We start from the raw sequence: 461,373 nt of genomic DNA on the forward strand, positions 1-461,373 counted from the left end.
TCCACGGTCACCCTCACTGTGACCGGCACCAATGATGCGCCAGAAATAGGTACCATGGCTTACACACTGGAAGAAGATGGTTCTCTATTGCTTACTGCAGCCGACCTGCTGGCTACCAGTCATGATGTGGATAACCTGGAGCAAGAGCAGGTAGGTAGTGCCCTGATCAGTCGTGCAAATACTGATTCTGCTAGCGGTTACTCCTTTGTCCAGCTTGATCCGATCAGTATGGAAGGCATAGTGGAGTCCTGGAGTTTCTATTCAAGTAGTGGGGCTGGTAAGCAAGTCACACCATTGCTGATTGAAGAAGTGGGTGGGGAATATTTTATCCGGGGAATTGGTGCTACAAGAGTCAATACTGCAGAGGGTATTCAAAGCCATGACTTTGATTTGGTATCTGGTACCACAGAGGTGGGTAGTGGCAATTTTTATATTGGTTGGAAAGATGGTAGTACAACGTCCAATAATTCCGGTGTAATTGAAGGGGATATAGCTTCAGGAACCACTTCCTCTTTTGTACGCTGGTTTTCAACAAATGGATCCACTATAAGCTCTGATATGAATCTGGGTGGAGGGAGTTTCGGGTATCGGGACTATTCGATCCAGTTTACGATTTCCTCAGTGGAGCCGGTGGATGAGCTAAGTATTGAGTCAGTTAGTTACAGTGGCAGCGATGGGATGCTGATAGATAATGGCGACGGGACTTGGCGTTTTACACCAAATGAACACTTTAACGGTGATGTGGATCTGCAAATCACTGTTACCGATGGGAGTCTTTCGAATACCGCTGCAGCAACGCTGAGCGTTACGCCAGTTAATGATGCCCCAGATGTTTCCGGTCCAGTTAATGTGACGACACCGGAAGCAGTGAGCACGGTGGTGGTGACAGAGGCATTACTGCTTTCCAATACCGGTGATGTGGATGGCGATACACTCAGTGTTCAGGATGTGAGTATTAATGGCATTACGGCTCATCGGCATGACTTTCAGAGCAGCCTGGCGGCAGGCAGTGGCGGAGGAGTCACTATCAACGGGGATACGCTGACGCTAGCAGGGGGGGCGGCAGGTGTAGAAAATGTGGTACTGATTGATACTACTGGTGGAGGAACCAAAGGCAGTGATTTACATCTGGATTTCACTGTAACGCCAACCAGTCAACAAGGTACTCGCAATAACTTTATTGTCTTTGACTATGTGGATGCCAATAATTATAAGGCTATAGGGAGTTTCGATGGTGATGAGACGTCAAGGTGGGTTATTGATCAATATATCAATGGCTCTGCTACATCATTGGCTTCATATGATAGTACGGATAATTCCAGCCTTGATACAAGTCGCCACTATGAAATAGATATTACCAATAACCGGATCAGTTTGACTGTGGATGGTGTTGAGAAAGTTGCGCATCAGTTCAGCGAAAATGTTAGTGATGGTGATTTAGGTGTAATGAACACGGGAACTGCCGTCACTGAATACACACTTAATGGGGCAGACTGGGATATTTACCCAGATAATGAACATGCGGTTTATGACAACAATGATGGTACCTGGACTATTCGTACCGGGGATGATCTCAGTGGCGATCTGACGCTGAATTATAATGTCAGCGATGGTATTGAATTGACTGCAGCGACAGCAGTGGTTCCTATTACACGGCCAGAGCATACCATTGATCTTTCTTCTGACAGTAATATTACTAATGATGTTCTACCTCAGGAAACAACTGCCAGTGGAGATAGCCTTACGGTGACGTCTGTTGAGGGGCAGGCTGTATCAATATCAGGAAACACCACTATAACCGGTGAATATGGTTCTCTGATTATGGCTGCAGACGGGAGCTGGACTTATACACCTGATGCGGCATTCAATAATATTGATCTTGATAGTAACCTGATGGCTCGCTGGACCTTTGATGAAGGAACCGGTTCTACGGTTGCAGACAGCTCAAATGGTGGCAGCGTATCTGATGATGGGACTTTGGATGGTGCCACCTTTGTCGAGGGTGTTAGCGGCAGTGCCCTGTCCTTTGATGGAATAGATGACAAAGTTACCATTGTTAGTTCTGCTGATATTAATACTTATTCGGGCACCTCTGCAGAAGATAACATCGTGTCTAGTGATCTGACTGAGAGAACCATTAACCTTTCCTTTAAAATCGATCCATCCAATGACCTCAGTAGTACCCAGGTTCTCTATGAAGAGGGGGGGGCAATAAATGGTTTGGGTGAAAGTCTCATATTGACCACAACTAAACACTGCCACCTTTCTCTGGGAATGGTATGACATTGCTTGTAGCAGCCTTGGTGACTTTCCCGCAATAAGTTGCAGCAAATAACTTCCAGCCATTTTCAAACCAGTGGCTCTGAACTAATGACCGAAGCGTCAATACGCCCTGACCACCCGGATTTCGCCAGCGCATACCTGAGCACTTCATCCGCTGGGTAACCAAGGTTTTACAGGCTGCCTCTACCACACCAGAGCCGATCGGAAGGTTATTCGACAAGTGTTCAGCATAGCGCATACGCTGGCGATTTTTTCTGAAATACTCCAGCTCGGTCTTTAATTTTGAGCGGCGCGGATGCTTTTTATGCTGATAAGCCAGGGCTTTAATAATGCGCTCAACCCCATCGAGTTCCTCTTTTAGGACGTGTCGGTAAGTGACAAACTTTTCTTTGGACTTGATGCTGTTTTCTCCATAAGCCTGGTCAAATGCTTTCTTCAGGTGATCGGCTGCGTGGTAGTAATCAATAACCTCAACACCCGCTGGTAGTTCCTGGGAAAGGTATGACCAGTTGTCCTTGGCGCCATCAGCGACTTTGACCAGTGACAGCTGTGGCTTTTGTCGCAACGCTTCTTGCAATAGTGCTGACAAAGACTGCTTGAGTGTGAGTTTTTTAGTTTCTGGCATTCGTCCTATGCGGACTGTTGATAAACGCTCCCCCTGTTGATCGTAAAACGACAAAGTTCCGCAACTGGCCTCCTTGCAACCTGTTGGCCCTTGAGTCCGTTTGCCTTCAGAAGCGCTCCTGGCTCGCTTTTCTACTCGTTTGCCATCTTTCATGGGCAGCATAACGCCATCCAGGGAGGCGGCTACTGTGACCGCATTGGTGGGCACGTTAAGTTTCTCAATAAGCATCTCTTCAAAAGGCTCACGGTGCTGTTCCCACTGAGTATTAAATTGCCTGGGGAAACGAGCAAGACTGCTTTCTGAGGGAGACATACCTCCCATGAGATCAAGGAGGCTTTTTGCTTCACCGGGAGACATTTGAGCAACAACCCAGGCAGCTTGCTTTGCAGCCCGAGGCGTCCAGAAGCCTTCCACGATCCCGGCTTTCAACTCCATGGGCACGATACACGGCTCTTTGCCGTTACGGTAAAGTGTTCGCATAACCCGGACTGAACCAACCGCTGTCTGGTAGGTTTTATAACTGCGCAACACCTGCTTATAAGTGATCCCGCTGACCTCAATAGCTGGGGTATCAATATCAAGCTCAGCCAGCGCCTCTGCTAAAAAATCTTGCTGAGCTTGATTAAAGAGAGCATTAACGGTCTGCTCAAACTCTTCAAAGTGCCTGATAGGATTGCCAGACTCTCGCAGAGCCTGCAATTGGTGGCCTAACCGTTGAATCGCATCACAAGAAATGGTGGCGGCTTCAGTCCGTAGCTGACATACTTCCATGGGGCGGCCTCTCACTGGCAAGGTGTTGTGTGCTATCAACATCATACCTGTGATTGGCTGCCTTCTGTTTAAGCATTGAAAAAATAGCTGCCTACTACTTTCCCCGGTTGGCAAGCTGAAGAAGCTCGGTCAATTTGAGACTTTCACCCAATGGTTTTAATGTTTATATTAGTGATGGTAGCTTGTATGTGGGAGCCTGGAGTGAGGCAAATAGCTGGGATGGTACCTTCATAGAGACAAGCCTTGATAATCTGGATGCAGGCTGGCACAGCGTCACAATGGTGTTGGATGCGTCTGGTACTACCGCCAGTGAAAGAACGGTGACAGGGTACCTGGACGGTGTGGATTTTGGTTCACAATCCAGTGCGGTGCCGGTAAGTGCACATTCCGGTGCGATTGCTTTTGGTGGCGTCAACGGCGAGACGAAGATACATACCGGTGATTCTGTTTCAACTACCAACTATTATTTTCAGGGCGAGGTTGATGAAGCCAGCCTTTATAACCGGGCACTTTCCAATGCGGAAGTTAAGGTGCTAAGCAACTATGACAATACGCTGACCGAAATATTCAACTATACCGTTAACAATGGAATTCATGAGACCACTGCATCCCTGACCGTGGACGTAGCGTCCCCGGATACAGTGGATACCGGTGCTGCTAACGTGTCCAGGGGCTCAGTTTGGACCGAAATCAGTGGTTCTCATCTGGGCTTTGACGGTGAGACATCGGATTGGATCAATAATAACACCCTTGAAGTTTCAAGTAGTGTGAGTACTTATGGGCTGGATGGTCTAAATAACGGTAATTTTGTTGAACTTGATGGTCCTACAGGTGGCTCTGCTGATCAGCTCAGCCTTCCTGTTGATACAAGCTCAGAACAGTCATTCATTGTTGAGTTTTCATTGGCTCAGCGAATTGGTGGGACTTCAACACCGGAAAGCAGTGCCATTGATATTATTTGGGGTGGAGAGGTCATTTCCCGCGTAACACCACAGGGAGGCGACTGGAACCGTTACCGGATTGCGTTACCAGCAAAGGACGGTGTTGTCAGCACCGATCTGATTTTACGGGAGGTCATCAATGATGGGCTAGGCTCCATGCTGGATGATATCCGGGTTTATGAAATGGATAGCGCCTTGGGTGAGCCGATTACCGTGAGCCTGGCTGCCAGTATGAACACCATGGGGGAAACGCTAACCTATGAAATAAGTGATGTACCGGTTGGAGGTTCTATCAGTGCAGCTGTCGGAGATACCGGGGCAACTGTGGTGCAGGACAGTGCTGATCCGACTATCTGGCGTATTACCAGTTCATCGGATTTATCGGGCTTTGTCTTTACACCCGCAGGCGATGATGCAGGTATGGAGCGCTTGCGCATTGAAGCTTACTCCACAGATTCGGAAGATGGCCGTAACCAGGTGGTCAGTCAGGATGTCAGTATCATGATCAGCCCCGAGGGTACTGTGAATATCACGGATAGTGGTAGTGGCCCAACATTATTGGGGGATACAGAGGACAACCTTCTGCTGGCGACTTCAGGAAACGATATTCTTACCGGTGGCAGCGGTGCTGATATGTTCACCTGGAGAAATGATGTCAAGGGCACATCAGCCAGTGCTGGTAATGACACTATTTCAGATTTCAATATCAGCGAAGGCGATGTACTGGATATCCGCGATTTGCTGGTGGATGAAGAAAATAATGACCTGACCCAGTATCTGTCATTTGATCAAACAGATGCGTCTAACCCGATTCTGGAAATTCGGGATACGGCAGATGGAGACATTACCCAGAAAGTGACTCTGCAAGGGGTTGATTTGTCATCACTGGGTAGCACGGATGCGGAAATCATTAATAGCCTGCTAAATAATGGTAATTTGAATACGGACCAGTGATAGCACCAGTAATTCCTGCCGTTAATCATTACAGATCCGGTGTTTTTTCTTCTGACTGATCCCCGTGTCACTCAAGCATTTCAGCATTTCTTAGCTCTGTAACGCCTGTCTCCAGGGGAATGATCTTCTCTTTTTTGTGATAAGCAGATCAAGTGTATATGCGGAATCGGCACCTGTTTTTTTGATTATGATATAGTCAATAAATAAAAAAGAACTGAAAAACAGGCTCAAAAGGGTGTACGGATCGATAAGAAAAAGCATAGATTAGTAATAAAATTATTGGGAGATAACCATAATGACAGTCCCATACTCCTACCTGTCACTTAACTTTCATTTAGGTGAAACCATTGACCTGCTGAGACAGCAGGTGACTCAATTTGCAGCCTCAGAAATCGCCCCGCTTGCCAAACAAACTGATCAAATCAATGAATTTCCTTCCCTGCTCTGGAAAAAACTCGGCAATATGGGATTGCTTGGTGTTACCGTTGAAGAAGACTACGGCGGTTCCGGAATGGGGTATCTGGCTCATGTGGTTGCCATGGAGGAAATCAGTCGTGCTTCTGCATCCATTGGCTTGAGCTATGGCGCACACTCGAACCTATGCGTTAACCAGATTCGTCGCAATGGCACAGAAGAGCAGAAGCGAAAATATCTTCCTGGCCTGATAAGTGGTGAAACCGTTGGCGCTTTGGCTATGAGTGAGTCCGAAGCCGGTTCTGATGTGGTTAGTATGAAGCTAAAGGCTGTCAAGAAGAGAGATCGCTATGTGCTTAATGGTAATAAGATGTGGATTACCAATGGCCCTGATGCCGGAACCTATATTATTTATGCGAAAACTGATCCGGATAAAGGGGCTCATGGTATTACCGCATTTATTGTAGAGCGCGATTTCCCAGGGTTCAGCCAGGCACAAAAACTCGACAAGCTGGGTATGCGTGGTTCCAATACCTGTGAGTTGGTATTTCAAAACTGCGAAGTGCCAGAAGAAAATATTCTGGGCCAACTAAACGATGGAGTTCGTGTATTAATGAGCGGCCTGGACTATGAACGGGTAGTTTTGGCGGGTGGTTCCAGCGGTATTATGCAAGCGTGCCTGGATGCTGTGATTCCCTATATTCATGACCGACAACAGTTTGGCAAGAGTATTGGTGAGTTTCAGCTAATTCAGGGCAAGGTTGCTGACATGTATACCACTTTAAATGCCTGCCGCTCCTATCTCTATGCCGTGGCAGCTGCCTGTGACCGAGGGGAAACAACACGGAAGGATGCAGCGGGCGCCATTCTTTATTGCTCGGAGCGGGCCACCCGGATGGCCCTTGATGCCATCCAGATCCTGGGTGGCAATGGCTATATCAATGAATACCCAACAGGGCGTTTACTGCGAGATGCCAAGCTCTATGAAATTGGCGCAGGCACTTCAGAAATTCGACGGATGTTAATAGGACGGGAACTTTTTCAGGAAACCAGGAGTTAATTATGGCTATTCTGGAGTCGCGAATAGCAATGGATAGTCCTGAATTTCAGGCTAACCGTCAGAATATGCAGCAACTGTTAGACAGTTTAGGTAGCTGTTTTGACAAATTAAAACTAGGTGGAGGTAAAAGGGCGCGGGAACGGCATATAGCTAAGGGAAAACTATTACCCAGAGACCGTATTGCTGCATTACTGGATCCCGGCTCACCTTTTCTTGAGATAGGATGTTATGCGGCAGAGGGTGTTTATGATGAAGCTATCCCTTGTGCAGGTGTTGTGGCAGGAATTGGCAAAGTATCTGGCATAGACTGCATGATCGTGGCTAATGATGCCACGGTAAAAGGGGGAACCTATTACCCATTAACCGTTAAAAAACATCTCCGGGCTCAGGCGATTGCTGAACAGAATCATTTGCCTTGTATTTATATGGTGGATTCTGGAGGAGCCAACCTTCCAAATCAAAGTGAAGTGTTTCCCGATCGGGATCATTTTGGCCGGATCTTTTTTAATCAGGCTAACATGTCAGCTAAAGGGATTTCCCAGATTGCAGCAGTTATGGGGTCTTGCACAGCAGGTGGTGCTTACGTGCCTGCTATGGCAGATGAAAGTATTATTGTTAAACAGAAAGGTACGATATTTTTAGCAGGGCCACCTTTAGTGAAGGCTGCTACAGGAGAGGAAGTAACGGCAGAGGCTTTGGGTGGAGCGGATGTTCATTGCCGGGAATCCGGGGTTGCTGATCATTATGCTGAAAACGACGCACATGCCATTGAGTTAATTCGTCAGATAGTTGCCAGACTTAATATAACTAATAAATCACCGGCAGCCAGAAAGCCTACTAACCCTCTTTATAGTCCTGAAGAACTTTACGGAATTATCCCAGCCGATTTAAAGCAATCCTATGATGTCAGGGAGGTTATCGCCCGTATTGTGGATGGCTCAGAGTTTGATGAGTTTAAATCACTCTATGGTGAAACCCTGGTATGTGGCTTTGCCCGGCTATTTGGCCATACGGTGGGTATTCTGGGTAATAATGGAGTGCTTTTTTCAGAGTCTGCCATTAAGGCAACCCACTTTATTGAACTGTGTTGTCAGCGCCGTATTCCTCTGATTTTCCTGCAGAATATAACGGGCTTTATGGTAGGTTCAAAATATGAAGCGGAAGGGATTTCCAGGCATGGTGCCAAGATGGTTCATGCAGTGGCCTGTGCCAGAGTACCGAAACTGACAGTAATCATCGGGGGGAGTTTCGGTGCGGGTAATTATGGGATGTGTGGTCGTGCCTATGATCCCCGCTTTCTCTGGAGCTGGCCCAATAGCCGTATTTCAGTGATGGGGGCAGAGCAGGCGGCCGATGTTTTGGTTCAGGTGAAAAAAAGTGCCCTGGAGAAAAAAGGGGGGCAGATGACCGCTGATGAAGAAAGAGAATTAAAACAGCCGGTGCTGGACGCTTATACCCATCAAGGTAGTGCGCTTTATGCCAGTGCCAGGCTTTGGGATGATGGCATTATTGATCCGGCTGAAACACGGAATGTCTTAGGGTTAAGCCTTTCGGCAGCCCTGAATGCACCTGTAGAAGAAAGCCGGTTTGGAGTTTTTAGAATGTAAAAGGATAAAAATAATGAATGATAATAATAACGATAAATTAATTGTTGAGCATGATGGAAATGGTGTCGTTAAACTAATTTTGAACCGCCAAGAGGTTAATAATGCCCTCGACTCTGAGTTGATAAACCAATTAAATAATACATTAAAGTCATTAAAAAACGACGATACTCGTGTTATTCAGATACGGAGTAATGGTAAGCACTTTTCTGCAGGTGCGGATTTGAATTGGATGAAGCAGGCACGTTTTCTAGGACGAAAAGAAAACTATAAAGATGCCATGAAGTTGGCAAAACTACTCAAGCGTATTGACCGTTTTCCAGCGCCGGTGATTACTGTTGTACAGGGGGCAGCCTATGGTGGAGCCCTGGGGTTGATTGCTGCCTCAGATATCACCCTTGCCTCTGACTCCAGCTGCTTTTGCTTTAGTGAGGTTCGGCTGGGTCTGATCCCTGCGGTAATTAGTCCCTATGTTCTCAATACCATGGGAGTCAGGCAGGCTAAGCGCTACTTTCTTACCGGGGAGGTGATGAGTGCTGAAAAAGCCAGGGAGTTAGGTTTTGCACATGAGATCTATCCATTGGATCAGCTGGAAGAACGAGTGAAACAGGTCACTGAGTTTCTGCTGATGAATGGGCCAGAAGCTCAGAAGCAGGCAAAGAAGCTCATCCGTGAAATTAAAGGTAAGCCTGTGGATGATGATTTGATGGGGCTAACGGCAAAACGTATTGCTGATATTCGAGTGTCTGATGAGGCACAGGAAGGCCTTGAAGCCTTTCTTGAAAAGCGCCCACCCGGTTGGAGGGAGCTATGAGTTGGGCTAATAAAAAAACATTCAAGCGGATACTGGTGGCTAACCGGGGAGAAATTGCCTGCCGTGTAATTCGAACGGCCAGGAAAATGGGGCTTGAGACGGTAGCCGTATACTCTGATGCGGATAACAATGCCGTTCATACCCGACTTGCAGATCGATCTGTCTATATTGGGGCTGCTGCGCCACAAGAGAGTTATCTCAATATTTCCGGAATATTGTCTGCTGCGAAAGCATGCAGTGTAGACATGATTCACCCTGGCTATGGATTTCTGTCTGAAAATAGCGAATTTGCTAAAGCCTGTGCAGATAACGGTATCCAATTTATCGGGCCACCACCCAAGGCTATTAGCGAAATGGGATCAAAAAGCCGCGCCAAACTGATTATGGCAGAGGCTGAAGTTCCCTTGGTCCCCGGATATCATGGCAACGATCAGTCAGATCCCTGCTTGATTAAGGCAGCCGAAACCATTGGTTTTCCATTGCTAATAAAAGCAGTGAGCGGCGGTGGCGGTAAAGGTATGAGAATTGTTGATTCTGCTGATGAGCTTGAGAGTGCCATTGCCTCCGCCAGAAGAGAATCCCTGAAAGCCTTTGGTGATGACCAGTTATTGTTAGAGGCCTACTTACCAACACCCCGGCATGTGGAAGTTCAAATCTTTTTCGACCAGCAAGGGCAGGGCGTTTATCTGTTTGATCGGGACTGCTCCCTGCAACGGCGTTACCAGAAAGTGATTGAAGAAGCGCCTGCCCCCGGGTTATCTGATGAACTGCGTACGGCAATGGGTAAGGCGGCTTTGGAGGCAGGGAAAGCCATTGGTTATGAAGGTGCTGGCACCGTTGAGTTTTTACTGAATGGCGAAGACTTCTATTTTATGGAAATTAACACCCGGCTTCAGGTTGAGCACCCGGTGACGGAACGAATAACCGGTGTCGACTTGGTGGAGTGGCAGATCAGGGTTGCAGCGGGAGAGTCTTTACCACTGAAGCAAAGCGAGCTTGGCTGTCATGGTCACGCTATGGAAGCCAGAGTTTATGCGGAAGATCCAGCCAATAATTTTTTGCCGTCGGCAGGAAGAATTGCTTGTCTTGAATGGCCTGAACAGGATGGTTTTGTTCGTATTGATTCAGGGGTTCAGCAAGGTGACCTGGTTAGTAGCTGGTATGATCCCATGCTGGCAAAAGTGATTGTATGGGGTGAAAACCGCAGTAAGGCAATTGATACCCTGACACAGTCACTGTCTTCCAGTTACCAGGCAGGGGTAACGGATAATCGTGATTACCTGATTTTTTTACTGAGTCTGCGGGATTTTCGCAATGGAGCGATAGATACATCCCTGGCGGAACAGAACGTGCATCAATTGACATTATTGCAAAAACGAAAACTGTTAGTCGTTGCTGCACTTTATCAATATCGAATTAAGAGTCATGAAGCCCCTACAGGAAATTTTTCAAGTTTTGTTACAGCCTCTCCTTTCTTTTTTTATCACCAGGAACAGGAACTATCTGTTTCTGTAGAAAAAAAGGACCAGTTATATTTTCTTACCTTCGCTGATGGGGCTTGTAAGGCTAAAGCTAGCTGGCAGCAAGAGCCAGTAGGGCTATCAGGCAGATTATCTATAGAAGGAGAAATAGCCCAATGTCGAGTGATCCCGATGCCGGGCCAAAAAATTAAAGTCTTCTTACCAGACTGTAGCCTAGAGTTGGGACTACCCGGTTACCAGCAGCAGGCAAATGAACGCAAAGCGGATAGTCTTTCTGCTCCGATGAACGGCACAGTGACGACGATTGCAGTGAAGCAGGGGCAGTCGGTGGTGGCAGGGGAAACCCTGTTAACCATGGAAGCCATGAAAATGGAACATATGGTCAAAGCACCCAGAGACGGATTAATTGCTGATGTGTTCTTCAAGGCAGGAGATCAGGTGACATTAGGTACACCATTAATGGCCTATCAGGATGAAGCCCATGTCGCTACCTGAAAAAATAAAAATCGTTGAAGTGGGTCCCAGGGATGGACTTCAGTATGTTGCACAAAGGCTATCAGAGTCAGTTCGTGCTTCTTTTGTTAATAAACTGTCAGGTGCAGGGTTTAAACATATTGAGGTAGGCAGTTTTGTTTCCCCTGAATGGGTGCCACAAATGGCGGGCTCAGGCCAGGTATTCCAGCAGATTAAGCGAAAGGCGGGCGTAGTCTACAGTGCTGTAACACCTAATTTACAGGGTTTTGAGCAAGCAGTTCAGGCCGGTGCTTCGGAAGTGGCTGTGTTTACCTCTGCTTCGGAAGGGTTTTGCCAAAAAAATATCAATTGCAGTATTGCTGAAAGCCTTAAGCGTTTTAGGCCTTTAATGGACATGGCGGAAAAGCAGGGGATACCTGTCAGGGGTTATGTTTCCTGTGTGATGGGTTGTCCTTACGACGGAACCGTTAAGCCAGAACAGGTTGTCAGGGTTTGCAAAGAGTTAGAGCTGCTTGGTTGCTATGAGGTATCACTTGGGGACACCATTGGTGTGGGCACACCTCTTCAGGCCAAAAAAGTATTTAGTGAGGTTGCCACTGTAATTTCTATGGAAAAGTTGGCAGCACACTTTCATAACACTTACGGGCAGGCTTTGGCCAACCTTTATGCATTGTTAGAAGAAGGACTGACAGTTATTGATTCGGCGGCAGCTGGACTTGGAGGTTGCCCCTATGCGCCTGGGGCTTCGGGTAATGTGGCAACAGAAGATGTGGTCTATATGCTGGATGGTATGGGAATCGAAACAGGTGTTGATATTCAAAAGCTCCTGGATGCATCAGAGTATATTTGTAAGCAGTTGAGTATAACGTCGTGCTCTAATGCAGGACTTGCTCTGATGACTCAGTGAGTAATTTCTTAGCTAGTACAAGATGATAAATAAGGATAAAAATATGTCATCTTTATTATGGTCGCCTGATAGCGTGCGTATAAAGCAATCGGCTATGACCGCGTTTATGCAGTATGTTCAGGATAGACAGGGCGAGAAGTTACCGGACTATGACGCCCTGTATCAATGGAGTATTGATAAGCGTCCCGATTTTTGGCAAGCCATTACTGATTTTTTCAATATCCGTTTTTATAACCAACCAACTGAGATATTGGGCAATGATTCCATGCCGGGTGCACAATGGTTTCCTGGTGCAACATTGAACTATGCGGAGCACTTGCTTCAACGACGTGATGATTACACTGCAATTACTTTTCGGGGAGAAGCTGGAAATCGTTCAGTATTAACATTTAAACAATTATATGAACAGGTAGCAGCGGCTCAAGCAGGATTGATTAAACAAGGTGTCGGGAAAAATGATCGGGTTGCAGGGATTCTGCCCAACTGCCCTGAAGCCATCATTATGATGCTGGCTACCACGTCTTTAGGCGCCATCTGGTCTTCCTGTTCGCCAGATTTCGGTAATCAAGGGATTATTGACCGATTTGGTCAAATTGAGCCTAAGGTGCTGATGGCAGTGGATGGTTATTTCTATAATGGCAAAGCCATTGGTTGCACCGATAAAATTACTGATATCCAGTCACAAATCAGCAGTATCAAGAAAACGGTATTGCTGCCTTTTACGAATAATGCCATCGAAATGACTGAAGAAAAGATCATTAGTTATGGTGATTTTCTTGGTGATAGCCAGCAGCCAGTGCATTTTGAACCCGTTAGCTTCGATCACCCGCTATTTATTATGTATTCGTCAGGGACCACCGGTGTTCCGAAGTGTATTGTTCACGGTCACGGCGGCACTCTATTGCAGCACCTGAAAGAGCTGGCATTGCATACTGATATTAAAGCCAGTGATAAAGTGTTTTATTTCACCACCTGTGGCTGGATGATGTGGAACTGGCTGGTATCATCCCTTGCACTGGGGGCGACGGTTGTCTTATTCGATGGTTCACCTTTTTATCCTGCCCCATCGGCCTTGATGGATTTGGCAGAGCAAGAAGGTGTTTCTGTCTTTGGTGCCAGCGCTAAATACATCAGTGCTCTGGAAAAAGCTGAAGTTAAACCCTTTAAAAGTCATAATCTAAGCCAGCTAAAAACATTACTTTCAACGGGATCTCCTCTTTCCCATGAAAGTTTTGACTATGTATATCGGGATATAAAAAAAGACCTGTGTCTTTCGTCTATTTCCGGAGGGACTGACATCATTTCCTGTTTCGTTCTTGGCTGCCCACTGCTACCGGTCTATGGTGGCGAAATTCAATGCAGGGGGCTGGGTATGGATGTTCAGTTTGTTAATCATTCAGGGAAGTCAGTATTAGAAGAGAAGGGGGAGTTAACCTGCCAGTCCAGTTTCCCATCCATGCCTGTTGCTTTCTGGAATGATCCTGAAGGTACAAAATATCACAATGCTTATTTTAATGGGGTATCGGGTATTTGGAATCATGGTGATTATGGGGAACTGACAGAGAATAAAGGCGTTGTTATTTATGGTCGGTCCGATGCAGTACTTAATCCCGGTGGGGTTAGGATTGGTACTGCTGAAATATATCGCCAGGTAGAAAAAGTTGATGAAGTACTGGAAAGTATCGCAATAGGGCAAGACTGGCAGGATGATATTCGAGTTGTTTTATTCGTGAAGTTAAGGGAGGGCTTAAAACTCGATGAGTCAATTATCGAAAATATAAAAACAACGATTCGAACTCACGCCTCACCCAGACATGTACCTGGCAAAATTGTCCAGGTGGATGATATTCCTCGAACAATCAGCGGTAAAATTGTTGAGTTGGCTGTCAGAGAGGTTGTTCATGGCCGACCTGTGGTTAACAAGGAGGCTCTGGCTAATCCCGAAGCACTTCTACATTTTCAGGGTCGGGAGGAGTTGAATTCATAATCTTTTATCATCATATAAAGTAGAAGTGGTCATTCCAGGGCTAAAGCAATACTCATTAGCCCAAACAAAGAGGTAAATAATGATCGATCTACGCAGTGATACTGTAACCAGACCCTCTGAGCCGATGCTCAAAGCCATGATCAATGCTGAAGTGGGTGATGATGTGTTTGGCGAAGATAGCACCGTCAAAGCCCTGGAACAGAAAGCGGCAGAGATGTTTGGGAAGGAAGCAGCGCTGTTTTGTCCTTCTGGCACTATGACTAACCAAATTGCCATAATGCTTCATACCCGTCCGGGTGGTGAAGTCATTTGTGATCAGAATGCCCATATCTATCAATATGAAGGAGGAGGCATAGCTGTTAATGCACTCTGTTCTGTCAATCTGCAACAGGGTGATCGGGGGCGGTTCACTGCACAGGATGTTCTAAACAGCATTCGAGCCGATGATGTTCATTTTCCTAAAACACAGTTAGTGGCTGTTGAAAACACCATGAATAAAGGTGGCGGTGCCTGTTACGATTTTGCTGAGCTGGAGCGGATACGCAAGGTTTGTGATGATCACAACATTCCATTTCATCTTGATGGTGCGCGATTATTTAATGCCATAGTGACTAAAGGAAAGAATCCAAAGGCTTACGGAAAACTGTTTGATACCATTTCAATTTGCCTTTCAAAAGGTTTAGGTGCACCTGTGGGTTCTTTATTATTGGGCTCGTTCCGACATATTAAAGAAGCACGCCGTATTCGCAAACGGATAGGTGGAGGAATGCGTCAGGCAGGTTTTCTGGCAGCCGCCGGGATCTATGCTCTGGATCACAATATTGAGAGACTGACAGAAGATCATGGTCGGGCAATTAAGTTGTCCGAGGCCTTATATGAACATCCTGATTTTGAGGGGGTGGTCTCACCAGAAACCAATATTGTTGTTGCTCACTTGCGTAATGGTTGTGAACCTGAGCAATTTTTAACGATGCTGAAAAATAATGGTATTAAAGCGGTGCACTTTGGTGGGCAGGCTATCCGTTTTGTTACTCACCTTGATTTTGATGATGTGCAGCTGGAAGCTTTCGGTAAGACCATCAGTGGTATTCGAGGTTGAATAGTTTTGCTCCCACTCTATAAGGAGTGGGTTAAACTTCTGTAAGGATATAGAAAAGAGGCATCACTTGTCTTTTGAAAAAAGTATGCTGAGTAAAAAATAAGAATTAGAGGTCTGTTTATAATGAATGTTAAAGGGTTGCTGAACCAACTTTTGAATTCTGGCTCTGCTTCAGGATTAGTTGAATAGGGAAAACGGCTACTGGAGAAAGCGGGGCAGTCATCTACTAAAGATAAAAATGGTGGTAGTAAGCTTGCAGATATGGGCAAAGGAGCTATTGGAGGCAGTGCTATTACTATGCTGCTGTCGTCGAAAAAAGGGCGAAGGATTGGCGGCAAGGTCTTAGCGGTAGGCGGCACCATTGGACTAGGTGCGATTGCCTATAACCTGAATCCGTGATTTCTTGATTTGCCCGGCAGTTTTGAAAATGTGCTGATTAATTTTTTCCTTTGAAAATAACTCGGGTTATTGATTGAAGTGTTTTTATGTCGTTTTTAAGCATAAATGCTGATCAAAATATCATCAAACTTGAAGACAGGTTGAAAGAAGCCCTACCGTTATCAATACAGTACTTTCTCATTTATGGCATTTTTTTCTATCTCGCTATTCAATCAACAAAGTGCATGCTGGCTTATTAATTGATGGAAAGACCTGAAACCAGGACAGTAACGACCAAAGCGTAGCCGGTATTGATGTCCTTTTTTCAGAAGACGGGCAGCCAGGTAGATGAGTTCCTGTATCACGGTTTTTAACCGGCGTCGTTTGGCTTTATGACGTACCGGCGCATCTGGCCCGAGCAAGCAACTCTGCCCCATGTAGCGCAGAATGTTATAGACCAGTGCACCCAAACACATCACCAGGTCGTTGGTGTCAAACTTGCCTGAAGGCAGGCGCTCTAAATCCATATCAGTCTTCAACTCACTGTGAAACTGCTCGCTGGTCGCATGATCCTCATAAAGATTAATGATCTGATCATCGCTGTAGTCAGCTTCGCTGAGTGTTGTCCACCATCCTTCCAGCTCATAATCGGGTGTCAGAAATCTCTGCCCTACAGTATCAGTGGTACGCTTGATAATGCGAATAATCAGACGCTGGTTACCATAGTTGGTTTCATAGACGGTTGAGAGTGTCGCATAACTCTTTCCTGGACGCGACTCCTCCCATTTGACTTGCTTTTCTTCAAAAATGGGGAGCCAGTGTTCCTTGGTGTGATACTTTCTTGGGTTGAGCTTGATAATGTGATTCACACCTTTGAACCCGGCGATTTCCCGGCGCGATTCCTCAGCATCGTGGCCACTATCAAGGCGAACCAGAATAGGCGCTCGGGTCAAACGTCGGCTGCGGTGCAGCACTGCTTGTAAAAAGCCAATAAAATCATTCTGGGAGTGCTGAGAGCCTGGGCGTAATTCACATCCCAGGCACCAGCCTTCGCAGCCAAAGTAAGCGGCAATAGGGGCATAACCAAAGAATTTTTTATACGTGTACTCGACCCCCTCCTTTTTGGTATTGCTGTTATCCATAGGGAATACGTCGATATCCAGTGGTATGTGCTGCTTCTTATCGAGTTTTTTCGGAAGGGGTGTGACGGGCACCTGAAGATTAACCAGGACATCGGTAAGGCTGTCCTCGATGAAAGGAATCAGTTGGGCGGCATCTTCATTGAAACGCTGTCTTAAGCGGCTGGCTGAAGGCATTTGTTTAATGCCCATTGCCAACCGGAACCAGTCGTTATCCCGGTTATTATCAACATTATCAAAATCACTTTTACCCTGAGCCAGTTGGCCGCAGTAAGCTCTGATCAGGTCGATATGAGTGATACGGTGCCTTTTTTTTATTTTGCGCAGGGATTTGCTTAACGCTGTCTTTTTGTTGAGTGCATGACCAACGAAATAAAGCCCTGCGACCGGTGTATAAAATTCCGTCTGTGATTGTTCAATTTTCAGTTTCACAAAAATGCACCCAGGTGGTGAAAATTAGAGTGGGTGCATTTTAACTTGGAACTTACGTTTTGTGGTTGATCCAGAGGAGTTGGGCTACAGTGAACTCACGGATTCAGGTATAAGGCTTATCAAAGCTGGCAGCAAAACAAAGAAAGTAATGGTGCTCCTACGCAAACTGAAACAGCTTTTTTGAGCCATACTGTTGCTGATGACGATACCATCATCTTACAGGCCATGATTGCCGCGGCTAAGGCTGATGGTCATGTTGATAATGAAGAAAAAACAAAGATTCAGGAAGCTGTTCAAGCATTGGGTGCCGGCAATGAGCTAGAGAGCTTTGTCCAGAATGAACTGAATAAACCTCTTGACCCTACAGAAGTTGCCAGAGTGGCAACGACACCTGAAGTAAAATCTCAAGTCTATTTAGCCTCTGTTTTGGTGGCAGATGAGCAGAATTTTATGGAAAAGGCCTATTTGCAGGAGCTGGCTCGCCAGCTTGATCTTGATTCACTGCTAGTAAAAGAGTTGGAAGCCCAGGTGAGTCATTGACCTTCCAGCAAGGGTAAGGGTTAAGATTGCAAGAGTATGTTCCTTTTTTTCCAGGTTGACGGATGCCCCTGACTGAACTGAAATCCAGATCTGCTCAGAAAGCCAGTGTCATAGCATTGATGCTGGTGGTGCTATCTTTATTGCAATTTTGCTTTATATCTGTAACCAGGGCAGCTATAGAGCGACCTTGTGTAACACTTGATGAGAATGTCCCGGGACACTCTAAAGTCGAGCAGCAGATTATCAGCCATGACTGTCTTTTGCAGAAACATACCTTTACGACTCAGTTAAAACCACTTTGCCATCATTGTGATAGTGAGTTTAAGGCAATACAAATATCACAACTATCCCTTAACCCTGTATTTGCTCTACAATATCTTGCTTTTTCAAATTTAAATCTTGATAGCTATTCTCCCGTTGCTTGGCAGAGAAACACAGAGCCGTGGATTACTATAACCTTTCCAGATATTTATCTAGCCAAGCAGTCATTTCTGGAATAGTTCATTCACTCCTGATTTTTCTATTTATCTTTTAATAATGGAGTGAAAAATGAGTTATTTAAAAACACTGTTTCTTGGAATAGTTATGGTATTTTCCACAGTGAGTAGCTACGCAGCTGATAGTTCATCCACTATCAATGTCTATAAGTCAGCTGCCTGTGGGTGCTGTAAAGAATGGGTTTATCATCTGGAAGAGAATGGATTTAAAGTGATAAGCCATGATGTCAGTGATCTGGAAACCTATAAGAAAAGGGCTAATCTCCCCTACGACCTGGGATCTTGTCATACCGCATTTGTTGATGGCTATGCTGTTGAAGGACATGTTCCGGCTACAGATATCAAAAAAATGCTAACAGAAAAACCGGATATTCGAGGTATTGCTGTGCCAGGGATGCCCATGGGTTCGCCAGGTATGGAATACGGTAACCGCAAAGATCCATACCAGACCATTAGCTATACCAGAGATGGCAATAAGAGTGTGTATGCTTCACACTAAATTCTGAAACACAATGAATCCTTTGTCAGTGGCTAACTTCTGGCAAAGGTTTTTTTATGGTGGATATTGCTTATATTGTGAGCTGATCAATAATTATATTTATTAGTATTTATAGGGTGATCTCTGATGTGTAAGGTATTAAAAAACAGGAAAATTAAAAATAGCTAATGAGTGATAATAATAAATCAACTAACTATCAACATATCATAATATTTTTTATATCAATGTCCCTTACTTAAATTATTTTATGGTGGTTAATATTAAAACCTTAAACCATAGTTACATCTGTATTATTTCATCCTTTATTTCTATTCATAACCAATAATCCCCTGGAATTTTTTATGGAACAGTATCGCCATATGCGCTATTTAGTTATTTTTGGGGGAGTATTACTGCAAATATGTCTTGGTTCTCTCTATTCATGGAGTTTGTTTAATGCACCTTTGATGGGTAAGTTTGGCTGGTCTGGTAATGATGTGGTAATGACCTATTCTATTGCCGTGTCCGTGCTTGCTTTGACAACAATAGTTTCCGGGCGTTTACAGGATAAGATTGGCCCTAAAATTGTGGCTACCATTGGTGGTGCTCTTTATGGTATGGGACTTATTCTGGCTTCATATTCAGATACGCTCGGTATGCTTTATCTATCTTATGGTGTTATTGGTGCATCGGAGTTGGCTTTGCCTACGTTTGTCCATTATCAGCCTGTATTAAATGGTTTCCTCATGATAAAGGACTTATTACCGGGATTATTGTTGGAAGTTTTGCATTAGGTAGCTTAATTTCTAAATACGCCACTGACTTTCTTTTAATGAGTTATGGTATAGAAGATACTCTTCTATATTTAGGAGTCACTTATCTGGTTATAACGACTTTCAGTGCACAATTATTGGTTGCGCCTCCATCCATAAAGTCTTTATCAACAGACAATAATAAATATGAATCGCTTGAATGTGGTGGCATGGATTTACCCTGAATCCGTGAGTTCACTGTAGCCCAACTCCTCTGGATCAACCACAAAACGTAAGTTCCAAGTTAAAATGCACCCACTCTAATTTTCACCACCTGGGTGCATTTTTGTGAAACTGAAAATTGAACAATCACAGACGGAATTTTATACACCGGTCGCAGGGCTTTATTTCGTTGGTCATGCACTCAACAAAAAGACAGCGTTAAGCAAATCCCTGCGCAAAATAAAAAAAAGGCACCGTATCACTCATATCGACCTGATCAGAGCTTACTGCGGCCAACTGGCTCAGGGTAAAAGTGATTTTGATAATGTTGATAATAACCGGGATAACGACTGGTTCCGGTTGGCAATGGGCATTAAACAAATGCCTTCAGCCAGCCGCTTAAGACAGCGTTTCAATGAAGATGCCGCCCAACTGATTCCTTTCATCGAGGACAGCCTTACCGATGTCCTGGTTAATCTTCAGGTGCCCGTCACACCCCTTCCGAAAAAACTCGATAAGAAGCAGCACATACCACTGGATATCGACGTATTCCCTATGGATAACAGCAATACCAAAAAGGAGGGGGTCGAGTACACGTATAAAAAATTCTTTGGTTATGCCCCTATTGCCGCTTACTTTGGCTGCGAAGGCTGGTGCCTGGGATGTGAATTACGCCCAGGCTCTCAGCACTCCCAGAATGATTTTATTGGCTTTTTACAAGCAGTGCTGCACCGCAGCCGACGTTTGACCCGAGCGCCTATTCTGGTTCGCCTTGATAGTGGCCACGATGCTGAGGAATCGCGCCGGGAAATCGCCGGGTTCAAAGGTGTGAATCACATTATCAAGCTCAACCCAAGAAAGTATCACACCAAGGAACACTGGCTCCCCATTTTTGAAGAAAAGCAAGTCAAATGGGAGGAGTCGCGTCCAGGAAAGAGTTATGCGACACTCTCAACCGTCTATGAAACCAACTATGGTAACCAGCGTCTGATTATTCGCATTATCAAGCGTACCACTGATACTGTAGGGCAGAGATTTCTGACACCCGATTATGAGCTGGAAGGATGGTGGACAACACTCAGCGAAGCTGACTACAGCGATGATCAGATCATTAATCTTTATGAGGATCATGCGACCAGCGAGCAGTTTCACAGTGAGTTGAAGACTGATATGGATTTAGAGCGCCTGCCTTCAGGCAAGTTTGACACCAACGACCTGGTGATGTGTTTGGGTGCACTGGTCTATAACATTCTGCGCTACATGGGGCAGAGTTGCTTGCTCGGGCCAGATGCGCCGGTACGTCATAAAGCCAAACGACGCCGGTTAAAAACCGTGATACAGGAACTCATCTACCTGGCTGCCCGTCTTCTGAAAAAAGGACATCAATACCGGCTACGCTTTGGTCGTTACTGTCCTGGTTTCAGGTCTTTCCATCAATTAATAAGCCAGCATGCACTTTGTTGATTGAATAGCGAGATAGAAAAAAATGCCATAAATGAGAAAGTACTGTATTGATAACGGTAGGGCTTCTTTCAACCTGTCTTCAAGTTTGATGATATTTTGATCAGCATTTATGCTTAAAAACGACATAAAAACACTTCAATCAATAACCCGAGTTATTTTCAAAGGAAAAAATTAATCAGCACATTTTCAAAACTGCCGGGCAAATCAAGAAATCACGGATTCAGGTTTACTTAAAACACCGTCCTTTTATCTGGTCTGGTCAATGTATTTGTGTGCCTGCCTGGGTGGATTGCTGGTGATTGGCTTTGCTGCTGATATTGGCGTTGAACTGGCAGGGCTGGATGTAACTACGGCAACCTCGGCCGTGTCTGTTATTGCCCTGTTTAATCTGGTGGGTAGACTGCTATGCGGCACACTTTCTGATCGTGTTGGTCACATTAATATGATTATTGCTATGTTTTTTATAACGGCAGTAATGATGGTTGGGCTCAGTCTATTTCCTATGGATAAGGCGTTATTTTTCATCTTGCTGGCAGGCATTGCCTTATGTTTCGGTGGGTTCACATCTGTGTTCCCTGCTATTTTGGGGGATCTGTATGGTACACAAAATATAGGGGGCAATATTGGTCTGATCTATCAAGCCTATGGTGCTGCGGCATTAATGAGTCCCGTTGTTATCAGTCTGGCTGATGGGCTACGATCAACCTTTATGATCACGGCAGTCATTGCTGGCGCAGGCATGCTAATGAGTTGTATGTTGTTAATTGCCACCGATAAGACCTTGGTAGAGAAGTTTTATCGCCCGTTGTTATCTTCCTGATGATGGCTCACTGAGTGGTGTTTTTTAATTGAAAAGCACTCAGGAGCGTGTACTTATAGCTTTTGCCATTCCCTTAAAAATGAACAAATGGGCAGGTAGCATGGCAAACCAGTAAAGTAATCCCCATAGGCCTGCCGGGTGCCACCAGGCACGGATATCCAGTAATCGGTAATCACCTTTATCTGTTATTGAGAATTCCAGTCTGCCAAGCCCGGGGGCTTTCATGCCGAACAGTAAAGATAGATGTGTATTTTTTTTGACTGATAGCACTTTCCAGGAATCAATATAGTCTCCTGGTTGCAGTTGATTATGGTCAGGCCGTTTTGATATCAGCCCTTTGCCGCCAAATATCTGGTCTAACCAGGCTCTGACTTTCCAAAGCGGGTTTGCATAGAAATAGCCATTATTACCACCGATTTTTGTAAGCGTGGACCATAAGGCAGAGGCGCTTTTCCCGGTGCGGAGGGTGTAGCCTGCCTGCTTTGGGTAATAGGAGAAACCGGGTCGCCAGCGGGAGACGGCATCAGCATCGTACTGCCAGATTTCGTTATCCAATAGCTTGTTTTCTTCAGCCAGGGTTGTTCGTACGGCATCATCAAAGTTTATTCGTTGCCGGGGGATGGCATTAGAAATATCGTACTCCTGTCGTGGTAACAAATCGTGGGCAAGTCCTTTGACCAAAGCACTGGCCACAGGCGCAGGGACTGATGTGACCAGGTGTAACCAATAACTTGAGATTGCAGGGGTTAGAAAAGGGAGTTTTAAAATCAAGAGAGGTTTACGGATAATGCGGGCAAAACGGCGCATTTGTTCTTCATAGGAAATTGCCTCAGAACCACCCACATCATAAATCGGGTTACCTTCTACGGGGTGATTAATAAAATGCTCTAAATAATAGAGCAGGTCTGCCAGTGCCACAGGTGCTGAAAGAGAACGAACCCATTTGGGTGTGGTCATTACGGGCAAGTGATAGACCATATCTCGCATCACCTCAAAAGCTGCCGAGCCTGGCCCAATAATTACACCGGAACGCAGTTCAATCACCTGGCAGCCGGACTGGCGCAGTATATCCCCCGTTGCTTTGCGTGCCAGCAGATGCTGTGACTCTGTGGATGCTGGTTGCAGGGCACCCAGATAAACCACCCGCTTTCCCGGGCTGGCTGTTAGTGCACGAGTAAAATTATTAGCAAGCCGTAGTTCATAGTCAAAGAACTGTTTGCCTGCCATCATGCCATGAACTAAATAGAATACCAGTTCCGTGTTATCCAAAATGGATGTAAGGGTTTCAGGTTTAGCCAGGTCTACACGGTGGAGTATTAATTTCGGGTGGTTGTACCACTTCTCATTTGAAAGTGCCTGGGGTGTGCGTGCCGCTGCAATAACAGAGTATCCCTGGCTCAGTAAGCAGGGAACAAAATGGCGGCCAATATACCCTGTAACACCCAGTACCAAGACTCTTTTTTTTATCGGGCCAGCAGTCATGGTAGTACCATTTTCTGTGACATTATTTATTTGAATGATTATACCTGCACAAATGTTATTTGTTGTTTATTTAATATTGACTTTGGTCAATTATTAATGACCAGTGGTTTCTGATACATATCAAGTTCAGGGAATCACCATTTCTGTAGCCTTGCCTCGTTATCTTATTCTAATCGAGGCAAAGGCTCCTCATGCTTCTTAAAACCAAGCTGTTTGGAAAAGTATATAGCTTTTCCAGCATCAAAGAAGTACTCGCCAAGGCCAACGAAAAACGTTCTGGCGACGTGCTGGCGGGATTAGCCGCTGAATCTATTACCGAAATGGTAGCAGCCAAGGACATCCTGTCCCGTATGTTGCTGTCAGATCTCCGAAATAATCCAGTTGTACCCTATGAGGACGATGAAGTCACACGGATTATTCAGGATGATGTGAACGAACGTATTTATGAAGAAGTCAAAAACTGGTCTGTAGGAGAACTGCGTGAGTGGTTGCTGTCCTATGAAGTGCAGGGTAGTGCAATTCGCCGGATTAGCAGGGGTCTGACCTCTGAAATGATTGCGGCCGTTGCCAAGTTGATGACCAATGCTGACCTGATCTATGCAGCCAGTAAAATAGAAGTACTGGCCACCTGCAATACCACTATCGGTGGCCGGGGGACTCTGGCTGCACGTCTTCAGCCTAACCATACAACCGATGATGTTGATGGTATTCGTATTTCCACTCTGGAAGGTCTGTCATACGGCATTGGTGATGCGGTTATTGGCCTTAACCCTGTAGATGACACGACAGATAGTATTTATCGCTGTCTGCATCAGTTTGAAGAAATCAAGCAGCGCTTTGAAATTCCCACCCAGAACTGTGTGCTGGCTCATGTGCTATCCCAGATGGAAGCTGTGGAGCGAGGTGCACCGGCGGATATGATTTTCCAGTCTATTGCCGGCTCCCAGAAAGGTAATGAAGCCTTCGGCTTTAATGCCGGAAATCTGGCAGAAGCCAGTGACATGATGCTTAAGCAGGGTACCTGTACCGGCCCGAATGTTATGTACTTTGAAACCGGCCAGGGCTCAGAGCTTTCTTCCGATGCTCACCATGGTGCCGACCAGGTAACCATGGAAGCCCGTTGCTACGGTTTTGCCCGTCGCTACAAGCCTTTCCTGGTCAATACTGTGGTTGGTTTTATTGGTCCCGAGTATCTATACGACGGTAAGCAGGTTATCCGTGCCGGTCTGGAAGATCACTTTATGGGCAAGCTGCATGGTCTGCCAATGGGAGTAGACGTCTGTTATACCAACCATATGAAGACCGACCAGAACGATAATGAGTCCCTGATGACGCTGCTTACAGCAGCTGGCTGTACTTACTTTATGGGTATCCCTGCCGGTGATGACATCATGCTGATGTATCAAAGCAGCGGTTATCACGATGTGGCCACCATGCGTGAGCTGTTTAACAAGCGTCCGATTCCAGAGTTTGAAGCCTGGTGCGAGCGCATGGGCATAATGGAAAACGGTCGCCTGACGCCAAAAGCTGGCGATGCCTCTATTTTCCTGAAGTAATGAGGGCTCACCATGATTTCTGAAAAAGATTTAAAAGACCTGATCGGCAAGGTTCTCAAGGAAATTGACCTCACTGATGGCGATAAAGAACAGGTTGCCCAGTCAGTTGTCAGCCAGGTTGAAAGTACGACTGAAACAACAGTAGCAGATAGTGAACTAAACGATATTACCTTAGTTGAAATGTCTGACTTCTTTGCGGTTGATAATGCCGAAAACGAAGCAGAGTACCTGAAGCTTAAAGCGAAAACACCAGCCCGTCTGGGTATTGGCAAAGCAGGCCCCCGTTATAAAACGGAGACCATGCTGCGTTTCCGTGCTGACCATGCGGTTGCCATTGACTCTGTTTTTAATGAAGTGGCAGAAGAATTTGTCAATGAAGCCGGACTGGTGGCAGTGGCTTCCAAATGTGAAGACAAAGATATGTATGTTACTCGACCTGACCTGGGTCGTGTGATCTGTGATGAAGGCGTTGCCAAAATCCAGCAAGAATGCCGGAAGGGTGCTGATGTCCAGATTGTTATTGCTGATGGGCTGTCTTCCAGTGCCATTACTGCCAACCTGAAAAATATTTTGCCTGCCCTTAAGCAGGGGCTTGAAGGCTATGGCCTGAGTGTGGGCGACACGGTATTTATCAAGTATGGCCGTGTTGCAGCAATGGATCATCTAACCGAACTGACCAGCAGCAAAGTCACGGTGATGCTGGTGGGTGAACGACCCGGGCTGGCCACTGGCGAGTCCATGGGAGCCTATATCACCTATGAAGGCAAGGTTGGCATGCCTGAAGCCGGGCGAACTGTAATCTCCAATATCCACCGTCGTGGAACACCAGCCGCTGAAGCCGGTGCCCATATTTCTAACATCGTTAAAAAGATGTTTGAGCAAAAGTGCAGTGGCGTGGGTTTCCGTTTCTGATTGGATAGCTGAACAGGAGAATAAAATGAAAGGTGATCGTCTGGGGGCCAGTGTCCTGGCTGTAAAAATGATTCCCAACGTTGATGCCAGGATGGCAGAAAAACTGGGCATGCCCAAGGGCTATAAAAGCCTGGGTATTCTGACCGCTGACTGTGATGACGTAACTTACTGTGCCCTGGATGAAGCCTGTAAAAATGCTGAAGTCCAGGTTTGCATGGGTAAGAGCTTTTACGGTGGTGCAGCTAACGCCAACACCCAGCTGGCAGGGGAAGTGATTGGTATGCTGGCAGGGCCAAGTCCGGCAGAGGTTCGCAGTGGCCTGAATGCTGCCATTGATATTATTGAAAATGAATACGCGTTCTATAGCGCCAATGAAGACGACAGTATTGCCTATTACGCCCAGTGTATTTCCCGCACCGGCCCTTTCCTGTCTGATATGGCAGGAGTTAAGGAGGGTGAGGCGCTAGCCTACGTCATTGCACCACCGCTGGAAGCCATGTATGCCCTGGATGCTGCCATGAAAGCGGCAGATGTTTCCCTTTGTGAGTTGTTTGAACCACCATCAGAAACCAATTTTGCCGGTGCTTTGCTGACGGGGAGCCAGTCAGCCTGTAAAGCCGCCTGTGATGCCTTTGCTGATGCAGTGAAGTTTGTGGCTGATAACCCAAAGCATTTCTGAATCTGAGTAGTGGAGTTTCAGGCAATGAATAGACAGCAAGCCACAGGGTTTATTGAAACCTTTGGCTATTTACCGGCTGTAGAAGCAGCGGATGTTTGTCTGAAAACTGCGCACGTCAGCCTGGTAGGGATTAAAAATGTGGGTGCCGGGCTGGTTACTATCATTATTCGTGGTGATGTGGGGGCAGCCAAAGCGGCAATTGAAGCGGGAACACTGGCCGCGGACAAGGTGGGTACAGTGGTTTCCAGCCATGTGATTGCCCGGCCTGTAGACGAGCTGGATAGTATGCTGGCTGATATTGCTCCGAAGCATGCTGAGACTGTACCCGCTGATATTTCCAAAAGTAGTGACGATACAGTTTCCGCACCTACGCTGGAAGAGCTACAGGGTTACAGGGCTGTAGAGTTAAGAAATATGGCCAGACAGCTTCAGGGATTTGATATGAGCAAACAGCAGATCAAATTCGCCCGTAAGAAAGAGCTGATTCAGGCAATTATTGCATATTACGAGAGGGTGAAGACCATTGGAACTTCTCGATAAAGACCTTGTTTCCATTCAGGACGTAAGGAATCTGATTCACAAAGCTAAAGAGGCCCAGCGGGTTCTGGCGGACTATAGCCAGGCCCAGGTAGATGCCTTGGTTGAAGCCATGGCGAAAACGGGTGAAAACAGTGCCAGCCATCTGGCAGAAATGGCCGTGGCAGAAACAGGCTTTGGCAAGGTTCAGGATAAGATCACCAAAAACATCATTGCCAGTAAAAAACTGGCTGATTCTGTTCGTGATTTAAAAACCATTGGTGTGATTGCGGATGACCCTGTTAAAAAAATCCAGGAAGTTGCCGTTCCTTTTGGCGTAGTGGCTGGTTTGGTGCCATCCACTAACCCTACATCAACGACAATCTATAAAGCCATTATCTCTATCAAAGCCGGTAATGCCGTGGTGATAAGCCCCCACCCATCAGCATTGAAGTGTATTGCTGAAACGGTACGACTGTTACGGGAAGCACTGCAAAGCCTGGGGGCTCCGGCAGATCTGGTTTCTGTAATGAGCACGCCGACCCTGGAAGGCACCAGCGAGTTAATGAAAAATGCCGGTATTGGCATCATTCTGGCCACCGGTGGTTCAGCCATGGTCAAGGCCGCCTATAGCTCTGGTAATCCGGCGCTGGGTGTAGGGCCAGGAAATGTTCCGGCATTTATAGAGCGTACCGCTGATATTAAAAAATCAGTGTCGTACATCTTAATGAGTAAAACCTTTGATAACGGTACTGTCTGTGCTTCCGAGCAGCATGTGGTGACAGAGCATGCTATTGCAGATCAGGTGAAAGCAGAAATGATTGCCCAGGGTAGTTACTTTCTGAATGAATCCGAAATCACCAGGGTTGAGAAGGTGATTGTTGGCCCTCGGGGAACCCTGAATGCCAGCATTGTGGGTAAGCCTGCTATTGAAATAGCACGAATGGCAGGCGTTACTGTTCCTGATACAACCCGTGTGCTGGTAGGTGAGCAAGGACGGGATAATATCGGTAAAAAGTATCCGTTCTCCTGGGAAAAGCTATCACCGTTACTGGGCTTTTATCGAACAGCCGACGCCCATGATGCCTGTGAACTCTGCCTGGAACTGTTGAATTATGAAGGTGCCGGGCACTCCCTGGCCATTCATACCCAAAATGACAGCCTGGTTCGTGAATTTGCCCTGAAAAAGCCTGTTTCACGCCTGGTGGTTAACACACCATCGACTCACGGTGCAGTGGGTGCTACTACCGCCCTGCCTCCGGCATTTACTTTGGGTTGTGGCAGTATAGGTGGTTCTGCAACCTCTGATAATGTGACACCACTGCATCTGTTTAATAAGCGTTATGTGGCTTATGGCATTTGTGAACCCCAGGCTCCTGTCGTAGAAACTTCTACGGCTGTTGCGGGTGTGACAAATCTGGATATCGAAGCCATCACTCGACTCGTGATTGAACGATTAAAAGCACTTTAGCTTAATTCAATTTTCAAATTAATAGCTTCTTTCCAAATTGAAGGAAGACCACTGGGAGTAAAAAACAATGGCTATCTCTAATGCCTTGGGAATGGTTGAAACTAAAGGTCTGGTTGGTGCGATTGAAGCCGCTGACGCGATGGTAAAAGCTGCAAACGTGACACTGGTTGGCAAAGAACAAATTGGTAGCGGCCTGGTCACCATCATGGTACGTGGTGATGTGGGTGCCGTAAAGGCAGCCACTGATGCGGGCGCTGCCGCGGCTGAACGTGTGGGTGAACTGGTTTCTGTGCATGTGATTCCACGTCCACACAGTGAAGTGGAAGTGATTCTGCCTCAGGCTAAAGCCGAGTGATCCCGGCTTTACCAGTATGAAAAAGCCGGACACAAACCCCGGCTTTTCTTGTCTTGCTTGAGTGTGAGGTGGTTGTGAACAGCATGGCTGGAATCAGTATTAGTGAAGATGTTCTGAAACAGATTATTGATCAGGTCATTATTGAGTGCACAGTACAGTCTGGCAAAAAAGAAATTCCCATAGAGTCTTCTGCCAGACATGTGCATTTATGTCAGCGGGATGTTGATGCCTTGTTTGGCAAAGGTCATCAGCTGACACCCAAAAGGGAGTTATCCCAGCCGGGTCAGTTTCTTTGTGAAGAGCGAGTGACAGTTATTGGCTCAAAAGGCACCTTTAATCATGTGGCGGTACTGGGACCTGTCCGTCCTGAAAGTCAGGTGGAAGTTTCCCGGACTGATGCTCGCCAGTTGGGTGTTAAGGCTCCCCTGAAAGAATCAGGAGATATTGAGGATAGTCCGGGGCTTTTCTTGCACTCTGGTAAAGGCATGGTGCAACTGGAAAAGGGTGTCATTATTGCCCGCAACCATATTCATATGACCCGCAGTGATGCTGCCCGTTTAGGGGTCTGCGATAAGCAGGAAGTGGATGTAAAGGTTGAAACCGATCGTCCGGTAACTTTTCACAAGGTACTGGTGCGGGTGAAAGACAGTTTCTCCCTGGCAATGCATATCGATTTTGATGAGGCCAATGCCATTAGCCTGCCTGCTGGTGCCAAAGGTGAATTAATTTCCTGATCGACACATAAGACCATGGAGGAAGCACAGAATGAATACCGATGAATTGGTGGAGTTAATTGCCCGTCGTGTCATGGAGCAGTTGCTGACCTATAAAAAAGAAAGTATCAGTCCTGCAACAAAAGAGTCTGTATTAGTTGTGGGTGACTGTGCTCAGCGTGAACAATTAACAATGCGACTGGGAAACTGTTTTTCTTTAACTTTCTCAGTTGACAGGGAAGATACATTAGACCCAGCGGATTATGATTACATTATCCTGGGATGTTTGCCCAATAGTTTATTATCAGCGCTGGCTGCTGGGCTTGAGCGTGGCAATGACGGTTGCATTATTGTGCACTCTTTATTATTGGGTAAGACGATACACATCCTGGAAGAAGGCATTGATTACCATCGTTATTGCGATACCGCTAAACCAGCTTTTTACCGGCTATTTGAGCAGAAAGAAGAAATACTGTGTTCGTTTGGTATGAAGGTAGTGTCACTGACAAACCTTAAATCAGTTCTATCAGAAAATAATGGCGCTGAAAGTGAACCTAATAAACCGGTTAGTGAAACTATATATGAAGTGAAAGCGCCATCACCAAGAAAAGCTATCAACAATAACCTTCATATTATGGAACAGCGGGTTGTTGGCGAAAAGGATCTGCGAGCCTGTTACGAAAAAGGATATCGACAGTTGCAGCTTGGTCAGAAAACTATTCTCACACCCTTGGCAAAAGACTTTATTTGTATGAATAATGATCTGGTTCTAGTCAGGAATTAGTTTACTGGAACAATGAGTTGGATAACTTGGGACAGGCAATGCATTTTTCATTAAGAGGTTTGAAATTGCCCATTATATACGCAGAACCTGTTGATTGTGATGACAGTGACATGTTTTTACCAGAGCACCGGCGGGAACAAAAAACAAAACAATTTATAAAGGCCTTTAATGAAAGAGCGGATAATTCATTTATGTACGAAAAATTGATTTAGGTCAAAATGGTGTATGGTCCTGATATTGACCTGATGCAACGGCCTCTTTTTTGAGAATCGCTACTATCCATTCATATTTTTTATGCATCCAGAGAATGCTATGGATTTAGTCGAACTTGTCCGCCAGGCAGGTGTGGTGGGGGCTGGTGGTGCTGGCTTCCCAACCCATGTCAAGCTGAATGCTGAAGCGGAATACCTGATTATCAATGCTGCAGAGTGTGAGCCGTTACTGCAGACAGATCAGTTTCTTATGCGTGAACGGGCAATGGAGCTGGTTGCAGGTATTCTACTGGCGAAGGCTCAGGTGAAGGCACAAAAGGCGGTGATAGCCGTTAAAGGTAAGTATATTCGCGAAGTTCGTTGTCTGGAAGATGCAATCAGCCAGCTGGATGCGGATATAGCCATTCATGACCTCCAGAATTTCTATCCCGCCGGGGATGAACAGATGACGGTCTTTGAAGTAACGGGCCGCTCTGTGCCTCCCGGAGGCATTCCTTTGAATGTTGGCTGTGTGGTTTCCAATGTGATGACCATGATCAATGTTTTTGAAGCCAGCCAGAATATTCCGGTTATTGAAAAATACGTTTCTATTTTGGGAGAGGTCAGGGAACCCCGGGTGATAAAAGTGCCCGTTGGTACATCATTTGACACCTGTCTTGAGGCGGCTGGTGGCACAACTATCAGTGACTTCTGCATTATCCGGGGTGGGCCAATGATGGGGGGTATGATTGACCAGAGTCAGCAGCCTGGGATGAGCATTACCAAAACCGATGGTGCGCTAATTGTTATCCCTTCAGATCATTACCTGGTGACCCGCGCCAAAGAAACCGAGATACAGATGTTAAACAGGGCCAGGGCCTGTATTCAGTGTGGGTTTTGTACCGAGCAATGCCCAAGATATCTGATTGGGCACCCTTTGCACCCCCATAAAATGATGAAGGCAGTGAAGTATGCAGAGGATTTTAATGAGTCCCATCATGAGGCCCTGCTCTGTTGTGGTTGCGGTGTGTGTGAAATGTATTCCTGCCCCATGGGAATTTCTCCCCGCCAGGTTAATTTTTATATTGCCGGTAAGTTAAGGGAAAAAGGGATTCGTTATCAGCATGATGACAGTGAGGTGATTGCCCGTGATGGCAGGGAGTTCCGGAAAGTACCGCCGGCACGGCTGATTTCCCGTCTGGATTTAAATAAGTACGATCACCAGCCACTCAAAGAATTCCGCGAAGTTAGCAGCGACAGAGTCTGTATTTCTATGTGGCAACATATTGGAGCTGGCAGTCAGCCTGTTGTGAAAGTGGGTGACGTGATCAGTAAAGGTCAACTGATTGGTGAGATACCCGAAGGTAAACTCGGGGCGATGATTCACGCAAGCATCAGCGGTCGGGTCACAGAAGTTAGCGACAACCAGGTTGTCATTGCCCGGAGTCAAGGATCATGAGTAAAGCATTGGGATTGCTGGAATTTACCAGTATTGCGAAGGGTATCGAAGCGGCTGATGCCATGACCAAGGCAGCGGATATCCGTTTGGAAGAAGCCAAAACCATTTGTCCGGGAAAATACCTGATCATTGTCTCTGGTGATGTGGCTGCGGTGAGGGCTTCTGTTGAGGCAGGAGAGGAGATTGGGCGCCAGACGATTGTGGATCGGTTACTGATAGCCAATATCCATGAAGAGTTATTGGCAGGGTTAAGCGGCTCCAATGATATCAGTCAGGTTAATTCCGTTGGGGTGCTGGAATTCTTTAGTGTTGCGTCTGCCGTTATTGCCGCAGATGCGGCGGCTAAGGCGGCTGATGTAAAAATGATTGAGGTTCGTCTGGCCATGGCGATTGGAGGGAAATCCTTTATTGTGATGACCGGTGAATTATCAGCTGTAAATGCAGCAGTGGATTCAGGGGTAATGGCAGCCAGTGAAGCTGGAATGCTCATTGCAAAAACAGTGATTCCTTCTCCCTCTAAAGAGTTTTTCCAGAAGTTGCTCTGATCTTTTTATTGACTGTTTTTTCTGTAGTAGAGAAAACAGTCAGTGTTTCTTTTATGGTCATTTTTATCTAAACCTATCTGTAATATTTAAATAATAAAATAAAAGACATAAGGCAAATAAATATATCGGGTTTGATTGGTATAACATGTACGCTGTAGTGAGGGGTGTGGAATGAAACCTGGAAAGTTGGCGGTGGCCTTAATGGCTAGTACTGCCCTTTTTTTGTCTGGGTGTAGTGGTTTGACTCAGGAGTCTGAAACACCGGTGGTGGAGAAGACGCCAAAAAAGGTCAAAAACGTTATTATGATGATCGGTGATGGCATGGGGCCTCAGCAGGTGGGGCTGCTGGAAACTTATGCACGCCGGGCACCTAATTCTATTTATGCAGGAAAACCTACCGCTATTGAGCGGATTATAGAACAAGGGGTGTTGGGGATATCAAATACCGGCCCGAAAGATAAAATTGTTGTTGATTCAGCCTGTTCGGCAACCCAGCTGGCAACAGGTTATCCAACCTTGAGTGAGGTCATTGGTGTTGGTTCAGAGGGAGAGCATCTGGAAACCATACTTGAGCGAGCCAAAGTGCTGGGTAAGGCAACGGGCCTGGTATCGGATACCCGGTTAACCCATGCTACACCGGCTTCTTTTGCAGCACATCGCTCCCATCGCAGTATGGAAAATGAGATTGCTGAAGATATGATCCGGATTGCACCGGATGTGATGTTATCTGGAGGGCTTCGTCACTTTATTCCTGCGGCAGTTAATGATAAAGACAAAGTTTATGATCAGCTGGTTCAGCAAACAGGCAATAGTTTTAGCCTGAGCTCCAAGCGCAAAGATAACCTTAATCTTCTTGATACTGCAAAACAGTCCGGATTTGAGCTGGCATTTAATCTTGAACAGATGAATGCTGCAAAAGGAGATAAACTGCTGGGACTTTTTGCCAATTCCGGAATGATGGATGGGATTGCCTATAATGCCACCAAAAATAACCCGGAGCGTACAGAACCGACTTTGAGGGAAATGACCGAAAAAGCTCTGGATGTATTATCCAAAAAAGAGGAAGGATTTTTTTTAATGGTCGAGGGTGGCCAGATCGACTGGGCGGGGCATGAAAACGATGTGGGTGCCATGCTTCATGATCTGGTTAAGTTCGATGATGCTATTGATTATGTGCTTGACTGGGCTCAGAAACGTGATGACACACTGGTTATTGTGACTGCCGACCATGAAACGGGGTCATTTGGTTTCAGTTACAGCATGAAAGATGTGCCTGAAAAGGTGTCCCTACCAGAGCCAGGTTTTGGGGATGAGCCCTATCAACCCATGTTTAATTTTGCTGACTTAACATTGCTTGATCGTATTTTCGCCCAGAGCCGTAGCAACAAAAATATCTGGGGGGACTTCCAGTCTTTACCAAAAGCAGAGCAAACGCCTAAAAGACTGGCTGATATGATGGAGCAGCATCATGATTTTGAGGTTACAGAAGAGATGGCTGCTCGAGCCATGGAGCGTACAGGAAACCGCTTTTATGTAGAAGGGCATAGTTATCTTGGGGCTAAAACCTGGCCTGCGGTCAAGAGCCTGTTTGATTCTTTCTATGTTTATGGTGATGAAACTCACTGGAATCTGATGGGGCATGTTCTGGCGGAACAGCAGTATGTTGTTTGGGGCACCGGCACTCATACCAACACGCCTGTGTTGGTGATGGCTTATGGGCCTGAATATGCTATGAAACAATTCTCGAAATACCTGACGCACCCTGAAGTGGGGGAAATGGCAAAAGGGTTCTTGTAGTGGTTTAACTCAGCATAGGGCTTTAGGGAAGAAGCCCCGGGATGCTGGGAGCAAGTCTGGCCTGAAGAGTGCCATTAAATTGTTCTATCTGATAACGGTTGATAACAAGTGGTATATTAATGCAGAGTTTGCCACAATTGCCTGGTTCTCTGATCTTGGCTATAGTGCCCTGGCCTCAGGTGCCGTAAGGCATCGCTTCAAAAATTTAATAGTTTAAACACCTATGACCATAAAACCTCTAGCTGCAATAATTGCCGCGCTAGCACTTGTGGGTTGTGCTCAAAAAGATACCCAGCCTGAGCAGTCATTTACCCTTACCGTTGCCCATATCAACGATACCCACTCCAATTTTGATCCTGTCCTGTCCAGCTTTAACGCCAAAGGAATAACGGTTTTCAATGAGTTTGGAGGTTTCCCTCGCCTGCAAACCATGGCGGATAAGTATAAGTCGGCAGCCCATGAACAGAACCGCAGCTTCCTGTTCTTGCATGGTGGGGACGCCTGGCAGGGTACTGCTTACTTTAAGCTTAACCAGGGGGCGATGAATGCTGACTTGCTGAGCAAAATGGGGCTGGATGCCATGGCATTGGGTAACCATGAGTTTGACCTGAACAATGCCAAACTAAACAAGTTTATCAGCGGCATTAATTTCCCGGTTCTGGCTGCCAACATTGATACCAGTAAAGATAAAGATCTTAAAGACCAGACAAATATCAAGCCATTTATAGTCTATGCCTTCGATGGCAATAAAAAGACGGTGGTTGAGGATATAGATAATCTGCCAGCGGGCAAAGACATCGTTGCAGTGTTCGGTATTGCCCTGGATGATATGCCTGATATTGCACCGAATACTGGCCAGGTACAGTTCTTCGATATGGTGGAATCTGCCCAGAAAACGGTTGATCTGCTGGAATCTAAAGGTATCCATAACATAGTGGCAGTGACCCACATTGGTAATGCAGTTGACCTGGATGTTGCATCCAAGGTTAATGGAATTGACCTGATTGTTGGTGGTCACTCCCATACTCTGCTGGGTGACTTTACTAATATTGGACATACCGATAATGGCATCTATGCCCAAATGGTGAAGAACCCTAATAACAATACTGGAACCTGTGTTGTTCAGGCAGGGCAATATGCCCAGGCTATTGGTCAGGTTAATGTCACCTTCGATGCCAAGGGACAGGTTGAAGCCTGTGAGGGGCTTAACACCATGCTGACTAATGATGAGTATTACCACTCACCAAAACGGGAAGTAGCTAGCAAGTTTAATCAGGATGAAACGAATAAGGTCGTTAAATTTATTGATGGTGAAGATAATATCACCATCACTGAAGAAAACGACGCAATGCGTAAAACCATTGATACTAAATACAAACCAGCAGTGGTTGAGGCCTATGGTCGTGTCATTGCCCAGGTTCCCCAGGATATCAACCATGCCCGACGTCCAGGTGACAAGGGAACTGATGTTCATGGTTCAGATGTAGCGCCTATCATTGCAGAAGGTCAGTATTTCTGGGCTAACAGTGATGAAGTAAAGGAAGTAACTGGCCTGGATGTGGATTTCGCTCTGGTAGGAGCGGGTGGTGTCAGGACCAATATTGAGGCTGGAAAGTATCGGGAAGGTAATGTCTCCCTGGAAATGTTACCATTCTCTAACTATATGTCAGTAGTCCCTGTGAAAGGGGCTGTGATTAAAAAGTTGCTTGAGCAAACTGTTTCTGCCACTTTGCCTGAAGGTGCCCATGCAGGTAAGTTCCCTTATGGCGGCAATCTCCGTTATCAGTTCACTGAAACAGTACCTCATAAAGCAGGTAAGCTGGATTTTGTTGAAGTAATGACCGGTACAAAAGAAAGCCCAGTGTGGACTCCTCTGGAAGACAACAAGGTTTACAATGTTGCCATGAGCAACTATAACGCCACCGGTAATGATGGCTGGACACCACTGTTTGAAGCTCAAAAAGAGAGCACTGACCGTATCGACCTGGTTTATGTAGACGGTGAGCTGACTGGCTTTAAAGTAAAAAATATTGAAAAGGTGAATGGCAAGTATAAGGTAAACTACGAGGGAGAAGCTCCTACCTGTAAGGCTGAAAATATTCGTTGTAATACCGATGCCCAGGCAGTCATTGACTATATTTCCAATGAGCTACCTGTTGTAGCACCTCAGGATTTTGATGTAGTTACCTTTAATCGTGCTACCTGATTCAGACTAGCATTGTTTAACAAGGGTTCTGCCAGCAGAGCCCTTTTTTAATCGGGATTAATTATCAACCTGCTGTTTCCCGGACTGTTGCCAGAGCACCTCTCCACCGGATTTTCTTGCGGCTACCCGGGCCAAAACAAACAGAAGGTCTGACAGGCGATTAAGGTATTGCATCAGTGGGCTGTTAATCATTTCACCAGACTCTTTAGCGGCAATAACCTGCCTTTCTGCCCTGCGGGAAACACTACGGGCCATATGACAGTAGCAGGCTAGTCGGGAGCCTCCGGGTAACACAAAGTTTTTCAGAGGAGGAAGGTGTTGATTGAATTCATCCAGGGTGTTTTCCAAGTCAGTCACAAATGCTTCCTGAATCAGTTGATAGCCGGGCATTGCAAGCTCTCCACCCAGATCAAAAAGCCGGTGCTGAATAGTTTCCAGTGGTTTCTGAAGCCGGTGGCGCATAATTTGGGCATCTTTTAGTTCATTGATGAGCAGTCCCATCCAGCTATTCAACTCATCCACCGCACCAATGGCCTCGATGCGAGCATGGGTTTTCGATACACGACGACCGTCTCCAAGCCCGGTAGTGCCTTTATCGCCTGTGCGAGTATAGATTTTTGAAAGTCGGTTATATTCCTGCTCAGACATTGATTGAACCTCAGTAACCAAAAACAAGGGTTTTGACAATAACAGGCAAAACTTTACCATCAGCCAGCGGTTTACCGATATCGATATAGTCACCCTCTTTGACGGCGATACTATCAATGCAGATAACATCCTTGGTGTATTTCAGTTTTGCTTCGATGCTTTGGCCCAGTACCTTGCCAAAATCCTCTTCCACAATAACAATCAAAGGCTGTGGCAGGTCAATCATGGCCTTCATCCCCTGAATAATGATCTCAGCCAGTTCCTGAACATATTGGAAGTCAGGGTTCCTTTGTCCTTTAAGTGCCAGGGCTACATGCTGGGAACCTGTTTCCAGGTTAAACCAGGATAGCTTTTCCCGGATCATATTTGCCAGAGAGTCATCAGCCAAAGCTTCATCTTTTCTGGAGAGCCTTAATACCGGTACATTTTTAATAGGGAAAACATCACGGGAGAAATTGATAGTGCTGCCACTGATATCTGTGGCATGGGAACCGGCACCAATCACCGTGGCCCGAATGGTTTCCAGGGCATTAAAAACTGGCAGGCTATTAAAAAGGGATGACCTGCGGATTGCCCGACCTAACAATACCCCCAAATCGCCGTATTGAAAGTCTGATGCCTGGGGTTCCTGATCATATACATGAACAGCCACGCCACCGGAAAAGCAAATCTGGTCCAGTGGGTAATTGCGGCGTAAGTCATGGGTTCCCCGACCTATGATAAATGCGAGATCTTCTGTGGTGGTTCTCAGTCCCACCACCTCCTCCAGAATTTCCACCATTCGGTTAACAATGCGGTTAATGGTGCTGAAACTTAACTGATCGCCAACACTGATAGGGATTCCCATTCTTCGGGTTATCTCCTGCCATTTATCAGAAATGTAAGTGACTTCTGTTCCACCGTTCTCAAATTTAATCAGGCGGCCACCGATATCCAGACAGGTGGTATCCAGCACCTCGCCCACGTCATAAGCAGCGATATTAGTGGTGCCACCACCAATATCCAGATTAATAACAATACTGTTTTTGTTAAAAGACTGCCTGGCTGCACCGGCCCCTTTTCCGGAAATAATGCTTTCCAGGTCTGGGCCGGCGGTGGCCACAACAAAGTCTCCGGCTAATTCACTTAAGGCATCAGCCACCTGTCTGGCATTGTCCTTTCTTGCGGTTTCACCCGTAATGATAACTGCACCGGTGTCGATATCCCTGGCCTGAATACCTGACTTTTGGAATTCTGATTGCACCAGTTTCCGAACGTTCTCGGCATCGATCAGGGTGGGGGATAGTAGGGGCGTGAAGTAAACGTCACTACGATAAATCACTTCCCGCCCAACAATTTCAACTTTTGGAATCATGGCTCCGGGAGAGACATTCTCCAGAGTAAGCCGGGTAAAAACCAACTGTGTGGTGGAAGTGCCGATATCAATACCGGCACTGAGGATTTCTTCACGCATCATTGTTTTGCTCTTCAGACATATCCCGTGTAACCAGAATGGCAATAATCAGTGCAGAGATACCACCAATAAGCTTACCTGCCACCATGGCTGAGATCATGTCACTGTTAACCGCGGCAGTGAAGCCAAGATGGTCGCCAAGGGCAAATGAGGCGCTGACAGCAAAAGCCACGTTGATGACCTTACCGCGGTTATCCATATTTTTCAGGATATTGAACATGGCAATGTTGTTAGCCAGGGTAGCAACCAGACCTGCTGCCGCTGTTTCCCCCATACCCATGGCGCGGCCAAGGGCCATCAGTGGCTTATTCAGTTGGGTGGTAATAAAGTGAACCATGGGAAAGGCACCGGCCAGCACCATGGAAATGGCGCCAACAATTTCAATACCATCAGAGATAGGTGCCATGCCGGGAATAATGACTAAACCTGTGAGGGTTTCGATAACAATGGCTGCCAGACCAACAGTGATAACTATCACAACGCCCTTACCAAAGATTTCAAAGCCACTGATCATCTTGTTGGGTGCCAGCTTCAATCCCAGGGCAATGGCACCGGCAACAATCACAATAGGCAACAGGTTAATAATAACCATACCAAGGTCATAACCGGCAATCAGTCCACCGGCGAAGCAGCCAACGGGCACAGTGGTTAAACCAATCAAAACGCCACGGGCCAGGTATTGGGTATCATTTTTATTGATAGTGCCCAGGGCTACAGGAATGGTAAAAACAAGGGTTGGCCCCATCATGGCACCCAGAATCAAGCCGGAGAAGTTAGCAACGGCCTCATTTTCAGTCATGGCCATAGCCAGTGGGTAGCCTCCCATATCGTTCGCCAGCAGGGTGCCTGCAAACATGGCAGGGTCTGCCCCCAGGGCTTCATAAAGGGGGGAGACAATGGGGCTGAGTACAGTGTTAAGTACGGGAGCAAGAGAGACCACACCAATCATGGCCAGGGCCAAAGCCCCCATAGCCATAAAGCCTTCTTCAAACTTTTCTCCGTAGCCCCAGCGGTTTCCCAGTATTTTGTCTACGGCACCCAGCACCATAAACCCCACCATGATATACAGGATAATGTCGTTAATACTCATGACTTCCTCGCAGCTGTGAATAGGGGCTGTTGAGGTTTTATCGTGAGCGCATGATAAAACCTCAACTGCCCCTAGAATTATCCGATTCCGTTGCTGAATTACTTCGACTGGGCAGGCTCCCGGATGAAGTCATTTCATGCCGGGCGAATCAGTGCTGGAAGGCTATCAGTGGGAGATAGAGAGAGTGATGACCTGACGCAAGTCACAGCCCTCTCTATTAGTTGACAGTAGTCAATAAAATATCTCTATATTTTTGACCTGTTTTTTTGTAATTAATAACAGCGCCTTTAGTTTTACCTGAATCCGTGATTTCTTGATTTGCCCGGCAGTTTTGAAAATGTGCTGATTAATTTTTTCCTTTGAAAATAACTCGGGTTATTGATTGAAGTGTTTTTATGTCGTTTTTAAGCATAAATGCTGATCAAAATATCATCAAACTTGAAGACAGGTTGAAAGAAGCCCTACCGTTATCAATACAGTACTTTCTCATTTATGGCATTTTTTTCTATCTCGCTATTCAATCAACAAAGTGCATGCTGGCTTATTAATTGATGGAAAGACCTGAAACCAGGACAGTAACGACCAAAGCGTAGCCGGTATTGATGTCCTTTTTTCAGAAGACGGGCAGCCAGGTAGATGAGTTCCTGTATCACGGTTTTTAACCGGCGTCGTTTGGCTTTATGACGTACCGGCGCATCTGGCCCGAGCAAGCAACTCTGCCCCATGTAGCGCAGAATGTTATAGACCAGTGCACCCAAACACATCACCAGGTCGTTGGTGTCAAACTTGCCTGAAGGCAGGCGCTCTAAATCCATATCAGTCTTCAACTCACTGTGAAACTGCTCGCTGGTCGCATGATCCTCATAAAGATTAATGATCTGATCATCGCTGTAGTCAGCTTCGCTGAGTGTTGTCCACCATCCTTCCAGCTCATAATCGGGTGTCAGAAATCTCTGCCCTACAGTATCAGTGGTACGCTTGATAATGCGAATAATCAGACGCTGGTTACCATAGTTGGTTTCATAGACGGTTGAGAGTGTCGCATAACTCTTTCCTGGACGCGACTCCTCCCATTTGACTTGCTTTTCTTCAAAAATGGGGAGCCAGTGTTCCTTGGTGTGATACTTTCTTGGGTTGAGCTTGATAATGTGATTCACACCTTTGAACCCGGCGATTTCCCGGCGCGATTCCTCAGCATCGTGGCCACTATCAAGGCGAACCAGAATAGGCGCTCGGGTCAAACGTCGGCTGCGGTGCAGCACTGCTTGTAAAAAGCCAATAAAATCATTCTGGGAGTGCTGAGAGCCTGGGCGTAATTCACATCCCAGGCACCAGCCTTCGCAGCCAAAGTAAGCGGCAATAGGGGCATAACCAAAGAATTTTTTATACGTGTACTCGACCCCCTCCTTTTTGGTATTGCTGTTATCCATAGGGAATACGTCGATATCCAGTGGTATGTGCTGCTTCTTATCGAGTTTTTTCGGAAGGGGTGTGACGGGCACCTGAAGATTAACCAGGACATCGGTAAGGCTGTCCTCGATGAAAGGAATCAGTTGGGCGGCATCTTCATTGAAACGCTGTCTTAAGCGGCTGGCTGAAGGCATTTGTTTAATGCCCATTGCCAACCGGAACCAGTCGTTATCCCGGTTATTATCAACATTATCAAAATCACTTTTACCCTGAGCCAGTTGGCCGCAGTAAGCTCTGATCAGGTCGATATGAGTGATACGGTGCCTTTTTTTTATTTTGCGCAGGGATTTGCTTAACGCTGTCTTTTTGTTGAGTGCATGACCAACGAAATAAAGCCCTGCGACCGGTGTATAAAATTCCGTCTGTGATTGTTCAATTTTCAGTTTCACAAAAATGCACCCAGGTGGTGAAAATTAGAGTGGGTGCATTTTAACTTGGAACTTACGTTTTGTGGTTGATCCAGAGGAGTTGGGCTACAGTGAACTCACGGATTCAGGTTTTAATTAGTGAGAAAGGAGTATGAAATTATTTCGAGTATAGAATGTTGAAAAACTATAATGCCTACTATGCATACTATGAATAGGTTCGATGGGTATAGTTATGAAGTGGGCGTGGTTTATTCAGTTTGTTTTCTTCTTTATTTTTTCACAATCAGTATATGCAGTTATCATGGAAGATGAGGTTGAATTGTTAGAGGATAGTCAGTTTACTGTTGAAAATGGAGACTGGCCAATAAAGTGTAAAGGGCGATCTTTAAAATTAGTAAGCATAGAAAAGATAACAGCATTTAATATAACAGTGGCTGGTATTACTCACACTATTTCTACTCAGGAGACAAACCTACAAGATTCGGAACAGCAACTTTTCGTTAACTGGAATAGAGTTGATAGGGAATTGGAAAATGAAACTTTCTTTTTGAAAATTGGAGCACCGAGTATACACAATAACCCTGTAGTATTAGATAATGAAACAAGTGCGGTATCTTATAATCATGTTGATGATTCTGAGGGTATGTTGTGTATATTCAATGTTCCACTAGGAAAACAAACGCTTAAACTTTGTTTTAATCAAGAAGATGAAATTGTAGGCATCAAAACTAATGGGCATAGAGCACTGACGTTTATTATTGTTTCTCGAACTAGCTGGAGTGCAGAACAGTCTCAGTATGTAATGGATGTTTTTCTTGTGAAACAAAATAGGGGGCAATTGAATAGTACATTGACTTCAGATGCTACTGAGGGACAGATGGCTGGACACTCATGGGGTAGTAGCCGTTTCCAACAAATGGGATTAGGAAGTTTTTTACCACCTTCTTCGGTTTATTCTCAATATTATAATAATTTGGGTTTTCATAGTGGCTTTAGTTTTCCGTCGTATAGTAGCTTTAATTTTCCACATAGTAGCTTCTGGAATTCACAGGCGCTAACATATGGGGGGGGTAGTTATCAATCCGCAGGTTATACACCGTTTGGATTTTCTTTGCAACAAGCCTCTGATGTTCCAGTACGCTCAGTGAATAACAGGGTATCTTCTACTTTTGAAGACTCTGAAAGGAAGTCTCAGAGCAGCAATAAGATAAGACGAAAGCGGTTTTCTTACAACATCCACCAAAAAAAGGAGCTAGAGTCGTTTTATAGTAAAAATAGATATCCTAATGGAGAAGCTAAAAATACATTAGCTAATCATATAGGAGTACCAGTGGAAAAAGTTAATACATGGTTTCAAAATAGACGGGCTCAGGATGCAGTTAAATGGGAAAAGGAGCCGGTAAGCTCCTTTTATTAATGATATTTATTTACAATGAGAATCATTATAGCGGAGTTTAATCCTTTCCTGTTTGAGCAGGTCACCTGCTAATGGTGAAATAATGGTGCGTTTGCTTAATAGAATCTCCTGGACTCCCCAGTGAATCAGAAGCATAACATCGGCTTCGGCAATGGATTTTTGTCCCAGGAAATCATGTACCCGGATAGAGTCCGCTGTTTTTTTGGGTTTGGCCTGGGTTTCCCTCACCATATCAGCCAATCCCATACGGCTGCCAAGAATGGCATTCAAACGGTTGCCTGCGGCTTTGTTATCAAGAATCTGCATGGCTCGCTCGGCAATTAACGAACCTGCTTCCATTGGCGGAATACCTCCATAGTGGATATTGGGAACCACGGTATGTTCAAAGGCAATATTCCGGGAACCGTAGAAGGCTTCAGCCTGCCTTTTGTTTTTATCGCCTTTCAGCCGGTAGACAAGATAGCCTGAAAGGCTTCGGGAAGAGCGACCATCAGCGCCGGGGCGCTCGCCCAGCAGGACAATTACCAGCTGGGCATTGATCGTATTGGCAATATCCTCAGCCAGTTTCACCCGGCCATGGGGAGCCACCATGGTCTGGCCGAGGGAGTAACCATGACCGCGAAGGCCCTCTTCCAGAACAGGCAAAACCTCATGGATATTATGGTGAACTGCCTCGGCGCTAAGGCCGTCCGTAATCACAATCTGGATATCTCTATTTTCTTTATGAAGGTGATTGCGAGAGGGTGCAGTCAGGGTGGAACCCTCTTCCGGACAGGCATGGTGAGTCTTGAGGTTATCTGCCTTTGAGCGGATTAACCGGAAATCAATACCATCCAGCTTATCCAGCTGCAACTGGCTGTGAGCTGCCGTTCTGGCAATAGCCAGATTTTGTTTGAGCTTTCTGCTGACACGGTTTGTCATTCTTGGGCCGGCATTGCTAGTGCCATAGCACATGGGAACCTGACTGATCAGATCCTGAAAGGCCTGCCGGGAACCGGCAAACATTGCCGGGTTACCCCAGGTAGGTCCCCGGGTAATCCTGCCATCTCTGGTTTCCTTGAAAATACCTTTTTCCAGGCACCAGTGATAAAACTCGGGAGCAGGCTTCAGGTTATGAATTTCCCGAATGGTCTGGTCGTCATGCCCGCTGGTATCGGCATAGGCCAGCATCCGGTCAACGCCCAGGTAAATATCCATAAAATAACTGGCACCTGCTACAGCTAAGAGTTCGACAGCTATTTCCTGACCTTCACTGGACGCATCGGCATGCAGGGTAAAACAGGGAGATACCCCCATGGGTAACCCCATAAGTTTACCCATAAATAAATCCTGAAGATTGGAATAGATTATCTGAAGGCTGTCCTTATGAGTCTCTGGCCCAATAAATCCCGTAACACTATTCACCATACAGGGGTCATAACGACGACAAAGGCCGTATGTCAGGGCTTCAGTGGTGGCCATATCTATTCCACAATGTTTGCCATAGCTCACTTCGCTGCCCTGTCCTGTTTCGAAGTACATGAACTGACTGTCCTCACTGGCCAGATTTCCTTTGTCCCTCATAATTTGCCAGGCGTTATCAAGGTACGGAACCGTAACGTCAAAGGCTTCCCTGAGAGTAGCCTCTGTACCAGCCAGTGACTGGAATAGAATTTCTACGGGAGCACCTTCGTTGAGGCAGGCCAGCTGGGTACGAATATGGGAGAGTACGCAAATCTGGGTAGGGGCGCCTGTCTGTCGTCTGATTTTATCCAGGTGAATAAGGCAGGCACCAATATTGTCGATATTATCATCTGAAGGATTGAGTCCTATTAATTGATCGCCATTGCCCATGGATAAACCCAGCCAGGTTAATGCGGTAATAGCATTCAGGTCATCGGTGGGGTGGTTGGGCTGAATACGGGTTGAAAGTGATCCTGCCAGGCCAAGGTGAGTTCGGGCATGGGTTGGGCATTCTATTTTACGTGCATTGTAGATCATTTCATGCACACCCATCAGTTTGGTGACTGCGGCAACCATAACCCCGGTTAAGCCGGTTCCGGCTCTTTTTAATTCCGGCCCCGTGGCGCTTTGCATCCAGTCTTTTAGCTGACCCACAGTCATCATTGCCATTTCGTTATAGACTGCTTTATCTATATCGTAATTAACCCGCATGATGTCGTCGATCTGGCCCTGGTCATCGGTAAAAGGTCGATGGTAGATATGGTGCAGGGTTAGATTGGAAAGAATCGCTCGTGCTGCTTCGCGGCTGACGTCACACTTGGCTGCCAGCCCCGCCTGCTGGTCACCGCTTTTTTGGAATCCGGCGGCACCCAATAGATGCTTGAGCCCTGTGAAACTGTAATCCACTCCCTGTATCCGGGTGCTATAGGTTTCATCGGGTTTGGGTGTTGGTATAAAAATATTATCCAGAGGCGTTATCGGGGGCTTGGGCATTTCTGCTCACTCCAACTATCGGCTGAGAATAGCTTAAGAAGCTAAATGGATTAACACAGCCAAAGATCAACAGCCCATAGGGAGTGGTTGAATTCAAACGGCGAATACTCTTGTTTTGCTTTGTGCTGGTTTAGTGCGTATCGATGACAATAAATGAGTCGCTATGGCATATCTCTCGAAGTACAGAGGGATTACGCCATTATGCATTTTCCTGGGAAGTTTACCCCAGTGGCAGGCGTAATGGTTTGCCATTTTGTTAAAATCTAATAACAACAAAAGTAAAGGGAGAAGGGTATTGATAGTGATCAATAATTTTAGCCCTTGAAATCTGGGGTAATCATATAACTATGATCTGGTTGAGCGAGTGACTTCAAGCTGTTACCTGCGGCTGTTTAAGGAATGACTTCAGGTTTTCAAGACCTTCACCGGTAACAGCACTGATTTCAAAGATGGTTTTTACGCCTGCCGCCTTAAGCACCAGCAATTCCCGCAGACTTGATTAAAGCCCTTAATAACAAGGGCTGTAGCTTGGTAGCCTCTTGCTAAAATCGCAGACTATCCGGTAGAATTTCACCACAATAATAATAACGATGCTCATGTTGTGCCGCTAACGAAACCAAGAACCATTGCTGAAAAACTGCTCAAAATAGTCTCTGATGAAGCGGGTCAAATTCCAGACTTTCGCAAGAAAAGCCAACATGACAAAATTGTCCTTCATGATGCGGTCATGAGTGGCCTGGCAGTCATGCACCTGAAATACCCTTCATTACTGGCTTTTGATCAGGATTGTGTCAATAACCCAGATAGGCTCAAGAACTTAAAGTCGATGTACAATGTCAGCTGTGTCCCCAGTGATACCTATCTGAGGGATCTGATTGACCCTATCGAAACACGCTATTTAAGGAAGTTCTTTACCCGCCTGTTTGCCTTTGTGCAACGATCTGGGCGGCTTAAGCAGTTCACTTATTTTGAGGAAGGGTATCTTGCGCCTATCGATGGTACGGGGCACTTTTGCTCAGGGAAGATTAGTTGTCCTGAGTGTTGTGTAAAAAAGCCAGGCAGCAAAAATCCGCAATACTACCATCAGTTACTGGCCTGCTGTCTGGTAAAGCCGGGCAAGAAAGAAGTATTACCTTTAATGCCTGAACCCATCATCAAACAAGTTGATGCGTCAAAGAATGATTGTGAGAAGGTAGCGCTCAAGCGGCTATTGGCGAATTTATCCAGAGAGCATCCGCACCTGCCACTGGTTCTGACTTTTGATGACCTGTACTCAGATGGACCGACCATCAAGTTGGTAAAGTCCTTTGGCTATAGCTTCATTATGGTGGCAAAGGATTCAACCCATGAGTCGTTATACCAGGCCGTCGATGAGCTGGATTGTGCAGACAAAGTGGTGCGCTATGAATATACCGATGATAAAGGGTTTACGCACTGGTTCCGGTTTGTGAATGGTGCCCCCATTAACAAGTCACACCCGGATGTGCTGGTTAACTTTCTCGAATATATAGAAATTGATCCAGAGGGCAACAAGAAGTACGTCAACACCTGGGTCACGGACATTGAGCTTTCAGCCGAGAACGTGAATAAATTCATGCGAGGAGCACGCGCTAAATGGAAAATTGAAAACGAAACGTTCAATACACTGAAAACACAGGGCTACCATCTCGAACACAATTACGGGCACGGAAAGCAGCATCTGGCCAGCAATCTGGCATGCCTGACTTTTACGGCCTTCCTCATCAACCAGATAGAACAACTGTCTTGCAAGCTCTTCCAGGAAGCGCTCAAGATAAAAAAGTCTAAAAAGGCATTCTGGCATGCCATACGAGGGCTGTTTGACTGGTTCTGCATTGATAACTGGACAGACGTATTTACAGCTATCATTGAAGGGCGAAGTGTGAGCTTGAAGTTGCTGACTGTCGATACGACATAGAGCGTTGATGTTAGCCCTGTGACCTGTGTTACCTGTCATTAAAACCGACTGCCGATATAGCAGCAGTCTGGCTCTGTTCATCCGCGATAAAATCATTTTTAATTAACTGAAAATGTGCCAGCCGGAATCTGGTTTGCGGGAATTGCTGCTTAAGCACCTTATGGGAAAATCCGGGATCTGCTTTGTCACTGTCTATTTTAGTAATAATGCCAATCATTTCCCTGTTAAACATACTGGCAAAACCCGGGGGAATCTGGTTTTGCTTACGGGTGCAGTCGTGAACCAAGCCTATGACTTTATAATCCACAGAGGCTGACATCAGGGCTGCAAAAAAACGACGGTTTTCAACAAATTCACCGGGTGTATCCAGAATATACTGGCTGTATTCCAGGGCCTGGGTTTTTTTATATTTCAAGGCCTGGCCATAAAGGGCCTGGGTGAGTGTAGTCTTACCAGAGGTGGTTGAGCCCACCAACATCATCTTTTTCATCAGGAACGGGTAATTTGAGCAGGTGAGAACTTCAGGGTATTGGTGAGCAAGTCCATGGCGGCATTCAAGCCTGCCTCAACACTGGCCACGTCACCGGTAATGACGAGACAGCCTGAAAAGCGATCCAGAAAGCCAATTTCAACACCCGCTGCTTTAGTGGCTACATCACCGGCAATCATGGATGCTTCACTTGGAGTGATGGTCATGATGCCGATAGCGCTAATGGTTTCGGCATCCAGTCCCAGCTTTACCACCAGGTCCTGTTGCGGGTGAGCAATCAGGTGGGCAAGGGTGACCTGCTTGCCCGGTACATATTCCTGGATAATACGTTCTTTGTTGTCACTCATGGCTGTGTCCGTTTCTGGCGGGCGATTTCTTCCCAATTGGCAGGATAGGCCACGAACATAAAGCGGGCATATTCAGGAGCACTGAACTGGATGGTGGAACCCTTGGGAATAAACATAACATCGCCAGCATGGCCCACCACTTCGCGGCCATTAATAATGATTTTAAGGGTGCCTTCTACGATGTAATCCACTTCATCATATTCCAGGGTCCAGTCAAAGGTGGTTTCATGCATTTCCATCATGCCACAACCCAGGCGGGGGCTTTCTTTCAGTTCCAGAATATCGGTTATAAAAACCCTGTCGCCCGGTTTACCTGTATCAAAGGGCTTGCATTTCACTGTGGCGGCTTTAATAACAGCTACGCCTGATGGGTCAACCTGTTTCTCAAATTCCGGTGTGTTGTTATTCAGCCCCAGCTGTTCACTCACCACTTTCCGAATGATTTGTTCCAGGACTTCAGGGCTGATGTTATTCATGAAAAGACCTCCATATTGTCAACAATGCCAATAATAGCTTCATCAACAGGGCTCTCTGATGGCAGGATAGCCCGGCGGGCAGCGCCTCCTCGGGCGATGAGTACGGTGTCACCAATACCTGCACCCACCGTATCCACCGCAACCAGTGATGTTGATATTTCCTGTTCAGAGGGTGTGATCAGCTGAACAATCATCAATTTGAAGCCATTGAGGCCATCAAGTTTGCGGGTTGCCCAGATATTGCCTGTAACCTTGCCAATCAGCACTTGCAGACTCCTGAGAAAACGGTGGATACAGCGGTTTATATAATGCCGGACACAGTAATACAGGCAGTGTGATTGCTAATTGACCGAAGTCATTTTTCTGTGGGTCAGGAAATTAACTCAGGTCAATAGATCTAACGCCCATAACTCAGGCTTTTATATTCAGGTTCAATAATTCCAAGACGCCGGTTAATAACAACGGTTAACCGGAAAAACAGGTTAGAGAGCATATTGGCAAAGCGGTGCAGAACATCGGGTACTGCAATGCCCTCAGCATCAATTTTGACTAAAGCACGAACCGTCTTTTTAGCCAGGGATCGACAGCAGTGTAATAACTGCACCGGTCGTCCCCCTCTGGGTAAAATAAAGCTGTTGAGTTGTCCGGCTAATTCACTCTGGTAATGGTCAAAATAACCTGCCAGCCATTCCAGCTGCTCTTCGAAGATAGCCTGCCGACCACGTATGGAACCATTTAAATGAAATATTTTGGGTTGCAGCTTATCAAGAAAGGTAAAGATATCAGCAAAAATAGGGTTAGCTTCCAGCTCGGTAATGACTCCGCCCAGTGTTGCACAGAGTTCATCGGTAATAATTTCATAATCACAGAGAGCAGAGTCTTCATAGATAAAGGGATAACAGAGTTCGCGGATATCGCCGGAGTATTTTAGAGACATGTCTGGCCTGTTGGGTTGCTGTACTTTATGGGGGCAAAATTTACTTTCGTTACTCTCGTTCCCAGCTTCCCGAGGGTGTCGCGAAACTAAATGCAGCGTGCACAAAACGAGATTGATTTTTTTTAACCACAGAGACACGGAGGCACAGAGTTTTTATATCTTTAAACTATAAATCTCCGTGCCTTTGTGTCTCCGTGGTTAATAAAAAAAACTTTCGCGACACCCTCGGGAACCCGGGAATGAGTCCAGGCCTAAAGTTCAGGCGTCCAGGTTAGAGATGCATAGATACCACGGGGTTCTCCCCTATAACCTTTAACGGCCTGATATTCCTTATCAAGCAGATTAACAAGCTTTAGGTTTGCTTTTAGCTCATTAGTTAGTTTTATTGATGCCCTCAAGTCAACGGTTCCAAATCCTGCGACCTTTTGGGTGTTTGTTGCATCAGCGTATGACTTGCCCTGGGCCCTGAATGAGGCTCCCACACCCAACCGGTCAAATTGACGATCAATATTCAAGGTGAATAGTTGCTTCGCACGGCTGACCAATACTTTTCCATGGCTCTTTGTTGACCGGTTCTCAGGATCCAGCAAGCTGAGACTGGCGTTAATGTCCCAGTCATAAATCATGGTTCCAGTACTTAACTCAAAGCCCCGGATTCGGGCTTTATCTACATTCATTGGTCTGTAGCCTGTTTCCTCTGAGGAGGAAATCATATCCTTCATATTATTCTGGAACAGGGACATAGCCCAGTAACCATTCCTGAGCTTTCCCCTAAGCTCAAACTCAATATTTTCAGAGGTTTCCGGTTTAAGGTCTGGATTGGAAAAACCTGGATAATATAAGTCACCCAGTGTGGGAGCCCTGAAAGCCGTTCCATAGGAGGTAATGAATCTCATATCTGCTGGCAGGTCATAACCGAATGAAGCATTTCCCGTGGTTTTGTTACCATAGGCTTCATTTTTATCGTTTCTCAGGCCAAACTTCAGTTCACTGTTATCAAAATACGAAAGGTTCTGTATAAAGAAAGCGGTATTATGGCGGGAATTTTCACCGTAAGCGGTTGAACCTTCATATTGCTCATCCGAGTAGTCTATACCGGTTGTCAGCAACTGACTGTCATGCCAGCTGATATCGTTCTTCCAGCTGGCTGAGTATCTTTTGGTGGTAGTGTAATAGTCATCGGAAGATATCCCGGAAGCAATATCTTTTTTACGGGCTTGAGTATGCTCTTCTCCATAACCGATATCCAGCCGTGTATCCCATAGGCTATTTATAGGAACTGCTATATAAGTATGCAGGTTTGAAATTCTGAAAATATTGTAGGGTTGAGTGGTATAGGTGAAATTATCATAGTTATTATCATACTCAGACTTACCCTCGGAATGGGAGAAGTTAACACCTGTTTCCACATTATTGCTAAATCGGTGTGAAAGGCTGCCATATATCGACTGGTTACGATAGGCATCTTTGTCATCATCACCGTTCTTTGTGGTCAGGGTATGATCATAACCACTGGTTTCGTATAAATTGGCACCGATATTGTAGCGGGTGTCGTTATATTCACCATTCAGATTAAGGCCGTACTCGCCAGTATTTCTGCTACCGCCTCCCAGTTTCGCTGTAAAGGAAGGCTTGCCCTTTCCCTGGCGGGTAAAAATCTGGATGACACCACCAATGGCATCCGCACCATAAAGGCTGGAACGTGGACCCCGAACAATTTCTATTCTCTCAATTTGCTCAGGACTCATGTATTGCAAAGGGGAGGAACCAGTGCTGGATGAATTGATTTTCTGCCCATCTACAATAACCAGTGTTTGTGCCGTTTTAGTTCCCCTCAGGTAAATACCGGCAAGACTACCTGTGCCTCCATTCGAGGCCACTTGCAGTCCTGGTGTTTTGTTTAACAACTCAGGAATGCTAGCTGCCTGACTGCGCTCAATCTCTTTACGGGTGATAACAGTAACCGGAGCCAGGGTTTCATCAACGGTTTGTGCTGTTCGGGATGCAGTAACCACCACCTTATCCAGCAAATAGGCATCTTCGGCTTTAGTGGTAGTGGCTAGTCCGGCAGAGGCAAAAGCTATGGCAATAGCCAGAGTATGTCTGGGTAAAGCCGATTGATAATTATTGAAAGACATTGGGTTCCTTATGAAAGCAGCTTGAATTATTAAAGTTTTCAGGGTGTATTTTTGGCTGTATTTTGAGTAGTTCTGACAGTCTGCAGGTATTGGCAAATTTGTTCTGCACCTTCGAGAATACGGGGCGTTGGCCGGGCAATCAGATCACTGGAGACGGTATAAAGCTGGTTTTTCTTTACGGCGCTTAACATCGGCCATTTATTCCAATAGCGAGTCATGGCCTGCTGGTTTTCTTTACTATTGCCCCGGGGATCAGAGGCAATAATCACATCGGGATTTCTGGCAAGCAGTGACTCAATGGATATCACAGGAACTCTGGTGGCAGCATCAGCAAAAATATTGCGGCCACCACACAGGGTGATAGTGCTGTCAATAATCTGCTGGCCGCCTATAGCCATGAGGGGGGAACGCCAGATTTCAAAAAAAACAGAAACAGGGGATTGCTGCTGGTAGGTTGTCTTCAGGTTAGCCAGATGGCTGGCATAGGCATCAGCGCTTTTGCTGGCATGCCGGGTATTACCGGTGATGACTCCCAGCTTTCTGATACCGGATTCAATATCATTGAGGTCGCTGGCATTGAGCCTGAAGACTGTCAGGCCCGTATTTTCTATATGTTTAATTAGCTGGGGTGAGTTACCACCGGTCCAGACAACCACCAGGTCAGGATTCATACCGATCAGTGTTTCAATACTGATGTTAGGGTAACCGCCCACTTTCGGCAGTTTTTGGGCGGCGGCGGGATAATCACTGTACTGGTCAACTGCCAGTAACTGTTTCCCTGCTCCCGCAGCATAGAGTAACTCAGTGGAGCCTGGTGCCAGGCTGATAATTCTTTTGGGAGGTTGTTTCAGGCATAGCTTTATTCCTCCGTCGTCTACTGTACAATAATCCCGGGCTTGGACACTGGTGGTTATTAAAAGCAGGAACAGCGAAAGAAGTATTTTTTTTAATTCGCTATGGGCATTTGTGAAAATGATCAGCCTTGTCATAAGACCCCTGAGTCAAATAAATTGCTCAAGGCGGCACGGTGGACAGGATAAGAAACCCTGCCCAAAGCTTGTCTGGCCATCACATATGACCAGATAGACTTCAGGGAAAACTCCCAACCGCCAGGTAACCCGCCTGGTAAGCATTGCTTTTGTTGGCTTTGTAAAGGCCGGTCTCCTGACTCTGGTGTCACTGCTTTTAGCCGCCTTCCCAATGATCATCAGTGGCTTCTGGCTAAAAACTCTTCCATCACAGTTGCGGGTACAGTCAGGGCATCTCACCCCGTTCCCTGCTTATCCAGACTTCTGGTGTTGTGAGAGGATAAGCTGTCAGTTACTCCGTGATACAGGCCACAGTTAAACTGACAATCCTTTACAAGATGGGGGCATATTAACCGAGAAATGAATTATAGATATCTTGGTAATTTGCGAAATGCTAAGTATAAATACCTGCTTCTGTGTTTATAATTCCTGGCAGGTGATCCATATCAAGGTGGGTTTCAACGGCATCTGCCATCCGGTTAATGCCTTCTTCCCGAAGCTTGTGGTAATTCGTAGTAGTGGCTGTTTTCAGTCCTGCCCATTCTAAAATAGCCTGGCAGGCTTCCGGCGACTCAAAAATACCGTGCAGATAGGTACCCATAACCTGACCGTCGTCGGATATAACGCCATCTGTATGGTTTTCAAGTTGAATCAGTGGTGACTGGGTTGGGGAACCTGTGGTGATGCCCGCATGTATTTCATAACCGGTGACGGTGACCGCTTGTTGGCCCGGTAGCTTAAGGGTCCCTGATACCTGTTGCAGGCGTTTCTGGCGTACCATGGTGGTAGTCAGATCCAACAAGCCCAGGCCGGCAGTGCTACCGCTTTTTCCCTCGATGCCTTCAGGGTCATGAATGGTTTTCCCCAGCATTTGGTAGCCACCGCAAATGCCCATCAGTTTGCCACCATAACGAAGGTGCCTGAGAATATCCTGATCCCAGATATTGTTGCGTAAGTACTCCATATCAGTACGGGTGTTTTTGCTGCCTGGAATAATAATCAGGTCACAGGGGGGAATGGATTGCCCCTTGCCAATAAAGCGGATATCTATCTCAGGATGTAAACGTAAGGGATCAAAATCCGTATGGTTGCTGGTGCGGGTAAGAATAGGTACGGCTATTCTTAGTATTGGCTGACTGTCGTTTTTTTTCTGGTGAGACAGGATGGCATCCTCCGCCTCCAGATGCAGGCCATGAAGATAGGGCAGGACACCCAGAACGGGTTTTCCGGTTGCTTCCTCTAACGTAATTTAATATCCCCCCGAAACCGGTTGATAACAAAGTCCACCACCCGTTGCTGCTCCGATTCTGACAGTAATGCCAGGGTGCCATTAGAGATGAGCAAAAACACCGCCTTTATCAATATCGGCGATGAAGATCACAGGACAATCGATCTGTTCTGCAAAGCCCATATTGGCCACATCGCCCTCTCTCAGGTTGATTTCAGCGGGGCTGCCAGTACCTTCCACAAGCACGAGATCATACTGCCGCTCAAGTCGCTGCCATGCTGCTATAATCGCATCCATCACCCTGGGTTTATAAGCGTGGTATTCTGCGGCATTCATCTCACCCACAGCCCGGCCATTGACGATAACCTGAGCACCTATATCGCTATTGGGCTTTAACAAAACTGGATTCAATCAGTATGGGGCATTAGTCCGGCAGCCATAGCTTGTAGTGCCTGGGTCCGGTCATGTAACAAACGACACAAACCGGTAACCAGGGCGCTCTTACCGGCATCACTGGTTGTCCCCTGAACCATAAGTGTACGATGTGCTCGAAATTTTTTAACCATAACCCACTGTTTGAAAATATTATTAACCTATTCTTGAAATTATAAAATGTTATGTTGTTTTTTATATCTCGACTTTAGAGTTACCAAAGAACAATAGTACGATTTTCATCTGAAATCGGTTAATAGCAACCATCTCCAAACAAAATACAAAGATGGTTGCTATGCTCACTTCAGATCATAAAGAGATCCTCCGGGAGCTTGCCTTATATACAACGTTTCTTGCTTCAGCGCTATCCCCAACAGCAGTACCTACGTTCTGCGAACTTCTTTTTGGCTGCATGCTATCCGGGCAAGGCTTTGTCACTCAGGCGCTGTTATCTATTAATAACTTTCAATGCGTATGGAGCAGTTACCACCATTGGCTCTCTCAAGGCAAGTGGCGGTGGAGGAGCCTCGCATGCCGGCTCATTCAGCTGGTATGCTCAAAAGTACCACGGGGTGAACTTATCAACATTGGTCTTGATGATTGGGTGGTGGAGCGTTTTTCTGACAAGGCTCCCGCTTGCCGAACCCATCACCAGCACAGTAAAAAAAGGAACCGGCCAACGTATATCTGGGGACAATGCTGGGTATCCCTGGCTGTTGTATTTGAGCGGGCTAAAGATGAAGTATTTACTGCCATCCCTGTGCTTTCCTTTCCATCTCCTGCTTCAGGCAATGCCAGTAAGCTAAAAATCGCTGTTGCCATGCTAAAAGTAGTGAGGCAAGAGGTGAAGGTGCAAGGACTGCGCTTGCTGACAGACTGTTGGTATATGAACTGGACGCTAATGCAACCCGTTCTGGAAATGGGCTATGAAGTAGTAGGGCAAATCCCGTTAAACCGGGCATTGTATGCCTTACCGTTGGAGTCCACTGCAAAAAAACGTGGGCGACCCAAAAAGTATGGCATCAAAATGACGCCCCCGGAAGTGGAGAAGCTACCGGAATATCAAACAACCGTAAGAATATACGGCAGATTTCGAAAGATACGTTATCGCACCCGGGTATGTCGGGCTCGCTTCCTGAAAGGCCGCAAGGTTCGGGTTGTCTGGGGTCGGTTTGAAAATGATAAAGGACTGACAGAAAGCCGTATATTCATTGCAACCAATACTGGACTTGAAGGTATAGACATCCTTCGTATTTATGCGAAAAGATGGCCGGTTGAACCCATGTTTCAGCAAATTAAACATTCATTTGGTTGCCGCCAGTTATGGCAGCAAAAGCTGAGAACTCTGTTGCGGTGGATGCATCTGAAGATGGCTGGATACGCATTATTGCAACTGTTGACCGTCTGTAAAAATCAAGCAAGCGTGGGCATTTCAAGGATTCCTTGGCGGGATCAGGATACAACCACCGCTGGCATGCTAAGATTTGCACTCGCAGGAATTATCCCCAGATTACCTATTCGTGAGGGCTGGAACCGATATAGCCAAAAATATGAGTTCAATTTTAATAGTTTGACTGACGGAATAGTCAAAGAAAAGAAAAAAGCGGCATAAATAGCGGCAACAACGCAATAATCAAGAATAATACCGAATCTGAAAAAACGTTTGGATGTATTTTTGCACACAATTTTTAAAATATAACCAAACGTTCATGTCATACTAACTCTAAAGTTAAGCATTAGATTTGACCGCCAGAAATTGACCCGTAAAAAGTACGTAATTATGAAAAAAATCGCAATTGCTATAGCCGCTTTAAGCGCTCCTTTGATGGCATCTAACGCTTTGGCTTATAGTTTTATTATTAAAAATAATACCGATAAGCCGGTAATGCCTTTTGTGGAAAGCTTGGAAAAAGATCTGGCGGTGGACAGTGTTAATAGCTGGATTAATCCTGGCAAAGAACGTATTTATGACCTGAGATCAAGCTGGTTCACATCCGGTCCAATGGATGTGAAAAAAGGGGATACACGACACGTTGAAATTGGGGACGCTGATTGTGGTGATGTGACCTTTGAAGGTGTACATAGCATCTCCATTGATCAAACTGAGGAAGGGCTTTCCTGTAGTATTACAAATGTTCCACAGGTTACTGAAAGCAGTCCATACGTTTACCCGGTTGCAAATGATAAAGTTAGCTATGCCATTGCTGATTTTGATAATGCTGATGATCAGGATAGACCAGAAAAGTACGCTGTTGGGCCAGAAAAAATGGTCTGGAAAGAGACGGGTAAAGCTGGATTCAAGCAATAAGTGCAATCGACTTCCCGGTATAGACTTCGAGCGGGGTTCGCCCCCCTAAAACTTTTCTCGGCATGGTATTAATCAAGAGTTCAGCTTCCCAAACCTCCTCTTCTGTCAGATCCCCAAGAGCCATTTTCTTAGGCCAGGTTCGACGGATAATGCCATTGGTATTTTCGTTGGTGCCCCGTTGGTAGCTGGCATAAGGCTTAGCGAAAAATACATCAGCATTCACTGCTTCTGATACCTTTTCATGGGCTGCAAACTCGCCTCCGTTATCCAGGGTGATGGTGTGAACTGTTGAAACTCGTTTCAGTAGGCTGATCATTGTATCCGCTACTGTTTCAGCCTGTTTGGTATCCACTTTGCCAATGAGTGTAAAGCGGCTCTTTCGGTCGACCAGCGTGACCAAGTGAGCGTCTTGCCCATACACAGTATCACCTTCCCAATCTCCCAAGCGAGACCGAAGCTCTACCACTTCAGGACGTTCGGTAATATCGACCCGATTAGGTATAAGAGAACGGCCTGCCTTGCGTTTACCTCCTTTGCATCGGCGTTTCCCAAAGCGGGGCAGCTTTTTATACAAGGAACCTCCCTGAGCTTTGTTATCAGCAATTCGGCTGTATACAGAGGTATGACTCAGAGCGATCTCAGGCACCTCAATTTTCATCCTGCAACTGATGTTTTCAGGAGACCAGCCAAGGAGTAGCCCCTTCTCTATGATCGGCATTTGTCGTTCATCTGTTTTGCTGTGCTTTTTGGCAGATTTCCTACGCTGCATAGCCAAGTTATGAGCCGATTCAGCACAATACCCATTATCGCCAGTATTGCGTTTCAACTCACGGGATAAGGCGCTCTCACTGATACCTGCAACCTCTGCGATCTCATTCTGAAAATGACCTTTTTCAAGGAGCGCCTCAATCTGGTATCGTTGCCCTTGGGTCAGCTGCTTGTATCGTCTGGTTTGTGTACTCATTCCTGACATCCATTTCTTAGTGTGAGAGCTACAGAATGTACCAGCAGCTGGCTCACATATGAAATATCAGTCGATTGCACTTATTGTATTAATCCAGCGTTGCTTAACCGTTATGTCGAACTCAGGTCCAGTGCGTAGAAAACTTACCCCAGCCTGCTTCATCTTTAAACACCTTTACAAAATACCTTTATCAGCAAAGCGCCACCCCATCCCTAATCAGCTTGGCAGCTATGCTATATAAAATCAGTTGCTTATGTTGAACTCAGGTCGGGAACTATAGTGATACCCGCTTCCAGCTTAATAAGAGTAAGTAGTGTATAGATTGCTTTCGAATAATTTAACCATCCAGTCGGACAGTATTAGAAAATGAGATCATATACTCCTCTCCAAATGAAAAAAGCACCCGTTCAACTTCTTTTTCAAATTCCGCAAAGCTCTTGATTGACAAGAGGTTGAGCCATTCATACTTTATTTTCCTCCACAGGATTTCAATCAGGTTGAGCTCAGGTGAATATGTTGGCAGAAAGCAGACCAGCAATTTCTTTTCAATCATCCAGTCATCAATTCTGGCACAAAACTTTTTGCTGGTGTGAATGCTGGCATTATCCACCATAACTACCGTGTAACGATCATTTGAGCTGTATTTTTCATCTGCCATTTTCTCTGCAAAGTCATCAAAGGCCGCAATCACCGTATCGCTATTCACTGAACCCACAACAGGATAATGAAATAGCTCACAGCTTCGGTTCATAAACCCCAGTACGTTGATGCGTTTACTTTTGACTGATGGTATTCTGAGCTGCTTTCCTTTTTCCTGCCAACCGTATGGCACACAAGGTTCCTGGGTAAAGCCGGACTCATCAAAATAAAATAAATTGATTAACCCTTTGCTCTCGGCTTCCTGGGCATCTTTCAGAGCAGTTTTACAGTCATGGAATTGCTCTTCGTCCCGTTTATGTTTGCATGATTTACGGAGTCTTTTGTAAACCAGCCCTGCTTTTTTACAATGTTTGCCAGAGTAATTTTTGATGAAGATTTACCGGTTTCATCCTCGATCTTGGATTTGACATACGATAAGCGACGAGGCTCTTCAGCCACTAATTCTTTTATGCGTTGCACTTCGGATTCGTCATATATGCACGGCCTACCGCCACCATGCCCCTTGTACAAGGCACGAATACCATATTCTTCCCAATCATCAATCCACTGAGAAGCAGTTTGATATCTAATTTCAAGTATTTCGGCAATTTGCTCAAGGGTAAAGCCACGATTGCTCAATAAAAGGCTATGGGCTCTTTCCCTTATACATCTCAGAGGTCCGTAGTGTTTGGCGAATTTCAAAGTTAATAAAACAGCTTCATCAGTGATTGTAGTGACGTACTTCATAGGGAGAGGGATTTAAAGACCAGTACTCTCTTTATAATAGAGTAAATGTATCATTCAATAGCTATCTGATCGTTAGATCAAGAAGTAGATTTCTCGTACTGGCCGAACATCCAGTTTATTTGAAACCAAACTATGACCTACTTATTATTCTGAATATTTCCAGCTATTCCCGTGACATCAATTAAATCACTGCAACAGCAAGGCTTACAGTAAATTCCAAATGGAGTGATTTCGCACAAAATAACGTCTACTTTTGATAGGGATACTTTATCAATGGCTGTCTCTCATGGCTTATCCATTCCAAAAAAGTCGTAAGCATCTTTGTGCAAACAGTTTAATTACTACGATTTCTGAAAGTTATGAGCAAATTCCAGATGTCCGACCAAACAAGGATTCCAGAAAAATAACAATACATGATGCCTCCATGTCCGCTTTTGCCATGATGCATCTCAAGTACCCATCGCTCCTCTCGTTTGAGCGTGATAAAACAGAGCAAGAAGTAAGGCATAACCTTGAGCACCTGTATCAGATAAAAAAACGTGCTCCCTGTGATACCAGTATGCGGGAAATCCTGGATCCAATAGATCCCGTAGAGTTCAAAAAGCCTTTTAAGACATTGCTGTCTAACGTCCAAAGGGGCGGATTACTGAAGGCATTCGAATTTCACTGCGGGAACTTGAAAAATCACTACTTGCTCCCGATCGATGGAACTGGGCTATTTTACTCCTGCAATAATAAAAAACCTTGTCAGGAGTGCTGTACTAAAAATAAGGGAAAGGCCAACGAAGCTCACTACCACCAGTTAATGGCAGCATGCATTGCTCACCCGGATCAAAAAACAGTCTTGCCATTGGCACCGGAAGCCATAGTTTGCCAGGACGGTTCGACCAAAAATGACTGTGAAAAAAATGCCATTAAACGGTTGTTTGCCACCATACGAGAGCATCACCCACGTCTAAAGTTCGTTATTCTTCTGGACAGTCTTTATGCTGACAACCCCACTGTCCAACTGATTAAGAGTTATGGCTGGCATTACATCATTGTCGCGAAAGATGGCAACCATGCCTCGCTGGTTGAAGCGATGGATGAGCTGGATAAAGAAGGAAAAGTTCACCGTGCTGAAAAAGTTAATGAAGAGACTGGAATTAAGTGGTGGTTTCGCTATGCCAATGACGTCAGGCTGAACAAGGCAAAATATGCAGAACAGGTTAATGTGCTTGATTTTGTCGAAACCGATAAAAAAGGTAAACAGCATATCTGGTGCTGGGTGACTGATATTCCGCTTAACGAAGAAACCATAGAACCCGTCATGAAAGGAGGGCGCTGCCGATGGCATATTGAGAACCAGACGTTTAACACCCTGAAAAATCAAGGCTACGATCTCGAACATAACTACGGTCACGGTGAGAAGCACTTAGCCACAAATCTGGCCTATCTGACGATGCTTGCTTTTCTCGTAGATCAAATACAGGAACTGTGCTGTCCCCAGTTTCAGGAAGCTTTAAGAACCCGCTCAAAAGGAGTCCGTATAGCATTATGGAAATGGATACAGGGCTATTTTTTGCATTGGCTGATAAAAACGTGGGAGGGGCTTTTTTACACAGTAACTCATGGTATTGAAGAGAAAAGGGTGATTCCATTCGATACATCATAACCGGCCATATCGTAGCTACGTTCAGGGGTGACATTTTTTCTTTAAAGCTCCGCTTTGTTAATTGGCGGCTCAGTTTTGATCGGCTTCATTATTTTTGCTGCCTTATTGTCAATACCAACGATCATCGACGTTCATCATGCGGGAATAGCTGGAATATTTCGGAGTGTATTATTTTTTAGAGCTATAATTCTGTGATTTATAATATTTGGAACTTCAGTTAAGAAATGAAGATAACTAATTTCATTGTTATTATGATTTTTTCGATACCATGCTACAGCAAGATTGAAATCCATATGGAAATGAATAATTCTGGAGATTTGCTGGTTCGTATTTTTGATGATGGAGTTTGCTCTGAAAAAATCTTAAAAGATGTAATCATCGCTTATTTAGCAAAAGATTATAGATTGAAGAAAAAAAGAAGAGGCTCTGGGTTTTTTTATTTACCTACTTCATTTCATCTGGTGTTATTTAAAAAAATAGAGGGTTCTTATCACTGGTTTAATATGTCTAGATTGGAGCACCAGAGGTGGACATTAAAACCAAATGATGAAATAGTAAGGGTCAATAATATTGGTCCAGCAAACAGTAAAGATGTTGATTATTATTACTTAGGAAGATTAAAGTCTGCCACGTGGAAAGGCGAAGATTCCCCCTTTCAGGATATACAGAATTATTTGGCAGTTAATGTAAAAGTTAAGGATGAAATTCAAATAAAATATGTCAAATTACTTAAAACTTGGAATAGAGTGCTACTACCACCCCCTCCACTGCCACCTTCATCACAGCTACCATTACTTCCAGTTCCACTTCCATCTCTACCTCTACCTCTACCTCTACCTCTACCTCTACCTCTACCAGGGCAAAAACATGATCAGAATTTGAACAGAAAATTGATTTCAAAAGCTGTAGAATCCCATGCTTTTTCTGTTGCCTGATGTCTGCCAAAGCCCTTTTTTCCAAGTTTACATCGCTTACCGACAAACGAGACCCGAAGAAGTCAACACATATTCTTGCAGAGGTTATGTTCATCTCAGTTTGTGCCATTCTCTGTGGCGCAGATGATTGGAATGGCATTCGCTTGTTTGCTGAGCACAAGGAAGGCTGGCTCCGTAAGCACTTAACCTTGCCTGGCGGTATTCCAGTAGCGGTTACATTCAATCGTATTTTCGCCACTCTTGACCCGGAAGAGTTTCGCAAAATCTTCATCCAGTGGATTAGGGATGTTCTTTCCGGACTGGAGCTCTCTGATAGCAAGATAGTTGCTCTTGATGGCAAGACTGTTAAAGGTTCGGCCTGGAATAAAGGCAAAGATGCAATACACATGCTTAACGCTTGGTGCACAGAGGCTGGACTGTCGCTGGGTCAGTATAAAGTTGATGAAAAATCCAACGAAATTACGGCCATTCCTGAGCTGCTCAAGCTGCTTGAACTCAGTGGCAGCCTTGTCACTATCGATGCAATGGGCTGCCAGAAAAAAATTGCTACTGCAATCCTGAAAAAAGAGGCAGACTACTTGCTGGCGGTGAAAGGCAACCAGAGAAAACTCTATGGAGAAGTGACTCGACTCTTCGATCAATACTGGCAAGATAATCTGGAAGATGCTCCTGACCATTACTTTGCGGAACAGGAAGGTAAAGAGCATGGTCGTATGGAGCACCGCCGGTGCTGGGTTATCAATGATGTTACTGAGGACTCCAATGCTGCCTCATGGAAAGCCAAAACCATAGCCGCAATCCAGTTAGACAGTAGCAAAAAGGGTAAAGGGAAAACACTCATCCGTTACTTTATATGCAGCCGCCAGTTATCAGCTGCCGAGGTACTTCAAGCTACCAGGAAGCATTGGCTAATAGAAAACCAATTACACTGGGTGCTTGATGTGGCGTTTGATGAAGACCGCTGTAGGGCAAGAGAAGGGTTCGCAGCAGAAAATCTAGCTGTTGCCCGGCAGGTGACACTCAATCTTCTTAAGTTGGACACTACGGTGAAAGCCGGTATCAAGAATAAGCGCAAAACCTGTGGCTGGAATGAAGACTACATGATGCAAGTGCTCAAATTGGTTGATTTGTGATCATGTTTTTGCCCTGCTACCTCTACCTCTACCTCCATCTCCACCGCCACCTTTACCTTTACCAGTAAAAGATCAGAAGAAATCTGATATTGATTGGGGAGTGTGGAGTGGGTAAAACTATCTCCCTGGTAGACCTTGATTGTTTTTTGCGCTTTTTTCAGGTCTAACATATGGCAGCAATTCCCGCAGACTTGATTAAAGCCCTTAATAACAAGGGCTGTAGCTTGGTAGCCTCTTGCTAAAATCGCAGACTATCCGGTAGAATTTCACCACAATAATAATAACGATGCTCATGTTGTGCCGCTAACGAAACCAAGAACCATTGCTGAAAAACTGCTCAAAATAGTCTCTGATGAAGCGGGTCAAATTCCAGACTTTCGCAAGAAAAGCCAACATGACAAAATTGTCCTTCATGATGCGGTCATGAGTGGCCTGGCAGTCATGCACCTGAAATACCCTTCATTACTGGCTTTTGATCAGGATTGTGTCAATAACCCAGATAGGCTCAAGAACTTAAAGTCGATGTACAATGTCAGCTGTGTCCCCAGTGATACCTATCTGAGGGATCTGATTGACCCTATCGAAACACGCTATTTAAGGAAGTTCTTTACCCGCCTGTTTGCCTTTGTGCAACGATCTGGGCGGCTTAAGCAGTTCACTTATTTTGAGGAAGGGTATCTTGCGCCTATCGATGGTACGGGGCACTTTTGCTCAGGGAAGATTAGTTGTCCTGAGTGTTGTGTAAAAAAGCCAGGCAGCAAAAATCCGCAATACTACCATCAGTTACTGGCCTGCTGTCTGGTAAAGCCGGGCAAGAAAGAAGTATTACCTTTAATGCCTGAACCCATCATCAAACAAGTTGATGCGTCAAAGAATGATTGTGAGAAGGTAGCGCTCAAGCGGCTATTGGCGAATTTATCCAGAGAGCATCCGCACCTGCCACTGGTTCTGACTTTTGATGACCTGTACTCAGATGGACCGACCATCAAGTTGGTAAAGTCCTTTGGCTATAGCTTCATTATGGTGGCAAAGGATTCAACCCATGAGTCGTTATACCAGGCCGTCGATGAGCTGGATTGTGCAGACAAAGTGGTGCGCTATGAATATACCGATGATAAAGGGTTTACGCACTGGTTCCGGTTTGTGAATGGTGCCCCCATTAACAAGTCACACCCGGATGTGCTGGTTAACTTTCTCGAATATATAGAAATTGATCCAGAGGGCAACAAGAAGTACGTCAACACCTGGGTCACGGACATTGAGCTTTCAGCCGAGAACGTGAATAAATTCATGCGAGGAGCACGCGCTAAATGGAAAATTGAAAACGAAACGTTCAATACACTGAAAACACAGGGCTACCATCTCGAACACAATTACGGGCACGGAAAGCAGCATCTGGCCAGCAATCTGGCATGCCTGACTTTTACGGCCTTCCTCATCAACCAGATAGAACAACTGTCTTGCAAGCTCTTCCAGGAAGCGCTCAAGATAAAAAAGTCTAAAAAGGCATTCTGGCATGCCATACGAGGGCTGTTTGACTGGTTCTGCATTGATAACTGGACAGACGTATTTACAGCTATCATTGAAGGGCGAAGTGTGAGCTTGAAGTTGCTGACTGTCGATACGACATAGAGCGTTGATGTTAGCCCTGTGACCTGTGTTACCTGTCATTAAAACCGACTGCCGATATAGCAGCAGTCTGGCTCTGTTCATCCGCGATAAAATCATTTTTAATTAACTGAAAATGTGCCAGCCGGAATCTGGTTTGCGGGAATTGCTGAACATATGGAGATATAATTCCATTAATTTTTGGAATGATACCGCCTGATATGATCACATATAAGGCGGTATAGACGCTGTTAAAGAACTATTTACTAACTTAATTGGATAAGTAAAAAAACTAACCGGCAAAATTAGCTGCAACAAACTCCCAGTTCACCAGCTTCCAGAAGGCGGCCAGGTAGTCAGGGCGAACGTTGCGGTAGTCAATGTAGTAAGCGTGTTCCCATACATCACAGGTCATCAGGGGCTTCTGGTCTGTGGTGAGTGGGGTGGCGGCATTGCTGGTGTTAACAATCTCAACAGAGCCGTCGGTGTTTTTCACCAGCCAGGTCCAGCCTGAGCCGAAGTTGTTCACGGCGCTTTCGGTGAACTTTTTCTGGAATGCTTCAAAAGAACCAAAGGCTTTATTGATGGCATCGGCCAGGTCAGCGGTAGGCTCGCCACCGCCATTGGGACTCAGACAGTTCCAGTAAAAAGTGTGGTTCCAGATTTGGGCTGCATTGTTGAATACGCCACCGCTTGAGGATTTAACAGTGTCTTCCAGGCTCTTATTAGCATACTCTGTGCCTTCAATCAGGCCGTTGAGTTTTACCACATAAGTGTTGTGGTGCTTGCCATAGTGGTAGTCCAGGGTTTCACTGGAAATGTGGGGTTCAAGGGCGTCACGTGCATAGGGCAGGGCTGGCAGTTCATGAGCCATGTTTGATGTCTCCGCTTGGGTTGTATTTTCTGTACACAATACCGGCTGATGCTGGATCGGTTATTTGTTCATCAGCCGTTGCCGTACTAAGTGATCGGCAGTTGCAGGAACCCGATGGTACCACCGGGATCACCACGAATCCATGTACGGGTATATTGGGTGATTATTCAGTATTTCAATGGCGTGTTCTAATGGAATCCTACTTTTTTGCTTGGTTTTTTTGAAAAACTGATTTATAGCCATGTAAATGGATTCGGTGCTTGGAGCTTAGGGTGGCTTCTTCTAAAATGTACCGCCAGTAAAAATGTTAATTTGAGAGGGTACGGCCATTTCAAACGATATACCAGATTTATCCATAACGGCTGATGAGCGTCCCGGCCGGCGTAAGTCATCTGATGGTAAAGGTCCCAAAAAAACATCCATAGGTGGCAAGGCAGGAAGCCCATTGATATGGCTTTTACTGCTTGCCTTGATTGCTGTTGCGGTTATGCAGTACTGGCAGATTAACGCGGTACAGGGTGATCTTGAGCAGGCGAGGGCTGAACTGAGGGCAGCAAAAAAAGCGCTGGGCGTTGTGACAGGAGAGGTATCTGCAACAGGTGCAAATCTTAACAAGAGTGACTCCGCTATTCGTTCAGAATTAGAGACAGTGAATAGTGAGATAAGAAAGCTGTGGGATCTTGCAAACAAGAGAAACCGCAAAAGTATCAGTGCCAATGAGCAACACATCAATAAGCTGGAAAAAGAGGTGGGTAAAGTTTCTGGTCAAGCCGGTAAGGCGGTGGCTGAAGCCAGTGGTATAAAGGCCAGGGCTGAGGAGTTGAATCAGCTGCTTAAGGCGCTGACTTCTGAGCAGTTGGCAGCCAGTTCTGAGGTGGCAGCGTCTTTTGAAAAATACAGAAAACAGCTTGAAGGGTTGTCTGCAGAACAAAAGAAATTGATAAAACGACAGGCTGAGGCTGAAAAGTCAATGGATGCTTTCAGGCTTCGCGTTAACCGGCAGCTATTACAGCTTGAGACGTCCTTCAGGGAGTTGACTCAATCTTCTGAAGCGGGACTTAAGTTCGAAAAATAGAGAGAGCCGAAAATAGAGAATAGGGAATTTGTCCCATTAGAGAGCATGATGTTTGGCGACACTAGTCGGTTTTTTGACTAGTTTTGTCGCTGTTTTGTTTAAAGGAAAAATCCGTCAGGGGTTATGTACGCGGTTAGTAAACGTTTGGTTATAGAGAATTATTTTCTGTTTTTAAGGCGTTTATTTATCTTTTTAATCATTAATCAGTGGATCATAATTGAGTATTTTCATATCTGCCGAAATTCTTATTGTAAATTGATATTCCAACTGGGGCTGATACCGGTGCGCATTTTGCTAGCCTGAATAATAAGGCTTTATGAAAATTGCTTTGGGGCATTGGGGTTTAGCTTAATACTTAACCATTAAATAGTAAGCACTCATCATGGACTACTCACTGAATAATCAGAATTCGCATGAAGATATGGACAGTCGCCATAATTTTGACCATTGCGAACCCATAAGTATTGCCACTCCTGCCAGGTACTCTTCTGTTAATTGTGCATTAACCCATCTGGTTAGTCAGATGAAGCAAAAGATGCTTCAGTGTGGAGAAATATCCTCAGGTATTTCTGAGGGTGAGCTGGATGACGCATATAGCCAGCATGATGTTGACATGGTGTTAAGGCCATTGGATGTACAGTTGGCATTAAGGTACAGACCTGTCACCACTGATCTGCACCAGAAACTTCTTGATGCCGGGGGCGAAAGTGATGAGGGCGTTGATAAACTGGCCCTTTTGGTAACCCGCTGGGCTATGCAGGTTAATTCTGGAATTTCAGGGAGCTTTAACCATGGTTTGGAGTCGGGTGAAATTATCCAGGCACATGACCACATGTATGGACTGCTTCAAGAGTCCCTGGCGAATAACGAAGTGTCTTCTGGTGAACAGCCGGTGTTTCTGGAAACAGAGCCTGATATTTTAAGTACTGAATCTCCAGAGCCAGAAGATGCTGCTGCGATATCTCATGTTGCTTCAATGTCTGAAGTTGAAGCGAGTAAGAATCTGAATGCTATAGAAATAAGGGAGCCTGAAAGGCAGGGTGATGATAATAGTGAACGTGCGAATGAAATAGAAAGGCAGTCAAAATTGATATGGGAAATGAAAGAAGCCCTTGGAAAAGCTGAATCAGAATGCAATGGGCTTCAATTGGAAAAAAATGGGCTTCTTAAAGTAATAAGTGAGATGGAAGAAAAGAGAAGTATGCAGAAAAAATGGCTGCTTGAAAAATCAAATGCTATAAATGAAATGGCTGAATACATAAAGGATATGGAGGAAAGGCTTGCTGAGCAGTCAGAAAGTATTAATAAACTCCATTTAAAATATGAAGAAGATAGAGGCGAGCTAGAAAAAGTAGTCATAACTAAAAATAGTGATCTGAAATCTAAATGTAAAGAATTAAAAGATGTTCATGAAGATTATCAAGGAATTATTAATCAGCTTAATGGTGATTTGCAGGAAGCAAAGAACTCTAACTCTAAAATTGAGCAGGATTTAAATGAAGTCTCCATGAAATATAAAGAACAGTTACAGGAAAAAGATAAAGAGCTGGAAGAAAAGAATCGATTGATTCAGGAGCAAGAACAATCCATAAAGAATGGGATAGAGTTGGCTGAAAGTATGGATCTGGATAAATCCAGCCAAATGCTCTTTAATCAGGAACTTCTGGAGGAAAAAGAGCAGCAAATATCACGGCTGCTTCTTTCTCTGTCGGCATCAGAGAAGCAAATATTGCTTCTTAGAGGGGTGATAAAAAATAAAAGGGTTCTGGAAAATAGTCCCTAACAAATATAAAAATGTTTTCGAGTGTTGTATTTATATGGCTCTCTTCAATATATTTTTGGTAGGACTTTCTAGAGTTAATGGTGTTGTAGATATGATAAGGTTGTTAGCCCATGGGTTTGACTCCGCACGGTAAGGAACGCCGGTCGATAAAACGTCATCAGCTTAATGATTATCTCACTGTGTATAATCGTAATACGATGCGTGAGATGGGTAATATTGGCAACATTAGTTGCAATGGACTAATGCTGATTAGCTGTATACCGGTTTTAATAGGGGCTGTTTACAATATGCGAATCATCATACCTGATGGTGACAATGGTCAGGTGATTATTGATTTTGATGCTCGATGTCATTGGTGCAAGCCTGATGTAGGGCCTGAGTATTTTGATTCCGGCTACAGTATTTTAAACGCAGGTCATGGTATTATAGATCTTGTTGATGCCCTGAAAAAATATTTTACTTTCAGTGAATGCTAAATCCCTTCTAAAGATGTAGTCCATGTCTCCAAGCTATTCTGTTCCCGCCCAGACGATAGACGTTGAAACTGTAATTAAGAAAAGTCGCTTTATAGCCTATCTTGGTCAGGCAAGCACCAGGGAAGAGGCTCTGGCATTTATTGCTTCTCTGCGGAAAAAGTACCCGGATGCCTCCCATCACTGTTCAGCATTTGTAGCTGGCCCCCCTGATGCAGCGGATTCCCTGGGCTTTGATGACGATGGTGAGCCTGGTGGAACTGCGGGTAGACCTATGCTTAATGTATTGCAGCATAAGAAAATTGGAGAGATTGTTGCTGTGGTGGTGCGTTATTTCGGGGGTGTAAAGCTGGGCGCAGGTGGGCTGGTCAGAGCGTACAGTTCTGCAGTGCAGGCCGCCTGTGAACAGTTGCCCCTGACGGAGCGTATTACTCTAAAGGAAGGTTCCCTGACCTGTGAATATGCCCGGGAACAAATGGTGCGCCATTACTTTGATCAGTTTCAGGTGCAGATCCTTGATTGTCGTTATGGAGAAAAAGTATCAATAACCATTGCCGTTTCCAGAGAACTGACCTCTGAACTGACACGACAGTTGTCAGAGGCCAGCCGTGGGCAGGTTCAATTAGAGTGGCAGGAGTAGATAGGGTACTAACTCCAATTACTGCTCCATCATTTTCATTTCCACAATAATAGGTAAATGATCGGTAACGGATGGCCAGTTGATATTGCCATATTGTTGATTATTTTGAGGGATGATAACTTCTTTTATCGCCCATTTCTGAGCTTTACCGGTCATTACATAGTCCACCTGGATTTCAGGGTTTCCGGCAGGCCAGGTTCTAAAGTCGGCCTGTTTATCAGATATCGGGTTCCAGTAACGGGTTAGCTCACGGTAGGTGACTGATTCAGGAACATCATTCATATCCCCCATGAGAATTTTGATGCCACGGGTATCAATGGCTGTGTCATTAAGTGTTCGAACCTGATTCACCCGCATGTCCGGGGCTTCTTTGGTGTCCAGGTGTGTATTGAAAACAGTGATGGGAGCCTCAAAGCCCGGTACATCCACATGAGCTTCAAAGGCAATCCTTTGTTCCCGCTGTCCCGATGGCAGTTGGGTGACGGCTGTTTTAAGAATGGGATATTTTGAGGCAATAGCCAGGCCATATTGCCCACCATCAAAGTCAATGGCACGGCCAAATTTAACATTCAAACCGGTGAGTTCAGCAAGCTTTTTAGCTTGATCAAGCTTGCCGCTCCGTCCCGTTAATGTATCAACTTCCTGAATAGCGACCACATCAGCGTTTAATGCCTTAATCGCTTTGGCAATTTCAGTGAGGGATGATACTCGTCCGGCAGCCATATTAAAGGTGGCCACCCGAAGAGTGGATGCCTGCTGCTCTGAGAAGGCCTTATTGATTAACTGGGTCTGGGCTTGATAGGGCTCACGATGTCCGCCAGCCATCACAGTGGTGGAAAGCGCCAGGGTTACAGGCAACAGTAAACGTTTATAGTTCATTTCAATGTCCTTTTACAGAAAGGCGAAAAAAAGAGATAAGGTTGACTTGATGAGAGGTGAGGAAAATACGGTTAAAAAAAACTGAAGAGGGGGAGGAGCTCTGCTGGCAGGTGAGAGCTCATCAATCTACAGTCGTGGGATATTTTGGTAATGCTGAAATATATCAAACAAAGGGTTTTGAGTCATGATATAGATCAGGTTGAGGGGCTTAGTCTTTTTTGAGGAAAAACCGATAGCTGCTAGACAATGGAGTCAATCTTAAGATTTTCCAGATGCCTGTTTTTCCAAAGCTCATAGTTGGTTTGCATATTTAGCCAGTCCCTGGCTGGTTTGCCGGTGGCCTTTGCCAGCCGGTAGGCCAGCTCGGCATTTAAAGGGACGGTGCCTCCGATAAAATTAGCCAGGGCCTTTTCGGTAATACCAATATGCCGGGCTATATCCGGCTTTAGAAGGCCATGCTCTTCGATGTAGGTTTCATAAAAGTACTGGCCAGGGCTTATGGGCTTTCGCATTGTTATTGTCTCCTTGAGCCTCTTGTAAAATACAGTCAGGTATACAGGGAATGTCGATGGGAAATAAGTCTGTGGCTATTCCCCTAGGTCGGTCATTAAATCATATGGCTATTAACGCTTTTGGGCACTACTTTGTTAGATTACCCTCTTTAGACTTGTGTTTTCAATTTGGCGTAATAACAGGCATAAATAACGTGAATAGCTTTTACTGGTTTGATTATGAGACCTTTGGCACTGACCCGGCAATGGATTGGCCTGCACAGTTTGCCGGAATTCGCACCGACTTTGATTTAAATGAAATCGGTGAGCCTTTAAATATTTATTGCAAGCTGCCTAAAGATCACTTGCCCCATCCGGAGGCTTGTATGGTGACAGGGCTTGACCCCTGGGAGGTGAATGAAAAAGGACTGGTTGAGCCGGCCTTTATTGCCCGAATTAACCAGGAAATGATGCAGCCAGGTACTTGCTCGGTAGGCTATAACACCCTTCGTTTTGATGATGAGGTTACCCGGAATAGCCTGTACCGTAATTTTTATGACCCCTATGCCCGGGAGTGGCAAAATGGTAACAGCCGCTGGGATTTGATTGATCTGGTGAGGTTAACAGCGGCTTTAAGGCCAGAAGGCATTAACTGGCCATTAAGGGAGGATGGCTATAAGAGTTTCAAACTCGAGGAAATTACCAGGGAAAACGGTATTGATCACGGTGATGCCCATGATGCGCTGTCTGATGTCAGGGCAACCATTGCGGTGGCAAAACTCATTAAAGAGCGTCAGCCAAAAGTCTATGACTTTGTCTTTAGGCATCGTGGGAAGAGAGACGTGGCCGGGCTTTTGAATCCGGTGCAGAAAAAACCGGTGGTACATGTTTCAGGCATGTTTGGGGCTGATCGCCAGTGTCTATCGATAGTAGTGCCATTGGCTGATCATCCGCTCAATCGCAACGGTATCATTGTCTATGATTTATCCGTTGACCCTGCCCCCTTGCTGCAATTGACGGCAGACCAGATAAGGGAACGGCTTTTTACACCGGTAGATGAGTTGGAGGAGGGCGTTGAACGGGTTCCTTTAAAAGTGGTGCACTTGAACAAGTGTCCGGTGATTGCTCCAGTCAGTGTTTTAAGAAAGGAAGACTGTCAGCGATTAAACCTGGATATGGAAGTATTTGCTCGTCACAGAGAGCAGTTACTGAAAGGAGGGGATGTATTTGAGAAGGTGCAGCAGGTGTTTTCTTCATCTCCTGTAGAAACTGCGAGTGACCCTGATTTAATGCTGTATTCGGGTGGTTTTTTCGCGCCCGATGATAAAGAACGTATGAGGCGAATTGTCAGCTGTCCTCCCGATCAGTTGGGCTATTTGGAGCTTTCGTTTAAGGACCGTCGTCTGGATGAGATGTTATTTAGATACAAGGCCAGGCACTATCCAGAGGTGCTGGATACGGAAGAACGACAGAAGTGGTTGAAGTTTTGTCAGGATAGATTGACGCTACCGGGTGAACGACGGTTTGGCTTCTCCGAGTTTGCGACAGAACTGGAAGCTTCCAGGTCTCAGCATACCCAGCCGGGTAAACGGCAGCTTTTGGATAAGCTGGATGAGTATGCTGCTGCCCTGCAATCCGGGTTATGCCACCTCAGTTGAGGCGTATCGTTTGATAACCTGATTAAAATGTTCTGACAGCCGACCATAAATGGTTGGCTTTTCAATATAATCAATAGCACCGGCCTTGATGGCGGCGACAGCGCTGGCTACATCACTATGATGACCAAGAATAATAACTGGAGTCGGCACTTCCCGGTTATTCAATAGGGTCAGCAGCGTCAGGGCTTGTCCCCTTGGCTTGTCATTAGCAGCAATAATACACAAAGGTTGTGTGGACTCTATAGCTTCCAGCAACTCGTTATCTGACTGAAAGCAGTGCAGGCTTAGAGACTTTTCCTCACAAAGACTGCGAATGGTATCTGTAATTGCTGTATCTTGCTCAAGCAGATAAACAGTTGTTGGTGTCGCCAGATTCATGTGAGCAGCCTTGCTATACAATGGGTGATCAATGCCGATGTTCGGTTGTTTAGCAGCTACAGTGGCTCCATGAGCACAGGTGTGTAGCTGGTCGTCTCCATCACTTTGTTTGATGGCATGGTTTAGTACGGAAATAGTTTTCACGTATAAAGTTGAGCTTTTTAATCCTTAATCTGATTAGCTTGTTTCAGCGGCTATGGAAATATAAAAAATCTATAGCATGCCAAATTAGCTGAAATTCCAGTACAGAGTACAGGCCATATCCCTATAAACAAGTGGAATAACTATTGTTCAGGTTACATGCCCGGAACTGAACAGCAGAGATCAATGCAGATCTGATGTTGTCATACCCTCTGGGTTTCTATGGATTGCTCCTAAAAGGTTATCAAGCACCTCTTGGCTTTCGAGTTTAGGATTAGTGTGGGGTTTGCTGAATGGAGGGATGTACTTGACGTTGTTCGGGGAGTACCTAAGCGTAGATTGACAGGTGCGGTTGTTCAGTTTTGCATTGTTTTTTCATCTCTTGGGGTAGCTATTGCCCCTTTGGGGGCAGGGTAGTAACCCTGACTCAAAGGGGAAAAAGCCAGGGCATCAATTATTTGAAGTTAAACTCACCTTCCAGGTGCTCTTTGACTTGCATAACCTGCCTGACAAGGTGGGCAAGAGATTTGGTACCCATTTTTTCCATAACCCGTGAGCGATGGATTTCGACTGTTCTCTGACTCAGGTTGATATCAGCTGCAATCACCTTGTTAGCTTTGCCTTCTACAACATGGTGCAGAACTTCACGCTCCCGGTCAGTCAGGGTAGACAGGCGACGGAGGATTTCCTTGTGTTCCAGTAATTCCCTGCGTTGCTGGGTATCCAGCTTGAGCGCATCATTAATCAGATCCAGAAGTTCTTGATCACGGAATGGCTTCTGGATGAAGTTCATGGCACCATCTTTGATAGCCTGTACTGCCATAGGAACATCACCATGGCCTGTGATAAAGATAATGGGCAGGATGCAGTGCATTTCATTAAGCTTGCTCTGTAATTCCAGGCCGCTCATGCCCGGCATACGGATGTCAAGAACAATACATCCTGGACGGTTTTCGTCGTAACATTCAAGAAAGTCAGCTGGGGATGAAAATGCTTCAACTGCCTGTCCGACAGACTTCATCAGCATTTTCAGCGAGTCACGTACAGCCTCGTCATCATCGATGATGAATACGGTGGGTTCTTTCTTGGTGTCCTGTTGCTGCATAATGACTCCACTGTGTGCAATAGCCGTGTATTAAAATAAAACAAGTGCCGTCAGGCTTAATATAGGCCTGGCTTACCAATCAGTTTATTTGACCTGTGCCACTAATCCATAAAGTACAGTATAAACCTGACTGAATGCGGGCTTTTTCAAGAGTAACCAAGAGTCTTCTCATCATTACTCTACACTCTACCTGATGATCAGGCTGTTTTTTACTGCAATTTAGACTAATTTTGTCGTAGGTCAAAAAATCGCCATGCTTTAGTGCGTCTATTTGGAATGCTTAACGGCTATGGAATTGGGTCATAAGTGTAGCAGACGTTTGGGCTTATGAGCCTATTCCCGCTTAAATCACTAAAACTCAACCAAGTAGCAATAATGCTTTAATCAGTGGATTATAGTCAGTCGTCCGCATGCCCTGGGCTATATTTCGCACATTTTTAGGTGGTAATTATTAACCACTCAAAGTAGCTTGACGAAACGTCGCATCTTAGACGATATATACCAATATGTAACTAGGGAAAGTACGGTGGAAGAGTGTGAATTTGTCTGCTTTTGACGGATTGTGGTTGTTGTTTCTTCTTTCGGGGGTGTAGGAAACCTCTGTTGAAAGGTGTTTGAATGCAGGTTTGGAGGCTGAGGTTATGATATAAGGCAGGGTTAACACAACCAGCCCGCCAGGATTCTGGAAGGCTGGTAGGTTTATGAAATATCCTGACAGAATACCAGTTCTTAGTGAACAGTGCCGCTCAGGTCAAGTGGGGCAACCATGTTTTCAGGCTTCAGGATTTCTGCCAGTTGCTCTTCGCTCAGCAGTTTTTCTTCCAGTACCAGATCGATAACACGACGGCCACTCTTCAGTGCTGCCTTGGCAATGCGGCTGGAGTTTTCGTAGCCCAGGTAAGGGTTCAGGGCAGTTACCAGGCTAACGCTGCGATCCAGGTAGCCTTGACAGACTTCAGGGTTGGCAGTGATGCCTTTCACGCACTTGTCTTCCAGCATTTGCATACCGCTGGTCAGCTGCTGGATGGATTCCAGAATCTTGTAAACCAGTACCGGTTCCATGGCATTCAGCTGCAGTTGGGCAGCTTCAGAGGCCATGGTAACAACCAGGTCATTACCAATAACGTGGTAAGCAATTTGGCTCATGCACTCAGGAATAACCGGGTTAACCTTACCAGGCATGATGGAGGAGCCCGGCTGCATTTCTGGCAGGTTGATTTCATTCAGGCCGCAGTTAGGCCCGCTGGACAGCAGACGCAGGTCGTTGCTGATTTTGGATAGTTTAACCGCCAGACGCTTCAGGGAGCTGGAGAAGATAACAAAAGCACCCATGTCAGAAGTGGCTTCAACCAGGTCACCCGCCAGGATCATCTCTTCACCGGAGATTTCAGACAGGTATTTGACGGCCAGAGGGGCATAACGGCTGTCGGCAGTGATACCAGTACCGATAGCTGTACCACCCAGGTTGATTTCACGGAGCAGGGCAGCCATGTCGGAGATACGCTGGATATCTTCACCGATAGTGGTGGCAAATGCCTGGAATTCCTGACCCAGGGTCATTGGTACAGCATCTTGCAGCTGAGTACGGCCTACTTTCAGGATATCCTTGAATTCTTCTGCCTTGGCTTCGAAAGCCGCTTTCAGGCTTTCAAGCGCGTCAATCATACTCTTGTGCTTGAGTACCATGGCCAGACGCATGGATGTTGGGTACACGTCGTTAGTGGACTGAGCCATGTTAACGTGTGTGTTTGGGTGCAGGTGATCGTATTGGCCACGCTCATAACCCAGAATTTCCAAGGCACGGTTACAGATAACCTCGGTAGCGTTCATGTTGGTGGAAGTACCGGCACCCCCCTGGATCATGTCAACCACAAAGTGATCGTGCAGTTCACCTTCGATGATTTCATCACAGGCCTTGGCAATAGCTTCAGCCTTAGCTGTTTCCAGCATACCCAGATCACGGTTTGCCAGGGCGCAGGCCTTCTTAACCATTGCCAGTGCACGGGGTACATTGGGGTAGTGACTTAGTTTGACACCGGTAATGTCGAAGTTGTCTATAGCCCTCTGGCTTTGAACACCATAGTAAGCACTGCTTGGCACTTTGGCGTCACCCAGAAGGTCGTGTTCGATTCTGTAATCGATATCCTGTGTCATGCTTGATCACCACCATTTATAGGTTAAACAGCCGACCTTGAAAGTTTCTGACTTAAAAAAAATAGGATCGACTGGCAATCGTATTAGTCTGTTCTTAGGTAGAATTATCAGCAATAAGAATTATTACCTAGATGATCAAAAGTTATCACATAACCCAAATGTAACGATGCTAAGTCGGCAGTGGTTAACAGTCTTTACTGGTTATTATTTGCCCGTTTTTTACTCCTGATACTTCTCTTCTTCCTTAATTTCCTGGACCCATCTAAATACTTCAGCGACGGGTTCAATCAGCTCTCCGGGAATATAGGCGGCAATATCAACGTCAAATAAGGCATGGGCCAGGGGAACATTCTCAAGCACCGGTATTCCTTCTTTTTCCGCCACTTTGACGATAAAACGGGCATGGGCTCCACGCCCCTTAACCATAATGACCGGCAGGGGTGTACTGTCTTGCCTGTAATGTAATCCAATCGCCAGGTGGGTAGGGTTTTTGATAACTACATCAGATTTCTTGGTATTGTCTGCGGAGTTCAGGATTTCCTGATGAATTTCCTTACGTTTACTTTTTATCTCCGGACTGCCTTCCATCTCCTTATATTCCCTTTTGACCTCATCTTTGGTCATGCGCTGCTGCTTCATAAAATTATAGCGTTCAAACATATAATCCAGCACCGCGATAATAATAAATGCCACTGCCGAGTAAAGCAGCAGTTTTTTCATAAGTTCCCCGGCTACAGGCAAGATGCAACTGGTGCCGCAGAAAGGCAGGTTGACCATGTCCCCGAGACTGTTCTTGATGACAAAATAAACGACAACGGATAAGAAAATAATTTTTATAATGGATTTAAAGAACTCCACCAGGTTTTTCAAGGCGAAGATTTTTTTCATTCCCTGAACCGGGTCAATCTTTTTAATATCCGGCTTTACAGACTCCCCGGAAAATAGCAGGCCAAATTGCATGACATTGCCGATAATGGCGGAAAACATCGCTACCAGAACCAGTGGCAGCAATAAAATAATAGATTGATCAAGAATTCCGGTAACCACAACTTTAAGCGCAAACATGAAGTTCTCGTTATAGACTTCCGCTGGCAGTAAAACCATTTCCTCAATGGTTTCCATATAACGATCACTCATGAACCAGATGGTGACCAGGACAGCAATCAGACCGAAGGTTCCTGAGACCTCTTTGCTCTTGGCAACCTGGCCTTTTTTTCGGGCATCACGGAGTTTTTTGGGGGTGGGTTCTTCTGTCTTTTCGCCACTCATTGCCAGAGTACTCCCAGTGTGAGGAATAGCTCCGGAATTTCCATCATATATTTTCTGGCCAGGTGCATCATGGTGGCCACATAAAACACCAGAATGGCAGCTGCAACACCACTTTTTATGGGCATGGCTAAAATAAAGACATTAAGCTGCGGTGCTGAGCGGCTGATCAGGGCAATACCGAATTCAGTAATAAACATGGAAATGACCACTGGAGCGGATAGCCACATGGCCAGGGCGACAATCAGGTCGAACTGGCTCAGGAAAAACAGGGTGGCCTTCATATTCAGCTCAGGAAAATAACTAAAGACTGGCCAGGCCTGATAGCTGAGGAAAATACTTTTCAGTAATAGCAGGAACAGTCCGCTGGTCATCATCAGGGCAATAAGTGCCTGGGAAAAAAGCAGGCCCAAAGGTGAGGTTTCAGAACCAGAGAAGGGGTTCATGGTGCTGGCCATTGAGGCACCCCGCTGGTTATCAATAAAGAAGCCTGCCGACTCCATGGCCCAGAAGGGGATGGCCACGCAGTAACCAATAAGGGCACCAATAAAGACTTCTTTAATAACAATCCCGGCTGTCAGCATGATGGCAATCTGCTCTGGCTTTCCCCCCGCTATCATGGGGTGAAGGAACAATACCAGGCACATGCAAATGCCATTGCGAATCATTGTGCCCCCTAATACTTTCTTATGCAGCATGGGTAGCACGGTAAAAAGAGCCAGCAGCCGGGGTAAACCCATGGCCAGAACATAAAGCCAGTCCTTTATTTCAGCAACAGGTAAAACCATGGATCAGAGACCCTGTATCTGATTCATGATGGCCAGGGAGTAGTTATAGACTTCAATTCCCATCCATCGGGCTGTTAGCAGAATGCTGATGATTACGGCGATCAGCTTAAAGGCGAAAGGTAAGGTCTGTTCCTGAATTTGGGTCAGTGCCTGGATTAAACTGATTAGCAGACCCACGGCAGAAGCGGCAACAATAGGAGGCATGGACAGCAACAGTGTCAGCAATAATGCCTGGGCGGTCAGGGAGATAATATCAGGATCAATCATGGCTGGCGCTACCCATAGCTAAGTACCAGACCATGGGTCAGGCGTGTCCAACCATCCAGCATGACGAATAGCAATAGCTTGAAGGGCAGGGAGATGGTCATGGGAGACACCATCATCATACCCATGGCCAGCAGGATATTTGAGACAATCAGGTCAATAACAATGAACGGTAAATACAACAGGAAGCCTATTTGAAAGGCCTTGGCCAGTTCGCTGATACAGAATGCCGGCATCAGGATCATAAAATCATCTTCTTCCAGCTCTTCCCGGTATTTCTCTGGCCAGAGTACGCCAGCCGTCTTTAAAAAGAAGCCCCGCTCTCTTTTGTGGGTGTTTTTCTTCAGGAACACTCTGTAGGGTTCAGAAGCAGCTTTGACGCTATTGACCCAGGAAATATCTTCTACCGTAAAGCTCAGATTTTCCTTTTTAATGATTTCACTGGCTTCGTAGCCCACCGGAGCCATGATATATAAGGTGAGAATGATGGCCAGGGCATTCATGGCAATATTGGGGGGAATCTGCTGGAGACCGGTGGCATTTCGCAGGATAGAAAAGACCACTACCAATTTTAGAAATGATGTCCCCATAACGGCAAAAAAGGGAATAAGCGACATCAATACCAGTGGTAGCAGCAGGTAAAAAGGACTTGTCAGGCTAATAACGCTGTCCATAGCTTGGGTCCGGTATCCAGTGGCAATTAATGATCTATTCCTTGACCAGTCGGGCTATCTTTGCACCCAGCCTGTTATCGACTTGCACCAGCTGGCATTCAGCAATAACTTTGCCATTGGCCCGAATTCGCACCGGCTGTTCTATGGGGCGCTCAAGGTCAAAAATATAACCCGGCTTGATGGCCGCCAGATCCTCGATACTGAATTGCTGGCGGCCGATTTCAAACAGTAGCTCAACAGCTATATCGGATAGATTCACACCATCTTGTGTTTCTTCTGCCTGTTCTTCAGACATATCCTGTGAGTCATCCATGGGAGCGATCCTTTGCAAAATGGTGATTTGGTGGTCTTCGGCTTCCCCAAGAAAGGAGGTTTGGGCATTAAGCCGTATTATAAGCTGTGATCCACTGACATATTGCTGCAGGAAAACAATATCGCCGGTTTCAAGATCCTGTATATCTTGCTTAGATAGAAGGGATCGGCCTAACTCCAGGCCAATCCATAACGGGATGTCAGGTTTTTCTTCCGGTTCGTTTCTTGGCAGTTGATGGAGCAGCTCCCAGACTGTGTCGGAAAGGGCGGCCCGTGCGGTACAAATCTCTCCCTGATAGTCCACAGTAATGGTCAAGCCGGAAGCCAGCTCTTCCCGGACTGGTGCTAATCCAGTCATGGCAATGGAAACACCGAATAACTGCGACAGTTGCTGCAGGCTGGGGATCAGGCTGTAGTGGAGTGCAGCCATTAGCAAGTCATCGGGCAGGGCAGTCACGGCATGATGATCCAGTTTACCCGGCAGTAGCAGTGTAACGGCCTGGTTATCCAATCCTATGGTAATTGCATTGCCATTAATATCGAGGTGCAGAAGAAAGCTGGAAATAAAGGGCTGCTGGCTGGGAGATAGTTCCAGGTCGCAGCTTCTGGAAGCAATGTCTGTCCTGAAACGGGTTTGCCGGGATGCTAACAGCCTGCTCAAGCCAGCATGGGCTGAGGTTACCCTGGGAAGGTCCTGAAGCTCGGCACTCATGCATTACCTATACGGTTTTTTTGTCGTCGTTATTATTATCGTCTTCCTGGGTGTACTGGTTGCGTGAACGGCCATCACCCGGATCATCGTTGTCGCCCGCCATATTAAAGTTGATGTTGACCTTCTCGTTACTGAAGCGGTCATTCAGGTGCTTTTGCAGGCTGGCTTCGTGCTGTGCCAGTAAATTATGGGTTTCTGCTGAGGTGGTGTTCATTGTGACGGTCAGTTCTCCACCGTGACGATGAATGCGTACTTCTGTACCTGGTAGAATATTATCTTTAATGGATATCCGTATTTCCGCGCCATTAATGGCATCTTTGGCCGAAACCTGAATCTGGTCAGCCATTTTTTGCAGGGCAGCCTCCACTTCTTTGATGCTTTTAGTATGCTGGATCTCTTTTAGCTGTATATCAGACTTGAATTGGGCATCCTGAATCTGGGCAAAAGCCATATCCATCATATGCTCGCGGGAGCCACCACCGCCCTGGCCGTCTTTCTGCTCTTTAAGGCGCTGCTCCATCAGTTCTTTGGCTTGTTTGCTGCGCTCAGCGAAGAGGTTCTCTAGTTTCTGCTCTTCTTCCTGGCCTGAACTGGCTTTTTTGTGCCTGTCTTTCTTTTCCAGTTGCTTTGAAAAGCGTGAGGCCTCATCTTCTGATACTTTTTGGCTGGACTGATTCTGTTGGGCCTGGCTGTTCTGCTGCTGTTGCTGTGTACCGGAGTTTTGATCAATTTGCATGGTAAGGCCTCCTAGCGCTTAGGACGAACAGTAAACTCTTCCATTTCAATATCCTCGATGCGCTGGGCTTCCTTTGCCGCCTCCTCATCGAGCACTTTTTTAAATTCCTCGAATTTATCCACAGCTTGCCGGGCTTTTTTGTGGGCCTCCCGGGCTAATTCCAGTTGCTCTTCGGCCTCAATAACGTTGTTCTTTGCTTTTTCGATAGCCTGTTCAAGCTCGGCGTCTTTCTCTCGCAACAGGGCGATCTTCTGTTTTAATACATCCAGGTCATGCTGCCGAATTTCGTTATTCATTATATTATCGTATAGCAACTGCTCTTCTTTACAGCGCCATGCAATATAGTCTTGCAGTTCCTGCTCACTGTCCCTGAGTTGCTGGTGGGTCATTTCAAGATGGTTTTTACAGCGGGTGACTTCTTCACTGGCGGATTTTTCCCGTATGTTCTTGACTCTCAGTAGCTCGTCGAGCATCAGACACCTGTAACTTGTCTGAGCTGGGCAATGATATCGTCATAGCTAAAGAACTCGGTGGTGCGCTGGCGCAAAAATGCCCTGATTGCATCAATCCTGCTTAAGGCTTCATCGGCAACGGCATCTGAACCGGGCTTGTACTCACCGACTTTCACCAGCAGCTCGATTTCTTCAAACTTCGCCAATAGCTCCCTGAGCTTGCCGGCAGCAGCCAGGTGTTCTTCCGGGACGATAGCATTCATAACCCGGCTGGCGCTGGAAAGCACATCAATGGCCGGGTAATGATTGGAGGCGGCCAGCTTTCTGGAAAGGATAATATGACCATCCAGAATCGAACGGGTTTCGTCAGCCACGGGCTCGGTCATATCATCCCCTTCCACCAGTACGGTATAGAGAGCGGTGATAGAGCCTATCTGGGCCATGCCTGCCCGTTCCATTAATTTGGGCAGGGTGGCAAATACCGAGGGCGGAAAGCCTCGTCGTGTGGGTGGTTCGCCTGCAGCCAGGCCAATCTCACGCTGGGCCCGGGCAAAACGGGTCACTGAATCCATCAATAATAAGACGCGCTTGCCTCTATCCCTGAAATATTCTGCCACTGCGGTAGCCGTGTAAGCCGCCTTGGAGCGCTCCATGGATGATTTATCGGAAGTGGCGACAATAATTACTGATTTTTTTACGCCCTCGGGGCCAAGGTCGTGTTCAATGAACTCCCTGAGTTCCCGGCCCCGTTCACCGATCAGGGCCAGTACAGTGACATCCACCTCTGCACCTTTTACCAGCATGGAAAGCAGGGTACTTTTACCACCACCTGCCGCCGCAAAAATCCCCATACGTTGGCCTTCACCACAGGTTAGTACGCTGTCCATTACTTTAAGGCCAAGGGGAAGAGGGCGGTCAATAATTTTCCGGGTCATGGGATCGGGACTGTCCGCATACACCGGATACCAGGCTTCAGGTTCTATACCGTCAAAGGCACCCTTATCAAGAGGGTAGCCCATACCATCAAGTACATGGCCCAGCAGGTGAGGCCCTACACCCACATGGTGAACTTTACCGGTTGGAATAACTTCGGTGCTGGAGGAGATGCCCAGGATATCACCCAGTGGGGATAGTACGGTTTCATGTTCCTGGAAACCTACCACCTCCGCATAACCGGATTGCCCTCCCTGGGGAGACACCAGCTTGCAGAGTTCGCCTATTTTTACATTGGGGACGGCAGCTTTAATAATCATGCCCTGGACTTCGGTGACTCGTCCCCTGATATCCACCAGAGGACTGCCTTCAACGGCATCTTGCAGAGAATTGGTCAGGTAGTTCAGCGCATCGCTCACGTCCAGGTCTCCTTTTTTGTGGACGTTTGTTCTATTCGATACTGCAGGAGGTATTTCTCTACGACATTTAACTCGAATGTGTCCTGGTTATTGAGCATTTAAGCGGCAGGATAGGGTAGTGTTCTTTTGCAGGGCGATACACTGATTTATTGGATTTGAACCCGACGGCTTCTCTCGGAAAAACGACGGGTACGGCTTACCAAATCAGGTTTAGACCAGTACAGGGCTAAACCATCATACCCATATCGCCAGGTCCGCCGGCAGGTGGTTTGGGTGCTGGCTGGTTTGCTCCCGGACCATTGCCGTTGCCACTGGTGCCACCATTCTGTTTGGCGGATTCAATCTCACCCACAATCCATTCCAGGGTGTTAACAAACTTTTCCAGGGTAGACTCAAAGGTGCCGTAATCCACTGATGCCATCATGGAGCGAATCAACAGGATTTCTGTCTTGTCGTGGTTTAATGCCAGGAATGCACCCTGCATACTATGGTGTTGCAAATTGAAAGAAAGCAGGGTTTCGTAAAGGGCTGTCTTTCCTGTGTCATGGGCATCCATAGGTTTGACTGAAGCAACAAATACCAGGGCTTCATCTTCTTCCAGGTATTCCATATTGACCACTAAGGTGTCATCGAAGCAAAGTCCACAGGCATCATGCTCATTAAGGCTCAATTCACCGAGCCCGATGCTTTGTGCAAAGTGTTGTAGATTTTCTTCGACATTCTGCTTGAATGACATCGACCATACCCTCCGCTGGTAGCAAATCAGTAACAGGTAATAGATAAACTAACTTTTAGTATATATCGCTCTTTCAAGTTAGGTTGTGAAATCCTGCCCATTAACATACTTTATTTTGTTTCTTTGTGTTTAGTCGACAAAATCATGGCGACACTTGAATATAGTGTCCCGATAAGGATTCCAAGTGACAAATGATAATCACTGCCATTGGATGCAAGAAGCCCTGGTTGAGGCAAAAAAAGGTTCAGCCCATGGCGAGGTGCCAGTGGGTGCTGTTGTGGTGCGAAATAATGAAATCATAGCCCGGGCCTATAACCAGCCCATTTCTGGCTGTAACCCCGTGGCCCATGCCGAGGTTCTGGTGCTTGAAAAGGCCGCCAGGGTTATTGGCAATTACCGCCTGGTTGACTGTGATCTGTATGTGACCCTGGAACCCTGCACTATGTGCGCCGGGGCGATTATCCATAGCCGGATTCGCCGGCTGGTGTTTGGTGCTTATGAACCTAAGGCGGGGGCGGTGGCCAGTGTGACCCAGGTGCTCGAGCAACCCCAGATGAATTACCGGGTTGAATCGTTGGGAGGGATACTGGAGGCTGAGTGCAGTGAGGTGATCAGTGATTTCTTTAAGATGAGGAGAAAGCAGATTAAAGAAGAGAAAAAGCGTTTGAGGTTGAGTTAGGGGGTATAACTCCAGTGGAATAGCTGGTTTCCGAAGGCCTGTTTCGATTATCATAGCGCCCAGTTAATCCACCTGAGTTAATTGGCTGTAGCAAAAGCGTTTAGCGTAATCGTTTTCCCTCCAGATCATCCCGTTGTGCTATATGGCTCTTGCAACAGCATCATTAAGCCCGAGGACAGGCCCTTATATGCTGATATTACGCGGCAACCCAGCACTTTCCCCATTCCGGGTCCAGAAACTTCTAAAGACCCTGCAAGCCAAGGTGCCAGAAATTACAGCTGTCACCGCTGAATACCAGCACTTTATCAAAACGTGTTCAGACCTTGATGGTAATCAGGCCAATGTACTAAAGAGGTTGCTCACCTATGGTTCCCGGCAAAAACCCACAGAGAAATCAGGTGAGCTGTTTCTGGTGGTACCCCGGTTGGGTACTATTTCTCCCTGGTCCTCCAAGGCGACGGATATTGCCCATAACTGTGGGCTGGAGTCGGTAAAAAGGGTTGAGCGGGGTATTGCCTATTATCTTACTGTGGCAGATGCCGAAAGCAGCGAGCTTTCTATTAGTCAGAAAGAACAGGTAGCGGGTTTGCTTCATGATCGCATGACGGAAACAGTGCTCTCTGATTTAGCCTTGGCGGAACAACTGTTTAGTGAATCAGAACCGGCTCCTTTATCCACCGTACCGGTTTTGGCAGAGGGTCGTTCTGCGTTAGAACATGCCAACAGCTATTTAGGGTTGGCACTGGCTGATGATGAGATGGATTATCTGGTAGACAATTACAAAAAGCTGGAGCGTGACCCTAGCGATGTTGAGCTAATGATGTTTGCCCAGGCAAACTCCGAGCACTGCCGCCATAAAATATTCAATGCCTCGTGGACCATTGATGGAGAGGAACAGGACTTATCCCTGTTCAAGATGATCAAAAATACCCACGAAATGCACAGCGAAGGTATTTTATCCGCTTATAAAGATAATGCATCCGTTATTAAGGGCTTCTCTTCCAGGCGCTTTTATCCGGTTCCTGACTCCAGGGAGTATGGCTATTCTGATGAAGATGTCCATATCCTGATGAAAGTGGAAACCCATAATCACCCGACGGCTATTTCTCCATGGCCCGGTGCAGCAACCGGTGCCGGTGGTGAGATAAGGGATGAAGGGGCAACCGGACGAGGTGCCAAGCCCAAGGCGGGGTTAACCGGGTTTTCCGTGTCGAACCTTAATATTCCGGGTTTTATTCAGCCATGGGAAACCCATTATGGCAAGCCGGGGCGTATTGTATCAGCACTGGATATTATGCTGGATGGCCCCCTGGGCAGTGCCGGGTTCAATAATGAGTTCGGCCGGCCTAACCTGTGCGGTTACTTTCGAACCTTTGAGGCTGAGGTGAAAGGCCCAGCAGGTTATGAGGTGCGAGGCTACCACAAGCCCATTATGCTGGCGGGTGGCATGGGGAATATTCGTACCGGGCATGTTGAAAAAGGCGATATCCCTGTGGGTGCCAGCCTGATTGTCCTGGGTGGACCCGCCATGCAAATTGGCCTGGGTGGTGGTGCTGCTTCATCGGTTCATTCTGGTGAAGGACAGGAAGCACTGGATTTTGCCAGTGTGCAGCGGGATAACCCGGAGATGGAGCGCCGTTGTCAGGAGGTGATCGATCAGTGCTGGCAGCTGGGTTCGGATAATCCCGTCAGCTTTATCCATGATGTAGGCGCCGGTGGTCTTTCCAATGCCTTGCCTGAGCTGGTCAATGATGGTGGTCGGGGCGGGCATTTCCAGCTCAGGGCGGTTAATAATGATGAACCCGGTATGTCCCCGCTGGCGATCTGGAGTAATGAGTCCCAGGAGCGTTATGTTCTGGCCGTAGCTCCGGAAAACCTGGAGCGATTCAAGGCTATCTGTTTCCGGGAGCGGTGTCCTTTTGCCATTGTAGGTGAGGCCACGGAGGAGCAACATCTGCTGGTTGAAGATGATCATTTTGACAACCGGCCTGTGGATATGCCCCTTGATGTTTTGCTGGGCAAGCCGCCCAGAATGCACCGGGATATTAGCAGGGTTGAGTTTTCAAAAGAGACGCTAAACCTTAAAGGTATCGATTTACTGGAAGCAATAGAGCGGGTACTGAAGCTTCCCTCCGTTGCCAGCAAAAACTTCCTGATTACCATTGGTGACAGAACTATTACCGGCCTGGTTTGCAGGGATCAAATGGTGGGCCCCTGGCAGGTGCCTGTGGCGGACTGTGCCGTGACGGCAACATCCTTCCAGGGCTATACCGGTGAAGCTATGGCCATTGGTGAAAGAACACCGGTTGCCCTGATTGATGCTGCCGCCTCTGGTCGCATGGCCATTGGTGAGGCGATTACCAATATTGCCTGTACTGCCATAGATAAGCTGGGCAGTGTCAGGCTCTCTGCTAACTGGATGGCAGCAGCGGGTCATCCCGGAGAAGATGAAAACCTGTTTGATACGGTTAAAGCCGTGGGTATGGAGCTTTGCCCACAGTTAGGTATCACCATTCCTGTGGGTAAGGACTCTATGTCCATGCGTACCCAGTGGCAGGAAAACGGGGAAGCCAAAACCGTCACTTCACCATTGTCGCTTATCATCTCGGCCTTTGCGCCAGTCACTGATATTCGTAAATCAGTGACGCCTGAGCTGCGATCTGACCAGGAAGAGGATACGGATCTCATCTTGATTGACCTGGGACGGGATCGAAACCGGCTGGGTGGATCCGCTTTGGCTCAGGTCTACCAACAGGTGGGAAGTCTGGCGCCGGACCTTGATTCTGCCGATGACATCAAGGCTTTTTTCCAGGCGATTCAACTGTTATTGGATGAAAGACGTATTCTGGCTTATCACGATCGCTCTGATGGCGGGTTGCTGACTACCCTGGTTGAAATGGCCTTTGCCGGAAGAACCGGGATCGCCATTGAACTGGATAAGCTGGTGGGGTCCGAGTCCATGATTATTCCTGCGCTGTTTAATGAAGAGCTGGGTGCGGTGATCCAGGTTCGTAAACAGGACCGGGGGCGGGTGAAGGATGTGCTGGCCCAGCACGGGCTGGGCGCCTGTAGCCATAGTATTGGTACTCTGAACCAGGGGCAGCGGGTTCAATTCAGCTTTAATGGCCGGTCTGTGTTAAGTGAAAGCCGGGTGAAATTCCAGCGCTGGTGGGCTGAAACCAGTTATCGAATGCAGGCATTGCGGGATAATGCGGTCTGTGCCCGGCAGGAATTTGATAACTTGCTTGATGACCATGATGGTGGCCTCCATTTCTCTTTGCCATTTGATATCAACCATGATCCGTCAGCGCCCTATATTGCCAAGGGCATTCGTCCGTCTGTAGCTATCCTCCGGGAGCAAGGCGTCAATGGTCAGGTTGAAATGGCGGCCGCCTTTGAGCGGGCAGGTTTTTCGGCAGTGGATGTCCATATGAGTGACTTGCTGGAAGGCCGGCGTCATCTTGATGAATTTAAGGGACTGGTAGCCTGCGGTGGTTTTTCCTACGGTGATGTCCTGGGAGCCGGTGAGGGATGGGCCAAGACTATCCTGTTTAACAGCCGCTTGAGAGATCAGTTTGCAGGCCATTTTGAACGTCGGGGTTCATTTTCCCTTGGGGTTTGTAATGGTTGCCAGATGTTATCAGCACTGCATGAGATTATTCCGGGTACTGAAGACTGGCCTCGCTTTGTCAGGAATCAATCGGAACAGTTTGAAGCCAGGGTGGCTATGGTGGAAGTGCAAAAGAGCAACTCCCTGTTCCTGAGTGGCATGGAAAAGGCACGTATGCCGATTGCTGTGGCTCACGGTGAAGGGCTTGCTGAATTTTCCACGGCAGGTCAGCTGGATCGCCTGGAGGTTCGCGGGCAGATTGCCCTTAAGTATGTGGATAACAGGGGAGAGCCTTCCGTCCGGTATCCTTATAATCCCAATGGTTCACCAAAGGGTATTACGGGCCTGACATCCCGGGATGGTCGTGTCACTATTATGATGCCGCATCCGGAACGGGTGTTCAGGACAGTTCAGAATAGCTGGCATCCGGATAACTGGGAAGAAGATGCGCCCTGGATGCGGATGTTCCGTAATGCCCGGGTGTGGGTGGGTTAACCGGCCTGCAAGCCTGCTGACAGTCCTTGTGGGCAGGCTATACTAGTACTCCGTCCGGCAGCAAATGATAGGTTCAGCGAAAGCCAGTGGTGACAGGCCAAGGAGCTACAACGCGGAGCTGGGGCCACTGGCTTTCACCCTACGGGTGGCTCATAAAGCAACCACCCGTCTGCGTTGGACTTGCTTGAAATACTCCAGTATTCCTGCACAAGTCCGCCTTGCGCCTGGTTGCTTTGTGAGCCACTGAACCTATCATTTGCTGCCGGACGGAGTACTAGGAACCAATCTGTACTTTCTGTGTCTTAGTAAAAAAATGATCAATTATCGTTAGCAGGATGTTGCACATGATAAAGCAAATAAACGTTGCAGCCGTTGTTGCTGTAGTGATGGTGGTTCTATCCGGCTGTATGTCAGACCTGACAGGGACTACCTATTCCCGGGAGGAAGCCCGGCAAATGCAAGTGGTGAAGTTTGGAACCATTGCTGAAGTCCGCTTTGTTAAGCTGGAGGGGACTAATAGTGACGTGGGGACGTTGGCAGGGGGCGCTGTCGGTGGCTTGGCTGCCGGGTCTAATATTGGCAAGGGCAGTGGTAAGGCGGTGGCTGCTATCGCTGGTGCTGTTGCCGGTGGTGTTCTGGGCCATATGGCAGAGAAAAAGCTGACGGAGAAGCAGGGCGTTGAAGTGACTGTCAGGCTGGAGGATGGATCTTTTGTTTCTGTTGTGCAGCAAGCTGATCCCAATGCGCCTTTTGCTGCCGGTGATCGGGTAAAAATCTTGATGCAAGGCTCCACCAGTCGTGTGGTAAAAGTACAGTAATATATTACAACCGTCTTGTAGGATGCATTGGTACAACAAAGTCATATATTCCAGCTCAGGCCGTATCTCTTGATCGGCTTTTATTGGGAGATGCTTACCATTAAACTAGTTTGCTTTTATCCGCAAAATTAGAGCCTGCTATGGATAATATTTCCGGGAAGCTTTCTTTGTATGAACGATGGCGTTCATTAACACGGTCTGAGAAATTAACCGCTGGTCTTTGGGTATTCGTTGCCCTGTTTATGGTGGTGAAGTGTATTACTAACCCCACCCACAGTACTGTCTCTGATGAGTACTTGCTGGGTGCCAGCCGTTGGCTTGCCGGAGATGACCTGTACGCAGGAGCCAATGGCTTTTTGTATTTACCCCAGTTTGCGTTTTTATACAGCATCTATCATCCGTTCCCCCTGTGGCTCTCGGAAATCCTGTGGCGCTTTACCCAGCTGGCTGTCATGCTATGGGGTGTTATCTCTTTTGCCAGATTGATGCAAAAGCCTGGTGAGAAAAGTTTTGTCCCTCTTTTGTCCATCGCTATTGTCTGTATCAGTACAGCAAGTTTTCGTAATGGTCAGGCGAATATTATGATGCTGGGGCTCTTGTTGCTGAGTGTGGTGGCTCTGGCACGGGAACAGTGGGCGCTGGCGGCAGGCTATATGGTGTTGGGTATTATTGTAAAGCCGACGTTTATTATTTTTTTCCTGCTGGCAGGTGTCTTGCACAGGCCGCTTTATTGGCGCTTGCCTTTAGGTCTGTTGATTGCCTTTTTAATTCCCATGTTGTTCAAAGGGGTTGATTATGTGGTGGGGCAACATGAGAACTTTGTGGTTATGCTTCAGCAAGCCATCGCTTTTGGTGAAGCCGGGCCAAAGCTAACCTTTGCTCACTTTTTTGCCATTTTTCCCCAGGTTGCAGGGTTCTGGGTTCCTCCGGAGGTGCAACTGATTACCCGCCTGATTTTTGCGCCATTAACCCTCGCGGCTGCCTACTATGCCAGTCGTAAATATCCAAGGGAAGTGGCCTGTTATTATATTTATGCCCTGGCAACCTGTTACTTAATGTTGTTCAATCCTCGCAATGAGACAAACGACTATGCCTTGCTTTCCGTAGCAATAGGCTATTGGGTTGCCATTTCCATTCATCGTTTTCATAATTTTAAATATCATTTATTCTGCTGGTTTTTTGTACTGGGTTTTGTGGCATCAAAATATATCGTCAAGCTGACCCCCGGTATGTGGGCCTGGTGGAAACCGGTGATGGGAGTTCTGTTTACGGTATTTCTGGTACAGAGGCTGTTCAGCCAGGCAAGTAAGCAAGAGACATTGCCACCAGGTTCAGCGGTTGATTAATCCTATAATCGTTAATGAGGAATAGAGCGCTATGCTGTTCCCCATCAGCTATCAGCTATCAGCTATCAACCACTCACTGGGTCTGCCAAGTTGTATCCGGGCTGCCTGGCAGTCGGCTTGAAATGCCTGACTCAAAAGATAGTCATATTCCAGTTGCCGGGCTTCAGCATGATCAGGAAGGTGGTTCTGTGAGTCGTTAAAGGCTCCCGGATGACACATAATCAGGCTGCTATCGGGAAGCTTATTAAGCCATTTCTGCATCAGCAGCCTATAGTTGTCTTCCGGGGATAAAGAGTAAACGCCAGCAAATGCCCTGTTGGTAGGGTGACGGTGTTTCACCAACTGCTTGCGTAGTGGGTATGCGCCACTGTGTTCTATGACTTTGCTTTTTAGGTCATTGGATGAAATCAGTGGTGTTACACTTCTGACCCAGGTTGAAGGTTTCAGTTTATCCTGTATGACTTCCAGCAAGGCTGCCCTGACCTGGGGCAAATGATGAACATGTTGGTGACCATCAATAAAGTCAGGCTGGCGTCCGGTAGCCTGTATAAAACGATCCAGCTGACCATGGATTTCATCCCGCAGGTCTGATTGTTTCAGTAATCTCAGATGGCTCATAACAAGCATCTTATAGAGGCCGGGGAACCCTGCTTTATAGGCAGAAGTCAAGCCGGCCCCTTCAGTAAAATTCAGGTGCAGGCCAATATCAATGGCATCAAACTGCTCCTCCAGCCTGTCTGCGTCGTTTGACCAGTGATCAGAGGTGACCATGCAGCTAGTGGCCTGGAGACGACCTTTCTCTGCGAGGGCCAGAATAGCTCTTGAAACCTCTGGAGTTATGGCGTAGTCATCAGCGCAGAGGGAGATCCGTTTCATTTAAAGGCCCAATATTTACTGAGGGTGAAAGTCACCAGTGGCACGGTGATAAGCACAATAAAACTGGCGACCATGTAATTTAGCAGGGTGAACTTGAGTATCAGGGCATAAAGACCTTGATTCAGTGCAAAGCTGCATAGTAGCTGGGTCACCAGAAACCGCAGGATAGTACCTTGGTGTTGGTGTTGTTTATGGTTAAATGTCCATAGACTTTGCCCGGTATAGCTAACAATAAAGGCTATGGCAAAGGCGATAGCGTTTCCCATCAGTGGTGATAGTGACAGGGAACCGACCATAACCCGCAATACACCCAGGTGAACAAACGCAGCCAGGGAGCCAACAATGACGAATTTAATCAGTTGATGCATCGTGTTTCTCTGGTTCAAAACCGCGTCGCTTCTGCACCAGATAGGTGGGTCGCTGCTTAACTTCGTTGAAGATTCCGGCTATATACTCGCCCAGAACCCCCAGAGAGAGCAATTGTATTCCCCCGATAAAGGTGATGGCGGTTACCACCGTTGGCCAGCCAGGCAAGGAACTCCCCAAAACCAGGGTGGTAAAGACAATAAACAGGGCATAGAGCACGGATGCCGCAGAGATAAGCAGCCCCAGCACGCCTACCAGTCTGAGGGGCAGGGTGGTGAATGAGGTGATGCCGGAAAGGGCAAGATTTGTTAGCTTCCGGTAGCCCCACCCGGATTCACCCGCAGCCCTTTCCTGAACTTCAAAGGGAACGCCAATGCTTTTAAAGCCAACCCAGGCATAGATGCCTTTCATAAAGCGATCGCGTTCAGGCAGCTTTTTCAGGGAGTCTACCACCTTACGGCTCATCAGGCGGAAGTCACCAGCATGGGCGGGTACTTCAACGCCGGTACTGAAACTCATGATACGGTAGAAAAAGTGTGCACCTTTCTTTTTCAGGAATGACTCTTCATTGCGGTCCTTACGTACGCCATAAACCATGTCATAGCCTTTTTCCCAGTAATTGAGAAAGACCGGAATCATAGCCAGGGGGTGCTGGAAGTCGGCATCAATAAGAATGACGGCATCGCCCTGACAGGCATCAATACCAGCCGTAAGGGCTGCTTCTTTACCAAAGTTCCTGGACAACGCAATCAGTTTAACTGAACCATCGTAGCAGAATGGTTCTACCAGCTGAACGGTGTTATCCCGACTACCATCATCCACCACGATAATTTCAAACTGTTCGGTAACAGCCTTGAGTTGTTCAATAAGGGCGGTAAGGAAAGAGGAAACCACTTCCCCTTCATTAAAAACTGGAACCACACAACTTAGAAAGGGTGGATTGTTTCTCTGCATTGTTTCTACCGTGAGTTAACGGAGTTTAGGGGCTCACGAGCAAACATCAACAGCCCCTAAGTATATTATCGGTATGCCCTTTGGATTATCCACTTGAGACATCTCCGGGCACAATCAGGTGTATCTGAAGACCAAAAAATGATGGATTCCTGCCCGAAAAAAACCAGCCAAGGTGTTGGCCACAGCCGGAGCAGTACGCATATTGCCATCGGTAGCCTGAATGCCAGCTGAATTCGGAAACCGGTGGGCCGCCGATTATGCACCCTGAAGCATTCAGATAACAACGGTATCTGAATAAGATGCCTGAGGGGTTACATTGAGTATGTGCTAAAGTACCATTTATTTCGGTCATAAACTGCTGGTAAGTGATCAGGCGTTTACAATGGCTACAAAGCAATGCTCTATCACTTTCTAACGTGGTAGGCTCTTTTTCCCGGTTCTTGCAGACAGTTCGCTCTGGGTGAGAATCCATATTTTTCTTACAGTGAACAGGGTAAGCCAGAGTGTTACGGCCTTCAGGGAACAGTCTATTCATAGCAGAGATTATGAGGGGTCGTTATGAGAAAAGAAACCATGATCGCTATAGCCGCGGTGACCGGAGGGGTGCTGGCGGTAGGTACGGGGATCAAGTATTGGTCCGGTGGTCACCCGGAGCCAGAGCAAACCATCATCGCTCCTGTGGTACAACCGCCAGGCGGGCAGACTGCGGAAGTCTACCAGGATGATGAGCTGCCAATGGAAGAGGACGTGACCCGCATTGTCATAGAGAATGTGGACGATAATGGTGACGACATTCAGGAAATGCTATCAGAGAAAGTTATTATTAATGATGAAGTGAAAGATATCAAAGAAATGAAAAAGCCGGCTGTCAAGAATAACAGCTTGCCATAATATTTTGGCGACGGAGTATGCAGGTATGGGTACGGGCAAGTTGTATGCGGTTCATGGAAGGAGTGGATGGCTAACCAGGAAAGCTCCGTGGAGCTATCAAACGATGGCTGACTATTTCTTTATCACCTCCATAGATAATGGAGTACACTAGGGTTCCCTAGATTCCTTTTTTTGATTAACCCGGTGAGGAGTGAATGAAGCAGTGGCATTTAAATAGCTGGAGAGACATGCCTGTTCTCCAGCTGCCAGAGTATCCTGACCCCAGGCGCCTGGGGGAGGTTGAGCAGGAATTGTCCAGCCTTCCTCCGTTAGTGTTTGCCGGCGAAGTCAGGGAGCTTCGCAGGCGTCTATCAGACGCGACCCGTGGCAAGGCTTTTTTGTTGCAGGGTGGCGATTGTGCTGAAAGCTTTCTGGAATTTACAGCGGATAACATCAGGGATACCTTCAAGGTTCTGATGCAGATGGCTGTTGTGTTGACTTTTGGTGCCAGCTCCCCGGTTATTAAGGTGGGGCGTCTGGCTGGACAGTTTGCCAAGCCCAGAAGCTCGGGAATGGAAACCATTGGTGGTGTTAAGCTTCCTATTTATAGGGGGGATATCATTAATGGCACCGAGTTTACCGAGGAATCCCGAACTCCGAATCCGGAGAGAATGCTCAAGGCTTATCATCAGGCCTCCTCGACCTTGAATTTGCTCAGGGCCTTTGCTCAGGGGGGGCTGGCATCCCTGGAGCAGGTTCATGCCTGGAACCTGAACTTTGTGGCAAACAGCCCACAGGCTGAACGGTATGGCCTCCTTGCTGACCGGATCGATGAAGCACTGGACTTTATGAAGGCCTGCGGGATATCTGCAGAACACTCCAAGGTTATCAGTGAAACAGAGTTTTATACTTCCCATGAGGCACTGTTGTTGCCATACGAGCAGGCCCTGACCCGCAAAGATAGCCTGACCGGGGAGTGGTATGACTGTTCTGGTCATATGCTCTGGGTGGGTGATCGTACCCGCCAGATAAATGGTGCCCATATCGAATTTGTCCGTGGCATTCAGAACCCTATTGGTTTGAAAGCAGGGCCAACGCTGCCTCCTGACGAATTGCTTCGACTCATTGATATTGTCAACCCGGAAAATGAGCCAGGCCGTTTAAACGTTATTGTTCGTATGGGAGCTGATAAAGTGGAAGAGGGCTTACCGCCGCTTATTCGTGCAGTAGAGCGTGAAGGGCGTAAAGTGTTGTGGAGCTGTGACCCCATGCATGGTAATACCTTTAAGGCAAGCACCGGTTATAAAACCCGGGAAGTTTCCAGAATTCTCAGTGAAATGAAGCAGTTTTTTGCCATACACCGTGCTGAAGGCACTTATGCCGGTGGCGTACACTTTGAGATGACCGGGCAGAATGTCACTGAATGTATTGGTGGGGCAAGGGCAGTGACCGAAGCCAGCCTTGGCAACCGCTATCATACGCATTGTGATCCCCGGTTAAATGCGGATCAGGCTCTTGACTTGGCCTTCCTGATATCTGAAACGTTAAAAGACTGTCGTAAGCTTCGTGACAGTTGATTAAAACCATTGGGAAACGCATCATTTCAATGGGTTTAACATGTAGATTTGTTTACAGGCTTTTAAGGCTGTTGCAAAAGATGCTTTATTCCCTCAGAGGCACAGAGGTTTTTTTAATCGTATGACGACCCTGTGCTATCTGCTCCTTTGTGGTGAAAAAAAGAGAAAAGCTTTTATTAGCTGGAATAGGGTTTCGCGATACCCTCAGGGTACTGGTAACCAAAGGGGGAAATATTGGTTTATTTGATCAGGGTATGACTGACCTATATCACTAAACCCTGTTTTAGAGCAAAAGCCTGGTTGACAGGTTGATATTACAACCCGAGAATCATGGGGACGGTGTGTAGCGCAGCCTGGTAGCGCATTTCCTTCGGGAGGCAAGGGTCGGAGGTTCGAATCCTCTCACACCGACCAGAAGCACTTTCATAAATTTCCGCATTTATCCTTAACTCCTTGATTTTACTGGCCTCTCGCCTATCCTTACCCCCATACCAGTCCATGAAAAACCCCATGTATCCATGAGTTTTGGGGGTATCTTTGGGGGTATTTTCGCTCTTGAAAAAAGTGATACCCCCATTGCTTTTTAAAAATACCCCCAAATTTTCTCTATACCTTGGTATTAAAGGGCTGTGGCTGGGGGTGTCGGTTAATTTCAGCGTCTATTTGATACTCCAAGGGGGTATCGGTCAGGAGAGTGAAATGGGAATGACGGATGCACAGGCAAGGCACGCAAAACCCAAGGAAAAGGAGTATAAAATCAGCGATGAAAGGGGGCTTTTCCTTCTGGTCAAGACAAGTGGCAGCAGGCTATGGCGCTTAAAGTACCGCTTCCATAAAAAGGAAAAGTCATTGTCCCTTGGTACTTACCCTGAAGTCAGTTTGAAAATGGCTAGGCAGAAAAGAGATGATGCTCGCCTGTTGCTGGATGAGGGCAAAGACCCGAGCCTTGAAAAGCAAATACAAAAGCAGCTAAATGTCAGCCAGTACGAGAATAACTTTAAAACTGTCGGCCTTGAATGGTATGAAATCAAGCTCAAGGGAAAAAGTGAAAGTCACCGCTCCCGCTCATTTAGAATGCTGAAAAAGGAGTTGTTTCCGTATTTGGGGTTGCGTCCGGTATCGGATATTACCACACCAGAGCTACTGACTATTCTCCGTAAAATTGAAAACCGGGGGGTAGTGGATACCGCCCATAGAGCCAAACAAACAGCCAGTCAGGTTTTTCAATATGCTATTCAAACAGGCAAGGCAACCCATAACCCTGCTGCTAATCTTGCCGGGGCTTTGAGACCAAAAAATAAGAAACACTATGCAGCTATTACAACACCTCGTGAGACCGGAGAGTTAATGTTGGCTATTGATGCTTTCAATGGTACAGCCGTTGTGAAGTATGCCCTGAAGTTATCAGCCTTAACATTCTTGAGACCCGGTGAGGTGCGCCAACTGGAGTGGGGGTTTGTCAACTGGAAGGAAAATAGAATAGACCTCCCCGGCAGGTTAATGAAAATAAAAACAATGCCGCATATTGTGCCATTGGCCGATCAGACAAAAAAAATATTAAAACAAATACACTGCCTGACAGGGGAGGGGAAGTATATCTTTCCTTCCCAGAGAAAAAACGGTAAGCCAATGTCTGATAATGCGGTCAGGACAGCAATAAGAATCATGGGGTATGACGATCAGACCATGACGGCACATGGTTTTAGAGCAATGGCTCGAACCCTGCTGGATGAAGTCCTTGATTACCGGGTTGACTGGATAGAGCAACAAATGGCGCATGGTGTAAAAGACCCTAACGGCAGGGCTTACAACCGTACTAAACACCTGTCACAGAGAACCGCCATGATGCAGAGATGGGCGGACTATCTGGATGAATTAAAGTGGGTGGCAGCAAGGGGACAGTTGGCAGCAGGTGACAATGTGATAACAGCAAGGTTTCGAGGTTAAATTAGAGATTGGCGGGACTACCTTCCCGCCTGCCTGATTGGTTTTAGATAAGCTAACTTGCTCAGTGAGTACAACCAGACATGAATAACATAGCCCCTGATGGTGGCCTTATCAATGTTGCCAAGGATGCTTACTTGATAGAGGAAGCTGTCGAGCGTATTGCTTTATTGAACGACTCATTTCGTGGAAATACACGGGTACAGCGTGAGTTGATAGATATATTTTATGAAGCTTGTAGTAAGGGAGAGTTGCCCGGTAATAATGTTTGCAGGACGTACAACGGGCAAGAACGTTATTATGTGGAAATAAAAGCGACTGACATAACGGAATGGTGCAATGCCAGAAATATAGCGTTTTATAGGCCGCCTGGTGTTTCTGCCAGAAATGATGATAAGCCCAGAGCTGATAGTTTGCGCTGTAGAGATGAGGCTATCCAGTTGTTACTAATGTTGGTTGAAGATTTGGCAAAACAACTACCAGATAAGGAGCGAAAGTTAAAAGAAAAAATACTCAAGGGCGGTGAGTCTTTATCAAAAAACGCTGTTGCTGAATTACTCTCAGAGACTGGATATGACGGATGTTATAACTCTTTACGTAATCTGTTTTAGTCATTGCTATTTTGCTCTTTGGTATCAGAGAAAAAATAAATTTCTCCCTAAGAAAAAATAAAATTCAAACTGGTTTACTTTCGTTCTGTGCATATTGCGACACAACAGACCGGAGGTATCCAATGCAGGCAATGCAACAGCAATACCTGAATATCAAACGTGTGTGTGACCGTTACTCAGTAGGTAAATCATGGATTTACCAGTCCATCAAAGAAAAGATATTTCCAGCGCCAAGGAAATTTGGTAGTAATTCCCGCTGGAGCATTCAAGACCTTATCCAGTGGGAAAAGGATAACGGCTTACTCAATGACTCGGGCGAACAAGACCAAGGCAGGGAGTAATGAGTAAGCAACCTTTTATACTGGTTAGGCGGACATCCCCCCTATTGACCCAACCAGACAATCTAAGTAACCTGTTCAGCGCTTCAGCAAAATCTGAAGCCCGGACTATCACCCCGGCAATATACAAGGCGCAACAGTCGCCAACCGAGCGGCTTTTTTATTGTTGCGGCTTATCAGCACCTACCCGTTTTATGGCTGGGCTGATGGGGCTACCTTCGGGTAGGCCGGTTTCCTTGTATGCCGGTGGTGATAACCCTGTCAGCCCTGCCACCAATTCAGAATTATCACTCTGGGTGGCAGGTTCCAAAAATACAAGGAGCCTGTCTTATGACTGCTTATCCTATTGCCGTTTCCACGGGCAAGCGTTCCCGCCTACCTGCCTGTTATGTATCCGATACCCGACCCGATATTACTCGCCGTTACGCCGTAACGGAAAGCAACAAGAAAGCCAGCAAAGGCCAAGGGTAAAGCGAATGTTAAAAAAAATTCGCAATGCCAGCGACAAAACCCCACCTGTAACGCTCACTCTCACGGCTCGCCAGATTGCCGCCATTGTTGAAGCATTGGGAGAGCTAAAGCTGATCGTTAGGTTTAGTTATAACCAGCTGTCAGCAGAGGACAAGCGATGTGCCAAGCAAGCATTGAATGAGGCTCGTAGAAGCAAGGCTTTAAATGCCTTGGAGTGGGCGCAGTTTCAGCAGGAGGGGGAGTACTGATGAAAGAGTACAGTCAGGAATGTATGAACTACATGCGGGATGTGGGGCTAGCCTATGGTGAAAAAAAACCGGTGGAACCTGTTTTTGATGGCTCATTACACCGACACCATATTGAAGGAGACAAACGAGGCTCCAAAAATGGTTTTTATATTGGGTTTATTCATAGCCTTGATGCCACCTCAGGCAAAATGTACGCTTGCATGAGCTTTGGTTCATGGCGAACAGGGAGGAAATATATATGGCGTTCTAACGATACGTCTAAATTGACTACCAAACAGAGAGAAGCTATTCAGCGGCAGCAGGAAGCTGCACAGAAGAAATACAAAGCTGAGCTGATGGAAGTACAGCGACAAGCAGCTAATGAGTCGTTAAAAGTATGGAAAGCCGGGGATGTTGTCGATGTCGCCCATCTATACCTGTTGTGTAAGTCTGTAAGGGCTTATGGCATACGTCAGTTACGCAATACCTTGCTGATACCTATTAGAGACATTAATGGAAAGCTAACCAGCATTCAGTTCATAAATGCTGAGGGTGAAAAATTTTTCCAAACCGGGGGCAGAACCAAGGGGTGTTTTCATCGGATAGGTTCTCCGGTTGATAGTACGATCTATATTGCCGAAGGGTATGCAACAGGGGCAACCATCCATGAAGTTACAGGCCATGCAGTAGCTATGGCATTGTACGCCTCTAATTTGGTTGATGTGGCTAAAAACCTCAGAAATAAATACCCAGATTATAACCTGATAATAGCGGCAGATGATGACCGGTTTACAGTTGGTAATCCCGGCGTGACTTATGCCCGGCGGGCAGCTGATATTGTGGGAGCTGAAGTACTGATACCTGAGTTTCCCAAGGATGCCAGTGGTACAGATTTTAATGATTTGATGCAGCTGGAGGTTAGTCATGGATAAGGTTATTTCAGTTGTGCAGCAGCTTAAAAAGCCGGAAAGAAGCCAAGCGGATGAAAAGCCTAGTGACGAGAATCAGGAAGCTATCGAGTTTGATAATGACCCATTAAATTATGTCAATAACTCACGGGGCAAGCGCCAGCAAATCACTTATGAGGAAAGAAAAATCCTTGAAAAAATGAATGGGACATACACTCATTCGGTTGTATCGGGTAAGCATGTATTGCTCCGTACTGTTTATAATCCGGTAGAGGGTGAGTCTATTTCCTTTGAACCGAAGGAACAGTTTAAGAATTACTTTCTGGATGAGGATGGTATAGGTGGCCTTAACCGTGGCAATGCGTGGTTAGGCTGGAAAGGAAAGAATAAAAAATTTGGAGGTGTAACATTCCAGCCAGCGACAGATAAAGCACCTGATGATGTTTTTAATTTGTTTAGGGGCTACAGACTGAAGCCCAAAGAAGGGGACTGTCAGCCATATCTTGACCATTTGAAAAATGTTATTTGTTGCGGAGATGAAAAGTTAGCTGGCTGTGTCCTGCAATTTTTTGCTCATATGCTTCAAAAACCAGATGAAAAACCATCTTGGGCAATACTGATAAAGTCTGTAGAGGGTACTGGGAAGGGGTCATTAATAAGGCCATTTCAAGATATTCTGGGAGCATATTACATCCAGTTAAATGGTGAAGATCAGTTGGTGCAGCGGTTTAATTATTCTGTGGCTAACCGGTTGTTAGTGTTTGTTGATGAAGTTCACATCAGTGACCCAAAAGTTTATAACAAGGTTAAAGTCATTATCAGTGAGCCTACCATTACAATGGAGCCAAAAGGTATTGATGTTTTTCAAGTGCCGAATTTATCCAGACTGATATTCACCAGTAACCATGACAAAGTGTTATTAGCAGGCCAGCGAGAACGCCGTTTTCTTGTGCTTGCACCTGACTCAACGTTTGTAGGTGATGATGATTACTTTAAGCGCTATTACCGATGGCTTGATGACGATGGAGCTTCTCATCTTTTTTACTACTTGCTGAATCTCGATATTAGTACATTCAACCCATACAAGGCACCTGTCACAAAAGCACTCATTGATGAAAAGCTAGGGTCTATGACCAATGCCCAGAACTGGTTTTATGAAAAGCTGGTAAACGATAGGTATGGGAATTGCCACTTCCCTGCTAGGGATGATGCTACAGATTTGGCTAGAGAGTTCAGAGGGTGGTGTATTGACCATACACATCATAATGAAATGACCTTAAGGTCTGCTCAAACTCAAGTGGGAAACCTGATGCGGGCTATGAAGGTTCATAAACCGCGTGCTAGCACTGCTGATGAGGATGGGAAAAGGCCTTATTTCTACGAATTTCCGGCAGTTGATGATTTAGAGCAGAAGTTTGCAGAGATGCTAGGCCATAACCGAGAGGATATCTTCTCTTAAAGGAGGCTTACCCAAAAGAAAAACATCACAATTACCAAAATAGGTTGGACAGGTTGGACAGAGCCATTACTATCAAGGCTTCTAGCCTGTCCAACCTTTTATTTTTTATATATAAAAATAAGTAAGGTTGGACAGAAAATACAAATGGCATACCTTTTATTACGTTCTGTCCAACCTGTTTTTAGAGGATGGACACCCTGTAGACCTTGCTGGCTCTGGTTTTGACCAACCTGTCCAAGTTGTCCAACCTTTTTTGGGTTTTTTATCTTGGAATTGTTTGAAAATCCCCGAATGCGTGTCTGCTAACCTGATTATTTCCCTTTTTGGACATAACACAGCATGACGACTTCATCTCACCAGTGGGGAGGAACCCGGCGCAATTCTGGCAGACCGAGAGGTGGTGTTAGGGATGCCCGTCGTAAGATTCATGCAGCAATTAGCGAATATGGCGAGGAGGGCGGCGCTCAAGTAGTAACAGAGCTGATCTTGGATAACAGGGGGATGGATATATTAAAAATCTGGCTTGAATGTGTGTCGGTATATCTGGAGTCAAACAGCCAGAAGACAACGGATAAGGTGGGGGGAAGCAATTATGTCAGTGCTTTAATGATGCATGTGACCAAACAAGAGCAATAGCAGTGGTAGCCTTCAGCTTGATAAAGCCAATGAATAATTGGTTTGACCGGATACCAACCGGGCGAACGATTGGACAGTTGTACCAGCATCATAAATCAGTGAAAGGGTAGAAAGCGGATTGTGAAAAATCAAAATTTTCCGCACGTACCCGAGTTATATTGGGTGGGCGGCAAGGGGGGGGTAGTGGGGTATCCAATCACTATAAAATGTGTCGCCACAGTTGGAAGCATTGCAAGGCTGCTTCCTCATCGTACCTTGAAGCCCCGCCATTCAATTTAGAATGCACACCAAGACAATGGAGCCGTGGCGACGAAAGGCCACTATACACTCATTACATGCGCGACAGAAAAGAATACTTCCAATAAGAGAGGGGCTGCTCTGGGGTCGCAGCGCAGCTAGACCCGGCATGATGCCCCATTAAGAGCGCAAGTCGCCAACAGGCCGTCCCCGTGGCTTAAGGCAGAGCAGTTAATAGACAGGTTATCACCTAATGTGCTTTACGTCGATAAGGGCTGGCTCAGACATTAAAAGCGTTTATATCAATCCATAGTATTCCATACTGGTTCAATGAACCAAGGTTGAATGAGCCATGCGCTACCTTCCTTGAACCTATTGATTGTATGGCTCAATGAAGTTGTTGATCTTTTATTGAGCTATCTATATGATTGAGCCAACTTTAACGAGCCAAGTATGGCCGATCATTTTAAGGGTGAAGCATGGCAGTTGTAGCCTACTACCGAGTGAGTACTACAGAACAATCTATTGAGAACCAGCGGCAGGAGTTAGCAAGGCTCTACAGCATTGATAAGGAGTTTTCTGATAATGGCATTAGTGGCACAGTGAAAGCGTGTGAACGTGACGGTTTTGGTGCCATGCTCAACTATGTCCGGGATGGAGATACATTAGTCACGGTTGATATTGATAGGCTTGGGCGGGATGCCATTGACGTACAGCAAACAATAGCCAGATTAAAAGGGCTGGGTGTAAACATTATTATTACCCGGTTAGGTGTTGATCTTGCCAGTGATGCTGGCGAACTGTTAGTCACAATTATGAGTAAGGTGGCTGAAATGGAAAGAAAGAAAATGCTTGAACGTCAGAGGGCGGGTATAGCCAGAGCAAAGGCTGATGGTAAGTATAAAGGTTCCAAAAAATCGGTTGAGCCTGAGCTAGTTAGAGAAGCAAGAAAAACTATGAGTATTGCTGCTACGGCTGAGCACTTGGGTATTTCTGTTGCTACGGTAAAGCGGCTTCAAAAAGCTAATTGATTGTGTGCTATGGGTAAATTCCTGCATGTGGACTCGAACTATGACCTGATCTAGATCAATAAATAGGGTTGAATTTGGTTGGGGGTATCGGTTGGGGTATCAGTATTTCAAGGCATCGTGAAGCCACTGTTATCAGTAGCTGTCAGTAATGTTTTGAATCCTCTCACACACCAGCCAAGCGCTCGATAAGCTTCATCTAGCTTATTTTTTCTTCATTGTTTGCAATCTTGATGATCATTGGTGTTTATTTCTAAAGGTCAATGTTATTATGTTTTATTATTTGGCTTTCCGCTCTCTTCTCTCAAATGAAACGATCAATTACTTTTATATTCGTTGTCCTTTTATTACTATCAGCTATTTGCCATTCTCATAAAAAACGGATTGATGTTAATTGGCAATCATTTACTCAGCTATTCCCGCATGATGAACGTCGATGATCGTTGGTATTGACAATAAGGCAGCAAAAATAATGAAGCCGATCAAAACTGAGCCGCCAATTAACAAAGCGGAGCTTTAAAGAAAAAATGTCACCCCTGAACGTAGCTACGATATGGCCGGTTATGATGTATCGAATGGAATCACCCTTTTCTCTTCAATACCATGAGTTACTGTGTAAAAAAGCCCCTCCCACGTTTTTATCAGCCAATGCAAAAAATAGCCCTGTATCCATTTCCATAATGCTATACGGACTCCTTTTGAGCGGGTTCTTAAAGCTTCCTGAAACTGGGGACAGCACAGTTCCTGTATTTGATCTACGAGAAAAGCAAGCATCGTCAGATAGGCCAGATTTGTGGCTAAGTGCTTCTCACCGTGACCGTAGTTATGTTCGAGATCGTAGCCTTGATTTTTCAGGGTGTTAAACGTCTGGTTCTCAATATGCCATCGGCAGCGCCCTCCTTTCATGACGGGTTCTATGGTTTCTTCGTTAAGCGGAATATCAGTCACCCAGCACCAGATATGCTGTTTACCTTTTTTATCGGTTTCGACAAAATCAAGCACATTAACCTGTTCTGCATATTTTGCCTTGTTCAGCCTGACGTCATTGGCATAGCGAAACCACCACTTAATTCCAGTCTCTTCATTAACTTTTTCAGCACGGTGAACTTTTCCTTCTTTATCCAGCTCATCCATCGCTTCAACCAGCGAGGCATGGTTGCCATCTTTCGCGACAATGATGTAATGCCAGCCATAACTCTTAATCAGTTGGACAGTGGGGTTGTCAGCATAAAGACTGTCCAGAAGAATAACGAACTTTAGACGTGGGTGATGCTCTCGTATGGTGGCAAACAACCGTTTAATGGCATTTTTTTCACAGTCATTTTTGGTCGAACCGTCCTGGCAAACTATGGCTTCCGGTGCCAATGGCAAGACTGTTTTTTGATCCGGGTGAGCAATGCATGCTGCCATTAACTGGTGGTAGTGAGCTTCGTTGGCCTTTCCCTTATTTTTAGTACAGCACTCCTGACAAGGTTTTTTATTATTGCAGGAGTAAAATAGCCCAGTTCCATCGATCGGGAGCAAGTAGTGATTTTTCAAGTTCCCGCAGTGAAATTCGAATGCCTTCAGTAATCCGCCCCTTTGGACGTTAGACAGCAATGTCTTAAAAGGCTTTTTGAACTCTACGGGATCTATTGGATCCAGGATTTCCCGCATACTGGTATCACAGGGAGCACGTTTTTTTATCTGATACAGGTGCTCAAGGTTATGCCTTACTTCTTGCTCTGTTTTATCACGCTCAAACGAGAGGAGCGATGGGTACTTGAGATGCATCATGGCAAAAGCGGACATGGAGGCATCATGTATTGTTATTTTTCTGGAATCCTTGTTTGGTCGGACATCTGGAATTTGCTCATAACTTTCAGAAATCGTAGTAATTAAACTGTTTGCACAAAGATGCTTACGACTTTTTTGGAATGGATAAGCCATGAGAGACAGCCATTGATAAAGTATCCCTATCAAAAGTCAGCAATTCCCGCAAACCAGATTCCGGCTGGCACATTTTCAGTTAATTAAAAATGATTTTATCGCGGATGAACAGAGCCAGACTGCTGCTATATCGGCAGTCGGTTTTAATGACAGGTAACACAGGTCACAGGGCTAACATCAACGCTCTATGTCGTATCGACAGTCAGCAACTTCAAGCTCACACTTCGCCCTTCAATGATAGCTGTAAATACGTCTGTCCAGTTATCAATGCAGAACCAGTCAAACAGCCCTCGTATGGCATGCCAGAATGCCTTTTTAGACTTTTTTATCTTGAGCGCTTCCTGGAAGAGCTTGCAAGACAGTTGTTCTATCTGGTTGATGAGGAAGGCCGTAAAAGTCAGGCATGCCAGATTGCTGGCCAGATGCTGCTTTCCGTGCCCGTAATTGTGTTCGAGATGGTAGCCCTGTGTTTTCAGTGTATTGAACGTTTCGTTTTCAATTTTCCATTTAGCGCGTGCTCCTCGCATGAATTTATTCACGTTCTCGGCTGAAAGCTCAATGTCCGTGACCCAGGTGTTGACGTACTTCTTGTTGCCCTCTGGATCAATTTCTATATATTCGAGAAAGTTAACCAGCACATCCGGGTGTGACTTGTTAATGGGGGCACCATTCACAAACCGGAACCAGTGCGTAAACCCTTTATCATCGGTATATTCATAGCGCACCACTTTGTCTGCACAATCCAGCTCATCGACGGCCTGGTATAACGACTCATGGGTTGAATCCTTTGCCACCATAATGAAGCTATAGCCAAAGGACTTTACCAACTTGATGGTCGGTCCATCTGAGTACAGGTCATCAAAAGTCAGAACCAGTGGCAGGTGCGGATGCTCTCTGGATAAATTCGCCAATAGCCGCTTGAGCGCTACCTTCTCACAATCATTCTTTGACGCATCAACTTGTTTGATGATGGGTTCAGGCATTAAAGGTAATACTTCTTTCTTGCCCGGCTTTACCAGACAGCAGGCCAGTAACTGATGGTAGTATTGCGGATTTTTGCTGCCTGGCTTTTTTACACAACACTCAGGACAACTAATCTTCCCTGAGCAAAAGTGCCCCGTACCATCGATAGGCGCAAGATACCCTTCCTCAAAATAAGTGAACTGCTTAAGCCGCCCAGATCGTTGCACAAAGGCAAACAGGCGGGTAAAGAACTTCCTTAAATAGCGTGTTTCGATAGGGTCAATCAGATCCCTCAGATAGGTATCACTGGGGACACAGCTGACATTGTACATCGACTTTAAGTTCTTGAGCCTATCTGGGTTATTGACACAATCCTGATCAAAAGCCAGTAATGAAGGGTATTTCAGGTGCATGACTGCCAGGCCACTCATGACCGCATCATGAAGGACAATTTTGTCATGTTGGCTTTTCTTGCGAAAGTCTGGAATTTGACCCGCTTCATCAGAGACTATTTTGAGCAGTTTTTCAGCAATGGTTCTTGGTTTCGTTAGCGGCACAACATGAGCATCGTTATTATTATTGTGGTGAAATTCTACCGGATAGTCTGCGATTTTAGCAAGAGGCTACCAAGCTACAGCCCTTGTTATTAAGGGCTTTAATCAAGTCTGCGGGAATTGCTGATCAAAAGTAGACGTTATTTTGTGCGAAATCACTCCATTTGGAATTTACTGTAAGCCTTGCTGTTGCAGTGATTTAATTGATGTCACGGGAATAGCTGTCATTTACTCAAAAAGAATTGGAAGAAAAGGTTAAAAATATTCTGTATGAGATTTCTGCCAGTTACCAATCTAATTCTCTTGCTTTTTATGATTATGAAGAATTTGGGGTGGTATTTGAAGTTCAAACTGTTAGAGGTAATAAAGAATTTATTAAATTACATTATCCCTGTGATAAATTAGCATGTAATATGTCATGTCCCGAAGAAATTAAAATATTAAAATCCCTTGATCGGTATTATAAAAAAAGGCTGAACTCCTATCGTTATATACTGGAATGGAAGGAGGCTAATGGGGTTTGGTTGCATACTATACCTTGGCAGCCAATAACATTGGATGAATTTTTAGTGGATCGGAAAAATGAAATTCATCAGAATGACAGGTATATAAAAAATATTATCGCTCAAGTCATTCAGGAAGCAGCTGTGCTAGAGAGGGCTGGGTGGGTTCATAATGCCATTAAATTTCAAAATTTACTTCTAAGTAGGTCATAGTTTGGTTTCAAATAAACTGGATGTTCGGCCAGTACGAGAAATCTACTTCTTGATCTAACGATCAGATAGCTATTGAATGATACATTTACTCTATTATAAAGAGAGTACTGGTCTTTAAATCCCTCTCCCTATGAAGTACGTCACTACAATCACTGATGAAGCTGTTTTATTAACTTTGAAATTCGCCAAACACTACGGACCTCTGAGATGTATAAGGGAAAGAGCCAGCTATTCCCGTGACATCAATTAAATCACTGCAACAGCAAGGCTTACAGTAAATTCCAAATGGAGTGATTTCGCACAAAATAACGTCTACTTTTGATAGGGATACTTTATCAATGGCTGTCTCTCATGGCTTATCCATTCCAAAAAAGTCGTAAGCATCTTTGTGCAAACAGTTTAATTACTACGATTTCTGAAAGTTATGAGCAAATTCCAGATGTCCGACCAAACAAGGATTCCAGAAAAATAACAATACATGATGCCTCCATGTCCGCTTTTGCCATGATGCATCTCAAGTACCCATCGCTCCTCTCGTTTGAGCGTGATAAAACAGAGCAAGAAGTAAGGCATAACCTTGAGCACCTGTATCAGATAAAAAAACGTGCTCCCTGTGATACCAGTATGCGGGAAATCCTGGATCCAATAGATCCCGTAGAGTTCAAAAAGCCTTTTAAGACATTGCTGTCTAACGTCCAAAGGGGCGGATTACTGAAGGCATTCGAATTTCACTGCGGGAACTTGAAAAATCACTACTTGCTCCCGATCGATGGAACTGGGCTATTTTACTCCTGCAATAATAAAAAACCTTGTCAGGAGTGCTGTACTAAAAATAAGGGAAAGGCCAACGAAGCTCACTACCACCAGTTAATGGCAGCATGCATTGCTCACCCGGATCAAAAAACAGTCTTGCCATTGGCACCGGAAGCCATAGTTTGCCAGGACGGTTCGACCAAAAATGACTGTGAAAAAAATGCCATTAAACGGTTGTTTGCCACCATACGAGAGCATCACCCACGTCTAAAGTTCGTTATTCTTCTGGACAGTCTTTATGCTGACAACCCCACTGTCCAACTGATTAAGAGTTATGGCTGGCATTACATCATTGTCGCGAAAGATGGCAACCATGCCTCGCTGGTTGAAGCGATGGATGAGCTGGATAAAGAAGGAAAAGTTCACCGTGCTGAAAAAGTTAATGAAGAGACTGGAATTAAGTGGTGGTTTCGCTATGCCAATGACGTCAGGCTGAACAAGGCAAAATATGCAGAACAGGTTAATGTGCTTGATTTTGTCGAAACCGATAAAAAAGGTAAACAGCATATCTGGTGCTGGGTGACTGATATTCCGCTTAACGAAGAAACCATAGAACCCGTCATGAAAGGAGGGCGCTGCCGATGGCATATTGAGAACCAGACGTTTAACACCCTGAAAAATCAAGGCTACGATCTCGAACATAACTACGGTCACGGTGAGAAGCACTTAGCCACAAATCTGGCCTATCTGACGATGCTTGCTTTTCTCGTAGATCAAATACAGGAACTGTGCTGTCCCCAGTTTCAGGAAGCTTTAAGAACCCGCTCAAAAGGAGTCCGTATAGCATTATGGAAATGGATACAGGGCTATTTTTTGCATTGGCTGATAAAAACGTGGGAGGGGCTTTTTTACACAGTAACTCATGGTATTGAAGAGAAAAGGGTGATTCCATTCGATACATCATAACCGGCCATATCGTAGCTACGTTCAGGGGTGACATTTTTTCTTTAAAGCTCCGCTTTGTTAATTGGCGGCTCAGTTTTGATCGGCTTCATTATTTTTGCTGCCTTATTGTCAATACCAACGATCATCGACGTTCATCATGCGGGAATAGCTGATGCTATTCCCAGTTAAGTCAGAATATTAATAAATTTTTCTTACCGACTCACGCTGAACTAGCTGTGTAGTAAATAGTTGTTCTGCTGGCATTTCAGTGTTTTCACCAGATAAATGTAATGCCAGCTGGGCGGCAGCGGTTCCCATGGCCTCGATAGGGTATCTGATAGTGGTTAACTGGGGGTGAAGGAAGCGGGCAAGCAGGACATCGTCAAAGCCGATCACCGATACATCATTGGGCACCTGTATTTTATGCTCCCTCAAGGCACTCAGGCAGCCAGCTGCCATGGCGTCGTTATAGGCAAAGATGGCGGTAAAATCTGTTTTTCGTTGCAATAATGTCTCTGTGGCCTGATAACCGCCCTCCTCATTTGCTCCTGCGGCTGCTATCAGACTCGGGTCTGGAATGATGCCATGATGGAGAAGCGCCTCCTGGTAGCCTTGACGACGTTCCAGCTCATCTTCAATTTCAACGTCTCTGGTAACCATGGCGATTCGTTGATGGCCGTTGTTTAGCAGGTGACTGACGGCTTCTTTTCCTGCGAGACGATTATCAAGATAAATACTTTGGTGCTCCAGCCCGGGAATAGTGCGATTAATTAAAACCGATGCTGGCTGGTTTCTGAGCAGCTCCATTAGTTGATAATCCGTTAAAGCCTTGGAATGAATAATCAGAGCATCACAACGGCGGTCTATCAGAGAGTTAATGGCCTGACGCTCCTGCTCCTCATTATGATGGCCTGAACTGATCAGTAGCTGTTTATTATATTGATTGGAAACCTTTTCAACCCCTTTCATTAGCAGCCCGAAAAAAGGGTCTGCCAGGTCTCCTACCACCAGGCCAATGGTATTTGATTTGTTACTCACCAGAGCTTTGGCAAAACTATTGGGCTTATACTGAAGCTCATTCATAGCCTTGAGTACAGCATCACGCTTATGCTGAACGACAATTGCAGTGTTGTTGATAACACGGGAAACAGTGGAAATAGACACACCCGCCAGTTTGGCTACGTCTTTTATATTAGCCATAACAATAACCTTCGATACTTTAATGACCATTATTGTGCCAGAAAACAGGAGCAATGCTGTTATAGGGGCTTTAAATATCTCCATGAAAACGTTTTCTAAATTGATGTGGGTCAACAGAATATTTCTATTTTCTATCGTATGATCCTGCCCATTCAGAATAAAACTACCGAGAGCAGCTAATGTGTGACTCTTTTCAACCAGCAGACCACCCCCATCGTCGATATAACCCGTTAACGGGGGAGTGGATACTTGTCTCACCTCACCGGGCAAAAAGACCGTGGCAGGGGCAGGTTGAGAAGGTATCGACAGAGCGGCCAGCTTCCCATGACCCGAAGTGCTATCTCTGTCCAGGTAATCAACGTATTACGGGTGAAAGTAATACGGATTATCAGCAGACGCATGTTTTCACCAATGATTTTCCGGCTTTGTTGGAAGATACACCGGATGCTGTAGGAAACAATCAATTATTGCGCTGTGAAACAGCCAGAGGAATTTCACGGGTTATCTGTTTTTCCCCTGATCACAGCAAAACACTGCCTTTGTTATCGGAAGATGAAATAGGCTGCGTAATTGATACCTGGGCCGAGCAAACAGCTGAGCTTGGCAGAAAGTATCCCTGGGTACAGCTCTTTGAAAATAAGGGGGCTGTGATGGGCTGCTCCAATCCCCATCCCCATGGGCAGATATGGGCAACCAGTTTTATTCCCAATGAAGCGCAGAAAGAGAGCCGGAACCAACAGAGGTGGTTTTCAGAAAATGATACCAACCTGCTGGTGGAGTACGCCCGACAGGAATCAGAGTCTGGTGACAGGACAGTGGTGGAGAATGAACACTGGATTGCAGTGGTGCCCTATTGGGCTGGCTGGCCCTTTGAAACAATGGTTCTTCCCAGGCGTCATGTGCTTCGGCTGCCTGACTTAACAGGGGTTGAACGTAAGGCATTGGCTGAGTTGCTGAAGTCCTTAACCACAAAATACGACAACCTGTTCCAAACATCATTTCCCTATTCTATGGGTTGGCATGGTGCGCCCTATAACAATCAGCATAATGCTCACTGGCAGTTGCACGCGCACTTTTATCCTCCCCTTTTACGATCAGCCAGTGTCCGAAAGTTTATGGTGGGTTTTGAAATGCTGGCTGAAAGTCAGCGGGATTTAACCGCTGAGCAGGCCGCTGAACGTCTGCGACAATTAAGTGATGTTCACTATTTGGAGGCGAACTAATGGACTTGCAACAACAGATACTGAATACCTTTGAGGAAACCTTCGGCAAGGTGCCTGAACACTGCTTCCAGGCTCCGGGACGGGTCAATCTTATTGGTGAGCATACTGATTATAATGATGGTTTTGTTCTTCCATGTGCCATTGATTACCAGACAGTGATCGCGGCATCACCAAGAAATGATAATAAGGTGGTTGTGGTTGCAGCAGACTATCAAAACCAGAAAATAGAATTTGATTTGGCATTGCCTGTACCGAAAAGTAAAACGGCATTCTGGAGCAATTATGTCCGTGGTGTGGCCCAGGTATTGATGGAAAAAGGGTTTCGCCTTCGGGGCGCCAATATGGTGATTTCCGGTAATGTACCTCAGGGTGCGGGACTAAGCTCATCTGCCAGCCTTGAGGTTGTGACAGGACTCACACTAACAAGCCTTTCCGGGGTTACTGTGCCTCCTGCACAGTTAGCCTTAATGGGGCAGCAGGCCGAAAACCGGTACGTGGGTTGTAACTGCGGCATTATGGATCAGATGATTTCTGCCTGTGGTGAAAAAGGACATGCGCTGTTACTGGACTGTCGTAGCCTGGTTACCCGAAGTGTTTCCATTCCTGAAGGCTCTGCTGTTGTGATCCTGAACTCCAATGTGAAGCGGGGGCTGGTGGGTAGTGAATACAATGCCCGTCGGCGGCAGTGTGAAAGGGTCGCACAGCACTATGGTGTACAGGCATTGCGTGACCTAACCCTTGAGCAGCTGGAATCTGATAAAGGCGGACTGGACCCGATTGCCTGGCGGAGGGCCCGTCATGTGGTTACCGAAAACGCCCGGACATTATTAGCCGTTGATGCCCTTGCCAGAGGTGATCTTGAAACAATGGGTGAGCTTATGGCGGAATCTCATGGGTCCATGAAGGAGGATTTTGAAATTACTGTCCCTGCCATTGATGGATTGGTAAAAATTATCAAGCAGGTGATTGGTCATCGTGGTGGTGTTCGTATGACCGGTGGTGGCTTTGGTGGTTGTGTGGTGGCCTTTGTCCCTGAAGTAGAGGTTGAGGCTATCCGGGCAGCGGTAACGGAAGACTACCCTTCTCTTTCCGGTGGGCTGGTGGCAGATATCTATGTTTGCCAGGCTTCCTCAGGTGCGGGTCCGGTTTGCTGATGAATGTAAGTAAAGACCTGTTTGGCTTCACTCGTAAGGGCGAAGCCGTTTATCGATATACCCTTGAAAATGACCATGGCATGACGGTTCAGGTGTTAAGTCTGGGTGGGATCATTCAGTCGATTAAAGTGCCTGATCGCTGGGGACAATTAGCGGATGTGGTGCTGGGTTGTGACACAGTACAGGATTATGAAGCACAGTCTGCCTATCTGGGTGCCATTATCGGCCGTTATGCCAACCGTATTGCCAGGGGGCGATTAACTATTGAAGGCACTGAATATCAGTTAGCCTGTAATAATGGCCCTAACCACCTTCATGGTGGCAATGCAGGATTCAGTCATCGCCTTTGGCACTGTGAGCCTTATGAAAGTAGTGATGCCTGTGGTATCAAGCTGACACTGTCTTCTCCAGATGGGGAGGAAGGCTATCCCGGTAATCTGGAGGTTGAAGTGGACTACCGCTGGAATAATAAGGCTGAACTCTGTATCACTTATCAGGCAGTAACGGACAAACCCACGGTAGTTAATCTGACCCAGCATAGTTACTTTAACCTGAAAGGCAGGGGAAGCTGTGTTGACCACTGGCTTCAGTTAAATGCCAGTACTTACCTGCCGACGGATAGCACAGCAATTCCTTTAGGCTATGCTGCGACTGTCTCTGAAACTCCAATGGATTTCCGGAAAGGAAAACTTATAGGGCAGGATATTAATGATCATTGTGAGCAGTTGATTCTTGCCAAAGGCTATGACCATAACTGGATTATTGATGGTTATCAGCATAATAGCGTTGAGCCTGTCCTGGCTGCCAAAGTCATAGAACCCGATAGTGGTCGGGTGATGGAAGTGCTGACCACCAAACCCGGTGTGCAGTTTTATACGGGGAATTATTTGCAGGATGTGCGAGGAAAAGGCGGGTGTAGGTATAAAAAGCAGGATGGCTTTTGTCTGGAAACGCAGTTTTTTCCAAATATTTACAGTGGTACAGTGCTTCAGAATTCTGGAAGAAGTGATGGCGTATATGACTATAAAACTATTTTTAAATATGATGTTATAAAATAAAAGACAAAAACAGTTTGGTTGTTATTTTTTTTTATAATAAAAAAATTGTTTTTTCTAATGGTGGAGATATCCTATGGTATTTTAGTATTTCTTGGAAGTTATGTTAGTTATTAATGTGTTTTTTTTGTTAGAAAATGATTAATGGTCTGGGGGTGGGCTGGTCTACTATTCAATATATTTCTAAGTGGAAGATTGGAAGTATGAGGTCTGGTAAGTTTTTATTATTTTTAATAAATCGCTATAGGGTATTTTTATTTTTAGCGCTAGCTCCACTGACTGTGATGGCTATGATGGAAGGTGATGATGAAGAAACTGATAGTGAAATAAAGTTTGGAGTACAATGTTCAGATGAAAGTGAAGTAGAGTATTCGTACCTTAGTGTAGCAGGAGCTATCTGTTATGAACTGCATCCGGATGAATTCTCTCGACAATATACTGCCCAAAATTTTAATAGGAGACTATCTTCTAATTTTTTCATTCAAAGGCATCAGGGGTTTAGTAAGGAAACTGCTACTGCAAAAATGACTGAGCTTCCTACACAAACCATAGCGGCACGCAACAAGAGAATAACTCAGGTTGGTATAGAGGAAACATTATCTAAACAGTTAGGAGCTATTACAAAAAAAACGGTTAAACAAAAATACCCCCAGCTTTATGATTTGTTAGGAATGGAAGTCTCATGTTTGGATCATGGGCTTGCTATTAGTGATTTGTGTTTGAGGGTGTTGAATAATCTCGCTATTCAAATAAGTAAAGAAGAGGGTCGGGTTGGGCAAAATAAAAAAAGAAATTTAAAAAGGCTCTTTTCAACGTATACGGTTCAATTTCTTGCTCCTATTAAAAGTGAAAAACAATTATTGAGTGCCGCGCTTTTTCTTGTTTCTAATACCAATGCAATTACTATGTTGAGTTGTTTGGATGAACCTATGGAAACTGAAAATATTGTTGCAAGGGATATGAATGGGAGAAGGCTTTGTGTACAAGTATTAATGATGTCGATGTTCATATTTCGTCCATATGCAGGGGAGGTGTTTATAGCCATTATGGAGGAACTCCTTAAAGGAGGCGGGCAACTGTCTAAATTGGAATCAGCTCCGGTTTTTTTTGTTATAGTATCATTGGCAAGAAAGGATGTGACAAGAAAGGCTTTAGTCAGTATTCATGATCGTTATCCTGGTCGTGAAGAAGATGAAGAGAGGTTGTCTGTTCGGCTTAAATCTATTGATGAACAATCTTCTTCAAAGGATAGATTAAAAGATTTGTATGAAATATTAAAATTTCAATTGCCTAAATATTGGGGTGAGGAAGCGGATTTTGGAATAGTCATAGATCAAACTGTATATGCTCTTAGATATCAACGTTCATTGCAATTTGCTTTGCATGGAATGAGTATCCCTGGATTTTCTAAACAGTATAGTAAGGAAAAACAGTGTGAAGGAACAGACTATAGGCAAATTGTAGAGTGGATACTACTACAGATAGCAAGTCCTGAAGTAAAAGTGGAAGAGTCTAGAAAATTTATGTCGCTAGTAGCTTTGTTAGAATACCCTGCAATGGTTGCTTATTGTGAGAAAGAGTGGAAGGAAAAAAGAAAGGATAGGTCTGAAGTTCCAGAATATGTAATAAATATGCTGGCAAATTGCGTTGATCCTAATATAAAACTCTTTGGAGGAGATAGAGCGCTCTGGCATACTTTTTTTATAGGTATACTGCATTTGCAAATAAAAATGCTTGATACTTCATATGATTCAGTAGTTTCTGCACCTTCATGGCTATTTAAATTAATTGAGTCTCAGGCTCGGCTGGGAAAAACATCAAACCCTGCTTTTGTTGCAAATCAATTATATGGAAAAATGCTCATGAAGCTTATGGATGAGCCTGCTGAACCATCAAATGATGAAAGCTGTAATAAATTTTTTATGGACATAGCTCAGGCGGTTTTGGCAACTGATGCAGAGTACCTTTTTTCAAATCAATGGCCAGATAATAGTAAATCTACTGTTGTTGAGAAAGATGAGTTTCAAGCTTGTAATGCAATGGATAACCTAAGCTTAGGTTATCAGCCTGAGGTTAAGCCGGAATTACATAAAGGGATTGAAAGTGAAGAGGTGGTGACTAAAGGCAAGCCAGTAGATGCAGAAATGAAAAAAAATAAAGTTAAAGACTCTAGTCGTTCTAAGTCTAAGTCCAAGCAAAAAGCCTCTGCTGAGCAGAAAAAATCAAGTGGTTGGAGTTGGTGGTAATCACTGTAAGAAGAGGTATGAGTTATGCTTATTTTAAATAGATGGCTTATTGTTATATCTCTTAGCTTATTGGTGATATTAGGTTTTTATTCTTCTTTTATATCTGCTGGAGAAAAGTTGGCAAGAGTTGTTTATATACCTGATAAAGCCAATCGCTATTGGCAAAATAAAAACGAAAGCATTGAATATAATGATTTTGTTGATCTTGGTTTGATGGTTACGTTGCATTTTAAATCCGCTGTGTATTTTATACCTAGCTGTGAGCTATTTAAGGTTGACCTTAGAGCATTAGAGGCTGATCTTTCTATCTGCGAAGATGTAGAAAATATTTTGCATGTTGATTTTTTTAGTGAAGATGAATGTTTTGATAACAAGGTTTTATTAGTTACAAAATATGGCCAGCAAGTAATTGAAATAGATAGGTCCGTTAATGAAAAGCTATTAATAATATTGGATCAGGAGGATTCTCTGCCACGTGTATTTTCTTCTAATAATAATTTTACAGGCATAGAGGGTGTGATACGTTCTATTCACCTCTATCAAGCAGGTTATTCCTGGAGTGAAATAAAGAGAATGTGGGTTGATGATTTTCTGAATAGAGACTTATATTATTATGCAATGGGGAGGTCAGGTAAATATGGAGATGAGAAGAGACAAAAGGAACTAATAAAGCTTACCCAGTTTGGGGCTTCTTATCTTGCACTATGTCCCTTGTATTCTTTGTTAGAAGATGATGTTAAATATGTATTTGAATGGTTTAAATCCAGGGATGTAGTCTGTCAAAGATTAATGCCTTCTCACTGGTTTTCGGTATTAAATATTCTGGAAAGTCCTGGGCCGGAAACGATAGAAATAATATTAAAACGTAAGTTTGGGAGATTTGATTCATCACCTCAAGTGGTAATAAGTAGAAAGCGAGAGAGTGAAAAAGATAATGCTATTGATACTTTAAGTTCAGAAGAGGAAGATATGCCTTCTGATCCAAATCTTCAGAATTTGGAAGAGGGGTTAAGAAAATTATCTCTTGCGAAAGTAAAATACCATGATGAGTATAAAGTTATAAAATCGCCATTATTACCAAAATGTCAAAAATTACTAAAACAGAGAACCACAGGATTAAATGGTTCGATTAATCCTGGGTATTATGATGACTTTCCAGCTATTTTAAAGCATTACTATGAGCCAAAAGTGTATATTGCAGGCTCAGGCGAAGGCCAGGTTTTTTTATGTGAGAGTTTAAGGGGAGGGAAGTCCTCTCGTGATTCTGTGGTTGCTTTAAAGGTTTATGGAAAGGGTAGGGTTATGGAGTCAATTGGTGACTCTTTGAGTCAAATAGACCTTCTTCAAAGTCATGGTCTTTGCCAGAGTATGGTTTCTATTATTGAACACGGATGGGTTGATGGAAAATACTATCAAGTTTTTGAGTACCTTCCATTTTCTCTAGATGACTTTTATATTAACGGTAAACTTGATGTTAAAGTATATAAATTTGTTGCTTATCAACTATTTCAGTCGGTTAAATTTTTTCATCAGCGTGGGATTGCTCATCGAGATATAAAGCCTATGAATATGAGGTTTGATAAGCATGGTATTCTTAAAGTTATTGACCTTGGAGGGATGAGATATTTTACAAAAGGGTCAGTAGTAAATGACGGATTTATGGGAACTCCAGGCTTTTCACCGGTGAAAAAAGATAATCCTTTTTATATGGATCTCTGGGGAGAGGCTATATCACTATTAGTGTTAAGGCTTGGTTCTAGTATAGAAGAAATAAGCAAAGAGCTAAGTAATGAATTTATGGGAGAGTTTGATAAAGACCTCGTATATTACCTGGCATTAATCAACCAAGGAACAACTCTGGATGGAAAAGAGCAATATAAGAAATTGATTGATTTTCTATTCCGTATAAAAGCAATAAAACCTTTTACAGGGGAGTTGGATTTTTTTTGCCTGCTTTTGTCCGATAACTTTTATGATTCTAGGAATGATTTCTCACAGGAACCTCGTTTTATTATTGAAATAATGGAAGAGCTTATTAAGCAAGAGGTTATTGCAAGGATGGAATGAAAATATTTATTAGCTCATTTTCACCAGTCGGGCGAAAAAAAATTTCGCCTTTGTGGTGAAGTCTGGCTTAGAAAGTTTTTCTATATACAATCTCGCCATCTATCAATGTCATAACAGCATTATAGCTATTGTCAATAACTGCAAGGTTTGCACACTTTTGCTTTTTAATACTCCCAGCTTTATTTTCTATTCCGAGCAGTGTCGCAGGCGTAAGCGAAGCCATATGCACAGCATCCAGCGGATTAACACCCACTAACTGGATCATATTGGCGACGGCTTTATTGAGCGTTAACGTACTGCCCGCCAGTGCCCCGGTATGAGTACGTGCTACACCCTCTTTAACGGTTACGGTTAATAGCCCTAGCTCATATTCACCATCACTAAGCCCCCCTGCACACATACAGTCAGTGATCAGGGCGGTTTTATCAGCCCCTTTCAGCCGGTATACCAAATCCATGACAACCGGGTCTACATGAACACCGTCAGCTATCAGTTCTGCCACTACATCACGATTTTGTAATACAGCACCCACAGTTCCAGGCTGGCGATGATGCAGACCCAGCATCTGGTTAAAGATATGTACACCACCGACGGCACCTGCCTCAAAAGCTGCCTTGCTTTGCTGATAGGTTGCGCCGGTATGACCCACCGTGACCCTGATGCCTTTGTCAGTGAGATAACGGATTGCATCAAGGGCGCCATCCAGTTCCGGGGCTATGGCCAACATCTTAAGGTTGCCACCGGCTGCATCAATCATGGCATCCAACCGCTCCCGGGTTGGAGCCAGGAAGTATTCCGCAGCATGGGCGCCCTTAAACCGTTCAGAGAAAAACAGGCCTTCGCTATAGCCACCCAGGAGTTCTGCACCTTCCAGCCCTGTCTTGCAACATTCATTAATAGTGTTAAAGGCCGCCAGGGTTGCCTCCCAGGTGGAGGTCACTGTGGTGCCGAGAAAACCTGTTACGCCATTAGCCGCAATGGTTTTGGATATGGTGTTTAGCGCCTCGTAGCTGCCATCCATCACATCAAAACCACCACTACCGTGGATATGAAGGTCAATAAAACCCGGCATAATTTTACAGTCGCCAAGATCCATCACCTTATCATTCTCACCAGGCTGTTCACCAATACTGGCGATTAAACCGTCGGCAACCTTGAGATAGCTATCATGGATTATTTTTTCTTCTGTAAAAATCTCACTGGCCTTAAGGTAAAAACTGCTCATATCCCCTGCTCTAATTTGATGTGGATTGAGCATTGTATCATTCTTTGTTTTTGTTTAAGAGGTGCTGGGGTGGTAATTATTTATCAGTTACGGGCAGGTTTAAAATAGCTTTGTATTTTTGTAAGTGAATCTTTGTTAGCTTTATTTTTTATCATCTATACTATCATCAGGTTTAGTTCTGTCAAATGTGCCATGTTTCATGTTTCTGCTATTTTAAAGATTTATTTCTGTTTCCTTAGCATATTGTTATTATTACCCCTCCCGGTTAATGGAGTTAGCTTAAAGGCACAATGCCACCGCTTAGTTAATCGATCAGTCCCTCGTATTTATATAGTAGAGAATTCAGGTGAGGTTCCTACCTATGAAACACTATATGCCGCTCTTATGCAAGCGGAGCAAGCGAAATGGGAGTCATTGTCAAATAACTCAATGTTGTACTTGAGACGATATATGGATGATGATCTATCGGGGCGGGTGAGTGATTGGCGGAAAATACTCATAGAATGTTCTCAACGAGATTATAAAGCCTATAACCGGTTGTTATATATTGCCTTTGAGTATTTTTATATTTACTCAGTGAGGGGTGAGGATGAGGCAAGATTGATAATGAAAAAACATGGAGCCATAACTTCATATCTCTTAAGTTTTATTGACAGCAATGCCATGATAACGGTCTTTGCCATAAATATTTTTTCTGAATTTAATCCGCCAGATGACCTTATTGCTAGTATTGGTGTTTTGAATTCAAGAAAATGTCGTCATATTGATCAATTTTTAAGTAAAATGAAAGCGATTGTTGGTTATTCAAGAAGTTGGAATGAGTGAGTAAATCAGGCTTTTTTATCATATCGGCTAACTGGAAGGCTCCAGCCAATGCCAAAACCATTATTCGTTAAATTTCTCGGTGGATTCAATGCGTACAGCTTTGTAAGAAGCTGGCGTATGTTTAGCATTCAATATGTGGCTTTATTAAAAAGACTTGATGTTTATCAATTTCAGTTCAACAAGAATAGATTACTATTTCAGCCATTATTTATCCTGTTGCTATTGAACCAACTGGAGCCCAGATTTGAGACTCTCGCGCCGAACCAGTACGAGCCTTATGCTTGTGCTCAGTCTTTTTTTATCTTATTCAAACACCGCTGTTTCAGCATTAGTGCCTGAAGGCACAGTGTTGGCAAAACGGCAGGTGCTGGTTCAGGGTAATGGTGCCGAGCCGGCAACCCTTGATCCTCAGATCGCCGGTCTCGATACGCCTGAAGATGCCATTCTCCAGGACCTCTTTGAGGGGTTGGTCATTATTGATGGCAATGGCAATGTGCAGCCTGGTCAGGCATTCGGCTGGCAGCACTCTGAGGACGGTAAAACATGGACGTTTAACTTAAGGCCTGAGGCTCGCTGGTCCGATAATACGCAGGTAACAGCCGCTGACTTTGTTTATGCCTGGCACCGGCTGGCAGATCCTGCAACAGCAGCACCTTCTGCCAACTTGCTTGAACGGATTGGCTTGATCAATGCACCTGAAGTGATTAGGGGAAAGCTTTCTCCCGAAAAGCTGGGTATTCAAGCCATTGATAAGCAAACATTACAAATAAAACTGGAAAAGCCCTTACCTTATTTTCTTCGTTTACTGGCAATGACTCCGTTGATGCCTGCAAAACAAAAAGTGTTGGAGAAATATGGCAAAAGCTGGACTCAGCCTGAGCATTTTATCAGCAATGGGCCTTATGTATTGAAGCAGTGGGTGGTTAATGAACGGGTTGAAGCGAAGAAGAATAACTTTTACTGGAACCATAAAAATACGGTAATCAGGCAGGTGACTTATTTGCCTATTGCTTCTCCTGGTGCTGAATATCAGCGTTTTCAGGCAGGGGAAATTAATTACACAAACTTTGTTCCCCTAAGCCATTATAAGGCCATCACTGAGAAAAAACCGGAAATATTGCATAGCCGGGGGTTGCCAGGTACTTACATCTATTCCTTTAACACCCGGATCAAGCCCTTTGACAATATTAATGTTCGCAAGGCTTTATCCCTTGCCTTAGACCGACATTTGATTGCTGAAGCCGTTGTTGGGCAGGGACAGATACCGGCATATACCGTTGTACCCGACAGCCTCAGCAATTATCAGCCGTTGATTCCTGCGACTGCCCGGGAAACCCAGTTAGAACGTAATAAAAGAGCAAAAAAACTATTGGCAGAGGCTGGCTATTCTCCGGAAAGGCCGCTGAATGTTACTGTGCTGTATAATACCAGTGAGAGTCACCAAACGGTTGCACTGGCCATCGCCAGTATGTGGAAACAGCTGGGTGTTAATGTCACCCTTCAGAATATGGAGTGGAATGCCTATCGGGATTCAAAACAGCGGGGGCAATTTCAGATAAGTCGCTCCTATGCTATTGCTGGCTATAATGACCCTTCTGCGCTGCTGGATCGTTTTCATAGCGGTCATCCTGAAAATGAGTCCGGATACAGTAATCCCGAGCTGGATAAACTGCTGGATAAAGCGCGCTCAATGATGAATCCGGTTGAAAGGCAGAGGCTTTATCACCAGGCCGAAACGATCCTGTCACGAGATATGCCGGTTATTCCAATTTACCAGTATGTACAAACGCATTTGACCTCACCCTACTTAAAAGGGTTGCCGAAAGCGGCAGTGATAAATCTGGCAGCCAGGGATGTATATTTTATCTCGGACTCATCTGATAGCTAATATCCTGAATTAATGGCTTGCCGTTCCAAGCCATTAATTTTCAGTTTTGAATGTGTTATCGGGTTCAGGACTGCTGAAGAGTCAGCATCAGGTAGCCGAAGTGGTTGCCAAAACGTTGGTAAATATCAATCTCTTTTGTTAAATCAGTAATGGCCTGTGACCCTGCCATTTCATGTTTTAACCGGGTAATTCTGTCTAATAATGGCAGGTAGTAGTTATCCCATGCTGTTTTTTCCAGTAAAAAGTGGCTGGAAACTTTGTATCCCGCGCGCTCTGCTTGTTTTATCCGGGTTTTGGCATCTCTCATATCAGGGTATTCAGCCTGCCAGAAATCTTTAACCTCTTGTGGATGTTCACCTTCTTGCCAGACCAGCTCGCTAATTACAAGGTGCCCGGTAGGTTTGATGAGCCGTCGCCACTCTTTGACAGCCTTTGCAAATCCCATGATATAGGCACTGCCTTCAGACCAGAGCAGGTCAAAAGAGTGATCCTTAAAGGGGATATCTAACATGCTATGACAACAGGTGGTGACTTGGTCCGCCATTTTTCTATCGGCGGCTTTTTGTTCCAACTGTTTAAGGCTGGAGTGATCATTATCAAGAGCAGTGATCCTGGCCGATGTATTTTCAGCCAGAATAAGAGTTGATGCTCCCGGCCCACAACCTATATCGAGGATCGAATCGGGTTGCCTGTTAATGGATTTTAGTGCGCTGAGAGAGCTCTGAGTCGATCCCGGACTAAATCGTTCCAAACCTGAAAATAACCTTTCGAAATCCTGCATATAATCTCTGTGTTGGTGTATGTTTTTTGATAGCCAGCGAAGCCTTAAGGCATCTTTTTCACTGAGCCCCTGCTTTTTTAACCACTCAAAATGGGCATTGGGTGCTGACGTTTCCAGGGTGCTATGCCATTGCCGTAAGCTTTTATGGTTTTTGCCAAGCAATGCTGCCAGAAGTCTCTGTGCCTGCTGCTTTTCTTCTATCTCCTGATCCAGGGCGGCCAGCTTTTTCTCAAGTACATTGTAATTAAGCTGTGACTCAATGCAGTCCTTACTTTCTTTCAAAGACAATCCGCCAGCTTGCAGCTGTTTCAGTAGCTTCAGTTGCTGTAAGTCTGCAGGGGTAAAATGACGGTAGCCATTGGCACTCCGTCTAGCCTTGATAAGACCCAGTTTTTCATAATACAGCAATGTTGAGCGTGAAAGACCCGCCAGTTTGGCTAATTGAGATATTCGATACATTTTATCCTTGGGTTAGCTTAAGGGCTCATAGTGGTGGGATACTTTAAACTATGAAGTTATAGGCAGGTCAAGGTTAGGATTATTACAATCTAGCGTTTCATAAATGATCTTGGTTTTATACTATAGCCAGTCATGTCTCAAGTAACATATTTGTATTGATATTTCCTGGCTTCCATAAACTGTAGAACGTTAATCTTGGTAAGCGGATACCGAATAAGTTGAGACAGTATTGCCGTAACTCAGTATTTGTTTCTATAAAAATAAATCTGATATTTCAAATAAAATCTGTCCCTTTTTGTAAGGTGATCTATTATATTTATCTGTCCTGATTAAAAAGTTAAGTCTTGTATAGAGTGCTTTATCCTGAATCCGTGATTTCTTGATTTGCCCGGCAGTTTTGAAAATGTGCTGATTAATTTTTTCCTTTGAAAATAACTCGGGTTATTGATTGAAGTGTTTTTATGTCGTTTTTAAGCATAAATGCTGATCAAAATATCATCAAACTTGAAGACAGGTTGAAAGAAGCCCTACCGTTATCAATACAGTACTTTCTCATTTATGGCATTTTTTTCTATCTCGCTATTCAATCAACAAAGTGCATGCTGGCTTATTAATTGATGGAAAGACCTGAAACCAGGACAGTAACGACCAAAGCGTAGCCGGTATTGATGTCCTTTTTTCAGAAGACGGGCAGCCAGGTAGATGAGTTCCTGTATCACGGTTTTTAACCGGCGTCGTTTGGCTTTATGACGTACCGGCGCATCTGGCCCGAGCAAGCAACTCTGCCCCATGTAGCGCAGAATGTTATAGACCAGTGCACCCAAACACATCACCAGGTCGTTGGTGTCAAACTTGCCTGAAGGCAGGCGCTCTAAATCCATATCAGTCTTCAACTCACTGTGAAACTGCTCGCTGGTCGCATGATCCTCATAAAGATTAATGATCTGATCATCGCTGTAGTCAGCTTCGCTGAGTGTTGTCCACCATCCTTCCAGCTCATAATCGGGTGTCAGAAATCTCTGCCCTACAGTATCAGTGGTACGCTTGATAATGCGAATAATCAGACGCTGGTTACCATAGTTGGTTTCATAGACGGTTGAGAGTGTCGCATAACTCTTTCCTGGACGCGACTCCTCCCATTTGACTTGCTTTTCTTCAAAAATGGGGAGCCAGTGTTCCTTGGTGTGATACTTTCTTGGGTTGAGCTTGATAATGTGATTCACACCTTTGAACCCGGCGATTTCCCGGCGCGATTCCTCAGCATCGTGGCCACTATCAAGGCGAACCAGAATAGGCGCTCGGGTCAAACGTCGGCTGCGGTGCAGCACTGCTTGTAAAAAGCCAATAAAATCATTCTGGGAGTGCTGAGAGCCTGGGCGTAATTCACATCCCAGGCACCAGCCTTCGCAGCCAAAGTAAGCGGCAATAGGGGCATAACCAAAGAATTTTTTATACGTGTACTCGACCCCCTCCTTTTTGGTATTGCTGTTATCCATAGGGAATACGTCGATATCCAGTGGTATGTGCTGCTTCTTATCGAGTTTTTTCGGAAGGGGTGTGACGGGCACCTGAAGATTAACCAGGACATCGGTAAGGCTGTCCTCGATGAAAGGAATCAGTTGGGCGGCATCTTCATTGAAACGCTGTCTTAAGCGGCTGGCTGAAGGCATTTGTTTAATGCCCATTGCCAACCGGAACCAGTCGTTATCCCGGTTATTATCAACATTATCAAAATCACTTTTACCCTGAGCCAGTTGGCCGCAGTAAGCTCTGATCAGGTCGATATGAGTGATACGGTGCCTTTTTTTTATTTTGCGCAGGGATTTGCTTAACGCTGTCTTTTTGTTGAGTGCATGACCAACGAAATAAAGCCCTGCGACCGGTGTATAAAATTCCGTCTGTGATTGTTCAATTTTCAGTTTCACAAAAATGCACCCAGGTGGTGAAAATTAGAGTGGGTGCATTTTAACTTGGAACTTACGTTTTGTGGTTGATCCAGAGGAGTTGGGCTACAGTGAACTCACGGATTCAGGTTTATTGTAATCTTGAATTTTCAGTGCTGTGCTATTTATGGTTGATCTAGGGGTTGGTCAAGGAGTTGATTATGAATTGTTGTAGTTATCGATTTATATGTTTTTTTATAAGTTTGTGGTGTTCTTCTTTTTTTTTTGCCAGGGCGTTTTTGGATCAATTACATTCAGGGTTGAGGGCAATTTTAAAAATGGCCATTGCTCTGTATATCTAGATGAGTATTGTCGTCAGGAATCCCTTGTTTGGCATTTAAAAGATAGAGATGATCATATTATTTGGTATGAAAATATAGATTGGGGGTTTACAGCATTAGAAAATGATAAATATATATTTTCACTGAAATTGCCACTGGATATACGAGGTCAAGCTCATGATCGAGTAGAACCAAAATTGGCAATGGAAACAATGATTTCATCTGTAGTGTGGAAGTTGGCTTATGATAAAGGTATAGAACAGGATATTGAAATTTCATCCCTAAATTATGAAGGTATTAGATATTTTGAGATTTTTTTTCTTAAAAAAATTGATAGGGCTGGAAGTGATAAATTTGAAGAAGTGGATGTTTTTTTATGTCATGCATCATTATTGAGTGAGCGTTATGTTATTTTCAGTTTGAAAGGTCAGGCAGTTGATAAACGGCATTACAAGGTTACAAAAAAAAGTAGTGCTAATGGCGATATGCTTAAAGTGGAAAAAGTAGAGGTTACAAGGAGGGAAGAAGAGGCCGGGGTTTATCAAAAGGAAGGAAGAGGGGATAAGAGGTCAGTAAATGAGGTGGTGAAGTTAAATAAGCCTGAAATGGAAAAAAAGAGGAGGAAAGAAATTAACGAAAGTTTAGAGCGGCTTATGATATTATGTAAAGAATCATGCTCCTTGAAATATCGGGATGAAACAAGAAAATTAGAAAAAAAAGAAATGTTGATGATTGCTGAGGAGTATATTGAAAAACTGTTGCAAGAGAAAGAGGAGAGAATTAAAGAGATTGGTGTTTTTTTAAATGATCTTAAGGTGTTATGTTATGAGCAGGTAATATTAATGTTTTCTTCTAAATTAGAAAAAGGAGAAGAGGTAAGTCCTGAAGAAATTTTATTGGCATTAAAAGAGCATATAAAACAGCAGGTGTTTGAAAAAGATAGTGCGATTTTCTCTACGGCTGAGATTGTTAAAAAAAATGATGAGTTAAGTGTTAAATATATAGCTATGGAAAAGGAAATAAATAGTCTTAAGAGAGAACTTTCCCGGAAAAGAGATGAAGTGCAGCGGTTTGATAATAATTGTAGGGAAAAAGCAAAGAAACTTGATAGTATGGAAAGTGATTATAGGAGTCTTCAGACAGAAGTTACGGCTAAAGAGAAAGAGTGTAGCAGGCTTACCAGTGAACTGAATGCTGGAAAAAGAAGGCTTAAGGAGTTTGATGCGATCAAAGTTGAAAAAGAAAAATTAAAAGAAGAGTGTGGCTGCATTAAAAAGGATTTGAAATCTGTTAGGGAAAAGAAAAAAGAATTAGAGGAAAATACTAAACGCTTGCAAGAGGAGATAAAGCAGTCTAGTAGTATGCTTACTGCAAAAATAAAAGAATGTGAGGATTTTGAGTCTGAGAAAGCAGAGCTGCATGTAAGTCTTACTAATAAACAAGAAGAAAATGAAAATTTGACTAAAGAAAAGGAAAGATTAACTAAAGAAAATGAAAGATTAGCTAAAGAAAATAATTCTTTTATAGAGTCAATGGCTGTTCGGGTAGATGAGCTAAATAAGCTAAAGGAACAGATTAACTGCATGAAAAAGGAGAAAGATGAAAGTGGAGAGCAGGAGCCAGAGCTCCAAACGGTAGATAATGATGAGCAATCCAGTTCCTCTGAGGGACACAGCGTACAGATGATGGCTGCTGCACCAGCAAATCCTGCTATAGAGCAGACTAGGCCGGTTGTGTTTTTTGTCCAAAACCCCTCTGGAGGTGGTGCACCAGCTGCCTTTCCTCCTATGGCGCCAATGATGAGTACTGGAGCAGGGATGCTACCATTTAATCATTGGAATACTGGCTATCCTCCTATGCTTCCAAATTATTTTGTAGGTGATACGTTTGGACAATATAGTGTGTTTCCTCAGTTCGGCAATGTGCTTCCATCGTTCATGGGGCAGTCTCAACAACCACTGGTGCCAGATAATCAACCAGCTACTTCTCAGTGAGAAGTGATAAGCATGAAAATCGGATATTGGTAGATATTGGCGCTAATATTGTGCCCGTGGAATACACCAATCCTGTTTGAATTGGAAAGCTTAATGAGACGCTCAAATAACAAACTTTCACAAATCTGAATTGTATAAATCCCGTCCAGATTTCGGTTAAGCGGAATTTGACTCAGGTCATTTTTTGCATAAATAAGTAGTAATCGTCTTTTTGTTGTGGTTTTCCCTTGTTTTTCTGGGAAATCTTTGTTTCCAATTGGAAATATTGTTTCAAGTCAATAAATCAAAAAAACAACAGGCGCATGATTGCCCACAAGTTGGACACAGCCTGCTCTCTATCCATAGAGCTAAAAGCACTAACAGTGCTGAAAACCCTTTTATCCGCTCTGCCTGATAAAGAGAGACTGTATTCGCGGCAAGTTCATACCTGTAGATTGATCCTGTGTTTTCCGGAAGGAAATCAGGGACTGAATGGATTGGAAAGCCATGTCGGATATTTATGATGTCTTGATTATCGGCGGTGGAGCCGGTGGATTATCCGCGGGGGTCTATTGTGCCCGCGGTAAGATGAATACCCTGTTGCTGGAAGGCAGCGCCAAGACCGGTGGTCAGTGCGCAAAGACTTCTGAACTGGAAAACTACCCAGGCATTGTTGAGTCAACAGGCCCGGCCCTGATGGATAAGTTCCGTCAGCATTGCGATAAGTTTGGCGTTCAGTTCAAGCGTGGCATGGTTAGCGGTCTCAAGATGACTGATGACGGCTTCACTAAAGAAGTGACCACACAGGACGGTGAAACTTACCTGGCCAAGTCTGTGATCGTTGCCACTGGCGCTAACCCACGGATTTTGGGTATCAAGGGCGAGAGAGAATTTACTGCTAAAGGTGTTTCTTACTGCGCAACCTGTGATGCCGAATTTTATGAAGACCTGGACATCATTGTTGTAGGTAGCGGTAATACTGCCGTAGAAGAATCTGTATTCCTGACCAAGTTTGTTAACAGCGTCAGAATGGTGGTTCTGCACGACGAAGGTACTATGGATGCGGATCGTACCGCTCAGGAACAGGCCTACGCAAACGACAAGATCAGCTACATCTGGAATTCTACCGTTGAAGAGATTTGTGGTGACGAGCTGGTTAATGGTGTTCGCATCAAGAACCTGAAGACCGGTGAAATTACCGAGCAGGAATGTGACGGTGTCTTCATGTTCGTAGGCACAGTACCTAACACTGACTTCCTGGAAGGTGCCGTTGAACTGAATCGCGGTTACGTCAAAGTTGACGACAAGATGGCAACCAGCATGCCTGGCGTATTCAGCGCCGGTGATGTTAATGACAAGTGGTTGCGTCAGGTTGTAACCGCCGCTGGTGATGGTGCTATCGCAGCTGTAGCAGCAGAACGCTACATTGCTGAAGAAGAACACTGGAGTCAGTCCGTACTGGAAGCAGAAAGCGATCGCCTGGTGATGTTCTGGAATCCGCTGGATAAAACCAGTCTGGAATTGATGACTGCACTGGAAGCGCTGGCTAAAGAGAAAGATGTCAAGTTGGTCACCATCGACACTTACAAGAGTCGTAATATTGCTGACCGCTACGAAGTAAAAGAAATTCCCACGGTTATCCGCTTCCGTGATGGTGAGCCACAAAAGCGTCTGGATGCGCCAGCGGCGGGTAAACTGGAATCTTTGTTTTAACGGCTTTTTTAGCTAACGGCTTTTATAGCAAATAGCTTTGTTAGGGGTAATAACCATGATTGAACTGGGAAAAGACAACTTCGATCAGGAAGTAAAAGAGCACAAAGGCATCACCATGGTGGACTTTTGGGGTGAAACCTGCGGTCGCTGCCTGGAAATCATGCCTGACGTGGTTGAATTGTCCGAGCGTTACAGCAGTGAGATCAAGTTTGCCAAGCTGAACATTAAGGGCAACCGCCGTGTGGCTATGGGCCAGGGCGTAATGGGCCTGCCTTCCATCGTTTTCTACAAGGATGGTGAGAAGGTTGAGCATCTGTCTGGTGAAGAGCTGGATGCAGCCCAGATCGAAGACGCTATCAAGCGCTACATCTGAGAGTAAAAGAATTTTTGAAAGTACTTGTATGAGTACTTTCAGAAAAGGGAAGACAGAAGTCGTTTGTTGTTTTCCCGCACTGATTTCATCGGTTTTCCGATTGAATTAAACGCGCATAAGCGCATAAGGGGATTTTCGATTTAATCGGAAATCAAGTTTCTAAATCGCTTTATTACGATTTCGAAGGTCATAAGCCATGCTGAAAGGCAAGAAAGTCGTAATACTCGGTGATCGTGACGGCGTACCAGGTCCTGCCATTGAAGAATGTGTCAAGACTGCCGGTGCAGAAGTCGTCTTCAGCACTACCGAGTGTTTCGTCTGAACTAGCGCAGGCGCAATGGATCTTGAAAATCAAAAGCGGGTCAAGGAATTGTCCGACAAGCACGGAGCCGAGAACATCGTAGTTGTTCTTGGTGGTGCAGAAGCTGAGGCCTCTGGCCTGGCTGCTGAAACCGTGACTAGCGGCGACCCGACTTTTGCAGGACCATTGGCCGGAGTCCAGTTAGGACTTCGTGTACACCATATTGTAGATACAGAGATCAAGGAAGAAGTTGACTCTGATGTTTACGAAGAGCAAGTAGGAATGATGGAAATGGTTATGCCAGTGGATGAAATTTCCGCTGAAGTCGGTGAATACCGTAGCCAGTTCTGTAAGTTCCTTTAATAGAGTATTGACTTTAAGGTTTTAGACCATGCTGAAGGGCAAGAAAGTCGTAATACTCGGTGACCGTGACGGCGTACCAGGTCCAGCCATTGAAGAATGTGTGAAGACCGCCGGTGCAGAAGTCGTGTTATGCACAACCGAGTGTTTCGTCTGAACTAGCGCAGGCGCAATGGATCTTGAAAATCAGAAGCGGGTCAAGGAATTGTCCGACAAGCACGGAGCCGAGAACATCGTAGTTGTTCTGGGTGGTGCAGAAGCTGAGGCCTCTGGCCTGGCTGCTGAAACCGTGACTAGCGGCGACCCGACTTTTGCAGGACCATTGGCCGGAGTCCAGTTGGGACTTCGTGTACACCACATCGTAGACTCAGAGATCAAGGAAGAAGTTGACGCTGATGTTTACGAAGAGCAAGTAGGGATGATGGAAATGGTCATGCCGGTTGATGAAATCACCGGTGAGGTCAAGGAGTACCGCGAGAAGTTTTGTAAATTTCTCGGCTGATCATTAACCCGGAGTTGCATTGATTGTGCAATGGTAGCGAAACCGGGTTCTATTCTCTGAATAGTCCAACTGCGTTACCAGTAAACAGTCAATGCAATAACGGGACAGAAAAGTTTTGGTGGTTTTGATTGTGGAGTTTTCCTGTTGAATACTCGTTCAATTAAAACGGAATAAAAAATCCTGTCGGGAATCAAAGATAATTTATTTTTAATTCCCCAGCGGCTGGCCATATGGAGTTTCTGCCGTGGAATACCCCGTTATTAAAGGTGCAAGTTATATTCTTGCCCATACCCCAGATTTCATTCCTTTCGGGTCCACTCAGGTTCAGGCCCGAAAGCATAACGACGAAAGCTATCTGTCTGAACTGAAGAAGCATCTTCGTCCGTTCTCCGACGTGGTTTCCTACCCACCTAACCAGTGCTATATCGGTAACATCACACCGGCAGCCCTGGAAGAAATGGCAACTCCCTGGTTCGAGCAAAAGGCAGGTGAAGAGCGTTTTGGCCGTCATGGCGAAATCATGCCCCAGGACGAGTTCTTCGCACTCATCAAGCACTCTGATGCTTTCGATCTGGTCAAGCTGACCCCTGAATTTATCGAACACGCAAATGGTCGCCTGGCTCAGCACCCTCTGCTGAGTGATATTCAACTGAAAGTTGAAGATGGCATGGCGGCCGCTGAAATGCACGCCATGATCGAAGCCCATACTGCTGATCCCCTGACTATGAATGGTGAGCTGGTTGGTTGTATCAAGCAGGCTCACGATGAAGACGAAAACCTCAGTGCTCACATTATCCTGGAAAACCTGAGTGTTAAGGCTTCCGCAATCCTGGCTGCACTGAACCTGAAAAAGCAGGGTATGAACCTGGGTAAGGTTGATTACATCATCGAGTGCTCTGAAGAAGCCTGTGGTGACGTAAACCAGCGTGGTGGCGGTAACTTCGCCAAGGCTATTGGTGAACTGGCCGGTTGTGAACAGGCTACCGGCAGTGACCTGCGTGGTTTCTGTGCAGCACCCGCTCACGCCCTGATCCATGCCGCAGCATTGGTTAAAGGTGGCATCTTCAAGAATGTTATGGTTGTTGCAGGTGGTGCAGTTGCCAAGCTGGCCATGAACGGTCGTGACCATGTCAAGAAAGAGCTGCCGATTCTGGAAGATGCTTTGGCTGGTTTTGCGGTACTGGTTAGTGAAAACGACGGTGTTAGTCCAATTATTAACACTGACATTGTGGGTCGTCACACCATCGCCACCGGTTCTTCGCCACAGGCAGTAATGACCAGCCTGATTTCTACCCCGCTGAAGAAGGTAGGCAGAACCATTCCTGAAGTGGACAAGTTCTCCACTGAAATGCAGAACCCTGAAATTACCAAGCCTGCCGGTGCCGGTAATGTTCCGGAAGCCAACTACAAGATGATCGCTGCCCTGGCGGTTAAAGAAGGCCAGCTGGAACGCAAAGAGCTGATGAACTTTGTAAAAGAGCACGGCATGCCAGGTTATGCCCTGACTCAAGGTCATATTCCTTCCGGTGTTCCATTCCTGGGCCACGGCTGTGACGGCATCATGAAGGGCGACATCAACAACTTTATGATTGTGGGTAAGGGCAGTCTGTTCCTGGGTCGTATGACCAACCTGTTTGACGGTATCAGCACCCTGATTGAAAAGAATCCGGGTGTTCAGGAGCAGGAGTCCGGCTTTGACCAGGATGAAGCCCGCCAGCTGATCGCTGAAGCCATGAAAGAAGTGGCAGAGCGTCTGATGGCTAAGGGCGAGCAGGAGTAAGCATCATGGCAAAGCTTAACGAAGCATTAGCCGGTGCATTCACCGACATGGCTGAAGGACTGGTCAGTGGCCAGTTCGGACGCAAGCTGCGCATCGGCCTGACTCTCACTGACAGTGAGCACGGTGAGCAGGAGTTGATCCGGGCTGCTGAGATGGCCGCTCGTCAGAACGCGGATATCGAACCGGTTCTGATTGGTGACGTGGCTGAGGCTCCTTTTGAGCTGCATCCTGCCTCCAGTCTGCACGAATGCCATCAAGTGATGGAAAAGCTGCTGGACGAAGGCAAGATCGATGGCTGTGTCACCCTGCACTATGGCTTCCCTCTGGGTGTGAGCACAGTAGGTAAGGTGGTTACACCCGCCGGTGGCAAGGAAATGATTATTGCCACGACTACTGGCACCAGCGATACCCAGCGCAATATTGCCATGGTTAAGAACACCCTGGCCGGTGTTGCCCTGGCCAAGGCATCAGGTATTAAGAAGCCAACCGTAGGCATTCTGAACATTGACGGCGCTGCCGTGGTGGAAAGAGCCCTGCGTAAATTAATGGATAACGGTTATGAACTGAGCTTCACCGAATCCTCCCGTGCCGATGGCGGTGCCCTGATGAGGGGTAACGACCTGCTGCGAGGCACACCGGATGTGATGGTGGCAGATAGCCTCACCGGTAACCTGATGATGAAGATCTTCTCTGCCTACACCACCGGTGGCAGCTACGAAGCCCAGGGCTATGGCTATGGCCCAGGTATCGGCGAAGAAGCAGAGAGACTGATTGGTATTATTTCCCGCGCTTCCGGCGCACCCGTAATTGCAGGTGCCATGCGTCTGATTGCTGATGCGGCGGCGGGAGATTTGCTGAAAGTCTACAGTGGTGAGCTGAAAGCGGCTCGTGATGCTGGACTGAATGATATTCTCCAGGAGCTTAAGCCAAAAGCAGTGGCGGAAAAAGCCACTGAAACCGTAAAGGCTCCACCCGAGAAGATTACTGATAGCGATATTGGCGGTATTGATATCCTCGATATTGAAACAGCCCGGGACGTTCTCTGGGGCAAGCAGATTTTTGCTCGCACCGGTATGGGTTGCACTGGCCCCATTGTGATGGTGGCCAAGGAAGACCTGGAAAAAGCCCGAGAAGTACTTATAGCGGCAGAATTTATCGCCTGATTTAAAAGGCCAGGGTTCGACCCTGGCCATACAAAAAAGGCATTTTTTAAGGCTCAGGAGACTTAAATGAAACTTGAGATTGGTAACATCCATGTGAAGGAGCTGGCGTTCGGCGACGAAACCACTCTTTCCAGCGGTCGTGTACAGATCGACCGTGAAGCAGTTATCGGATTTATCCGCGAACTGGATCACCGTATTACTGAAGTGAAGCTGGACATCGCCCTGCCAGGCGAAAAGACTCGTATCATGCCTGTTAAAGACGTGATCGAGCCTCGTGTTAAGGTTGAAGGCGCTGGCTCCATGTTCCCAGGCCGCAATCCTGGTGAAGAAGCTATGGTCGGCGAAGGCCGCACCCATGTCCTGAAGGGCATGGCTATCGTCACCACTGGTAAGGTTGTTGGTTTCCAGGAAGGCATCATCGATATGAGCGGCCCTGGTGCACAGTACACTCCTTTCTCTGCTACCAAAAACCTGGTTGTTACCTGCGAAGTGGACGACACTTGCAACCAGTATGACCACGAAGCCATTCTGCGTCGTGTAGGTATCGAGACTGCAAACATGATCGGCAAGCTGGCTAAGGACGCCACTGCTGATGATTCCCGCACTTACGAAACCAAGCCTCTGCTGGAACAGGCTGCCCAGTACCCTAACCTGCCCAAGGTGGGTTACATCTACATGCTGCAAAGCCAGGGCCTGCTGCACGACACCTATGTCTACGGTGTTGATGTGAAGAACATCCTGCCTACACTGATGTACCCTACAGAAGTGATGGACGGTGCGGTAATGAGCGGAAACTGTGTATCCGCCTGTGACAAGAACCCAAGCATCGTGCACCAGAACAGCCCTGTTATCCATGAGCTGCTGGAACACCACGGCACCAAGTACAACTTCATGGGCGTGATCGTTACCAACGAAAACGTCACCCTGGCAGACAAAGAGCGTTCCTCTAACTACGTTGCCAAGCTGGCTGTGCAGATGGGTCTGGATGCTGTCATCGTTTCTGAAGAAGGCTTCGGTAACCCTGACGCTGACCTGGTAATGAACTGCAACAAGCTGGAACGTGCCGGTATCCGTACCGTACTGCTGACAGACGAATATGCGGGTCAGAATGGTGAAAGTCAGTCTCTGGCAGACTCCACACCAAAAGGCGACGCTGTTGTCACTAACGGTAACGCTAACCAGGTAGTGACCCTGCCTGCAATGGAACGAGTAATCGGTCACGACGTTTACGCTGACATGATTGCCGGTGGTACTGAAGGCAGCCTGGCTAAAGACGGCTCCATCACCACTGAAATCCAGGCGATTACTGGTGCTACCAACGAGCTGGGTTATCACAACCTGACAGCAATGGCTGGCTAAGTCTTCAGATTACATTGAAGACGGTTTATGAGCTAAAGGCTCTTATGCTTAAGGCTCCAAAGAATTCACAAGGGAACAAATCATGACTATCAGGATTGTTCATTACATTAACCAGTTCTTCGGACAGAAGGGTGGCGAAGAAGCTGCTAACCATCCTATCGAACTGGTAGAAGGCCCTGTGGGACCTGGCGGTGCAATTGCTGGCGCTCTGGCTGGCAAAGCAGAAATCGTTAACACTATCATTTGTGGTGACTCTTACTTCAACGAGAACGAAGGCGTAGCCTGCATGGGCATTCGCGAAATTCTCGAAGAGATCAAGCCTGACCTGCTGGTTGCTGGTCCTGCTTTCAACGCTGGCCGTTACGGCATGGCTTGCGGCAGGGTTGGCGAAGTGGCCAAGGAAATCGGCATTCCTGCCATCACTGGCATGTACCCAGAAAACCCGGGCTATGAGCTGTATCGCAACTTCTCCTTCATGGTAGAAACCACCAACAGCGCTGCGGGTATGCGTAAAGCAGTTCCAGCCATGGTGAAGCTGATCACTGCTTTCATCGAGAAAGAAGGCAAGCTGGGCACTCCTGAAGAAGAAGGCTACATGCCTCGCGGCCTGCGCGTAAACTTCTTTGCTGAAGAGCGTGGAGCCAAGCGTGCAGTAGACATGCTGATCGCCAAGCTGGAAGGTAAAGAGTTCAAGACTGAATACCCAATGCCAGTCTTTGACCGTGTAGAGCCTCAGCCTGCCGTTAAGGATCTGAGCACTGCCACTATCGCCCTGGTGACTTCCGGCGGTGTTGTACCTAAGCACAACCCTGATCACATCGAGTCCTCCAGTGCTTCCAAGTACGGTGAGTACAGCATCGAAGGTCTGGAATGCCTGTGTGAAGCCAGCCACGAAACTGCCCACGGTGGTTACGATCCGGTTGCCTGTAATCAGGACCCTAACCGTGTTCTGCCCGTTGACGTTCTGCGTGATCTGGAGAAAGAAGGCAAAATCGGCAAGCTGCACGGCAAGTTCTACACCACGGTTGGTAACGGTACTTCCGTAGCTAACTCCAAGGCGTACGGCGCTGAAATCGCTATGCACCTGAAGAATGCCGGGGTTACCGCCGCCATTCTGACCTCCACCTGAGGAACCTGCACGCGTTGCGGTGCAACGCTCGTTAAAGAAATCGAAAAGGTTATGCCTGTGGTGCACATCGCCACTGTAGTACCTATCTCCAAGACAGTAGGTGCTAACAGGATTGTTCCTGCGGTAGCGATTCCTCATCCTCTGGGTAACCCCAAGATGGATAAGGCTGAAGAAAAAGTGCTGAGAAGAGGCCTGGTAGAAAAAGCACTGAGTGCCCTGACTACCGAAGTTGAAGACCAGACTGTTTTCTAAGCTAGAGACAGAATTTTTCTGAAAACTGAAAAACGCCCATCTTTGGATGGGCGTTTTTTTATGATGAATGAGGATGATATATTAGCTGGAGAGTAAAGTAGTCATAACTGGAAAGAATTAGCGGTATTGTTTAATTATAAATTAATAAAGTATTGGCTGCATAATAAGCTATTTTTTACTTTATGTGAGAAATAGGCTGGTTAGGTTAATGAAATGTATGATTGACTATTTTGCTTCTTGTGAAGGGGTTGTTGCTTTTTGTAAAAAAAGATTGTTTTTTTTTGCAATGGTTTTTTTTATTCCATTGATTGGGGGCTGTGGAGATCCCAAAAGTGATGAAAATGAAGGTGGTGAATTTGACTCTGTTTACTTATTAAGTGATGAAATTAAGGCAAGGCTATCTATTAGTGAAGATAATGAAAAAGAAACGACTGTGCCAGAGTGGCTGAAAGATACTTTAGATAGGGTTTTTTTGCTAGTGATGAAGATTTTGTTAAGGCAAAAGAAACTTTTGTATCTGGTTTAGCTGAAAGTGTGAAAGAAGAATGTATTCTGAAATTGGATAATATGTATGAAAAGAGGCTGGAAAGAAGAAGGGGAGTACAGCAAACTATGGAAAGAACATTTAAGAGAAATGTTGAAAAAGAAATTCTAAAGCAAGATCTAGCTGTTTTAACTTCAGGCATTGCTTCTCGGTCTGGGGTCTTTGTATGGTGTATCCATAATTACAATGAAAGAAAAGTTAATCATATTGCTATTACTAGCGCCGGTAAAAATGAGATGTTTATGGAAAGCCCTGCTTTTGAAACACCTTCTGGGTATAGATTATGCGCTCGACTTTACTTGGGTGGCTATTCACTAGGTAAGTTTATGAGTAATATCTCTGTAACAATCCAGATTCTTCCAGGGGAAGGGCAGCGATATGAAAGCTTGAAGTGGCCATTTGCGGAGAAAATTAATTTTACTATCTACGACCCTAGGGGTGAGTCAGATCATATATTTGAATCACTTGAGCCAAGTCATAGGAATATAACTTTTCAAAAGCCTAGGGTTGATGATATGACGGGCATGGTTAAACTGAATCTTCCAGCGGGAATCCCGCTCTTTGAATGTTATTCAAATTTTGAATGGTCTCATTTGAAAGAAGATAAGTTAATTATTATTGTTACAGTTGGTGATGCTAAATCACCTTTAATAGTGACTGAAAATATGAGATCAAGGACGGTGGAAAAAGGTTTAACAGAAGGTGATAAGATAGGGGCGACCAAAAAAATACCAGCGCAACCGCCAAAGACATCGACTTCCAGCAAGGTAAGAAAGAAAAACAATGACTCCTGTACTGTAATTTAGAAGGCTCTTTTATGGGTTTCAAGGAGGTAAAGTAACTTCGGTTTTACCGACTTTTTTGGTAGTACATACTGGGTAACAATCCCTCTATGATACTAAAGTTCCATGACCTCCTTGATAACGAAAAATGTTACGACCAGCTCAGACAATTACGTTGGCCTGAAGACGTGTATTGCCCACGCTGCGGTAGCTGCCACATTACTAAACGAGGGCAGAACGATACTCACCCTGAGCGGCAGCGTTACGGTTGCAGGGGCTGTTCGTGAGACTTTGATGATCTGACGCTCTTTGTATTTTCTGGTCACCATCAACCATCGAGGGGTTCTGGTCTTTATTACGCTCTTGGCTGCGCCCTCATAGAGGCATCTCTCAGGAGAAGCTGCCACTGTATCTTGGCTTTTTCGAGTGTCTGCATAATATTAGGCAGAGAGGAAAAGCCGCTATGTATGGTTTGTTGGAGCTACTGGTGGGATAGCTCCTTGAAACCCATAAAGAGCCAAAATTTATTCTTGATTCCGGTGGTGAATGACGGGGTTTCTATTCATATCTGGGTAATGTTTTCTCTGTATTAATGGTTTTTCTACAGGTTGGACATGTTGCCTGTTCACCAGCTTGCAAAATCCATGCATCAATACAGTGGCGACAAAATCCGTGTCCGCAGGAAATGTTAATATTTATCTTGTGATCGAAACAAATAAGGCACTCGGGAGAGCCTGAACCTGTGTCTTTACAGTCTGGTAGTAGTGGTTTATCAGCAGTCATCTTGATTTTTTTTACTTTTGCAGGTGATGTTTGGCTGGATGAGACACTGGGAGTTGGTGAGTGCCATGTTTGAGTTGATGTTTGAGGTGATATTATGCCTGATACTTTATCCCAATCCACATGCTTTCCAGAAAATCTATCGTAAATAAGAAGAGCTTTTACTAAGTCTTTTGGCTTGAAGTCTATTTTTTGACATCGAAACTTGTTTAGCACTGCATAGGTTTGCATTGGTACTGTCGTGTTCTCCATTTTTACCTGTTCCCATGCCGGTTGATCTATAATGCCAAGGCAATATGGCCAAAAAGTACTCCCGGTAACTAAACCACGACTAGCTAGTCGTGAAAGTTGTGCTTCTGTTATGTTTCCTTGATGTGAATACAGCCTGTGTACGTTTTGATTCTGTAATCTTTCAGCCATGAAAGGAGGGACGGTATCATTATTTTGCCATAATGTAATGATATCATTTATTCGCTGGCAGAAATTTTCCCAATATATCCAACTATCATCGCATGTTAGCACTACATTGATTAAATCTTGAAGAGTTGATTCATACCTTTGACGGCTATATGTCAACAAAAAATTAAACCTTTGCTGAAGTGAGCTATTTTGGTGATCTGCAACTATTGTATCAATGTCAGGCTCGGATAATCCTATTTTAATTGAAAAGTCTCTCATGCTGTCTGGTTTTATCACTGGTGCAAGTATGGCGCATTCCATAGGCGTTACTTTATTATTAGTAGTATGTTTATTTTCATCCAATACAGCAGATATTATCGCGGTAGCTGTGTCTTTTGTCATGGGGGTCGCTAACACGGATGATGTGAGGAAATAAGATAAGAAAAAAACATAAAAAAATAATTTTTTCAGTCTTTTTTGCATAATAACTAACCTATCATTGCAATTAAACTATTCAGAAAGAGAGGGTGCTATCTATCTGGGTCACAGCTTGCTGGTATAGTATAATCCTTTTCAGTCTTGGCGTTTTACTAATAAACTGCAAGGTAAATACAGCTATGTGATTGTCTGGTCTACTTTAACTCTAGGAGTAATCTAAAGTGCAGGTTGGGAAAAATGCTGCGATTGTGTGTTTTTTATTGCTTATTATGTACAGGTTCTATACAGAATATAGCTTATCCGGCTGCCGATAGTACTATCGATGAAGACCATATGGAGATTATGAAGGCTATACGTGATGCTAGTGCCGATGCTCAGCCGTTGTATCAGAAAAATAAACAGCTTGTTTCATCTTATTTAAAAAGGCGTTATGTTTTTTACAATAATCAATCTCTCAATAAAAGAATGACAGGTTCATCTAGGTTCAGATTTAAAAAGGAAGATATGTTGTTCGTGATTAGTTTTGAGTGTGGCGCCCTTTTTTTTGATGCTCTGAAGGAAAAGCTAGAGGGAAAAGGTTTTTTTATTTCCTTCCCGTATAAAACCAAGTTTTCAGTCGAGTTTCGGTGTGGTTACAGTGTGCTTGAAATATTTAGGAAGATTGGTAGAGATCGTGAATTAAAACAGGTTTTAGCGAAAGTGATTCCAGGGTTTTCTTTACAGGTTGATTTTGTAGAGAAGCTTTTAAATAATTTTGATCACTATGTTTTTTTTGATGAGAATGATTTTCCATGCTTAAGCCCATATGGGCATATGCATATGGATTATTTAAAGTATGATGATACCATTAATAGAATGGAGCAAATGTGTGCTTTTTTTGAAGGACAAAAGCTTGAGGTGAATAGAAAAATAAAGGTTTTAGAACTTTTGGGGGTTTTTCGTGATTATTCAGTGCTTCTCCAACGATCAGATTTATTTGTCAGGGAAATATGCTCTGGAGGAGGCTTTGATTGGTTTTTGCCGGCTGCCTGTGAATTTCAGAATAAAAGAAGCTCTCTGGGTATATATCTTGCGGGTTGTGTAGATCGTTATCTTCCCGATACACCGTGGAGCTTTTATAGTATTTGTGAGGCTATCCCTTATAAAGGAAAGGTTACAAAGGTATTCAAAGAAAATAATGAAGCAAGGAAGATTAAGAAAGAGAAAAAAAGGTGGAAAAACACGCCTGCCACTGTTCAGGCAAAAGTTGTGGCGGTTAATACAGACTCAGCAAAGCATCTTTTAGAGTTATCTGGAGTAGGCCAACAGGATTGCAGTGGCGTTCTACCTGAAAGCCTCTTAGCTGAAAATTTTGAAGAGTTACCCTGTACTAAGGGTAGATCAGCTCCAGATGCGTTAGGGCAATTGGAAGATAACCCTATAGATTTAGCCCATGAATTAAAGGGCTCTGCAAGTATCAAAGAGTACAAGGAGAGCTTTAAAGAAAGTCCTTTACCGTTGGCACAGGATACGCTTGATAGTCTTTCATCTGACCTTGAAATACTTGATGTGACTGATGAGGGTCAGGCCACTGAGTCTCAGGAGAGTGAAAATAGTGGAGATTTTTTGGCTCCATTGCCACTCTCTCTTTCTGGTCTTTCATCTGACCTTGAAAAACTCAATGTGACTAATGAGGGACAGGCTATAGAGTCGGAGGAGGGGAGTGGAAGTTTTTCGGCTTCATTGCCATCTTCTCCTCCAACTTTGGCGAAGCACAGGAAAGGTAAACATAAGCATCTTCCAAAACGAGAGTGTAAGGCAAAAAAAGCTAACTGGGACAGACTGAGAAATGAGCAGCAGGAGGGGATAAAGAAGTCCCTTGGGCGTTCAGAAACTATTACGGTTACACAGCTTCGAACTGCCAATAAAAAGGATTCCTCTAAAAATGCTAATAAGTTAGCCGTACTTAAGAAAAGAAAAATACAGTTTCTTTTATTCTTGGGAACTATATCAATTTTTTTGTCAACTCAATATGCTGACTCTCTACCGGCTATGGTGAATAATTTTTTATATGTTTGCTGGGGTTGCGCTAAAGACAATGCTGAGTTAGCAGCATATATTTTGCCAGCGATGTCTACATTTTTTTCTATCATGTATGTTAATTTTGGGAAAAAAGGCAAAAAAAAGGAAGTTGCAAAGGCTGTGCTTTTAGTTTCACTTCCTTTTTTTTCTATACAGGGTAGCTTGTTTGCTTTTAATCAAATTAAAGAAAAAAGAGATAAAGTGATGGCTGATAAAGCGAGAGCTGTTTTTCCTCGTTATTTTGCCAGCTATGATGGTTATTCTTCTTATGAGTGGGGTTATAGTGACGGGTCAAAATCTTTTATTTATAAAAACAAGGGTCGTATTGATCTGCAAAGTTTGATGGATCATCGGCTGACAGATTTGTTAGTTGGTTTTGAGTTTGATTTTGACCGTTTTGTTAAAGTTAATGATTTAACAAATGTTGAGCAACAACGAGTTTTTCGCGAAAAAATTTTGCAACTTTCATCTTATTGTGGTTTTTTAAATGATCGCCAAATTGATTTTGGCTGTATGGCAAATAGCTTTTACTTGACATGCTTGGATGAAGGTGCGTCATTGGGGGCTTTTATTAAAATTTTAGCAAAGGAACAAAATATTAGTTATGACCACTGTTTTTATGTAAGAGTCAATAAAATAATAGATTTTACCGATTCTTCAGAGGGAGGCGCTCGTTATCTTGAATTTCAGCCTTGCTATTTGAAAAATAGTAAAAAATTGTGTGACCAAGCCTGTCAAAAAGCGGAGAGTTGTCTACGGTCTAATGTGGATATTATTATTCCTGATGAGTTTTTACAGGGATCTTATCGTTTGCATCGATACTCAAGAGGGTGGTGGAAGCCCACAGGAGATTCAGATTATTATGACCTTAAGCCAAAGGAAATGATTACGATGAAAAATATTCCTGAGTCAGGTTATTATGCATTTTATAATGCAAAGGATAGCATAAAGTTTCCTCCTTTGTTTCTTTGGATTAATAAAGGTAAAGTTGAGGTTTTTTGTGCGCCGCGAGTGTTAAAATAAGGTGGCACAGATAATTGCAATACCTGCAAAAGGGGTAAGAGAGGCTAGAGCAGCTTAAGTCTTTAATTGTGGCTGTTTTTTGATCGCTTTTATTGTTGGTCGATGAAAAAAATGATCTGCGCTTGATAGCTATTTATGACCTATATCAATATTCAAAAGCAGGAAGCAGGTGAGAATAGCCCTAACCTTGTATAGCCTGAGTAAGGGTGAAGTAAGTATAAAAATTAAAAAACATTAATCTCTATATGAAAAACATCTGCTTTCTGGTTTTATCCGGGGAGTGTGCTCTTTAATTTATTCAAACCGTTTTGGTATAAATTCTTTCTTTTTTCAGGTGGTAGCCTGAATTGAAAATATAAAAAAATAGCATCATCGTTTTTTATCAAGGACTTTCTATGTCCGGATTTTATGGGGGAGTAAAATGTCTATAGCCTTTAATCGCCAGCCAGCAGCTTTCAGGCTGATGTGCATGATTATACTACCTGCCATGCTATCCATGTATGGTATGAGTGCCATTGTTACTGTCTTTATGGTGAATGACCTTGGCTTACCGGAGGGGCAGGCCTTTTTAATTAATGGTGCAGCATCGGCCTTTTCTACCATTATTTATGCCATGGGAGGGTATCTGGCAGACCGTGTGCTGGGGGTAAAACGTTCACTGATTATTGGTAACGTAGCCATTATAGTTTCTTTGTTTATCTTGAGTTATGCCGCTTCCATTGGCAGCTTTACCCTGGCGATGGTTGGACTCTCAGGCGGCTGTGTTAGCCGGGCCTTGGCTAATAACTGCCCATCCAACCTGATATCAAAAGCGTATGAAAAGAAGGATCCCCGGATTGATAGCGCTTTTACACTTTACTATATGATGATTAATGTGGGTTCTTGCATTTCCCTAGTGATCACACCATTGATTGCCCATCGGTACTCGTACTCTGCTGGTTTTGCCATTGCCGGTGCCTGGAATATCCTCACTGTGCTTATCTACGTGTTTAAGCGGAGCTGGGTTGCGAAAGTGGGAGCAGAACCGGATTTTGAACAATTAAACATTGTCCGCCTGGGTCTGGTGATTGCAGGCATGATTGGTCTGACATTTCTGGGAAGCTGGCTGATTTCCCACTATGAATTAATGCAGGTGTTGCTGTTTGTGGCTATTGCTGGTGCTATTATCCTGTTCCTTTCCTATATGCGTAAAGAGGATGCCCAACAGCGCAGAAAAATGCTGGTTAGCCTGGTTTTGCTGGGATTCTCTGTGGCCTTTTTTGTCCTTTATAAGCAAATGCCCACCTCTTTGACTTTCTTTGCCATTCACAACACCCGTCATGTATTTATGGGTATCCCATTTGACCCTGTATCCACTCAAGCACTTAATCCTTTCTGGATTATCATTCTCAGCCCTTTGCTGGCGATCTGGTATGAAAGAAGCAGTGCTAAAGGCAAGGCGGTATCTATGCCGGGTAAGTTTGCCCTGGGTATGGTTTTCTGTACCCTTGCTTTTATGAGCCTGGCCTTTGGGGCAACCTACATGGCAGATGATGCCGGTCGGGTGTCCGCTATTTGGCTGATTCTAACCCATCTTTTCCAGGGACTGGGAGAACTGCTGATCAGTGCCTTGGGTATTTCTGTACTGGCGCAACTGGTACCCAGCCATATGATGGGCTTTACCCTGGGATTTAGAACCTTGACACTGGGAGTGTCGTCTATTGTTGCCGCCAACCTTGCTGTTTATATTGCTGTGCCAAAATCTGATGGCCCGGTGGACTCTTTGGCAACTCTTCCTGTCTATGCAGATTACTTCCTGAAAGTAGGCATTGGTGCTGCTGTGATGGCGGTGATCATGCTGCTGACAGCCAGGCGGCTTGATGATTTGATTAAAGGGCGTACGAAAGACAAGGACAGTGAGAAAGCAGCTGTTCCAGCAAATGGTTAAATATTAACGATATCTGTAATAAACGGGTGATCAGTAATTAATTGATCACCCGTTTTGTTTATTATCGATAAAAATAGGTTGAATTAAAGACAATAAGTTTCATAAAGGAAACAAGGTTTCTTTTTAGTTGAATTTTTTCTTTTATTATTAAATTTGTATCTTTTCTTTTTTTAATGTTGCTTCGATAAGAAATTTTTTCTTGCCATAGGTCATGGAATTAAATTCTTATTGAATGTTAAAAATAACATCATCAAATTTACAAGCTATAAAGGCTATAAGTAGACACTTTTAAGGTATCTGTTTTTAGTCAATACGGTCAAGAAAGCATGAGTTCCCTGGATTGAATGTTACTTATACAGGCGCTTTAAACCAATTTTTACCGAACGGCCTATTTAATGCGTTCAGGTTGTGTCAAAGGAGTATTGACTGATGTTCTTATATGCACTGGATATTCTTGGAACGGCAGTATTTGCCATTACCGGTGTACTGGTTGCCTGTCGTAAGGATATGGATCTTTTTGGTGTCATGGTTCTGGCTTTCGTCACTGCTGTGGGGGGCGGAACCATTCGAGATATGTTACTGGGTGGCGATCCTGTTTTTTGGGTCACTGATACCAACTATCTGTTTATTATTCTGGGAAGCGTTGCGGCTGGGCTGTTAACCCGAAAACTCTGTCTGCTATTTAATAATACATTATTAATTATGGATGCCATTGGCCTGGCAACCTTTACCATCATTGGTGTGGAAAAAACCCTTAGCCTTGGCGCCGCACCATTGGTTGCCATCATTATGGGCGCATTGACCGGTGCCGGAGGGGGTGTCATCAGGGATTTGCTGGCCGGAGATGTTCCGCTGGTTTTGAAACAGGGTATATACCCTACGGCAGCCATAGCAGGTGGTCTGGCTTATGTGATTCTCAATATGTTTGCCTTGCCAATGGAATGGGTTGCCTTGTCAGCTTCAGTTATTGTCCTGGTTTTACGGCTGGCTGCAATTGAACAAAACCTGACCTTACCCAGTTGGCGGATACCTGATTAAGAGGGTTATTTATCTTAAGGTGAACACATACCCTTAATATTCATACCCCTTAAAGAATTTATTATGTCATTGGTAATACCAGTGACCTATTGCAAAGCCCAGCCGTCAGCAACTGTGATCGGCAGGAATGAATATCAGTCCAGTTTTGAGTAATTAAGCAGAATCTGATCTTAAACGCTTTGCCCCCGGATTTGCAGTCCTAAAAAAGGTCTTTGTATGGAACTTATTAAAGGTGTTTCATTTTTACTTATCTGTCTTTCACTCTTCTCTTTATTCAGTGCATATGCCCCAAAAGGGCGGGCTGCGCTGGGTGGTCTGGCCAATGCCGCAGTAGCCAGCTTTCTGGTAGAAGCCGTACATTCTTATATCACCGGGGATTTTATAGGTATTGCTTTCCTGAAGGAGACAGGTGTGGCGGCAGGTTCCATGGGTGGTCCGGCGGCAGCTATTCTTGTTTGTCTGGCATTGAGGGTTAATCCCACCCTGGCGGTTGTGTCAGGTATTGCCGTGGCGGGACAAAGTATTCTGCCAGGCTTTATTGCCGGTTATCTCTGTTCATTTATTGCCTTGCAATTGGAAAAACGCCTGCCTGAAGGGGTTGATATGATTGCAGGGGCGCTATTAGTTGCACCTGTTTCCTACTTGATGGCAACCTGGTCAGCTCCCTTCGTTGACAGTGCCTTGGCGATTATTGGCGGTGCCATTAGTGAAGCCACCACTCAGTCACCTTATATTATGGGATTATTACTGGGTGGCATTATCAAGATCGTTTGCACTTCCCCGCTCAGTTCCATGGCGCTGACGGCTATTCTCGGATTGACCGGGCTTCCCATGGGCATTGCAGCCATTGCCTGTGTTGGCGGCAGTTTTACCAATGGTATTGTCTTCAAGCGCCTCAAGCTCGGTAATGACAGCCAGGTGGCAGCCATTATGCTGGAGCCTTTGACTCAGGCTCCCATTGTGACGGCCAATGCATTGAAAATCTATTCTTGCAATTTCTTCGGTGGTGCCATGGCGGGTATGGGGGCTGTGTATTTCAATATCATCAATAATGCGCCCGGCACTGCCGCTCCTATTCCTGGCTTATTAGCGCCCTTTGCCTTCAATGATCCAATGAATGTTGTCAGTGCCCTGGTGGTGGCTGTGATGGGTGGAACCCTGGCTGGCTACGTGGGGAGTAGTATCCATATGCGTATCAAATCCGAAAAAGAAGCAGGAAGCCTTTCTACGGCCATGCAGCCGGACTGTTGATAGATATCAGTTTAACTGACTTATTATGGGCGTAGTCTAGCAGTCTGTAGGACTTAGCTCTGACCTACTGCGAAAAAGCCGGATTTGGCCATTTTTTATGCTGACTCTCGTTAAATAGAACCACTATTCGCCTCGAATCAGCATAAAAAATGGCTCAAACCGGTCTTTTTCTCGCTACGATCGGCTAAGTCCGACAGGCCGCTAGAACCGAAAATAAACGACAAACCACAGTTAAAAGCAAAAATAGGGGGCGTCATGGATAGTTTGCTATCTATGGTAACAGAGGTAAATAACCTGCTCTGGGGCTACCTTCTGATATTCCTTTTGGCCGGAACAGGTATCTACTTCACGGTTCGATTGCGATTTGTCCAGGTGCGTCGTTTTAAACAATCGGTATGGTTAGCTTTCGGTGGCAAGAAGGGAGGCAAGGCTGATGGCAAGGGCATGAGCTCCTTTCAGTCCCTGACCACTGCCATTGCTGCCCAAGTGGGTACTGGTAATCTGGCGGGGGCAGCAACCGCCATTGCTGCGGGTGGCCCCGGTGCCATTTTCTGGATGTGGATAACTGCCTTTTTCGGAATGGGAACCATATTTGCCGAAGCGGTACTGGCGCAGGAATATAAAGAGAATATTAATGGCCAGGTGCGTGGAGGACCTGCTTTTTATTTAAGCAAGGGCGTTGGCAGTAAAGGGTTGGCCGTATTTTTTGCAGTGAGCATTATTATTGCCCTGGGCTTTATCGGCAATATGGTTCAGGCTAACTCCATCGGTCATGCCTTTGATACCGCATTCGGGGTCAATCCCCTGGTCATTGGCATTGTGCTTTCCTGTCTGGCAGGGCTTATTTTTCGTGGGGGGGTTCGCAGTATCGCTTCATTTACCAGCAAAGTAGTGCCTTTTATGGCGTTGCTTTATATTGCGGGTAGCTTATGGATTTTACTGACGAATCTGTCGGCCATTGGTGCCGGATTGAAGATGATTGTTGTTGGAGCCTTTGACCCAATGGCGGCAACGGGCGGTGTTCTGGGTGTAACAATTAAGGAAGCGGTTCGCTACGGTGTTGCCCGGGGACTTTTTTCCAATGAAGCCGGTATGGGATCTACACCCCATGCCCACGCGGTAGCCAAGGTTAAGCACCCTGTGGAGCAGGGTACCATTGCCATGTTCGGTGTTTTCTTTGACACCTTTATTATTTTAACCATTACCGCACTGGTGATTTTAACCATTCCAGTGGACGGTTCACTCACCGGAATAGCCCTGACCCAGGGAGCATTTCACGCAAGTATGGGGCCTTTTGGTGATATTTTTATTGCAATAGCCCTCTTGTTTTTTGCCTTTTCAACGATTATTGGCTGGTACTTTTTTGGAGAAGCCAATATTCGCTATTTGTTCCGTAATGAGCACGCGGTAGTGGTGTATGAGTGGGCTGTTATGGCCTGTATTATTGTCGGCTGTGCCCTGAAGGTGGATTTGGTCTGGGAGCTGGCTGATATGTTTAATGGCTTGATGGTTCTACCCAACCTGATTGGCTTGCTACTGTTGGCGAAAGTGGTTAGCAAGCGGTTGGATGAATTTGAGAGGCTGGATCAGAATGTCGGTAGGGGTAATAAGCAAAAAATAATAACCCATTAATGTTTTCAAATTTATCAAAACCTTCGATTTAAGAAGGTTTTGTTGAGACATCCTTAATTGAAAAGTGAATGATTGTAATGACAGGAACAATGAAAACACTGGCCAAATTAAAGGCTGAAAAAGGCATCTGGATGGATGAAAAACCCATTCCCGAGGTGGGTTACAATGATGTTCTGATAAAGATCAAGAAAACCGCTATTTGCGGTACTGATATTCATATTTACAACTGGGATGAGTGGTCACAGAAAACCATTCCTGCCGGTATGACGGTGGGTCATGAATTTGCCGGTGAAGTGGTTGCCATGGGAGATGGTGTAGAAGGACTGACCCTTGGTGAACGAGTATCCGGCGAAGGCCATATTGTATGCGGTCACTGTCGTAATTGCCGGGCAGGTCGTCGCCATTTATGTCGGAATACCTTTGGTGTTGGGGTTAATCGTCCAGGAGCCTTTGCGGAATACCTCTGTATTCCCGCAGTCAATGTGTATCCTCTGCCAGAAGATATCAGTGATGATATGGCCTCTATTTTTGACCCTTTGGGTAATGCCGTGCATACCGCCTTATCGTTTGATTTGGTTGGTGAAGATGTGTTGATTACGGGGGCGGGTCCCATCGGTATCATGGCCTCTGCCATCGTCCGTCATGCCGGTGCGCGCCATGTGGTGATCACCGATGTCAATGATTACCGGTTGTCTCTGGCTCATGAGATGGGCTGCGGTGTTCGTACCGTTAATGTGCTGAATGAGTCCCTGGATCAGGTGATGAAAGACCTGGATATGAAAGAGGGCTTTGATGTCGGGCTGGAAATGTCCGGTAATGGTTCAGCTTTTGAGCAAATGCTGGAAGTGATGGATCATGGCGGCAAGGTATCGCTGCTGGGAATCCCGGGTAAGGATACGGTGATTGACTGGAATCAGGTTATTTTTAAGGGATTGATAATCAAGGGTATTTATGGCCGGGAAATGTTCGAGACCTGGTATAAGATGACCAGCATGTTGCAATCTGGCCTGAATATGCAGCCGGTGATTACCCATCACTATGGTGTGGCTGATTATCAGGAAGCATTTGAGGTTATGGCAAGCGGTAAATCTGGTAAGGTCATTCTTGACTGGAGCTAATTGAACTAATAATACTCCTGTCGCCCAGTCCATTTCATGGTCTGGGCATCGTTTATTGTGCATGATGGGAAAAGAAGTAGGGGGGAAGAAAAAGCGGGAGCAGGTCAGCTTATTGAAGCTTGCCCTGGCGTCGCCATTTCTGTTCCTGATTTTCTTTATTAACCGGTTGTGACAGCCAACGCCGGCGCCATTTTTCCTGTCTGGTGTCCGTATACTCTTTTACACGGGGTTTACTCACCATCATCAGTCCATGGCTTAGAATACCTTCAGGCACAGTCTGGCTGGCGGGGCCGTGGGTACAGTTATAGTTATTCATGGTTAATATCCTTGATATAAAAAATGTACTTCCTCTTGCGTCCTCTTGGGTTATGGATGGACTTGCAGGGTTGGAAATGACTCTATTATTACAATGAGAGTCCATTGTAGTCGTTTAAGTTGACAGAAATATGACTCTCGTCACCTACTGCTATCTGAATTCATTTTTTTGGGTTTTGCTGGTGTAAGCCTAACACATGGGTATGTTCAGAAATGAGCAGACAAGATCAATGTTACAGAAATTGAAGGTTATTTTCTGTTACTAACATAGCTATATATCGGTTATATCATATATAACTATAATCTCAAGCGCTTTTTTTGTTTTACCGGAGTTGTCTGATATAGGTCAACTCTCGTACATCAGTTATTAGTCACCATGAATATAGTTGTTTTTTAGTAAAAAAGCGATGATTAGGATGGGGTTTTGTGATTTATTAGGTGATTATTCTGTCATGTCTTAACCCTGCATCAGATCAATAAAAAAAAAGTTATTAATAGTAACCTTCTGACCGTTTTTGTAATTAAACATATGACGTTTACTTGCTTGATCATTGATTATTTAAGATGTTCTTGATAAAGCAGTTTTTCAAAAGACACTAACTCTCCAATCCAGAAGAATCCGGACTATGTTAGCGACCTTCAGAAGTCATACCCGAACATTCCAGTTAATGTATATTGTTCAGGTATGTAACGGCTTTGCCTACTATGGAATGTTTGGCCTTTTAACGGTCTACCTTGTCAAGGGAATGAATTTTGCCGAGGCAGATTCCTTTGGAGTGGTGGGAGCCTATGTTGCTTTAGGCTATACCCTGCTGACACTGGGGGGCTTTCTGGCAGATAAGGTGTTTGGCTCGAAGCGTGGGCTTTATCTGGGATTATTCTTTAGGGCACTTGGATTTATCTCTCTTGGGGTCGCTGCCTGGATGCAGTTGGAATGGCTTACCTACATTGCCTTGACTTGTACTTCTGTGGGTGGGGGGCTGGCAAATACCAGTCCTGGGTCTCTGATTGCCCGCTCCTATAAGTCTGGTGATAAGCGGGTGGATGGTGCTTTTACCCTGTTTTACCATGGCAATAACCTGGGGTCATTTTCCGCTCGGATGCTTTTCCCGATTATTGCCGCTGCCGTTTCATGGGGTTTTGCCTTCGCCTTTGCAGGTTTTGCACTTTGTATTGCGATTGTTGTTTTATTCTTCCTGAAAGGCTGGATTAAAGATGTGGGTTCTCCGGCAGATTTTCGCCCGATTAGCACTCCACTGTATTTAGGAATTGTGGCTGGCAGTATTGCCCTGATCTTTATTGCCGCATGGTTATTGAATAATATTGTCATTACCCAGTGGCTAATGGCTGTTATTGGAACACTGGCAGCGATCTACTTTATCTGGGAAATGATGAAGGAGAAAGGTGGGCAAAGAACCCGTATGGCAGTGGCTCTGGTTCTGCTCTTTGAGTCCATGCTGTTCTTTGTGATATATAACCAGATGTACACATCCATGACGTTCTTTTCCATCAACAATGTTCAACCCAATGTTGCCGGAATTCCCATTAACCCCATTTCCTTCCCTGCTTTAAACCCCCTCTGGATTATTATTGTTAGTCCGTTGCTGGCAGGTTTATACAACCGTTTAGGCAAACAGGGGCGTGACCCATCCATTGCTATCAAGTTCTCTATCGGTATGCTGTTTAGTTGTGCCGCTTTTTCCATTATGTCGCTGGGCAGTTGCTTTGCTGATGAAACCGGTATGATTTCATCCTGGTGGCTGGTATTAGCCCACCTGCTTCAAGCTGTTGCAGAGCTGTTGGTGAGTGCTTTGGGACTTTCTGTATTAGCCCAGCTTCTGCCTAAGCGCCTGACAGGCTTTGCTATTGGTGCCCAGGCGATGACCATTTCAGCCGCAAGTATTATTGGTAGTAAGCTAGCCGGTTTTACAGCCACTCCAAAAGGGGAGGTTAATCCTTTGGAAACATTGCCTGTGTATGGGCAGTACTTTATGTACCTGGCAGTGGCAGTGGGGATTGTGGGCGTTATTATGTTGTTGGTTGCCCCCCGGTTAACCCGAATGATTGAAGGGTCAGAGGAGAAAGAAGATAAGGGGACGGAAGATCAGGCCGTAACGGCTTAACGGCATTATTTTTCTGTTAGAAAGGGAGCTATCCTGAATAGGGATAGCTCCCTTATTTTTCGCTTTATTGATGGATTAAGCTGGAGACCAGTAACCCTTGCTCTAATAGTTTTTGAGCATCAAGCTTTGATAGTGCTTCAATGTTTGTTTTTAAAGCGATGTTTGATTTCAGTACATCATTTTGGTCTTTTCTCATTGATGCATCTTCAGGTAAGTCAGCCCACCAGTCACTGGTATCATAAAGCATGGCCACATAAATTTGGGGAGCTGACCAATATGCTTGATCTAATGGTATATGAGCTTGGGTTAGTCTCTTTGCAGCAAGGATAATAGCTGATTTTAAGTTGGCTCCATTACTAAGAGAAGTCAATGAACCCTGGAGAGTGTTGAGGTAGTCTTCATTTTCCAGTTTATATTTTTGCAAAAATGTATCTGGCTGATGTAGAGCCCAGGATGGCCAGTAGTGTGAGGGAGAAAGATAGGTTTTTTCCTCCATCTTTCTTTTTTTTACTTTAGTGGGGGATTTTTGAACATAGTCATCAAATTCAATATGGTAATAGTTGGTTTTTTTACAAAGAATTTTTTCCTGTAGACACCTTCCTGAAAGATAGAGTGTTGTAGCTGTAAAAGGCTCAATGACTTCAATGATAATACGGGTGCCTGTTTCAACCTCCTGAGGATGGACTTTGTCGGTAGTGCATTGACCACTACAAACAATGGATGCTGTATTATTTTTCCCTGTAGAATTTTTTGTTGTATGAGGCTTTGTTTTTTTTAATACGGGTTCTGTGGAGTCTGAAGAGCCAGATACCCGAAAGAGTGCACTGTTTTTTTGAGGGGAAAACTGCCTGGTAGATATTGCTTTTGCCAAAGGGCAATATTCTTTGTTGCGTTTGAAGCTGGCCTTTAGATGGCAATCTAATGGGTCATCTCCTTCTTCCCATTGATAGAGATATGTTTTGCATAATGTACAATTAACGCCATCATTTGTGCCATCTGACTTTCGGTAAAAACCAGCCTGAAGGATTGATTCTTTGGTTGGGCCGCCATTAACGACTTCTAATGGATATGTATCGAATGTTTGAGCGGCTTCATCATAACAGTAGTGTGCCTCCATGCAACAATCCTGGTGGGAATATGCGGAGTTTACTGGGAATGCGAGTATTGAAAATAAATAGCAGTAAAACCATTTTGTTAATAAGAATAACGCGTTTTTGTTTTTTATTTTAATGGACTTTGTTGGTGAAAAAAATCTGATATTCATGATGGGAACCTGCTTCGTGTTTTTGCAATTAGCATAGGTGAAAATAAAAGTAGTGTGATTGTTTATTTTGATATAGGTAAGATTTTTTTTAATTTGAAAGAGTTAATAAGAGTGTTTTCTATTACTTGTAGGTTCTTTTATTAGTTTTAGTGCTGTTGATCTATATCATTAATTTTAGGGCTTGTTAATTATAAAATTAGAACTAAGTAGTGTATAGATTGCTTTCGAATAATTTAACCATCCAGTCGGACAGTATTAGAAAATGAGATCATATACTCCTCTCCAAATGAAAAAAGCACCCGTTCAACTTCTTTTTCAAATTCCGCAAAGCTCTTGATTGACAAGAGGTTGAGCCATTCATACTTTATTTTCCTCCACAGGATTTCAATCAGGTTGAGCTCAGGTGAATATGTTGGCAGAAAGCAGACCAGCAATTTCTTTTCAATCATCCAGTCATCAATTCTGGCACAAAACTTTTTGCTGGTGTGAATGCTGGCATTATCCACCATAACTACCGTGTAACGATCATTTGAGCTGTATTTTTCATCTGCCATTTTCTCTGCAAAGTCATCAAAGGCCGCAATCACCGTATCGCTATTCACTGAACCCACAACAGGATAATGAAATAGCTCACAGCTTCGGTTCATAAACCCCAGTACGTTGATGCGTTTACTTTTGACTGATGGTATTCTGAGCTGCTTTCCTTTTTCCTGCCAACCGTATGGCACACAAGGTTCCTGGGTAAAGCCGGACTCATCAAAATAAAATAAATTGATTAACCCTTTGCTCTCGGCTTCCTGGGCATCTTTCAGAGCAGTTTTACAGTCATGGAATTGCTCTTCGTCCCGTTTATGTTTGCATGATTTACGGAGTCTTTTGTAAACCAGCCCTGCTTTTTTACAATGTTTGCCAGAGTAATTTTTGATGAAGATTTACCGGTTTCATCCTCGATCTTGGATTTGACATACGATAAGCGACGAGGCTCTTCAGCCACTAATTCTTTTATGCGTTGCACTTCGGATTCGTCATATATGCACGGCCTACCGCCACCATGCCCCTTGTACAAGGCACGAATACCATATTCTTCCCAATCATCAATCCACTGAGAAGCAGTTTGATATCTAATTTCAAGTATTTCGGCAATTTGCTCAAGGGTAAAGCCACGATTGCTCAATAAAAGGCTATGGGCTCTTTCCCTTATACATCTCAGAGGTCCGTAGTGTTTGGCGAATTTCAAAGTTAATAAAACAGCTTCATCAGTGATTGTAGTGACGTACTTCATAGGGAGAGGGATTTAAAGACCAGTACTCTCTTTATAATAGAGTAAATGTATCATTCAATAGCTATCTGATCGTTAGATCAAGAAGTAGATTTCTCGTACTGGCCGAACATCCAGTTTATTTGAAACCAAACTATGACCTACTTAATTACTTTTTTTCAGCCTCTCCTGCTTTGATAGAGACTGGGTATGATTTTTGTATTTTGACAATACCTCTCTTTAAAACTATTTCTGGCTCGGTTATGAAATATCCGGGTTAGGGGCTATTGAAGGGGGATACTCTATCTTTTTTCAATTCTGTGAGAGGTGCCGGATTTCAACGGGTGTTAGTATCTTTAGACTGGGGGAATGAATGAATCTTGTGATTACGTCTGTAGTGGCGTTACTGGCAGGGACTGCCATTTTAAGACGATATAATGCCATTGCCGTGCTTTTTCTGGCCGGTATGGTGCTTTTTTCAGCAACAATCCTGGTGACAGGAAACCCTATTCTCGGGGCAGACCAAACAACCGGTTCTGTCTGGCTGGATATTTTCGAAGCCATGCACGGTATGTTTAATAATCGTCTGGGCGGTATGGGCTTTATGCTGTTTGCCCTGTTGGCATACGCAAAATATATGTCCTATATCGGTGCTAACGATATTCTGATCAATGCTTCCTTGCGGGTGTTATCCGGCTTTAATAAGCCTTACCTGCTGCTGGCTGTTACTTTTATTATTGGTAGCTTAATATCTCTGGCAGGCTTTGGTGCAACCAGCCTGGCTGTGCTGTTAATGTCCACCCTGTATCCTGTGTTAACCCGCCTTGGACTCTCGCCTATTTCAGTAGCTGCAGCGATGGCTACCACCTGTACCATCAGCTTTTCTCCATTGGCGGTGGATTCTGTGATTGCTGCCCGGAATATTGGCATGTCGGTAGAAATTTATACGCTGAAATACCAGATTCCTATTGCTATCCCCTCAATGATTGCCATTGCTATTGCTCATATGTTCTGGCAAAAGCGCTGTGATATTAAACAGGGGCTGTATCAGCACAGTGATAAGGGACTCAATGCTGATATGTCCAATATCAGTGTCAGGACAGCGGAAGTTGAAGGAAAAGCACCCGCTTTTTATGGTTTTTTGCCATTGCTACCCATTATAGTTTTGATACTGACCAGCAATGATCTTGGATTGGTAAAGGGACTGGAAATCAGTATTGGCGGTATTGCCCTGGTCTGTATGTTTATGGCCATGCTGTTTGAAGCCATTCGCCATCGTAGTGGTAAAAAAGCCATGGAAGGTATTGAACCTATTCTTCAGGGTATGCAGGAGGCACTGCCGGTTGTGGTTATTCTGGTGGCGGCAGGTATTTTTGCATCTGGTATGAAAAGTATTGGTGCCATTGATGCCATGATTGCCTCTGCAGGCAGTATGGGATTTGGTCCCACCGCCATGATGTTTGCTTTTGTTGCCCTTACCGGAATGGTGGCTCTGCTGACAGGTTCCGGTAATGCACCTTTTTATGCCTTTGTTGAGCTGATTCCCAGGGTGGCGGAGAGCATGGGTATTAATGGTATCTATATGCTACTGCCTATGCAGCAGGCCTCTAATGCCTGTCGGAGTTTGTCCCCGGTGGCGGGTGTTATTGTTGCGACGGCGGGTATGGCAAAAGTCAGTCCTTTCGAGTTGGTGAGAAGAACAGCAGTTCCGACAGTTATTGGGCTATTGGTCAACATATTGCTCAGTATTTTATTTTTGCCAGTGTAGCAAGTCTTTTTTTGCCCAAGGTGCATTACTTGGGCAAGTTCTTTTTCTTGTAGAGCCCCTAAAAATTATTCTTTTAATCACAGCGCATGTATTGTTGATGAGCTTGTTCAGAATCACTCCTTTTACAGCTATCAACCAAGCATTCCTCTTGCAGGCTACAGATGGTTTCCGTTAACTCCTCATACATCAGCTGGCGAAACCAGATATGGGCCGGGTCTTTCATATGCCGTTCATGCCAGATAATGGAATAGGTAAATCCTTTTTGTTCCATGGGAAAGGGTAAAATAACCAGGCCATGATGTTTTGCGCAGCTTTTTGCCAGGCCAAAGGGGATTGTTAAAATTAAATCTGTTTGTGCCACCAATGCCAAAGCGGCGACAAAGTGAGGTATTCGGAGTGCCACACGTCTTTTAAGACCTGCATTTTCTAACAGGTAATCAATGGCACCCTTGCGTTCTCCGCCCATGGTTATCAGGGCATGGGCGTATTTAGCATAACTTTCCAGATCCAGTCCTGATTTCATCAGCGGGTGTGACTCCCTGATGACACAGACAAACTTATCCTGTCCTATACCTCGTCCATGAATAGAGGCTGGGGCGTCGGTCAGGCTACAGGTGGCAATATCAATGTTCTGTTGATCCAGCTCGCTCAGTAACTGTTGATGCCAGGGAATGATTTCAAGGTTAATACCGGGAGCCTCCCGATTTAGGCGACCCATAACCGAGGGTAAGAGAACCTGAGCCCCGTAATCGGTAGTGGCTAACCTGAAGTTATTTGAAGCTGTTTCCGGAACAAAGTGGGCAGGTTTAATCAGTTGGCTGATATCCTGTAAAGATCGTTGAAGCTGTAGGTAGATCCCTTCTGCCCTGGGCGTCGGTTTTAACCCCTTTGGAGTTCTGGTAAATAGCGGATCGTTGAACAGTTGTCGTAAACGAGCCAGATTACGGCTAATGGCTGGTTGAGTGAGGTTTAACCGCCCCGCTGCCCGTGTGACATTTCTTTCCTCCAGTAGAACCTGTAATACCGGTAATAAATTCAAGTCTGTTGCAGAAAGCTCTGAAATACCCACTTCATATTACTCAAAATCATGGTGAAGATGATTATGATGCATTAGAAATATAAGTACAGTGAAGCTAGATTTAGCCTGTTCTTATAAGGCTCTGCATCAGAGGTGCCAGAATGTATATCGAAAAAAACAGGGAAATTCATCTTCAACGACGCCCTCAAGGCATCCCGGTTGCAGAGGATTTTAAAACTGTCGCTGCTCCTATAGCTGAGTTACGGGATGGCGAAGTACTTATAAAAAATCGATGGATGTCTGTGGACCCCTATATGCGGGGACGGATGATAGAGCGCAAGAGTTATATTGCTCCTTTTGCATTGAATGAAGTGCTTTCTGGTGGTGCTATTGGGGTGGTGGTTGAGTCCAGGAATCCTGCCTTTCCGGAAGGTACAAAAGTATATAGCATGAATGGCTGGCGGGAGTATTTTATTAGCTGTGGTAAAGACCTTCACTCACTGCCAGATTCACCCATTCCTGAGCAGGCCTTTCTGGGTATTCTGGGAATGCCGGGTATGACCGCTTACACGGGCTTAAATAAAATTGCCGGACTCAAGGAGGGTGATAATGTATTTGTATCTGCCGCATCCGGGGCGGTTGGCGCTATTGTTTGCCAGATAGCCAAGCTAAAAGGGTGTTACGTGGCTGGCAGTGTCGGCTCGGATGATAAAGCCCGATACTTGCAAGAGCAGCTGGGGGTAGATGCTGTGGTTAATTATAAAACCACTGAAAGTCTCCAGGCGGATATTGCTAAATCCTGCCCTGCGGGTATTGATGTTTATTTTGAGAATGTAGGTGGGGCGCATCTTGAGGCTGTACTCAATCTCATGAATGACCATGGTCGTATTGCTGTCTGTGGCATGATTGACCAGTATAATGCCACCGAACCCCGCCCAGGCCCGGCAAATCTTGGGCAAATTATTATTAAAAAGCTCAGGATAGAAGGCTTTATTGTGTTTGAGCACTGGGATGGATATCCCGCGTTTGTTCAGCAAATGAGCCAGTGGATTGAGCAAGAAAAGATTAGCTGGAAAGAAACAGTTTACCACGGTATAGAACAGGCACCTGAAGCTTTTATAGGGTTATTCCTGGGTAAAAATACTGGCAAGATGCTGGTGAAGTTAGGGGACAAGTAATAGTGGATAATTTTAGTTTTCATAATCCAACCCGTCTGCATTTTGGTAAAGGGCAGATAGCAGCGGTCACCGCTGAAATTCCGGAGAATGCCCGGGTTCTGATTACTTATGGCGGCGGCAGTATCAAGAGGAATGGTACACTGGAGCAGGTACTGGCAGCACTGAAAAAACACACGGTTCTCCAGTTTGGTGGCATAGAACCCAATCCAACCTATGAAACCTTAATGAAGGCAGTGGAGTTGGCCAGAAAGGAACAGATTGATTTCCTGCTGGCCGTGGGTGGGGGTTCTGTTATTGATGGCACCAAGTTTATTGCGGCGGCCATTCCTTTTGAAGGTGATCCCTGGCAGATCCTGAGTGAACGGGCGGCTGTAACCAGGGCAATACCTGCTGGAAATGTTTTGACCTTACCTGCAACAGGTTCTGAAAGTAATGCTGCTGCTGTGGTGACCCGCAGGGAGACCAGTGACAAGCTGTCGTTTATAAGTCCTGAAGTCTACCCTCAATTTGCAATTCTTGATCCGGAGACCACCTACAGCTTGCCTGTCAGTCAGTCTGCAAATGGAGTGGTGGATGCTTTTGTTCATGTTATGGAACAGTACCTTACGGTGCGTGAAGGTGCCCAGGTTCAGGATCGCTACGCTGAAGGTTTGTTACTGACGCTTATAGAGGAAGGGCCAAAAGTTCTTAGTCAGCCAGATAATTATGATGTCCGCGCTACTATCATGTGGACTGCCAACCAGGCGTTGAATGGCCTTATTGGCAGGGGTGTCGCTCAGGATTGGTCAACCCATATGATCGGTCATGAGCTAACCGCACTTTACGGACTGGATCATGCTAAAACACTGGCTATTATTCTTCCTTCTGTAATGGACGTGATGCGCAAACAGAAGGCAGATAAAATTTTGCAGTATGGACAAAGAATCTGGGGAATCAGCTCTGGCAGTGATCAAGAACGTATTGATGCAGCCATTGAGAAAACCCGGGACTTTTTTGAACAAATGGGCATTAAAACCCGCTTGGCTGATTATGGTATTGGTGCAGACGAGGTGGTTAAACTGATTGACCAGCTAAAACGTCATAACATGATTGCGTTAGGAGAAAAGCAAAATATTACCCTTGAGCTTTCAGAGAGTATTTTAAGGAAAGCTCTTTGAGGTACAGTTATGTATTTAGGGAGGGGTTGCTTCCTCCCTGAATTTTTCAATGACTCAGGGAATAAAATATCCGGGTTAACTTTTCGGTATGGCGATGACCTCCTGATGGGGGTTTTTCAGCTGCTGGATAATTGCTCCAATTGTTGGGCGCTTTTTTGGATCCCTGTTGAGTGAAGCTGCACAAGTTCTTAATATATAAGGAGGCACATTCTCTCCTATTTCGGATAGCTTGCAGTATTGCTGCCAGGGGCTGAAATGCTTGGGGAATACCTCATCAAGGCCTTCATGATAATAATAACATATATTTTCCTTCCTATTCCTAATTTCTATGGGAACCCATTTAGCTTGAAATAGTGTTTCCTGCCCTCCAAAAGTAAACCAGCAGACTACAGCAAAGCTCCATATATCAGCGGCCGCACCATAAGGTTGACGTCCTGTTGCATCAGGGATTACTTCCGGAGCTGCGTTTGTAATGGTTCCCCGGATATCTTCGCAGACATTAAGCTCCCCGTTATGGGCATGTTTTGAGTTTTCTAGTTCAGAGACAATATTAGCTAATGAGGCCAGGTCAGTCAGCAGGGGGTTGTCTGTGCGATCAAGCATAATATTGTCTGCTTTTATATCCCTGTGTATAAAACCATAGCTATGAAGAGCCTCTATAGCTTCAGCTACCTTGATCAGGATAGTCTGTCGTTGTATCCAGGTTAAAGATGCAGGATCTTTTAATTTTTCAGCTAAAGTTTGTGGGTAATAAGTAGTGTATAGATTGCTTTCGAATAATTTAACCATCCAGTCGGACAGTATTAGAAAATGAGATCATATACTCCTCTCCAAATGAAAAAAGCACCCGTTCAACTTCTTTTTCAAATTCCGCAAAGCTCTTGATTGACAAGAGGTTGAGCCATTCATACTTTATTTTCCTCCACAGGATTTCAATCAGGTTGAGCTCAGGTGAATATGTTGGCAGAAAGCAGACCAGCAATTTCTTTTCAATCATCCAGTCATCAATTCTGGCACAAAACTTTTTGCTGGTGTGAATGCTGGCATTATCCACCATAACTACCGTGTAACGATCATTTGAGCTGTATTTTTCATCTGCCATTTTCTCTGCAAAGTCATCAAAGGCCGCAATCACCGTATCGCTATTCACTGAACCCACAACAGGATAATGAAATAGCTCACAGCTTCGGTTCATAAACCCCAGTACGTTGATGCGTTTACTTTTGACTGATGGTATTCTGAGCTGCTTTCCTTTTTCCTGCCAACCGTATGGCACACAAGGTTCCTGGGTAAAGCCGGACTCATCAAAATAAAATAAATTGATTAACCCTTTGCTCTCGGCTTCCTGGGCATCTTTCAGAGCAGTTTTACAGTCATGGAATTGCTCTTCGTCCCGTTTATGTTTGCATGATTTACGGAGTCTTTTGTAAACCAGCCCTGCTTTTTTACAATGTTTGCCAGAGTAATTTTTGATGAAGATTTACCGGTTTCATCCTCGATCTTGGATTTGACATACGATAAGCGACGAGGCTCTTCAGCCACTAATTCTTTTATGCGTTGCACTTCGGATTCGTCATATATGCACGGCCTACCGCCACCATGCCCCTTGTACAAGGCACGAATACCATATTCTTCCCAATCATCAATCCACTGAGAAGCAGTTTGATATCTAATTTCAAGTATTTCGGCAATTTGCTCAAGGGTAAAGCCACGATTGCTCAATAAAAGGCTATGGGCTCTTTCCCTTATACATCTCAGAGGTCCGTAGTGTTTGGCGAATTTCAAAGTTGATAAAACAGCTTCATCAGTGATTGTAGTGACGTACTTCATAGGGAGAGGGATTTAAAGACCAGTACTCTCTTTATAATAGAGTAAATGTATCATTCAATAGCTATCTGATCGTTAGATCAAGAAGTAGATTTCTCGTACTGGCCGAACATCCAGTTTATTTGAAACCAAACTATGACCTACTTAGCATTCCAATAAATACAGGTGTTCTTTATCCTGTTGTTCCTGATAAACGGCATATCTGATGTTTGTTATAAAGTCGAAACCGGCCATTTCTCTATTTTTTTGTGCTGTGCAGATTGTTATTAAGTTTTTATAAAGTAAAGAGCCGTGTTCTGGTTTTTTCAGTTTGATATTTTTTAGGACATAAAGTTGTCCTGATCGTCTTGATTGCACTAAAAATAATTCTGCCTCGCTACTTTTTACATCCATTTTATTTATAACTGCATAATTAGTTCTGATGTCATCTGGAAATTTGTCGAGTATAGATTGAGGGTCATTACAGTATTGTTCAGGTGGGGGTCCAGCGGGCGGGGTAAGGAGGTGACTAACTGGATGACTGCAATATTCAGGTGGCTGTACAGAGTAACCTGAGGCGCTGTTTTCATCGTATTGAAGTGCATCACTTGTTTGTTCATATTCGTGAGGATATTCTTTTCGAGAGAGGTGTTCTTGGTCTTGGATAAGAAAATCAATCTGACCTTTTACAGTGAACTCTTCAATTATGGGCTGTCTTAATCTAGTTGATATTATCTTGTCAAGCCAGTAATCCGTATCCCGGCTAATAGACAGAAATGATCCGCTGGTGGTTTTATATGTATCGGTTTTATTAACTTCTGAGTCAAAGGCTAGAATAAAAAACAGCTCTATTGTGATTGGAAGCGAGGGTTCTTTTGGGTACTGAGGGAGGCGATGTATAATTTCTAGCCTTCTGTTTGCTGCACTCAATATATGCCTTGGCTGAAGGCCAGTAAAGAACACTGATAGTTCATCTAGTGTCTCGTAAATGATATTAAGGTCATACTGCCCCATGACATCATGGACCTTTCCCCTCAATATATGATCGATTGCCTTTGAAGGGGGGATATCCTGATACAGGATGTCTTCACCTGTGATACCCCATTGCCTGACTCTTTCCTGGTCTTTATAGGCTTGAGTGTGAGTGTGTCCAGTCAGGTCTTGCGTTGTCAACAGCTGAATATAAAGGCTGGAAGTATTTATCGTGTGTGGATAGCCTGGACGCTGTTTTTGTTTGAGGTCAAATGCCGAGTCGATCAGGTATTGTTTTATTCTTTTGCCACCTAATAAACAGGATAGCTCTTCACCTATTTGAAAAAACTGGTGTTCATCATTAAATCCAAGGTCACGAAGAAATGAGGCTGCCATTTTTACCTGTGCTCGTGGCCACTGGCGGCTAGAAGCATATGGATATACTGAATCATCAAAGGAAACCATGACAGTAAATGCGTCCACATGTTCCTCCACATGGCCAAATTTATAATGTATCTTGCCATCGGGCCTGTGACGATCTGTAACTACAACATGTGGTTTTAGTCTGGGATGACGTTTGTATGAAAACTCATTTTGATCCCAGGGGGCGAATGCTTTGTTATCTATTGCCTGGGCCAGACCGCATAGCTCGTTGCTGCTCATATGTTTTTTGATAGGGTCATCCTCGGTATCCCAATGGCTTATAGCTGTTTTACAGACAGGACACTGTACGAGGTCTTTATGGCCATTATCTCCAGGAGTAAAGTAAAATCCTGCGCTAATCATAGATAAATCATCTGGTTTCTTTAGTGGCCATTGTTGTTTTTGAAAGCTGATTGCTGCTTCGTTTAATTGATAGGTATGATTTTCAATAGTTGCATTTGTTGATACAGAAAGTACCAGCAAAATTATTCCTGATATGCACTTCAGGTTGATTTTATGCTCAGCGATCAGCCTTTTTAAAGGAAAAGATGCTTTAGTATAATGTAAGCAAAACATTTCATAACTTCTATTATTATTTCTGACTTTTAAGCATAGATGTATATTTCATAGGGTAGTGTTTATTTTTTTATTTTTGAGAGGGAAAAATAAAGCTATCGTTTTAGTTGATTATTAATCGAACAGGCTTTTTGTGCGTTATCGTGAGATAACGATTTTTAACAGAAAAAAACATCCGTTGTCTCAGGTCAATATTTGTTTCTCTAATTCCATTATAAAGAAAGGGCTAAAATCCCTCACAAGTGCAGCCTGTGAATGTTGCCTGAAGTTTTTCATATGCCGCACTGTATTTAAGACAGGTGAAATAGGAATCATTTTTATCTGTTAACTTTATATATGAAAATATTTCAGGAAGTTCATGAGTATAAAAACGACAGCAACAGTTTGCCCCTATTGCGGGACAGGCTGCGGAATTGGTCTACGTACTGAAAATGAACGGGTGATCGGGGTAGAACCCATCAGAAATCACCCCATTAGCAAAGGGCGGCTTTGTTCCAAAGGCTGGAGTAGCGCCTTTGGTGTAGGCAGGGAAACACGTATTACCCATCCTTTGATCAAGGAAAATGGCGAGTTTCGTAAAGCCTCATGGGATGAAGCAATTAACCTGATTTACCAGCAATTCAGTTATCACCGGGAACAGCATGGACCCAAATCAGTGGGGGCAATCAGCTGCGCCCGGGCCACCAACGAAGATAACTATGCCATCCAGAAATTTGTTCGTGCCGTACTGAAAACCAATAATATTGATCACTGTGCCCGTATCTGTCATAGCCCTTCGGTTGCCGGGCTTGCCAGGACACTGGGGTCTGGAGCCATGACCAATAGTATTGGTGATATTGATAAGGCTGACGTGGTTGTGGTTTTTGGTTGTGATCCCACTGAAAGCCACTGCATTATTGGCAGTGAAATTATGCAGGCCCGTGAGCGGGGAGCCATGCTGGTGGTGGTTGACCCCCGTAAAACCAGGCTGGCCAAGCTGGCTGATGTCCACTTGCAGCTAAAGTTAGGCTCCAATATTGCCCTGATTAATGGCCTGCTCAACATTATTTTTACCCGTGGCTGGGAGGATAAACAGTTTCTGGATGAGCACTGTCGCCATCTGGATTTATTAAAAGCCAATGTGCAGGATTATCCACCGGAAAAAGTCAGTGAAATTACCGGTGTGCCAGTGGATCAGTTAATCCAGGCTGCAAGGGTCTACAGTCATGCCCGGGCAGCATTCCTTGCTTATGGCATGGGGGTCACCCAGTATGTCAGCGGCACCAATAATGTAATGGCCATATCCAACCTGGCCTTGTGCTGTGGTCAGGTGGGCAAGCCCGGGGCAGGGATCAACCCGTTGCGGGGGCAGAATAATGTTCAGGGTGCCTGTGATATGGGGGCTTTGCCCAATGTCTACCCTGGCTATCAGTCAGCGGATGATCCTGCCATACGTGATAAGTTCAGCAGAGCCTGGGATTGTGACGTAGCGGATCATCCGGGAATGACATCGCTGGGTATGAATGAAGCGACACTGGCAGGTCAGTTTCATGCCATGATGATTTTTGGAGAGGACCCCGTGGTGACGGATCCAGACCAGAATCAGGTGGCGAAAGTGTTGAGCAAGCTGGACTTTCTGGTTGTCACCGAAATGGTTATGACAGAAACCGCCAGGTTTGCCAATGTCATTCTACCCGCCGCCAGTTTTGCTGAGAAAAATGGTACCTTTACCAATTGTGAGCGCCGGGTACAGCGGGTTCGTAAAGCCATAGAGCCTATTGGTGATTGTCTGCCTGACTGGCAAATTATAGGTAAACTGGCCAGGGCCTTCGGTGTCGAAGGATTTGACTGGCCCTCTGCTGAAGCCGTGTTTAATGAATTTAGCCAGTTAATGCCTATTTATAGTCGTATGAGTTATCCCCGGCTGGAAAAGAGTGGTGGGCTGCAATGGCCCTGTGATACCCATTCACCCGATGGTACGCCCATTCTTCACTTAAAAAGCTTTCCCAATGGCAAGGCCCGGTTGATGCCCTTGCATTATTTGCCACCGGCTGAGAATCCCGATGCCGAATACCCCTACTATCTGACCACCATTCGTCTGCACTTCCATTATGGTTGTGGCTCTATGACCCGCAAATCGCCTTTACTGGAGAGGGAAACCCCTAAAGGCGTACTGTTTATGAATCCCCAGGATGCTGAAAAACAGGGGCTGTTTAACCACGCACCAGTGGGTGTGCGCTCCAGGCGGGGTTATGTGGAAACCCGGGTGATGATTACCGATCAGTTACCCCCCGGACTGGTGAGTATGCCTTACCATTTTGATGATACCCCTTCTAACCAGCTAACCAATGATGCCCAGGACCCCATCACCCGGATGCCGGAGCTTAAGGCTTGTGCCGTAAAGGTTGAGCCTTTACAGCCATCAGACCGTCCACGACCTATCCAGGTTTTACGCGAGGTTGCATCATCAGATTCTGCAGAAGGAGCGCATCATGTACGTTTATGAACTGGAACGGGCTGAGCATTTAAGGGATTGGCTGGCTTTGCGGTATAACGTATTACAGCCCGTTCATGATGAAACGGGTAATGGCAGCTGGCAACCCCTGAAAAGCGGTGAGGTGACACCCTTTGACCAGAAACTAAGACCCGTTATGTCGCCAAAGTCCCTGTTTTTTGCCGAGCGGGAAATGCTGTTTGAATTTGATGGTGAACAGTTTAAAACCACCCGACCAGCGTCAGAACCCCGTGTTTTATTTGGGGTCAAAGCCTGTGATCTGGCAGCTATTGCCTATCAGGATGTTCATTTTAAAGACGACCCTTATTATCAGGCCAGAAGAAAAGAGACATTGCTGGTGGGCATTGACTGTAGTGCGCCCTGTAATAATGGCTTCTGTTCAACCGTGGATGCAGGCCCCCATGTGGGTGAAGACCTTGCTGACCTGATTTTAACGCCTATGCCCAATATTGGTGGGGATCAGCCTGGCTGGTGGCTCATTTGCTCAAGTCCGGCGGGACAGGCAGCAGTGTCCGGAATGAACCTTTCTCCCGCTGATTCCCACTGGAGTTACTGGCGGAAAATGAATGCGGAGCATGCCAAAGCTGCATTTGCAGACGACACCTACATTATTAATGGTATTCAGCGAATAAATGCCCGGGCAGTACCTGATAAAGTTTGGGATCGTTTAGCGCAACAATGCCTCGGTTGCTCAGGCTGTAGCCAAACCTGCCCAACCTGTAGTTGCTATGCCACCCGTGACCATAAGACAGAGACAGGCTATTCCAGAGAACGGTTTTACGATTCCTGCCTGATGGAAGGTTTCCAGAAAGAAGCCAGTGGTGCCAACCCCGCCCGGGCTCCGGGCAGGCGGGTAGCCCGCTATTGGTATCATAAGTTTTCCGGGGATATTGCCAAAAAAATGGGGCGTTATGGCTGTGTGGGTTGTGGCCGCTGTGATATGACCTGCCCGGGTTCAATTGGTGTTCATGCGGTGATGGAGAAAGTAGCTCATGTTTGATTTAACCCCTGTCACTGTACGACTGGTTGAACGTTATTCCGATGGTGAGGAAATTGACCACTTTACCTTTGAGCCTGTTGGTTCCGGTAATGGGTTGCCCAGTGTGGCTGACCCAAAAGCCGTAAGTCCGGGCCAGTTCTTTATGCTCAGTGTTCCCGGTAAAGGCGAGGCAGCATTTACCTATGCCGGTATGCCCGATGAGAATGGACGTTTCCATGCCCTGATTCGTCAGATTGGCAAGCTGACCGATGCATTATTTGAGTGTCAGCCCGGTGATATTCTCGGAGCGAGAGGTCCTTTTGGCAAAGGCTGGCCTGAGTTGGCTGGCAATAGGGTGCTGGTGGTGGCTGGTGGTTGCGGTCTGGCACCGGTGGCAGCAAAGATTGATACCCTTATTGAGCAGGGATCTGAACCTGTTGTTTACTTTAGTGCCCGCAGTGAAGCCATGCTGGTGATGAAACATGAGCGGGAAAACTGGCGGAACAGCTGCAAGCTCTATGAAGCGGTGGATATGCTGGAAGGTGCCAGTAGGAAATTTATGCCGGGTCGGGAGCTCATGGCGAACCTTAGCCAGATTATTAGTGACGACGGTCCTTTTGATCATGTTATTTGCTGTGGCCCTGAAGGTATGATGGAAGCGGTCTGTAAATATCTCACCAGCCAGGGGCATCCTGCCAGCCGTATCTGGTTATCCCTGGAACGGCGGATGCACTGTGGGGTTGGACTATGTGGTCATTGTTATGTGGCCGATGATCTGGTGTGTGTGGACGGCCCCACTTACCGCTGGGATCAGTTGGGAGAACTGGTGGTTAAGGAGCGTTCCATTCAACCACCACGGCAGCAAGTGTCTATGGGACATGCTGAGGTTGAGTGTTGTGGAGGAGGCTGCGTTTAGGTCGTTATAGTAAAGCAAGGCAGTGGCTGAGGGTTAATCAGCCCCTAGCTGACAATAAGCTGATCTGAGGATATGGCTTTTTTATCTGGCCGATGCAAGTGACCTTCCTCCGGGCTATCCCAGGTCTTTTCCATCCGCATAAAACCGGGAAACTGCCGGGATTTTTCCATAAGCACATAGCCTCGCCTTTCATAGAAGCTAATTAATGGCTTTAGTTTTGGGTTAACCACAATATGTACGCCATTTTTGCCCAGTTTTTTAGCCTGTTCTTCAATATAGGCGATGAGCCTGGAGCCAAGGCCAGCTTTGTTGGCATGAGGTGATGTCCACAGTGTGCCAAAATAGACTTTATCGGGATACATGGGATCGTGGGTAACGCAAAAAGCACCGCCGATGAACGCCCCATCATGATTTTTTACAATAAGCCAGTGATGCTTTTTTTCTGACATTTCATGCTCAAAGTCCTTGGGACAAGGATAACGTAGCCAGCCCCAATGGCTTTGCCAAGTATTATTGATGGCTGCCATAAGCCGCTGTCGGTCATTTGCGGATAAGTTGCTGAGAATAACGGGGATAACTTTATGATTATTATTTAATTCAGCCACGTTTATTTTTATATTTTTATATTTTTTATAGTTTATTTTATGTCGACAGTTTATTTCATCCTTGTTTAGATGAACATCTATTTTAAAAAACTCCGGTAACAGACCAATGGTTAGTCATGGCAAGTGGGGTGCCGGGGAGCCATCTAACAATAATTCTATGGAACTTCGTGCCTGGGGGGGGAGACTATTTTGGGTGATAGTGGTATTCAGAGATTGCTCCTGTTCAACACCGGAAGCAACTTAATCGCATGGATACTCAGGCTGAACCTACTACTATCGATAGCTCATTGTTTATTTATGAGCAACATTAGCCCGGATGTACCATAAACTACCCAGCGCAATGCTCGGGGCAGTTTATGGTACATCCGGGCCAGCTTTGTTTTGTTAGGGTTTGGTTAGGCTAATATCAAACAAGTGAACACCAAGCAATTTATGACCGGCATGGTGCGCTCTCCCTTCTATATATAGCTCCTGTCCGGGCAGGGTTTGATAGCGTCCAGCAGGAAGGTTTGGATTATCATCAACTTGAAAGCCCAGGCGCAGATGAGTGGTATAGGCATTACCCCCGGAGCCTCCAACCCAGACACTATCATTCATCGCTGCCCAGTTGCCCGACCAGGGATGGGAGCGCCTTTGGGCACGAATAGAGACCCTGTGGGTTTCCCCGGAACTGTTATGGGCCATCGGTATTGACAGTAAGGCATAATTAGGGGAACTCATCCATACCTGATGGGTAGGGCCTATTTGTGGATTGTTGGTCAAATAGTAAATGGTTGATCCACTTAATTTGTCCGGATAAAGTTCGGGATAGCCCAGCCCGAGATAGTCGCCAGTTGAAAGGTCTATGGCTGTTTGGGTTGTTGTCCATAGATCTACCCGAACCTCGATTTCTCTGGCACTGTTTTCAACGGGCGCTCCGTTGATAACGTTATAGGCTGAAAATGCCACTTCCCGCCAATAGTTAGTGAGGTGGCTACTGACATCATTGGCATTTATCGTGTTATTGAGTTCTTGTGGAACCCAGAGAACCAGAGCTTCTTCCAGAGTCTCGGGAAATACTGTGGCATCATTTATCGGCAGCCTCAACCGGCTACCATTAGCCAGTACCACTTCTCTGACCGCTTTTGCCTGTAACAAATGGGATGTTTTACCTTCCTCATAGGTCTTGATAGAGAGTAATGTTTCTCCTTCTTTTCCCTCCCATTGTATTTGACCAGGCCTGTCTTCCAGGCGCCCAAACAATGGCAAAAAGACCGTTGAACCCTGTTCCTGTGTGAAGGCAACCCTTAATGCATGTTCACTGGTGGGGCAGTTGGTCTGGCATATGCCTTTGATTTTTACTGTGCGCTGGCCATCGTATGATCCCCCCACTGTAATAGCCTGTGGCATGTTAGGGGCTGAACCAATGTCACGCTGATCCATCAATGTGCTGTCTTGCGGATTAATTTCCGGATACCCTTTATTGGCGCGGTAGAGCTTAATGGAAACAGGGGTGGTGCCTTCACTGGTTAATGGCAGGTTTGTAGATACCGTATAGACACCCGTTTTATCAGTCACAGGCTTTCCAATCAGCACATACTCTGTTCTATCGCCATAATCGACTTCAAAAAAGAATTGTGATCCGTTATAGGCGCTGTTTAAATCGGGTGTGAGAGGGGAGGGATTTTGGAACAGATTGCCGTGGCTGCTGGTAATGACGGGTAGAATAGCGCCCTGGCTCCCATCCTCTGCGATGGTTGCGATAACCAGGGCTACGTGGGTACCTGCCGCTAATGGTTTGATATCCGGTTGCTTGCTGCTTTTTATGTAACGCCCTGAATTCTGATCCCAGCGGTATAGGGCCAACCCTTCCTGAGTTTTCCTGAGGACATCCCGTGACTCAAAAAACTGCTGAATCCTCATACTATGATAAGCAGTATATTGTGGAAAGCAGTATCGACCCCTGTAAGCAGAATCACCTCCATTCATGGGGTCACGCTTGCCCAGCAGTTCACCATTAGCATCTTTTTTGGGGCCATTACTATCGACCTGGTACCAGGTACGGAACTTCCTGAATAGGGTGTGGAACCCGGCCGGGTGGTCTGGAAGGTTTACACCATCTTTCGGGTATTCATCACTTATTCCCCAACTTCCTGCTGTCCCTGAAGTGAAATGGCTAAGATTCATGGCATGGCCGGTTTCGTGGATAAAGGCATTGCCACATTCAGTATTCCAGCCAATAGCAGACCAGCCATGCCATCCTCCATAGATGCCTTCGTCAATCATGGATCGATAGCCACCGTCGGCTTTTAGTGCCATGCCCATGCCAATATCGGTTTTAAGCCCTCTAGGGATGGAAGATAAACCCGAGGGAAGCAGTCCAGATCCGGCATTAGCGGCCATGGCTCCATCAATGGTGATTCGTTTTAGGACATAGTTATAATAGGTTCGTCCGGTATACTTCATCTCTTCATCAGAGGTCACTAATACAGGACCAAATACAGTAGGGACCAGCATTTTGTCCAGATGCATCGGAGAATAGTCGGCAATGGTCATGCGACTCACAGGAATTGATCCATAAAAGTCCCTGACTAATTCAGAGGCTTCAACGGTGTCATTAAAATCATCTGAGTGATCATACCATTTGCCATCCCAGGCCCGGATCTTAAGGCGGTTAAAACTATAGTCAGTGGGTGCGCCAATATTTGGTACAGGGTAGGTGCTGCTTTGTACTAACCCATCTGTTGATGTATCAGGCGTGTAAATCAGATTAAGTATCAAGCCAGGCCTGATCCAGTGCCACGGCAACATGGTGCTCCAGGCTTGATCAGAATAAGGGGGTAAAGGCACACCGCTGACCTGGCTTTCCAGGTTTTCCAATAACCTCGAGGGTGGCTGCATTCTAATGGATGCAAGCTTTTCACCTTGGGCATTGAAGCCGATTACTTCAAAAACTGCGTCTTCTGGTAATGGCTGGTTGGGGGAGAACAGCAGTAGAGTGTCCCTTTCGCCAACAAGGTGGGGAGCAAGTCGTGATTCGCTGGCCTGGATAATATGGGTTTGTCCAAATTCTATAGTACCTTTAAGTTCAGGTGAGGGAGTTGCTTTTGAGCTATTTAAAAAAATCAGGAATAACGAAACCAGTGAGATAACAGTTGCTAGCTTATATATTTTTTTATTCATTTTTATGTACAGCTATTATTATAATTTTTACGCTACTCTACGTTGGTAGACTTAAGTTGTCGATAGGTTATGCGAAACTTCTTTGCTGTGATAAGTAACCTGAGCCTATGTTATAAGCTCAGGTTACTTTTTTGGTGGTTAGTTTTTAATCGTACCTCATTACTATATGCGCATTCTTTAGGCTTTTATAAAGTCCAGGGTTTTTCTATCAAAGCCATTATTCAGGACGGGGAATAACTCTTCCAGATTTTTGTTATAGCCAAACCAGGAAGCCAGCGTTGCACTCACCTGATCCGCAGCTATTTCAGGAATCATACGACTGTTTTTATAGTCATATGGGCTGCCTGGGCGCAGGTCTGGCCAGGTGCCATAGGCCTTTTTACCATTTACAGCACCTCCCATGACTAGCTGGTGACCACCCCAGCCATGATCTGTACCACTTGCATTGGAAGGAATACGGCGGCCGAAGTCAGACATGGTGAATGTAGTCACATTATCATTCAGACCAACGCTATTGATGTCAGAATGAAATGCTGCCATGGCATCTGCTAGTTGTTTTAGCAGATTTTCATGGGATTTCTTCTGGTCTTTATGGGTATCAAATCCACCCAGCTGAATGAAGTAAACCTGTCGTTGGTGACCAAGTTTGCCACGTATTCTGATATATTGGGCTGCAGCTTTAAGTGAGTTACCCAATCCTGTATCAGGAAAATCATTGGTACCATCCAGCTCATCTAAATAGCCTCTGAGAGTATCATGATCCAGATAACATTTTTCCATTACATCTGCATAGTTACGTTGCATTAAATTTTTATAGTCAGTGGAAAAGTGCCTATTCATGGCCTCAAGTCGCTGCGGTGTATTCAGTCCTTCATAGCCACTGGGTTGTCCTGGATTAATAGTCAGTTGTCCCAGGCTTTTTGATCTTAAAAATTTGCACTGTCCACTCATGGATATTAATGGAGATATGCTACCGTTGAGATACATATCATCAGCCATTCGTCCCGCCCAGCCAAACTCATCATCGTGGCTCAGGGTACCGGACTGCCATGCTACTGACTGATAATTATGAGCCAGTATAAACTGTGGGAGTTGAGGATTTGATTTGCCGACAACAGGTTCAATTAACTGCCCTGAATTCACAATAACGGTGGCATCTCCTGCCTTGAAAACCGGCTGGAGGTTAGCCATTGCTGGGGCAAGACCCAGCGATACATTGTTGTCAGTCTTTAGCCCGGTATCAATCAGTGTACTCTGGGAATGGGCTATACTGGGCCTCATTGATTTATAGATATTGTATTCTTTGCTACTGGTAGGAACCACCATATTGTAGGCATCATTACCGCCACTTAAAAAAATACACACCAGAGCCTTAAAGTCATCAGTACTGCCATAGGCGGAGCTTATGCCGGAAACGGCCGGTAACATCAGAGAGGCACCAGAAGCCAGGCTGCCTTTTAAAAATGTTCTACGTGATACTTTCATTGTTTTACCCCTGGCAGCGAAATTCTGGTGAGCATTGAATAGCAAACAGGGTGTCATTAATCTGTTGATCAATGGATTGACCATTTTGGCTATTCTCTAGCAGCATATTTTTTAAGAAACTGGATAAATCTGATGGCATATCGCCACCAAAAAAAAGGCGGCTTAGTAAGTCGATATAGCGATCAGGTTTGTCAATTTTTTGTTCAAACTCACTGCGATCCCAATGCCAGCCCCTGCGGTGGCTGGTACCCTCAATGACAGCCCATATACGGTTGCTGATTGTTCTGAACGTATCCATATCCAGAATATTGAATTCAGGGGCAACCAGCTCTTTATCAGAGATTTCCCCTTTTGGCGCATAGTCTGCCTCATAAAAATTAAAAACAGTGGGTGCTTCAAATGGAGCCTGTCCAAAGTTGTTATAGTCCATGTTAGCAAAGTCCCACCAACGATCGTGATCGTTGCTTTTTACTTCTAGCGCCCGGGCAAGGTTAGCCATAGCGATCAATGGCTCTTTCACTTTGCCAAAGTTGCTGTAAGATCTTCCGTTCTCCTGATGACTGGACATTGCCTTGCCTTCCAGGACATCACTATCCAATAAAACAGCCTTGATAACGGCTTTGAGATCACCCCTGACCCCATAACCATTGTCCTTAAATGCATCTGCAACTCTAGCTATATAGCTTCTGCGAGGATTGCTAATAGTTAGCCGTTTAATTAATAGTGTTGCGAAATAGATGGGTGTATTATCGTGGTTAAATAATAAATCCATGGCCTGGGATAAATCCTGTTCTGGACTCTGCCCTTCAGGGAATACATGGCCGAAGATTTTCTTTTGCCCCATATCATGGTCGTGGGAAACAGAGTGCATGGGCTTGGTATAGCTGCTTTTTGTCCACCCTGTCAAAACCCTGGCCATCTCTTCAACATCCTGCTGGGAGTAAGTGGGTACGGGTTTTCCCTCTTTATCCAATATTGCTAGTCCGTTATTGCCTAGCTTCCATAAACCCAAAGTAAACAGTTGCATCACTTCCCGGGCATAGTTTTCGTCAGGGAAACTGTTTTTTTTGGGATTCGCTTTTTTGCTGCCATCCAGCGATAAAAATTTACCCATTGCCGGATTTAGGGTTACCTGCTTAAGAAGGTCGCGGAAATTGCCAAACGCATGCTTTAGCAGGAGGTCTTGATAAGCCAGTACCCCTTCAGAATCGTTGGTGCCTCCATTGTGCATTGACATTACAAAGATTTGACTAAGGGCATAGGCAACTCTTTGTCTTAATTGATCCTTGGCACCAAGGGTGCGACACCACCACGCTCCCCTTCTGCAGAATTTATTGGTGCTTTTATTACCAGTGATTTTTGCGTATTTTTTTGCAAGATCCAGGTGTAGTTCAGGGGATAATTTAAACTGATGCTCTAGCCATTTTTCTACTCCAATATCAAGCAGATCAGCTATATCATCACCTTTTGGGCCAAAAGTAGCGCGATAAAGAAATTCTGCAGCCTGTGCTTGGCTATTTAGTATTACTGCCAAAATTTCACTCCGTTATATATACGTATAATGACGTTTATTGTTAAGGAATAACTATGATGTCGTTAACAATAAATGTCGGTGGATTTAGTCGATGTATTTTGTGAGAAAAGAGAGTCCATATGTCCTGAGTCTTATATTTTAAACTCAGGATACTTTTTAACCGAGGCTAGGGGCTGTTGATGTTTTATCGCGAGCTCAGTGGTTTGTAAAGCGGCCTTACGCAAGGCGAACTGGTGCAGCGCGTAGTTATTCTACGTCAAGCCAGTTTAACGCAGTCGGAAGGCCGCTTTACGAGCCACCCGGAGGGCCAAAGCCAGCGCTTCCGTGCCGTCGTTGCAGCAGCTTGAAAGGCATGAGCTTCCTGCGCTGCTACGCCTAGCCACGAAAACGCTGGCTTTGGCTGAGCACGCGATAAAACATCAACAGCCCCTAGCTTGTAGCTTTACTCTGTTAGTATGAACGCGTTACTCATGCCTTCATGAATTCCAGGGTCTTTTTATCAAAGCCATTGTTCAGGCTTGGGAATAACTCTTCCACATTTTTACTATATCCAAACCAGGCGGCAAGGGTGGCGCTAACCTGATCGGCGGATATTTCGGGAATCATCCGGCTGTGTTTGTAGTCATATGGGCTACCCTCACGCATGTCCGGCCAGACACCATAAGCCTTTTTACCATTGACAGCGCCTCCCATGATTAACTGGTGTCCGCCCCAGCCATGGTCTGTGCCAGTTGCATTAGATGGAATGCGGCGGCCGAAGTCAGACATGGTGAATGTGGTAACGTTATCATTCAGGCCAATGCTCTTTATATCATTGTGAAAGGCAGCCATGCCATCCGCTAATTGTTGCAGCAGATTTTGATGGGATTTTTTCTGGTCTTTATGGGTATCAAAGCCACCCAGTCCAACAAAATAAATCTGTCGTTGGTGACCGAGTTTTCCCCGTATTCTGATATATTGAGCTGTTGTTTGAAGTGTTTTACTGAATCCTGTATCAGGGTAATCATTGGTATCACCCAGTTCATCTATATAGCCTCTGAGGGTCATATGATCCAGGTAAGATTTTTCCATTGCCGAGGAATAGTTGCGTGGCATTAAATTACTGTAGCCAGTAGAAAAATGCCTGTTCATGGCCTCCAGCCGTGCCGGTGTATTCAGTCCTTCATAACCGCTGGGTTGCCCGGGCCTGATAATAAGTTGCTCACGACTTTTTGATCGTAGCCACTTACACTGTCCATCCATGGATATCAGGGGAGACAGACTACCATTAAGGTACATGTCATCCGCCATTCGCCCAGCCCAGCCCAGTTCGTCATCGTGACTCAGGGTTCCGGACTGCCATGCGATTGACTGATAGTTATGAGCCAGCACAAAGGGAGGGATTTGGGGGTTTGACCTGCCAACAACAGGTTCGATCAACTGACCTGAATTGACAATCACGGTAGCATCACCTGCTTTGAAAACAGGCTGAAGTTTCGTCATTGAGGAATGAAGTCCCAGCGGTACATGGTTGTCAGCCTTTAGCCCCGTATCAACCAGCTGACTCTGGGGAATGGCTATGTTCGGCCTCATTGATTGATAGATATTGTATTCTTTGCTACTGGTAGGGATGACCATATTGTAAGCATCGTTACCACCATGCAAAAAGATACAGACTAAGGCCTTAAAGTCATCGGTGCTGCCATAGGCGGAACTCATACCGGAAACGGCCGGTAACATCAGAGAGGCACCGGAAGCCAGGCCGCCTTTTAAAAATGTTCTACGTGATACTTTCATTGTTTTTACCCCTGGCAACGAAATTCTGGTGAGCATTGAATAGCAAACAAAGTATTATTGACCTGTTGAGCAACAGGTTGGCCACTTTGGTTTTGCTCTAACAGCATATTTTTCAAGAAATTTGCTAAATCTGATGGCATATCACCGCCAAAAAAACGATCACTTAACAGATCCATATAGAGACCGGGGTTGGTGACTTTTTGCTCAAATTCACGGCGATCCCAACGCCAGCCCCTACGGTGGCCGGTACCCTCAATGACAGCCCACATACGGTTGCTGATTGTTCTGAATGTATCCATGTCCAGAATATTGAATTCAGGGGCAACCAGCTCTTTATTAGAAATTTCCCCTTTTGGCGCATAGTCTGCCTCATAAAAATTAAAAACAGTGGGTGCCTCCAGTGGAGCCTGCCCAAAGTTGTTATAGTCCATGTTAGCAAAGTCCCACCAACGACTATGATCGTTACTTGTTACCTCAAGCGCCCGGGCAAGATTAGCCATAGCCACCAATGGCTCCTTTACCTTGCCGAAGTTGCTGGTAGACCTTCCGTTCTCCTGATGATCAGACATCGCCTTGCCTTCCAAGACATCACTATCCAATAGAACGGCCTTAATAACGGCTTTAAGATCACCCCTGACACCATAACCATTGTCCCTAAATGCATCTGCAACCCTGGCTATATAGGTTCTCCGGGGATTACTAATGGTTAACCTTTTAATTAATAGCGTTGCGAAGTATATGGGAGTATTAGCATGGTTAAATAATAAATCCATGGCCTGGGATAAATCCTGTTCTGGACTTTGCCCCTCAGGGAATACATGGCCAAGTATTTCCTTTTGTCCCATATCATGATCGTTGGAGACAGGGTGCATGGGCTTGGTATAATCGCTTATTGTCCACCCAGTCAAAACCCTGGCCATCTCTTCAACATCCTGCTGGGAATAGGTCGGTACAGGTTTGCCCTCTTTATCTGATACTGGCAGCCCATTAGCACCTAGCTTCCATAAACCCAAAGTAAATAGTTGCATTACTTCCCTGGCATAGTTTTCATCAGGAAAGCTATTCTTTTTTGGATTTGCTTTCTTGCTGCCATTCAGTGATAAAAATGTACCCATTGCAGGGTTGAGGGTCACCTGCTCAAGAAGGTCTCGGAAATTGCCAAAGGCATGGTTTAACAAGAGGTCTTGATAGGTCAGTAGCCCTTCATCATTGGAGGGGCCTCCATTACGCTTTGACATGACAAAGATTTCACTCAGGGCAAAGGCAACTCTTTGTCTTAATTGGTCCTTAGCCTCAAGGATGCGACACCACCACGCACCTCTTCTACAGTATACATTGGTGGCCTTGTTACCAGTAATTTCCCTGTATTTTCTTGCCAGATCCAGGTGTAGCTCAGGGGGGCGATTGAACTGTTCCTCGAACCAGTTATCTACACCAATGTCCATTAGATGGGCTACATCATTAGCTTTTGGGCCAAAAGTAGCTCGGTAAATAAACTTCGCGGCTTGTGCTTGGCTATTCAGTGTTTCTGTCAAAATTTCACTCCATCTTATATACGTATTTTGTCGTATGATATTAAGTAACGATTACGATTTTTTTATGTCCTTAATAATAAACTTCAGTCGATTTAATAAATGTATTTCCACAGGTTTGTTGGCGGCTTGTCAAAATCCTTAACCTAAAAGTAATAGTGGTTTTTTAGGGTAAACAAACTGAAAATGCAGCTCCGCCGACTTCAGATCGATCAATAATAATTTTGCCATGGTAACCTTCAATAAGGTCGCTTACGATAGCTAACCCAATGCCTTGCCCGGGTTTCTGGCAGTCCACTCGTATGCCTCTCTGTAGAATTTGGTCTTGCGCTTCACTACTGATACCTGGGCCATCATCCTCAACTATCAGTATTAGCCTGCCATGATTCTTTTCACTTCCAGGCTCAAGGTAGCCACTGACAATGATTAGTTGATGACAAAATTTAAAGGCGTTTTCCAGCAGGTTTCCCATAATTTCCAGGAAGTCACCTTCATCACCCTGGAACAGGCAGGCTGGATCAAGGTTGATTTGTACAGAAATCAGCTTGTCATGGTAAACCTTATCAAGAGAGCGGCACAGGTCCCTGATAATGGGTTCTACCTGAATAGCTTGTCGTGTCAGGCCCTGGCGACCTGTTACGGTACGATGCAGGTGATAACCTACGATCTGATTCATTCGATTGATTTGAGTATCAAGGTTTAGAGATAATTCTTTGATATCTTGTCTATTGACCGCCTTATTATTTCTTAAGGCTGTACTGAAACTTTGAAGAATCATCAGAGGTGTTTTCAGACTATGGGTCAGGTCATCCATGGTCGTGCGGTATTTTTCCCGCTGTTTTTTTTCTGAAATGAGCAATGTGTTAATGCTGTCAGTGAGGCGTTTTACCTCAATGGGAAAGTTTCCCTCAAGCTGAGTACGTTCCCCACTTTCTATTTCATTGAGCTGTCTGGACACATTTCTAAATGGTGTAAAAAACCACCATAGAATGATCAAAAAAGAACCAAAGATGATTAGTGATGTTAGTATTATTGATATTAACAGGTCGTTTCTAAAGATATTCAGGATGTTGAAGTAATTTTTAGCAGGAATAAGCGTAACAAAGCTATATCCCTGGGATGAGGGGCTTAATGTTATGTCGATTTCATGAACCAGAAAAGTACGGCCATTTATTTTGATGGTATCCAGTGAGACATATCCGGCATGATCGAAATGTGGCTTTAGCTTGACGTCATCGATACCGGCAGACACGGATCGCCAGACCATCTCTTCCTTTTGGTTGTAGATGTATCCCCTTAAATTATCGTCTCCTTGCTTGTTGAAACGGCTGTTGGGAAGAATGTCAGGCATCGTTAACTGTCCATCTTCTTCTCTTGCTAATCCAACTGGTATGGTATTTGTGTTGGATGCAAGTCTTTCTTTGGCGGCATGATCCAGTGTGGTGTTAAAGGAATGCATGACCGCTATGGAAGCCAAAGTAAAAATGGTGGCCAGTATCGAAGCAATGGCAATTGTGACTCGTCCTTTGAGTGACCGGATCATGATATTTCCCACTCAAGGCGATAGCCTTCACCGCGGATTGTTTTGATAGGATTAATGCCGCTGTGTTTTAGCAGTTTTTTGCGAAGCCGGTTTACCAGAACTTCGATGACATTGCTTTCCGGCCCTGAGTTTGTGCCATATACCAGATCTTCAAGTACTGCCCTGGATAGAAGCTTATGATTGTTGAGCATGAAAAACTCCATGATCATAAACTCATATTTAGTCAGTGAAACTGTGTCACTGTTAACCTTGAACTTTTTTGATACCGTATCCAGGTTGAATGAACCCACAGTTAACAGGGGTTTGGAGAAACCTGCCGAGCGTCGTACCAAGGCATTTATTCTTGCTTTTAACTCTTCTAACTCAAAAGGCTTGACCAGGTAGTCATCTGCTCCAATATTCAGGCTTTTAACTTTGTCACGCCAGTTACTTCGAGCTGTTAAGACCAAAATGGGTGTTTTAATATCTTTTGAACGAACTGTTTTAATGAGTTCAAGGCCTCCTATACCGGGTAGACCAAGATCAATAATGGCAATATCCAGGTTGAAATTGTCGAAGAGGTAGAGGGCATCCTCTCCTTTTTTGCAGCCGATAACCCTATAGCCTACGTTCTCAAGCTCACACTTAAGGTGATGCAATAAAAGTGATTCATCTTCAACCAATAAGATATTCATGTAGTTAAGCCATTATTTCGAGCTGACTGGTAGGGATAAATTATATCGGCTTTAAAGGCTGTTTTATGGCACTACCTTCCCTTGTGTCTGTACGGGTATTTGCGTGGTGCTCTAGGCTGTTTTCTCCCGGGTGCTAGAAGTAGTGGTTGATACCTGTATCAGCGAGTCCCTGATCATTGGCACTTGAGGAATCAATTGGATAGAAAGTCATAGTGGACAAAGTTTAGGGTCTAGCTGTATGACATTATATCCTGAGTAATCTGAATGAATTATGAATGGGATGATCAAAATTGGGGTTGTTACTTTAGATTGGGTATGGGGAATATTATTATTTATTAATTTTGGTTTTTATTTTGTTGTTTTTGGTTAAGGGGGAGAGGGTAATCCCTATTTTGTTCAAATTTTGTTCACAATTTTCAGAGGCAAAGAATTTCCTGATATCCATTGAATATGGAAATTACCCTCTGCCCCATCATGTATTGCGATATTTATAAGCTTATAGAGAGTGGCTTATCAAGCTGGGGTATGGACCAAGCTTTTACAATATTCCTGTTAGATAAGACAGTATGTCAATGGATCAGGTTTTTGGGCTGTTTCATAAAAGGTACTTTTTTTCACTGAGTATTGATTTGTTTCTTATTAGAAACAATATTTCATTTTATCGAATTTGTGTTGCTTAATAGTTTTTGTTTATTGTGTATTTTACTTTGATATCTGAAATAAAAGTTGGATTTTGATTTGAGGCAATAAAATAATTTTCTGTTTGATTAATAGTTGTATCATCCTTGTTGGGATTTTCAATGGTGACTTTTAATGGTACTGGAAATTTCTTATTTTATGGGCTTCTCCTGATCAGAAACTATTTTCTGGGCGGTCGTCTTCAGTAATAAAAAAAACAGCACAGTGCTATTAATCCCAAGAACGAATGCTGCTGACTTTGCGCAACAGGCATGGCTGGTTTTTTATACTGTTTCTACCGCCACTCAACACCATTCGGAGCCTCGTCTACAAACTTACTGCCATTGTCTGTCCAAGGATATTGTTTATATCCTCACCTGGTGGATAGGTGCCCCTTCTGTTTAATAATCCTATACAGCTGAATAAAGAATAAATTGTATTTAAAAGACTATTCAGTTTATAGGTTTAATCCAATTGATTAATGGTTTTGACTGTTCAAAAACCAGAGATGCCTTTTAACTGAAATTTAAAGTGCCTGGTATCTGGTTAAGTCATTGAATCAATAACAACTCAGTGTATTTGAGAGGTTGGCTATGAAGCTGGAAATAGGTAATTTCCATGTCAAAGATATCATTTTTGGTGATCATACTGTTTTTGAAAATGGTGTATTAACAATTAATAAAGCGGAAGCTTTGGCACTGGTTCATGAAGATGAACATATTACCGAAGCCGATCTTGTTATTGCCCGTCCTGGAGAAGAAAAGCGTATTGTTCCCGTTAAGGAAGCCGTTGAACCTCGTTGTCGGGTAAACAGCAAACATGATAACTACTTCCCAGGGGTAACAGGTGGAGATCTCTATCAAACCGGCGAAGGTCGTGTTCATGCCTTAAAAGGCTGTAGTGTGCTGGCAGTTGGTAAACATTGGGGCAGCTTTGGTGATGGCCTGATTGATATGACCGGCGAAGGTGCCCAGTGGAGTTACTTCTCATCCCTGGTGAATGTTTGCCTGGTGGCGGATACCGATGAGGAATTCGAACGCCATGAGCAACAGAAGAAAAACCATGCCCTGCGCTGGGCAGGCCACCGTCTGGCTGAGTATCTGGGCCGTGCTGTTAAGGATGCGGAACCTGAAGAGGTTGAAACCTTTGAATTGCCACCGGTTATTCGTCGTGGTGAAGCCGTCAATAAGCTGCCATCTGTTGTCTATGTTATTCAGACCATGACCCAGATGGAGGAAGAGGGCTATAACGATCTGGCTTATGGCTGGGATCTGAATAAGTCTATCCCAACCTTTATGCACCCCAATGAAGTGCTGGATGGCTCTCTGATTGGTGGTTCCTTTATGCCCTGTTCATCCAAATGGGCAACCTATGACTATCAAAACTGCCCCACTATTCGTTCCCTGTATAAAGAACATGGCAAGAGCCTGAACTTCCTGGGTGTGATCACTTCCAACCTGAATGTTTCCCTGGAACAGAAAGAACGTTCTGCCCTGTATGTTGCCCAGATTGCCAAATCACTGGGTGCTGATGGCGCACTGTTGGCTGAACAGGGCTATGGCAATCCGGATGCTGACTTCACCGCCTGTTATGTCGCCCTGGAAAATGCAGGGGTTAAAACAGTCGGTATTACTAATGAATGTACTGGCCGGGATGGTCGTTCCCAACCTCTGGTATCTATGGATGAAAAAACCGATGCCATTGTTTCCTGCGGTAACGTTTCAGAACTCATTGAGCTGCCACCAATGAAAGAGGTGATTGGTGAGCTGGCTGCCCTTGGTCGTGACGGTATGTCCGGTGGCTGGGATGGTGATGAAAAACTCGGCCCATCCGTTCGCGAAGATGGCTCCATCATCATGGAAAACAATGCCATGTTCTGCGGTGACCAGGTGATTGGTTGGGCTCGTAAAACCGTTAAAGAATTCTAATAGGCTTTCAACAACTTTTTATCGACGTTTGTCGATCATAGGCGAAATACTCTTATGAAAAAGGCAATTTGTTATATAAACCAGTTCTTCGCCGGTATCGGCGGTGAAGACAAGGCCGATCATCAGCCAGAAATCCGCGACGGTGCTGCCGGCTCTACCATGGCTCTGGCTGCTGCACTAAAAGATATTGAAATCACCCATACTATTGTTTGTGGTGACAACTTTATGGGTAGCCACCGTGAAGATGCTATCTCCATCATCACTGATTTTATTAAAGATAAAGAATTTGACGTCTTTATCGCAGGTCCAGCTTTTCGTGCAGGTCGCTATGGTGTTGCCTGTGGTGAAATCTGCCGGGCAGTACAGAATGAGTTTAATGTCCCTGTCTTTTCATCCATGAATGATGAAAACCCGGGTGCTGAAATGTTCCGCAAGGAAATGATTATCTTTGAAGGGGGCAAGAGTGCTGCCGCTATGCGTAAAGACGCTGGCAAGATGGCAGATTATATAAGCCGCTTCCTGGCAGGTGAACCTGTTGGTCATGCCGAGAAAGAAGGTTATTTTGGTCGTGGCAAGCGTCATATGGTTTTTGACCCTGAGTTAAAACCTGCCTCTGATCGTGCAGTAGAGATGCTGATGAGCAAGCTGTCCGGTAAGCCTTTTGTCACCGAGCTACCCATTCCTACAGTAGACCGGGTAGACATTGCGCCTGCTATTAAAGACCTGTCCAAGGCAACCATTGCAGTGATCAACACCGGTGGCATTGTCCCTGTGGATAACCCTGACCGTATTCAGTCAGCGTCTGCTACCCGCTGGGGGCGTTACGATATCAGTGAGATGGAGCGTCTGGAAAGCGGCGTCTTCAAGACTATCCATGCCGGTTATGACCCCATGATGGCTGATGGCAACCCTAATGTCTGTGTGCCGCTGGATGTACTGCGCGATATGGAGAAAGCAGGCAAGATTGGCAAACTCCATGAGTTCTTCTATTCCACTGTAGGCACAGGTACTACCCAGAAAGAAGCTGCCCGTATGGCCCAGGAGATGATACCGCCTATACAGGAAGCCAATGTTGACGGGGTATTGCTGGTCTCCACCTGAGGAACCTGTACTCGTTGCGGTGCAACGATCGTCAAAGAAATTGAAAAAACTGGTATGCCCATCGTCCAAATCGCCAACCTGGTACCTGTAGCCACTACCACAGGTTCCAACCGGATTGTACCTGGTTATGCCATTCCATACCCTCTGGGCAACCCGGAGCTGACCCAGGAAGCCCAGTACAAAATGCGTCACCATCGTGTGGAAGTGGCACTGGATGCACTGGCTACACCCATTGATGAGCAAACCGTGTTCAAAGTGAAAATCTAAATCAGCTTTTCTCAAATGGGGGGGGACTCTGTTTCTTCCCCCTCCTTCATGATTTTCCACACTGAACATGCCTCCTGGTTTGGAGGGAGCTTATGAAAAATCAAGCAAATGATAAAACAGTCTTTATAGTCGGGCTGGCCATAGTGCTGGCTATTGTACTTATGGGGATTTTTGTTCCCGATATATTGAGTTCTGTTGGTAACTCATTAATGGCTGGCGTAACCGGAAATTTTGGCTGGCTCTATAATATCAGCACCTTCATTTTTGTTATCTTCTGTATCTGGATTGCCTTTAGCCGTTTCGGTAGCATCAAGCTGGGCAATGAAGCACCTGAATATAGTCGTGGCACCTGGTTTGCCATGCTATTTTCTGCCGGGATGGGAATTGGTTTGGTGTTTTGGGGGGTTGCTGAGCCTCTTAATCACTTCCTTAGCCCTGTTAATACCATTGAAGGTGGGTCTGTTGAAGCGGCCCAGTTTGCCATGCGTAAATCGTTCCTGCATTGGGGATTGCAGCCCTGGGCTGGCTATAGCGTATTAGGCCTGACTCTGGCTTATATTCAATTCAGCAAGAAAAAAGCCGGATTAATCAGTAACCTGCTATTGCCCTTTATGGGGGATCGTTGTAGCCAGTCAGGCTGGGGAAAGCTGATTAATATACTGGCACTTTTTGCAACAACTGCGGGTATTGCCACCTCTCTTGGTCTCGGCGCCCAGCAGATTAATAGTGGCCTGTCTTATGTTTTTGGTATACCTGATACCGCACTGGTAAAAATAATTCTGGTTGCCTGTATTACTGTGGTTGTTATTGCCTCAACCTTATCCGGTATGAAAAAAGGGGTTAAATACCTTTCCAATATCAACATTGTTATTGCTGTGCTGATTGTGGTACTGGCATTTATTATTGGACCCACCATTGATATCCTGAATACATTTACCAATACGTTTGGCCATTATTTGCAGGACTGGTTATCAGATAGTCTGGCCATTGGCGACTTTGTGCAAGAGAGCTGGTATAGCAGCTGGACCCTCTTTTATTGGGCCTGGTGGATTGCCTGGACTCCTTTTGTTGCACCTTTTGTTGCCCGTATATCCCGGGGGCGGACTATCAGGGAGTTTGTGCTTGGCGTACTGATTGCACCTTCCATTGCCTCTTTCTTCTGGTTCTCTGTATTCGGTGGTATGGGTCTTAACAGTGACCTGGAGGTTATCCGGCAAGCGGTTCAGTCTACATCCACGGCCCTGTTTGTGGTAATGGGACACTATCCAATGGGTAGTGTAATATCAGTACTGGTGATACTGGTACTGTTCACCTTCTTTATTACCTCTGCCAATGGTGCCACTTATGTCTTGGGTACTTTGTCCACGAACGGTATGGCAGAACCACCTGCGCGGATGAAAGTAACCTGGGCTGTATTACAATCTGCCCTGGCCTTGGTACTGATGCTGGGGAGTGCCAATGGTTTGACCCTGCTGCAAACTGTTTCTCTGGCGGCAGCCTTTCCCTTTATCTTTGTGCTTTATCTGAGTATGGCTGCGCTATTACGCTTCGTCCGGGAAGAGACGCCTTTAGTTAAGGAATCATCAGAACATCATAAACCGTTAAAAGTATAAACCTGAGCTTTGCAGCCTCTTTTGTAGGCTGCTTTTTTGATGAGTCCGTATGGGCCTTTGGAGGGGTAAAGGTGATTAATAGGATTGTTTGTGGCGGTTAAAAATAACCAGCGAATTTTTCTCGGGCTTGTTCCAGGATTTGCCTTAATCTAGATGGCTGAGGCATAGAGCCTCTTGGCTGCTTAGGTGGGGTATATCCGGAGCCAAACCCAGAATCATATTGGCGCTTGCGAGGTACTGCCGGGATAGAACCTGGTAACACCTTGTCAAAATCGAAAGCGTCGACTTTAATGTGATACGTAGCGCAATATTCAAGAAATATTTCTTTTTCTTCATCGCTAACAGTAAAAATCATTTTTGGCGGGAGAACAGATCGCTGCTGCTTGTTACGTTCTGCTTCCAGAACAAGACCCTTAGTTAAGGCTTCAAACATTTTCTGTCTGTAAAATTCAACTATTTTACCTCTTGAGTTTTTAGCAAATGCATAAGTGCTTAATGGGGATACGATGATTACATCTGGGTTGCCATCTATACTTTGTTGTTTGAAAGGCTGTTTTTTTTTCTATCCTGCTTCTTGCAAAAAGAGAAGCTTTTGGATAGTTAGTTACTTGACATAGAGCTTCCTCTTGACTGCCTCGGCCAGTGGGTAGCCAAGACGGCTTAGTACCAGAAATGATCTGGTGTAGTATTCCGCCAACCCCCCCCAAATTGCTTGCCTCCGGCGATGACGGTACTGACGCCACGGTTAGCACCAGATTTGACGGATACATAAGCCGTCAGGAAAGCACTGTCCCACTTTGTTGCCATGATAACGGTTAAATCAGATATTGCTGGGGTTGATCCTCGGGTTGTTTGTTTTCTCAATATCCCTCTATCGTCATCTGTGAATTTTATTGAGCCTATTTTGAGATCATGAAGTTCGCAGTTTTGAGTACAGGTTTGTTCAGCCACTCTGGCAGCTAAAATATAACTTTTTACACTGCTTTCACTGTGTGGAAACTTGGAATTTTTAAAGTATGCTATGCCTTGATATGAAGGACTGGGTAATGATTGATGATTGTGCTTTGCTTTTTTTGGGTGATGACTTTTTAAACTTTCTTCATGTTTTCTTTTACCATTCGCAGAATAAGCCATGTTTGATGTAATAATTAAACTAATTGTTATTAAAATGGATAATAGCTTTCCTGAATTTGTATCATAAATGCATAACCTCTGTAACCAGAGGGTTGTTACAGAGCCTTTGAAGTGAATCAGAACTCAGGGGTACTCTGTTAAGCAACCAAACCAAACAGAGGACGCCAAGGATGGCCTTTAAGCACCTTAGCTCTGAAGAGAGACATTATATCGAAATCGAACTGAAAAATGGGACTTCTCAAAATAAAATTGCAGAAAAACTCGGGCGTTCACAGAGTTCGCTGTCACGGGAGTTAGGACGCAACACAGGGCAGCGTGGTTACAGGCACCAGCAGGCTCATCGTAAGGCTCAACAGCGTCATAAGGAAAAACCCAAGGCGGTGAAGTTGACGGAAGATATTAAGCGACGGATTGCTCAAGATATCCGGGCTGACTGGAGTCCTGAGCAAGTGGCTGGAAGGCTTGAAAAAGAAGGGATAATCAAGTTGCATCATGAGACGATTTACCAGTTCATAGAGGATGATAAGCGCACTGACGGTACCCTGTATAAACACTTGCGCCATCAGAAAAAAACGTACCGAAAGCGATATGGTTCAGCTCATAACCGAACAGGCATACCTAACCGGGTAGGTATTGAAGAGCGCCCGGAGATCGTCAACAACAGGGGGCGTGTTGGTGACTGGGAGGCGGATACCGTAATCGGCAAAAACCATAAGGGTGCCATTGCCACACTGGATGAGCGAAAGACTAAACTGCGCCTTGCTGTTCCGCTGCCAGGAAAGAAAGCAAAAGCGGTTAAACAGGCAGTGATTGATACACTCAAGCCCCTGAAAAGGTTTGTTAAAACGATCACTTACGACAACGGTAAGGAATTTGCTCAGCATGAAGCAATCAACAAAGCCTTGAGCTGCGACAGCTACTTTGCTGTGCCCTACCACTCTTGGGAGAGAGGCCAGAATGAGAATGCCAATGGGCTGCTCAGGCAGTACTTTCCCAAATCAATGGAGCTTCATAACGTCAAAGAAAGAGACGTTATCATTGCGGTAGACAAGCTGAACAGCAGGCCCAGGAAATGCCTCGGTTACAAAACACCATATGAGGCATTCAAAGAGTTAACTGGAGTGAATGCAAGAAAAGTCATGGGTTATGCATTTATGACTTGAATTCAGGTTTGATAAAAGAGCGAGAGTGCTATTTAATTTTTTTGAATACATCGCTATAAGGCCCCGTCTTAATTTGAATGCTTTTAGCAAATTAAAGATAGTAAGAGTATTAAATAATGCAATGATAGATAAAGGTTAAAGAGAACTATGAAAGAGACAGTTGATTTCTCCCAGTGAGAGCCATATTTTAATCACTGCCGTTTTATCAACGCGGCAGTTTTATTAAAGGTACCTGAGGGGGTAGATGATCACCTCCTTTTCTATCCGGGATCCCCTGATTTTACTGTAAGGCCAAGAACTGTATTATGAGCCGTACATAAGTACACTGAAGAAAGTTGGTTGGGGGATAATGGATCAGATTACAGCATGTGTTGCTGGTGGGCACCTGTGTGAAAAACTGTGTCGGGTAGGGGCTGTAAATCAGGCATATTTCCCTGATTTACACGATGATCTGGTGCTATTTAGTACCTGTTATCAGGCTGACTTAGATGCTGTTTCGTACTATCAAAACAAGGGTGTGCTGCTTCCTTCTTCATTAATGAAGGCAAGAAGTAAACGGCAGGCAGAGTATTTAGCAGGTCGTTATTGTGCCAGGGAGGGGCTAAAAGCATTGGGTTCCAGTAAATGTTTTGTTCCTACTAATAAAGACAGAAGTCCTTGTTGGCCTGTGGGTTATATCGGTTCGATCACCCATAGTAATGGCTTGGCACTGGCTATTGTTGGGGAAATTCACCAATTTAGGGCTATTGGTATTGATGCCGAGGAGATTGTTCCAGCTGAAAGAGCTGAGAGACTGTCAAAAGCGGTTCTACTGCCGGATGATTTGAAGCTTCAGGAATCTATGGGTTTACCTTTCGATTGGTTTTTCACCCTCGTTTTTTCGGCAAAAGAAAGCTTGTTTAAGTTGCTTTATCCTGAGGTGGGGCGCTTTTTTGGCTTTGATGCAGCAGTAATGAAAGAGCTGGATACGGTTAATCAAACATTTACTGTGATGCTGACAGAAGACTTGGCGGCAGGCTTATCGGCTGGTAGCCAGTATTTTGGACAATATATGGCAGTGGGTGGGTATTTGATTACGCTAATGTTGATGGATAAAAAGACTAACTAGGTCTGTGTAAATAGCTTGAGCCTCAGTATCGTCGGCTCTGGAAGACGCCAAGGGCACTCTTCCAGAGGTTGATATCGACTATCTAAAAAAAACCGGGAGAGGAATCTTCCGGTTTTTTTTATTTCAGGAACAGGCGTTACCCATTAGACTGGATGCCTCAATAAAAAGGATAACAAAGTGCAACGGGAAAAAATAAGAATTGCTATCCAAAAGCAAGGCCGCCTCGGGACTGAGTCCAAAGAGTTACTAAGGCGCTGTGGCATCAAATTCAGTGTGATGGGGGAACGCTTGGTTGTTCACTCCGACAACTTGCCTATAGACCTGTTATTGGTCAGGGATGATGATATTCCAGGATTGGTAATGGATGGGCTTGTTGATCTGGGTATTATCGGAGAAAACGAACTACAGGAAACGGGTTTAGAGCGAGCTACCAGAAGGGAGCCTTGCGATTATCAAAAACTGCGGACTTTGGATTTTGGCTACTGTCGGTTGGCGATTGCTCTCGATCAAGATCAACCTTATCAGGGCATACAAAGCTTTGAGGGAAAACGAATAGCAACAACCTACCCCCAATTGCTGAAGCAGTATATGCAGGAAAAAGGGGTTAATTGTGATACCTGTATTTTAAATGGATCCGTGGAAGTGGCTCCCCGGGCAGGCCTTGCTGATGCTATCTGTGACCTGGTATCCACTGGAGCAACCCTGGAAGCTAATGGCCTCAGGGAAGTTGAAGTTATTCTGGCTTCCAGTGCGGTATTAATACAGCGTACAGGTCATTTTAACGGGGAACAGCAGTCATTAATTAATCGTCTTCTGGTTCGTATTCAGGGCGTGATACAGGCTAAAGAGTCTAAATACATCATGCTCCATGCACCGCTTGAGTGCCTTGATGATATTAAAGCATTATTGCCTGGTGCAGAAGATCCTACGGTCATGCCCTTAGCCAATGATAGAGACAGGGCTGCTATTCATTTAGTGAGTTCTGAAAATTTATTCTGGGAAACCATGGAACAATTAAAACAGCTGGGAGCAAGTTCCATTCTGGTGTTGCCTATCGAAAAAATGATGGAGTAGGGACAGTGAAGCAGATTAATTGGCAGGATGTTAATGAACAACAAAAAAATGCCTGGCTAATGCGCCCGGCAATTGCTCAGGGCAAAAAGGTTTCTCAAGCCGTTGCTGCAATCATTGCTGAAGTAAGGTCACGGGGTGATGATGCGTTAATTGAGCTGACTGGCAAACTTGATCAGTTTCATTCTAAGACGTTTAAAGTCAGTTTCAAGGAAATTAAGGCGGCCTCTGATCAGATTAATAACCCACTAAAGTTGGCAATTGATAAAGCCAGTGAAAATATCAAGGCTTTCCATCAAGCTCAGAAACTAATGCCTGTTCAAGTTGAAACGCAACCGGGTATTGTTTGTGAACAGGTAACGCGACCTATTAATTCGGTGGGTCTATATATTCCAGCAGGTAGTGCACCGCTCATATCCACTGTTTTAATGTTGGGTATTCCTGCCAGAATAGCGGGTTGTCAAAGAGTCGTATTGTGTTCCCCTCCGCCTATTGCTAACGAAATTCTTTATGCAGCTTCTTTATGCGGTATTACTGAAATTTATTCTTTGGGAGGAGCCCAGGCTATAGCAGCCATGGCCTATGGCACAGAAACTATTGCCAGGGTTGATAAGCTGTTTGGCCCTGGCAGTGCTTATGTTACCGAAGCAAAACGACAGGTGTGTGCTGATTATCAAGGTGCAATGATTGATATGCCCGCAGGCCCCTCAGAAGTGCTGGTGATTGCCGATAGTGATGCCGATCCTGATTTTATTGCGGCAGATTTGTTAAGCCAGGCTGAACACGGCCCGGACTCTCAGGTGGTGTTAGTGACACCGGATAAACAAATTGCTGAGAAAACCGCAGAATCGGTTCGATATCAGTTAGCCAAACTTCCCCGTGCAGAAATTGCTGGGCAGGCATTGGAATCCAGCCTGTTAATTGTTGCTGAAACCCTTGATGAATGTGTATCCATTGCCAATCAATATGGCCCTGAGCATCTGGTTATACAGACTCGAAACCCCCGTGAGTTGTTGCCCTGGCTGGATCAGGCCGGGTCTATTTTCCTTGGACAGTGGTCACCGGAGTCTATGGGGGATTATGCTTCCGGAACCAACCATGTCTTACCCACCTATGGCTATACCCGGTCTTGCTCCAGTCTCGGGCTGGCCGACTTTACACGACGGATGACTGTTCAGGAGCTGACGGCTGAGGGATTTCTTAACCTGGCACCGACAGTGACTGCTTTGGCAGATGCTGAAGGTTTGGCGGCTCATGGGCAAGCAGTGACACTCCGGATGGAAAAGCTAAAAGCGGCAGGTTTTGAACGATGAATGGGGAAAAACTCGCCCGAAAGTCGGTACAGACGTTGATGCCTTATCAGTCAGCCCGGCGGCTGGGAAGCAGCGGTGATATTTGGTTGAATGCCAATGAGTCACCTTTTTCAAATAAATACCAGGTGAGTTGTGACCGGCTGAACCGTTACGGCGCTTGTCAGCCTGACGAACTGGTTGAAGCCTATGCCCATTATGCAGGAGTCAAAAAGGAAAAGATCCTGACATGCAGGGGAGCTGATGAAGGAATTGACTTGCTTATTCGAACCTTTTGCGAACCAGGGCAGGACAGTATTCTCTACTGTCCACCCACTTATGGTATGTATGGAATCAGTGCTCAAACAGTAGGCGTAGCTGTTAAAGCACTACCTAAGACAGCTGACTGGCAATTAGATATACCATTAATTAGAAAAAATCTGGATTCAGTCAAGCTGGTTTTTATCTGCAATCCCAATAACCCTACAGGGAACCTGATTCAGCCGCAGGCTATTAAAGCCTTATTGGATATGACCTACAGTAAAGCACTGGTTGTGGTGGATGAAGCCTATATTGATTTTTGCCCTGAAGCTTCATCCGTACAGCTACTCAATGAGTACCCTAACCTGGTGATACTAAGGACATTATCCAAAGCCTTTGCCCTGGCAGGCCTGCGCTGTGGTTTTGTTCTGGCCCATGCAGATATCATCCAGCTGCTGTTAAAAGTCATTGCGCCCTATCCTGTTCCTGTCCCTGTGGAAGAAATTGCAACTCAGGCCCTTTCTGACCATGGAGTGAAAACAACTAAAAGTCAGGTAGAAGTGCTAAGGGCTAACCACGTATACCTTGCTGAAAAACTTTCTGAATTTAATGGCGTTACTGTCTACGAAAGTGTTGGCAATTTTCTGTTGGTTCAGTTTCCAGACTCGGAGCAGGTGTTTTCCTGCTTATGGAATCAGGGGATTACAGTAAGGCATTCACCTATCCATCAATGTCTGCGTATTAGTATCGGCAGTCGTGAAGAGTGTGAAGAGCTTGTTGCAGCTATTGAAAGTCAGTTGAAGTGATCAGGAAGTAAGCAATGAAAAAAGAAAAAATACTGTTTATTGACCGTGATGGAACACTCATTCTTGAGCCGCCTGAAGATTTTCAGGTAGACCGGCTGGATAAACTCAAGCTGGAACCTCTGGTTATCCCTGCTTTGCTCAGTTTACAGGAAGCCGGTTATATCCTTGTGATGGTAACTAACCAGGATGGATTGGGTACCGATAGTTTTCCACAGGCTGATTTTGATCAACCACACTCAATGATGATGGAAATTTTCGAGTCACAGGGCGTTTACTTTTCTGATGTACTTATTTGTCCACACTTTGATGGGGATAACTGCAGTTGTCGTAAGCCGAAGTTGGGATTGGTAGAAAAATACCTTAAGGAAGGGCAGGTTGATTTTGCGACATCAGCCGTTATTGGTGATCGACAGACCGACTTGCAGCTAGCCGGTAATATGGCTATTCAGGGCATTCAGTATCATCCTGAAACTATGGGCTGGCCGAGAATTGTCAAACTTCTGACCCAAAAGCAAAGGACGGCTGAAATTGAACGCATTACCCGGGAAACAGCTATCCGAATCCGGGTTAATCTGGATGAATCGGGTAACAGTGAAATTGAAACCGGCATTGGTTTCTTTGATCATATGCTGGATCAGATTGCCACCCATGGAGGATTTCAGTTAAAAGCCCATGTTAAGGGAGACCTTAATATTGATGATCATCATACGGTGGAAGACACTGCCCTAGCGCTTGGTCGGGCACTGAAAGAGGCTCTTGGTGATAAACGGGGTATTGGCCGTTTTGGTTTTACCTTACCTATGGATGAATGTCTGGCACAGTGTGCGCTGGATTTGTCAGGCAGACCTTTTTTAAAGTTAGATGCAGCGTTTGCACGGGATCAGGTGGGGGACCTTTCCACTGAAATGGTTCCCCATTTTTTCCGTTCACTCACTGATGCCCTTGCCTGTACTTTGCATCTTTCATCTGTTGGCGTTAATACCCACCATATTATTGAAAGCCTGTTTAAGGCGTTTGGCAGAACATTGCGCCAGGCTATTAAAGTGGGGGGGAAAGAATTGCCCAGCAGTAAGGGGGTTCTGTAATGGCTGGGAAAAAGCAAACCGTCGTTATTATTGATACGGGCTGTGCCAATATTCTTTCAGTAAGATATGCTATTGAGCGTTTAGATTACAAGGTCGTTGTCAGCTATGCCCCTGATGTTTTAATAAATGCTGACAAGTTGTTTCTACCTGGCGTTGGAACAGCACAGGAAGCGATGAAAAATCTGGAGAAGCGCCAACTGACAGAGACCCTTAAGCAGATTGATAAACCTATGCTGGGTATCTGTCTGGGTATGCAGTTGCTATGCTCTTTTTCGGAAGAAAAAAATAAAAAGGCAGAGAACGTTATATCCTGTTTAGGCTTCTGTGAAGCACCAGTGAGAAAAATGGACGTGGCTTCCTTACCTCTTCCTCATATGGGCTGGAATAGGGTGATTGCCATTAAGGATCACCCACTATTCAATGGTATTTCCCCAGGAAGCTTTTTTTACTTTGTCCATAGTTATGCCATCCCCTTTTCCCATCATGATGGTTATACCATTGCTAACTGCCAGTATGGTGAATGGTTTTCTGCGGCTATTCAAAAAGACAATTACCATGGCGTCCAGTTTCATCCGGAACGCTCGGGTAAGGTGGGTTCGCAATTAATAAAAAATTTTCTGGAGCTATAAATAATGATAATACCCGCTCTTGATTTAATTAATGGTCAGGTGGTCCGCTTGTTTCAGGGGGATTATGGGCAAGTCACCGAGTACAAGGTCAATCCTGCACAGCAATTTAATGACTACCAGCAAGCGGGTGCGGAGTGGTTGCATCTGGTTGATTTAACCGGTGCAAAAGATCCGGCAGCACGACAGCTGGCATTAATCAGCGAGCTTCTGGGGAGTATTTCAGCGAATGTACAAATTGGTGGAGGTATTCGCACAGAGGATGATATGTCGTCTTTATTACAAGCAGGGGCTGATCGCGTGGTAATCGGCTCAACCGCGGTAAAGCACCCCGAGCGAGTGAAGGAATGGATAAAACGCTATGGGCCTGAGAAGGTGGTATTGGCGATGGATATAAATATTGACAGGGAAGGTCGGCGTCAGGTTGCTCTATCAGGCTGGCAGGAAAACTCAGGTATTCAGATGGAAACCCTGCTGGATAACTTTTTGACCGTAGGCCTTAAGCATGTGTTATGCACCGATATTTCCCGTGATGGCACTTTAACGGGGGCAAATGTCGAGCTTTATAGGGATCTATCACATCAGTTTCCAGAAATTGCTTTTCAGGCTTCCGGAGGCATTGGTTCATTGGACGATATAGCAGCCCTGAAAAATTCAGGTGTTACTGGTGTTATTGTTGGTAGGGCATTGCTGGATGGAAAATTTACAGCCAGAGAGGCTTTTGATGGCTGGAGGCGTTAGGTGATGCTGGCAAAACGTATTATTCCCTGTCTGGATGTTAGAAATGGGCAGGTAGTAAAGGGTGTTCGTTTCCGTAATCATGAAGTGATGGGTGATATTGTACCTCTGGCAAAGCGCTATGCTGAAGAAGGTGCTGATGAGCTGGTGTTTTACGATATTACCGCTTCCAGTGATGGCCGGGTGGTGGATAAAGGCTGGATTGCCAGGATTGCCGAAGTTATTGATATCCCTTTCTGTGTTGCCGGAGGCATTCGCTGTTTGGAAGATGCACGACGGGTATTAAATGATGGGGCTGACAAGATTTCCATTAATTCCCCAGCCTTGGCTAATCCTGAGTTGATAACAGAGCTGGCGGATACCTTTGGTGTGCAATGTATTGTGGTGGGTATTGACTCGTACCTCGATGAGCAGACAGGTCGCTATCAGGTTTATCAGTATACCGGTGATGTCTCTCGAACCCGGCTGACAAAGTGGCAGACGCTGGACTGGGTTCAGGAGGTGCAAAAAAGGGGAGCCGGAGAAATTGTATTGAATGTTATGAACCAGGACGGTGTTCGTCAGGGCTATGACTTGAAACAGCTAGCTTGGGTTCGGGAAGCTTGTAAGGTGCCCCTGATAGCCTCTGGAGGTGCTGGAGAAATGGAGCACTTTGCAGAAGTGTTTAAGCAAACGGGAGTGAGTGGGGCACTGGCGGCCTCTGTCTTCCATAAGCAAATTATCAGGATTAATGAGCTTAAAGAATACTTAAAAAAACAACAGATAGGGGTTCGGATATGAGCCTGATAGAAGCAATTGACTGGAATAAAAATAATGGGCTTGTGCCTGCCATTATTCAGGATAATAGTAGCTGTCAGGTATTGATGCTGGGCTATATGAACAAAGAAGCGTTATTGACAACTCTGGAAACGGAATGGGTGACATTCTGGTCCCGAACCAAAGAGCGTCTCTGGACCAAAGGAGAGACTTCTGGCAATAAACTCAGGTTAAAGAGCATAGGTCTGGACTGTGATCAGGATACATTGTTAGTTAAAGCTGCACCTGAAGGGCCAACATGCCATTTGAACACCACCACGTGTTTTGATTCCGGCCCATATCCAACAGAACCCGACCCTGAAAATACGTCTCTGTTGTTCCTGGGGCAACTGGAAAAAGTACTTGCTGAAAGAAAAAAGGCTAGTCCGGAGTCTTCTTATACTGCCAGCCTTTATGCAAAAGGTTCCAAAAGAATAGCCCAGAAAGTTGGAGAGGAGGGTGTTGAAGTGGCATTGGCTGCTGTAGCTGGGGATAAGGAAGAGTTGATTAATGAGTCGTCCGATTTGATTTATCATTTGCTGGTGTTGTTGCAAGACCAGGGATTGACCTTGTCTGGTATTGTGGAAAAATTAAAGGAAAGACATCAATCATAAGTACGGCTGATCCAGCTACTTTTTAAGAAAGTAGCTGTTATAACGGGTGCTGCTAATAGTATTGGACATGCTATTGCTAACGATGCTGGATCTTTATAGGGCGAATATTTGCCATGGTATAGCATTCTTTCTCCAGAAATCCATAAAATACTTTGCTGCCCACCTACTATTTTTTTGACCTGTTTGGTAATAATGGCAAATGTCGACTATATAAAATGGGTTGTTCAATATTGAGTGATACACCAGTTATTCTATCCTTGATAAACAAATCAAGGGCTATGGCTTTCTTTATCGATTTTATGGGGTGTTTGTTATTATCATGTTTCGGTTTTTTATTTTTTGCTATTTTGTCACTTTATCAATTAAAGGAGTGAAAGCAGTGGAACGATGCTATCTTTGTTATGACGGAGATGAAGGAGTGCTACACTGCACTGATACTGATTATGTTAATATGAGAAAAAATGAGGAGTCATATCAGGATTGGCCGTGTCAGGATAGAGAAACGATTTATGCCCGTGTAGGGCTACGAGTAATAGGTAAATACTCTGAGAGAGAAGATCCATTCTTAACCGATACTGTAAAAAACAAAGTAAGGATGATGGGAAATGATTACGAATTAACTGATGAGATGAATGGAGCTTATCTTGGGAAAGATGGAGAAGTGGATGGTTTTGCTATTGAAGGTGGAGGGAGTGAAGCCCTGGAGAGTGACACTTTTAGAAATGGTTTACCCACGGAAGTGGTTATAAGGACAAAGAAGAGTTATGTTTCGAAATATGCAAGAGAACATGGTATGATAAATATTGAATTGATATTATCTAGAAAAAATCTATTTGAAAATGATCTTTTGCATGCTGAAACCCTTGAGATTGCAAATGCAGCCATTCAACAATATCACCCTGATATCCATCCGGTTGATGGAAAAGATTTCGATATGGTATGCGAATTTAAAGGGTTTATTTTTAATAATGATAAATTTCACCCTGGTAAAGCTTATTTGTTAGAGAACTGGCTTAAAAATATTTGTTATTATCAGGATGATCCTCATCATAAGCTTTTTTTGGCTTGGTGTGAGGTTATAATTGATGGGTGGCATAGAGAAAAAAAGAAGCAAGGTGCCGATTTTAAATATAAAAAAATTCAAACAGTGTGTGATGATTTAAAGTATTATATAGGTGAGTATTTAGAAAAAACGAATCATAACACATTGGGTGAACTACCATTCCAGAAGATAAGTAAAGTGCAGATGAAAATTAATGATGATGTATTAAAATACAGTCAACTCACCCCTGTTCAGTCAGTAAATAGCGAGTGTCAAGTAGTAAAAAAAGAGATGTTGGTAATTGAGCTTGACCACAATTACAATACTACGCAATTGGGAGGTGGTGTATTGGATCAGCGTGGTATTATACCCAGACATAGTAATCGAAAATGTAAAAAGAAAACTGGTAAATATCAATGTGATCGGTCAGGTAAAATAGTATCTATGGTGCCGTATGCAAGGCAAGACTCGGGATATGATACTGCTGATAGCCAGAAGCAAAAGCATGTTTCTAGTGAAAAGAATCGAAGGCTTGCACTACGAGATGGTTTTTTGAGATTAAAGAATTCGATTAACGAGCAATTGCAAGATGGTCAATCTCCTCTAGGAGAAAAAGCATCAAAAATGAATATTTTAATGGCAGCTAAAGAGCTTATAAATAAACTTGGAGAGTTAGAAAGAAAACTGGAAGAAGAAAGAGGGGTTTTGGAAGATGAGAGTTTTTGGTTGAAGGAAAAGCTTTCAGGTTTATAGAAAGGAGAGCCTGTAAATAATTTTGTGTAAACGCCACTTTTTCTTTACGCCTTGATCCGGTCTGGAAACATAATTTCAAACCGGTTCATGGCGGCTTTCCCGTTCAACGCTTATTGTTGCCCTCCTCTTTGGAGCGCTAAATAAAAAGCGCCTGAAAATTAGATTACAACCTCTTCTAGCAGCCTGTCGGACTTAGCCGATCGTAGCGAGAAAAAGACCGGTTTGAGCCATTTTTTATGCTGATTCGAGGCGAATAGTGGTTCTATTTAACGAGAATCAGCATAAAAAATGGCCAAATCCGGCTTTTTCGCAGTAGGTCAGAGCTAAGTCCGACAGGCTGCTAGGCGGCAGAACAATAACCACTGGCCTTTTGTTTTAAATCCCTGAAAACATCAATCATGGCAAAAGCCAGTTCTAAAGCCTGTTCTCCATTTAGTCTGGGGTCACAGAGGGTGGTATAGTTACGCTGTAATTGTTCCTCGGTGAGACCTTTATAACCACCAATACATTCTGTGACCTGCTCACCAGTCATTTCCAGATGAATACCACCGCCATGACTCCCCTCTGCGTGATGGATAGCAAAGAAGTGCCTTAATTCAGTCAATACGTGATTGAGATCCCGGGTTTTATAGCCTGATGAGCTGGTAAAAGTATTGCCATGCATCGGGTCACAGCTCCAGATAACCTTATAGCCACTTTGGTTAACGGCTTTGATTAAACCTGGTAGGTGTGCCTCAACCTTATCAGCGCCCATTCGGGTAATAATGTTGACTTTTCCGGGTTTGTTTTCCGGGTTCAGCCGTTCTATCAGTCTTAATAGCTCATCGTTGGCCAGGGTGGGGCCCGCTTTTATACCGATAGGGTTATTGATACCCCTGGCGAATTCAATATGGGCGCCATCCAGCTGTCGTGTACGATCGCCAATCCAGAGCATATGACCGGAGTTGTTATACCAGTTACCTGTAGCTTCTTCCTGACGGGTCAGGGCCTGCTCATAAGGAAGCAGGAGGGCTTCATGGGATGTATACAGCGGTATACGGTTACCAGATACTAAGTGCGCCTGATAGCCACAAGCTTTCATAAAACTGAAGGACTCATTCATCTGCATGGCAGCAGCATTATAAATACTTAACTCTGGTGCACTGGCAATATAATCCAGATTTTGTTTATGGGCAGTTTCCAGTGAGGCAAACTCACTACGGGTCATTGCCCTGACCTGATTAAGGGTAGACGCTGCCTGTTGATAAGCTTTTATCATTCGCTCCGGATCGGGCTGCCGGGCTTCGCTATTAAAGGCAATGCCATTGATAATATCGCCTTTGTAAACAGGGAGAGTGCAGTCATCCTTTGTTTCAATGACTGCCGACCTTGGCTTGGCAAATTGGCCTGCCAGCCGCCCTACTCGAATAACAGGCAGCCCTGTTCCGAATGTTAATGCTACGGACATTTGAGCCATTAGAGTAAACAGGCTTTGGGTATGATAAGCCGTAAAGGCAGAAAATGTTTCTGCACAGTCACCACCCTGAAGCAGGAAAGCCCTGCCGTCGGCGACTCTGGCCAGATCGCTGGTGAGAGCGCGGATTTCATCATTAAATACCAGGGGGGGATGAGCCTGTAGTTGCTGTTCAACCGCTGCCAGATGGGTCGTATTAGCATATTGGGGAAGCTGGCAGGCTACGCTATTTTTCCAGCTATCAGGACTCCATTTACTCATACTAATGGTCTCATTAATTTTTTCAGTTAAGCTGTTTGTGCATTAATTGTCGTTTGGTTTCTATCTTTCAGTTTCAGGGTCAATAGCCAGACAAGAATGGGTAATGCTGTTGCTATAGTGATGGCAAGCCAGCCCAGGAAAGAGGTATTGCCGAGTACCCCTGTGGATTGCTGAGTGAGGATCACAGAAGCAATCGCTGCTGCAACACCGGTGGATATATGCCGTGTCGCATTCTGAAGCGCCATAAAACCAGCCCGTTGTGATGGCGCTGGAATTTGCATCATCAGTGTCTGAGTAGATACTGTTCTGATGGCATTGAAGCCCATAAATACAGTAAAGACCACAGGAATGGATACAATGCCTGGGGCAATAAACAAAGTCACAATGGCTGTCACAAAACCAATTATACCAATTCCACTGGCTATAACGGAGCCGAAACGGTCAATCATATGACCGGTAAACCAGGTCAGCAGATAGGTAATGACACCACCTGCCATGTAAAGGCTGCCGACCAGTTCACGATCGTAGTCAAGGTTATATTGCAGATAACCTGCCAGGTGGGGAATAAGCAGAAATCCGGAAACAATGCCTGCTGTGACACACCCAAGACCCAAGACCATTTCATTGGTAAGGGAGATTCTCTTTGATGGCCCAGGTTGTTTATTAGAGTTGTTGGCGGTTTGCTTGGGAATGTATAACCAGAGCAACCCGGAAGCGAAAATACCAAGAAGACCTAACACTTGAAATGCAAACTGCCAGTTATACCAGAGTGAAATTTGCAGGCCTGCTGGCACACCCAGGATTGCTGCCAGGGAAAAGGCACCTGCTATTTTTCCCATAGCTCTGCCACGACGGGCAGGGGGAATAGTATCAATGACCAGTGCCATAGCAAAGGAGGAGGTCAATCCTCCAAAGAGGCCAGCTATGATCCGGGTTATTATCAGCGAATAAAGACCGGATGAAACAGAGGCAGCAAAAGCAGCCAGGCTAAGTCCCATTATGGAAACAACCAGGGCTTTACGACGATCGAAGTGATCCAGCTTTGCTGATAGCAGTATCAGGGTAATGGCGGCAGATAAGGCATAGGCTGTACTGAACAGTCCAACCTGGCTGAGGGGAATTCCAAGGCTAGTGGTGATATCAGGTCCCATTGGCATCACCATAATAAAATCCAGGGTGGTGATAAACTGGGTTAGCACTATTAGCGGTATAAGACGACGCTCGGTTAATGACTTAGTCATTCCTTACCTTATGTGAAAGTCAGTGAACGTTTACTGGGCTTTTACTTCATCGAAGTTAAAAAGAATAATTAGCTTATTGATAATGCTTATCATTTACAATAGCATTTGTTTCAAATTTCCTTTCCCGGCTTCAGTTTGTGTCATTGATAGGCTGGGGGAGTTTGTGTCTGACCGCTACAGGACGTCTAATACATGTCATCAACCGGATGCAGTAACAAGCTGGCAAACAGGCAGGAGCCAGAATCACTTTCTTTCTTTTTTTCTTCTCCCCGGCATACCCTGATGGCTGAGAAAATGTATGCCTGCCTTTCTGGTAAGAGCGCGTTCAACTCGCTGCCTGCCCAGATTAGTTTGTTACATGATATTGCCCATAAAGCGGGTCAGCACAACCCAGTTGTTGTTGGCGCTATACCCTTTGATAGTCGCAATCCTGTTTATCTTGGGGTTCCTGAAAAGGTTCTGCGATCTGACTCCTGTCGTCCGGGGGGGATTGTTGTAGAGTCTCCAGTCAATCTTGCCGCGCCGAAGGTGAGGCTGGTTCCGGAGCCGGAAGTGTATAAAAACTGTGTTCGGGAGGCATTGTCACGGTTTGCTAAAGGGGAGCTGGATAAGGTGGTTTTGTCCAGAACCCTGGAAGTGGAAGCTGAAAGCCCTGTGAATATCAGGCAAGTGCTCTGGAATCTGGCCAGCCATAATAAAACCGGTTATACCTTTGGTATTGATGTACCCTGCCAGAAAGAAAACAGCAATGTAGCATTACTTGGAGCCAGCCCTGAGCTACTGGTTTCCAGAAAAGGGCAGAAAGTCATTGCCAATCCACTGGCTGGCTCTGCCGCTCGTAGTAAAGACCCTGTTGAAGACCAGCGTCGTGCGGAAGCACTACTTAAATCAGCCAAAGATCTGCATGAACATGCGGTAGTTGTGGATGCCGTAGCTTCAGCATTGAGTTCGTTCTGTACTGATTTTAAAGTACCGGAGCAGCCTTCACTGATCAAAACAGAAACCATGTGGCACCTTTCCACAGTGGTTGAAGGTACATTAAAAGAGCCTGAAACCTCATCATTACAACTGGCAACCGCCTTACATCCAACACCGGCAGTGTGTGGTTATCCCACCCACAAGGCAAGACAGTTTATCACTGAAAATGAACCCTTCGACCGTGGTTTCTTTACAGGAATGGTGGGCTGGTGCGATGCCCGTGGTGATGGTGAATGGGTAGTGACAATACGCTGTGCGGAAATCAAGGATGCCTTTGTCAGGCTTTATGCCGGGGCTGGGGTAGTTGCAGCCTCTGATCCGGACAGTGAGCTGGCTGAAACTGGCGCTAAATTCAGAACCATGTTGAATGCCATTGGTCTGGATAAGAATGCAGGGGCCGTACAGTGACAGGAAGTATACAGTCAAAACTGGATAGTATTGCTCAGGCTAGTCCCGGCTGGCCTGAAGATATAGTCAGCCAGTATCAGGAACAAGGTTACTGGGAAAATATATCCTTTGGCCAGCTGCTAAGACAGCGCGCTGAACGTTTTCAGGATAAAACGGCCATCGTCTGTGGTAATCGGCGGTGGAGTTACCATGATCTTGACGTAAAAGCAGATCAGCTGGCGGCAGGTTTTCAAAGAATCGGTATTACTGAAGGTGATATTGTTGTGGTTCAGCTGCCAAATATTGCTGAATTCTTTGCTGTTTGCTTTGCCCTGTTTCGTCTGGGTGTCTTACCGGTAATGGCATTGCCTGCACACCGTCGTGCTGAAATCAGCTATTTCTGCCAATTTACTGAGGCCAAAGCCTATATTATTGCAGATCAGTTTGCAGGCTTTGATTACAGGGGGCTGGCACGTGAGGTGAAAAAGGATGCTCCGGCTCTGGATCACATTATAGTAGTGGGAGATGCAGATGAATTTATTCCTCTGAGTTCCCTTTATGACTCTGTGGTGCCATTGCCTGACCTGAATCCATCTTGTGTTGCATTCTTTCAGCTTTCAGGGGGCAGTACCGGTGTGCCCAAACTGATCCCCCGAACCCATAACGATTATATCTATAGCCTGAGAGTCAGTGCTGAAGTCTGTGGGTTAGATAAAGACAGTGTCTATTTATGTGCTTTGCCCGCAGCCCATAACTTCCCCTTAAGTTCACCGGGTACCCTGGGAACTTTTTATGCCGGTGGGCATGTGGTTATGGCGCCAAACCCGGCGCCGGATCAGGTCTTCCCGTTGATTGACCGGGAAAAAGTAACAGTCACCGGTGTTGTACCGCCTCTGGCTCTGGTCTGGATGGAAGCGGCGGGGAATGCAGACCGGGGCAGTTGTTATGACTTGTCCAGTCTACAGGTGTTGCAAGTGGGGGGCGCAAAATTCAGTGCTGAAGCGGCGAAAAGGGTTGAGCCAGTATTGGGCTGCAAGCTTCAGCAAGTCTTTGGTATGGCTGAAGGTCTGGTGAACTATACCCGCCTTGATGATCCCGAAGACATTATTGTTAATACCCAGGGAAGGCCCTGTTCTCCAGCGGATGAAGTGAAAGTTGTTGATGATGACGATGTTGAAGTAACCCTGGGTGAAACCGGACACTTACTCACCCGAGGCCCCTATACTATCCGAGGTTATTTCAAGGCGGCAGAGCATAATTCCCGGTCATTTACGACAGATGGATTTTATCGAACCGGAGATATTGTCCGGCTAACTGAGCAGGGTTATCTCGTCGTTGAAGGCCGTGATAAAGACCAGATCAACCGGGGCGGTGAAAAAATTGCGGCAGAAGAAGTGGAAAATCACCTTTTGGCCCATCCGGCTGTGCACGATGCCGCTATTGTGGCCATGCCTGATCCTTATCTGGGAGAGCGTTCCTGTGCTTTTATTATTCCACAGAAGGAGCGCCCAAAAATTATAGAAATAAAGCGTTTCCTGGCTAATTGTGGGCTGGCCCAGTTTAAAGTGCCGGACCGCATTATTTTTGTTGATGCTTTTCCTAAAACATCCATTGGTAAGGTCAGTAAAAAAAGCCTGAGAGTTCAGGTGTAAGGACTAATGCAATGAGTATTCCAAAGATTACCCCCTATACCATGCCTGAAATGGACTATGGTCTTAATAAAGTCCAATGGCATCCGGATGCTTCCCGTACCGTGCTACTGATTCATGATATGCAGCAGTATTTCATGAACTTTTATGATACCTCTGCTGAACCAGTGACGACCCTGGTTAAAAATATCCAGCGTATTAAAGCGCAATGTAAAGCGGCGGGTATCCCTGTGATTTATACGGCCCAGCCTGGAGACCAGAATCCTTCAGATCGTGCCCTGCTCACTGATTTTTGGGGAACAGGACTCAAGGCTGCTCCCAGCCTCACTGATATTATTGACCCTTTGGCTCCAGAGGAAGACGACCATCTTCTGACGAAGTGGCGGTACAGTGCCTTTAAGCGTAATGGCCTGAAAGCACGGCTGAAAGAGATGGGCCGCGATCAGATGATTATTTGCGGTGTCTATGCCCATATAGGTTGCATGCTGACAGCTGCGGATGCCTTTATGTATGACATTCAGGCATTTATGGTCAGTGATGCCCTGGCGGACTTCAGCAAGGATGAGCATAGGATGGCATTGGAGTATGTTGCCCGGCGTTGTGGTGTCACCCTGGATAGTGAAATGGTGCTGGACAGCCTCAGTCCTGAGAACAGCGAGGATGCCTCCTCTAAGTTTATGACTGATATTGCTGAAATCCTCTATATGACAGCAGATGACCTGGATCAGGATATCAGTCTGATGGATCAGGGGCTGGATTCTATTCGGGTCATGACGTTGATTGAGCAGTGGCGATTCGAAGGTATCGATATTGATTTTTCCGAGCTAGTGGAATTAACGACACTGACTGAATGGCTTGAAGTATTAAACGCCAAAGTTAAAGGGTAGAGGATAAGGAGTAATCGATTCATGTCCCAGGGGCTGTTAACGCTACCTTTAACCCAGGCTCAGCAAGGAATCTGGTTGGGCCAGCAATTGCATGGCCAGAGCCCGCTTTATAATACCGGCGAGTGCCTGGAGATTCACGGTAATCTGGATGTCAGCCTTTTTGAAAAGGCCTGAATTTGTATCATAAATGCATAACCTCTGTAACCAGAGGGTTGTTACAGAGCCTTTGAAGTGAATCAGAACTCAGGGGTACTCTGTTAAGCAACCAAACCAAACAGAGGACGCCAAGGATGGCCTTTAAGCACCTTAGCTCTGAAGAGAGACATTATATCGAAATCGAACTGAAAAATGGGACTTCTCAAAATAAAATTGCAGAAAAACTCGGGCGTTCACAGAGTTCGCTGTCACGGGAGTTAGGACGCAACACAGGGCAGCGTGGTTACAGGCACCAGCAGGCTCATCGTAAGGCTCAACAGCGTCATAAGGAAAAACCCAAGGCGGTGAAGTTGACGGAAGATATTAAGCGACGGATTGCTCAAGATATCCGGGCTGACTGGAGTCCTGAGCAAGTGGCTGGAAGGCTTGAAAAAGAAGGGATAATCAAGTTGCATCATGAGACGATTTACCAGTTCATAGAGGATGATAAGCGCACTGACGGTACCCTGTATAAACACTTGCGCCATCAGAAAAAAACGTACCGAAAGCGATATGGTTCAGCTCATAACCGAACAGGCATACCTAACCGGGTAGGTATTGAAGAGCGCCCGGAGATCGTCAACAACAGGGGGCGTGTTGGTGACTGGGAGGCGGATACCGTAATCGGCAAAAACCATAAGGGTGCCATTGCCACACTGGATGAGCGAAAGACTAAACTGCGCCTTGCTGTTCCGCTGCCAGGAAAGAAAGCAAAAGCGGTTAAACAGGCAGTGATTGATACACTCAAGCCCCTGAAAAGGTTTGTTAAAACGATCACTTACGACAACGGTAAGGAATTTGCTCAGCATGAAGCAATCAACAAAGCCTTGAGCTGCGACAGCTACTTTGCTGTGCCCTACCACTCTTGGGAGAGAGGCCAGAATGAGAATGCCAATGGGCTGCTCAGGCAGTACTTTCCCAAATCAATGGAGCTTCATAACGTCAAAGAAAGAGACGTTATCATTGCGGTAGACAAGCTGAACAGCAGGCCCAGGAAATGCCTCGGTTACAAAACACCATATGAGGCATTCAAAGAGTTAACTGGAGTGAATGCAAGAAAAGTCATGGGTTATGCATTTATGACTTGAATTCAGGCATTATTGATGATGCAAAACCGGCAATTATTATTTCCAGTACTGCATTTTCCCATCTTCTCGATACAACTGAGATAAAGCCTCACTTTACTGCACTCCTGATAGATAACCTTGGTCTACAGAAAGAAGGTAGTGCTTATCAGTCACCAGAGGTTTTGCCCGATAATCCCGCTTATATCATGTATACCTCAGGCTCTACAGGTACACCTAATGGGGTTAAGGTTCACCATGGGGCATTAGGGCATTTTGTTGCGGGGGCTACGGAGCGTTATGGCATATCAGAAGGTGACAGGGTACTGCAATTTGCTCCCCTGCATTTTGATGCCAGTGTTGAAGAGCTGTTTTTAACCCTTTGCAACGGCGCCACGCTGGTGCTGCGCAGCGAGGATATGATTAATTCGGTTACCGGTTTTATTAAAGCGTGTCATAAGCTGGCGATCACAGTATTGGATTTACCCACCGCTTACTGGCACGAACTGGCCTATGGGCTTGGGAGTGCAGGCATATCATTGCCGGAAACCCTGCATACGGTAATTATCGGGGGGGAAGCGGTTCTCCCGGAACGGCTTGAGCAATGGCAGCAATGTCTGGGTAACAGGGTGAATCTGTTAAATACCTATGGCCCAACAGAAACCACCATTGTGGCAACCTGTGCCAGCCTTGCCGGTCCACAAGCCATTTATTTTGATCTCCAGGCGTTACCCATTGGTGAACCATTGCCTGGTATGCAGGCATGGGTGCTTGATAGCCATAAGAAGCCTGTAAGAATTGGCCGTGAAGGTGAGCTTTACCTGGCTGGTGGCGGACTGGCTCAGGGTTATATGAATCGTGATGCTTTGACGGATAAGCGATTTATTACCCTGAAAACCGGTGATGGTTCTGTCAGAGCTTACAAAACGGGCGATAAAGTGAGAATGGATGGCAATGGCCAATTAATCTTTATTGGCCGGGTTGATGATGAATTCAAGATCAGCGGCCATAGGGTTAACCCTTTGGAAATTGAGAATCTGCTGATCAATAAAGCTGGAATAAAAGAAGCGGCGGTTGTTGGTGTACTGTCCAGCAATGGCATTAAGCGTCTGACAGCCTGGTTGGTAGCTGATAGCAAAGATAACAAGCCTAAAGACTTTCGAAAGTATTTACTTCAGAGTTTACCCGCGGCATTGGTGCCCAGTGAATTTATCTATGTTGACCGATTGCCCCGTAATCCATCCGGCAAGATTGATCGCAAGCAGTTAAAGCAAAGCCCTGCCCAGTGCTCTGACGTTGATATTCCTGCCACTGAAATGGAAAAAGTGCTGATATCAGTCTGGCAGGAAATCCTAGGGGACATCACGGTCAGTCCTCAGGATGATTTCTTTATACTGGGTGGGCAGTCCCTCCAGATGATTCAGGTGGCCAATCGCCTGAGCCGGTTGCTGGATAAAAGCATTTCAGTTCAACTGCTGTATAGCTACCCTGTATTGGCTGATATTGCCAGGGCTTTGGAAGACGAATCTCAGGGAATAAAAGCAGGCAGTCAGCAGCTCTTTGATCCTGTCTTACCTATTAAAACTACGGGCAGTGGTTCTCCGCTATTTTTTATTCATCCCGCAAGAGGGGTTAGCTGGGACTATCTTGGTCTATCAAGGTATATACCAGACGACGTTCCGGTATATGGTATTCAGGCTCGACGACTATCAGATTCGGACTACATACCACCGCAGCATGGCGATGATATTATGGTGGATATGACCCGGGATTATCTGGAGCAGATTCGCAGGATTCAGCTTGAAGGGCCTTATCACTTATTAGGGTGGTCATCCGGAGGGCCGGTTGCCCATAATTTGGCGGTTGAACTGCAGTCTCAGGGTGAAACCGTATCTGTTCTTGTTATTCTGGATTCCTATCCCTCCGGGCAATGGCGGCATATCCCCCTTGATGACAGCAAGGCACTTTCAGGTCTGTTAAGAATGGCGGGACTTGACCCTGCTGATTTCCCAGTGGAGCAAATGTCTGTTGATGATCTTCATCAGCTGGCAACCACGAGTCAGTCATTGTTAACCGGTGTATCAAAGCCATTAATGGAAAATCTGGTGGAAGCCTATATGGATTGTAGCAAGCTGGTACGTCAGGCAAACCATCGTCGTTTTGATGGGGATATGCTCTTTTTCACGGCGGCAAAACCCAGGCAGGAAAATTGGCTGTCACGGAATGACTGGCAGCCTTATCTGGGAGGGCAGATTATTAATCATGATCTTGATTGCACCCATTTTGAGATGCTCAACCCGGTCAATGCCAAAGCTATTGGTCAGGTTTTGACTCAGGTTTTGGTATAAAAAACTAAGGAGAAACTTTGGCTACATCATCTGCAAAGTCAGTTCGTCGACCTCCCATGATGCTGGAAGTAGTGCGTACTCAGTTAGTGACCCCTGGTATGAGGCGTATCACTTTAACCGGGGATATGTTGAAAGGGTTTCCTGAAGACAGCCATGGTGCCCATATAAAAATACTGCTGCCCCGTGAAGGACAGGACAAGCCTGTGCTGCCAACTCTTGGCCCTAAAGGTCCGATCTGGCCGCCAGCAGATGTCAGGCCTATTGCCCGAACCTATAGTGTCCGACGTTTTGATGTGATGCTAAATGAACTGGATGTGGACTTTGTTCTTCATGGCGACAATGGTCCGGCATCCGCCTGGGTATCCAGGGTGCAGCCCGGCGATTTTGTTGGTGTGGCCGGGCCGGGCGGACCCAAGCCGATGCTGGGGGAGGCAGAGTGGTATCTGATGGCAGGTGATATGACCGCAATACCCGCTATAAGTGCCCTGCTGGAAATAATGCCGGAGTCAGCTGCTGGTCAGGTGTTTATTGAGGTTCCTAATAGTGATGAGATTCAGACTATTCAACATCCAGCGGGTGTGGAAGTGAGCTGGCTTATCAGGGAAGAAAAAGATCCTATAAAGAGCCATCAGCTTATAAATGCAGTAACAGCATTAGACTGGCCTTCAGGTTCGGCTTTTGCCTGGGTTGCCGGTGAAAACAGCTCGGTATTATCCATCCGTAAATATCTCAGGACTGAGCTTAAGTTGGAGCGACATCAGTTCTATGCGGTGCCTTACTGGCGTTCCTGCTTTACTGAAGAGGCATATCACCAGGAAAGGCACGAAATTATGGATAATATTGATACTTAAGGATTATTCTTTAGCCTCTAATGAAGACTTTGTGGAAGCGGTCGTGCTTGCAGGTTTTCTATGAGTTTGACGTTTTGGTTGGGTCGACCCAGGTTCCAGGGAGAGTCTGGCCAGCTCGCCCGCTATTGTAAGAACAGGTATTATAAAGTGATATGGTTTGACTTCTTTTCGCCATATGGCATGACCTGCGGAACAAAGGATAGCAGAGATAGGCATTAATGCCCTATGCCATGGGAAAACTATTCGGGGTTCTACTGGTTGATGTTGATTTTTTTGAGAATGCCTGGTGTTTTCTGGTCTTTGGTCGTGTTGGCTCAAAGACCGATTAAATGACTGGATATTTCTTTGTCTTCTCCGTACTTCCAAGATACTGTCTACAATGGGCATAAGCTGATTTTCAGGAAAGGGGAAGGGTGCTTGAAGGTAGAAATCGCGGCTTACAAGAAAACACTGCTTATGCTTATGAAAGCACTTTATGAATACCGTCGTTGATATTTCATCTACAGCTTTTTGAAGCAGTGTTCCAGAACTGTCGTTACTATCAGTGGGTGAAATCTCTTTTGTCAACTTGAGAACTCCATTGGCAGTGTCCGTTTCATCATGATCCAGATAAGTTCGTAGTAAATCATCAGGAGAGGGAGGGGACTTTGGATCGATATGGAACTCTTTGCATTTATTTATTTCAGATAATCTATCCTTGAAATATTTTTCTATGGATTCCCTTGTTTCGTGATGACCAGCCCGGTCTGATTCTATTGTTTCAGGTTTATCGGGAGGGGCATCATTGTCTTCGGGCCAAGCTATATTCCATAAAATATTAATTGCTGTGGATAGTTCTTGAGCTTTTGGGGAAAGATCTTCTGCTACTTCAGCTTCACTAATAATCATTAAACAGCAAATTGCCGTGAGGGCCAGAAATTTACCATATTCCTGATGGTGATCTTGCTTTGAGGCAATGGGTTTAGTTAAGTATAATCTGACAATAGAGACACTATCAGTTAATGTCCCAGAAGGTACCGTTAGTTTAAAGTCAGTTTCAGTTATTGGTAGAGCTTGAGCCGCTAACCTGAGAAGGAAATCTATTTCTTCAGGTTGAAAAATAGGTATTAAGTTAAGAGGTTCGATTCTACCACTGTTTTGATGTAATGTGCCTTCCTTTCTGATGCTATTAATAGACTCTAATGACATGGGGAGCTTTTCAGGTTCAGGTTCTCTTATATGGCATAACTTGTCTGATAATTGTTGGTGCTGAAGTAAAAGGCGGCATTCAGATTTATGCTTTCCGGTATCTTTTGTATGCTCAATAATTACCCCGCAGTTTGGGTCAGGGCAAACGGCTAATAGTGATTTGGATAAAAAGAAAATAAGCATCACCATACCATTTATTAAATATTTCATAGCTGAAGACCCTCCAACGGAGTAAATTTTTGAAAATAAGAGATATGGTGTGGTAATAGAACTTTGAAAGTGATGTAAAAAATTCCTGCTATATGAGAAATAAAATAATAGGCATTAGAAATGAATCGTTATGAACTTGATCAATTGAGTTGAAAGAATTGCTTCTCCTGTCACGGTACAAACTTTCAATCAGTTTAAGGCTAGTCGGAGTTGGTCATTTGGCAAGTTACTTTTAAATATTTCAGGCCTGGGAATTGGGTTCTGGAGAATGCTGTATATCACATAATGAGCACAAAATGATGCCCACATATTTTCAGATGTCCTGCGCTATGTCATTGATAACGGTTATCATTTACAATAGCATTCCTGGTTTTGGTTAAGTGGATTTTGGGTCGTCTATCAATGAATACATTGCTTATGGCTGCTTGCCGTCGTTTAAAGCTGTCTGGCCATCAGCGAGGTCTGGGCACTATGTTGGTAGCCTTTAGTATGGTGCTACTGACTGCCTGTCAGCCCAATGGCATTGATAGTGCGAGTGAAGTTCCAACCAGGGAAATAACCGATGTAACGGGTTTTAAGATGGCTGTACCGGAGTATCCTGAACGGGTGGTGACCCTTAGTGAACTGGATCTTGATGCTGCTCTGGCCTTGGGCATCACGCCGGTAGGATCAACCTCAGGCAGAGGCCAGAAAGGTGTGCCGCGATACCTGGATGATCAGGGGGATAACATAGAGCTGGTGGGTCCACTGGGACGTCCTAACCTTGACCGGCTGATTGCATTATCTCCTGACCTAATCATGATTGGGGCAGTAACTGACCCTATGTTGCTGGAGCAGCTGCGCAAGGTGGCGCCGACAGTGGTGACTTACCAGTCTGGTGATAGCTGGAAAGAGGCCTTTAAAACGGTTGCTGAAGTGTTGGGTAAGGAAAATCAGGCTGAGCACTTTATGAATCGCTATCAGCAGCGGGTAATAGACGTCAAAAGTCATCTTGGTGAGCAGAGAGATTCAGAAGTCAGTGTGGTTCGCTGGATTCCTCAAGGGCCTGGCTATATGTTAAGTCAGTCTTTCTCAAGTCTGGTTTTAAAGGATCTGGAGCTTGAGCGTCCGAAGATTCAGCATCAGGACGGTATTGGACACTCCCACTCCCTGAGTCTTGAAGCGCTCAACCAGATTGATGGTGACTGGCTGTTTATTGGCACTCTAAATCCTGCTGGTGATGCAGTTGATGCTTTTGAGACAGCAAAAACAACACCGGTATTCAGACAGTTAAATGCCGTAAAACACAACCGGATGATAGCGGTGGATGGTTCCCTTTGGACCAGTCTGGGTGGGCCTCAGGCAGCCATGGCTGTGCTGGATGATATTGAGTCAGCCATGGCTAATAAAGACAGTAAGGCTGATTCCTGATGACGGCTTTAAGTCTTGGGGGAGATAGCCGCTTACCAGCCATGGTCAGTCTGTTACTGGTTGTCCTTGCATTGCTTGGCCTGGCATCGCTGGTTACCGGGGCCGGTTATACATCAGTGGCTGACAGCTTTGCCTGGTTGGCAAGACAGCCAGAAGCTCTGGCTGATGCTAACCTGGAAACCATTATGACCTCCCTGCGTTTACCAAGAACCCTGGCAGGGTTAATGGTGGGGGGGGCATTGGGGTTGGCCGGTGCCCTGATGCAGAACATTACCCGTAACCCGCTGGCTGAACCCGGATTATTAGGGGTTAATGCCGGGGCGGCTTTGGGCGTTGTTATTGGTATTACCTGGGCAGGAGCAGAGTCTGGTCAGGCTTACCTGATTTGGGCCTTTCTTGGTGCTTTAGTGGGCAATGGCCTGATTTTAATGATTGCCAATAAAGGTGATGTGGGTGGTTCACCCGTTAAGCTGGTGCTGGCAGGTATTGCTATTGGTGCCACCTGCCACGGGTTAACGTCATTTATTCTGTTAAGCAATGAAGTTAGCTACGATCAATACCGTTTCTGGATACTGGGCTCCCTTTCTGGCATTTCTACGTCAATGGCTGTGCAGTTACTGCCAGCACTGATTATTGGGTGTGGTATCTGTGCCTTTTTGGCAAGGCCGCTTTCGGCCCTGATGCTGGGGGATGATTTTGCCAAGGCGTTAGGTCACCGCCCGGGGTTAATTCGCTTTGCGGTGACTGTCACTGTCACTTTATTTGCAGGCACTGCCGTAGCTCTGGCTGGGCCCATTGGTTTTCTTGGTTTGCTGGCACCTTTTATAGCCCGTTCCTTAGCGGGCGCTTCTATAGGCTGGCAGTTAGTGCTTTCAGCCTTACTGGGAGCGTTGATTCTGCTGGGAGCTGATGTGTTATCCCGAATGGTTATCCGTCCTTATGAAACACCTGTCAGTGTTATGCTGGCGTTAATTGGTGCGCCTTTGCTGATCTGGATAGTCCGCAGTAACCGGTTAATGATCTCTTCAGGACGGTAAGTGATGAATGATATAACCTCAACTTGCCATAAACCGGATAATAAAAATATTCAGTTATTACAGTATCGTGGTGGGCAGGCACTTTGGTTAAAGCTGGTGGGTGGACGTGTATCACTGCTGTTTCCCACGCGGCCGTTGCTGGTTACCCTGATACTGTTCATGGCATTGGCTGCTGCAGTAATTGTGTCATTGGTAATGGGCACTACCTGGCTAAGTGTTTCGGAGGTGTTGCAGGCGTTGTCGGGGCAGGGTAGCCGGGGGGTTATTTTGCTGGTTCAGGAAATCCGGTTGCCAAGAATTCTGGCCGGATTATTGGCCGGCGCAGCGTTGGCATGCTCCGGATGCCTTATGCAGACATTATCCGGAAATCGTCTGGCAACGCCGGATGTCTTAGGCGTCAATGAGGGCGCTACGGCAATGATTTTGATCAGTTTGCTGGGCAGTACCCTTGGCATGATGGGTCCCTGGTGGCTGGCACCATTGGGTTCTGTTATTGCTGTTTCCCTGCTGCTACTTCTGTCTGGCGGAATGGGTGCCAGAGGATACCGGATTATTATGGTGGGACTTGCCCTGACGCATTTGATTCGGGCTGTTACCGAGCTGGGGCTGTCCCAAATACCTCCTCAGCATGCGGGTGCAACTTATGCATGGAGTGTGGGTAGCCTGACTGGTCGTGGCTATAGCGTTGCCTTGCCTGTAGCTATTGGTATGGCGGTGATATTGCCTATGGTGTTGGGTATGGGACGGCAGTTGTCGTTGCTGCGCTTTGATGAAGCCATGGCTAAGCCCCTTGGGCTAGCTGTAAAGCCTGTTCAATATGGTGTACTGATTATGGCTGTGGCGTTGGCCGGACTGGCGGTTGGCATTGCAGGGCCAATCAGTTTTATTGCTATAGCCGCACCTGTGCTGGCATCCCGATTCTCCGGTCCAGCTACAGTGCCTGTATTTAATTCCGCGCTACTGGGTGGACTGTTAGTGGTATTGGCAGACACTCTGGGAAGAACGCTTACCGCTCCTGTGGAAATACCCGCCGGTGTTATCAGCAGTATCCTGGGTGGGCCTTTCCTGCTTTGGTTGTTGTTAGGGGCTGTTGACGTTTGATCGTGAGCTCAGTGGCTCGTAAAGCGGTTTTCCGCAATACCCAATGGGGCACACTGGGCGGACTGGTGCAGGCATAGTTATTCTACGTCAAGCCAGTCCAACGCAGTCGGAAAGCCGCTTTACGAGCCACCCGAAGGGCCAAAACCAGCGCTTCCGTGCCGTCGTTGCAGTAGCTTGAAAGACGTGAGTCTTCCTGCGCTACTGCGTCTAGCCACGAAACCGCTGGTTTTGGCTGAGCACACGAGCAAACGTCAACAGCCCCTAACAGATCAATGAAATAAATGTAGAGGTAAACGACGTAGTGCGATTGTCTGTTGATAAACTCAGGGTCAGCTATCCGGATTTTGTAGCGGTTCATGACATCAGCCTGGAGGTTCCTGCCGGAAAGGTGGCGGTGATTGTCGGGCCCAATGGTTGTGGCAAGTCCACATTGCTGCGAACCCTTGCTCGCCTGCATAAACCGGACAGTGGTGAGGCTGCGGTTGATGGCAAACGGGTATGGAATATGAAACCGGCAGTGGCAGCAAAGCATATTGCCCTTTTGCCGCAGTCGCCCATAGCACCCGAGGGTATTACTGTTAGAGGGCTGGTGCAGTATGGCCGCCATCCTCATCAGGGGTTATTTTGGCAATGGACGGATGCGGACGAGCAAGCTGTACGGCAAGCTCTGGTAGCAACAGGGATGGAGCATCTGGCTGCCAGAAAGCTGAGTCAGCTGTCCGGAGGTCAGCAGCAACGGTGCTGGCTGGCTACTGTACTGGCTCAGGAAACGCCGCTAGTGCTGCTGGATGAGCCTACCAGTATGCTGGATATGGGACACCAGACTGAGGTATTAAGTCTGGTTCGGGAGCTGGCAAAAACCGGTCGATCTTTTGTGATTGTATTACATGATCTGATTGCGGCGGCCCGTTATGCCGATATTCTGATTGCCATGAGAGACGGTAAACTGGTGGCTCAGGGAAAACCTTCAGATATTGTGACATCTGAGCTGGTTCGTCAGCTATATGATGTGGATGCTGATGTTTTAAAAGCACCGGCTGATGGAGCGCCGGTAGTGGTGCCTATGGCAAGATCCATGGTTGCCTGATTTTTTAAACCACGAAGCACACGAAGGGCACTAAGCTTTACAGGAACAGCCTTTGTGCTCTTTATGTGCTTCCTCGTTCCCGGCGTCTTGAGGGTGTCGCGAAAGCCGCTTTTCATATATCAGTATGAAAAACTCGTCTCTACAGCCCTTGTATATCAAGAGGGTTAATTCTCATTTAGAGCATGAGAAGGAGAAACTATGACTTTCGCGACAACCTCTCCTTGCCGGGAATGCATACGGGAGGTTATCAGTTAATACTGAAGTTGAGGTTAAAAGCCTGCCTTCCTTGGCAGTAAGAATATGGTCATTAAACACCTAAGGTTGCTCCACCATCCACTGTGATTTCTTCCATGGTAATATGCCCAGCGTCGTCTGATAGCAAAAATAGAATGGTATTGGCGATATCCTGAGGTGTGGCAATTTTCTGCAATGGTATTCCCAAGCGATAGCTTTCAGGACTTCCCTTCAGAATTTGCTCTGGCATCGTGTCATCGGTCCATAAAATTCGTTGCATGGGTGTATCGGTAGAACCCGGTGATACCAGGTTGCAGCGAATACCGTACTCAGCCAGTTCCAGGCCGAGACAGCGGGTTAGCTGGGATATCGCCGCTTTAGAGGCAGCATAGGCCCCCATACCGGTACGGGGTGTTTTGGCAGCATTGGAACTGACATTAACAATGACACCCTGACGTCTTTCCTTCATTAATTTACCAATGACCCGGCAGGTATTGAAAAACCCGGTGGTATTGGTGGTCAGGGTTGCATTCCAGTCGTTATCGCTGAGTTCGGTGAGGTTGCCCATACGAAGAATAGCGGCAACATTAACCAGCATATCAATGGGTCCAAGCTGGCTTTCGATACAGGTTATCGCTTCGTTTACCTGATGGCTATTGCCAATATCAACGGTATAAATCGAAGCCTTGTACCCGGCAGTAAGTAGTTCAGATTCTAAGGTTTCAAGTGCTTCGGTATTAATATCTAGTAAAGCCACCGTTGCCCCTTTTTTTGCCAGGGATTCTGCAACGGTTTTACCTATGCCTTGGGCGGCACCGGTGATCAGGGCGACTTTATTATAAAAGTTCATTGTGGGCCTTTGGTGCTGTAGGGATGGGTTTTACCACAAAGGCACAGAGATTTTTTGAACGGAGTTTGTTGTCTATCCTCGTTCCCAGGCTCCAGCCTGGGAATGCATACCTCTCCAAGCCGTAAAAGTTAGAGATATTCGTATGCATTCCCAGCGGGGACGCTGGGAACGAGAGTATGACGTACTGGGGGCTCTGTGCCTTGGTGTCTTTGTGGTTATTTCCTTAGAAGCTGGCCGTTGCGCCTACGTAGTAAGTACGACCACGTTCCATATAGCTGAAGTTGCTGTCCTTTTCGTTCAGACGGGTGTCACCAATGTTAGTGACGCCGGTGCGGAAGGACAGGGACTTGCTGTACTTGTAGTTCAGGCCCAGGTCAATGGTGCTATAGCCGGGTAGATCGTTACGGCTAAAGCCTGCCTCCTGGTCGCCAGTGTATTTATAGGATACAAAGGTGTTCAGGTTAGCCATAGCCTGCCAATCCACATTAACATTGAATGTTTGACGAGGGGTGTCTGTCAGCAGCTTATTGCTGCCATTGCTTTTATCTCTGGAGTCGCTGTAAGCATAGTTGGCAGAAATGTTAACGGTATCCGTTAACTGTCTACGACCTGTTAACTCAACACCTTTGATTTGGGCTTCATTCAGGTTAGTCCAGGTTCGATCCTTGGGGTATGGCTTATTGGTTGTCAGGGTGGTGATCATGTCCTTAATGTCTGTCTGGAAAACAGTGGCACTGACATCCCATAAGGGCTGCTCGTAAATTGCAGAGAGTTCGTAACTGACAGATGTTTCCGGTTTCAGGTCCGGGTTGCCATAGATCTTACAATCGCCGCCACAGCTAACAATGTTATAGTTTGGATCCATTTCTGAAATTCTGGGTGCTTTATAGGCTGTGCCTACACCGCCTTTCAAAGTCAAAGCATCTGTTGCGCTGTAAACCAGATACCCCCGAGGACTGAAATGGCTGCCAAACTCACTGTGATTGTCCAGACGACCGCCAAGGGTCGCTGTCCAACTGTCATTAATAAACCACTCATCCTGGGCAAAGATGGCTTTTTTGGTGACTTCTGCCTTGCCACCGTTACTCAGGTTTCTTGAGTTTTCCAGTTCTGTTTTGGTGAACTCGGCACCAGTGGTCAGCAGATGGTCGCCAAACTCGGTATTAATATGGCCATCCAGGGTTTGGTTGGTCTGATGAATATCACCATTTTCCATATTTAGCCCGGGTTTGTTACTTTTAATGTCATCCCAGACATCGGATTTTTCGACATAGGCCCTAAGTTGACTGTTGCCCCAGCCCCATTTGCCTTTATGGGTCAGTGCATAGGTCTCACGATCGATTTTCTGGTCTGCCGCACCAACACCGTATATAGCCTTTCGTTTATCGCTGTTCTTGGCCAGGTCGAATGCCAGGCTTTGTTGTTCATTAATTTGCCAGTCAAAAACACTGCTTAGATTTTTAACATCTTTATCTTCCAGCTTTGTGAATTGTGCCTCGTTTCCTTCCAGGGGGGTCCAGGCACTACGATCACGAATATCTGCATTCAGTGTCATTTTCAGCTTATCCTTTATTAAAGGACCGCTTAGATAAAGACTGCCAAGATGGTCATCACCGCCGTCATTGCCTTCGATGGTGTAATAATCATAGCTCAGGCGCCCACTCCACTTTTCAGCCCCCGGCTTGGTGATAATGTTAATAACACCGCCCAGGGCATCGGCACCATAGAGTGAGGACATAGGACCACGAACAATTTCGACACGTTCGATACTGTCCACGGGTATGGTGGAGATATCCAGGTCATTGGCACGGAACAGGGTTTCAGAGGCATTAATACGACGTCCGTCAACCATCATGACGGTGTATTTGCCGTTTTGTCCAGGTAGGCCTCGCATGCTAATGGTTGGACGACCGCCGATTCCACCTTGGGTTAACTGTACGCCAGGGGTTTTTCTAAGGGCTTCAACAATATCCCCGCCAGACTTTTCCCTGATTTCATCACCCGTAACCACAGTGATGGAAGCAGGTGCTGTGGCTTCCAGGTGCTCAGTATTAGAGGCAGTCACCACGACTTTGTCTAATTGATAAGGTTGTTCAACCTGCTCAGCGGCATAGGCGGTAGCAGATAGAACGGAGGTGATGGCGAGAGTGAGAGGTAGTAATCCCGTCTTTGGAAAGCGTACAACCCTGGACATTAACTAACCTGTATAGTGATATATGTAAATAGAGTGCAAATAATAACGATTATCAGTTAGATTGTCATATGGTTATTGACCCTAACGTTTTATGAAGAAAGGGGAGAAGAGGCTGCCGCAAAGCGTCTAAACCGCGCCCAGTTAGATAACCGCAATTTGATAGAGCTGTGATGGGCGCGCTTTAGTAATCGCTTCGCTTGATGAACAAGTCAGGAATATCCGGTTTTCAAACGAGTTTTGGTTTAGCACAATAGCCTGTTTTTTTTTGGAACCACGAAGGGTTTCGTGGTTCCAAAACGTCTTTTTGTAATCCGCTCAGAAACCTGAGAATGAGAAGGGATGAAAGGGGTGTTGTACTATTGGCTACTCTCTCCCAAAGCAATATCCAGGGCATCAAATACGGTTTTTCTGGGGTAGCCATCAGCAACCATCTCTTGCTCTTCCTGGTAGTCCCGAATAGCTTTGCGAGTGGCAGGCCCCAGGATGCCATCCGGTTTACCACTTTCAAAACCCAGCTCATTCAGCTTTTCCTGAAGTTCCCTGATTTGCACTGTATTCAGGCGGGGTTGGTTCGCCGGAGGTTGCTGGTGAAAGGCGGGTGAACCATTAATTCGGTCAGCGAGGTGACCCACAGCCAGTGCATAATAAACAGAGCGATTCCAGTCCATAATCACATGGAAGTTATCATAAAGCAGGAAAGCAGGACCTTTATAGCCAGCGGGTATAATTAGCTCGGCTTCAATGTCAGCAGGAGGAACTGGGCTGTCGTAAACGGTGGTGACACCGAGTTTATTCCATTCTTCCAATGACTTTTTATGGCTTAAGCCCGCGCTAAGGTAATTGAAGTTTTCAGGTAACTTTACTTCCCGTCCCCACTTCCAGTTGCGTTGCCAACCCAGCTGATTCAGAAAGTTGGCAGCGGAGGTCAGGGCATCGGGGATACTTTTCCAAAGATTGACCCGGCCATTATTTTCGCCGTCTATGCCATAACGGAGATAGGCTGAAGGCATAAACTGGGTTTGACCCATGGCTCCTGCCCATGATCCCAGCATCTGCTCGGGATCAATATTATGTTTTTCCATCAGCTTTAGAGCTGCAATGATTTCTTTGGTGAAATAACCGGAACGGCGGTGGTCACAGGCAAGGGTGGCAAGGGTATCCAGCACCGGAAATTTACCCAGGTAAGCGCCGTAGTTGGTTTCCAGTCCCCAAAAGGCAACAAGGACATGCTGAGGAATGCCGTACTCTTTGGTCAGCTTGTCCAGTAGAGGTTTGTATTCCTTGATTAGTCTCCGTCCTTGCTCAATACGAAAGTCACTGATTCGTTTATCAAGGTAGTTGCCCAGTGTTTCATTAAACTCAGGCTGTCTTCGATCCAGCTCAATGGTGCGTGGAATCAGCTTGACTGGACTCAGGGCTTCATTGATGGTTCTTTTGGATACACCTTCTGCCAATGCTTGCTGTTCGATATCACCTATACATTGTTGAAAAGCGGTTGGCTGGGGATCCATGATGGCATAGACCATTGAGGTGCCTGAGAGTAATATTGACGCAATAAATGTCCCTGCTTGTCTTAGCACAGTTATTCCTCTTGGTTGAGGGTTATACTAAGAGGCTGCCCATAATCGTTCTTGTTGCTTTCACAGTTTGCAAAAGATCATAACAGCCTCTGAAATCATGGTATCAACCCTTGCTGATAATAACGATAACTAAACGGTAGTTTTTGTATTTACTCATTCGGAGTAATCTAGCTAAATAAACGTCAATGTTTCGGTAAACCACTATGGTTGAATCCATGGATAACCATAATAATTGGGATATTCTTCGGAAGCAGATGGGGTCTGGTGGCTCCCTCGGTCTTCAAAACCGATGTAAGCTGAGAAAGCTTTGGCAGGTTCGATTCCTGCCTCTTCCGCCAAGCACTTTATTTATCTCCCTTTACCTGCAAGCGTCACCTCTATATAAAAAAGTTGCAACAGGTTTGCTCTGTAGATTGTGTAAAACAAAAGTAAGGCTGCCACCGTGAAAGAACTAATTAAAAAAATTGACTTGCAAATTATACCTCTGCATATTTTTTTGGGTGTTTTTTGGTTTAAGAATGGTTTTATCGATAAGCTTTGTGGGGTTTTTTTAGGTATTTTAACTCCGGAAACTGCCTATCAGGGAGATACCTGGGTAGGCTGGAAATCTTATATTGTAGGTACCTGGGATAAAAGCCAGGTTGGTCACATTTTTTTAAGTCCGCTATTTGATATTTTATTTCCGGTACTGATTGTCTTACAGTGTCTTCCTTTTATTTTGGTAATAGCTTCCCTGTTAAAGGGTGAGTTCATGCAGGGCGCGAATCACCGCTTTTTGAAAGCAGCTGCTTCCGCATCATTGCTGGTAACCAGTATTATGCTTTTCAGTCAAACTCTGGCAGGAGCAAGCGATGGAAAATATCTGTGGCAGCTCCTTGGCCTGGGAATGATCATAATCATGTATATCAATTCTAAATCTTCTGCTGCAGCCAAAGGTGCCCGTATGGTGTAATGGGGCGGGTTGGCGATTTGCACCGAGCGCAATACTGATATTGACTTGGAAGACTTTTGGCAGGTTCAATCCCTGCCTTTTTCGTTAAATTTTCTTTCTGCTTATTAGATTATTCAATTGTTTGGGGAAATGAAAAAATACCTGCTATAAGGCATCAATAGCTCCTAATATACTCAGATTGAGTGACCTTTGATGACAATTATTATGTTAGAATGACTGATAATTTGTTTTTTTTACTGTCAATTTTTGTTTTGTTTGAACTAATGTGCTTTTCTTTCTGTCTTTAATAAAAATAAATGAAAGAAGTGTCAATTATGAGAAATAAATTAATTCAAATACTATTTTTTTTGCTGGGCGGTATTTTGTTTAATACAGGCTACGGTAATAATGATTCATTATCAAAATTTTTTAAAAATCTCGGGCTTGAGGTAAGAGAGTCTACCTCTGATGTTAATCATCATGCTAACGGTGTATACTCATCTATTGCATATGTTCTGAATAATCGGTTACCTGGCACTGTAGCTGAGCTATATGCTAATCACGGTCATTCAAGTTCACGTCGACAAAATTTTACTGTGAGGGGGCGTACAGATCTATCGACAAGGGTGCGAGGAGAAGTGGTGACTGCATTAAACGAAATTATAAGTCAAGGGTATTGGAATGAATTTGATGGAAATTTGAATAGAATTGAGCAGGAATTTAATGAATACATCCAGATTAGAGAAAGGGATATTAATAATTACAGAGAAAGTATTCTAACTGATCAGGCTGGGGGTAATCATTTTTTCGCAGTGGTCTTGTTGATTGCATATAGATATAGATTGCCTGTTTTTTTATATGATATTAATCAAGATTCTGAATTAAGGATTTTATATATCAATCCCCAGTTTGATAATAATATTTTTATGGGATGGCATATTGAAGCCAGGCAGATGTCTGCATATCAGGTGGATTTAAATAGAGATTTACATGATTTTATTGAACAATATAGGGGTAATTTGAATCCTATCCACTTGTTCAGAACCCCTGGTCATGTGCAGCCACTCATTTCAACAGGACTCCGTGACCAATTTTCAGCTAATTCCAGGGTTGATAGTGGTGAATTTTCAGACGATGAGTTTGAAGGTGCGCGCATAAGTAGTAGAAACCATCTGGAAAGCCGTCTTAATCGTGAAATTGGAGATTCTCTCCAGCTCCGGGCAGCTGTAGCCGGTGGAAGCGGTCATCCCACCGGAGGGGCAGATTATTTAGGTAATCTGGATGAGTTTTCAGATAATGAAGATATTCCCAGGACGCCCTTTGGAAACGATCCGCATGAAAAAGCCAGAAGGAATATTGGTCGTCAGCTAAAACAATATAGAGCAGAGGAGAGTAAAAGATATCCTGACTCATTTAAAAGTCAGAATGTTCAGGGGACACTTAAATATTATGCCAAAGTATTAGCGGCTTTGGGAATAGGTAGTGGCGGAGCAGCCCTTTATTATAAAAACCAGGAGTCTATTAATAATCTAGTATGGAATCAGGCTTGTGGTGAAGGTGTAAGCTTTGAAAGGTGCAATCAGCAATGGCTTCAAAATGCAAACTGGCTTGCCCGGAAAGTGGGAGAAGCAGGAGAAATAGCCGTAAATGCAGTGGCGGCTGTTCCTGCCACAGTATGTGGTAATATGGGAATTGTGGAATGCATAAAGTATTATGCTCCCCAGCCAAAACCAATGCCTACAGAAGAAGAAATGAAGCGGGGGTATCGATAGACTACAGTAAGTTTAACTGGAATAAAGCTATTCCCCTGTTATCATTTTTTTTGGGCATAATAAAGTCCTGAGCTGTTTTTGAATAATGGGGTGCTAAGCCATATATTGTCCCTTCAGCTGCTCGCCAGGCTTCTAAAGAGGTTTTTAAGTTTGGGATTCGGACATGGATAGAATAAGGACGTATCGGATTAAAGTAAGTGTTTACGACATAGGGCAGTTCATGTTCAAGAATGGCATTTTGTCTAAATACATTGCTCTGCAGGTCAGAAAGGTAGGAGAGCTTATGGAATATCTCATTTACTGCAAGTCGGCCCTGTTCTTTGAGCCGAGTAAGAATACGGGCGTATTCAAGAGAGGTAAATTGATCGCCAATACCATCGGTATGTAGCATTATAAAACTCCCCTCTTTAATGGGGTAGTTTAGATAATATCGGAATTTGCATTCTGGATTTCCGATACAGTCCCAGACAATGTCCCGGCGTAAAGTGTGTGTGGTATGTGATTTTACGGGTATTTTGCAGAACTGATCTATAGCCTGGTTAAAAAGGGTTGATTGCTTTTTCGATTGTTGTAACTTACCCATTGCCCAGAGATAAGTTCCGATATTTATTTTAGGTTGACTAAAAGGACTATCCGGTTGATCAGTGCCAAGCAATAACTGGTTAAGTTTTTCTGCTTTTTTGATGTCAGTGATACTATGTTTCAGTACAGACTGTTCTACCATGCTCATCTGTTCCGGAGGGCATGCGGTGTCAAAGGTAATTCGATCTCCCCATAGGTCAAAGGGATCATAGATCAAGGCCTGGGTATCACCAGCCTGAATAATGCTGACAAACACTTCATTTTTTTGCAGCGCCCGATTGCTGGCCCAGTCCCAGACTTTTCTGTTATAGCAGGGGGATACTTTTTTTAGTTGTTTATGAACCAGCACTAAGCTTAAACAGGCTCCAGAGTCCGTAGAGGATATTTTATCATGAACCTGTTCTAGAGTTGTAACTAAACAATCATTGTCTTTCTGTAGACGATCAGCTAACAGTTTTGCAGGTATAAAGCCTTCATTCCCAACACCATCAATAACTGCAATCAATATTTCACCTGTATTACCCCGTTCTCCCATTAAAACAAAATCAGCATTAATTTCTTTCTGGAAGCCTCTGTCAGAAGCAATAAGGCCTGTTCCTAACTGAGTGGATAGTGATTTTGCAGATGTTCTCAATCCCAGTTCCTGGGAATTGGAAATGACGATTATTGCGGGTGAGTCAGGTGAGAGTAAATAGGTGACCGGGAAAATCCAACAAAGTATTTTGAGGATTTTCCGCTTTTTCATTTTTGAAAAAAACATCGTAATTCTCAGGCAGCTTCTCAAAGGGTGTAAAAAGCATGCATATGGTCAGATTAAAATCGATATCAGAAGCGGGTGGAAGTACCATGCCTATGGCTTTAGGTATGCTAGTGCCTTTAACGCTTGGTTGCACCAGAACCATCTTCTGAAATAGTAGCATTTTTCTATAAATACATTTGGTTTTTGTATATGCCTGACCTATACAGGTGTAGTCAAAGGTAGGCATATTTCAAGCATATACCCTTTGACATGGCTTGAATTTAGAAAAGAAGCCGCTCGGGTTATGGTTTTCTCCTTAGTTTGAAATTGCTTCAACTGAGTGAAAAGAAGAAACATTAACTTATTAGTCACTAAACTATCAGTTTCCTCTAAACTAGATCCCTATTTTTTTAATAATTGCATTGAAAAAAGTCCATTCCAAGCTATCTTAATTATGCTATAGCTTTATCGGTGAAAAACATTTCCAATTAATATGATCTAGAGGAATAAAAATATGTTTAAAAAAATAGTTTTACTTCTCATCGTAGTATATTCAACTTTATTTTTTTCAGCTTTCAGCTTTTCTGGTGTGGAGTCAGTTAATGTGCAGCATGAATCTGGAGTTCAAGTAATAGATATTAGGAGATCAGATGATGTAATATCAAAAGAAAATATTGATATGGACTTTGAAAAATTAACAAAAGTTGATACCAGCTCCGAAAACTCTTTAGATGAAGCATTAAATATTATGCGCCGTGATCCATTTGCAGCAATAAAGTTTATTCAGGAAAATGAGGAGCTTGCGAATAAGTAGGTCATAGTTTGGTTTCAAATAAACTGGATGTTCGGCCAGTACGAGAAATCTACTTCTTGATCTAACGATCAGATAGCTATTGAATGATACATTTACTCTATTATAAAGAGAGTACTGGTCTTTAAATCCCTCTCCCTATGAAGTACGTCACTACAATCACTGATGAAGCTGTTTTATTAACTTTGAAATTCGCCAAACACTACGGACCTCTGAGATGTATAAGGGAAAGAGCCCATAGCCTTTTATTGAGCAATCGTGGCTTTACCCTTGAGCAAATTGCCGAAATACTTGAAATTAGATATCAAACTGCTTCTCAGTGGATTGATGATTGGGAAGAATATGGTATTCGTGCCTTGTACAAGGGGCATGGTGGCGGTAGGCCGTGCATATATGACGAATCCGAAGTGCAACGCATAAAAGAATTAGTGGCTGAAGAGCCTCGTCGCTTATCGTATGTCAAATCCAAGATCGAGGATGAAACCGGTAAATCTTCATCAAAAATTACTCTGGCAAACATTGTAAAAAAGCAGGGCTGGTTTACAAAAGACTCCGTAAATCATGCAAACATAAACGGGACGAAGAGCAATTCCATGACTGTAAAACTGCTCTGAAAGATGCCCAGGAAGCCGAGAGCAAAGGGTTAATCAATTTATTTTATTTTGATGAGTCCGGCTTTACCCAGGAACCTTGTGTGCCATACGGTTGGCAGGAAAAAGGAAAGCAGCTCAGAATACCATCAGTCAAAAGTAAACGCATCAACGTACTGGGGTTTATGAACCGAAGCTGTGAGCTATTTCATTATCCTGTTGTGGGTTCAGTGAATAGCGATACGGTGATTGCGGCCTTTGATGACTTTGCAGAGAAAATGGCAGATGAAAAATACAGCTCAAATGATCGTTACACGGTAGTTATGGTGGATAATGCCAGCATTCACACCAGCAAAAAGTTTTGTGCCAGAATTGATGACTGGATGATTGAAAAGAAATTGCTGGTCTGCTTTCTGCCAACATATTCACCTGAGCTCAACCTGATTGAAATCCTGTGGAGGAAAATAAAGTATGAATGGCTCAACCTCTTGTCAATCAAGAGCTTTGCGGAATTTGAAAAAGAAGTTGAACGGGTGCTTTTTTCATTTGGAGAGGAGTATATGATCTCATTTTCTAATACTGTCCGACTGGATGGTTAAATTATTCGAAAGCAATCTATACACTACTTAGGGTATTACAGCATTCTGTACCAAAGAGTGTAAAATTACCAAATTTTGGTTTTAGCTCAAGGTTGATTAGTGCGATAAAGGAAGATGGAAAATTAAATGCAATGGAGATTTACCTAAGAAATATTACTGTTTTATTAAGAATAAATAAAGATGAAGGAAGTATTTGTGATGGGGTGAGAGAGGTGATCCTTGTAGATCCAGCACTGTCAAGAAATACTATTGAAGAAATGAAAGGAATGGAAGATTTGACAGAGGTTCTATCTAATTTCAACCCAAAAACAGTAACTGGTTTTGAGTATCAGCCTTTTCTTACATCTGGCGGAAGAGCTCCCGACTGTTCAGTAATGTAGTTCAATAATAAAAAACATCAATTAGACATCTAGTGCATCGAGATAAATCGGTAAGAAATTGAAGGTGCAAACCCTTCATCCGGTAAGGTTTAGCGAACCGCCGGAACCCTGGGTTATGGGCGATTGCCATAATGGCAATGGTTAGTTGTTGACAGGGGAAGGTACAGGCTTAGTATTGAGCTTCGAAATCAATACTGAGAACGCCGACCCTGTTGGGTGAAAGTGAAAAATTGGTGGGTGTCCGATAAATAATCCCGAGCTAGATGTTCATTCAGGCAACGCATAAACCAGCCAATATCCAGCAGGCGGCTGCGATAATCATCAGCAAACTGCTCCACCCGCTGATATTCTGCCTTGCTCAGCTTGTCCCCTGCCAGGTAACGTTGAACCAGCACAGGCCCTGCAAACAAATGCGTCCAGCGTTCAAGCACCACCTCACGGATTGTCAACGCTTTACCCGCCGCCTCATTCACAAACAGCACCACATGGTAGTGATTGAACATCACCGCATAGGCGCACTTCAATAGTAAAGACACCTGTCAGCACCTTGAGTCGATCCACCACCCAGGCTTTACGGTGCTCAAAGCTTTTCCCTGTCAGGTGATCTTCCCCACATAGAAATGCCCGCCGGACACACCATGCCATACAGTGGTAGTACGGCATACTACCCAAATCCACCAATTGCCTGCGCGCCCGAGTCATGGTTTTCTCCTCAGTTTGAAATCACACGCACTGAATAGAAAGTAGACTCTTTGGTTGGTTAGTCAAATTGGTGGGTGTCCTATAAATTCTATAAATTGCTATAAATCATTGTCCTATAAATCGCTCTATAAATCGTATAAATCGGGCTCATTCCATATTGGAAACCGTGTTCTCCTTTAGGCTCATTTCATATTGGAGAAGACTCGCCTTATGGCAAGTGTATTAAGTCAGCTATCCTGAACGATAGAGAAGGTATCAGGGGTATCTTGGTATGCTGCTATCACGCTGTTGGCTTTACTTTATTTATTTTTATTTTTTGGTGTACAGTGATGCGGTTTTTTCGGTGACTTATATTTTGCCTCATTCTGATGAGGTTCGCTGTGTGGCAATCGGTAGCGTGGGAACACTGATAGTTTCGGGTTCTCAGGATGGTTGGGTCAGGGTTTGGGGGTTGGGGAAGGATGAGCCTATTTTTTCCTTTGAGCATGGTAGTCCGGTTGATACTGTTGCTTTTGATTTTGATGGAATTCATGTATTTTCACATAGTTTGCAGTTTGTAAAAGTTTGGCGAATGGGAAAGGCAAAGGCCGTCTACGAAAGGGAGAGACCTAAAAACACAGACTGCGTTTTTTCATCTGCTGCTTTTAGCCGTGGAGGAGAAAGAATAGCTATTGGATATTCGAGCGGACTCCTTGAAGTATGTGAATGGCAAAGAGAAAAGCCTCCTTTATTGTTTAAGCATGGGGAGGAGGTGATTAGAAATCTTGCTTTCTGTCCTAACAGCACTGAGCTAATTTCCTGTGCGGGTAAAACTGTTAAAGTTTGGCCGTTGCGTAATATACCACCAGACTTTATTGGTTTTGAGGTCGGTTTCAAAGTCAGTGATAATGAAGACTTAGTTGAACTTAAGTTCTTGCAGCCTAGTCGAACATTTGAGCATGGAGGAGATGTTTGCTCTGTTAGCATAAGTGGAAATGGCAGGAGGCTTCTGGTTACTAGTGTGGATGAAAATTTTAATGAAGGTCTATATCCTAATGTTGGGATATTCACACTATGGAAGCTTGAGGCTGAAGATTATATGAAAAAGGTGTTGAAGTTTTCCACACCCTCCTTGGTTTTGTCTGCATCCCTTAACTATGACGGGAGTATTGCAGCTTTTACTAATGAGGTAGATAAAGGGTTTTCGTTGTGTAAAACAAGAAAAAAGGGAAAGTTAAAGGGGTGCTGGTGCCGGAATGTACTGGCATTAAGGCCTAATAAGGTTTGCTTTAGTCCTGATAATAAGCGTGTAGCGGTTTGTGGAAATCAGCTATTAGAAAAACAAAATGCTGGCTCTGTTATTGTGTATTATCTGAAATATTTAGAGAATCATGATGAGTGTGAGAAAAACAGGCCGGATCTTAGTTGTAACTGAGCTTGTTATTTGAAAGTTGTTGCTTACCTGGTTTTTCATGACTACTTAAAGCCCTTCTCGATGATCTTTTCAGGCAGCATATCTTTTTTCTGTTGTCCTCTGATATGCTTGATGAAAGTGGATTCCATAGTAACGAAAACGCCGGCTTTGGCTGAGCACGCGATAAAACATCAACAGCCCCTAAGCTATAAGTACATTTATTTTTTGATCCATCTCAATATTTGAGTATTTATCAGCCAGATTGCGGTAAACCGTTATAGGCATACATGGGTGCGATAGTGATAATCCATCTCGTTCTTCGGAAGCAGATGGGGTCTGGTGGCTCCCTCGGTCTTCAAAACCGATGTAAGCTGAGAAAGCTTTGGCAGGTTCGATTCCTGCCTCTTCCGCCAATTTCTTTTTTCATTTCATTCCTTACGCCTGTTCGCGGGGTTAACTGCCATGAGTGCAAACCCGAAGGGAATCGTCCGCCTTCCGCAAGTTGAGCAACTGCTTCAGGAACCTGTCCTTGCCTCCTACATCCGTCAACTGAGCCGACCACTGGTTACTGATGTAATCCGTGAAGCACTGTCTGCTATTCGACGTAGTGAGGCATTCCGGGCAAGTAACCTGCCTCCGGAAGAGCAGAAGGCCGAAATCCATCGTACCATTTATCGAAACATTCAAACGCGCTGCCAGGCATTAATCCAGCAACGCCATAATAAAGTCATTAACGCCACCGGCACTGTTGTTCACACAAACCTTGGACGCTCTCCCATCGATCCTGCTATCTGGGAAGCGGTGAGCGATGTGAATACCGGGCAGTGTAACCTTGAAATCAAGCTCAGTGATGGTAAGCGAGGCCAGAGGAAAGGACTGGTTGACCGCTTGTTAGGCCGCCTGACAGGGGCTGAAGATGCCATGGTGGTGAATAACAACGCCTCTTCTATTTACCTGATGCTGAATGAGCTGGCAAAAGGTAAAGAGGTGATTGTATCCCGGGGCGAGCAGATTCAGATTGGTGGCGGTTTCCGTATTCCCGATATCCTGGCGTTGTCCGGAGCTAAGCTGGTTGAAGTGGGCACCACGAATATTACAACAGCAGACGACTATATTGAGGCAGTGACAGAAAATACCGCGATGGTATTGATGGTTCACTGTTCCAACTTTGCTATTCGTGGCTTTACCCAATCACCCGATATCCGGGACGTTGCCAGAAGGTTGCCTGACCATGTGGTGCTGGCGGTGGATCAGGGTTCTGGCCTGACCACTGAACGGTTTGCCGCAGAAGAAACACCGGTTGCCTCTTACCTTAAATCCGGTGCAGATATTGTCTGCTTCTCGGGGGATAAAATTCTGGGTGGACCCCAGGCGGGCATTGTCTGTGGAAAAAGACAGCTGGTAAAAAAACTGGAGAAAAACCCGCTGATGAGGGCATTCCGGCCAAGCCGGATTGTTTACTCACTACTGGAAGAGCTGTTGGTCAGAAAGCTCAATAAAGAGCCGGAAGGGCAAGGTATTGCAGAGCAGTCCGCAGCTCATCCCGAGGCTATTCGCTCACGGGCTGAGTGTTTGGCTTCAGCATTAGGTGATTGTGTTCGTTTGGTGGGTGCTGAAATGGTTGTGGGGGGTGGCACATTACCTGACGAGTTTTTCCCATCATGGGCACTGGAAATAGTAACGGATAAACCTGCTGAAAAAGTGCTGGCGGATTTGAGGGGTATGCCCCTGCCCATTATTGGGATCATTCGCAATAACACCGTTCAGCTTAATATGGCTGCCATTCTCCCCCATGATATGAACCGCCTGGAACTTCAGTTGAAGGACTATTTTACCCGAGAGCCTGAATCATGAATGAACCGGCTACAGAAACAATGAGGGCTGTCATCGGTACAGCAGGCCATGTTGACCATGGTAAAACGGCGTTAATTAAAGCACTGACCGGTATTACTACAGCACGGGCCCATGAAGAAGCCTGTGGTATGACCCTGGATCTTGGTTTCGCCCACTTTGATGATGACGAGGGCAATACCATCGGGGTCATTGATGTGCCGGGCCATGAGCGTTTTATCCGTAATATGGTGGCCGGAGTCTGGAGCCTTGACCTGGTGCTTCTGGTGGTTGCAGCAGACGAAGGCTGGATGCCCATGTCCACAGACCATCTGAATGTGGCCCATGCCATGGGAATCCGCAATATTATTCTCTGTATCAATAAATGTGATGCCGTTGATGCAGATACCCTGTCGTTAGTTGAGGAAGAGGCGCTGGAAAATTGCATGGAGATTACTGGAGAAATTCCGGACTCTATCTGTGTATCCGCCCTGACAGGAGAAAATATTGCTGCCCTGCGTAAAATGATCAGCCGTCAGTTAAAAGGGGTTGAGAGAAAACCGCTGACCCATGGTGGTCATCTCTACATTGACCGGGTCTTTACAGTAAACGGCATTGGCACAGTGGTTACGGGCAGCTTGGCAGATGGCAGCCTGAAGATAGGAGACAAGCTGAAACTCTATCCGGCAGGAAAAGATGTACAGGTTCGGACATTACAGTCCTACCATAAAAATCTTAATGAAGCGTTTCCGGTTTCCCGGGTGGCGGTGGGACTGAAAGGCGTCAGCCGGAAAGAGCTGGAGCGGGGGCACTGTATTACCTCCAGGGATTCAGCCTGCTCAGTGGCCGATCAACTGTTCGTTCGATTGGATATAGAGCCTGAAGCCATCCATGAAAATAGAAAAAACCGTGAAGTGGAGGTCGCTATTGGCACCTGGCACGGTCTTGCCCAACTGGTGCATATCCGCGGAACCCGGTTGGCTCGTTTGAAGCTGTCTGCTCCGGCACCCTGTTTCTGGAGTCAGTCCCTGGCTATGATCCGGCATGGTGGCAGTGACCTTATTCACAGTGGTCAGGTGGTTTGGTCTGGCGATATTGCCATGCATTTGCGAAAGCGCCTGCATCCTTTGCTGGACGCCTTGCCCGAAGAACTCAAACCGATAGATCAAGTGAAATTAAGCCTGGATCTATACGGCTATGCGCCTGCCCATGACCTTAATAAAGATGAATGGGATAGTAACTATCTATTGATGGAGGGCTGGTTATTAAGCAAAGCCTTCCATGAGTCTACCCTGACCCGCATTCTTGATCTTCTGGAAAAAGAAGGGGAAGGAACAGCCATGACCCTTGCAGAAATGAGTACTCGACTAAGTGTTGAGGCAGAAGTGCTTGAACAGTTATTGCAGGCACTTAAATCAGAAGGCAAGGTACGTATGAGCAAGGATGCCTGGATGGCAGGTGGTGGTGCCTCAGAAGATGATCTGGGGGCTGATGCCCGTGCTTTATTGGATCTGATTCGTGAAGCTGACCGTGCTGGACTGGAGGCCGGTAAGGCCAAGATTCCTGGTGCGCAAAAATCACTTCGCAATCTGGCCCGACTAGGATTTATTACGGCTTTTGAAGGCAAGATCTATTATACGACAGAGCTGTATAATAAGCTTGTCAGTGAAGTGCTGGAAGGCTGTAAAATAGGGGATCGTTTCAGTATTCCTGAAGTAAAAGAGCGTACTGGACTTAGCCGGAAGTACATGATTCCCCTGCTTAATCGCATGGAGTTGGATGGCTGGGTTCGCCGGGATGAGAATGAAAGGATTGTTCTGAAAACACCGGATGCAGAAGCTATAGCGGCATAGCCATTTTTTTAGTCTCGTTCCCGGCGAGGAGAGGGTGTTGCGAAACTTGGTTCAGCGTGAAAAAACGGGAGCTGTCTCTCTTTCTTTTCACCACAGAGGCACAGAGAGCACAGAGGTTTATTATTGCTTTAAGAGTATGAAAACTCTGTGTCCTCTGTGCCTCTGTGGTGAATCAAAACATCTTTTGCGGCACTCTCTGGACACCGGGAACGAGACTGGATAATTATTGAATGTAAAGGCAGCTTAAGGGCTGCTTTTACTTTATGAATATTTCTCCCTGTAACAATGCAATGCAGAATAAAGTAATCATTATCAGCAACAATCCCAGAGTTGCCAAGAAGTTAAAGGCCTTTGAGCAAAATGCCTGTGATAGCTATGAGCAGGTACTGTTTCAAGTGCGCAACAAGGTCCATGAGGGAGCCCGACTGCTAACTCATCCGCTGGCGGGCAGTGTAAAGCCCGGTGAAAGCCCCTATCGCTCTGTTGCCATAACTGACGAAACGGGGGAACTGGATATGCGATCACTGGAATTGATTGAATCTGCCATTGACCGCTTTCGCACTATGACATCCAATAAGATTGAGCGACAATACCCTGCTGAAACACTGGAGGATTTCCAGCTCATTGACTATAACCTGCTATTAACAGGTCTGGAATCTATCTTGAGCCAGTACCCGGGAGCACTGCAAAAATGATGGATAGTTGTACTATAAATGAACGGCCTGATGAAACCACCGAGCAGGTGAGGCTGACCCGTTACTCCCATGGCGGTGGCTGAGGATGCAAGATTTCACCCAGGGTCCTGGGTACGATTCTTGAGGGGATATCCGATAATCAGGATCACCCTGCGTTGCTGGTAGGCAATGATACCGCAGATGATGCCGCTGTTTATGATATGGGCAATGGCGAATCGGTGATCAGTACCACTGACTTTTTTATGCCTGTTGTTGATGATCCTTACGACTTTGGCCGTATTGCTGCGGCCAATGCCATCAGTGATGTCTATGCCATGGGCGGAACCCCGATGATGGCTCTGGCTGTATTGGCCTGGCCTGTTAACGTGGTTGCTCCTGAAGTGGCCCGTGAGGTGCTTCGTGGTGGCCGTGATGCTTGCCGTGATGCAGGAATGCCGCTGGCAGGTGGTCATAGTATTGATGCACCGGAACCCATCTTTGGCCTGTCAGTAAATGGCCGTGTGAAAAACTCGGATATCAGGCGTAATAGTGATGCCTGTTCCGGTGACAGGCTGTATCTGACCAAGCCGCTAGGTATTGGTATTTTGACCACAGCTATTAAAAAAGGTCATTGCACGCCTGAGCATAAAAAACTGGTGACGGAAACCATGTGCCAGCTGAATAAGTCCGGTGCTGCTTTTGCCAGGCTTGAAGGTGTCACAGCCATGACGGATGTTACCGGCTTTGGTTTGTTGGGGCATCTGCTGGAAGTCTGCAAAGGCAGTGGCCTTTCTGCAGTCATTGACCGTAGTAAGGTGCCACTATTGAAGGGTGTGGATCACTATCTTGAACTGGGTTGTGCACCGGGTGGAAGTCAGCGTAACTATGAAAGTTACGGTGAGCAAATAGCGCCGATGACGGAAAGGGATATCAAAACACTCCTTGATCCCCAGACCAGCGGCGGACTGCTGGTGTGTGTCAAACCTGAAGCTGAAGAGGCTTTCCTGGCTATTGCCGCTGAACAGGGAATGGCACTGGAAGCGTTTGGGGAGTTAAAGGGGGCTGATTTCGAGTACCGGATTAGCTTTAGCTAAACCGTGCCCAGTCAGAACACCGCTGTTCCCTCTCGTTCCCAGCGTCCCAAGGGTGTCGCAAAAGACACTTTATTCACCACAGCACCCTAAAGGGCGTAATAAAGGCACAGAGAGCACGGAGAATTATTTTTTAAGAGCAATGAAAGCTCTGTGTTCTCTGTGTCTCTGTGGTGAAAAAAAGGAGTAAAACCTCCTACTTTTTATCTACAGGACTGGGTTTCGCGACAGCCTCTCCCCGCTGGGAATGCCTACGGGTGCTTCCAGTTAGTATCAGACTTACGGCTTGAGAGGTATGCATTCCCAGGCAGGAGCCTGGGAACGAGTCTAGAATTTAAATGCTCTATTTCAAATGATTGGCGTGGAAGTGAAGGTGCGCTTCAATAAAGCTGGCAACAAAATAATAGCTGTGGTCATACCCGTTATGATAATTCAGTTCAAGGGGAAAACCACTCCCTTTTGCTGCGGACTCCAGCGCTCCGGTTTGTAATTGCTCCGCCAGAAACTCATCGGCTTCACCCTGGTCAACCCGTGTGGGTACAAACCGGGTTGTGTGGCTCAGTAACTTGCTTGCATCATACTTTTCCCATGTTGTTTGATCACTGCCTAAATAAGCGGTAAATGCCTTTTTTCCCCATGGACAATTTATGGGATTACTGATTGGGCTAAATGCAGAGACTGATCTGTACCGTTCAGGATTACGCAGGGCAATGATCAGGGCGCCATGCCCACCCATAGAGTGACCGGCAATGGCTCGCTTCTGATTAACCGGGAACATGGACTCAACAAGCTTTGGAAGTTCGCTGATAACATAGTCGTACATCTGGTAGTGATGGTTCCAGGGCGCCTGGGTGGCATTGACATAGAAACCAGCCCCCTGACCGAGATCATAACTTTTGTCATCGGCGACGTTATTGCCTCTGGGACTGGTATCAGGGGCAACAATAGCAATACCCAGCTCTGCTGCGATGCGCAAGGCTCCGGATTTTTGCATAAAGTTTTCGTCAGAGCAGGTGAGCCCTGACAGCCAGTAAAGAACAGGGACCTTGTTATCATTGGAGGCCTGTGGCGGCAGGAAAATGGCAAAGCGCATGGTACATTTCAGGGTTTCTGAGCTGTGGCTATACTGCTTATGCCAGCCATTAAAGCTTTTATTGGCACTAATATTTTCGATGTTCATCGGAATACTGCATGTTTTGTATATGAATGGACACTTATTGGAGTCCGGCTATAAACCAGACTGATTATTGGTCGAAGTGAATAACCGAGCGAATACTTTTTCCTTCATGCATCAGCTCAAAAGCGGTATTCACCTCCTTAAGCGCCATAGTGTGGGTAATAAAGTCATCCAGTTGGAATTCACCTTTCATATAGCGCTCAACATAATCAGGTAATTCTGAACGGCCTTTTACACCACCAAAGGCTGTGCCACGCCAGACGCGACCGGTAACCAGCTGGAAAGGACGGGTGGAAATCTCCTGCCCGGCACCGGCAACGCCGATAATAACAGACTCACCCCAACCCTTATGGCAGCACTCCAGGGCAGAGCGCATGACATTGACATCACCGATACATTCAAAAGAGTAGTCTACGCCACCATCGGTTAATTCAACGATTACATCCTGAATGGGGTTATCATAGTGCTTTGGGTTAATACAGTCGGTGGCACCCAGTTTACGAGCCAGTTCAAATTTATTTTCGTTAATATCGATAGCAATAATCCGGCTGGCTTTGGCCATGGTTGCGCCGATAACTGCCGACAGGCCAATGCCACCCAGGCCAAAGATTGCAACGGTTGCTCCCTCTTCCACCTTGGCTGTGTTAATTACGGCACCCATGCCAGTGGTTACACCACAGCCCAGTAGACACACTTCCTCCAAAGGGGCTTCTGGATTAATTTTGGCCAGAGATATTTCTGGTAATACCGTGTATTCAGAAAAAGTAGAACAACCCATATAGTGATAAATAGGCTTACCTTCTATATAAAAACGGGTAGTCCCATCAGGCATTAGACCCTTGCCCTGGGTTTCACGAATCTTTTGGCACAAATTGGTTTTGCCTGATTGGCAAAATTTGCACTCACCGCATTCAGGCGTGTAAAGGGGAATAACATGGTCGCCTACATTAACGCTGGTGACGCCTTCACCAACCGACTCAACAATTCCTCCTCCTTCGTGACCCAGGATGCAGGGGAAAATGCCTTCAGGATCATCACCGGACAGGGTAAAGGCATCCGTATGGCAGACACCTGAGGCAACGATTTTTATACGCACCTCGCCTTTTTCAGGAGGCATTACATCCACCTCTTCCAGTGAAAGGGGTTGGCCAGCTTGCCAGGCGACAGCGGCTTTGGACTTGATAATCTGTGCGGGCATTGAGCTATCCTTTTTTTATCTGTAAGGCAGGGGCATAGCCACTACCAGAATGGTTAGGATTATATCGGCTTTGAATTTATTGATATTTCTGCGATTCTGCAAATGACTTTTAGAGGCTGTTTGAAATAATTCATAGCCATTCAATTGAGGAGTCTATCAAGCTTAGGTAGAATCCAGACCTCGCAAGGGCTGGAGTGCTTTTTGAAAATTCTTCATTTATTAAGTCAGCGTCCTGAGATGACTGGCAGCGGAATTTATATTAATCAAATGATTAAAAAATCTGCCGCTCAGGGGTTTAAAAACGGACTGTTAGCGGGGATGCCTGCTAAACATCAATGGAGTAGGGCTGACTCTATCGATCGTTTCTTTCCTGTGTACTTTGGTGAAGGCGGCGATATCCCCTTTCCAGTGGTGGGGATGAGTGATGTCATGCCTTATTCATCCACCCGTTTTCGGGACATGTCTGCCGATTTGGTTGCTCTTTATGAAAGGTCCCTATTAGAAAAACTGGAGTATGCCATTGAATCCTTCCAGCCGGATATCATTCATAGCAATCATCTTTGGCTGATGACGGCTCTGGTTAAAAAATGGTTTCCAGCTGTTCCGGTTGTAGCCTCTTGTCATGGTTCCGACTTGCGCCAATTCAGGGTTAATCCTCATTTGCAGGAAAGGGTGATATCAGGTTGTGCTCAGCTGGAAGGCGTTCTTGCTCTTAGCCCTGCCCAGGCGAGAGAGATTAGCGAGTTATATGATATTTGCCCCTCCCGAATTCATGTGGCAGGAGTCGGTTATGATGCATCGATTTTTCGGCCAAAAAATAAGATCACCGAAAATCGCTTTTCTATTCTATATGCAGGTAAGCTGGCTAATGCGAAAGGTGTTCCCTGGTTACTGGAGGCTTTTCGGTCTCTCTCCGGAAAAGAGGTAACCCTGCATCTCTGCGGTTCAGGGAGTGGGGCGGAAGCAGAGAAAATCATTGCTGATGCAATGCTGGACCCGAGGGTTATAGTGCATGGCAATGTGGATCAGAAAACCCTGGCTGGGTTAATGGCAGGTGCAGATATTTTTGTATTACCTTCTTTTTTTGAAGGAGTGCCCCTGGTGCTTCTGGAAGCCATGGCCTGTGGTTGCAGGTTGGTGGCTACCCGTTTGCCTGGTGTTGAATATATATTGCCTGAACCATCCAACTGTGCGACCCTCGTTAATCTCCCCGAATTAGAGTCAGTGGATCAGCCGGTAAAAGACGCAGGCCATGCTTTTGCGGCTGATCTTGCCCAGGCTATACAACAGCAGCTTTACCGCTGCCAACAGCCTGTTTCAGATAAAGAATGCCCACAAGCCAGTAAAACCCTGGCGAATTTTACCTGGGATGCAGTATTTGACAGGGTACTTACCGCCTACAGAATAGCGCATGGCAACTCTGGTACAGTAAAAATATAAAAGAAGTGTCATTTAATGGGAATAACAACTCATATAACTTCCCATTAACCATCAATCATTGTGCCTAGATTAAGTGCAATGGCTGCAATATCATCATGTTGTTTAAAGCGAGGGTAACGCTGACACAAGGGATCCTGCCGTTCAAGCGCTCGAACGCCTTGATGCAACCCGTGAAGCCCTGATGTTAAATAGCCGTTTACCAGCGTTGAGAAGTCGGCTCTTGCGGAAAGCTGCTCGCTTGGCCAATGAAGGCCATCGGTAAAAATAAGCACGGCCTTGATATTTTTTAAAAGCACAGTGCCACTCTTTAAAAAGTGGGTCATATGCTGTTCACCGTTGAGCACCCCAAAGCGCCTGTTCATTTGTAGTCGTGTTTTAGCAATCAGGGCTGACAGGGCTTTACGGATATTGGTACAGCCTTGTTTTGCCAGTGCCTGCCATGCAGATAAGGTTTCATGGTCATGGTTATGATAGGGGGCAGGTAAAAAGTGGCTGCCATCCTTTTTTATACAAAGAATCAATGAATCGCCAATTTGTGCATATTCCATAAGGCCCGGATAAAACCGGATGGCAGCCCCTGTGCAGGACCAGAGACCCAAGCGATTTTCCCGGTCAACTCCAGCTTGCTCCATCTGTCCCGCAATTTTCTGGTTTGCTTTGATAAACAGATGTGAGAGGGAAAGGTCAGAGTTGTTATGCGTTTTCTGGGATAGGGTTTCCGCAGCACATTTTGCTGCCCACCAGGCTCCACTTTTACCTTGCCAGCTATTATTCACCAGGCTTGAAGCACCATCAAATACTGCATAGGTATTGTCCTTAATCAGCACTTGGTCTTCGTTTAATACGCCAGAGCCAGCTATTCCCGTGACATCAATTAAATCACTGCAACAGCAAGGCTTACAGTAAATTCCAAATGGAGTGATTTCGCACAAAATAACGTCTACTTTTGATAGGGATACTTTATCAATGGCTGTCTCTCATGGCTTATCCATTCCAAAAAAGTCGTAAGCATCTTTGTGCAAACAGTTTAATTACTACGATTTCTGAAAGTTATGAGCAAATTCCAGATGTCCGACCAAACAAGGATTCCAGAAAAATAACAATACATGATGCCTCCATGTCCGCTTTTGCCATGATGCATCTCAAGTACCCATCGCTCCTCTCGTTTGAGCGTGATAAAACAGAGCAAGAAGTAAGGCATAACCTTGAGCACCTGTATCAGATAAAAAAACGTGCTCCCTGTGATACCAGTATGCGGGAAATCCTGGATCCAATAGATCCCGTAGAGTTCAAAAAGCCTTTTAAGACATTGCTGTCTAACGTCCAAAGGGGCGGATTACTGAAGGCATTCGAATTTCACTGCGGGAACTTGAAAAATCACTACTTGCTCCCGATCGATGGAACTGGGCTATTTTACTCCTGCAATAATAAAAAACCTTGTCAGGAGTGCTGTACTAAAAATAAGGGAAAGGCCAACGAAGCTCACTACCACCAGTTAATGGCAGCATGCATTGCTCACCCGGATCAAAAAACAGTCTTGCCATTGGCACCGGAAGCCATAGTTTGCCAGGACGGTTCGACCAAAAATGACTGTGAAAAAAATGCCATTAAACGGTTGTTTGCCACCATACGAGAGCATCACCCACGTCTAAAGTTCGTTATTCTTCTGGACAGTCTTTATGCTGACAACCCCACTGTCCAACTGATTAAGAGTTATGGCTGGCATTACATCATTGTCGCGAAAGATGGCAACCATGCCTCGCTGGTTGAAGCGATGGATGAGCTGGATAAAGAAGGAAAAGTTCACCGTGCTGAAAAAGTTAATGAAGAGACTGGAATTAAGTGGTGGTTTCGCTATGCCAATGACGTCAGGCTGAACAAGGCAAAATATGCAGAACAGGTTAATGTGCTTGATTTTGTCGAAACCGATAAAAAAGGTAAACAGCATATCTGGTGCTGGGTGACTGATATTCCGCTTAACGAAGAAACCATAGAACCCGTCATGAAAGGAGGGCGCTGCCGATGGCATATTGAGAACCAGACGTTTAACACCCTGAAAAATCAAGGCTACGATCTCGAACATAACTACGGTCACGGTGAGAAGCACTTAGCCACAAATCTGGCCTATCTGACGATGCTTGCTTTTCTCGTAGATCAAATACAGGAACTGTGCTGTCCCCAGTTTCAGGAAGCTTTAAGAACCCGCTCAAAAGGAGTCCGTATAGCATTATGGAAATGGATACAGGGCTATTTTTTGCATTGGCTGATAAAAACGTGGGAGGGGCTTTTTTACACAGTAACTCATGGTATTGAAGAGAAAAGGGTGATTCCATTCGATACATCATAACCGGCCATATCGTAGCTACGTTCAGGGGTGACATTTTTTCTTTAAAGCTCCGCTTTGTTAATTGGCGGCTCAGTTTTGATCGGCTTCATTATTTTTGCTGCCTTATTGTCAATACCAACGATCATCGACGTTCATCATGCGGGAATAGCTGCGCCAGAGCCTTTTTCATGAACTGTTTCATAAAAAAAGGTAGGTTCTGGGGGAGTGACTGTCTGAAAAATAGAAGAGTTGAATGCCTTCGAAGATTTTCTGGCGGCTGGGCAAAAAGTCACTGTTATATTCCTTATACTGCGAGTTCAATAGTCGCGAATAGTTAGTAAATTAACAGATAAGCCAGGTTGTTGCTGTAATACATATCAAAAAGAAGGGGGAAAGATTTACGTTAAAGGTTGAGCTGATCAAAATATGTCCATCTTGTGCCCTGCTCAGACTCTCTGGCAAGGTGTCGAATCGATTTAAGATGACTAAATCATTCAATTTTTACTTTTGTGTTTACTATAAATGACTGTTTGTCGTGTAAAGGGCTGGGGACTCAAGCTTGATGGTAGTAGTTATCCTGGTCGTCAAATTTACCCCTATTTTGATTTTTCTGTTTCTTGTTTTTTTGAGAGGTTAGATTGTGATTGTGGGTGCTTGCCTGGACGTGATTAATTTTTATGGTAAGTAAAAGAAGTAGGTGGATATTTCTCGATAATTTTTGAATAAAATAGGCTATAAATAAATGGTCAGAAAAAAATCACTTTTATTAAACTGCGAGCAATAAAGGTACTGTTGTTTGGTAATTTATAAAAATGCCTACTTATTCAGGTTGTCGCATGATGTGGAAATATGTTTTCCAAAGTCATATTTATATTTTAATGAAGGCTCAAACAGCTGCTTTCTTAGTCTCGTCTCTTGCAATTGGTAGTTATATGTTTCAAGCAAATAGAAAGAGCAGATTGATTGATCTGCATAGGTATCTATGGATTTATACCTTTTTTATAGGTGCATATTTAACAGTGTTCTGTAGTACTAGTTCAGCTGAAGAAATATCAGTGACTTTCTCTGGAACATCTTTTAAAATTATGGATGCTAGTCAACCTCTCCATCATGAAGTTGAAACAACCGTTTTTCAGGGTTTTTTTCACCCTAAACAGCCACCTAGGAAAATCACTTTGCAATATGATTTGCCAGAATCTGATTTTTCATTTGAAGTGCTTGACTTTGATAAGGGTGATAATATAGTAGAAAGTATTATCGATGGGCGGACCCATTTTTTTTGTTTATTATTTAATAGCAGTGGTTTAGTTCAATCATCATATAGTTTGGTTGTTGCCTTTTTAGAAAGTTATATTGATTATAATGAAGTTATTTTTTATTCAGGCACCTTTAATAATTCATTGGGACACCTATTGGAAATAAATGCAAGTGATGGAATAATTGAGTTTTCTATGCCTTCCAGCTGGAGAGTAGATTACTGTGCATCGAAAATTGCAAGTAGTACTGTCAATTCTTCACTTGAACAAATTGGTAATTTGGAAAATAAAGATTTTGTCTATAATGGTGAGTATGATCTTTTTGGGGGTGTAGGTCTTTTAGTATTTCAATCTAAATCATCAGGTAATAAATGTGTTACTGATATTTATTCATGCCATCTACCAGAGGGAGTTTGTAAAGAATCAATGGGGTTTTATTCTGGTTGTAATACTGTTGATTCAGATGTTAAATCCTACTTTAGTACAAAAGAAAATAAGCGATCTAGATCTAAAGGTGAAAAAATACCGAGACCTATGAATTCCTTTATGCTTTATTCAAAAGATGTTAGACCATTTTTTCATGAACAAGGGATGCATCATGCGGAGATATCAAGGACTCTTGGTAAGCAATGGCGTGGACTGGATGAGAAACTAAAAGAAGAATATATAAAAAGAGCAGCTATAGTTAGCGAGCAACACCGGAAAATGTATCCAAATTATAAATACCAGCCCCGGAAGAAAATAAAAAAGTTTGAAGCACCTAGTAAAAGTAAAAGTAAAATAATAGCAAGTAGTTCGAACAGGATTAGAGATCTATCTCCACGAAAAAGAATAAGGGCTAAAGCGATCGAGAAAGGCAATACAATAGCAAGTCGTTTTCAATCCAATATCTCGGATAATGCCGGTGAACTAATGCCAGCCTCTTCAGTGGAAAATAACAAGCCGAAAGAGACTTTTAAGCCACAATTAACCGAGCCTTGTTATAGCATTGATAGCCCAGTATCAGTTTCCACATGCTTAGATAACAGTTTAGATTCTTCTTTTTCAAGCACAAGTACTTATACGTCACTAGACGAGCTATTGGAAAAAATCCCTCTTTTTGACGAACCTCTTTAAAAGAGCTGAAAGCGGTAGTGGGTCAGATCTTCGCAATAACAAGAGTTATAGAAGTGCTGTGCATACTCTGATCCATTACCGACTGTTTTCAACAGGGTTTTCTAACAGGACACTATCACAGCATTTCAATAAACGCTTCCATACGGGTTTTTATCTGCCCGGTGTCAGATTCTGAATAGTTGGTTTCCAGGGTCATAAAAGGAATGCCTTTATCACCACTGATAATTTTGCGGATATTGTGGCTTTCAATATTATAGGTATGGCAAGCCTGAAGTACGATGTCGATAACACCGTCGGCCTGGTATTCGTCGACCATTGCCTGTAATAGCTGCTCACGCCCCTTATTGGGGGTCATTACCGAACAGGGGATATCCAGGTACTTTCTGGAGATGGCCTCTACGGGATCAATACCTTCCTGAACTTCCTGATGAAGTTCCTTATAACCCAGACAGCTTTCCAGGGCGACAACTACGGCACCGGCATCCTCAATCGCTCGAATGACCTTGTTGGCAACACCGCCAATGGGGCAACCGGTAATCAATATACGCGGGGTATCCGCCGGGAATTTGGCCTCACCGGCTTCATATTTTGCACTAAGGCTGTCAATCATTTCCCGAACATTTTGCCGCATGGCTTCACGGTCAAAGGTATAGCTGGCACCATTTAATACGGTAAAGAGGTCAAAACCTGAAATAATAGAAGGTTTAAGTTTTCCTAATTGGTGGAAGGCTTTTAGCAGTCGGCGATCTTCATTACAGGTTTTAATGGCCTGATGCAGTTTTTCTTCTGTGATGGTAACGTCGAACTTGTCCTCCAGTTTCCCTATCAGTCTGCGAACCTCATCTTGCCACAGTGTCATGGCATGCCCCTTTTCCTGGGTTTGGGGAAGTTGCATAACATGGGTGTCCTTGATTTCACCCAGTAGCTCATACATTTTCTTTTTCCCGTCACAGGTGGTTTCGCCCACGATCATATCGGCGAAGTACATGTAGGGGCATTTGTCAGTGAGGGCAAAGCCATAGCTGGCCTTTATCAATGGGCAAAGGTTTCTTGGCAGGTGTTTTTCAGCATCAGGGATGGTTTCCTCGCTCACTGAACACAGGGATACCGGATGGGCTCCTGCCGCGTAAATCACTTCTTTCGGGGTAAAGGTGCAGAATGTGCCTACTACCTTTTCACCCTTGTCCTTGAAAGCTTTTACTGAAAGAAAACCATTACGGCGGGCTTCAGCAAATTCTTCAAACTGGTCAGGCAGGGTGGGAATCATTGTAGAACTCATGGAAATAACCTTTTTTTAATGAATACGTTCTTTGGCCAGGAGGGCGGCACCAATAGCACCCGCGTATCGACCCAGAGGGCTGGCGGTAACCTTGGCTTGTAAGCTGTTTTCCAGGCTGTGGATGATGTAGCTGTTACCACTTAAGCCGCCAGTGAGTAGATAATGCTTATCCCTGCCGTGTTTTATGCAAAGGGATTTAACCTTATTAATCACAGACTCAACGATGCCGAAGGCGATATTTTCTTTTTTCTCGCCACGGCCTATCAGACTGGTGACTTCGGACTCGGCAAAAACAGTACACATGGAGGTAATATTGATATCAGAGCCTGAGGTGGCAAGGTTGGTGAGTTCATCAATGGTAATCCCCAGGGTATTGGCCATTACTTCTATAAACTTACCTGTGCCTGCTGAACATTTATCATTCATGGTGAAGTTAACAACCCGGCCGCTTTCCATGGAAATGACCTTGGTATCCTGGCCACCGATATCCACAACGGTACAGTCCTGATGGGTAAAGAAGGTTGAGCCTTTGCCGTGACAGGTGATTTCTGTGATAGTTTTATGGGCATAGGGAACGGCTACCCTGCCATAGCCGGTGGCAATAATTTTTGAGTTATTTTCATTAATGCCCTTCTTAACCAGTTTGTCATGGATGGTTTTTGCAGTTTCAGCACTGCTCCAGCCTGTGGGTATGACAAAATGATCCGTTAGCGCCTGTTGGCTCATCACCGCTACTTTAGCGGCAGTGGAACCAATATCTATTCCAATGGCATACATAAAATGTCCCTGGTTTTCATAAACGAAAGACGGGTGATTGAAATGATGGTAAGAATCAGTTGTTAGTAACTGACTTTTATTGAGTTGTGGCAGCTGACTTGAAACAGTCGCGAACCACAGTGATTATGGTGAGACTGATTATGAAACGTATTTTGGGGCAATGGTAATCCACCTGAAATACGGGTTCTGGCAAAGGTATCCAAAGACACGAGGGGTTTCCTTCTACAGCGAGTTCAATAGTCGCGATATGTGCGCACTTTAGCAATTGCCCGCAAGCTTTTCCCTAACTTATGTCAAAAAATGGGTGCTGTTTTAAAGGTTTGAATGGGGAGTGGCTGTGATAACTAAAAAAGCCTTAATTAAAAGGCTTTTTTAGTTATTCAACTCGAGTATAAGGCAGTGCCGCCCAGCGATAATAGGACTGATCATAGTTTCTTACGTTTCTGTAACCCGCTGCTTTCAAAGCAATAAGCATATGGGCGGAGCGAATGCCAGCAGTGCAATAAGTGACTATATCGCTGTCTTTGCTTATGCCCGCTTTTGCCATTAATGTTTCTATTTCCTGCCCTGATTTTAAGGTGCCGTCATCATTTAGCAGGTGGTTGAAAGGGATATTTATTGCGCCTGGCAGGTGACCGCCCCTTGTCTCACCATAATTCGTAGCTCCTTTAAACTCTTCTTCTGTGCGGGTGTCAATCAGCGTTATCCTGGTGTAATTTTCCTGAAGGGTCGAGGTGTTGATGGTAAGTGAGTTATCACGTACATTGATGACAAAGTCACTGTCCTTGATAAAAAGGGCAGGCAACAGGCTGGTTGAGTAATTCTTTTGCTGCCAGTTAGGGTAGCCACCATCAAGCAGCTTTACATTGGAGAAACCTGCTGATATCAAGCTCCAGGCTATTCGTCCCTCCTCTCCCCAGCCATTAGGTGTATCAGAGTACACAACAATAGCATCCTGGTTTGTGATCCCCAGCTTTTGTATTTGTTTTTCCAGCCTGCCGTTTTCTGCCAAAGTACCCCATTGTTTATCGCCACTGTTTCCATCCATATTGGATAGCGATTGCCAGTCAGTAACGATGGCTCCTGGAAGGTGTCCTTTCAGATAGGCCTTGTACCCCCTGGCATCGATAATTTTTAATTTATCCAGGTGGTTTTGGACAAAATCAGCACTTACAAAGTAGTCGGATTTTGCCGCCAGGGCCGTATTGGCAAATGTCAGGGAAAGTAGGCTGACAAGAGATAAAGTAAAAAGAAAGTGAAATGGGTGAGTGTTTTTCATAGTCGTACCCCTGGGGCAATAGCAGGTGTTTTTGAAGTGATATTTTTTTTGTGGTAAACCCGTTTAATCAAATAAATAGCAACGGTAACCGCAAATAAGGTCAGCAAGCCGGTGACAAAAAGCTGGGCTCCGCCCGTCAACATGCCACCCACATAGGAATAAATAAGCGTAGCTGGTAACTGTCCTATACCTGTGGCCAACAGGAAGTAGCGTGTTTTGATTGGGGTCAGGCCGGCAGCATAACTCACTACATCAAAGGAAACAAAAGGAAGCAGTCGGCTGATCAGGATGGCATATTGCCCATGGCGGGCAAAAAACAGATCAATTTGCTCAAGGGCAAAACGGCTTGCCAGCTTTTCTGTAAGTCCACGACCAAACCAGCGGGATAATACAAAACATAATGCAGCTGCTGCCATGGAGCTGCTCCATGATAATAGGGCTCCCTGCCACCATCCGAAAATAGCCGCATTGGCAAATGTAATAATAAAAGCAGGTAAGGGTGCGGCTATGGCCTGAAGTATCATCATTACTGCCGATATAACCGGTGCCCATATACCAAAGCTGAGGATGTACTCTTTGGCTTTATCAATATCCACGTGGGACATGATAGCAACCATGTCGATTAGCATAGAACGTATAGGCTCTACAGCCAGAGCTATAGCACCCAAAATACTGACAATCAATAGCCGGAGTACCCATCTCTTTATTTTGCGGGTCATTGCTGTTTCTCTTCATGGGTGGCCCGGGCAGGTTTAGCGGGTATTTTGCAAAAGCCTTCAGCGGGAACATCTAATGCTGCATTGAACTTGCTGGAAAGATTCTGAAAGGCAATCAGCCCTGTTAGCTCAACCACAGCATCTTCATCAAAGTGCCTTTTGACCCGGCTCATTAGTTCAGGCGTGACATGGCGGTCGCTATAAGTCACTGCCTCTGTATATTTCAGTGCGACTCTCTCTTTTTCATCAAATAACGGGCTGTTTTGCCAGTTTTCCAAGGCATTGACTTTTTCCGTACTACCAGCCCTTTTTGCCAGAGTCATGGCATTGATATCAACACAAAACTCACACCAGTTAATTTGTGATACCCGTACTGTTACCAGGGAGCGAAGCTGTGGGGAAACAGGAGAACTTTTTCTGTCCAGTACGCCATATAATGCAGCCACTGCCGCAAACAGGCGTGGAACCCGCGCCCATAACAAGCCCGGCTTAAGCACCTTGCCGTAACGGCGTTTTTGACTCCAGAAAAAGGGTTTGAGCCACCAGGGATAGGACTTTAGAGATTTGACCGGAACATGCATGGGGTAAATTCCAATGGGTTGTAAGCCTTGATGGTGAGGGCAGCATATTAAGGCGGTTGCCCGAGAAACAAAAATGATAGTGATCAAAGTGGGAAAGAAAATCAGGAAATAACCTTTGTTTAAAAGAGTAATAAACTGCCATGGATTTGTTTTTATGGTTGATTTTGATGACTTTTGTCAATTTTTTACCATTAATGATGTGCGATGATGTTTATAACTGATGAGTATCACTAGTTGATGAAGTGGGTGGATAACCCCTCCTACTCTTGTTCGGTAAAGTCTTTAGTCGCCTGAATCAAGCAGGCAAATCCGAGTGTACCGTTCAGGATAATATACGAACTTTGTCTGGAGTCTAAGATGTACATTGGTATCCCTAAGGAAATCAAAAACCACGAATATCGCGTTGGCCTGACACCTGCGTCTGCACACGAGCTGGTAGCCCATGGACACAAAGTTTTCGTTGAAACCCATGCGGGGGAAGGCATTGGCTTCAGTGACGACGACTACCGTGCAGCTGGCGTAGAAGTTCTGGCAACTGCCGACGAAGTTTTTGAAAAGGCAGAGATGATTGTTAAGGTTAAAGAGCCTCAGGCAATTGAACGTGCCCGCCTGAAGCCTCACCATACTCTGTTCACTTACCTGCACCTGGCTCCGGATGCTGAACAGACCCATGACCTGATCAAGTCCGGCGCTACCTGCATCGCTTATGAAACTGTAACCGATACCAAGGGTGGCCTGCCTCTGTTGGCACCTATGTCTGCCGTAGCTGGCCGTATGTCCATTCAGGCTGGTGCTCACTCTCTGGAAAAAGCCAAGGGTGGTCGCGCTGTACTGATGGGTGGTGTTCCCGGTGTTGAACCTGCCAAAGTTGTTGTCATCGGCGGTGGTGTTGTGGGTGAAAATGCAGCTGAAATGGCTGTGGGCATGGGTGCAGAAGTTGTTATTCTGGATCGCAATCTGGACGTACTGCGTCGTCTGGCTAAGCGTTTTGACAACCGCCTGAAGACTGTTTACTCCACTTCCAAGGCACTGGCTGACCACGTTGCATCTGCTGATCTGGTTGTTGGTGCTGTACTGCTGCCTGGTGCTGCTGCTCCCAAGCTGATTACCCGTGAACTGATCTCCACCATGAAGAAAGGTGCGGTTATCGTTGACGTGGCCATTGACCAGGGTGGCTGTGCAGAAACTTCCAAGGCAACCACTCACGCTGAGCCTACTTACATTGTTGACGGCATTGTTCACTACTGTGTAGCCAACATGCCTGGTGCTGTGGCCCGTACCTCCACTATGGCCCTGAACAACGCTACCCTGCCTTACGCGCTGGCCCTGGCTGACAAGGGTACTAAAAAGGCACTGGAAGAAGACAAGCACCTGCTGAACGGCCTGAATGTTTGCAAGGGACGTATCACCTGCGAAGATGTATCCGTTGCCCTGGATCTGCCTTATGTTCCTGCTGAAGATATGATTAAAGAACTGTAAGTTCCTTAATATTCTCCTTTCTTGAAACGGCCCCTTTGGGGCCGTTTTTTCTTGCTGTTTTTTTCAACCAAAGCCACACCTGGTGGTTTGTCAGCCATAGAAGCTCGTAGCTTAATGGAGCTATGCAGAGGCTTCGATAACTGCTTTAATCTTATCTATCGGATAAGAGTCCCTAGAGATAGGGTTCTTTTTCAGGAAGCCTCGGTACCTGTCTATATGAACAGGCGCCTAGTGCGGGGAAGTGTGAATATCCATACAGCTATTGAATCAGTTGAAATACCTGTATCTATTCCCAGCGGGGAGAGGATGTCGCAAAAGTTATTTTTTTTAACCACGGAGGCACAAAGACACGGAGATTTATAGTTTAAAATTATAAAAACTCTGTGCCTCCGTGTCTCCGTGGTTAAAAAAAAGAGAATCAATCCCGTTTTGTGCACGCTGCATTCAGTTTCGCGACAGTCTCGGGACGTTGCGAACGAGGCGCTTGCCTTTGTACTAGAAGGTAAAGAGTTGATTTTGGCTGATGTTGTTGGAGGTTGTTGATGTGTTAAATAAGTATGATAAGCGAGGTTTAGCAAGATTATTATTTTTATTAATTGTATTTTTTTTTGGCAGTTCCAGTGCTATAGCAGGCAAAACGCACGAAGAAAAGGAATATATTGAAGAGCATGTTGATGATATAGACAGTTGGGGTAGGGTTTCTCATCCGGTATTCACCGGCTTCGTATTGGATATGAAACGACCTGAATTTGTATCATAAATGCATAACCTCTGTAACCAGAGGGTTGTTACAGAGCCTTTGAAGTGAATCAGAACTCAGGGGTACTCTGTTAAGCAACCAAACCAAACAGAGGACGCCAAGGATGGCCTTTAAGCACCTTAGCTCTGAAGAGAGACATTATATCGAAATCGAACTGAAAAATGGGACTTCTCAAAATAAAATTGCAGAAAAACTCGGGCGTTCACAGAGTTCGCTGTCACGGGAGTTAGGACGCAACACAGGGCAGCGTGGTTACAGGCACCAGCAGGCTCATCGTAAGGCTCAACAGCGTCATAAGGAAAAACCCAAGGCGGTGAAGTTGACGGAAGATATTAAGCGACGGATTGCTCAAGATATCCGGGCTGACTGGAGTCCTGAGCAAGTGGCTGGAAGGCTTGAAAAAGAAGGGATAATCAAGTTGCATCATGAGACGATTTACCAGTTCATAGAGGATGATAAGCGCACTGACGGTACCCTGTATAAACACTTGCGCCATCAGAAAAAAACGTACCGAAAGCGATATGGTTCAGCTCATAACCGAACAGGCATACCTAACCGGGTAGGTATTGAAGAGCGCCCGGAGATCGTCAACAACAGGGGGCGTGTTGGTGACTGGGAGGCGGATACCGTAATCGGCAAAAACCATAAGGGTGCCATTGCCACACTGGATGAGCGAAAGACTAAACTGCGCCTTGCTGTTCCGCTGCCAGGAAAGAAAGCAAAAGCGGTTAAACAGGCAGTGATTGATACACTCAAGCCCCTGAAAAGGTTTGTTAAAACGATCACTTACGACAACGGTAAGGAATTTGCTCAGCATGAAGCAATCAACAAAGCCTTGAGCTGCGACAGCTACTTTGCTGTGCCCTACCACTCTTGGGAGAGAGGCCAGAATGAGAATGCCAATGGGCTGCTCAGGCAGTACTTTCCCAAATCAATGGAGCTTCATAACGTCAAAGAAAGAGACGTTATCATTGCGGTAGACAAGCTGAACAGCAGGCCCAGGAAATGCCTCGGTTACAAAACACCATATGAGGCATTCAAAGAGTTAACTGGAGTGAATGCAAGAAAAGTCATGGGTTATGCATTTATGACTTGAATTCAGGGATAATGAATATTTTGCTTGCCGTGATTACTCGGTATCTCAAGGAAGGTGTGCAGGAGTTAAAAATTATGGGGAGAATGAAGCACAACATAGCCAGTCTGCCGGAGATTCTTTCGGTGTGGATCCAGGAGGGGCACTTGCTGGTTATGGTATCAGTACGGGAGGAGCAATGGGGAAGAAGACTATGTTGGCTTCAGGTGTAACGGTGTTAAAATTTTTTGGTAATGCGCCACCAAAAGGTAAAAGTCATCCGGGAGCCAAGGGAAGTAAATCTAAGCCTTGGCCTCCAGGAGAGATAGGTAAACTTGACGATCTTAGTAAGAATTTGAAGTGAGGATAGGAATTCGTAAAGGATAAGTTGTGGTTTGCTGCTATGGTTTTTCAGCAAACCACGGTTAGGCACTACATGGCCGCTGCAATGATATAGGAACCAATACAAACCACGCCAACAGTAGCGGTTAGAACATCAATTTTAGAACGATAGGGCTTCAGTGCTTCGGTTTTGCGAGCCGCATACACAGGCATCAGATAAAGAATCACTGCCATCAGGGGCGCTGCAATGGTGCCCATAATATCGATAACGCCGAGATTCAGGTAGCCAACCAGCCAAAGACTTAAAATATAGAAAATATTAATGGCTCGATTCAGGTGGCTTTTTTGTGGAGCTCCTTTTCCTGAACGGGTATAAGCCTGGCGGATCAGGCCGGAAAGACCTTCCCTTGCTCCCAGGTAATAACCAAGGAAAGAGCTGGAGATGGCTGTGATTCCAACAATGGAGGTTACAGCAGAAAACCATGGGTTGCTGGATTGCAGGGAGAACAGGGTCATTACTGAAATATTATCCTGCTTGGCTTGCATCAGGACTTCCGGGGACAGGGTTAATACACAGGAGAAGGTGAAGAATAGGGTTAGAACCATGAGTAGCCCTGTTCCCCGGGCAGTAATAAGCTCGGTTTTCTTTCTGAGCTGTTCCGGGTTTTTGATTTTACAGCGGTAGGACTGAGCCATGGCAGAGCAAACCGGAATATAGGCGAGGGCAAAAACAAGGATGGGCAGCGTCGATAAAAAACCTTTAGTAAAGCCTTCAGCTGTGACTGGCTGGCTAAATTGGTTGAGATTCCATTGAGGTACCAGATAGATAGAGATGGCCATCAGTATGGCACCCAGAGGGTATACGAGAGCTGCCGTAACTTTCAGAATCATTTTTTCACCGCAGGTGACGATCCCTACCAAGACCAGCATCAGAACCAGGCTTAAGAGCCAGCGGTCCGGCACCGGCAGGTTAAGCTGGTTACCAATCAGGCTTTCAACCGTATTGGTCAGGCCAATGCTATAGGCCATAACAATAGGGAAAATAAAGGCAAAGTAGGCAAAGGTAACCCATAGTCCCCGGGTTTTTCCAAAGTGCTCATTAGCCGCCTCGTTGAAATCGCTGGCCGGATTTTTGGCTGCCAGGCAAAAGCGGAGAACGCTGCGGTGGGTAATCAGTGTCAGCGGAGTTAACAATATTGATAGAAGGATAAGCGGCCAGATACCGCCGATACCTGCGTTGATAGGAAGAAAGAGAATTCCCGCCCCGACTGCAGCACCAAAAATGCTTAAGCTCCAGTTAGTGTCGGTAAATGTCCAGGAAGACTCCGGGGCTTTAGATGACTTTTGAGCAGTTATGACTTCAGACTGCATACTAACCTCTTCTGCCATTAATCCGGTCGACATCTTATGTTTAATTTTGTGCTTTGTTGTTGATATGCATCACTTGAGTGTCAATATGCATAAATGATCAAAAGGAAAAAAGAGTCGACACCTATTGATTAGAGCTAAAATTCAACAAAAAGTTTCGAGAATATCCGGGTGAAATCGGGGTAAAATATTGTTTTTTCATATTTATTCAAGTGTTTTTTTTGATTAAGCTTTATTTTTAGGTGATATTTCTGCAACTCTTCAAAAAAGAACTATCAATAACGCTACTTATGCCTGTTTTAAAGCATTAATCACTTGGACATAATAATTCACAAATAAGAACATGGTTTTGTTAAGAATGGGCTAAACCCCATCCCATCAGGGCGGGTTAACGGCTACTTCATCCCCACAATTGAGGGTTTTTTTACTGAAAACATCGGCTATCTGTATCGAACCTAACTTAAATCAATATATTAGACAGGCTTGAGCGTTACATTAGCCATCGATTTTTGATGGACTATGGAATAAGAATATGCAAGCGCCGTTTCTTAATCGTTTCCTGAATTATGTGCAGGTCAATACCCGGTCAGACAGTACCAGCGATTCCGTGCCAAGCACGCCTGGACAAATGTCTATGGCCAGAATGTTGAAGGATGAGCTGGAAGCCATGGGGCTGGAAGCCATTAGCCTGGATGACAATGGTTATCTAATGGCAAGGCTGCCGGCCAATACGGATAAACCTGTTCCGGCTATTGGTTTTGTTGCTCATATGGATACAGCGCCGGATGCATCCGGTGAAGGGGTTTTGCCCAAGGTTATTGATAGCTACGATGGTGGCGTGATTACCTTGAATGAGGATAAGAATATCCTGCTCTCTCCAGAGGATTTTCCTTCCCTGAACAAGCATATTGGCAAAACGTTGGTGACATCCGATGGCACCACATTGCTGGGTGCTGATGACAAGGCAGGGATTGCGATCATTCTGACCGCTATTGAGCATTTGCAGCAGCACCCGGACATCATTCATGGGGATATTTGCATTGGCTTTACTCCTGATGAAGAGATTGGCCGGGGGGCAGATCACTTTGATGTTGAAAAATTTGGTGCTCAGTGGGCCTATACCATTGATGGTAGTGAAGAAGGTGGACTGGAGTATGAGAACTTTAACGCAGCCAGTGCGGAAATAATCTGTCATGGTCGTAATGTTCATCCGGGTTCTGCAAAAGGCCTGATGATCAACGCCATGCACTTGTCCCGTCATTTTGCTAATGAACTGCCAGCGGATGAGGTTCCTGAAAAAACAGAAGGCTATGAAGGCTTTTTCCATCTGCACAGTATGACTGGGCATGAAGACGAAGCGCGCCTGAGTTATATCATTCGTGACTTTGATCATGACAATTTTGAGCAGCGGAAAAAGTTGGTGCTTTCTATCGCTGAATCCATGAATAAGCAACTGGGTGAAGATCGTATAGAAGTGGTGCTAACTGATTCTTATGCCAATATGCATGAACAGGTTAAAAAAGTACCTCATATTATCGATATTGCCCACCAGGCGATGGAGGCCAGTGATGTTAAACCACTGGTTAAACCCATCCGTGGTGGTACTGATGGTGCCCGCCTTTCATTTATGGGTTTGCCTACGCCTAATATTTTCACAGGTGGCCATAACTTCCACGGCTGTCATGAATACCTATGTGTTGATACTGCTATCAAGTCTGTGGAAACCGTCGTCAATATCTGCCGTATAACAGCTGAGAAATAATCAGTGTTTTTTTGCCGCAGTGAATTATTGCTGCGGTTCCTCCTTTTAGCCTGTTCATCAGGCTTCTTAATTTTTACTGCTTCTATAAATCGGGGGATTTCCTATGAGTGGTAATGTTGCTGTCTCGGCAGGTAAAGAGAAGAAAAAACTCTCTTTCCCCTCAGCCTATACGGTCTTATTTATTGTTGCTGCACTTGTTGCATTGATGACCTGGATTGTTACCCCGGGCGTCTATGACAAGCTTTCCTATGATCAGGATACAAGTACCTTTGTTGTTAATTATGCCAATGGCGGGACAGACTCTTTTCCTGGAACCCAGGAAACACTGGATCGCTTTGATATCAAGGCAGACCTGGCTAAGTTTACCAATGGTGATATTGGCAAACCTGTAGGGATTCCCGGCACTTACACTGAGGTAGAGCCTCACCCGCAAGGGCTTGGGGATTTTTTTAAAGCGCCGGTTGCTGGCATGTATGACTCCATTGGAGTGGTTTTCTTTGTCCTGGTTATTGGCGGCTTCATCGGGGTTATTAACCATATTGGAGCCTTTAATGCGGGAATTGGCAGTTTATCCAAGCTGCTCCGTGGTCGGGAAAAATGGCTGATCATCTGTGTGACAGCATTGATCTCCCTGGGTGGAACAACCTTTGGCTTGGCTGAGGAAACCATTGCCTTCTATCCTATTCTTGTGCCGATTTTCCTTGCCGCGGGTTATGATGCCATTGTTGCCCTTGCGGCCATTTATCTGGGTTCTTCTATAGGAACCATGTGCTCCACAGTTAACCCTTTTAGTACCATTATTGCTTCTAATGCTGCCGGTATCAGTTGGACTGAAGGTCTGACTTCCCGTTTGGTAGTATTGACGCTGGGTACACTGCTTTGTATCTGGTATTTGATTCGTTACGCTGAAAAGGTAAAGGCTGACCCCAAGAAATCGCTGATTTATAACCAGAAAGCAGAGATTGAAGCCCGCTTTTTAAATAAAGGTACTGAAGCACCAGGCAAGATGTCCCTGAATATCAAGCTGGTGTTGACTGTTTTTGCAGCCACCTTTGTGGTCATGGTTTACGGCGTATCCCAGCTCGGCTGGTGGTTTGAGGAAATGACCACGCTGTTTTTCATTTCTGCACTGATTATTGGCGTGTTGTCCCGCTGTGATGAAAAGTCCTTTGTCCGGGAGTTTGTCCAGGGTGCCAGCGACCTGCTGGGCGTAGCGCTGATCATTGCCATTGCCCGCGGTGTTACCGTGCTGATGGAAAATGGCATGATCAGTGATTCTATTCTTTATGCCAGTGCTGGCATGGTAGGGGGGATGGATAAGGGCATCTTTATTGTTGTGATGATGGTACTTTTTGCGGGGATCTCTTTCTTTGTACCTTCTTCTTCCGGTCTGGCAGTGCTGTCCATGCCTATTATGGCGCCACTGGCTGATGTGGTGGGACTGCCCAGGGATAATATTGTCAGTGCCTATCAGTACGGTATGGGGCTGATGGCGTTTATCACGCCAACCGGTCTGGTACTGGCCTCGTTGGCCATGGTGAATGTTACCTTCGATAAATGGTTGAAGTTTGTACTGCCGCTGTTGGGTATGCTGACGGCATTATCGGCGGTTCTGCTGCTGATTTCAGCTTATCTATAATTCAACTATACTCCCATAAATAATGGTGAGAAAAAATAAGCAGGGTTTGTTGATATATGCACTGAACACTGCTTATTTTAATAAAAATATAGAACTCCAGGGATTGATGCTATGTGACGAAGTCTTTTAGCCAGTAAAATGAAGTAGCAGGTTATGTACAAAAAACTGATTGTTAATTTGGCGTTACTGTTTACTATGCAAGCTTATGGAGGAGGGCATGATTTACAAGATCCCGTAATAAGTACAGTTTATCAAAGTCTTGATGAGTCAAGGCACAGCCAGAAGTCATCCTTTCAACCCTGGTTTAGCAAGTACCTTTCCCCTCCGGTAAAAAATGGGAAACTAGGTATTATAGACTGGTTTCTGCACTCTATTTCTAGAGTAAAAGACCCGCTTATCAAGGCTTCTCTAAAGATTAATGGGCTTGCTGAAGATTCACCTAACCTGTTTTTGGAAGAAAGCCTGAGCAGTCTGAATCAATCTATTCCCCCTATCACTGTTGGAGATCTGGATGCTGTATATGAGTCGGATGATTATGATGCAGATATTGAAGAACAGTATCTTGAGTCACTTTCAAACCCTCAGGCTAAAGGCGTAGACTTCATTCATCAGTTGTATAGCTCAGGCGTTCTGAGTCCTAGCCAGGCTCTGAAAAGATTCTATGACTGGCTGGAAAATGATGAAAGGGTGCAACATTTACAACATTTGCTCATTAAAAAAAATAAGGAACTGGCTTTTGAGCAAGCTCGGCAATCAGATAGTCGCTGGCAGGAGTGTATTGGCAGTTATGAGGGAGATTACAAAAGATGCATAAAAAAAGGTATCTTGAAGAGGTTCGACGGCATCATTATTGCCGTTAAAGATGAAATATGTGTTAAAGGTTATACGACAACAGATGGTTTAACCGATGAGGTATATCAGGTTACTAAAGGGCTAAATACTGGCCGTCAATCACGCATTGTTACTTATTTGCTTGAGGCAGGGGTTGTTATCGCCGGTAAAGCCAACCAAAAGCCCTTTGGGTTAGGTGCTACAGGCCACAATTCTTTATTTCTGGAGCTATCAAATCCCTACAGTGGTAAGCATGATACTGCCGGTTCATCCAGTGGCAGTGGTGTTTTTGCTGTTATCGGTGGTGTTTTTGCTGTTGCAACCGATGCAGGGGGGTCTATTGGTATGCCTGCGGCTATATCAGGGGCTCAGGGTATCAAGCCAACAGAAGGAAAAATCACCACAGAAGGTTATGATAATCCGGCAGAAGGTCTGACATCCATTGGGTTTATCGCAAATAATTATCAGGATCTAGCCAGAGCCTATTTAGAAGGGAGTAAAAAATATCCAACAGCCGAAGTACTTCAAGTATTAGGAAAAGTGAAAATTGGCATTGATCCTCATTGGTTTCAACATTGTTCCAAGTCTGTTTGCTCTCTAACGCTAGAATGCCTTGATAGACTGGCTACGGTAATGACGAAGGTGGGAAACTCAGAGCCGGTTCTGAAAATGAAATATTTGCCAGATGGGTATGAGCAGGATCTCTGGAATACCCATGCTGCATTATTTGTACATTATGAGGCTGCTGAGAAAAAGGCTTTTATGAATAATTGGGGAGTTCCTGCTGAAATCCGTCTCTCACTAGAGATGGGAGCTATGCTCCCAGAGGGTGTCATTCAAAGAGCGCAAGGAAATCAAAAATTTCTGAAGAATCACTTTCACACTAATATCTTTTCAAGAGTTCATGTTATCGCTATGCCTACCACGCTGATCACAGCTCCAGAGCGGATTAAATCCCATCAGGGTGAACTGGATTTGCCAAAGGCTTATTTACTGAGTGCGCATACTTCTCTAGCGAACCTGACAGGAGACCCAAGAGTGACGATTATGTGTGGTTATGATGAAGAGGGTTTGCCTATTGGACTTCAGCTGATGGCAGACCATGATGGTGAATTACTCTTGCTGCGGCTGGGGGCTGAGCTGGAAAAACTTCTGGCTGAAGAGTTGGAGGGATATTCTGCTTGGAAATATCGTCCTTATTTTGATATTTCAGCATCTGAGGATGATGAGTAGTTTGCATTTTATTTTGTGAAAAATACCGAATTGATTAAAAAAATATGTATTAGGGCTATTTTTAGTGTTTATTTCTTTCTAGTGGTTAGTTATCAGTAAACCTTATTTCAATCTCTTACACATTGTCACAAATCAATATCTCTCAATGACGGCCAAGGCAGAATAGCGGCGCATGTCAGTATTGCCGCTTTTTGTCGAATATACTGCCAGCAAATCCGGTCACATAATAATTAAAGTGTCCAGTTAACTGTACTTGGAAGTGTACTTCACAAGGGAGGTTGATTGGTTAAATAAAAGACAAAAGACGTGTATAAACTAACAACACCCGTAATGGGAACCTGGCTATAGGGAATAGTTATGCCCAACACCAAGCAGAAGCATCCAATCACCTTTTATGTCATTCTATTCTGGCAATTCTGGTGGGCCTTTTCGTTTTACGGCTTATGGGCATTGCTTCCAGTTTATTTAAATAAATACCTACAGTTAAGTCAGGCTGAATCCTTTGCTATTTTCGGTGGTTACACGGCGCTGGGCGCTGGGCTGCTGTTTATAGGTGGCTGGATTGCTGATAATTATTTAGGTGCCAAGCGTAACCTGACCATTGGTACAATATTCCAGAGCATTGGCTATTTCCTTATTGCGCTGTCCGCTGTTAATAAAACCACTTTACCCTTGTTCGCTGGACTGGGTTTTGTGGTTATTGGGCGGGCAACAGCCAGTACCTGTCCTCCGGTGGTTCTTGCCAGTGCCTACGATGGCAGTCATGATCCCCGTCTGGATGGTGCCTTCACTTACCTCTATATGGTTAACAATGTTGGCTCTTTCCTGACAATGATGGTTATTCCGCCTATTGCCAGCCTGGTGTCAATGAGTCTTGCCTTTTCCCTTTGTGGTGCTGGCATGGCGATTAGTGTGGTAGGCCTGTTTGTCATGAAACGCAGCTTGAAAGAAGCTGGCTCTGCTCCTGATAAAGTGCCTGCCGGGGTGAAAAAGTACGCAACCTTTTTGGTGGGATCTCTTGTGGCTGTTGGCATAGCCAGTTACCTGCTCACTAATCTGGTGATGGCCAGGGTGTTAATGGTCTTTGGGGCAGTTATCATCTGCATATTGATTGTCAAAAATATGAAGCAGGAAGCCCATGATGCCCGTAAACGCATGATGGTGGGTTTGGCGCTGATGTTGCAGGCTCTGATTTTCTTTGTGCTCTATAACCAGATGCCGACATCCCTGAACTTCTTTGCTATTAACAATGTGACTCCTTCTATCTTTGGTATTCCGGTTGATCCGGTTCAGTACCAGGCTTTGAATCCCCTCTCTATCATTATTCTAAGCCCTATTCTGGCAAAAATTTACAGTTACCTGGGTGCTCGTGGTAAAGATCTATCCATGCCTGGCAAATATGCCCTTGGTATGATTGTTTGTGGTATTGCCTTTGGTTCCGCGGGGATTTCCAAATACTTTGCCGATGACAGTGGTATGGTGTCTTCCTTCTGGATTATTACTCCCAACTTCTTCTTTGGGGTGGGTGAACTGTTAATCAGTGCCCTGGGTATGTCTGTTATTGCCAAGCTGTTTCCTGAACGTATTCGGGCTTTCTGCTTTGGTGCATGGAATATGACGCTGGCCCTTGCTTCTTTTGCCGGTGCCTGGGTGGCCAGCTTCTCTTCTGCGGAAAGTGGCGATGTGTCCCCTGTTGAGAGTTTGCAAATTTATGGGGACTACTTCATTATCCTCGCGGTTGTGACTGCGGCGATTGGCATTATTATTGCTATGCTGGTGCCTAAGTTGAATGCCTTGATGGCAGACAAGAAAGAAGCTGAAGACGCTGAAGGTGAAGTGGTTCCTGCCTGATTGGAATACGGGAAATAAGATAGTCGGACTCCCGGGAGTCCGACAGAAATAGGAGAGTTCAATGTTGTATAAGCGTGAAAGCGGCTGGAAAGAGCTGTCTCCAGAGAGAAGAGAAGAGATTTTTGCGTTCTGTGAAGGTTATAAGCATTACCTGGATATAGGTAAAACTGAACGCAAGTGTGTCACTGAAGCCATTCGCATGGCTGAAGAAAAGGGTTTTGTTGCGGTTGAAAGCAAAGAAATCCTTGAGCCAGGCGATAAGGTTTGGTTCAACAACCGTGGCAAGAACCTGGTGCTGGCCGTGATGGGCAGCAAGGATATCGCAGAGGGTGTTAACTTTGTGGTATCCCATATTGATTCTCCCCGCCTGGATCTCAAGCAGCAGCCTGTGTATGAAGACACTGAACTGGCTATGATGAAGACCCACTACTACGGTGGTATCAAGAAGTATCAGTGGGCTTCCAGACCTCTGGCCCTGCATGGCCTGGTGGTTCTGAAAGATGGCAGCAAAGTTGAGATCACCATTGGTGAGAAAGATAGTGATCCAGTGTTCAGTATTCCTGACCTGCTGCCTCACCTTGACCATAAAGTACAAAGGGATCGTAAGGCTCCTGAAGTACTGAAGGGCGAGGAGATGAATATCCTGGTTGGCTCCATGCCTGCATCCATCAAAGATGATGATGTGAAGGAGCTGGTGAAGTACAACGTTCTGCAGAAGTTGAACGAAGAGTACGGCATCATTGAAGAAGATTTCATTTCTGCAGAATTGCAGCTGGTTCCTGCCGCCAAGGCCAAGGATGTTGGTTTTGATCGTGGTATGGTGGGTGCCTACGGCCATGATGACCGTATCTGTGCCTACACTTCTGTTAAAGCGATTTTGGATCTGGATCACACTCCGGAAAAAACAGCGGTTTGCTTCCTGGTTGATAAAGAGGAAACAGGTTCTGCCGGTGGCACTGGCCTGCAGTCTCGCTACCTGGAATTCTTTATGGATGAACTGGTGGCCAAAGCCCGCCGTGGTGACTACAGCTCACGTGTAACTCGTCAGTGCTTCTGGAATTCACGGGCATTGTCTTCTGATGTGAATGCCGGTATTAACCCTCTGTTCAAGTCTGTGCATGACGAGCAGAACGCTTCCCGGCTGGGCCATGGTTTGGTGTTAACCAAATATACCGGTTCCAGAGGTAAGGCCATGACCAATGATGCGGATGCTGAGTATGTAGCTGAACTACGTGCTGTGTTTGATGAAGCGGGCATTAAATGGCAAACCGGTATGCTGGGCAAAGTAGACGAAGGGGGTGGCGGTACTGTGGCCATGTTCCTGGCTCACTACGGTATTCGCACCATTGATGCAGGTGCGGCACTGCTGTCTATGCATTCTCCAATGGAAATCGCTTCCAAGTTTGATATCCATGAAATTTATCGTGCCTACCAGGCATTTTATGCCTGATAGTTGTATTTGATAGATAAAAAACCCTGCTGAATGGCAGGGTTTTTTATTTGACCTGAAGGATGGGGTCATTCACTATAAATTATTGTGATCAATATTATTATAAAAATAAGAGAGGAGTGAGCAGGGATGGCGAGCTTTTTTCAGAAAGCTGTAGCGGGTTGTTTTATTTTTGGGCTGGTTTTTATAGCGGGTTGTGATAATTCTGATGACCTGGCTAATAAAAAGAGTTCGCTGGCCATAAGCGAGACCGAAGCCAAGGCAATCATTAAGCATTATGCTGAATTGGCTTACTGGAATTTTGAGGATGCACTGATCACAGCAAAGGCACTTAAAGTGGCCGTGCAAAATCTTGTAGACAACCCATCTGAAATAACCCTGACGAAAGCAAGGCAAGCCTGGAAACAGGCGCGTATTCCCTATTCCCAGAGTGAGGTGTTTCGGTTCGGCAATGCCATTGTGGATAACTGGGAGGGGCAGTTAAATGCCTGGCCTCTGGATGAGGGGCTGGTGGATTATGTTCAGGCGGATAATTACACCTATGAGCACGGCAATGAAGGTGCATTGGCCAATATTATTGCCAATGAAACTTTACAGGTGGGATCACAGCAAACCGATCTTACCGTTTTGAGTCCGGAGTTACTTGCCAGTTTAAATGAGCTGGGTGGCAGTGAAGTGAATGTAGCCACTGGCTATCATGCCATTGAGTTCCTGTTATGGGGGCAGGATTTAAATGGCAATGGCCCCGGGGCGGGTAACCGGCCTTATACCGATTATAGCCTGGGTGCGGAGTGCACTAATGGTCACTGCCAGCGCCGGGGAGAGTATTTAATTGCGGCGGCAGACCTTCTTGTTTCTGATCTGGAGTATATGGCGCAACAATGGCATCCGGGGATGATAGGGAATTACAGGGAAAAGCTTTTGGGTGAGGATATTGGCCAGGGACTCCGGAAAATGCTGTTCGGTATGGGCAGCCTTGCCCTGGGCGAGTTGGCTGGGGAGAGAATGAAGGTGGCCTTGGAGGCAAATTCACCTGAGGAGGAGCAGGATTGCTTTAGTGATAACACCCATCATTCCCATTATTACAATGGTATTGCATCGTTTAATGTCTATTCAGGATACTATCAGCGCGCTGATGGCAAGGAGCTTAATGGTCCCAGTATTGCCGCATGGGTGAGATCGAGAGAGCCGGAAATGGCAAGCAGGGTTATGGCAGCTTTCCAGAAAACCCGTGAGAGTTTACAGCTTCTGGTGGACTCGGCGGAAAAAGAACAGGTAGCATTTGATCAGCTGATAGCGACAGGTAATCTGGAAGGGCATGCCCTGATTCATAAAAATATCAATGCCCTGGTGGCACAAACCCGCCTTGTTGAAGAAGTTGCCCAATTAATGGGCATTGATCAGCTTAATCCGGATAATGCAGATCATGATTTTTAAATAATGAAAAGAAAACTATTGATACTGGTTGGAGTGGTGCTGATCACGGGCTGTTGGAACAATGATCAGATGTATGAACCCGGGGAGGAGAGGCCGGGAGGGGATACCTCTGTCAATGCTTCCGGGCGGGACGCTTTCTCTTTCCCGTCCGCTAATATGAGTATGAGTAACCGGCTCACTTTCAGTGTAGGTAACAGTTTTTTTACCAACCCCTGGGTTTCAGCGCCCTCTTCCACCAAGGCTCGCGATGGTCTGGGGCCATTATTTAATACCAATGCCTGCCAAAGTTGCCATATTAAAGATGGTCGAGGCCATGCTCCGGAAATGAATGGAGAGCTAAAGGCACCGATGCTGGTTAAATTAAGTATTCCTGCCCGGGCTGTGGGGGACTCGGGTAGAATTCTTAAGCAAGGCTCAATTCCTGATCCGGTTTATGGGGGGATGCTTCATAGTTTTGGCTTGCCGGGGGTGGTGCCTGAAGGGTATGGATTTGTGGAGTATCAATATGAAAAGGTTCTCTTCAGTGATGGTGAGTCGATAGAGTTAAGGAAACCGGTCATATCCATCAAAAGCTTGGGGTATGGGCCTTTACCTGAAAATATGATGATATCTGCCCGTATAGCCCCGACCATGATAGGTTTGGGACTTCTGGAAGCTATATCAGACATTGATATATTGAAAAATGAAGATCCGGGTGACTTTAATGGTGATGGTATTTCCGGGCGGGTTAATAATGTCTGGGATATAAAAAAAGGCAAGACGGTTATTGGGCGGTTTGGCTGGAAGGCCGCCCAGCCTAATATATTACAGCAGTCAGCCATAGCCTTTAGTGATGATATGGGGTTGACAACAACCCTGTTTCCAGAAGAACCCTGTACGGCGAAACAGCAGGCCTGCCTGGATCGCCGGGCGGGTGAGCAGCCTGAAGTGTCTGATGAAATACTGGGGCAGGTGACTTTTTATGCCAGAAACCTTGCGGTTCCTGTGCGCAAGGGAGCTAAGGATGAAGAGGTGCTTTTAGGAAAAAAACTATTCCACAGGGCTAACTGCTCTTCCTGTCACACCCCCAGCTATATCACACCTTTCAGGGCTAAAAGAGCAGAGCAGTCAACCCAGCTTATCTGGCCTTATACCGATTTACTGCTTCATGATATGGGAGAGGGTTTGTCTGACCAACGGCCTGAGTTCGAGGCCAGTGGCAGTGAATGGAGAACAGCACCGCTATGGGGAATCGGTCGATCAAAAGAGGTTAACCCTAGAGCCACCTTTTTGCATGATGGCAGGGCCAGGACATTAATGGAAGCGATTATCTGGCATGGTGGTGAGGCGGAGCAGTCCAGGAAAAATGTAATTAATATGAGCAAAAAGGAGCGAGAGGCGTTGATCGCGTTTTTAAAGTCCCTGTAGTTTTGAGCTAGCGGGTCATTGGCACAACTTCAATGTAAAATAACTGACCATTAACAATCAGTTGATCGTGGGTTACAGGCTTGGAATACTCAAGGTCAATTCTGGTGCGATGGCCGATACTCAGGTGGCTGTGTGATTCAAATTGACTGTCCTGATTGGCTGTTATCTTTATGGTTTCCTGTGAAAGGTCACTGACCTTTTCGGGAACCAGTAAGCTGATTTCATAGAGCTTTTTAACCTCGGACTTTTTTACTGTATATTGGTTGATTACTGAGCATTGCTCTTGTTCGTCTTTTGTCAGGTATTCAAACATGTCAGGAATTTGCTGATTGAAATAGAAACGACAGGTACCGTTGAAGCACTGCTCTCCACCCTTTGCGGCACGATATATAATGGGGTGATCGGGATTGATGCAAAAATTTTCCAGAGAGGGTTCTGATAGCTCAATAAAGTAATCCTTGGGTATAAGTGGGACTTTGAAGTAATAAGCCCCCTTTTTCACTGTAACTTCCTGCTGAATATTAAAGGCCTGGTCAACCAGATGACTGACGGTAGATGAGCATGATTTAATGGCAAACACGGTAACGAGGCCAATAAATGTAAGAAAGCCTGCTACGGTTATAAATAAAGTTTTGAAGGCTTTCATAGAGGCATCCTTTATTTCCGTATCCTGGATTCGTGTGCAAGCCTGGCCTCTTCCATTTTAAGACTGTTGTCGATCACCATAATGGCCGGATCTATATAGCTAATAAGAGGCTGCACTTGTTGCCGGAATGTTGAGGTATCGATTCTTCCTTCAAAATGGGCTTTGGTAATGTCGAGTAGTTCCTGGCGCTTGCTGTGATAGCCAGAAAGAGTGGGAGGCAGCTGCTTATATTCAAGCCCCATATTCTGCATATGTTCGTCTTTTCGGGCAGGGCTGGAAAGGCTAAGGTAGTCCATCATTTGCTGGATAAACCGGCTGTCTGATGACAGCACTTGCTGAAGTTTACGCATGGCTCCCTGATTATTGGCGGGCCCTGTGGACTCCACTGCATCAACACCTCCTGAACGACTCTCTGTGGAGGTATTTTGTGGGGCCTCCTGAGGCTGGGTTTCTGCAACGATGCTGGAAATAAGGGTGGAAATCAGCATTTGCAGTTCATGATTCAGGTTAGGGCCTTCCCTTAAACCCTCAAAGCTGTTTTTAAGATCATTAAATGTTATTTGCGTTTCTGTTTGGGTGTCTACATTTTCACTGGCACTGACTGTAGGCAGGTTTTCCTTACTTGTTCTATTAGCTAGATCATCAAGAATAGTGGAGGTGTCATATGACGGTCTGTGATTGTGTCCTTCTATATTATTGCTCATACACTTCCCGGTACTTTTAGTGAATGGTTATTATTGGTGGTTATAACTCAAAGCTTAGTCCAGGCAGTTAAGAGTGTAGTTACACCATAGTATTTATATTCTTTTTTGTTTTATATTTATTTTATTTAATTACTTTTTATTTGAAGGTGGAGCGATAAAGCTAAGAGGGCTTTGGCTGGGCTGAAATATCCGTATGCATTCCCAGCGGGAGAGGTTGTCGCAAAAGTTATTTTTATTAACCACGGAGACACAAAGACACGGAGATTTATAGTTTAAAGATACAAAAACTCTGTGCCTCCGTGTCTCCGTGGTTAAAAAAGAGTAAAAACCCTACTTTTTATCTACAGAATTGGGTTTCGCGACAGTCTCGGGACGTTGGGAACGAGAAACTTCGAGACGCTGGGAACGAACAAGTGATCAACCATCAACCTGGTATTCAGCCAGGGCTCCTTTTTTAAACCCTTCACAGGCTCTAATGATGACATTCTTGCCGGGCTGCCTTTTGGCGATGGTTCTGGCAATATGTTCTGCCAATAATTCGACAGTGGTGTCTGTTTCGATCAGGTAGCACCGGTCAGCAGCAAGAGTTAGTTCAAAGTCCCCCTGGTCTGATGTATAACCAAACCGGTGATAGTTCATATCATCCTGATTAAATGTATCCAGTAAGTCCTCTTTTTTGGCCAGGTAAATATCTTTCCACTGTTGAGCCCAGTTATCTTCCAGTTCCGGAGCAGGGAGGCCATCAACAGTGATACTGATTAAGGATCGATGGCCATGGGCAATACGCTGGCAGTCGCCCAGGTGTTTTTTTAGGCCGTGGCTGTAATGGTAGAAACTGCCGGTAGCCTGCTCGGGATATAATTTCAGGCTGATGCTGGAAACATTGTCGGGAAGCTCTGACTTTAATGACTGTTCCAGGAAGGGGGTCAGTGTATCAGTGGTTATTTCTGTGGCATCAACGAGCAGTATCGCCTGGCAGGGTGCCTTGCATTCAATAAAACCCTGCTTATTGGTTGCCATTCTTACAGTCAGTTGACTACTGGAGGAAGTTACTGAGGTACCAGGCTGTTTTACCGGAACCAGGAGGCGGTGATCAGCCAGCCGATCCAGGGAAGACTTTATCTGTTTTTTGACATGTCCAAAATCAAACACCATGCCTTGTTCATCAAGTTCGCCCCTCAGGATGACGTCGACGAGCCAGGTTTCTCCTACCAGTCCACGCCCAGGGCATAAGTAGCTAAAGTCGAGGGTTGTTAGTTGATTAACGAACAATGCAGCCATGATATAAATAGTTTTATTAAAAAGGTGGTTATTCTACGCCTGTTGGCCGCATATGAGAATATGCTCACCCCTTATTTAGGCTCCAGTCAAAGGTTAGCCAGATGATTTTCAGGTGGTTTTTATTATTTTTAATGAATTGGCTTAATGTTGAGTCTGGATGGTATCGGCTGACAAAGTCCAGGCTGCCCTCTTTGCCACCAAAATCATTGCTATACCACATAAAACATTTCGGCAGAAAGATTTTTCGGCCTTCTATACGTACCAGTTTTTCAAGGGACTTTATAACCGTGGTATCAAGTTCCTGGTCAATGGTGTCCGGGAAGTAAGCCTTAAGGTCAGCGCAAGACATGCTGGCACAGAATAGCGCCATATGGATACGGGGATCCAGCTCCAGCATGAGGGTATAACCGGGGCTGTCCTTTCTGAAAGGGCGTCGGACTTGCATATAGTTGGGACTGTTTGCGCGCAGGATCCCGTGTTCAATTTCATCCAGGGTGACATCAATGCCTTTAAGCTGATAACGAAAGCTGGTAAAAAATTCTTTGACTTGCAGGATGGATTTATCCACTTTTTCGATAATGACCAGATGGATGATCAGGGCATTATAGAGGTTAAGCCAGAATGCCTTGCGTTCCTGCTCAGTTTGCATTGTCATTGGGTCAAATGTGTTCAGTGATTGGGCTAATAGCTGAAGCTGGTTATAAGCCTTGGAGTTTTTACAGGCACTGTAGTTAAACTGGCGACATTGACTGTCATAGAACTCGCTGATAATCTCGGCCATCATGGCCGAGAGTTCTTCATTGAGTGGTAATCCCCGAAAAAAGTAGCTTGTCCATTCTTTTTTGTCAGGGTTTGGCATAGTTCACCTTTATTACTCTCTGTGGTTTATTTTAACGTTGGTTAAGACCCCAGTCGAAATCCTGCCATTGTATTTTTATGTCTTTGCGATGCTTATTAATGGCGATGACCAGGCGGTTGTCGGGATGGTAGTCAAACTGGTTGTAGCGATGGTTATAAAAACTGTTTGATAGCTCTTCTGCCAGACTGGCCATTTCATCCTGAAATGCCAGACCTCGAAAAAAATGCCTGGTTTTCCAGCTTGTAGTGGATGAATCTGTCATTAACACTATCCGTGTGTTTTTATTCCAGTTGTTTAACACTTTAACATGAAATTTCCTGGGGACAATTTATGAAATATACAGGCTATAATTTCGGAATATTGGAGTTGCCAGATGTGGTTAATTGATTACACTGCCAAACCCGTAAAGTAGTTAGTCACTGGGGAATATTTTGGGTATAACCTTAACTGAAGATGATCTGGCCTTTGATGCGAAGCATATCTGGCACCCCTATAGCTCTACTGTTAACCGACCAGATATATTTCCTGTGGTGGGTGCCAGTGGTGTGCGCCTCAGACTAAACGATGGACGGGAGTTGATTGACGGAATGTCATCATGGTGGTGCAAGGTCCATGGTTACAACCATCCGGAAATGAATGCAGCCCTTAAAAAACAGGTGGACTCTCTGGCCCACGTGATGTTTGGGGGACTTACCCATAAACCGGCAATAGACCTGGCAAGACAGCTGGTGGAAATAACACCCGCTCCCCTTGAGACGGTTTTTTTTGCCGACTCTGGCTCCGTTGCCGTTGAAGTGGCCATAAAAATGGCTATGCAATATTGGCAGGCCAGGGGGCAAGTCAATAAAAATAAAATGCTTACGATCCGGGGCGGATATTATGGGGATACCTCTGGTGCCATGTCCGTCTGTGACCCGGAAAATGGTATGCACCACTGGTTTACCGGTATTTTGCCCCGGCATCATTTTTTATCCCGCCCTGGCTGCCGATTGGGAAAGGCCTTTGAAAACAGGCATATCCATGAGCTGCAACAGGCTCTGGATAACCTCAATGGGCAAATTGCGGCGGTGATTATCGAACCTGTAGTCCAGGGTGCTGGTGGCATGTATTTTTATGCGCCTGAGTACTTGAAGAGGCTGCGAGCGCTCTGTGATGAATACGATGTACTGCTAATACATGATGAGATTGCCACAGGGTTTGGTCGCACCGGTAAATTGTTTGCCTGTGAACATGCCGGTGTAGTGCCTGACATTATGTGTGTGGGCAAGGCATTAACCGGAGGTTATATGACCCTGGCAGCAACCATTTGCACAGGCCATGTCAGTTCCACCATTTCAGAGCAGGGCGCGTTTATGCATGGTCCTACGTTTATGGCTAATCCACTGGCCTGTGCTGCCGGTAATGCCAGTCTTAATATTTTGAGAAAGGGCGACTGGGTTTCTCAAGTTGGCCAGATCGAACGGACATTATTGCGAGGATTGCAGCCTTGTGTTGATATGCCGGGAGTGGCAGATGTCAGGGTTCTGGGTGCCATTGGCGTGGTTGAGATGAAATCCCCCGTGGTTATGGCAGACATTCAACCGCGTCTTGTTGAGCAGGGTATTTGGGTGAGGCCTTTCGGTAAGCTCGTTTATGTTATGCCTCCCTATATTATCAGTGAAGCTGACTTAAGCCAGTTATGCGCCGGAATTTGTAATGTGGTTAGTACGCTGTGAATTGGGAAGTGTTTTTTCCTCTTGTTCCAGGCTTTTGCGAGATCCTCAGGAGCCTGGGAACGAGAGGAAAAAATATCAGCCATTCATTGCATTGAAATGATGTACTGGTCAGGAGTTCTCGGCGGCATCTGTAATATCAGCCTCGGCCAGCTGCATTTCTCTATCCACCGCTGCGGTAACACAGGAGTCTGACCAGACATTAATGGCGCTTTCAAGCATATCAATAAAGGTATAAAAGGGCAGAATAATAACCAGAAGCTGTAATGGGACGCCCATCGCTGATAAGAATGCACTGGATAGCATGTAACACCCCATAGGCACTCCGGCATTACCAATGGCAGCAATGGTGGCAATAAAAACCCATGAAACGAGTTCGAGTGCTGAATAGTGGACACCATTGCTTTGAGAGACAAATAGTACAGTAGTAAGAATAAAGGCGGCGCAGGCATTCATATTAATGGTAATGCACAGGGGCATACTGAACCGGGCCACCCGGTGGCTTACCCCCAGTCTTTTTTCTGCGCAATCCACTGCCGACGGAAGCGCCGCACTGGAAGATTTGGCAAAAAAGGCAATGGTCAGGGCAGGCCACATGGCCTTGATGGCTTGCCACGGGGAAATGCCCTTTAGTTTCAGAAGGCATGGCAGAACAATTGCCGCTTGAATAATGTTGGCAAGTACTACGCATAAAAGGTAGAGAACCAGCCCCTGTATCACCTGCTGGTTTTTGATGTCGTTGGCAAACAGGCTGACAAAAGCCCAAACCGCCAGGGGCATGAGCTTTAAAATAAAGGCCGTCATTTTCATTACTGCGGCAAACAAGCTTTCAAATAAATGGTGTAGCGTCTCTTTATGCTTTTTTTCAAGGGAAAGGATTGCTGCGCTCAGTAGCAAGGCTATGAATAACACACCAATCACATTATTGCTGTGAAAGGGTTCAATCATGTTGGAAGGAATGATATCAAGCAGATACTGCCAGTAACTGATAGTTTCTATTTGATCACTACTATTGTGGGACACAAGGGTGGCAGTACTGGCCGGATCTATGGTGGTATAAAGCGCTAATGCTATCCCGGCCGCAATAAGGGTTGTCATGAGGGTGTATTTCAGCACCCGTCCACCAAGCAGGCGAACATCTGATATTCCCCCCATCCCTGAAAGCGTGGCAATCAGGGAAAAGAAAATGATAGGCAGGCTAACCAGCTTTAGTAGTCGGATAAAAATATCAGCGATGACTTCACTGATATGCATTAATACCGGCGAGTCAAGCCAGGCGCAAAGGAACCCGAGAAGAGCGGCAGCAAACAGGGCTTTGGTGGAGCTAAGGGAGTATTTTTTATGACCTTCGCACATAAATAAATGCCTTTTTATACATATTTAACGCTTTTGCCTTCTGACCATAAGTCCTAGGGGCTGTTGATGTTTTATCGCGTGCTCAGCCAAAGCCAGCGTTTTCGTGGCTAGGCGTAGCAGCGCAGGAATAACCTAAAGGTCACACGTGCTCATGCCTTTCAAGCTGCTGCAACGACGGCACGGAAGCGCTGGCTTTGGCCCTCCGAGTGGCTCGTAAAGCGGCCTTCCGACTGCGTTAAACTGGCTTGACGTAGAATAACTACGCGCTGCACCAGTTCGCCCGGTGTGCCCCATTGGGTATTGCGTAAGGCCGCTTTACGAACCACTGAGCTCGCGATAAAACATCAACAGCCCCTAGTAGTTGAACTATTGGTTTAACTGCTTTTCTTATTGCCTCCCCTTAAATTGGACACCAGAACGTGTGTAAGTATCCCGAAAGAGGAATCATTTCATTAAAAAAAACAGGCACTATTCCAAAGCGGTCTATTTTGTCAATGAACCTGGCTTTCAGAAGGTTGTCCTATAAATATAGGTGCGGGAAAATACCGGGTTTTCCGGTATTTTTACTCAGTGTTACTCAGTTAAAAACAGGTACTTCGGTATTAATGAGAGTAGACGTCATTGCTGTGTTTTGTAATGCCAGTTTGGCATTTGGTTATATTGTCTTTTAACTCGCTATGCCGTTCATGTATGGAAGGTGTGAGCATCTGCAAACGTTGCCAGGAGTTTTTATATGAAAATACGATCGTGTTATACCTTCAGAATATTTGAAGAACCCGACTGTGAAGAATATGGCGATGAACGGTGCTTCCCCTGTCATGTGGATGCCTATAGCAGTGAAGTTTATCTGAGGCCTTACCCGGGACAGCGGATTCATCAAAAAGCGGGGGTGAGAAATCGGAAGAAGAAAGTGGTTGTGACCAGTAGGTATAAATGATTGAATCTGATTGATTAGAAAAGTCTACCATTTAAGTGCCTACCCCTATGACTAGGCACTTAACTCTTTTTTTCAAAACAAATATATCTACATCAGCCAGTGAATGACTATGGGGAGAAGCATGGGGGTGAATATTGCATTCAGGCTCATTCCCAGACTGGCATAGGCTCCCATATTCACATCAATCTCGAATGAGCGTGCTGTGCCAACGGCATGGGCATTAATCCCCATGGCAAAGCCAATGGCTCTTGGGTCCGTAATACCAAATGCCTTGCACAGGGAAGGGCCAATCAGGCCACCAAAGATACCACTGACAACAACGGCAGACACCACAAGGGGTACGATAGCGCCCAGTTGTTCAGCCATTACCATGGCCACTGCCGTTGTAACGGCCTTGGGTGAAAGGGCCAGAAGAATGTCAGGCGTTCCACCTGAAACCCAGGCAATCCCCACGCCTGCGGCACCTGCAAGGATACCACCTAGGATGAGTGTGCCAATCAATGGACCCGCCAGGGTCCTGAGATGTTGCATCTGACTTGATAAGGGAACCGCCAGGGCAACAGTAAAGGGAGCCAATAAGGTCTTTAGAATTTCACTGTGGGTCAGATAGGTTTGCAAATCCAGCGGAGTCCATTTAATGATCAGGTAAATGCAAATGCTGCTGGTGATCAATGGGTGGAGCCAGCCCTTACGCCCCAGCCTGATAAACACGGTCTCAGCTAGCTGGTAAATTCCCAGGGTAATAAGCAATATGGTTAAAGGGTGCTTCAGGTTATTGATGAGTACCGGGAGTAAGGCGTCCATTTATTTATTCTCTCTGGCGAAATACTTCAGCAACCCCTGCATGATTAACGCGGTTAGCACCAGGGATACAGGGGTGGCAACCAACAGTGCCAAACTAATGGGCAGCCATTGCGCGGCCAGTAAATCCGTCATAAAGAAAATACCCACACTGGCCGGAATAAATAGAACAGAGAGGTAGCGGATACAGAATTGACTGACTTTCTCTAAGGGTGCCGGGACTTCATCGCGGAGTTGAAGGTAGAGCATCAGTAGAATCAGGCCGATAACAGCACCGGGGATGGGTAAATGTAATGACTCGCTAATGACATTGCCTGCTACGGTAAACGATAGCAGGGTGACGATTCCGGACAGCATGGCTCAGTTCCATCAGGCAAGTAAGACGCTGCGTGTTTTACAACTAGAGGCGCTGCCAGGCAATCCGTTAAACTGCTTGTTTTTCTCATCAAAACCGATGGGAGAAAAGCTGAGGGTTCGTATAAATAATAGTATTCGAAGAAAAGGACGTTGATTTGTTCCATAAACACTCCTCACCCGGTCCTCTATCCCTGCACGCCTTCAGGATTCGTCTGGCAAGGCCGGAGGCTTTGCCGGAATTAACAATATTGGGTCTGATTACGGGGGTCTTGGCCGGGGGATTATTAATTGGTTTCAGAGAGGTTATCACTCTGGTGAGTGATTACACGCCACTGCCGGGTGATGAAGGGTTTGCAGGTTTGCCGCCACTGGCAAGGCTGGCTCTGCCGATCGCGGGTGCTTTACTGGTCATCGCCCTGGTAAGAATGATTCCGCCAGAGCGCCGTAGTTTTGGGATTACCCATGTTATCCAGAATTTTAACTTTAATCGTGGCCGTTTCCCTTTCAGTAACCTGGCGATTCAGTTTTTTAGCGCACTGGTGGCGCTGGTCAGTGGCTTTTCCGTGGGGCGGGAAGGTCCGGCAGTGCATATGGGGGCCGGGGCTGGCAGCATCATGGGGGAAAAATTCCGGTTGCCTGATAACTGTTTGAGGGCACTGGCGGGTTGCGGTTCTGCGGCGGCGATATCCGCCTCGTTCAATACGCCAATGGCAGGTGTTATTTTTGCCATGGAAGTGATTATGCGGGAATACTCCCTGGGCAGCTTTATTCCGGTGACAGCGGCATCAGTAACGGCGGCTTTGATGTCTCAAATGGTCTACGGGGTAGACCCTGCCTTTGTTATTCCGGTGGTACCGATGGTGTCTCTGGATGAACTGGGGGTGACCGTGATATCTGCCTGCTTTATAGGAGGCCTGGCAGCGGCCTTTATAAAACTTAACCTGTGGGTGGCCGCCAGGCGACAGGGTGAACTCGTTAAACCGCTACTGGTTGCCGGGTTGCTAATGGGAATTATCGGTATGGAAGTACCTGAGGTCATGGGTGTTGGTTACGATACCATTGGCAGCATATTAGGAGGACAAGTCTTTACCATTAACTTTCTGTTCACCCTGGTGGTTATAAAGCTCTGTATTACCGCTGTGGTTATTGGCCTGGGCGTACCGGGGGGCGTCATTGGCCCCTCCCTGTTTATTGGGGCATCGGCAGGAGCAATGTTTACCACCATAGGGGCAATGCTTTTTGATTTGACGCAAGCCAATAGTGTCTACCATGCATTGATCGGGATGGTGGCCATGATGGCAGCAGTCCTTCAGGCGCCACTGGCAGCGCTGATGACGGTACTGGAAATGACCCGGAATCCGCACATTATTATGCCCGCAATGCTTGCGATTATTATTGCCTGTCTGGTGGCCAGCCAGGTTTTTCGCCAGCATGGCCTGTTTACCATGCAGCTGAAAGTGAATGGTCAGATGCTGGGTGCATCGCCTTTGAAAGATGTGCTCTGTAAAGCCGGTGTGGCAGGCCTTATGAATACCAATATTCAGATATTCCCCCGGCACCTGAGTCTGGAAAGCCTTCAGCAGCAATTAGCCCAAACCTCTGAATGGATTGTCTTTGATGATGGCGCCAGCGGCTGGGGAGTTCTTGCTATCAGGAGCTTAAGGGAGGCTACGGCTTTCCAGGCAATGGATAAGGCGCTGGATTTATGCAGTGTTCAGGGCGTGAAGTCCGCAAAATCCATCAGCCTTCAGGCTTCCCTGGATGATGCCTTAAAGATAATGAATCAGTATGAGGTGGATGCACTTTATATTCAAACCCGATGGAAGCAGAGACTGCTTATTTCCGGGGTAATTACCCGTCAGGATATTGAGGCATTTTACAGTTAATCTTGTGCTGGTATGGTGAATTGGGTAGTTTGGTCTCAGTTATTTCAGTTTATCTCCGAGTATAAAATAGCTACATAACTGAGAGCTGCATCGCACTTAATAAAAAAATACCAACAAGGAGTTCGTATGCTGTGGGTTAAAGCCTTCCATTTGATTTCCATGGTTTGCTGGTTTGCGGGTCTGCTTTATTTACCCCGCCTTTTTGTGTATCACGCCATGACTGGGGACCAGGCCTGTAAAGAACAGTTCCTGGTCATGGAGCGTAAACTGTATTGGGGCATTTCTACACCAGCGATGGTAGCAACACTGGTGTTTGGTTTGTGGTTGCTCAGTTACAACGCCCAGGGATATATGGCGGGTGGCTGGTTGCATGCAAAGCTAACCTTGATTGCCTGCTTGATAGGTTACCATCATTTGTGTGGACGCTATCTGAAGAGGTTTATGAAAGGTGCCAATACCAAATCCCATACGTTTTTCCGGTGGTTTAATGAAGTGCCTGCGGTGATTTTAATAGCCATTATTATTTTGGCAGTAGTCAGGCCATTCTGATGAAGGCGATGGTCAAACTTGGCCTGTAATAGCCGATAACAGCAACGGAGATGATTTCGTTACACCTATAAAGGCTAAAGGAAAAAACATGGATGTTTCTTTTAACCAAAAAGACAATGAAGAAACGGTCATTGTCATGGAAAGCGATGATGCCAGGGGTGAAGATGGTGACCCCGTCAAGCCAAAGCGACCCTTTACACTGCTTCCGCGATTATCCAGAGCAACCTTTGTAAGCTTATTGTGGCTAGTGGTGGCTGTTGAATTGGCTGCCTGGTACGCGCCGCTATATATTCTGCCGCCACTGGCGCTAGACCTGACTTTTCAGGACGAGCTGCTGATCCTTCTTGGCAGCCATGGTGTGGCAGTGTTCCTCTTATTCTATTTTGTGGGTATGCGGCTTCGAGATACTGGCAGGAGCGCTAGCTGGTCAGTGCTTCTTTTTGTACCGGCCTTCAATGTTTTCCTGTTGGCCGTGTTGATTTTTTCACCGGGCACTAAAAACTGGAATCCATTTGGCCCGCCAGCAGAAGGTCCGGGTGGGCTAAGCCAGCTACTGGGGATTTATATCCCTATTCTGTTACTGGTGGCAGCAGGTGTTACGGGATACTTTCACCAGGGGCTGGTGGAGGACTATCTAGGCAGATTCTTTGTTCCGGTAATCCAGTGGGTTCAGGCTTACCTGCCTGTCTTGTAACAGCTCTGAACATGTTGCGACTAGGAATAACCTGTATACGCATCAATACGCAGTCACTCCACGGAAAACTGCCGTTATAATTCAATTCGTCATATCATTTATCGCACCTGAGCCTCCTGATGATTTTGGAGGTGAGGGATTTGGATAAATTCTAATCATTGTGCGCCTGCCTGTAAGCCGGACTTCCCGGGTTCTTTCCAGGCGCTGTGAATGCCTGCCGAGTTTCCTGACTTTTCAATGAATGTTCATTTGAAGAGCACTCGGTGCAGGTAACACGACCTTATAAACCATTGGCATAGTTCTATGAGCAAAGATAGCATTCTGGTGATCAACTGCGGCAGTTCTTCCCTGAAGTTCTCCGTGATCAACCCAAAGACCGAAGAAGAAAGCATTAACGGCCTCGCTGAGCGACTGGGTAGCAGTGAAGCCAGCATAACCTGGAAAGTGAACGGTGAGAAAAACACCCAGCAGCTGGGTCAGGCCGCTCATGATGCTGCTATCGAAGCCCTGGTCGGCCTGCTGCGTGACCAGAACCTGATGGATCGCATTGAAGCCATCGGTCACCGTGTGGTTCACGGCGGTGAGAAATTCACTGCTTCCACCCTGATTACTGATGAAGTCCTGAAGGGCATCGAAGACTGCTGTCACTTGGCTCCCCTGCACAACCCTGCCCACCTGAAGGGCATCCGTGCAGCCATGAAATTCTTCCCGGGCCTGCCACAGTCTGCCGTATTTGATACTGCATTCCACCAGACCATGCCTGCAGAAAGCTATCTGTATGCCGTACCTCACAGCCTGTACCGTGAGCACGGTCTGCGTCGTTACGGCATGCACGGCACCAGCTACCGCTTTGTGAGCAAGGCCGCAGCGGACATGCTGGGTCTGGATTACGAAAACAGCGCGATCCTGGTGGCTCACTTGGGTAACGGCGCCAGTGCCTGTGCCGTCAAGAATGGCAAGTCCGTTGATACCACTATGGGTCTGACTCCTCTGGAAGGCCTGGTTATGGGTACCCGTTCCGGTGATATCGATCCTAACGTCTTCAGCTTCCTGAACAAGCAATGTGGCTACAGCCTGGACGAAATCACCGAGATCCTGAACAAGAAGAGTGGCATGCTGGGTCTGTCCGAGCTGGATAATGACTGCCGTGCCATTGAAGAAGCAGCCGCCAAGGGCAATGAGCGTGCCCAGCTGACCCTGGATGTCTTCTGCAACGTTCTGGCCAAGAAACTGGCGGGCTTTGCCGCTGAAATGGGTCGTATCGACGCGCTGGTATTCACCGGTGGTATCGGTGAAAACTCTAGCACTATCCGTAAGAATGTCCTGAACCGTCTATCCATCTTCGGCTTTGAAATGGATGAGGCAGTGAACCAAGAGATGTTCCGTGGCAAGAACGGTGTGATCACCAAAGAAGGCAGCCCGGTTGCTATCGTTGTGGCCACCAACGAAGAGCTGATGATTGCCCGTGATACCCACGGACTCGTGTCCTGATCGTTATTGATCTGCCCCTATAAGGAACAGGAGGCTTAGTCCTCCTGTTTTCCGTTAACTACACTTCCTAAACAAAGCGCCTGGTATCCATTTTTATGGATAAGGGTCTTTATTTATTTGCTGGAAACCGGACACATGCGTACGTTTTTTCTTGCTCCAACCCGATATGGCGTCGGCCTGACTTCTGTCACCCTGGGCCTGGTAAGGGCTCTTGATAATCTGGGACTGCGGGTAAAGTTCTTCAAGCCCATTGCCCAGCTGCACGTGGGTGATACCGGTCCTGAGCGTTCCACCAAGCTGGTTCAGCGAATCATGGATCATGAACCGCCAGCGCCGATCTCTTCTCACCGTGCAGAAGACCTGCTGGGTGATAACAAGGGTGACGTGCTGATGGAAGAGATCGTTGCCCTGTTTAATGAAGCCTCTGACGATGCTGAGGTGATGGTGGTAGAAGGGCTGGTTCCTACCCGCAATATGCCTTATGCCAACCGTTTGAACAGCGATATGGCCAAGTCCCTGAATGCGGATGTCATCCTTGTTTCTGAAGCGGGAGATGACAAGCTGGCAGATACGGCGGATAAACTGGAAATTGCCGCTGACAGCTTTGGTGGTATCAAGAATCCAAAGATGATTGGTTATATCCTTAACAAGCTGCAGCAGGATCAATTCAGCCAGCTGACCAAAGATGGTCACCCGGTGAGCCTGCCCGAGTTTGCCCGTAAGTCCTTTGAGCCTCTGGGCTATATTCCATGGGATAGCGCCCTGTCTTCCCCGAGAACACTGGATATTGCCAGTCACCTCGGCTGTGAACTGATCAACGAAGGTGAAATCAATAGCCGCCGGGTCACTTCCTATACCCTGAGTGCCCGTACCCCAGCCAATATGGCGCATCATCTGAAGCCTGGGAACCTGGTAATCACTCCGGGGGACCGTGATGATATTATCCTGGCTACCTGCATGGCAGCCCTGAACGGCGTACCTTTGGCGGGTCTGTTGTTAACCAGTGGTATTCAGCCAGCCCAGTCTGTTATGGAACTGTGTAGCAAGGCCATTGCCAGTGGCTTGCCTGTGATGCTGACTGAGTGGGACTCTTACAAGACCGCAACCCAGCTGGATCGTATGAGCAACGAACTGCCTGTGGATGATAACGATCGTGTTGAGAACGTGATGAACACCGTGGCAGAGCGTCTTAATACCGAGTGGTTTAAGAGCTTCTGTGCAGGACTGGCAGAGCGCCGTCTGTCACCACCTGCGTTCCGGTACAACCTGGTTCAGCGTGCCATCGCCGCTAATAAGCGTGTTGTTCTGCCAGAGGGTGATGAGCCACGGACTATTCAAGCCGCAGCGATTTGTCAGGAACGCGGTATTGCCCAGTGTATTCTGCTGGGTAAAAAGAAAGTGGTTGAACAGGTTGCCCGTGATAACGGCGTTACCCTGCCAGAAGGTCTGGTAATCATGGATCCGGATAGCGTCCGTGGCCGCTATGTGGAGCCTATGGTTGAGTTGCGCAAGCACAAGGGACTGAACGCGCCTATGGCAGAAGCCCAGCTGGAAGATACGGTGGTTCTGGGAACCATGATGCTGGCCATGAATGAAGTGGATGGTCTGGTATCCGGTGCGGTTCATACTACTGCTAACACCATTCGTCCTGCGTTCCAGCTGGTTAAGCCCAAGCGTGATGCCGGTGGCCTGGTGTCCTCTATCTTCTTTATGCTGCTGCCTGATCAGGTGCTGGTATACGGTGACTGTGCGGTTAATCCAAACCCTACAGCAGAGCAGCTGGCCAATATCGCTATTCAGAGTGCTGACTCTGCCGTTGCTTTTGGTGTGGAACCCCGCGTTGCCATGATCAGCTACAGCACTGGTGCTTCCGGTCAGGGGGCAGATGTTGAAAGAGTACGTGAAGCCACTCAGATTGCTAAAGAGAAACGTCCTGACTTGATCATTGATGGTCCTCTGCAGTATGACGCAGCGTCTGTTGAATCGGTTGCTCGCAGCAAGGCACCTGACAGTAATGTGGCTGGTCGTGCTACCGTGTTTGTATTCCCGGACCTGAATACCGGTAACACCACTTACAAGGCGGTACAGCGCAGTGCAGATGTCATCAGTGTGGGCCCAATGCTGCAAGGTCTGAACAAGCCTGTTAATGACCTGTCCCGTGGTGCCCTGGTGGATGATATTGTTTACACCATCGCCCTGACAGCCATTCAGGCAGATGTGGATAAAGCCTGATAGCGGACTACTCGTAGCATACGATTAAAAAGCCGGATTTAATCCGGCTTTTTTTATGTCTTTCTATTTTCAGGATTCACTGTTAAAACTTGTAGAGGGTAAAGATGTTCTATGGAAGGTCGATATCTCTACCTTATGTATATGTAAAAGTGTCTGTATGGAGAATAATAATGACGAAAACTCTGAAAACCACATCCGTTATCAATTGCCCAGGGTGTGGTTACAGTGCTGTTGAAACTATGCCTGTGGATGCCTGTATTAACTTATACGAGTGTAAAAACTGCCAAAAACTGATGACTCCCGAAAGCGGTGATTGCTGCGTATTTTGTTCTTATGGCTCAACCCCTTGTCCCACCTCCCAATTGGAACAATCTTCTTATTCTATTGTTTATGAGTATTCACCCAAGCCTGCCGCTAACCAGGTTTAAACCATTCACCGTTTACTATAAATAAGGCCGGGAAAACCGGCCTTTTTGGATTTTAACCCTTACTCCGGGTTTTGGCTGGAGGAGGGAGAAGGTTGATTTCCACTCTGCGGTTAGCAGCACGTCCGGCTTTGGTTGAGTTATCCGCTATGGGCATGGAGGCACCTTTTCCATAGGCGGTAATGCGGGTTTGGGGAACCTGTTGGGCAATTAGATATTGAGCGACGCTATCTGCCCGTGCCTGGGAAAGTGGCTGGTTTATTTTATCGTTACCAGAGCTATCCGTATGACCAACAACCTGAATCAGATTCTTATTATATTCTTTAAAAACCTTGGCCACAGATCCCAGAACCGGATAGAAGTCAGCCTTGATATCTGACTTGCTGGAATCAAAGGTAATATTTGAGGGCATAACCAGCTGGATAATATCGCCCTGACGGTGAACCTGAACCCCGGTATTTTGCAGTTCAGCACGAAGCTTTGCCTCCTGTCGGTCGGTGTAATAGCCATAGCCCCCGCCAGCAGCACCACCTATGGCGGCTCCTTTCAATGCTCCGTCACCACCGTCTGCAATACCGCCAATGACCGCTCCAGCCAGTGCACCCACTCCTGCATATTTAGCGGTCTTGTTAACTTCCTGCTCCCCAGTGTAGGGGTTGGTGGTTTGGCAGCCTGATACCAAAACGGCCGTTGCAACGAGTGCTGCAAGTTGTTTGAGATACATGCTGAACTCCTCCGGTACGATTTTTTCTGATTCTTTATTATCCGCGGATTACACAGTTTTCGCGAATTTCTTCACCAATGGTGGTATCCGGGCCGTGGCCTGTCACTACCACGGCTTCTTCATCAAGGATATAAAGCCTTTGACGAATGGATTTTTCAATGGTTTTAAAGTCTCCCCCCCACAGGTCAGTTCGGCCAATGGCCCTGCGGAACAGCGTGTCCCCGGCAATCAGTAATTTTTCCTTTTCAAACCAGAAGCAAGTGGAGCCGGGACTATGACCGGGGGTATGCATGGCGACGCCTTCGCAGCAGGGAAGTTCCTGATCGTCCTTTAACCAGTGATCAGGGTCGGGTACTGGTTGATAGGGTACTCCAAACATCCGGCACTGGGTTTCCAGGTTGTCCCAGAGAAATTTATCTTCTTCATGGAGATGGATAGGGGCGCCGGTTTGTTTCTTGATTTCACCACTGGCCATAAAGTGATCAAGGTGGGCATGGGTATGAATCAGGGCAACCACTTTCAGGTTTAGCTCCTGCAGTTTCGCCATTATGATCTCCGGGTTGCCACCCGGGTCAATTACAATAGCCTTGCCTGTGAGGGGGTCGCCAATAATGGTGCAGTTACACTGCAAGGGGCCAACGGGAAAGGTTTCTCTGATAAGGGCTGTTTTATCTGTCATGTGTTATAAACGTCTTGCCTTTTACTTAGCCTGGAATTTTAAAGAAAGCTTGCCATAAATCCTATTAGCGTAAAAACTACTTTTGTCGTTAGTAATTGAAATTAATACTCGTTAGGCTTAGATCCACTCAATAAAAATAAAGATGTCATTATGATAAATATTGGAGTGGTAGGGGGTACGGGTTATACCGGCGCTGAGTTACTGCGGTTATTGTCGGGCCATCCCGATATTAACATCCATATAGTCACATCTCGTGCTGAGGCTGGTCGTTCAGTGAGTGAGGTTTTTCCGGGATTAAGGGGAAGGCTGGATCTGCAGTTTGCATCGTTTGAGGATAGAAGACTTTGGGATTGTGATTTGGTTTTTTTTGCTACACCCAATGGAACAGCCATGCAGCATGTGCCAAAGCTCCTTGAAAAAGGTATTCGGATTATTGACCTGGCAGCAGATTTCAGATTGCAGGACGAAGAAGTCTTCAAGCAGTGGTATGGTATTGCCCATGCTTGTCCTGAATTGCTAAAAGCCGCTGTTTATGGTCTTCCTGAAGTCAACCGTGAAACTATCAGTAAGGCGAGCCTGGTGGCTAACCCGGGCTGTTATCCTACTGCTATTCAGTTAGGACTCTTGCCCTTAATCGAGAGTGGAAGGGTGACTGATTCTGTTATTGTTGATGCAAAATCCGGTGTAAGTGGTGCCGGGCGTGGGGCAAATGTGAATAATTTGCTATGTGAGGTTTCTGAATCATTCAAAGCCTATGGTGTTGATGGGCATCGCCATACGCCCGAAATACACCAAGGGCTAAAGCAAATGCAATTATCGGGGCAAGCCGGTATTGATATGGACTTGACCTTTGTACCGCATCTGGTGCCAATGATCAGGGGAATCCATGCGACTATTTACTGTTCTCTCAAAGATAGAAATATTGACGTACAAGCACTCTTTGAGAATCGTTTTCGAAATGAACCCTTTGTTGATGTAATGCCTGCCGGAAGCCATCCGGAAACCCGCTCTGTCAGAGCCAGCAATCAATGTCGTATAGCGGTACATCATATTAAGGGATGTGACAAGGTTATCGTGCTTGCCGTCATTGATAACCTGGTTAAAGGTGCTGCGGGGCAAGCCGTTCAGAATATGAATATTATGTTCGGGCTGGATGAGACCTGTGCACTGAATGGGATTGCCCTGATGGTTTAAATTTATATCAACACAAGTATAAATCATAGCCTACCTTATACAGGACTAAAGTAGTTTTGTAGCAGGGTATCCGTGTGCATGGAGCGTTTGAGCATCTGGTTCTGGAGATGGCTATTATTTTTGGGGGCGCTTCTTTGTTAGGCACTGTGTTTGTCTGGCTCAAGCAACCCATTATTATGGCTTATATTATGTTGGGGGTGATTGTTGGCCCCCATGGTGCGAGCCTCATCGTCAATGATGGTCATATAGACTCCATTTCCAATATGGGGATTATTCTATTGATGTTTCTTCTGGGGTTGCATCTTCATCCTCGTAGTCTCGTCAGACAGCTTAAGCAAACGGCAGTGGTCACATTTCTGTCAATTACAGCCACAGGCATTATGATTTGGGCTTTATTGATCACTTGTTTCGACTTTTCCATGATTGATGCCATCATTTCCGGTCTGGCACTTTCATTTTCCAGTACAGTCATTAGTCTGAAACTGATACCAACCTCTACACTTCACCATCGCAGAACCGGTGAGGTAATGATCAGTATTTTGTTATTTGAGGATATTCTGGCCATTCTCACTATCCTGATACTTTATAGTGGAGGGCAGGGGTTTAACCTGGATGCTGTTTTATTACCCCTGAAAACCTGCGCTTTTTCATTGTGTGCTTGGTGGCTGGTGCGTAATCTGGTTCTGCCACTGTTTAGCCGGTTTGATATTATATCTGAATATATTTTTCTAATGTCCCTGGGCTGGTGCTTTGCAGCAGCCCAGATGGCAGAGTGGCTTGGATTATCCCATGAAATAGGTGCATTTATCGCTGGTGTTGCCATAGCCACCTCACCTATTGCCCTGGTCATTGCCGAGGGGCTAAAGCCACTCAGGGAGTTTTTTCTGATCCTGTTCTTTTTTTCTGTGGGGGCGCAGTTTAATCCATTTTTATCCTGGAACCTTTTTATCGCCGTGATAGCCTGTGCATTGCTTGTCCTGGTGACCAAGCCCTTTATATTCAGGGTTTTGCTGAAGAGCCTGGCTGGTGAGCGGGCAGACAATGCCAGTGAGATGGGACTCAGGCTGGGGCAAAGCAGTGAGTTTTCACTGCTGTTAGCCTGTGGAGCCCTGGCCGGAGGAAAAATATCCCATGACACGGCATTATTAATAGAAGCCGCAGCGATTATTACCTTTGTGGTGTCGACTTATCTGGTTGTTTTTAAATTGCCGACCCCCATTTCTCCAAAAGGGGAGCTTAGAAGTGATTAAGAATCCTTAACGTTTGTTGCCTGAAAAACAGTAGAATCTGCTTTTTATCTTATTGGTAATCAGTGGTTTCCACGCTTGTTTTGGTTTTTTCTAACTGAATAATAGGCGTCGCTACGTGATCGGAAAGACTATCTTTTGCCCGTTCATAACAGCAAAAATACACATCAGGAAGTAGCCACAGAGCTCACGATCAAAGGTCAACAGCCCTTGCCGAGACTACCATTATTTAATGGCAGCCTTTCGAGCTACTTGAATTCATTTTCATTACAATCAAGGTAAACAGCGTGTCTGGTAAGCTTGCCAATCCGGCTCCATTAGGTCTAATTAGCTTTGGTATGACCACTGTACTGTTAAATATCCATAACGCAGGATTTTTCCCTGTCAGTTCCATGATTCTGGCCATGGGGCTCTGTTATGGCGGCCTGGCCCAGGTTTTTGTGGGAGTTATGGAGTTCCGCAAAGGTAATACTTTTGGACTTACAGCCTTTATGTCCTATGGCTTGTTCTGGTGGTCCCTGGTGCTGTTGATGATCTTCCCTGCCCTTGGGGTTGCTGATGCGACACCGCCCGCTTTCATGGGTTGTTATCTTGTGCTCTGGGGTATTTTTACCGCCTTTATGTACTTTGGTACATTGAAAGCCAATAAAGTATTGCAGTTTATTTTTGGATCCCTGGCTGTTCTGTTCTTCCTGCTGGCTGCCCGTGATTTCACTGGCTCTGCCCTGATCGGTAAGCTGGCTGGTTTTGAAGGTATTATCTGTGGTGCCAGTGCCATGTATCTGGCCATGGCTGAAGTGCTGAATGAACAATATGGCCGTACTGTTTTACCTGTTGGTGAGCCAAAGGCTGAAGCGTTAACCAATAGCCATCCTCAGCAAGCCTGAGTAATAACGGATAGAAAAAGCCTTTGATTAATCAAAGGCTTTTTTTTTCTCGGAATACTTGATTGTTTTATAGCCCGCCCATACCCTGGTGTACGCGGTAATAATACAAATCAGGGCAAACCCTTTGGCCAGTGCGGGGAAATGCTCCGGTAACAGGCAGAACAGCATAAAGACAATAATGGTTTCTGTTCCTTCTGCAAGACCGCCCAGGTAATAAAGAGATTTGTGGGAAAAGCGGGGGTGGGTAAGTTTTCTTTTCTCCGCCATAATAGCGTAAGCAAGAAAGCTTGAACCGGTGCCCATAAAGGAAAATATCAGCAGGCTGGCGGATAGTGCATTGTTTACGGGATCAGCCAGGGCAAAACCAAAAACAACCCCGGCATAGAAAATAAAATCCAGGGTAATGTCAAGGTAGCCGCCAGCATCGGTGGCTTTATTCTGTCGGGCCAGTGCTCCATCCAGGCCATCCAAGGTTCGATTAATCAGGATGGCGATCAGGGCAAGGAGGTAGTGTTGGGTTGCCAGCAAAGGGATAGCCGTCATTCCTGTGAGGAATCCTGTCAGTGTGACATGGTCAGGGTGAATTCCCTTTTTGTTTAATACTGAAGCACCTTTTTCAAGGGGTGGGTGAACCCACCGGGTTGTCCATTGGTCTAACATGATCTTCCGGGTTGAGGATGTGTCATAAGGGGAGATATCATACTAGGACTCCCTCCGGCAGCAAATGATGTACTAGCAGCCTGTCGGACTTAGCCGATCGTAGCGAGAAAAAGACCGGTTTGAGCCATTTTTTATGCTGATTCGAGGCGAATAGTGGTTCTATTTAACGAGAATCAGCATAAAAAATGGCCAAATCCGGCTTTTTCGCAGTAGGTCAGAGCTAAGTCCGACAGGCTGCTAGGGGCTGTTGAGGTTTTATCATGAGCTCAGTGGTTCGTAAAGCGGCCTTACGCAAGGCGGACTGGCGCAGCGCGTAGTTATTCTACGTCAAGCCAGTTCAACACAGCCGGAAGGCCGCTTTACGAATCACCCGAAGGGCCAAAGCCAGCGCTTCCGTGCCGTCGTTACAGCAGCTTGAAAGACGTCAGTATTCCTGCGCTGCTGCGCCTAGCCACGAAACCGCCGGCTTTGGCTGAGCACATGATAAAACCTCAACAGCCCCTAGAGATATAGCCAAGCATTTTTGTTAAATACCCAGAGTATTAAAGGTGGCCTGTTAATGTCGATAAAGCCGGATGATAGCCCTTGTAGCAATTCCCTCAGGCCTCATCGAAGGCTTGGGAAGGCCATGTATTTGGCACTGCTGATTCTTCTTGCTGGTTTGTTGGCTTGTTTTTATTTCTGGGGTGAGCACAGCGCAGATGACCGTAGTTATCAGTTGGAACAGTTAAAGTTACAGCTACAGGAGCGTAACGAGGCTTTGGCGGAGCAGAATCAGGATTATTTACACAAAATAACGCTGCTTGAAAGTGCCCGAAAAATTGATAAATTAGCGTTGGAGAGTATTCGTGGGATTGTCAGGGGGCTGGAGGATGAAAAGGCCGGACTCAAAAAAGAATTGGCTTTCTACAGGAATATCATTGCACCTGAGGATGCTGACCCGGGTGTAAGGGTTCACACTCTTGATTTGCTAAGTGGCGATGATACCGGTCGCTTTCGATTTCGCCTGATGGTTTCCCAGGTGTCACGAAGTAACCCCTTTCTCAGGGGCAGCCTTTCTGTGTCTATAACAGGGCTGATGAATAATGAGCAAAAAACCTTGTCATTGTTTAAACTGGCCGGTCTGGATAATCCCAGTCACCCTTTAGGGTTCAGGTATTTTCAGTCTTTGCCGGAAAACCGGGACTACTTTGATTTTGAGTTGCCGGATGGTTTTTCACCAAAACTTATTTTGGTTTCTGTGAAAATCAGAAGTGGCTCCATCCAGCAACTTAAAGAGGAGTTTGACTGGGATAAAGAACTATCGACCAGTAATCAGTCAGAGCTTGAGGCAGAGCTTGATATTTGACTGTTTTACTGGGTTAAATCGATAATGCGCACCTGTGGCGCACAGAGCTAGTTGTAAGATATTTATACTACTGGCAGTTAGCCAATAGTATTGGAGGATGAATGAGCGTAGTTGAAACCGTTAACCCAAGCCCGATTATTTTTACGGATAATGCCGCAGCCAGGGTGAAAGAACTGGTTGAGGAAGAGGAGAATACGAAGCTGAGGTTGAGAGTGTATGTGACAGGTGGTGGGTGTTCCGGATTTCAGTACGGCTTTACTTTTGATGAGAAGCTGGCGGAAGATGATACTGTGATTGCCAATGGTGGGGTTGAGTTGGTGGTGGACTCCCTGAGTTATCAATACCTTGTAGGGGCTGAGGTGGACTATGAAGAGGGGCTTCAGGGGTCAAGGTTCCTGGTGAAAAACCCTAACGCGAAGTCCACCTGTGGCTGTGGGTCATCATTTTCTATCTGATGGTAATCAGGAGTCGTTGATGGTATACGTTTTTGGGCTGTTCATCTCTTTCTATGCATAACTCCCCATCAACTGCTTCCCCTATTAATACCCATACCGAATGGTCGGATAGGCTGCGGTGTATCCGCAGCTATACTCATGCCGGGTATATTCCTCCTAGTGTTCTGAGTCCTTGGGCACCTGTCACCTCAGGCAAGTTACCCGGAGCCTGATGCATTGTCTGATGGGCCAGCCAGGCAAAGGCTACTGCCTCAACCCAGCCAGGTTCTATTCCCAGCTCTAACGTTGTGGACACATTTTTGTCAGGCATTTCAGTCTGGAGATAATTCATCAGCGTTTTGTTTTTTGCCCCGCCGCCGCAGGCAAACAGGGATTTTGTATTGGGTGCATACTTATTGATTGCGAGCGCTATGCCCTTGGCAGTCAGTTGGCAAAGCGTGGCCTGAATGACCTCAGGACGTAGATTGGGAAATGATGTGAGTTGCTGGCTGAGCCAGTCAGGGTTAAATAATTCCCGGCCGGTACTTTTGGGTGGTGGCTGATGAAAGAAAAGTTCAGACATCATGGAACCCAGCAGGGTTGAATTGGGCTGGGCTGAAGCTGCCCAACGACCACTTCGGTCAAATGCCGTGCCTTTGTGTTTCTGACACCAGTAATCCATTAACAGATTGCCTGGACCCGTATCAAAACCTGTAACGGGTCGGGAAGCATCACAGGAGAGAATAGAAATATTGCTAATGCCGCCAATGTTAACAATAACCCGGTTTTCCTGATGGCTGGAAAAGAGCATTTTGTGAAATGCCGGAACCAGCGGGGCACCCTGTCCTCCTGCCGCCATATCCCGGCGGCGGAAGTCTGCTACAACAGTGATTCCAGTGAGTTCCGCGATTAGGCTTGGATCTCCTATCTGCAGGGTGTAGCCTTTGTCTGGCAAGTGCCGGATAGTCTGGCCATGGCTACCGATGGCTGTGATTGCGGAAGGTTTTTCATCGGCCAGGTCCAGTAGTTCATTGACGGTTTGAGCTGATAGGCGAGCTATCTCAAGGTCGGTGGTAGCCAGCCTTTCTATTTCATTATTGCCGCTGTGACAAAGGGCTGTAATATCGCTACGAAGTCTGTCAGGCAAAGGTATAGTGTGACTGGCAAGTAACTGAACTTTATTTTTATGGAGGGTGACCAGAACCGCATCCATGCCATCAAGGCTGGTTCCTGACATAAGCCCAATGTATTTTTCTGACATGTTAGCCCTGTTTGGTATTAACAATTTTTTTTATTTTAAACTAAATCGGGCTGAGCGAGCGATAAAACCTCAACAGCCCTAGGCGTTACTATCCTGTAAACTGGACTGAAATACTCCTATGTATTCCCGGCGAGACGCCGGGAATGAGGGGTATGGGATATAGGTCTAGCAGCCTGTCGGACTTAGCTCTGACCTACTGCGAAAAAGCCGGATTTGGCCATTTTTTATGCTGATTCTCGTTAAATAGAACCACTATTCGCCTCGAATCAGCATAAAAAATGGCTCAAACCGGTCTTTTACTCGCTACGATCGGCTAAGTCCGACAGGCTGCTAGTTACTGGCCAGAAGGGTATCTTGTGATTTCTCCAGTTGTGCCAGTAAACGTTGGCTATGGCTTTGGAATCTTGCCATTTCTCTTTTGGGGATAGGTGAGGCATCGGGCAGTTTGACCGTCATTGGATTACGGTGCACGCCATTTAGCCGGAACTCGTAATGCAAGTGGGGACCCGTAGCCCATCCGGTTTTGCCTACATAGCCAATGACTTGCCCCTGTCTGACTCGCTGGCCTTTTTTTAATCCCCTGCGGAGTTTGTTTTGGTGAGCATACACGGTGACAATATTGTTAGGGTGCTGGATATAAACCACATTACCATAACCCCGCTGCCATCCGGCAAATTGAATACGACCGTCTCCGGATGCTTTTATCGGTGTGTTGGTGGGTGCGGCGTAGTCTACGCCACGATGGGGACGCTTGGTTTTGAATACCGGGTGCAGGCGGTTAGGGTTAAAACGGGAACTGATCCGGGTAAATTCTACGGGTGTCCGCAGAAATGCCTTTTTCATACTCTTCCCGTCAGGGGAGTAATAGCCGGTTTCACCTTTACTGTCGGTATAGCGAATCGCTGTATAGGTTGTACCTTGGTTAGTGAAACTGGCGGCAAGGATATTGCCATCCTCAAGCTTCTGGTCATCCAGGAATTTTTCTTCATAGATCAGGTTGAAGTGGTCACCGGTTCGAATATCCTGAACAAAATCAATATCCCAACCGAAAATACCTGCCAGCTCCATGGTCAGGTTTGTGGATAATCCGGCTTTTTGGCTGGCCAGAAACAGGGAGCTTTCGATTTTTCCATTGCTGAAGGTTACACGGGTTTGTGGTTTAAGCTGGATCAGTTCCCCTTGGTAGCCGTTATTTGTTTTGTTGAAAAAAATACTTTTTAATTTTGACTGAATGTAGCGAAACTGGGTAAGTTCTCCTGCCTTACTGATCCGGAAGTCCAGGGTTTCCCCGGGGCGGATACGGGACAGGGTTTTACCGAATTCAGGCGTGTTAGCGATACCGTAAACCACTCCAGCATCCAGGCCTTGCTTATTAAACAGGGCAGAAAGGGTATCTCCGGATTTTATGGTCACCGTCTTCCATGTGCCCAGTTCAGAATCGAGATCTGCTACCACGGCATCCAGTGGAGTTTTGGAAGTATGATGGTTATCCTTGGCGATCAGGACGTCTTCAATGGCTTGCTGTGTATCGGGTATTTTATGGGCATCAATAATCAGGGGGAGTTCTGAACGCTTTGCCTCGACTTGCTCTGAGGGCAGCAGGGTCATAATTCCCAGTGTAATAGCAGCAAGCCCACTGACCAGGATCAGATGTTTTTTGGGAAACTGTGCTAGGCGCGTTGCTCGACTCCTTCGAATGGCACCTTTGGTTGTGGCCTTCTTCATTAGGGTATATAAATTACGTTGTTAAAAATATATCTATCTAAATTATAACCCTAAAAATTACCTTATTGCTTTTTTTATAGCCATAGGCAATTGAGATTTGGGTTAATGTCTATTACTTAGCCGTGAAAATAACGGCAGATTGGTTGCTGAAAGTAGTACAACACATTACTGCCAGCTGAGCCAGTAAGTTTTTGGTTGCCAAAAAAAATACTTTCTACTCTCTATATCAGTTTGTAATTGACGGTTTTTATTGTATTTTTATCAGCTTGATTTTATGTCTTAGTTTATTTCTCCCTATGGGAGATACGGGTTCCCGAAGCAGATACCTGAAAGCCTTGCCAGGGGTAAGTGTTGGACCCGTTTTTTTGAATGCAGGATTACTCCATGTCTGAAAGTCAAAACCCGCTACTGCAAGATCTCCAGGCTCGCCAGCTCATAGCCCAGACCACTGCCGTTGAGGAATTGGAAGTTCATTTGAGCGAACAGCCCAGAACACTGTATTGTGGTTTCGATCCGACTGCAGACAGTTTACACCTTGGTCATCTGGTGCCTTTGTTGGTATTAAAGCGTTTCCAGATGGCAGGTCATAAGCCTATTGCCCTTGTGGGAGGCGCTACAGGGCTGATTGGTGATCCAAGCTTTAAGGCGGCTGAACGTCAGCTTAATAAACCGGATATCGTCGCAGGCTGGGCCGACAAGATAAAGGGGCAAGTGAGTCAGTTTATTGATTTTGATTGTGGTGAGAACTCTGCGGTAGTTGCCAATAATCTGGATTGGACAGGAAACCTGAATGTTCTTGAATTCCTGAGGGATGTGGGCAAGCATTTTTCTGTCAATGCCATGATTAATAAAGAGTCTGTCCAGCAGCGACTGAACCGGGAAGGCAGTGGTATCTCCTTTACCGAGTTTTCCTATGCATTGTTACAGGGAATGGATTTTGCCGAGCTTAACCGTCGCCATGGTTGCACCCTGCAGGTGGGTGGCAGTGACCAGTGGGGCAATATTGTAGGTGGCATTGATCTGGCCCGTCGTCAGAACCGGGCTCAGACCTTTGGCCTGACCGTGCCCCTGGTAACCAAGGCGGACGGTACCAAATTTGGTAAGACGGAAGGCGGCGCTGTCTGGCTGGATCCTAAAAGAACCACCCCATACTCTTTCTACCAGTTCTGGATTAATACCGCTGATGCGGATGTCTACAAATTCCTGCGTTACTTCACTTTCCTCAGTATGGAAGAAATCCGTGGTATTGAGGAGGTGGATGCCAATATTCAGGGGCGGAAGACTGCACAGGGTATCCTAGCCCGGGAAGTGACCCGTCTGGTGCACGGTGAAGAAGGGCTACAGTCTGCGGAGCGGATTACCGAAGCACTGTTTTCCGGAGAGCTAAGCAGTCTGTCCGAACAGGATCTGGAGCAACTGAAACTGGATGGACTGCCTTCTGCAACAGTCAACCATTCTGAGCTGGAAGGTCAGCCCATGACCCAACTGTTTGCTGAAGTGGGTATGGTAAAATCCGGTAAGCAGGTTAAGGATGCCCTGGGACGTAAAGCCATACTGTTTAATGGTGAAGCCCGGGGAATGGAAGACAATATGAACTTGCCGGAGTGCTTTTCTGTTGAACGGGCACTTTATGGGCGGTTTTTCCTGGTGAAGCTGGGTAAGAAGACACATCATTTGTTTGAGATAGTTTGATAGGTCGTTGAGAAATAGATGGCATAATCAGAATGTCATCTATTTCTTGAGGTGTTATTAATTTGTAAGAAACCTGGAGTGTTTATATATCTCCAGATGCGCCTGTTTTTGTTTCTCTTTTACGAAGAGGCAAGGCTTTGCGGTGCCCTTGGCCAGTATATGGTTGGGACGGGGGATCGCAAATGTACCGTTATGTTATTGATAAGTTGTAATGTGGTTTGTTTGGTCATTAAGAACATAGACTCTGTATTAGCTTGAGGACAATATAAAAGAACTTTATCGTTTACCTCTACGAATAAAGCTAATTGAAGTTCATTCCTTATATCGAGAACAATAATATCTTTTGGCCTGGCAGCTCTGATAATAGGTTCTATTTCTTTTTTTTCAAAGTAGGTGTTAACTGCTTGTTGTAGATAGTTAGATATTTTGTGACTTGATAAGTCTTCAAAAAACGGGAAAGGTTGAGTATTGGTTTGAGAGTAAACTGTTAACAGTGTTTCTTCATAGTTTTCCTTTGTTGGTTCACCCATACCTTGTTTTGACTTCATGATTAAATGGATTAGTGATACACCAACGGCTATGGGACTTTTTCTTTGGTTATGTGTTGAAATGGCATTTTTCATCAAGGTTTTGTAATTGTCAAAGTCCAGGGATTTAGGATTTGGATAGACGCCTATAAATTCTAATAGCTGTTCGGTGGTTATAAAAGTGGAAGGAATATAGCTGTTAAGCTGGTTTTGGGGGAAATATACTGAGCAGGCAAATCTGTTTGCTAAGAAAGACCCAATAGGCCCTCCAAGCATGAAGGCAGCGAGACCACCAAGATCTCCACCGCCACTTAACCAATAAGTTGCCATACTTCCCATAAGTAGACCACCTGTTGTGCAGGCAGCGACAATTTCCATTGCCCTAATTCTTTTTGTTGAATATCCCTCCCGGGTATCTTCACCAAATTCCCACTCGAGATTACAGTTAGTGCAAAACCATATTTCGGGATCTTGGCTATGTACAACTCCATCAGTATTCATATCACAGCGAGGACAGAGAATTGCCTGTGTTTCACCAGTGATTAGCATGAGTAATGCTAATGTTACTAGTCTGATTGATTTTTTATCTATATATTCAGTTAAATAATAATACACTGATTTATTGCCCTGTTGACTGTTTGGCGAGTAATGAGAGAAGGGTTAAAGTCTTATGCTGATTGCTAATTCCCACTGTCACCCCTTACAGTTTTGGCATGTTATAGACTTTTATTATATCTCCAGAATACTCAAACATTACTTTTATATACGTAATTAGTTGATCTTTTGGTGTCACTCCCAGCTATTCCCGCATGATGAACGTCGATGATCGTTGGTATTGACAATAAGGCAGCAAAAATAATGAAGCCGATCAAAACTGAGCCGCCAATTAACAAAGCGGAGCTTTAAAGAAAAAATGTCACCCCTGAACGTAGCTACGATATGGCCGGTTATGATGTATCGAATGGAATCACCCTTTTCTCTTCAATACCATGAGTTACTGTGTAAAAAAGCCCCTCCCACGTTTTTATCAGCCAATGCAAAAAATAGCCCTGTATCCATTTCCATAATGCTATACGGACTCCTTTTGAGCGGGTTCTTAAAGCTTCCTGAAACTGGGGACAGCACAGTTCCTGTATTTGATCTACGAGAAAAGCAAGCATCGTCAGATAGGCCAGATTTGTGGCTAAGTGCTTCTCACCGTGACCGTAGTTATGTTCGAGATCGTAGCCTTGATTTTTCAGGGTGTTAAACGTCTGGTTCTCAATATGCCATCGGCAGCGCCCTCCTTTCATGACGGGTTCTATGGTTTCTTCGTTAAGCGGAATATCAGTCACCCAGCACCAGATATGCTGTTTACCTTTTTTATCGGTTTCGACAAAATCAAGCACATTAACCTGTTCTGCATATTTTGCCTTGTTCAGCCTGACGTCATTGGCATAGCGAAACCACCACTTAATTCCAGTCTCTTCATTAACTTTTTCAGCACGGTGAACTTTTCCTTCTTTATCCAGCTCATCCATCGCTTCAACCAGCGAGGCATGGTTGCCATCTTTCGCGACAATGATGTAATGCCAGCCATAACTCTTAATCAGTTGGACAGTGGGGTTGTCAGCATAAAGACTGTCCAGAAGAATAACGAACTTTAGACGTGGGTGATGCTCTCGTATGGTGGCAAACAACCGTTTAATGGCATTTTTTTCACAGTCATTTTTGGTCGAACCGTCCTGGCAAACTATGGCTTCCGGTGCCAATGGCAAGACTGTTTTTTGATCCGGGTGAGCAATGCATGCTGCCATTAACTGGTGGTAGTGAGCTTCGTTGGCCTTTCCCTTATTTTTAGTACAGCACTCCTGACAAGGTTTTTTATTATTGCAGGAGTAAAATAGCCCAGTTCCATCGATCGGGAGCAAGTAGTGATTTTTCAAGTTCCCGCAGTGAAATTCGAATGCCTTCAGTAATCCGCCCCTTTGGACGTTAGACAGCAATGTCTTAAAAGGCTTTTTGAACTCTACGGGATCTATTGGATCCAGGATTTCCCGCATACTGGTATCACAGGGAGCACGTTTTTTTATCTGATACAGGTGCTCAAGGTTATGCCTTACTTCTTGCTCTGTTTTATCACGCTCAAACGAGAGGAGCGATGGGTACTTGAGATGCATCATGGCAAAAGCGGACATGGAGGCATCATGTATTGTTATTTTTCTGGAATCCTTGTTTGGTCGGACATCTGGAATTTGCTCATAACTTTCAGAAATCGTAGTAATTAAACTGTTTGCACAAAGATGCTTACGACTTTTTTGGAATGGATAAGCCATGAGAGACAGCCATTGATAAAGTATCCCTATCAAAAGTAGACGTTATTTTGTGCGAAATCACTCCATTTGGAATTTACTGTAAGCCTTGCTGTTGCAGTGATTTAATTGATGTCACGGGAATAGCTGTGTCACTCCATCAAATGAAAATATTTTAGCTACAAGGGGGTCATATAGATAGAATGAGCCTTCAGCTGTCATATGTATACCAAAGACGCCCAATTTTTTTAAGAATAATGCGAAGGTTTGACCTGCTCTCATACTGGTTGCCAGAAATGACGTTACTGCCTGCTGGGCGGCATCCTTATGTTCAGCATTGTTGATAGCATCGAAAAGCGCTTTTTGATTTTTTTCTGGTTTTTTTGCTATAACGTATCTAAGTGCTGAAATATCGGGAGGGTATTCTTTTTGTTCAACTCTAGCCATTTCAAGTAGCACTCTATCATCAGAAAAGTTAGTAAACCTATCGAGGAAATCTTGTGGAGGGGCATTTGCCCAGTGGAATACCAGGCAAAGTTCAATTGCCTCTTTGCTGACGGAAATTTCCCTATCAAGACAGGATTTAAAAGTGGTTAATACAGTGTTATGATCTCCTGTATATATTTGGCTGGGCTTATCTTCGATTTTATTTAAAAATTCTCTTGCTGCAAGAAATGATGGAAGATGTTCCATTTCAAGATTTTCCTTTTCTACTTTATCTTTTGTCGTAAAATATTTTGCCTTTATATATTCTTTGGCAGCGAGTATAGTTCCAATAGAAGCTGTTATTTTAATATGGCCTGTATATGCTGAAAAAATTAAGTAGTCACTCAAACGAAATCAGATATTTTTGACCAAATAGATCAAATATACGTTTGACCTCTTGTTCGAATTCCTTGAAATCCATTATTGACAGCAGGTTCAGCCATTCATACTTCACTTTTCTCCACAATATTTCTATCAGGTTTAGCTCAGGTGAATAGGTTGGTAAAAAACAGACTAAGAGCTTTTTCTCAATTGCCCAGTCTATTACTCTTTCTCTGAAAAGTTTGCTGGTATGAATGCTGGCATTATCCACCATGACGATGGTATAGCGCTCATTAGAGCTGTACTTGGGTTCTTCCATCCTGGCGGCAAAATCATCAAAGACACTGATAACTGTTTCGCTGTTAACACAACCTGTTACTGGGTAGTAGAAAAGGTCATTGGCACGATTCATAAATCCCAGCACATTGATACGCTTACTTTTTACAGAGGGTATTTTTAGCTGTGAGCCTTTTTCTTGCCAGCCATAGGGGACACAAGGCTCTTGACTAAAACCAGATTCATCAAAGTAAAACAGATTGACAAGCCCTTTATCCTCAGCATATTGGGCCTCTTTCAAGGCAGACTGGCAACATCTGAATTGCTCCTCATCGCGCTTATGGCTGCAAGCTTTACGAAACCGCTTATAAACAAGTCCCAGCTTTTTTTAAAAGTCTCGACAGGGTTTGCTTTGAGGCAACCTTACCGGTTTCCTCTGCAATCTTTGTTTGAACATAAGACAGCCTGCGAGGTTCCTCGGAGACAATCTCTCTAATGCGTTGTGCTTCCTGGTCAGTATAGATAGGTGGTTTTCCACCTTCATGTTTTTTGTACAAGCCGCGAAGGCCATAATCATCCCAGGCATCAATCCAGTCAGAGACTGTCTGATATCGAACTTCAAATATTGCAGCAATCTCGCTCATAGAATAACCACGTATGCTGAGTAAAATAGCATGAGCCCTTTCCCTTAGGTACGGATATGGCCCATGTCGAATAGCTTCTCTCAATGTTTTTATGACAGCGACATCGGTTACTGGATCAACAGTTTTCATCGTGACAACAGCGAAATTAACGATATTAGGCAATGAGTATAGCCAAATTGGAATGGGGAGTTATTAAACGGTCGTACAGTTATTTTTATCTATTAGCGGTTGCGTGAGTACTTACTACCGTTGCAGCAGCGAAAGTCCCTGCTTTTTCTGTGAAAGACATTTTACTAACTTGTTGGGTTAATGTATCAAGTGCTGACGTTATAGTATTTTTCTTTGATGGGGGTAGAGTCTTAAATGCTTGTTCTGTATAAATAGTAAAACACTTATTACATAACCAATGTCCTTGATGCCAGGTGAAGTTCTGATCAAGGCATTCATTACATTTTTTTCCACTAGCGATTACCTTTTGCCAGGGAAATAGAAGAAATAGTTGTGTTAAGAATATGAAAAATACTATTGAAGGGGTGTTGTGATTTGCTGCTGGTCTATTAGGGTTTAAGGGTGAACTTGGATCATGTGACATGATTTTCATGGTCATTTTCAGCTTGAGAATAGATTGTAGTATAATATTGCTTTTTATGATGAAAAATATAATAGGTGATTATTTATTTCACTGGATTATTATTTGAAACGATGGATATTATTATCAGTCTTTAGATTATCAGAGCTACTCCTTTAGCTTGAGACATTGGTATCTATAGCAGCTCATATTTTCTGGCCATTGATTGGCGTCAAGCCCGGCCTTTCTTTTTAAATGCGCTAGAAATTCCCTTGGCTCTGATAGCTGTTCCCACACTTGTGGCAGGAAAGTCGCTGAATATTGAGTGCTCTGCAAATAGATACCATCCTTGCCTGGTATCATTGCCTTTAACAGTTCCTGCTCGGTATTGACGGGTATCAGCTCCATAGGGCTGAGAATAGAAATTTCAATTTTGATATCAGCTAGCTCGTCTTCTGCAACAGGTTGAAACCGGTGATCCCTGAACGCACTGGCAAATGCATTATGAACGACATCCTCTATCAGCGTACGATAAGCGTTAAGTGAACCAACACACCCTCTAAGTTCTCCCTGTTTTTGCAGGGTGACAAAACAGGCCAGCGTTTGTTTAAGAGCTTCTGGCTGGTTGTCTATATCCACAGCTGGGGGTTCGCCATGGGTACAGCCTCTGGCAATAGTCTGGCGAGCCAGTCGCAGTAGTTCTCTCTTGTCGGCGGGTGTTATATTGAGATCCAAAGTCTGTACCTCCCTGTATTTTATTGGGTCAGAATAGCCGGGCTTGGTTGTTTTATTGAATCACAAAGGCACCGTAACCTACGACCCTGGTTTTATCACCGGCGGTATCTCCCGAGTTTCTGACATCTAAGGTTATGACTTCCATTCCCCGCTGTCTGGCCAGTTTGAGCATGCCGTTAAGAGGGTAGCAACCACAGGCCTGTCCTCCTGTTAAAGAGTCACTTAGCTGCTCAATCGCTTTAACCGTTTGCTTGTCCCTGTGACAGGCTTCTTCATAATTGAGATAGTGGCTCAGGTCAGTACTGATGATGATCAGGGTTTCATCCTGTCCCCATAATGACTCTATCACTTCTGCAACCACATAAGGAGAGGCATCACCAACCACCATAGGAATAAGCTTAAAGTGATTCAGGCAGTTTCTAAGGAAAGGAAGCTGTACCTCCAGGCTATGTTCAGAGGCATGGGCCTCATCCAGTAAATGAACCTGGCTTAAGGAAAGGAGTTTATTGATTGCCGTTGTATCCAGTGGAATAGTTCCCAGAGGACTTGCAAATGCATCACAGGTTGGCACGGAGATACCTTCAAACGCCACCCTGTGAGAGGGACCCAGTAGCACAACCCGCTTAATGGTATTACGGATGGGTTTTAACAGGCGATAAGCACTGGCGGCAATAGGGCCGGAATAAATATAACCGGCATGAGGGACAATCAATGCTTTGGGCGATAGTCTTCTTTCTTCAGCGTCATCCATCATTTCACAGATCATGGACTGAAGGTGATCAGGGGATTCGGGATAAAACGTGCCTGCGACGGCTGGCTGGCGAATATTCATATGAATGACTCCCCCGGATGTAATGGTAATAAAGTGGTAGGCGTTTTAATAAAGGGTTATCGGCTGGCTGCATGTTAGTTGAGAACACACCTGAATATCTAGCCTGGATATTTCATAACTTGTATGGTCAGTATTTTACCCGACCTATAATTATAGACACTGGTTTGGATACCCGTATTAATTCATGGAGGTCTATCGATGTTATTGGCAAAAGGTGCTGCCCCTGTCTATGTACCCACTCGCTATTGGCATACGCTTGAAGATGGACGAATACAGTGTGATCTGTGCCCAAGGGCCTGCAAGTTGAGAGAGGGACAGCAAGGTTTGTGCTTTGTGCGTGCCTGTCATGACAAGCAGATTGTATTAACCAGCTATGGTCGGTCCAGTGGCTTTTGTATTGACCCTATTGAGAAGAAGCCGCTTAATCATTTTTATCCAGGCACCCCTGTTTTATCATTTGGCACTGCCGGCTGTAATCTTGCCTGTAAGTTTTGCCAGAACTGGGATATGAGCAAGTCCAGGGAGATGGATACACTGGCTGACCAGGCCATGCCAGAACAGCTGGCTCTGGCAGCAAAAAAAATGGGCTGCTATAGCATGGCATTCACTTATAACGATCCGGTGATATTTCATGAGTATGCCATTGATGTTGCATCGGCTGGCCACGAACTGGGTGTGAAGTCTGTAGCTGTCAGTGCCGGCTATGTCTGTGATAAACCTCGGCAGGAGTTTTATCGACATATGGATGCAGCCAATATTGATTTAAAGGCTTTTACTGAGTCATTTTATAAAAAAATCTGTGGTGGAAGCCTTCAGCCTGTTCTGGAAACACTGAAATACCTCAAGCATGAAACTTCAGTTTGGTTTGAAATAACCACGTTGCTAATTCCGGGAGAAAATGATTCAGATGAGGAGCTGGATCGAATGACAGCCTGGGTTGTAGAGGAGCTTGGCCCTGATGTTCCTATGCATTTCACTGCTTTCCATCCCGACTGGAAAATGTTGGATCACCCCCTTACTTCTCCTGATACGTTGTCAAACGCCCGGCGTATTGCTCTGGGAAACGGGGTGCGTTATGCCTATACCGGTAATGTACATGATAGCGAAGGCGATAGCACCTGGTGTCACCAATGCAAGCAATTACTGATAGAAAGGGACTGGTATCAGTTAGGGAATTGGCAGGTAAAGGGGGCCGCGTGTCGATACTGTGGTGAAAAACTCGCAGGTGTATTCGAAGACAGGCCGGGTCAATGGGGAAGTAAAAGAATTCCTGTAAGGATGAAATATTAAATAGGTAACCAATAGGACAAGGGTTACTGGATAACTTGTTTTTATCGACTATTTTGGAGGCAGAACCTTTAATTTTTCTGGATTCCCATAGCCAGATAGACTGTTACCCGGGAGCTGTCGTGAAAATTAGTTCTTCTTGTATTCGTGGTTTATCAGTTTTTTTAGCTGGGGGAGGGCTTGTATTTAGTTCTTGCATATTTGGTACAGTTGATGGTGAAACCATAACAAAAAAAATAACGGTGGATAATGCATTTGAAATATCAACAAACCTTGAGACTATTTATAAAATAAAAGGACTGCCTGGTCATTATTTTTCTCCGGTTACGGGACTTGATGAAAATAGAGAGCCTTGGGTTAACTTAACCGAACTTACCCCGTCTGAACTTTCAGAAAGCTTATCAAAAGCACCACAAAAAGTGGCTCCTCATCCCGCCATCGCCGACCGCATGGCTATCAATGCAGCCATGCATGCTTATGCGTCATTCACTGATGAGACACGGAGCATATTAAGTGGCAAACGGTCCTTATCTGCTGTAGGAAACCGCCAGGCAAATCTCTTGCAGTTAACACCTCCGGCCTTACTTATGGCTTCAGCGGATAATGGTGCTCCTCAGGAAGATGAACGTGAGAATTACTTCTCCGAGACATTGGACACATTTACGGCGATGCCTTGGTTTACAGTGCTTCAAGTGAATGGGTATTTTGCCAGCCAGGATCAGGGTGATAAGGCAGCGGGTTATAAAGCCAGTGGTTATGGCGTACAGGGTGGATTATCAACGGCCGTAGGTGAACAGTGGTTACTTGGCATTTATATGGCCTGGCAAAACCTGAATGCAGAAGTAAGGAAAGCGGAAGGCGAAGTTGATATGGGGGCGGTTCGTCTGGGTCCAACAGTAACCTGGTATTATGATGCCTGGCATGTGGAGGGGCTGGTAACTTACTGCTGGAATACTGTAAATAATAAATACGGAGGATTAAGCAAAGAGTATAAGAGTAATCAATGGGATGGCTATGGAAGAGCGGGTTATGACTTTGACCTGTCCGGTTTAGTGCCGGGGTTAATACTGACCCCCGAGCTACAGGTACTTTATTCACATCAAAACCGCAAGGATGCCCATCTTCCCTGGCTGGCCAGTACAACGAACAATGCCACATCAAAAGGCTGGACAACCCGCCTGGGGAGCCAGGTCACTTACGACAGACTTGAATTTCAGCAACCTGTTGAACTCAGGGTATCAGCTGGCTGGGAGCATAATGGATTTAAAACGGGAGAATTGGACAGTAAAGGGCTTGGTAAATTGAAGTGTGAATACCGGGATAACAACAGTATGTACTTTGGGGCGGGTGTGGATACATTGCTGAATGAGCAGTTTAACCTTTGTGTGTCCTATACCGGTAATTGGTCCAGTAAATCCTATGCGCACTTTATTCAGGCAGCGCTGGAGTTCAGATTTTAGGTGCGGTCTTTTGACTTCTTTTTTTACCTCATAGGTCTAGAAAATACTGGGTTTTCATACGCTTAAAAAAATGAATCTTTGTGCTCTCTGTACCTCTGTGGTGAATAAGGCCTTATTTTTATGAGCATTTAGTCACCCATTTGTGGGAAATAGCTGTTTATTGGCATTTCCCATATATACTGTTCCCTGTCCAAAATAACTTGCCCAAAACCGGGGTTAGCAAGGACAATGACAACAAGTCTAAAAAAGGTAGGTGAATAGTCAGTAATGGATGGCAGTTTATCTAGTTTTGTCGTAGGGGCGACTTACCTGGCCAGTATTATTTTGTTTGCCCTTATGGTGATTATGAAACGACGTCCTGTAGGGGTTTCTCTGGCATGGCTGGTTTTGCTTTTTGCCCTGCCATTTGCCGGCTTCATCTGTTATCTATTATTTGGTTCAAGACGCCTGGGTTCGAAGCGCCTGAAACGGATAGCCAAACTGTACCCTGATTATGAGCAATGGTCAGAGCACCTATCCAGGGTGATTTATGATAGTGAGCCGGAAAGTCATCCTGTGGTGAGTCATAGTGGTATTTATCGACTGGCTGAACACACCATGGCTATCCCGGCGTTGCCGGGAAATAAGCTGGAGTTATATCACCAGTCTGATGACATTATTGCTGGATTGCTGGCGGATATTGAAGGTGCCCGAAAAAGTCTGGTTTTGGAATTTTACATCTGGGAGCCTGTGGGGCGAATCCGGGAACTTGCCATGGCTGTTATAGCCGCTGCGAAAAGGGGCGTTCATTGCCTGATTATTCTCGATGCAGTGGGGAGTCGCTCTTTTTTGAAGAGTCCATGGCGAAAGCGTTTTAATGAAGCGGGTATCCGTGTCACCGAGTCCATGCCGGTAGGCTTGCTGCGCATGCTGGTGGAGAGAATAGATATTCGAAATCACCGGAAAGTGATGGTGGTTGATGATGCGGTGGCCTGGACGGGAAGCTTTAATTTAGTCGATCCCGAGTTTTTTAGGCAGGGCGCACAGATTGGACAGTGGGTCGATGCCATGGTGAGAATTGAAGGCGTTGCAGCCCACGTTTTAGGTGTGGTTGTCCAATGGGATCAGGCATTGGAAACCGGTGAAGGGCTACCGTCTTTCAATCGCACCTATGAACTGCCTGTCAGTCTGCATACTAAGGACAAAATGGCGGATGTTCATGTACTGCCTTCAGGGCCGGGTCTTGATAGAGAAGTATTGCATCAGGTATTGCTGGCGGCAATTTATGAAAGCCAGGAGGAGTTGTTAATGTCGACTCCTTATTTTATTCCTGATGAATCGTTACTGACGGCATTGAAGTCAGCTGCCATGAGAGGTGTTTGTGTAAAGCTGCTGGTGCCCGAGAAAAATGATTCACGGATGGTGCATCATGCCAGTCGTGCTTATTACGAAGAGCTTTTAGCCTGTGGTGTGGAGATTCATCAGTTCCGCGGTGGCTTACTGCATACAAAGTGTGCCCTTGTGGATCGGGTTACCGCTTTGTTTGGTACGGTTAATCTGGATATGCGCAGTGTCTGGCTGAATTTTGAACTGACCCTGGTTGTGTATGATGAAGTCTTTGGCCAAACAATAGCTGCGTTAATGGATAGCTATCTGGCAAAAGCTGAACCGGTGGTGGGGCATCAATGGAAAAAGCGTCCCTTCCATCGAAAACTGCTTGAGAATACCATGCAGTTATTGAGTCCATTATTATGAGTTTTATGAACCACCACAGTTTAAGTTGGCGGGTAGGGCAGTGGTTATCATTTTGGGTGGGGCGAGATTCAGGTTATCCATAATTTCTTTATACTCGTTGATGGAGTTGACCTGTAGTCTTGGATTATGGCGCTTTTCCTCAGCAATGGTGCTGACAGTCCAGCCCTTGTAGTCATGTCCGGGATAGACGGCAGTTTCTTCCGGTAGCTGGAGTAATTTATTAAAAAGGCTTTCGTATTGTAAAGTGCAGCTTCCCTCCTGAAAGTCGGTTCGCCCGGTTCCTCTAATCAATAAGGTATCGCCTGTAAATACCTTGGGTTCGCTACCCGATGCTAAAAAATAGCTATAAGAATCGGGGGTATGTCCTGGCGTATGGATGGCCTTTAATGCGTGCTGGCCAAACTCAATGCACTCGCCTTCAGAGATATGCCTTGAGATACCCTTCGCCGGTGATTCTTTACCCTGAATAATCATGCATCCAGTTTCTGCCTTAAGCGTTGAGGCTGCCGTAATATGGTCTGCATGGGTATGAGTATCTATTGAGACAGTGAGCTGGATGCCCAGTTCATTGAGTAGCTGAAGGTATTTGGTAACATGGGTTATCACAGGGTCAATAATAATGCCTTCTCCTGTATTTTGATCGGCCAGGAGATAGCTGTATGTGTGGGTTTCTGTATCAATAAGTTGTCGGAATAACATCTGAAAGGAACCTAGAATTTCTTTTCGAAAGTGATGATCAAGCTGTCGCTTTTTCCGTGATGGGTATTGGTTGTAGAGTAGTCTAATCTGATACTGCCGTTATTTCCGGTCAGTCGGGTCAATCGGAACCCATAATAGAAACCCATATCTTTTCTACCGGGGGTAGTGTCAATATCCTGAATAGTGCTGCCGGGAAGATTGTAGTGGCTTTTCTGGTGATTCATTTGATGTTTTTGAATGCCAAAAAGGGCTGTGATTTCAGTTGGCTTTTCAAAATCAGGAAGTAAGTACGTCATTTCTAGGCCGGCACGGGCAATCAGTTGTCTTCTATTTCTGGAACCTAAAAAAACAGGGGGTTTCTTGCTTCCTTGTTCTTTATGTTTGCCATACTGGTTATCAATAAATAACAGCCCGACGTTAGGGGTCAGGGTCAATCCAGGGGTCCAGGTATCCAGGTGGATGTCATAGCCTGCACCAAGGAAAAGATTCCAGTCTGTGCCTTTGAATTCAGATGTTGAGGATTGTTGGCCATTTTTCCAGTTGATAGTGTAGTTGTTAGTGATAAACGTCAGTGCGCTGTCTATGTGCCAGTTATCTTTGTACCATGATATAAATGGCCCAATGAATAATCGGTCGATTTTTCCAGCCCCCTTATTGTTATAAATATTTAAATTAATATTTTGGAGGCCTGCCATTATTCCAACCATTAAGCTGTCGTTGATTTCCCTGAAGAATCCGATATTAAGGCCAAAACCTTTATATGAACTGTTTGCGGTATTGCTCTGCCAGTTTCCTTTTACCCCAAGAATTTGAATAAAGTTGTGCCAGCTTCCGGCTCCACGTTTAAATGCAGGGCTATAGTTGTTGATAGCAGTGGAGGCTATGAGTTCATCAGGAGAAGTATCGTCCAGGCTTAGGGTGCTAAAGCCGTAACTAAAGGATGATAACAGCCTATTGCCCCGTGTAAGAGCCATGATCTCTGAAAGGTCAATAAACAGTTGATTGGACATGCTGGACTTAGCAGTGTCAATGGCTTCGGTTGATTGGTTGTGATTGTGTATGGCCTCGGTACTACTGCTCTGCTTTTCACTTTTCTTTAAAATAGCCTCTTCTGTTTTTGAAGCTGTTGTCTTTGGCTTTTGCTCGGGGCTTCCACTGGTATAAAAACTACCATCTTCCAGTCTTGGGCCAATGGGAAGCGGTGTTTCCTGTATTTGTAAAGCATGTGATGTTTCATCAGGCCTTTCATGAGGAAAACACTGATCAGTGGTTAAAGCGCATATGGGCGGGTGAACCCTATTGTCAGTGTCCACTATCCCCCTGTGATAGCTGGCCACAGGGTAGATGGGCTGGATACTGAGTGGAACAGTGACTTTCTCCGGGGGAGGCACAGAGTCCTTTTTCTTGTTATGGGAGGTCTGGCTGGAGTAAAAACTGCCATCACTTAACCGGGGACCTGTGGGCAACTGAGGTTCATAGGTCGGCAGAGGAGATGCCTGTTCATCCGGTTGCTCATCAGGAAAACACTGCTCCGTGGGCAGCAAGCACATGGGCGGCTGAGCTCTATTGTCAGTGTCCAGTATCCCCCTGTGATAGCTGGCCACAGGGTAGATGGGTTGGATACTGAGCGGAACAGTGACTTGCTCCGAGGGAGGTTCAGTGTCTTTTTTCGTGTTACGGGCCTGGCTGGAGTAAAAACTGCCATCACTTAACCGGGGACCTGTGGGTAGTTGAGGCCCATAGGTCGGCAGGGAAGATGCCTGTTCATCCGGTTGCTCATCAGGAAAACACTGCTCCGTGGGCAGCAAGCACATGGGCGGCTGAGTTCTATTGTCAGTGTCCAGTATCCCCCTGTGATAGCTGGCCACAGGGTAGATGGGCTGGATACTGAGTGGAACAGTGACTTTCTCCGGGGGAGGCACAGAGTCCTTTTTCTTGTTATGGGAGGTCTGGCTGGAGTAAAAACTGCCATCACTTAACCGGGGACCTGTGGGCAACTGAGGTTCATAGGTCGGCAGAGGAGATGCCTGTTCATCCGGTTGCTCATCAGGAAAACACTGCTCCGTGGGCAGCAAGCACATGGGCGGCTGAGCTCTATTGTCAGTGTCCAGTATCCCCCTGTGATAGCTGGCCACAGGGTAGATGGGTTGGATACTGAGCGGAACAGTGACTTGCTCCGAGGGAGGTTCAGTGTCTTTTTTCGTGTTACGGGCCTGGCTGGAGTAAAAACTGCCATCACTTAACCGGGGACCTGTGGGTAGTTGAGGCCCATAGGTCGGCAGGGAAGATGCCTGTTCATCCGGTTGCTCATCAGGAAAACACTGCTCCGTGGGCAGCAAGCACATGGGCGGCTGAGTTCTATTGTCAGTGTCCAGTATCCCCCTGTGATAGCTGGCCACAGGGTAGATGGGCTGGATACTGAGTGGAACAGTGACTTTCTCCGGGGGAGGCACAGAGTCCTTTTTCTTGTTATGGGAGGTCTGGCTGGAGTAAAAACTGCCATCACTTAACCGGGGACCTGTGGGCAACTGAGGTCCATAGGTCGGCAGGGGAGATGCCTGTTCATCCGGTTGCTCATCAGGAAAACACTGCTCCGTGGGCAGTAAGCACATGGGCGGCTGAGTTCTATTGCCAGTGTCCAGTATCCCCCTGTGATAGCTGGCCACAGGATAGATGGGCTGGATACTGGGGGGAACAGTGACTTTCTCCGGAGGAGGTTCAGTGTCTTTTTTCGTGTTACGGGCCTGGCTGGAGTAAAAACTGCCATCACTTAACCGGGAACCTGTGGGCAACTGAGGTCCATAGGTTGGCAGGGGAGATGCCTGTTCATCCGGTTGCTCATCAGGAAAACACTGCTCCGTGGGCAGTAAGCACATGGGCGGCTGAGTTCTATTGTCAGTGTCCAGTATCCCCCTGTGATAGCTGGCCACAGGGTAGATGGGGTGGGTACCGGGTGGAATAGTTATTTCTTTTTCCAGTGCCTCTAATGAGGAAGACTCTTTATTTGTAGCTGTATCGTTGTGACCAAATAGATGCATCATGACAAAAGGAGGAATACCTAGAAGCAGTGTTCCTATACCATAGATAGCGACATCTCCCGGAATGTACCCATAGCTGTGATGGCTATTAATAGTGAGGAAGAAGTATAAAATGCTGGCTCTAAACCATTGTTTTTTATTATTTGACTTCATTTTTCTATTAGTTATTTTAAATAATAAATTGCTTCTCCCTATGGCGTGAAGCTGAGCTTATATAATGATTACTTATTTCAGAATGCTGATTATTGGACAATTTTTATGGTTGTAAGTTTATAAAATAACAGGATGTAACTTAAAAAGTTATATTAGCTAACAATGTTGTTCACTCCCCTGATCATCAAATGATGATTCATCCGGTATTGAAAAAAAGTCTTTGATAAATGCCTGGTAAGAATCAATACTTGCTTCTTGAATATTTTTTGTTATTTCTATCTTAAGCTTTTCTTCCGTTAGAGGTGAAGCGTGTTGGGTCAGGGAGCAATTTGTAAATATTTCAGGGTGTTTGTTTGCTAATGAACGGTAGGTCTCTTCGCACCCTCTATCTTTCAGGAGATTGATCCTGTCAATATGATTAAAAAATTCGGTGATGAATAACTCCCTGTTTTCGGAAAATAGGGTGATATGATGGTCGATGGATAGGCTGGCAGGGGTATCATTCGTTGAGGATACACTTGAAGAAAAAGATGTCCGGGTATCAGTGAAGTCATCTTTAGAGTCGGTGTTAATAGTGGGTTCTTCAATCACCTCAAGTGGTTCACTGTTTTTATTTCTTGATTGATCTTCCATTATTTCATTTCTTGACTCTTCATCGATAAGCTTCTTTTTTAGCCATTCTGCTTCTCTAACTAATTTTTTCTCTCTCATTTCATAGTGGGCCTCTAACTCCTCCAGGTATTTTTGATCGGTATCAAGCTGCGTTTTAAGGTTTTTTATTTCCAAATCGGTCGCTTTCTTTTCTTTATTTATCTTTCTTATCATTGATGCCTGATGGGAAATTTCCTGTTCCTGATCACGGGCTATATTTTTTAACTGTTCGATTTCTGTTAGTCTGGACTGTGCATTTGAAAGCTTTGTCATAAGACCGTTAATTTCTTGATATAACTTATCTTCTTGTTCTGTGTTTCGCTCAGACTCATCAACTAAATGTTTTTTTGCTTTATTTAACTCCTCTTTAAGGTGTCTATTATTGGAAAGAAGTGCTTCTTTTTCGTGGATTTCCACCAAAATATCTTCTCTTTCTTCATGCAGTTGCCTTAACGCTGAAGTTTGCTGACTGATTTCTTCAGCCTGTTGTTGGATTGTTTTTTTAGAATCATCAATTTTTATTTCATGAGAGTAATTTAAGTCTTTAATTTCTTGATTGAGTTCTGCTATGCGCTGTTTTAGATGAAGAACCTCAGGTAATTCTACGGGAGTTTCTTTTTGTAAATCGATAACGTCCTGTTGACCTTTATAATCAGTTTGAGTTTCAACTTGTACCTTGTTTTTTATTGGGGGGGGTGGTAATGCCAAAGTGGTTTCCGGGGTTGGTATATGTTTTTCTATCGCTACTTCTTCCACAAGAAAATCTTGCAGCTTTTTAGCCTGACTTAGCCTTCCCCGGTGTTCAGACTGTACATCTGTTTGAGATTCAAGATATTTGTTTCGGAATAAAAAAAGTCCGCAGACTATACTAACAGCAAGTTGATTCCAGGTGCCTGTAACATAAGGCAGTACGCCCCTTGCTATGAGTAGCCAATAGGCAAGTATTGCAAAGGGCTTTTTTAAAAAGCTCGATAGTTGCCAGTTGTTTGATGATTGGCTGGTTTGTTGATAATTCCTAAGTAGTTGTTGCAGTCTTTTTTCTGCTGAAATTTTGCTCAATGGGGGTGTTTTTTCCAGTTTGCATTTTGCTTCAGGTGACAAGTCATCAAAGTTAAGGGCTATTGCCAGAAGCTGCTCATCACTCAGGGATTCCAGCATTAATCCCCCGGGATTAAGATTGAAGTTCTTTATAATTTGTTGAAAGTGCTGAGTAGCTGCTTCAAGCTGAAAAACAGCTTTACCGCAGCGTACTTCACCCATAAAAAAATCTCGAATAGGTCCCATTTTTTTAGCCCTGGATATATGACTATTTATTTATATATCTGACTATATCCAGTGAAGAAAGTTTCGCTGTCTGGGAGCAGTGGCAAAGCCTATTTCAGGAGATAGACTTTGCTATCCTGTTGGGAATGACTAAATCACTGATATTCAATAATTTTATCTACCTGCATACTATAAAGCACTTCCGAGAATTCGGATGTTTTTTTCTCCACTGCCAATGTGCCATAGATCCAGTAGGGAGTGAAACCTGCCTCGGTGACCTTGATGCCTTGTTTGTAGGATATATAGACAATCTGGTTTGGAGGTGGGGGGGGCACATGAATACAGGCACCAAGGGTTGGCACTAGTAACAGCTCTGTGGCTATCTGGCTTTTATCCATATTGAGGGGAACCAGATACCCAGGCAGTTTGCCATAGACATTGTTCATCTCGGTGACTGTCTGTTGACCCAGCTTATCCAGATAGGCGATTACTTCATCATATTCCATGTTACCGGCCTGATAGCGATCCACTACTTTTTGGTCAGGGGGAGGCATCAGGTTATCCCAGCTTATTTCCTTAATGGCAGATTGCTTATCTTTAGGAGAAGGTGGCGCTGGTTTAGGCTGTTTAGAAGGCGCTGATTGGGAGGGCGCCGGCACTTTTTCTGTCTTTGCTTCTGCAAATAACTGCGTAGATAGACAGGCAGTCATTAATACTGCCAATAACCTGGTTTGTAGGGTCATACTTTCCTAATTAGTCCTTTAACGCTTAGAGTTTTATTGTCAAACCGTCAGCCAGTGACGTTTTATAGGCTCGCCAGGCTGGAATAGCCCCTAATATTGTGGAACTTATCAAGACCAGGGTGGCTAGAATCCACTCAAAGACACCAGGCCAGGCCAGGCTTAAGTGCAGGCCCAGTTGACTTTCAAGTACCGGGTGTAACACAGCCTGTAGACCGTAGACTAATGAAAAGCCCAGCAAGGTGCCAGCAGCACCATAAATAATTGACTCGGTTATCATCAGCAGGAAGATATGACCCGGCCGGGCTCCCACAGATCGTAAGATGGCCATTTCCCGGCGACGTTCATTTAAGGAAGTCAGCACTGTGGTTAACATGCCAATTAATCCTGCAATGATCACCATAATGGATACTGCCAGCAGAGCCTTTTCAGCAGAACCGATAAGTCGCCACAAATCCTGAAGCACAACACCTGGCAATATGGCTGTTAGGGCCTCGTCGCGATAGTCGTTAACCTTTCGTTGATAGCTAAAGACCGCGATTTTTGACTTTAAGCCCACAAACCAGGCGGTAATGCTGGCAGGCTTAAGGTTCATGGCTTCCGCCTTGGTTGCTGAAACCGAAAAGCCCGGTATGGGAGGTGCACCGTTAGCCCAGTCAATATGGAGTGCTTCAATGCCTTCCAGTGATACCAGAATAGCCCTGTCTATAGGTGTACCGGTTCTTTCCAGAATGCCTGAGATTTGAAAGGGTTTGTCGGTATGATCCTGCAGGCTTTTTTTCTCGATACCATGACTTAGAATAATTTTCTGGTTTAACTGGTAATTCAGTTTTGCTGCCACTTCTGAACCTATGACGGCATCATATAAGCCACTGAAGGCTCGTCCCTCAGAAAATTCCAGTAACCGCCCATCAGCATACCTGAATCTCTTGAACATAAGGCTATCCGTACCCACAACCCGAAAGCCGCGGTGAGAGTCGCCCAGGGAGATGGGGATGCTCCATGCTACCGCCGGATCACTGTTTAATTCCTGATAGGTTTGCCAGGAAACATTATTGGTGGCATTACCGATATGAAAGACGGAGTAAAGTAAAAGGTTGATGGGACTGCTACGGGCTCCAACAATTAGATCTGTACCAGACAATGTACTGGTAAAGCTGTTCTTTGCCTCTACCCGTATCCGTTCCACGCCTAAGAGAAGCGCTACACTGACAGCAATAGAGAGAATGGTGAGTATTGCTGTTGTCTTACGGTTTTTCAGGCTCTTCCAGGCTAATAAAGCAATGTTCATATTTGGCTGCCACCTTTTATGGCCTGATTGATAACATTCAGCTCAATCGAGCGATCAAAGAACGCTTCAAGGGTGGGGTCATGACTAACGAAAAGGAGTGTGCTGCCAGCTTTATCACATTCTGAAAAAAGCAGCTCCAGAAAGGTTTTTCGGGTGTCTGTATCCAGGGCTGAAGTAGGTTCATCGGCGATTAATATATCGGGTTGGCCAATTAAGGCACGTGCGGCGGCAACCCGCTGTTGTTGACCAATACTCAGCTCTGTGACGGGGCGTTTTATCAGCTTTTTGTCATCCAGTCCAATAGCGCTAAGCAAGCGAATGGCTTCGGAGGCAGTATCACCGTTAATTCTGCGAGCCCTGTCATTGGCAAAGCCAAGGGGTAGTGAAATATTTTCGATGACTGAAAGGTAGGGAATCAGATTAAACATCTGGAAGATAAAACCAATATGATTGGCTCGAAAGTGGTCCCGTTGGGCTGGGCTGAGCCTATTGATGTCTGTTCCTGAAATGTTGACTGAGCCTTGGTCAGGTGTAAGTACGCCTCCAATAAGGCCGAGTAATGTGGTTTTACCCGATCCGGAGGGACCCCTTATAAAGAGTTTTTCACCTGCAGTTATAGTCAGGTCGGAAATGGTCAGGACAGGATGACCACTCTTCCAGCTGAACTGAATATCGTTCAGCTGGATTACCTTTTGGGTTTTTGCCATTTTAGAATGTTACTTTGGGTGCAGTGCGAGAGAGAGTTTTTGAATATTGACCGTTGCCTGTTATAGCCTGAACTTTTATTAACTCACTGCGTTCAAACTGCTTAAAGAGGTTTGTGGATAGGGCGTTTATGGCTTTTGTGTTATTGCATTTAAATGTGTAAGTGGCAGATATGTCCATATGGCTGCTGTCGCTATCTGCCTGATGGCTGTCATGATGAGGGTCATGGTGTTCATCATCATGGTGATCGCTATGATGGCTATCGTGATGGTGCTCGCTGTGATGATCCTCATGGTCATCATGCTGATGCTTATTGCTGGATGCGTCTGCTACAGTGAGCAGGCATTGAGCCTGTTGAGGAAATGACCACAGTGATGGCGATTTTAACTGGAGCAATGCCTGGTCAAGAGCCTGCTGCTGAGCTTTGTTGTTAATACTCTCAAAACCTAACAGGTCATGGGCAGGAAGCTTGAGTTCCATATATACCTGGCTGTCGTCTATTGCCAGATTCAACTGTCCTTGCCCATGTACATGGGCTTCATGATGGCGTTGTTCTGCATGGGTATTTGGAAGAATAAGAGCCAAAGAAAGGGCACCTGCAATAAGAGCCGGACTGTAGCGCATGGTCTGTTTTCCATGGTGATGGTTTTGAGGGGCTATCCACTATCTTTTTCCTGGTTTTCACCTTCACTAAAAGACCATGAACAACCTTCGGTTTTTATCCTGAAGCAATAACAGGCTTTAGGTTATAAAGATGAAGACGAGGCTTCTAGCCTATGGTCATCTCGCTACCCTTTTTTGTTATGTTATATCATATTAATGTTTATGCTGAAAAGTCAGGGTCTTATAAGCAATTTTACGAAGTTTAATGACGAAGGCAGGAGTTAAAAAAATAAGAAGATGCCGTAGAGCTGGACTTTTTTTGCCTTGGATCAATCGCAGTATTTTATTTAACCAATTAAAATTTCGGCAAATTTTAGAGGCTATTGTCAAACAGCCTCTTACTCACCTCACCTGCCTTATCGGGTCTTTTTGATCAATAGTGCCCCTATTGACTTAACCGGGGGGTAGTCATCGTTTTAAATACACTGGAATAGCCTATGAAGAATTTGCTCAATCGGGCACTTCTGTCTCCATTGAAACGGAGAAACTTTATGAAGTGGGGGGCTGCCGCAGGCAGTGCCGCCGTTGTTGCCAGTAGTGCCCTTCCTCTTAAGGCTATGGCCTCTTCAGTGAATAAGGTCAAGGCTGGAAATGATACCGGTGACAGCAAAACTTCCTGGTCTGCCTGTATGGTTAACTGCGGCAGTCGTTGCCCTGTTCAGGTGCATACTGAAGACGGTGTGATTACCCATGTGGAGTCTGATAACCGTGGCCCTGATATTTACGGTGACCACCAGATCAGGGCCTGCCTGCGTGGTAGATCAATCCGACGTCGTGTTTATAACCCTGACCGTCTTCGTTACCCAATGAAACGGGTCGGTAAGCGTGGGGAAGGACGGTTTGAGCGTATCAGCTGGGATGAGGCGCTGGACACGATTGCTAAACAGCTTAAACACACTATTGATACTTATGGTAATGAAGCAATTTATTATCAGTATGGTAGTGGCACCCAGGGCTATAAAACTGATGGCCCCTATGCGTCAAAACGACTGTTGAATATGCTGGGTGGTTACCTTGGCTACTATGGAACGTATAGCTGGGGACAAATAACCTGTGCGATGCCGTATACCTATGGTACTGGTAAGCCAGCGGCCTTTGGAAGCTATACCAGTGAAATAAGCAATGCCAAGCTATTGGTGATGTTTGGCTATAATCCAGCAGAAACAAGGATGAGTGGTGGCGGTGAAATCTACGAGCATATTAATGCAGTTAAAGGAAGTAATGTTCGCACCATTATTATTGATCCACGCTATACGGATACCAATCTGGGGAAAGAGGATGAGTGGATTCCTATCCGACCTGGAACGGATGCTGCCCTTGTAGAAGCAATTGCCTGGGTGCTGATCAATGAAAAGCTGGTGGATGAGCCGTTTCTTGAGCAGTTCTGTGTTGGTTATGATGAAAAAACCTTACCGGAACAGGCACCGAAAAATGGTCACTATAAGGCCCATATTCTTGGACAGGGTTCTGATGGTATTGAAAAAACACCACAGTGGGCTGCCAGGATTACAGGTATTCCCTCCAATAAAATTATTCAGCTTGCCCGCGAGATAGGCACAGCCAAGCCAGCTTATATTATTCAGGGAACAGGTATACAACGTCAGGCTAATGGCGAGCAGGCCTGTCGAGCTATCGCCATGCTGCCGATTTTAACCGGAAATATTGGCCTGCCAGGTACCAATACCGCTGAAATGCCAGCTAACTATGGCTACCCTGTCAAGACGCTACCCATTGGCTCAAATTCTGTTAAGGCGTCTATTCCTTTCTTTAAATGGACAGATGCTATCCATCGTCATCATGAGATGACTTCAAAAACGGATGGGGTAAAGGGTGTTGATCGCCTGAAGTCTCCTATCAAGTTTATCTGGAATTACGCAAGTAATGTAACTGTCAATCAGCATTCACAGATAAATCGAACTAAAGAAATCCTGGGTGATGACAGCCAGTGTGAGTTTATTTTGGTGATGGATAACCATATGACTCCAACAGCCCGGTTTGCTGATATTTTATTGCCGGATATCACCACCATTGAGAATCATGAAATTGCCAGCAATGGTTATGCCTCTGGTAGCCTTGGTGCCGTGATTCCACTGGAACCAGCCATTGAGAGACTGTATGAGTGTCGTAGTGCCTATGAGGTCTGTACTGGACTGGCCAGGCGTTTGGGTATTGAAGAACAATATACTGAAGGCCGCACTCATGAACAGTGGGTTTCTTATTTATATGGTTTGCTTCGTGAAGAAGATAAAGAACTGCCATCTCTTGAACAGTTAAGAAAAGATGGACCTTTTAAACGCCCAGCGCCTAAAAAAGGCCGGATTGCCCTGGAAGACTTCAGAAAGAATCCTGAAGCCAGCCCTTTGGGAACACCTTCAGGGAAAATTGAAATTTATTCTGATCAGCTGGCCACTATTGCCCAGGAGTGGATACTGCCTGAAGGGGATGTTATCACGCCCATTCCACAATATGTGACCACTTGGGAAAGTCATCTCGATCCGTTAACGAAAAAGTATCCGCTGCAGCTAATCAGTTATCACACTAAAGGGCGTGTCCACTCAACTTATCACAATGTTGCAGTACTGCGTGAGGCTGTTACTGATGCGGTATGGGTAAATCCACTGGATGCCCAAACCCGGGGTATCAAGGATGGTGATTTGTTGAAGGTCTGGAATGATCGGGGCGAAACGCGTGTTGCTGCCAAGGTGACACCCAGAATCATGCCTGGTGTTGTGGCGCTTGCTGAAGGCGCTTGGTACACCCCGGGGCGTGATGGTGTTGATCGTGGAGGTTGTGTCAATGTGCTTACAACCCAGCGGAATACACCGCTATCCAAGGGTAATCCCATGTACACCAACCTTGTTGAACTGGCTCCAGCCTGAGATAGGAATATTGCGGAGATAGCATGAGAGATAGGTTCGATAAGGTATTACTGTCACTTCTAAAAAGGCGGCAGTTTATGAAGTGGGGAGCCACAGCGGGAAGTGCCGCGGTTGTTGCCAGTGGCGGTTTGCCTTTGAAATCAATAGCCGGGCAGCGTGCCATTGATCCATTGATTGATGCATCGGCGGCGTCTGAACCTGAAAAGGTGGTATGGTCCTCCTGTACTGTAAACTGCGGTTCACGCTGTGCGCTACGCCACCATGTTAAAGATGATGTCATTGTCTATACCGAAACCGATAACACAGGATTCGATGAGTATGGCGATCATCAGGTTCGAGCCTGCTTACGGGGACGGTCATTCCGTCGTCGTGTATATAACCCGGACAGACTCCGTTATCCGATGAAACGGGTAGGTAAACGGGGAGAAGGGCGTTTTGAGCGTATCAGCTGGGATGAAGCCCTGGATACTATTGCCAGTAACCTTAAACGTATTAAAAAAGCGTATGGCAATGAAGCTATTTATTTGAATTATGCCACCGGAACCCTGGGAGGGACTGTTTCAAAGTCCTGGCCACCGGGTGCCAGCCCCATTGCCCGGCTGATGAACTGCTGGGGTGGCTACCTGAATCATTACGGCACCTACAGTACTGCACAAATCGCTGTGGGTATGCCCTATGTTTATGGTGCTAACAAAAACAACTGTATCTCTGACCTGGCTAACACCAAACTCGTTGTGAATTTTGGCAATAACCCGGCAGAGACCCGCATGAGTGGCGGTGGTGTCATCTATCAACTGGCTGAAGCCAGAAAACGCAGTAATGCGAGGATGATTACCTTTGATCCACGTATGACTGACACGACACTGTCAGACAATAATGAGTGGATTCCCTTGCGGCCTGGCACAGATGCAGCGCTGGTTGCGGGTATGGCCTGGGTGATGATTCAGGAAGATCTGGTGGATCAGGCATTTCTGGACCGTTATACCGTAGGTTATGATGAAAGCTCATTGCCTGAAAGTGCACCGAAAGGCTCTTCGTGGAAGTCCTATATTCTTGGGCAGGGGCCTGATGGTATTGAAAAAACACCGGGCTGGGCGGCAAAAATAACAGCGGTTCCGGCGAAAACCATTATTCGTCTGGCCCGTGAAATAGCCATGGCCAAGCCTTGCAATATTATGCAGGGGTGGGGGCTGCAGAGAACTGCCAATGGTGAGCAGGCTTGTCGTGCCATTGCCATGCTGGCAGTAATGACCGGAAATGTAGGTGTTGCGGGTGGGGGTACAGGTGCCCGTGAAGGCAGTTACTCAATGCCTTTTGCGGCTTTTCCTACGTTGACGAATCCGGTTAAAACAGCGATTCCCATGTTTCTGTGGACGGATGTCATCTACCGTCATCATGAAATGACCGACAAAACGGATGGGATTCGTGGCGCTGAACGGCTGAAGCAACCCATTAAGTTTATTTGGAACTATGCCGGTAACTGCATTATTAACCAGCACTCGGATACTAACCGTACCCATGAAATCCTTCAGGATGACAGCAAGTGCGAAATGATTGTGGTGATTGATAACCACATGACTGCCAGTGCCCGTTATGCGGATATTTTGCTGCCGGATATTACCGCAGCGGAACAACCGGATTTTGCACCCAACGGCAGTTGCGGGAATATGGGGTATGCCATTTTCTGTGATACTGCCGTAAAGCCCCTTTATGAGTGTCGTTCAATATATGATACCTGTGCGGCATTAGCCAAAAGGCTAGGGGTAGAACAACAGTTTACAGAGGGCCGTGATCAGGAAAGCTGGTTACGTGCCATTTATGCGCAAGCCTGCAAAAACAACCCTGCATTACCTGACTTCGACACATTCAGAAAGCAGGGGATTGTCAAACAAAAAAATCCTGGCAAGCCCGGCATCGCTTTTGAAGGATTCCGCAAAGACCCTGAAGCGAATCCATTGGCAACGCCATCCGGAAAAATCGAAATTTATTCCGAAAGGCTGGCTGAAATAGCGGATACCTGGACGTTAGGCGAGACTGATATTATACGACCCTTGCCGGAATACGTTCCTTCCTGGGAGGGACATGAAGCACCAGAGGTAAAAACTTATCCTCTGCAGATGTTCGGATTTCACTTTAAGGCCAGGGCACATTCCACTTATGGCAATGTGGATGTTTTAAAAGATGCCTGCCGCCAGGAAATCTGGGTTAATCCTGTGGATGCGAAAAAGCGAAACATCAGTAATGGCGACATGCTGAAAGTCTGGAATGGCCGTGGTGAAATTCGTATTCCTGCAAAAATCACTGAGCGTATCATGCCGGGTGTCGTCGCCATGGGCCAGGGTAGCTGGTACGCACCCGATAAAAATGGCATAGACCGTGGCGCCTGCATGAATACGCTGACCACCCAGCGCCCGTCACCGCTGGCAAAAGCCAATCCTCAACACAGCAACCTGGTAGAAGTGGCCAAGGCCTGACAGAGCATAAATCATGACCCAACTTGGATTTTACGTAGATACCTCGAAGTGCACTGGCTGTAAAACCTGTCAGCTGTCCTGTAAAGATGAAAATGACCTGAATGTCGGTGTTAACTGGCGCCGGGTTTATGAATACGGTGGTGGTAGCTGGATAAAGAATGATGATGGCACCTTCCATCAGGATGTCTTTGCCTACTACGCCTCCATTAGCTGTAATCACTGTGCCAAGCCTGCCTGTACCAAGGCATGTCCTACGGGTGCCATGCACAAGCGGGATAAGGATGGCCTGGTGGTGGTGGACACCGATGTCTGTGTGGGCTGCCGTTATTGTGAAATGGCCTGCCCTTATGGTGCCCCTCAGTTTAATGCTGAGAAAAAACATATGACCAAGTGCGATGGTTGTTATGACCGCGTTGAAGAAGGTAAGAAGCCCATCTGCATTGAGTCCTGTCCGCTTCGGGCGCTGGATTTTGGCCCCATCGATGAACTGCGGGCAAAATACGGAACCAAGGCAGACATTGCTCCTCTGCCTGATCCCGCTATGACCCAGCCATCCCTGGTTATCAAGGCCAGCCGTCACGCCCGCCCATCGGGTGATACCACCGGGCGTATCATGAATACAAAGGAGGTGTAACCCATGCATGAGTTACCATTGGTTTTATTTACCGTGATAGCCCAGGGGACAGTGGGACTGTTTCTGGTGCTTGGCCTTCTGTTAATGCTTAACCGGGATGAGCAGCGAGGTCAGTTGCTGAGTAAGCTGATGATTGTTGTTCTGGGCCTATTAGCTGTTGCCGGTGCTGCGGCAATGACCCACCTGGGGCAGCCATTGCGGGCTATGAATGTTATTTTTGGTCTTGAGCACTTCTCTGCGCTGAGTGTAGAGATTATGACAACCAGCTTATTTGGTGGTGCTGTATTTGTCTATGTGGCTATGTCATTGATGGGTATCTTGCCAAAACTACAAAAGCTGGTTCTGGCTGCCGCCATGGTCATCGGGGTGCTGTTGTTGCTGGCTATCGCCAATGTATACACCCTTGCCACAGTGCCTACCTGGAATAGTGGCTGGACTGTGTTCCAGTTTGTACTGCCTGCGGCTATTGTAGGTCTTCCTGCTGCCGCCATGTTGCTGAGAAGTCAGTCTGAAAAACTGGGCAAGTTCCAGAAAAACAGTGACCGGGCACTGGCAACTACGGCAATGATCGCCCTAGGCGTGGCTGTTATTGGTTTTTCCCTGTACCTGTTTTGGCTGGGGCAGCTCCATCTGCCAATCAACCCATTCTCCCTGATGGACTATCATGGTCAGCTATTGTTGATCCGTATGGTTCTGTTGTTCCTGGGACTGAGTTGCTGGATTGTCTCTGCCATGCGTGGCAATAACGCCCATACCGGCATATCTGCATTTAGTCTGGTTCTGGTAGTTGGTAGTGAGATCTGTGGCCGTATTTTCTTCTACGATCTTCACCTCTTTGCCAGTGGGATGTAACACGCCTATGGTATGATGTTTTTTTAAACATTTTCGTATAAATACCGCTTTTATCACCGTCGATAAAAGCGGTATTTTTTTAAGTTATACCAATGGCTCTTTACTAATAAGGCTACTTTGATGTCGCACAAAAAACTGGAAACGCTGGTGGGGCTGGAAATTGCCTGTCGCTTTCTTTATACCGCCCTTCACCAGCCGCCTTCTGAAGTATCCGTGACTGAGTTTATAGAGGAAGACCTTTTCAATCACTGGCCGGTTGACGGGGATGAGCCTTTAGTCAAGAGCGGACTTGTCCTAATAAAGGACTATCTTGGTAGTCATGAATATGATAAGCCACGGCGACTTCTGGAGGATTTTAATGCGCTGTTTATTGGGCCAGAAGCATTGAAAGCAGCACCCTGGGCATCTGTTTACCTCACCGAGGAACAGTTGGTAATGACGGAACCCACATTGGCTGTCCGGTCGTTTTATCGAGAGTTTGGCGTGGAGATAAACACTGGAGAACACGAGCCTGATGACCATCTAGGGCTTCAATTGGCCTTTATTTCCCATCTTCTGAATCAGGCTGTTAATGCCATTGAACAACAGCAGCCAGTAGAGCCATGGCTACAAGCCATTCAATTATTTTTGACACACCATGTTTTAACCTGGTCCGGACGGTTCCTGGAAATTATGGCAAGTGAAGCGGCTACCGGCTTTTATCAGGGGGTGGCTAAATTGACTGAAGGAACATTGAAACAGCTGGCACAGACTTCAGGTGCCCAATACCAGATTGTCCGGTTATATCGGTAATTATATGGTTGAAACAACAGAAGAGCCGCTTGTTTCACCGGATCGTCGTGCTTTTTTTCAGCGGTTAACCGGTGGCCGTGAATCAGTTATACCGGTAAGTCAGCATCCAAGGCCTCCCTGGGCACTGGAAAATAAACAGTTTCTTGCCTTATGTAATAACTGTGACGCCTGTGTTGATCAGTGCCCCAGGAGGGTATTGAGAAAGTCAGAAGAACAGGATGAGGTTCTCAATGGCCGCCCTGTTCTGGATCTAAGTTATGGCAGTTGTGACTTTTGTGGGCAGTGTGTTAATGCTTGTGAAACCGGGGCATTGAATATAGAGGCAGGCTACCGGAAGCAGGTGATACCAAAGCTGGCTGGCACCTGTCAGGTTGAAATGGGGATGTACTGCGATCTTTGTGAAGATGCCTGTCCTGCTAGCGCCATTAAAGTCACTGGCAATAAATGGCCTGTATTGAAAGAAGATCAATGTACAGGCTGTGGCGAGTGTGCACTAAGTTGTTTCAGTCATGTTTTAGTGATGACCAAATTGAACTCCTGAACCTTGGATTGTTAATGAATCTCAATCGTCCATTAAAATTAAAGAATCGTATTCAACCTTATGCCTGGGGAAGTCGTGATGCGTTGAGGCAGTTATTTGGAATAGCAAACCCGGATAACCGGCCTCAGGCTGAAATCTGGATGGGGGCACATCCTAAATCACCTTCCATGGCGGAACTGAAGGAGCGGGGTGATCAGCCTTTAAATAACTTAATTGCTGAACACGGAGACCAGTTACTGGGAGAGGGGGTTAGCCGTAAATTTGGCAAACAACTGCCTTATCTGTTTAAGGTGTTATCTGCGGCTGAACCGCTGTCCATACAGGCTCACCCTACCAAAGAGCAGGCTGAGAAAGGATTTCAGAGAGAAAATCAGGCGGGTATTCCGGTTGATGCTGGCCACCGTAATTATCGGGATGATAATCATAAACCGGAGTTGATTTATGCCTTGACGCCTTTTCGGGCTATGAATGGCTTTCGTCCTTTAAACGACATTATTACATTATTTCGCCAGCTTGATAGTTCTGTACTGACAGAACTGCTTGATGCTTTTGAAAGCAATTTATCAGAAGCCGGTTTAAAGGGGTTTTATGGCCACTTGATGCAACTGGACGATCTACTGCGAAAGCAGGCGGTTACTGAAGCGCTTGCCGTTGCCATGAAGTCTGAAGAGCCGGCATTGCAGGAGCTGGTGAAGCTGAATGATAAATATCCACTGGACATTGGTGTGTTTTCACCGCTACTGCTTAATTTGGTTGAGCTGGAACCGGGTGAGGCTATGTTTCTCGATGCCGGAACCTTGCATGCCTACCTTGAAGGAACAGGTCTGGAAGTCATGGCAAGCTCTGATAACGTCCTTCGCGGCGGACTTACGCCAAAGCATGTGGATGTTGCTGAGCTGCTGGGCACCATTCGGTTTATTCCAAAATTATCGAATCAGATCAAGGTTGATCCTGAGGTTAAAGGAAATAGTGTAAATTATCCGGTTCCGGTGGATGACTTTGCGTTCGAGATTGAAACCGTTGATAGTCTTACTGATTGTCGTAGTCCTGAAACAGTGGAACTACTTTTCTGTCAGGAAGGAAATGTTGAAATTGTTAGTGATGATGAAGAAATTAAACTTAACGCGGCTGATTCCTGTTTGTTACCCGCTGGCGTTCACTATAAGCTGGTAGGTAAAGGCAAGATAGTCAGGGTAAGCTGTAAGGTTTAGTACCCTGTCGGAGCTGGAGTAACGCAAGGAGCTGTTCTCGTGTAGGGCAGTCTTGTTGTATTGCATGATTTGTTGCGTAATAAGAATAATAAAAAGCTTGAGGAGCCCGAAATGAAAAGGACGCTTGTTTTGGGGTTTTCATTTATAGAAGTAATAATTACCCTTGTGATTATTGCCATACTGTCAGCAATAGCCTATCCCTCGTACCAGCAATATGTATTGGAAACCCGGCGCTCTGATGCTTATGTTGCACTGACTGTTGCAGCAGCAGAGCAAGAACGCCTGTACACCTTAAATCATAGCTATGTTAATGATATTGACCAGCTTGGGGACGGTCAGTCACCGGAAGGGTTTTATGACATAAGCGTTGTGGCAGAGGATGGGGGGTATACCTTGACGGCTGAGCCTGTATCAGGAGGGGTTCAGGCTCAGGACACAGACTGCCTGAGCATCACCCTTGATCATCTTGGAAATAAACTCCCCCCTGAGTGCTGGTAATGGTACTTTAGTACAAAATTTATCATCATTGAGGCCACTGACACTTCCAGAGTGTGATAAGGAATGTCACTGTCGCCTGCATTGCTTTAAGATAAGCGAGGAGGTTAGCTATGGGCGAAAATCGAGCCTGCAAAAGTCCTGATTGTTAAGCTGCACTTTTACAAATACAGTTGTGCTTGTGAATAAAACTAAGAAGGTAAGTGATTAAGGTTTATTTGTATATTTATAAACCACATGCGACGAAAGTCTAATCCTGTAAAAGAAACTAATACATATCAATACCTGTCAAAAATAGAAATATAAAAAAACAGAGGGTATATTATGGATGCTTTAAATACGTTTAATTCTATTTTTAAAATAAACTCTATTTCTGAAGACTCTATTGTTACTAAATTTGGTAGCTGGCCTGCTCAGATTTATGATAAGTTTGAAAAAAAAATAACAAAAGGAAAGTCTGGGATAGGACATTCCAAACAAGTTAAAAGAAAAGTGAGATTAATAGAAAAAGATAATCTAAGAGTTCAAGCTTATATGAGAGACCGATTTTTTTCTGAAAAACCAGTGGAAAAGGCAATAAAGGTGGAAGGCGTAGATGGCAATAAATATATGCTGAAACTAGATCCTGTTAACGGGAGGGCAGAAAAAAGAGCACTAAGTAAACTAGGTAATGAAACAATAGTAAAGGCGGTGGAGTTAGAAACAGAGTTTCCAGATAATTTTGTTGAAGGTAGTGTTGTTTGTACAGAGTTTTTTGATGGAACTGTACTTGATAAAGTGGATTTTAATAAAAAAACAGAAGAGGAGGTTAGAGGGATTTTAATTCAACTTCTTGGTGCTGTAGATTATGTTCATAAACAAGGGTTAACTCATGGTGATTTACATGGTGAAAATGTTTTAGTAAATGATAGAGGTGAAGTGAAGTTGATAGATTTTGGAATGTCAAGAAATAAAGATAAAGGAAGTTATGATAATCGAAGTTTAGGTATATACCTTATGTTAAGAAGTATGGGGATTGATAAGAAAAATCCGCTAAAGCAGAATCTACATGATTTGGGAGTTTTCCTGAGAGATGGAAAAATAACATTTGCTCAGTTAAAAGCGCATTTGATGAAATCTGGAATATCTGCCTATAACTTGCGGGCTTGGATGAAGACATTCTTGTGATATGTAAGTAAGGAATAGAGCATTGCTCTATTCCTTGTTAACTTTGCCAGTGCCTATGGCGCTTAATCAGTGAAATACATAGCCAGAACATTAATGCACCAAATAGCAGCGGTAATAGAAAGACTTCCAGAGCTGCAATGGCAATATAGCGGGTTATATTGGTTGCCAGATAGCTGGATTTCTGGGAAACCTTAACCTTGGCGCTTTTAAACTGGCTGAGGGCACTACTGGCTTCGCTTTTGATGGAGCTGGCATCGGCATCCTGAAGAATATGTTCATGGGTGTCGACAATGGCCTGGTAGCTTTTGTTATAGAATACTTGAGTGACAGCCTTGCTGGAATGGCTAACAAGAAAAACCGAGGCAGGAATCACAACCATTAACAGCAGGGTAACAGCCAATGTGGCTTCACTGCACCGAATGAGCGACATTTGCCAACGGGTTTTATGGGACAGCCATGAGTCGGCTGCAATAAGGCATAGAAGTGCCGCTTCTGATAGCAGTAAAAGCCAGGGAGTCATCCATTTTATCAGGTGCATAAGGCTGTCTATTGCATGAAGTGCCACCATGTTATACAGCGCATAGCTGCGTCCCTCACTCACCAGGTCGGTCACTTGAGACAGAACATTGCCCAGGCGAATGTTGGCATCAATAATAAAGCTGATACCAAACTGGCTGCTCTGGAGTACCATCAGTCCGGCATGTAGTTCTGACAGGGTTAGGAGCATGGATTCTGCCCGGTCTGAAGCGGAGCTTATAAATTCATGGTTTTCCTGATAGATATTGCCTAGCCCGGATATTTCATAAAGCAGCAGGCTGTCCATTCAATTTTGACTTTTCTGTGGGGGCTGCTGTTTTATCACTCTGTGACTAAAGGTCTTCAGGCTCCGACTACACCAATCTGAACATTTAACGATCAATTCTGCTTTTTTAGGCCGAATGAATACTCCAAACGTCTCTCATCTGGTTATTATTTAGGCGGGCTAAGCGTTGTGGAGGCTGCTACCCAGGCCGAGGCAACGGCATTTGATAAAATATCTCTGTTACATGCTGCAAAAGCTTCTTGAATGGGCAGCTGCTGGGTAGGTGCAGTTTGATCCGATCCTTGTACTCAACCACCTTAACCGCTACTTTGCAGAGTTTTGTGATTACCGTTGATGGCTGGGCTTTCTCCAGTTCCGTTCCTTTCAAAGCCTTGGTTCTCAGCTCGTAATGCAGAACGTAAGCCGCACAGGCATAAAACAGTCTCAAGTGATTGGCCAGAAAGGTCTGGTCTGACAGTCTGTCACCGGACAGATCACTTTTCAGGTGCTTAATGAAATTCTCATCCTGCCCTCTTGGGCAGTACAGATCCTCATAAATCACCTCTGGGGAAGCCTCTTTGATTGAGGTGACAATAAAGCGGGGATTGTCGCCTTTCTCGTTAACCTCTGCCTTATAGATTATCCGGGTATCGAGCCCTTTCCAGCTTTTAGCCTGATACTCGGCCTCACCGTACAGCCTGAGTCGTTCTGGCTCAGGCATATCGTTCAACTTGGCTAAGGCTGTTTTAACCTTGAAAGCTCGACGAGCCTCATCTAGCAACTCTTTGGCTTTAGGGCGTAAGGCCGTCTTGTGACCGGCACCTTTACCCAGCACATAATCAGCATGAGTATTAGCCTGAACAACATGCATTAACTCAGGTTGAGCAAAGTGGCTATCCCCGCGCACCAGCAAATGGGTTTTTGGCCACCGTTTACGGATAAGCTTGATGACACGCTTGATAATAGCGGCATTTTCCCTGCCTGTTGGCGTTTTGCCTGGACGGAGGATGGCAGTAATCAGCTTGCCACTGAGACCTTCAAAAATCAGCAAAGGCAGATAACAGTAGTCCTGATATTTGGCATTAAACAAATTCATTTGCTGCGATCCGTGGGTAATGGCCGGTGTGTGATCAAGATCGATCACGATAGCCATAGGTGGCAAGTCATAACTGGCGATAAAATGATGCACAAATGCTTCAGCCATTTGATAGATATCTTTGCGCCGCATGGACTTCCCGAGCCGTGTGTAGGTGGGAGATGAAGCCAGGTGGTTATCATCATCCAAAGGGTTTCGTCCGGTAGCCAGCTTTAACATGGGGTCTTTACGGAGGCGGTTGCTGTCGTTGGCATCCTCATAACCGCAAGCCATTTGCAAAATTCGCTGAACCAGGAGGTTTTGCAGAGAGTGGTCAATGTAGGATGGGTGACGCTTGTCATCAATGGCCTGGGTCAGTCTGGAAATAAGTCCGCTATGCAATATGGTTTCCCGTAACAGCAGAGCCCCAAAATCTGAAGATAACTCTCCACCATTGAAGTCCGCACGGATAGTTTTACCATTTGAAGGATGAAAGCGAAGCTGCTCTTGTGTAGATTGGGTCATGGCAAGTTCCGGTTTGCTTTTTCCGAAGCATTTTTTTGTCAATCCAATCGTACCAACAGATTGGACGGAACTTGCCTTTATTTATGAAATATCCGGGCTAGCAGTTTGTCATTTATTTTTCCGAGATCACCATCGGTAGCCATCCAGAATGTTGTGATGGCTGCTATCAGCAACAGCGTTAGAAAGCTGTATTTGATGATATGATCTGGCCAGTGAAAGGTGTGTGTGTGAGTTTGTTGCTTGGCCATCGTTTAATACGCCTTTTTTATTTTTATCAGGAACACTTGAGCTGGTTTAGTGTAGCTAAATCACCATAAAAACGGTTTTCGTCCACAGGGTTGGAGACTCCCTGTACCTGTCCCTGCTCGGTGTATTGCCAAAACTCCCATGGAATGCCCGTTAGCGCTTTTTCATTGGTTGTGTAGTCACTAATCCAAAGAGGATAGTTCTCGAAATTATTGTTCAAGTGCCGGTTCCAGAAGTGTTTATTGGTATAGAGGACGGGGCGACACCCTGTGTTTTTTTCTACATGGGTAAGCCACTGTTTAATGGCTGTCCTTAACTCATGGCTACTGCCTGAAGGTTCAACCTCTACGTCCAGTACGGGAGGGAGGATTAAATTATGGTTTGCCGTTGCGGATATAAAGTGCTCTGCCTGCTTTATCGGGTCAAGGTCAGGAGAGAAAAAGTGGTAAGCCCCATAGAGTATGTCGGTACTAATAATACCCCGGATGTTTTCCTGGTATTTAGGGTCGATATAATGGGTGCCTTCTGTTGCCTTGATAAAGGCAAAGTGGTACTGGCTGGCCACATCGAGCCACTGAATCTCTCCTTGATAGTGAGATACATCAATACCCTTTAATGCACTGGTTTGAGGGGTGATATTGCTACTTGTCGGGGCTGTTCCCTGACTTTGGTGCAGTGGTTGTGATGCCGGTTCCGTCGATTTATCCTGTTCTGATGTTTTAATGAACGCTTTATAAATAAAACCGCTTATAACCAGGACGAGAAGTCCATCGAGGGTATAGAGCAGTTTATGGTTTCTTTTTATAAAATCCAGCATGATAACAGTAGCCTTTATTTATTCTTATTGGCTTAGGGGTCATTGTTATCAGAAAAATGATGGTCTGGCTAGCGGTCTATAATGCAGTCTTGGCAAACTGATATTTTAGTATTAACTATAATTATTGGTTTTTTGATACCAATAGTGGGGATGCTATGCCTGAAAACCCTGTTAATAAAACAAACTCTTCCAGGGAAGCGGGTTCGCTGGGTGGTTGGAACTCAAGGGATACGGGATGGATGCTCAACCTTTTCGGTACTGCTATTGGTGCTGGAGTGCTTTATTTACCCATCAGTGCCGGGGTTGGAGGTATATGGCCCCTGGTTATTTTGAGTGTTATGACCGGGCCTATGGTGTGGCTTGCCCATCGCAATCTGGTGCGATTCTGTCTGTCTTCACAGGAGCCTGAAGCTAATATAACGGTGACTGTCAGGGAGCACTTCGGGGAGGAAGCAGGGCGTTTTTTAACCTGGGCCTACTGCCTTTCGGTATATCCTATTTTATTACTCTATGGCATTGGTCTCACCAATGTTGTGATCAGCTATTTTGAAAACCAGCTCCACTGGCCCCTGCCATCCAGGCTATGGCTTAGTTTGTTGTTGGTGTCGGGGCTTGTGGTCATAATGCATACCGGTGAGAAATGGATGCTGAGGGCGGTAAAATTTATGGTCTACCCTCTTGTTTTGACCCTGCTTTTAGTGTCTGCCTATTTGATTCCCCAGTGGAATACCTCTGTATTCTCTCAGGCATTTTCTTTTCGGGATATGTTGGTGACGTTATTTTTTACGACCCCTCTATTGATCTTTTCGTTTAATCACTCACCGGCCTGTTCTGCTTTCGCTACAGCCTATCGAATGACAATGGGAAGCCGGGAGGCTTGTTCCCGAAAGACAGAAGATATTTTAAAAAAGAATACCTTGCTGCTGATGGCAGTAATTCTCTTTTTTGTTTTTTCCTGTGTGTTGAGCCTTACTCCTTCTGAGCTGATCCAGGCCAAGGCGGATAACTTGCCGGTTTTATCGATTCTGGCCTTGAGAACCGGTAATAGTGTTTTTTCTTTTATTGCGCCAGTGATTGCATTTCTGGCTATTGTCAGTTCTTTCTTTGGAGTCTATCTGGGAGCATTGGAGGGACTTCAGGGAATGGTTACCCAACAATGGCTGAGACGCTGTCCCCAGCGCCCCCTTAATTATGTCAAAGTGCGCAGGATGGTAGTGCTGTTTATTGTGTTGACTTGTTGGGGGGCAGGATATGCAGACTGGAGTGTGATAGGCATGATTGAGGCGATTGTTGTTCCGGTTTTAGCATTGATTCTCTATGTGATGCCTGTTTATGCTTACTATAACGTCAAAAGACTGGCTAAATTTCAGAATAAAGTATTGGATGTGTTTATAGTTATCGTAGGAATTGTCGCTATTTTTGGATTTCTTTTAAATAAGATGGTTTGATATTTCTAATTAATATATAAGGATTGAGTAAGCGTTTTTTTTTAAATAATACTTAAAAGTATATGGATTGTTTATTGCGGGGGTTAGAGGGGGTATGGATATAAATGGCGCAGGTGGAGGTCAAGGTGTCGGTCCACTTAATAATGCTCAGACAGGCGGAGTAAAAAGATCGGGGTCTTTTAATGGTTCTGATGTTACTCCGGCAAAAAAAGCAAAAACACATATTCGGGATGGGGTAAATAAAGGGAGTAAGCCAGTTCAAAAGGAAGTCACCTCAAGAAAAGTGAATAAGCTAAACACTGTGCTTAATAAAGTGGGCTTGACCGTATCGCAGTCAACCAAAAGTTGGATGGGGGATAAGGAACAGCTGGCAATAAGCAAGCAGTCCATGATTAGAGGTGATAAATCCCTGAGAGAGCGAACAAATAATAAAAGGCATGATGCTAAGGCTGAAGTCGTTGCTCAGTTTAGAGAAGCTATTAATAATAAAATTCAAGAATCTGGTATGGAAAAAGAGTTTGCACAAATGACAAGCTTTGAAAAAAAGGGAGCCATTTCAGAGAAAAGGAAAAGTATGAGGGATAAGTTAAAAACATTAAAAAGAGAAAGGAGTGATAAATTACAGGAAAGAAATAATAAAAGACGGTTTGCTAATTTTATGAAAGTTATTACTTTAGGTTTTGGTGGAAAAGAAGCTGCTCGAGAAGCTCAAAAAGTATCTCAAGACTATAAAGAAATGAAGAATGAAATTGTTAATAAAGAAAACCAGATAGAACGATTGAAATCGTTAAAAAGTGAAGTGGAATATCTTCAAGAACAAATGGATAAAGCGATTAAGCAACTTAAAAAGGCCTGGTGAATGATTGGAATAGAAAAGACTTCTAGAAGTAGAAGCCTTTTATTTGCTATCTGGTTGACAGACCAATAGCATAGTTAGTGCGATGGGTATCAGTGCCCTTTTAAAGCAAAAATGCCATTGGCATTACGCCAGTATCCCTGGTAGTCCAATCCGTAGCCAAAGATATAGCGGTCTTCAATTTCCAACCCACAAAAATCAGCTTTCAGGCCCGGGCGGGCTTTGCGGTCATGTTTTTTGTCAATCAGGACTGCCGTCAGTACTTCTTTAGCACCCTGTTCTTTACAGTAATCCACAATGGCGTCCAGGGTATGGCCTTCATCAAGGATATCATCCACAATCACAACAGTGCGGCCTGTCATATCCTGAGCAGGTCGAACCTTCCAGTCCAGTCTTCCACCGGTTAGCTGATCGCGGTAACGGGTTGCGTGTACATAAGATGCTTCCAGGGGAAACTGCATTTGGGTCAGCAACTTGCCAGTGATTACCAGACCACCGTTCATTACGCAATAGACCAGAGGGTTGCTATCGCGAAGACATTCCGTGATGTCCCGCCCCATCTTCTCAATCGCTTCATCGATCTGCTGCTCATTGTAGAGGCAGTCGGCTTCTTCCCTTACTTGCCGGATATGGTTGAGATCAACAGACATTACGTGAAAACCCCGCAGGATGATGGTATACCGGATTGACCGGCTTTAGAAAAAAAGGATCAAAAATACCGTGCTTGACTTGTTATCGCAAGTGGCAGCTTTACTTTTGTAATCGTTGGAAAAACCTATGGGAATCTCGTTTATTATTATGTGAAAATAAGAGGGTTTACGCCCTTAAAAGCAATAATTGCTTGCAGGAAAAATAACTGCAGTAATAGATATTGCAGGGGATCTGCAATTATACGCCTCTTGTTTTATGAATGCAGCAAAAAAATGCTGGTGCTGATTCAGGGGGTTTTTCCAGAGAGATAATCGAGGTCTGGCATGAGTGTACAGGAAATCAAGCATCCGCTGGTGCAGCATAAGCTGGGAATCATGCGTGGACGGGATATAAGCACTAAAGGCTTTCGCACCCTGGCCAATGAAGTCGGTACGTTGCTGACTTATGAGGCTACCCAGGATATCGAACTGGAAGAGGCAGTGATTGAAGGCTGGGCTGGGGATGTGACTGTTGAACAGATCAAGGGCAAGAAAATGACCATTGTCCCCATCCTCCGGGCGGGTTTGGGGATGCTGGATGGTGTTCTGGAGTTATTACCCAGTGCCAGGGTCAGTGTTGTCGGTCTGTATCGGGATGAGGAAACTCTGGAGCCCGTTCCTTATTTTGAAAAGCTGGTAGGCAATATTGATGAACGTATTGCCTTAATCCTTGATCCTATGCTGGCTACTGGTGGCTCTATGCTGGCAACCATTGAAATGTTGAAGAAGGCGGGTTGCACTGAAATTCGCTGTCTGGTTTTAGTGGCTGCTCCAGAAGGGATCAAAAAGGTTCTGGATGCCCATCCGGATGTAAAGATATTTACGGCCTCTATTGATAAAGGACTAAATGAACAAGGGTATATTGTACCGGGTCTCGGTGATGCCGGTGACAGGATATTCGGCACTCGCTAATTTAAAAAGGCCTTCTGGCCTTTTTTTTTTAACTTGAAAAAATGTCTTTAACAGGTCGATTGCATTCAGGGTGAAAATGGGTAAAACAAGTAAACAGGAATCTTTAGATTCGGGTGGATTGGTAGGTTCTGTTATACGACAGGCATTATTGGGAGGCCAAATGCTGTTTGTGGCATTTGGAGCGCTGGTGTTGGTGCCTCTCCTTACCGGGCTTGATGCTAACGTAGCGTTTTTTACTGCCGGTGTGGGTACACTGGTGTTTCAGCTTATTACACGACGTCAGGTTCCGGTTTTTCTGGCATCCTCTTTCGCGTTTATTGCCCCCATTTCTTTTAGTATACAGACTTGGGGTTTGGCGGCGACATCAGGGGGGCTAGTGGCCGCAGGCCTGCTTTATGTTGCTCTGAGTCTTTTGGTTAGGCTTCGTGGTAGTGGCATTTTATACCGACTATTTCCCCCAGTGGTTGTTGGGCCGGTTATTATGGTTATTGGACTGGGCCTGGCACCTGTTGCCATACAGATGGCTACATCAGCGGTTGAGGGAGCAGGTGGTTTTTCTGGTATCAGTGAAGGGCAGGCGATTTTGCTGGCAAGCATATCCCTGTTGACTACCCTGCTGGTTGCTACCATGGCAGGGGGGATTTTCAAGTTAATTCCTATCATATGTGGCATTACCGCAGGTTACTTAACTGCCGCTCTGATGGGATGTGTTAATTACCAGCCTATTCTGGACAGTGCCTGGTTTTCGGTACCTGCTTTTACAACACCTGAATGGAATATTAATGCAGTACTGTACATGATACCGGTTGCCCTGGCTCCAGCGGTTGAACATATAGGCGACATGTTGGCAATAAGCTCGGTAACGGGAAAGAAATACCTTGAGAAGCCAGGGCTAAAAAATACATTATTGGGCGATGGCTTGGCCACATCGGTTGCTGGTTTTTTGGGTGGGCCACCGAATACCACATATTCTGAAGTCACTGGAGCCGTTATGCTCACTAAAGCATTTAATCCGGTGATTATGACCTGGGCGGCCGTTATAGCCATTATTGTGGCCTTTATTGGTAAGATAGGTGGCTTCCTGGCCACAATTCCTACCCCGATAATGGGGGGGATTATGATCTTGCTGTTTGGTTCTATTGCTGTAGTGGGTTTAAATACCTTGATAAAGGCTCAGGTTGATCTGGGTAAGCCAAGAAACCTGGTGATTGTTTCAATTGTCCTGGTCTTCGGGATTGGCGACCTGGCTTTAGAACTGGGTGGTTTTACCTTAAAAGGAGTAAGTTTGTGTGCCATCACGGCCGTACTGCTCAATTTGTTATTGCCACACACGGATCGGGGTGATCGCTTTCAGTCAACGGAAGTTTGAGTGATAGCAAGGCTGACTCGACTTTAAATTTACCAAAGAACTATGATTCAATTTTTATCAGCAATCATCTCCAAGTTAAAAGTGAGAGGGCTGCTATGCTCACTTTAGATCATCGAGGATTCCTTCGTAAGATTGCCTGACTGATTTTATTGTTGCAATATATGTTATGTAACATAACATTATATGGGCTAGAGTATGGCAGTAGGAAATAGTGGTAGGTTGGTTATAGAGTTAGACCCTGAATTAAAGCTGCAAATACGAAGGGCTTTAAAGAAAAAAGGTTTAACTATGAAGGAATGGCTATTGGAACAAGTACATAAAGACTTGTTGCCACTTGAAAAGCCTAAAAATGATAAGAAACATGCAGCATTTTAAAGGTATACACATGTTAAGTGAAGCTCCGCAATCAAGCCTTTTAACGGCATATGAATATCCGCATTACATAAAGTATATGGGGTCAAAATCCAAAATTATGGATTTTGTTATTAATGGCATAAATGAAGTATATGCAGGCGGTACAATTCTTGACTTGTTTGCAGGAAGTGCAAGTCTTGCTGGTGCGTTGCGTAACCAAGTGCCAGTGCATTCAAATGATATACAAGAATACAGTGCTGTATTAGCACAAGCTTATTTGACTGCGTACAAGGGTAAAAATGCGCCTACAGCGGATGATCTTGTACAAAAAGCTGAATGCATTGCAAAAAAGCACCTGTATTTAATTACTGATAGGTTACAGTATAAAGATATTGAGAGCTTGCAGCATTTTAATGATGTAGAAAAAAACAATAGGAAACTAATCGAATTAGATTTTAACCATACTTACCATTTATTCACTAAGAATTACGCTGGTACATGGTGGACTGCTTTGCAGTGTATTTGGATTGACGCCTTTAGAGAAGTTGCTGATGAGTATAAGGGGAAGCCGATTTACCCTGTAATACTGACGAGTCTGATGTATGCAATGGCCTATACAAGCCAGGGAACGGGACATTATGCACAGTACCGTGATGCAAAGAACATAAAATCCATGAAGGATATTATGATTTATAGGCGCAGGGATTTAATGCACTATTTTGTAAGGAAATACAATAATGCACTGATTGATATACCTGCAACCAAAGCCCAGCAGAAGCACATAACAACTTCACTTGATTTTGTGGATTGTCTTAAAAGCTTTGCTGGTGGCACAGTATATGCCGATCCACCTTACTGTTTTGTGCATTACAGCCGGTTTTACCATGCGATAGAGACGCTTGTTAAGTATGACTACCCAGAGCTACAGATAAAAGGTGGAAAGCTGGTAAAAGGCAGATACAGAGAAGGCAGGCATCAGTCGCCTTTTTGCATCAGAACCAAAGTAAGTAAAGCTTTTAGGGATATGTTTGAGGGTGTAAAAAGTACAGGCAGCAACTTGGTGCTGAGCTACAGTAAAAACGGCATGATAAGCATGGATACTTTAGAGGCACTTGCTGTTGATGTGTTTGGTAAGGACTACACCTTGGATATGGTAGCAACAGATTACAAGCATATGACATTGGGCAGGCAGGGCGATAGGCATAGAGATGTCGAGGAGTGTCTTGTACTGGCAAAACATAGGTAAACCCGCCTAAAAGGGGTGCTATCTGTGCCCCAGCTTTCCCTAAATATGCCTCAGTGATAGGATTCGTCGCTTATTCTACTTTGACCTGAGTTCGACATAAGGAACTGATTTTATATAGCATAGCTACCACGCTGATTAGGGGTGGAGTAGTGCTGTGCTGACCAAGGTATTTTGCAGGGTAGACGATTTTTGCAAGCAATTTGAACCAAAGCTAAACCAGTATCTGATCGAGCATTGTGGCCGCAAGCGCATTCGTAAACAGTCTCTATCAATCAGCGAAGTGGCAACGATCGTCATCCTATTTCATGCTAAAGGCTATCGTTGTCTGAAGCACTTCTATATTAATCATGTCTGTAAATACTGGCATAAGCACTTTCACGGGCTAGTCAGCTACAATCGGTTTGTTGAGCTGATGCCACAAGCGCTTATGGTACTCTCAGCTTTCTTGCAGACACGATATGGCAAGGTGTCTGGCATTTCTTATATAGATTCAACCGGCATCGCTGTCTGTGAAAAAAGTCGGGCTCTGCGCCATAAAGTGTTTAAAGATGAAGCAGGCTGGGGTAAGTCTTCTACACACTGGTATTACGGCTTTAAGCTTCACCTGATTATCAATGATACCGGTGAGTTGCTGGCGGTTAAGTGTACATCAGGTAATACCGATGATCGTGCTGTTCTTGAAGATATGTGCTGCCACTTGTTTGGTAAGCTGTTCGGCGACAAAGGCTATATATCCAAGGCCAAAGCCCAGCTTTTAAAAGAAAAATACGATGTTGACCTGATTACGACGCGCAGGAAAAACATGAAACCTCAGAACCTGCCTGCTTTTGATAAAGTACTGCTGAGAGGGCGTGCAATCATTGAGACGGTCAACGATCAGTTGAAAAATATCTCTCAGATAGAGCACACCCGCCACCGCTCAAAGTTCAATTTTATGGTGAACTTGCTGGCAGGGCTTATAGCCTATACGTTTCAAAAAAAGAAGCCTTCTCTGAGCATTCAGCATACGGGGCTGGTTGAGTTGGTTGCTTAACCGTTATGTCGAACTCAGGTCTACTTTGGGTAACGTTATGAGTATCGCTGCACTACCACAAAAGATAAGGGACAATTATGAAATCCATGAGCGCAAACATGCCAGTACAATACTTGAGCATGACTTTCCAGAAGAGTGGCGAGATATTTTAGATGTACTTGAAGCTTTTGAGCTGAAAAAAACATACATCACAACTCGTGGCGGCAGAAAATCAAAAGTTTCAAAGTTTATTGATGAATTTTTGTACAGCAGGAATTGGGTAGAAAAACACTTCGACACAAGAATAGTTGTTGATCGTGAGGAAAAGGATTCACCTACACACGGTATTGACTGCTATCGCAATAAAATTGGCTTAGAGATTGAATGGAATAATAAAGACCCTTTTTATGACAGGGATTTGAATAATTTTCGGCTATTGCATGATCTTAATGTAATCAGTGTGGGCGTTATCATTACAAGGTGTACTGAGCTTCAACAGATATTTAACGACCTTGGACGTGGGGAGTCATACGGTACAAGCACTACCCACATGGGTAAATTGATGCCTAAAGTGAATGGTGGTGGCAGTGGTGGCTGCCCATTGCTGATATTTGGTATTTCTTCTGCACTTTACAACCCTAACGCTTAGTTTTGGGTTACCTTCAGAATTTGATGGTTTTGAGAGCTTATTGCTCAAGGATGTCCAGTTTCTTTTTCAGAAACTTAATATGATCACGATAATCTGGAAATAGGGATGGGTAATGGTGAGGTTTCCTATTTCCTGATTCTGCCAACTAAGCCCTCAATCAGGATATTTAAGTGCTTGCTGACTGGCTATATGTCCCTGGGCGACGTCCAGTTCCTGTAACAGTGCTTCCGCTTCAATAATATCTGGAATGACAGGAATGAACTGTGTAATTCCGCTCAATTCAAATAAGCTGGCGATTGAAGAGATGGGGTTACAGAAAAGCATGGTACGGAAAAAAGGCATTTGACGCCGGGTGGCTAAAAACTGTTGTAAGCCTTTACTGTTAATGCTCTGGAGTTGGCTACACTCCAGCAGTAGATGCTTATGACTGTTGTAAAGTGCATCATTTAATGCCGCTGCCACAATTTTTGCATTATAAGCATCAATCTTACCGATAATCTCAAATAAGATATAGCTATGATGTTCCTCGAGATTGATTGTCAGTGCCATAGCTAACTCCTTTATAGGGTTTTTTAATTTTCGCTTTTATCCTTATTAAGTGATGAGGAAGATTTTATAGCGGGAGAGGGGATTAAATGTATAACGACCCGGTTAGTAACACTGACCAGGTTGCCTGATATAAGGGATAACCCGATGTGTAAAAGGTTGCAGTCTTAGGGGCGGCAGATATATTAATACCAATCACCCAGAGCGTGGGAGTAGGCTAGCGGGTAGCTGTATTATTAGCCAATTATGATATCTTCATTGACATATCTAACTCTCATGGTTTTCGGTCGAGTAGCGAGATAAGCAATACTGATGGGGCCAATACGGCCAATAATCATGAGAAAGGTTATGATCATCTTTCCCTGGGTGCTCATTTCAGCGGTTAGACCTGCCGTGAGTCCTACAGTGCTGAATGCAGAAATAGACTCGAAAAGTAACACATCAAATCTGGCATTTTCTGTAATCATCAGTAGAAATGTTGCTGTCAGCAATGTGATAAAGCTGACAACGATAATTGCAAAAGCCTTGAAAATGATGGTGTCGGAAATGCTTCTTTTGAAGATGTCAAAGGTTGAGGTGCCTTGCAGGAAGCTTTTTGTGGCAATGACAGCCACAGCAAGGGTGCTGACTTTTATGCCGCCTCCTGTGGAAGAGCTGCCTGCACCAATAAACATCAGAATCATCATGACTAAAAGCCCTGCATGAGTCATTTCGATGATTTCTATTGAGTTGAAACCTGCCGTCCGGGCTGTGGCTGATTGAAAAAAAGCCATTAATAGTTGTTCCCAGAAATTATGGCCGCCCAGTGTCTTAGGGTTATTACTTTCCAGGGCCAGTAGAATGAGGGTTCCGCTAATAAGTAAAATGAAAGATGTGATTAATACTATTTTTGAGTGAAGCGAAATCCGCCTATACCCTCGAGGCTTACTGACTATGTCGTCAATAACAGTAAAACCAATTCCACCAATGATGAATAAAGCTGTAATGGTCAATGTGACCAGTGGCGCTTTTGAGTAACCGGTCATTGAGTCATGAAATAATGAGAATCCGGCATTGTTGAAAGCGGATACAGCATGAAAGAACGCTGTATAAAAACCTTCCCGGGTGCCAAACTCAGGAATCCAGGCAATGGAAAGAATGATGGTGCCAATTAACTGTGTTGTTAATGAAAAAATAACGATTTTTTTTATGAGTCTTGAAATATTTGTTGTTGATTGTTGATTGAGCTCTTCTTTAAGAAGTGTTTGATCGCGTATGCTTATTTTTTTTCCTAATGCTAACAAAATAAAAACACCGAGCGTCATCTGACCGATTCCGCCCAGCTGCATAAGTATAATCAACCATGTATGGCCAGCGGTAGAGAAGTGTGTGCTGGTGTCAACGATTGTTAGGCCAGTGACAGTAAGTGCTGATGTTGCTGTAAAAAGAGCATCTATCCAGCTTAGGCCAGTGACTGAGGCATACTCTGTCATCAGGAATAGGGTTGATGGAATAAGCACAAGGCCATAACATATGAGGATAATTCCACCAGGGCTATTAAGCCGGCTGGTGGCAGGGGATACTTTTTTATAATGTTTTATTTTCAGTTTGGTAAGTTTTTTCATTAGCTAGAATTTATTTAATAGCTGTTGTAAATCCTCAATTGAGCCACCAAGGATTAAAATATCCCCTGAATCCAGGATGATATCTTGGCTTGTTACAGGTTGTAGCTCCTTTTTGCGTTTTATTGCCAGGGCATAGGTTGTATGGGGAATCTTGATATGACTGAGGGGTTTGCCTGCTAAATGCTCGTATATTTTTAATTCATAAATGGTGAGGTCATCACCAAGATCAACAGATCCAAAAAGAAGGTTTGAAACCATCTGTCGTGAAAGGGTTTTGGCAATGTTTTTTTCTGGAGATATAATATGATCTGTACCAACCTTTCTTAGGATTTTTGTCTGTAACTCATTGTTAGATTTAACCCACAGGTTTTTTACGCCCGCTTCTTTTAGGCCAATGGCTGCAAGAAGACAGGCACCAGTATTATCGCCAAAAGATATAATAACACAGTGATAAGATGCCAGGTTGAGCTCATTAATGACTCGCTCATCTGTAGCGTCGGCAATAATGGCTTCAGTCACGTCAGCTGAAACATGCCTAACAGCCTGTTCTTTTTTATCTATAGCTAAAACCTGGACTTGCAGGGCCATGAGTTCCTTGCAAAGCAGTTGCCCAAAACGACCAAGTCCAATGACTGCGATTTGTTTTTGCATAAATTACCGTATAAATGCTTTATATGAATATTTATTGTCTAGCTTCGCAGACCGCTATTGATACTTTTTACTATTTTTGAGCGAATTTCAAGAGAGTATTTTTTAGGTTTTATTGAGAGTATTTGTTAGAAATTCTGCCAGGGCTGATAGCACTTTGTCATGAGCTTTGGGGTCGAAATTTTTGTGCCCTGCAATATCAAAACAATGCTTGATGTTTGGGTATGTAATGCTGGTAATGGGCAATCCCTGGTTCTGCCATGAAGTCATAAGGTGTGTGCAGGCTTCAGGGTCAACGGTGGAGTCTTGTCCGGCGTGAATGGCCAGCAACGGAATTGGGCTGCTAAAACTGTATCGGGCCCTGGAGGGGTATCCGCAGTAGGGGTAGTAAACCACCGCAGCTTTTATCATGGAAAAAAGGTCTTCAGGCGCAGAATCAAGGCCTCGTGGCAGCTTGCCATTGTATGAAAGGGCATCCAGGATGGTCCATCCGCCATGGGAATAGCCTAAAATCGCAACTTTATTGGTGTTGGCCAGTGGGTGGTGCTTAATAAAATTCAGGGCAATATACAGGTCTCCAGCGCGTTCAGAACCCCAGAGTGCATAGCCACTGCATACGGCATCTTCATTAAGTCCCCTGCCAGAATGGCTATCCACCATCACGGCCATATATCCGGCGTTCACCAGCCAGTCCATTCGTGGTTTTGCCCGTTCCGGCTTAACACCTTCACAGCCTGGAAATACCAGCACTACGGGAAACGGCCCTGTTCCCTCGGGCGTTTTTATGGCAATGAATGGGGTGACTATATCATTCAGATTTTCCCAGCTTCTGTTTTTAACAAAAATCGCACTTCTATAGGGCCAAAGCCCTACGACCAGTAAAGTCATTGCTAAAAGAAATAGTACTATAGATAGAATTAGTACCAGCTTTCGGATGCGGGGATTTTTTGTTGGCATAACTTACTTGGGTTTATGTCAATGTTATATTCTGATAATGAGAAATTTTAATTCTAGTTTAGTAGGCTGTTCTGTTCCTTGACTTTTTTGTATCAATGTATGAGTAAATTATTATTGATTTCAGGGCCTGGTCAGCATCGTTAGACACGTGACCAAACCCGGACTGGTTTTGGCGGACTAGTTATCCAGTTTCTTTCTTAAAATCTGGTTAACCATACCAGGGTTTGCTTTGCCCCTGGAAGCCTTCATGCATTGTCCAACAAAGAAACCAAGCATTTTGCCACGTTTTTCCACCGGGGCAGCGCGATATTGTTCCAGCTGCTGGGTGCAATTTGCCAGGACTTCATCAATCATGGCCTCAATAGCACCAGTGTCAGTGACTTGCTTAAGTCCTTTTTTCTCGATGACCTCGTCAGCGGTAGTGCCTTCACCTTTCCACAGGGCCTCAAAAACCTGCTTGGCTATTTTTCCGGAAATGGTGTTATCTTTAATGCGAGCGATCAATCCGCCCAGCATTTCAGCATTCACAGGACTGTTAGCAATGGACAGGTTTTCCTGATTCAGGGTTTTAGCCAGCTCTCCCATCACCCAGTTAGCAGCCAGTTTTGCATCATCGGAAGCTTTGGCGGCCGTTTCAAAGTACTCAGCGGTAGCTCTGTCAGAAGAGAGCACTTCAGCGTCGTAATCTCCCAGACCCAGCTCACTGATAAAGCGTGCTTTTTTAGCTTCTGGTAATTCTGGCATTTCACCTTTCAGCTGTTCCAGCAGGCTGTCTTCAATAACTACAGGCAGCAAGTCTGGACAGGGGAAATAGCGGTAGTCATTAGCTTCTTCCTTGCTGCGCATGGAACGGGCCTCACCGGTATCACCGTTGTACAGTCGGGTTTCCTGTATGACTTCACCACCGTCTTCAATCAGGTCAATCTGTCGCTCAATTTCCTTATTGATGGCCTGCTCCATAAAGCGGAAGGAGTTCAGGTTTTTGGTTTCAGTCCTTGTGCCCAGTTTTTCCTGACCTTTTGGACGAACAGAGACATTAACGTCAAAACGCATGGAGCCCTGGGACATTTCACCATCACAAATACCGATGGTGGTGACAATGGAGTGCAGCTTTTTGGCAAAAGCCACGGCTTCCTCAGCGTTGCGCATATCGGGTTCGGTGACGATCTCGATTAATGGTGTTCCGGCACGGTTAAGGTCTATACCGGACATGCCCTGGAAATCTTCATGCAGGCTTTTGCCGGCATCTTCTTCCAGGTGGGCATGATGGATGCGGACGGTTTTTACAGAACCATCGCTCAAGGCAATATCCACATGCCCGGCACCCACAATGGGTTTTTCCAGTTGGGTTGTCTGATAGCCTTTGGGCAGGTCGGGATAAAAGTAGTTTTTCCGTTCGAAAACATTGACCTTGTTGATGTCTGCCTCAATGGCCAGGCCAAATTTAATCGCTTTGTTAACGGCTTCTTCGTTCAGAACAGGAAGAATGCCCGGTAGACCGAGATCCACAGCGCAAGCCTGGGTGTTTGGTTCAGCCCCAAAGGCTGTGGATGCCCCGGAAAAGATTTTGGTTTTAGTGGCGAGCTGGACATGAATTTCCAACCCGATGACTGCTTCCCATGCCATTATTTATACCTCACAATCAAACCAGGGTGGAAGGGGTGTTCAGGTGCCAGTCAGTAGCCTGCTGGAAACGATGGGCGACGTTAAGCATCCGGGCTTCATCAAAGTGCTTGCCGATCATTTGCAGGCCTACAGGACGGTTATTCACCAGGCCTGCTGGAACAGACATGCCGGGTAGTCCTGCCAGGTTAACGGAAAGTGTGTAGATATCGGATAAGTACATGGCCACAGGGTCATCACTCTTTTCACCGATATTGAACGCAGGTGTCGGCGCATTGGGTCCCATGATAATGTCGCACTCTTGAAAGGCGTTCAGGAAGTCATCACGGATCAGGCGGCGAATTTTCTGGGCCTTGACGTAGTAAGCATCATAGTAACCGGCAGATAACGCATAGGTACCCACTAAAATACGACGCTTGACTTCTTCTCCAAAACCTTCGGTGCGACTGCGCTTGTAAAGGTCTTCCAGGTCTTTGGGGTTTTCACAGCGATAGCCAAAGCGAACGCCATCAAAGCGGGACAGGTTGGAAGAAGCCTCTGCGGGGGCAATAACGTAATAAGCGGCTACGGACAGCTCGCTGTTGGGCAGGCTAATCTCTTTTACCTTGGCTCCCAGCTTTTCGTATTCAGCAATGGCATTGTGAATAGTTTGCTCTACTTCCCCATCCAGTCCGGCGGTGAAATACTCTTTGGGAAGGCCAATGGTAAGGCCGTCAAGAGAATCGTTCAGGGTAGCCGTATAGTCCGGTACTGCTTTATCAATGGATGTGGAGTCACGATGGTCAAAGCCCGCCATGGTGTTGAGCATGATAGCCGCGTCCTCGGCTGTACGGGTCATTGGACCTGCCTGGTCCAGGCTGGAGGCGTAGGCAATCATGCCGTAGCGGGATACCCGGCCATAGGTGGGCTTGATGCCTGTGATACCACAGTGGGAGGCGGGTTGGCGGATGGAGCCGCCGGTATCGGTTCCTGTGGCGCCTGCTGCCAGCCGGGCAGCGACACAGGCCGCAGAACCGCCGGAAGAGCCCCCGGGAATTGCCTTGGTATCCCAGGGGTTGGTCACCGGTCCATAATGGCTGTTTTCATTGGATGAACCCATGGCAAATTCATCCATATTGGTTTTACCCAGCATGACCGCACCTGCCTCATGGAACTTGCGAGTCACTGTGGATTCATAGGGAGCAACAAAGTTATCCAGAATTTTTGAGCCACAGCTGGTGCGAACGCCTTCGGTGCAAAACAGGTCCTTATAGGCGAGAGGAATGCCTGTCAAGGCGCTGGCGTCACCGTTGCCCCGTTGTTTGTCTGCGGCCGCAGCCTGCTCAAGGGCGCGCTCTTCAGTCACTGTAATATAGCTGTTGTAGCGGGTATCCAGTTGGCGGATACGCTCCAGATAGCTTTGGGTCAGCTCAACGCTGGAGATCTTGCCGTCGGCCAGTGCCCGGCTTTGCTCTGCAAGTGTTTTATCGTACATAGATAGGTTGTCTGATTAAGTGCCGTAACGGTATGTCTTGGAAGCGGGATTATTCGATAACCCGGGGGACAAGGAATAACCCGTCTTCTGTAGCTGGCGCGCAGCTCTGCAGTTTCTCGCGCTGATTCTCTTCGGTTACCTGATCTGCCCGCAAGCGCTGGGTGGCATCCAGCGGGTGGGCCATGGGAGAAATACCGTCAGTGTCAACAGCCTGCATTTTGTCAACCAGTGCCAGAATCTGGCTGATAGTGCCGGTGGTGGCTTCTACATCGCTTTCATCAATGGTTAAGCGTGCGAGGTGCGCAACAGCCTTAACCTGAGACTTGTCTATGGCCATGGTGGTTATCTGATTGATTAAAACCGCCTATCATGAGGCAATACAGGATAATTTCAAGGGGATGCTTTGGAAATCCTGACGGGTCAGGGGTTGTTCATAATTCTTGGTGCGCTGCAAACGGTGACAAAGGCCACTGTTTTCTCGCTATTTTGCCCTTCCAAAAGGTTATGAACGGCACTCTGGGGGAATTTTACGGAGATTAATAGCATATTTTTCTAAATATCGGGGATTGGCACTGTGAATCGCTACTATATCCAGATAACATATTCATATTTAAGCTACATTCCTGTTAGTCTTTTGATTATAACTTGAGCCGTCGTGCAAAGAAGCAAATGACAGAGTAGTTGGTTCTGTAAGGTGTGACCAGTCAGAAGCAAGCCCTTGCCGGCTGCCTGTAAGGACACTCAAGAGGCTACGCTGTGCTGTGTATTCAGCTTGCTCTGGATTTTCTGCATTGTTAGAGTTGGCGGCAGTTACAGATAGCCTTGACTCAAGGTAAACCACAACATGTTGAAAAGGTTACGGGGCCTGTTTTCCAGCGACTTGTCGATCGACCTGGGAACGGCCAACACACTGGTCTATGTCCGAGAAAAGGGCATTGTACTGAATGAGCCATCGGTTGTTGCTATACGCAATCTGGGTGCCCAGAAGAGTGTAGTTGCCGTAGGGGCTGATGCAAAGAGGATGCTGGGGCGAACCCCAGGAAACATTACTGCCATTCGTCCGATGAAAGACGGGGTTATTGCTGATTTTGATGTCTGTGAGCGGATGCTCCAGCACTTCATCAATAAGGTTCATGAGAATAGCTTTATTCAGCCTAGCCCCAGGGTACTGGTTTGTGTGCCCTGTAAGTCTACCAAGGTGGAGAAAAGGGCTATTCGTGAGTCCGTATTGGGTGCTGGCGCCAGGGAAGTTTACCTGATCGAGGAGCCTATGGCTGCTGCGATTGGTGCAGGCCTTCCCGTTGAAGAGGCCAGTGGCTCAATGGTGGTTGACATCGGTGGTGGCACCACTGAAATCGCCATTATATCTCTGAGTGGTGTCGTCTATTCCGAGTCGGTCCGGGTAGGGGGTGACCGTTTTGATGATGCCATTGTCACCTATGTTCGTCGTAACTACGGTAGTCTCATTGGTGATGCCACGGCAGAGCGCATCAAGCAGGAAATTGCCATTGCCTATCCCAGTGACGAGTTGCTGGAGATTGATGTTCGAGGCCGGAACCTGGCTGAGGGCATTCCGAGAAGCTTTACCCTGAACAGCAGTGAGATCCTCGATGCTCTGCAAGAATCTTTAACCTCCATTGTCCAGGCGGTAAAAAGTGCCCTTGAACAGTCTCCACCGGAACTGGCATCGGATATTGCTGAGCGGGGTCTGGTGTTGACAGGAGGCGGAGCCCTGTTGCGAGATCTGGACAAGCTGATCAGTGAAGAAACGGGCTTGCCAGTTCTGGTTGCAGAGGATCCGCTGACCTGTGTTGCCAGAGGCGGTGGCCGGGCAATTGAAATGATGGATAAACACAGAATGGATCTTCTGTCTACGGACTAACTCATACCCTACTATGAGCAATAGTGCGTTTGAATAATAAGTTACGGATAGGGCGGCGGTTGTAGTCATGCCATTTTGGTATAGGCAGTCGCTTTCCTGATCTGGCTTGCACTGCTTCAAAGTACTTCGGGACAGCTGTGAACTTTACAGGAGCAGGTTATTAAACCCATATTTAGTCAGCGCCAGTCATTCATGACACGGTTTGTTTTGTTATTGCTGCTGTCTTTGGTATTACTGTTCGTTGATCATCGATATAACTACCTTTCTGTAGTCAGGTCCTGGCTGACGGTGGCGGCCACCCCTGTATACTGGTTGGCAGACATGCCGTCGCAAATGTGGGGAACGGCCAGTGACCTGGTGGTATCCCGCAGTGAGCTTTTCGAGGAAAATGCCCGTCTGAAAGCTCGAAATCTTATTCTGGAGCAAAAGGTTCAAAAGCTGGCATCGCTTACTGCCCAGAATATTCGTCTGAAAGAACTCCTGAATTCCTCTGAGCTGGTTGATGAGCAAGTGGTGATTGCGGAGATTGTTGGTATTGATCCAGACCCCTTTTCCCATATCGTCATGATTAACAAAGGTAGCCTGGACGGTGTTTTTGCCGGCCAGGCTATTTTGGATGCCCGTGGTGTGATGGGGCAGGTGGTTGAGGTCAGTCCTGTTAGCAGCAGGGTCATGCTGGTGACTGACATGTCCAGCCGGGTTCCGGTGCAGAACCATCGAACAGATTACAGAGCCATTGCCGCAGGTACTGGTAACCCTGACCAGCTTGAGCTTTTGCATATTCCTGATACCGCTGATTTCAAGGTTGGGGATTTATTGACCAGTTCAGGGCTTGGGCAGCGCTACCCGGCCGGTTATCCGCTAGGGAAAGTGCAGAGGGTTATTCATGAACCGGGTCAGCCATTTGCTACAGTACTGATTCAGCCGGTGGCTGAAATTAATCGAAGTCGTCTGGTCTTACTGGTATTCAGAGAAAAACAAACCTTGCCAGACTTGCCAAAAGGAAGTGTACCATGAGTGTTCAGCATCCGAATGCCCACTGGGTGGTATGGATGTCTTTACTGGTGGCAGCGGTATTAAGTATTTTACCTTTGCCTGCCTGGCTTTCCGTAGCAAGACCGGCCTGGGTCCCTATGGTGGTTATGTATTGGATTCTGGCCTTGCCGAACCGGTTTGGGCTGGTCTTTGCTTTTATAGTGGGCCTGCTTCTGGATGTATTTCTGGGGGTTTTATTTGGCCTTAATGCCCTTGGCCTGACTTTAGTGGCTTTTGTGATGTTAAGTCTGCACCGGAGGTTACGCATGTTTCCCTGGTGGCAACAGGCGTTTATAGTATTTGTGATTATCAGCTGTTATCAACTGCTGGGTCTTTGGGTAAAAAGTGCAGCAGGCTTTTCGATGCCTTCGTTATGGTATTTGCTTCCTGCCCTGACCAGTGCGGCTTTTTGGCCCTGGGTTCTTTCTATCCTTCGATTTCTAAGACGCTATTTCAGGGTAGTCTGACACCGTACCTGGATCTGGAGTATTAATGATTTACCTGGCTTCCCAATCACCGCGCCGACAAACGCTGTTAAACCAGATTGGCGTTGAGTTTCATCCCATTTGCTGTGAGATTGATGAACGGCCACGGCCTGGAGAGCAGTCAGGTGATTATGTCCTCAGGATGGCAGTGGAGAAGGCGGAGAGGGGTTGGAAAAAAATAGAGCAAGAACAATTGCCACACCATCCTGTCCTGGCGGCTGATACTTCTATCAGGCTGGATAACTCAATACTGGGTAAGCCCGAAAGTCCGGAGCATGCGCTGAATATGCTGACAAGATTAAGCGGCAGAAAGCATCAGGTGCTAACTTCGGTTGCAGTGATTCTGGCGGATAGGCTAGAAACATCGGTTTCCATTACCCAGGTGCATATGGCCGCACTATCAGATCAACAGATGCAAGACTATGTTGCAACCGGTGAGCCCATGGATAAAGCCGGGAGTTATGCTATTCAGGGACTGGGTGCTGTTCTGGTGGAATCCATTGTAGGAAGCTATTCAGGTGTTATGGGGCTACCGTTACATAATACTTCAGAATTGTTAAGAGGGTTTGGCATTCCAGTTTGGCACAATACTCATGATACTTGAAGGAAGTTGAGGGGAAGGGGATGAGTGAAGAGATTCTGATGAATATCACGCCCATGGAGTCTCGTGTGGCGCTGGTGGAGAATGGTGTACTTCAGGAGATCTATATAGAGCGCTCCTGTAGTAGGGGGATTGTCGGAAACGTCTATAAAGGAAAGGTGGTCAGGGTTTTGCCTGGTATGCAGGCGGCATTTGTAGATATAGGCCTTGAGCGGGCGGCATTTATTCATGCCAGTGAAATTGCGCCGAGAAATGATAAGAATGGCGATGACCAAAATGAGATTTCTATCGTTGGATTGGTACATGAAGGTCAGGCACTGGTGGTGCAGGTTACCAAGGACCCTCTCGGCACCAAAGGAGCCCGGTTAACCACGCATATATCGCTACCGGCCCGGTACCTGGTTCTGATGCCCCATAATAACCATGTGGGTATCTCTCTCCGGATTGAAGATGAAGAGGAGCGGGAACGGCTCAGGACACTGGTTGAAGGCTGTTTGGAACAGGAAAGTCGCCAGGAGCAGGGAGGATTTATCCTGAGGACGGCGGCTGAGGGGATTGGTGAAGAGGAGGTTCGGGCTGATATATTATTTCTGCACCGGCTATGGAGCAGTATTGAGGAAAGCATTCGGGAGACCCGGGCGCCTGCGGTTATCTATGAAGACTTGCCTCTGCCCCAGAGAACCATGCGTGATCTGGTGAATCCGGATATTGAAAAAATTCGCATTGATTCTCAAGAAACCTTCCAAAAGGTTCATAAATTTGTCAAAAAACTGGTGCCACAGGTGGATGGCCGTGTGGAGTACTATCCGGGGGAGAGGCCAATCTTTGACCTGTTTGGGGTTGAGGATGAGATTAATAAAGCCTTGAGTCGCAAGGTGCAGTTAAAGTCAGGTGGCTACCTTATCATTGACCAGACGGAAGCAATGACCACCATTGATGTTAATACCGGGGCTTTTGTCGGGCACCGGAATCTGGAAGAAACCATTTTTAAAACCAATCTTGAGGCCGCAGTTGCCATTGCCAGGCAACTGCGCCTGAGAAATCTGGGTGGTATTATCATTATTGATTTTATTGATATGGAAGAGCCGGAACATCAACGCCAGGTGCAAAGGGCTTTTGATAAATCCCTGGAAAAAGATCATGCCAAGACCAATATCACAGGTGTCAGTGATCTGGGGCTGGTTGAGATGACCCGTAAGCGTACCCGGGAATCTCTGGAAAATGTGTTGTGTGAGTCGTGTCCCACGTGCAGTGGGCGGGGAACCTTAAAAACGGCAGAAACCGTTTGTTATGAAATATTCAGGGAAATATTAAGAGCCGCCCGGGCATATGAAAGCGATGGTTATCGGGTATTGGCATCTGAATCAGTTGTGGATCGCCTTCTTGATGAAGAGTCCAATAATGTGGCTGACCTTGAACAGTTTATAGGCAAGCCGGTACGGTTTCAGGTGGAGCCTATTTATAGCCAGGAACAGTTTGATGTGGTTCTTGTATAGATGAAGTCAGTGTTGCAGAGGGTGGCTAGGTGGGGCTGGCGGTTATTTATTGCCTTTTTGGTCTCTATCATTTTAATTGTTGGAGGGGCAAGGTTACTGGTGGCCTTTCTGCCATTACTACAGCAGCATATTACCCAATACCTGAGTGAACAGCTAAAAACCTCATTATATGTAGATAAGCTCAGTGCTGAATGGGCGGAAGGGAGACCAGCCTTATCCATTAGAGGATTAAAACTACAGGGTCGGGATGCAGAGAAACCGGGTTTTTCTGTTGATCGATTGGATCTGTCCCTGGATTTACGTTCAAGCTTATTATACCGAACACCTGTTTTTAACCATCTGGAGATTGATGGTGCTTCTCTGGAAATCGTTGATCAGGGGCAACAGCGCTGGGGTATTTCTGGCATTGACGGCAGTATAGGCGCCATAGAGGAACGAAATTCTGGCAGGCCTTCCCTATTAAACTGGCTCCAGCTTCAGTCAACCATCGATATTACCAACATTTCGCTAGCCATCATTCACTCCGGTGAGTCCGTCACACAATTTAAAACGCCTTACTTTTCTCTGGTTGAAACGCGCGGTATGAAGCAGCTTAGTACCCGGCTGGAGTTTAGCGACGGATTTATTGAAGTATCCGGGCGTGGACAGGGTGTAGATCTTTGGTCTATGGGTTGGACGGGTTCCATAGTGGCTCATTCCCTGAATGCTGAGCACCTTTGTGCACTCTGGTCAGGGTGTAATGACCGAGTTCAAAAAGCGGTGATCACCTCTGATTTGTCATGGCGCTATCAAAATGGTGACTGGCAACTGTATGGGGGCGTTTCTGTTCCTGAACTTACTTATCAAACACCGGCTGCTGTGAGCCATAAGCTGAGGGGTGATTCGAACGTTTTTCTTGAAGGGAAAAAAGGAAAGAACTGGAAGTTTTGGTTAAACCAGCTGTCGATCACCATGGATCAGCAATCCACTTATGATGCGGGTGACTGGTATATGACCGGGGAAACCCGGCCGGAATACAGCATTACAATGGCAAGCAGTAACCTTGACCTATCCCGGTTAAAGGTTTTTTTGCTGCAGGCAGACTTATTGCCGGAATTACCCCAGAAATTACTTAGCGTATTGAATCCGGAAGGCTCCCTTAAAGACCTGGTTATGCGACTGTATCCAGGCAGAAAGCCTTTTGATTTTGATCTTCAGGCCCGGTTGGCTGATGTGTCTGTAGATGCCTGGGAGGATGCCCCTTCAGCAAAACACGTCAGTGGTAAACTAAGAATGGGCTTGTTAAAAGGTAGCCTGTTGCTGGATAGCTCCGATTTCAATTTAGGGTTGTCGAGGGTATTCAGGGATGTATGGCATTACAACTCAGCCAAAGCCCGGCTTTATTGGGATGTGGTTGATGATACGTATATCCTTCGTGGTGACCGGATACAGCTGGACGGGGCTGAAGGACAGTTAACCGGCCAGCTTCGTCTGGATATTCCCCTGCTGGATGAGCAACCCGTTGAAATGGCACTTACGGTAGGGATGAAGGAGGGCAATGCCCAATATACCGGCAAGTACTTGCCAGCAAAGCTGGATGCCTTGTCACCTCAGCTGGTTGACTGGCTGGATTCTGCTATAAAGCAGGCAGATATAGACGAAGGGGGCTTTTTGTATAATGGTGTGTTGAGTGGGGGGGAGAAAGGCAGCTCTCGCTGGGGATTGTTTTTTGATGTGGAGAATGCCCGGCTCAATTATCACCCTGACTGGCCTGAAGTACATGGGATGGCAGGTGATGTCTATGTCAATAATGATCAGGTAGAAGTGCTTGCCAGGCGGGGCGAGGTGATGGGGGTGAATCTCGATAAAACTGCCGTAACAGTGCCATTAGATAAGGATCCGGTGGTGTCAATTAGAGGCGCGAGTAATGTAAGGGGAAGTACGCTTCATAAATTTTTAACCAAGACCCCTGTGAACCAATTAATGGGAGGAGAAGCTGAAAAATGGCAGCTGTCAGGTGATCTTGATGCGGCCTTGAAAATTGATATTCCTATTCAGCATGTTCAAGATAGCGATGTACTTGTCAGGGCGCAGCTGGATGATTTCCAGTTTGGAATTCCGGAATACAATATCGCTGTTGAGGAAATAAACGGCCCAATTAGTTTCAGTACCCACAACGGGTTATGGGCAAAAAGGCTAAAAGGCCGGTTTTTGGAGCATCCTATTGAAGCGGATATCAAAACCACTGTAGAAAATAAAAAGTTTAAGAAAACTGCTATTCACTGGGATGGTCATGTTGATAGAGAACCGCTGCAGCAGTGGCTTGAGCTGGATATGCTGAGCCTGCTAGAGGGAAATGCGGAGTATGGGGCAGACTTACAGATTAACCATGAGGCGTCAGCCCTGAAACTGTCGGTTAACTCTGATCTAAAAGGTGTTGAGGTTGATTTGCCCGCACCAGTAGGAAAATCACCTGATAGCATTCAGCCATTGAGGATGGCACTGGAGGCGCAGGCCGAGGATAAGTGGTTATCCTTTAACCTTGCCGGAATCGGCAGGGGCAAGTTCCAGTTAGCTGGTAATGCCATAAAGGAAGGTGTTGTTTTTCTTGATCCTGAAACCAGGGATAGTAAGCCATTGGAAGATGGGCTTCCGGGAAAAATTACAGTGGCTGGCCGTTTGCCAGAGCTGGATATTAAAGCCTGGTGCAAGCGTTTTGAATATCAGCCGGTCAGTGCTGATGCCCGTTCATTTTTCGGATTATTAAATGTTGATAAGATCCAGGTGGATAAACCGCGCTATGGAGATACTACCTGGGAAAATCTTCAAGTTAGTTTTCAACCGGATAGCGAGTTTCTGAAGTTAACCGTAGATAGTGATTTCCTTACCGGAAGTCTTTGGATTCCCGGGAGGGAGTCTGTGCCTTACCGGCTGGCTATTGACCATTTGGTATTACCTGAGCCGGATCAGGGAGAAAAACCGGTTGAAGGAAAAACTGATAGGCTCTTTTCAATGAGTCCCCTTGCTATTCCAGCTGTTGATGTTTCCATCGAGTCTTTGAGTATGGGGGAAAAAATTAAAGGGCAGTTAGCCATGAAGCTGAGGAAGGTACCCAGTGGTCTTAGAATTGAGTCCATTGATGGTAATTTATCCAATATGGAACTCTCGGGCTCTGCGGACTGGACTGAACATAATGGTGTACAGCATACCTATTATCAGGGGTTGCTGAAGGGGGGGCACATTGATGAAATCTTTGAACTGTTTGGGTCACCTCCATTTATTCAGGCTAAGGAGAGTCGAATTAGTAGTCGTTTAAACTGGCCAGGCTCTCCTATGGATATGGCCTTTGCAGATCTGTCAGGTACAGTTGCCCTGGATCTGAATAATGGCAGGCTTAAAAAACTGGAAGGTGGTGCTGGTGCCTTAAAGTTATTTGGTATTTTGAACACCGAGTCATTAAATAGACGGCTAAAGCTTGATTTTTCAGACCTTTATTCATCAGGAGTCAGTTTTGATGACCTCCATGGCACGCTCCGTTTAAGTCAGGGGGTAGCTACCTTTGATTCCCCGATTGTGATTGAAGGGCCATCCTCTAACTTTAAACTGGATGGCCTCATTGACTCTGTCTCTGAAAGTATGGACGTCAGTCTGGTTGTTACCTTACCGGTTAGTTCAAACTTGCCTATTTTTAGTGTTTTGCTGGGAGCTGCTCCACAGGTTGCGGGTATTTTTTATATCGCCGACAAGCTGGTGGGTAAGCAGGTGGACCAACTGGCAAGTATTCGCTACCGGATTGAAGGATCTTTTGATGAACCCAGGGTTTCTCTCGACCAGTTGTTTTCCAATAAGGCAGTGAAGCCGGGTAAACAGTCAACGCCAATGGAAAAGGGAGTTAAGAATAAAAGTAAGCAAAAATAATTTTTTACCTCATACTTTTTTAAACTCCTGCTATCACAGGCCTATAGGGTCTTTGTCTCGTAGAAAAGGTGAGAGCTTGCCATTCATCAGATGCTGTTCTTCAAGATAAAGTTTCTAAAAGGATTAAAAATTAAATATTTATCAGGAATGAATATTTGTTAATGTTTTAAATGCAAATCATTATTCTTTGTCTCTGTATTTGTACTATCTGGTGAGTGTCGTGAAGTTCAATAGACTGAAATATCAGGTATGCGTGACCGTTTTCATAGTATTTGCTCACAACAAAGCTTTTTCGATGACATCCTCTATTCCTGTTCCTGTGGATGTTATGACATCGCTGGCTGAGCAGGTTTCTACGACATCTGCACCAGCTACTGGAATCGTTTTAAACTGGATAAGCATGAAGGTTTTGGGTTTTTCAGTCAGGGAAACAGCAGAAGTTTGGATTATTGGTAATGCGATTTATCAATCTGCACCAGATTATGCAAGACATAAGAAAACTGTGTTGATATTGGCCTCTGTATCGGCGGGAACATTTCTAATATCAATTGCAGCTTCTGGAACTGCTGTTGTGGCAACTTTAGCGCCATTTGTTCAGAAACCTGTTGTGAAGAAAATGATAGAGGCTTTAGAAGGTGTGACCTATCTTATCGGTCATAATGCCTTGTATAAGATGACAATGGATATTGTGAGACAGGCTCACCGAACAGTTCTTGGCCTTCGGAAAGAGAATTCTGAGCTTAATATAGGTGCGGTTGAAGTGACTGCATACAAAAATAATGCATACAGTTCAAAAGAAATGCAGGAGGAGCCACAAGTTAGACTTAGTCTGGTGGAAGCCGATGGGATTGGAGTAGATGAGCAGTCTGATATTTCGAAAAAAATTAGAAGTTATATTTATGCCACCTCTCTTATTCTTATTGTAAATCAGCTTAGGGAGGGAGTTGAAACCGGCTTGCTAGGAGGGCTTTCTGTATATTCTGGAGATGAGTCATATGCAACATTTTCCCAGAGAATTGGAATTGCTGCACTGTCCATTTCAGTGGCTGTGGTAGCAACCTCTGCTGTTATAGGAACTGTAGGGTTCGGCATTAAAAAATGTTTCTCTGGAATGAATGCTAAAAAGGTGGCGCTGGGTGGACTTGTTATTGGGGGGGGGGGAGCTGTAGGTTGCTCGATTGCTTTAGCTGGAAAAATGGGGCACGCATTTGCTGAGGTTATTGGCATCGATGAATCTGTAGGAGATTTGACAGGAGGAGATCCTGATAGTGTCTGGTCAGAGAAGCGGCTTCCTATGTCAATTCCCAATGCTTTCTTTGGCTATGATGCTGATCCGGATCCTCTGCAGCTTATATGCATGGGCTTTGCTGCTTTAAGGCTTGCTGTAGGATCAACTTTAACAATATATAAAGTGAATGCAGAAGAAAGGGAACTTGCAAAGCAGAGAGAGGCCCTTGAACGCAGGAAAATTTTGAGGATTAGTGATATTCCATCAGAAGGAGCCGAAATTCAATGCCAGGCTGAATTTTTAGGAGGAGACTGTTTTACGGCTGTTCTGAAAATTAAAGGGGCAGATGATATTTGTATTGAAACCATTGAAAAAGCTAATCTTCAAACATCAATGGATACTCACATGTAATATTTATTGCGATTGGTTGTTTTTTTATCTCATCAATAGTTTTAAAACATAGGCCTCAATAGACGTCACCTGACTGATCCCTTACCATAGGTATCGTATATATCTACAGGCCTGAGTGAAGTTATTACTTATGACAGATATTCTTACAAAAGCAAGTGATCAGCTACTGGCCCCCGCCAATATCAGTGAGAATGAACTGGGAGGGATTCTGGATAGTATTCTCGGCCATAATGTTGATGCAGCAGATCTCTATTTTCAGTCGATAAGACATGAATCCTGGAGTTTGGAAGACAGTATTGTTAAAGAGGGCAGTTTTAATGTAGATCGTGGTGTGGGCGTTCGAGCCATGAGTGGTGAGAAAACCGGGTTTGCCTATTCTAATGAAATTATTGTCCCAGCGCTTCAGCAGGCGGCTAATGCAGCCAGGAGTATTGCCCGGCTGGGTCAGCAAAAGCAGGTACAGGCTTGGCAACGGAGCCGGCCATTGGCGTTATATAGCATTGATAACCCTCTAGGTACACTGACTCCTGAAGATAAAGTGGCATTGCTTCATGCCTGTGACCAGGAAGCAAGGAAAATGGATTCCCGGGTCAAACAAGTCAGTGTCAGTCTGGCAGGGGTACATGAGGTTGTTCTGGTTGCTGCTTCTGATGGAACCCTGGCTGGGGATATTCGTCCTCTGGTACGGCTTAACGTCAGTGTTATTGTAGAAAAAGAGGGACGTATAGAACGGGGAACAGCGGGCGGCGGTGGTCGTGGTGATTATCGGCAGTTTCTGATAGATGGTACTGGAATTGGCTATGCCAGGGATGCTGTTCGCCAGGCTCTGGTGAATCTTGAGGCGGTAGCAGCCCCGGCAGGTACATTGCCGGTGGTACTCGGGCCTGGCTGGTCTGGAGTGCTCTTGCATGAAGCTGTGGGCCATGGTCTTGAAGGTGACTTTAATCGTAAAGGCAGTTCAGCCTACTCTGGGCGAATCGGAGAACGTGTGGCATCGCCTTTATGCACGATTGTTGATGATGGCACTCTCAAGGGCAGAAGAGGTTCTCTGAATATGGATGATGAAGGGGTTCCATCGGAGTGTACTGTTTTGATTGAAGACGGTATTTTGAAAGGCTATATGCAGGACAAGTTTAATGCCCGGTTAATGGGGGGGCGTCCTACGGGGAATGGACGTCGAGAGTCTTATTCTCATTTACCGATGCCTCGGATGACTAATACCTATATGCTGGCTGGTAAGCATGATCCTGAGGAGATTATTGCCAGTGTGGATAAAGGGATTTATGTCGACAATATGGGCGGCGGCCAGGTTGATATTACGTCGGGCAAGTTTGTCTTTTCCACCAGTGAAGCCTGGCTGATTGAAAAAGGCAAAAAGACCGTGCCGGTTAAAGGTGCAACCCTGATTGGTAATGGCCCTGATGTTATGAATCAGGTGTCTATGGTTGGCAATGATTTGCAGCTTGATCCGGGCATAGGTATTTGTGGTAAAGGCGGTCAGTCCGTTCCTGTCGGGGTAGGCCAGCCTACTTTAAAGATCGATGAAATTACAGTGGGGGGTACGGCCTAGTCGTACTCTGTTGGAAGACCAGGATTGTCCAGGTGTTTACTGAGTAGCTGAATATCCTCTTTAATTGTGCGCCCCCGTGAAAGCGGGGGCAGCTTTTCAACCGGAAAGAAGTTAATCTCGCTGATTTCCAGGTTTTCTGTTGGACAGCCTCCTTTGAGTTCACATAAAAACAGCAGTTTAATTAAGTGATGAGGATTTTTTGGATGGTAGGGATGCTGTAATGTATCCCTGACAGCTGCCAGCTTGACAGCTTTAACCTCATAGCCTGACTCTTCCAGCACTTCTCGTTCAGCGCCAATGGATGGGGCTTCACAAACATCTGCCCAGCCTCCAGGTAATGACCAGCGCCCATCCTCTTTTTCCTTTACCAATAGAATTCTCGATTGCTTAAAGACACCTGCCCGAAGGTCTATTTTAGGTGTTGCGTAACCTTTTTCCGGCAGGAAAAAATCATCGACTTTTTCCCGGGGCGCATCGGCAAGTTGTGCTGTCATCTCATGGGCGATTACCTGTAACTGGTGGAAGCGCTCCAGGTCAAAGCCGTTTTTACTATAGGTTATGCCATTTTGTGCAATAGCTCGAAGTTGTTCAGCCCAAATAGACCACTTGTTGTTGTCCATATTTTTTCCTGTCAATCTGGGGGGGATAAATACCCCCTAATAATAGCTGGATAATTTGTTATTGTATTTAGGTTCTGTAATAACAGGCGTGCTTATGCTATTTGAGTTACCCTAAGGTTATTTTATATGCTGCCGGATTTACGACAAAAATTCTGAAAAATATGACCTTTGCAAGGTTAGCTGCAGGGGCTAAGTCCCTGCTGGTGAATTTCATCCCGAATAATATCCAATAGCCAGCAATATGCCGGATTTTGACCCTGTCGACTGTGGTAGAACGCTTTTACTTGAAGGGGCATCGCATGGAGTTGTGGCGGAACGGCGATGTGATCAATATGATCGCCAAGGCATGGAATATACTCCAGTGCAGTAAACATAATGAGATCAGACTCTTTGAGCATTTTGAGAGCGGCGGATAGCTGGCCGATTCTTGCTCCTATTTTGGCGGTATATCCATGTTTTTTGAATATAAGCTCAAAAGGTGCAATGTAAGTGCTGTAGTTAGGGAGCTCATGGACAAGGAATGAGTGTTGGCTGAGAGACTCCAGGGTCAACCTCTTTTCCTGCATTAATGGGTGGTTGTTATTGCACAAAATGGTGGGCGTCACATCAAAAAGAGGCGTCTGGATTAATGATTTTGGGTGTTCATCAATTAGATGAATTCCCAGGTTTAGTTCTTCTTCTTCCAGTCGCTTCAGGCTATTACTGGTCCAGATTGAAGAGGTGAGGAGAACACCTGGGGCCTCTTGCTTCAGTCGATGATAAATTCTTGGAATGAGCCAGCATCCCATGACTTCTGGAATCGCAATATTTAAATTTAATGCCAGTTGTGTGGGATCAAATGATGGAGTCCGATGCAGCAGGGTATCAAGATTCCCTACCAGGTCTGGTAGCTCCTTCATGATGGAATGGGCGCGTGCTGTTGGCGATAAGCCCCGGTTAGTCCTGACAAACAAGGCATCGTTCAGGGCCTCCCTCAGCTTTTTAAGGGAATAGCTGACGGCTGGAGAAGTGATCCTGAGCCTTTCTGCCGTAGCCTGTACACTACCTTCCTGGTACAGAACCATCAGTGTCCGTAAATGATTAAGATCAATGCTTTGGGTGTCCTTGTCTGGCAAAACCAACTCCTGAAAATATGATAAATAAGCAATAACGTGTTTGCCAACTGCTTTTTATGGGGGCAATGGCATATTTTTCCGGAAAGCTTAATACCTAGAAATGTTGAGCTTTAATAGTGGTGTTCATTACCTATACAGATTTGCAAGGTGGTTAAGACTTCGATTAAAACCAGGCTGGCTGCTTTAGATCTATTACTTTATTTTGGTTGAGTCTTTCAAGGAGCCTGTCGGACTTAAGCGTCCGTAGCGAGGATCGTAGAAAATTGAGGATAAAAATACGGTTTTGTGAGGTGAATAGTGGTTCTATTTACCGAACAAAAGCGTATTTTTAGACCCATTTGCTGCGACCGCAGTAGGACAGCCTTAAGTTCGACAGGCTCCTAGATACCGGCTGTGCAAAAATAATTGAACAGAATTATTGTGCATCTATCACTCCGCCTGTCAAAGAAGATAGGGCGTTCGTTCAGTGGCTGTTAAGCAAAGAAGATGTGTTTAAGCGAGAAGGCTGTTGGAAATGTCATGTAGAGCTGGGTGATCAGGCATTGAATATTGCTTACCGTTTAAAGGATTATCAAGCAGTGATGGAATTATCTATTCAGCTGGCCTCGACCTGGTTTTATTTGGGGAATCCGGCGAAGTGTCAGGAGCTAAACCAAAACTCGTTTGAAAACCGGATATTACTGACTTATTCATTAAGCGAAGCGATTACTAAAGCGCGCCCATCACAGATCTATCAAATTGCGGTTCTCTAACTGGGCGCGGTTTAGCCTCTAATGCCAGACAGATTGCTCTGTCACAGGATAACAGGAGCGCTGAGATCAGCAGTCTTTATTTGATTTCTGCTGCAGAAAGAGCAGGGGAAAACCCTGATGCTGTTAAAACAAGAGTTGGATGCAAAAACAGACCTTGAACGCATATCCTTATTAAGGAAAGCGGTTAGTAACCGGGAGTTCCTGGAAGACTGATTTATAAGGCAACATAACGTTGCCTTATAAATTGAAAATATTAATGGTTTGATGTCAGCACAATGCGATAACGAGCCTGGTTTCGTGCTACTTTTTCCATGGCTTCATTAACCTGGCTTAGAGGCATGGTTTCAATAAGTGGTTTAATGTTATGGGCTGCTGCCATTGCCAGCATTTCAATCATAAAGTGACGCCCTCCAACAATGCTGCCTGCCAGTTTTTTTTGCCCGAATACCATAGATGTGAGAGGCAAGGTAATATCGCTTGCTGGCGGTATGCCCACAATACAAAGTACTCCATCATTACTTAGCAGATCAAAGCATGCCTGCCAGTCTATAACAGAAGACGCTGTATTTAATATCATGTCCTGGCTGCTAGCTAGTGACTGATAGGTTTCCGAACCCAGGATTTTGAAGTGGTGTGCTCCAAAGCCGCGAGCTTCGTCTTCTTTATCGGGTGATGTTGAGAATGCTGTCACTTCAGCACCCATGGCATGGGCAAATTGAATAGCCAGGTGACCCAGGCCCCCAACCCCAATAATCCCTACTTTCATGGCTGGGTGCCGGAGGTACGTTCTTAGTGGGGTATAGACAGTGATACCTGCACAGAGTAAAGGTGCGGCATGGGCTGAATCCAGGGTGTCCGGTATCTTATAAGCAAAATCAGCAGGTGCTACGATGCGATCGGCAAACCCGCCATGATGACCCACTATTAATCCGGAATAACCTTCTCTGCAGATATTTTCCTGGCCTTTCAGGCAGTGATCACAAACACGACAAGAGTCTCGTATCCAGCCAAAACCGACCCGATCCCCTTTTTTTATTTCAGTAACCTGACTTCCTGTTTTAGTCACAATACCTACTACCTCGTGACCAGGTACAAGGGGATATTGTGTAATACCCCAGTCATTGTCCCGCATGTGCAGGTCAGTGTGGCAGAGTCCATTATGGGTGACATGAACTTCGATATCTGTCGCGGCTAAAGGGTCAGCTTGATATTGCCATTCTTCTAGATTTTGACCCGCTTTGTTTACAGCATAAGCTTGAATAATGGTACTCATTCTTTCAGATAATCCGAGTTGCGAAAATCAGCGGACTCAGGGAGTGTTTTCAGGTAACCATGAGAATCGTTTCTTGCGTAGGTCATCAGGCAATACACGACGGACTCGCCAGACATACGACACAGAGCCAGCCAACTCATAGCTGGCTGAGAACACTTCGTGACTCACTCTAAAAAGATAGATGCTTTCTTGAGTGTGTCAAAAGAAATTGGGTGGTTAGTCATTGAGGTATAAGCTGGAAATCCAGCATGTTGTCGTTGTCGAAAAGGTAGCGGCCTTTAAAGGGCTGATTTTTTATCAGTAAAGGCAGCCAGTAACGGTCATCCTCCCACATTTCATCATAAGGAATTTGATCCAGGTGAAACCAAAGGGGAATCGCTTCATCTGTCTCAGTGGGCGTACCAGTGAAATCCCTTGCAAGGTACGTATGCACGTGGATCGAGTAGCCATCAGTGAACTGGAATAGGCTTTCGCCTACGAATTCGGGGTTTGTGGGGGTGATACAAAGTTCCTCCTGCACTTCTCGGATAGCGCACTCCAGAGGGGTTTCTCCTTTTTCCACCCGTCCTCCCGGGCCATTTATTTTTCCTGCCCCTAGCCCTCGCTTTTTTCTGATAAGTAATATCCTGTGGTTTTTAATAATAAACGTCAGGGTGGCAGGGTCTTTTGCCTGCCAGTTGTCCCAGTCAATATCATTCAAGCTTTTAGCCTGGGCTGCTTGCAACATGTGGTAAGAACTCCAAAGGATGAAAAAACAGTTATCTGTGTACGTTTAAGTCTGACAGCTTTTGGAGGGTCAGAATATTGCTGGAGTAGGCTCCTGTATCAATAAAGTGGGTATTACCGAGGGTTAATGGGGTGTGTACAATAGTATGGCCGCAAACAACATGATCAATGCCGTCGATAAATGACTGATCCATGTTACGCACCTTTTTCCGGGACCACTGTAATTGTCTGGTAAGCTCTGTACTGTTCATTATGGATTCCGGGCTCCAGTGAGGCAGTGGGTATTCTGCATGGCATATAGCTACCCGCTTTCCTTTCTCCAGCTCAACTTCAAGCAGGAACGGAAGTGCGTCTGCCCAGGATGCATAGACATTCATTTTTTTTGATGAAACCTGCAGATGCCAATGACCACCATTGATAACCCAGTCAGCCATTAACGCGGATGAAGGATCTCTGGTAACTTCAATCATAGTGTCTTCATGGTTGCCCCTGACGGGATGAAACCAGGGCTCATTAATGAGTGAAAGGCATTTTTCCGAATCAGGTCCCCGGTCAATAAGGTCACCGACACTAAAACAACGGTCTTTATCCGGGTTAAATCCGGCCATTTTCAGTGTCTTGATTAATAAATCATACATTCCGTGTAAATCACCAATTACATAATCGTTGCCATCCTGGTTAGGACTGAATTTCTGCAGAAACATGCGTCCTCCTTGTTGTTTCTTAACAGGTGTATTGATTTTTACATTAAAGATATTGTCTGTTTTACCTTTTTATTCTAGAACTCAATTCCATGTTAGAGGCAAATGTATGGAGTCACTCCATACATTTCAGTGTGGTTAAGATGATTTATTGATGGAGGCGATGCCTGTGATAAGGTTGATTGTTATGGCCAGAGGTTGCTTTGCCCTTAATATCAGGTCAATATTTTCTTTACTGGCCATTTCCTGAAAGGAAACGGGAAGATCAGGAGGTAATTTCCCGGTTTTTCTCAGTTTTTTCTCTTCATCAAGCACATTCATGTACACGGGCAGTACTTTTCGGATGGTTTCTGTGAGTCCCACAACTTCCCGGGCATTGGCAAAAAGGGCAGGACCGTGAGTTTCAGCGGGATAAGGTTGTACTTTTAACTGTTCTTGTACATGTTTTATCCAGCGTTGCAGGTCAACACTGCCCAGTTGTTTGATGCCATTAAATAGCTCTTTGCCTTGCTCGGGACTGAACAGTCTGAGGGATGCCGCTATAGAACCCAGGGCGATAAGTTCACCGGTATCTCGTGTCAGCTTGTCAAGATTTAGCCATTGGGCCCGGGAGGTCAGATAGGCTTGCATCGGATTGAGTTGAACCCCTTGAAGAATATCATCAAGGATATCCTTAACCCGGGTCATGGCCATAAAGGTGTTTTGATCCAGGTAGAGTGAACCCTCTGGAGCCAGGTGCCCTCTGAAGCCCGCAATATTGGCTAGCCAGTGGTCGTACCAGAAATCCAGGGTTTCCTGGGTGATAGCGCCGGTATTGGCAGCCTGGGTAATATGTTTATACATGGCCAGGGACCCTTCGTTATACATCATATGGCGAAGATGGCTGTGGGGCATAAAGGCAACTTCAAAGGTTTTTGCTGAACGGTGATACTTATCCATAACATGCCTGGCCAGTGGGTAGATATCTCCTGCATAGGGCGCTGTCTGGGTTAAAAACTGTACACTGTCAACAGAGGGGTGCCTGATATATTTGAATGCTCTGTCTTTAGCCGTGGGGGAAAGTGTCACGGCACTGATAATGGCAGTGGCCTCGAGGGTTTCGTAAGAGGCAGCATCCAGCTTGCGGATCTTGTTCGACAATGTAGCAAAGCTGCTGTGATTGAGTGTGTTGCTACTATCTGCCGCCCTTTGAGGCGCAATAAAGATACTGTAGTCCTGTTCGGAGCCTCTCCGAAGCAGTTGAAGGCAGTAGACTCTGGCAAGTGCCCGGGGTATTTCACGATGAATGGTTTCGATAACTTCCCGGGTGTCCATATCCGGAGTAGTAACAGGGTTATCTATGACCCATGAGAGTTGTTCTATCTGTATCTCATTGATTTTTAACTTATCTTTATAGATTTGGCTTATATATTTCCGGATCAGTTCAACAGCGGGATCTCTTTTGTTAATTATTTGATTGCTGTCCGGCAAGCGCTCATTGTTACTGTTACAGGCTGTCAGAAACAAAAATAACAGGAGTAGCAATGAGGCTGGAATACTATGGATTGGTCTGGCCATAACGTTAAAGAACTGCCTTCTGCATTAGGGGGCTATGGAGAGGTCAGGAAACAAAAAGGAGTGTAGTAGAAAATTGAGTAAAAGTGGGCTTTCAATCCATTATTGAGAGTAACCCTAAAAATAGAGGCTATATTTATATTTTTGATAAAAAAGCCGTTATCCCTTCTTTTATGACGTCAAGGGATTCTTATTAGTCTAAGTTAAGCATCGTAGTCATCCCATTTTTACCAATGTTTTTCATGGTTTCTTATGAAGCGTTGTATCACTGCATCCTCTGAACAGTACAAATTGGCGTTTGCTGTATCCTTGGGGGGGATGCTGGAATTTTATGATTTCCTTATGTATGGCTTGATGGCCAGTTACATCGCAAAACACTTTTTTCCAGCGGATGATCAGTCTTTGGCAATTCTTGGAACTTTTGCCGCATTTGCTGTGGGACACTTTGCCCGCCCGCTGGGAGGCCTTGTTTTTGGTCACTATGGTGATCGTTATGGGCGAAAAACCACATTTACCCTGTCTGTTTTTCTAATGGCCTTAAGTACCGTGCTTATTGGCCTATTGCCGGGATATGTGACTATTGGTGGTTGGGCTACGGTACTTCTGGTGTTGTTAAGGTTGCTGCAAGGTTTCTCACTGGGTGGGGAAATACCCGGAGCGATTACCTATTTGAGTGAAAGCGCTCCCGAGCGGCAGGGGTTGGTATTGGGAATATTATTTCTTGCCCTGATGCTAGGGGTTGCATTAGGAACCTTTGTTCATGGAGGTCTGGCATTTTACCTTGGGCCAGAGCGAATGATGGAGTGGGGGTGGCGACTGCCGTTTTTATTGGGGGGTGTCCTGGGAGTAATAAGCTATGTCATTCGGCGGCGATTTCATGAGTCTGGATTTTTTTTGGCATTAAATCAGGTTAGACAGCGATCCCAGGTGCCACTGAAAGAATTAATAAACCACCACTGGCGGGGTTTATTGTTCGCTGTTGCTGCGATGTCAGTCTGTGGGGTAACAGTTAACATTTATGGGGTTTACATGCCGGGTTATCTTTCATCCATACTTGACTATTCAAAGGGGCAGGTTGCCAGGCATACGGCGCTGGCATTTGTTATTCATGCTCCCATACCATTGATAGCAGGGCTTTGTTATGACCTGGTTAACCGGAAACTATTGCTGGCTATTGTGGCGTTGCTGATGGCTATATTGGCGTGGCCAACATTTGATTATTTTTCCTCTGGGCAGGCTGAACTGAAAACTATTTTAATGATTTGTGCCATGTACACTGGGGTAACGGCAGGTCTATTGTCTCCCTTGATGATTCACTGTTTTCCTACGGAGGTGCGCTTTACGGGGATAGCAGTAGCATACAATATTGGACTTGCTTTATTTGGTGGTGTTGCTCCCTTTATTTCTACGGCACTGGCAGAAGGTTTGGGGGTGGCCTCAGGCCCTGCTTTATACCTGAATCCGTGAGTTCACTGTAGCCCAACTCCTCTGGATCAACCACAAAACGTAAGTTCCAAGTTAAAATGCACCCACTCTAATTTTCACCACCTGGGTGCATTTTTGTGAAACTGAAAATTGAACAATCACAGACGGAATTTTATACACCGGTCGCAGGGCTTTATTTCGTTGGTCATGCACTCAACAAAAAGACAGCGTTAAGCAAATCCCTGCGCAAAATAAAAAAAAGGCACCGTATCACTCATATCGACCTGATCAGAGCTTACTGCGGCCAACTGGCTCAGGGTAAAAGTGATTTTGATAATGTTGATAATAACCGGGATAACGACTGGTTCCGGTTGGCAATGGGCATTAAACAAATGCCTTCAGCCAGCCGCTTAAGACAGCGTTTCAATGAAGATGCCGCCCAACTGATTCCTTTCATCGAGGACAGCCTTACCGATGTCCTGGTTAATCTTCAGGTGCCCGTCACACCCCTTCCGAAAAAACTCGATAAGAAGCAGCACATACCACTGGATATCGACGTATTCCCTATGGATAACAGCAATACCAAAAAGGAGGGGGTCGAGTACACGTATAAAAAATTCTTTGGTTATGCCCCTATTGCCGCTTACTTTGGCTGCGAAGGCTGGTGCCTGGGATGTGAATTACGCCCAGGCTCTCAGCACTCCCAGAATGATTTTATTGGCTTTTTACAAGCAGTGCTGCACCGCAGCCGACGTTTGACCCGAGCGCCTATTCTGGTTCGCCTTGATAGTGGCCACGATGCTGAGGAATCGCGCCGGGAAATCGCCGGGTTCAAAGGTGTGAATCACATTATCAAGCTCAACCCAAGAAAGTATCACACCAAGGAACACTGGCTCCCCATTTTTGAAGAAAAGCAAGTCAAATGGGAGGAGTCGCGTCCAGGAAAGAGTTATGCGACACTCTCAACCGTCTATGAAACCAACTATGGTAACCAGCGTCTGATTATTCGCATTATCAAGCGTACCACTGATACTGTAGGGCAGAGATTTCTGACACCCGATTATGAGCTGGAAGGATGGTGGACAACACTCAGCGAAGCTGACTACAGCGATGATCAGATCATTAATCTTTATGAGGATCATGCGACCAGCGAGCAGTTTCACAGTGAGTTGAAGACTGATATGGATTTAGAGCGCCTGCCTTCAGGCAAGTTTGACACCAACGACCTGGTGATGTGTTTGGGTGCACTGGTCTATAACATTCTGCGCTACATGGGGCAGAGTTGCTTGCTCGGGCCAGATGCGCCGGTACGTCATAAAGCCAAACGACGCCGGTTAAAAACCGTGATACAGGAACTCATCTACCTGGCTGCCCGTCTTCTGAAAAAAGGACATCAATACCGGCTACGCTTTGGTCGTTACTGTCCTGGTTTCAGGTCTTTCCATCAATTAATAAGCCAGCATGCACTTTGTTGATTGAATAGCGAGATAGAAAAAAATGCCATAAATGAGAAAGTACTGTATTGATAACGGTAGGGCTTCTTTCAACCTGTCTTCAAGTTTGATGATATTTTGATCAGCATTTATGCTTAAAAACGACATAAAAACACTTCAATCAATAACCCGAGTTATTTTCAAAGGAAAAAATTAATCAGCACATTTTCAAAACTGCCGGGCAAATCAAGAAATCACGGATTCAGGTTATATATAACAGCCGTTGCCCTGTTAAGTTTATCCTGCCTGTTTGTTTCGTTGCCTGCAAAAAAGGCTGACAGTGAAAACCCGTCTTAATCATTCATTATGTTAATTTGCTATTGCCTGTCTTGAAGTATCTCCTTATGAGCTATATGGTGAACTGACTCTCGAAACGTACAATATTAAGAAAGAGAACCCAGTGAGAGCACCTTATCTATGACAGTTTTAAAAAAAACGGATATTAGTCAGATTATTTGCAGTAAACAGCTGTTTCTTGCTGTGTTACCGTGTTTTTTTATAGCCTCTGACCTTAGGGCAGAAACGTACGAGCAGTGCCTTATGAGGCAGGCTCGGTTTGCAGATGAATCGCTTACCTTGTCTGAAATCCGGGCAGCCTGTCAGCAAAAGTTAAGGGAAGACAGTCAACCTGAAGATACTTTGGAAGAAGCTGATGTTCTCGCTAATCGGGCAGTTCAGGAAGAAACCACCAGGGATAGCCCATTTGTTATAACACCCCACCGCCCTAACTACATCCTGCCCGTATCCTATAATGCCAGCCCAAATTATGAGCCTTTTGAACGAGCCGGCGAACAAGCGGCCGCTGATAATTTCTCCTCAACGGAAATCAAATTTCAGCTGAGTGTAAAAGCACCGGTATTTTATGGTGTCTTCAACGGTTATGGGGATTTGTATGTGGCTTATACCAACACCTCCTGGTGGCAGGCCTATAACAGTCATTCATCCCCTTTCAGGGAAACGAATCATGAACCAGAGGCCTTTTTGGTTTTTCCTGTTCAATATGAGGTGATGGGGCTGAACCTGAGAGCGATAACCACCGGCATTAACCACCAGTCCAATGGCCGTGGAGGAAGTCTGTCTCGCAGCTGGAACCGGGTTTATGCCAATTTTATTCTGCAACAAGAAAACTTTTATATGAGCTTCAAGCCCTGGTGGCGAATTCCGGAAAAGGACAAAAAATTTGATGGTGATCCACAGGGTGATGATAATCCGGATATTGATCAATATATGGGATATGGCGAGCTGAGGCTTGGCTATCAAATAAATAGCTATAATTTTGCAATTATGCTGCGAAATAATTTGAGATATGAAAATAAAGGTGCAGTCCAGCTGGACTGGTCATTCCCGATTAATAAACGGTTTAAAGGTTATGTGCAGTATTTTAATGGCTATGGCGAAAGCCTGATTGATTATAATGACAGTGTTAATCGGTTAAGTGTTGGGGTAATGTTAACTGACTGGTTGTAGTTTCTTAGAAGTCAAGGGCTGCCATATAAACGCATGGTAGCCCTTTTATAGCTAAACCAAAACTCGTTTGAAAACCGGATACTCCTGACTTGTTCATTAAGCGAAGCGATTACTAAAGCGCGCCCATCACAGCTCTATCAAATTAAGTAGGTCATAGTTTGGTTTCAAATAAACTGGATGTTCGGCCAGTACGAGAAATCTACTTCTTGATCTAACGATCAGATAGCTATTGAATGATACATTTACTCTATTATAAAGAGAGTACTGGTCTTTAAATCCCTCTCCCTATGAAGTACGTCACTACAATCACTGATGAAGCTGTTTTATTAACTTTGAAATTCGCCAAACACTACGGACCTCTGAGATGTATAAGGGAAAGAGCCCATAGCCTTTTATTGAGCAATCGTGGCTTTACCCTTGAGCAAATTGCCGAAATACTTGAAATTAGATATCAAACTGCTTCTCAGTGGATTGATGATTGGGAAGAATATGGTATTCGTGCCTTGTACAAGGGGCATGGTGGCGGTAGGCCGTGCATATATGACGAATCCGAAGTGCAACGCATAAAAGAATTAGTGGCTGAAGAGCCTCGTCGCTTATCGTATGTCAAATCCAAGATCGAGGATGAAACCGGTAAATCTTCATCAAAAATTACTCTGGCAAACATTGTAAAAAAGCAGGGCTGGTTTACAAAAGACTCCGTAAATCATGCAAACATAAACGGGACGAAGAGCAATTCCATGACTGTAAAACTGCTCTGAAAGATGCCCAGGAAGCCGAGAGCAAAGGGTTAATCAATTTATTTTATTTTGATGAGTCCGGCTTTACCCAGGAACCTTGTGTGCCATACGGTTGGCAGGAAAAAGGAAAGCAGCTCAGAATACCATCAGTCAAAAGTAAACGCATCAACGTACTGGGGTTTATGAACCGAAGCTGTGAGCTATTTCATTATCCTGTTGTGGGTTCAGTGAATAGCGATACGGTGATTGCGGCCTTTGATGACTTTGCAGAGAAAATGGCAGATGAAAAATACAGCTCAAATGATCGTTACACGGTAGTTATGGTGGATAATGCCAGCATTCACACCAGCAAAAAGTTTTGTGCCAGAATTGATGACTGGATGATTGAAAAGAAATTGCTGGTCTGCTTTCTGCCAACATATTCACCTGAGCTCAACCTGATTGAAATCCTGTGGAGGAAAATAAAGTATGAATGGCTCAACCTCTTGTCAATCAAGAGCTTTGCGGAATTTGAAAAAGAAGTTGAACGGGTGCTTTTTTCATTTGGAGAGGAGTATATGATCTCATTTTCTAATACTGTCCGACTGGATGGTTAAATTATTCGAAAGCAATCTATACACTACTTACGATTCGCTAACTGGGCGCGGTTTAGCATTGTTGAAGACTTATTTTTTGATGGCCTTTGCTCTGTAGTCATAATTGAATGTGACTTCAGCTGTGGTTTTATCTTTGCCCTGGATGATTCTCTGTTCATTGGTTGGAACCTTTGTTCCGAAAGCAATATTATAACCTTTCTTCTTTCCCTGGCCTGTTGAGCTGATGGATATCCCGGAATCCACAGAAGAGCGTCGGCTTCCTTTTGATGCTGTTGAAGAGGCTACGGATGCAAGGGATTCAGTTGAGGTGCTGGTTTTTTTGCTGTCTGCAAGCGAACCGTAACTGCTAGCCGGTGTTAAGTCAGCTTTAGGGGCTGAACGCTTTGTTGATACCGGAATTTTTGATGAACCCTGGCTGGTATGTTGAGGTGTGTATTTTGCACCTTCCTTATAACCAAACTTTTGATTCATTTTATTGGGCACTTCTGTCTTTACAGTAACAGTTCGCTGTTCCTTTACACTTTTTGTGGGAGCGGCTGTTTCTGATACGGTAGAAAGAAGTGGTTGTTGATTTACCTGTCCAGGTTCAACTACCTTTACTTTTCTGAAAAGGCCACCAAAAAATGTTTTGATATGGTTATAGGTTTTTTCAGCATAATCTGCATAGGAGAACAATGTCTGGAGAGCTGAAATATCTTGTGGGATATGAGGGTTAAACATAATAACTGCCTCCTGTATTTATTTAAGTGTATTATTTAATTATGATCTCTATTAAGCGGCAAAGTTCACTGAAATAGAGACAATCTGTACTATTGATCAGAAGCGCTAACATTCTGGTTAGCACTTATGGCAATGGATGGATAGTAACTACCGTAATTATTGAGATAGTTGCTATCCATTTTTGTTTGCCAGCCTTAGTTTTTTGAAACTGTGTTCCAAGTCTTCAAGATTGTGTTCATGCTTACGCTTCACGCCTATACTTCTTGGATTGCTAGCCACCTTCGAGGATATTTCAGCTAAAGTGGCATTTTGGTTAACATACACAATATCCTGTGGTTTAGGTGTGCTGCCAAATGCGGTCTTCACAGGAGAAGGCGGTATCTTAGTGGTTCTTGCTTTCAGCTTCCTGGCTTTTGGTTTGTAAGCACTGGTGCTGGTAGAGGTAAAGCCGTTGCCGTCACTCCTGCGTCCGAAAGCGTAATGTTTTTTCTCACCGGTGGCTTGAGGGTTCTGTGGTCGGCGGTGCGTTTCATCCAGTCGAATATTGCTGTTTGTGGGTGTAAGTTTGTTTTTGTGATTCATAACAGTGCTTCCGAAAGCCACTGTAAATGTCCCTCCTTGGTGGGAGAGGGTTCTGTTAGACAGACTTGCCGGGTTATTATAACTGCCAGTTGAACCGTTTTTGCATTTAAGATAACTGGGTAATTGAATAGTATTGATAGATTGTTTTTTTCCAGCAAACTGGGAAATGGGTTTTAGCTGTTTTTCAGATGACGCTGTTTCTGAAACGGGTACTCCTACTGGAGTCGTTGATATTTTCATAGTAACTAACCCGGATATTTCATAAAGCAGCAGGCTGTCCATTCAATTTTGACTTTTCTGTGGGGGCTGCTGTTTTATCACTCTGTGACTAAAGGTCTTCAGGCTCCGACTACACCAATCTGAACATTTAACGATCAATTCTGCTTTTTTAGGCCGAATGAATACTCCAAACGTCTCTCATCTGGTTATTATTTAGGCGGGCTAAGCGTTGTGGAGGCTGCTACCCAGGCCGAGGCAACGGCATTTGATAAAATATCTCTGTTACATGCTGCAAAAGCTTCTTGAATGGGCAGCTGCTGGGTAGGTGCAGTTTGATCCGATCCTTGTACTCAACCACCTTAACCGCTACTTTGCAGAGTTTTGTGATTACCGTTGATGGCTGGGCTTTCTCCAGTTCCGTTCCTTTCAAAGCCTTGGTTCTCAGCTCGTAATGCAGAACGTAAGCCGCACAGGCATAAAACAGTCTCAAGTGATTGGCCAGAAAGGTCTGGTCTGACAGTCTGTCACCGGACAGATCACTTTTCAGGTGCTTAATGAAATTCTCATCCTGCCCTCTTGGGCAGTACAGATCCTCATAAATCACCTCTGGGGAAGCCTCTTTGATTGAGGTGACAATAAAGCGGGGATTGTCGCCTTTCTCGTTAACCTCTGCCTTATAGATTATCCGGGTATCGAGCCCTTTCCAGCTTTTAGCCTGATACTCGGCCTCACCGTACAGCCTGAGTCGTTCTGGCTCAGGCATATCGTTCAACTTGGCTAAGGCTGTTTTAACCTTGAAAGCTCGACGAGCCTCATCTAGCAACTCTTTGGCTTTAGGGCGTAAGGCCGTCTTGTGACCGGCACCTTTACCCAGCACATAATCAGCATGAGTATTAGCCTGAACAACATGCATTAACTCAGGTTGAGCAAAGTGGCTATCCCCGCGCACCAGCAAATGGGTTTTTGGCCACCGTTTACGGATAAGCTTGATGACACGCTTGATAATAGCGGCATTTTCCCTGCCTGTTGGCGTTTTGCCTGGACGGAGGATGGCAGTAATCAGCTTGCCACTGAGACCTTCAAAAATCAGCAAAGGCAGATAACAGTAGTCCTGATATTTGGCATTAAACAAATTCATTTGCTGCGATCCGTGGGTAATGGCCGGTGTGTGATCAAGATCGATCACGATAGCCATAGGTGGCAAGTCATAACTGGCGATAAAATGATGCACAAATGCTTCAGCCATTTGATAGATATCTTTGCGCCGCATGGACTTCCCGAGCCGTGTGTAGGTGGGAGATGAAGCCAGGTGGTTATCATCATCCAAAGGGTTTCGTCCGGTAGCCAGCTTTAACATGGGGTCTTTACGGAGGCGGTTGCTGTCGTTGGCATCCTCATAACCGCAAGCCATTTGCAAAATTCGCTGAACCAGGAGGTTTTGCAGAGAGTGGTCAATGTAGGATGGGTGACGCTTGTCATCAATGGCCTGGGTCAGTCTGGAAATAAGTCCGCTATGCAATATGGTTTCCCGTAACAGCAGAGCCCCAAAATCTGAAGATAACTCTCCACCATTGAAGTCCGCACGGATAGTTTTACCATTTGAAGGATGAAAGCGAAGCTGCTCTTGTGTAGATTGGGTCATGGCAAGTTCCGGTTTGCTTTTTCCGAAGCATTTTTTTGTCAATCCAATCGTACCAACAGATTGGACGGAACTTGCCTTTATTTATGAAATATCCGGGCTAAGCCTCCTGCTTGTTTTTTTATATTTGTTCTTTAAATATTTTTGTTTTTTTTTGCTTTAATCTTATCTTCAACAATTTTTCTGGAATTTTGTGATTGTTTCCATAACTATGTAGTTATGAATACTTGCCATTGCGTGTTTCTAACGTAGAAAATTCTTGGCTTAATCGCTGTTCAGCGATATAGTGAAGCTTGTCTGAAATCTATGAGGTCTTACTCCGTTCGTGGAAGCTTTACCTAAGGCTCTGGCCTGCCCAAGTCCAGTGCATTTTTCTCTGCAGTTCTTTCTGAACCTGGTTCCAACCGCCCTTACAAATGACAAGTTGAGGTAAGTAGTCCGCATGATTACGCTGTTCGCGTATGTATTTGTTGCCCTGGCGGTATCCTTCCTATGTTCTGTCTTTGAAGCTGTTCTGCTTAGCCTTTCACCAGCCTATGTGGTAAGCCTTGAACAAAAAGGCAGTCAGTGGGCCGGTAAAATTCGGGAACTCCACGATAATATAGACAGGCCTCTGGCTGCCATTCTGACCTTAAATACCATTGCCCATACCGCAGGGGCTGCTGGTGCTGGTGCACAGGCTGCCAAAGTCTTTGGTGAAACCTGGGTGGGTATTTTTTCCGCTGTACTGACACTGCTTATTCTGCTGTTTTCTGAGATTATTCCGAAAACCATAGGAGCCACCTGGTGGCAGAAGCTGGCACCCTTTATGACAGTGTGTGTCAGAACTATGGTGAAGCTGCTCCTGCCCCTGATCTGGATCACAGAATTGATTACCCGTAAATTGACACCGAAGGATAAAAGTAATCCTTACTTGCGGGATGAAATCAGGGCGATGGCAGACCTGGGAGAGAAAGAGGGAGCCCTTCAGGGGCAGGAATCTGACTTGATGAAAAATATGCTGAGATTCCGGGATCTTAAAATTGTTGAGATTATGACCCCTCGATCCGTACTCTTCACCCTGCCGCAAACCATGGATACGAAAACCTATCTGAAAGAGCATGCCGATAGTGCATTTTCACGGATTCCCGTTTATGGCAACGAGCCAGATGATATCAATGGCTTTGTGATGAAAATGGATATTCTGGCGGCTAACAATAGAACTGAAAAGCCAGTGACTCTGGCCGAGCTTAAACGTCCCATTCTTGTGGTATTGGAAAATGAACCTTTGCCGAAGTTAATGACAACGCTACTGGAAAAGCGCAGTCATATTGCGATGGTGGTGACGGAATATGGAGATATCCGGGGTATTGTTACTCTTGAAGATATGATTGAAACGCTGCTGGGGCGTGAAATTGTCGACGAAAGTGACATCGCTGTTGATATGCAGCAGGTAGCCCGGCAAAAATGGGCCCATCGCCTGCCAACGAACGAGCATTAACTTAGGGGGCGTTCTCAATTAGACATGTGACCAGCCAGCCGTGATGAGCGCCAGGCTAGGCGCGAACTGCGCAGTGAGGTTGTTCCACATAAGCAGTGAGCAACGCGGCATGGCGCTCATCACGGCTGGCCCTTCGGGTTCCTCACACAGGCATTCATGCCGCGTTGTACGACTTGAACAGGGAACCACCCTGCCCTGCGTCGTACGCCTTGCCTGAATGCCTGTGTGAGGAACTGGTCTCATGACTAATTGAGAACGCCCCCTAGGTGTGAAATGCCAAAAATGGCTTCGGTATTTTGGGTGGTTTGGCACGCTATTTCAGCTTTGCTTTCATGCCTTAGCGATGCCAGGGAGGATAGAATCTTTGGCAGGTAGAGGGGAGAGTTTCTTTCTCCCTGATGCCCGGAGAGAGGCATGTCCGGGGCATCGGTTTCTAAAACGATACTGGTCAATGGCAGTATGGAAGCCAGCTTCCGTGTTTTTTTTGCTCGCTCATAGGTAAGAACACCGCCAAATCCCAGCTTAAAGCCCATATCAATATACTGCTTCGCCTGCTGTTCACTTCCGGAGAAAGCGTGAATAATTCCAGCCTTCTCCAGCATATGCTTCCTTAATATTTTTAAAATGGCATCGTGGGACTTGCGGGCATGGATGATAACAGGCAAACGGTGTTTATTGGCCAGATCCAGCTGCCGGTCAAAATAGAGCTCCTGCTTTTCACGCTTATCCCGCAGATTCTGAGTATTGTAGTCCAGTCCTATTTCACCAACGGCTACTAAATGGCGGCTTTTTCGGTGAAGGTGGTTCTCAAGTGTCTCTAGATGGGATGAGCAATGGTGTGTAATAAAAAAGGGGTGCAGCCCTAAACCATAATAGATTTCTGGCCCTTCCTGGTTCTGACGACCAACAACGTTTATCACGTCATGCCAGTTGGTAAATTGAGTAGAAGGTATACATAGACTTCTTATTCCTGATAAACCACATTGCTTAAGGAGCTTCCCCCTATCGTGATTAAAATCTGGGAAATCCAGATGGCAGTGACTATCGAATAAAGACGGTTGATTATTGGTCAAAAGGCAGTTCATAAGATTTGTCGGTATAACTCTTTGTTTGTATTTGTAAAAATACGTATAATGCTTCGCGATGATTGAGCAAAATAAGTATATTGCCATTATATGTATAGCAGTTGGAGTATTAGTGGTGGGGATGATTCCCCGTTGGTTACCCCTATCTGCAAAGCCGGATGCTGTGATCCGGAGCTATGTCCAGGATTGTTTTTTACGTGATAGCTGTCAACTGGATGCTGGCGATGCCCGCATTTTACTATCCATAGTCCCGGAGTCTTTGCCTGTTTTGCAGGATCTTGATATTTCTCTGGAGCTTGAAAATATTAATGCAAACCATGTGACTATGGAGTTCTCAGGTCGTGATATGCCTATGGCGCTGATGCCCTTTGAATTACGAAAACAGGGTTTTGACGGGTTAAAACAAAGGTATTCAGGTAAGGGCAGTATTGCTTTTTGTGCCACTGATCCTGAAATGGTTTGGCAGGCCAGACTGGTTATAGCGACACCGTCTGGTAACTGGAGTGTAGTATTTGAGCTTCATCCGGAATCAGGTATGACCCAGGGTATATCAGCCATGAGGCTAACCCCTGAAAACGTATTTTAATTAACGCAGTTATACCTGCTGAGGTGGTTTGCTCATTGTGTCGAAGGGTAGGCTAAATGCCTGAGCTATTGAGGAGTATGGTGTTATGAAAGCTCGAGTATTGGGGGGGATTGGACTGGCGGTGACGTTGCTGGTGACAGGCTGTCAACAGTCCGATAAAGGGGAAATCAGTTACTCTGATCAATATATCAGGGCGTCGATAGCCAATAACGAGGCTACTTCCGGATATATTACCCTGATTAATGGTAAGCAAGAGTCCATTGAGCTGACGGGGGCAGCGGTTTCATCAGATATTGCCGCGAGGGTAGAGTTGCATGGTCATTCTATAAAAGACGGCATGGTTAAAATGTATGAGGTGAAAGGGCTGGACTTGCCACCCGGGAAACCGGTTAAGCTTGAGCCCGGCGGCTATCATGTGATGCTGATGGGGTTGAAGCAGGGATTGGAGCCGGGCACAGAAGTGGATGTGAAACTGAGTTTTTCCAATGGGGAAACGCTGGCTGTTAGCATGCCGGTTAAAGCCATGCAGAATGTGCAGATGGAAAGACGTGCCGTTAGTGACAATAACGCTCTTGATATCAGTAATATCAGCGTACGGGCAGCCATGCCGGGTATGGATACCTCTGCGGCGTATATGACTATTGATAACCAGGGCGAAGAGGTACTGTCACTGGTAAGCGCAAGTAGTCCCCTTGCCAGGAAAACAGAGCTCCATACTACGGTTATGGAAAACGGGACAATGAAAATGAAGCATATCCCGGCATTGGAGATTAAACCGGGTGACAGAGCAGTACTGAAACCGGGTGGCCATCACATTATGCTGATGGGGTTAAAGGAAACCATTAAGGAAGGAAGTGAGGTACCCCTTGAGCTTAAATTCAGCGATGGTTCCGTGATGCAGTTTAAGGCAGTGGCCATGAAGAAAATTCCTGGCCAGCTTGTGGCTCATTAGCACTGATTGATTCAAGGTTTAAATGGGGCTGAGCTATTGCTCAGCCCTTGGTTTAGTTATCAATGCTCACGGGTTGTTCTGAATTCAATGTCAGGGTGACGCTCCTCGGCTAAAGAAAGGTTGACCCTGGTGGGTGCCAGGTAAGTCAGGTGACCCCCGCCGTCAATAGCCAGGTTTTCTACACACTTTCGCTTAAATTCCTCCAGTTTTTTTGTATCGTCACATTCGATCCATCGAGCTGTATTAACATTGACAGGCTCGTACATGGCTTCTACTTTATACTCATCTTTCAGTCGTCGCATAACAACATCAAACTGCAGCACACCCACAGCACCCAGAATAAGGTCGTTGTTGTTGATGGGCATAAATAGCTGGGTAGCACCTTCTTCAGACAGCTGCTGAAGTCCTTTTTGCAGCTGTTTTAGTTTTAACGGGTCTTTGAGCCGAACCCGCTTAAACAGCTCGGGAGCAAAGTGGGGGATACCCGTGAACTTTACTTGTTCGCCCTGGGTAAAGGTATCTCCTATCTGGATGGTGCCATGATTATGAAGGCCGATAATATCGCCGGAGATGGCTTCTTCTACATGAGCCCGGTCACCTGCAAGGAAGGTTACTGCATCGGCTATCTTTACATCTTTGCCGATGCGAACATGCTTCATTTTCATGTTGCGGGTATATTTGCCCGAGCAAACTCTCAGAAAAGCAATACGGTCTCTATGTTTTGGATCCATATTGGCCTGGATCTTGAAAATAAAGCCGGAGAATTTCTCTTCGCTGGCTTCCACCGTACGATGATCAGTAGCCCTAGGCAGGGGGGAGGGAGCCCATTTTACAAAGTCATCCAGCATTTCCCGGATACCAAAGTTGGCCAGTGCCGTGCCAAAAAACACCGGGGTCATTTTGCCCGCCTGATACAGCTCCAGGTCAAATTGGTGGCTCGCGCCTTTAACCAGTTCTACCTCATCGTGAAGATCGTCATAGAGTTCACCAAGGAATTCGCGGGCTTCAGCGGAATCAATACCCTGAATGCGAATATCATCGGGGATAACATTACCCTGTCCAGGTGTGAAAATATGGAGCGTATCGGTGTAAAGGTTGTAGACGCCCTTAAAGCTTTTGCCCATACCTATAGGCCAGGTAATGGGAGCGCACTGAATATTCAGAACAGACTCGATTTCATCAAGCACCTCAATCTGTTCCCGAACCTCGCGATCCATTTTGTTGATAAAGGTAAATATGGGGGTATCACGAAGGCGGCAGACCTCCATTAATTTTATGGTTCGGGCTTCTACACCCTTTGCCCCATCAATAACCATCAGGCAGCTATCAACCGCTGTAAGGGTTCTGTAGGTATCTTCAGAGAAATCCTCGTGTCCTGGGGTGTCAAGCAGGTTTACAATCCGGTCATGATAGGGAAATTGCATCACCGATGTTGTTATGGAAATACCCCGTTCCTGCTCCATTTTCATCCAGTCTGAAGTTGCCATTCGCCCGCTCTTGCGCCCCTTAACGGTTCCGGCAAGCTGAATGGCACCACCTAATAACAGAAGCTTTTCTGTCATGGTCGTCTTACCGGCATCCGGGTGAGAGATGATGGCAAAAGTGCGTCGAAGCCCCACTTCATGGGCTATAGAAGAGTTTGACATTTTTAAAAATCTTAATTTTTACGCATCTGCTGATGTGTCTATAGATGTATTAGCCAATACAATTGGCCGCAATCCTATCCAAATCCTTAGCGCATATGCAAGATAGTAACTTTTGTTATAGCTTTTAAGCTGAATACCTTCCCTGACTTGATCCGGGGTTTTTCGTCCGTCAATATTATCTATTGTCCCCCATTTATGAGATAGGGGGTAATAGGGTATGGTGGTGGTTACTTATAATAGTGGAAGATCAGTGGTGGTGCTTGTCTAACCGGTTCTGATGGCATAAAAATTATAAAAAAAGGGGAAGGTGTGCCAGATTTTTTCGCTACGCAAGGTGCATTTCCTGTATGGGGGGCACCTTCCTACGGGCAGTTTTTTGGCAGTCCGGTAAAGAATTGTATTAATTCCCGGGTACTTTTCCCGGATGGAGAAGGAATATATAACCGGTCAGTCACTGCCTTTAATCCTCCCTTTCAGTTCCTTCATGGCATATCGATGCCTTCATTGTATGGCTACCATAGTGGAGGTATACCTAATTACCCGCCTATGCAGAACCCTTGTTTATCAACCACTGCGATGGGATTTAACCCCAGATCCCTCTATGATCGTATGATCAGACCCTTTAGCCCAACTAATATCTACCCCTCCAAAAGTCATTCAGGGGTATCAGTGACCGAGTCTGGTTCACCAGCTATTGGGCAAAAGGATCAACGGGATGGTGATGCTAAAGTGAATCAGGGTAATAAGGTGTCAGGGGCTATATTCCCAGATGCCGGTGATTTTGCAGCTAAACCTGACGAGAATGAAAAAACGGATCCGGGTTCTATCCAGGGAGACAGGCGGTACAACCATCCGGTAAAGGCTGACTTGCCTGAACAGCGTTTAAAGGTTGAGAAAGATTCAGGTGGACTGTCAAAGGGCTGGAAAAAAGAGCAGCAGGGTATAGACCAGCAGGCTGAACATTTTGATTCCTATAGACGCAGGAATGTGTTGGTGGTTAATGAGTGGTTTCCTGTGGCAGAAAACGCTGAGCCTGAACGCTGGCTGTTACAAAAACCCTTTAAGCAGTTAACGGGGTTAAAGTGGAAAGCGTTACCTGCCCATGAGCAGAGACGACTAGTTGATAACCTTCGTCAACATCTTTGCTGGCAGCCTGTAGACCTGAAAAAGAATAGAGACTTTGCAGTGGATCGTACAGCCTGGTATCTATCATCCAGGCATCAATCGGGTTTTCAGGAATGTTCACCGGACACGGCAGCTGTGTTAAGGAAACACTATGGGAGGGATGGAATAGTTTTCGGTGATCATGTCATTGAGGTGGTTAACCAGGCTATTCAAGAATATACGGGTCAGCTGACTGTTTTGCGGGTTTCAAAATCAATGTTGAATATGGAGCAACTCAGCGGTCGCACAGCTGCATTGCTGGGTAGCTCGCCATTGGAGGCCGGATTTCAAGAGTGTAACCAGCTTGCCGGGTCTCTGCTCTCGGAGTTAGAGGATGCTGAAAAGCAAGCGGAACACTCTTTAAGTATGCTTCCTGAACCGTTACAGGCTCTGTATAAAGCCATGATAGCTGATCTTGAATGTCAGAAGGATAAGATAAAGAGCTTTATGGCCCGGCTTGATGTAAACAGTGATGATAACCCCCTTGGTCATGATAAATGGCAAAAAGTAAAAGCGAATGAGTTAAAAGTTGCTATAACGGTGGTTGATAATAAGCTTCAATCTCTGGCAGCAAAAAAAATACCTGACCAAGAAAGGATAAAGAGCCTTTCTAAATTAAGGGGGGATTTGGTTAAAGAGTTGGATTATGTGGGCAAGGGTATTGATGGTTATGATTATGAGGCCCGGAGCAAGGGGCGTTTAAGAACCCATGACTATGTGACCTCTATTCGAAAACTGTTATTTCAAAAAGGGGTTGCCAGCAGCGAAGATAAAATCAAGAGCAGGCAAGGTAAGGCACGAGCTGAAGTTTTAAAGAAGGGTTGGCAGCCAATATCGAAACAACTGGCTATTGAGGCAGGCGATAAGACCGGGCTTTATACCAGTCAAATAATACCGGCATCTTCTTTATCCTTGTATACGGGATCTCCAGGTAAAGAATCAACGCCGGGAAAATGTATATTGCAATATAAGGAAGGGGAGGGAGTCCCTTCCCTGTGTAACTCTGAGGCCAGACATGCGGTTAACCTTAATGAAACCGGGCTTTATAAAGGAGAAAAAGAAGGGGAAGGGGGAGGAAATCCTCTTTTTAGGGGGCTGCGCTCGGGAACCATTGGCCCTGGACCGATGTTTGTTCCTGATAAAGCAGAGAGGCAAACGGCAGCCAGGCAACGGGCCACAGAGTTAGTGGTTGCGGCCTTAAGGCTTGAATTCGAAAATCACCCTGAAAAATGGCTTGATTCACTAAAGGGGCAGACTGTGCCTGTCAGGCTGGTGTCCACCTCTTTGCTATCTACGGACGCTATTAGAAACAGTACCCTTGTCAAGAAACTTGTAAAACAGGGCGTTGATATAGGGTTGAAAGATAATGAGCTGGAGATGCAAAAAGAGCAGGTGGAAGCACTTGAAGAGATTAAAAGGGAGCTTGAGGCTGGTGGGACGGTGGCTATTCGGGATGCGGAAGGCACCGTTCATTCAGTGAAGGTTGGTCTGGAAACAGCTACCTTTAATTTTGGAGTAAATCTACTGTCTTTAAAAGAACTGGGGGAGAAAGAGACAAATTACGGCAGTAAGGATCACGACAAACGTTTTATCGGTTTTAAGGAGCATGCCTGGGATGAAGCCCCAAAGTATAACATCAAGGCGCTTAAGACCTTAATGGGTGATTTTGACAGGCCGGGAGCCTGGGAGCCAGGAGGGTGGGTCCAATCATTTATGGAAAAACCGGATGCTTCTGATCAGGACAAGAAAATCGTTCAGCAGCTGGCGAGGCAAATCAGGGAACTTTATCTTACCGGTGACTATAAACAGGAAGGGGAGGATGCCTATAAAATGGTGGCCCGTATTAGTTTGCTGGCCTATAAAATCGGGGCTGTATCTCATTTTAACTGTAAAAGTGGCAAAGATCGTACCGGTGAGGCAGACGCTACAGTAAAAAGACTGGCGGCGGAAGTGGATGCATTGGGCTATGTCCCTGATCCCTGGGAGCCTGTTTCTCGCCAGGATCAATTACGATCACAGCTATTTGCCTGGAATAGCGGCAATATGGAGCTGCTGCTGCAAAATGCTAATGAGCCAGGCTATAAAGTAGCCACTGGCATGAATCGTATCGGCCCCACAGTTTGGGGTAAGGTTCGCCACCAGGGGCATCCGCAATTTGAAAAAGCCAAACAACGGCCAGCTCAGCTTAAAGGGCTTTTTGCACCTGCTGCTTAGGGGGTGCTGATGTTTTATTACGAGCACTGGCTTTGTGACCCTTCGGGTATTGAGTAAGCCTGCTAGTACATTATTTCAATTTGATTGGCAACAAGTTAATGCTGCTGCTCATTAGGGGCTGTTGATGTTTTATCGCGAGCCACCCGGAGGGCCAAAGCCAGCGCTTCCGTGCCGTCGTTGCAGCAGCTTGAAAGGCATGAGCATTCCTGCGCTGCTACGCCTAACCACGAAAACGCTGGCTTTGGCTGAGCACGCGATAAAACATCAACAGCCCCTAGGCATGATCCTGATTTTCAGTAAATTATGTCTCAAAAGTCCCATATCCAACTTGTCCTGAAGAAAAGCAAAAGCTGAACCAAAGTATTGATGGTGAACAGCATGCTCACCTTGTTGCCCTGACCTACTCTGAACTACAGAAGGTAAGGCTCGGTGGATGCTGGAATTACTACGAATTGCTTGCAGAAAAACTGGTTGAATATGGCTGAAATAGAGCCGGGTGTAGGATTTCGTAAAATTATGGAGAGTGGCTATAGTTAATGAAAAAACACCAAATAAATAAGGGGAAGGAATATGGCATGTAAAAAAATACCAATAACCACTATCATCTCACTGAAATTTATTTCAATATGCTTTGGAATGAGTTTCAGTTTTTCAATATTTGCAGCTCCGATTCCTCCAGCTAATTCTTGGGATTCATCCAAGTTTGAAAGTTTGGTATTAATACTAGACTCTCAAGGCACTTCCAGTATTTGGTGTAGAGGTATTATGATTGCTCCTGACTGGGTTATATCATCAAGTGGTTGTATAAAAAATAGACAGAAGGATTTTCCTGAAAATCTCTATATTGCAGTATTATCAAAAGATACCGGTAAAAAAACTAAGTTTTATAATGTGGTTAGAAAGGAGTCACACCCAAATGCTCGGAATTTACCATGGGAAGGAGCTGATATAGCATTACTAAAGTTAGAAAAACCAATTACTAATCTCAAGATATTACCAATTGCACCTTTATCATTGCCAGGAGATAATATTCTTTTGGAAGGACAGGCTTCTGTTTTAGGCGAAAAATTTTTTCCTTATTATAAACAGTCATTTGAATATGAAGCCATTGTTAGTCCGAAAAATAAAAATGAAAGTAATTGCAACCAAATAATGAGAAGCCTTGAAAATGATCAAAGTGATTTAATCTGCGTACATCACTACCTGAAAAATGATGGTTTTCACCTTAGCCACCTAAATCTCATTTTTCAAACATTTGATGATGCAGGAAAACCTATTAAAGAAAGTGAAATAAATGGTTATAATCAACTAAGGCATAAATTTGTTTCTCCATTCGAGACGTTAGGTGGTTTCATACATGGAGCACCATTAATTGTAAATGTATATGGTAAAAATTATTTATACGGTGTTTATAGTCACATATTTATTAACTCAAGTTTTCCTCCTCCATCAAAATATGACCGACTCCTTTGGGAGTCAGCTTTGTATACAGACTTAACTCCATATGCAGGGTGGATAGAAAATGTTATAGATAATTTTAAGTAATTGAATGAACAATCACTGGCTGAAAGCTGACAGGTTACCATGACAGACTGAAAGCAATGGAAGTGTTTAAAATTCGTTTGTGTTACGCTGAGTCCGATAGTCGTGTCCCATTTTCTCCATGCCTTGTTGTTTAAACCGCGCCAACATAGAAAGCGCATGTTTTCTAGCCTTTTGACTGGCGCGGTTTAGATGGGGGTGTTTTTCTCAACTTTTCCACTTCTTCATCCAGTGAGGAAACAACCCACCAGCAATTCCCGCAGACTTGATTAAAGCCCTTAATAACAAGGGCTGTAGCTTGGTAGCCTCTTGCTAAAATCGCAGACTATCCGGTAGAATTTCACCACAATAATAATAACGATGCTCATGTTGTGCCGCTAACGAAACCAAGAACCATTGCTGAAAAACTGCTCAAAATAGTCTCTGATGAAGCGGGTCAAATTCCAGACTTTCGCAAGAAAAGCCAACATGACAAAATTGTCCTTCATGATGCGGTCATGAGTGGCCTGGCAGTCATGCACCTGAAATACCCTTCATTACTGGCTTTTGATCAGGATTGTGTCAATAACCCAGATAGGCTCAAGAACTTAAAGTCGATGTACAATGTCAGCTGTGTCCCCAGTGATACCTATCTGAGGGATCTGATTGACCCTATCGAAACACGCTATTTAAGGAAGTTCTTTACCCGCCTGTTTGCCTTTGTGCAACGATCTGGGCGGCTTAAGCAGTTCACTTATTTTGAGGAAGGGTATCTTGCGCCTATCGATGGTACGGGGCACTTTTGCTCAGGGAAGATTAGTTGTCCTGAGTGTTGTGTAAAAGCCAGGCAGCAAAAATCCGCAATACTACCATCAGTTACTGGCCTGCTGTCTGGTAAAGCCGGGCAAGAAAGAAGTATTACCTTTAATGCCTGAACCCATCATCAAACAAGTTGATGCGTCAAAGAATGATTGTGAGAAGGTAGCGCTCAAGCGGCTATTGGCGAATTTATCCAGAGAGCATCCGCACCTGCCACTGGTTCTGACTTTTGATGACCTGTACTCAGATGGACCGACCATCAAGTTGGTAAAGTCCTTTGGCTATAGCTTCATTATGGTGGCAAAGGATTCAACCCATGAGTCGTTATACCAGGCCGTCGATGAGCTGGATTGTGCAGACAAAGTGGTGCGCTATGAATATACCGATGATAAAGGGTTTACGCACTGGTTCCGGTTTGTGAATGGTGCCCCCATTAACAAGTCACACCCGGATGTGCTGGTTAACTTTCTCGAATATATAGAAATTGATCCAGAGGGCAACAAGAAGTACGTCAACACCTGGGTCACGGACATTGAGCTTTCAGCCGAGAACGTGAATAAATTCATGCGAGGAGCACGCGCTAAATGGAAAATTGAAAACGAAACGTTCAATACACTGAAAACACAGGGCTACCATCTCGAACACAATTACGGGCACGGAAAGCAGCATCTGGCCAGCAATCTGGCATGCCTGACTTTTACGGCCTTCCTCATCAACCAGATAGAACAACTGTCTTGCAAGCTCTTCCAGGAAGCGCTCAAGATAAAAAAGTCTAAAAAGGCATTCTGGCATGCCATACGAGGGCTGTTTGACTGGTTCTGCATTGATAACTGGACAGACGTATTTACAGCTATCATTGAAGGGCGAAGTGTGAGCTTGAAGTTGCTGACTGTCGATACGACATAGAGCGTTGATGTTAGCCCTGTGACCTGTGTTACCTGTCATTAAAACCGACTGCCGATATAGCAGCAGTCTGGCTCTGTTCATCCGCGATAAAATCATTTTTAATTAACTGAAAATGTGCCAGCCGGAATCTGGTTTGCGGGAATTGCTGACAACCCACAGACGGTCAGTCACAGCTATTGGGTCTTGATTAATCTCCTGGCAAAATTGATTGACAGCACCGGCAAGTTCATCTTTTGATCCATAACAGTAATGGTAGGTTAAATCTTCCCGAAGCTATCGCCACAAAGCCTTTACAGGCATAAAATCGGGACTGTAAGCGGGTAGCGGTATCTGAGCTGTTTTGCTACTTCTTGTACAATAATGGCTTTATGGTCAGAAGCACCATCCCAAATAATACCAATATCCCGATTTGGGTTATCCAACCGGATACGCTCCAGAACATTTACTGTATGTTCTTTATTCCCTTTGGGATAAGGCCATATTTTGACTTGTCCTTCATTAAAGTAGTACAGACCATAGAATATCACTTTAGCAGAGAGGCCGGGAGAGTCAGAGGATACCCAGAAGCTGAGCGGCCTGATTAAGCAGAGGTTATGAAAAAATGCTGACGTTTCGCAGTAGCCCAGGAATAACCTAAAGGTCACGCGGACTCACGTCTTTCAAGCTACTGCAACGACGGCACGGAATCGCTGGTTTTGGCCCTTCGGGTGGCTCGTAAAGCGGCTTTCCGACTGCGTTGGACTGGCTTGACGTAAAACAACTATGCCTGCACCAGTCCTCCCGGTGTGCCCCATTGGGTATTGCGGAAAACCGCTTTACGAGCCACTGAACTCACGATCAAACGTCAACAGCCCCTAGCGTGGTGCGGTTTAGTAATCTCAACTGTCTTACCCCGTTCCCAGCGGTTTGCTGGGAATGCATATGGGGGTTTCAGCGTATTTAATCCTTTATGGATATTAACGCTTATCTGCATCAGTGAGTGTCAGTTTGTTCTTTCAGTGGCGAATAAGGCAAGGTCTATCATGGCCTGTTTGTGCGGGGAGTCTGGCAAATGCGTCAGACAGTCAATCGCTTTTGCGGAATAGTGTCTGGCTTTTTCTGATGTATAGTTGAGGGCTCCACAGGACCTCACTGCCTCAATGATCTTATCCAGATTATCCAGTCCCCCTTTTTGGATAGCCTGGCGAACCAGTTCCTGCTGACCGGTATTGCCATAACTCAGGGTATAGATCAGGGGTAGCGTTGGTTTACCTTCAGCCAGATCATCTCCCAGGTTTTTACCCATCAGCTCACTGTCACCATTGTAGTCCAGCAGGTCATCAACCAATTGAAATGCCATTCCCAGATAATTGCCATAATTGGCCAGGGCTTTCTCCATTTTTTGATTGACACCCGATAGCACTGCCGCTGTGTGGGCTGAAGCTTCAAATAGCATGGCTGTTTTGCAGCGAATGACGTCCATGTAGTGCGCTTCGGTTACTCCCGCATCACGAACATTCATTAACTGCATCACCTCGCCCTCGGCAATGACATTGGTGGCATTGGCCAGAATGTCGAGCAGTCTGAGGTTTTCCAGCCCTACCATCATTTGAAAGGCCCGGGAGTGCAGAAAATCGCCAACAAGCACGCTTGGGGCGTTGCCCCATACGGCATTTGCCGTATCCCGCCCCCTGCGCAGATCCGATTGGTCAACAACATCATCATGTAGCAGGGTGGCGGTGTGAAGCAGCTCAATAATAGCTGCCAGGGGAATGTGGTTATGACCCTTGTAGCCACATGCCCGTGCTGTGAGTAAAACCAGTAATGGGCGGAGCCGCTTGCCGCCGGACTGAATGATGTATTGCCCGATCTTGTCGACCAGGGCAACATCAGAATGCAGTTGCTCGCGAATGCACTTGTTCACCAATTCGAAGTCTTCGCGTACAACGACCTGAAAAGAAGGTTGCTTTCTGTCTGGCATAGGGCTGTGTAAGTGGATTTAAATCTGCAATCCTATGGAGAGGGGGTAAGTCTGTCAATAGGCAGGGAACCGATGGTGTTATCCGGTCTCAAGCGAAGTAATGCTATAGATTCGCTGATAATCAAGGTTCGGGATATAACCTGTGTACATTCTGGCGGCTTTAAATACCTCTTTAGCCTTGAGTTTTGCACCTATTCTTAATGCGGCTTCATTCAATTCCGGTGTATCTAAAAAAACGCGCTGTCCTTGGCTTTTTGAAAGAAAGTAGAACAGTAATTGTTCCGCAATTTCGGGCGAATCAGCAAACAGGGGACCCACTTTATAGCCGTTGATACAGTGGCGCATTACCCCATAGCCTTGTAGCTGATTGTTGAGTAGCCATGCTGCTTTGATGGTGTGGGGCTGGGCAAGCCATACCTTGAGGAAAGAGGAACGGGATGCTGGAAAAAGCCTGGCTTCATAATCCAGGAGATCGGCCAGGGGGATGGCTTCGAAATTTGCAATGAGCTGCGGTGGCGTGGGGGGAGTGATTATCGGCCGGAACTCAAAACGGAATGTGGTGTACGCAAATCGAAAACCAATATGGCGATATTTGGAAATATTTTCCATAACCCCATCAAGACCGATATTTCTTTGACCTGCAATTTGTAGTCTATGCCGGGTCATGGCTAAGCCATAACCCAGCCCCCGGTACTCGGGTTTGATAATATAAAGGCCAAAAAATGCAAAGCCGGGGGAGTAATTAAAGACAGCACTGACGCCTGTCAGTTGGTTGTCGATAAAGCAGCCCAGAAGACCGGCAGGGAAAAATTGGTAGAGTGTTTCTGCATCGTTGATGCCCGGGTTCCAGCCCTCCTGTTTGACCCAGTCAAACATGATGTGGGTCTCTTCCCGGGTGAGAGGTCTGACCAGTGGCAGGGTTTTAGAGACTGGAGTTATCATTGTTACCCTCCTTCTTCATAGGGGCAGGTGGACAGTTTTCCTGCCAATAATCAGCGATGGACGCTCTGGTGGTAAACCAGACATGGTTATGGGCCTGGGCATATTCGATAAATTTTTTTAAAACCTGGCTTCTACCGGGATGGCCTGACAGGCGGCAGTGTATACCGATAGACATCAGGGTCGGGTGCTCTTCGCTTTCATGGTAAAGGGTATCAAAGGTGGCTTTCAGGTGTTGCCAGGCTTGTTCGGGAGTGCTCCAGCCCGGGGATAAGGTATATTGGCAATCATTATTCAGTAATGTATAGGGGATAATGAGATGGTGCTTGCTTCCGGTATTTAGCCACCAGGGCAAGTCGTCAGAGTAATCATCACTGTCGTAGGTCAAGCCGGCATCAATAACAAGTTCGCGGGTATTACGGCTTTTTCGTCCTGTATACCATCCGGTCACCTTTTTTCCGGTACTGCTTTCGATAATATCCAGGGTGCGATGGATATGCTCTCTTTCAAGGACTGCGTCAACCTTGCTGTAGTCTATCCAGCGATAGCCATGGCCTGCAATTTCGTGGGGAGAGCCTTGCAGGTATCCGGCAAACTCCGGGTTTCTTTCCAGTGCGAGTCCACAGGCAAAGATGGTGGCTGGTACCTTGCACCTTTCAAATAATTTTAACAGGCGCCAGCACCCCACCCGGCTACCGTAGGAATACAGACTTTCTGAAGAGAAGTGACGAGCCTGAGATAAAGAAGGCAGGGCGGAGAAACCACTCATCAGGTTTTCAGAGCAATCATCGCCGTCAAGGGGGTTGCGCTCTGCACCTTCTTCATAATTAAGTACCAGGCTGATTGCCAGCCGGTTGCCCAAAGGCCATTGAAACCGTGGACGTTGTTGACCGTAACCCTGCCAATCACGCGGGTAAGTATCTTTCATGGAGTAAATATAGCCAATGAGACTTGCCAGTTCCGTTGCATTTCCTTAAAATTTGCGCCCCTATCTGAGAATCCGGGATAACGTGCCATTTTGTCTGGTGCTACAGTGCTTCACAGTGCTGCCATGCCCATGCGGTGTTATCCGGTTGTCAATCAGTGATTTTTAGATAGCAAAATTCCGGCAGTACCTGGGAGCTGATCCCGGGTTTTTGGTCGGATGCCTTTGACAAAGAGGCTCTATAGGATTTTCGGAGATTATAATGTACGCAGTTATCAGAACCGGCGGCAAGCAGTACCGCGTTGCCGAAGGGGAAACCCTCAAGGTTGAGAAGCTGGAAGCCGCAGCCGGTGACAGTATCGAACTCAACGACATCCTGCTGATCGCTAATGGCGAAGAAGTTAAGGTAGGTGCACCTGTAGTTGATGGTGCCAAGGTTACTGCGGAAGTGGTAAGCCACGGCCGTGGACCCAAGGTTAAAATCATCAAGTTCAAGCGCCGCAAGCATCATCGCAAGCAGATGGGCCACCGTCAGTGGTTCACTGAGCTGAAAATTACCGGTATTGCAGGCTAAGGAGAGAGAGAATGGCTCACAAGAAAGCTGGCGGTAGTACCCGCAACGGTCGCGATTCAGAAAGTAAACGCCTTGGTGTCAAGCGCTTTGGCGGTCAGGCTGTTCGCGCCGGTAACATCATTGTTCGTCAGCGTGGCACCCAGTTCCGCGCCGGTGAAAATGTAGGCATCGGTAAAGACCACACTCTGTTTGCCAAGGCTGACGGTAAAGTGGTATTTGAGGTTAAAGGTCCTCAGAAGCGCAAGTACGTTCGCATCGAAGCGGCTTAATTGTGCTTGTCCGGTTGACGAGCACGCTTTGAGCTGTTTCTGATACTGGTCATAGAAAGCCCCGCCTAGTGCGGGGCTTTCTTTATATAGTATGGTGTTTAAACTTTCAGTGTCTGCAGATAAGTTTTTCGCCAGACGGTGAGTGGTTGAGAGTTTATCTGTGGGCACTGGGCTCTGGAAGTGAAGTATGCTAACCGGAAGATAGCTCCGGTTAAATTGTGCCTGGTGCTGCAGGAGGTTGATAATGAAGTTTGTAGATGAAGCGCTGATTAATGTACAGGCTGGAAAGGGTGGCAACGGTTGCCTGAGCTTCAGACGGGAAAAATTTGTTGCCAAGGGTGGCCCGGACGGGGGAGATGGCGGTGATGGTGGCAGTGTCTACATTGTTGCTGACAATGACCTGAATACCCTGGTGGACTATCGTTATCAGCGTCATTATGAGGCCGAAAGTGGTGAACAGGGGCGCGGCCGCAATTGTACCGGCGCCAAAGGGTCGAATATTGAGCTGAAAGTCCCTGTGGGTACAACGATTGTTGATGATGAGACAGAAGAGGTTATTGGTGACCTGACCCGCGAAGGGCAAAAACTAAAGGTGGCTCAGGGTGGCTTTCATGGCCTTGGTAATACCCGTTTCAAGTCCAGTGTTAACCGGGCACCCCGTCAGACTACAAAAGGTTCTGAAGGTGAGGCCAGAACCCTGCGACTGGAGTTGAAGGTTATTGCCGATGTTGGCTTGCTGGGTATGCCAAATGCAGGTAAGTCGACGTTTATCCGGTCTGTTTCCCATGCCCGTCCGAAGGTGGCTAATTATCCGTTTACCACACTGGTTCCTAACCTTGGGGTGGTCAGTGTGCAAAAGCATCGCAGTTTTGTGGTGGCGGATATCCCGGGACTGATTGAAGGGGCTGCTGAAGGTGCCGGATTGGGTATTCGTTTTCTGAAACACCTGGCTCGCTGTCGAATTCTGCTTCATCTGGTTGACGTAGCACCCTTTGATGAAACCGATCCTGTAGAGAGTGCGAAGGCTATCGTTAATGAGCTGGAGAAGTTCAGTGGGGCGCTGGCGTCCAGGGATCGCTGGCTGGTACTGAATAAGGTTGACCTGCTCCCTGAAGATCAGCAGGAGACGATTTGCCAGCGCATTATTGATGAGCTGGAGTGGGAGGGGCCGGTTTATCGTACTGCGGCTATAGCCAGCAAGGGTACTGAGTCGCTCTGCCAGGACATCATGAACTTCATTGAAGAGCGCAATCTCCAGGAAGCTGAAAATGAAGAGATGGCACAGGCGGAAGAAGCGCAAAGAGCACGAATGGAGGCAGAGGCCCGGGCTCGAATGCGGGAACTTGCCGAGCAACGTCGTGCCAGAAGGATCGCAGCAAAAGCGGCAGCTGCCGAGGCGGAAGCTGAAGAAGATGCGGATGATGATGTTGAGGTTTTTTACGCTCCCTAAGCGAATACTATTCATTTGAATGCAGGCTTTGAGTGACCCGATTTCTTGGGAGTGAAATGAATGAGTGAGCGTAGCCGGTTACGGTCAGCCCAGCGTTGGGTGGTGAAGATTGGCAGTGCCCTGTTAACCAATGATGGTCAGGGACTTGATATGGGCAGTATGGATGCCTGGGTAAGACAAATCTGTATGCTGCGTCAGCAAGGTATAGAGGTGGTACTGGTCTCCTCAGGTGCTGTTGCTGCGGGCATGGAGTGTCTTGGCTGGGCTGAGCGACCGGATGCCTTGCACCAGCTGCAAGCTGCTGCTGCTGTGGGCCAGGCGAGGCTGGTTCAGGCCTGGGAAGCCTCCTTTGACAAAGAGGGCGTTCAGCCAGCCCAGATACTGCTCACCCATGCTGACCATAGTAACCGGCAGCGTTACCTTAATGCCCGGGCCACACTGAGGGCTTTGCTTGAGCATGATGTGGTGCCAGTGGTAAATGAGAATGACACGGTTGTTACCGACGAGATTCGTTTTGGTGATAACGATACCCTTGGCGCTTTGGTGGCTAACCTGGTTGAGGCGGATGTCCTGGTGATCCTCACGGATCAGGATGGCCTGTTTACCTGTGACCCCAGGAAAAATTCGGAAGCCCGGTTGATCCATGAGGCTCAGGCCAGTGACTCCAGGCTGGATGCCATGGCTGGTGGCGGTAGTGGTCGCCTTGGGCGTGGTGGTATGCAGACCAAACTCAGGGCTGGGCGGCTGGCGGCGGGTTCCGGGGCAGCTACGGTAATCGTGGGTGGCAGAATTGATAATGTGCTTGGTCGACTGTATCAACAGGAATCTCTTGGTACCTTGCTACTGCCAGATCAAGGGCGTCTTGCAGCTAGAAAACAATGGCTTCAGGGACATATGAGAACCTCTGGCGAGCTGGTTCTTGATGCAGGAGCGGTCAAGGTGTTGAGGGAGAAGGGGCGAAGTCTTTTGTCTGTGGGTGTCAAGGAAGTTAGAGGATATTTCCAGCGGGGCGAAATGGTAGCCTGTGTTGATGAGCAGGGCGGCGAAGTGGCCCGGGGGCTTATCAACTATGGCTCGGCAGAGGCGAGAAAACTTATTGGACGGTCAAGCTCAGAGATTCGCCTGTTACTAGGCTATGAGGGCGAGGAAGAGTTGATTCATAGGGATAATATGATTGTTGGCTGATGGACTGTGTCGATAAGGAACTGGAAAGCCGCCATGAACCGGTTTGGAGTTATGTTTCCAGACCGGATCAGGATATAAATAAAAAGTAGCGCTTATTCAACATTATTTACAGGCTATAACCCATTCTTGGGCGGGAAGTACTGGGAGCGTCTGTGTCATCGCTGTGAGGGTGTTTTCGCTTGTGGCTTATCTTGCTGGCCGCTGGCTTAGCGTCCTGTAGGATTTTTTTTATGCGACGGAGTCTTATATCGCGGTCAGGGTCGTTAGAGGAATTCCGGGCTTCCTGAGCTATATCTAAGAGGGATTGGCCGGAGTAGGTTTTTTTCTCAATCCTGAATCCGTGAGTTCACTGTAGCCCAACTCCTCTGGATCAACCACAAAACGTAAGTTCCAAGTTAAAATGCACCCACTCTAATTTTCACCACCTGGGTGCATTTTTGTGAAACTGAAAATTGAACAATCACAGACGGAATTTTATACACCGGTCGCAGGGCTTTATTTCGTTGGTCATGCACTCAACAAAAAGACAGCGTTAAGCAAATCCCTGCGCAAAATAAAAAAAAGGCACCGTATCACTCATATCGACCTGATCAGAGCTTACTGCGGCCAACTGGCTCAGGGTAAAAGTGATTTTGATAATGTTGATAATAACCGGGATAACGACTGGTTCCGGTTGGCAATGGGCATTAAACAAATGCCTTCAGCCAGCCGCTTAAGACAGCGTTTCAATGAAGATGCCGCCCAACTGATTCCTTTCATCGAGGACAGCCTTACCGATGTCCTGGTTAATCTTCAGGTGCCCGTCACACCCCTTCCGAAAAAACTCGATAAGAAGCAGCACATACCACTGGATATCGACGTATTCCCTATGGATAACAGCAATACCAAAAAGGAGGGGGTCGAGTACACGTATAAAAAATTCTTTGGTTATGCCCCTATTGCCGCTTACTTTGGCTGCGAAGGCTGGTGCCTGGGATGTGAATTACGCCCAGGCTCTCAGCACTCCCAGAATGATTTTATTGGCTTTTTACAAGCAGTGCTGCACCGCAGCCGACGTTTGACCCGAGCGCCTATTCTGGTTCGCCTTGATAGTGGCCACGATGCTGAGGAATCGCGCCGGGAAATCGCCGGGTTCAAAGGTGTGAATCACATTATCAAGCTCAACCCAAGAAAGTATCACACCAAGGAACACTGGCTCCCCATTTTTGAAGAAAAGCAAGTCAAATGGGAGGAGTCGCGTCCAGGAAAGAGTTATGCGACACTCTCAACCGTCTATGAAACCAACTATGGTAACCAGCGTCTGATTATTCGCATTATCAAGCGTACCACTGATACTGTAGGGCAGAGATTTCTGACACCCGATTATGAGCTGGAAGGATGGTGGACAACACTCAGCGAAGCTGACTACAGCGATGATCAGATCATTAATCTTTATGAGGATCATGCGACCAGCGAGCAGTTTCACAGTGAGTTGAAGACTGATATGGATTTAGAGCGCCTGCCTTCAGGCAAGTTTGACACCAACGACCTGGTGATGTGTTTGGGTGCACTGGTCTATAACATTCTGCGCTACATGGGGCAGAGTTGCTTGCTCGGGCCAGATGCGCCGGTACGTCATAAAGCCAAACGACGCCGGTTAAAAACCGTGATACAGGAACTCATCTACCTGGCTGCCCGTCTTCTGAAAAAAGGACATCAATACCGGCTACGCTTTGGTCGTTACTGTCCTGGTTTCAGGTCTTTCCATCAATTAATAAGCCAGCATGCACTTTGTTGATTGAATAGCGAGATAGAAAAAAATGCCATAAATGAGAAAGTACTGTATTGATAACGGTAGGGCTTCTTTCAACCTGTCTTCAAGTTTGATGATATTTTGATCAGCATTTATGCTTAAAAACGACATAAAAACACTTCAATCAATAACCCGAGTTATTTTCAAAGGAAAAAATTAATCAGCACATTTTCAAAACTGCCGGGCAAATCAAGAAATCACGGATTCAGGTCAATATCAGCTCCTTCATTTACCAGTAGTTCGAGCGTGTCTGGTTGCAAGTATCTGGCAGCAATGAAAATAGGAGGCATGAATTCTGAGCTATGACCGCTAACATCAGCGTTATGTTTCAGGAGAAGTTCAGCCAATTGCATATTTCCATACTGACAGGCGAGACTGAGAGGGCTTTTGCTGACACTGTTTCCATTGAAATTTGTTATAGAGAAATTAGGATTGGCTCCTGCTTCCAGTAATAGTGTTGCCACCTGAAGTATTTGTAAGTTTTCCTGTCTAATATTTGCGATATTCCATAAAGGATGGCTTTGTCCGGGAGTATCATGAACTGTTTCAGGATTTATCTTAATACAGGGAAAGTTTTCTGCGTGGAGGATTAGAGACTCTGCTGCATCGTATTGCTCATTGAGTATAGCGTCTGATATTAAATCTTCATTTGGGTGAGGTTTAAGACCTGTTTGTAAAAAATACGCGATTACATCATTTGCTCCTTGCTCTGCCGCGGAGGATAGTAATGATCTGGGGGATAATTCAGATTGAGCTTTTTGCAGGGCGGATGAATCCTTGTTTAAATTGAATTCTTTGAGTTCGATTACGTCATTTTCTGCGATGGCCTCTTTGATGGCTTGTGCTATTTCTTCTTCCTCTGTATCGAGTTGTTCCTTAATCTGTTTCTCAATATCTTTTTGGTTTTTTTTGATAAGGCTATCCCGGTTAATTTCCAGCATTGACGTTGCTAGAGGATCCATTCTAGGATCATCTGTGGATAGCGGAGTACGGCAGGTAGGGCATGTCGTAGGTTCTTTTAGATTTTCGAAGCAGTTGTTACAGATTACATGTTGACATTTGCGTGTACGAAATACCTTTTGCCCCTTTATTTCTAAGCATATTGGGCACTTAAGCGCTTCAAGTGTATTTATTTCAGTTTGACAGTTTGTGTTATTGATCGAGACAGTTCTGTCTCTGCCAGCGAGAAAGTGGATTGTTATGGCTTTTGTGCTGCGGTTCTCCTCCGTTTCGAGATAAGAGACCTGTTTGGGATTAATGACATTGCCAGTGATTGGTGCAGTCTGGTTAGTATTTGATAGCATAAATTACCCATTTTTTATTATTTTTTGTTTTTCACTGAGTTTAATTAAGTCAAAGAAAGATAATTGGTTGGACGTACAGGATGATAAGGAAGTTCCATCGTCTGTCACGGGTGCTAACAATCTTGTCAGATGTGTCTATAGAGCTTTGAAAGGTGGTCGAGTGTAGGTGGAGCAGCCCAGGAATCAGCTCGAATGGATGTCAAGCCTTATTGGTGCAGGGGCGGCGTATCTATGAATGAAAATGGTGTTGAGGTAGGGGCATAAAAAAAACCGGCATGTAGCCGGTTTTTTTGCAAAGCTTAAAGCTTAGGCGGAAGCCAGTGCTTTAACCTGAGCGTTCAGGCGGCTCTTGTGACGGGCAGCTTTATTCTTGTGAATAATGCCTTTGTCAGCCATGCGGTCGATGACAGGAACGGCCGCCTGGAATGCAGTCTTGGCAGCTTCCAGGTCTTTAGCTTCGATAGCACGTACAACTTTCTTGATGGAAGTACGAACCATGGAACGCAGGCTTGCGTTGTGCTGGCGACGGTTTTCAGCCTGACGGGCGCGTTTCTTTGCGGAGGGTGAGTTTGCCACCGTTGAGCTCCTTGAAATAGGGATTTCGTTCTGTTGATAACAGGGAGGCTTCGGACACCCTGCTGGGTACATGGCCGTGCCGCGGTTACTGAAAAGCCTTCCCGGGTAAGAAGATTTTTCAGCCCATATACCATATCAAAGGCGGGAACTATGCCTATTTATAGGGGGGTTGTCAATAGAGGAACGCTTGCTGGTGGTCAGGGTTGGCAGTGATCAGGTTGTGAATAATCTTGCAGAATAACGACTCAAAAATCTATGACTACAGAAGAGTTAATAATGGCTAAACCACACCAGTTAAAGGACTTTCTATGTGGGTGCGGTTTAGCCCCAAACACTTAATACCCCAGATATCCATAGCGCATAAATCCAAAACATGGCTGGCTAATTACTGATACCTGAGCCATTGGCCAATAGTTTATCGGTGGGCCTACATAAATAGGTGGCGCTATCATATAAGGCTGGACAAAGAACGGCTGAGCCTGCCTTGAGTATAAACGGCAACACCTGTGCTCTGGATTGCAGGGATCTGGTTGCTGAGCATTCTGTACTGGATGAGAAACGGTTGTAGCATTTTGAATTTGAGGGGGCTTTTTTTCAGCATCTTTTTTCTCTTTGTTCTCTATTACCCCAGGCTTTTTCTCAGTCAGCTTATTCATTTTCTCATTCATTGCCTGGAATTCTTTCTTCATCCGCTCATTTTCAGCGGACATATTGGCTAGTGTTTTTCTTAACTGTTCATTATCAGCGGCCATTTTTTGAGAACCCAACTTAATGTCAGCTGCCGCATTTTCAATGCTGTTTTTTTCGTTTTGAAGATCTTCAATAACCTGCTGATGAGACTGTTTTCCTAAATAATAACCCAATCCACCGGCGGCCAATCCAGGAATGCCATACTGCAAACCTAATAAGGCAGTTTGTGGAAGCCATTCAGGAATCCAGCTAAACCAGGATGAAGGGGTATCCACTTTTTTGGCCTTGCCTAATAAACTTGCCCGTGGTTTTGCTGGTGTTACGTCTAACATCACATCCTTATAGTCCGGAGCATGGCACTGTCCCTTAATTTTTGGGATAACATTACCTGGTGGAGTAGAAACGTTCTTGTTTATATTGCTAGACCAGCCTGCCCTTTTTGTTGCAGGTGTTATACCCAGCATTACATCTTTATAATCTGGCGCATAACTTTTCCCCTTGCCGGCATTTTTTGTCGGTGGGTCTAACGGACACTGGAAAGGGCCTATCGGGGGGCATTGAGCTGTTCCATTTGTGTACATAAAAACCTCCTTATTTTTAAAATCCTGAATTTAACCGAGTAATCATAATGCTTAAGACTAAAGTTTTAGCCTGTAGTTCCGGAAAAGTCAGAAACGCTGACAATACTGTTAGCTAAAACCTTCACAATGGCATTACACATGTTTTCTACGGCCTCTCCCTCAAGATAAACACCGTCATTCAATAATCTGCATATACCATGGAGCATCCCCCAGGTGACTTGAGCCAGGCGCAGCCCATCTATCGACCGGGTAAAAATACCTTGTTGCTGCCATTCACGAATAAACGCCACAAATCGTTGAAAAGCCTTTTTAGACACCGCGTTTAGCGACTGGGTAGGTGCGCCTCTTTTCCAGACTGGCCTGCCAAACATCAGGTCATATTGCTCGGCATGATGCTGGGCAAAGGCGATATACGTTTGGACAAAATCAGAAAGCCACGGTTTTAGTGGGATGGGTTTAGTGTTAAATAGCGCGTCAAAATGTTTTTCCCAGCCATAAAAACCCTGTTCTGCAATGGCACATAGCAATTCATTCTTGTTTTTGAAGTGGTGGTAAGCGGCAGTCCGTGACACCCCCACCCTTTCTGCCAGCCCCCGCATGGATAATTGTTCAACTCCGGATTCGCCAATCATGCGTGTTGCTTCTTCTATAAGCACCTGCTCCAGGTTGCCATGATGATAGGATTGGGTTTTATCCATAATGCTTCACTCAAAAACAATCTTGACACCGTCAAATTACAGATTTACTTTACCACTCAGACTATAAAAATATCTATAAAATACGAGTTTGCCATGGCCTACCAATCCATCCAGGTATCAGTTGATGCTGATATCGCCCATATCACTCTCCACCGCCCGGACAAACGGAATGCCATGAACCTTGACTTCTGGAGAGAGTTTCCGGAAGCAATCCGGGATATAGAAAATCATTGTCGTGCACGGGTTATAATTTTGTCTGGAGAGGGCTCAATGTTTTCTTCAGGTATGGATTTATCTGTTTTTATGTCTCCTGACTCAAGCTTGATATCAGGAGATCCCGGGCGACGCAGTGAAAACCTTAGAAGAACCGTTCTTCAACTCCAGGCTATTTTTACCCAACTGCAAGAAACCCGGATTCCGGTTTTAGCTGCCGTCCATGGCGGCTGTATCGGGGGAGCCCTCAATCTTGTATGCGCCTGTGATTGTCGGTATGCCACAGAAGATGCTTATTTTTCAGTAAAAGAAACCCGGCTGGGAATGACCGCCGATCTTGGTGTTCTGCAAAGGCTGCCCCACCAATTATCTGAGGGACTGGTGCGTGAACTGGCTTACACGGGCAGAAAGTTATCTGCCAGGGAAGCACTGGCAAGAGGCTTTATCAACCAACTGTTCCCGGATAAGGAGCGTATGCTGGCTCATGTTATGGATATTGCCCGCCAGATAGTGGCCAACTCTCCTCTTGCGGTGGCTGGCAGTAAGGAGATGTTGAATTTTTCCCGGGATCATTCCGTAACAGATAGCCTGAAATATATGGCCACCTGGCAGAGCGGCATGTTTCAACCTAATGAAATGATGAAAGCATTCCAGGCCAATGTTCAGAAACAGCCTGCAGACTTTGATGATCTGTGGCCTGTAACCCCTCCTCTCTCACAAGACGAGAGCTGATTACTACTCTAATAAGAAAGAGGTATACTATGGCTACAAACACCTATTACCCCCACCTTTTTTCGCCATTGGATCTGGGTTTTACTACCCTGAAAAACCGCGTTCTAATGGGTTCAATGCATACCAACCTTGAAGAGCGCCCTCAGGGATTTGAACGCCTTGCAGCATTCTATGCAGAGCGGGCCAAGGGCGGAGTTGGCCTGATTGTTACAGGCGGTATTGGCCCAAATGTTGAAGGGGGCGGTATGCCAGCCGCCGCCCTGTTAAATAAAACAGAGGAGGTGGCTAAACATAAAGTAGTGACCCGGGCTGTCCATAATGAAGGCGGTAAAATTTGCCTGCAGATCCTGCATACCGGTCGCTATGCCTATCATCCCATGAACATAGCCCCCAGCGCCATTCAGGCACCGATTAATCCCTTTAAGCCAAGGGAACTGGCTCCCGATGAAATTGACGGACAAATAGAGGCCTTTGCCCACACATCTTCCCTTGCTAAAGAAGCGGGCTATGACGGTGTAGAGATTATGGGGTCAGAGGGTTACTTTATTAACCAGTTTATTGCTCCCCGAACCAATCATCGTAAGGATCAATGGGGAGGGCGTTATGAAAACCGCATTCGTCTGCCCATTGAAGTTATCCGGCGAACCCGTGAACGGGTAGGCAAGGATTTTATTATTATTTACCGCCTGTCCATGCTTGACCTGGTAGAAGACGGCAGTAGCTGGGAGGAAATAGTTCAGCTGGGCAAAGAGATAGAAAAGGCAGGGGCAACCATTATTAACACCGGTATTGGCTGGCATGAGGCCCGTATCCCAACCATAGCCACCATGGTTCCCCGGGCGGCTTTTACCTGGGTAACGGCAAAGATCCGTAAAGACCTCAACATTCCGGTGATTACTTCTAATCGAATTAATATGCCTGACGTGGCTGAAGAAGTACTGGCCAGAGGCGATGCGGATATTATTTCCATGGCTCGTCCAATGTTGGCCGATGCTGAATGGGCAAATAAGGCAGAAGTCGGGCGAAGCGATGAAATTAATACCTGTATCGCCTGCAACCAGGCCTGCCTGGATCATGTTTTTCAGGGAAAATTGACCAGCTGTCTGGTGAATCCCCGGGCCTGTCATGAAACAGAACTTAATTATGAGCCAACAGTACAGCCTAAAAAACTGGCCGTGATTGGCTCAGGTCCCGCTGGCCTGGCCTTTTCAGTAACGGCAGCATCTCGAGGACATGATATTACGCTGTTTGAGGCATCCGATAAAATCGGTGGTCAGTTTAATATCGCTAAACAAGTGCCGGGAAAAGAGGAGTTTGAAGAAACCCTTCGTTATTTTAAACGACAGATTCAGTTAACCGGCGTCAACCTTAAACTGAATACCAGGGTATCAGCCTCAGACTTGGAACACAGTGATTTTGACGAGGTTATTATTGCTACGGGTATTGCTCCCCGCAAACTGGATATAGCGGGTATGGATCACCCATCCGTATTAAGCTACTTGGATGTATTTAAGGGGGCACCTATAGGTAATAAAGTAGCAGTGATTGGTGCCGGGGGGATTGGTTTTGATCTGTGTGAATATATTACCCAGAAAGGACCCTCAACCACTCTTGATATCCCTGCCTTTATGAAGGAGTGGGGTGTTGATATTACCCTTGAAAGTCGTGGTGGACTTTTACCATCAAAGGGCAAGCCAGAGTCATCCAGGGAGGTTTATCTGTTGCAACGTAAGAAAACCAAGCCGGGAGCGGGTCTTGGCAAAACCACGGGTTGGATACATCGTACCTCACTGGCCAGCCGTGGTGTAAAAATGATTCCTGATTGTGAATACCACAAGATTGATGATCAGGGACTTCACCTGAGCATCGCCGGTAACTCAAGGGTTCTTGGTGTGGACACTATTGTTATATGTGCTGGCCAGGAACCACTGCGGGAGCTAGCTGACACTACCCAAGGAAAAACGCTCCATTTGATTGGTGGGGCTGACAAGGCTGCTGAACTGGATGCTAAAAGGGCCATAGATCAAGGCTGTCGTTTAGCTGCGGAAGTATAACTTTTAGGGGGGCTAAATCCAAAGCATTTAGCCCTCATAGTTTCCTGCTAATAATTCAGATTGTCTTTAATCCAAATAATTCCCAAATTGCTTTAGTGCCATGGGAAAGATTACTTTTACAAGAATAAAAGCTGAGAATGATTAGTGGCAGGTTTTAGGTGGCTGAAATACCTGTTCATCCAATTAACAGTCCACTTCCCTTTACCTTCCTTGGATAAAATATCAATTCCTTCTAAAATATTTGTCAAGTCGTAAATGCGTCTTTTATTATTTCTAATATTTATACCCATTATATTAGAAAGTTCATCTATTCTAATTATTTTTGTTGCATCAGTTGGCCATAATTCACATATATAGCGAGCTACGTCACATCCATATTTTCGCAAGCTTCTGTCTTCTCTTTTTTTTACACCTTCCCTTCTCCGTTGAACAGCTTCTCCACCATCTTTAAATACTCCTGTCACCCTATATCTCTTATTTATCCTCCTGGGGTGACAAAAACAAAAACCATCATACTCGCCAATTATATCCTTCTCTTGAATATGAAAGTCTTTACATTGTTCGCTTTCTTCACAGCAGTTACCAACTATCTCAATGATGCCAAAGCTAACAAAAGCGTTAATTACATCATAGATTCTCCTTCTATAAGACTTTTGTTTCTTTTTACTTTCTTTATTTAAACAATGCATGCAATCACTTTCGCTATCGAATAAAGTTATAAGAAAGGTGTTGTCATTGCTTGGCATTCGTTTCATGAAATTTCTTGCTATTTTTTTAAAACAGTCTTTTTTTATAGACGTTTTAAGACTTTCAGGGTGATGATCAATATCAATGCCAAAAGAATGCTCATTCAGTTGATCTATGCCTTGATTGCCTAGTCTCTGGCTATCCAGGTTTATTATTTGAGTGGAGGCAAGATGTTGGGTAGAGGGAGAGTCGATCAAAGCCTCCGGCTTTAATAAAATCGTTTCTAACGCTATAACTTCTACTGAAACTACCGATGGTTCATTATCTTGTACCCCATAATGATAATTTTGATGTAATGATTCACTTTGATCTGGAAAAGTATTCCAGTCTTCTTCAGTTATGCTTTCAGCACAAAAAAGATTTATCCCATGGTTCTCATCCGAAGTTGAACATAAGGAAGTATCATTTTGTGATTGCTCAAGTTTTATCGGGAAAAACTCATTTTTAGACGGACTCTCAACAGAAACGCTAGGCTGTTGATCACTCTCTGAAAGATATGCCAGCAAATTTTGAGTGGTTGTATCATCCTGCCACTCTTCACCGCTCAATGAAATAGAATCATCTAAATACTCAGTAGAGAGTGATAAATAATCATCCATTATCCACTCTGCGAAAATCTGATTTTCTTCTTCCCAGGAAAATCCATGTGATTTTTCAAATTCAACCTCCTTTTTAACTACTTCTATTGATAAAGCAAATTGTGAAAAGAAACAAAAAAAAACAAAAAGAACCTAAAAAGCAACATGGTCTAAGCCTTTTAAAGTAGAAAAAATAACTATTCATCCAAATAAAAGACTATAGCAGATAAAAAAGGTTTCTAAGGGTTAAATAAAAAACGTTTCAACTTATCCCGAAAAATACCAGTACACTATAAGGACTCATTTTTCCTGGCTTTCTACTATTCTCTTTTTGCAACTGTTTTTTTACGAGAAACAGCGCCCTTTCGCTTTCTAAATTTTTCCTTTACAGGTGGCAAGTTCCGAACTGTTGGCATGCCATTAGTCATTGCTGTTGCCAATAAAGTCCTTAGTTCATGATCCAGATTAATCATAAACGTGTTATAGCTTCCTTTACGCTCAACAATGCTGTCCAGGAATGACTCCCAGCTAGCGGTCATATCTGGCTGGCTGACTTTTTCCGGTAAGGCTTCAATCAGGGCTTTCCCTGTGGCAGTGGCATGAATATTTCGCCCTTCACGGGTAAGAAACTTGCGGGAGAATAACAGCTCAATAATTCCAGCCCTGGTGGCCTCTGTTCCCAGCCCATCGGTTTCCCTGAGTACTTTACGAATGGCCGGGTCTTTCACAAAGCGGGCAATACCGGTCATGGCAGAGAGCAGTGTTGCATCGGTAAAGGGTCGAGGTGGCTGGGTTTCCCGTTCTTTTAATTCTGCATCGATACAGTTCAGCTGTTCCCCTTTCTTAACCGATGGTAATCGTGGCAGATCCAGCTGATCTTTTCTCTCCTGTTGTTGATAGAGTATTTTCCACCCATCATCCACCACCTGGCGATTACTGGCCTGAAATAGCCCCCCTTCAATACGTACCTGGATTCGTCGTGTTTGATACCTGTGGTCTGGATAAAATTGGGCAATATATTGCCTGGCAATAAGCCCGTAAACCTGTTGCTCCGCCCGACTTATTTTATCAATGGCGCTGCGTCTGGATGTGGGAATAATCCCATGATGAGCGCCTACTTTTGCATCGTTCCAGGCCCGTCCTGGTTTATCGGGTGTGGCATTATCTACGGCTTTTGCCCATTGATGATCATTATTGCGGATAGCAGCCAGAACCTCAGGTGCCTGTTGAAAGTGTTCTTTTGGCAAATACCGGCAATCCGAGCGGGGATAGGTAATCATTTTCTTTTCATAGAGTTTCTGGCAGCTTTCCAGAACCTGCCCTGCACTCATACGGTATTGCCGTGCTGCATCAATTTGAAGCGTCGACAGGGAATAAGGCAGAGGAGGTAGCTCTTTACCGGGCTTGTCCTCCGCTAAAACCACCTCCCCGGTTTTCCCTTTAATTCGGTCTATGACGTTTTCGGCAAGACGACGATCCAATACCCGTCCTTCCTCATCCATCCACGGCTGGCATGATTCACTGGGAAGCCACCGGGCCTTGAAAGATTCTTTTTGCCCGGTTTCCAGCACCGCAAAGACTTCAAAATAGGGTTTAGCCTGAAAGTGCGCTATTTCCTGATCTCTTCGAGCCACCAGTCCCAGTATGGGGGTCTGCACTCGCCCTACTGACAGCAACCCGTTATATCCTTCCCTACGTCCTAACAGAGTAAAAGCCCGGGTCAAATTGATGCCGTATATCCAGTCCGCTCTTGACCGAGCCAGGGCGGACACCGATAGAGGCACATAATCATTGTTGGATTTCAGTCTTGCCAAGGCCTTTTTGACAGCCTGAGGGTTCAGGTCATTAATCAACAGTCGTCGTACTTCCTTACGACGGACCGAAGACAATTTAAGAAATTCCAGAACTTCATCCACCAGTAACTGTCCCTCCCGGTCAGGGTCACCGGCATGGACAATGATTTCAGCCCGCTTCAGCAGTTTTTTAATAACGGTTAACTGGTTCCTGCTGCTTTTTCGGGGTTGCAATAGCCACTGACTGGGAATGATGGGTAAATGTTCAAGGCGCCACTGTTTGAAGGCCGGGTCATAGGCATCAGGCTCAGCCTGTTCTAATAGATGACCTATGCACCAGGTGACATAATCACCACCTGCCGTTTCAATATAGCCATTATGCTTTTTGTGGGGTCTGGGCAGTACATCAGCAATCGCCCTTCCAAGACTCGGTTTTTCAGCAATAATCAGTCGCATACAGGGTCACGGTAAACTGTATAAATAACCAGTCAATAATAATCAAAGAGCATAGTCCGAAACAATATTTACTCAAATATTGGCATGGGTTGATGGGGTATTGGTTGAGCATATGGTCAAATCTCAACAGCCTTAAGCCTTGCTTAATTTAACGCCGCTTAACTGTCCTGATTTCAATATGCCGCACATAGCTCAATATGCTAGTCTGGATTAATAATTAGCAAATCAAAGCGCTATGGATTACCTGACCAAAATCACCTGTGACCGCCCGAAACCCAGCTCAGTTAAAACCCATCGTAATCTGGTTGAAGAGACCGAAAGTGACCGTGGGCGAATTATTCAGTCAGCGGCCATCAGGCGGCTACAGCAGAAAACCCAGGTGTATCCGCTGGAAACCAATGCGGCAGTGCGCAGCCGTTTGACTCACTCCCTTGAAGTACAGCAAACCGGACGCTATCTCTCCAGAACCATTCTGGCTAAATTTCAGGCAGCTGATGCGCTGGAAATACATGGTCTGGCCAGTATTGAAACCGCCTTTACCAATCTGGTAGAAATGGCCTGCCTGATGCACGATGTGGGTAACCCGCCTTTTGGTCATTTTGGAGAAGAAACCATCAGCTGCTGGATGGCTGAACATGCGGCAGAGTGTCACAGGAAGTCCCTGAAAGGGAAGGATGGGCACACTTCATTATTTCGAGAAACCCTGCTGCCAGACCTCTGTGTTTTTGAAGGCAATGCCCAGGGCCTGCGAATTATTCATACGCTTCAGGAGTTAAACCTGACGTATTCACAAATAGCAGCCCTGATGAAGTACACCCGGCCACCCTATCAGCCTCGACCAGGAAAACATCAGCCGTTCCACTATCATCAAAAGAAACCCGGGTTTTACTACAGTGAGGAACCCCTTGTCAGACAATTATGGCAATCCCTCAATATAGCTGAAGGCTGTCGTTTTCCACTGGTCTATATTATGGAAGCGGCCGATGATATTGCCTATTGTATTGCTGACCTTGAAGATGCTGTGGATAAGGGCATACTGTCATTCCGGGAATTACAATACCGTCTTAAGGAAGTCTGGCAAGAATTTAGTGGCAATGATAATACCTATCTTCTCGACATTATTAAGGAAGCCAGGTCGGATGCCGGATCCCAAACCTTTATTATCCGCTTAAGAACCCGGCTGGTGAGGGATCTGGTGGATTATGCCTCTTCCCGTTATCTGGAAAATCATCAGGCCATTTATAACGGCACCCTGGACGAACCTCTCATTGATGGTGGCTCCAGTCAACATTTGGCACTAAAGACTCTAAAAACAGTGGCAATCCGTCATATTTTTAACAATCGGGAAAAAGAAACTCCGGAGTTGCGGGGATACTCAGCCCTCACTGGACTAATGAATATATATCGGCCTCTGCTGGAACTGCCAAGAAAGCAGTTTGAAGCCATTGCCTATCAAGATGATGGTGGGTTGTTCATTCAGCAACGGCTTTATCATCGGCTATCCCGGAAGTATAAAGCGGCCTATTGCTCTGCGGTGCAGCAAGCTGAACAAACAGTAACATCTGAGAATCTGAATAATGATCTGGAATGGTACTATCGAGCAAGACTTATTATCGACTATATCAGTGGTATGACCGATCATTTTGTAGTGGCTGAGTTCCAGAGTCTTTCTGCAATATAATATCAATGACTGCTTCTGGCTATATGTAAATTTCACTTTCTATGCCCTTAACGGGCATAGCTTTCTTCACTGATCGAATAAAAAATTAAAATAAAGATTTGGTACTTTTCTTTTTTTAAACTAGCTTTCCAATTATTAAAAAAAACAATCAAAAAACCCTTTAACAAATAAATCAGAATCAATGAAAAAAAATATTCAATTATGCATTGCGTATGTAGTGCTAATAACCACTATCAAATCAACCCATGCTAATATAAAGCAGATGGGAGATAATGTGCAGTATGCATTGCCTGCCATTGCTTTTTCATCCACATTACTTCAATCTGATTTTGAAGGAACCATGCAGTTATTGAAATCATTTGCCACTTCGTCACTGACAACAGAGTTACTAAAGAAAACAACAAGAAAAGAAAGACCTGATAAGTCCAATAAATTTTCATTCCCCTCCGGACATACCTCTGCCGCATTTCAAAGTGCCTCTTTTATCCATTTTCGATATGGTCTAAGTTATGCCATACCCGCCTATATAGCGGCCAGCTTTGTGGGTTACAGTAGAGTCCATGAAAAAAGACATGATATTATCGATGTAACGGCTGGCGCTGCGCTCGGTATTTTTTCATCATGGTATTTTACGACTCGTAAAGAAGATAAAAGCGCCCTTATTCCAACCTTTTCTCAAGACGGGATTTTGTTGAATTATATCCATTCCTGGTAATTATTGATGACAGGGAAATTTGCAATAGATGGCATTAAGCCATCCATGCAGGTCTTTTAATAACTGAATTCATCACTTCAGCAAACCAGCTTTTTCCTTCATTTTCAAAATAACACCTGGCGCACTCATACCCTAAATCAAATAACTCCTCAAGTTCATCATTTTTAACAGAAAAAGCACCGTATTTTTCTATCCCGTCAGGCTCAAGCAGGACATCTGGTAGTCCAAGTTCATCAACCACCTGGGAGACGCTATAGATATCATAAACCCGATCCAGCAGATCAATGGTATTTTTAAATGGCTTATTGTCCATAGGCTTTACAGGGCTTAGATGCATGCCAATTTGAAAATGGCAAAGATCCCTGATCAGGTGCGCCGGGAAATTATTGACAATTCCTCCATCCGCCATAACGGCACCCTGCCACTCTACAGGCGTAAACATACCAGGAAATGCAGCTGAACCAAGCAGAGGCCGGATCAGGGGGCCAGAATTAAAGACCATCATATCAGGCTGTTGAAGGTCAGTTACAATGGTGTAGAGTGGCTTTTTTAATGCCTCAAAACAGTCACTAGGGAAGTAGGGCTTAAGGTAAGGGATCATTTTTTCTGTATGAATAATACCCATTTTATTAAATGAGAGGTGGTGGAAACTAAACATTCGGGTCTTAAGGAAAAAATCCAGTATATAGGCCGGTTTATGGCCCGCAGCATACATTGCCCCGATTAACGCACCGCCACTGGTTCCAGATATAATATCCGGCTCCACGCCATACTCTGCCAGATACTGTAACAAGCCAATATGAGCCATACATTTGGCCCCTCCACCAGAGAGTGTTAACCCTAATTGGTACTGCGGATTGCTATGGCTAATACTTTGGTACACGACATCTTCCTAAACCATAACTAGGGGGCGTTCTCAATTAGACATGTGACCAGCCAGTCGTGATGAGCGCCAGGCTAGGCGCGAACTGCGCAGTGTGGTTGTTCCACATAAGCAGTGAGCAACGCGGCATGGCGCTCATCACGGCTGGCCCTTCGGGTTCCTCACACAGGCATTCATGCCGCGTTGTACGACTTGAACAGGGAACCACCCTGCCCTGCGTCGTACGCCTTGCCTGAATGCCTGTGTGAGGAACGGGTCTCATGACTAATTGAGAAAGCCCCCTAATGTGACAGCCGGATTTTTATATCCGGCTCAGTGAGTGAAGCGGCTTCTAAAGTGCGCTTTACCCGGAACTGTTAAAATCTGACAAAAATAGTTTCACCCTTTCAGCCATTAATCGGGTTGAGAAGCTGCTGATACCATGACCTGGCCTCCCGGAGATGGAATCATAAATACCGCCCCTTCATTATCAGGCTGGGATAATAAGTTTTTAAGGCGCTCTGCACCACTAAACTGACCATCATCTCCCAGGTTAAAAGTACCAAAGTGGATTGCCATACTCTGCTTGGAATCCAGCAAATGATGGGCTTGCAGGGCATCATCCGGTGACAGATGATTGTCTTTCATAAACCAGCGAGGCAAGTAAGCCCCAATAGGCAATAAGGAAAGATCAATCGCACCGTAACGCGCTCTAATTTGTTCAAAGTGCGGCCCCATCCCGGTATCACCTGCAAAAAAAACACGGTGCTGGTCGCTTTTAATTAAATAGCCCAGCCAGAGAGTTTTATTTCTATCCAGCTGTGTTCTGGTAGACCAATGCTGGGCAGGTGTTCCCACCACAGAAACCGAAGGTGTCAGACTCAGTTCTTGCCACCAGTCCAGTTCAACAACCCGGGTGAGTTTTTCCTGTTCCAGTAACTCCTGGTTGCCAAGGCCCACAATAAAAAGAGGCCGGGAATGCTGCTCTAGCTTTTTCAGCGTAGCAAGATCCATATGGTCATAATGATTATGTGATATCACCACTGCATCTATGGGGGGCAGTTCTTCGATAGCTAGAGCGGGTGGATGATAACGGCGGGGGCCTATAAAGGAGATAGGGCTAACTCGTTCAGACCAGACCGGGTCTGTGAGAATATTCAGGCCATCAATCTGAACCAGTACCGTGGAGTGATTAATGAACGTTGCCAGAACCCCCTTTGGATAAGAGGCAGGAAGCTTAACACTGCCCAAGTTCTTTTCCCGCCGTTCCCAGGAACCCGTTTCCTCGCGATTCAGGCGCCAACGTAAAACATCTTTTAGTGTTTTGTCCCTGGTTGGCTCCTGATTAACAAAATGTTTACCATCAAAATGGTCAGACACGGGGCCTTTGTAGCCACCAGTGGAACAGGCAACTAAAAACACCAACACCAAAATGGCAGGAAACAACAATAACCCGGTAATGACTTTTATCACTTACTTATACCTATTATTCTTACGTGCTTAAGTACCTGCTCAATGACATTACATATACTAATCAAACGTCAATAGTCCTTAACACCTTTTCAATAAGATTACCATGTGACACTGGAATCAACCGATAACAAATACCCTCATCTTTCACCGTTTTAAAAAACAGCTTAAGAAAATTACTCGCTGATGACGACAAAGGGTAACCTGCCGGAAACAAGATATCAAAATGAAAGTGCAGTGCTGGCTTGAAGGGTTTAAATGACAAACCAAAGCGACTGAAGTGAATAGCTGTAAAAGGATCAACAATACCATACCCTACACCCGCTGCCACTAAAGCCCCCACACTCATGGCAAAGGAGGCCTCAGCTGCCGGTTTATAAGCGACTCCCTGCTGCTTGAAAACCTGATCAATCATATCCTGGGGTTCAGCATGTTCGTAGCAAACCAGTGGACATGCATCCAGATGCTCAGGGTATATCACGGGCAGTTCATGCAGACTGCTATTTTCAGGCAACAGGCAACACATGTCGCCCTCAAAACGAAGGCATTCCCCATTAATTCCTTTTGCTTCATCCAGAATGGCAAATCCCAGGTCGCATCCTCCCACCTCTATCACTTGTAACACCTGGTCTGAGCGATAATTTCGTAACAGTGTTTTCAGGGAGCCATTGTCCATCTTCCCGATAACCTCCGGAATCACACTGAGGGAAAGCATGGGCATACTGGCAATATGAAAAATACCGGAAGGTCGCTCCCTTATTGCTTTAGCGCTCTTTTCCAGTTGCTCAAGACCAATAAACGATTTTTCAACCTCATAAAAAAAAGCACGACCTTCATCAGTGGGCACCAGCCTGCCACTGATTCTCTCAAATAATGGAAACCCTGTTTGGTCCTCAAGACTGTGTAGCAATCGGGTTACTGCGGGTTGGGTAATATGCAAAGCCCTTGCTGCGGCGGTCACTGTCCCACAGTGCATAATGGCTCGAAAAGCACTGAGCTGTTTGAATTTCATTTTGAAAAAAGGATCAGAGTGTGAAGAAATGGTAATTCTATAACATTTTGTTATGACCTTCCCCGATAGTCTGATTAGACCTGCCGGGTTAACGCCTTATAGTATTTATGCAACAAAAGAAGGAATTTTGGCCCGGGCAACCTTCTCGTTTTAGATACAATTCAGGTTGTCATTTATGTGTAAATCAAGCGCACAGCGTGTAACGGTTATTGGTTCAGGTAATGCCGGACTGACAGCGGCCTATCATTTTAGTCGCAATGGTGCTGATGTATGCCTTTACGGTGCTCCAGGATTTGATGCACCTTTACAGGATATAAAAGCAAAAGGTGGAATCCATGCCATTGATTCCCTGAATGGTGTCACTCTAAGCTTTTCCGGTTTCAGCAAAGTTCATACCGTCACCAACAATATCAGGGAAGCGGTGAGCTTCTCCGATATTCTTGTTCTTCCGGTGCCATCCTTTGCCCAGATACCCCTCTTTGACGCCATGTTACCCCACCTGAAAGACGGTCAAATGCTGGTTATGATGCCTGGCAACTACGGCTCACTGGCATTAAAAAAACATATGCAAGACAATGGTTATACGCTGGATATTACCTTTGTTGATGCCATTTCTATCCCATGGGCCTGCCGAATCAGTGGGCCTGCTGAAGTGGCCATTATGGGGATCAAGGAATATCTGCCTTTTTCAGCCCTGCCAGCCAGCCGTAATCAGGAAGTATTGGATCGCCTGTCCCCTATTATGCCCCTTCCCATGAAACCGCTGGAAAATGTAATAGCAGCGGGGCTTGAAAATATAAACTTCGGTGGTCATCCATTGCTGACAACCCTAAACATGGGATTGCTGGAAAACTTTAAGGGAGATTTTAATTACTACAAAGATTGCTGTTCTGAAGCCACTGCACGGGCCGCCGCAGTGATGGAAGAAGAACGGCTGCAAATTGGCAACGCCATGAACCTGGAGTTGGTTCCGGAACTTGAGGCCATGAACAGCCTCTATGCCATGGATTGCAAAACAGTCTATGAAGTTAACCGCACATCCGAAACCCACGGCAAAATAAACTCTGCTCCGGATAATGCCAGCCATCGCTATATCACTGAGGATGCTGCCTATCTTCTGGTTCCCTGTAAAGAGTTTGCACGCCTGACAAATACCTCTATTCCCATGATTGATGCTTGCCTGACCATTGATAATGCTTACAACCATACGGACTACATGAAAACCGGTCGAAATCTGGCAGCTATGGGGCTGGAACATCTTTCTGTGGAAGAAATCATGACCATGGTCGCCTGAGCCTCTCTCCCTTTCTAACAAGCTATTTATGATCTATTGCCAATGGCGAAAGATCATAACCAGCTTCTAGGGGCTGTTGATGTTTTATCGCTAGCTCAGTGGTTCGTAAAGCGGCCTTACGCAAGGCGAACTGGTGCAGCGCGTAGTTATTCTACGCCAAGCCAGTTTAACGCAGTCGGAAGGCCGCTTTACGAGCCACCCGAAGGGCCAAAAGCCAGCGCTTCCGTACCGTCGTTGCAGCAGCTTGAAAGGCATGAGCACGTGTGACCTTTAGGTTATTCCTGCGCTGCTACGCCTAGCCATGAAAGCGCTGGCTTTGGCTGAGCACGTGATAAAACATCAACAGCCCCTAATGAGAGGGCGTTTAATTTTTCCCGGATAGTGATATGAGTAAATTAAAGTTTCCCTCGGCGTATACCATTCTTTTTCTGCCAATAAACGAGAACCGTCTATTGGCAGAAATCGTTAATACAGCTACTTTCCCAGGCTATAGACAGCCGCTACATTACGGGCTTCCCGCTCAAGGTTATCTCCCCCCCTGGAGAAGGCCTCTTCAAGAGTGGCCGCACCATGAACAACAGGAAACAAGGCATCAATACCATACTGATGAACCCCTTCCGCGCCATTGCCAACACAGCCACATAAGGCAATCACCGGCAGTTCGAACTGCTTGGCGACTCTGGCGACACCAATAGGTGTTTTTCCCTGGGCAGTCTGCCCATCAATACGACCTTCACCGGTAATCACCAGATCTGCACTATCACAATGACTGGCCAGTGAAACGGCCTCCATGACTATGTCAATACCGGGTTTTAATGTGGCGTTCATAAAAGCCAGTAGGCCAGCGCCCATACCGCCCGCGGCACCAGCACCGGGAGTGGCTTCTACATCACAGCCCAGCACTTTGTTCAGTACCCGTGCGTAATTAGCCAGTGCCTGATCCAATTGCTCAACCATTTCCGGCGTTGCGCCTTTTTGCGGGCCGAAAATAGCTGAAGCACCATTATCTCCGGTGAGGGGATTATCCACATCACAGGCAGCAATAAACTCAACGTGCTCCAGGCGGGGGTCAACATTACTGATATCAATGTCAGCAAGATCCGCCAAGGCTGCGCCACCCGCAGGAAGCTCATTCCCTGCCTTATCCAGAAAACGAACCCCCAGGGCCTGCATCATACCGGCACCACCATCATTAGTGGCACTACCGCCAATACCCACAATAATCCGTTTGACTCCCATGCCCAGGGCTCCACGAATCAGTTGCCCGGTACCAAAAGAGGTGGTGTAAAGAGGGTTACGGTTTTCCGGAGCAACCAGCTCCAGCCCTGAAGCACGGGCCATTTCAATCACTGCCGTCAGCCCGTCGCCAAGCAAGCCGAAACCAGCCACCCGCAACTTTCCCCATGGTCCCGTTACTGTCTGGTCAATGATTCGGCCACCGGTAGCGTCTACCAGTGACTGAAGTGTCCCTTCCCCTCCATCAGCCACAGGAATCCTGACGTACTCGGCATCAGGCAACACTTTGCGAAAACCATTCTCAATGGCCTGGGCAACCTGTGCTGCGGTTAAACTTTCCTTAAAGGAGTCTGGTGCAATAATAATTTTCATTCGTTACATCCTTTATCCGAAATTAAATACACCATAAAGCAATGTTGCTGTAACGGTCATGCTAAAGCCAATCAGCGTCTCATAAGGTACCGCCTTCAGGCGCTCCCGAATATTCATGCCCACGCTGCCACCGGTGGAATGGAAAAAACTACCGTGGGGCATATGGTCAAGAACTGTAGCACCGGCATGCATCATTGCCGCTGCTCCCAGGGAAGGAATACCCAGCTGCAGAATAATCGGCCCAAACACATTGGATGCCACAGCTGTACCCGCGGTTGTTGATGCCGTCGCTGCCGACATCATCATACCGCTGAGGGGAGCCAGCAAATAAGCAGGCAGACCGGATACCTTAAGTAAGCTGACTAAAGAATCACTTAATCCGGAATTGGCAATAATTCCCGCCAGAGTGCCGGTGCCAATCAACATAATAGCAACGCCGCTCATTCGCTGTAGCCCACCAACGGCAAAGCGGTTGACATCACGGATACGTCCCATAGCCAGGACTCCGGCAACACCACCTACGGGCAAGGCAATCATGGGGTCAATAGTAATGCCGACAATAGGTCTTAGCGCCAACATACCGATTGCAACCAAAGGAGCAGTGAGTGCTGCCAGCAAACCTGGACGATTAACATCTTCCATTTTGTCTGCTGCCGGTTCAGCTTTAATCATAGTCCCTTTATTGACTAACGTCCTGGCAACAAAATACGTTATAACAAGCCCAACCAGCGCTGGAATAATATTCGCCATCATGACATCAGTCAGGGACAGGTGAAATGCGTCTGAAGCGGCAATGGTATTAGGATTGGGTGAAATAATATTGCCAGCCTTACCCCCTCCTATCATTGCTACCAAAGCCGACAAAACAGAAAGGTTCGCACGACGGGCAATGGCCAGGGCAATAGGCGACACAGTGATAACAGCAACATCAACAAAAACACCTGCTGCCGTTAATAGTGCTGTGGCCAGAATCAAGGCAATCACGGCCCTGGCTTCACCCACTGCATCTACAATTTTTTCCGCAATGACACCGGCACCACCGGATTCAATCAATACACCAGCCAGCACCCCGGCAGCCAGAATTCTTAGTATAGAAGGGGTAATGCCTTTTACCCCATTAATCATTAAGACAACACTATCCCCCAAACTGGCAAGGCCAATCAGAGCCCCTAATAACGCACCTATCATCATACCGTAGGCAGGAGGCACTTTTCTGAGAATCAATCCAATGGAAATGGCAAGTCCACTCAATGCACCGAGGGTGGTGATTTGAATCATTTTTTTGTTAACCGACACAATTGTTCAAATACTTTAGTGCCGGTTATTATCAGGCTATTTGACCATAAAGCTATCGTCAGCATGACCGGATATTGAGTGAAATTCTGGCACTTTTTTGTGCGTTCGCACAAATAGGTGTGCTCTTATCTTATTTACACAACTTTTACTGTCCACAAACACAGAAAAAAGACTGTTGACATCAGCAAAAGCCTTTTATCAAAGTAATTATAATCGCTGATACTCCTTTAACTCATGCATTCGCAAGGCAAAGTGAAGCAAAAGCAAATCACTGAAGTCTTTTGGGTTTCTTCGAGTTAATATCTGAATTTGCTCAAGGCGATACGCCAGGGTATTGCGATGGATATGCAGTTTTTCAGCAGTCAGTCCTGGATGCGCCTGGGCATCAATAAAGACCCTGAGTGTTTTTCTCAGGGTTCCCTTAATATCCGTATCCAGTAAAGGTTGGATATGATTCTGTAACTCCTTCCCTTTCCAGGAATGCAGCAAATCAAGCATCAGGCTATCCAGCTGAAAATCAGCATAACGGTAAACTGACTTTTCCGGGGCAAGCTGTGTCCCCAGCTGAAAGGCTTCCTGGGCACTTTGATATGATAACGGAATACCCGGCAGTCCTTTGATATAACGGCCTACAGCAATTTTGAACTCAATCCGCCGAAGACCTCTAAGTCGCGACTGAAGGGCTTCAAGGTAACCCTCCAGCTGATCCGGGTGCCACTGTTCCTTCAGGCTCACCGGGTGGAGAATAATGGATTCGGAGGGGCAAATTAAAGCCACCAGGTCATCAGGATGGCCCTTACGGAGCAAATATTGAATATGCTCCACCTCATCAACAGAAAGGCTATCATTCTGGCTGTTTTTTATACTAACCAGAATGGCCACCCTGGGCAGGTTGGGATTAATGCCAAACTGTCGTGTTCGGATACTGAATAACGAATCCCGCTCTGCCTCACCATGAATCATTTCAGAAATGATATTTTCACGTTGACGCATACTCCAATGATTCTCTGACATCACCGCAGCATTTTCTATCATCAGGTCGGCAGTCATTACCACTAAATCAGCAAACTGTGAAACTTCAGCGGGATTCCCCGAGATACCAATGACACCTGCGATTTCCCCCCGAAAACGGACAGGTCGGTTAATCCCTATACGGGCTCCACTCATACTATTATCCGTATCTTCATAAATATCACAGGACTGGCCAGAGGTAAGTACCTGCACTGCACCCTCATGGACCGTGTGAAGCCGCTTATTATCACCTGTACCAATAATGACACCCCTACGATCCATCACATTGACATTGTGGCCAATGATAGCCATGGTTCGGTCAACTATCCGCTGGGCAACAGATTCACTGAGATAAACAGGCATAGAAAAAACTAACCCGGATATTTCATAAAGCAGCAGGCTGTCCATTCAATTTTGACTTTTCTGTGGGGGCTGCTGTTTTATCACTCTGTGACTAAAGGTCTTCAGGCTCCGACTACACCAATCTGAACATTTAACGATCAATTCTGCTTTTTTAGGCCGAATGAATACTCCAAACGTCTCTCATCTGGTTATTATTTAGGCGGGCTAAGCGTTGTGGAGGCTGCTACCCAGGCCGAGGCAACGGCATTTGATAAAATATCTCTGTTACATGCTGCAAAAGCTTCTTGAATGGGCAGCTGCTGGGTAGGTGCAGTTTGATCCGATCCTTGTACTCAACCACCTTAACCGCTACTTTGCAGAGTTTTGTGATTACCGTTGATGGCTGGGCTTTCTCCAGTTCCGTTCCTTTCAAAGCCTTGGTTCTCAGCTCGTAATGCAGAACGTAAGCCGCACAGGCATAAAACAGTCTCAAGTGATTGGCCAGAAAGGTCTGGTCTGACAGTCTGTCACCGGACAGATCACTTTTCAGGTGCTTAATGAAATTCTCATCCTGCCCTCTTGGGCAGTACAGATCCTCATAAATCACCTCTGGGGAAGCCTCTTTGATTGAGGTGACAATAAAGCGGGGATTGTCGCCTTTCTCGTTAACCTCTGCCTTATAGATTATCCGGGTATCGAGCCCTTTCCAGCTTTTAGCCTGATACTCGGCCTCACCGTACAGCCTGAGTCGTTCTGGCTCAGGCATATCGTTCAACTTGGCTAAGGCTGTTTTAACCTTGAAAGCTCGACGAGCCTCATCTAGCAACTCTTTGGCTTTAGCCCGGATATTTCATAAATAAAGGCAAGTTCCGTCCAATCTGTTGGTACGATTGGATTGACAAAAAAATGCTTCGGAAAAAGCAAACCGGAACTTGCCATGACCCAATCTACACAAGAGCAGCTTCGCTTTCATCCTTCAAATGGTAAAACTATCCGTGCGGACTTCAATGGTGGAGAGTTATCTTCAGATTTTGGGGCTCTGCTGTTACGGGAAACCATATTGCATAGCGGACTTATTTCCAGACTGACCCAGGCCATTGATGACAAGCGTCACCCATCCTACATTGACCACTCTCTGCAAAACCTCCTGGTTCAGCGAATTTTGCAAATGGCTTGCGGTTATGAGGATGCCAACGACAGCAACCGCCTCCGTAAAGACCCCATGTTAAAGCTGGCTACCGGACGAAACCCTTTGGATGATGATAACCACCTGGCTTCATCTCCCACCTACACACGGCTCGGGAAGTCCATGCGGCGCAAAGATATCTATCAAATGGCTGAAGCATTTGTGCATCATTTTATCGCCAGTTATGACTTGCCACCTATGGCTATCGTGATCGATCTTGATCACACACCGGCCATTACCCACGGATCGCAGCAAATGAATTTGTTTAATGCCAAATATCAGGACTACTGTTATCTGCCTTTGCTGATTTTTGAAGGTCTCAGTGGCAAGCTGATTACTGCCATCCTCCGTCCAGGCAAAACGCCAACAGGCAGGGAAAATGCCGCTATTATCAAGCGTGTCATCAAGCTTATCCGTAAACGGTGGCCAAAAACCCATTTGCTGGTGCGCGGGGATAGCCACTTTGCTCAACCTGAGTTAATGCATGTTGTTCAGGCTAATACTCATGCTGATTATGTGCTGGGTAAAGGTGCCGGTCACAAGACGGCCTTACGCCCTAAAGCCAAAGAGTTGCTAGATGAGGCTCGTCGAGCTTTCAAGGTTAAAACAGCCTTAGCCAAGTTGAACGATATGCCTGAGCCAGAACGACTCAGGCTGTACGGTGAGGCCGAGTATCAGGCTAAAAGCTGGAAAGGGCTCGATACCCGGATAATCTATAAGGCAGAGGTTAACGAGAAAGGCGACAATCCCCGCTTTATTGTCACCTCAATCAAAGAGGCTTCCCCAGAGGTGATTTATGAGGATCTGTACTGCCCAAGAGGGCAGGATGAGAATTTCATTAAGCACCTGAAAAGTGATCTGTCCGGTGACAGACTGTCAGACCAGACCTTTCTGGCCAATCACTTGAGACTGTTTTATGCCTGTGCGGCTTACGTTCTGCATTACGAGCTGAGAACCAAGGCTTTGAAAGGAACGGAACTGGAGAAAGCCCAGCCATCAACGGTAATCACAAAACTCTGCAAAGTAGCGGTTAAGGTGGTTGAGTACAAGGATCGGATCAAACTGCACCTACCCAGCAGCTGCCCATTCAAGAAGCTTTTGCAGCATGTAACAGAGATATTTTATCAAATGCCGTTGCCTCGGCCTGGGTAGCAGCCTCCACAACGCTTAGCCCGCCTAAATAATAACCAGATGAGAGACGTTTGGAGTATTCATTCGGCCTAAAAAAGCAGAATTGATCGTTAAATGTTCAGATTGGTGTAGTCGGAGCCTGAAGACCTTTAGTCACAGAGTGATAAAACAGCAGCCCCCACAGAAAAGTCAAAATTGAATGGACAGCCTGCTGCTTTATGAAATATCCGGGTTAGGGCGTAAGGCCGTCTTGTGACCGGCACCTTTACCCAGCACATAATCAGCATGAGTATTAGCCTGAACAACATGCATTAACTCAGGTTGAGCAAAGTGGCTATCCCCGCGCACCAGCAAATGGGTTTTTGGCCACCGTTTACGGATAAGCTTGATGACACGCTTGATAATAGCGGCATTTTCCCTGCCTGTTGGCGTTTTGCCTGGACGGAGGATGGCAGTAATCAGCTTGCCACTGAGACCTTCAAAAATCAGCAAAGGCAGATAACAGTAGTCCTGATATTTGGCATTAAACAAATTCATTTGCTGCGATCCGTGGGTAATGGCCGGTGTGTGATCAAGATCGATCACGATAGCCATAGGTGGCAAGTCATAACTGGCGATAAAATGATGCACAAATGCTTCAGCCATTTGATAGATATCTTTGCGCCGCATGGACTTCCCGAGCCGTGTGTAGGTGGGAGATGAAGCCAGGTGGTTATCATCATCCAAAGGGTTTCGTCCGGTAGCCAGCTTTAACATGGGGTCTTTACGGAGGCGGTTGCTGTCGTTGGCATCCTCATAACCGCAAGCCATTTGCAAAATTCGCTGAACCAGGAGGTTTTGCAGAGAGTGGTCAATGTAGGATGGGTGACGCTTGTCATCAATGGCCTGGGTCAGTCTGGAAATAAGTCCGCTATGCAATATGGTTTCCCGTAACAGCAGAGCCCCAAAATCTGAAGATAACTCTCCACCATTGAAGTCCGCACGGATAGTTTTACCATTTGAAGGATGAAAGCGAAGCTGCTCTTGTGTAGATTGGGTCATGGCAAGTTCCGGTTTGCTTTTTCCGAAGCATTTTTTTGTCAATCCAATCGTACCAACAGATTGGACGGAACTTGCCTTTATTTATGAAATATCCGGGCTAAGAAAGGGAATTAAATAAAAGAGTAAATTATACCATTCTTTAATAAAAATTGATTGAAACTACATTCAGCATTATTAGGGCTGCCTGGATTAGCCATATAGTGACTTCCAGAGACCCAATAGAAATAATAATATATGCTTCTTTATTCTATCTATTTTCAACCATATCCAATGAAGCTATCCCAACTATTTAACGGTCAGCCCCCTGCGCTGGTGATGTATGATCTTGATGGTACGCTGGTTGACAGCGTGCCAGACCTGGCTATCTCTATTGATAAGATGTTGGAAGACCTTGGTCGTCCTGTTGCCGGCATCGACAAAGTACGACTTTGGGTCGGAAATGGCATTCCGGTGATGGTGAAAAGAGCCATCGCTGATGATATGAATGGCCACCAACCTGGCAGAGTAGATCAACAGCTGTTCGAAAAGGGCTATGAGCGTTTCAAGCATCACTATGCCATAGAAATAGGTCAGCATAGTCACGTTTATCCGGGTGTTATGGATTTTCTGGAGACAATGAATAACCAGGGGGTGAAACAGGCCATTGTCACCAATAAGTCAGAGTTCTTCACGGAAAAGTTGCTTCAGCTTATGAAGATTGATCACTTTTTTGAGCTAAGTATTGGCGGTGACAGTCTGGCAGAAAAAAAACCACATCCTATGCCTCTGTTGCATGTTATGAAACATTGTGGCGCAACCACAGAAAACTCGTTGATGGTAGGCGATTCCAGCAATGACATCAAAGCGGCAAAGGCGGCTGGAGTTAAAGTCATCGGGTTGCCTTACGGTTACAATCACGGACAACCTATTGAGGCATCAAATCCCGACCTTGTGGTTAAAACCCTTTCGGAACTAATCTGCTCTGTAAGCGATTAATTAACCCTGCCGTGATTTAGGAAGAGTTTTGATTCCATGGCGGCAGCTGTTCAATATCTGCCAGTGTTTTTGCTATGGGCAGTCGGGTAGACACCTTCTTCAAATAGTTATACGGCTACAGACCGCAGGTTTTGGCAGTCTTCACCAGGCTGTAAAGATTGGCATTACTATTTGCTCCTTTCTGATTGGTTCTGAACAACCAAGCCTTACGGCCTATCACAAAGGGGCATATAGCATTCTCTATCAGACTATTATCCATGTACAGGTAACCTCTATCACATTAACAGACAAGCCTGCCCCCCTGATTGTTGGGGTAATGCAGGGCTTTTTCCGTCAAGCTTTAGGGCAGCTGTCTTCTCATCATGACTGGTAGCCCTTAGCACCTTGGACTCTAACCCTTTGGATTTTAACCAGTCGAGAATGGCCTGGTGTCCTCTAGAAGCTGCATAATGAACAGCTGTTTTTCCAGCATTGTTTGTAGCTCCCAGATTCAATCCTTTGGATTCTAACCATTCGAGAGTGGTCTGATGTCCTGCATCAGCTGCATAATGAACAGCTGTTTTCCCAGCATTGTCTGTAGCTCCTAGATCCACCCCTTTGGATTCTAGCCATTTGAGAGTAGTCTGATGCCCTCCAGAAGCTGCATAATGAACGGCTGTTTTCCCAGCATTGTTTGTAGCTTCCAGATCCAATCCCAACTTCTCAGGAATGATATGATACCCTCTGGAAGTCGCATAATGAAAATTTGGTTTCCCGACATTGTCTGTAGCTTCCAGATTCAACCCTTTGGATTCTAACCATTCGAGAATAGCCTGACGTCCTTTAGAAGCTGCATAATGAACAGCTGTGTCTCCCGTATTGCTTGTAGCTTCCAGATCCAACCCTTTGGATTCTAACCATTCGAGAGTGGCCTGATGCCCTCCCAAAGCTGCATAATGAACAGCTGTGTCTCCCAGATTGCTTGTAGCTTTCAGATCCACCCCTTTGGATTCCAACCATTCGAGAGTGGCCTGATGTCCTCCTAAAGCCGCATAATGGACAGCTATTTTCCCCATATTGCTTGTAGCTTTCAGATTCAACCCTTTGGATTCCAACCATTCGAGAGTAGCCTGATGTCCCCCTACAGCCGCATAATGAATAGCGGTTTTCCCAACATTATCTGTAGCTCCCAGATTCAACCCTTTAGCTACCAACCACTCAAGAATTATAAGGTATCCTCCTAAAGCGGCATAATGAATAGCGGTTTTTCCCCCATTTTCTGCAACCCCTAGTTCTACCCCTTTATCTGCCAGCCATTCAAGCATTTCGTGACGACGATGCTCAGGAGCTCCCTCCATCACGTAGTAATTAAGAGCTAAATGAACCACTGTTAATCCATTACTGTTAGTTGCTCGCAGATCCAAACCTTCAGTTTCTAGCCATTCAAGAACTGGCTGCCATTTTAAAGGAATAGTTATAGCCACATGATGAACGGCTGTTTGTCCTTGACTATCGGTAGCCCTCAGTTCCAACCCCTGATCTACCAGCCATTGAAGAAGTGATAGACAGCCACCTCGGGCGGCACAATGAACTGCTGTCATTTTATTTTTACTAGGGGTAAATTCCAATCCTCTGGCAACCAAAGACTCGAGAAGTGACTGGTGACCTCCAAAAGCAGCTGTATGAATCACGGTTAAGCCAGCACGATCTTCCGCTTTCAGGTCAGCTCCCTTTGCTATAAGCCAGTCAATAACCTCCTCTTGGTTTCCAAAAACAGCGTAATGGATAGGAGGGGTTCCATACCGGTCTCTACTATTCAGTATCTCGGTAATATCGAGAGTTTTAAGCTCTTCCAGGCGACCTTTCTGACAAAGTTCAAAAATATCAGCTGAGTATGAAGCTAAAGACTGTATAAGAATCAGAAAGAAATATAAAACGTAACGCATTTAAAAAATAAAACGTCTGACATGAGTCTTATGCAAACTATTGGTGTTATATAGTATAGCTGCCAAACTCATTAGAGATGGAATATCACTATGCTGACAAATGTATTTTGTAAAGTAGACGACTTTTGTAGGTAATTTGAGCCAAGGCTATGTTCAATTTTATGTGCAACTTGCTTGCAGGATTTGTAGCCTATACGTTTTAGAAGAAGAGATCCTTGGAAACTAAACACTCAGGGCTGGTTGAGGTGGTTTGATGGTTGTTATATCGGACTCAGGTCATCCCTCTCTTCATAAAACACTCAGCCATTTGTATTTGCAATCCCCTGACCTCTCATATAGTCTTCATTATCCATAGTGGAAACTGCATATAAACCAACCCGAGTGAGAAGGGACTGCAGTGAATTATTTTCAAACTTATGGCAGCATCCCTGCCTGCCAATGCGTAATACCTCAGCGAGGCCTGAAGGCTTCGTGCTCCCCCGTATTCCTGATTTCTTCCCCTGCTTCTTCCTGGCGATGGTGTGCCTGGCGTCAAGCCTGAACCCTGTATGCCCTATTGAGTCCCTGCTCAATAACCTTCTTCTGTTAACAATCAGCTATATAATGAGACAGATATGACGCCTGATGATTTTGCGCACCTGGCTCGCGAGGGATACAACCGTATACCGGTAACCCGGGAAATCCTCGCCGATCTGGACACACCACTGACAACCTATCTGAAACTGGCTAATGGCCGCTATTCCTATCTTCTGGAATCCGTCCAGGGGGGAGAGAAATGGGGTCGCTATTCCATGATAGGCTTGCCCTGTCGAACCTTGGTTCGCGTTCATGGACACCAGATCCTTGTTGAAACCGATGGCCAGGTGGTTGAGGAGCACATTGCCGAGGATCCTCTTGGCTTTATAAAAACATTCCAGCAGCGCTATAAAGTGGCTGAGCTACCTGGCCTGCCTCGTTTTCATGGCGGTCTGGTGGGCTATTTTGGCTATGATACCGTCCGCTATATTGAACCAAAACTAAAAGCTTCTGTTCCTGAGGATGTACTAAATACGCCGGATATCCTGCTCATGGTTTCTGATGATGTGGTGGTTTTTGATAATCTGAGTGGCAAACTGATTTTGGTAACCCATGCAGACCCGTCAATACCAGCAGCCCTTGATAAGGCCAACCATAAGCTGGATGAACTGGTTCGCCGCCTGAATACGGCCAATATTCAGCCGCCTGTCCAGGCCTCACTGAACCCGGCCGGGGAGGATGATTTCCAGTCTGGACTGGGTCAGGAAGACTTTACCCGATCCGTAGAAAAAATCAGGGACTATATATTGGCTGGAGATGCCATGCAGGTGGTGCTCTCCCAGCGCATGAGCATTCCTTTTGACAGTGCCCCCTTAAATCTTTACCGGGCGTTACGAAGTACGAACCCATCACCGTATATGTATTATATGGATCTCGGTGATTTCCATGTGGTGGGTTCCTCACCTGAAATTCTGGCCAGGCTGGAGGAGGGTGAAGTCACCGTTCGTCCCATTGCCGGTACCCGTAAACGGGGACAAACGGAAGTGCGCGATAAAGCCCTGGAGCAGGAGCTGCTTAATGATCCCAAAGAGTTGGCTGAACATCTGATGTTGATAGACCTGGGACGCAATGACCTTGGACGTGTTGCTGAAACCGGCAGTGTCACACTCACTGAAAAAATGGCTATTGAACGTTACTCCCATGTTATGCATATGGTATCTAACGTGACTGGGCAGCTCAAAGCGGGGATGGATGCCCTGGATGTACTAAGAGCAACCCTGCCTGCCGGAACCCTAAGCGGTGCCCCTAAAGTCCGGGCAATGGAAATTATTGATGAGATGGAACCGGTAAAACGGGGAATTTATGGCGGAGCCGTGGGTTATCTGGCCTGGAATGGCAATATGGATACGGCAATTGCCATTCGTACGGCCGTGATCAAAGATCGCCAGCTGCATATACAGGCTGGAGCCGGTATTGTTGCTGACTCCCGGCCGGATCTGGAGTGGAAAGAAACCATGAATAAGGGACGGGCCGTTTTCCGGGCTGTAGCCATGGCCCAGACAGGCCTGAAAACAGGCAGTCCAGAGGAGCGAAGCGCATGCTGTTAATGATTGATAATTATGATTCGTTCACCTGGAATCTGGTGCAATATTTTGGTGAGCTGGGTGCCCGGGTGGAGGTGCATCGTAACGACCATATCACCCTTGCTGATATTGAAAGGCTGAACCCCGGGCATATCGTGGTATCGCCCGGCCCCTGTACACCAAACGAAGCCGGTATTTCCATGGATGTGATACAACGATTTCAGGGTGAAATTCCGATCCTGGGTGTTTGCCTGGGGCATCAAAGTATCGGTCAGGTTTATGGTGGCAAGGTGATTCGGGCCAGAAAAGTGATGCATGGCAAGGTATCACCGGTGTTTCATAAGGATCAGAGTGTTTTTAAAGGGTTGCCCACTCCTTTTAACACCACCCGATACCATTCACTGGTTATTGAAAAAGAGACGCTGCCTCCCTGTTTGGAAGTCACCGCATGGACACAGACAGAAAGTGGGGAAAATGATGAAATTATGGGAATCCGTCATCGGGACTTACCGGTGGAAGGGGTTCAGTTTCATCCGGAATCCATCATGACCGAATATGGTCATGACATGCTGGCTAATTTCCTCAAGCAATAGCCCCAAGAATAACAGGAAACTAAATAATGCATATTAAAGATGCTATTGCCAGGGTTGTTCAGCACCTCGATTTGAGCCGCTCTGAAATGATCGCTGTGATGCAGCAAATTATGACAGGCCAGTGTACCGACCTTGAGATCGGCTCATTGCTCACAGCGCTGCGAATGAAAAGTGAAAGTATTGATGAAATCACCGGAGCTGCAACAGTGCTGCGGGAGCTGGTCACTCATGTGGAAGTGGACGCCGGGCATTTGGTGGATATTGTCGGTACGGGAGGGGATGATGCCCACCTCTTTAATGTTTCAACCGCTTCCGCTTTTGTAGCGGCGGCGGCGGGTGCCCATGTTGCCAAACATGGTAACCGGGGGGTATCCAGCTCCAGCGGCAGTGCTGACCTGCTGGAAAAAGCAGGCGTTAACCTTGCTATGAATCCTGATGAGGTAGCCCGTTGTATCAGGGAGGTTGGCATTGGCTTTATGTTTGCACCGGCTCATCATGTGGCCATGAAAAATGTTGCCAGTATTCGTAAATCGTTGGGTATACGAACCTTGTTCAATATTCTTGGCCCCTTATCCAATCCGGCAGGTGTGGATAACCTGGTGGTTGGCGTCTTTACCCGTGAACTGTGCCGTCCCCTGGCGGAAGTCTTCCGGGAGCTGGGTAACAATCACGTCATGGTGGTTCACTCCCGGGATGGCCTGGATGAAATCAGTATTGCCAGCGAAACCTGTGTGGCGGAGTTAAAAAACGGCGAAGTCCGTGAATTCACCATCGAGCCGGAAGACTTTAATATCGACTCCCAAAGTCTTATTGGTATCAGTGTTAAAGATTCAGAGGAATCCCTGGCGCTAATCAGGGATGCACTGGGCCGGCGTCAGGGTCAACATGCCCACAAAGCGGCAGACATAATTGCCCTGAATAGTGGCGCTGCTATCTATGTTGCAGGTATTGCCAATACATTAGGTCAGGGCATAGCAATGGCCCGGGATACCATTGCCAGCGGCCTCGCCCTTGAAAAAATGCAGGAGCTGGCCAGCTTCTGCAGCGTATTTATCGAGGATCAGTAACCATGTCTTTGCCAACCATCCTGACAAAAATTATTGCCCGTAAGTATGAAGAGGTCAGTGAAGGCCAGCGGCAGCTGACCCTCGCCAATGCCCGTGCCCAGGTGGCAGATTGTCCGCCAGCAAGGGGATTTGCTGCCAGGCTGCAACGGCAGGCCCGTTCCGGCAAAGCAGCCATTATTGCAGAGTTAAAAAAGGCCTCTCCCAGTAAAGGCATTATTCGAGAGCACTTTGAACCCTCAACGATTGCGGAAAACTATGAACAGGCCGGAGCCACCTGTTTGTCCGTATTAACTGACCGTGATTTCTTTCAGGGTTCCCCTGACTATCTGAAACAGGCAAAAAATGCCTGTTCACTGCCCATCCTGCGAAAAGACTTTATGGTTGATCCCTGGCAGCTCTACGAAGCGCGGTTAATGGGCGCTGACTGTATACTGCTGATTGTATCTGCGCTATCAGATACCCAGCTGGCCGATTTTAATGGCATTGCCCAGGAGCTGGGTATGAGTGTACTGGTTGAAGTTCACGGCGGTGATGAACTGGCAAGGGCCTTATCGCTTGAGGGCGCTTTACTGGGCATTAATAACCGTAATCTTCATACCTTTGAGGTCAGCCTCGACAACACCTTCGGGTTACTTCCCTATATTCCGGATGGCCGTCTGGTGATTACAGAAAGTGGTATCCATACCAGAGAGGATGTGGCCGCCATGTTTAACCATAATGTAAATAGTTTTCTTGTGGGAGAGGCATTTATGCGACAGGATAATCCGGGTATTGCACTAAAAAGATTATTTAATCAATGTTTATAGTCTTTTTCTATGACTGTGGCTTTTTAAAGCTACAGTCAAAAGGAAAATCCATTCACGTAGTATCTCAAGCAATGAAAAAAGGTATACAATGGACTCTTGTGTGGTAAACAAGATGCTGGATTCTCTTCGGATTCCTCATCATAGTCTTTATAAACGCATGACATAATCAAAGCATGATCAGTTTCAGTTTTTTCTGATGGTTTTCCTTCATTCAAATAAACAACAGCATGCATTGTTTTTTTTCCATGCTTTGTGGCTAAACTATCAGATAATCGTAAAACCCCATCGGCAGCCATCATTTTTTTCTGTAGACAATCAGGAAGGCTATGACTAATACCATTTATTATTAACTCATAGCATAAATCTTCATACATTTTATCTGGCATCAATTCTTTTAACTTTTCTAATGGAATGTGAGCTGTTTGAATACGTAACACTGGATAAGTGAAAGCGATCTTACTATGCCAGCATAAATGAGAATACTGTATATCTTGATCTTTTATATTGGAATGTCTGGCATCTTTATGACAAAGCCTATGAGTATGGGTGAACATTTCACCAGCGGAAAAAATTAAAGGTTGATCTGTTAAATTATTTTCCATTTGATCTTCCATTCTATGAAAAAGCGATAAATGATTGTCCCAAGCCTTTTTTCTGATTTTAGGATTATTAAGTGCCTTTTCACACTCACTTTTTGATTGGTTATATGTCACGCCAGTAGCAAGACATGAAAATGAAATACACAAGATACTCATAATTAAAAGCAACTTATATTTAGAGAAATAAAATGCATTGACGCAGTGTAAAAAAGCCATCAATATACTACTCCACAGGCAATCCGGCTACCACCTCCTCCCATAGGCGGATTATCAGAATAGTTATCCCCACCTGCATGAATCATCAGAGTCCGCCCTTTTAAATCTTTCAGTTTAAGCCGTGGTGCCGTCACAGACATAGTAACGTCACCCTTTTCATCGGCGATCAGCTTGGGTAAATCTCCCAAATGGCCTTTTCCATAAGGCCCCTCATGCCTGCCACTGTTCTTTGGATCATAATGTCCCCCTGCGGCCAGGGCAGCAACAGGTTCTCCATTCTTTTCAGCCACAGCACAGGAAGGATTTTCATGAACATGAAAGCCATGCTCACCCGGGGGCAAACCTGTGAGGGAAACATTAAACACCACCCCCTCTTTTCCCTGGCTAATAATGATTTCACCGACATCAGCACCAATCCCCTCCACTGAAACCTTATGAACATCAACCTCAAGGGACTGCTCTGCACAGGCAGCCAAAAGCATCACTGCCCCCAGGATTTTGCAAGCTTTCATCAATCGATCCTGCTGAACTTTAATATCATTGATCCAGCATAGTCGTATTTTTTCAGTCTTACAGGAAAAGCCTTGCTCTCTGGGCAGATGCGCATAACTAATGGCCCATCCAATTTTTTGGCAGCAGGGTAGGGCTAAGCCGTAGCGGTACAGACAGTTTTTCTATACCCTTGCATGCTGATACAAACAACATGCAAAAAAGGCATCTTCCTGAATGAAAGCACAGGTAAAATGGGTCGATAACGAACGCTTTATGGGCCTGACTGATAGTAATAATACCGTGGTAATGGATGCAGATAAAAACAGTAAGTCAGCAGCCAGTCCAATGGAAATGATTTTAATGGGTCTGGGTGGGTGTTCTTCCGTGGATGTAGTTAGCATCCTGAAAAAGGCCCGACAGGATGTTCAGGACTGCAAAGTTGACATACAGGCAGAGCGTGCTGATGCGGTTCCAGCGGTATTTACCAAAATCCACCTGAACTTTGTGGTCAAAGGCAACAATATCAAGGAATCCCAGGTTCAGCGTGCGGTTGAACTCTCCGCTGATAAATACTGTTCCGTGGCTATAATGCTGGGCAAAGGCGGTATAGAAATTACTCATAGCTACGACGTTCAGGCTGCCTGATTGTTGACCGCTTGTGAAGGAGGGGAGGGTATCCTCCCCTAGGAGCCTGTCGGACTTAAGTCTGTCCTGCTGCGGTCGAAGCAAATTGGTCTAAAAATTCGCTTTTGTTCGGTAAATAGAACCACTATTCACCTCACAAAAGCGAATTTTTATCCTCAATTTTCTACGATCCTCGCTACGGACGCTTAAGTCCGACAGGCTCCTAGGGATATTTCAGCCCGGAGGCCACTGTAACTGCCTGCCTCCCAACAGATGCAAATGTATATGATAGACGGACTGCCCACCCTGGTTATTACAGTTCACCACCACCCTGTAGCCATCCTCTGCCACACCCAATTCCTTCGCTAACCGGCTGGCCGTCAGCATCATCTTACCCAGCAGTAACTGATCATCTTCCACCGCATCATTCAAGGTGCCAATATGTTTCTTGGGAATGATCAGCACATGATTGGGGGCCGCTGGATTAATATCCCTGAATGCCAACAGGTCATCGTCTTCAAAGACCTTGTCAACGGGGATATCCCCTTCAACCATTTTACAAAAAAGGCAGCTCATCTATTGTCCTCCTGCCTGTATTCGACGTTCCCACAGCAGTGTTGAGCCCACAACTGCCGCAGGCATAATCAATAAGTTTACCAAGGGAATTAACATAACCAGGCTAACTGTAGCCCCAAAAGCCCAGACTCCCGGATTGTTTTGCCTCAGCCGCTGCATCATATCAGTAAACGACATCATTCTGTTATCCGCCGCATAGTCACAATACTGGATTGCCATCATCCAGCCATTAAATAGAAACCAGAGAAATGGACTCACCAGATTAACCAGCGGAATAAAAGAAAGAATCAGTAGTATCAATGCCCTTGGTAAATAATACTGAAGTTTGCGCAGTTCGCGACCAATACTTTTGGGCAAAATAACCAGCCAGTCCTTCAGCGCCATATCCGGTAACTCTGCCCCTTCCATACGCTGTACTTTTTCCGATAACAGTGCATTAAAGGGAGATGCAATGAGATTGCCTATAACGGTAAAGGTAAAAAAGACCACGGCAACTATACCAAGAAAGAACAGTGGCCAGAGGGCATACTCAATAAATCCAAGCCATTCAGGCAACCACCCCAGTAAAAAATCCATCCAGGCAGAAAACTGTCGCGAGGCCCAGTAGACGATACCACTAAATACACCAATATTGATTAATAGCGGCAACAGTACAAACCAGCGCAGTGCCGGGTTAAAAATCATCCGGAGTCCATCCAGAAAAAAGCCCGGACCGGAAGTGGAAGAGGTTTTGTTCATATGATTTACCGTGAAAAAACGCTGTCTTGCTCTGGAGTATTACTAAATCTATCTCCAGCCATAATGAGATCACCGTATTCTACACCTAAAATAGATTTCAACTATTTATTCAATAACTAATACCAATTTCCACTTCATAGTCCCAGTCGTTATCATTACCGCCATTTTATTTACTTTATTTATTGTTCAACTGAACAGGCATAGACCATAACGGAGTCCCTCATGAGTGAAACCAAACACGCTCAACTGTTAATTCTGGGTTCAGGCCCTGCGGGCTATACGGCAGCCGTCTATGCCGCCCGGGCTAACCTGAAGCCTGTTATTATCACAGGCATACAGATGGGAGGTCAGCTGACTACCACCACAGAAGTTGATAACTGGCCCGGTGGTGCTGAAGGCCTTCAGGGGCCGGAACTAATGGATAAAATGCGTGAACATGCCGAGCGTTTCAATACCGAGGTTATTTTTGACCATATTGAAGAGGTTGACCTTAGTCAGCGCCCCTTCACCCTGAAAGGCAATGAAGCCTATACCTGTGATGCCCTGGTTATTTCTACCGGTGCCAGCGCCCGTTACCTGGGACTGGATAGCGAAGAGGCCTTCAAGGGTAAAGGGGTGTCCGCCTGTGCAACCTGTGATGGATTCTTCTATCGCAAACAGCATGTTGCGGTGGTGGGTGGCGGCAATACCGCCGTTGAAGAGGCACTGTATCTGTCTAATATTGCTGAAACCGTAACACTGGTGCATCGTCGTCAGGAGTTCCGTGCTGAAAAAATCCTGCAAGATAAACTCATGGATAAAGTGAATAACGGTAATATCCGTTTAGTGTTGGACAGTGTGGTTGATGAAGTGCTGGGAGATGACTCCGGTGTAACAGGCCTGCGGGTAAAACAAGTGAATACCCTGGAAACTCAGGACCTGGACGTCACCGGGGTGTTTATCGCCATTGGTCACACCCCCAACACTGGAATCTTTGCAGGTCAGCTGGAAATGAAAGACGGTTATATCAAGGTCAACAGTGGCCTGGAAGGCAATGCAACCCAAACCTCTATCGAAGGGGTCTTTGCTGCCGGAGATGTTATGGATCATGTTTATCGTCAGGCCATTACATCAGCGGGAACTGGCTGTATGGCAGCACTGGATGCTGAAAAATACCTGGATGCGATTAAACGATAATTAATATCATATCCTGTATAAAAAGAAGCCCGGGTTAGCCGGGCTTCTTTTTTACCTTCCGTTATTTTGATACTACTCGCTTACCGCTTCTTTCTGTGGTTTCATGCCAAAATCTTCAGAAAGTGTTCCCTTATCCTCTGCCTTATGCTTTGGTGCATAGTCCTTGGGTTGCTCCACCGGCGTTGCCCGTTCATTTCTGCGTTTAAAGGCTTTTCCGGACAGCAAGGAGTTACTGCCAAGCAGGGCATCACCCAGGGTATTTCTGACTTTTTCATCCTGGCATAGTACTTCAGCACCACTGGCCATATGCTGATGCACGTCTTTATAGGTATCCGTCAACTTGTTCACCAGGTGAGCCGTGGTGGTAAAGTGGTCAGCAACCTTGTCCTGATAATCCCTGAACTCTTGTTGAAGCTCATCCAGTTGGCCCGCTAACTTTCCATTACGGGAACTGGAACCTGCAAAAAGATGGTATAATAACGCACCACAAAGCCCCCCGCCTAGAAATGCCAAACTGCCAGCCAGCCAAATTACGTTCACATTTTCCACAGTATTGCCTCACTCAGCGGGGCTGCGCCCAATCTATGTGGCCTTAAAGTTATAATCTTTTTCTGGCAATGTATAGTGTAACTATCAAAAGGATTAAAGTGGTTAGAGAAAAAAATGCCAGAAAAGCCTGAAACTCGTTACCAGCAAGAGTTAGCCCATAACGGTTTTTCCGACGATCCGGCACAGGCTCTGGCAATAAGGCACCTTCAGGCTCTCTATGACCAGCTTGTCACCCCCAAAGCCAGTCCTTTAAAAAAAGCCTTCCAGCTCTGGTTCCCAAAAAAGGAGACACCCCTAAAGGGCCTGTATCTATGGGGTGGAGTGGGGCGCGGGAAAACCTGGCTCATGGATTTATTTTATGAAAGCCTCCCCTTTGAGCATAAAACCCGCATGCATTTTCATCACTTTATGAAGTATGTACATGAGGAACTCCGCTCTCTGGCTGGAGTCCAAAACCCCCTTCAACAGATAGCCAGTGGCATGGCTAAAAAATCCGTAATTATCTGCTTTGATGAGTTTTTTGTCTCAGATATCACCGATGCCATGATATTGGCGGGTCTGCTTGAGGCCTTATTTAAAAAGGGTGTTATCCTGGTGACCACCTCCAATGTGGCACCCGATAACCTCTATAAGGATGGCCTGCAAAGGGTTCGTTTTTTACCTGCCATTGATTTATTAAACACTCACACTACAGTACTAAATATTGATGGAGGCACTGACTATCGACTGAGGATTCTTGAGCAGGCAACCACTTACTATACCCCCCTCAATCAGAATGCCCAGGCTCACCTGGCAGCCACGTTTGATAGCCTAGTCTCCGGAACCCGTTATGTGGAAACCAGCCCCATAACCCTTCTGAACCGGCCTATTCACTGTGTGAAGAGACATGAGGGGATAGGGTGGTTTCTATTTGAAGCCCTGTGTGATGGCCCCAGAAGCCAAAATGACTACATGGAGCTAGCCTGCCTTTTCCATACCGTGTTACTTGAAGGGTTGCCAGAACTGGATGAAAGTAAAGATGACCAGGCTCGCCGCTTTATCAGCCTGGTGGATGAATTCTATGACCGAAATGTAACACTAATCCTCTCTGCTTATTCACCAATCAATGAAATTTATACTGGAAGCAGGCTCGCATTCGAATTTCAAAGAACCGCCAGTCGACTCCATGAAATGCAGTCCAAAGAGTTTCTGGCACGGACACATATTGCCGGTTAATCGTGCCAGGTTAACCTGTTGTTTCAGAGACGTTCCTATAGAGCCTTTTCTTATTTAGTAGTAGGCAGTTTCTTTACTTTACCTTTTATATACCTATAGCTTCCCTTGCATTTATGTTTCAAGTTTTGCATTGCATCTTCTGGAAGCCAGTCAATGGAAACATCATATACTTGCCAGTCAACATGATCTTTATTCAAGGTCACTAAAAGATAACCATGGATATCGGCATCAAAATGTTTAATATTCCGGTTTGTACATAGGCATAATTTAGAAAATAGCGACATTACACAGGATGATTGTCCGCAGCATCCTATCTCTTCCTTAAAACCTGGTGAAGTGACTGCAGGTGTCATTAAACCCAGGGCTTTTGCTAATACATGCCCTTCCTTCGAAGTGGCTACAGTATGATTCTGCTGGTATGTATGCATATCCCCCTCTAGCCAGACCATACGATTCTGGCTGCCGGGTCCACTCAACATCGCCTGTCTGATCATATCTTGTTCTGCTTGATACCCATCCCATTGATCCACATTCAATAGACCCCTGGTTTTACCGCAGGATACTGGACAGCGGCTAAATCGTTCGAACATGGTTTGATTTCCCCATACAGTCAGGCCGTACTCCCTCCAGTCTGCCAGTTCTTTCATAAACCAGCCTAGCTGTTCCTGTCCCAGCATGGTTTTCTCGGGATCATCGATATCCTTATCCGGTCCATCCCGGAAACTTCTGGAATCAGTCACAAGGAATTTAGCAGTTTGTCCAAATAAAAATGAACGAAAATATTTTTTGCGATTAGTTTGTCCCACTTTCTCTTCTGAGCACCTTATGGGAGTATACAGCTCAAATGCCCTAAGACCATCCTCTGCGATCTGTTCATGATCCATTCCTTTATATACCCGCCCTGGAATAACAGCCCTTTTGGTTTCAGAATTTTGGTTCCCATACCAGTTATTGGCAATTTCGTGATCATCATGAATAGAAATAACAGGTATGGATGCATAAAAATCCTGGAGCTTTTTATCTTTTAAATATTCATGACGAATTGCCCTGAAATCCTTATAATTAATTGCAGAAGGTTGTTCTGAAGGCAGTTGAAATGCACGTGGCCTTCTTGCACAACAGCAACCACATTCATAGTCATAACTTTCATATTCATAAACTTCATCGCCTGAGAAATAAACATAATCGATTTTATCCGCCCAGGCATCCAAGGCTAATTTATTATATAAATTAAAATCACCTGTATTTTTATTCTGACAAGTAAGCACTAATAATCTTATGGGGCCATTATAATCGGGGCCAGGTAATGTCTTGGCACGCCCGGTTCTACTATACTGGTCAGCACCGTATTTAAAGCGATAATAATAAATGCTTTTAGGGTTAAGCCCCGTCACATCTGATTTAACAGTGAAATCTTCCCGTTCACTTGTTTCTAAATCAACTTCTTTAGCCAGCAAGCTACACTGTTCATCTTCGTAAACCTGTAATTTGACCTTTACAGGTAAATTATTTCTGTCGGCTATTTCTTCTTCATTAATTCTTGTCCATAAAACAAACCCTTCTTTTGAAGGATCGCCGGAACGAACTCCCAGGTTAAATAATTTTTCATCGACAAAGCCTTGAACTTTACTGATTAACGAAAAACAAATAAACGATATGACAATAAACCACCTTAACACGGTACACACCTTTTTAAGTGTAAAAATCTACAGGTAAATAAGTGTAGTACTACATGCGTTTAATAAGCTGCCATGACCGAATACTGGTTAATATTTTTTTGTAATATCTATTGTAGTTTTCACCAGCTATTCCCGCATGATGAACGTCGATGATCGTTGGTATTGACAATAAGGCAGCAAAAATAATGAAGCCGATCAAAACTGAGCCGCCAATTAACAAAGCGGAGCTTTAAAGAAAAAATGTCACCCCTGAACGTAGCTACGATATGGCCGGTTATGATGTATCGAATGGAATCACCCTTTTCTCTTCAATACCATGAGTTACTGTGTAAAAAAGCCCCTCCCACGTTTTTATCAGCCAATGCAAAAAATAGCCCTGTATCCATTTCCATAATGCTATACGGACTCCTTTTGAGCGGGTTCTTAAAGCTTCCTGAAACTGGGGACAGCACAGTTCCTGTATTTGATCTACGAGAAAAGCAAGCATCGTCAGATAGGCCAGATTTGTGGCTAAGTGCTTCTCACCGTGACCGTAGTTATGTTCGAGATCGTAGCCTTGATTTTTCAGGGTGTTAAACGTCTGGTTCTCAATATGCCATCGGCAGCGCCCTCCTTTCATGACGGGTTCTATGGTTTCTTCGTTAAGCGGAATATCAGTCACCCAGCACCAGATATGCTGTTTACCTTTTTTATCGGTTTCGACAAAATCAAGCACATTAACCTGTTCTGCATATTTTGCCTTGTTCAGCCTGACGTCATTGGCATAGCGAAACCACCACTTAATTCCAGTCTCTTCATTAACTTTTTCAGCACGGTGAACTTTTCCTTCTTTATCCAGCTCATCCATCGCTTCAACCAGCGAGGCATGGTTGCCATCTTTCGCGACAATGATGTAATGCCAGCCATAACTCTTAATCAGTTGGACAGTGGGGTTGTCAGCATAAAGACTGTCCAGAAGAATAACGAACTTTAGACGTGGGTGATGCTCTCGTATGGTGGCAAACAACCGTTTAATGGCATTTTTTTCACAGTCATTTTTGGTCGAACCGTCCTGGCAAACTATGGCTTCCGGTGCCAATGGCAAGACTGTTTTTTGATCCGGGTGAGCAATGCATGCTGCCATTAACTGGTGGTAGTGAGCTTCGTTGGCCTTTCCCTTATTTTTAGTACAGCACTCCTGACAAGGTTTTTTATTATTGCAGGAGTAAAATAGCCCAGTTCCATCGATCGGGAGCAAGTAGTGATTTTTCAAGTTCCCGCAGTGAAATTCGAATGCCTTCAGTAATCCGCCCCTTTGGACGTTAGACAGCAATGTCTTAAAAGGCTTTTTGAACTCTACGGGATCTATTGGATCCAGGATTTCCCGCATACTGGTATCACAGGGAGCACGTTTTTTTATCTGATACAGGTGCTCAAGGTTATGCCTTACTTCTTGCTCTGTTTTATCACGCTCAAACGAGAGGAGCGATGGGTACTTGAGATGCATCATGGCAAAAGCGGACATGGAGGCATCATGTATTGTTATTTTTCTGGAATCCTTGTTTGGTCGGACATTTGGAATTTGCTCATAACTTTCAGAAATCGTAGTAATTAAACTGTTTGCACAAAGATGCTTACGACTTTTTTGGAATGGATAAGCCATGAGAGACAGCCATTGATAAAGTATCCCTATCAAAAGTAGACGTTATTTTGTGCGAAATCACTCCATTTGGAATTTACTGTAAGCCTTGCTGTTGCAGTGATTTAATTGATGTCACGGGAATAGCTGAGTTTTCACCTTTAGATGGGAACTGCTTTTCTTTAATCAGGGGGGATGGCTGACGGTTATTGAGGCTCTCAGGCACTAGCCGATAAAAGAAACCGTCCTTTCCAACAGAGGGAGGCCGCCAGCCATTGCCTTTCCTTCAGCGATAAGCCTTTTAGCAGGCGCTGCCTTTATTCTGACCCGTTTTGCCGGGACGAAGCAGTAAGCTGATAGATGGTGGAAGCCAGAGTTCAGGTAAACTCTGGTGGTGGCCGGAATATGCCAATACAGCACTCTTTTTTTGGGAATATACATGGATTATCAATACACAGTAGCCTGCTGGATTAACAAGCCTAGCCTATTTTTTTCTACTTGCCCGAATTTTGTCGTAAGCCCCTTGAATCTCCTGGGTTTTTTTCTTGGCCACCTCCATCATCTCTTTCGGTAGTCCTTTGGCCACAAGCTTGTCGGGGTGATGCTGGCTCATTAGCCTGCGATAGGCTCGCTTGACTTCTGCATCGGAAGCATTGCTCTCAATACCCAGAATTTCATAGGCCTGCTTCAGCTCATAGGCCGCATTCGGCCTTTGAAAATGCTGTTGCTGCCGTCCCCCTGCACTTTGCTGATAGAATGCCCGCTGGGCCAGGAAGCGCTTATGCAACAATTCAAAGGCAACGGAGCTTACCCCGAGAATACGGCAAATCTGATGAAACACCTGTCGCTCAGCCTGGGTTAAAGCACCATCGGCATAAGCGGCCTGGAGCTGGATCTCCAAGAACATGGGAACCAGTGTACTGGATGCTGCCGCCTGCCTGAACTCATGGAGGGTAGCCTCAATATTGGCATTCTGCTGTTTGCCTTGATTAAAGAGGGATATTGCCATTTTGCGCTGTTCTGGTGATAAACGCATCTGTCGCATAATGGCAGAGGCCGTCTCTATCTCATCCTCACTGACACGACCATCAGCCTTAGCCAGGCGACCCATAACCAAAAAGGTGGCATTAAAAAAAGCACTTTGTGCTCGCTGACGGTTAAAACGGGCACCGCCACCGGTGACACCAGGCCCATTCTGCAGATAATTCTTATTGATCCAGGCACCCAGGAAGCCACCAAAAACAGCGCCAAACGGCCCCCCAAAAAGCAACCCTAAAAAAATGCCGATAACAATCGCAGTCATGAAACTCTACTCATACTCCCGGAGTGGTTTCCGGATGACTATCCAGATAACGCCCAAGATGTTCCAAACGTTCAATAGTGCCCACATCAGTCCAGTGTCCGGTGTAATGAACACCGGTTACTTTCTGGCAGGCCATCGCCTTTCGCAAAAGTGGAGCCAGCTTAAAAGCCCCCGGGTGACAACCATTGAAAAGAGCATTAGATAATACACTAATACCACTGAAAGTCAGTGATCGATCCTTGTCATCCAGCACATAGCCAGCAGCCAGTGAAAAATCACCCACTGGCTTAAAGTCAGGATTATTCACCATCACCAAATGGGCATGGGCTGTTATAGATGAAGGCAATTGGTTCAGGGGGTAGTCCGTATACACATCTCCATTGATCACGATAAACGAATCATTGCCCCCTTCCGTCAGCAGGGGCATGGCCTGCAGGATTCCGCCCCCGGTTTCCAGGGGTTCAGGTTCGGCAGAATACCTGAGCCTGACCCCCCACTGCTCACCATCACCCAGATGGGAAACAATCTGATCCCCAAGCCATGAATGATTAATAATAATGTCCCGGATACCTGCACGGGCCAGGTTTTCAATGTGATAAACGATCAGGGGTTTTCCCGCAACAGGCACTAATGGCTTTGGTGTTTGCAATGTTATTGGCCTCAGGCGCTTGCCAAAGCCGGCAGCCAGAATCATGGCCCTCATGCCTTTACCTCTTCCTGAATCCGAATCACCTCTGCACCGAGTAATGGCATGACTCGCTGCTCCAACCACTGGGCATGTTCCTGTAATTCCGGATAGCGGGCACAGGCAGTCAGCACGTAATTAAAGGTGGTGGGCAAATCCCCCAGATAGCTGGCTTTCTTATCCCTGATCCAAAGTCGGGAAAAAATACCCAGACACTTTAGGTGACGCTGTAAGCCCATCCAGTCAAACCATTTCAGGATTTGTTCAGAGCTGACAGACGCCAGTTGAGAGAGACCGTTGGTATAGTTTAATAACCAGTGCTGAACTTTTTCCGGCGGCCAACACTGATAACAATCCTTTAATAGTGATACAGGGTCGTAAAGCAGAGGGCCGTAAAGGGCTCCCTGAAAATCAATCACTCCCAATTCACCATCGGCACCTAACATCAAGTTTCGGGAGTGGAAATCCCTGTGAACTGTAGTTTTGGGTTGCTCTAATGCTGAAAAAACCAGGTGATCAAACAGCTCTTCAAGCATCCGTTGCTCTTTATCGCTTAGCTGTAATCCGAGGAATGAGCGCAGAAACCATTCAGGATAGAGAGATAGCTCAAACCTGAGCAGCTGTTCATCGTAGCAAGGCAAGTTACCTGCGGGTAGCTGTTGGATAGACCGTAGTGTTTTCAGTGCCTGGCTATACAAGTCCTCCACGGACTGCTCATTCAGGCACTCCTGTAACAGGCAGTCACCAAAGTCTTCCAGCAGCATAAAGCCCTGTTCAAGATCAAAGGCATAAACGAAGGGAACGTTAATATGATGTCCTCGCCAATCCTCGGCAATGGCAATAAAGGCAGCACTGTCTTCTGTTTCAGGAGGCGCATCCACTGCAATAAGGGAACCCTGGGGGCCCTGAACCCGATAATACTTTCGAAAGCTGGCATCATTGCTGATTGCTTTCAAGGGAAGCTGCCCATCGGTTCCCTGTTCGGTTGATAATTGTTCAACGACCCATGCCGCCAACTGTCCGCGGCGGTCATGTGCTTTTATCAATTCCGGTAATTGCTCAATCTTGCTGGTTACCATGAAACCCGGTCACCTGTATTATTGACGGTTAGCAGAACACAAGTCTAAACCAAAACCTGACCAGACTCCCCATTTCGCCTGACTTTGTTTTCTAAGGCGCATTTTCTCATTACCTTCGCCTTTTGCAAAAAATTATGGACAGGCCCCCAGTACCTGAAACAGGTTATAAAAAAGGTTTCGAGCCTGCTTTTAACACAGTATCATGAAAGCCTCAGATTCCTTAATCATACTCACTGGTCAAAGAGCGTAACATTATGCAAACGGCACGTTGCAAACAGATTGCACGTGTTTTCTCTATCGAAGGCCAAGCCAGTGAAAGCAAAAAACCGTCCCAGGATTGTTGAGCTCATGGAGATGCACCCAATACCGTTTAAACCAAGGACATTAGCCTTGGCGATAGCTGCCAGCTTGCTAGCCAGTTACCCGCTGCCAAGGGCTTATGCAAAGGACGGCTCTGTTCAAGCAGAAAGTGAATGGAGCTGCTCACCCGCAGCCAGCGGAAAAGGCTGGGATTGCACCCCGGTTTCTAAAAAGTACAGCCCGATAAAAAGAGCACCACTACCCAAATCTGCAACTGCAGTAACAAAAGAAAAAGAAACGGGGCAACAGTCTGAAGAAACCACAGGCGTTGCAAAAAAGGTAAAAACCCCGCCCGCTCTAAAAACCACTTTAGACTGGGTACCTTATGAAAAACTGACTCCTGAACAAAAAGCCGAACAACCCTGCTACAGCTGTGGTGCCTATATAGAGCCTGACCGGCCAGGGATACACTTCAAGGGCAATCCTGATTCACAACCCATTGTGGCAGAAGCCGATAGCACCCGTTATGATCAGGAGTCCATTGTAACCCTTGAGGGCAATGTCAATCTTCGTCAGGCCAGCCGCCAGTTTAAGAGTGACAAAGTCACCCTGGATAAAGAGAGCAATCAGGCAGGTTTTGAAGGCCATACGGTGATCCGGGAACCTGGCATTCTGATTATTGGTGATCGTGGCACTGCCCAGATGGACAGTGGCAGGGCATCTGTAGAAAATGCGACATATGTCATACATGGCAGCAAGCTGCGGGGACAGGCCAGTTCCGTCGTCAGAAATGAAGACACCACCATGGATCTGACCAATGCTACGTACACTTACTGTCCTCCCGAAGATGAGGGCTGGCTACTGTCAGGTAAAAGCTTCAAGCTGAATCCTGCCACCGGCTTCGGTACCGTCCGGGATGCAACGGTGAGGGTGCAGGGACTGCCTATTTTATATACCCCTTATTTGTATTTTCCCATTGATGACCGCCGCCAGTCCGGTTTTTTGTACCCGTCCTTTAGCTCCGGTAGCGATAACGGCCTGGATATCAGCATACCGTACTACCTGAACCTGGCCCCCAACTACGATGCCACCATTACTCCCCGGCTGTTAAGCAAAAGGGGGTTATTGCTGGAAACCGAGGCTCGCTACCTGACCGAGCATAATAAGGGCGAACTGGGTGTTGCCGGTATTGCCGGGAAAGACTCGCTTAAGGATGAAAATCCCAACTATGATGAAAAACGCTGGCTGGTCAATTGGCGTCACAATACCAAGCTAACCTCCCGTTGGGATATCCAGGTGGATTATGCCAACGCCAGTGATAAGGATTACCTGGATGATTTTGGCAGCCAGCTTAATCTTTCCAATAGCGGCCCACTGGATCAGAAAATAGAAACCCGTTATGTGGGTGGGGATCAAAATTATAACTGGCAGTTCAGGCTTAATGCCCATAATTACAAGAATATGAGTCGAACCTCCGATGACCCTTATAACAAGTTACCTCAGCTTGAGCTAAAAGGAGACTGGCTGGCGGCTGAACACTTCAATGTCGGCTATCTGGCGGACTACACCAAATTCTCCAGGGATGATAACTGGCGCTTCCTCCACGAAACCACTGACCCTGCCTTTGATCCTGCTGACAAGGTCAAAAAGAGTATATACGACGAAGGTTACGGTATATCCCGGGCTGAAGGGGAACGGCTGTATCTGGAAACTGGTGCCAGTTTCCCCATGCGTGGGAGTTATGGTTTCCTGACGCCTGCCGTTAAAGTACGTCATGTGCAGTATAAGCTAAGCAATTTGGTTCGCTCTGAAGTGGTGGATGACCTCGGTGGTTCCTATGATGACTTTAAGGCCAAGGATTATACCGAGTCGCCCAAAACCACTGTGCCGTCTATCAGCCTGGATGGCGGTTTATACTTTGACCGCCAGACCACCATCGGCTCAACAGAGTTTACCCATACCCTTGAACCCCGGATGAAGTATCTCTACGCCCCCCATGTGGAAGGCCAGGAGATGAACCCTATCTTTGATACCGCCCACATGGGCTTTAATTACAGTTCCCTGTGGCGTGATAACCGTTTTACCGGTTATGACCGTCTCGCGGATGCCAATCAGCTTTCCCTGGGGGTAACCACCCGCCTGATGGAGGATGATGGTTTTGAACGGGCCCATTTTGGTATTGGACAAATTGTCTATTTCAGTGATCGAAAGGTTTATATTGATCCAACGACAGGTAAAAAATCCGAATCAGACTGGGATCATGACCTCACTGCCGAACAGACAAAAATCAGGGATGAACTGAAGCACCCAACCTCTCCCCTGGCTTCAGAGCTGGTCTATAACATCAATCGTTCCATGAGTATCAGACAGGATCTGGTATGGGATACTAATGACAACCAGATTGATAATTATGGTGTTTACTACCGCTATCACCCCGAGGGGGGAAGAAAGGCCTTTAATATTGGCTACCGTTTCCGGGATCAGGTTGACCGGTATCTTAAGGATGAAAACGATAACAACATCTGGGTTGATCCAGGCGATCACAACAAAGGTTACAAGACGGCTTCCAACAATCTCAGCCAAAGTGACCTGTCCTTTGCCTGGCCCGTTGCCAACAATTGGTCTGCCCTGGGTCGCTGGCAATACGATCTAACCAATCAAAGGAACCTTGAGATACTTTCCGGTGTCGAATATAACAGCTGCTGCTATCAAGTTCGCTTATTATGGCGATCCTGGATTGAACCGGACGACAATATCGACCATCCTAACTCCAAAAGCGGGGTTTTCCTGCAATTTGTACTTAAGGGGCTCGGTGGCCTCTCCAGCGGCTCTGTTACTGAATATCTGACAGGTATCCAAGGTTATACTCAACGTGAGAAGTAATATGAAGGGATTGAAACAACTGGCACTGGCAGCCCTCTGCTTGCTGAGCCTGCATGGTGGTGCTGTCAGCGCCAGAGTGGTACCACTGGACTGGATAGTGGCCACTATCGATAAAGATCCGATAATGAATAGCGAGCTGAACAGTCGGGTTGAAACAGTGCACCGCCAGCTGGCTGGCCGGAATGTGCCCCTGCCTCCGGAGGACATCCTCAAGAAGCAGGTGCTGGAGCAGCTGGTTGTTGAGAATATCCAGCTGCAAATGGGGCAGCGTGCCGGTATTCGCATTGATGACTGGGCCCTTAATGATGCCATCAGCAAAATCGCCCAGCGTAACAAGATGACTGTGCAGGAGTTCAAGAAAAACCTGGAGGCGGATGGCCTTTCCTTTGCCCAGGCCCGGGAAGAAATCCGCCGGGAAATGATTATTAACCGGGTGCGTCAACGCCAGGTGGGTGAACGTATCCATGTCAGTGAACAGGAGATTGATAGTTTCCTGAGCTCTCCGGAAGGCAAGGCGCAAATGGAACAGGAATATCGCCTGGGCCATATCCTCATTGCCACCCCTGAAAATGCCAGCCCCGGGCAGATCAAAACCGCCGAAAAACAGGCCAAAGACATTTCTGCCCAGCTGAAAAAAGGGGCTAACTTTTCTGAAATGGCCATTACCTATTCCAAGGGGCAAAATGCCCTGAATGGCGGTGACCTTGGCTGGCGCAAACCGGATCAGCTACCAACCCTGTTTGCTGAACAGGCCATGAAAATGAAAAAAGGCCAGGTTTCAGAACCGGTTCGCAGCCCTGGTGGTTTCCATATTTTCAAATTGCTGGATAACCGTGGCAATGAAAAGCATGTTCAGGAACAGGTGCATGTTCGCCATATCTTGATCAAACCTAATGAAATCCGCAGCAATCTTGAAGCCCAGATGTTGGCGAAAGGTCTCTATGACCGCATCAAGTCCGGTGAAAATTTCGGTGAGCTGGCAAAAGCCTATTCTGATGACACCGCATCAGCCCTTAACGGCGGGGATCTGAGCTGGGTTAGCCCTGCGTCACTAGTTCCTGAATTCCAGACGGTTATGAACCTGGTACCTCAGAATACTGTCAGCGAACCCTTCAAGAGCAGTTATGGCTGGCATATTCTGGAAGTCTTGGGTAAACGGCAGTCTGATATCAGTAACCAGGTTCGTCGCAACCAGATCAGGGAGCTACTGGGTAACCGCAAGTTTGAAGAGGAGCTGGCTGTCTGGCTGCGGGAAATTCGTGATCAGGCTTATGTTGAGATCAAACTGAAATGAATGACCCATTATCCCGTATCCCACGATTAGTCATAACAGCGGGTGAACCTGCCGGTATTGGCCCTGATCTTTGCCTGATGATTGCCCAACGGCAGCACTCGGCACAGCTGGTAGTGATTGCTGATCCCGAGCTGCTGGCTCACAGGGCAAAACAGCTTAATCTGGATATCTGCCTGGACACCTTCGACCCTGATAACAGGACTCCCGGTAAAGCCGGACATTTGCTGGTTTACCCTGTTTCCCTGAGTCAGCCCTGCCAGCCGGGTCAGCTTGATCCCGCTAATAGCCACTATGTTCTCAAAACCCTGGAAATGGCAGCCCAGGGTTGTCTTTCCGGTCTATTTGATGCCATGGTCACAGGGCCTGTGCATAAAGGCGTTATAAACGACGCTGGTATTCCTTTCAGTGGCCATACTGAATACCTGGCAGCCCAGACCGGGACGGAGAAGGTGGTGATGATGCTGGCTACCGAGGGCCTTCGGGTGGCCCTGGCAACCACTCATTTACCCCTGTCACAGGTATCCAGGGCAATAACCAGGGCCTCTCTGGTTGAGGTACTGAATATCCTTCATAAGGATATGCAGGAGAAATTCTCAATCAATAAACCCAGAATTCTGGTTTGTGGGCTTAACCCCCATGCAGGTGAGGGCGGGCATATGGGGATGGAAGAAATTGAGGTTATCTCACCGGTTATTGAAGAGCTGAATCAGTTGGGTATGAACCTGACGGGGCCGCTTCCTGCAGATACCCTGTTCACTCCCCGATACCTGGATCACTGTGATGCGGTGCTGGCCATGTATCATGATCAGGGACTTCCGGTTCTCAAATACAAAGGGTTTGGTAATGCGGTGAATATCACGCTGGGCTTGCCTATTATCCGGACATCTGTTGACCACGGGACAGCGCTTGACCTGGCTGGAACGGGAAAGGCCTGTGCTGGCAGTCTAATGGTTGCCATCCGGACAGCTATGGAAATGGTTGATAGTTAATTATCTGCTCTCGCCGGGAACATGGTATGGATACAGGTGCTATGTAGAAGTGGCCGCTTAGATTTGATGCGGGATTCAGGTCGTTAGTATGCTGAGCTTGATTACGGCTGGCTAGGGAATGTTATCTGAAAATTTAAAAACCACTGGCTAAAGCCAGTGGTTTTAACCCTTCGGTGAACTAATAAATGTCTTAGGGTCGCTGTTGAAGTAATCGGCAGAAAATATTCCTGCTACCTTTCCAACAATCAAATAATAGTTACTAACTGACCTGTATATAAAAAAACAAAGGAGCATTCCACACAAAACTGTTCTGAAATTTTGAACTTATATTTATTTCATATCTTCCTTTATTGAAAAAGAAAATTTCAATCTTTGTTAGTACGGTTTTATTTGATCTGTAATTTGCGTTTTTTAGTGTCAATATACAATATGTATCACTTGAATAAAAATCAACTAATTCTAGGTGTTGATTGATTTTAATCATGGGTTTCATGAGGGTTGCAATCACTAAAGCGGCAGGGATTATATTGATCCAGCCTTCAGTAAGATCAGGCTGTGACTGATGTTTATTATTTAAAAAATTGAATAAGAAAGTATTAGAAACATAACCTAGGTATCCTGTCTTGTTTAACCTGTGATAGAAGAAACCAGTTTTTCTTTTATCTAGGCAATAAGTATCAATTTCTTCTTCTCTCTCATCTAGAACTACAACGGTTTTTAAAACTGAATCAAGCTGTTGCTCAGTTAATTTTGCGCTAAGGGGGGGGTAATAAATATTAAAAAAAATGAAGATAAATATAAAAAAATAATACTGTTTTTTCAAAAAAATGCAACCTGACAGCTGGCTTGGGCTAGTACCCAAACAGCAGTTTAAAGGAGGTATACCCACCTTGCTGGGTATCAGTAAATGGTGGGCGTTTACCTGTAAACACTGATAATACCCGGTGACAAAACTGCTATTCGAGTTGATGGTAAACATGATGATTAGCGTAACCAGTGGAAGGTGAATATATATCTTTTAGTTGATATCCAGCGATTCCTGAATGGTTGCAAGTAAATCCAAGGTGATAGTATAAGAAAAGAGAGTGACGTATTCAGGATATTGACCATCATAGCGAGTTACAACCTTCTCGCTTGTTTTTTCTCCTATCTCCATCTTTTGATGCCGGGGATCGATCCATTCTTCTTTTTTAGTATAAGTGAGTTTCACGGAGGTGTTTGTGTTATTTTCAAAATTATCAGGAACTTGAACTGTCAGCCAGTGCTCTTTTTTTTCTTGAAATGGGAAAGACAGGAAAATAGGGTCTTTGCTGTAAAAAATGAAAAGTGGTTTCATTGAACCTTTAGTTGAATCTAGCAAAACAATAAAAGCATCCTCGCTGCCCAATGAAAAGTCAGTTGTATTTTTTTCCTCCGCTAGTGTGACACGAAATACCTTTGATACGGTAACATGCGGTTTCTCTGCAAAGTTCAGCATGGATTTAGGTGTGTGTTTTTGTGCTCTTTCTTGAAAAATAATACCAGTCCAAAGTGCATATTCCAGCCGCCACTCAAAAGCTTCACCTTTGTCTGGTATGTATTTAAAACCTCTATTGTCATCCAGTCTCTCTAACCCCCCCCCATGATAATTGAGGGAGAGTTATAGCTACGAAGCAACAGGAAAGGCAGTATTCTCTAAAAAAAGCCATTATAATAACCTCGACACTAGAAGAGTTAATAGGATAGAATATATGGTAAACAAACAATAGATTAGAATATTTAACCCGAGCTTTATATTTTGTAGCATGGTTTTATAAGGTGTCCATTAATTTGACTCCAGCATCATTACCTATCAATCAACCATTTGCTGCTTTACCTACAGTCTGTCAGATCATTTTTTGCACTGTTTCTGAAGTAAGCCTCTTCAACGCCGATATCTGCTACAGGAGTTGAAACTGTAACTGGATACTGTGCAAGGGAAAAATAAAATGAAGATAAGCAATTCATCATCTGAACCCATGATTTCACCTAAGGAAGGCGTTGAAGCGGAGGTTACCTCTCGAGATGGAAATATCAAGTCTCAAAAGATTAGCAGGCAGATGCTGGAAAGTGCGTTGAAAGAAGTGGAAAAAGAGTTGGAAAAAAATATTTTAGATAGAAATACACTTGTTTTAGATAGCCAGGGGATTGCTGATATTGGTAAAAAATGTGCCGAGTTGGTTAGAAATGAAGGTGTAAAATCTCATTTGAAAGCGCAGGATGCAAAAGTTAAGCTATTTTTAAGTAATCTAGGAAGTGTCAATTTTAATTGCCATAAGTTTAAAACAGGAGAGAACTTGGGGGTGAAAACCTGTTTGCCGGATGCAATAGGAACAGCCTTATTTGGTCGTACTAATTATGGGTTGGCAGAAATATTTACAAATTCTTTGAGGGAACACCTGGTTGCCAATAAAAAATTAAAGCCTGGTGATGATTTTGATGTTGATAATAATGAGCAGATGAGCGCTATTTTTGAATATATCAAAGAAAACTACGGCATTAGTGTTAATTTGCAGGTAATGGGCAATTTTAGTGGTATGGATCCCATAATGTCATCTGCTGATGATAAAATATATGAAGTGGAAAAAGGCAGTTTAGTGCATATCTCATCTGCAGGTAACGAACAGTCTGATTTTAGTATTCCTGTTTTATATTGCCAGCTGAATAATGGCAGGAGTACATTCTATGGCATTGACTTTATGTAAGTGGTTCGGTTTTTTTAGATAGGGTTTATTGATTAATAGAGTCTTCTAAATTTGATTAAACCGTGCCAACTTAAAAAGTGCATGTTTTCTGGCTCTTTGATTAAGCAGTGCTAATGCGGTTATTCTGCTTAATCATCCTAATAACCTGGCAGAACAGTTTGAACAGGATGAAATTGCCATCCAGACAACTGATAGCCTTCTGGACTACATTAAATTCCGTACTCTGACTGACCAAGAGTTTAATATTAATCGAAAGGCGTCCTCTCTTCTTTCTGAAGATATTGTTTCTTCACCCTTTTATTCACTTTATAGAATCTTGTCTATTCCTCATTTTTGCGGGTGCACAATAAAACGTTTTTTTGCTTACCTACTTCAAGGGTCAGAGCTGAAAGCCCATGACCAACCCTTATTACAGGCGATCATTAAACTATGCAAAACAAACCCTGGCTGTACTCTTCAAGATATGCTCGACAAAGAGAAAGGGCGGAAGCAAGTTGATAAGGATGTCAAGGCTTTGTTTGCTTATCTGAACAAAGATGCTCGATCTGTATTTAAGAACGAAGGTGCAATGCCTCAATAAATGAAAATATAGCTACTAATGAAAATACAGCCACTGATGCAAATGTTATAGTCGCTATAGTAGCAGTCACAACCGGGTTTGTAGTGCTACCCGCTATTGCGATATGCCTATGGAAAAGCAAAAAAGCACAATATTTTGGCAGCTGGTTAGCCCGCCCTTTTACTCGCTGCTATCGTAGATCCTATGCCCGTACTGCCACAGAGGGCGGAGATCCTCAAGATATCGAATTACACAGCCTATAGTCTAAGAGCTTACCAGGTTTACAGAGCACTCATTGAGTTTTCATATGGGCCAAGGCCAAATGGATGGGTTTCCTGCAAGACCCGCTTCCCATAAACCCTCAATAAATAATGGCGAAGTTGGAATTCCCATGACACATTGGTTTATCATACTCGCCTTTTTTCTAACCCCTTATATAGTGACGACATCTTATGCTTGATGTCGTAGAGTCTGTCCAAGAGCAGTACCCGTAGCGAGAATGGTAGAAAATTGAGCAAAAGACCCCGGTTTGTGAGGAGAGTAGCAACAGGCTATTTGATCACCACAAGCAAGATCTTAGGCCCATTTACTGCCTCTTCAGTGGGTGCCTGCTCTCGGATAGATTCCTATAACCCGGTAGCAAGGCCCTATGTCCCAGACCGCTATTCCCTTTCATAAAGCCCGTAAACGCTTTGGCCAGAACTTTCTTTATGACCATGGTGTGATTGAGCGTATTGTTGCGGCCATCCATCCCAAAGAAGGAGAGAAGCTGGTTGAAATTGGTCCCGGACAGGGGGCTTTAACAGAAGGACTGTTGCAGAGGGCTGGCGCACTGGATGTGGTGGAGCTGGATCGGGATCTGATACCCACCCTGAAACTTCGTTTTGGCCTGAACCGGGAGTTCAGGATTCATGAAGCGGATGCCCTGAAGTTTGACTTCAACACCCTGAAAACAGATGACAGACCGCTTCGTCTGGCTGGCAACCTGCCCTATAACATTTCAACGCCACTGATCTTCCACCTGCTGAGCTTCCAGGGGCTGATCGCAGATATGCACTTTATGCTGCAAAAAGAAGTGGTGCAGCGCCTGGCAGCCGTTCCCGGGGAAAAACATTATGGCCGTTTGGGTATTATGACCCAGTATTACTGTGCGGTGGACTACCTGTTTACCGTGGGGCCCGGCTCATTCAGGCCCGCACCCAAGGTGGATTCTGCTATTGTCCGCCTGGTTCCCCACAAAGAGTTGCCATACCCTTGCAAAAATACAGCTCGCCTGGAAATCGTCGTGCGGGACGCCTTCAGCCAGCGTCGCAAAACCATTAGAAACACCCTTAAAAAACATTTAAATGCCGAGGCTCTGGAGCAACTGGGCATTGATCCCGGAACACGCCCCGAACAATTACACCTTGCTGATTTCGTCAAAATCACTGATTATCTTGAAGACACCTCTTGCTAAGGAAAGTACTGTATGGCGGTATATGCTGTAGGTGATATCCAGGGATGTTATCAGCCTCTTCGACGACTTCTGGACAAGCTGCGGTTTGACCCCGATAAGGATACTCTCTGGGTAGCGGGTGATATGGTCAACCGGGGGCCAGATTCTCTGGCAACCCTGCGTTTTCTAAAGAGCCTGGGGAAATCCTGTGTTGCCATACTGGGTAATCACGATCTTCATCTGCTGGCTGTGGACGCCGGTATTCGACGACAAAAGAAGGCGGATACCCTTAAGAAAATTCTGGTGGCTCCTGACAAGGATGAGCTGATCCACTGGCTTCGCCATCGCCCCTTTATGCACCACAGTAAAAAAAGGGATATAACCATGGTTCATGCCGGTATACCACCGATCTGGACCCTGAACCAGGCCCGAATCTATGCCAGAAAACTGGAAGAGGCCCTGCAGGCTGACAATTACCATAAACTGCTAAAAACCCTGTTCAAGACCGACAAACCCCTGGGCTGGGAAGATGCCCTGAACCGTAAAAAAAAGCTCCGGCTGGCTGCCACCTATTTCACCCGCATGCGTTTTTGCGATGAGCAGGGCCGGATGGATCTAAAGAACAAGTCGGCAATCCCTGATAAAGGGTTTGCCCCCTGGTTCACCTACAAGCATGCCCCCATGTACGGCCAGTCCATCATCTTTGGTCATTGGGCTGCGCTGGAAGGAGAAAGTCACCTGCCTCATATCCATGCTCTGGATACCGGCTGTGTCTGGGGCAGACGCCTGACCGCCATCAATGTCAAAACCCTGGCTCGAACCAGTGTCAAGGGTATCTAATACATTATTTCAATGTCTTTGAAGTCGTTCCCAGGCTCCTGAGGCCTTTGCGACACCTTGGGGGTGCTGGGAGCGAGTCCTGGTTGATGGTGAATAGTATGAGCTTTTAACTCCTCATTAACCACACTCTAATTCCTTATTGCTCAGTCACCAGTAACAATCAATTAACAACAAAAACCCTGTGCTTTTTGGTTTCATGGCCGATCTAACACTAAGTCGGAACGTCTCAGGGTATTTAACTGTCATGGCCAGAAAACAGCAAAAAAAAACCACCTACCTCTGGCAAGGAAAAAACAAAAACGGACAAAAGGTTTCTGGCGAAATCCAGGCGAGCACTATTGCGCTACTTAAGGCTGAATTAAGAAAACAGGGCATTGTTTCCGCCAAAATTAAAAAGAAGGGTATTGCCCTGGGAGGGTCTATAGGCGGAAAAATAAAGCCCATGGATATCGCTCTCTTTACCCGCCAGCTTGCCACTATGACCAAGGCGGGCGTTCCCTTACTCAATGCCTTTGACATCACCGCCGATGGACTGGAAAAGCCGGCGCTCAAGGATCTGATTACCAAGATAAAAAATGATGTTGCTGGTGGTAGCAACCTGGCCGATGGCCTGCGCAAGCACCCTAAATATTTCGATGATCTTTACTGCAACCTGGTGGAGTCAGGAGAGCAATCAGGAGCCCTTGAAACCCTTTTAGACCGAATCGCTACCTACAAAGAAAAAAGTGAGGCCCTTAAGGCAAAAATAAAGAAAGCCATGAACTACCCTGTAGCCGTCGTTATTATTGCCTTTATCGTAACGGGAATCCTGTTAGTCAAGGTGGTTCCCCAGTTTGAGGAAGTCTTTGCCAGCTTTGGTGCTGAGCTTCCTGCCTTTACTCAAATGGTGATCAACCTGTCCCGGTTTATACAGGCGAACTGGTATTACGTGGTGGGCGGTGTGGTGGCCATTATTTTTACTATCAAACAGGTTTTGCAACGCTCCCAGGCGGCACGGGATGGCAAGGATCGGTTGCTGCTTAAAATTCCTGTGTTGGGGATGATTCTGGACAAGTCTGCTGTCGCCCGCTTCGCCAGAACCCTTTCAACCACCTTTGCGGCAGGTGTGCCACTGGTGGATGCCCTGGACTCTGTTGCCGGAGCTGCCGGTAATGTGGTTTATAGAGAGGCAGCCCATAAAATCAAAGAGGATGTCTCAACGGGTCAGCAGTTACAGCTCTCAATGCGAAGTGCCGGTGTATTCCCTGCAATGGCAATACAGATGGTCTCAATCGGTGAAGAATCCGGTGCCCTGGATGAAATGCTCGACAAAGTGGCCAACTATTATGAAGATGAAGTGGACAATATGGTGGATGGCTTAACCAGCCTGATGGAACCCCTGATCATGTCAGTACTGGGTGTCCTGGTGGGAGGCCTGATTATCGCCATGTACCTGCCAATATTCCAGATGGGGTCTGTGGTTAATTAAGTTTTATCAAAATGTATTAAAACTTTTTACACATGTAGTATTCATACCTGATCTTATATTCTCTCTTAAAAAATAGAGAAGGGTTACCGGTTGAGATCGCCCTGATTTAGATAGAGGGTCCGTCACAAACCAAAAAGTTATTCTTAACTTAAAGGCAATTTAGAGTCGCAGCGATGCCTGATTCGATCAAGGGTATCCTGTTTTTCAGGGTAACTGGCTTCCAGCAGTTCTCTCACTTCTTGCTCCATGGAACGGCCAGCAGCGCTGGCTTTTAGTTTGAGTCGCTCAACCAGTTCATCAGGCAGGTTTCTAATGGTCAGTGTCGCCATGGGAATAGCCTTCTCTTTATAAGATTAAGGTTACTGTGCTCACAGTTTATATGCTAAACCGCGCCCAGTTAGAGAACCGCAATTTGATAGAGCTGTGATGGGCGCGCTTTAGTAACCGCTTCGCTTAATGAATACGTCGAATATCCGGTTTTCAAATGAGTTTTGGTTTAGCACATTGACAGCATCTCGGTGTTAACACCAGGTAAGCAATATGATAAACCTATCCAGCTGATATCAGGCACTCTCGTAACTCAGCACTATTCATCCTGCCAACAGCCATTGGGCTCGTCGTTTATCAGCAATAAGCTGGCTGGTGCCCAGTCCTATGACCGTATTGACGGTTTTTTTCGCTCCAGCATGGTTTTTTTGCTTTTAACCATTTCTTTTTTTCTATATTTGAACTATAGATTTTGATTCGTGCAAACAGAGAAAAGGTCGCTCTAATGCTTAAAACAAAATCACTGTTTTTGTCTTTCATTTTCTTCTCATTAACTGCCCATGCAGGTCTACAGCAATTCCCGCAGACTTGATTAAAGCCCTTAATAACAAGGGCTGTAGCTTGGTAGCCTCTTGCTAAAATCGCAGACTATCCGGTAGAATTTCACCACAATAATAATAACGATGCTCATGTTGTGCCGCTAACGAAACCAAGAACCATTGCTGAAAAACTGCTCAAAATAGTCTCTGATGAAGCGGGTCAAATTCCAGACTTTCGCAAGAAAAGCCAACATGACAAAATTGTCCTTCATGATGCGGTCATGAGTGGCCTGGCAGTCATGCACCTGAAATACCCTTCATTACTGGCTTTTGATCAGGATTGTGTCAATAACCCAGATAGGCTCAAGAACTTAAAGTCGATGTACAATGTCAGCTGTGTCCCCAGTGATACCTATCTGAGGGATCTGATTGACCCTATCGAAACACGCTATTTAAGGAAGTTCTTTACCCGCCTGTTTGCCTTTGTGCAACGATCTGGGCGGCTTAAGCAGTTCACTTATTTTGAGGAAGGGTATCTTGCGCCTATCGATGGTACGGGGCACTTTTGCTCAGGGAAGATTAGTTGTCCTGAGTGTTGTGTAAAAAAGCCAGGCAGCAAAAATCCGCAATACTACCATCAGTTACTGGCCTGCTGTCTGGTAAAGCCGGGCAAGAAAGAAGTATTACCTTTAATGCCTGAACCCATCATCAAACAAGTTGATGCGTCAAAGAATGATTGTGAGAAGGTAGCGCTCAAGCGGCTATTGGCGAATTTATCCAGAGAGCATCCGCACCTGCCACTGGTTCTGACTTTTGATGACCTGTACTCAGATGGACCGACCATCAAGTTGGTAAAGTCCTTTGGCTATAGCTTCATTATGGTGGCAAAGGATTCAACCCATGAGTCGTTATACCAGGCCGTCGATGAGCTGGATTGTGCAGACAAAGTGGTGCGCTATGAATATACCGATGATAAAGGGTTTACGCACTGGTTCCGGTTTGTGAATGGTGCCCCCATTAACAAGTCACACCCGGATGTGCTGGTTAACTTTCTCGAATATATAGAAATTGATCCAGAGGGCAACAAGAAGTACGTCAACACCTGGGTCACGGACATTGAGCTTTCAGCCGAGAACGTGAATAAATTCATGCGAGGAGCACGCGCTAAATGGAAAATTGAAAACGAAACGTTCAATACACTGAAAACACAGGGCTACCATCTCGAACACAATTACGGGCACGGAAAGCAGCATCTGGCCAGCAATCTGGCATGCCTGACTTTTACGGCCTTCCTCATCAACCAGATAGAACAACTGTCTTGCAAGCTCTTCCAGGAAGCGCTCAAGATAAAAAAGTCTAAAAAGGCATTCTGGCATGCCATACGAGGGCTGTTTGACTGGTTCTGCATTGATAACTGGACAGACGTATTTACAGCTATCATTGAAGGGCGAAGTGTGAGCTTGAAGTTGCTGACTGTCGATACGACATAGAGCGTTGATGTTAGCCCTGTGACCTGTGTTACCTGTCATTAAAACCGACTGCCGATATAGCAGCAGTCTGGCTCTGTTCATCCGCGATAAAATCATTTTTAATTAACTGAAAATGTGCCAGCCGGAATCTGGTTTGCGGGAATTGCTGGCAGGTCTAACCTATGATGAGTTTGATAAAATATGCAAGACTGGCGACATGAGTAAACTTGAAGCTCTGAAAGAGGAAGCTGATTTTCAGGAGTGGTTGAATAGCCGCATGTTGGATAATAATGAAAATAAAATTGAAACGAGATGCCCTTTACATCATGCTATATCTAAAACAGATCCGACCTGTTTTTCCAAGGTGCAAATAGAAAATAGTTTACAGGTTATACAATGGTTGTTAGATAGTGGTGTTGATTGCTCATTTGATACAGAGGATATTATCAAAACACTCCCCCCTTATTTAGGGTTCGAACATCCGGGAATTGATACCAACCCATTACTGGCATTAACTGTGCAGTGGGATAGCTATGAAGCTTTTGAAAAACTTATTCAATATGATAAAAGCTTAATTCAAAATATCGAACAGCTTCGGGAGCTTATTAATAAAAAAAAAGAAATAGCTGAAAAAGGTATCCAGGCAAGTATAAAAGAAGGAAAAAAAGATAAAGAGAGAAGTTTGAAAAATAAAATTGACGCTTGTGCCAGAATGCTGAAATTCCTGGATGATCTCAGTTAAAAGGTTGGAAGCCATCCGAAATCCCTCCACTTTTGTATAAAAGACGGACAGTCTTAAATCCTGCTTCTGTATGGTTATCGGAACCTTCCTGTTTAAACAAAAAGCTAAAAATTATAGCATAATTGAACGATCCCCAATATCCGGGGAAAGTATAAAACACTGCACGGTTAAGGTGGTACGTAGCGGCTTACGTATATTACCTATGGTAATATAAAGGCCACATGGTAGCGTTAAAAGACAGTCAGTGCTTGACTACACTTTCTTGATATTGACTCAGTGCGATGACTTATTGTCTATGCGCTATACGACATCATGATTTGTACATACGCCAATAATTAAAATGCAGTGAATCCAGCGTTCACACTGCTTTATTTCCCATCATTATTGAGATAATCGTTCTCAAGGGGGTTTTTTTGTCACATACACTAACCGGCTCAGCTGACGGTCACTTAATAAAACGTCAGGTGTCTAATGTTGCCGTAATCACCTTTCTCAGTCAGTTTGCCTCTTACTCCATCAGCTCCATATTTATCCTCTTCCTGACACTACCCATGGCTAAAGACGGTTTGGGAATGACCGAAACCCAGGCCTATGAGTTTATGGGGGTCACCCAGGCGGTTGGCTATATCATGCCTTTTGTAGGTGGTTACATTATTGATAAATACCTGGGACTGCGCCGGGGTATTACCCTCGGTGTTACCCTGCTGGCTGTTGCTTTCGGGTTGGTTTACCTTGGTAGTTCTTATGTGCATATTTTTGGCAATAAGGTGTTTATTGCCGCTTATGCGCTGATTCCAGCCATCAGCTCTTTTGTGACCTCACCATCCTCTGCCCTGGTTAGCCGCATTTATCAGGGGGACGATGCGGGCAGCAAGTCCGGTATGACCGTGTATTACATGTCTATTAATGTGGGCAGCTTGATCGGTATTGGTATTGCACCACTACTTATGAAAAGCCATTATGGCGTCATGTCTGTGCTGGCTCTTGTTGTAATAGGTAAGGCCCTGGCAGCACTGAATTTTATTGCCAAGAGAAAGATCTACAGCAACATTGTTGATGATATGGATGCAACTCCCATGACCAGACAGCGGAGTATACCTGTACTGGCTTACCTGGTCATTGGCTATGCCCTGGCATTTTTTGCTTACCTGAATCCTGGCATCAGTACCTATCTGATAGGGATTGGTTGTGTATCAGGGATCAGCATATTCTGCATCCGTACCCTGATGCTGAAAGGCGATGATCGCGTGAAACAGCTGGTTGCCACCTTCCTGATTCTGGTGGCTGTGGTCTTTTTTGTCCTGTACAACCAGATGGCCACCACCATGGTTCTGTTCACCAAAAACAGTACTGACCTCAGCCTGTTTGGCATTAAGCTGGAAGCCGCACAGTTTCAGATGATCAACCCGTTTGTGATTCTGTTAATCGGCTCTGCCTTGCCCCGCTTCTACCACACCTTTAAAAAGTTCACTATTCCTTACCAGTTTGCCGTGGGTGTAGTGCTTGCCGGTTTTTCAATGATTGTTCTGTGGGCAGGCACTGCCACTGCTAACAGTGATGCGGTTGCCAGTGCCAACTATGTTGGCATGGCTTACTTTATTATCACCATTGCCGAGCTATTCGTCAGTGCCGTTGGCCTTTCCATGATCGGTCTCTACTGTCATCCTTCCATGATTGCCTTTGCCATGGGTGCCTGGTATCTGTCCAGTTCCATGTCCAACCTGGTATCTGGCCAGCTGGGTAAACTGGTGGCTATTCCTCAAACGGGTATTGATAAGCTGACAGCCCTCCACGCCTACGGAGATTATTTCTCTGAAATGGGCATTGTGGGTATCATAATCGGAATCGGCCTGTGCGTTATTATGTTCTTACTGCAACGTAATCTAAGGCAGCGCGGTATTGCTATTGCCTGATTATCTTTGTTAATAGAGCGGGATGTATAAGGAATTACCTTCCCGCTTGCATTGTGTGATCTGGCAAGGGTGTTCCGCAGCCCGGTAAATTATGTCAACTGCTTATGTGTAGTAGTCACGAACCACCCTGTTTAATGATTCTATTCTGAAGTCCCTCTCTTAACACTAAACTGCCTCCATAACTGACGGGTATTTTCTTCTGCTTTTTCTTTCATATAGGTAATGCCCTCTGGACCTTTTAATTTCTCCTGATAATGACTTCTCAGAAAGTCATCGACAGGTTCCATCATTCTGTAGTTGGGGCAGTCTGATACCTTCTTTGTTTGATAATAAGTGGGAGGTAGAAGCATATAACCAAGTCCGGGGATTTTTCTGGCCAGTTGCCGGGTCATGGTCATATCCTGATCTTTTCGGGCAACAAGGCACTCTTGGCCCGCATCATCCGTGTATCTGAAAACAGGGAGCACATCAGACACATCATGCCCAAATGCTATTTTATCGGTTTCTTCAAGCTTGGCATTATCGGGAATAGTTACTTCTTTGAAGTTGGCTGGCTTTCCCTTGATCTGGAGGTTATAGTTTCCATCTTCCCTGGCATATAGGCCGCTATAATTGGAAAAGTGGGATATTTCTTCCATTTTAGTAGGATGGTCATTTTCATATATTTCAACGGTATCAATAATGTCTGGCTGCTTTAAAATCATTGCCTCAGAACCACTTATTTCAACTATTACGGGTTGTTTCAGGTATTTGTTCTGGTGTCTTTTTAAAGCATCCTTAGCTTCACTGTCATCTTTAAATAAGTTTTTATTTTCTTGATATAGTTTTTGTGCCAGTTTCTGTTTTACTTCGTCTGGAATTTCTTCAGTATGGGGTAGAATAGGTATACCTTCCTTAATCTTTATTTTTAAAAGGCATCCACCAGTGTATCGAAAACTACTCCATCTTGTTTTATTTGAACCTGCGTATAAACCATAGCCGTAAATTGAGTCTCCTTTATTTACATAATCTCTTCGAAATCAGCTATTCCCGCATGATGAACGTCGATGATCGTTGGTATTGACAATAAGGCAGCAAAAATAATGAAGCCGATCAAAACTGAGCCGCCAATTAACAAAGCGGAGCTTTAAAGAAAAAATGTCACCCCTGAACGTAGCTACGATATGGCCGGTTATGATGTATCGAATGGAATCACCCTTTTCTCTTCAATACCATGAGTTACTGTGTAAAAAAGCCCCTCCCACGTTTTTATCAGCCAATGCAAAAAATAGCCCTGTATCCATTTCCATAATGCTATACGGACTCCTTTTGAGCGGGTTCTTAAAGCTTCCTGAAACTGGGGACAGCACAGTTCCTGTATTTGATCTACGAGAAAAGCAAGCATCGTCAGATAGGCCAGATTTGTGGCTAAGTGCTTCTCACCGTGACCGTAGTTATGTTCGAGATCGTAGCCTTGATTTTTCAGGGTGTTAAACGTCTGGTTCTCAATATGCCATCGGCAGCGCCCTCCTTTCATGACGGGTTCTATGGTTTCTTCGTTAAGCGGAATATCAGTCACCCAGCACCAGATATGCTGTTTACCTTTTTTATCGGTTTCGACAAAATCAAGCACATTAACCTGTTCTGCATATTTTGCCTTGTTCAGCCTGACGTCATTGGCATAGCGAAACCACCACTTAATTCCAGTCTCTTCATTAACTTTTTCAGCACGGTGAACTTTTCCTTCTTTATCCAGCTCATCCATCGCTTCAACCAGCGAGGCATGGTTGCCATCTTTCGCGACAATGATGTAATGCCAGCCATAACTCTTAATCAGTTGGACAGTGGGGTTGTCAGCATAAAGACTGTCCAGAAGAATAACGAACTTTAGACGTGGGTGATGCTCTCGTATGGTGGCAAACAACCGTTTAATGGCATTTTTTTCACAGTCATTTTTGGTCGAACCGTCCTGGCAAACTATGGCTTCCGGTGCCAATGGCAAGACTGTTTTTTGATCCGGGTGAGCAATGCATGCTGCCATTAACTGGTGGTAGTGAGCTTCGTTGGCCTTTCCCTTATTTTTAGTACAGCACTCCTGACAAGGTTTTTTATTATTGCAGGAGTAAAATAGCCCAGTTCCATCGATCGGGAGCAAGTAGTGATTTTTCAAGTTCCCGCAGTGAAATTCGAATGCCTTCAGTAATCCGCCCCTTTGGACGTTAGACAGCAATGTCTTAAAAGGCTTTTTGAACTCTACGGGATCTATTGGATCCAGGATTTCCCGCATACTGGTATCACAGGGAGCACGTTTTTTTATCTGATACAGGTGCTCAAGGTTATGCCTTACTTCTTGCTCTGTTTTATCACGCTCAAACGAGAGGAGCGATGGGTACTTGAGATGCATCATGGCAAAAGCGGACATGGAGGCATCATGTATTGTTATTTTTCTGGAATCCTTGTTTGGTCGGACATCTGGAATTTGCTCATAACTTTCAGAAATCGTAGTAATTAAACTGTTTGCACAAAGATGCTTACGACTTTTTTGGAATGGATAAGCCATGAGAGACAGCCATTGATAAAGTATCCCTATCAAAAGTAGACGTTATTTTGTGCGAAATCACTCCATTTGGAATTTACTGTAAGCCTTGCTGTTGCAGTGATTTAATTGATGTCACGGGAATAGCTGCTTCGAAATGGCATTTTTCCTTTTTTAATATTTCTTATTAACTTACCACCCATTTCGGAATAATCATAACGATAAACCCAGTAGTCACCACTTGTTTTTTTACAGGTTGCAATATATTCATCCATTATTTTATCGCAAGCACATATTTTTTCATAGTCTTCACAGTATTTAGGGAAGTTTTTTTTATGTCGAGTGAGGCATCTTTTATAATTAGACCCTTTTTCTAACGTTTTATTGCCAATGTTGATCCCTCTTTTATTTAAGTCTTTCATGACTTCTTTTAATAATTTTTTGAATTGATTTTCTGTCATTTTTGCTGGGTCAATACCTTGTTTTTGTGATTCTTTCTTTATAAGTTCAATTAGATTGTCCTGTATTGCAGTGCTATCATTTAATGGGTCATCTTTGCCTGGTTTTATATTTAAAAACGCAATAGCCTCTAATAGTTTTATTTGCTGATCATCAAGGGCCGTGCATGTTGCCACAGTTTCACGTTGTACCAGTTTTGTATCAGGTAGTTTTTTTAGAGGATTTGATGGTTTTGTATAGCTCTGTAAATCGATGGATGAAATCATGCGGGATAGCCAGCTTATAGGGTTTGCCTGGAATCTATGTTTAGAACGATATAAACCAGCATTATCATTATCGATAAAGTTACAATGCATCATAATAGAACCTCCTTTTCACTTATGATGAGATATTATAAATTACTGTTTATTTGCTGGTGTAAAATCCTATAACTCGCTATATATTCTATATTTTATGCAAATATATCTTTAATTCTGAACTAAAAAAATGACAGCCTTGTCAGTATTGATAACATATTGGGCCTTTAATATTCATATAGGAGAGAAATAGAGGCAGAGGGTATACACTGATATATCCCTCCAGTCTGTATAACTGGTTTTTCAGACCCTGTTTTTAGAGGCCTCAGCATCTCTTTACGCCTTTGTTTTTGGCTGACCGTAAAACCCTACGTAATGTTGAAATTGATGTGACCTTATTATCGTGTGTGAGATTTTAAGGTTGTATATGTCTTTTACCAAGCGCATACCATAGATAATAAAGCTCGCCTATCAACCCCCTGAGGCTGTTACAATTAAGGAAGTCTGTAAAGTACCTATTGGCGTAGAGGCCTCTATCACTGTAGTCTGCCCCGCTGGTTTCCCTTAGCACACAAAGCAGGACAAAAATTTGATTTCCACAGCCAATATCACCATCCAGTTTGGGGACAAGCCCCTTTTTGAAGACATCAGCGTCAAATTTGGCGAAGGCAATCGCTACGGGTTGATTGGCGCAAACGGTTGTGGCAAGTCAACCCTGATGAAAATTCTGGGTGGCGAGCTGGAACCCACCTCCGGGACAGTGATGAAAGACCCCAACGAGCGCATGGCCAAGCTGAACCAGGATCAGTTTGCCTATGAAGAGTATACGGTGATTGATACCGTGATTATGGGACACGCGGAGCTATGGAAAGTAAAGTCAGAACGTGATGCCATCTACGCCAAAGGGGATATGAGTGAAGAAGAGGGTATGCGGGTTGCTGATCTGGAAGTGCAGTTCGGTGAAATGGATGGTTATTCCGCTGAGGCCCGTGCCGGTGAGTTACTGCTGGGTCTGGATATTCCCATAGAACAGCATTATGGCCCCATGAGTGCCGTGGCACCTGGCTGGAAACTGCGGGTACTGCTGGCGCAGGTGCTGTTTGCTGACCCCGACATCATGCTGTTGGACGAACCCACCAACAACCTGGATATTAATGCCATTCGCTGGCTGGAAGATGTTCTAAAACAGCGCGACTGCACCATGATAATCATTTCCCACGACCGTCATTTCCTGAACAGTGTCTGCACCCATATGGCGGATCTTGATTATGGCCGGTTGCAGGTGCTGCCAGGCAACTACGATGAATACATGACTGCGGCAACCCAGGCCCGTGAGCGTCTACAGGCTGAAAATGCCAAGAAGAAAGCCCAGATTGCCGAGCTCCAGTCCTTTGTTAGCCGATTCTCTGCCAATGCCTCCAAGGCAAAACAGGCCACCTCCAGGGCTCGCCAGATTGATAAAATCAAACTGGAAGAGATTAAGCCATCCAGCCGTCAGAATCCTTTTATTCGCTTCGAACAGGAAAAGAAACTGTTCCGTAATGCCCTGATCGTAGAAAAAATGAGCCAGGGATACGAGGAAGACCTGTTTAAAGAGGTCAACCTGATGGTTGAGGTGGGTGAACGCATCGCGATCATTGGCCAGAACGGTATTGGTAAAACCACGCTGCTACACACCCTGGCAGGACGAATGACACCCCGAACCGGCACTATTCAGTGGTCAGAAAATGCCAATATTGGTTATTACGCCCAGAACCACAGTGATGAGTTTGAGCAGGATATGACCCTGTACGACTGGATGAGTCAGTGGAAGAATGAAGGTGATGATGAACAGGCCATTCGTGGTGTACTGGGTCGGATGCTGTTCTCCCAGCGTGATATCGGTAAATCCGTTAAGGTGATTTCCGGAGGGGAACAGGGCCGTATGCTGTTTGGCAAGCTGATCCAGCAAAAACCCAATATTCTGCTGATGGATGAACCCACCAACCATATGGATATGGAATCCATTGAGTCCTTGAACCTGGCGCTGGAAAATTATAAAGGCACACTGGTCTTTGTTTCCCACGACCGCCAGTTTGTTTCTTCCCTGGCCACACGTATTATCGAAATAAAAGACAGTGGTATCGTTGACTTCCATGGAAGCTATGACGATTACCTGCGTAGCCAGGGAATTGAAGAGGCGTAATACTTACCAGAAGAGCCTGTGGAGTAGATGAACCCTCTTTGATGTTATAATGCCAGTAATCCTGAGAGGAATCTGAGACACCTAACTTCGTTCATTCAACCATATATACCTGAGCCGCGCCCATTTAGAAAGCGCCTGCTTTCTAGTCCGGATATTTGACTGGTGCGGTTCAGGCAGGCATGGCTTCCTGAACTTTTTACTTCTTTATCAAGCGGAAGCAATCCAGGAAACAGCAGGCTGTTTTGACTTGTGATTCATATGGAGTTGTGGAAGCCTGCTATTGGCTTCCCGCCCTCTTGTCAAGGAGTTCCATCATCTCCTGGTTATCTTCAGCTTCCTCTATTGCCATTTGATGGACTGACTGGGTAGTCCCATCATCCCTGGTGACCTGTTGATCCCACAGCCCGGCTACTTGCTGCTCAAGATATTGAATTATATTTTCCCGTCTTCCACAAATAGCATCCATCGCAGCCGCGGCCGCAACCGTCATGGTTATGCCTTCGTGTACCATTATTTGGTTCAGTACATCCTCCACTTGCTTTTCAAAGTATTCAATCATATCTTTCCTGCCTTCATTAGCAGCCACTGCCAATGCCACTACACCCACTTTAACCACTTTACCTTCTATGATGACAGTATTATTCAGTGGATCCTCCACTTGCGTCTTCAAGTACTCAATCATATCAACCCTGCCGTTCAGGGTTGCCCCAATCACTGCACCGGCAAACAATGGCATGGTTTCACCTATCATGATGACTTGTTCATTAAGCACTCCCTCAATTTGCTCCGCGAGATATGTAATAACGTTCTCTCTGCCGAAGTGAGCAGCAAATATTACCGCCCATGCAGGCCATGTCATGTCTTCTTTTTCTTTATCCTCTTTAGTAAAGATTAGACTCAATGAATGGGTGAAAGTCTCATATTGACCACAACTAAACACTGCCACCTTTCTCAGGGAATGGTATGACATTGCTTGTAGCAGCCTTGGTGACTTTCTCGCAATAAGTTGCAGCAAATAACTTCCAGCCATTTTCAAACCAGTGGCTCTGAACTAATGACCGAAGCGTCAATATGCCCTGACCACCCGGATTTCTCCAGCGCATACCTGAGCACTTCATCCGCTGGGTAACCAAGGTTTTACAGGCTGCCTCTACCACACCAGAGCCGATCGGAAGGTTATTCGACAAGTGTTCAGCATAGCGCATACGCTGGCGATTTTTTCTGAAATACTCCAGCTCGGTCTTTAATTTTGAGCGGCGCGGATGCTTTTTATGCTGATAAGCCAGGGCTTTAATAATGCGCTCAACCCCATCAAGTTCCTCTTTGAGGACGTGTCGGTAAGTGACAAACTTTTCTTTGGACTTGATGCTGTTTTCTCCATAAGCCTGGTCAAATGCTTTCTTCAGGTGATCGGCTGCGTGGTAGTAATCAATAACCTCAACACCCGCTGGTAGTTCCCGGGAAAGGTATGACCAGTTGTCCTTGGCGCCATCAGCGACTTTGACCAGTGACAGCTGTGGCTTTTGTCGCAACGCTTCTTGCAATAGTGCTGACAAAGACTGCTTGAGTGTGAGTTTTTTAGTTTCTGGCATTCGTCCTATGCGGACTGTTGATAAACGCTCCCCCTGTTGATCGTAAAACGACAAAGTTCCGCAACTGGCCTCCTTGCAACCTGTTGGCCCTTGAGTCCGTTTGCCTTCAGAAGCGCTCCTGGCTCGCTTTTCTACTCGTTTGCCATCTTTCATGGGCAGCATAACGCCATCCAGGGAGGCGGCTACTGTGACCGCATTGGTGGGCACGTTAAGTTTCTCAATAAGCATCTCTTCAAAAGGCTCACGGTGCTGTTCCCACTGAGTATTAAATTGCCTGGGGAAACGAGCAAGACTGCTTTCTGAGGGAGACATACCTCCCATGAGATCAAGGAGGCTTTTTGCTT

The 461,373-nt window shown here is 45.5% G+C and carries 393 protein-coding genes, 3 tRNA genes, 3 pseudogenes and 1 riboswitch (2 of these 400 running past the window's edge); of the genes and pseudogenes, 227 read left to right on the forward strand and 172 right to left on the reverse strand.

The window, feature by feature from the left end; genetic code table 11:
* On the forward strand, positions 1-2,283 hold the 3' end of the coding sequence (locus tag MJ595_RS10960; RefSeq protein ID WP_263322496.1) for an Ig-like domain-containing protein. It extends 7,017 nt beyond the left edge of the window; 2,283 of the gene's 9,300 nt are visible here — the last part of the coding sequence; its start codon lies beyond the left edge, outside the window; it ends in the stop codon at positions 2,281-2,283.
* Here the strand turns inward: MJ595_RS10960 and MJ595_RS10965 are convergent.
* Positions 2,249-3,724, reverse strand: coding sequence for a hypothetical protein (locus tag MJ595_RS10965; RefSeq protein WP_263079044.1), 1,476 nt, complete (start codon positions 3,722-3,724; stop codon positions 2,249-2,251). The two genes, MJ595_RS10960 and MJ595_RS10965, sit on opposite strands and share 35 nt — an antisense overlap.
* Before the next feature lie 89 nt (positions 3,725-3,813).
* On the opposite strand from MJ595_RS10965, the gene MJ595_RS10970 reads away from it, so the two are divergent.
* The 9 genes from MJ595_RS10970 (at position 3,814) to MJ595_RS11010 (ending at position 15,813) form a co-directional block, all read left to right on the forward strand.
* Entirely contained in the window at positions 3,814-5,574 is a 1,761-nt protein-coding gene (locus tag MJ595_RS10970; protein WP_263322331.1) for a type I secretion C-terminal target domain-containing protein, read from the forward strand.
* Positions 5,575-5,869: 295 nt separating this feature from the next.
* On the forward strand, positions 5,870-7,048 hold the full coding sequence (locus MJ595_RS10975) for an isovaleryl-CoA dehydrogenase (protein ID WP_263322332.1): 1,179 nt from the start codon (positions 5,870-5,872) through the stop codon (positions 7,046-7,048).
* Between the two features lie 2 nt (positions 7,049-7,050).
* Entirely contained in the window at positions 7,051-8,655 is a 1,605-nt protein-coding gene (locus MJ595_RS10980; protein WP_263322333.1) for a methylcrotonoyl-CoA carboxylase, read from the forward strand.
* A gap of 13 nt (positions 8,656-8,668) precedes the next feature.
* Positions 8,669-9,466, forward strand: a complete 798-nt coding sequence (locus tag MJ595_RS10985; RefSeq protein ID WP_263322334.1) for an enoyl-CoA hydratase-related protein — start codon at positions 8,669-8,671, stop codon at positions 9,464-9,466.
* On the forward strand, positions 9,463-11,442 hold the full coding sequence (locus MJ595_RS10990) for a biotin/lipoyl-binding protein (RefSeq protein ID WP_263322335.1): 1,980 nt from the start codon (positions 9,463-9,465) through the stop codon (positions 11,440-11,442). Before MJ595_RS10985 ends, MJ595_RS10990 begins: the two co-directional genes overlap by 4 nt.
* Positions 11,429-12,328, forward strand: a complete 900-nt coding sequence (locus MJ595_RS10995; RefSeq protein WP_263322336.1) for a hydroxymethylglutaryl-CoA lyase — start codon at positions 11,429-11,431, stop codon at positions 12,326-12,328. The genes MJ595_RS10990 and MJ595_RS10995 overlap by 14 nt, the downstream gene beginning before the upstream one ends.
* Positions 12,329-12,371: 43 nt before the next feature.
* Positions 12,372-14,315, forward strand: a complete 1,944-nt coding sequence (locus MJ595_RS11000) for an acetoacetate--CoA ligase (RefSeq protein WP_263322337.1) — start codon at positions 12,372-12,374, stop codon at positions 14,313-14,315.
* 79 nt (positions 14,316-14,394) lie between these two features.
* A complete protein-coding gene (locus tag MJ595_RS11005; RefSeq protein ID WP_263322338.1) occupies positions 14,395-15,414 on the forward strand; it encodes an aminotransferase class I/II-fold pyridoxal phosphate-dependent enzyme in 1,020 nt (339 codons plus the stop codon).
* A gap of 261 nt (positions 15,415-15,675) precedes the next feature.
* The gene (locus MJ595_RS11010; RefSeq protein WP_263322339.1) at positions 15,676-15,813 is read left to right on the forward strand and encodes a tellurite resistance TerB family protein; all 138 of its coding nucleotides are present in this window, start codon (positions 15,676-15,678) and stop codon (positions 15,811-15,813) included.
* A 212-nt stretch (positions 15,814-16,025) separates the two neighbouring features.
* Here MJ595_RS11010 and MJ595_RS11015 read toward each other — a convergent pair whose 3' ends face one another.
* Positions 16,026-17,363, reverse strand: coding sequence for an IS1380 family transposase (locus MJ595_RS11015; protein WP_263078015.1), 1,338 nt, complete (start codon positions 17,361-17,363; stop codon positions 16,026-16,028).
* A 120-nt stretch (positions 17,364-17,483) separates the two neighbouring features.
* Between MJ595_RS11015 and MJ595_RS11020 the strand changes: the two are divergent.
* The 6 genes and pseudogenes from MJ595_RS11020 to MJ595_RS11045 all read left to right on the forward strand — a co-directional run.
* Positions 17,484-17,903 (forward strand): annotated as a pseudogene (locus MJ595_RS11020) (tellurite resistance TerB family protein); the annotation flags it as partial.
* Between the two features lie 62 nt (positions 17,904-17,965).
* Positions 17,966-18,403, forward strand: a complete 438-nt coding sequence (locus MJ595_RS11025; RefSeq protein ID WP_263322340.1) for a hypothetical protein — start codon at positions 17,966-17,968, stop codon at positions 18,401-18,403.
* 49 nt (positions 18,404-18,452) lie between these two features.
* Entirely contained in the window at positions 18,453-18,899 is a 447-nt protein-coding gene (locus tag MJ595_RS11030) for a DUF411 domain-containing protein (RefSeq protein WP_263322341.1), read from the forward strand.
* Between the two features lie 341 nt (positions 18,900-19,240).
* Positions 19,241-19,672: a hypothetical protein gene (locus MJ595_RS11035; RefSeq protein ID WP_263322342.1), complete on the forward strand. Its 432-nt coding sequence runs from the start codon at positions 19,241-19,243 to the stop codon at positions 19,670-19,672.
* A gap of 306 nt (positions 19,673-19,978) precedes the next feature.
* Positions 19,979-21,316 carry an IS1380 family transposase gene (locus MJ595_RS11040; RefSeq protein ID WP_263078015.1) on the forward strand — a complete coding sequence of 446 codons (1,338 nt, stop codon included), beginning with the start codon at positions 19,979-19,981 and terminating at the stop codon, positions 21,314-21,316.
* 262 nt (positions 21,317-21,578) lie between these two features.
* Positions 21,579-22,136: an MFS transporter gene (locus tag MJ595_RS11045; RefSeq protein ID WP_263322343.1), complete on the forward strand. Its 558-nt coding sequence runs from the start codon at positions 21,579-21,581 to the stop codon at positions 22,134-22,136.
* Positions 22,137-22,175: 39 nt separating this feature from the next.
* Here the strand turns inward: MJ595_RS11045 and MJ595_RS11050 are convergent, their stop codons facing one another.
* Positions 22,176-23,618, reverse strand: coding sequence for an SDR family oxidoreductase (locus MJ595_RS11050; RefSeq protein WP_263322344.1), 1,443 nt, complete (start codon positions 23,616-23,618; stop codon positions 22,176-22,178).
* A gap of 191 nt (positions 23,619-23,809) precedes the next feature.
* Between MJ595_RS11050 and MJ595_RS11055 the strand changes: the two genes are divergently transcribed.
* The 12 genes and pseudogenes from MJ595_RS11055 (at position 23,810) to MJ595_RS11110 (ending at position 36,802) form a co-directional block, all read left to right on the forward strand.
* Positions 23,810-25,174, forward strand: a complete 1,365-nt coding sequence (locus MJ595_RS11055; protein WP_263322345.1) for an ethanolamine ammonia-lyase subunit EutB — start codon at positions 23,810-23,812, stop codon at positions 25,172-25,174.
* Between the two features lie 12 nt (positions 25,175-25,186).
* Positions 25,187-26,086, forward strand: coding sequence for an ethanolamine ammonia-lyase subunit EutC (eutC, locus tag MJ595_RS11060; protein WP_263322346.1), 900 nt, complete (start codon positions 25,187-25,189; stop codon positions 26,084-26,086).
* A gap of 25 nt (positions 26,087-26,111) precedes the next feature.
* On the forward strand, positions 26,112-26,765 hold the full coding sequence (gene eutL / locus MJ595_RS11065) for an ethanolamine utilization microcompartment protein EutL (protein ID WP_263322347.1): 654 nt from the start codon (positions 26,112-26,114) through the stop codon (positions 26,763-26,765).
* Positions 26,766-26,789: 24 nt separating this feature from the next.
* A pseudogene (locus MJ595_RS11070) lies at positions 26,790-27,056 on the forward strand (BMC domain-containing protein); the annotation flags it as partial.
* Positions 27,057-27,288: 232 nt separating this feature from the next.
* On the forward strand, positions 27,289-28,752 hold the full coding sequence (locus MJ595_RS11075; RefSeq protein ID WP_263322348.1) for an acetaldehyde dehydrogenase (acetylating): 1,464 nt from the start codon (positions 27,289-27,291) through the stop codon (positions 28,750-28,752).
* Between the two features lie 67 nt (positions 28,753-28,819).
* Positions 28,820-29,107, forward strand: coding sequence for an ethanolamine utilization microcompartment protein EutM (gene eutM / locus MJ595_RS11080; protein WP_263322349.1), 288 nt, complete (start codon positions 28,820-28,822; stop codon positions 29,105-29,107).
* A gap of 53 nt (positions 29,108-29,160) precedes the next feature.
* Complete coding sequence (locus MJ595_RS11085) at positions 29,161-29,841, forward strand: phosphate propanoyltransferase (protein ID WP_263322350.1); 681 nt, start codon at positions 29,161-29,163, stop codon at positions 29,839-29,841.
* Between the two features lie 31 nt (positions 29,842-29,872).
* Positions 29,873-30,604, forward strand: a complete 732-nt coding sequence (locus MJ595_RS11090; protein ID WP_263322351.1) for a hypothetical protein — start codon at positions 29,873-29,875, stop codon at positions 30,602-30,604.
* A 312-nt stretch (positions 30,605-30,916) separates the two neighbouring features.
* The gene (locus tag MJ595_RS11095; RefSeq protein WP_263322352.1) at positions 30,917-32,254 is read left to right on the forward strand and encodes a 4Fe-4S dicluster domain-containing protein; all 1,338 of its coding nucleotides are present in this window, start codon (positions 30,917-30,919) and stop codon (positions 32,252-32,254) included.
* Positions 32,251-32,799 carry a BMC domain-containing protein gene (locus MJ595_RS11100; protein ID WP_263322353.1) on the forward strand — a complete coding sequence of 183 codons (549 nt, stop codon included), beginning with the start codon at positions 32,251-32,253 and terminating at the stop codon, positions 32,797-32,799. The genes MJ595_RS11095 and MJ595_RS11100 overlap by 4 nt, the downstream gene beginning before the upstream one ends.
* Before the next feature lie 171 nt (positions 32,800-32,970).
* Positions 32,971-34,596 (forward strand): alkaline phosphatase, encoded by a 1,626-nt coding sequence (locus MJ595_RS11105; RefSeq protein WP_263322354.1) that lies wholly within the window; start codon positions 32,971-32,973, stop codon positions 34,594-34,596.
* Positions 34,597-34,819: 223 nt separating this feature from the next.
* The gene (locus MJ595_RS11110) at positions 34,820-36,802 is read left to right on the forward strand and encodes a 5'-nucleotidase C-terminal domain-containing protein (RefSeq protein ID WP_263322355.1); all 1,983 of its coding nucleotides are present in this window, start codon (positions 34,820-34,822) and stop codon (positions 36,800-36,802) included.
* A gap of 57 nt (positions 36,803-36,859) precedes the next feature.
* On the opposite strand, the gene MJ595_RS11115 is transcribed toward MJ595_RS11110, so the two are convergent.
* The 4 genes from MJ595_RS11115 to MJ595_RS11130 form a co-directional block, all read right to left on the reverse strand.
* Positions 36,860-37,450 (reverse strand): cob(I)yrinic acid a,c-diamide adenosyltransferase, encoded by a 591-nt coding sequence (locus MJ595_RS11115; RefSeq protein ID WP_263322356.1) that lies wholly within the window; start codon positions 37,448-37,450, stop codon positions 36,860-36,862.
* Positions 37,451-37,460: 10 nt separating this feature from the next.
* The gene (gene eutA, locus MJ595_RS11120; RefSeq protein ID WP_263322357.1) at positions 37,461-38,906 is read right to left on the reverse strand and encodes an ethanolamine ammonia-lyase reactivating factor EutA; all 1,446 of its coding nucleotides are present in this window, start codon (positions 38,904-38,906) and stop codon (positions 37,461-37,463) included.
* The gene (gene eutH, locus MJ595_RS11125; protein WP_263322359.1) at positions 38,896-39,993 is read right to left on the reverse strand and encodes an ethanolamine utilization protein EutH; all 1,098 of its coding nucleotides are present in this window, start codon (positions 39,991-39,993) and stop codon (positions 38,896-38,898) included. Before eutH ends, eutA begins: the two co-directional genes overlap by 11 nt.
* 521 nt (positions 39,994-40,514) lie before the next feature.
* Positions 40,515-41,852, reverse strand: coding sequence for an IS1380 family transposase (locus MJ595_RS11130; RefSeq protein WP_263078015.1), 1,338 nt, complete (start codon positions 41,850-41,852; stop codon positions 40,515-40,517).
* 211 nt (positions 41,853-42,063) lie between these two features.
* Between MJ595_RS11130 and MJ595_RS11135 the strand changes: the two genes are divergently transcribed.
* The gene (locus MJ595_RS11135) at positions 42,064-43,248 is read left to right on the forward strand and encodes a homeobox domain-containing protein (protein ID WP_263322360.1); all 1,185 of its coding nucleotides are present in this window, start codon (positions 42,064-42,066) and stop codon (positions 43,246-43,248) included.
* Positions 43,249-43,254: 6 nt separating this feature from the next.
* On the opposite strand, the gene eutB is transcribed toward MJ595_RS11135, so the two are convergent.
* Positions 43,255-45,684, reverse strand: a complete 2,430-nt coding sequence (gene eutB, locus MJ595_RS11140; protein ID WP_263322361.1) for an ethanolamine ammonia-lyase subunit EutB — start codon at positions 45,682-45,684, stop codon at positions 43,255-43,257.
* Positions 45,685-46,054: 370 nt separating this feature from the next.
* Positions 46,055-46,162 (reverse strand): EutP/PduV family microcompartment system protein, encoded by a 108-nt coding sequence (locus MJ595_RS11145; RefSeq protein WP_263322362.1) that lies wholly within the window; start codon positions 46,160-46,162, stop codon positions 46,055-46,057.
* A 123-nt stretch (positions 46,163-46,285) separates the two neighbouring features.
* Between MJ595_RS11145 and MJ595_RS11150 the strand changes: the two genes are divergently transcribed.
* Positions 46,286-47,620, forward strand: a complete 1,335-nt coding sequence (locus MJ595_RS11150) for a transposase (RefSeq protein WP_263078000.1) — start codon at positions 46,286-46,288, stop codon at positions 47,618-47,620.
* 28 nt (positions 47,621-47,648) lie between these two features.
* Here MJ595_RS11150 and MJ595_RS11155 read toward each other — a convergent pair whose 3' ends face one another.
* From MJ595_RS11155 to MJ595_RS11190, 8 genes and pseudogenes are all read right to left on the reverse strand, one after another.
* Positions 47,649-48,101, reverse strand: coding sequence for a EutP/PduV family microcompartment system protein (locus MJ595_RS11155; protein WP_263322363.1), 453 nt, complete (start codon positions 48,099-48,101; stop codon positions 47,649-47,651).
* A gap of 8 nt (positions 48,102-48,109) precedes the next feature.
* Entirely contained in the window at positions 48,110-48,457 is a 348-nt protein-coding gene (locus tag MJ595_RS11160; RefSeq protein ID WP_263322364.1) for a BMC domain-containing protein, read from the reverse strand.
* Positions 48,454-48,933: a cupin domain-containing protein gene (locus tag MJ595_RS11165; RefSeq protein WP_263322365.1), complete on the reverse strand. Its 480-nt coding sequence runs from the start codon at positions 48,931-48,933 to the stop codon at positions 48,454-48,456. The genes MJ595_RS11160 and MJ595_RS11165 overlap by 4 nt, the downstream gene beginning before the upstream one ends.
* Entirely contained in the window at positions 48,930-49,199 is a 270-nt protein-coding gene (locus MJ595_RS11170) for a EutN/CcmL family microcompartment protein (RefSeq protein WP_263322366.1), read from the reverse strand. Before MJ595_RS11170 ends, MJ595_RS11165 begins: the two co-directional genes overlap by 4 nt.
* A gap of 131 nt (positions 49,200-49,330) precedes the next feature.
* A complete protein-coding gene (locus MJ595_RS11175) occupies positions 49,331-49,870 on the reverse strand; it encodes a cobalamin adenosyltransferase (protein WP_263322368.1) in 540 nt (179 codons plus the stop codon).
* A gap of 251 nt (positions 49,871-50,121) precedes the next feature.
* Positions 50,122-52,008: a TonB-dependent receptor gene (locus MJ595_RS11180; RefSeq protein WP_263322369.1), complete on the reverse strand. Its 1,887-nt coding sequence runs from the start codon at positions 52,006-52,008 to the stop codon at positions 50,122-50,124.
* A gap of 38 nt (positions 52,009-52,046) precedes the next feature.
* Positions 52,047-52,997 (reverse strand): cobalamin-binding protein, encoded by a 951-nt coding sequence (locus MJ595_RS11185; RefSeq protein ID WP_263322371.1) that lies wholly within the window; start codon positions 52,995-52,997, stop codon positions 52,047-52,049.
* 147 nt (positions 52,998-53,144) lie between these two features.
* Positions 53,145-53,317: riboswitch (cobalamin riboswitch) on the reverse strand.
* A 113-nt stretch (positions 53,318-53,430) separates the two neighbouring features.
* Positions 53,431-54,830 (reverse strand): annotated as a pseudogene (locus tag MJ595_RS11190) (cobyric acid synthase).
* 152 nt (positions 54,831-54,982) lie between these two features.
* On the opposite strand from MJ595_RS11190, the gene MJ595_RS11195 reads away from it, so the two are divergent.
* Together MJ595_RS11195 and MJ595_RS11200 are read left to right on the forward strand one after the other, a co-directional pair.
* Positions 54,983-56,308, forward strand: coding sequence for a transposase (locus MJ595_RS11195; RefSeq protein ID WP_263078492.1), 1,326 nt, complete (start codon positions 54,983-54,985; stop codon positions 56,306-56,308).
* A gap of 168 nt (positions 56,309-56,476) precedes the next feature.
* Positions 56,477-57,004, forward strand: a complete 528-nt coding sequence (locus tag MJ595_RS11200) for a hypothetical protein (RefSeq protein ID WP_263322372.1) — start codon at positions 56,477-56,479, stop codon at positions 57,002-57,004.
* On the opposite strand, the gene MJ595_RS11205 is transcribed toward MJ595_RS11200, so the two are convergent.
* From MJ595_RS11205 to MJ595_RS11215, 3 genes are all read right to left on the reverse strand, one after another.
* Positions 56,994-57,968 (reverse strand): IS30 family transposase, encoded by a 975-nt coding sequence (locus tag MJ595_RS11205; protein WP_263322374.1) that lies wholly within the window; start codon positions 57,966-57,968, stop codon positions 56,994-56,996. The two genes, MJ595_RS11200 and MJ595_RS11205, sit on opposite strands and share 11 nt — an antisense overlap.
* A gap of 337 nt (positions 57,969-58,305) precedes the next feature.
* Positions 58,306-58,959, reverse strand: a complete 654-nt coding sequence (locus tag MJ595_RS11210; RefSeq protein ID WP_263322427.1) for an IS630 family transposase — start codon at positions 58,957-58,959, stop codon at positions 58,306-58,308.
* A complete protein-coding gene (locus MJ595_RS11215; RefSeq protein ID WP_263078037.1) occupies positions 58,881-59,354 on the reverse strand; it encodes a helix-turn-helix domain-containing protein in 474 nt (157 codons plus the stop codon). Before MJ595_RS11215 ends, MJ595_RS11210 begins: the two co-directional genes overlap by 79 nt.
* 286 nt (positions 59,355-59,640) lie before the next feature.
* Here MJ595_RS11215 and MJ595_RS11220 point away from each other — a divergent pair, with 286 nt between their 5' ends.
* The 4 genes from MJ595_RS11220 to MJ595_RS11235 all read left to right on the forward strand — a co-directional run bounded on the left by MJ595_RS11220 (position 59,641) and on the right by MJ595_RS11235 (position 64,708).
* Entirely contained in the window at positions 59,641-61,008 is a 1,368-nt protein-coding gene (locus tag MJ595_RS11220) for a transposase (protein WP_263078002.1), read from the forward strand.
* Between the two features lie 293 nt (positions 61,009-61,301).
* On the forward strand, positions 61,302-61,943 hold the full coding sequence (locus MJ595_RS11225) for a hypothetical protein (RefSeq protein ID WP_263322375.1): 642 nt from the start codon (positions 61,302-61,304) through the stop codon (positions 61,941-61,943).
* Positions 61,943-63,076 (forward strand): ISAs1 family transposase, encoded by a 1,134-nt coding sequence (locus tag MJ595_RS11230; protein WP_263080561.1) that lies wholly within the window; start codon positions 61,943-61,945, stop codon positions 63,074-63,076. Before MJ595_RS11225 ends, MJ595_RS11230 begins: the two co-directional genes overlap by 1 nt.
* Before the next feature lie 297 nt (positions 63,077-63,373).
* The gene (locus MJ595_RS11235) at positions 63,374-64,708 is read left to right on the forward strand and encodes a transposase (protein ID WP_263078000.1); all 1,335 of its coding nucleotides are present in this window, start codon (positions 63,374-63,376) and stop codon (positions 64,706-64,708) included.
* A gap of 268 nt (positions 64,709-64,976) precedes the next feature.
* On the opposite strand, the gene sodB is transcribed toward MJ595_RS11235, so the two are convergent.
* Positions 64,977-65,558, reverse strand: a complete 582-nt coding sequence (sodB, locus tag MJ595_RS11240) for a superoxide dismutase [Fe] (RefSeq protein ID WP_263322377.1) — start codon at positions 65,556-65,558, stop codon at positions 64,977-64,979.
* 445 nt (positions 65,559-66,003) lie between these two features.
* On the opposite strand from sodB, the gene MJ595_RS11245 reads away from it, so the two are divergent.
* From MJ595_RS11245 to MJ595_RS11260, 4 genes are all read left to right on the forward strand, one after another.
* Positions 66,004-66,633, forward strand: a complete 630-nt coding sequence (locus MJ595_RS11245; RefSeq protein ID WP_263322378.1) for a hypothetical protein — start codon at positions 66,004-66,006, stop codon at positions 66,631-66,633.
* A 523-nt stretch (positions 66,634-67,156) separates the two neighbouring features.
* Positions 67,157-68,416, forward strand: coding sequence for a hypothetical protein (locus tag MJ595_RS11250; RefSeq protein ID WP_263322379.1), 1,260 nt, complete (start codon positions 67,157-67,159; stop codon positions 68,414-68,416).
* Between the two features lie 110 nt (positions 68,417-68,526).
* Entirely contained in the window at positions 68,527-68,892 is a 366-nt protein-coding gene (locus tag MJ595_RS11255) for a hypothetical protein (protein WP_263322380.1), read from the forward strand.
* A gap of 22 nt (positions 68,893-68,914) precedes the next feature.
* A complete protein-coding gene (locus MJ595_RS11260) occupies positions 68,915-69,529 on the forward strand; it encodes a YigZ family protein (RefSeq protein WP_263322381.1) in 615 nt (204 codons plus the stop codon).
* 18 nt (positions 69,530-69,547) lie between these two features.
* Here the strand turns inward: MJ595_RS11260 and MJ595_RS11265 are convergent, their stop codons facing one another.
* Together MJ595_RS11265 and MJ595_RS11270 are read right to left on the reverse strand one after the other, a co-directional pair.
* The gene (locus MJ595_RS11265; RefSeq protein ID WP_263322382.1) at positions 69,548-70,408 is read right to left on the reverse strand and encodes an endonuclease/exonuclease/phosphatase family protein; all 861 of its coding nucleotides are present in this window, start codon (positions 70,406-70,408) and stop codon (positions 69,548-69,550) included.
* Positions 70,409-70,647: 239 nt separating this feature from the next.
* Positions 70,648-70,920 (reverse strand): HigA family addiction module antitoxin, encoded by a 273-nt coding sequence (locus tag MJ595_RS11270; protein WP_263322384.1) that lies wholly within the window; start codon positions 70,918-70,920, stop codon positions 70,648-70,650.
* A 56-nt stretch (positions 70,921-70,976) separates the two neighbouring features.
* Between MJ595_RS11270 and sbcB the strand changes: the two genes are divergently transcribed.
* Complete coding sequence (gene sbcB / locus MJ595_RS11275) at positions 70,977-72,557, forward strand: exodeoxyribonuclease I (RefSeq protein ID WP_263322385.1); 1,581 nt, start codon at positions 70,977-70,979, stop codon at positions 72,555-72,557.
* Here the strand turns inward: sbcB and MJ595_RS11280 are convergent.
* The 12 genes from MJ595_RS11280 to MJ595_RS11335 all read right to left on the reverse strand — a co-directional run bounded on the left by MJ595_RS11280 (position 72,540) and on the right by MJ595_RS11335 (position 83,627).
* Positions 72,540-73,079 carry a response regulator gene (locus MJ595_RS11280; RefSeq protein WP_263322386.1) on the reverse strand — a complete coding sequence of 180 codons (540 nt, stop codon included), beginning with the start codon at positions 73,077-73,079 and terminating at the stop codon, positions 72,540-72,542. The genes sbcB and MJ595_RS11280 overlap by 18 nt on opposite strands.
* 451 nt (positions 73,080-73,530) lie before the next feature.
* Positions 73,531-74,181, reverse strand: coding sequence for a response regulator transcription factor (locus MJ595_RS11285; RefSeq protein ID WP_263322387.1), 651 nt, complete (start codon positions 74,179-74,181; stop codon positions 73,531-73,533).
* Positions 74,182-74,910: 729 nt separating this feature from the next.
* Entirely contained in the window at positions 74,911-76,335 is a 1,425-nt protein-coding gene (locus MJ595_RS11290; protein ID WP_263322388.1) for an aspartate ammonia-lyase, read from the reverse strand.
* Between the two features lie 219 nt (positions 76,336-76,554).
* Positions 76,555-77,604, reverse strand: coding sequence for a type III secretion system export apparatus subunit SctU (sctU, locus tag MJ595_RS11295; protein WP_263322389.1), 1,050 nt, complete (start codon positions 77,602-77,604; stop codon positions 76,555-76,557).
* Positions 77,601-78,389, reverse strand: coding sequence for a type III secretion system export apparatus subunit SctT (sctT, locus tag MJ595_RS11300; RefSeq protein ID WP_263322390.1), 789 nt, complete (start codon positions 78,387-78,389; stop codon positions 77,601-77,603). Before sctT ends, sctU begins: the two co-directional genes overlap by 4 nt.
* Positions 78,390-78,392: 3 nt before the next feature.
* Positions 78,393-78,656: a type III secretion system export apparatus subunit SctS gene (gene sctS, locus MJ595_RS11305; RefSeq protein ID WP_263322391.1), complete on the reverse strand. Its 264-nt coding sequence runs from the start codon at positions 78,654-78,656 to the stop codon at positions 78,393-78,395.
* 8 nt (positions 78,657-78,664) lie between these two features.
* Positions 78,665-79,327 (reverse strand): type III secretion system export apparatus subunit SctR, encoded by a 663-nt coding sequence (sctR, locus tag MJ595_RS11310; protein ID WP_263322392.1) that lies wholly within the window; start codon positions 79,325-79,327, stop codon positions 78,665-78,667.
* A 34-nt stretch (positions 79,328-79,361) separates the two neighbouring features.
* Positions 79,362-80,351, reverse strand: a complete 990-nt coding sequence (gene sctQ / locus MJ595_RS11315) for a type III secretion system cytoplasmic ring protein SctQ (protein ID WP_263322393.1) — start codon at positions 80,349-80,351, stop codon at positions 79,362-79,364.
* A 7-nt stretch (positions 80,352-80,358) separates the two neighbouring features.
* A complete protein-coding gene (locus MJ595_RS11320; RefSeq protein WP_263322394.1) occupies positions 80,359-81,087 on the reverse strand; it encodes a type III secretion HpaP family protein in 729 nt (242 codons plus the stop codon).
* Positions 81,088-81,098: 11 nt separating this feature from the next.
* A complete protein-coding gene (locus MJ595_RS11325) occupies positions 81,099-81,560 on the reverse strand; it encodes a type III secretion protein (protein ID WP_263322396.1) in 462 nt (153 codons plus the stop codon).
* The gene (gene sctN / locus MJ595_RS11330; protein ID WP_263322398.1) at positions 81,560-82,891 is read right to left on the reverse strand and encodes a type III secretion system ATPase SctN; all 1,332 of its coding nucleotides are present in this window, start codon (positions 82,889-82,891) and stop codon (positions 81,560-81,562) included. Before sctN ends, MJ595_RS11325 begins: the two co-directional genes overlap by 1 nt.
* Positions 82,892-83,117: 226 nt before the next feature.
* Positions 83,118-83,627, reverse strand: a complete 510-nt coding sequence (locus MJ595_RS11335) for a type III secretion system chaperone (RefSeq protein WP_263322399.1) — start codon at positions 83,625-83,627, stop codon at positions 83,118-83,120.
* Positions 83,628-83,811: 184 nt separating this feature from the next.
* On the opposite strand from MJ595_RS11335, the gene tadA reads away from it, so the two are divergent.
* From tadA to MJ595_RS11355, 4 genes are all read left to right on the forward strand, one after another.
* Entirely contained in the window at positions 83,812-84,306 is a 495-nt protein-coding gene (gene tadA / locus MJ595_RS11340) for a tRNA adenosine(34) deaminase TadA (RefSeq protein WP_263322400.1), read from the forward strand.
* A gap of 187 nt (positions 84,307-84,493) precedes the next feature.
* Positions 84,494-88,411 (forward strand): phosphoribosylformylglycinamidine synthase, encoded by a 3,918-nt coding sequence (gene purL, locus MJ595_RS11345; protein ID WP_263322401.1) that lies wholly within the window; start codon positions 84,494-84,496, stop codon positions 88,409-88,411.
* A 344-nt stretch (positions 88,412-88,755) separates the two neighbouring features.
* Positions 88,756-89,229, forward strand: a complete 474-nt coding sequence (locus tag MJ595_RS11350) for a glycine zipper 2TM domain-containing protein (protein WP_263322402.1) — start codon at positions 88,756-88,758, stop codon at positions 89,227-89,229.
* A gap of 140 nt (positions 89,230-89,369) precedes the next feature.
* Positions 89,370-90,575: a DUF2029 domain-containing protein gene (locus MJ595_RS11355; protein WP_263322403.1), complete on the forward strand. Its 1,206-nt coding sequence runs from the start codon at positions 89,370-89,372 to the stop codon at positions 90,573-90,575.
* 51 nt (positions 90,576-90,626) lie between these two features.
* On the opposite strand, the gene MJ595_RS11360 is transcribed toward MJ595_RS11355, so the two are convergent.
* Genes MJ595_RS11360 through MJ595_RS11370 form a run of 3 tightly spaced genes read right to left on the reverse strand, consistent with a single transcriptional unit; the run spans position 90,627 to position 92,771 of the window.
* Complete coding sequence (locus MJ595_RS11360; protein ID WP_263322404.1) at positions 90,627-91,451, reverse strand: ChbG/HpnK family deacetylase; 825 nt, start codon at positions 91,449-91,451, stop codon at positions 90,627-90,629.
* Positions 91,448-91,819, reverse strand: coding sequence for a GtrA family protein (locus MJ595_RS11365; protein ID WP_263322405.1), 372 nt, complete (start codon positions 91,817-91,819; stop codon positions 91,448-91,450). Before MJ595_RS11365 ends, MJ595_RS11360 begins: the two co-directional genes overlap by 4 nt.
* Positions 91,803-92,771, reverse strand: coding sequence for a glycosyltransferase family 2 protein (locus MJ595_RS11370; RefSeq protein ID WP_263322406.1), 969 nt, complete (start codon positions 92,769-92,771; stop codon positions 91,803-91,805). The genes MJ595_RS11365 and MJ595_RS11370 overlap by 17 nt, the downstream gene beginning before the upstream one ends.
* A 558-nt stretch (positions 92,772-93,329) precedes the next feature.
* Between MJ595_RS11370 and MJ595_RS11375 the strand changes: the two genes are divergently transcribed.
* The 6 genes from MJ595_RS11375 to MJ595_RS11400 all read left to right on the forward strand — a co-directional run bounded on the left by MJ595_RS11375 (position 93,330) and on the right by MJ595_RS11400 (position 98,114).
* Positions 93,330-93,662 carry a hypothetical protein gene (locus MJ595_RS11375; RefSeq protein ID WP_263322407.1) on the forward strand — a complete coding sequence of 111 codons (333 nt, stop codon included), beginning with the start codon at positions 93,330-93,332 and terminating at the stop codon, positions 93,660-93,662.
* Positions 93,663-93,856: 194 nt separating this feature from the next.
* Complete coding sequence (locus MJ595_RS11380; RefSeq protein ID WP_263322408.1) at positions 93,857-95,218, forward strand: 3-deoxy-7-phosphoheptulonate synthase class II; 1,362 nt, start codon at positions 93,857-93,859, stop codon at positions 95,216-95,218.
* 337 nt (positions 95,219-95,555) lie between these two features.
* A tRNA-Pro gene (locus tag MJ595_RS11385) sits at positions 95,556-95,632 on the forward strand.
* Positions 95,633-95,917: 285 nt separating this feature from the next.
* A complete protein-coding gene (locus tag MJ595_RS11390; protein WP_263322410.1) occupies positions 95,918-97,165 on the forward strand; it encodes an integrase arm-type DNA-binding domain-containing protein in 1,248 nt (415 codons plus the stop codon).
* A gap of 80 nt (positions 97,166-97,245) precedes the next feature.
* On the forward strand, positions 97,246-97,773 hold the full coding sequence (locus MJ595_RS11395; RefSeq protein ID WP_263322412.1) for a hypothetical protein: 528 nt from the start codon (positions 97,246-97,248) through the stop codon (positions 97,771-97,773).
* 122 nt (positions 97,774-97,895) lie between these two features.
* A complete protein-coding gene (locus tag MJ595_RS11400; RefSeq protein WP_263322413.1) occupies positions 97,896-98,114 on the forward strand; it encodes an AlpA family phage regulatory protein in 219 nt (72 codons plus the stop codon).
* 157 nt (positions 98,115-98,271) lie between these two features.
* Here the strand turns inward: MJ595_RS11400 and MJ595_RS11405 are convergent, their stop codons facing one another.
* Positions 98,272-98,421: a hypothetical protein gene (locus tag MJ595_RS11405; protein WP_263322415.1), complete on the reverse strand. Its 150-nt coding sequence runs from the start codon at positions 98,419-98,421 to the stop codon at positions 98,272-98,274.
* 20 nt (positions 98,422-98,441) lie between these two features.
* On the opposite strand from MJ595_RS11405, the gene MJ595_RS11410 reads away from it, so the two are divergent.
* From MJ595_RS11410 to MJ595_RS11435, 6 genes are all read left to right on the forward strand, one after another.
* Complete coding sequence (locus MJ595_RS11410; RefSeq protein WP_263322416.1) at positions 98,442-98,582, forward strand: hypothetical protein; 141 nt, start codon at positions 98,442-98,444, stop codon at positions 98,580-98,582.
* 5 nt (positions 98,583-98,587) lie between these two features.
* Entirely contained in the window at positions 98,588-98,830 is a 243-nt protein-coding gene (locus MJ595_RS11415; protein WP_263322418.1) for a hypothetical protein, read from the forward strand.
* A complete protein-coding gene (locus MJ595_RS11420) occupies positions 98,830-99,741 on the forward strand; it encodes a toprim domain-containing protein (protein ID WP_263322419.1) in 912 nt (303 codons plus the stop codon). Before MJ595_RS11415 ends, MJ595_RS11420 begins: the two co-directional genes overlap by 1 nt.
* Positions 99,734-101,176 (forward strand): DUF5906 domain-containing protein, encoded by a 1,443-nt coding sequence (locus tag MJ595_RS11425; protein WP_263322420.1) that lies wholly within the window; start codon positions 99,734-99,736, stop codon positions 101,174-101,176. The genes MJ595_RS11420 and MJ595_RS11425 overlap by 8 nt, the downstream gene beginning before the upstream one ends.
* Before the next feature lie 339 nt (positions 101,177-101,515).
* The gene (locus tag MJ595_RS11430; RefSeq protein ID WP_263322422.1) at positions 101,516-101,812 is read left to right on the forward strand and encodes a hypothetical protein; all 297 of its coding nucleotides are present in this window, start codon (positions 101,516-101,518) and stop codon (positions 101,810-101,812) included.
* Positions 101,813-102,528: 716 nt separating this feature from the next.
* Entirely contained in the window at positions 102,529-103,080 is a 552-nt protein-coding gene (locus tag MJ595_RS11435; RefSeq protein WP_263322423.1) for a recombinase family protein, read from the forward strand.
* Between the two features lie 558 nt (positions 103,081-103,638).
* Here MJ595_RS11435 and MJ595_RS11440 read toward each other — a convergent pair.
* Both MJ595_RS11440 and MJ595_RS11445 read right to left on the reverse strand, forming a co-directional pair.
* The gene (locus tag MJ595_RS11440) at positions 103,639-105,006 is read right to left on the reverse strand and encodes a transposase (RefSeq protein WP_263078002.1); all 1,368 of its coding nucleotides are present in this window, start codon (positions 105,004-105,006) and stop codon (positions 103,639-103,641) included.
* Between the two features lie 185 nt (positions 105,007-105,191).
* A complete protein-coding gene (locus MJ595_RS11445; protein ID WP_263078000.1) occupies positions 105,192-106,526 on the reverse strand; it encodes a transposase in 1,335 nt (444 codons plus the stop codon).
* 239 nt (positions 106,527-106,765) lie between these two features.
* Between MJ595_RS11445 and MJ595_RS11450 the strand changes: the two genes are divergently transcribed.
* Positions 106,766-107,239, forward strand: a complete 474-nt coding sequence (locus MJ595_RS11450) for a hypothetical protein (RefSeq protein ID WP_263078001.1) — start codon at positions 106,766-106,768, stop codon at positions 107,237-107,239.
* 351 nt (positions 107,240-107,590) lie between these two features.
* Entirely contained in the window at positions 107,591-108,958 is a 1,368-nt protein-coding gene (locus tag MJ595_RS11455) for a transposase (RefSeq protein WP_263078002.1), read from the forward strand.
* Between the two features lie 177 nt (positions 108,959-109,135).
* On the opposite strand, the gene MJ595_RS11460 is transcribed toward MJ595_RS11455, so the two are convergent.
* Entirely contained in the window at positions 109,136-110,167 is a 1,032-nt protein-coding gene (locus tag MJ595_RS11460; protein WP_263078003.1) for a LacI family DNA-binding transcriptional regulator, read from the reverse strand.
* Between the two features lie 149 nt (positions 110,168-110,316).
* Here MJ595_RS11460 and MJ595_RS11465 point away from each other — a divergent pair, with 149 nt between their 5' ends.
* The 5 genes from MJ595_RS11465 to MJ595_RS11485 all read left to right on the forward strand — a co-directional run bounded on the left by MJ595_RS11465 (position 110,317) and on the right by MJ595_RS11485 (position 117,882).
* Positions 110,317-111,360, forward strand: a complete 1,044-nt coding sequence (locus tag MJ595_RS11465) for a UDP-glucose--hexose-1-phosphate uridylyltransferase (protein WP_263078004.1) — start codon at positions 110,317-110,319, stop codon at positions 111,358-111,360.
* Positions 111,360-112,514, forward strand: coding sequence for a galactokinase (gene galK, locus MJ595_RS11470; protein WP_263078005.1), 1,155 nt, complete (start codon positions 111,360-111,362; stop codon positions 112,512-112,514). Before MJ595_RS11465 ends, galK begins: the two co-directional genes overlap by 1 nt.
* The gene (locus MJ595_RS11475) at positions 112,514-113,572 is read left to right on the forward strand and encodes a galactose mutarotase (RefSeq protein ID WP_263078006.1); all 1,059 of its coding nucleotides are present in this window, start codon (positions 112,514-112,516) and stop codon (positions 113,570-113,572) included. Before galK ends, MJ595_RS11475 begins: the two co-directional genes overlap by 1 nt.
* 200 nt (positions 113,573-113,772) lie before the next feature.
* The gene (locus MJ595_RS11480) at positions 113,773-115,815 is read left to right on the forward strand and encodes a hypothetical protein (RefSeq protein ID WP_263078008.1); all 2,043 of its coding nucleotides are present in this window, start codon (positions 113,773-113,775) and stop codon (positions 115,813-115,815) included.
* 24 nt (positions 115,816-115,839) lie between these two features.
* Positions 115,840-117,882, forward strand: coding sequence for a hypothetical protein (locus tag MJ595_RS11485; RefSeq protein ID WP_263078010.1), 2,043 nt, complete (start codon positions 115,840-115,842; stop codon positions 117,880-117,882).
* Between the two features lie 67 nt (positions 117,883-117,949).
* Here MJ595_RS11485 and nagA read toward each other — a convergent pair whose 3' ends face one another.
* A complete protein-coding gene (gene nagA, locus MJ595_RS11490; protein ID WP_263078011.1) occupies positions 117,950-119,107 on the reverse strand; it encodes an N-acetylglucosamine-6-phosphate deacetylase in 1,158 nt (385 codons plus the stop codon).
* A 450-nt stretch (positions 119,108-119,557) separates the two neighbouring features.
* On the opposite strand from nagA, the gene MJ595_RS11495 reads away from it, so the two are divergent.
* Positions 119,558-119,932, forward strand: coding sequence for a hypothetical protein (locus MJ595_RS11495; RefSeq protein WP_263078012.1), 375 nt, complete (start codon positions 119,558-119,560; stop codon positions 119,930-119,932).
* A 244-nt stretch (positions 119,933-120,176) separates the two neighbouring features.
* Positions 120,177-121,820 (forward strand): peptide ABC transporter substrate-binding protein, encoded by a 1,644-nt coding sequence (locus MJ595_RS11500; protein ID WP_263078013.1) that lies wholly within the window; start codon positions 120,177-120,179, stop codon positions 121,818-121,820.
* Between the two features lie 64 nt (positions 121,821-121,884).
* Here the strand turns inward: MJ595_RS11500 and MJ595_RS11505 are convergent, their stop codons facing one another.
* A complete protein-coding gene (locus tag MJ595_RS11505) occupies positions 121,885-123,060 on the reverse strand; it encodes a MerR family transcriptional regulator (RefSeq protein ID WP_263078014.1) in 1,176 nt (391 codons plus the stop codon).
* A gap of 587 nt (positions 123,061-123,647) precedes the next feature.
* Entirely contained in the window at positions 123,648-124,985 is a 1,338-nt protein-coding gene (locus tag MJ595_RS11510) for an IS1380 family transposase (protein ID WP_263078015.1), read from the reverse strand.
* Positions 124,986-125,190: 205 nt separating this feature from the next.
* On the opposite strand from MJ595_RS11510, the gene MJ595_RS11515 reads away from it, so the two are divergent.
* The 11 genes from MJ595_RS11515 to MJ595_RS11565 all read left to right on the forward strand — a co-directional run bounded on the left by MJ595_RS11515 (position 125,191) and on the right by MJ595_RS11565 (position 137,539).
* Positions 125,191-127,278, forward strand: a complete 2,088-nt coding sequence (locus MJ595_RS11515) for a helix-loop-helix domain-containing protein (RefSeq protein ID WP_263078016.1) — start codon at positions 125,191-125,193, stop codon at positions 127,276-127,278.
* 471 nt (positions 127,279-127,749) lie between these two features.
* Entirely contained in the window at positions 127,750-128,970 is a 1,221-nt protein-coding gene (locus MJ595_RS11520; RefSeq protein WP_263078017.1) for an FAD-dependent oxidoreductase, read from the forward strand.
* A 55-nt stretch (positions 128,971-129,025) separates the two neighbouring features.
* The gene (locus MJ595_RS11525) at positions 129,026-129,343 is read left to right on the forward strand and encodes a thioredoxin family protein (protein WP_263078018.1); all 318 of its coding nucleotides are present in this window, start codon (positions 129,026-129,028) and stop codon (positions 129,341-129,343) included.
* A 196-nt stretch (positions 129,344-129,539) separates the two neighbouring features.
* Positions 129,540-130,007 carry a glycine/sarcosine/betaine reductase complex selenoprotein A gene (grdA, locus tag MJ595_RS11530; protein ID WP_263078019.1) on the forward strand — a complete coding sequence of 156 codons (468 nt, stop codon included), beginning with the start codon at positions 129,540-129,542 and terminating at the stop codon, positions 130,005-130,007.
* A gap of 28 nt (positions 130,008-130,035) precedes the next feature.
* Positions 130,036-130,506 carry a glycine/sarcosine/betaine reductase complex selenoprotein A gene (grdA, locus tag MJ595_RS11535; protein ID WP_263078020.1) on the forward strand — a complete coding sequence of 157 codons (471 nt, stop codon included), beginning with the start codon at positions 130,036-130,038 and terminating at the stop codon, positions 130,504-130,506.
* Positions 130,507-130,750: 244 nt separating this feature from the next.
* Positions 130,751-132,286, forward strand: a complete 1,536-nt coding sequence (grdC, locus tag MJ595_RS11540; RefSeq protein ID WP_263078022.1) for a glycine/sarcosine/betaine reductase complex component C subunit beta — start codon at positions 130,751-130,753, stop codon at positions 132,284-132,286.
* A 5-nt stretch (positions 132,287-132,291) separates the two neighbouring features.
* Complete coding sequence (gene grdD / locus MJ595_RS11545; protein ID WP_263078023.1) at positions 132,292-133,449, forward strand: glycine/sarcosine/betaine reductase complex component C subunit alpha; 1,158 nt, start codon at positions 132,292-132,294, stop codon at positions 133,447-133,449.
* Between the two features lie 66 nt (positions 133,450-133,515).
* On the forward strand, positions 133,516-134,808 hold the full coding sequence (locus MJ595_RS11550; protein ID WP_263078024.1) for a glycine/sarcosine/betaine reductase component B subunit: 1,293 nt from the start codon (positions 133,516-133,518) through the stop codon (positions 134,806-134,808).
* 82 nt (positions 134,809-134,890) lie between these two features.
* Positions 134,891-136,189, forward strand: coding sequence for a glycine reductase complex selenoprotein B (grdB, locus tag MJ595_RS11555; protein ID WP_263078025.1), 1,299 nt, complete (start codon positions 134,891-134,893; stop codon positions 136,187-136,189).
* Positions 136,190-136,406: 217 nt separating this feature from the next.
* Positions 136,407-136,715, forward strand: a complete 309-nt coding sequence (locus MJ595_RS11560) for a hypothetical protein (RefSeq protein WP_263078026.1) — start codon at positions 136,407-136,409, stop codon at positions 136,713-136,715.
* An 8-nt stretch (positions 136,716-136,723) separates the two neighbouring features.
* Positions 136,724-137,539 carry a hypothetical protein gene (locus MJ595_RS11565; protein WP_263078027.1) on the forward strand — a complete coding sequence of 272 codons (816 nt, stop codon included), beginning with the start codon at positions 136,724-136,726 and terminating at the stop codon, positions 137,537-137,539.
* A gap of 534 nt (positions 137,540-138,073) precedes the next feature.
* On the opposite strand, the gene MJ595_RS11570 is transcribed toward MJ595_RS11565, so the two are convergent.
* Positions 138,074-139,177, reverse strand: a complete 1,104-nt coding sequence (locus MJ595_RS11570) for a hypothetical protein (RefSeq protein ID WP_263078028.1) — start codon at positions 139,175-139,177, stop codon at positions 138,074-138,076.
* Between the two features lie 288 nt (positions 139,178-139,465).
* Between MJ595_RS11570 and MJ595_RS11575 the strand changes: the two genes are divergently transcribed.
* The 6 genes from MJ595_RS11575 (at position 139,466) to tdh (ending at position 149,182) form a co-directional block, all read left to right on the forward strand.
* The gene (locus MJ595_RS11575) at positions 139,466-142,216 is read left to right on the forward strand and encodes a hypothetical protein (RefSeq protein WP_263078029.1); all 2,751 of its coding nucleotides are present in this window, start codon (positions 139,466-139,468) and stop codon (positions 142,214-142,216) included.
* A 421-nt stretch (positions 142,217-142,637) separates the two neighbouring features.
* Complete coding sequence (locus MJ595_RS11580; RefSeq protein ID WP_263078030.1) at positions 142,638-144,143, forward strand: oligopeptide:H+ symporter; 1,506 nt, start codon at positions 142,638-142,640, stop codon at positions 144,141-144,143.
* Between the two features lie 429 nt (positions 144,144-144,572).
* Positions 144,573-145,181: a trimeric intracellular cation channel family protein gene (locus tag MJ595_RS11585; protein ID WP_263078031.1), complete on the forward strand. Its 609-nt coding sequence runs from the start codon at positions 144,573-144,575 to the stop codon at positions 145,179-145,181.
* A gap of 216 nt (positions 145,182-145,397) precedes the next feature.
* Entirely contained in the window at positions 145,398-146,432 is a 1,035-nt protein-coding gene (locus MJ595_RS11590; protein ID WP_263078032.1) for a PTS sugar transporter subunit IIC, read from the forward strand.
* Positions 146,433-146,705: 273 nt separating this feature from the next.
* Positions 146,706-148,064 (forward strand): sodium:alanine symporter family protein, encoded by a 1,359-nt coding sequence (locus MJ595_RS11595; RefSeq protein WP_263078033.1) that lies wholly within the window; start codon positions 146,706-146,708, stop codon positions 148,062-148,064.
* Between the two features lie 89 nt (positions 148,065-148,153).
* On the forward strand, positions 148,154-149,182 hold the full coding sequence (gene tdh / locus MJ595_RS11600) for an L-threonine 3-dehydrogenase (protein ID WP_263322497.1): 1,029 nt from the start codon (positions 148,154-148,156) through the stop codon (positions 149,180-149,182).
* A gap of 109 nt (positions 149,183-149,291) precedes the next feature.
* On the opposite strand, the gene MJ595_RS11605 is transcribed toward tdh, so the two are convergent.
* Positions 149,292-149,498 (reverse strand): hypothetical protein, encoded by a 207-nt coding sequence (locus MJ595_RS11605; RefSeq protein WP_263078034.1) that lies wholly within the window; start codon positions 149,496-149,498, stop codon positions 149,292-149,294.
* A 625-nt stretch (positions 149,499-150,123) separates the two neighbouring features.
* On the opposite strand from MJ595_RS11605, the gene MJ595_RS11610 reads away from it, so the two are divergent.
* Entirely contained in the window at positions 150,124-151,620 is a 1,497-nt protein-coding gene (locus MJ595_RS11610; RefSeq protein ID WP_263078035.1) for an oligopeptide:H+ symporter, read from the forward strand.
* A 64-nt stretch (positions 151,621-151,684) separates the two neighbouring features.
* Here the strand turns inward: MJ595_RS11610 and MJ595_RS11615 are convergent, their stop codons facing one another.
* From MJ595_RS11615 to MJ595_RS11625, 3 genes are all read right to left on the reverse strand, one after another.
* Positions 151,685-152,884, reverse strand: coding sequence for a baculoviral IAP repeat-containing protein (locus MJ595_RS11615; RefSeq protein WP_263078036.1), 1,200 nt, complete (start codon positions 152,882-152,884; stop codon positions 151,685-151,687).
* 233 nt (positions 152,885-153,117) lie between these two features.
* The gene (locus MJ595_RS11620) at positions 153,118-153,771 is read right to left on the reverse strand and encodes an IS630 family transposase (RefSeq protein ID WP_263322427.1); all 654 of its coding nucleotides are present in this window, start codon (positions 153,769-153,771) and stop codon (positions 153,118-153,120) included.
* Positions 153,693-154,166 carry a helix-turn-helix domain-containing protein gene (locus tag MJ595_RS11625; protein ID WP_263078037.1) on the reverse strand — a complete coding sequence of 158 codons (474 nt, stop codon included), beginning with the start codon at positions 154,164-154,166 and terminating at the stop codon, positions 153,693-153,695. The genes MJ595_RS11620 and MJ595_RS11625 overlap by 79 nt, the downstream gene beginning before the upstream one ends.
* Before the next feature lie 349 nt (positions 154,167-154,515).
* Here MJ595_RS11625 and dcuC point away from each other — a divergent pair, with 349 nt between their 5' ends.
* Complete coding sequence (dcuC, locus tag MJ595_RS11630; RefSeq protein WP_263078038.1) at positions 154,516-155,910, forward strand: C4-dicarboxylate transporter DcuC; 1,395 nt, start codon at positions 154,516-154,518, stop codon at positions 155,908-155,910.
* A 73-nt stretch (positions 155,911-155,983) separates the two neighbouring features.
* On the opposite strand, the gene MJ595_RS11635 is transcribed toward dcuC, so the two are convergent.
* Complete coding sequence (locus tag MJ595_RS11635) at positions 155,984-156,979, reverse strand: LysR family transcriptional regulator (RefSeq protein ID WP_263078039.1); 996 nt, start codon at positions 156,977-156,979, stop codon at positions 155,984-155,986.
* Positions 156,980-157,089: 110 nt separating this feature from the next.
* Here MJ595_RS11635 and MJ595_RS11640 point away from each other — a divergent pair, with 110 nt between their 5' ends.
* On the forward strand, positions 157,090-158,106 hold the full coding sequence (locus MJ595_RS11640) for an NADP-dependent oxidoreductase (protein ID WP_263078040.1): 1,017 nt from the start codon (positions 157,090-157,092) through the stop codon (positions 158,104-158,106).
* A gap of 2 nt (positions 158,107-158,108) precedes the next feature.
* Entirely contained in the window at positions 158,109-159,263 is a 1,155-nt protein-coding gene (locus MJ595_RS11645; protein ID WP_263078041.1) for an iron-containing alcohol dehydrogenase, read from the forward strand.
* A 75-nt stretch (positions 159,264-159,338) separates the two neighbouring features.
* On the opposite strand, the gene MJ595_RS11650 is transcribed toward MJ595_RS11645, so the two are convergent.
* The 4 genes from MJ595_RS11650 to MJ595_RS11665 all read right to left on the reverse strand — a co-directional run bounded on the left by MJ595_RS11650 (position 159,339) and on the right by MJ595_RS11665 (position 162,947).
* Complete coding sequence (locus tag MJ595_RS11650; protein ID WP_263078042.1) at positions 159,339-160,052, reverse strand: protein kinase; 714 nt, start codon at positions 160,050-160,052, stop codon at positions 159,339-159,341.
* A complete protein-coding gene (locus tag MJ595_RS11655; protein ID WP_263322427.1) occupies positions 160,045-160,698 on the reverse strand; it encodes an IS630 family transposase in 654 nt (217 codons plus the stop codon). Before MJ595_RS11655 ends, MJ595_RS11650 begins: the two co-directional genes overlap by 8 nt.
* Positions 160,620-161,093, reverse strand: a complete 474-nt coding sequence (locus tag MJ595_RS11660; protein ID WP_263078043.1) for a helix-turn-helix domain-containing protein — start codon at positions 161,091-161,093, stop codon at positions 160,620-160,622. The genes MJ595_RS11655 and MJ595_RS11660 overlap by 79 nt, the downstream gene beginning before the upstream one ends.
* A gap of 141 nt (positions 161,094-161,234) precedes the next feature.
* Positions 161,235-162,947, reverse strand: coding sequence for a baculoviral IAP repeat-containing protein (locus tag MJ595_RS11665; RefSeq protein ID WP_263078044.1), 1,713 nt, complete (start codon positions 162,945-162,947; stop codon positions 161,235-161,237).
* Positions 162,948-163,398: 451 nt separating this feature from the next.
* On the opposite strand from MJ595_RS11665, the gene fdhF reads away from it, so the two are divergent.
* From fdhF to MJ595_RS11680, 3 genes are read left to right on the forward strand one after another with little or no spacing between them, the layout of a single operon-like run.
* On the forward strand, positions 163,399-165,525 hold the full coding sequence (gene fdhF / locus MJ595_RS11670) for a formate dehydrogenase subunit alpha (protein ID WP_263078045.1): 2,127 nt from the start codon (positions 163,399-163,401) through the stop codon (positions 165,523-165,525).
* A complete protein-coding gene (locus tag MJ595_RS11675) occupies positions 165,512-166,534 on the forward strand; it encodes a 4Fe-4S dicluster domain-containing protein (protein ID WP_263078047.1) in 1,023 nt (340 codons plus the stop codon). The genes fdhF and MJ595_RS11675 overlap by 14 nt, the downstream gene beginning before the upstream one ends.
* Positions 166,527-167,429, forward strand: coding sequence for an FAD-binding oxidoreductase (locus tag MJ595_RS11680; protein WP_263078048.1), 903 nt, complete (start codon positions 166,527-166,529; stop codon positions 167,427-167,429). The genes MJ595_RS11675 and MJ595_RS11680 overlap by 8 nt, the downstream gene beginning before the upstream one ends.
* A 44-nt stretch (positions 167,430-167,473) precedes the next feature.
* Here the strand turns inward: MJ595_RS11680 and MJ595_RS11685 are convergent, their stop codons facing one another.
* The 8 genes from MJ595_RS11685 to MJ595_RS11720 form a co-directional block, all read right to left on the reverse strand.
* Positions 167,474-168,034 (reverse strand): GNAT family N-acetyltransferase, encoded by a 561-nt coding sequence (locus MJ595_RS11685; RefSeq protein ID WP_263078049.1) that lies wholly within the window; start codon positions 168,032-168,034, stop codon positions 167,474-167,476.
* Positions 168,035-168,418: 384 nt separating this feature from the next.
* Positions 168,419-171,196 (reverse strand): M66 family metalloprotease, encoded by a 2,778-nt coding sequence (locus MJ595_RS11690; RefSeq protein WP_263078050.1) that lies wholly within the window; start codon positions 171,194-171,196, stop codon positions 168,419-168,421.
* A 177-nt stretch (positions 171,197-171,373) separates the two neighbouring features.
* Complete coding sequence (locus tag MJ595_RS11695) at positions 171,374-172,681, reverse strand: DUF1501 domain-containing protein (RefSeq protein ID WP_263078051.1); 1,308 nt, start codon at positions 172,679-172,681, stop codon at positions 171,374-171,376.
* 4 nt (positions 172,682-172,685) lie between these two features.
* The gene (locus MJ595_RS11700) at positions 172,686-174,215 is read right to left on the reverse strand and encodes a DUF1800 domain-containing protein (RefSeq protein WP_263078052.1); all 1,530 of its coding nucleotides are present in this window, start codon (positions 174,213-174,215) and stop codon (positions 172,686-172,688) included.
* A gap of 468 nt (positions 174,216-174,683) precedes the next feature.
* Entirely contained in the window at positions 174,684-175,991 is a 1,308-nt protein-coding gene (locus tag MJ595_RS11705; protein WP_263078053.1) for a DUF1501 domain-containing protein, read from the reverse strand.
* Between the two features lie 5 nt (positions 175,992-175,996).
* Positions 175,997-177,526 carry a DUF1800 domain-containing protein gene (locus MJ595_RS11710; RefSeq protein ID WP_263078055.1) on the reverse strand — a complete coding sequence of 510 codons (1,530 nt, stop codon included), beginning with the start codon at positions 177,524-177,526 and terminating at the stop codon, positions 175,997-175,999.
* A gap of 163 nt (positions 177,527-177,689) precedes the next feature.
* A complete protein-coding gene (locus tag MJ595_RS11715) occupies positions 177,690-179,066 on the reverse strand; it encodes an ATP-binding protein (protein ID WP_263078056.1) in 1,377 nt (458 codons plus the stop codon).
* Entirely contained in the window at positions 179,063-179,740 is a 678-nt protein-coding gene (locus tag MJ595_RS11720) for a response regulator transcription factor (RefSeq protein ID WP_263078057.1), read from the reverse strand. The genes MJ595_RS11715 and MJ595_RS11720 overlap by 4 nt, the downstream gene beginning before the upstream one ends.
* A 1,271-nt stretch (positions 179,741-181,011) precedes the next feature.
* Between MJ595_RS11720 and MJ595_RS11725 the strand changes: the two genes are divergently transcribed.
* The 3 genes from MJ595_RS11725 to MJ595_RS11735 all read left to right on the forward strand — a co-directional run bounded on the left by MJ595_RS11725 (position 181,012) and on the right by MJ595_RS11735 (position 185,327).
* Entirely contained in the window at positions 181,012-182,346 is a 1,335-nt protein-coding gene (locus MJ595_RS11725) for a glycine/sarcosine/betaine reductase component B subunit (protein WP_263078058.1), read from the forward strand.
* Between the two features lie 54 nt (positions 182,347-182,400).
* Positions 182,401-183,714, forward strand: coding sequence for a glycine/betaine/sarcosine/D-proline family reductase selenoprotein B (locus MJ595_RS11730; RefSeq protein ID WP_263078060.1), 1,314 nt, complete (start codon positions 182,401-182,403; stop codon positions 183,712-183,714).
* Positions 183,715-183,806: 92 nt separating this feature from the next.
* Positions 183,807-185,327, forward strand: coding sequence for a BCCT family transporter (locus MJ595_RS11735; RefSeq protein WP_263078062.1), 1,521 nt, complete (start codon positions 183,807-183,809; stop codon positions 185,325-185,327).
* 97 nt (positions 185,328-185,424) lie between these two features.
* On the opposite strand, the gene MJ595_RS11740 is transcribed toward MJ595_RS11735, so the two are convergent.
* The gene (locus MJ595_RS11740) at positions 185,425-185,760 is read right to left on the reverse strand and encodes a hypothetical protein (RefSeq protein ID WP_263078064.1); all 336 of its coding nucleotides are present in this window, start codon (positions 185,758-185,760) and stop codon (positions 185,425-185,427) included.
* Positions 185,761-185,987: 227 nt separating this feature from the next.
* Positions 185,988-186,461, reverse strand: coding sequence for a hypothetical protein (locus MJ595_RS11745; protein ID WP_263078066.1), 474 nt, complete (start codon positions 186,459-186,461; stop codon positions 185,988-185,990).
* Positions 186,462-186,631: 170 nt separating this feature from the next.
* On the opposite strand from MJ595_RS11745, the gene MJ595_RS11750 reads away from it, so the two are divergent.
* The 11 genes from MJ595_RS11750 (at position 186,632) to MJ595_RS11800 (ending at position 197,812) form a co-directional block, all read left to right on the forward strand.
* Entirely contained in the window at positions 186,632-187,624 is a 993-nt protein-coding gene (locus tag MJ595_RS11750) for an IS30 family transposase (protein WP_263078067.1), read from the forward strand.
* Between the two features lie 349 nt (positions 187,625-187,973).
* The gene (locus MJ595_RS11755; protein ID WP_263078069.1) at positions 187,974-188,732 is read left to right on the forward strand and encodes a 4'-phosphopantetheinyl transferase superfamily protein; all 759 of its coding nucleotides are present in this window, start codon (positions 187,974-187,976) and stop codon (positions 188,730-188,732) included.
* Positions 188,733-188,909: 177 nt separating this feature from the next.
* Positions 188,910-189,806, forward strand: coding sequence for an ATP phosphoribosyltransferase (gene hisG / locus MJ595_RS11760; protein WP_263078070.1), 897 nt, complete (start codon positions 188,910-188,912; stop codon positions 189,804-189,806).
* Positions 189,807-189,811: 5 nt separating this feature from the next.
* The gene (gene hisD / locus MJ595_RS11765) at positions 189,812-191,116 is read left to right on the forward strand and encodes a histidinol dehydrogenase (RefSeq protein WP_263078071.1); all 1,305 of its coding nucleotides are present in this window, start codon (positions 189,812-189,814) and stop codon (positions 191,114-191,116) included.
* Positions 191,113-192,159 (forward strand): histidinol-phosphate transaminase, encoded by a 1,047-nt coding sequence (gene hisC, locus MJ595_RS11770; RefSeq protein WP_263078072.1) that lies wholly within the window; start codon positions 191,113-191,115, stop codon positions 192,157-192,159. Before hisD ends, hisC begins: the two co-directional genes overlap by 4 nt.
* Positions 192,160-192,173: 14 nt before the next feature.
* Entirely contained in the window at positions 192,174-193,244 is a 1,071-nt protein-coding gene (gene hisB, locus MJ595_RS11775; RefSeq protein ID WP_263078073.1) for a bifunctional histidinol-phosphatase/imidazoleglycerol-phosphate dehydratase HisB, read from the forward strand.
* On the forward strand, positions 193,244-193,873 hold the full coding sequence (hisH, locus tag MJ595_RS11780; RefSeq protein ID WP_263078074.1) for an imidazole glycerol phosphate synthase subunit HisH: 630 nt from the start codon (positions 193,244-193,246) through the stop codon (positions 193,871-193,873). Before hisB ends, hisH begins: the two co-directional genes overlap by 1 nt.
* 3 nt (positions 193,874-193,876) lie before the next feature.
* Positions 193,877-194,611 (forward strand): 1-(5-phosphoribosyl)-5-[(5-phosphoribosylamino)methylideneamino]imidazole-4-carboxamide isomerase, encoded by a 735-nt coding sequence (gene hisA, locus MJ595_RS11785; RefSeq protein ID WP_263078076.1) that lies wholly within the window; start codon positions 193,877-193,879, stop codon positions 194,609-194,611.
* Positions 194,612-194,614: 3 nt separating this feature from the next.
* Entirely contained in the window at positions 194,615-195,388 is a 774-nt protein-coding gene (hisF, locus tag MJ595_RS11790; RefSeq protein ID WP_263322498.1) for an imidazole glycerol phosphate synthase subunit HisF, read from the forward strand.
* A complete protein-coding gene (gene hisIE, locus MJ595_RS11795) occupies positions 195,385-196,017 on the forward strand; it encodes a bifunctional phosphoribosyl-AMP cyclohydrolase/phosphoribosyl-ATP diphosphatase HisIE (RefSeq protein ID WP_263078078.1) in 633 nt (210 codons plus the stop codon). The genes hisF and hisIE overlap by 4 nt, the downstream gene beginning before the upstream one ends.
* Positions 196,018-196,336: 319 nt before the next feature.
* Positions 196,337-197,812, forward strand: a complete 1,476-nt coding sequence (locus MJ595_RS11800; RefSeq protein ID WP_263078079.1) for a helix-loop-helix domain-containing protein — start codon at positions 196,337-196,339, stop codon at positions 197,810-197,812.
* Between the two features lie 340 nt (positions 197,813-198,152).
* Here the strand turns inward: MJ595_RS11800 and MJ595_RS11805 are convergent, their stop codons facing one another.
* Entirely contained in the window at positions 198,153-199,526 is a 1,374-nt protein-coding gene (locus MJ595_RS11805; RefSeq protein ID WP_263078080.1) for a 3-deoxy-7-phosphoheptulonate synthase class II, read from the reverse strand.
* A gap of 26 nt (positions 199,527-199,552) precedes the next feature.
* Positions 199,553-200,767, reverse strand: a complete 1,215-nt coding sequence (locus MJ595_RS11810; protein WP_263078081.1) for an MFS transporter — start codon at positions 200,765-200,767, stop codon at positions 199,553-199,555.
* A 192-nt stretch (positions 200,768-200,959) separates the two neighbouring features.
* On the opposite strand from MJ595_RS11810, the gene dhbC reads away from it, so the two are divergent.
* The 7 genes from dhbC to MJ595_RS11845 all read left to right on the forward strand — a co-directional run bounded on the left by dhbC (position 200,960) and on the right by MJ595_RS11845 (position 209,126).
* Positions 200,960-202,153: an isochorismate synthase DhbC gene (dhbC, locus tag MJ595_RS11815; RefSeq protein ID WP_263078082.1), complete on the forward strand. Its 1,194-nt coding sequence runs from the start codon at positions 200,960-200,962 to the stop codon at positions 202,151-202,153.
* Between the two features lie 8 nt (positions 202,154-202,161).
* Positions 202,162-203,784: a (2,3-dihydroxybenzoyl)adenylate synthase gene (locus MJ595_RS11820; RefSeq protein WP_263322499.1), complete on the forward strand. Its 1,623-nt coding sequence runs from the start codon at positions 202,162-202,164 to the stop codon at positions 203,782-203,784.
* Between the two features lie 11 nt (positions 203,785-203,795).
* Entirely contained in the window at positions 203,796-204,668 is an 873-nt protein-coding gene (locus MJ595_RS11825) for an isochorismatase family protein (protein WP_263078083.1), read from the forward strand.
* 21 nt (positions 204,669-204,689) lie between these two features.
* Positions 204,690-204,842, forward strand: coding sequence for a condensation domain-containing protein (locus MJ595_RS11830; RefSeq protein WP_263078084.1), 153 nt, complete (start codon positions 204,690-204,692; stop codon positions 204,840-204,842).
* 116 nt (positions 204,843-204,958) lie between these two features.
* A complete protein-coding gene (locus MJ595_RS11835) occupies positions 204,959-205,951 on the forward strand; it encodes an IS30 family transposase (RefSeq protein WP_263078067.1) in 993 nt (330 codons plus the stop codon).
* A complete protein-coding gene (locus MJ595_RS11840; RefSeq protein WP_263078086.1) occupies positions 205,948-208,275 on the forward strand; it encodes an AMP-binding protein in 2,328 nt (775 codons plus the stop codon). Before MJ595_RS11835 ends, MJ595_RS11840 begins: the two co-directional genes overlap by 4 nt.
* Before the next feature lie 17 nt (positions 208,276-208,292).
* A complete protein-coding gene (locus MJ595_RS11845; protein WP_263078087.1) occupies positions 208,293-209,126 on the forward strand; it encodes a siderophore-interacting protein in 834 nt (277 codons plus the stop codon).
* 3 nt (positions 209,127-209,129) lie between these two features.
* On the opposite strand, the gene MJ595_RS11850 is transcribed toward MJ595_RS11845, so the two are convergent.
* Positions 209,130-210,524, reverse strand: a complete 1,395-nt coding sequence (locus tag MJ595_RS11850) for a hypothetical protein (RefSeq protein WP_263078088.1) — start codon at positions 210,522-210,524, stop codon at positions 209,130-209,132.
* A 387-nt stretch (positions 210,525-210,911) separates the two neighbouring features.
* Here MJ595_RS11850 and MJ595_RS11855 point away from each other — a divergent pair, with 387 nt between their 5' ends.
* From MJ595_RS11855 to MJ595_RS11870, 4 genes are all read left to right on the forward strand, one after another.
* Positions 210,912-211,934 (forward strand): iron-siderophore ABC transporter substrate-binding protein, encoded by a 1,023-nt coding sequence (locus MJ595_RS11855; RefSeq protein WP_263078090.1) that lies wholly within the window; start codon positions 210,912-210,914, stop codon positions 211,932-211,934.
* Positions 211,934-212,971: an iron ABC transporter permease gene (locus tag MJ595_RS11860; RefSeq protein ID WP_263078091.1), complete on the forward strand. Its 1,038-nt coding sequence runs from the start codon at positions 211,934-211,936 to the stop codon at positions 212,969-212,971. The genes MJ595_RS11855 and MJ595_RS11860 overlap by 1 nt, the downstream gene beginning before the upstream one ends.
* Positions 212,972-212,974: 3 nt before the next feature.
* The gene (locus MJ595_RS11865; RefSeq protein ID WP_263078092.1) at positions 212,975-214,072 is read left to right on the forward strand and encodes an iron ABC transporter permease; all 1,098 of its coding nucleotides are present in this window, start codon (positions 212,975-212,977) and stop codon (positions 214,070-214,072) included.
* Between the two features lie 307 nt (positions 214,073-214,379).
* Entirely contained in the window at positions 214,380-215,159 is a 780-nt protein-coding gene (locus MJ595_RS11870; protein ID WP_263078094.1) for an ABC transporter ATP-binding protein, read from the forward strand.
* Between the two features lie 307 nt (positions 215,160-215,466).
* Here MJ595_RS11870 and MJ595_RS11875 read toward each other — a convergent pair whose 3' ends face one another.
* From MJ595_RS11875 to MJ595_RS11885, 3 genes are all read right to left on the reverse strand, one after another.
* Positions 215,467-216,243 carry a 2,3-dihydro-2,3-dihydroxybenzoate dehydrogenase gene (locus MJ595_RS11875; protein ID WP_263078095.1) on the reverse strand — a complete coding sequence of 259 codons (777 nt, stop codon included), beginning with the start codon at positions 216,241-216,243 and terminating at the stop codon, positions 215,467-215,469.
* Positions 216,244-216,466: 223 nt separating this feature from the next.
* Complete coding sequence (locus MJ595_RS11880) at positions 216,467-218,437, reverse strand: TonB-dependent receptor (RefSeq protein WP_263078096.1); 1,971 nt, start codon at positions 218,435-218,437, stop codon at positions 216,467-216,469.
* Between the two features lie 356 nt (positions 218,438-218,793).
* On the reverse strand, positions 218,794-220,017 hold the full coding sequence (locus MJ595_RS11885; RefSeq protein ID WP_263078098.1) for a lytic murein transglycosylase: 1,224 nt from the start codon (positions 220,015-220,017) through the stop codon (positions 218,794-218,796).
* 246 nt (positions 220,018-220,263) lie between these two features.
* Here MJ595_RS11885 and MJ595_RS11890 point away from each other — a divergent pair.
* From MJ595_RS11890 to MJ595_RS11900, 3 genes are all read left to right on the forward strand, one after another.
* Positions 220,264-220,355: transfer RNA gene (locus tag MJ595_RS11890), tRNA-Sec, on the forward strand.
* 104 nt (positions 220,356-220,459) lie between these two features.
* The gene (locus MJ595_RS11895) at positions 220,460-220,969 is read left to right on the forward strand and encodes a hypothetical protein (RefSeq protein WP_263078099.1); all 510 of its coding nucleotides are present in this window, start codon (positions 220,460-220,462) and stop codon (positions 220,967-220,969) included.
* A gap of 314 nt (positions 220,970-221,283) precedes the next feature.
* Positions 221,284-222,720 carry a hypothetical protein gene (locus MJ595_RS11900; protein ID WP_263078100.1) on the forward strand — a complete coding sequence of 479 codons (1,437 nt, stop codon included), beginning with the start codon at positions 221,284-221,286 and terminating at the stop codon, positions 222,718-222,720.
* A 1-nt stretch (position 222,721) separates the two neighbouring features.
* Here the strand turns inward: MJ595_RS11900 and MJ595_RS11905 are convergent, their stop codons facing one another.
* Together MJ595_RS11905 and MJ595_RS11910 are read right to left on the reverse strand one after the other, a co-directional pair.
* Entirely contained in the window at positions 222,722-223,936 is a 1,215-nt protein-coding gene (locus MJ595_RS11905; protein WP_263078101.1) for a hypothetical protein, read from the reverse strand.
* Between the two features lie 43 nt (positions 223,937-223,979).
* Positions 223,980-224,288, reverse strand: coding sequence for a hypothetical protein (locus MJ595_RS11910; RefSeq protein ID WP_263078103.1), 309 nt, complete (start codon positions 224,286-224,288; stop codon positions 223,980-223,982).
* A gap of 267 nt (positions 224,289-224,555) precedes the next feature.
* Here MJ595_RS11910 and MJ595_RS11915 point away from each other — a divergent pair, with 267 nt between their 5' ends.
* The 4 genes from MJ595_RS11915 to MJ595_RS11930 all read left to right on the forward strand — a co-directional run bounded on the left by MJ595_RS11915 (position 224,556) and on the right by MJ595_RS11930 (position 226,421).
* The gene (locus tag MJ595_RS11915; protein ID WP_263078104.1) at positions 224,556-224,855 is read left to right on the forward strand and encodes a hypothetical protein; all 300 of its coding nucleotides are present in this window, start codon (positions 224,556-224,558) and stop codon (positions 224,853-224,855) included.
* A 137-nt stretch (positions 224,856-224,992) separates the two neighbouring features.
* Positions 224,993-225,466 (forward strand): helix-turn-helix domain-containing protein, encoded by a 474-nt coding sequence (locus tag MJ595_RS11920; RefSeq protein ID WP_263078037.1) that lies wholly within the window; start codon positions 224,993-224,995, stop codon positions 225,464-225,466.
* Entirely contained in the window at positions 225,388-226,041 is a 654-nt protein-coding gene (locus MJ595_RS11925; RefSeq protein WP_263322427.1) for an IS630 family transposase, read from the forward strand. The genes MJ595_RS11920 and MJ595_RS11925 overlap by 79 nt, the downstream gene beginning before the upstream one ends.
* A 92-nt stretch (positions 226,042-226,133) precedes the next feature.
* Entirely contained in the window at positions 226,134-226,421 is a 288-nt protein-coding gene (locus MJ595_RS11930; RefSeq protein WP_263078105.1) for a hypothetical protein, read from the forward strand.
* 188 nt (positions 226,422-226,609) lie between these two features.
* Here the strand turns inward: MJ595_RS11930 and MJ595_RS11935 are convergent, their stop codons facing one another.
* Together MJ595_RS11935 and MJ595_RS11940 are read right to left on the reverse strand one after the other, a co-directional pair.
* On the reverse strand, positions 226,610-226,957 hold the full coding sequence (locus tag MJ595_RS11935; protein ID WP_263078106.1) for a hypothetical protein: 348 nt from the start codon (positions 226,955-226,957) through the stop codon (positions 226,610-226,612).
* Positions 226,887-227,123 (reverse strand): Type I secretion system protein TolC, encoded by a 237-nt coding sequence (locus MJ595_RS11940; protein ID WP_263078107.1) that lies wholly within the window; start codon positions 227,121-227,123, stop codon positions 226,887-226,889. The genes MJ595_RS11935 and MJ595_RS11940 overlap by 71 nt, the downstream gene beginning before the upstream one ends.
* Before the next feature lie 271 nt (positions 227,124-227,394).
* Between MJ595_RS11940 and MJ595_RS11945 the strand changes: the two genes are divergently transcribed.
* The 6 genes from MJ595_RS11945 to selD all read left to right on the forward strand — a co-directional run bounded on the left by MJ595_RS11945 (position 227,395) and on the right by selD (position 233,967).
* Entirely contained in the window at positions 227,395-228,537 is a 1,143-nt protein-coding gene (locus MJ595_RS11945) for a hypothetical protein (protein ID WP_263078109.1), read from the forward strand.
* 300 nt (positions 228,538-228,837) lie between these two features.
* Positions 228,838-228,929, forward strand: a tRNA-Sec gene (locus MJ595_RS11950).
* Positions 228,930-228,978: 49 nt separating this feature from the next.
* A complete protein-coding gene (gene selA, locus MJ595_RS11955) occupies positions 228,979-230,370 on the forward strand; it encodes an L-seryl-tRNA(Sec) selenium transferase (RefSeq protein ID WP_263078111.1) in 1,392 nt (463 codons plus the stop codon).
* The gene (selB, locus tag MJ595_RS11960) at positions 230,367-232,199 is read left to right on the forward strand and encodes a selenocysteine-specific translation elongation factor (RefSeq protein ID WP_263078112.1); all 1,833 of its coding nucleotides are present in this window, start codon (positions 230,367-230,369) and stop codon (positions 232,197-232,199) included. Before selA ends, selB begins: the two co-directional genes overlap by 4 nt.
* Positions 232,200-232,462: 263 nt before the next feature.
* Positions 232,463-232,894, forward strand: coding sequence for a GrdX family protein (locus MJ595_RS11965; RefSeq protein ID WP_263078113.1), 432 nt, complete (start codon positions 232,463-232,465; stop codon positions 232,892-232,894).
* Entirely contained in the window at positions 232,894-233,967 is a 1,074-nt protein-coding gene (selD, locus tag MJ595_RS11970; protein ID WP_263322500.1) for a selenide, water dikinase SelD, read from the forward strand. Before MJ595_RS11965 ends, selD begins: the two co-directional genes overlap by 1 nt.
* Positions 233,968-234,307: 340 nt before the next feature.
* On the opposite strand, the gene fghA is transcribed toward selD, so the two are convergent.
* Both fghA and MJ595_RS11980 read right to left on the reverse strand, forming a co-directional pair.
* Positions 234,308-235,138, reverse strand: a complete 831-nt coding sequence (fghA, locus tag MJ595_RS11975) for an S-formylglutathione hydrolase (RefSeq protein WP_263322501.1) — start codon at positions 235,136-235,138, stop codon at positions 234,308-234,310.
* A gap of 70 nt (positions 235,139-235,208) precedes the next feature.
* Positions 235,209-236,324 (reverse strand): S-(hydroxymethyl)glutathione dehydrogenase/class III alcohol dehydrogenase, encoded by a 1,116-nt coding sequence (locus tag MJ595_RS11980; RefSeq protein ID WP_263322502.1) that lies wholly within the window; start codon positions 236,322-236,324, stop codon positions 235,209-235,211.
* Positions 236,325-236,540: 216 nt separating this feature from the next.
* On the opposite strand from MJ595_RS11980, the gene MJ595_RS11985 reads away from it, so the two are divergent.
* Entirely contained in the window at positions 236,541-237,779 is a 1,239-nt protein-coding gene (locus MJ595_RS11985) for a glycosyltransferase family 4 protein (RefSeq protein ID WP_263078115.1), read from the forward strand.
* 44 nt (positions 237,780-237,823) lie between these two features.
* Here MJ595_RS11985 and MJ595_RS11990 read toward each other — a convergent pair whose 3' ends face one another.
* Positions 237,824-238,711, reverse strand: a complete 888-nt coding sequence (locus MJ595_RS11990) for a protein phosphatase 2C domain-containing protein (protein WP_263078117.1) — start codon at positions 238,709-238,711, stop codon at positions 237,824-237,826.
* A gap of 47 nt (positions 238,712-238,758) precedes the next feature.
* On the opposite strand from MJ595_RS11990, the gene MJ595_RS11995 reads away from it, so the two are divergent.
* Positions 238,759-240,126: a transposase gene (locus MJ595_RS11995; protein WP_263078002.1), complete on the forward strand. Its 1,368-nt coding sequence runs from the start codon at positions 238,759-238,761 to the stop codon at positions 240,124-240,126.
* Between the two features lie 791 nt (positions 240,127-240,917).
* Positions 240,918-242,477 carry a hypothetical protein gene (locus MJ595_RS12000; RefSeq protein ID WP_263078119.1) on the forward strand — a complete coding sequence of 520 codons (1,560 nt, stop codon included), beginning with the start codon at positions 240,918-240,920 and terminating at the stop codon, positions 242,475-242,477.
* 115 nt (positions 242,478-242,592) lie between these two features.
* Here the strand turns inward: MJ595_RS12000 and MJ595_RS12005 are convergent, their stop codons facing one another.
* From MJ595_RS12005 to MJ595_RS12025, 5 genes are all read right to left on the reverse strand, one after another.
* On the reverse strand, positions 242,593-243,756 hold the full coding sequence (locus MJ595_RS12005) for a double-cubane-cluster-containing anaerobic reductase (protein ID WP_263078120.1): 1,164 nt from the start codon (positions 243,754-243,756) through the stop codon (positions 242,593-242,595).
* 15 nt (positions 243,757-243,771) lie between these two features.
* Positions 243,772-244,533, reverse strand: a complete 762-nt coding sequence (locus MJ595_RS12010; RefSeq protein ID WP_263078121.1) for an acyl-CoA dehydratase activase — start codon at positions 244,531-244,533, stop codon at positions 243,772-243,774.
* A gap of 376 nt (positions 244,534-244,909) precedes the next feature.
* Positions 244,910-245,812, reverse strand: coding sequence for a rhodanese-like domain-containing protein (locus MJ595_RS12015; protein WP_263078123.1), 903 nt, complete (start codon positions 245,810-245,812; stop codon positions 244,910-244,912).
* Positions 245,809-246,531, reverse strand: coding sequence for a TVP38/TMEM64 family protein (locus MJ595_RS12020; protein ID WP_263078124.1), 723 nt, complete (start codon positions 246,529-246,531; stop codon positions 245,809-245,811). The genes MJ595_RS12015 and MJ595_RS12020 overlap by 4 nt, the downstream gene beginning before the upstream one ends.
* Complete coding sequence (locus MJ595_RS12025; RefSeq protein ID WP_263078125.1) at positions 246,528-247,109, reverse strand: carboxymuconolactone decarboxylase family protein; 582 nt, start codon at positions 247,107-247,109, stop codon at positions 246,528-246,530. Before MJ595_RS12025 ends, MJ595_RS12020 begins: the two co-directional genes overlap by 4 nt.
* Positions 247,110-247,466: 357 nt before the next feature.
* Between MJ595_RS12025 and ald the strand changes: the two genes are divergently transcribed.
* The 4 genes from ald (at position 247,467) to MJ595_RS12045 (ending at position 250,784) form a co-directional block, all read left to right on the forward strand.
* Complete coding sequence (gene ald / locus MJ595_RS12030) at positions 247,467-248,588, forward strand: alanine dehydrogenase (protein ID WP_263078127.1); 1,122 nt, start codon at positions 247,467-247,469, stop codon at positions 248,586-248,588.
* A gap of 523 nt (positions 248,589-249,111) precedes the next feature.
* The gene (locus MJ595_RS12035; RefSeq protein WP_263078129.1) at positions 249,112-249,348 is read left to right on the forward strand and encodes a hypothetical protein; all 237 of its coding nucleotides are present in this window, start codon (positions 249,112-249,114) and stop codon (positions 249,346-249,348) included.
* A gap of 103 nt (positions 249,349-249,451) precedes the next feature.
* Entirely contained in the window at positions 249,452-250,444 is a 993-nt protein-coding gene (locus MJ595_RS12040) for an IS30 family transposase (RefSeq protein ID WP_263078067.1), read from the forward strand.
* A 175-nt stretch (positions 250,445-250,619) separates the two neighbouring features.
* Positions 250,620-250,784, forward strand: coding sequence for a hypothetical protein (locus MJ595_RS12045; RefSeq protein WP_263078130.1), 165 nt, complete (start codon positions 250,620-250,622; stop codon positions 250,782-250,784).
* Between the two features lie 68 nt (positions 250,785-250,852).
* On the opposite strand, the gene MJ595_RS12050 is transcribed toward MJ595_RS12045, so the two are convergent.
* Entirely contained in the window at positions 250,853-252,166 is a 1,314-nt protein-coding gene (locus MJ595_RS12050; RefSeq protein ID WP_263078132.1) for an HAAAP family serine/threonine permease, read from the reverse strand.
* Between the two features lie 496 nt (positions 252,167-252,662).
* Between MJ595_RS12050 and pepT the strand changes: the two genes are divergently transcribed.
* From pepT to MJ595_RS12085, 7 genes are all read left to right on the forward strand, one after another.
* Complete coding sequence (gene pepT / locus MJ595_RS12055) at positions 252,663-253,892, forward strand: peptidase T (protein ID WP_263078134.1); 1,230 nt, start codon at positions 252,663-252,665, stop codon at positions 253,890-253,892.
* A 103-nt stretch (positions 253,893-253,995) separates the two neighbouring features.
* Positions 253,996-255,531 (forward strand): YfcC family protein, encoded by a 1,536-nt coding sequence (locus tag MJ595_RS12060; protein WP_263078135.1) that lies wholly within the window; start codon positions 253,996-253,998, stop codon positions 255,529-255,531.
* Between the two features lie 705 nt (positions 255,532-256,236).
* Positions 256,237-257,595 carry an amidase gene (locus MJ595_RS12065; RefSeq protein WP_263078137.1) on the forward strand — a complete coding sequence of 453 codons (1,359 nt, stop codon included), beginning with the start codon at positions 256,237-256,239 and terminating at the stop codon, positions 257,593-257,595.
* A gap of 357 nt (positions 257,596-257,952) precedes the next feature.
* Positions 257,953-259,446: an oligopeptide:H+ symporter gene (locus tag MJ595_RS12070; protein WP_263078138.1), complete on the forward strand. Its 1,494-nt coding sequence runs from the start codon at positions 257,953-257,955 to the stop codon at positions 259,444-259,446.
* 61 nt (positions 259,447-259,507) lie between these two features.
* The gene (locus tag MJ595_RS12075; protein ID WP_263078140.1) at positions 259,508-260,896 is read left to right on the forward strand and encodes an aminopeptidase; all 1,389 of its coding nucleotides are present in this window, start codon (positions 259,508-259,510) and stop codon (positions 260,894-260,896) included.
* Between the two features lie 129 nt (positions 260,897-261,025).
* Positions 261,026-262,333, forward strand: coding sequence for a peptidase (locus tag MJ595_RS12080; RefSeq protein WP_263078142.1), 1,308 nt, complete (start codon positions 261,026-261,028; stop codon positions 262,331-262,333).
* A gap of 3 nt (positions 262,334-262,336) precedes the next feature.
* On the forward strand, positions 262,337-263,740 hold the full coding sequence (locus tag MJ595_RS12085; protein WP_263078143.1) for a c-type cytochrome: 1,404 nt from the start codon (positions 262,337-262,339) through the stop codon (positions 263,738-263,740).
* Between the two features lie 7 nt (positions 263,741-263,747).
* Here the strand turns inward: MJ595_RS12085 and MJ595_RS12090 are convergent, their stop codons facing one another.
* The 5 genes from MJ595_RS12090 to MJ595_RS12110 all read right to left on the reverse strand — a co-directional run bounded on the left by MJ595_RS12090 (position 263,748) and on the right by MJ595_RS12110 (position 267,492).
* Positions 263,748-264,386 (reverse strand): hypothetical protein, encoded by a 639-nt coding sequence (locus tag MJ595_RS12090; protein WP_263078145.1) that lies wholly within the window; start codon positions 264,384-264,386, stop codon positions 263,748-263,750.
* An 11-nt stretch (positions 264,387-264,397) separates the two neighbouring features.
* Positions 264,398-265,090: a hypothetical protein gene (locus MJ595_RS12095; RefSeq protein WP_263078146.1), complete on the reverse strand. Its 693-nt coding sequence runs from the start codon at positions 265,088-265,090 to the stop codon at positions 264,398-264,400.
* 417 nt (positions 265,091-265,507) lie between these two features.
* On the reverse strand, positions 265,508-266,371 hold the full coding sequence (locus MJ595_RS12100) for a 6-carboxytetrahydropterin synthase (RefSeq protein ID WP_263078148.1): 864 nt from the start codon (positions 266,369-266,371) through the stop codon (positions 265,508-265,510).
* A gap of 64 nt (positions 266,372-266,435) precedes the next feature.
* A complete protein-coding gene (locus tag MJ595_RS12105) occupies positions 266,436-267,230 on the reverse strand; it encodes a DUF547 domain-containing protein (RefSeq protein WP_263078149.1) in 795 nt (264 codons plus the stop codon).
* Positions 267,231-267,261: 31 nt separating this feature from the next.
* A complete protein-coding gene (locus MJ595_RS12110; RefSeq protein WP_263078150.1) occupies positions 267,262-267,492 on the reverse strand; it encodes a hypothetical protein in 231 nt (76 codons plus the stop codon).
* 169 nt (positions 267,493-267,661) lie between these two features.
* Here MJ595_RS12110 and bioA point away from each other — a divergent pair, with 169 nt between their 5' ends.
* Positions 267,662-268,945 carry an adenosylmethionine--8-amino-7-oxononanoate transaminase gene (gene bioA, locus MJ595_RS12115; protein ID WP_263078151.1) on the forward strand — a complete coding sequence of 428 codons (1,284 nt, stop codon included), beginning with the start codon at positions 267,662-267,664 and terminating at the stop codon, positions 268,943-268,945.
* A 108-nt stretch (positions 268,946-269,053) separates the two neighbouring features.
* On the opposite strand, the gene MJ595_RS12120 is transcribed toward bioA, so the two are convergent.
* The gene (locus tag MJ595_RS12120) at positions 269,054-270,298 is read right to left on the reverse strand and encodes a dicarboxylate/amino acid:cation symporter (protein ID WP_263078152.1); all 1,245 of its coding nucleotides are present in this window, start codon (positions 270,296-270,298) and stop codon (positions 269,054-269,056) included.
* 733 nt (positions 270,299-271,031) lie between these two features.
* Between MJ595_RS12120 and MJ595_RS12125 the strand changes: the two genes are divergently transcribed.
* Positions 271,032-271,235, forward strand: coding sequence for a hypothetical protein (locus MJ595_RS12125; protein WP_263078153.1), 204 nt, complete (start codon positions 271,032-271,034; stop codon positions 271,233-271,235).
* Positions 271,236-271,322: 87 nt separating this feature from the next.
* On the opposite strand, the gene MJ595_RS12130 is transcribed toward MJ595_RS12125, so the two are convergent.
* Together MJ595_RS12130 and MJ595_RS12135 are read right to left on the reverse strand one after the other, a co-directional pair.
* The gene (locus MJ595_RS12130; protein ID WP_263078154.1) at positions 271,323-272,039 is read right to left on the reverse strand and encodes an LrgB family protein; all 717 of its coding nucleotides are present in this window, start codon (positions 272,037-272,039) and stop codon (positions 271,323-271,325) included.
* Entirely contained in the window at positions 272,040-272,393 is a 354-nt protein-coding gene (locus MJ595_RS12135) for a CidA/LrgA family protein (RefSeq protein ID WP_263078155.1), read from the reverse strand.
* Positions 272,394-272,548: 155 nt separating this feature from the next.
* Between MJ595_RS12135 and MJ595_RS12140 the strand changes: the two genes are divergently transcribed.
* From MJ595_RS12140 to MJ595_RS12165, 6 genes are all read left to right on the forward strand, one after another.
* Positions 272,549-274,279 (forward strand): chloride channel protein, encoded by a 1,731-nt coding sequence (locus MJ595_RS12140; protein WP_263078156.1) that lies wholly within the window; start codon positions 272,549-272,551, stop codon positions 274,277-274,279.
* 126 nt (positions 274,280-274,405) lie between these two features.
* Positions 274,406-274,828 (forward strand): protoporphyrinogen oxidase HemJ, encoded by a 423-nt coding sequence (gene hemJ / locus MJ595_RS12145; protein ID WP_263078157.1) that lies wholly within the window; start codon positions 274,406-274,408, stop codon positions 274,826-274,828.
* An 88-nt stretch (positions 274,829-274,916) separates the two neighbouring features.
* On the forward strand, positions 274,917-275,522 hold the full coding sequence (locus tag MJ595_RS12150; protein ID WP_263078158.1) for a DUF805 domain-containing protein: 606 nt from the start codon (positions 274,917-274,919) through the stop codon (positions 275,520-275,522).
* Positions 275,523-275,825: 303 nt separating this feature from the next.
* Positions 275,826-277,013, forward strand: coding sequence for an acetate kinase (locus MJ595_RS12155; RefSeq protein ID WP_263078159.1), 1,188 nt, complete (start codon positions 275,826-275,828; stop codon positions 277,011-277,013).
* A gap of 135 nt (positions 277,014-277,148) precedes the next feature.
* Positions 277,149-279,245: a phosphate acetyltransferase gene (gene pta / locus MJ595_RS12160; RefSeq protein WP_263078160.1), complete on the forward strand. Its 2,097-nt coding sequence runs from the start codon at positions 277,149-277,151 to the stop codon at positions 279,243-279,245.
* Between the two features lie 170 nt (positions 279,246-279,415).
* Positions 279,416-279,673 (forward strand): hypothetical protein, encoded by a 258-nt coding sequence (locus MJ595_RS12165; protein ID WP_263078161.1) that lies wholly within the window; start codon positions 279,416-279,418, stop codon positions 279,671-279,673.
* A 52-nt stretch (positions 279,674-279,725) separates the two neighbouring features.
* Here the strand turns inward: MJ595_RS12165 and MJ595_RS12170 are convergent, their stop codons facing one another.
* Both MJ595_RS12170 and MJ595_RS12175 read right to left on the reverse strand, forming a co-directional pair.
* A complete protein-coding gene (locus tag MJ595_RS12170) occupies positions 279,726-280,394 on the reverse strand; it encodes an OmpA family protein (protein WP_263078162.1) in 669 nt (222 codons plus the stop codon).
* Positions 280,395-280,431: 37 nt separating this feature from the next.
* On the reverse strand, positions 280,432-281,073 hold the full coding sequence (locus MJ595_RS12175) for an MBL fold metallo-hydrolase (protein ID WP_263078163.1): 642 nt from the start codon (positions 281,071-281,073) through the stop codon (positions 280,432-280,434).
* Positions 281,074-281,223: 150 nt separating this feature from the next.
* Here MJ595_RS12175 and argC point away from each other — a divergent pair, with 150 nt between their 5' ends.
* The 3 genes from argC to MJ595_RS12190 all read left to right on the forward strand — a co-directional run bounded on the left by argC (position 281,224) and on the right by MJ595_RS12190 (position 284,401).
* Positions 281,224-282,267, forward strand: coding sequence for an N-acetyl-gamma-glutamyl-phosphate reductase (gene argC / locus MJ595_RS12180; RefSeq protein ID WP_263078164.1), 1,044 nt, complete (start codon positions 281,224-281,226; stop codon positions 282,265-282,267).
* A gap of 74 nt (positions 282,268-282,341) precedes the next feature.
* Positions 282,342-283,517: a cation:proton antiporter gene (locus MJ595_RS12185; RefSeq protein WP_263078165.1), complete on the forward strand. Its 1,176-nt coding sequence runs from the start codon at positions 282,342-282,344 to the stop codon at positions 283,515-283,517.
* Positions 283,518-283,801: 284 nt separating this feature from the next.
* Positions 283,802-284,401: an acetate uptake transporter gene (locus MJ595_RS12190; protein ID WP_263078166.1), complete on the forward strand. Its 600-nt coding sequence runs from the start codon at positions 283,802-283,804 to the stop codon at positions 284,399-284,401.
* 27 nt (positions 284,402-284,428) lie between these two features.
* Here MJ595_RS12190 and MJ595_RS12195 read toward each other — a convergent pair whose 3' ends face one another.
* Complete coding sequence (locus MJ595_RS12195) at positions 284,429-285,061, reverse strand: CDP-alcohol phosphatidyltransferase family protein (protein ID WP_263078168.1); 633 nt, start codon at positions 285,059-285,061, stop codon at positions 284,429-284,431.
* A 559-nt stretch (positions 285,062-285,620) separates the two neighbouring features.
* On the opposite strand from MJ595_RS12195, the gene MJ595_RS12200 reads away from it, so the two are divergent.
* Both MJ595_RS12200 and erpA read left to right on the forward strand, forming a co-directional pair.
* A complete protein-coding gene (locus MJ595_RS12200) occupies positions 285,621-286,409 on the forward strand; it encodes a hypothetical protein (RefSeq protein WP_263078169.1) in 789 nt (262 codons plus the stop codon).
* A gap of 101 nt (positions 286,410-286,510) precedes the next feature.
* Complete coding sequence (erpA, locus tag MJ595_RS12205; protein ID WP_263078170.1) at positions 286,511-286,864, forward strand: iron-sulfur cluster insertion protein ErpA; 354 nt, start codon at positions 286,511-286,513, stop codon at positions 286,862-286,864.
* 136 nt (positions 286,865-287,000) lie between these two features.
* On the opposite strand, the gene MJ595_RS12210 is transcribed toward erpA, so the two are convergent.
* Both MJ595_RS12210 and MJ595_RS12215 read right to left on the reverse strand, forming a co-directional pair.
* The gene (locus tag MJ595_RS12210) at positions 287,001-288,104 is read right to left on the reverse strand and encodes an anhydro-N-acetylmuramic acid kinase (RefSeq protein WP_263078171.1); all 1,104 of its coding nucleotides are present in this window, start codon (positions 288,102-288,104) and stop codon (positions 287,001-287,003) included.
* Between the two features lie 330 nt (positions 288,105-288,434).
* Entirely contained in the window at positions 288,435-289,829 is a 1,395-nt protein-coding gene (locus MJ595_RS12215) for a peptidoglycan DD-metalloendopeptidase family protein (protein ID WP_263078172.1), read from the reverse strand.
* A gap of 384 nt (positions 289,830-290,213) precedes the next feature.
* On the opposite strand from MJ595_RS12215, the gene tyrS reads away from it, so the two are divergent.
* Entirely contained in the window at positions 290,214-291,521 is a 1,308-nt protein-coding gene (tyrS, locus tag MJ595_RS12220) for a tyrosine--tRNA ligase (RefSeq protein ID WP_263078173.1), read from the forward strand.
* A gap of 119 nt (positions 291,522-291,640) precedes the next feature.
* Here the strand turns inward: tyrS and MJ595_RS12225 are convergent, their stop codons facing one another.
* From MJ595_RS12225 to amrB, 8 genes are all read right to left on the reverse strand, one after another.
* On the reverse strand, positions 291,641-292,549 hold the full coding sequence (locus MJ595_RS12225) for a hypothetical protein (protein WP_263078174.1): 909 nt from the start codon (positions 292,547-292,549) through the stop codon (positions 291,641-291,643).
* A 446-nt stretch (positions 292,550-292,995) separates the two neighbouring features.
* Complete coding sequence (locus MJ595_RS12230) at positions 292,996-294,363, reverse strand: transposase (protein WP_263078002.1); 1,368 nt, start codon at positions 294,361-294,363, stop codon at positions 292,996-292,998.
* Positions 294,364-294,474: 111 nt separating this feature from the next.
* Entirely contained in the window at positions 294,475-295,173 is a 699-nt protein-coding gene (locus tag MJ595_RS12235; protein ID WP_263078175.1) for a hypothetical protein, read from the reverse strand.
* Entirely contained in the window at positions 295,166-295,804 is a 639-nt protein-coding gene (locus tag MJ595_RS12240; protein ID WP_263322441.1) for an IS630 family transposase, read from the reverse strand. Before MJ595_RS12240 ends, MJ595_RS12235 begins: the two co-directional genes overlap by 8 nt.
* A complete protein-coding gene (locus MJ595_RS12245; RefSeq protein WP_263078176.1) occupies positions 295,788-296,195 on the reverse strand; it encodes a helix-turn-helix domain-containing protein in 408 nt (135 codons plus the stop codon). The genes MJ595_RS12240 and MJ595_RS12245 overlap by 17 nt, the downstream gene beginning before the upstream one ends.
* Positions 296,196-296,280: 85 nt before the next feature.
* Positions 296,281-296,673, reverse strand: coding sequence for a hypothetical protein (locus MJ595_RS12250; RefSeq protein ID WP_263078177.1), 393 nt, complete (start codon positions 296,671-296,673; stop codon positions 296,281-296,283).
* Between the two features lie 129 nt (positions 296,674-296,802).
* Positions 296,803-297,369, reverse strand: coding sequence for an AmmeMemoRadiSam system protein A (gene amrA, locus MJ595_RS12255; RefSeq protein WP_263078178.1), 567 nt, complete (start codon positions 297,367-297,369; stop codon positions 296,803-296,805).
* Between the two features lie 52 nt (positions 297,370-297,421).
* Positions 297,422-298,201 (reverse strand): AmmeMemoRadiSam system protein B, encoded by a 780-nt coding sequence (amrB, locus tag MJ595_RS12260; RefSeq protein ID WP_263078179.1) that lies wholly within the window; start codon positions 298,199-298,201, stop codon positions 297,422-297,424.
* 198 nt (positions 298,202-298,399) lie between these two features.
* Between amrB and amrS the strand changes: the two genes are divergently transcribed.
* The 3 genes from amrS (at position 298,400) to cls (ending at position 302,682) form a co-directional block, all read left to right on the forward strand.
* A complete protein-coding gene (gene amrS / locus MJ595_RS12265) occupies positions 298,400-299,491 on the forward strand; it encodes an AmmeMemoRadiSam system radical SAM enzyme (RefSeq protein ID WP_263078180.1) in 1,092 nt (363 codons plus the stop codon).
* 119 nt (positions 299,492-299,610) lie between these two features.
* Positions 299,611-300,948, forward strand: a complete 1,338-nt coding sequence (locus tag MJ595_RS12270) for an autotransporter outer membrane beta-barrel domain-containing protein (protein WP_263078181.1) — start codon at positions 299,611-299,613, stop codon at positions 300,946-300,948.
* A 267-nt stretch (positions 300,949-301,215) separates the two neighbouring features.
* The gene (gene cls, locus MJ595_RS12275; protein WP_263078182.1) at positions 301,216-302,682 is read left to right on the forward strand and encodes a cardiolipin synthase; all 1,467 of its coding nucleotides are present in this window, start codon (positions 301,216-301,218) and stop codon (positions 302,680-302,682) included.
* A 3-nt stretch (positions 302,683-302,685) separates the two neighbouring features.
* Here cls and MJ595_RS12280 read toward each other — a convergent pair whose 3' ends face one another.
* The 7 genes from MJ595_RS12280 to MJ595_RS12310 all read right to left on the reverse strand — a co-directional run bounded on the left by MJ595_RS12280 (position 302,686) and on the right by MJ595_RS12310 (position 311,846).
* Positions 302,686-303,381: an MBL fold metallo-hydrolase gene (locus MJ595_RS12280; protein ID WP_263078183.1), complete on the reverse strand. Its 696-nt coding sequence runs from the start codon at positions 303,379-303,381 to the stop codon at positions 302,686-302,688.
* Between the two features lie 11 nt (positions 303,382-303,392).
* The gene (locus MJ595_RS12285; RefSeq protein WP_263078184.1) at positions 303,393-306,572 is read right to left on the reverse strand and encodes an autotransporter domain-containing protein; all 3,180 of its coding nucleotides are present in this window, start codon (positions 306,570-306,572) and stop codon (positions 303,393-303,395) included.
* A 156-nt stretch (positions 306,573-306,728) separates the two neighbouring features.
* Positions 306,729-308,507 carry a hypothetical protein gene (locus MJ595_RS12290; protein WP_263078185.1) on the reverse strand — a complete coding sequence of 593 codons (1,779 nt, stop codon included), beginning with the start codon at positions 308,505-308,507 and terminating at the stop codon, positions 306,729-306,731.
* A 134-nt stretch (positions 308,508-308,641) separates the two neighbouring features.
* On the reverse strand, positions 308,642-309,229 hold the full coding sequence (locus MJ595_RS12295; protein ID WP_263078186.1) for a DUF3299 domain-containing protein: 588 nt from the start codon (positions 309,227-309,229) through the stop codon (positions 308,642-308,644).
* Positions 309,230-309,254: 25 nt separating this feature from the next.
* Complete coding sequence (locus MJ595_RS12300) at positions 309,255-310,517, reverse strand: ABC transporter permease (protein WP_263078187.1); 1,263 nt, start codon at positions 310,515-310,517, stop codon at positions 309,255-309,257.
* On the reverse strand, positions 310,514-311,224 hold the full coding sequence (locus MJ595_RS12305) for an ABC transporter ATP-binding protein (RefSeq protein ID WP_263078188.1): 711 nt from the start codon (positions 311,222-311,224) through the stop codon (positions 310,514-310,516). Before MJ595_RS12305 ends, MJ595_RS12300 begins: the two co-directional genes overlap by 4 nt.
* A 1-nt stretch (position 311,225) precedes the next feature.
* Complete coding sequence (locus tag MJ595_RS12310) at positions 311,226-311,846, reverse strand: DUF2796 domain-containing protein (RefSeq protein ID WP_263078189.1); 621 nt, start codon at positions 311,844-311,846, stop codon at positions 311,226-311,228.
* Positions 311,847-312,322: 476 nt separating this feature from the next.
* Between MJ595_RS12310 and MJ595_RS12315 the strand changes: the two genes are divergently transcribed.
* The 9 genes from MJ595_RS12315 (at position 312,323) to MJ595_RS12355 (ending at position 322,930) form a co-directional block, all read left to right on the forward strand.
* Entirely contained in the window at positions 312,323-314,764 is a 2,442-nt protein-coding gene (locus MJ595_RS12315) for a molybdopterin-dependent oxidoreductase (protein ID WP_263078190.1), read from the forward strand.
* Positions 314,765-314,787: 23 nt separating this feature from the next.
* Positions 314,788-317,238, forward strand: coding sequence for a molybdopterin-dependent oxidoreductase (locus MJ595_RS12320; protein ID WP_263078191.1), 2,451 nt, complete (start codon positions 314,788-314,790; stop codon positions 317,236-317,238).
* Between the two features lie 13 nt (positions 317,239-317,251).
* Entirely contained in the window at positions 317,252-317,872 is a 621-nt protein-coding gene (gene dmsB / locus MJ595_RS12325; RefSeq protein ID WP_263078192.1) for a dimethylsulfoxide reductase subunit B, read from the forward strand.
* Positions 317,873-317,875: 3 nt separating this feature from the next.
* Positions 317,876-318,724 (forward strand): dimethyl sulfoxide reductase anchor subunit, encoded by an 849-nt coding sequence (locus tag MJ595_RS12330; protein ID WP_263078193.1) that lies wholly within the window; start codon positions 317,876-317,878, stop codon positions 318,722-318,724.
* A 120-nt stretch (positions 318,725-318,844) separates the two neighbouring features.
* A complete protein-coding gene (locus tag MJ595_RS12335; RefSeq protein WP_263078195.1) occupies positions 318,845-319,516 on the forward strand; it encodes a molecular chaperone TorD family protein in 672 nt (223 codons plus the stop codon).
* 4 nt (positions 319,517-319,520) lie between these two features.
* Entirely contained in the window at positions 319,521-320,057 is a 537-nt protein-coding gene (locus MJ595_RS12340; protein WP_263078196.1) for a 4Fe-4S binding protein, read from the forward strand.
* A 14-nt stretch (positions 320,058-320,071) separates the two neighbouring features.
* Positions 320,072-321,268, forward strand: coding sequence for a mannose-6-phosphate isomerase, class I (manA, locus tag MJ595_RS12345; RefSeq protein WP_263078198.1), 1,197 nt, complete (start codon positions 320,072-320,074; stop codon positions 321,266-321,268).
* Between the two features lie 111 nt (positions 321,269-321,379).
* The gene (locus MJ595_RS12350; RefSeq protein WP_263078200.1) at positions 321,380-321,766 is read left to right on the forward strand and encodes a type IV pilin protein; all 387 of its coding nucleotides are present in this window, start codon (positions 321,380-321,382) and stop codon (positions 321,764-321,766) included.
* A 321-nt stretch (positions 321,767-322,087) separates the two neighbouring features.
* Positions 322,088-322,930 (forward strand): protein kinase, encoded by an 843-nt coding sequence (locus MJ595_RS12355; protein ID WP_263078202.1) that lies wholly within the window; start codon positions 322,088-322,090, stop codon positions 322,928-322,930.
* A gap of 37 nt (positions 322,931-322,967) precedes the next feature.
* Here the strand turns inward: MJ595_RS12355 and MJ595_RS12360 are convergent, their stop codons facing one another.
* The 4 genes from MJ595_RS12360 to MJ595_RS12375 form a co-directional block, all read right to left on the reverse strand.
* A complete protein-coding gene (locus MJ595_RS12360; protein ID WP_263078203.1) occupies positions 322,968-323,753 on the reverse strand; it encodes a hypothetical protein in 786 nt (261 codons plus the stop codon).
* 178 nt (positions 323,754-323,931) lie between these two features.
* Positions 323,932-325,332: an IS1380 family transposase gene (locus MJ595_RS12365; protein WP_263322433.1), complete on the reverse strand. Its 1,401-nt coding sequence runs from the start codon at positions 325,330-325,332 to the stop codon at positions 323,932-323,934.
* 77 nt (positions 325,333-325,409) lie between these two features.
* Positions 325,410-325,580 carry a hypothetical protein gene (locus MJ595_RS12370; protein ID WP_263078204.1) on the reverse strand — a complete coding sequence of 57 codons (171 nt, stop codon included), beginning with the start codon at positions 325,578-325,580 and terminating at the stop codon, positions 325,410-325,412.
* 26 nt (positions 325,581-325,606) lie between these two features.
* Positions 325,607-326,395, reverse strand: coding sequence for a GH25 family lysozyme (locus MJ595_RS12375; RefSeq protein ID WP_263078205.1), 789 nt, complete (start codon positions 326,393-326,395; stop codon positions 325,607-325,609).
* A gap of 155 nt (positions 326,396-326,550) precedes the next feature.
* Here MJ595_RS12375 and MJ595_RS12380 point away from each other — a divergent pair, with 155 nt between their 5' ends.
* Positions 326,551-327,843: a serine transporter gene (locus MJ595_RS12380; protein WP_263078206.1), complete on the forward strand. Its 1,293-nt coding sequence runs from the start codon at positions 326,551-326,553 to the stop codon at positions 327,841-327,843.
* Between the two features lie 94 nt (positions 327,844-327,937).
* Complete coding sequence (locus MJ595_RS12385; RefSeq protein ID WP_263078207.1) at positions 327,938-328,702, forward strand: hypothetical protein; 765 nt, start codon at positions 327,938-327,940, stop codon at positions 328,700-328,702.
* Positions 328,703-328,791: 89 nt separating this feature from the next.
* On the opposite strand, the gene MJ595_RS12390 is transcribed toward MJ595_RS12385, so the two are convergent.
* The gene (locus MJ595_RS12390; protein ID WP_263078208.1) at positions 328,792-329,349 is read right to left on the reverse strand and encodes a hypoxanthine-guanine phosphoribosyltransferase; all 558 of its coding nucleotides are present in this window, start codon (positions 329,347-329,349) and stop codon (positions 328,792-328,794) included.
* Positions 329,350-329,673: 324 nt separating this feature from the next.
* On the opposite strand from MJ595_RS12390, the gene upp reads away from it, so the two are divergent.
* The 6 genes from upp to MJ595_RS12420 all read left to right on the forward strand — a co-directional run bounded on the left by upp (position 329,674) and on the right by MJ595_RS12420 (position 334,930).
* Positions 329,674-330,300, forward strand: a complete 627-nt coding sequence (gene upp, locus MJ595_RS12395; RefSeq protein ID WP_263078210.1) for a uracil phosphoribosyltransferase — start codon at positions 329,674-329,676, stop codon at positions 330,298-330,300.
* A gap of 76 nt (positions 330,301-330,376) precedes the next feature.
* The gene (locus tag MJ595_RS12400; RefSeq protein WP_263078211.1) at positions 330,377-331,669 is read left to right on the forward strand and encodes a uracil-xanthine permease family protein; all 1,293 of its coding nucleotides are present in this window, start codon (positions 330,377-330,379) and stop codon (positions 331,667-331,669) included.
* 195 nt (positions 331,670-331,864) lie between these two features.
* Positions 331,865-332,044 carry a hypothetical protein gene (locus tag MJ595_RS12405; protein WP_263078212.1) on the forward strand — a complete coding sequence of 60 codons (180 nt, stop codon included), beginning with the start codon at positions 331,865-331,867 and terminating at the stop codon, positions 332,042-332,044.
* Positions 332,045-332,054: 10 nt separating this feature from the next.
* A complete protein-coding gene (locus MJ595_RS12410) occupies positions 332,055-333,269 on the forward strand; it encodes a DNA adenine methylase (RefSeq protein ID WP_263078215.1) in 1,215 nt (404 codons plus the stop codon).
* 154 nt (positions 333,270-333,423) lie between these two features.
* Complete coding sequence (locus tag MJ595_RS12415; RefSeq protein WP_263078216.1) at positions 333,424-334,302, forward strand: IS982 family transposase; 879 nt, start codon at positions 333,424-333,426, stop codon at positions 334,300-334,302.
* A gap of 37 nt (positions 334,303-334,339) precedes the next feature.
* Positions 334,340-334,930 (forward strand): hypothetical protein, encoded by a 591-nt coding sequence (locus MJ595_RS12420; RefSeq protein ID WP_263078217.1) that lies wholly within the window; start codon positions 334,340-334,342, stop codon positions 334,928-334,930.
* A gap of 153 nt (positions 334,931-335,083) precedes the next feature.
* Here the strand turns inward: MJ595_RS12420 and MJ595_RS12425 are convergent, their stop codons facing one another.
* The 7 genes from MJ595_RS12425 to gatC all read right to left on the reverse strand — a co-directional run bounded on the left by MJ595_RS12425 (position 335,084) and on the right by gatC (position 342,119).
* A complete protein-coding gene (locus tag MJ595_RS12425; RefSeq protein WP_263078219.1) occupies positions 335,084-335,479 on the reverse strand; it encodes an STAS domain-containing protein in 396 nt (131 codons plus the stop codon).
* A 233-nt stretch (positions 335,480-335,712) separates the two neighbouring features.
* Positions 335,713-337,080 carry a TrkH family potassium uptake protein gene (locus tag MJ595_RS12430; RefSeq protein WP_263078221.1) on the reverse strand — a complete coding sequence of 456 codons (1,368 nt, stop codon included), beginning with the start codon at positions 337,078-337,080 and terminating at the stop codon, positions 335,713-335,715.
* Positions 337,081-337,083: 3 nt separating this feature from the next.
* Complete coding sequence (locus tag MJ595_RS12435) at positions 337,084-337,731, reverse strand: TrkA family potassium uptake protein (RefSeq protein ID WP_263078222.1); 648 nt, start codon at positions 337,729-337,731, stop codon at positions 337,084-337,086.
* A 102-nt stretch (positions 337,732-337,833) separates the two neighbouring features.
* Positions 337,834-338,616 (reverse strand): dienelactone hydrolase family protein, encoded by a 783-nt coding sequence (locus tag MJ595_RS12440; protein WP_263078223.1) that lies wholly within the window; start codon positions 338,614-338,616, stop codon positions 337,834-337,836.
* A 246-nt stretch (positions 338,617-338,862) separates the two neighbouring features.
* Complete coding sequence (gene gatB / locus MJ595_RS12445) at positions 338,863-340,311, reverse strand: Asp-tRNA(Asn)/Glu-tRNA(Gln) amidotransferase subunit GatB (RefSeq protein WP_263078224.1); 1,449 nt, start codon at positions 340,309-340,311, stop codon at positions 338,863-338,865.
* 16 nt (positions 340,312-340,327) lie between these two features.
* Entirely contained in the window at positions 340,328-341,782 is a 1,455-nt protein-coding gene (gene gatA, locus MJ595_RS12450) for an Asp-tRNA(Asn)/Glu-tRNA(Gln) amidotransferase subunit GatA (RefSeq protein WP_263078225.1), read from the reverse strand.
* Between the two features lie 49 nt (positions 341,783-341,831).
* Entirely contained in the window at positions 341,832-342,119 is a 288-nt protein-coding gene (gene gatC, locus MJ595_RS12455; RefSeq protein ID WP_263078226.1) for an Asp-tRNA(Asn)/Glu-tRNA(Gln) amidotransferase subunit GatC, read from the reverse strand.
* Positions 342,120-342,626: 507 nt separating this feature from the next.
* Here gatC and MJ595_RS12460 point away from each other — a divergent pair.
* The 8 genes from MJ595_RS12460 to tldD all read left to right on the forward strand — a co-directional run bounded on the left by MJ595_RS12460 (position 342,627) and on the right by tldD (position 354,387).
* A complete protein-coding gene (locus MJ595_RS12460) occupies positions 342,627-343,664 on the forward strand; it encodes a rod shape-determining protein (RefSeq protein WP_263078227.1) in 1,038 nt (345 codons plus the stop codon).
* A 168-nt stretch (positions 343,665-343,832) separates the two neighbouring features.
* Complete coding sequence (gene mreC, locus MJ595_RS12465; protein ID WP_263322503.1) at positions 343,833-344,681, forward strand: rod shape-determining protein MreC; 849 nt, start codon at positions 343,833-343,835, stop codon at positions 344,679-344,681.
* Positions 344,678-345,166: a rod shape-determining protein MreD gene (mreD, locus tag MJ595_RS12470; RefSeq protein ID WP_263078228.1), complete on the forward strand. Its 489-nt coding sequence runs from the start codon at positions 344,678-344,680 to the stop codon at positions 345,164-345,166. The genes mreC and mreD overlap by 4 nt, the downstream gene beginning before the upstream one ends.
* 25 nt (positions 345,167-345,191) lie before the next feature.
* Complete coding sequence (locus tag MJ595_RS12475; protein ID WP_263078229.1) at positions 345,192-345,788, forward strand: Maf family nucleotide pyrophosphatase; 597 nt, start codon at positions 345,192-345,194, stop codon at positions 345,786-345,788.
* 20 nt (positions 345,789-345,808) lie between these two features.
* Complete coding sequence (gene rng / locus MJ595_RS12480) at positions 345,809-347,281, forward strand: ribonuclease G (protein WP_263078230.1); 1,473 nt, start codon at positions 345,809-345,811, stop codon at positions 347,279-347,281.
* Positions 347,282-351,178, forward strand: coding sequence for a YhdP family protein (locus tag MJ595_RS12485; RefSeq protein ID WP_263078231.1), 3,897 nt, complete (start codon positions 347,282-347,284; stop codon positions 351,176-351,178).
* A 220-nt stretch (positions 351,179-351,398) separates the two neighbouring features.
* The gene (locus MJ595_RS12490) at positions 351,399-352,817 is read left to right on the forward strand and encodes a hypothetical protein (RefSeq protein WP_263078232.1); all 1,419 of its coding nucleotides are present in this window, start codon (positions 351,399-351,401) and stop codon (positions 352,815-352,817) included.
* A gap of 130 nt (positions 352,818-352,947) precedes the next feature.
* Positions 352,948-354,387: a metalloprotease TldD gene (gene tldD, locus MJ595_RS12495; protein ID WP_263078234.1), complete on the forward strand. Its 1,440-nt coding sequence runs from the start codon at positions 352,948-352,950 to the stop codon at positions 354,385-354,387.
* Here tldD and MJ595_RS12500 read toward each other — a convergent pair.
* Entirely contained in the window at positions 354,384-355,007 is a 624-nt protein-coding gene (locus MJ595_RS12500) for an NUDIX hydrolase (RefSeq protein ID WP_263078235.1), read from the reverse strand. The two genes, tldD and MJ595_RS12500, sit on opposite strands and share 4 nt — an antisense overlap.
* A gap of 176 nt (positions 355,008-355,183) precedes the next feature.
* A complete protein-coding gene (locus tag MJ595_RS12505) occupies positions 355,184-356,122 on the reverse strand; it encodes a LysR family transcriptional regulator (protein WP_263078236.1) in 939 nt (312 codons plus the stop codon).
* Between the two features lie 488 nt (positions 356,123-356,610).
* On the opposite strand from MJ595_RS12505, the gene MJ595_RS12510 reads away from it, so the two are divergent.
* Complete coding sequence (locus MJ595_RS12510) at positions 356,611-356,874, forward strand: hypothetical protein (RefSeq protein WP_263078237.1); 264 nt, start codon at positions 356,611-356,613, stop codon at positions 356,872-356,874.
* Positions 356,875-357,127: 253 nt separating this feature from the next.
* On the opposite strand, the gene MJ595_RS12515 is transcribed toward MJ595_RS12510, so the two are convergent.
* From MJ595_RS12515 to MJ595_RS12530, 4 genes are all read right to left on the reverse strand, one after another.
* Positions 357,128-358,147 (reverse strand): NAD(P)-dependent alcohol dehydrogenase, encoded by a 1,020-nt coding sequence (locus MJ595_RS12515; protein WP_263078238.1) that lies wholly within the window; start codon positions 358,145-358,147, stop codon positions 357,128-357,130.
* 220 nt (positions 358,148-358,367) lie between these two features.
* Complete coding sequence (locus MJ595_RS12520; protein ID WP_263078239.1) at positions 358,368-358,874, reverse strand: 8-oxo-dGTP diphosphatase; 507 nt, start codon at positions 358,872-358,874, stop codon at positions 358,368-358,370.
* 31 nt (positions 358,875-358,905) lie between these two features.
* Entirely contained in the window at positions 358,906-359,577 is a 672-nt protein-coding gene (locus tag MJ595_RS12525) for a metallophosphoesterase (RefSeq protein ID WP_263078240.1), read from the reverse strand.
* Between the two features lie 135 nt (positions 359,578-359,712).
* The gene (locus MJ595_RS12530; protein ID WP_263078241.1) at positions 359,713-361,131 is read right to left on the reverse strand and encodes a hypothetical protein; all 1,419 of its coding nucleotides are present in this window, start codon (positions 361,129-361,131) and stop codon (positions 359,713-359,715) included.
* 249 nt (positions 361,132-361,380) lie between these two features.
* On the opposite strand from MJ595_RS12530, the gene MJ595_RS12535 reads away from it, so the two are divergent.
* From MJ595_RS12535 to MJ595_RS12555, 5 genes are all read left to right on the forward strand, one after another.
* Positions 361,381-362,595 (forward strand): MFS transporter, encoded by a 1,215-nt coding sequence (locus MJ595_RS12535; protein ID WP_263078242.1) that lies wholly within the window; start codon positions 361,381-361,383, stop codon positions 362,593-362,595.
* Positions 362,596-362,690: 95 nt separating this feature from the next.
* Positions 362,691-364,028: an IS1380 family transposase gene (locus tag MJ595_RS12540; RefSeq protein WP_263078015.1), complete on the forward strand. Its 1,338-nt coding sequence runs from the start codon at positions 362,691-362,693 to the stop codon at positions 364,026-364,028.
* Between the two features lie 435 nt (positions 364,029-364,463).
* The gene (locus MJ595_RS12545; protein ID WP_263078243.1) at positions 364,464-365,513 is read left to right on the forward strand and encodes a phospholipase A; all 1,050 of its coding nucleotides are present in this window, start codon (positions 364,464-364,466) and stop codon (positions 365,511-365,513) included.
* A 287-nt stretch (positions 365,514-365,800) separates the two neighbouring features.
* Positions 365,801-366,274, forward strand: a complete 474-nt coding sequence (locus MJ595_RS12550; protein WP_263078037.1) for a helix-turn-helix domain-containing protein — start codon at positions 365,801-365,803, stop codon at positions 366,272-366,274.
* On the forward strand, positions 366,196-366,849 hold the full coding sequence (locus MJ595_RS12555) for an IS630 family transposase (protein ID WP_263322427.1): 654 nt from the start codon (positions 366,196-366,198) through the stop codon (positions 366,847-366,849). Before MJ595_RS12550 ends, MJ595_RS12555 begins: the two co-directional genes overlap by 79 nt.
* 69 nt (positions 366,850-366,918) lie before the next feature.
* On the opposite strand, the gene MJ595_RS12560 is transcribed toward MJ595_RS12555, so the two are convergent.
* The 3 genes from MJ595_RS12560 to MJ595_RS12570 form a co-directional block, all read right to left on the reverse strand.
* Positions 366,919-367,569: a hypothetical protein gene (locus MJ595_RS12560; protein ID WP_263078244.1), complete on the reverse strand. Its 651-nt coding sequence runs from the start codon at positions 367,567-367,569 to the stop codon at positions 366,919-366,921.
* A gap of 171 nt (positions 367,570-367,740) precedes the next feature.
* Positions 367,741-368,391, reverse strand: a complete 651-nt coding sequence (locus MJ595_RS12565; protein ID WP_263078245.1) for a hypothetical protein — start codon at positions 368,389-368,391, stop codon at positions 367,741-367,743.
* Between the two features lie 220 nt (positions 368,392-368,611).
* A complete protein-coding gene (locus MJ595_RS12570) occupies positions 368,612-370,012 on the reverse strand; it encodes an IS1380 family transposase (RefSeq protein ID WP_263322433.1) in 1,401 nt (466 codons plus the stop codon).
* A 439-nt stretch (positions 370,013-370,451) separates the two neighbouring features.
* Between MJ595_RS12570 and MJ595_RS12575 the strand changes: the two genes are divergently transcribed.
* Positions 370,452-371,489 (forward strand): hemolysin family protein, encoded by a 1,038-nt coding sequence (locus tag MJ595_RS12575; RefSeq protein ID WP_263078246.1) that lies wholly within the window; start codon positions 370,452-370,454, stop codon positions 371,487-371,489.
* A 245-nt stretch (positions 371,490-371,734) separates the two neighbouring features.
* Here the strand turns inward: MJ595_RS12575 and MJ595_RS12580 are convergent, their stop codons facing one another.
* A complete protein-coding gene (locus tag MJ595_RS12580) occupies positions 371,735-372,574 on the reverse strand; it encodes a TatD family hydrolase (protein ID WP_263078247.1) in 840 nt (279 codons plus the stop codon).
* 58 nt (positions 372,575-372,632) lie between these two features.
* On the opposite strand from MJ595_RS12580, the gene MJ595_RS12585 reads away from it, so the two are divergent.
* Both MJ595_RS12585 and MJ595_RS12590 read left to right on the forward strand, forming a co-directional pair.
* Positions 372,633-373,160, forward strand: coding sequence for a hypothetical protein (locus MJ595_RS12585; protein WP_263078248.1), 528 nt, complete (start codon positions 372,633-372,635; stop codon positions 373,158-373,160).
* 85 nt (positions 373,161-373,245) lie between these two features.
* Positions 373,246-374,112, forward strand: coding sequence for a copper chaperone PCu(A)C (locus tag MJ595_RS12590; protein WP_263078249.1), 867 nt, complete (start codon positions 373,246-373,248; stop codon positions 374,110-374,112).
* A 59-nt stretch (positions 374,113-374,171) separates the two neighbouring features.
* Here MJ595_RS12590 and MJ595_RS12595 read toward each other — a convergent pair whose 3' ends face one another.
* On the reverse strand, positions 374,172-375,758 hold the full coding sequence (locus tag MJ595_RS12595) for a peptide chain release factor 3 (RefSeq protein WP_263078250.1): 1,587 nt from the start codon (positions 375,756-375,758) through the stop codon (positions 374,172-374,174).
* A gap of 309 nt (positions 375,759-376,067) precedes the next feature.
* Between MJ595_RS12595 and MJ595_RS12600 the strand changes: the two genes are divergently transcribed.
* The 4 genes from MJ595_RS12600 to MJ595_RS12615 all read left to right on the forward strand — a co-directional run bounded on the left by MJ595_RS12600 (position 376,068) and on the right by MJ595_RS12615 (position 382,382).
* Positions 376,068-379,136 (forward strand): hypothetical protein, encoded by a 3,069-nt coding sequence (locus MJ595_RS12600; RefSeq protein WP_263078251.1) that lies wholly within the window; start codon positions 376,068-376,070, stop codon positions 379,134-379,136.
* Between the two features lie 570 nt (positions 379,137-379,706).
* On the forward strand, positions 379,707-380,681 hold the full coding sequence (locus MJ595_RS12605) for a trypsin-like serine protease (RefSeq protein WP_263078252.1): 975 nt from the start codon (positions 379,707-379,709) through the stop codon (positions 380,679-380,681).
* A gap of 368 nt (positions 380,682-381,049) precedes the next feature.
* Entirely contained in the window at positions 381,050-381,592 is a 543-nt protein-coding gene (locus MJ595_RS12610; RefSeq protein WP_263078253.1) for a hypothetical protein, read from the forward strand.
* Positions 381,585-382,382 carry a hypothetical protein gene (locus MJ595_RS12615; RefSeq protein ID WP_263078254.1) on the forward strand — a complete coding sequence of 266 codons (798 nt, stop codon included), beginning with the start codon at positions 381,585-381,587 and terminating at the stop codon, positions 382,380-382,382. The genes MJ595_RS12610 and MJ595_RS12615 overlap by 8 nt, the downstream gene beginning before the upstream one ends.
* A 290-nt stretch (positions 382,383-382,672) precedes the next feature.
* On the opposite strand, the gene MJ595_RS12620 is transcribed toward MJ595_RS12615, so the two are convergent.
* From MJ595_RS12620 to MJ595_RS12635, 4 genes are all read right to left on the reverse strand, one after another.
* Positions 382,673-383,026 carry a hypothetical protein gene (locus MJ595_RS12620; RefSeq protein WP_263078255.1) on the reverse strand — a complete coding sequence of 118 codons (354 nt, stop codon included), beginning with the start codon at positions 383,024-383,026 and terminating at the stop codon, positions 382,673-382,675.
* Positions 383,027-383,364: 338 nt separating this feature from the next.
* Positions 383,365-384,342 carry an octaprenyl diphosphate synthase gene (gene ispB, locus MJ595_RS12625; RefSeq protein ID WP_263078256.1) on the reverse strand — a complete coding sequence of 326 codons (978 nt, stop codon included), beginning with the start codon at positions 384,340-384,342 and terminating at the stop codon, positions 383,365-383,367.
* 78 nt (positions 384,343-384,420) lie between these two features.
* Positions 384,421-385,284 (reverse strand): GNAT family N-acetyltransferase, encoded by an 864-nt coding sequence (locus MJ595_RS12630; protein WP_263078257.1) that lies wholly within the window; start codon positions 385,282-385,284, stop codon positions 384,421-384,423.
* Positions 385,265-386,209, reverse strand: coding sequence for a polysaccharide deacetylase family protein (locus MJ595_RS12635; protein ID WP_263078258.1), 945 nt, complete (start codon positions 386,207-386,209; stop codon positions 385,265-385,267). Before MJ595_RS12635 ends, MJ595_RS12630 begins: the two co-directional genes overlap by 20 nt.
* Positions 386,210-386,468: 259 nt before the next feature.
* On the opposite strand from MJ595_RS12635, the gene rplU reads away from it, so the two are divergent.
* The 5 genes from rplU to MJ595_RS12660 all read left to right on the forward strand — a co-directional run bounded on the left by rplU (position 386,469) and on the right by MJ595_RS12660 (position 391,461).
* The gene (gene rplU, locus MJ595_RS12640; protein ID WP_263078259.1) at positions 386,469-386,780 is read left to right on the forward strand and encodes a 50S ribosomal protein L21; all 312 of its coding nucleotides are present in this window, start codon (positions 386,469-386,471) and stop codon (positions 386,778-386,780) included.
* 11 nt (positions 386,781-386,791) lie between these two features.
* On the forward strand, positions 386,792-387,049 hold the full coding sequence (rpmA, locus tag MJ595_RS12645; RefSeq protein ID WP_263078260.1) for a 50S ribosomal protein L27: 258 nt from the start codon (positions 386,792-386,794) through the stop codon (positions 387,047-387,049).
* A 244-nt stretch (positions 387,050-387,293) separates the two neighbouring features.
* Positions 387,294-388,499 (forward strand): Obg family GTPase CgtA, encoded by a 1,206-nt coding sequence (gene cgtA, locus MJ595_RS12650; RefSeq protein WP_263078261.1) that lies wholly within the window; start codon positions 387,294-387,296, stop codon positions 388,497-388,499.
* Between the two features lie 60 nt (positions 388,500-388,559).
* The gene (gene proB, locus MJ595_RS12655; RefSeq protein WP_263078262.1) at positions 388,560-389,684 is read left to right on the forward strand and encodes a glutamate 5-kinase; all 1,125 of its coding nucleotides are present in this window, start codon (positions 388,560-388,562) and stop codon (positions 389,682-389,684) included.
* Between the two features lie 439 nt (positions 389,685-390,123).
* Positions 390,124-391,461: an IS1380 family transposase gene (locus tag MJ595_RS12660; RefSeq protein ID WP_263078015.1), complete on the forward strand. Its 1,338-nt coding sequence runs from the start codon at positions 390,124-390,126 to the stop codon at positions 391,459-391,461.
* 212 nt (positions 391,462-391,673) lie between these two features.
* Here MJ595_RS12660 and MJ595_RS12665 read toward each other — a convergent pair whose 3' ends face one another.
* The 4 genes from MJ595_RS12665 to MJ595_RS12680 all read right to left on the reverse strand — a co-directional run bounded on the left by MJ595_RS12665 (position 391,674) and on the right by MJ595_RS12680 (position 395,325).
* Complete coding sequence (locus MJ595_RS12665; RefSeq protein ID WP_263078263.1) at positions 391,674-392,438, reverse strand: ankyrin repeat domain-containing protein; 765 nt, start codon at positions 392,436-392,438, stop codon at positions 391,674-391,676.
* Positions 392,439-393,086: 648 nt separating this feature from the next.
* A complete protein-coding gene (gene rpsT, locus MJ595_RS12670) occupies positions 393,087-393,356 on the reverse strand; it encodes a 30S ribosomal protein S20 (protein ID WP_263078264.1) in 270 nt (89 codons plus the stop codon).
* Positions 393,357-393,691: 335 nt separating this feature from the next.
* Positions 393,692-394,627 (reverse strand): hypothetical protein, encoded by a 936-nt coding sequence (locus MJ595_RS12675; protein WP_263078265.1) that lies wholly within the window; start codon positions 394,625-394,627, stop codon positions 393,692-393,694.
* Positions 394,628-394,692: 65 nt separating this feature from the next.
* Positions 394,693-395,325 carry a TetR/AcrR family transcriptional regulator gene (locus tag MJ595_RS12680; RefSeq protein ID WP_263078266.1) on the reverse strand — a complete coding sequence of 211 codons (633 nt, stop codon included), beginning with the start codon at positions 395,323-395,325 and terminating at the stop codon, positions 394,693-394,695.
* 93 nt (positions 395,326-395,418) lie between these two features.
* On the opposite strand from MJ595_RS12680, the gene MJ595_RS12685 reads away from it, so the two are divergent.
* Both MJ595_RS12685 and MJ595_RS12690 read left to right on the forward strand, forming a co-directional pair.
* Entirely contained in the window at positions 395,419-396,270 is an 852-nt protein-coding gene (locus MJ595_RS12685; protein ID WP_263078267.1) for a crotonase/enoyl-CoA hydratase family protein, read from the forward strand.
* A 29-nt stretch (positions 396,271-396,299) separates the two neighbouring features.
* Positions 396,300-398,324: an NADPH-dependent 2,4-dienoyl-CoA reductase gene (locus tag MJ595_RS12690; protein ID WP_263078269.1), complete on the forward strand. Its 2,025-nt coding sequence runs from the start codon at positions 396,300-396,302 to the stop codon at positions 398,322-398,324.
* A 116-nt stretch (positions 398,325-398,440) separates the two neighbouring features.
* Here MJ595_RS12690 and MJ595_RS12695 read toward each other — a convergent pair whose 3' ends face one another.
* A complete protein-coding gene (locus tag MJ595_RS12695; RefSeq protein ID WP_263078270.1) occupies positions 398,441-399,670 on the reverse strand; it encodes an E2F family transcription factor in 1,230 nt (409 codons plus the stop codon).
* 299 nt (positions 399,671-399,969) lie between these two features.
* Complete coding sequence (locus MJ595_RS12700; RefSeq protein WP_263078271.1) at positions 399,970-401,898, reverse strand: DNA topoisomerase III; 1,929 nt, start codon at positions 401,896-401,898, stop codon at positions 399,970-399,972.
* A gap of 235 nt (positions 401,899-402,133) precedes the next feature.
* Between MJ595_RS12700 and dgt the strand changes: the two genes are divergently transcribed.
* Both dgt and MJ595_RS12710 read left to right on the forward strand, forming a co-directional pair.
* A complete protein-coding gene (gene dgt, locus MJ595_RS12705; RefSeq protein ID WP_263078273.1) occupies positions 402,134-403,579 on the forward strand; it encodes a dGTPase in 1,446 nt (481 codons plus the stop codon).
* A 181-nt stretch (positions 403,580-403,760) separates the two neighbouring features.
* Positions 403,761-404,294, forward strand: a complete 534-nt coding sequence (locus MJ595_RS12710; RefSeq protein ID WP_263078274.1) for a phosphatase PAP2 family protein — start codon at positions 403,761-403,763, stop codon at positions 404,292-404,294.
* Positions 404,295-404,328: 34 nt separating this feature from the next.
* Here MJ595_RS12710 and MJ595_RS12715 read toward each other — a convergent pair whose 3' ends face one another.
* The 3 genes from MJ595_RS12715 to MJ595_RS12725 all read right to left on the reverse strand — a co-directional run bounded on the left by MJ595_RS12715 (position 404,329) and on the right by MJ595_RS12725 (position 407,638).
* Complete coding sequence (locus tag MJ595_RS12715; RefSeq protein WP_263078276.1) at positions 404,329-405,177, reverse strand: patatin-like phospholipase family protein; 849 nt, start codon at positions 405,175-405,177, stop codon at positions 404,329-404,331.
* A gap of 393 nt (positions 405,178-405,570) precedes the next feature.
* The gene (locus MJ595_RS12720) at positions 405,571-406,629 is read right to left on the reverse strand and encodes an MBL fold metallo-hydrolase (RefSeq protein WP_263078277.1); all 1,059 of its coding nucleotides are present in this window, start codon (positions 406,627-406,629) and stop codon (positions 405,571-405,573) included.
* A gap of 61 nt (positions 406,630-406,690) precedes the next feature.
* A complete protein-coding gene (locus tag MJ595_RS12725; protein ID WP_263078278.1) occupies positions 406,691-407,638 on the reverse strand; it encodes a LysR family transcriptional regulator in 948 nt (315 codons plus the stop codon).
* Between the two features lie 175 nt (positions 407,639-407,813).
* Here MJ595_RS12725 and MJ595_RS12730 point away from each other — a divergent pair, with 175 nt between their 5' ends.
* The gene (locus tag MJ595_RS12730) at positions 407,814-408,932 is read left to right on the forward strand and encodes an NAD/NADP octopine/nopaline dehydrogenase family protein (RefSeq protein ID WP_263078280.1); all 1,119 of its coding nucleotides are present in this window, start codon (positions 407,814-407,816) and stop codon (positions 408,930-408,932) included.
* A 474-nt stretch (positions 408,933-409,406) separates the two neighbouring features.
* On the opposite strand, the gene MJ595_RS12735 is transcribed toward MJ595_RS12730, so the two are convergent.
* From MJ595_RS12735 to MJ595_RS12750, 4 genes are all read right to left on the reverse strand, one after another.
* Complete coding sequence (locus MJ595_RS12735) at positions 409,407-410,540, reverse strand: glycerate kinase (protein WP_263078281.1); 1,134 nt, start codon at positions 410,538-410,540, stop codon at positions 409,407-409,409.
* 12 nt (positions 410,541-410,552) lie between these two features.
* Positions 410,553-411,818, reverse strand: coding sequence for an SLC13 family permease (locus MJ595_RS12740; protein WP_263078283.1), 1,266 nt, complete (start codon positions 411,816-411,818; stop codon positions 410,553-410,555).
* A gap of 225 nt (positions 411,819-412,043) precedes the next feature.
* Positions 412,044-413,255: a helix-turn-helix domain-containing protein gene (locus MJ595_RS12745; RefSeq protein WP_263078284.1), complete on the reverse strand. Its 1,212-nt coding sequence runs from the start codon at positions 413,253-413,255 to the stop codon at positions 412,044-412,046.
* 178 nt (positions 413,256-413,433) lie between these two features.
* On the reverse strand, positions 413,434-414,036 hold the full coding sequence (locus tag MJ595_RS12750) for a transposase (RefSeq protein WP_263322504.1): 603 nt from the start codon (positions 414,034-414,036) through the stop codon (positions 413,434-413,436).
* 90 nt (positions 414,037-414,126) lie between these two features.
* Here MJ595_RS12750 and MJ595_RS12755 point away from each other — a divergent pair, with 90 nt between their 5' ends.
* Positions 414,127-415,527, forward strand: a complete 1,401-nt coding sequence (locus MJ595_RS12755) for an IS1380 family transposase (RefSeq protein ID WP_263322433.1) — start codon at positions 414,127-414,129, stop codon at positions 415,525-415,527.
* Positions 415,528-415,722: 195 nt separating this feature from the next.
* Here MJ595_RS12755 and MJ595_RS12760 read toward each other — a convergent pair whose 3' ends face one another.
* Positions 415,723-416,589 carry an IS1380 family transposase gene (locus MJ595_RS12760; protein WP_263078285.1) on the reverse strand — a complete coding sequence of 289 codons (867 nt, stop codon included), beginning with the start codon at positions 416,587-416,589 and terminating at the stop codon, positions 415,723-415,725.
* A gap of 228 nt (positions 416,590-416,817) precedes the next feature.
* On the opposite strand from MJ595_RS12760, the gene MJ595_RS12765 reads away from it, so the two are divergent.
* Positions 416,818-417,522, forward strand: a complete 705-nt coding sequence (locus MJ595_RS12765; protein ID WP_263078287.1) for a phosphoglycolate phosphatase — start codon at positions 416,818-416,820, stop codon at positions 417,520-417,522.
* 275 nt (positions 417,523-417,797) lie between these two features.
* Here the strand turns inward: MJ595_RS12765 and MJ595_RS12770 are convergent, their stop codons facing one another.
* Positions 417,798-419,447 carry an ankyrin repeat domain-containing protein gene (locus MJ595_RS12770; RefSeq protein ID WP_263078288.1) on the reverse strand — a complete coding sequence of 550 codons (1,650 nt, stop codon included), beginning with the start codon at positions 419,445-419,447 and terminating at the stop codon, positions 417,798-417,800.
* Between the two features lie 614 nt (positions 419,448-420,061).
* Here MJ595_RS12770 and trpE point away from each other — a divergent pair.
* Genes trpE through trpC form a run of 4 tightly spaced genes read left to right on the forward strand, consistent with a single transcriptional unit; the run spans position 420,062 to position 424,012 of the window.
* A complete protein-coding gene (gene trpE / locus MJ595_RS12775; RefSeq protein ID WP_263078289.1) occupies positions 420,062-421,570 on the forward strand; it encodes an anthranilate synthase component I in 1,509 nt (502 codons plus the stop codon).
* Positions 421,561-422,139 carry an aminodeoxychorismate/anthranilate synthase component II gene (locus MJ595_RS12780; protein WP_263078290.1) on the forward strand — a complete coding sequence of 193 codons (579 nt, stop codon included), beginning with the start codon at positions 421,561-421,563 and terminating at the stop codon, positions 422,137-422,139. The genes trpE and MJ595_RS12780 overlap by 10 nt, the downstream gene beginning before the upstream one ends.
* A gap of 26 nt (positions 422,140-422,165) precedes the next feature.
* Entirely contained in the window at positions 422,166-423,206 is a 1,041-nt protein-coding gene (gene trpD / locus MJ595_RS12785) for an anthranilate phosphoribosyltransferase (protein WP_263078291.1), read from the forward strand.
* 2 nt (positions 423,207-423,208) lie between these two features.
* Complete coding sequence (trpC, locus tag MJ595_RS12790; protein ID WP_263078292.1) at positions 423,209-424,012, forward strand: indole-3-glycerol phosphate synthase TrpC; 804 nt, start codon at positions 423,209-423,211, stop codon at positions 424,010-424,012.
* Between the two features lie 35 nt (positions 424,013-424,047).
* Here trpC and MJ595_RS12795 read toward each other — a convergent pair whose 3' ends face one another.
* Both MJ595_RS12795 and sodC read right to left on the reverse strand, forming a co-directional pair.
* Positions 424,048-424,827 (reverse strand): hypothetical protein, encoded by a 780-nt coding sequence (locus tag MJ595_RS12795; protein ID WP_263078294.1) that lies wholly within the window; start codon positions 424,825-424,827, stop codon positions 424,048-424,050.
* The gene (sodC, locus tag MJ595_RS12800) at positions 424,827-425,339 is read right to left on the reverse strand and encodes a superoxide dismutase [Cu-Zn] SodC (RefSeq protein ID WP_263078295.1); all 513 of its coding nucleotides are present in this window, start codon (positions 425,337-425,339) and stop codon (positions 424,827-424,829) included. The genes MJ595_RS12795 and sodC overlap by 1 nt, the downstream gene beginning before the upstream one ends.
* A 214-nt stretch (positions 425,340-425,553) precedes the next feature.
* Here sodC and MJ595_RS12805 point away from each other — a divergent pair, with 214 nt between their 5' ends.
* Positions 425,554-425,964 (forward strand): OsmC family protein, encoded by a 411-nt coding sequence (locus tag MJ595_RS12805; RefSeq protein ID WP_263078297.1) that lies wholly within the window; start codon positions 425,554-425,556, stop codon positions 425,962-425,964.
* A gap of 213 nt (positions 425,965-426,177) precedes the next feature.
* Here the strand turns inward: MJ595_RS12805 and MJ595_RS12810 are convergent, their stop codons facing one another.
* Both MJ595_RS12810 and cysZ read right to left on the reverse strand, forming a co-directional pair.
* Positions 426,178-426,519 carry a histidine triad nucleotide-binding protein gene (locus tag MJ595_RS12810; RefSeq protein ID WP_263078299.1) on the reverse strand — a complete coding sequence of 114 codons (342 nt, stop codon included), beginning with the start codon at positions 426,517-426,519 and terminating at the stop codon, positions 426,178-426,180.
* Positions 426,520-427,257, reverse strand: a complete 738-nt coding sequence (gene cysZ, locus MJ595_RS12815; RefSeq protein ID WP_263078300.1) for a sulfate transporter CysZ — start codon at positions 427,255-427,257, stop codon at positions 426,520-426,522.
* Between the two features lie 222 nt (positions 427,258-427,479).
* On the opposite strand from cysZ, the gene trxB reads away from it, so the two are divergent.
* On the forward strand, positions 427,480-428,433 hold the full coding sequence (gene trxB, locus MJ595_RS12820) for a thioredoxin-disulfide reductase (RefSeq protein WP_263078301.1): 954 nt from the start codon (positions 427,480-427,482) through the stop codon (positions 428,431-428,433).
* Between the two features lie 72 nt (positions 428,434-428,505).
* Here the strand turns inward: trxB and MJ595_RS12825 are convergent, their stop codons facing one another.
* Complete coding sequence (locus tag MJ595_RS12825; protein WP_263078303.1) at positions 428,506-428,973, reverse strand: YhcB family protein; 468 nt, start codon at positions 428,971-428,973, stop codon at positions 428,506-428,508.
* Between the two features lie 123 nt (positions 428,974-429,096).
* On the opposite strand from MJ595_RS12825, the gene zapE reads away from it, so the two are divergent.
* Positions 429,097-430,197, forward strand: coding sequence for a cell division protein ZapE (gene zapE, locus MJ595_RS12830; RefSeq protein ID WP_263078304.1), 1,101 nt, complete (start codon positions 429,097-429,099; stop codon positions 430,195-430,197).
* Positions 430,198-430,247: 50 nt separating this feature from the next.
* Here zapE and MJ595_RS12835 read toward each other — a convergent pair whose 3' ends face one another.
* The 5 genes from MJ595_RS12835 to MJ595_RS12855 all read right to left on the reverse strand — a co-directional run bounded on the left by MJ595_RS12835 (position 430,248) and on the right by MJ595_RS12855 (position 436,561).
* Positions 430,248-431,876 carry an alkaline phosphatase D family protein gene (locus MJ595_RS12835; protein ID WP_263078306.1) on the reverse strand — a complete coding sequence of 543 codons (1,629 nt, stop codon included), beginning with the start codon at positions 431,874-431,876 and terminating at the stop codon, positions 430,248-430,250.
* A 274-nt stretch (positions 431,877-432,150) separates the two neighbouring features.
* Positions 432,151-433,518, reverse strand: coding sequence for a transposase (locus MJ595_RS12840; protein WP_263078307.1), 1,368 nt, complete (start codon positions 433,516-433,518; stop codon positions 432,151-432,153).
* A gap of 460 nt (positions 433,519-433,978) precedes the next feature.
* The gene (djlA, locus tag MJ595_RS12845; protein WP_263078309.1) at positions 433,979-434,797 is read right to left on the reverse strand and encodes a co-chaperone DjlA; all 819 of its coding nucleotides are present in this window, start codon (positions 434,795-434,797) and stop codon (positions 433,979-433,981) included.
* Between the two features lie 10 nt (positions 434,798-434,807).
* On the reverse strand, positions 434,808-435,500 hold the full coding sequence (locus MJ595_RS12850) for a nucleotidyltransferase family protein (RefSeq protein WP_263078310.1): 693 nt from the start codon (positions 435,498-435,500) through the stop codon (positions 434,808-434,810).
* Positions 435,497-436,561 (reverse strand): phosphotransferase, encoded by a 1,065-nt coding sequence (locus MJ595_RS12855; protein ID WP_263078311.1) that lies wholly within the window; start codon positions 436,559-436,561, stop codon positions 435,497-435,499. Before MJ595_RS12855 ends, MJ595_RS12850 begins: the two co-directional genes overlap by 4 nt.
* Positions 436,562-436,873: 312 nt before the next feature.
* On the opposite strand from MJ595_RS12855, the gene MJ595_RS12860 reads away from it, so the two are divergent.
* The 3 genes from MJ595_RS12860 to pdxA are packed head-to-tail and all read left to right on the forward strand — an operon-like array spanning position 436,874 to position 442,027.
* Positions 436,874-439,744, forward strand: coding sequence for an LPS-assembly protein LptD (locus tag MJ595_RS12860; protein WP_263078312.1), 2,871 nt, complete (start codon positions 436,874-436,876; stop codon positions 439,742-439,744).
* A 1-nt stretch (position 439,745) separates the two neighbouring features.
* Positions 439,746-441,038 (forward strand): peptidylprolyl isomerase, encoded by a 1,293-nt coding sequence (locus tag MJ595_RS12865; protein WP_263078313.1) that lies wholly within the window; start codon positions 439,746-439,748, stop codon positions 441,036-441,038.
* Positions 441,035-442,027, forward strand: a complete 993-nt coding sequence (gene pdxA, locus MJ595_RS12870) for a 4-hydroxythreonine-4-phosphate dehydrogenase PdxA (protein ID WP_263078314.1) — start codon at positions 441,035-441,037, stop codon at positions 442,025-442,027. Before MJ595_RS12865 ends, pdxA begins: the two co-directional genes overlap by 4 nt.
* 259 nt (positions 442,028-442,286) lie before the next feature.
* Here pdxA and MJ595_RS12875 read toward each other — a convergent pair whose 3' ends face one another.
* Positions 442,287-442,850, reverse strand: coding sequence for a hypothetical protein (locus MJ595_RS12875; RefSeq protein WP_263078315.1), 564 nt, complete (start codon positions 442,848-442,850; stop codon positions 442,287-442,289).
* 195 nt (positions 442,851-443,045) lie between these two features.
* Positions 443,046-443,504: a hypothetical protein gene (locus MJ595_RS12880; protein ID WP_263078316.1), complete on the reverse strand. Its 459-nt coding sequence runs from the start codon at positions 443,502-443,504 to the stop codon at positions 443,046-443,048.
* A 490-nt stretch (positions 443,505-443,994) separates the two neighbouring features.
* Here MJ595_RS12880 and MJ595_RS12885 point away from each other — a divergent pair, with 490 nt between their 5' ends.
* The 4 genes from MJ595_RS12885 to MJ595_RS12900 all read left to right on the forward strand — a co-directional run bounded on the left by MJ595_RS12885 (position 443,995) and on the right by MJ595_RS12900 (position 449,052).
* A complete protein-coding gene (locus tag MJ595_RS12885; RefSeq protein WP_263078318.1) occupies positions 443,995-444,750 on the forward strand; it encodes a hypothetical protein in 756 nt (251 codons plus the stop codon).
* A gap of 1,208 nt (positions 444,751-445,958) precedes the next feature.
* Entirely contained in the window at positions 445,959-446,765 is an 807-nt protein-coding gene (rsmA, locus tag MJ595_RS12890) for a 16S rRNA (adenine(1518)-N(6)/adenine(1519)-N(6))-dimethyltransferase RsmA (protein WP_263078319.1), read from the forward strand.
* 12 nt (positions 446,766-446,777) lie between these two features.
* Positions 446,778-447,584: a symmetrical bis(5'-nucleosyl)-tetraphosphatase gene (locus MJ595_RS12895; RefSeq protein WP_263078320.1), complete on the forward strand. Its 807-nt coding sequence runs from the start codon at positions 446,778-446,780 to the stop codon at positions 447,582-447,584.
* Between the two features lie 244 nt (positions 447,585-447,828).
* Positions 447,829-449,052, forward strand: coding sequence for a type II secretion system F family protein (locus MJ595_RS12900; protein WP_263322505.1), 1,224 nt, complete (start codon positions 447,829-447,831; stop codon positions 449,050-449,052).
* A gap of 143 nt (positions 449,053-449,195) precedes the next feature.
* On the opposite strand, the gene MJ595_RS12905 is transcribed toward MJ595_RS12900, so the two are convergent.
* Entirely contained in the window at positions 449,196-449,381 is a 186-nt protein-coding gene (locus MJ595_RS12905; RefSeq protein ID WP_263078321.1) for a stabilization protein, read from the reverse strand.
* 632 nt (positions 449,382-450,013) lie between these two features.
* Between MJ595_RS12905 and MJ595_RS12910 the strand changes: the two genes are divergently transcribed.
* From MJ595_RS12910 to MJ595_RS12920, 3 genes are all read left to right on the forward strand, one after another.
* Positions 450,014-451,348, forward strand: a complete 1,335-nt coding sequence (locus tag MJ595_RS12910) for a transposase (RefSeq protein ID WP_263078000.1) — start codon at positions 450,014-450,016, stop codon at positions 451,346-451,348.
* Between the two features lie 112 nt (positions 451,349-451,460).
* A complete protein-coding gene (locus MJ595_RS12915; protein ID WP_263078322.1) occupies positions 451,461-452,069 on the forward strand; it encodes a hypothetical protein in 609 nt (202 codons plus the stop codon).
* 413 nt (positions 452,070-452,482) lie between these two features.
* Positions 452,483-453,982 (forward strand): oligopeptide:H+ symporter, encoded by a 1,500-nt coding sequence (locus MJ595_RS12920; RefSeq protein WP_263078323.1) that lies wholly within the window; start codon positions 452,483-452,485, stop codon positions 453,980-453,982.
* A gap of 140 nt (positions 453,983-454,122) precedes the next feature.
* On the opposite strand, the gene MJ595_RS12925 is transcribed toward MJ595_RS12920, so the two are convergent.
* The 3 genes from MJ595_RS12925 to MJ595_RS12935 all read right to left on the reverse strand — a co-directional run bounded on the left by MJ595_RS12925 (position 454,123) and on the right by MJ595_RS12935 (position 457,315).
* On the reverse strand, positions 454,123-454,686 hold the full coding sequence (locus MJ595_RS12925) for a hypothetical protein (RefSeq protein WP_263078324.1): 564 nt from the start codon (positions 454,684-454,686) through the stop codon (positions 454,123-454,125).
* A gap of 467 nt (positions 454,687-455,153) precedes the next feature.
* Positions 455,154-456,521: a transposase gene (locus tag MJ595_RS12930; RefSeq protein WP_263078002.1), complete on the reverse strand. Its 1,368-nt coding sequence runs from the start codon at positions 456,519-456,521 to the stop codon at positions 455,154-455,156.
* 101 nt (positions 456,522-456,622) lie between these two features.
* The gene (locus MJ595_RS12935) at positions 456,623-457,315 is read right to left on the reverse strand and encodes a hypothetical protein (RefSeq protein ID WP_263078326.1); all 693 of its coding nucleotides are present in this window, start codon (positions 457,313-457,315) and stop codon (positions 456,623-456,625) included.
* A gap of 526 nt (positions 457,316-457,841) precedes the next feature.
* On the opposite strand from MJ595_RS12935, the gene MJ595_RS12940 reads away from it, so the two are divergent.
* The gene (locus tag MJ595_RS12940) at positions 457,842-459,437 is read left to right on the forward strand and encodes an ABC-F family ATPase (RefSeq protein WP_263078327.1); all 1,596 of its coding nucleotides are present in this window, start codon (positions 457,842-457,844) and stop codon (positions 459,435-459,437) included.
* A 277-nt stretch (positions 459,438-459,714) separates the two neighbouring features.
* Here MJ595_RS12940 and MJ595_RS12945 read toward each other — a convergent pair whose 3' ends face one another.
* Positions 459,715-460,407: a hypothetical protein gene (locus MJ595_RS12945; protein ID WP_263078328.1), complete on the reverse strand. Its 693-nt coding sequence runs from the start codon at positions 460,405-460,407 to the stop codon at positions 459,715-459,717.
* A protein-coding gene (locus tag MJ595_RS12950) for a hypothetical protein (RefSeq protein ID WP_263078329.1) crosses the window boundary here: on the reverse strand, positions 460,370-461,373 show its 3' portion. 472 nt of this gene lie beyond the right edge of the window; the window shows 1,004 of its 1,476 coding nt (coding positions 473-1,476); its start codon lies beyond the right edge, outside the window — the gene reads right to left on this strand; the stop codon is at positions 460,370-460,372. Before MJ595_RS12950 ends, MJ595_RS12945 begins: the two co-directional genes overlap by 38 nt.

Origin of the sequence: Endozoicomonas sp. Mp262, from assembly GCF_025643335.1 — a bacterium.
Lineage (GTDB): Bacteria > Pseudomonadota > Gammaproteobacteria > Pseudomonadales > Endozoicomonadaceae > Endonucleibacter.

Bases quoted from the DNA above. Each gene is read 5' to 3' on its own strand.
- MJ595_RS10965 (WP_263079044.1), bottom strand. From the start codon at position 3,724: ATGATGTTGATAGCACACAACACCTTGCCAGTGAGAGGCCGCCCCATG.
- MJ595_RS10975 (WP_263322332.1), top strand. From the start codon at position 5,870: ATGACAGTCCCATACTCCTACCTGTCACTTAACTTTCATTTAGGTGAA.
- MJ595_RS10980 (WP_263322333.1), top strand. From the start codon at position 7,051: ATGGCTATTCTGGAGTCGCGAATAGCAATGGATAGTCCTGAATTTCAG.
- MJ595_RS10985 (WP_263322334.1), top strand. From the start codon at position 8,669: ATGAATGATAATAATAACGATAAATTAATTGTTGAGCATGATGGAAAT.
- MJ595_RS10990 (WP_263322335.1), top strand. From the start codon at position 9,463: ATGAGTTGGGCTAATAAAAAAACATTCAAGCGGATACTGGTGGCTAAC.
- MJ595_RS10995 (WP_263322336.1), top strand. From the start codon at position 11,429: ATGTCGCTACCTGAAAAAATAAAAATCGTTGAAGTGGGTCCCAGGGAT.
- MJ595_RS11000 (WP_263322337.1), top strand. From the start codon at position 12,372: ATGTCATCTTTATTATGGTCGCCTGATAGCGTGCGTATAAAGCAATCG.
- MJ595_RS11005 (WP_263322338.1), top strand. From the start codon at position 14,395: ATGATCGATCTACGCAGTGATACTGTAACCAGACCCTCTGAGCCGATG.
- MJ595_RS11010 (WP_263322339.1), top strand. From the start codon at position 15,676: ATGGGCAAAGGAGCTATTGGAGGCAGTGCTATTACTATGCTGCTGTCG.
- MJ595_RS11025 (WP_263322340.1), top strand. From the start codon at position 17,966: ATGCCCCTGACTGAACTGAAATCCAGATCTGCTCAGAAAGCCAGTGTC.
- MJ595_RS11030 (WP_263322341.1), top strand. From the start codon at position 18,453: ATGAGTTATTTAAAAACACTGTTTCTTGGAATAGTTATGGTATTTTCC.
- MJ595_RS11035 (WP_263322342.1), top strand. From the start codon at position 19,241: ATGGAACAGTATCGCCATATGCGCTATTTAGTTATTTTTGGGGGAGTA.
- MJ595_RS11045 (WP_263322343.1), top strand. From the start codon at position 21,579: ATGTATTTGTGTGCCTGCCTGGGTGGATTGCTGGTGATTGGCTTTGCT.
- MJ595_RS11050 (WP_263322344.1), bottom strand. From the start codon at position 23,618: ATGACTGCTGGCCCGATAAAAAAAAGAGTCTTGGTACTGGGTGTTACA.
- MJ595_RS11055 (WP_263322345.1), top strand. From the start codon at position 23,810: ATGCTTCTTAAAACCAAGCTGTTTGGAAAAGTATATAGCTTTTCCAGC.
- eutC (WP_263322346.1), top strand. From the start codon at position 25,187: ATGATTTCTGAAAAAGATTTAAAAGACCTGATCGGCAAGGTTCTCAAG.
- eutL (WP_263322347.1), top strand. From the start codon at position 26,112: ATGAAAGGTGATCGTCTGGGGGCCAGTGTCCTGGCTGTAAAAATGATT.
- eutM (WP_263322349.1), top strand. From the start codon at position 28,820: ATGGCTATCTCTAATGCCTTGGGAATGGTTGAAACTAAAGGTCTGGTT.
- MJ595_RS11090 (WP_263322351.1), top strand. From the start codon at position 29,873: ATGAATACCGATGAATTGGTGGAGTTAATTGCCCGTCGTGTCATGGAG.
- MJ595_RS11095 (WP_263322352.1), top strand. From the start codon at position 30,917: ATGGATTTAGTCGAACTTGTCCGCCAGGCAGGTGTGGTGGGGGCTGGT.
- MJ595_RS11100 (WP_263322353.1), top strand. From the start codon at position 32,251: ATGAGTAAAGCATTGGGATTGCTGGAATTTACCAGTATTGCGAAGGGT.
- MJ595_RS11105 (WP_263322354.1), top strand. From the start codon at position 32,971: ATGAAACCTGGAAAGTTGGCGGTGGCCTTAATGGCTAGTACTGCCCTT.
- MJ595_RS11110 (WP_263322355.1), top strand. From the start codon at position 34,820: ATGACCATAAAACCTCTAGCTGCAATAATTGCCGCGCTAGCACTTGTG.
- MJ595_RS11115 (WP_263322356.1), bottom strand. From the start codon at position 37,450: ATGTCTGAGCAGGAATATAACCGACTTTCAAAAATCTATACTCGCACA.
- eutA (WP_263322357.1), bottom strand. From the start codon at position 38,906: ATGATGCGTGAAGAAATCCTCAGTGCCGGTATTGATATCGGCACTTCC.
- eutH (WP_263322359.1), bottom strand. From the start codon at position 39,993: ATGAGTATTAACGACATTATCCTGTATATCATGGTGGGGTTTATGGTG.
- MJ595_RS11135 (WP_263322360.1), top strand. From the start codon at position 42,064: ATGAAGTGGGCGTGGTTTATTCAGTTTGTTTTCTTCTTTATTTTTTCA.
- eutB (WP_263322361.1), bottom strand. From the start codon at position 45,684: ATGCCCAAGCCCCCGATAACGCCTCTGGATAATATTTTTATACCAACA.
- MJ595_RS11155 (WP_263322363.1), bottom strand. From the start codon at position 48,101: ATGATGTTGGTGGGCTCAACCACCTCTGGTAAGACTACACTCACCCAG.
- MJ595_RS11160 (WP_263322364.1), bottom strand. From the start codon at position 48,457: ATGAGTGACAACAAAGAACGTATTATCCAGGAATATGTACCGGGCAAG.
- MJ595_RS11165 (WP_263322365.1), bottom strand. From the start codon at position 48,933: ATGAATAACATCAGCCCTGAAGTCCTGGAACAAATCATTCGGAAAGTG.
- MJ595_RS11175 (WP_263322368.1), bottom strand. From the start codon at position 49,870: ATGTCTCTAAAATACTCCGGCGATATCCGCGAACTCTGTTATCCCTTT.
- MJ595_RS11180 (WP_263322369.1), bottom strand. From the start codon at position 52,008: ATGTCTTTCAATAATTATCAATCGGCTTTACCCAGACATACTCTGGCT.
- MJ595_RS11185 (WP_263322371.1), bottom strand. From the start codon at position 52,997: ATGACAAGGCTGATCATTTTCACAAATGCCCATAGCGAATTAAAAAAA.
- MJ595_RS11195 (WP_263078492.1), top strand. From the start codon at position 54,983: ATGGTTGCTATGCTCACTTCAGATCATAAAGAGATCCTCCGGGAGCTT.
- MJ595_RS11200 (WP_263322372.1), top strand. From the start codon at position 56,477: ATGAAAAAAATCGCAATTGCTATAGCCGCTTTAAGCGCTCCTTTGATG.
- MJ595_RS11205 (WP_263322374.1), bottom strand. From the start codon at position 57,968: ATGAGTACACAAACCAGACGATACAAGCAGCTGACCCAAGGGCAACGA.
- MJ595_RS11215 (WP_263078037.1), bottom strand. From the start codon at position 59,354: ATGAAGTACGTCACTACAATCACTGATGAAGCTGTTTTATTAACTTTG.
- MJ595_RS11220 (WP_263078002.1), top strand. From the start codon at position 59,641: ATGGCTTATCCATTCCAAAAAAGTCGTAAGCATCTTTGTGCAAACAGT.
- MJ595_RS11225 (WP_263322375.1), top strand. From the start codon at position 61,302: ATGGAAATGAATAATTCTGGAGATTTGCTGGTTCGTATTTTTGATGAT.
- MJ595_RS11230 (WP_263080561.1), top strand. From the start codon at position 61,943: ATGTCTGCCAAAGCCCTTTTTTCCAAGTTTACATCGCTTACCGACAAA.
- sodB (WP_263322377.1), bottom strand. From the start codon at position 65,558: ATGGCTCATGAACTGCCAGCCCTGCCCTATGCACGTGACGCCCTTGAA.
- MJ595_RS11250 (WP_263322379.1), top strand. From the start codon at position 67,157: ATGAAGCAAAAGATGCTTCAGTGTGGAGAAATATCCTCAGGTATTTCT.
- MJ595_RS11255 (WP_263322380.1), top strand. From the start codon at position 68,527: ATGGGTTTGACTCCGCACGGTAAGGAACGCCGGTCGATAAAACGTCAT.
- MJ595_RS11260 (WP_263322381.1), top strand. From the start codon at position 68,915: ATGTCTCCAAGCTATTCTGTTCCCGCCCAGACGATAGACGTTGAAACT.
- MJ595_RS11265 (WP_263322382.1), bottom strand. From the start codon at position 70,408: ATGAACTATAAACGTTTACTGTTGCCTGTAACCCTGGCGCTTTCCACC.
- MJ595_RS11270 (WP_263322384.1), bottom strand. From the start codon at position 70,920: ATGCGAAAGCCCATAAGCCCTGGCCAGTACTTTTATGAAACCTACATC.
- sbcB (WP_263322385.1), top strand. From the start codon at position 70,977: ATGGGAAATAAGTCTGTGGCTATTCCCCTAGGTCGGTCATTAAATCAT.
- MJ595_RS11285 (WP_263322387.1), bottom strand. From the start codon at position 74,181: ATGCAGCAACAGGACACCAAGAAAGAACCCACCGTATTCATCATCGAT.
- MJ595_RS11290 (WP_263322388.1), bottom strand. From the start codon at position 76,335: ATGACACAGGATATCGATTACAGAATCGAACACGACCTTCTGGGTGAC.
- sctU (WP_263322389.1), bottom strand. From the start codon at position 77,604: ATGAGTGGCGAAAAGACAGAAGAACCCACCCCCAAAAAACTCCGTGAT.
- sctT (WP_263322390.1), bottom strand. From the start codon at position 78,389: ATGGTTTTACCTGTTGCTGAAATAAAGGACTGGCTTTATGTTCTGGCC.
- sctS (WP_263322391.1), bottom strand. From the start codon at position 78,656: ATGATTGATCCTGATATTATCTCCCTGACCGCCCAGGCATTATTGCTG.
- sctR (WP_263322392.1), bottom strand. From the start codon at position 79,327: ATGGACAGCGTTATTAGCCTGACAAGTCCTTTTTACCTGCTGCTACCA.
- sctQ (WP_263322393.1), bottom strand. From the start codon at position 80,351: ATGAGTGCCGAGCTTCAGGACCTTCCCAGGGTAACCTCAGCCCATGCT.
- MJ595_RS11320 (WP_263322394.1), bottom strand. From the start codon at position 81,087: ATGCAAATTGATCAAAACTCCGGTACACAGCAACAGCAGCAGAACAGC.
- MJ595_RS11325 (WP_263322396.1), bottom strand. From the start codon at position 81,560: ATGCTCGACGAGCTACTGAGAGTCAAGAACATACGGGAAAAATCCGCC.
- MJ595_RS11335 (WP_263322399.1), bottom strand. From the start codon at position 83,627: ATGTCATTCAAGCAGAATGTCGAAGAAAATCTACAACACTTTGCACAA.
- purL (WP_263322401.1), top strand. From the start codon at position 84,494: ATGCTGATATTACGCGGCAACCCAGCACTTTCCCCATTCCGGGTCCAG.
- MJ595_RS11350 (WP_263322402.1), top strand. From the start codon at position 88,756: ATGATAAAGCAAATAAACGTTGCAGCCGTTGTTGCTGTAGTGATGGTG.
- MJ595_RS11355 (WP_263322403.1), top strand. From the start codon at position 89,370: ATGGATAATATTTCCGGGAAGCTTTCTTTGTATGAACGATGGCGTTCA.
- MJ595_RS11360 (WP_263322404.1), bottom strand. From the start codon at position 91,451: ATGAAACGGATCTCCCTCTGCGCTGATGACTACGCCATAACTCCAGAG.
- MJ595_RS11365 (WP_263322405.1), bottom strand. From the start codon at position 91,819: ATGCATCAACTGATTAAATTCGTCATTGTTGGCTCCCTGGCTGCGTTT.
- MJ595_RS11370 (WP_263322406.1), bottom strand. From the start codon at position 92,771: ATGCAGAGAAACAATCCACCCTTTCTAAGTTGTGTGGTTCCAGTTTTT.
- MJ595_RS11375 (WP_263322407.1), top strand. From the start codon at position 93,330: ATGAGAAAAGAAACCATGATCGCTATAGCCGCGGTGACCGGAGGGGTG.
- MJ595_RS11380 (WP_263322408.1), top strand. From the start codon at position 93,857: ATGAAGCAGTGGCATTTAAATAGCTGGAGAGACATGCCTGTTCTCCAG.
- MJ595_RS11390 (WP_263322410.1), top strand. From the start codon at position 95,918: ATGGGAATGACGGATGCACAGGCAAGGCACGCAAAACCCAAGGAAAAG.
- MJ595_RS11395 (WP_263322412.1), top strand. From the start codon at position 97,246: ATGAATAACATAGCCCCTGATGGTGGCCTTATCAATGTTGCCAAGGAT.
- MJ595_RS11400 (WP_263322413.1), top strand. From the start codon at position 97,896: ATGCAGGCAATGCAACAGCAATACCTGAATATCAAACGTGTGTGTGAC.
- MJ595_RS11410 (WP_263322416.1), top strand. From the start codon at position 98,442: ATGACTGCTTATCCTATTGCCGTTTCCACGGGCAAGCGTTCCCGCCTA.
- MJ595_RS11415 (WP_263322418.1), top strand. From the start codon at position 98,588: ATGTTAAAAAAAATTCGCAATGCCAGCGACAAAACCCCACCTGTAACG.
- MJ595_RS11420 (WP_263322419.1), top strand. From the start codon at position 98,830: ATGAAAGAGTACAGTCAGGAATGTATGAACTACATGCGGGATGTGGGG.
- MJ595_RS11425 (WP_263322420.1), top strand. From the start codon at position 99,734: ATGGATAAGGTTATTTCAGTTGTGCAGCAGCTTAAAAAGCCGGAAAGA.
- MJ595_RS11430 (WP_263322422.1), top strand. From the start codon at position 101,516: ATGACGACTTCATCTCACCAGTGGGGAGGAACCCGGCGCAATTCTGGC.
- MJ595_RS11435 (WP_263322423.1), top strand. From the start codon at position 102,529: ATGGCAGTTGTAGCCTACTACCGAGTGAGTACTACAGAACAATCTATT.
- MJ595_RS11440 (WP_263078002.1), bottom strand. From the start codon at position 105,006: ATGGCTTATCCATTCCAAAAAAGTCGTAAGCATCTTTGTGCAAACAGT.
- MJ595_RS11455 (WP_263078002.1), top strand. From the start codon at position 107,591: ATGGCTTATCCATTCCAAAAAAGTCGTAAGCATCTTTGTGCAAACAGT.
- MJ595_RS11460 (WP_263078003.1), bottom strand. From the start codon at position 110,167: ATGGTCATTAAAGTATCGAAGGTTATTGTTATGGCTAATATAAAAGAC.
- MJ595_RS11465 (WP_263078004.1), top strand. From the start codon at position 110,317: ATGTGTGACTCTTTTCAACCAGCAGACCACCCCCATCGTCGATATAAC.
- galK (WP_263078005.1), top strand. From the start codon at position 111,360: ATGGACTTGCAACAACAGATACTGAATACCTTTGAGGAAACCTTCGGC.
- MJ595_RS11475 (WP_263078006.1), top strand. From the start codon at position 112,514: ATGAATGTAAGTAAAGACCTGTTTGGCTTCACTCGTAAGGGCGAAGCC.
- MJ595_RS11480 (WP_263078008.1), top strand. From the start codon at position 113,773: ATGAGGTCTGGTAAGTTTTTATTATTTTTAATAAATCGCTATAGGGTA.
- MJ595_RS11485 (WP_263078010.1), top strand. From the start codon at position 115,840: ATGCTTATTTTAAATAGATGGCTTATTGTTATATCTCTTAGCTTATTG.
- nagA (WP_263078011.1), bottom strand. From the start codon at position 119,107: ATGAGCAGTTTTTACCTTAAGGCCAGTGAGATTTTTACAGAAGAAAAA.
- MJ595_RS11495 (WP_263078012.1), top strand. From the start codon at position 119,558: ATGGATGATGATCTATCGGGGCGGGTGAGTGATTGGCGGAAAATACTC.
- MJ595_RS11505 (WP_263078014.1), bottom strand. From the start codon at position 123,060: ATGTATCGAATATCTCAATTAGCCAAACTGGCGGGTCTTTCACGCTCA.
- MJ595_RS11515 (WP_263078016.1), top strand. From the start codon at position 125,191: ATGTTTTTTTATAAGTTTGTGGTGTTCTTCTTTTTTTTTTGCCAGGGC.
- MJ595_RS11520 (WP_263078017.1), top strand. From the start codon at position 127,750: ATGGATTGGAAAGCCATGTCGGATATTTATGATGTCTTGATTATCGGC.
- MJ595_RS11525 (WP_263078018.1), top strand. From the start codon at position 129,026: ATGATTGAACTGGGAAAAGACAACTTCGATCAGGAAGTAAAAGAGCAC.
- grdD (WP_263078023.1), top strand. From the start codon at position 132,292: ATGGCAAAGCTTAACGAAGCATTAGCCGGTGCATTCACCGACATGGCT.
- MJ595_RS11550 (WP_263078024.1), top strand. From the start codon at position 133,516: ATGAAACTTGAGATTGGTAACATCCATGTGAAGGAGCTGGCGTTCGGC.
- MJ595_RS11560 (WP_263078026.1), top strand. From the start codon at position 136,407: ATGATTGACTATTTTGCTTCTTGTGAAGGGGTTGTTGCTTTTTGTAAA.
- MJ595_RS11570 (WP_263078028.1), bottom strand. From the start codon at position 139,177: ATGCAAAAAAGACTGAAAAAATTATTTTTTTATGTTTTTTTCTTATCT.
- MJ595_RS11575 (WP_263078029.1), top strand. From the start codon at position 139,466: ATGGAGATTATGAAGGCTATACGTGATGCTAGTGCCGATGCTCAGCCG.
- MJ595_RS11580 (WP_263078030.1), top strand. From the start codon at position 142,638: ATGTCTATAGCCTTTAATCGCCAGCCAGCAGCTTTCAGGCTGATGTGC.
- MJ595_RS11585 (WP_263078031.1), top strand. From the start codon at position 144,573: ATGTTCTTATATGCACTGGATATTCTTGGAACGGCAGTATTTGCCATT.
- MJ595_RS11590 (WP_263078032.1), top strand. From the start codon at position 145,398: ATGGAACTTATTAAAGGTGTTTCATTTTTACTTATCTGTCTTTCACTC.
- MJ595_RS11595 (WP_263078033.1), top strand. From the start codon at position 146,706: ATGGTAACAGAGGTAAATAACCTGCTCTGGGGCTACCTTCTGATATTC.
- tdh (WP_263322497.1), top strand. From the start codon at position 148,154: ATGAAAACACTGGCCAAATTAAAGGCTGAAAAAGGCATCTGGATGGAT.
- MJ595_RS11605 (WP_263078034.1), bottom strand. From the start codon at position 149,498: ATGAATAACTATAACTGTACCCACGGCCCCGCCAGCCAGACTGTGCCT.
- MJ595_RS11610 (WP_263078035.1), top strand. From the start codon at position 150,124: ATGTTAGCGACCTTCAGAAGTCATACCCGAACATTCCAGTTAATGTAT.
- MJ595_RS11615 (WP_263078036.1), bottom strand. From the start codon at position 152,884: ATGAATATCAGATTTTTTTCACCAACAAAGTCCATTAAAATAAAAAAC.
- MJ595_RS11625 (WP_263078037.1), bottom strand. From the start codon at position 154,166: ATGAAGTACGTCACTACAATCACTGATGAAGCTGTTTTATTAACTTTG.
- dcuC (WP_263078038.1), top strand. From the start codon at position 154,516: ATGAATCTTGTGATTACGTCTGTAGTGGCGTTACTGGCAGGGACTGCC.
- MJ595_RS11640 (WP_263078040.1), top strand. From the start codon at position 157,090: ATGTATATCGAAAAAAACAGGGAAATTCATCTTCAACGACGCCCTCAA.
- MJ595_RS11650 (WP_263078042.1), bottom strand. From the start codon at position 160,052: ATGGTTAAATTATTCGAAAGCAATCTATACACTACTTATTACCCACAA.
- MJ595_RS11660 (WP_263078043.1), bottom strand. From the start codon at position 161,093: ATGAAGTACGTCACTACAATCACTGATGAAGCTGTTTTATCAACTTTG.
- fdhF (WP_263078045.1), top strand. From the start codon at position 163,399: ATGAGTATAAAAACGACAGCAACAGTTTGCCCCTATTGCGGGACAGGC.
- MJ595_RS11675 (WP_263078047.1), top strand. From the start codon at position 165,512: ATGTACGTTTATGAACTGGAACGGGCTGAGCATTTAAGGGATTGGCTG.
- MJ595_RS11680 (WP_263078048.1), top strand. From the start codon at position 166,527: ATGTTTGATTTAACCCCTGTCACTGTACGACTGGTTGAACGTTATTCC.
- MJ595_RS11690 (WP_263078050.1), bottom strand. From the start codon at position 171,196: ATGAATAAAAAAATATATAAGCTAGCAACTGTTATCTCACTGGTTTCG.
- MJ595_RS11695 (WP_263078051.1), bottom strand. From the start codon at position 172,681: ATGAAAGTATCACGTAGAACATTTTTAAAAGGCAGCCTGGCTTCTGGT.
- MJ595_RS11705 (WP_263078053.1), bottom strand. From the start codon at position 175,991: ATGAAAGTATCACGTAGAACATTTTTAAAAGGCGGCCTGGCTTCCGGT.
- MJ595_RS11715 (WP_263078056.1), bottom strand. From the start codon at position 179,066: ATGATCCGGTCACTCAAAGGACGAGTCACAATTGCCATTGCTTCGATA.
- MJ595_RS11720 (WP_263078057.1), bottom strand. From the start codon at position 179,740: ATGAATATCTTATTGGTTGAAGATGAATCACTTTTATTGCATCACCTT.
- MJ595_RS11725 (WP_263078058.1), top strand. From the start codon at position 181,012: ATGAAGCTGGAAATAGGTAATTTCCATGTCAAAGATATCATTTTTGGT.
- MJ595_RS11735 (WP_263078062.1), top strand. From the start codon at position 183,807: ATGAAAAATCAAGCAAATGATAAAACAGTCTTTATAGTCGGGCTGGCC.
- MJ595_RS11740 (WP_263078064.1), bottom strand. From the start codon at position 185,760: ATGTTTGAAGCCTTAACTAAGGGTCTTGTTCTGGAAGCAGAACGTAAC.
- MJ595_RS11745 (WP_263078066.1), bottom strand. From the start codon at position 186,461: ATGGCTTATTCTGCGAATGGTAAAAGAAAACATGAAGAAAGTTTAAAA.
- MJ595_RS11750 (WP_263078067.1), top strand. From the start codon at position 186,632: ATGGCCTTTAAGCACCTTAGCTCTGAAGAGAGACATTATATCGAAATC.
- MJ595_RS11755 (WP_263078069.1), top strand. From the start codon at position 187,974: ATGGATCAGATTACAGCATGTGTTGCTGGTGGGCACCTGTGTGAAAAA.
- hisC (WP_263078072.1), top strand. From the start codon at position 191,113: ATGAATGGGGAAAAACTCGCCCGAAAGTCGGTACAGACGTTGATGCCT.
- hisB (WP_263078073.1), top strand. From the start codon at position 192,174: ATGAAAAAAGAAAAAATACTGTTTATTGACCGTGATGGAACACTCATT.
- hisH (WP_263078074.1), top strand. From the start codon at position 193,244: ATGGCTGGGAAAAAGCAAACCGTCGTTATTATTGATACGGGCTGTGCC.
- hisA (WP_263078076.1), top strand. From the start codon at position 193,877: ATGATAATACCCGCTCTTGATTTAATTAATGGTCAGGTGGTCCGCTTG.
- hisF (WP_263322498.1), top strand. From the start codon at position 194,615: ATGCTGGCAAAACGTATTATTCCCTGTCTGGATGTTAGAAATGGGCAG.
- hisIE (WP_263078078.1), top strand. From the start codon at position 195,385: ATGAGCCTGATAGAAGCAATTGACTGGAATAAAAATAATGGGCTTGTG.
- MJ595_RS11800 (WP_263078079.1), top strand. From the start codon at position 196,337: ATGTTTCGGTTTTTTATTTTTTGCTATTTTGTCACTTTATCAATTAAA.
- MJ595_RS11805 (WP_263078080.1), bottom strand. From the start codon at position 199,526: ATGAGTAAATGGAGTCCTGATAGCTGGAAAAATAGCGTAGCCTGCCAG.
- MJ595_RS11810 (WP_263078081.1), bottom strand. From the start codon at position 200,767: ATGACTAAGTCATTAACCGAGCGTCGTCTTATACCGCTAATAGTGCTA.
- dhbC (WP_263078082.1), top strand. From the start codon at position 200,960: ATGTCATCAACCGGATGCAGTAACAAGCTGGCAAACAGGCAGGAGCCA.
- MJ595_RS11825 (WP_263078083.1), top strand. From the start codon at position 203,796: ATGAGTATTCCAAAGATTACCCCCTATACCATGCCTGAAATGGACTAT.
- MJ595_RS11830 (WP_263078084.1), top strand. From the start codon at position 204,690: ATGTCCCAGGGGCTGTTAACGCTACCTTTAACCCAGGCTCAGCAAGGA.
- MJ595_RS11835 (WP_263078067.1), top strand. From the start codon at position 204,959: ATGGCCTTTAAGCACCTTAGCTCTGAAGAGAGACATTATATCGAAATC.
- MJ595_RS11850 (WP_263078088.1), bottom strand. From the start codon at position 210,524: ATGAAATATTTAATAAATGGTATGGTGATGCTTATTTTCTTTTTATCC.
- MJ595_RS11860 (WP_263078091.1), top strand. From the start codon at position 211,934: ATGACGGCTTTAAGTCTTGGGGGAGATAGCCGCTTACCAGCCATGGTC.
- MJ595_RS11865 (WP_263078092.1), top strand. From the start codon at position 212,975: ATGAATGATATAACCTCAACTTGCCATAAACCGGATAATAAAAATATT.
- MJ595_RS11875 (WP_263078095.1), bottom strand. From the start codon at position 216,243: ATGAACTTTTATAATAAAGTCGCCCTGATCACCGGTGCCGCCCAAGGC.
- MJ595_RS11880 (WP_263078096.1), bottom strand. From the start codon at position 218,437: ATGTCCAGGGTTGTACGCTTTCCAAAGACGGGATTACTACCTCTCACT.
- MJ595_RS11900 (WP_263078100.1), top strand. From the start codon at position 221,284: ATGAGAAATAAATTAATTCAAATACTATTTTTTTTGCTGGGCGGTATT.
- MJ595_RS11910 (WP_263078103.1), bottom strand. From the start codon at position 224,288: ATGCCTACCTTTGACTACACCTGTATAGGTCAGGCATATACAAAAACC.
- MJ595_RS11915 (WP_263078104.1), top strand. From the start codon at position 224,556: ATGTTTAAAAAAATAGTTTTACTTCTCATCGTAGTATATTCAACTTTA.
- MJ595_RS11920 (WP_263078037.1), top strand. From the start codon at position 224,993: ATGAAGTACGTCACTACAATCACTGATGAAGCTGTTTTATTAACTTTG.
- MJ595_RS11940 (WP_263078107.1), bottom strand. From the start codon at position 227,123: ATGACTCGGGCGCGCAGGCAATTGGTGGATTTGGGTAGTATGCCGTAC.
- MJ595_RS11945 (WP_263078109.1), top strand. From the start codon at position 227,395: ATGCTGCTATCACGCTGTTGGCTTTACTTTATTTATTTTTATTTTTTG.
- selA (WP_263078111.1), top strand. From the start codon at position 228,979: ATGAGTGCAAACCCGAAGGGAATCGTCCGCCTTCCGCAAGTTGAGCAA.
- selB (WP_263078112.1), top strand. From the start codon at position 230,367: ATGAATGAACCGGCTACAGAAACAATGAGGGCTGTCATCGGTACAGCA.
- MJ595_RS11965 (WP_263078113.1), top strand. From the start codon at position 232,463: ATGAATATTTCTCCCTGTAACAATGCAATGCAGAATAAAGTAATCATT.
- MJ595_RS11995 (WP_263078002.1), top strand. From the start codon at position 238,759: ATGGCTTATCCATTCCAAAAAAGTCGTAAGCATCTTTGTGCAAACAGT.
- MJ595_RS12000 (WP_263078119.1), top strand. From the start codon at position 240,918: ATGCCTACTTATTCAGGTTGTCGCATGATGTGGAAATATGTTTTCCAA.
- MJ595_RS12005 (WP_263078120.1), bottom strand. From the start codon at position 243,756: ATGAGTTCTACAATGATTCCCACCCTGCCTGACCAGTTTGAAGAATTT.
- MJ595_RS12010 (WP_263078121.1), bottom strand. From the start codon at position 244,533: ATGTATGCCATTGGAATAGATATTGGTTCCACTGCCGCTAAAGTAGCG.
- MJ595_RS12015 (WP_263078123.1), bottom strand. From the start codon at position 245,812: ATGAAAAACACTCACCCATTTCACTTTCTTTTTACTTTATCTCTTGTC.
- MJ595_RS12020 (WP_263078124.1), bottom strand. From the start codon at position 246,531: ATGACCCGCAAAATAAAGAGATGGGTACTCCGGCTATTGATTGTCAGT.
- MJ595_RS12025 (WP_263078125.1), bottom strand. From the start codon at position 247,109: ATGCATGTTCCGGTCAAATCTCTAAAGTCCTATCCCTGGTGGCTCAAA.
- ald (WP_263078127.1), top strand. From the start codon at position 247,467: ATGTACATTGGTATCCCTAAGGAAATCAAAAACCACGAATATCGCGTT.
- MJ595_RS12035 (WP_263078129.1), top strand. From the start codon at position 249,112: ATGTTGTTGGAGGTTGTTGATGTGTTAAATAAGTATGATAAGCGAGGT.
- MJ595_RS12040 (WP_263078067.1), top strand. From the start codon at position 249,452: ATGGCCTTTAAGCACCTTAGCTCTGAAGAGAGACATTATATCGAAATC.
- MJ595_RS12045 (WP_263078130.1), top strand. From the start codon at position 250,620: ATGGGGAAGAAGACTATGTTGGCTTCAGGTGTAACGGTGTTAAAATTT.
- MJ595_RS12050 (WP_263078132.1), bottom strand. From the start codon at position 252,166: ATGTCGACCGGATTAATGGCAGAAGAGGTTAGTATGCAGTCTGAAGTC.
- pepT (WP_263078134.1), top strand. From the start codon at position 252,663: ATGCAAGCGCCGTTTCTTAATCGTTTCCTGAATTATGTGCAGGTCAAT.
- MJ595_RS12060 (WP_263078135.1), top strand. From the start codon at position 253,996: ATGAGTGGTAATGTTGCTGTCTCGGCAGGTAAAGAGAAGAAAAAACTC.
- MJ595_RS12070 (WP_263078138.1), top strand. From the start codon at position 257,953: ATGCCCAACACCAAGCAGAAGCATCCAATCACCTTTTATGTCATTCTA.
- MJ595_RS12075 (WP_263078140.1), top strand. From the start codon at position 259,508: ATGTTGTATAAGCGTGAAAGCGGCTGGAAAGAGCTGTCTCCAGAGAGA.
- MJ595_RS12080 (WP_263078142.1), top strand. From the start codon at position 261,026: ATGGCGAGCTTTTTTCAGAAAGCTGTAGCGGGTTGTTTTATTTTTGGG.
- MJ595_RS12085 (WP_263078143.1), top strand. From the start codon at position 262,337: ATGAAAAGAAAACTATTGATACTGGTTGGAGTGGTGCTGATCACGGGC.
- MJ595_RS12090 (WP_263078145.1), bottom strand. From the start codon at position 264,386: ATGAAAGCCTTCAAAACTTTATTTATAACCGTAGCAGGCTTTCTTACA.
- MJ595_RS12095 (WP_263078146.1), bottom strand. From the start codon at position 265,090: ATGAGCAATAATATAGAAGGACACAATCACAGACCGTCATATGACACC.
- MJ595_RS12100 (WP_263078148.1), bottom strand. From the start codon at position 266,371: ATGGCTGCATTGTTCGTTAATCAACTAACAACCCTCGACTTTAGCTAC.
- MJ595_RS12105 (WP_263078149.1), bottom strand. From the start codon at position 267,230: ATGCCAAACCCTGACAAAAAAGAATGGACAAGCTACTTTTTTCGGGGA.
- MJ595_RS12110 (WP_263078150.1), bottom strand. From the start codon at position 267,492: ATGACAGATTCATCCACTACAAGCTGGAAAACCAGGCATTTTTTTCGA.
- MJ595_RS12120 (WP_263078152.1), bottom strand. From the start codon at position 270,298: ATGTGCGAAGGTCATAAAAAATACTCCCTTAGCTCCACCAAAGCCCTG.
- MJ595_RS12125 (WP_263078153.1), top strand. From the start codon at position 271,032: ATGAAAATACGATCGTGTTATACCTTCAGAATATTTGAAGAACCCGAC.
- MJ595_RS12130 (WP_263078154.1), bottom strand. From the start codon at position 272,039: ATGGACGCCTTACTCCCGGTACTCATCAATAACCTGAAGCACCCTTTA.
- MJ595_RS12135 (WP_263078155.1), bottom strand. From the start codon at position 272,393: ATGCTGTCCGGAATCGTCACCCTGCTATCGTTTACCGTAGCAGGCAAT.
- hemJ (WP_263078157.1), top strand. From the start codon at position 274,406: ATGCTGTGGGTTAAAGCCTTCCATTTGATTTCCATGGTTTGCTGGTTT.
- MJ595_RS12150 (WP_263078158.1), top strand. From the start codon at position 274,917: ATGGATGTTTCTTTTAACCAAAAAGACAATGAAGAAACGGTCATTGTC.
- MJ595_RS12155 (WP_263078159.1), top strand. From the start codon at position 275,826: ATGAGCAAAGATAGCATTCTGGTGATCAACTGCGGCAGTTCTTCCCTG.
- pta (WP_263078160.1), top strand. From the start codon at position 277,149: ATGCGTACGTTTTTTCTTGCTCCAACCCGATATGGCGTCGGCCTGACT.
- MJ595_RS12165 (WP_263078161.1), top strand. From the start codon at position 279,416: ATGACGAAAACTCTGAAAACCACATCCGTTATCAATTGCCCAGGGTGT.
- MJ595_RS12170 (WP_263078162.1), bottom strand. From the start codon at position 280,394: ATGTATCTCAAACAACTTGCAGCACTCGTTGCAACGGCCGTTTTGGTA.
- MJ595_RS12175 (WP_263078163.1), bottom strand. From the start codon at position 281,073: ATGACAGATAAAACAGCCCTTATCAGAGAAACCTTTCCCGTTGGCCCC.
- argC (WP_263078164.1), top strand. From the start codon at position 281,224: ATGATAAATATTGGAGTGGTAGGGGGTACGGGTTATACCGGCGCTGAG.
- MJ595_RS12195 (WP_263078168.1), bottom strand. From the start codon at position 285,061: ATGTTAGACCAATGGACAACCCGGTGGGTTCACCCACCCCTTGAAAAA.
- MJ595_RS12200 (WP_263078169.1), top strand. From the start codon at position 285,621: ATGTCGATAAAGCCGGATGATAGCCCTTGTAGCAATTCCCTCAGGCCT.
- erpA (WP_263078170.1), top strand. From the start codon at position 286,511: ATGAGCGTAGTTGAAACCGTTAACCCAAGCCCGATTATTTTTACGGAT.
- MJ595_RS12210 (WP_263078171.1), bottom strand. From the start codon at position 288,104: ATGTCAGAAAAATACATTGGGCTTATGTCAGGAACCAGCCTTGATGGC.
- MJ595_RS12215 (WP_263078172.1), bottom strand. From the start codon at position 289,829: ATGAAGAAGGCCACAACCAAAGGTGCCATTCGAAGGAGTCGAGCAACG.
- tyrS (WP_263078173.1), top strand. From the start codon at position 290,214: ATGTCTGAAAGTCAAAACCCGCTACTGCAAGATCTCCAGGCTCGCCAG.
- MJ595_RS12225 (WP_263078174.1), bottom strand. From the start codon at position 292,549: ATGAATACTGATGGAGTTGTACATAGCCAAGATCCCGAAATATGGTTT.
- MJ595_RS12230 (WP_263078002.1), bottom strand. From the start codon at position 294,363: ATGGCTTATCCATTCCAAAAAAGTCGTAAGCATCTTTGTGCAAACAGT.
- MJ595_RS12245 (WP_263078176.1), bottom strand. From the start codon at position 296,195: ATGAAAACTGTTGATCCAGTAACCGATGTCGCTGTCATAAAAACATTG.
- MJ595_RS12250 (WP_263078177.1), bottom strand. From the start codon at position 296,673: ATGACCATGAAAATCATGTCACATGATCCAAGTTCACCCTTAAACCCT.
- amrB (WP_263078179.1), bottom strand. From the start codon at position 298,201: ATGAATATTCGCCAGCCAGCCGTCGCAGGCACGTTTTATCCCGAATCC.
- amrS (WP_263078180.1), top strand. From the start codon at position 298,400: ATGTTATTGGCAAAAGGTGCTGCCCCTGTCTATGTACCCACTCGCTAT.
- cls (WP_263078182.1), top strand. From the start codon at position 301,216: ATGGATGGCAGTTTATCTAGTTTTGTCGTAGGGGCGACTTACCTGGCC.
- MJ595_RS12280 (WP_263078183.1), bottom strand. From the start codon at position 303,381: ATGTTATTCCGACAACTTATTGATACAGAAACCCACACATACAGCTAT.
- MJ595_RS12285 (WP_263078184.1), bottom strand. From the start codon at position 306,572: ATGAAGTCAAATAATAAAAAACAATGGTTTAGAGCCAGCATTTTATAC.
- MJ595_RS12290 (WP_263078185.1), bottom strand. From the start codon at position 308,507: ATGGGACCTATTCGAGATTTTTTTATGGGTGAAGTACGCTGCGGTAAA.
- MJ595_RS12295 (WP_263078186.1), bottom strand. From the start codon at position 309,229: ATGACCCTACAAACCAGGTTATTGGCAGTATTAATGACTGCCTGTCTA.
- MJ595_RS12300 (WP_263078187.1), bottom strand. From the start codon at position 310,517: ATGAACATTGCTTTATTAGCCTGGAAGAGCCTGAAAAACCGTAAGACA.
- MJ595_RS12305 (WP_263078188.1), bottom strand. From the start codon at position 311,224: ATGGCAAAAACCCAAAAGGTAATCCAGCTGAACGATATTCAGTTCAGC.
- MJ595_RS12310 (WP_263078189.1), bottom strand. From the start codon at position 311,846: ATGCGCTACAGTCCGGCTCTTATTGCAGGTGCCCTTTCTTTGGCTCTT.
- MJ595_RS12315 (WP_263078190.1), top strand. From the start codon at position 312,323: ATGAAGAATTTGCTCAATCGGGCACTTCTGTCTCCATTGAAACGGAGA.
- MJ595_RS12320 (WP_263078191.1), top strand. From the start codon at position 314,788: ATGAGAGATAGGTTCGATAAGGTATTACTGTCACTTCTAAAAAGGCGG.
- dmsB (WP_263078192.1), top strand. From the start codon at position 317,252: ATGACCCAACTTGGATTTTACGTAGATACCTCGAAGTGCACTGGCTGT.
- MJ595_RS12330 (WP_263078193.1), top strand. From the start codon at position 317,876: ATGCATGAGTTACCATTGGTTTTATTTACCGTGATAGCCCAGGGGACA.
- MJ595_RS12335 (WP_263078195.1), top strand. From the start codon at position 318,845: ATGTCGCACAAAAAACTGGAAACGCTGGTGGGGCTGGAAATTGCCTGT.
- MJ595_RS12340 (WP_263078196.1), top strand. From the start codon at position 319,521: ATGGTTGAAACAACAGAAGAGCCGCTTGTTTCACCGGATCGTCGTGCT.
- manA (WP_263078198.1), top strand. From the start codon at position 320,072: ATGAATCTCAATCGTCCATTAAAATTAAAGAATCGTATTCAACCTTAT.
- MJ595_RS12350 (WP_263078200.1), top strand. From the start codon at position 321,380: ATGAAAAGGACGCTTGTTTTGGGGTTTTCATTTATAGAAGTAATAATT.
- MJ595_RS12355 (WP_263078202.1), top strand. From the start codon at position 322,088: ATGGATGCTTTAAATACGTTTAATTCTATTTTTAAAATAAACTCTATT.
- MJ595_RS12360 (WP_263078203.1), bottom strand. From the start codon at position 323,753: ATGGACAGCCTGCTGCTTTATGAAATATCCGGGCTAGGCAATATCTAT.
- MJ595_RS12365 (WP_263322433.1), bottom strand. From the start codon at position 325,332: ATGACCCAATCTACACAAGAGCAGCTTCGCTTTCATCCTTCAAATGGT.
- MJ595_RS12370 (WP_263078204.1), bottom strand. From the start codon at position 325,580: ATGGCCAAGCAACAAACTCACACACACACCTTTCACTGGCCAGATCAT.
- MJ595_RS12375 (WP_263078205.1), bottom strand. From the start codon at position 326,395: ATGCTGGATTTTATAAAAAGAAACCATAAACTGCTCTATACCCTCGAT.
- MJ595_RS12380 (WP_263078206.1), top strand. From the start codon at position 326,551: ATGCCTGAAAACCCTGTTAATAAAACAAACTCTTCCAGGGAAGCGGGT.
- MJ595_RS12385 (WP_263078207.1), top strand. From the start codon at position 327,938: ATGGATATAAATGGCGCAGGTGGAGGTCAAGGTGTCGGTCCACTTAAT.
- MJ595_RS12390 (WP_263078208.1), bottom strand. From the start codon at position 329,349: ATGTCTGTTGATCTCAACCATATCCGGCAAGTAAGGGAAGAAGCCGAC.
- upp (WP_263078210.1), top strand. From the start codon at position 329,674: ATGAGTGTACAGGAAATCAAGCATCCGCTGGTGCAGCATAAGCTGGGA.
- MJ595_RS12400 (WP_263078211.1), top strand. From the start codon at position 330,377: ATGGGTAAAACAAGTAAACAGGAATCTTTAGATTCGGGTGGATTGGTA.
- MJ595_RS12405 (WP_263078212.1), top strand. From the start codon at position 331,865: ATGGCAGTAGGAAATAGTGGTAGGTTGGTTATAGAGTTAGACCCTGAA.
- MJ595_RS12410 (WP_263078215.1), top strand. From the start codon at position 332,055: ATGTTAAGTGAAGCTCCGCAATCAAGCCTTTTAACGGCATATGAATAT.
- MJ595_RS12420 (WP_263078217.1), top strand. From the start codon at position 334,340: ATGAGTATCGCTGCACTACCACAAAAGATAAGGGACAATTATGAAATC.
- MJ595_RS12425 (WP_263078219.1), bottom strand. From the start codon at position 335,479: ATGGCACTGACAATCAATCTCGAGGAACATCATAGCTATATCTTATTT.
- MJ595_RS12430 (WP_263078221.1), bottom strand. From the start codon at position 337,080: ATGAAAAAACTTACCAAACTGAAAATAAAACATTATAAAAAAGTATCC.
- MJ595_RS12435 (WP_263078222.1), bottom strand. From the start codon at position 337,731: ATGCAAAAACAAATCGCAGTCATTGGACTTGGTCGTTTTGGGCAACTG.
- MJ595_RS12440 (WP_263078223.1), bottom strand. From the start codon at position 338,616: ATGACTTTACTGGTCGTAGGGCTTTGGCCCTATAGAAGTGCGATTTTT.
- gatB (WP_263078224.1), bottom strand. From the start codon at position 340,311: ATGGCATGGGAAGCAGTCATCGGGTTGGAAATTCATGTCCAGCTCGCC.
- gatA (WP_263078225.1), bottom strand. From the start codon at position 341,782: ATGTACGATAAAACACTTGCAGAGCAAAGCCGGGCACTGGCCGACGGC.
- gatC (WP_263078226.1), bottom strand. From the start codon at position 342,119: ATGGCCATAGACAAGTCTCAGGTTAAGGCTGTTGCGCACCTCGCACGC.
- MJ595_RS12460 (WP_263078227.1), top strand. From the start codon at position 342,627: ATGTTGAAAAGGTTACGGGGCCTGTTTTCCAGCGACTTGTCGATCGAC.
- mreD (WP_263078228.1), top strand. From the start codon at position 344,678: ATGAGTGTTCAGCATCCGAATGCCCACTGGGTGGTATGGATGTCTTTA.
- MJ595_RS12475 (WP_263078229.1), top strand. From the start codon at position 345,192: ATGATTTACCTGGCTTCCCAATCACCGCGCCGACAAACGCTGTTAAAC.
- rng (WP_263078230.1), top strand. From the start codon at position 345,809: ATGAGTGAAGAGATTCTGATGAATATCACGCCCATGGAGTCTCGTGTG.
- MJ595_RS12485 (WP_263078231.1), top strand. From the start codon at position 347,282: ATGAAGTCAGTGTTGCAGAGGGTGGCTAGGTGGGGCTGGCGGTTATTT.
- tldD (WP_263078234.1), top strand. From the start codon at position 352,948: ATGACAGATATTCTTACAAAAGCAAGTGATCAGCTACTGGCCCCCGCC.
- MJ595_RS12500 (WP_263078235.1), bottom strand. From the start codon at position 355,007: ATGGACAACAACAAGTGGTCTATTTGGGCTGAACAACTTCGAGCTATT.
- MJ595_RS12515 (WP_263078238.1), bottom strand. From the start codon at position 358,147: ATGAGTACCATTATTCAAGCTTATGCTGTAAACAAAGCGGGTCAAAAT.
- MJ595_RS12520 (WP_263078239.1), bottom strand. From the start codon at position 358,874: ATGTTGCAAGCAGCCCAGGCTAAAAGCTTGAATGATATTGACTGGGAC.
- MJ595_RS12525 (WP_263078240.1), bottom strand. From the start codon at position 359,577: ATGTTTCTGCAGAAATTCAGTCCTAACCAGGATGGCAACGATTATGTA.
- MJ595_RS12530 (WP_263078241.1), bottom strand. From the start codon at position 361,131: ATGGCCAGACCAATCCATAGTATTCCAGCCTCATTGCTACTCCTGTTA.
- MJ595_RS12535 (WP_263078242.1), top strand. From the start codon at position 361,381: ATGAAGCGTTGTATCACTGCATCCTCTGAACAGTACAAATTGGCGTTT.
- MJ595_RS12545 (WP_263078243.1), top strand. From the start codon at position 364,464: ATGACAGTTTTAAAAAAAACGGATATTAGTCAGATTATTTGCAGTAAA.
- MJ595_RS12550 (WP_263078037.1), top strand. From the start codon at position 365,801: ATGAAGTACGTCACTACAATCACTGATGAAGCTGTTTTATTAACTTTG.
- MJ595_RS12560 (WP_263078244.1), bottom strand. From the start codon at position 367,569: ATGTTTAACCCTCATATCCCACAAGATATTTCAGCTCTCCAGACATTG.
- MJ595_RS12565 (WP_263078245.1), bottom strand. From the start codon at position 368,391: ATGAAAATATCAACGACTCCAGTAGGAGTACCCGTTTCAGAAACAGCG.
- MJ595_RS12570 (WP_263322433.1), bottom strand. From the start codon at position 370,012: ATGACCCAATCTACACAAGAGCAGCTTCGCTTTCATCCTTCAAATGGT.
- MJ595_RS12575 (WP_263078246.1), top strand. From the start codon at position 370,452: ATGATTACGCTGTTCGCGTATGTATTTGTTGCCCTGGCGGTATCCTTC.
- MJ595_RS12580 (WP_263078247.1), bottom strand. From the start codon at position 372,574: ATGAACTGCCTTTTGACCAATAATCAACCGTCTTTATTCGATAGTCAC.
- MJ595_RS12585 (WP_263078248.1), top strand. From the start codon at position 372,633: ATGATTGAGCAAAATAAGTATATTGCCATTATATGTATAGCAGTTGGA.
- MJ595_RS12590 (WP_263078249.1), top strand. From the start codon at position 373,246: ATGAAAGCTCGAGTATTGGGGGGGATTGGACTGGCGGTGACGTTGCTG.
- MJ595_RS12595 (WP_263078250.1), bottom strand. From the start codon at position 375,758: ATGTCAAACTCTTCTATAGCCCATGAAGTGGGGCTTCGACGCACTTTT.
- MJ595_RS12605 (WP_263078252.1), top strand. From the start codon at position 379,707: ATGGCATGTAAAAAAATACCAATAACCACTATCATCTCACTGAAATTT.
- MJ595_RS12615 (WP_263078254.1), top strand. From the start codon at position 381,585: ATGCCTGAACCCATCATCAAACAAGTTGATGCGTCAAAGAATGATTGT.
- ispB (WP_263078256.1), bottom strand. From the start codon at position 384,342: ATGCCAGACAGAAAGCAACCTTCTTTTCAGGTCGTTGTACGCGAAGAC.
- MJ595_RS12630 (WP_263078257.1), bottom strand. From the start codon at position 385,284: ATGATAACTCCAGTCTCTAAAACCCTGCCACTGGTCAGACCTCTCACC.
- MJ595_RS12635 (WP_263078258.1), bottom strand. From the start codon at position 386,209: ATGAAAGATACTTACCCGCGTGATTGGCAGGGTTACGGTCAACAACGT.
- rplU (WP_263078259.1), top strand. From the start codon at position 386,469: ATGTACGCAGTTATCAGAACCGGCGGCAAGCAGTACCGCGTTGCCGAA.
- rpmA (WP_263078260.1), top strand. From the start codon at position 386,792: ATGGCTCACAAGAAAGCTGGCGGTAGTACCCGCAACGGTCGCGATTCA.
- cgtA (WP_263078261.1), top strand. From the start codon at position 387,294: ATGAAGTTTGTAGATGAAGCGCTGATTAATGTACAGGCTGGAAAGGGT.
- proB (WP_263078262.1), top strand. From the start codon at position 388,560: ATGAGTGAGCGTAGCCGGTTACGGTCAGCCCAGCGTTGGGTGGTGAAG.
- MJ595_RS12665 (WP_263078263.1), bottom strand. From the start codon at position 392,438: ATGGATCCTCTAGCAACGTCAATGCTGGAAATTAACCGGGATAGCCTT.
- MJ595_RS12675 (WP_263078265.1), bottom strand. From the start codon at position 394,627: ATGTACACAAATGGAACAGCTCAATGCCCCCCGATAGGCCCTTTCCAG.
- MJ595_RS12680 (WP_263078266.1), bottom strand. From the start codon at position 395,325: ATGGATAAAACCCAATCCTATCATCATGGCAACCTGGAGCAGGTGCTT.
- MJ595_RS12685 (WP_263078267.1), top strand. From the start codon at position 395,419: ATGGCCTACCAATCCATCCAGGTATCAGTTGATGCTGATATCGCCCAT.
- MJ595_RS12690 (WP_263078269.1), top strand. From the start codon at position 396,300: ATGGCTACAAACACCTATTACCCCCACCTTTTTTCGCCATTGGATCTG.
- MJ595_RS12695 (WP_263078270.1), bottom strand. From the start codon at position 399,670: ATGGATGATTATTTATCACTCTCTACTGAGTATTTAGATGATTCTATT.
- MJ595_RS12700 (WP_263078271.1), bottom strand. From the start codon at position 401,898: ATGCGACTGATTATTGCTGAAAAACCGAGTCTTGGAAGGGCGATTGCT.
- dgt (WP_263078273.1), top strand. From the start codon at position 402,134: ATGGATTACCTGACCAAAATCACCTGTGACCGCCCGAAACCCAGCTCA.
- MJ595_RS12710 (WP_263078274.1), top strand. From the start codon at position 403,761: ATGAAAAAAAATATTCAATTATGCATTGCGTATGTAGTGCTAATAACC.
- MJ595_RS12725 (WP_263078278.1), bottom strand. From the start codon at position 407,638: ATGAAATTCAAACAGCTCAGTGCTTTTCGAGCCATTATGCACTGTGGG.
- MJ595_RS12730 (WP_263078280.1), top strand. From the start codon at position 407,814: ATGTGTAAATCAAGCGCACAGCGTGTAACGGTTATTGGTTCAGGTAAT.
- MJ595_RS12735 (WP_263078281.1), bottom strand. From the start codon at position 410,540: ATGAAAATTATTATTGCACCAGACTCCTTTAAGGAAAGTTTAACCGCA.
- MJ595_RS12740 (WP_263078283.1), bottom strand. From the start codon at position 411,818: ATGATTCAAATCACCACCCTCGGTGCATTGAGTGGACTTGCCATTTCC.
- MJ595_RS12745 (WP_263078284.1), bottom strand. From the start codon at position 413,255: ATGGACAGCCTGCTGCTTTATGAAATATCCGGGTTAGTTTTTTCTATG.
- MJ595_RS12755 (WP_263322433.1), top strand. From the start codon at position 414,127: ATGACCCAATCTACACAAGAGCAGCTTCGCTTTCATCCTTCAAATGGT.
- MJ595_RS12765 (WP_263078287.1), top strand. From the start codon at position 416,818: ATGAAGCTATCCCAACTATTTAACGGTCAGCCCCCTGCGCTGGTGATG.
- MJ595_RS12770 (WP_263078288.1), bottom strand. From the start codon at position 419,447: ATGCGTTACGTTTTATATTTCTTTCTGATTCTTATACAGTCTTTAGCT.
- trpE (WP_263078289.1), top strand. From the start codon at position 420,062: ATGACGCCTGATGATTTTGCGCACCTGGCTCGCGAGGGATACAACCGT.
- MJ595_RS12780 (WP_263078290.1), top strand. From the start codon at position 421,561: ATGCTGTTAATGATTGATAATTATGATTCGTTCACCTGGAATCTGGTG.
- trpD (WP_263078291.1), top strand. From the start codon at position 422,166: ATGCATATTAAAGATGCTATTGCCAGGGTTGTTCAGCACCTCGATTTG.
- trpC (WP_263078292.1), top strand. From the start codon at position 423,209: ATGTCTTTGCCAACCATCCTGACAAAAATTATTGCCCGTAAGTATGAA.
- MJ595_RS12795 (WP_263078294.1), bottom strand. From the start codon at position 424,827: ATGGCTTTTTTACACTGCGTCAATGCATTTTATTTCTCTAAATATAAG.
- sodC (WP_263078295.1), bottom strand. From the start codon at position 425,339: ATGAAAGCTTGCAAAATCCTGGGGGCAGTGATGCTTTTGGCTGCCTGT.
- MJ595_RS12805 (WP_263078297.1), top strand. From the start codon at position 425,554: ATGAAAGCACAGGTAAAATGGGTCGATAACGAACGCTTTATGGGCCTG.
- MJ595_RS12810 (WP_263078299.1), bottom strand. From the start codon at position 426,519: ATGAGCTGCCTTTTTTGTAAAATGGTTGAAGGGGATATCCCCGTTGAC.
- cysZ (WP_263078300.1), bottom strand. From the start codon at position 427,257: ATGAACAAAACCTCTTCCACTTCCGGTCCGGGCTTTTTTCTGGATGGA.
- trxB (WP_263078301.1), top strand. From the start codon at position 427,480: ATGAGTGAAACCAAACACGCTCAACTGTTAATTCTGGGTTCAGGCCCT.
- zapE (WP_263078304.1), top strand. From the start codon at position 429,097: ATGCCAGAAAAGCCTGAAACTCGTTACCAGCAAGAGTTAGCCCATAAC.
- MJ595_RS12840 (WP_263078307.1), bottom strand. From the start codon at position 433,518: ATGGCTTATCCATTCCAAAAAAGTCGTAAGCATCTTTGTGCAAACAGT.
- djlA (WP_263078309.1), bottom strand. From the start codon at position 434,797: ATGACTGCGATTGTTATCGGCATTTTTTTAGGGTTGCTTTTTGGGGGG.
- MJ595_RS12850 (WP_263078310.1), bottom strand. From the start codon at position 435,500: ATGAGGGCCATGATTCTGGCTGCCGGCTTTGGCAAGCGCCTGAGGCCA.
- MJ595_RS12855 (WP_263078311.1), bottom strand. From the start codon at position 436,561: ATGGTAACCAGCAAGATTGAGCAATTACCGGAATTGATAAAAGCACAT.
- MJ595_RS12865 (WP_263078313.1), top strand. From the start codon at position 439,746: ATGAAGGGATTGAAACAACTGGCACTGGCAGCCCTCTGCTTGCTGAGC.
- pdxA (WP_263078314.1), top strand. From the start codon at position 441,035: ATGAATGACCCATTATCCCGTATCCCACGATTAGTCATAACAGCGGGT.
- MJ595_RS12880 (WP_263078316.1), bottom strand. From the start codon at position 443,504: ATGCTGAACTTTGCAGAGAAACCGCATGTTACCGTATCAAAGGTATTT.
- MJ595_RS12885 (WP_263078318.1), top strand. From the start codon at position 443,995: ATGAAGATAAGCAATTCATCATCTGAACCCATGATTTCACCTAAGGAA.
- rsmA (WP_263078319.1), top strand. From the start codon at position 445,959: ATGTCCCAGACCGCTATTCCCTTTCATAAAGCCCGTAAACGCTTTGGC.
- MJ595_RS12895 (WP_263078320.1), top strand. From the start codon at position 446,778: ATGGCGGTATATGCTGTAGGTGATATCCAGGGATGTTATCAGCCTCTT.
- MJ595_RS12900 (WP_263322505.1), top strand. From the start codon at position 447,829: ATGGCCAGAAAACAGCAAAAAAAAACCACCTACCTCTGGCAAGGAAAA.
- MJ595_RS12905 (WP_263078321.1), bottom strand. From the start codon at position 449,381: ATGGCGACACTGACCATTAGAAACCTGCCTGATGAACTGGTTGAGCGA.
- MJ595_RS12915 (WP_263078322.1), top strand. From the start codon at position 451,461: ATGTGCCAGCCGGAATCTGGTTTGCGGGAATTGCTGGCAGGTCTAACC.
- MJ595_RS12925 (WP_263078324.1), bottom strand. From the start codon at position 454,686: ATGATTTTAAAGCAGCCAGACATTATTGATACCGTTGAAATATATGAA.
- MJ595_RS12930 (WP_263078002.1), bottom strand. From the start codon at position 456,521: ATGGCTTATCCATTCCAAAAAAGTCGTAAGCATCTTTGTGCAAACAGT.
- MJ595_RS12935 (WP_263078326.1), bottom strand. From the start codon at position 457,315: ATGATGCATTGTAACTTTATCGATAATGATAATGCTGGTTTATATCGT.
- MJ595_RS12945 (WP_263078328.1), bottom strand. From the start codon at position 460,407: ATGTCATACCATTCCCTGAGAAAGGTGGCAGTGTTTAGTTGTGGTCAA.